This window comes from Burkholderia sp. JP2-270 (assembly GCF_003233675.1).
GTDB lineage: Bacteria > Pseudomonadota > Gammaproteobacteria > Burkholderiales > Burkholderiaceae > Burkholderia > Burkholderia pyrrocinia_C.
The window spans coordinates 2,004,522-2,461,020 of record NZ_CP029825.1; the positions used below are offsets into that span (position 1 = coordinate 2,004,522).

General features: G+C 66.1%; 418 protein-coding genes, 1 tRNA gene, 16 pseudogenes and 1 riboswitch (1 of these 436 running past the window's edge). Of the genes and pseudogenes, 250 read left to right on the top strand and 185 right to left on the bottom strand.

Annotated elements, in window-relative coordinates; translation table 11 throughout:
- Positions 1-113 precede the first annotated feature (113 nt).
- A complete protein-coding gene (locus DM992_RS41840; protein ID WP_162631745.1) occupies positions 114-296 on the top strand; it encodes a hypothetical protein in 183 nt (60 codons plus the stop codon).
- 35 nt (positions 297-331) lie between these two features.
- On the opposite strand, the gene DM992_RS27045 is transcribed toward DM992_RS41840, so the two are convergent.
- From DM992_RS27045 to DM992_RS27060, 4 genes are all read right to left on the bottom strand, one after another.
- Entirely contained in the window at positions 332-640 is a 309-nt protein-coding gene (locus tag DM992_RS27045; protein ID WP_111020411.1) for a hypothetical protein, read from the bottom strand.
- Positions 641-750: 110 nt separating this feature from the next.
- Entirely contained in the window at positions 751-2,370 is a 1,620-nt protein-coding gene (locus DM992_RS27050) for a histidine-type phosphatase (RefSeq protein WP_111019387.1), read from the bottom strand.
- A 179-nt stretch (positions 2,371-2,549) separates the two neighbouring features.
- Positions 2,550-2,984, bottom strand: coding sequence for a phosphatase (locus tag DM992_RS27055; RefSeq protein WP_043178987.1), 435 nt, complete (start codon positions 2,982-2,984; stop codon positions 2,550-2,552).
- A 324-nt stretch (positions 2,985-3,308) separates the two neighbouring features.
- Positions 3,309-4,667 carry an NAD(P)/FAD-dependent oxidoreductase gene (locus tag DM992_RS27060; RefSeq protein ID WP_111019388.1) on the bottom strand — a complete coding sequence of 453 codons (1,359 nt, stop codon included), beginning with the start codon at positions 4,665-4,667 and terminating at the stop codon, positions 3,309-3,311.
- A 99-nt stretch (positions 4,668-4,766) separates the two neighbouring features.
- Here DM992_RS27060 and DM992_RS27065 point away from each other — a divergent pair, with 99 nt between their 5' ends.
- Positions 4,767-5,720, top strand: a complete 954-nt coding sequence (locus DM992_RS27065; RefSeq protein WP_047901940.1) for a LysR family transcriptional regulator — start codon at positions 4,767-4,769, stop codon at positions 5,718-5,720.
- Between the two features lie 30 nt (positions 5,721-5,750).
- Here the strand turns inward: DM992_RS27065 and DM992_RS27070 are convergent, their stop codons facing one another.
- The gene (locus tag DM992_RS27070) at positions 5,751-5,948 is read right to left on the bottom strand and encodes a hypothetical protein (RefSeq protein WP_111019389.1); all 198 of its coding nucleotides are present in this window, start codon (positions 5,946-5,948) and stop codon (positions 5,751-5,753) included.
- Between the two features lie 192 nt (positions 5,949-6,140).
- Between DM992_RS27070 and DM992_RS27075 the strand changes: the two genes are divergently transcribed.
- Positions 6,141-7,058, top strand: a complete 918-nt coding sequence (locus DM992_RS27075; RefSeq protein ID WP_111019390.1) for an AraC family transcriptional regulator — start codon at positions 6,141-6,143, stop codon at positions 7,056-7,058.
- Between the two features lie 11 nt (positions 7,059-7,069).
- Here the strand turns inward: DM992_RS27075 and DM992_RS27080 are convergent.
- Positions 7,070-7,289 (bottom strand): annotated as a pseudogene (locus DM992_RS27080) (DUF1016 N-terminal domain-containing protein); the annotation flags it as partial.
- 106 nt (positions 7,290-7,395) lie between these two features.
- On the opposite strand from DM992_RS27080, the gene DM992_RS27085 reads away from it, so the two are divergent.
- On the top strand, positions 7,396-8,283 hold the full coding sequence (locus DM992_RS27085; RefSeq protein ID WP_111019392.1) for an NAD(P)H-binding protein: 888 nt from the start codon (positions 7,396-7,398) through the stop codon (positions 8,281-8,283).
- A gap of 43 nt (positions 8,284-8,326) precedes the next feature.
- Here the strand turns inward: DM992_RS27085 and DM992_RS27090 are convergent, their stop codons facing one another.
- Together DM992_RS27090 and DM992_RS27095 are read right to left on the bottom strand one after the other, a co-directional pair.
- Positions 8,327-9,529, bottom strand: a complete 1,203-nt coding sequence (locus DM992_RS27090; protein ID WP_111019393.1) for a benzoate/H(+) symporter BenE family transporter — start codon at positions 9,527-9,529, stop codon at positions 8,327-8,329.
- Between the two features lie 244 nt (positions 9,530-9,773).
- Positions 9,774-10,799: a fatty acid desaturase gene (locus tag DM992_RS27095; protein ID WP_111019394.1), complete on the bottom strand. Its 1,026-nt coding sequence runs from the start codon at positions 10,797-10,799 to the stop codon at positions 9,774-9,776.
- A gap of 276 nt (positions 10,800-11,075) precedes the next feature.
- Between DM992_RS27095 and DM992_RS27105 the strand changes: the two genes are divergently transcribed.
- Positions 11,076-11,900 carry a PhnD/SsuA/transferrin family substrate-binding protein gene (locus tag DM992_RS27105; protein ID WP_111019395.1) on the top strand — a complete coding sequence of 275 codons (825 nt, stop codon included), beginning with the start codon at positions 11,076-11,078 and terminating at the stop codon, positions 11,898-11,900.
- A 55-nt stretch (positions 11,901-11,955) separates the two neighbouring features.
- On the opposite strand, the gene dbpA is transcribed toward DM992_RS27105, so the two are convergent.
- The 5 genes from dbpA to DM992_RS27130 form a co-directional block, all read right to left on the bottom strand.
- The gene (dbpA, locus tag DM992_RS27110) at positions 11,956-13,353 is read right to left on the bottom strand and encodes an ATP-dependent RNA helicase DbpA (protein WP_111019396.1); all 1,398 of its coding nucleotides are present in this window, start codon (positions 13,351-13,353) and stop codon (positions 11,956-11,958) included.
- On the bottom strand, positions 13,350-13,547 hold the full coding sequence (locus DM992_RS27115) for a hypothetical protein (protein ID WP_072438116.1): 198 nt from the start codon (positions 13,545-13,547) through the stop codon (positions 13,350-13,352). Before DM992_RS27115 ends, dbpA begins: the two co-directional genes overlap by 4 nt.
- 253 nt (positions 13,548-13,800) lie before the next feature.
- A complete protein-coding gene (mqo, locus tag DM992_RS27120) occupies positions 13,801-15,462 on the bottom strand; it encodes a malate dehydrogenase (quinone) (protein WP_204356128.1) in 1,662 nt (553 codons plus the stop codon).
- Between the two features lie 567 nt (positions 15,463-16,029).
- Positions 16,030-16,329, bottom strand: coding sequence for a hypothetical protein (locus DM992_RS27125; protein WP_111019398.1), 300 nt, complete (start codon positions 16,327-16,329; stop codon positions 16,030-16,032).
- 65 nt (positions 16,330-16,394) lie between these two features.
- Positions 16,395-16,883 carry an Lrp/AsnC family transcriptional regulator gene (locus DM992_RS27130; protein ID WP_111020412.1) on the bottom strand — a complete coding sequence of 163 codons (489 nt, stop codon included), beginning with the start codon at positions 16,881-16,883 and terminating at the stop codon, positions 16,395-16,397.
- Between the two features lie 126 nt (positions 16,884-17,009).
- On the opposite strand from DM992_RS27130, the gene DM992_RS27135 reads away from it, so the two are divergent.
- On the top strand, positions 17,010-18,047 hold the full coding sequence (locus tag DM992_RS27135) for a histone deacetylase family protein (RefSeq protein ID WP_111019399.1): 1,038 nt from the start codon (positions 17,010-17,012) through the stop codon (positions 18,045-18,047).
- Between the two features lie 70 nt (positions 18,048-18,117).
- Positions 18,118-19,260 (top strand): branched-chain amino acid ABC transporter substrate-binding protein, encoded by a 1,143-nt coding sequence (locus DM992_RS27140; protein WP_111019400.1) that lies wholly within the window; start codon positions 18,118-18,120, stop codon positions 19,258-19,260.
- A 60-nt stretch (positions 19,261-19,320) separates the two neighbouring features.
- On the opposite strand, the gene DM992_RS27145 is transcribed toward DM992_RS27140, so the two are convergent.
- Complete coding sequence (locus DM992_RS27145; RefSeq protein WP_111019401.1) at positions 19,321-20,190, bottom strand: mechanosensitive ion channel family protein; 870 nt, start codon at positions 20,188-20,190, stop codon at positions 19,321-19,323.
- Between the two features lie 402 nt (positions 20,191-20,592).
- Here DM992_RS27145 and DM992_RS27150 point away from each other — a divergent pair, with 402 nt between their 5' ends.
- Positions 20,593-21,888 carry an autotransporter outer membrane beta-barrel domain-containing protein gene (locus DM992_RS27150; protein WP_239511358.1) on the top strand — a complete coding sequence of 432 codons (1,296 nt, stop codon included), beginning with the start codon at positions 20,593-20,595 and terminating at the stop codon, positions 21,886-21,888.
- On the opposite strand, the gene DM992_RS27155 is transcribed toward DM992_RS27150, so the two are convergent.
- From DM992_RS27155 to DM992_RS27170, 4 genes are all read right to left on the bottom strand, one after another.
- The gene (locus tag DM992_RS27155) at positions 21,782-22,621 is read right to left on the bottom strand and encodes an AraC family transcriptional regulator (RefSeq protein WP_111019402.1); all 840 of its coding nucleotides are present in this window, start codon (positions 22,619-22,621) and stop codon (positions 21,782-21,784) included. The genes DM992_RS27150 and DM992_RS27155 overlap by 107 nt on opposite strands.
- Positions 22,622-22,770: 149 nt before the next feature.
- Positions 22,771-23,511 (bottom strand): fucose-binding lectin II, encoded by a 741-nt coding sequence (locus tag DM992_RS27160; RefSeq protein ID WP_111020413.1) that lies wholly within the window; start codon positions 23,509-23,511, stop codon positions 22,771-22,773.
- 198 nt (positions 23,512-23,709) lie between these two features.
- Positions 23,710-24,543, bottom strand: a complete 834-nt coding sequence (locus DM992_RS27165) for a fucose-binding lectin II (protein WP_111019403.1) — start codon at positions 24,541-24,543, stop codon at positions 23,710-23,712.
- Between the two features lie 120 nt (positions 24,544-24,663).
- A complete protein-coding gene (locus DM992_RS27170; protein ID WP_034181081.1) occupies positions 24,664-25,053 on the bottom strand; it encodes a fucose-binding lectin II in 390 nt (129 codons plus the stop codon).
- Between the two features lie 924 nt (positions 25,054-25,977).
- On the opposite strand from DM992_RS27170, the gene leuA reads away from it, so the two are divergent.
- On the top strand, positions 25,978-27,687 hold the full coding sequence (gene leuA, locus DM992_RS27175) for a 2-isopropylmalate synthase (protein ID WP_204356183.1): 1,710 nt from the start codon (positions 25,978-25,980) through the stop codon (positions 27,685-27,687).
- A gap of 264 nt (positions 27,688-27,951) precedes the next feature.
- On the opposite strand, the gene DM992_RS27190 is transcribed toward leuA, so the two are convergent.
- Complete coding sequence (locus DM992_RS27190) at positions 27,952-28,725, bottom strand: helix-turn-helix transcriptional regulator (RefSeq protein ID WP_111020414.1); 774 nt, start codon at positions 28,723-28,725, stop codon at positions 27,952-27,954.
- A 98-nt stretch (positions 28,726-28,823) separates the two neighbouring features.
- Between DM992_RS27190 and DM992_RS27195 the strand changes: the two genes are divergently transcribed.
- The 9 genes from DM992_RS27195 (at position 28,824) to arsN2 (ending at position 37,092) form a co-directional block, all read left to right on the top strand.
- Positions 28,824-30,278, top strand: coding sequence for a TolC family protein (locus tag DM992_RS27195; protein WP_111019405.1), 1,455 nt, complete (start codon positions 28,824-28,826; stop codon positions 30,276-30,278).
- Between the two features lie 59 nt (positions 30,279-30,337).
- Positions 30,338-31,462 (top strand): HlyD family secretion protein, encoded by a 1,125-nt coding sequence (locus DM992_RS27200; protein WP_111019406.1) that lies wholly within the window; start codon positions 30,338-30,340, stop codon positions 31,460-31,462.
- Entirely contained in the window at positions 31,459-33,039 is a 1,581-nt protein-coding gene (locus DM992_RS27205; protein WP_111019407.1) for a DHA2 family efflux MFS transporter permease subunit, read from the top strand. The genes DM992_RS27200 and DM992_RS27205 overlap by 4 nt, the downstream gene beginning before the upstream one ends.
- A 112-nt stretch (positions 33,040-33,151) precedes the next feature.
- Positions 33,152-33,559, top strand: a complete 408-nt coding sequence (locus tag DM992_RS27210) for a peptide ABC transporter ATPase (RefSeq protein WP_111019408.1) — start codon at positions 33,152-33,154, stop codon at positions 33,557-33,559.
- A 202-nt stretch (positions 33,560-33,761) separates the two neighbouring features.
- Positions 33,762-34,097, top strand: coding sequence for a metalloregulator ArsR/SmtB family transcription factor (locus DM992_RS27215; RefSeq protein WP_111019409.1), 336 nt, complete (start codon positions 33,762-33,764; stop codon positions 34,095-34,097).
- Between the two features lie 22 nt (positions 34,098-34,119).
- Complete coding sequence (locus DM992_RS27220) at positions 34,120-34,614, top strand: arsenate reductase ArsC (protein WP_111019410.1); 495 nt, start codon at positions 34,120-34,122, stop codon at positions 34,612-34,614.
- Positions 34,615-34,678: 64 nt separating this feature from the next.
- Positions 34,679-35,749, top strand: coding sequence for an ACR3 family arsenite efflux transporter (arsB, locus tag DM992_RS27225; protein ID WP_111019411.1), 1,071 nt, complete (start codon positions 34,679-34,681; stop codon positions 35,747-35,749).
- A gap of 65 nt (positions 35,750-35,814) precedes the next feature.
- Positions 35,815-36,537, top strand: coding sequence for an arsenical resistance protein ArsH (arsH, locus tag DM992_RS27230; RefSeq protein WP_111019412.1), 723 nt, complete (start codon positions 35,815-35,817; stop codon positions 36,535-36,537).
- Between the two features lie 126 nt (positions 36,538-36,663).
- Positions 36,664-37,092 (top strand): arsenic resistance N-acetyltransferase ArsN2, encoded by a 429-nt coding sequence (arsN2, locus tag DM992_RS27235; RefSeq protein ID WP_111019413.1) that lies wholly within the window; start codon positions 36,664-36,666, stop codon positions 37,090-37,092.
- 54 nt (positions 37,093-37,146) lie between these two features.
- Here the strand turns inward: arsN2 and DM992_RS27240 are convergent, their stop codons facing one another.
- The 4 genes from DM992_RS27240 to DM992_RS42915 form a co-directional block, all read right to left on the bottom strand.
- Entirely contained in the window at positions 37,147-37,467 is a 321-nt protein-coding gene (locus DM992_RS27240) for an XRE family transcriptional regulator (RefSeq protein ID WP_111019414.1), read from the bottom strand.
- A complete protein-coding gene (locus tag DM992_RS27245) occupies positions 37,464-37,799 on the bottom strand; it encodes a SymE family type I addiction module toxin (RefSeq protein ID WP_111019415.1) in 336 nt (111 codons plus the stop codon). The genes DM992_RS27240 and DM992_RS27245 overlap by 4 nt, the downstream gene beginning before the upstream one ends.
- 291 nt (positions 37,800-38,090) lie before the next feature.
- Positions 38,091-38,663, bottom strand: coding sequence for a response regulator (locus tag DM992_RS27250; protein ID WP_239511359.1), 573 nt, complete (start codon positions 38,661-38,663; stop codon positions 38,091-38,093).
- Positions 38,660-38,800, bottom strand: a complete 141-nt coding sequence (locus DM992_RS42915; RefSeq protein WP_239511360.1) for a hypothetical protein — start codon at positions 38,798-38,800, stop codon at positions 38,660-38,662. The genes DM992_RS27250 and DM992_RS42915 overlap by 4 nt, the downstream gene beginning before the upstream one ends.
- 140 nt (positions 38,801-38,940) lie before the next feature.
- Between DM992_RS42915 and DM992_RS27255 the strand changes: the two genes are divergently transcribed.
- Entirely contained in the window at positions 38,941-39,609 is a 669-nt protein-coding gene (locus DM992_RS27255) for an NAAT family transporter (protein WP_111019416.1), read from the top strand.
- Between the two features lie 347 nt (positions 39,610-39,956).
- On the opposite strand, the gene DM992_RS27260 is transcribed toward DM992_RS27255, so the two are convergent.
- The 3 genes and pseudogenes from DM992_RS27260 to DM992_RS27270 all read right to left on the bottom strand — a co-directional run bounded on the left by DM992_RS27260 (position 39,957) and on the right by DM992_RS27270 (position 43,031).
- On the bottom strand, positions 39,957-40,766 hold the full coding sequence (locus DM992_RS27260; RefSeq protein ID WP_111019417.1) for a TlpA disulfide reductase family protein: 810 nt from the start codon (positions 40,764-40,766) through the stop codon (positions 39,957-39,959).
- A gap of 163 nt (positions 40,767-40,929) precedes the next feature.
- Positions 40,930-41,614: pseudogene (locus DM992_RS27265) on the bottom strand (ion transporter); the annotation flags it as partial.
- A 412-nt stretch (positions 41,615-42,026) separates the two neighbouring features.
- On the bottom strand, positions 42,027-43,031 hold the full coding sequence (locus DM992_RS27270) for a hypothetical protein (RefSeq protein WP_111019418.1): 1,005 nt from the start codon (positions 43,029-43,031) through the stop codon (positions 42,027-42,029).
- A gap of 130 nt (positions 43,032-43,161) precedes the next feature.
- Here DM992_RS27270 and DM992_RS42920 point away from each other — a divergent pair.
- The 3 genes and pseudogenes from DM992_RS42920 to DM992_RS27285 form a co-directional block, all read left to right on the top strand.
- Positions 43,162-43,254 (top strand): annotated as a pseudogene (locus DM992_RS42920) (class I SAM-dependent methyltransferase); the annotation flags it as partial.
- A gap of 93 nt (positions 43,255-43,347) precedes the next feature.
- A complete protein-coding gene (locus DM992_RS27280) occupies positions 43,348-43,599 on the top strand; it encodes a type II toxin-antitoxin system Phd/YefM family antitoxin (RefSeq protein WP_111020415.1) in 252 nt (83 codons plus the stop codon).
- Positions 43,599-44,018: a type II toxin-antitoxin system VapC family toxin gene (locus DM992_RS27285; RefSeq protein WP_204356129.1), complete on the top strand. Its 420-nt coding sequence runs from the start codon at positions 43,599-43,601 to the stop codon at positions 44,016-44,018. The genes DM992_RS27280 and DM992_RS27285 overlap by 1 nt, the downstream gene beginning before the upstream one ends.
- 309 nt (positions 44,019-44,327) lie before the next feature.
- On the opposite strand, the pseudogene DM992_RS42925 reads toward DM992_RS27285, so the two are convergent.
- Positions 44,328-44,482 (bottom strand): annotated as a pseudogene (locus DM992_RS42925) (GNAT family N-acetyltransferase); the annotation flags it as partial.
- A 178-nt stretch (positions 44,483-44,660) separates the two neighbouring features.
- The gene (locus DM992_RS27300) at positions 44,661-45,698 is read right to left on the bottom strand and encodes an aldo/keto reductase (RefSeq protein ID WP_111019419.1); all 1,038 of its coding nucleotides are present in this window, start codon (positions 45,696-45,698) and stop codon (positions 44,661-44,663) included.
- 127 nt (positions 45,699-45,825) lie between these two features.
- On the opposite strand from DM992_RS27300, the gene DM992_RS27305 reads away from it, so the two are divergent.
- The 6 genes and pseudogenes from DM992_RS27305 (at position 45,826) to DM992_RS27330 (ending at position 50,398) form a co-directional block, all read left to right on the top strand.
- Complete coding sequence (locus DM992_RS27305) at positions 45,826-46,713, top strand: LysR family transcriptional regulator (protein ID WP_111019420.1); 888 nt, start codon at positions 45,826-45,828, stop codon at positions 46,711-46,713.
- 179 nt (positions 46,714-46,892) lie between these two features.
- Positions 46,893-47,192 (top strand): metalloregulator ArsR/SmtB family transcription factor, encoded by a 300-nt coding sequence (locus DM992_RS27310; protein WP_111019421.1) that lies wholly within the window; start codon positions 46,893-46,895, stop codon positions 47,190-47,192.
- A gap of 29 nt (positions 47,193-47,221) precedes the next feature.
- A complete protein-coding gene (locus tag DM992_RS27315) occupies positions 47,222-48,574 on the top strand; it encodes an aminotransferase class V-fold PLP-dependent enzyme (protein WP_111019422.1) in 1,353 nt (450 codons plus the stop codon).
- Positions 48,575-48,756: 182 nt separating this feature from the next.
- Positions 48,757-49,224, top strand: coding sequence for a cupin domain-containing protein (locus DM992_RS27320; RefSeq protein WP_111019423.1), 468 nt, complete (start codon positions 48,757-48,759; stop codon positions 49,222-49,224).
- 162 nt (positions 49,225-49,386) lie between these two features.
- Positions 49,387-49,530 (top strand): annotated as a pseudogene (locus DM992_RS27325) (glycoside hydrolase domain-containing protein); the annotation flags it as partial.
- Positions 49,531-49,576: 46 nt separating this feature from the next.
- Positions 49,577-50,398, top strand: coding sequence for an SDR family oxidoreductase (locus DM992_RS27330; RefSeq protein ID WP_111019424.1), 822 nt, complete (start codon positions 49,577-49,579; stop codon positions 50,396-50,398).
- A gap of 148 nt (positions 50,399-50,546) precedes the next feature.
- On the opposite strand, the gene surE is transcribed toward DM992_RS27330, so the two are convergent.
- From surE to DM992_RS27345, 3 genes are all read right to left on the bottom strand, one after another.
- On the bottom strand, positions 50,547-51,326 hold the full coding sequence (gene surE / locus DM992_RS27335) for a 5'/3'-nucleotidase SurE (RefSeq protein WP_111019425.1): 780 nt from the start codon (positions 51,324-51,326) through the stop codon (positions 50,547-50,549).
- A 219-nt stretch (positions 51,327-51,545) separates the two neighbouring features.
- Positions 51,546-51,854, bottom strand: coding sequence for an AzlD family protein (locus DM992_RS27340; protein WP_111019426.1), 309 nt, complete (start codon positions 51,852-51,854; stop codon positions 51,546-51,548).
- On the bottom strand, positions 51,847-52,581 hold the full coding sequence (locus tag DM992_RS27345; protein WP_027789977.1) for an AzlC family ABC transporter permease: 735 nt from the start codon (positions 52,579-52,581) through the stop codon (positions 51,847-51,849). Before DM992_RS27345 ends, DM992_RS27340 begins: the two co-directional genes overlap by 8 nt.
- A 125-nt stretch (positions 52,582-52,706) precedes the next feature.
- Between DM992_RS27345 and DM992_RS27350 the strand changes: the two genes are divergently transcribed.
- From DM992_RS27350 to DM992_RS27360, 3 genes are all read left to right on the top strand, one after another.
- Positions 52,707-53,165, top strand: a complete 459-nt coding sequence (locus DM992_RS27350; protein ID WP_006749370.1) for an Lrp/AsnC family transcriptional regulator — start codon at positions 52,707-52,709, stop codon at positions 53,163-53,165.
- A gap of 220 nt (positions 53,166-53,385) precedes the next feature.
- Entirely contained in the window at positions 53,386-53,955 is a 570-nt protein-coding gene (locus DM992_RS27355) for a hypothetical protein (protein WP_111020417.1), read from the top strand.
- A 144-nt stretch (positions 53,956-54,099) separates the two neighbouring features.
- Complete coding sequence (locus DM992_RS27360) at positions 54,100-54,780, top strand: YebB family permuted papain-like enzyme (protein ID WP_111019427.1); 681 nt, start codon at positions 54,100-54,102, stop codon at positions 54,778-54,780.
- A 60-nt stretch (positions 54,781-54,840) separates the two neighbouring features.
- Here DM992_RS27360 and DM992_RS27365 read toward each other — a convergent pair whose 3' ends face one another.
- Positions 54,841-55,473, bottom strand: a complete 633-nt coding sequence (locus tag DM992_RS27365; RefSeq protein ID WP_111019428.1) for a LysE family translocator — start codon at positions 55,471-55,473, stop codon at positions 54,841-54,843.
- A 511-nt stretch (positions 55,474-55,984) separates the two neighbouring features.
- Here DM992_RS27365 and DM992_RS27370 point away from each other — a divergent pair.
- The 4 genes from DM992_RS27370 to DM992_RS27385 are packed head-to-tail and all read left to right on the top strand — an operon-like array spanning position 55,985 to position 60,228.
- Positions 55,985-56,617 (top strand): hypothetical protein, encoded by a 633-nt coding sequence (locus tag DM992_RS27370; protein ID WP_111019429.1) that lies wholly within the window; start codon positions 55,985-55,987, stop codon positions 56,615-56,617.
- Entirely contained in the window at positions 56,617-58,602 is a 1,986-nt protein-coding gene (locus DM992_RS27375) for a DDE-type integrase/transposase/recombinase (protein ID WP_111019430.1), read from the top strand. Before DM992_RS27370 ends, DM992_RS27375 begins: the two co-directional genes overlap by 1 nt.
- 26 nt (positions 58,603-58,628) lie before the next feature.
- Positions 58,629-59,606: an ATP-binding protein gene (locus tag DM992_RS27380; RefSeq protein WP_111020418.1), complete on the top strand. Its 978-nt coding sequence runs from the start codon at positions 58,629-58,631 to the stop codon at positions 59,604-59,606.
- Positions 59,575-60,228: a hypothetical protein gene (locus tag DM992_RS27385; protein WP_204356130.1), complete on the top strand. Its 654-nt coding sequence runs from the start codon at positions 59,575-59,577 to the stop codon at positions 60,226-60,228. Before DM992_RS27380 ends, DM992_RS27385 begins: the two co-directional genes overlap by 32 nt.
- A 126-nt stretch (positions 60,229-60,354) precedes the next feature.
- Here the strand turns inward: DM992_RS27385 and DM992_RS27390 are convergent.
- Positions 60,355-61,490 (bottom strand): IS3 family transposase gene (locus tag DM992_RS27390; protein WP_111019431.1). Its coding sequence is split into 2 segments (ribosomal slippage): positions 60,355-61,235 and positions 61,235-61,490, totalling 1,137 coding nucleotides; the frame shifts between segments, so codons are not numbered across the junction.
- 858 nt (positions 61,491-62,348) lie between these two features.
- Here DM992_RS27390 and DM992_RS41845 point away from each other — a divergent pair.
- The 6 genes from DM992_RS41845 to DM992_RS42930 all read left to right on the top strand — a co-directional run bounded on the left by DM992_RS41845 (position 62,349) and on the right by DM992_RS42930 (position 71,559).
- Complete coding sequence (locus DM992_RS41845; RefSeq protein ID WP_162631746.1) at positions 62,349-62,915, top strand: hypothetical protein; 567 nt, start codon at positions 62,349-62,351, stop codon at positions 62,913-62,915.
- A 16-nt stretch (positions 62,916-62,931) separates the two neighbouring features.
- Positions 62,932-65,613 carry a hypothetical protein gene (locus DM992_RS41850; RefSeq protein ID WP_162631747.1) on the top strand — a complete coding sequence of 894 codons (2,682 nt, stop codon included), beginning with the start codon at positions 62,932-62,934 and terminating at the stop codon, positions 65,611-65,613.
- A gap of 70 nt (positions 65,614-65,683) precedes the next feature.
- Entirely contained in the window at positions 65,684-67,813 is a 2,130-nt protein-coding gene (locus DM992_RS27395; protein WP_111019432.1) for a type I secretion system permease/ATPase, read from the top strand.
- Positions 67,814-67,821: 8 nt separating this feature from the next.
- Positions 67,822-69,240: an HlyD family type I secretion periplasmic adaptor subunit gene (locus DM992_RS27400; protein WP_111019433.1), complete on the top strand. Its 1,419-nt coding sequence runs from the start codon at positions 67,822-67,824 to the stop codon at positions 69,238-69,240.
- Positions 69,230-70,684, top strand: a complete 1,455-nt coding sequence (locus tag DM992_RS27405) for a TolC family protein (RefSeq protein ID WP_111019434.1) — start codon at positions 69,230-69,232, stop codon at positions 70,682-70,684. The genes DM992_RS27400 and DM992_RS27405 overlap by 11 nt, the downstream gene beginning before the upstream one ends.
- A gap of 317 nt (positions 70,685-71,001) precedes the next feature.
- A complete protein-coding gene (locus DM992_RS42930; protein ID WP_239511362.1) occupies positions 71,002-71,559 on the top strand; it encodes a hypothetical protein in 558 nt (185 codons plus the stop codon).
- Positions 71,560-71,801: 242 nt separating this feature from the next.
- On the opposite strand, the gene DM992_RS27415 is transcribed toward DM992_RS42930, so the two are convergent.
- Both DM992_RS27415 and DM992_RS27420 read right to left on the bottom strand, forming a co-directional pair.
- Positions 71,802-72,134, bottom strand: a complete 333-nt coding sequence (locus DM992_RS27415; RefSeq protein WP_034181882.1) for a DUF2322 family protein — start codon at positions 72,132-72,134, stop codon at positions 71,802-71,804.
- Between the two features lie 53 nt (positions 72,135-72,187).
- Complete coding sequence (locus DM992_RS27420) at positions 72,188-72,907, bottom strand: flavin reductase family protein (RefSeq protein ID WP_111019435.1); 720 nt, start codon at positions 72,905-72,907, stop codon at positions 72,188-72,190.
- A gap of 288 nt (positions 72,908-73,195) precedes the next feature.
- Here DM992_RS27420 and DM992_RS27425 point away from each other — a divergent pair, with 288 nt between their 5' ends.
- A complete protein-coding gene (locus tag DM992_RS27425) occupies positions 73,196-73,522 on the top strand; it encodes a thioredoxin family protein (RefSeq protein ID WP_034181884.1) in 327 nt (108 codons plus the stop codon).
- 10 nt (positions 73,523-73,532) lie between these two features.
- The gene (locus DM992_RS27430) at positions 73,533-73,952 is read left to right on the top strand and encodes a secondary thiamine-phosphate synthase enzyme YjbQ (protein ID WP_111019436.1); all 420 of its coding nucleotides are present in this window, start codon (positions 73,533-73,535) and stop codon (positions 73,950-73,952) included.
- An 87-nt stretch (positions 73,953-74,039) separates the two neighbouring features.
- Here DM992_RS27430 and atsR read toward each other — a convergent pair whose 3' ends face one another.
- The 3 genes from atsR to DM992_RS27445 are packed head-to-tail and all read right to left on the bottom strand — an operon-like array spanning position 74,040 to position 77,271.
- Positions 74,040-75,851, bottom strand: coding sequence for a hybrid sensor histidine kinase/response regulator AtsR (gene atsR, locus DM992_RS27435; RefSeq protein WP_111019437.1), 1,812 nt, complete (start codon positions 75,849-75,851; stop codon positions 74,040-74,042).
- A 1-nt stretch (position 75,852) separates the two neighbouring features.
- A complete protein-coding gene (locus DM992_RS27440) occupies positions 75,853-76,356 on the bottom strand; it encodes a molybdopterin-dependent oxidoreductase (protein ID WP_111019438.1) in 504 nt (167 codons plus the stop codon).
- A 42-nt stretch (positions 76,357-76,398) separates the two neighbouring features.
- Complete coding sequence (locus DM992_RS27445) at positions 76,399-77,271, bottom strand: helix-turn-helix domain-containing protein (protein WP_111019439.1); 873 nt, start codon at positions 77,269-77,271, stop codon at positions 76,399-76,401.
- 47 nt (positions 77,272-77,318) lie between these two features.
- Here DM992_RS27445 and DM992_RS41855 point away from each other — a divergent pair, with 47 nt between their 5' ends.
- The 3 genes from DM992_RS41855 (at position 77,319) to DM992_RS27455 (ending at position 79,175) form a co-directional block, all read left to right on the top strand.
- Positions 77,319-77,507: a hypothetical protein gene (locus DM992_RS41855; protein WP_162631748.1), complete on the top strand. Its 189-nt coding sequence runs from the start codon at positions 77,319-77,321 to the stop codon at positions 77,505-77,507.
- 132 nt (positions 77,508-77,639) lie between these two features.
- The gene (locus DM992_RS27450) at positions 77,640-78,227 is read left to right on the top strand and encodes an SEL1-like repeat protein (RefSeq protein WP_111019333.1); all 588 of its coding nucleotides are present in this window, start codon (positions 77,640-77,642) and stop codon (positions 78,225-78,227) included.
- A 120-nt stretch (positions 78,228-78,347) separates the two neighbouring features.
- Entirely contained in the window at positions 78,348-79,175 is an 828-nt protein-coding gene (locus DM992_RS27455) for a hypothetical protein (RefSeq protein ID WP_111019334.1), read from the top strand.
- A 326-nt stretch (positions 79,176-79,501) separates the two neighbouring features.
- Here DM992_RS27455 and DM992_RS27460 read toward each other — a convergent pair whose 3' ends face one another.
- Positions 79,502-80,518, bottom strand: coding sequence for a 1-aminocyclopropane-1-carboxylate deaminase (locus tag DM992_RS27460; RefSeq protein ID WP_111019440.1), 1,017 nt, complete (start codon positions 80,516-80,518; stop codon positions 79,502-79,504).
- A gap of 199 nt (positions 80,519-80,717) precedes the next feature.
- Between DM992_RS27460 and DM992_RS27465 the strand changes: the two genes are divergently transcribed.
- A complete protein-coding gene (locus tag DM992_RS27465) occupies positions 80,718-81,218 on the top strand; it encodes an Lrp/AsnC ligand binding domain-containing protein (RefSeq protein ID WP_111020420.1) in 501 nt (166 codons plus the stop codon).
- Positions 81,219-81,340: 122 nt separating this feature from the next.
- Here DM992_RS27465 and mdeB read toward each other — a convergent pair whose 3' ends face one another.
- Positions 81,341-84,076, bottom strand: a complete 2,736-nt coding sequence (gene mdeB / locus DM992_RS27470; RefSeq protein ID WP_111020421.1) for an alpha-ketoglutarate dehydrogenase — start codon at positions 84,074-84,076, stop codon at positions 81,341-81,343.
- 149 nt (positions 84,077-84,225) lie between these two features.
- Here mdeB and DM992_RS27475 point away from each other — a divergent pair, with 149 nt between their 5' ends.
- From DM992_RS27475 to DM992_RS27490, 4 genes are all read left to right on the top strand, one after another.
- Positions 84,226-84,753 (top strand): Lrp/AsnC family transcriptional regulator, encoded by a 528-nt coding sequence (locus DM992_RS27475; RefSeq protein WP_111019441.1) that lies wholly within the window; start codon positions 84,226-84,228, stop codon positions 84,751-84,753.
- A 259-nt stretch (positions 84,754-85,012) separates the two neighbouring features.
- Complete coding sequence (gene poxB / locus DM992_RS27480; protein WP_111019442.1) at positions 85,013-86,734, top strand: ubiquinone-dependent pyruvate dehydrogenase; 1,722 nt, start codon at positions 85,013-85,015, stop codon at positions 86,732-86,734.
- Positions 86,735-87,017: 283 nt separating this feature from the next.
- Positions 87,018-87,608 (top strand): methyltransferase domain-containing protein, encoded by a 591-nt coding sequence (locus DM992_RS27485; RefSeq protein WP_111019443.1) that lies wholly within the window; start codon positions 87,018-87,020, stop codon positions 87,606-87,608.
- Positions 87,609-87,748: 140 nt separating this feature from the next.
- Positions 87,749-88,801, top strand: a complete 1,053-nt coding sequence (locus DM992_RS27490) for an RNA-guided endonuclease TnpB family protein (protein ID WP_111020422.1) — start codon at positions 87,749-87,751, stop codon at positions 88,799-88,801.
- A gap of 135 nt (positions 88,802-88,936) precedes the next feature.
- Here DM992_RS27490 and DM992_RS27495 read toward each other — a convergent pair whose 3' ends face one another.
- Positions 88,937-90,076, bottom strand: a complete 1,140-nt coding sequence (locus DM992_RS27495) for an acyltransferase (protein ID WP_111019444.1) — start codon at positions 90,074-90,076, stop codon at positions 88,937-88,939.
- Positions 90,073-90,882, bottom strand: a complete 810-nt coding sequence (blaOXA, locus tag DM992_RS27500; RefSeq protein ID WP_204356131.1) for an OXA-1043 family class D beta-lactamase — start codon at positions 90,880-90,882, stop codon at positions 90,073-90,075. The genes DM992_RS27495 and blaOXA overlap by 4 nt, the downstream gene beginning before the upstream one ends.
- A gap of 777 nt (positions 90,883-91,659) precedes the next feature.
- On the opposite strand from blaOXA, the gene DM992_RS41860 reads away from it, so the two are divergent.
- The 4 genes from DM992_RS41860 to DM992_RS27525 all read left to right on the top strand — a co-directional run bounded on the left by DM992_RS41860 (position 91,660) and on the right by DM992_RS27525 (position 95,039).
- Entirely contained in the window at positions 91,660-92,904 is a 1,245-nt protein-coding gene (locus DM992_RS41860; protein ID WP_162631749.1) for a hypothetical protein, read from the top strand.
- Between the two features lie 231 nt (positions 92,905-93,135).
- Positions 93,136-93,624: a hypothetical protein gene (locus tag DM992_RS42935; RefSeq protein ID WP_239511363.1), complete on the top strand. Its 489-nt coding sequence runs from the start codon at positions 93,136-93,138 to the stop codon at positions 93,622-93,624.
- A 3-nt stretch (positions 93,625-93,627) separates the two neighbouring features.
- Positions 93,628-94,320: a C39 family peptidase gene (locus tag DM992_RS27520; protein ID WP_111019449.1), complete on the top strand. Its 693-nt coding sequence runs from the start codon at positions 93,628-93,630 to the stop codon at positions 94,318-94,320.
- Between the two features lie 8 nt (positions 94,321-94,328).
- Complete coding sequence (locus DM992_RS27525; RefSeq protein WP_239511364.1) at positions 94,329-95,039, top strand: hypothetical protein; 711 nt, start codon at positions 94,329-94,331, stop codon at positions 95,037-95,039.
- 107 nt (positions 95,040-95,146) lie between these two features.
- Here DM992_RS27525 and DM992_RS27530 read toward each other — a convergent pair whose 3' ends face one another.
- Positions 95,147-96,502 carry an acetate kinase gene (locus DM992_RS27530; protein WP_111019450.1) on the bottom strand — a complete coding sequence of 452 codons (1,356 nt, stop codon included), beginning with the start codon at positions 96,500-96,502 and terminating at the stop codon, positions 95,147-95,149.
- Positions 96,503-96,967: 465 nt separating this feature from the next.
- On the opposite strand from DM992_RS27530, the gene DM992_RS42940 reads away from it, so the two are divergent.
- The 4 genes from DM992_RS42940 to DM992_RS27545 all read left to right on the top strand — a co-directional run bounded on the left by DM992_RS42940 (position 96,968) and on the right by DM992_RS27545 (position 98,590).
- Entirely contained in the window at positions 96,968-97,150 is a 183-nt protein-coding gene (locus DM992_RS42940) for a hypothetical protein (RefSeq protein ID WP_239511365.1), read from the top strand.
- A 3-nt stretch (positions 97,151-97,153) separates the two neighbouring features.
- On the top strand, positions 97,154-97,348 hold the full coding sequence (locus DM992_RS42945; RefSeq protein ID WP_239511366.1) for a hypothetical protein: 195 nt from the start codon (positions 97,154-97,156) through the stop codon (positions 97,346-97,348).
- A gap of 186 nt (positions 97,349-97,534) precedes the next feature.
- Complete coding sequence (locus DM992_RS27540) at positions 97,535-97,885, top strand: hypothetical protein (protein ID WP_111019451.1); 351 nt, start codon at positions 97,535-97,537, stop codon at positions 97,883-97,885.
- A 144-nt stretch (positions 97,886-98,029) separates the two neighbouring features.
- On the top strand, positions 98,030-98,590 hold the full coding sequence (locus DM992_RS27545) for a hypothetical protein (RefSeq protein WP_111020424.1): 561 nt from the start codon (positions 98,030-98,032) through the stop codon (positions 98,588-98,590).
- Here DM992_RS27545 and DM992_RS27550 read toward each other — a convergent pair whose 3' ends face one another.
- Complete coding sequence (locus DM992_RS27550; RefSeq protein WP_034181902.1) at positions 98,591-99,466, bottom strand: LysR family transcriptional regulator; 876 nt, start codon at positions 99,464-99,466, stop codon at positions 98,591-98,593.
- Positions 99,467-99,594: 128 nt separating this feature from the next.
- Between DM992_RS27550 and DM992_RS27555 the strand changes: the two genes are divergently transcribed.
- Complete coding sequence (locus tag DM992_RS27555; RefSeq protein WP_111019452.1) at positions 99,595-100,914, top strand: DUF3422 domain-containing protein; 1,320 nt, start codon at positions 99,595-99,597, stop codon at positions 100,912-100,914.
- 29 nt (positions 100,915-100,943) lie between these two features.
- Positions 100,944-101,144 carry a hypothetical protein gene (locus tag DM992_RS27560; RefSeq protein WP_111019453.1) on the top strand — a complete coding sequence of 67 codons (201 nt, stop codon included), beginning with the start codon at positions 100,944-100,946 and terminating at the stop codon, positions 101,142-101,144.
- Between the two features lie 37 nt (positions 101,145-101,181).
- Here DM992_RS27560 and cynR read toward each other — a convergent pair whose 3' ends face one another.
- Positions 101,182-102,114: a transcriptional regulator CynR gene (gene cynR / locus DM992_RS27565; protein ID WP_111019454.1), complete on the bottom strand. Its 933-nt coding sequence runs from the start codon at positions 102,112-102,114 to the stop codon at positions 101,182-101,184.
- Positions 102,115-102,227: 113 nt separating this feature from the next.
- Here cynR and DM992_RS27570 point away from each other — a divergent pair, with 113 nt between their 5' ends.
- The 4 genes from DM992_RS27570 (at position 102,228) to DM992_RS27585 (ending at position 104,745) form a co-directional block, all read left to right on the top strand.
- Complete coding sequence (locus DM992_RS27570; protein ID WP_111019455.1) at positions 102,228-102,887, top strand: carbonic anhydrase; 660 nt, start codon at positions 102,228-102,230, stop codon at positions 102,885-102,887.
- A gap of 30 nt (positions 102,888-102,917) precedes the next feature.
- Positions 102,918-103,388: a cyanase gene (gene cynS / locus DM992_RS27575; RefSeq protein ID WP_111019456.1), complete on the top strand. Its 471-nt coding sequence runs from the start codon at positions 102,918-102,920 to the stop codon at positions 103,386-103,388.
- Positions 103,389-103,495: 107 nt separating this feature from the next.
- Complete coding sequence (locus DM992_RS27580; RefSeq protein ID WP_111019457.1) at positions 103,496-103,963, top strand: nucleoside deaminase; 468 nt, start codon at positions 103,496-103,498, stop codon at positions 103,961-103,963.
- Positions 103,964-104,310: 347 nt separating this feature from the next.
- Entirely contained in the window at positions 104,311-104,745 is a 435-nt protein-coding gene (locus DM992_RS27585) for a GNAT family N-acetyltransferase (RefSeq protein ID WP_111019458.1), read from the top strand.
- An 89-nt stretch (positions 104,746-104,834) separates the two neighbouring features.
- Here DM992_RS27585 and DM992_RS27590 read toward each other — a convergent pair whose 3' ends face one another.
- Positions 104,835-105,731: a LysR family transcriptional regulator gene (locus DM992_RS27590; RefSeq protein WP_111019459.1), complete on the bottom strand. Its 897-nt coding sequence runs from the start codon at positions 105,729-105,731 to the stop codon at positions 104,835-104,837.
- Between the two features lie 137 nt (positions 105,732-105,868).
- On the opposite strand from DM992_RS27590, the gene tam reads away from it, so the two are divergent.
- Together tam and DM992_RS27600 are read left to right on the top strand one after the other, a co-directional pair.
- Complete coding sequence (gene tam, locus DM992_RS27595; RefSeq protein ID WP_111019460.1) at positions 105,869-106,654, top strand: trans-aconitate 2-methyltransferase; 786 nt, start codon at positions 105,869-105,871, stop codon at positions 106,652-106,654.
- A 218-nt stretch (positions 106,655-106,872) separates the two neighbouring features.
- Complete coding sequence (locus DM992_RS27600) at positions 106,873-107,277, top strand: nuclear transport factor 2 family protein (RefSeq protein WP_111020425.1); 405 nt, start codon at positions 106,873-106,875, stop codon at positions 107,275-107,277.
- Here the strand turns inward: DM992_RS27600 and DM992_RS42390 are convergent.
- Positions 107,238-107,552 carry an aldehyde dehydrogenase family protein gene (locus DM992_RS42390; protein ID WP_204356132.1) on the bottom strand — a complete coding sequence of 105 codons (315 nt, stop codon included), beginning with the start codon at positions 107,550-107,552 and terminating at the stop codon, positions 107,238-107,240. The genes DM992_RS27600 and DM992_RS42390 overlap by 40 nt on opposite strands.
- Positions 107,477-108,361 (bottom strand): helix-turn-helix transcriptional regulator, encoded by an 885-nt coding sequence (locus DM992_RS27610; protein WP_111019461.1) that lies wholly within the window; start codon positions 108,359-108,361, stop codon positions 107,477-107,479. Before DM992_RS27610 ends, DM992_RS42390 begins: the two co-directional genes overlap by 76 nt.
- A gap of 453 nt (positions 108,362-108,814) precedes the next feature.
- Between DM992_RS27610 and DM992_RS27620 the strand changes: the two genes are divergently transcribed.
- On the top strand, positions 108,815-109,363 hold the full coding sequence (locus tag DM992_RS27620; protein WP_239511367.1) for a YbhB/YbcL family Raf kinase inhibitor-like protein: 549 nt from the start codon (positions 108,815-108,817) through the stop codon (positions 109,361-109,363).
- On the opposite strand, the gene DM992_RS27625 is transcribed toward DM992_RS27620, so the two are convergent.
- Both DM992_RS27625 and DM992_RS27630 read right to left on the bottom strand, forming a co-directional pair.
- The gene (locus DM992_RS27625) at positions 109,360-109,728 is read right to left on the bottom strand and encodes a hypothetical protein (RefSeq protein WP_111019463.1); all 369 of its coding nucleotides are present in this window, start codon (positions 109,726-109,728) and stop codon (positions 109,360-109,362) included. The genes DM992_RS27620 and DM992_RS27625 overlap by 4 nt on opposite strands.
- Before the next feature lie 24 nt (positions 109,729-109,752).
- Positions 109,753-110,127, bottom strand: a complete 375-nt coding sequence (locus DM992_RS27630; RefSeq protein ID WP_111019464.1) for a helix-turn-helix domain-containing protein — start codon at positions 110,125-110,127, stop codon at positions 109,753-109,755.
- 136 nt (positions 110,128-110,263) lie between these two features.
- Here DM992_RS27630 and DM992_RS27635 point away from each other — a divergent pair, with 136 nt between their 5' ends.
- The 6 genes from DM992_RS27635 to DM992_RS27660 all read left to right on the top strand — a co-directional run bounded on the left by DM992_RS27635 (position 110,264) and on the right by DM992_RS27660 (position 117,880).
- Positions 110,264-110,896: a glutathione S-transferase N-terminal domain-containing protein gene (locus DM992_RS27635; protein WP_111019465.1), complete on the top strand. Its 633-nt coding sequence runs from the start codon at positions 110,264-110,266 to the stop codon at positions 110,894-110,896.
- Positions 110,897-111,002: 106 nt separating this feature from the next.
- Positions 111,003-111,389: a hypothetical protein gene (locus tag DM992_RS27640; protein WP_111019466.1), complete on the top strand. Its 387-nt coding sequence runs from the start codon at positions 111,003-111,005 to the stop codon at positions 111,387-111,389.
- A gap of 92 nt (positions 111,390-111,481) precedes the next feature.
- Positions 111,482-112,774 carry a TolC family protein gene (locus tag DM992_RS27645; protein ID WP_111019467.1) on the top strand — a complete coding sequence of 431 codons (1,293 nt, stop codon included), beginning with the start codon at positions 111,482-111,484 and terminating at the stop codon, positions 112,772-112,774.
- A gap of 11 nt (positions 112,775-112,785) precedes the next feature.
- On the top strand, positions 112,786-114,318 hold the full coding sequence (locus tag DM992_RS27650; protein ID WP_111020426.1) for an efflux RND transporter periplasmic adaptor subunit: 1,533 nt from the start codon (positions 112,786-112,788) through the stop codon (positions 114,316-114,318).
- Positions 114,315-117,521, top strand: a complete 3,207-nt coding sequence (locus DM992_RS27655) for an efflux RND transporter permease subunit (RefSeq protein ID WP_111019468.1) — start codon at positions 114,315-114,317, stop codon at positions 117,519-117,521. Before DM992_RS27650 ends, DM992_RS27655 begins: the two co-directional genes overlap by 4 nt.
- Entirely contained in the window at positions 117,512-117,880 is a 369-nt protein-coding gene (locus DM992_RS27660) for a copper-binding protein (RefSeq protein ID WP_111020427.1), read from the top strand. Before DM992_RS27655 ends, DM992_RS27660 begins: the two co-directional genes overlap by 10 nt.
- 121 nt (positions 117,881-118,001) lie before the next feature.
- Here DM992_RS27660 and DM992_RS27665 read toward each other — a convergent pair whose 3' ends face one another.
- Positions 118,002-119,012, bottom strand: a complete 1,011-nt coding sequence (locus tag DM992_RS27665; RefSeq protein ID WP_111019469.1) for a sodium:calcium antiporter — start codon at positions 119,010-119,012, stop codon at positions 118,002-118,004.
- A gap of 71 nt (positions 119,013-119,083) precedes the next feature.
- Positions 119,084-119,262: riboswitch (yybP-ykoY riboswitch) on the bottom strand.
- 360 nt (positions 119,263-119,622) lie between these two features.
- On the opposite strand from DM992_RS27665, the gene DM992_RS27670 reads away from it, so the two are divergent.
- The 4 genes from DM992_RS27670 (at position 119,623) to DM992_RS27685 (ending at position 126,915) form a co-directional block, all read left to right on the top strand.
- Positions 119,623-121,326, top strand: coding sequence for a methyl-accepting chemotaxis protein (locus tag DM992_RS27670; protein ID WP_111019470.1), 1,704 nt, complete (start codon positions 119,623-119,625; stop codon positions 121,324-121,326).
- Between the two features lie 207 nt (positions 121,327-121,533).
- Positions 121,534-122,847: an EAL domain-containing protein gene (locus DM992_RS27675; protein WP_111019471.1), complete on the top strand. Its 1,314-nt coding sequence runs from the start codon at positions 121,534-121,536 to the stop codon at positions 122,845-122,847.
- A gap of 371 nt (positions 122,848-123,218) precedes the next feature.
- Positions 123,219-125,732 (top strand): EAL domain-containing protein, encoded by a 2,514-nt coding sequence (locus DM992_RS27680; RefSeq protein WP_111019472.1) that lies wholly within the window; start codon positions 123,219-123,221, stop codon positions 125,730-125,732.
- A gap of 235 nt (positions 125,733-125,967) precedes the next feature.
- Entirely contained in the window at positions 125,968-126,915 is a 948-nt protein-coding gene (locus tag DM992_RS27685) for a GlxA family transcriptional regulator (protein ID WP_111019473.1), read from the top strand.
- A 55-nt stretch (positions 126,916-126,970) separates the two neighbouring features.
- Here DM992_RS27685 and DM992_RS27690 read toward each other — a convergent pair whose 3' ends face one another.
- The 3 genes from DM992_RS27690 to DM992_RS27700 form a co-directional block, all read right to left on the bottom strand.
- Positions 126,971-127,453 carry a DUF4440 domain-containing protein gene (locus tag DM992_RS27690; protein ID WP_111019474.1) on the bottom strand — a complete coding sequence of 161 codons (483 nt, stop codon included), beginning with the start codon at positions 127,451-127,453 and terminating at the stop codon, positions 126,971-126,973.
- 126 nt (positions 127,454-127,579) lie between these two features.
- Positions 127,580-128,434, bottom strand: a complete 855-nt coding sequence (locus DM992_RS27695) for a DJ-1/PfpI family protein (RefSeq protein ID WP_111019475.1) — start codon at positions 128,432-128,434, stop codon at positions 127,580-127,582.
- Between the two features lie 148 nt (positions 128,435-128,582).
- The gene (locus tag DM992_RS27700) at positions 128,583-129,329 is read right to left on the bottom strand and encodes an SDR family oxidoreductase (RefSeq protein ID WP_111019476.1); all 747 of its coding nucleotides are present in this window, start codon (positions 129,327-129,329) and stop codon (positions 128,583-128,585) included.
- A gap of 355 nt (positions 129,330-129,684) precedes the next feature.
- Here DM992_RS27700 and DM992_RS27705 point away from each other — a divergent pair, with 355 nt between their 5' ends.
- Positions 129,685-130,893 carry an MFS transporter gene (locus tag DM992_RS27705; RefSeq protein ID WP_111019477.1) on the top strand — a complete coding sequence of 403 codons (1,209 nt, stop codon included), beginning with the start codon at positions 129,685-129,687 and terminating at the stop codon, positions 130,891-130,893.
- Positions 130,894-130,919: 26 nt separating this feature from the next.
- Here the strand turns inward: DM992_RS27705 and DM992_RS27710 are convergent, their stop codons facing one another.
- Positions 130,920-132,344: a heavy metal sensor histidine kinase gene (locus DM992_RS27710; protein ID WP_111019478.1), complete on the bottom strand. Its 1,425-nt coding sequence runs from the start codon at positions 132,342-132,344 to the stop codon at positions 130,920-130,922.
- Entirely contained in the window at positions 132,341-133,012 is a 672-nt protein-coding gene (locus DM992_RS27715) for a heavy metal response regulator transcription factor (RefSeq protein WP_111019479.1), read from the bottom strand. The genes DM992_RS27710 and DM992_RS27715 overlap by 4 nt, the downstream gene beginning before the upstream one ends.
- A 267-nt stretch (positions 133,013-133,279) precedes the next feature.
- On the opposite strand from DM992_RS27715, the gene DM992_RS27720 reads away from it, so the two are divergent.
- The 10 genes from DM992_RS27720 (at position 133,280) to DM992_RS27770 (ending at position 143,632) form a co-directional block, all read left to right on the top strand.
- Positions 133,280-133,645, top strand: coding sequence for a hypothetical protein (locus DM992_RS27720; RefSeq protein ID WP_111019480.1), 366 nt, complete (start codon positions 133,280-133,282; stop codon positions 133,643-133,645).
- Between the two features lie 88 nt (positions 133,646-133,733).
- A complete protein-coding gene (locus DM992_RS27725) occupies positions 133,734-134,030 on the top strand; it encodes a hypothetical protein (RefSeq protein ID WP_111019481.1) in 297 nt (98 codons plus the stop codon).
- On the top strand, positions 134,027-135,517 hold the full coding sequence (locus tag DM992_RS27730) for a TolC family protein (protein WP_111019482.1): 1,491 nt from the start codon (positions 134,027-134,029) through the stop codon (positions 135,515-135,517). Before DM992_RS27725 ends, DM992_RS27730 begins: the two co-directional genes overlap by 4 nt.
- Before the next feature lies 1 nt (position 135,518).
- The gene (locus tag DM992_RS27735; RefSeq protein WP_111019483.1) at positions 135,519-136,814 is read left to right on the top strand and encodes a copper oxidase; all 1,296 of its coding nucleotides are present in this window, start codon (positions 135,519-135,521) and stop codon (positions 136,812-136,814) included.
- An 83-nt stretch (positions 136,815-136,897) separates the two neighbouring features.
- Positions 136,898-137,245 carry a copper-binding protein gene (locus DM992_RS27740; RefSeq protein WP_111019484.1) on the top strand — a complete coding sequence of 116 codons (348 nt, stop codon included), beginning with the start codon at positions 136,898-136,900 and terminating at the stop codon, positions 137,243-137,245.
- 14 nt (positions 137,246-137,259) lie between these two features.
- The gene (gene copC, locus DM992_RS27745) at positions 137,260-137,640 is read left to right on the top strand and encodes a copper homeostasis periplasmic binding protein CopC (RefSeq protein ID WP_111020428.1); all 381 of its coding nucleotides are present in this window, start codon (positions 137,260-137,262) and stop codon (positions 137,638-137,640) included.
- Positions 137,637-138,578 carry a CopD family protein gene (locus DM992_RS27750; RefSeq protein WP_111019485.1) on the top strand — a complete coding sequence of 314 codons (942 nt, stop codon included), beginning with the start codon at positions 137,637-137,639 and terminating at the stop codon, positions 138,576-138,578. Before copC ends, DM992_RS27750 begins: the two co-directional genes overlap by 4 nt.
- 213 nt (positions 138,579-138,791) lie before the next feature.
- Positions 138,792-140,603: an ExeM/NucH family extracellular endonuclease gene (locus tag DM992_RS27755; protein ID WP_111019486.1), complete on the top strand. Its 1,812-nt coding sequence runs from the start codon at positions 138,792-138,794 to the stop codon at positions 140,601-140,603.
- Between the two features lie 703 nt (positions 140,604-141,306).
- Complete coding sequence (locus tag DM992_RS27765) at positions 141,307-143,157, top strand: peptidase S10 (RefSeq protein ID WP_111019487.1); 1,851 nt, start codon at positions 141,307-141,309, stop codon at positions 143,155-143,157.
- Between the two features lie 43 nt (positions 143,158-143,200).
- Positions 143,201-143,632 (top strand): 2-oxoglutarate dehydrogenase, encoded by a 432-nt coding sequence (locus DM992_RS27770; RefSeq protein ID WP_111019488.1) that lies wholly within the window; start codon positions 143,201-143,203, stop codon positions 143,630-143,632.
- 62 nt (positions 143,633-143,694) lie between these two features.
- Here DM992_RS27770 and DM992_RS27775 read toward each other — a convergent pair whose 3' ends face one another.
- Positions 143,695-144,702 (bottom strand): helix-turn-helix domain-containing protein, encoded by a 1,008-nt coding sequence (locus DM992_RS27775; protein WP_111019489.1) that lies wholly within the window; start codon positions 144,700-144,702, stop codon positions 143,695-143,697.
- Between the two features lie 210 nt (positions 144,703-144,912).
- On the opposite strand from DM992_RS27775, the gene DM992_RS27780 reads away from it, so the two are divergent.
- From DM992_RS27780 to glyA, 3 genes are all read left to right on the top strand, one after another.
- Positions 144,913-146,160: a D-arabinono-1,4-lactone oxidase gene (locus DM992_RS27780; RefSeq protein WP_111019490.1), complete on the top strand. Its 1,248-nt coding sequence runs from the start codon at positions 144,913-144,915 to the stop codon at positions 146,158-146,160.
- Between the two features lie 33 nt (positions 146,161-146,193).
- Positions 146,194-146,973 carry an SDR family oxidoreductase gene (locus DM992_RS27785; RefSeq protein ID WP_111019491.1) on the top strand — a complete coding sequence of 260 codons (780 nt, stop codon included), beginning with the start codon at positions 146,194-146,196 and terminating at the stop codon, positions 146,971-146,973.
- Between the two features lie 246 nt (positions 146,974-147,219).
- Positions 147,220-148,467, top strand: a complete 1,248-nt coding sequence (gene glyA / locus DM992_RS27790) for a serine hydroxymethyltransferase (RefSeq protein ID WP_111019492.1) — start codon at positions 147,220-147,222, stop codon at positions 148,465-148,467.
- 126 nt (positions 148,468-148,593) lie between these two features.
- Here the strand turns inward: glyA and DM992_RS27795 are convergent, their stop codons facing one another.
- Complete coding sequence (locus tag DM992_RS27795) at positions 148,594-150,126, bottom strand: amino acid permease (protein WP_111019493.1); 1,533 nt, start codon at positions 150,124-150,126, stop codon at positions 148,594-148,596.
- 410 nt (positions 150,127-150,536) lie between these two features.
- Complete coding sequence (locus DM992_RS27800) at positions 150,537-151,547, bottom strand: helix-turn-helix domain-containing protein (protein WP_111019494.1); 1,011 nt, start codon at positions 151,545-151,547, stop codon at positions 150,537-150,539.
- Between the two features lie 88 nt (positions 151,548-151,635).
- Here DM992_RS27800 and DM992_RS27805 point away from each other — a divergent pair, with 88 nt between their 5' ends.
- Positions 151,636-152,751 (top strand): DJ-1/PfpI family protein, encoded by a 1,116-nt coding sequence (locus DM992_RS27805; protein ID WP_111019495.1) that lies wholly within the window; start codon positions 151,636-151,638, stop codon positions 152,749-152,751.
- A 108-nt stretch (positions 152,752-152,859) separates the two neighbouring features.
- Here DM992_RS27805 and DM992_RS27810 read toward each other — a convergent pair whose 3' ends face one another.
- A complete protein-coding gene (locus DM992_RS27810) occupies positions 152,860-154,338 on the bottom strand; it encodes an aminotransferase class V-fold PLP-dependent enzyme (RefSeq protein ID WP_111019496.1) in 1,479 nt (492 codons plus the stop codon).
- 507 nt (positions 154,339-154,845) lie between these two features.
- Between DM992_RS27810 and DM992_RS27815 the strand changes: the two genes are divergently transcribed.
- From DM992_RS27815 to DM992_RS27865, 11 genes are all read left to right on the top strand, one after another.
- Positions 154,846-156,099, top strand: coding sequence for an MFS transporter (locus DM992_RS27815; RefSeq protein ID WP_111019497.1), 1,254 nt, complete (start codon positions 154,846-154,848; stop codon positions 156,097-156,099).
- Positions 156,100-156,223: 124 nt separating this feature from the next.
- Positions 156,224-157,153, top strand: a complete 930-nt coding sequence (locus tag DM992_RS27820) for a LysR family transcriptional regulator (RefSeq protein ID WP_072438373.1) — start codon at positions 156,224-156,226, stop codon at positions 157,151-157,153.
- Positions 157,154-157,267: 114 nt separating this feature from the next.
- Entirely contained in the window at positions 157,268-157,762 is a 495-nt protein-coding gene (locus DM992_RS27825; protein ID WP_111019498.1) for a hydroxyquinol 1,2-dioxygenase, read from the top strand.
- A gap of 42 nt (positions 157,763-157,804) precedes the next feature.
- Entirely contained in the window at positions 157,805-158,824 is a 1,020-nt protein-coding gene (locus DM992_RS27830) for a hydroxyquinol 1,2-dioxygenase (RefSeq protein WP_072438378.1), read from the top strand.
- A gap of 44 nt (positions 158,825-158,868) precedes the next feature.
- Positions 158,869-160,335 (top strand): aldehyde dehydrogenase family protein, encoded by a 1,467-nt coding sequence (locus DM992_RS27835; RefSeq protein ID WP_111019499.1) that lies wholly within the window; start codon positions 158,869-158,871, stop codon positions 160,333-160,335.
- A 7-nt stretch (positions 160,336-160,342) separates the two neighbouring features.
- Positions 160,343-161,410 (top strand): maleylacetate reductase, encoded by a 1,068-nt coding sequence (locus tag DM992_RS27840; protein WP_111019500.1) that lies wholly within the window; start codon positions 160,343-160,345, stop codon positions 161,408-161,410.
- Between the two features lie 28 nt (positions 161,411-161,438).
- Positions 161,439-162,311, top strand: a complete 873-nt coding sequence (locus tag DM992_RS27845) for an intradiol ring-cleavage dioxygenase (protein WP_111020429.1) — start codon at positions 161,439-161,441, stop codon at positions 162,309-162,311.
- A gap of 4 nt (positions 162,312-162,315) precedes the next feature.
- Positions 162,316-162,627 (top strand): YciI family protein, encoded by a 312-nt coding sequence (locus tag DM992_RS27850; protein WP_111019501.1) that lies wholly within the window; start codon positions 162,316-162,318, stop codon positions 162,625-162,627.
- Between the two features lie 3 nt (positions 162,628-162,630).
- Positions 162,631-162,966, top strand: a complete 336-nt coding sequence (locus DM992_RS27855) for a Rieske 2Fe-2S domain-containing protein (RefSeq protein ID WP_111019502.1) — start codon at positions 162,631-162,633, stop codon at positions 162,964-162,966.
- Between the two features lie 188 nt (positions 162,967-163,154).
- Positions 163,155-164,243 carry a porin gene (locus tag DM992_RS27860; RefSeq protein ID WP_111019503.1) on the top strand — a complete coding sequence of 363 codons (1,089 nt, stop codon included), beginning with the start codon at positions 163,155-163,157 and terminating at the stop codon, positions 164,241-164,243.
- Positions 164,244-164,515: 272 nt separating this feature from the next.
- Positions 164,516-165,328 carry a hypothetical protein gene (locus tag DM992_RS27865; RefSeq protein WP_111020430.1) on the top strand — a complete coding sequence of 271 codons (813 nt, stop codon included), beginning with the start codon at positions 164,516-164,518 and terminating at the stop codon, positions 165,326-165,328.
- A 284-nt stretch (positions 165,329-165,612) separates the two neighbouring features.
- Here DM992_RS27865 and DM992_RS27870 read toward each other — a convergent pair whose 3' ends face one another.
- The 3 genes and pseudogenes from DM992_RS27870 to DM992_RS42950 form a co-directional block, all read right to left on the bottom strand.
- Entirely contained in the window at positions 165,613-167,862 is a 2,250-nt protein-coding gene (locus tag DM992_RS27870; RefSeq protein ID WP_239511446.1) for a heavy metal translocating P-type ATPase, read from the bottom strand.
- Positions 167,863-168,283: 421 nt separating this feature from the next.
- On the bottom strand, positions 168,284-168,550 hold the full coding sequence (locus tag DM992_RS27875) for a DUF5676 family membrane protein (protein WP_111019504.1): 267 nt from the start codon (positions 168,548-168,550) through the stop codon (positions 168,284-168,286).
- Positions 168,551-168,622: 72 nt separating this feature from the next.
- Positions 168,623-168,826 (bottom strand): annotated as a pseudogene (locus DM992_RS42950) (isoprenylcysteine carboxylmethyltransferase family protein); the annotation flags it as partial.
- 222 nt (positions 168,827-169,048) lie between these two features.
- On the opposite strand from DM992_RS42950, the gene DM992_RS27885 reads away from it, so the two are divergent.
- From DM992_RS27885 to DM992_RS27905, 4 genes and pseudogenes are all read left to right on the top strand, one after another.
- On the top strand, positions 169,049-169,711 hold the full coding sequence (locus DM992_RS27885; protein ID WP_111019505.1) for a LemA family protein: 663 nt from the start codon (positions 169,049-169,051) through the stop codon (positions 169,709-169,711).
- 17 nt (positions 169,712-169,728) lie between these two features.
- Positions 169,729-170,561: pseudogene (locus DM992_RS27890) on the top strand (YgcG family protein).
- A 2-nt stretch (positions 170,562-170,563) separates the two neighbouring features.
- On the top strand, positions 170,564-171,061 hold the full coding sequence (locus tag DM992_RS27895) for a TPM domain-containing protein (RefSeq protein ID WP_111019506.1): 498 nt from the start codon (positions 170,564-170,566) through the stop codon (positions 171,059-171,061).
- Between the two features lie 424 nt (positions 171,062-171,485).
- Positions 171,486-171,578, top strand: a pseudogene (locus DM992_RS27905) (H-NS family nucleoid-associated regulatory protein); the annotation flags it as partial.
- 68 nt (positions 171,579-171,646) lie between these two features.
- On the opposite strand, the gene DM992_RS27910 reads toward DM992_RS27905, so the two are convergent.
- From DM992_RS27910 to glmS, 5 genes and pseudogenes are all read right to left on the bottom strand, one after another.
- Complete coding sequence (locus tag DM992_RS27910) at positions 171,647-172,654, bottom strand: PoNe immunity protein domain-containing protein (protein WP_111019509.1); 1,008 nt, start codon at positions 172,652-172,654, stop codon at positions 171,647-171,649.
- Positions 172,655-172,669: 15 nt separating this feature from the next.
- Positions 172,670-172,933: a hypothetical protein gene (locus tag DM992_RS27915; RefSeq protein ID WP_111019510.1), complete on the bottom strand. Its 264-nt coding sequence runs from the start codon at positions 172,931-172,933 to the stop codon at positions 172,670-172,672.
- Positions 172,930-173,169, bottom strand: coding sequence for a hypothetical protein (locus DM992_RS27920; RefSeq protein WP_204356133.1), 240 nt, complete (start codon positions 173,167-173,169; stop codon positions 172,930-172,932). The genes DM992_RS27915 and DM992_RS27920 overlap by 4 nt, the downstream gene beginning before the upstream one ends.
- Positions 173,166-173,879 (bottom strand): annotated as a pseudogene (locus DM992_RS27925) (DUF2345 domain-containing protein); the annotation flags it as partial. The gene DM992_RS27920 and the pseudogene DM992_RS27925, both read right to left, overlap by 4 nt.
- Positions 173,880-174,175: 296 nt before the next feature.
- Positions 174,176-176,005, bottom strand: coding sequence for a glutamine--fructose-6-phosphate transaminase (isomerizing) (glmS, locus tag DM992_RS27930; protein ID WP_111019511.1), 1,830 nt, complete (start codon positions 176,003-176,005; stop codon positions 174,176-174,178).
- A gap of 156 nt (positions 176,006-176,161) precedes the next feature.
- Here glmS and DM992_RS27935 point away from each other — a divergent pair, with 156 nt between their 5' ends.
- Complete coding sequence (locus DM992_RS27935; RefSeq protein WP_111019512.1) at positions 176,162-176,653, top strand: Lrp/AsnC family transcriptional regulator; 492 nt, start codon at positions 176,162-176,164, stop codon at positions 176,651-176,653.
- Positions 176,654-176,663: 10 nt separating this feature from the next.
- Here DM992_RS27935 and panB read toward each other — a convergent pair whose 3' ends face one another.
- Positions 176,664-177,515, bottom strand: a complete 852-nt coding sequence (gene panB, locus DM992_RS27940) for a 3-methyl-2-oxobutanoate hydroxymethyltransferase (RefSeq protein ID WP_111019513.1) — start codon at positions 177,513-177,515, stop codon at positions 176,664-176,666.
- Positions 177,516-177,592: 77 nt separating this feature from the next.
- Between panB and DM992_RS27945 the strand changes: the two genes are divergently transcribed.
- Positions 177,593-178,411, top strand: coding sequence for a helix-turn-helix transcriptional regulator (locus tag DM992_RS27945; protein WP_111019514.1), 819 nt, complete (start codon positions 177,593-177,595; stop codon positions 178,409-178,411).
- Positions 178,412-178,439: 28 nt separating this feature from the next.
- Here the strand turns inward: DM992_RS27945 and DM992_RS27950 are convergent, their stop codons facing one another.
- Complete coding sequence (locus DM992_RS27950; protein WP_111019515.1) at positions 178,440-178,973, bottom strand: methylated-DNA--[protein]-cysteine S-methyltransferase; 534 nt, start codon at positions 178,971-178,973, stop codon at positions 178,440-178,442.
- A complete protein-coding gene (locus DM992_RS27955; RefSeq protein ID WP_111019516.1) occupies positions 178,970-180,454 on the bottom strand; it encodes a DNA-3-methyladenine glycosylase 2 family protein in 1,485 nt (494 codons plus the stop codon). Before DM992_RS27955 ends, DM992_RS27950 begins: the two co-directional genes overlap by 4 nt.
- Before the next feature lie 321 nt (positions 180,455-180,775).
- Here DM992_RS27955 and DM992_RS27960 point away from each other — a divergent pair, with 321 nt between their 5' ends.
- Positions 180,776-182,068 (top strand): MFS transporter, encoded by a 1,293-nt coding sequence (locus tag DM992_RS27960; RefSeq protein WP_111020432.1) that lies wholly within the window; start codon positions 180,776-180,778, stop codon positions 182,066-182,068.
- Positions 182,069-182,137: 69 nt separating this feature from the next.
- Here the strand turns inward: DM992_RS27960 and DM992_RS27965 are convergent, their stop codons facing one another.
- Positions 182,138-183,241 carry a LacI family DNA-binding transcriptional regulator gene (locus DM992_RS27965; RefSeq protein ID WP_111019517.1) on the bottom strand — a complete coding sequence of 368 codons (1,104 nt, stop codon included), beginning with the start codon at positions 183,239-183,241 and terminating at the stop codon, positions 182,138-182,140.
- 101 nt (positions 183,242-183,342) lie between these two features.
- Here DM992_RS27965 and DM992_RS27970 point away from each other — a divergent pair, with 101 nt between their 5' ends.
- Together DM992_RS27970 and DM992_RS27975 are read left to right on the top strand one after the other, a co-directional pair.
- Positions 183,343-184,176 carry an NAD(P)-dependent oxidoreductase gene (locus DM992_RS27970; RefSeq protein ID WP_111019518.1) on the top strand — a complete coding sequence of 278 codons (834 nt, stop codon included), beginning with the start codon at positions 183,343-183,345 and terminating at the stop codon, positions 184,174-184,176.
- Between the two features lie 202 nt (positions 184,177-184,378).
- On the top strand, positions 184,379-185,101 hold the full coding sequence (locus DM992_RS27975) for a sel1 repeat family protein (RefSeq protein WP_162631750.1): 723 nt from the start codon (positions 184,379-184,381) through the stop codon (positions 185,099-185,101).
- 84 nt (positions 185,102-185,185) lie between these two features.
- Here DM992_RS27975 and DM992_RS27980 read toward each other — a convergent pair whose 3' ends face one another.
- The 5 genes from DM992_RS27980 to DM992_RS28005 form a co-directional block, all read right to left on the bottom strand.
- The gene (locus DM992_RS27980; protein WP_111020433.1) at positions 185,186-185,506 is read right to left on the bottom strand and encodes a DUF1330 domain-containing protein; all 321 of its coding nucleotides are present in this window, start codon (positions 185,504-185,506) and stop codon (positions 185,186-185,188) included.
- A gap of 436 nt (positions 185,507-185,942) precedes the next feature.
- Positions 185,943-188,060: a TonB-dependent receptor gene (locus DM992_RS27985; RefSeq protein ID WP_111019520.1), complete on the bottom strand. Its 2,118-nt coding sequence runs from the start codon at positions 188,058-188,060 to the stop codon at positions 185,943-185,945.
- A 38-nt stretch (positions 188,061-188,098) separates the two neighbouring features.
- Complete coding sequence (locus DM992_RS27990) at positions 188,099-189,562, bottom strand: PepSY domain-containing protein (RefSeq protein ID WP_111019521.1); 1,464 nt, start codon at positions 189,560-189,562, stop codon at positions 188,099-188,101.
- 242 nt (positions 189,563-189,804) lie between these two features.
- Entirely contained in the window at positions 189,805-190,290 is a 486-nt protein-coding gene (locus DM992_RS28000; RefSeq protein WP_111019522.1) for a hypothetical protein, read from the bottom strand.
- Positions 190,291-190,502: 212 nt separating this feature from the next.
- Positions 190,503-190,826, bottom strand: coding sequence for a hypothetical protein (locus DM992_RS28005; protein WP_034181973.1), 324 nt, complete (start codon positions 190,824-190,826; stop codon positions 190,503-190,505).
- A gap of 593 nt (positions 190,827-191,419) precedes the next feature.
- Between DM992_RS28005 and DM992_RS28010 the strand changes: the two genes are divergently transcribed.
- A complete protein-coding gene (locus DM992_RS28010) occupies positions 191,420-192,052 on the top strand; it encodes a LysE family translocator (protein ID WP_111019523.1) in 633 nt (210 codons plus the stop codon).
- Positions 192,053-192,125: 73 nt separating this feature from the next.
- Here DM992_RS28010 and DM992_RS28015 read toward each other — a convergent pair whose 3' ends face one another.
- Positions 192,126-193,754: an NADP-dependent glyceraldehyde-3-phosphate dehydrogenase gene (locus DM992_RS28015; RefSeq protein WP_111019524.1), complete on the bottom strand. Its 1,629-nt coding sequence runs from the start codon at positions 193,752-193,754 to the stop codon at positions 192,126-192,128.
- Between the two features lie 944 nt (positions 193,755-194,698).
- Here DM992_RS28015 and DM992_RS28020 point away from each other — a divergent pair.
- Positions 194,699-196,828, top strand: coding sequence for a TonB-dependent siderophore receptor (locus DM992_RS28020; RefSeq protein WP_111019525.1), 2,130 nt, complete (start codon positions 194,699-194,701; stop codon positions 196,826-196,828).
- Positions 196,829-196,915: 87 nt separating this feature from the next.
- Entirely contained in the window at positions 196,916-197,377 is a 462-nt protein-coding gene (locus DM992_RS28025) for a hypothetical protein (protein ID WP_111020434.1), read from the top strand.
- Positions 197,378-197,403: 26 nt separating this feature from the next.
- Here DM992_RS28025 and DM992_RS28030 read toward each other — a convergent pair whose 3' ends face one another.
- On the bottom strand, positions 197,404-198,351 hold the full coding sequence (locus DM992_RS28030) for a LysR family transcriptional regulator (protein WP_072438447.1): 948 nt from the start codon (positions 198,349-198,351) through the stop codon (positions 197,404-197,406).
- Positions 198,352-198,575: 224 nt separating this feature from the next.
- Between DM992_RS28030 and DM992_RS28035 the strand changes: the two genes are divergently transcribed.
- The gene (locus DM992_RS28035) at positions 198,576-199,604 is read left to right on the top strand and encodes a DUF1338 domain-containing protein (RefSeq protein WP_111019526.1); all 1,029 of its coding nucleotides are present in this window, start codon (positions 198,576-198,578) and stop codon (positions 199,602-199,604) included.
- Positions 199,605-199,944: 340 nt separating this feature from the next.
- On the opposite strand, the gene DM992_RS28040 is transcribed toward DM992_RS28035, so the two are convergent.
- From DM992_RS28040 to DM992_RS42395, 3 genes are all read right to left on the bottom strand, one after another.
- Positions 199,945-200,142, bottom strand: a complete 198-nt coding sequence (locus tag DM992_RS28040) for a CsbD family protein (RefSeq protein WP_111019527.1) — start codon at positions 200,140-200,142, stop codon at positions 199,945-199,947.
- 53 nt (positions 200,143-200,195) lie between these two features.
- Positions 200,196-200,552, bottom strand: coding sequence for a BON domain-containing protein (locus tag DM992_RS28045; protein WP_111019528.1), 357 nt, complete (start codon positions 200,550-200,552; stop codon positions 200,196-200,198).
- Positions 200,553-200,617: 65 nt separating this feature from the next.
- On the bottom strand, positions 200,618-200,782 hold the full coding sequence (locus DM992_RS42395) for a hypothetical protein (protein ID WP_204356134.1): 165 nt from the start codon (positions 200,780-200,782) through the stop codon (positions 200,618-200,620).
- A 358-nt stretch (positions 200,783-201,140) separates the two neighbouring features.
- On the opposite strand from DM992_RS42395, the gene DM992_RS28050 reads away from it, so the two are divergent.
- The 9 genes from DM992_RS28050 to DM992_RS28090 all read left to right on the top strand — a co-directional run bounded on the left by DM992_RS28050 (position 201,141) and on the right by DM992_RS28090 (position 209,307).
- Complete coding sequence (locus tag DM992_RS28050; RefSeq protein WP_111020435.1) at positions 201,141-202,682, top strand: helix-turn-helix transcriptional regulator; 1,542 nt, start codon at positions 201,141-201,143, stop codon at positions 202,680-202,682.
- Between the two features lie 140 nt (positions 202,683-202,822).
- Positions 202,823-203,014 (top strand): CsbD family protein, encoded by a 192-nt coding sequence (locus DM992_RS28055; RefSeq protein ID WP_111019529.1) that lies wholly within the window; start codon positions 202,823-202,825, stop codon positions 203,012-203,014.
- Between the two features lie 419 nt (positions 203,015-203,433).
- On the top strand, positions 203,434-204,585 hold the full coding sequence (locus tag DM992_RS28060) for a branched-chain amino acid ABC transporter substrate-binding protein (protein WP_034181983.1): 1,152 nt from the start codon (positions 203,434-203,436) through the stop codon (positions 204,583-204,585).
- 169 nt (positions 204,586-204,754) lie between these two features.
- Complete coding sequence (locus tag DM992_RS28065; protein ID WP_111019530.1) at positions 204,755-205,927, top strand: FAD-binding oxidoreductase; 1,173 nt, start codon at positions 204,755-204,757, stop codon at positions 205,925-205,927.
- Between the two features lie 409 nt (positions 205,928-206,336).
- Positions 206,337-207,182 (top strand): GNAT family N-acetyltransferase, encoded by an 846-nt coding sequence (locus DM992_RS28070; protein ID WP_111019531.1) that lies wholly within the window; start codon positions 206,337-206,339, stop codon positions 207,180-207,182.
- 100 nt (positions 207,183-207,282) lie between these two features.
- The gene (locus tag DM992_RS28075) at positions 207,283-207,663 is read left to right on the top strand and encodes a VOC family protein (protein WP_111020436.1); all 381 of its coding nucleotides are present in this window, start codon (positions 207,283-207,285) and stop codon (positions 207,661-207,663) included.
- A gap of 126 nt (positions 207,664-207,789) precedes the next feature.
- Complete coding sequence (locus DM992_RS28080; RefSeq protein WP_111020437.1) at positions 207,790-207,999, top strand: hypothetical protein; 210 nt, start codon at positions 207,790-207,792, stop codon at positions 207,997-207,999.
- A gap of 105 nt (positions 208,000-208,104) precedes the next feature.
- Positions 208,105-208,548 (top strand): hypothetical protein, encoded by a 444-nt coding sequence (locus tag DM992_RS28085; protein ID WP_162631751.1) that lies wholly within the window; start codon positions 208,105-208,107, stop codon positions 208,546-208,548.
- Between the two features lie 24 nt (positions 208,549-208,572).
- Positions 208,573-209,307 carry a hypothetical protein gene (locus DM992_RS28090; protein ID WP_239511368.1) on the top strand — a complete coding sequence of 245 codons (735 nt, stop codon included), beginning with the start codon at positions 208,573-208,575 and terminating at the stop codon, positions 209,305-209,307.
- A 23-nt stretch (positions 209,308-209,330) separates the two neighbouring features.
- On the opposite strand, the gene DM992_RS28095 is transcribed toward DM992_RS28090, so the two are convergent.
- Complete coding sequence (locus DM992_RS28095; protein WP_111019534.1) at positions 209,331-210,302, bottom strand: LysR substrate-binding domain-containing protein; 972 nt, start codon at positions 210,300-210,302, stop codon at positions 209,331-209,333.
- Positions 210,303-210,438: 136 nt separating this feature from the next.
- On the opposite strand from DM992_RS28095, the gene DM992_RS28100 reads away from it, so the two are divergent.
- Positions 210,439-212,739, top strand: coding sequence for an NADP-dependent malic enzyme (locus tag DM992_RS28100; RefSeq protein WP_111019535.1), 2,301 nt, complete (start codon positions 210,439-210,441; stop codon positions 212,737-212,739).
- A gap of 183 nt (positions 212,740-212,922) precedes the next feature.
- Here the strand turns inward: DM992_RS28100 and DM992_RS28105 are convergent, their stop codons facing one another.
- From DM992_RS28105 to DM992_RS28145, 8 genes are all read right to left on the bottom strand, one after another.
- Positions 212,923-213,237 carry a high-potential iron-sulfur protein gene (locus DM992_RS28105; RefSeq protein WP_111020438.1) on the bottom strand — a complete coding sequence of 105 codons (315 nt, stop codon included), beginning with the start codon at positions 213,235-213,237 and terminating at the stop codon, positions 212,923-212,925.
- A gap of 56 nt (positions 213,238-213,293) precedes the next feature.
- A complete protein-coding gene (locus DM992_RS28110) occupies positions 213,294-213,635 on the bottom strand; it encodes a cytochrome C oxidase subunit IV family protein (protein ID WP_034181991.1) in 342 nt (113 codons plus the stop codon).
- 8 nt (positions 213,636-213,643) lie between these two features.
- Complete coding sequence (locus tag DM992_RS28115) at positions 213,644-214,351, bottom strand: heme-copper oxidase subunit III family protein (protein WP_111019536.1); 708 nt, start codon at positions 214,349-214,351, stop codon at positions 213,644-213,646.
- On the bottom strand, positions 214,348-214,959 hold the full coding sequence (locus DM992_RS28120) for a cytochrome c oxidase subunit 3 (RefSeq protein ID WP_111019537.1): 612 nt from the start codon (positions 214,957-214,959) through the stop codon (positions 214,348-214,350). The genes DM992_RS28115 and DM992_RS28120 overlap by 4 nt, the downstream gene beginning before the upstream one ends.
- Complete coding sequence (ctaD, locus tag DM992_RS28125) at positions 214,956-216,713, bottom strand: cytochrome c oxidase subunit I (RefSeq protein WP_111019538.1); 1,758 nt, start codon at positions 216,711-216,713, stop codon at positions 214,956-214,958. Before ctaD ends, DM992_RS28120 begins: the two co-directional genes overlap by 4 nt.
- Before the next feature lie 35 nt (positions 216,714-216,748).
- Complete coding sequence (locus tag DM992_RS28130; protein WP_111019539.1) at positions 216,749-217,894, bottom strand: c-type cytochrome; 1,146 nt, start codon at positions 217,892-217,894, stop codon at positions 216,749-216,751.
- A 335-nt stretch (positions 217,895-218,229) separates the two neighbouring features.
- A complete protein-coding gene (locus DM992_RS28135) occupies positions 218,230-218,742 on the bottom strand; it encodes a hypothetical protein (protein ID WP_111019540.1) in 513 nt (170 codons plus the stop codon).
- A gap of 514 nt (positions 218,743-219,256) precedes the next feature.
- On the bottom strand, positions 219,257-219,766 hold the full coding sequence (locus DM992_RS28145; protein ID WP_111019541.1) for a DUF1269 domain-containing protein: 510 nt from the start codon (positions 219,764-219,766) through the stop codon (positions 219,257-219,259).
- Between the two features lie 481 nt (positions 219,767-220,247).
- Here DM992_RS28145 and DM992_RS28150 point away from each other — a divergent pair.
- Both DM992_RS28150 and DM992_RS28155 read left to right on the top strand, forming a co-directional pair.
- Positions 220,248-220,631, top strand: a pseudogene (locus DM992_RS28150) (phosphate acyltransferase); the annotation flags it as partial.
- A gap of 349 nt (positions 220,632-220,980) precedes the next feature.
- Positions 220,981-221,883 carry a hypothetical protein gene (locus DM992_RS28155; protein ID WP_239511369.1) on the top strand — a complete coding sequence of 301 codons (903 nt, stop codon included), beginning with the start codon at positions 220,981-220,983 and terminating at the stop codon, positions 221,881-221,883.
- 35 nt (positions 221,884-221,918) lie between these two features.
- Here DM992_RS28155 and DM992_RS28160 read toward each other — a convergent pair whose 3' ends face one another.
- The 3 genes from DM992_RS28160 to DM992_RS41865 all read right to left on the bottom strand — a co-directional run bounded on the left by DM992_RS28160 (position 221,919) and on the right by DM992_RS41865 (position 226,058).
- Positions 221,919-223,613, bottom strand: a complete 1,695-nt coding sequence (locus DM992_RS28160; RefSeq protein ID WP_111019543.1) for a bacteriophage N4 adsorption protein A — start codon at positions 223,611-223,613, stop codon at positions 221,919-221,921.
- Entirely contained in the window at positions 223,610-225,571 is a 1,962-nt protein-coding gene (locus DM992_RS28165) for a glycosyl transferase family protein (protein WP_111019544.1), read from the bottom strand. Before DM992_RS28165 ends, DM992_RS28160 begins: the two co-directional genes overlap by 4 nt.
- 139 nt (positions 225,572-225,710) lie before the next feature.
- On the bottom strand, positions 225,711-226,058 hold the full coding sequence (locus DM992_RS41865) for a hypothetical protein (protein ID WP_162631752.1): 348 nt from the start codon (positions 226,056-226,058) through the stop codon (positions 225,711-225,713).
- Positions 226,059-226,520: 462 nt separating this feature from the next.
- Here DM992_RS41865 and DM992_RS28170 point away from each other — a divergent pair, with 462 nt between their 5' ends.
- From DM992_RS28170 to DM992_RS28195, 6 genes are all read left to right on the top strand, one after another.
- A complete protein-coding gene (locus tag DM992_RS28170) occupies positions 226,521-226,826 on the top strand; it encodes a hypothetical protein (protein ID WP_239511370.1) in 306 nt (101 codons plus the stop codon).
- Positions 226,827-226,838: 12 nt separating this feature from the next.
- The gene (locus tag DM992_RS28175; RefSeq protein WP_111019545.1) at positions 226,839-228,482 is read left to right on the top strand and encodes a DUF2334 domain-containing protein; all 1,644 of its coding nucleotides are present in this window, start codon (positions 226,839-226,841) and stop codon (positions 228,480-228,482) included.
- A gap of 95 nt (positions 228,483-228,577) precedes the next feature.
- The gene (locus tag DM992_RS28180) at positions 228,578-229,546 is read left to right on the top strand and encodes a hypothetical protein (protein ID WP_111019546.1); all 969 of its coding nucleotides are present in this window, start codon (positions 228,578-228,580) and stop codon (positions 229,544-229,546) included.
- A 247-nt stretch (positions 229,547-229,793) separates the two neighbouring features.
- Positions 229,794-230,993 carry a PLP-dependent aminotransferase family protein gene (locus tag DM992_RS28185; RefSeq protein WP_111019547.1) on the top strand — a complete coding sequence of 400 codons (1,200 nt, stop codon included), beginning with the start codon at positions 229,794-229,796 and terminating at the stop codon, positions 230,991-230,993.
- Positions 230,994-231,005: 12 nt separating this feature from the next.
- Positions 231,006-231,197: a hypothetical protein gene (locus DM992_RS28190; protein WP_111020440.1), complete on the top strand. Its 192-nt coding sequence runs from the start codon at positions 231,006-231,008 to the stop codon at positions 231,195-231,197.
- A gap of 97 nt (positions 231,198-231,294) precedes the next feature.
- Positions 231,295-231,891: a pyridoxamine 5'-phosphate oxidase family protein gene (locus tag DM992_RS28195; protein ID WP_111019548.1), complete on the top strand. Its 597-nt coding sequence runs from the start codon at positions 231,295-231,297 to the stop codon at positions 231,889-231,891.
- Between the two features lie 16 nt (positions 231,892-231,907).
- On the opposite strand, the gene gcvA is transcribed toward DM992_RS28195, so the two are convergent.
- Positions 231,908-232,801 carry a transcriptional regulator GcvA gene (gene gcvA / locus DM992_RS28200; RefSeq protein WP_111019549.1) on the bottom strand — a complete coding sequence of 298 codons (894 nt, stop codon included), beginning with the start codon at positions 232,799-232,801 and terminating at the stop codon, positions 231,908-231,910.
- A 135-nt stretch (positions 232,802-232,936) separates the two neighbouring features.
- Between gcvA and DM992_RS28205 the strand changes: the two genes are divergently transcribed.
- Both DM992_RS28205 and DM992_RS28210 read left to right on the top strand, forming a co-directional pair.
- Positions 232,937-233,641: an SDR family oxidoreductase gene (locus DM992_RS28205; protein ID WP_111019550.1), complete on the top strand. Its 705-nt coding sequence runs from the start codon at positions 232,937-232,939 to the stop codon at positions 233,639-233,641.
- 202 nt (positions 233,642-233,843) lie between these two features.
- Positions 233,844-235,121, top strand: a complete 1,278-nt coding sequence (locus tag DM992_RS28210) for an epoxide hydrolase family protein (RefSeq protein ID WP_111019551.1) — start codon at positions 233,844-233,846, stop codon at positions 235,119-235,121.
- A gap of 58 nt (positions 235,122-235,179) precedes the next feature.
- On the opposite strand, the gene DM992_RS28215 is transcribed toward DM992_RS28210, so the two are convergent.
- A complete protein-coding gene (locus tag DM992_RS28215; protein WP_111019552.1) occupies positions 235,180-236,565 on the bottom strand; it encodes a PLP-dependent aminotransferase family protein in 1,386 nt (461 codons plus the stop codon).
- A gap of 163 nt (positions 236,566-236,728) precedes the next feature.
- On the opposite strand from DM992_RS28215, the gene DM992_RS28220 reads away from it, so the two are divergent.
- The 14 genes from DM992_RS28220 to DM992_RS28290 all read left to right on the top strand — a co-directional run bounded on the left by DM992_RS28220 (position 236,729) and on the right by DM992_RS28290 (position 249,947).
- A complete protein-coding gene (locus DM992_RS28220; protein WP_111019553.1) occupies positions 236,729-238,015 on the top strand; it encodes a hydroxymethylglutaryl-CoA reductase, degradative in 1,287 nt (428 codons plus the stop codon).
- Positions 238,016-238,095: 80 nt separating this feature from the next.
- Positions 238,096-238,593 (top strand): hypothetical protein, encoded by a 498-nt coding sequence (locus DM992_RS28225; protein WP_111019554.1) that lies wholly within the window; start codon positions 238,096-238,098, stop codon positions 238,591-238,593.
- On the top strand, positions 238,593-239,972 hold the full coding sequence (locus DM992_RS28230; protein ID WP_111019555.1) for a tripartite tricarboxylate transporter permease: 1,380 nt from the start codon (positions 238,593-238,595) through the stop codon (positions 239,970-239,972). The genes DM992_RS28225 and DM992_RS28230 overlap by 1 nt, the downstream gene beginning before the upstream one ends.
- A gap of 260 nt (positions 239,973-240,232) precedes the next feature.
- The gene (locus DM992_RS28240) at positions 240,233-241,276 is read left to right on the top strand and encodes an alpha/beta hydrolase (RefSeq protein WP_111019556.1); all 1,044 of its coding nucleotides are present in this window, start codon (positions 240,233-240,235) and stop codon (positions 241,274-241,276) included.
- The gene (locus tag DM992_RS28245; protein ID WP_111019557.1) at positions 241,276-241,812 is read left to right on the top strand and encodes a cytochrome P460 family protein; all 537 of its coding nucleotides are present in this window, start codon (positions 241,276-241,278) and stop codon (positions 241,810-241,812) included. Before DM992_RS28240 ends, DM992_RS28245 begins: the two co-directional genes overlap by 1 nt.
- Positions 241,813-242,095: 283 nt before the next feature.
- Complete coding sequence (locus tag DM992_RS28250; protein ID WP_111019558.1) at positions 242,096-242,422, top strand: DUF4148 domain-containing protein; 327 nt, start codon at positions 242,096-242,098, stop codon at positions 242,420-242,422.
- Between the two features lie 88 nt (positions 242,423-242,510).
- On the top strand, positions 242,511-243,302 hold the full coding sequence (locus tag DM992_RS28255; protein ID WP_111020441.1) for an alpha/beta hydrolase: 792 nt from the start codon (positions 242,511-242,513) through the stop codon (positions 243,300-243,302).
- A gap of 74 nt (positions 243,303-243,376) precedes the next feature.
- A complete protein-coding gene (locus DM992_RS28260; protein ID WP_111019559.1) occupies positions 243,377-244,777 on the top strand; it encodes an amidase family protein in 1,401 nt (466 codons plus the stop codon).
- Positions 244,778-244,807: 30 nt separating this feature from the next.
- Positions 244,808-245,053 (top strand): hypothetical protein, encoded by a 246-nt coding sequence (locus DM992_RS28265; protein WP_111019560.1) that lies wholly within the window; start codon positions 244,808-244,810, stop codon positions 245,051-245,053.
- Positions 245,054-245,228: 175 nt separating this feature from the next.
- A complete protein-coding gene (locus DM992_RS28270; protein ID WP_111019561.1) occupies positions 245,229-245,699 on the top strand; it encodes a rhodanese-like domain-containing protein in 471 nt (156 codons plus the stop codon).
- A 28-nt stretch (positions 245,700-245,727) separates the two neighbouring features.
- Positions 245,728-246,666, top strand: a complete 939-nt coding sequence (epsC, locus tag DM992_RS28275; protein WP_111019562.1) for a serine O-acetyltransferase EpsC — start codon at positions 245,728-245,730, stop codon at positions 246,664-246,666.
- 8 nt (positions 246,667-246,674) lie between these two features.
- Positions 246,675-246,896, top strand: coding sequence for a helix-turn-helix transcriptional regulator (locus DM992_RS28280; RefSeq protein ID WP_011356215.1), 222 nt, complete (start codon positions 246,675-246,677; stop codon positions 246,894-246,896).
- Positions 246,897-247,027: 131 nt separating this feature from the next.
- Positions 247,028-247,960 (top strand): family 2A encapsulin nanocompartment shell protein, encoded by a 933-nt coding sequence (locus tag DM992_RS28285; protein ID WP_006479760.1) that lies wholly within the window; start codon positions 247,028-247,030, stop codon positions 247,958-247,960.
- Positions 247,935-249,947, top strand: a complete 2,013-nt coding sequence (locus DM992_RS28290; RefSeq protein WP_111019563.1) for a family 2A encapsulin nanocompartment cargo protein cysteine desulfurase — start codon at positions 247,935-247,937, stop codon at positions 249,945-249,947. The genes DM992_RS28285 and DM992_RS28290 overlap by 26 nt, the downstream gene beginning before the upstream one ends.
- Before the next feature lie 64 nt (positions 249,948-250,011).
- On the opposite strand, the gene DM992_RS28295 is transcribed toward DM992_RS28290, so the two are convergent.
- From DM992_RS28295 to DM992_RS28310, 4 genes are all read right to left on the bottom strand, one after another.
- Entirely contained in the window at positions 250,012-250,905 is an 894-nt protein-coding gene (locus tag DM992_RS28295; RefSeq protein WP_111019564.1) for an acetylglutamate kinase, read from the bottom strand.
- A gap of 48 nt (positions 250,906-250,953) precedes the next feature.
- Positions 250,954-251,475: a PTS sugar transporter subunit IIA gene (locus DM992_RS28300; RefSeq protein ID WP_111019565.1), complete on the bottom strand. Its 522-nt coding sequence runs from the start codon at positions 251,473-251,475 to the stop codon at positions 250,954-250,956.
- 139 nt (positions 251,476-251,614) lie between these two features.
- Complete coding sequence (locus DM992_RS28305) at positions 251,615-251,833, bottom strand: hypothetical protein (protein WP_239511372.1); 219 nt, start codon at positions 251,831-251,833, stop codon at positions 251,615-251,617.
- Positions 251,834-251,891: 58 nt separating this feature from the next.
- Complete coding sequence (locus tag DM992_RS28310) at positions 251,892-252,263, bottom strand: DUF6697 family protein (RefSeq protein ID WP_047901706.1); 372 nt, start codon at positions 252,261-252,263, stop codon at positions 251,892-251,894.
- Between the two features lie 736 nt (positions 252,264-252,999).
- Between DM992_RS28310 and DM992_RS28315 the strand changes: the two genes are divergently transcribed.
- A complete protein-coding gene (locus DM992_RS28315; RefSeq protein ID WP_111019567.1) occupies positions 253,000-254,151 on the top strand; it encodes a porin in 1,152 nt (383 codons plus the stop codon).
- Between the two features lie 145 nt (positions 254,152-254,296).
- Here the strand turns inward: DM992_RS28315 and groL are convergent, their stop codons facing one another.
- Positions 254,297-255,937 (bottom strand): chaperonin GroEL, encoded by a 1,641-nt coding sequence (gene groL, locus DM992_RS28320; protein WP_111019568.1) that lies wholly within the window; start codon positions 255,935-255,937, stop codon positions 254,297-254,299.
- 12 nt (positions 255,938-255,949) lie between these two features.
- A complete protein-coding gene (locus tag DM992_RS28325; protein ID WP_011694564.1) occupies positions 255,950-256,240 on the bottom strand; it encodes a co-chaperone GroES in 291 nt (96 codons plus the stop codon).
- A gap of 221 nt (positions 256,241-256,461) precedes the next feature.
- Here DM992_RS28325 and DM992_RS43565 point away from each other — a divergent pair.
- A pseudogene (locus tag DM992_RS43565) lies at positions 256,462-256,581 on the top strand (porin); the annotation flags it as partial.
- 48 nt (positions 256,582-256,629) lie between these two features.
- Here the strand turns inward: DM992_RS43565 and DM992_RS28340 are convergent.
- Complete coding sequence (locus tag DM992_RS28340; RefSeq protein ID WP_111019569.1) at positions 256,630-257,649, bottom strand: NAD(P)-dependent alcohol dehydrogenase; 1,020 nt, start codon at positions 257,647-257,649, stop codon at positions 256,630-256,632.
- A 127-nt stretch (positions 257,650-257,776) separates the two neighbouring features.
- Here DM992_RS28340 and DM992_RS28345 point away from each other — a divergent pair, with 127 nt between their 5' ends.
- From DM992_RS28345 to DM992_RS28375, 7 genes and pseudogenes are all read left to right on the top strand, one after another.
- Positions 257,777-258,688 (top strand): LysR family transcriptional regulator, encoded by a 912-nt coding sequence (locus tag DM992_RS28345; protein WP_111019570.1) that lies wholly within the window; start codon positions 257,777-257,779, stop codon positions 258,686-258,688.
- Between the two features lie 177 nt (positions 258,689-258,865).
- A complete protein-coding gene (locus tag DM992_RS28350; protein ID WP_111019571.1) occupies positions 258,866-259,585 on the top strand; it encodes an SDR family oxidoreductase in 720 nt (239 codons plus the stop codon).
- 147 nt (positions 259,586-259,732) lie between these two features.
- Positions 259,733-261,691 carry an arylsulfatase gene (locus DM992_RS28355; protein ID WP_111019572.1) on the top strand — a complete coding sequence of 653 codons (1,959 nt, stop codon included), beginning with the start codon at positions 259,733-259,735 and terminating at the stop codon, positions 261,689-261,691.
- A gap of 98 nt (positions 261,692-261,789) precedes the next feature.
- Positions 261,790-262,839 carry a formylglycine-generating enzyme family protein gene (locus tag DM992_RS28360; protein ID WP_111019573.1) on the top strand — a complete coding sequence of 350 codons (1,050 nt, stop codon included), beginning with the start codon at positions 261,790-261,792 and terminating at the stop codon, positions 262,837-262,839.
- Positions 262,836-263,648, top strand: coding sequence for a MetQ/NlpA family lipoprotein (locus tag DM992_RS28365; protein WP_204356135.1), 813 nt, complete (start codon positions 262,836-262,838; stop codon positions 263,646-263,648). The genes DM992_RS28360 and DM992_RS28365 overlap by 4 nt, the downstream gene beginning before the upstream one ends.
- A 107-nt stretch (positions 263,649-263,755) precedes the next feature.
- Positions 263,756-264,010 (top strand): annotated as a pseudogene (locus tag DM992_RS42955) (flagellin N-methylase); the annotation flags it as partial.
- A 65-nt stretch (positions 264,011-264,075) separates the two neighbouring features.
- The gene (locus DM992_RS28375; RefSeq protein WP_111019575.1) at positions 264,076-264,402 is read left to right on the top strand and encodes an antibiotic biosynthesis monooxygenase; all 327 of its coding nucleotides are present in this window, start codon (positions 264,076-264,078) and stop codon (positions 264,400-264,402) included.
- 27 nt (positions 264,403-264,429) lie between these two features.
- Here the strand turns inward: DM992_RS28375 and DM992_RS28380 are convergent, their stop codons facing one another.
- Together DM992_RS28380 and DM992_RS28385 are read right to left on the bottom strand one after the other, a co-directional pair.
- On the bottom strand, positions 264,430-264,690 hold the full coding sequence (locus DM992_RS28380) for a hypothetical protein (protein WP_111019576.1): 261 nt from the start codon (positions 264,688-264,690) through the stop codon (positions 264,430-264,432).
- Positions 264,691-264,747: 57 nt separating this feature from the next.
- Positions 264,748-265,680 carry a LysR family transcriptional regulator gene (locus DM992_RS28385; protein WP_111020443.1) on the bottom strand — a complete coding sequence of 311 codons (933 nt, stop codon included), beginning with the start codon at positions 265,678-265,680 and terminating at the stop codon, positions 264,748-264,750.
- A 205-nt stretch (positions 265,681-265,885) separates the two neighbouring features.
- On the opposite strand from DM992_RS28385, the gene DM992_RS28390 reads away from it, so the two are divergent.
- From DM992_RS28390 to pdeR, 4 genes are all read left to right on the top strand, one after another.
- Positions 265,886-266,659, top strand: coding sequence for a putative hydro-lyase (locus DM992_RS28390; RefSeq protein WP_111019577.1), 774 nt, complete (start codon positions 265,886-265,888; stop codon positions 266,657-266,659).
- A gap of 70 nt (positions 266,660-266,729) precedes the next feature.
- Positions 266,730-268,028 (top strand): MFS transporter, encoded by a 1,299-nt coding sequence (locus DM992_RS28395; protein WP_111019578.1) that lies wholly within the window; start codon positions 266,730-266,732, stop codon positions 268,026-268,028.
- Positions 268,029-268,149: 121 nt separating this feature from the next.
- Positions 268,150-271,794, top strand: a complete 3,645-nt coding sequence (locus DM992_RS28400) for a hydantoinase B/oxoprolinase family protein (RefSeq protein ID WP_111019579.1) — start codon at positions 268,150-268,152, stop codon at positions 271,792-271,794.
- 686 nt (positions 271,795-272,480) lie between these two features.
- Positions 272,481-274,484, top strand: coding sequence for a cyclic di-GMP phosphodiesterase (pdeR, locus tag DM992_RS28405; RefSeq protein WP_111019580.1), 2,004 nt, complete (start codon positions 272,481-272,483; stop codon positions 274,482-274,484).
- 51 nt (positions 274,485-274,535) lie between these two features.
- Here pdeR and DM992_RS28410 read toward each other — a convergent pair whose 3' ends face one another.
- On the bottom strand, positions 274,536-275,399 hold the full coding sequence (locus DM992_RS28410) for a crotonase/enoyl-CoA hydratase family protein (RefSeq protein WP_111019581.1): 864 nt from the start codon (positions 275,397-275,399) through the stop codon (positions 274,536-274,538).
- 938 nt (positions 275,400-276,337) lie between these two features.
- On the opposite strand from DM992_RS28410, the gene DM992_RS28420 reads away from it, so the two are divergent.
- The 11 genes and pseudogenes from DM992_RS28420 to DM992_RS28470 form a co-directional block, all read left to right on the top strand.
- Positions 276,338-277,060: a response regulator transcription factor gene (locus tag DM992_RS28420; protein ID WP_111019583.1), complete on the top strand. Its 723-nt coding sequence runs from the start codon at positions 276,338-276,340 to the stop codon at positions 277,058-277,060.
- Between the two features lie 4 nt (positions 277,061-277,064).
- Positions 277,065-279,668 carry an ATP-binding protein gene (locus DM992_RS28425; RefSeq protein ID WP_111019584.1) on the top strand — a complete coding sequence of 868 codons (2,604 nt, stop codon included), beginning with the start codon at positions 277,065-277,067 and terminating at the stop codon, positions 279,666-279,668.
- Between the two features lie 155 nt (positions 279,669-279,823).
- Complete coding sequence (locus DM992_RS28430) at positions 279,824-281,092, top strand: ABC transporter substrate-binding protein (RefSeq protein WP_204356136.1); 1,269 nt, start codon at positions 279,824-279,826, stop codon at positions 281,090-281,092.
- Between the two features lie 134 nt (positions 281,093-281,226).
- A complete protein-coding gene (locus DM992_RS28435; protein ID WP_239511373.1) occupies positions 281,227-282,117 on the top strand; it encodes a sugar ABC transporter permease in 891 nt (296 codons plus the stop codon).
- Position 282,118: 1 nt separating this feature from the next.
- Entirely contained in the window at positions 282,119-282,949 is an 831-nt protein-coding gene (locus tag DM992_RS28440) for a carbohydrate ABC transporter permease (RefSeq protein ID WP_111019585.1), read from the top strand.
- A gap of 35 nt (positions 282,950-282,984) precedes the next feature.
- Positions 282,985-284,121 (top strand): sn-glycerol-3-phosphate ABC transporter ATP-binding protein UgpC, encoded by a 1,137-nt coding sequence (ugpC, locus tag DM992_RS28445; RefSeq protein ID WP_111020446.1) that lies wholly within the window; start codon positions 282,985-282,987, stop codon positions 284,119-284,121.
- 98 nt (positions 284,122-284,219) lie between these two features.
- Positions 284,220-285,029 carry a ThuA domain-containing protein gene (locus DM992_RS28450; RefSeq protein ID WP_111019586.1) on the top strand — a complete coding sequence of 270 codons (810 nt, stop codon included), beginning with the start codon at positions 284,220-284,222 and terminating at the stop codon, positions 285,027-285,029.
- Positions 285,026-286,174 (top strand): Gfo/Idh/MocA family oxidoreductase, encoded by a 1,149-nt coding sequence (locus tag DM992_RS28455; RefSeq protein WP_111019587.1) that lies wholly within the window; start codon positions 285,026-285,028, stop codon positions 286,172-286,174. The genes DM992_RS28450 and DM992_RS28455 overlap by 4 nt, the downstream gene beginning before the upstream one ends.
- A 146-nt stretch (positions 286,175-286,320) precedes the next feature.
- Positions 286,321-287,739: a carbohydrate porin gene (locus DM992_RS28460; protein WP_111020447.1), complete on the top strand. Its 1,419-nt coding sequence runs from the start codon at positions 286,321-286,323 to the stop codon at positions 287,737-287,739.
- Between the two features lie 5 nt (positions 287,740-287,744).
- Positions 287,745-288,668: an aldo/keto reductase gene (locus DM992_RS28465; RefSeq protein ID WP_239511374.1), complete on the top strand. Its 924-nt coding sequence runs from the start codon at positions 287,745-287,747 to the stop codon at positions 288,666-288,668.
- Positions 288,669-288,709: 41 nt separating this feature from the next.
- A pseudogene (locus DM992_RS28470) lies at positions 288,710-289,708 on the top strand (glucokinase); the annotation flags it as partial.
- 47 nt (positions 289,709-289,755) lie between these two features.
- On the opposite strand, the gene DM992_RS28475 reads toward DM992_RS28470, so the two are convergent.
- The gene (locus DM992_RS28475; protein WP_111019589.1) at positions 289,756-290,001 is read right to left on the bottom strand and encodes a hypothetical protein; all 246 of its coding nucleotides are present in this window, start codon (positions 289,999-290,001) and stop codon (positions 289,756-289,758) included.
- 133 nt (positions 290,002-290,134) lie between these two features.
- Here DM992_RS28475 and DM992_RS28480 point away from each other — a divergent pair, with 133 nt between their 5' ends.
- Both DM992_RS28480 and DM992_RS42400 read left to right on the top strand, forming a co-directional pair.
- The gene (locus DM992_RS28480) at positions 290,135-292,054 is read left to right on the top strand and encodes a DUF3857 and transglutaminase domain-containing protein (RefSeq protein ID WP_111019590.1); all 1,920 of its coding nucleotides are present in this window, start codon (positions 290,135-290,137) and stop codon (positions 292,052-292,054) included.
- A 56-nt stretch (positions 292,055-292,110) separates the two neighbouring features.
- The gene (locus DM992_RS42400) at positions 292,111-292,278 is read left to right on the top strand and encodes a hypothetical protein (protein ID WP_204356137.1); all 168 of its coding nucleotides are present in this window, start codon (positions 292,111-292,113) and stop codon (positions 292,276-292,278) included.
- A 116-nt stretch (positions 292,279-292,394) separates the two neighbouring features.
- On the opposite strand, the gene DM992_RS28485 is transcribed toward DM992_RS42400, so the two are convergent.
- Positions 292,395-293,444 carry an AraC family transcriptional regulator gene (locus DM992_RS28485; RefSeq protein WP_111019591.1) on the bottom strand — a complete coding sequence of 350 codons (1,050 nt, stop codon included), beginning with the start codon at positions 293,442-293,444 and terminating at the stop codon, positions 292,395-292,397.
- A gap of 71 nt (positions 293,445-293,515) precedes the next feature.
- Here DM992_RS28485 and DM992_RS28490 point away from each other — a divergent pair, with 71 nt between their 5' ends.
- Positions 293,516-294,718, top strand: a complete 1,203-nt coding sequence (locus tag DM992_RS28490) for an MFS transporter (protein ID WP_111019592.1) — start codon at positions 293,516-293,518, stop codon at positions 294,716-294,718.
- Positions 294,719-294,767: 49 nt separating this feature from the next.
- Here the strand turns inward: DM992_RS28490 and DM992_RS28495 are convergent, their stop codons facing one another.
- Positions 294,768-295,646 (bottom strand): aldo/keto reductase family oxidoreductase, encoded by an 879-nt coding sequence (locus DM992_RS28495; RefSeq protein ID WP_111019593.1) that lies wholly within the window; start codon positions 295,644-295,646, stop codon positions 294,768-294,770.
- A 104-nt stretch (positions 295,647-295,750) separates the two neighbouring features.
- Between DM992_RS28495 and DM992_RS28500 the strand changes: the two genes are divergently transcribed.
- Positions 295,751-296,650, top strand: a complete 900-nt coding sequence (locus DM992_RS28500; protein ID WP_111019594.1) for a LysR family transcriptional regulator — start codon at positions 295,751-295,753, stop codon at positions 296,648-296,650.
- Positions 296,651-296,791: 141 nt separating this feature from the next.
- Here the strand turns inward: DM992_RS28500 and DM992_RS28505 are convergent, their stop codons facing one another.
- Together DM992_RS28505 and DM992_RS28510 are read right to left on the bottom strand one after the other, a co-directional pair.
- Positions 296,792-297,553 (bottom strand): isocitrate lyase/phosphoenolpyruvate mutase family protein, encoded by a 762-nt coding sequence (locus tag DM992_RS28505; RefSeq protein WP_111019595.1) that lies wholly within the window; start codon positions 297,551-297,553, stop codon positions 296,792-296,794.
- A complete protein-coding gene (locus DM992_RS28510) occupies positions 297,540-298,598 on the bottom strand; it encodes a saccharopine dehydrogenase NADP-binding domain-containing protein (RefSeq protein ID WP_111019596.1) in 1,059 nt (352 codons plus the stop codon). Before DM992_RS28510 ends, DM992_RS28505 begins: the two co-directional genes overlap by 14 nt.
- A gap of 118 nt (positions 298,599-298,716) precedes the next feature.
- On the opposite strand from DM992_RS28510, the gene DM992_RS28515 reads away from it, so the two are divergent.
- Entirely contained in the window at positions 298,717-299,310 is a 594-nt protein-coding gene (locus tag DM992_RS28515; protein WP_111019597.1) for a TetR/AcrR family transcriptional regulator, read from the top strand.
- A 30-nt stretch (positions 299,311-299,340) separates the two neighbouring features.
- On the opposite strand, the gene DM992_RS28520 is transcribed toward DM992_RS28515, so the two are convergent.
- Positions 299,341-299,808 carry a MarR family transcriptional regulator gene (locus DM992_RS28520; RefSeq protein WP_105389733.1) on the bottom strand — a complete coding sequence of 156 codons (468 nt, stop codon included), beginning with the start codon at positions 299,806-299,808 and terminating at the stop codon, positions 299,341-299,343.
- An 81-nt stretch (positions 299,809-299,889) separates the two neighbouring features.
- Between DM992_RS28520 and DM992_RS28525 the strand changes: the two genes are divergently transcribed.
- From DM992_RS28525 to DM992_RS28540, 4 genes and pseudogenes are all read left to right on the top strand, one after another.
- Complete coding sequence (locus DM992_RS28525; protein WP_111020449.1) at positions 299,890-300,258, top strand: hypothetical protein; 369 nt, start codon at positions 299,890-299,892, stop codon at positions 300,256-300,258.
- An 88-nt stretch (positions 300,259-300,346) separates the two neighbouring features.
- Positions 300,347-300,964: a glutathione S-transferase family protein gene (locus DM992_RS28530; RefSeq protein WP_111019598.1), complete on the top strand. Its 618-nt coding sequence runs from the start codon at positions 300,347-300,349 to the stop codon at positions 300,962-300,964.
- A gap of 244 nt (positions 300,965-301,208) precedes the next feature.
- A pseudogene (locus DM992_RS28535) lies at positions 301,209-302,213 on the top strand (phage late control D family protein); the annotation flags it as partial.
- 52 nt (positions 302,214-302,265) lie between these two features.
- Positions 302,266-303,618, top strand: a complete 1,353-nt coding sequence (locus DM992_RS28540; RefSeq protein ID WP_239511375.1) for an RHS repeat-associated core domain-containing protein — start codon at positions 302,266-302,268, stop codon at positions 303,616-303,618.
- On the opposite strand, the gene DM992_RS28545 is transcribed toward DM992_RS28540, so the two are convergent.
- The 6 genes from DM992_RS28545 to DM992_RS28575 form a co-directional block, all read right to left on the bottom strand.
- Positions 303,583-304,602, bottom strand: a complete 1,020-nt coding sequence (locus DM992_RS28545; RefSeq protein ID WP_080484403.1) for an IS30 family transposase — start codon at positions 304,600-304,602, stop codon at positions 303,583-303,585. The two genes, DM992_RS28540 and DM992_RS28545, sit on opposite strands and share 36 nt — an antisense overlap.
- Before the next feature lie 67 nt (positions 304,603-304,669).
- Complete coding sequence (locus DM992_RS28550; RefSeq protein ID WP_111019600.1) at positions 304,670-305,392, bottom strand: HAD-IA family hydrolase; 723 nt, start codon at positions 305,390-305,392, stop codon at positions 304,670-304,672.
- A gap of 24 nt (positions 305,393-305,416) precedes the next feature.
- Positions 305,417-306,388 carry an ornithine cyclodeaminase family protein gene (locus DM992_RS28555; RefSeq protein WP_111019601.1) on the bottom strand — a complete coding sequence of 324 codons (972 nt, stop codon included), beginning with the start codon at positions 306,386-306,388 and terminating at the stop codon, positions 305,417-305,419.
- Between the two features lie 108 nt (positions 306,389-306,496).
- Entirely contained in the window at positions 306,497-307,627 is a 1,131-nt protein-coding gene (locus DM992_RS28560; protein ID WP_111019602.1) for a DSD1 family PLP-dependent enzyme, read from the bottom strand.
- A 130-nt stretch (positions 307,628-307,757) separates the two neighbouring features.
- Positions 307,758-308,717: a LysR substrate-binding domain-containing protein gene (locus DM992_RS28565; RefSeq protein WP_111019603.1), complete on the bottom strand. Its 960-nt coding sequence runs from the start codon at positions 308,715-308,717 to the stop codon at positions 307,758-307,760.
- 309 nt (positions 308,718-309,026) lie between these two features.
- Positions 309,027-309,941, bottom strand: a complete 915-nt coding sequence (locus tag DM992_RS28575; RefSeq protein WP_111019604.1) for an NAD(P)/FAD-dependent oxidoreductase — start codon at positions 309,939-309,941, stop codon at positions 309,027-309,029.
- A gap of 142 nt (positions 309,942-310,083) precedes the next feature.
- Here DM992_RS28575 and DM992_RS28580 point away from each other — a divergent pair, with 142 nt between their 5' ends.
- The 4 genes from DM992_RS28580 (at position 310,084) to DM992_RS28595 (ending at position 316,001) form a co-directional block, all read left to right on the top strand.
- On the top strand, positions 310,084-310,524 hold the full coding sequence (locus tag DM992_RS28580) for an Rrf2 family transcriptional regulator (protein ID WP_034182055.1): 441 nt from the start codon (positions 310,084-310,086) through the stop codon (positions 310,522-310,524).
- A 250-nt stretch (positions 310,525-310,774) separates the two neighbouring features.
- The gene (locus DM992_RS28585; protein ID WP_111019605.1) at positions 310,775-311,356 is read left to right on the top strand and encodes a DUF2760 domain-containing protein; all 582 of its coding nucleotides are present in this window, start codon (positions 310,775-310,777) and stop codon (positions 311,354-311,356) included.
- Positions 311,353-313,194, top strand: a complete 1,842-nt coding sequence (locus DM992_RS28590) for an Hsp70 family protein (RefSeq protein ID WP_111019606.1) — start codon at positions 311,353-311,355, stop codon at positions 313,192-313,194. The genes DM992_RS28585 and DM992_RS28590 overlap by 4 nt, the downstream gene beginning before the upstream one ends.
- Positions 313,195-313,199: 5 nt before the next feature.
- Entirely contained in the window at positions 313,200-316,001 is a 2,802-nt protein-coding gene (locus DM992_RS28595; protein WP_111019607.1) for an Hsp70 family protein, read from the top strand.
- Positions 316,002-316,134: 133 nt separating this feature from the next.
- On the opposite strand, the gene DM992_RS28600 is transcribed toward DM992_RS28595, so the two are convergent.
- Positions 316,135-317,136, bottom strand: a complete 1,002-nt coding sequence (locus DM992_RS28600) for an arginine deiminase-related protein (RefSeq protein WP_111019608.1) — start codon at positions 317,134-317,136, stop codon at positions 316,135-316,137.
- Between the two features lie 57 nt (positions 317,137-317,193).
- Positions 317,194-318,273: an ornithine cyclodeaminase gene (locus tag DM992_RS28605; RefSeq protein WP_111019609.1), complete on the bottom strand. Its 1,080-nt coding sequence runs from the start codon at positions 318,271-318,273 to the stop codon at positions 317,194-317,196.
- A gap of 295 nt (positions 318,274-318,568) precedes the next feature.
- On the opposite strand from DM992_RS28605, the gene DM992_RS28610 reads away from it, so the two are divergent.
- The gene (locus DM992_RS28610) at positions 318,569-319,000 is read left to right on the top strand and encodes an Lrp/AsnC family transcriptional regulator (protein WP_006753967.1); all 432 of its coding nucleotides are present in this window, start codon (positions 318,569-318,571) and stop codon (positions 318,998-319,000) included.
- A gap of 39 nt (positions 319,001-319,039) precedes the next feature.
- On the opposite strand, the gene DM992_RS28615 is transcribed toward DM992_RS28610, so the two are convergent.
- From DM992_RS28615 to DM992_RS28630, 4 genes are read right to left on the bottom strand one after another with little or no spacing between them, the layout of a single operon-like run.
- The gene (locus DM992_RS28615; protein ID WP_111019610.1) at positions 319,040-319,633 is read right to left on the bottom strand and encodes a peroxidase-related enzyme; all 594 of its coding nucleotides are present in this window, start codon (positions 319,631-319,633) and stop codon (positions 319,040-319,042) included.
- Entirely contained in the window at positions 319,630-320,160 is a 531-nt protein-coding gene (locus DM992_RS28620) for a hypothetical protein (RefSeq protein WP_111019611.1), read from the bottom strand. The genes DM992_RS28615 and DM992_RS28620 overlap by 4 nt, the downstream gene beginning before the upstream one ends.
- 45 nt (positions 320,161-320,205) lie before the next feature.
- Positions 320,206-321,639: an NAD(P)/FAD-dependent oxidoreductase gene (locus tag DM992_RS28625; protein WP_111019612.1), complete on the bottom strand. Its 1,434-nt coding sequence runs from the start codon at positions 321,637-321,639 to the stop codon at positions 320,206-320,208.
- A complete protein-coding gene (locus DM992_RS28630) occupies positions 321,636-322,649 on the bottom strand; it encodes a LysR family transcriptional regulator (RefSeq protein WP_111019613.1) in 1,014 nt (337 codons plus the stop codon). Before DM992_RS28630 ends, DM992_RS28625 begins: the two co-directional genes overlap by 4 nt.
- A gap of 60 nt (positions 322,650-322,709) precedes the next feature.
- On the opposite strand from DM992_RS28630, the gene DM992_RS41870 reads away from it, so the two are divergent.
- From DM992_RS41870 to DM992_RS28650, 5 genes are read left to right on the top strand one after another with little or no spacing between them, the layout of a single operon-like run.
- Complete coding sequence (locus DM992_RS41870) at positions 322,710-322,991, top strand: hypothetical protein (RefSeq protein WP_162631753.1); 282 nt, start codon at positions 322,710-322,712, stop codon at positions 322,989-322,991.
- A gap of 13 nt (positions 322,992-323,004) precedes the next feature.
- The gene (locus DM992_RS28635) at positions 323,005-324,198 is read left to right on the top strand and encodes an ABC transporter substrate-binding protein (protein WP_111019614.1); all 1,194 of its coding nucleotides are present in this window, start codon (positions 323,005-323,007) and stop codon (positions 324,196-324,198) included.
- A gap of 38 nt (positions 324,199-324,236) precedes the next feature.
- On the top strand, positions 324,237-326,048 hold the full coding sequence (locus DM992_RS28640; RefSeq protein WP_111020450.1) for an ABC transporter permease: 1,812 nt from the start codon (positions 324,237-324,239) through the stop codon (positions 326,046-326,048).
- Between the two features lie 11 nt (positions 326,049-326,059).
- Entirely contained in the window at positions 326,060-326,917 is an 858-nt protein-coding gene (locus DM992_RS28645) for an ABC transporter ATP-binding protein (RefSeq protein ID WP_111019615.1), read from the top strand.
- Positions 326,914-327,678 (top strand): ABC transporter ATP-binding protein, encoded by a 765-nt coding sequence (locus DM992_RS28650; protein ID WP_111019616.1) that lies wholly within the window; start codon positions 326,914-326,916, stop codon positions 327,676-327,678. Before DM992_RS28645 ends, DM992_RS28650 begins: the two co-directional genes overlap by 4 nt.
- A 208-nt stretch (positions 327,679-327,886) precedes the next feature.
- On the opposite strand, the gene DM992_RS28655 is transcribed toward DM992_RS28650, so the two are convergent.
- The gene (locus tag DM992_RS28655; protein ID WP_111019617.1) at positions 327,887-329,308 is read right to left on the bottom strand and encodes a sensor histidine kinase; all 1,422 of its coding nucleotides are present in this window, start codon (positions 329,306-329,308) and stop codon (positions 327,887-327,889) included.
- On the bottom strand, positions 329,295-329,960 hold the full coding sequence (locus DM992_RS28660) for a response regulator transcription factor (protein WP_111019618.1): 666 nt from the start codon (positions 329,958-329,960) through the stop codon (positions 329,295-329,297). Before DM992_RS28660 ends, DM992_RS28655 begins: the two co-directional genes overlap by 14 nt.
- A 238-nt stretch (positions 329,961-330,198) precedes the next feature.
- Here DM992_RS28660 and DM992_RS28665 point away from each other — a divergent pair, with 238 nt between their 5' ends.
- The 4 genes from DM992_RS28665 to DM992_RS28680 all read left to right on the top strand — a co-directional run bounded on the left by DM992_RS28665 (position 330,199) and on the right by DM992_RS28680 (position 333,324).
- Positions 330,199-331,215 (top strand): ABC transporter substrate-binding protein, encoded by a 1,017-nt coding sequence (locus tag DM992_RS28665; RefSeq protein ID WP_111019619.1) that lies wholly within the window; start codon positions 330,199-330,201, stop codon positions 331,213-331,215.
- 112 nt (positions 331,216-331,327) lie between these two features.
- Positions 331,328-332,638, top strand: coding sequence for an MFS transporter (locus DM992_RS28670; protein ID WP_111019620.1), 1,311 nt, complete (start codon positions 331,328-331,330; stop codon positions 332,636-332,638).
- Positions 332,639-332,752: 114 nt separating this feature from the next.
- Positions 332,753-333,028: a YlcI/YnfO family protein gene (locus tag DM992_RS28675; protein WP_111019621.1), complete on the top strand. Its 276-nt coding sequence runs from the start codon at positions 332,753-332,755 to the stop codon at positions 333,026-333,028.
- Positions 333,025-333,324 (top strand): type II toxin-antitoxin system RelE/ParE family toxin, encoded by a 300-nt coding sequence (locus DM992_RS28680; protein WP_111019622.1) that lies wholly within the window; start codon positions 333,025-333,027, stop codon positions 333,322-333,324. The genes DM992_RS28675 and DM992_RS28680 overlap by 4 nt, the downstream gene beginning before the upstream one ends.
- Before the next feature lie 37 nt (positions 333,325-333,361).
- On the opposite strand, the gene DM992_RS28685 is transcribed toward DM992_RS28680, so the two are convergent.
- Positions 333,362-335,149 carry a sensor histidine kinase gene (locus DM992_RS28685; protein WP_111019623.1) on the bottom strand — a complete coding sequence of 596 codons (1,788 nt, stop codon included), beginning with the start codon at positions 335,147-335,149 and terminating at the stop codon, positions 333,362-333,364.
- Positions 335,146-335,793 carry a response regulator transcription factor gene (locus tag DM992_RS28690; RefSeq protein WP_111019624.1) on the bottom strand — a complete coding sequence of 216 codons (648 nt, stop codon included), beginning with the start codon at positions 335,791-335,793 and terminating at the stop codon, positions 335,146-335,148. Before DM992_RS28690 ends, DM992_RS28685 begins: the two co-directional genes overlap by 4 nt.
- Before the next feature lie 311 nt (positions 335,794-336,104).
- On the opposite strand from DM992_RS28690, the gene DM992_RS28695 reads away from it, so the two are divergent.
- On the top strand, positions 336,105-336,557 hold the full coding sequence (locus DM992_RS28695; RefSeq protein WP_111019625.1) for a hypothetical protein: 453 nt from the start codon (positions 336,105-336,107) through the stop codon (positions 336,555-336,557).
- Positions 336,558-336,659: 102 nt separating this feature from the next.
- Positions 336,660-338,678, top strand: a complete 2,019-nt coding sequence (locus tag DM992_RS28700) for an LssY C-terminal domain-containing protein (protein WP_111020451.1) — start codon at positions 336,660-336,662, stop codon at positions 338,676-338,678.
- A gap of 24 nt (positions 338,679-338,702) precedes the next feature.
- Here the strand turns inward: DM992_RS28700 and DM992_RS28705 are convergent, their stop codons facing one another.
- Both DM992_RS28705 and DM992_RS28710 read right to left on the bottom strand, forming a co-directional pair.
- Entirely contained in the window at positions 338,703-339,032 is a 330-nt protein-coding gene (locus DM992_RS28705; RefSeq protein WP_111019626.1) for an addiction module antidote protein, read from the bottom strand.
- Positions 339,029-339,361 (bottom strand): type II toxin-antitoxin system RelE/ParE family toxin, encoded by a 333-nt coding sequence (locus DM992_RS28710; protein WP_111019627.1) that lies wholly within the window; start codon positions 339,359-339,361, stop codon positions 339,029-339,031. Before DM992_RS28710 ends, DM992_RS28705 begins: the two co-directional genes overlap by 4 nt.
- Positions 339,362-339,854: 493 nt before the next feature.
- Here DM992_RS28710 and DM992_RS28715 point away from each other — a divergent pair, with 493 nt between their 5' ends.
- On the top strand, positions 339,855-340,364 hold the full coding sequence (locus tag DM992_RS28715) for an N-acetyltransferase (RefSeq protein WP_111019628.1): 510 nt from the start codon (positions 339,855-339,857) through the stop codon (positions 340,362-340,364).
- A 16-nt stretch (positions 340,365-340,380) separates the two neighbouring features.
- Here the strand turns inward: DM992_RS28715 and DM992_RS28720 are convergent, their stop codons facing one another.
- The 3 genes from DM992_RS28720 to hpaC form a co-directional block, all read right to left on the bottom strand.
- Positions 340,381-341,334 carry a leucyl aminopeptidase gene (locus DM992_RS28720; protein WP_111019629.1) on the bottom strand — a complete coding sequence of 318 codons (954 nt, stop codon included), beginning with the start codon at positions 341,332-341,334 and terminating at the stop codon, positions 340,381-340,383.
- A 58-nt stretch (positions 341,335-341,392) separates the two neighbouring features.
- Positions 341,393-341,515, bottom strand: coding sequence for a hypothetical protein (locus tag DM992_RS43425; protein WP_006479692.1), 123 nt, complete (start codon positions 341,513-341,515; stop codon positions 341,393-341,395).
- A 400-nt stretch (positions 341,516-341,915) separates the two neighbouring features.
- Positions 341,916-342,479, bottom strand: a complete 564-nt coding sequence (hpaC, locus tag DM992_RS28725) for a 4-hydroxyphenylacetate 3-monooxygenase, reductase component (RefSeq protein ID WP_111019630.1) — start codon at positions 342,477-342,479, stop codon at positions 341,916-341,918.
- Between the two features lie 351 nt (positions 342,480-342,830).
- On the opposite strand from hpaC, the gene DM992_RS28730 reads away from it, so the two are divergent.
- Positions 342,831-343,463, top strand: coding sequence for a response regulator (locus DM992_RS28730; protein WP_111019631.1), 633 nt, complete (start codon positions 342,831-342,833; stop codon positions 343,461-343,463).
- 88 nt (positions 343,464-343,551) lie between these two features.
- Here the strand turns inward: DM992_RS28730 and DM992_RS28735 are convergent, their stop codons facing one another.
- From DM992_RS28735 to DM992_RS28755, 5 genes are all read right to left on the bottom strand, one after another.
- Complete coding sequence (locus DM992_RS28735) at positions 343,552-344,295, bottom strand: SDR family oxidoreductase (RefSeq protein WP_111019632.1); 744 nt, start codon at positions 344,293-344,295, stop codon at positions 343,552-343,554.
- Between the two features lie 59 nt (positions 344,296-344,354).
- The gene (locus tag DM992_RS28740; protein ID WP_111019633.1) at positions 344,355-345,479 is read right to left on the bottom strand and encodes an amidase; all 1,125 of its coding nucleotides are present in this window, start codon (positions 345,477-345,479) and stop codon (positions 344,355-344,357) included.
- Between the two features lie 29 nt (positions 345,480-345,508).
- Positions 345,509-346,030: a nuclear transport factor 2 family protein gene (locus tag DM992_RS28745; RefSeq protein WP_111019634.1), complete on the bottom strand. Its 522-nt coding sequence runs from the start codon at positions 346,028-346,030 to the stop codon at positions 345,509-345,511.
- 8 nt (positions 346,031-346,038) lie between these two features.
- Positions 346,039-346,416, bottom strand: a complete 378-nt coding sequence (locus DM992_RS28750; RefSeq protein ID WP_111019635.1) for a hypothetical protein — start codon at positions 346,414-346,416, stop codon at positions 346,039-346,041.
- A gap of 104 nt (positions 346,417-346,520) precedes the next feature.
- Entirely contained in the window at positions 346,521-347,714 is a 1,194-nt protein-coding gene (locus DM992_RS28755; protein ID WP_111019636.1) for an acyl-CoA dehydrogenase family protein, read from the bottom strand.
- 172 nt (positions 347,715-347,886) lie between these two features.
- Between DM992_RS28755 and DM992_RS28760 the strand changes: the two genes are divergently transcribed.
- Positions 347,887-349,440: an ATP-binding protein gene (locus DM992_RS28760; RefSeq protein WP_111019637.1), complete on the top strand. Its 1,554-nt coding sequence runs from the start codon at positions 347,887-347,889 to the stop codon at positions 349,438-349,440.
- A gap of 104 nt (positions 349,441-349,544) precedes the next feature.
- Here DM992_RS28760 and DM992_RS28765 read toward each other — a convergent pair whose 3' ends face one another.
- The 3 genes from DM992_RS28765 to DM992_RS28775 all read right to left on the bottom strand — a co-directional run bounded on the left by DM992_RS28765 (position 349,545) and on the right by DM992_RS28775 (position 351,780).
- Positions 349,545-349,931 (bottom strand): tautomerase family protein, encoded by a 387-nt coding sequence (locus tag DM992_RS28765; protein ID WP_111019638.1) that lies wholly within the window; start codon positions 349,929-349,931, stop codon positions 349,545-349,547.
- Positions 349,932-349,996: 65 nt separating this feature from the next.
- Positions 349,997-350,500 carry an aromatic-ring-hydroxylating dioxygenase subunit beta gene (locus DM992_RS28770; RefSeq protein ID WP_111019639.1) on the bottom strand — a complete coding sequence of 168 codons (504 nt, stop codon included), beginning with the start codon at positions 350,498-350,500 and terminating at the stop codon, positions 349,997-349,999.
- Positions 350,497-351,780 (bottom strand): aromatic ring-hydroxylating dioxygenase subunit alpha, encoded by a 1,284-nt coding sequence (locus tag DM992_RS28775; RefSeq protein ID WP_111019640.1) that lies wholly within the window; start codon positions 351,778-351,780, stop codon positions 350,497-350,499. Before DM992_RS28775 ends, DM992_RS28770 begins: the two co-directional genes overlap by 4 nt.
- Positions 351,781-351,918: 138 nt before the next feature.
- Here DM992_RS28775 and DM992_RS28780 point away from each other — a divergent pair, with 138 nt between their 5' ends.
- Complete coding sequence (locus DM992_RS28780; protein ID WP_111020452.1) at positions 351,919-352,839, top strand: LysR family transcriptional regulator; 921 nt, start codon at positions 351,919-351,921, stop codon at positions 352,837-352,839.
- 37 nt (positions 352,840-352,876) lie between these two features.
- Here DM992_RS28780 and DM992_RS28785 read toward each other — a convergent pair whose 3' ends face one another.
- Positions 352,877-353,869 (bottom strand): PDR/VanB family oxidoreductase, encoded by a 993-nt coding sequence (locus DM992_RS28785; RefSeq protein WP_111019641.1) that lies wholly within the window; start codon positions 353,867-353,869, stop codon positions 352,877-352,879.
- Positions 353,870-354,102: 233 nt separating this feature from the next.
- The gene (locus DM992_RS28790) at positions 354,103-355,500 is read right to left on the bottom strand and encodes an MFS transporter (protein ID WP_111019642.1); all 1,398 of its coding nucleotides are present in this window, start codon (positions 355,498-355,500) and stop codon (positions 354,103-354,105) included.
- 410 nt (positions 355,501-355,910) lie between these two features.
- Here DM992_RS28790 and DM992_RS28795 point away from each other — a divergent pair, with 410 nt between their 5' ends.
- Positions 355,911-357,029: a porin gene (locus DM992_RS28795; RefSeq protein WP_111019643.1), complete on the top strand. Its 1,119-nt coding sequence runs from the start codon at positions 355,911-355,913 to the stop codon at positions 357,027-357,029.
- A gap of 41 nt (positions 357,030-357,070) precedes the next feature.
- Here DM992_RS28795 and DM992_RS28800 read toward each other — a convergent pair whose 3' ends face one another.
- Positions 357,071-358,108: a LysR family transcriptional regulator gene (locus tag DM992_RS28800; protein WP_111019644.1), complete on the bottom strand. Its 1,038-nt coding sequence runs from the start codon at positions 358,106-358,108 to the stop codon at positions 357,071-357,073.
- Positions 358,105-359,079 (bottom strand): AraC family transcriptional regulator, encoded by a 975-nt coding sequence (locus DM992_RS28805; RefSeq protein ID WP_111019645.1) that lies wholly within the window; start codon positions 359,077-359,079, stop codon positions 358,105-358,107. Before DM992_RS28805 ends, DM992_RS28800 begins: the two co-directional genes overlap by 4 nt.
- Before the next feature lie 149 nt (positions 359,080-359,228).
- Between DM992_RS28805 and DM992_RS28810 the strand changes: the two genes are divergently transcribed.
- Positions 359,229-360,335 carry an NAD/NADP octopine/nopaline dehydrogenase family protein gene (locus tag DM992_RS28810; protein ID WP_111020453.1) on the top strand — a complete coding sequence of 369 codons (1,107 nt, stop codon included), beginning with the start codon at positions 359,229-359,231 and terminating at the stop codon, positions 360,333-360,335.
- Positions 360,332-361,342, top strand: coding sequence for a 3-hydroxybutyryl-CoA dehydrogenase (locus DM992_RS28815; protein ID WP_111019646.1), 1,011 nt, complete (start codon positions 360,332-360,334; stop codon positions 361,340-361,342). The genes DM992_RS28810 and DM992_RS28815 overlap by 4 nt, the downstream gene beginning before the upstream one ends.
- Positions 361,343-361,449: 107 nt before the next feature.
- On the opposite strand, the gene DM992_RS28820 is transcribed toward DM992_RS28815, so the two are convergent.
- The 8 genes from DM992_RS28820 to DM992_RS28855 form a co-directional block, all read right to left on the bottom strand.
- Positions 361,450-362,805 carry an MFS transporter gene (locus tag DM992_RS28820; RefSeq protein WP_111019647.1) on the bottom strand — a complete coding sequence of 452 codons (1,356 nt, stop codon included), beginning with the start codon at positions 362,803-362,805 and terminating at the stop codon, positions 361,450-361,452.
- Between the two features lie 166 nt (positions 362,806-362,971).
- Complete coding sequence (locus DM992_RS28825; protein ID WP_111019648.1) at positions 362,972-364,018, bottom strand: ABC transporter substrate-binding protein; 1,047 nt, start codon at positions 364,016-364,018, stop codon at positions 362,972-362,974.
- Positions 364,015-365,166, bottom strand: coding sequence for an FAD-binding oxidoreductase (locus DM992_RS28830; protein ID WP_111019649.1), 1,152 nt, complete (start codon positions 365,164-365,166; stop codon positions 364,015-364,017). Before DM992_RS28830 ends, DM992_RS28825 begins: the two co-directional genes overlap by 4 nt.
- Positions 365,159-366,592 (bottom strand): NAD(P)/FAD-dependent oxidoreductase, encoded by a 1,434-nt coding sequence (locus tag DM992_RS28835; RefSeq protein ID WP_111019650.1) that lies wholly within the window; start codon positions 366,590-366,592, stop codon positions 365,159-365,161. Before DM992_RS28835 ends, DM992_RS28830 begins: the two co-directional genes overlap by 8 nt.
- On the bottom strand, positions 366,589-366,936 hold the full coding sequence (locus DM992_RS28840; RefSeq protein WP_111019651.1) for a (2Fe-2S)-binding protein: 348 nt from the start codon (positions 366,934-366,936) through the stop codon (positions 366,589-366,591). Before DM992_RS28840 ends, DM992_RS28835 begins: the two co-directional genes overlap by 4 nt.
- Positions 366,936-367,730, bottom strand: a complete 795-nt coding sequence (locus tag DM992_RS28845; RefSeq protein WP_111019652.1) for an ABC transporter permease — start codon at positions 367,728-367,730, stop codon at positions 366,936-366,938. Before DM992_RS28845 ends, DM992_RS28840 begins: the two co-directional genes overlap by 1 nt.
- Positions 367,727-368,677, bottom strand: coding sequence for an ABC transporter permease (locus tag DM992_RS28850; RefSeq protein ID WP_111019653.1), 951 nt, complete (start codon positions 368,675-368,677; stop codon positions 367,727-367,729). Before DM992_RS28850 ends, DM992_RS28845 begins: the two co-directional genes overlap by 4 nt.
- Positions 368,678-369,760, bottom strand: coding sequence for an ABC transporter ATP-binding protein (locus tag DM992_RS28855; RefSeq protein ID WP_111019654.1), 1,083 nt, complete (start codon positions 369,758-369,760; stop codon positions 368,678-368,680).
- A gap of 294 nt (positions 369,761-370,054) precedes the next feature.
- Here DM992_RS28855 and DM992_RS28865 point away from each other — a divergent pair, with 294 nt between their 5' ends.
- The 3 genes from DM992_RS28865 (at position 370,055) to DM992_RS28875 (ending at position 371,770) form a co-directional block, all read left to right on the top strand.
- Positions 370,055-370,945, top strand: coding sequence for an IclR family transcriptional regulator (locus tag DM992_RS28865; RefSeq protein WP_111019656.1), 891 nt, complete (start codon positions 370,055-370,057; stop codon positions 370,943-370,945).
- Between the two features lie 166 nt (positions 370,946-371,111).
- Positions 371,112-371,294: a hypothetical protein gene (locus tag DM992_RS42960; protein ID WP_239511376.1), complete on the top strand. Its 183-nt coding sequence runs from the start codon at positions 371,112-371,114 to the stop codon at positions 371,292-371,294.
- Between the two features lie 92 nt (positions 371,295-371,386).
- The gene (locus DM992_RS28875) at positions 371,387-371,770 is read left to right on the top strand and encodes a hypothetical protein (RefSeq protein WP_111019657.1); all 384 of its coding nucleotides are present in this window, start codon (positions 371,387-371,389) and stop codon (positions 371,768-371,770) included.
- 163 nt (positions 371,771-371,933) lie between these two features.
- On the opposite strand, the gene DM992_RS41875 is transcribed toward DM992_RS28875, so the two are convergent.
- Positions 371,934-372,380: a hypothetical protein gene (locus tag DM992_RS41875; protein WP_162631754.1), complete on the bottom strand. Its 447-nt coding sequence runs from the start codon at positions 372,378-372,380 to the stop codon at positions 371,934-371,936.
- 404 nt (positions 372,381-372,784) lie between these two features.
- Between DM992_RS41875 and DM992_RS28885 the strand changes: the two genes are divergently transcribed.
- Positions 372,785-374,083: a tryptophan 7-halogenase gene (locus tag DM992_RS28885; RefSeq protein ID WP_111019659.1), complete on the top strand. Its 1,299-nt coding sequence runs from the start codon at positions 372,785-372,787 to the stop codon at positions 374,081-374,083.
- A gap of 244 nt (positions 374,084-374,327) precedes the next feature.
- Here the strand turns inward: DM992_RS28885 and DM992_RS28890 are convergent, their stop codons facing one another.
- Complete coding sequence (locus tag DM992_RS28890) at positions 374,328-375,557, bottom strand: cyanate transporter (RefSeq protein ID WP_111019660.1); 1,230 nt, start codon at positions 375,555-375,557, stop codon at positions 374,328-374,330.
- Positions 375,558-375,760: 203 nt separating this feature from the next.
- Positions 375,761-376,618, bottom strand: coding sequence for a helix-turn-helix transcriptional regulator (locus tag DM992_RS28895; RefSeq protein ID WP_111019661.1), 858 nt, complete (start codon positions 376,616-376,618; stop codon positions 375,761-375,763).
- Positions 376,619-376,713: 95 nt separating this feature from the next.
- Between DM992_RS28895 and DM992_RS28900 the strand changes: the two genes are divergently transcribed.
- Positions 376,714-377,607 (top strand): SDR family oxidoreductase, encoded by an 894-nt coding sequence (locus DM992_RS28900; protein ID WP_111020454.1) that lies wholly within the window; start codon positions 376,714-376,716, stop codon positions 377,605-377,607.
- A 62-nt stretch (positions 377,608-377,669) separates the two neighbouring features.
- Here DM992_RS28900 and DM992_RS28905 read toward each other — a convergent pair whose 3' ends face one another.
- Positions 377,670-379,049 carry an FAD-containing oxidoreductase gene (locus DM992_RS28905; protein WP_111019662.1) on the bottom strand — a complete coding sequence of 460 codons (1,380 nt, stop codon included), beginning with the start codon at positions 379,047-379,049 and terminating at the stop codon, positions 377,670-377,672.
- Between the two features lie 233 nt (positions 379,050-379,282).
- Complete coding sequence (locus tag DM992_RS28910) at positions 379,283-379,861, bottom strand: hypothetical protein (RefSeq protein WP_111019663.1); 579 nt, start codon at positions 379,859-379,861, stop codon at positions 379,283-379,285.
- A 248-nt stretch (positions 379,862-380,109) separates the two neighbouring features.
- Here DM992_RS28910 and DM992_RS28915 point away from each other — a divergent pair, with 248 nt between their 5' ends.
- From DM992_RS28915 to DM992_RS28935, 5 genes are all read left to right on the top strand, one after another.
- On the top strand, positions 380,110-380,748 hold the full coding sequence (locus tag DM992_RS28915) for a LysE family transporter (protein WP_111019664.1): 639 nt from the start codon (positions 380,110-380,112) through the stop codon (positions 380,746-380,748).
- A gap of 344 nt (positions 380,749-381,092) precedes the next feature.
- Positions 381,093-381,866: a DUF3348 domain-containing protein gene (locus DM992_RS28920; protein ID WP_111019665.1), complete on the top strand. Its 774-nt coding sequence runs from the start codon at positions 381,093-381,095 to the stop codon at positions 381,864-381,866.
- 12 nt (positions 381,867-381,878) lie between these two features.
- Positions 381,879-384,926, top strand: coding sequence for a DUF802 domain-containing protein (locus tag DM992_RS28925; protein WP_111019666.1), 3,048 nt, complete (start codon positions 381,879-381,881; stop codon positions 384,924-384,926).
- A gap of 3 nt (positions 384,927-384,929) precedes the next feature.
- Positions 384,930-385,574: an OmpA family protein gene (locus DM992_RS28930; protein ID WP_111019667.1), complete on the top strand. Its 645-nt coding sequence runs from the start codon at positions 384,930-384,932 to the stop codon at positions 385,572-385,574.
- Positions 385,571-386,197 carry a DUF2894 domain-containing protein gene (locus tag DM992_RS28935; RefSeq protein ID WP_111019668.1) on the top strand — a complete coding sequence of 209 codons (627 nt, stop codon included), beginning with the start codon at positions 385,571-385,573 and terminating at the stop codon, positions 386,195-386,197. The genes DM992_RS28930 and DM992_RS28935 overlap by 4 nt, the downstream gene beginning before the upstream one ends.
- Positions 386,198-386,237: 40 nt before the next feature.
- Here the strand turns inward: DM992_RS28935 and DM992_RS28940 are convergent, their stop codons facing one another.
- Both DM992_RS28940 and DM992_RS28945 read right to left on the bottom strand, forming a co-directional pair.
- Positions 386,238-386,813, bottom strand: a complete 576-nt coding sequence (locus DM992_RS28940; protein WP_111019669.1) for an NADPH-dependent FMN reductase — start codon at positions 386,811-386,813, stop codon at positions 386,238-386,240.
- A gap of 104 nt (positions 386,814-386,917) precedes the next feature.
- Positions 386,918-387,208: pseudogene (locus DM992_RS28945) on the bottom strand (histone acetyltransferase); the annotation flags it as partial.
- A 743-nt stretch (positions 387,209-387,951) separates the two neighbouring features.
- Here DM992_RS28945 and DM992_RS28950 point away from each other — a divergent pair.
- From DM992_RS28950 to DM992_RS28985, 10 genes are all read left to right on the top strand, one after another.
- The gene (locus DM992_RS28950; protein WP_111019670.1) at positions 387,952-397,335 is read left to right on the top strand and encodes a hemagglutinin repeat-containing protein; all 9,384 of its coding nucleotides are present in this window, start codon (positions 387,952-387,954) and stop codon (positions 397,333-397,335) included.
- Between the two features lie 655 nt (positions 397,336-397,990).
- Positions 397,991-398,440 carry a hypothetical protein gene (locus DM992_RS41880; RefSeq protein ID WP_162631755.1) on the top strand — a complete coding sequence of 150 codons (450 nt, stop codon included), beginning with the start codon at positions 397,991-397,993 and terminating at the stop codon, positions 398,438-398,440.
- Positions 398,441-398,685: 245 nt separating this feature from the next.
- Positions 398,686-399,018 carry a hypothetical protein gene (locus tag DM992_RS28955; protein ID WP_111019671.1) on the top strand — a complete coding sequence of 111 codons (333 nt, stop codon included), beginning with the start codon at positions 398,686-398,688 and terminating at the stop codon, positions 399,016-399,018.
- Positions 399,019-399,436: 418 nt separating this feature from the next.
- Positions 399,437-399,997 (top strand): hypothetical protein, encoded by a 561-nt coding sequence (locus tag DM992_RS28960; RefSeq protein ID WP_162631756.1) that lies wholly within the window; start codon positions 399,437-399,439, stop codon positions 399,995-399,997.
- The gene (locus DM992_RS42405) at positions 399,931-400,899 is read left to right on the top strand and encodes a hypothetical protein (protein WP_204356138.1); all 969 of its coding nucleotides are present in this window, start codon (positions 399,931-399,933) and stop codon (positions 400,897-400,899) included. Before DM992_RS28960 ends, DM992_RS42405 begins: the two co-directional genes overlap by 67 nt.
- Positions 400,900-401,324: 425 nt before the next feature.
- Entirely contained in the window at positions 401,325-401,591 is a 267-nt protein-coding gene (locus tag DM992_RS41885) for a hypothetical protein (protein ID WP_162631683.1), read from the top strand.
- A gap of 93 nt (positions 401,592-401,684) precedes the next feature.
- Positions 401,685-402,944 (top strand): IS256 family transposase, encoded by a 1,260-nt coding sequence (locus tag DM992_RS28970; protein ID WP_111015445.1) that lies wholly within the window; start codon positions 401,685-401,687, stop codon positions 402,942-402,944.
- A 48-nt stretch (positions 402,945-402,992) separates the two neighbouring features.
- The gene (locus DM992_RS28975) at positions 402,993-404,711 is read left to right on the top strand and encodes a ShlB/FhaC/HecB family hemolysin secretion/activation protein (protein WP_111019673.1); all 1,719 of its coding nucleotides are present in this window, start codon (positions 402,993-402,995) and stop codon (positions 404,709-404,711) included.
- Between the two features lie 91 nt (positions 404,712-404,802).
- A complete protein-coding gene (locus DM992_RS28980) occupies positions 404,803-405,669 on the top strand; it encodes a hypothetical protein (RefSeq protein ID WP_111019674.1) in 867 nt (288 codons plus the stop codon).
- Between the two features lie 193 nt (positions 405,670-405,862).
- Positions 405,863-406,483: a hypothetical protein gene (locus DM992_RS28985; RefSeq protein ID WP_111019675.1), complete on the top strand. Its 621-nt coding sequence runs from the start codon at positions 405,863-405,865 to the stop codon at positions 406,481-406,483.
- A 68-nt stretch (positions 406,484-406,551) separates the two neighbouring features.
- Here DM992_RS28985 and DM992_RS28990 read toward each other — a convergent pair whose 3' ends face one another.
- Positions 406,552-407,838 carry an isoprenylcysteine carboxylmethyltransferase family protein gene (locus DM992_RS28990; protein WP_111019676.1) on the bottom strand — a complete coding sequence of 429 codons (1,287 nt, stop codon included), beginning with the start codon at positions 407,836-407,838 and terminating at the stop codon, positions 406,552-406,554.
- 120 nt (positions 407,839-407,958) lie between these two features.
- Positions 407,959-409,266 carry a collagen-like triple helix repeat-containing protein gene (locus tag DM992_RS43570; protein ID WP_343212444.1) on the bottom strand — a complete coding sequence of 436 codons (1,308 nt, stop codon included), beginning with the start codon at positions 409,264-409,266 and terminating at the stop codon, positions 407,959-407,961.
- On the opposite strand from DM992_RS43570, the gene DM992_RS43575 reads away from it, so the two are divergent.
- Together DM992_RS43575 and DM992_RS29000 are read left to right on the top strand one after the other, a co-directional pair.
- A complete protein-coding gene (locus DM992_RS43575; protein ID WP_343212445.1) occupies positions 409,160-410,266 on the top strand; it encodes a highly repetitive protein in 1,107 nt (368 codons plus the stop codon). The two genes, DM992_RS43570 and DM992_RS43575, sit on opposite strands and share 107 nt — an antisense overlap.
- 298 nt (positions 410,267-410,564) lie before the next feature.
- A complete protein-coding gene (locus DM992_RS29000) occupies positions 410,565-410,963 on the top strand; it encodes a carboxymuconolactone decarboxylase family protein (protein WP_111019678.1) in 399 nt (132 codons plus the stop codon).
- Between the two features lie 54 nt (positions 410,964-411,017).
- On the opposite strand, the gene DM992_RS29005 is transcribed toward DM992_RS29000, so the two are convergent.
- From DM992_RS29005 to DM992_RS29015, 3 genes are read right to left on the bottom strand one after another with little or no spacing between them, the layout of a single operon-like run.
- Positions 411,018-412,004: an alpha/beta fold hydrolase gene (locus tag DM992_RS29005; RefSeq protein WP_111019679.1), complete on the bottom strand. Its 987-nt coding sequence runs from the start codon at positions 412,002-412,004 to the stop codon at positions 411,018-411,020.
- A 7-nt stretch (positions 412,005-412,011) separates the two neighbouring features.
- Positions 412,012-413,595, bottom strand: coding sequence for an NAD(P)/FAD-dependent oxidoreductase (locus tag DM992_RS29010; RefSeq protein WP_111019680.1), 1,584 nt, complete (start codon positions 413,593-413,595; stop codon positions 412,012-412,014).
- Positions 413,592-414,494, bottom strand: a complete 903-nt coding sequence (locus tag DM992_RS29015) for an SDR family NAD(P)-dependent oxidoreductase (protein WP_111019681.1) — start codon at positions 414,492-414,494, stop codon at positions 413,592-413,594. Before DM992_RS29015 ends, DM992_RS29010 begins: the two co-directional genes overlap by 4 nt.
- An 88-nt stretch (positions 414,495-414,582) precedes the next feature.
- Between DM992_RS29015 and DM992_RS29020 the strand changes: the two are divergent.
- Positions 414,583-415,240 (top strand): annotated as a pseudogene (locus DM992_RS29020) (TetR/AcrR family transcriptional regulator).
- 316 nt (positions 415,241-415,556) lie between these two features.
- Here DM992_RS29020 and DM992_RS29025 read toward each other — a convergent pair.
- Both DM992_RS29025 and DM992_RS29030 read right to left on the bottom strand, forming a co-directional pair.
- Positions 415,557-415,820: a fucose-binding lectin protein gene (locus tag DM992_RS29025; protein WP_072442095.1), complete on the bottom strand. Its 264-nt coding sequence runs from the start codon at positions 415,818-415,820 to the stop codon at positions 415,557-415,559.
- Positions 415,821-416,048: 228 nt separating this feature from the next.
- Entirely contained in the window at positions 416,049-416,567 is a 519-nt protein-coding gene (locus tag DM992_RS29030; protein ID WP_239511447.1) for an NAD(P)H-dependent oxidoreductase, read from the bottom strand.
- Here DM992_RS29030 and DM992_RS29035 point away from each other — a divergent pair.
- Positions 416,511-416,810 carry a hypothetical protein gene (locus DM992_RS29035; RefSeq protein WP_239511465.1) on the top strand — a complete coding sequence of 100 codons (300 nt, stop codon included), beginning with the start codon at positions 416,511-416,513 and terminating at the stop codon, positions 416,808-416,810. The genes DM992_RS29030 and DM992_RS29035 overlap by 57 nt on opposite strands.
- A gap of 51 nt (positions 416,811-416,861) precedes the next feature.
- On the opposite strand, the gene DM992_RS29040 is transcribed toward DM992_RS29035, so the two are convergent.
- The gene (locus DM992_RS29040) at positions 416,862-417,827 is read right to left on the bottom strand and encodes a LysR family transcriptional regulator (protein WP_111019682.1); all 966 of its coding nucleotides are present in this window, start codon (positions 417,825-417,827) and stop codon (positions 416,862-416,864) included.
- A 127-nt stretch (positions 417,828-417,954) separates the two neighbouring features.
- Between DM992_RS29040 and DM992_RS29045 the strand changes: the two genes are divergently transcribed.
- The 11 genes from DM992_RS29045 to DM992_RS29095 all read left to right on the top strand — a co-directional run bounded on the left by DM992_RS29045 (position 417,955) and on the right by DM992_RS29095 (position 434,262).
- Entirely contained in the window at positions 417,955-418,599 is a 645-nt protein-coding gene (locus DM992_RS29045; protein ID WP_111019683.1) for a glutathione S-transferase, read from the top strand.
- A 36-nt stretch (positions 418,600-418,635) separates the two neighbouring features.
- Positions 418,636-420,690, top strand: a complete 2,055-nt coding sequence (locus tag DM992_RS29050; protein WP_111019684.1) for a pyridoxamine 5'-phosphate oxidase family protein — start codon at positions 418,636-418,638, stop codon at positions 420,688-420,690.
- Positions 420,691-420,812: 122 nt separating this feature from the next.
- On the top strand, positions 420,813-421,016 hold the full coding sequence (locus tag DM992_RS29055) for a DUF2970 domain-containing protein (protein WP_034182111.1): 204 nt from the start codon (positions 420,813-420,815) through the stop codon (positions 421,014-421,016).
- A gap of 598 nt (positions 421,017-421,614) precedes the next feature.
- On the top strand, positions 421,615-423,846 hold the full coding sequence (locus DM992_RS29060) for a TonB-dependent siderophore receptor (RefSeq protein WP_111019685.1): 2,232 nt from the start codon (positions 421,615-421,617) through the stop codon (positions 423,844-423,846).
- A gap of 59 nt (positions 423,847-423,905) precedes the next feature.
- Entirely contained in the window at positions 423,906-424,535 is a 630-nt protein-coding gene (gene pnuC, locus DM992_RS29065; RefSeq protein WP_111019686.1) for a nicotinamide riboside transporter PnuC, read from the top strand.
- Positions 424,536-424,571: 36 nt separating this feature from the next.
- Positions 424,572-425,762 carry a phosphotransferase gene (locus DM992_RS29070; RefSeq protein WP_111019687.1) on the top strand — a complete coding sequence of 397 codons (1,191 nt, stop codon included), beginning with the start codon at positions 424,572-424,574 and terminating at the stop codon, positions 425,760-425,762.
- 230 nt (positions 425,763-425,992) lie between these two features.
- Complete coding sequence (locus DM992_RS29075; RefSeq protein WP_111020456.1) at positions 425,993-427,294, top strand: TolC family protein; 1,302 nt, start codon at positions 425,993-425,995, stop codon at positions 427,292-427,294.
- A gap of 26 nt (positions 427,295-427,320) precedes the next feature.
- Positions 427,321-428,790, top strand: a complete 1,470-nt coding sequence (locus DM992_RS29080) for an efflux RND transporter periplasmic adaptor subunit (RefSeq protein WP_111019688.1) — start codon at positions 427,321-427,323, stop codon at positions 428,788-428,790.
- 161 nt (positions 428,791-428,951) lie between these two features.
- The gene (locus DM992_RS29085) at positions 428,952-432,176 is read left to right on the top strand and encodes a CusA/CzcA family heavy metal efflux RND transporter (RefSeq protein ID WP_111019689.1); all 3,225 of its coding nucleotides are present in this window, start codon (positions 428,952-428,954) and stop codon (positions 432,174-432,176) included.
- Positions 432,176-432,859: a heavy metal response regulator transcription factor IrlR gene (gene irlR / locus DM992_RS29090; RefSeq protein ID WP_111019690.1), complete on the top strand. Its 684-nt coding sequence runs from the start codon at positions 432,176-432,178 to the stop codon at positions 432,857-432,859. Before DM992_RS29085 ends, irlR begins: the two co-directional genes overlap by 1 nt.
- Positions 432,856-434,262, top strand: coding sequence for a heavy metal sensor histidine kinase (locus tag DM992_RS29095; RefSeq protein WP_111019691.1), 1,407 nt, complete (start codon positions 432,856-432,858; stop codon positions 434,260-434,262). Before irlR ends, DM992_RS29095 begins: the two co-directional genes overlap by 4 nt.
- 82 nt (positions 434,263-434,344) lie before the next feature.
- On the opposite strand, the gene DM992_RS29100 is transcribed toward DM992_RS29095, so the two are convergent.
- Positions 434,345-434,629, bottom strand: a complete 285-nt coding sequence (locus DM992_RS29100; RefSeq protein ID WP_111019692.1) for a DUF4148 domain-containing protein — start codon at positions 434,627-434,629, stop codon at positions 434,345-434,347.
- 141 nt (positions 434,630-434,770) lie between these two features.
- On the opposite strand from DM992_RS29100, the gene DM992_RS42965 reads away from it, so the two are divergent.
- From DM992_RS42965 to DM992_RS29115, 3 genes are all read left to right on the top strand, one after another.
- Positions 434,771-435,166, top strand: a complete 396-nt coding sequence (locus tag DM992_RS42965; RefSeq protein ID WP_239511377.1) for a hypothetical protein — start codon at positions 434,771-434,773, stop codon at positions 435,164-435,166.
- 436 nt (positions 435,167-435,602) lie between these two features.
- Positions 435,603-435,878, top strand: coding sequence for a DUF4148 domain-containing protein (locus DM992_RS29110; RefSeq protein WP_111020457.1), 276 nt, complete (start codon positions 435,603-435,605; stop codon positions 435,876-435,878).
- 66 nt (positions 435,879-435,944) lie between these two features.
- Positions 435,945-436,448, top strand: coding sequence for a hypothetical protein (locus DM992_RS29115; RefSeq protein WP_111019694.1), 504 nt, complete (start codon positions 435,945-435,947; stop codon positions 436,446-436,448).
- Positions 436,449-436,466: 18 nt separating this feature from the next.
- On the opposite strand, the gene DM992_RS29120 is transcribed toward DM992_RS29115, so the two are convergent.
- Positions 436,467-437,762 (bottom strand): aminotransferase class I/II-fold pyridoxal phosphate-dependent enzyme, encoded by a 1,296-nt coding sequence (locus tag DM992_RS29120; protein WP_111019695.1) that lies wholly within the window; start codon positions 437,760-437,762, stop codon positions 436,467-436,469.
- 133 nt (positions 437,763-437,895) lie between these two features.
- Here DM992_RS29120 and DM992_RS29125 point away from each other — a divergent pair, with 133 nt between their 5' ends.
- Positions 437,896-438,564, top strand: coding sequence for an O-methyltransferase (locus tag DM992_RS29125; protein WP_111019696.1), 669 nt, complete (start codon positions 437,896-437,898; stop codon positions 438,562-438,564).
- 24 nt (positions 438,565-438,588) lie between these two features.
- Here DM992_RS29125 and DM992_RS29130 read toward each other — a convergent pair whose 3' ends face one another.
- The 5 genes from DM992_RS29130 to DM992_RS29150 form a co-directional block, all read right to left on the bottom strand.
- Positions 438,589-439,737 (bottom strand): DUF1176 domain-containing protein, encoded by a 1,149-nt coding sequence (locus DM992_RS29130; protein ID WP_204356139.1) that lies wholly within the window; start codon positions 439,735-439,737, stop codon positions 438,589-438,591.
- A 195-nt stretch (positions 439,738-439,932) separates the two neighbouring features.
- The gene (locus tag DM992_RS29135; protein WP_111019697.1) at positions 439,933-440,748 is read right to left on the bottom strand and encodes a nucleotidyltransferase domain-containing protein; all 816 of its coding nucleotides are present in this window, start codon (positions 440,746-440,748) and stop codon (positions 439,933-439,935) included.
- A gap of 55 nt (positions 440,749-440,803) precedes the next feature.
- Positions 440,804-442,027, bottom strand: coding sequence for an RtcB family protein (locus DM992_RS29140; protein ID WP_111019698.1), 1,224 nt, complete (start codon positions 442,025-442,027; stop codon positions 440,804-440,806).
- 66 nt (positions 442,028-442,093) lie between these two features.
- Positions 442,094-443,233 carry a slipin family protein gene (locus tag DM992_RS29145; protein WP_111020459.1) on the bottom strand — a complete coding sequence of 380 codons (1,140 nt, stop codon included), beginning with the start codon at positions 443,231-443,233 and terminating at the stop codon, positions 442,094-442,096.
- A gap of 258 nt (positions 443,234-443,491) precedes the next feature.
- Positions 443,492-443,564 (bottom strand) — tRNA-Phe (locus DM992_RS29150).
- Between the two features lie 338 nt (positions 443,565-443,902).
- Between DM992_RS29150 and rtcR the strand changes: the two genes are divergently transcribed.
- The gene (gene rtcR, locus DM992_RS29155) at positions 443,903-445,522 is read left to right on the top strand and encodes an RNA repair transcriptional activator RtcR (RefSeq protein WP_111019699.1); all 1,620 of its coding nucleotides are present in this window, start codon (positions 443,903-443,905) and stop codon (positions 445,520-445,522) included.
- Positions 445,523-445,583: 61 nt separating this feature from the next.
- On the opposite strand, the gene DM992_RS29160 is transcribed toward rtcR, so the two are convergent.
- The 3 genes from DM992_RS29160 to DM992_RS29170 form a co-directional block, all read right to left on the bottom strand.
- A complete protein-coding gene (locus DM992_RS29160; protein ID WP_111019700.1) occupies positions 445,584-446,171 on the bottom strand; it encodes a nuclear transport factor 2 family protein in 588 nt (195 codons plus the stop codon).
- 97 nt (positions 446,172-446,268) lie between these two features.
- Positions 446,269-447,030: a class I SAM-dependent methyltransferase gene (locus DM992_RS29165; protein WP_111019701.1), complete on the bottom strand. Its 762-nt coding sequence runs from the start codon at positions 447,028-447,030 to the stop codon at positions 446,269-446,271.
- 13 nt (positions 447,031-447,043) lie between these two features.
- Entirely contained in the window at positions 447,044-447,670 is a 627-nt protein-coding gene (locus tag DM992_RS29170) for a LysE family translocator (protein WP_111019702.1), read from the bottom strand.
- Positions 447,671-447,895: 225 nt separating this feature from the next.
- Here DM992_RS29170 and DM992_RS42410 point away from each other — a divergent pair, with 225 nt between their 5' ends.
- Entirely contained in the window at positions 447,896-448,060 is a 165-nt protein-coding gene (locus DM992_RS42410; protein WP_204356190.1) for a hypothetical protein, read from the top strand.
- A gap of 25 nt (positions 448,061-448,085) precedes the next feature.
- Here the strand turns inward: DM992_RS42410 and DM992_RS29180 are convergent, their stop codons facing one another.
- The 3 genes from DM992_RS29180 to DM992_RS29190 form a co-directional block, all read right to left on the bottom strand.
- Positions 448,086-449,357: a HipA domain-containing protein gene (locus DM992_RS29180; RefSeq protein WP_111019703.1), complete on the bottom strand. Its 1,272-nt coding sequence runs from the start codon at positions 449,355-449,357 to the stop codon at positions 448,086-448,088.
- Entirely contained in the window at positions 449,354-449,866 is a 513-nt protein-coding gene (locus DM992_RS29185; RefSeq protein ID WP_111019704.1) for a helix-turn-helix transcriptional regulator, read from the bottom strand. The genes DM992_RS29180 and DM992_RS29185 overlap by 4 nt, the downstream gene beginning before the upstream one ends.
- 210 nt (positions 449,867-450,076) lie before the next feature.
- Positions 450,077-450,985 (bottom strand): LysR substrate-binding domain-containing protein, encoded by a 909-nt coding sequence (locus tag DM992_RS29190; RefSeq protein ID WP_111019705.1) that lies wholly within the window; start codon positions 450,983-450,985, stop codon positions 450,077-450,079.
- A 108-nt stretch (positions 450,986-451,093) separates the two neighbouring features.
- Between DM992_RS29190 and DM992_RS29195 the strand changes: the two genes are divergently transcribed.
- On the top strand, positions 451,094-452,176 hold the full coding sequence (locus DM992_RS29195) for a tartrate dehydrogenase (protein ID WP_111019706.1): 1,083 nt from the start codon (positions 451,094-451,096) through the stop codon (positions 452,174-452,176).
- A 274-nt stretch (positions 452,177-452,450) separates the two neighbouring features.
- Positions 452,451-453,761 carry an MFS transporter gene (locus DM992_RS29200; protein WP_111019707.1) on the top strand — a complete coding sequence of 437 codons (1,311 nt, stop codon included), beginning with the start codon at positions 452,451-452,453 and terminating at the stop codon, positions 453,759-453,761.
- Positions 453,762-453,836: 75 nt separating this feature from the next.
- On the opposite strand, the gene DM992_RS29205 is transcribed toward DM992_RS29200, so the two are convergent.
- The 4 genes from DM992_RS29205 to DM992_RS29220 all read right to left on the bottom strand — a co-directional run.
- Complete coding sequence (locus DM992_RS29205) at positions 453,837-453,971, bottom strand: polysaccharide lyase family 7 protein (RefSeq protein WP_239511378.1); 135 nt, start codon at positions 453,969-453,971, stop codon at positions 453,837-453,839.
- 75 nt (positions 453,972-454,046) lie between these two features.
- On the bottom strand, positions 454,047-454,544 hold the full coding sequence (locus tag DM992_RS29210) for a shikimate kinase (RefSeq protein ID WP_111019708.1): 498 nt from the start codon (positions 454,542-454,544) through the stop codon (positions 454,047-454,049).
- Between the two features lie 214 nt (positions 454,545-454,758).
- A complete protein-coding gene (argG, locus tag DM992_RS29215) occupies positions 454,759-456,093 on the bottom strand; it encodes an argininosuccinate synthase (protein WP_105389664.1) in 1,335 nt (444 codons plus the stop codon).
- Between the two features lie 329 nt (positions 456,094-456,422).
- A protein-coding gene (locus tag DM992_RS29220; RefSeq protein WP_111019709.1) for an FUSC family protein crosses the window boundary here: on the bottom strand, positions 456,423-456,499 show its 3' end. 994 nt of this gene lie beyond the right edge of the window; 77 of the gene's 1,071 nt are visible here — the last part of the coding sequence; its start codon lies beyond the right edge, outside the window; its stop codon occupies positions 456,423-456,425.

The following is a 456,499-nucleotide window of genomic DNA, read 5'->3' on the forward strand; positions in this document are numbered from 1 at the left end:
GCGACGCGGGATTGTGAAATATTGTTAATCAACAAATGGTGTAGTTTTGTGATTGCATCTCGACAGGAAATATTTTCTACGCGGCGCCGTTTTCGTCGAACCGATGCCGGTGGATGAGCGGTGGCTGCACGAAGTCGGTCGCGCGGTACGCCGCCATCAGCGCAGAGCATGGAGTGCTGTCGAAAGGTGAACGACAGGAATGGCTGGCGCCGCTCGATCGCAGTGCCGATCCTGCGATGCGGGCCGGTATTGCCGGCACGTTCATGCAGGTGCTGAAGCGGTCCGACGTCGAATGATCGATGCGGTGCCGGCGCGTCGCACCGGCCGCGATTCAGAAATCGCTGCGCATCTTGCGAAGCAGGTCGCCGGGCGACTGGTGCGTGTCGACGGCGGTGAGGACATCGGTCAGGAACCACGGCAGGTTCAGTTGCGTGTCGGAATCGCCGACGCACACGCGGATCGGGGGCGCCTTCGACGGGGAGCGGGTGTCGTGCGCGGCGTCCCGGGACGGGACGCAATTTTTTGCGTGCGCTTGAACCGGAACCGGTGCATTGGCGCCGGACGATGATGCGCCGGCGGCTGCCGGCAAGCTGACGGCGGCAAGCAGGGTCAGGACAGCGACAGTGGCAACGCGTTTCATGGGAATCTCCGGCGATGTACGTTCGACCGCGCGGGCGGACGCGAGTTCGTCGATGCGCGGCGCCCCGCTCATCCTCTCATCCGCGCGCGACGCGTGCACCGCGCGTCACGTCACTGATACCCGTAACACTGCTTCAGCCCAGCATAGTCATAGAAGTGGCTGCCCGGCGCGATCTTCGCGCCGTCGCAAGCGGCCTGGAAATCCGTCTCGCGCTCGTTGTACAGCATCTTCACGATCAGCCGCGACCCGTTGCGATAGACATCCCACTGCATGTTCGCGGCCATCGGCGACACCTGGTCGCCGCGCCACGGGTTGTTCGCATACGTATAGGTCTGCGCCTGCGGCGTCGGCACGAACACGTTCTTCAGGTTCATGATCGACGCGAACGGAATTACGATCTCCGCATGCGTGAAGCGCAGCTTCGCGGCGCGGGTCAGGTCGCCGCGCGCGATCGCATCGACTTCGCCGAAGAAGTCGTCCTGCAGCACCTTCGCCATCCGGTACGTGACGGGGTTCGCTTCCTGGATGCCGGGCCCCTTCTGGTAGTAGTCCTCGGCATCCTGCAGATACGCGAGATACTGCGCCTGCTCCGCGCCGATGTATTTCTCCATCGTGACGCCGCCGGTTTCAGCCGTCATCGCGGGCGCGATCTGCAGCAGGTTGTACAGCACGTTCACCGCATCGACGGCCGTCGCGATCTTCGTCTTGCCGTCGCCCTTCAGCGTGTTGGTGAACTTGCCGTCCGCCGACGTGAACGGATAGGTTCCCGTGTTCGCGAACGTGTAGCCGTCGGTGCCGAGCTTCGCGATGAACGCCGGCGACACCAGCGCGGACAGCACCGTTTGCGCAACGTCGGCCGCCTGCGGTGCGGCCTTGATCGCCTTCAGCTTCGCGGCCACCGTCGTGTCGTTCGCGTAGGCCTGGTAAGCCTGGCTTGCCTGATAGGCCGCGTAGTACGGATCGCTCGTGTCGGTCACGAGATCGGTGGCCGGTTTCAGAGAGTGGAAATACAGCAGGAAGCGGTTGGTGCCGGCCGGCTGCGCGGCCGGTGCGTTCGCCGGATAGCCGGACGGCGCGGCCGGCAGCGTAATCGCCGCGGCCAGCGCCGGCCGTGCGGCGACGAGCGCGGCGGAGAAAAACGTCGAGCTGTCGACCGCGCGATCCTGGCCCGAGTTGACGACGACGACCTGCCGGTTGCCCGCCGAGAACAGCGCGGGCAGCCGCTGCGCGAGACGCGCGGCGAGCTGCTGGTGTTCGCGGATGCCGGTCTGCGTGAGGTTGCCGTATCCGGGCGTCGAGATGCCCGGCACGCCGTACCCGAGCAGCGCATTGGCCTTCATCATCGCGTATGTATCGGCCTTGAGCTGCGCGCCGAGCGCGGTCAGCGCGCCGTCGGACTCGGCCTTGACCAGCATCGCGTAGATCGCGCCGTCGTACTTGAAGCCCGACAGTCCGCGCGAGCCGTGGCGTGCGACGAGTTCGGCATAGACCGGCGCGTAGCCGGCGGGCGGCGCTTCGTACGTCGCGGCATCCTGCTGCGGACGGTAAGGCGTTTTCGTCTGGTAGTAGGTGGCGGGAGCCGGCGTTGGTTGAGGTTGCGGCTGCGGTGCGGGCGTCGAGCCGCTGTTGTCGGCCGACGTGGCGGGCGGTGTCGAGGTTTCCCCGCCGCACGCGGCAAGCAGCAGGCAGGCGATTGTGAGTGCGGCGGTGGTGTGGGTCGGGCGTGTCATCGTGGCGTGTAACGGGCGGGACGATGCGGTATCGCGTCGTTCCGTTTCCGGGAGAGATCGGTCGAACCCGGAAGTGTTGCAAGCGACTTTGACAGCAGAATGTCAGGATCGGGTCGGGCAATCGTCGGATTGCGGCCCGATCGACGATGGCCGGCCGATGCCGGCCCGTTCGCCGGCGTTCAGTGCAGGCCGGCCGATGCGATCGAGCGCACCGTATCGGTGATGTTTACGCAGCGCGACAGGCCGAAATGCTCGGCTTCGCGGCGTTCCGGTTCGCTGCTCGCAATCGCCACCGCACGTTCGGGCGGCACGCCGAGTGCTTGAAGTGCAACGTCGAAAGGATGCTGGTTTGATCCGGAGTCCTGCTGATTGGCGTCCGTGACGACGACCGAGAAGCGGTCGAGGTTCGCGCGGCCGAACTGGCCTTCGAACATGTCGCTGAGCCGTGCGGCCGGCAGCGTCGTGACGAGACCGAGTCGATATCCTTCTTCCGACGCACGGTCGAGCCACTGGATGATTGCGTCGCGTTGATGGCGCGATTCGTGCGAATCCGGTGTCGCTTCGATCTGTGCGAATGCGGCGTCGAGACGGGTGACGATGGCTTCGATAACCACGGTGATTCCTCTTCAGAGACGTGATGATCCGTTCGTCGACGGGAATGCCACACACCTTAGCGTCGATCCGGAAAACGCGACCAATTAATATTTTTATCCGACTTATACGATTCGACTAATGAATCGGGTTGTGAGCCAGCGTGGGCGCGGGATGCGTGTCGCGCAGTGTTTTCCGCACGACATGCAACGTATCGACGGTCTTCGATGTGATGCACCAAACTCGCGCACGTTGCGCATGCATCGGTCATATGCATATGAGAAAAACGGCGCATCGGGCGATGCGTGCCCGATACGCCGTCATGCGCTGCCGCTTTCAGCAGGCGATCAGTGCAGCTTGATCGACGGCTGGTTGCGGCTTTGCAGCCAGTGGCTCAGCGACTGGAACAGCGCGCGCTTCGCGCCGTATACGCTGAACAGGTGCTTGCGGTACAGGAACTTGTACAGGCCGATCGCGGCGAGCCCGTCGACGATCAGCGAACGCGAACGCACGCCGAGGTCGGCCTGGTACACGGCGCCGGCGTGCCCGAGCGACACGACGGTGCCCGCATCGCGGAACGTGAAGCCGGCCACGGGCTTGCCGGCGACGCGCCGCGCGAATGCATGGACCAGATACACGGCCTGCTGGTGCGCGACCTGTGCGCGCGGCGGCAGGAAGCCGCTCGCGCCGGCCGACGGGCACGCGGCGCAATCGCCGAACGCATACACGTGCGGATCGTCGGGCGTCTGCAGCGTGTCGGTCACGATCACCTGGTTCGAGCGATTGAGCGCGATGTCGCCGATCTCCCGCAGGATCGCGGGCCCCGCGACGCCGGCCGCCCAGATCGTGATGTCGCTCGCGAGCCGTTCGCCCGTCGCGGTCGTCACGGCATCCGCGCTCACTTCCGCCACGCGCGTATCGGTCAGCACGTCGACGTTCAGCGCGCGAAGCTGCGCGTGCATCTTCGCGGACAGCCGCGCGTCGAGTACCGGCAGGATGCGCGGGCCGCCTTCGATCAGCCGGATGTGCACGTCGCGCGCGGACACCAGCGCCTTGAAGCGGTACGTCGTCAGTTGCTGGATCGCGTGCCGCAGCGCGGCGGCCAGCTCGACGCCCGTCGCGCCCGCACCGATCACGTTGATGCAGATCGGCGCCGTGCGCATCGCCGGATGCTGCTCGGCCTGATGATTCGCCTTCGTGCAGGCCGCGAGAAACTTGCGGCGGAAATCCTCGGCCTGGTCGAGGTTTTCGAGCGGCAGCGCATGGCGTGCGGCGCCCGGCACGTTGAAGAAGTTCGTCACGCTGCCGACCGCCAGCACGAGATCGTCATAACCGAGCTCGCGCTGCGGCAGGATTTCCGTGCCGTCCGCGTCGTGCACGGCCGCGATCGTCGCCGTGCGTGCGGCGCGGTCGACCTGCTGCAGCGCGCCCTGCACGAAGCGGAAGCCGTGGCGCTTGGCCTGCGCCGCGTATTCGATCGTGTGGGATGCCGGGTCGCGATGGCCCGATGCGGCTTCGTGCAGCAGCGGCTTCCAGAAGTGCGTCGGGTAGCGGTCGACGAGCACGACTTCGGCTTGCCCGCGGCGTCCGACCGTATCGCCGAGACGCGTGGCGAGCTGCAGGCCGCCGGCGCCGCCGCCGACGATCACGATGCGCGGCATGCGCGGCGCGCGGTCCGTTGCAAGGTTGGGCGTGATGTTGTCCATGTTGGGCTCCCGCTGATGACGATTCGGATGACATTGCTCAAGAACCGACGATATAGTTTCGAACCCAGTCGAACAATTTAATGTTTATAAGCGACTCATATGTATTCACTTATAGGAAAGACCGCGACGTTCCGGCAGTTGAAGGCGCTGGACATGATCGCGCGGCTCGGCAGCGTGTCGCGCGCGGCCGAGGAGCTGAACCTGACGCAGCCGGCCGTATCGCTGCAGGTTCGCCTGCTCGAGGAGGCCGTGGGCGCCGCGTTGCTGCAGCGGGTGGGGCGCGGCGTGCAACTGACCGCGGCCGGCGAGATCGTGTCGCGTTATGCGCGCGAGATCCTGCATCTGTGGAGCGAGGCCGGCGACGAAGTAGCCGCGCTGACGGGCGATCTCGGCGGTACGCTGCGGATCGGCGCGATCACGACGGCCGAGTACCTGATCCCGCCGCTGCTCGTCAAATTCACCGCGACGCGCCCGCATGTGAAGACGTATTTCAAGGTCGGCAACCGCGACGACATCATCCGCATGCTCGCGACGCATGAAATCGATCTCGCGGTGATGGGCAGCGCGCCGAAGGAGCTGCGCACCCACGCGGTCGAGTTCGCGAAGCATCCGATGGTGTTCGTCGCCGCGCCCGGCCATCCGCTGATGCAGCGCAAGCGCGTCGCGCTGAAGGATCTCGAATCCGCGCACCTGCTCGTGCGCGAACGCGGTGCGGGCACGCGCTCGACCGTCGAGAGCCTGTTCAAGACGGCCGGCTACCGCTTCCATGTGGGGTCCGAATTGTCGAGCAACGAGGCGATCAAGCAGATGGCCGAAGCGGGGCTTGGCATCGCGTTCCTGTCGTTGCACGCGTGTGCACTCGAACTGCGTACCGGGCTGCTCGGGCAGCTGCCGTTCCCCGGCAACCCGATCGAGCGCGAATGGTATGTGGTCACGCTCGCCGACCGGCGGATCTCGCAGGTGACGGGGTTGTTTCGCGACTTCCTGATCAAGCAGGGCGCGCCGGTGATCGACGGCGCGACGGTGGCGCCGCACGAGCGGCGGCGCAAGTAGGCGGATGACGTCGGCCGGGCGGCCGCCCGGTCAGACGAGCCCGAAGTCGTCGTTGCTGTCGGGAATCGACGCGAGCAGCCGTTCGAGCTGATCCCAGCCGACGATGCGCAGGCACCATGCGGCGATGGCGGTGCGGTCGTTGCGGGAGCGGGGGCCGGATGAAGGGCGGGTGGCGGAGGACGGCGATGTCGCGGTGAGCGCGGCGCGTTGCGGACAGCAATGGGGCATGACGGTCTCCGTAGGTGTCGGATGGTGCGATCGTAAGCGTCGAGGTGCCCTTCGGCGCTCACGTAAGGATCGACTTGAGCAGAAACGGATGATCTTTTTCTGTCCGTCCGGATACGGCCCCCGCAGGCCCGGCACGCCGGCGGAAAACGCGTCACAATGCGCGTTCGATTCACGATCTGGTGGAGCCAAGCCATGAGCGATCCGATTCTCGCCGCGCCGCCGGACAACGGCGTGCCGGTCAGCCTGCGATCCAGCCGCGGGCTCGGCTGGCGGGGCTTCGGCGCGGCGCTGCTCGACATTCGCGCCGGCACGTACCGGATTCCGGCGGCCGACCATCACCGCATCGGCGTGCACATCGGCGGCCCCGTTCGTGCGGACTGCGTGTGCGACGGCGAGCGCGTGTCGCGCATCCAGGCGCATGGCGACGTCGACGTGATTCCGGCCGGCCTGCCCGGCCAGTGGACCGACAGTGCCGACTGCCGGATCCTGCACATCATGCTCAGCGACACGTTCGTGCGGCGCACCTTCGAGCACCTCGAACTGAAGCCGTCGCAGGCGCAGATCCGCCGCCGGCTGCAGGTGCGCGACCCGCGCCTGCAGCATATCGCGTGGGCGATGGCCGCCGAGCTCGAAGCGGAAGACGCGTCGGATCCGCTCTATGCGGAAAGCCTGTGCACGGCGCTCGTCACGCGGCTGGTCGACAGCCAGCCGGCGTTCCGCGAGCGCCGGCGCATGCTCGCGCCGAAGGCGGCGGCGCGCGTGATCGACTATGTCGAAGCGAACCTCGACCGGCGCCTGACGCTTGCCGAACTCGCGGCGCTCGTATCGATCAGCGTGCCGCATTTCAAGGTGTTGTTTCGCGAAACGCTCGGGATGCCCGTGCACCAGTACGTCGTGCGGCGCCGGGTCGAGCGTGCGAAGGCGCTGCTGCTCGAAGGCCGGCTCAGCATCAGCCAGATCGCGCTCGAAGCCGGTTTTGCGCACCAGAGCCACATGGCGAACTGGATGAACCGCGTGCTCGGCGCGACGCCGATGGAGATCGCGCGATCGGGGGCGCGGGGCGTGCTGCGGCTCGCTTACGACGGCGAGGGCGGGGGAAGCGAGGCATAACGACGCGGTGGTGCCGCGTCCGGCCAGGCGTCCGCGAAAGAGCGCATGTGTATCAGGTTGGCGCAGGAGAAGCCCTTCAAATCGGGAAGGGCCGCCTTGAGGTCGTGCGCCAGTCGCTCGATAACCTTGCCCCTGACCTTGCTTTGCCTGCCGCCACCGGCTGTCACGGCCGGTCTGCCAGTAGAGCAGTACCAGTTCGCGATTGATGGCCCGTGCGGCACGTTGCCGGGCACGAGTTGAATCGTTCATCCGTTCCTGTTCAAATCATCCCTCCCTGCGCGCCGTCAGGCCTGCGCATACCGACAATCACAGCACCTTCATCCCCCAGGAGCGGATCGTGTTCGTGATCTTCGGTGCATCAGGCAACGTCGGCTTGTCGACCGTAACAACCCTGCGCAACGCAGGCCATCCCGTGCGCGCGGTGCTGCGCGACGCACGCCATCGCGAACGTTTCGCGCAGCTCGGCTGCGACGTGGCGATCGCGCCGCTGACGGACGCGAACGCGGTCGCGTCGGCGATCGACGGCGCGCAGGCCGTACAGCTTCTGTGCCCGGTACCCGTCGCCGACCCCGATCCGGCCGCGACAATGACGCGGACGATCGACGTCGCGACCGCCGCGCTGGCCGCGAACCCGCCGCCGGCGCTGCTCGCGCTGTCGGACTACGGCGCGGAGCGAGACGGCAATACGGGCATCACGCGTCTGTTTCATTACTTCGAGGAACGGCTCAAGACGATCCCGACGCGGCTGACGCTGCTGCGGTCGGCCGAGCATCTGCAGAACTGGACGCGGGTCCTGCCGGTCGCGCTCGGCACCGGCGTGCTGCCGAGCTTTCATCATCCGGTGGCCAAGGTGTTTCCGACGGTCTGGGCGCCCGATGTGGGCGTCGTCGCGGCGCGGCTGCTGCTCGATGCGCCCGAAGGCGGCAACGGGCCGCGCATCGTCAGCGTCGAAGGGCCGCGGCGAGTGAGCGTGACGGCGATCGCGGATACGCTCGGCGCGGCGGCCGGCCGCGCGATCGTCGCGCACGAGCTGCCGCGCGACACCTGGAATGCGACGCTGCTGCGCGCGGGACTCGGCGAACGCCATGCACAACTGATCGTCGATCTGTACGACGTGCACAACGCCGGGCAGATCGACGTCGAGGCGGGCGTGTCGGAGCGGCTTTACGGCACGACGACGCTGGCGGATGCGCTTGCGCAACTGGTGCGCCAGCACGCGCTATGATCGAAGCGGCGTCGAGCGGCGCGCACGACTGGCGCAACGTGCATCACGCGGGCCGGCGCACCTTGTTCAGAACCGCATACGAAAGCGACCCGATCACGATCCCCCAGAACGCCGCGCCGAGCCCGAGCCACGTCATCCCCGATGCGGTTGCGAGGAACGTGATCACCGATGCTTCGCGATGGTTCTCGTCCTCGAAGATCCCGTGTACGTTCGCGCCGATCGCACCGATCAGCGCGAGCCCCGCGAGGATCGCGACGAACGCCTTCGGCAACGCAAAGAACACCGTGACGATCGTGCCCGCGAAGAGCCCGCCAATCAGGTAGAACGCGCCGTTCGCGAGCCCGGCGATGTACCGCCGGTCCGGATCCTCGTGCGCGTCCTTGCCCGTGCAGAGCGCGGCGGTGATCGCCGCGACGACGATCGTGATCCCGCCGAAACACGCGACGACGAGCGACACCACGCTGGTCGCGGTGATGATAGGGCGCGCGGGTGTGTGATATCCCGACACGCGCAGGATCGTCATCCCCGGCAGGAACTGGCCGGTGAGGCTGACGACGACGAGCGGCAGCGCGAGGCTGAGCGTCGTGCCGAGCGTCCATTCGGGCGCGATGAAGATCGGCCGCGCGATGCTCGGCGACACGTTGCCGAGATGCGTCATCCCGAGCAGCGTCGCGAGCGCGGCGCCCGTGAGCAGCACGAGCACGATGCTGTAGCGCGGCAGCAGGCGCTTGAAGATCACGTAGGCCGCGATCATCCCGAACGCGAGCGCCGGCTGCTCGGATGCCGCGGCGAACGCATGCGTGCCGAACGGCAGCAGGATGCCGGCCATCATCCCGCAGGCGATGCCGCGCGGAATATGGCGCACGAGCCGGTCGAAATAGCCGGTGACGCCGATCAGCAGGATGATCAGCGCGGCAGTGATGTACGCGCCGACGGCCTGGTTGAGCGTCAGTTGCGGAAACAGGCCGACGAGCAGCGCGGTGCCGGGCGCCGACCACGCGGTGACGATCGGCACCCTCAGCTTCCAGCTCGCGAACAGGCCCGATAGGCCCGCGCCGATCGAGATCGCCCAGACCCACGACGACACCATCGCATTGGACGCGTGAGCCGCCTGCGCGGCCTGGAAGAAGATCGCGAGCGGGCCCGCGTACGAAATCAGCACCGCGAGAAAGCCCGCGGTGATCGCGGAAACGGACCAGTCGTTGCCGATCGCGCGGATCGCGCCGGGCGGGGTGTTCGGTTGCATCGTCGTCGGAGAGCGAGGTGCCCGGCCACGGGCTGAGCCGGGGCAATCGGCTTGTGACGGGAACCCCGGATGACCCGCCATTCTGGGCATTGCCGACGCGATTGGCAATTCGCCGACGCGTCTCTGAGTTGTCGGCATTTCGTAAGGAATCCGCGCCGGGGCGAGCGGATCGGCATGCCGCGCGGCCTTGCGCGTGCAGCGTCGAATCGGTCGACTTCACGGCGAAGCGCGGCGCCGTCGAACGTCACGTGCTGATCTGCAGCACCTTGTCGACCACCGCCACCTTCACCCCGCCACCCGTCGACAGCGACGCGGTGCCCTGATCGAACGGATGCACGGGCGCATCGGTCGGCGTCCACGCATGGCGCGCCAGCAGCTCGCGATACCCGCCGCGGATCACGAAGCCGCCGCATTTCTCCGCATACGCGTACCGCCGCATCCGGTACGCGCGCGGCAGGTCGTACCACGGCAGCTTCGGCAGGTCGTGATGGACGAGGTGATAGTTGTTGTTCAGGTACAGCAGCCGCATCGCGAAGCCGGCTTCGTTGATCGCGATGCGCGCCTTCGGATGCCGCGCGGCGCGGTGCTCGTACAGCGAGCGGATCATGGCGAGCGACAGCGCGGGCCACGTGACCGCCAGCAGGTAGTACCACCACGGCACGCCGATCGCCCATTGCAGCCACGCGAGCAGCGCGACCACGCATGCAGCGTGCGTTGCCCACATCGGCAGGTAGCGGAAGTCGCCGCGCCGGAACGCGAGGAACGCATCGGCGAATGTCGCGGCGATGGCGAGCGGCGGCCCTGCGACGATCCGCCCGATGAAGGTCGTGCGTGCGACCGTCAGCGCGCGACGCCAGCGCGGCAGCCGCGCCCAGCGTTCGCGCGATACGTAGTTCGTTTCGGGATCGACGCCGGGCACGGTCAGGTCTTCGTCGCGATGATGGTCGAGGTGCGTGTCGCGATACAGCGCGTACGGATACCAGACCGTCAGTGGCGGATAACCGAGCAGCTTGTTCACGAACGCTGAACGCGTCGGATGGCCGTGCAGCAGCTCATGCTGCAGCGACAGGTGCCACGCGCCGAGCAGGATCAGCGGCGGTGTCGCGGCCGCGAGCGACAGGTGCTGCGCGCGCACCAGCAGCAGCACGGCGAGCCAGCCGCCGTAGATCGCGACGATCAGCAGCCAGGTCGGCCATTCGGTGCGGGCGGTGAAGCGGGCGTCGAGCGCGGCGATCGCGCGCGCGTGGTCGACGTCGAAGTATTCGGCCATGGTGCTGAAGCGGGATGGAACGGGCGGCGCGGAGCCGGCCCGGATGCTCGGGTGTCTCGCGGATCACGGTCGGCATGCCCGGCATGCGCGCGGCGGCGATGCGGGAGCAGGCATCGGGACGTTACCGGGATGGCGCGGCACGGCCAACCAATCGATTCGCATTTGCTTATCGTCGCGCGGCCGATAAGCTTTCAGGCGGCCGCGCGCGTTCGGTGCCCGTTTTCGTGCGATCGAATCGGGTTCCGCGGCGCCTGCGCCGTTGCGTAGAATGCGCGCATGAGCCAATGGATCGCAGAACTGCCGATGTACAACGTGACGCCGCGCCACGCCGTGCTGTGGCGCGCGCTGCTGCGCGACGCGCTCGATACGTTCGCGAATGCGGGCGGGCCGGCGGACGTCGTGCTGCCCGACGAACCGTTCGACGACCTGCACGCGCTGTGGCGACGCGACGATCTGCTGCTGTCGCAGACCTGCGGCTATCCGTACCGGATGCTCGGCTTGCGCGACACCGTGAGATTGATCGCGACACCGGTTTTCGACGCGGACGGCTGCCAGGGGGCGCGCTACCGCAGCGTGCTGGTCGTGTCGGCGCGCGTGCACGCGGGCGGCGCGACGACGCTCGCCGCCTGTCGCGGGCTGCGGGCTGCATTCAATGGCGGGGATTCGCACAGCGGAATGAACGCGTTTCGGCACGCGGTCGCGCCGCATGCGCACGACGGAAGATTCTTCGGGTCGGTTACGCCGTTCGGCTCGCACCTGAACGTGCTGCGTGCGCTGGCGTCAGGCGAAGCCGATTGCGCGGCGATCGACTGCGTGACGTTCGCGTATGTGCGCGACGCGCTGCCCGAATCGCTGAAGGAGATCCGGATCATCGGCACGACGGCATCCGCGCCGGGGTTGCCGTTTATCGCCTCGCGGGCGCTGGAGGAATCGCAGGTCGCCGCATTGCAGGATGCGCTCGATCGCGCGGTCGCGGTCGATGCGGAACGCTCGCGCATGCTGAGACTGAAGGGATTCGAACGGCTGTCGCCGGACGACTACGACACGATTGCCCGGTTTGCGCGGGAGGCCGCCGCGCACGGATATCCGGAACTGGCATGACACGCGGACGGTGCCAAACGGCGCGAAACGGTGCGACCGTCCGCGCCGCTTCCCGTTACTCCTCGTCCATCAATCGGACCTTGACCCGCTTGCCCTTGATCTTCCCCGCATTGAGCTTGCGCAGCGCATCGCGCGCGACGCCGCGCTCGATCGCGACATAGGTGGAGAACTCGGTCACGTTGATCTTGCCGATCTGCTTGCCGTCGAACCCTGCGTCGCCGGTCAGCGCGCCGAGCACGTCGCCCGGGCGGATCTTGTCCTTGCGTCCGCCGAGGATCTGCAGCGTTTCCATCGGCGGCAGCAGCGTGTCGTCGCCGGCCGGCTTCAGCTCGGCGAGCGGATGCCATTCGACGTCGCGCTTCTGCGCCTGTTCGATCGCGCCGACGCGGCCCATCTCGTCCATGCTCGCGAGGCTCAGCGCCCAGCCGTCCTGATCCGCGCGGCCGGTGCGGCCGATGCGGTGCACGTGCACTTCCGGGTCGGGCGTCACGTCGACGTTGATCACCGCTTCGAGCTGCGCGATGTCGAGCCCGCGCGCGGCGACGTCGGTTGCTACCAGCACCGAGCAGCTGCGGTTCGCGAACTGGATCAGCACCTGGTCGCGCTCGCGCTGGTCGAGCTCGCCGTGCAGCGCGAGCGCGTGGAAGCCCTGCGCATGCAGCACGTCGAGCAGGTCGCGGCATTGCTGCTTCGTATTGCAGAACGCGATCGTGCTCACGGGGCGATAGTGGTTCAGCAACTGGCCGACCGCGTGCAGCCGCTCGTTCTCGGTCACTTCATAGAAGCGCTGGCGGATCTTGCTGTTGTCGTGACGCTCCTCGAGCTTCACTTCCTTCGGATTGCGCAGGAACTGCTGGCTCAGCTTCACGATGCCGTCCGGATAGGTCGCGGAGAACAGCAGCGTCTGGCGCGTCGTCGGGCACATCCGCGCGACCTTCGCGATGTCGTCGAAGAAGCCCATGTCGAGCATCCGGTCGGCTTCGTCGAGCACCAGCGTGTTCAGCGCGTCGAGCTTCAGGTTGCCGCGATCGAGGTGATCCATGATGCGGCCCGGCGTGCCGACGACGATGTGCGCGCCGTGCTCGAGGCTCTGCGCCTGCGGGCGCATCGGCGTGCCGCCGCACAGCGTCAGCACCTTCACGTTTTCCTCGGCGCGCGCGAGGCGGCGCACTTCCTGCGCGACCTGGTCGGCGAGTTCGCGCGTCGGGCACAGGATCATCGCCTGCACGTCGAAGCGGCGCGCGTCGAGGCGCGACAGCAGCGCGAGCGAGAACGCGGCGGTCTTGCCGCTGCCCGTCTTCGCCTGCGCGATCAGGTCCTGGCCGGCCAGCGCGATCGGCAGGCTCGCGGCCTGGATCGGCGTCATGTCGACATAACCGAGCTGTGCGAGGTTGGCGAGCGTGGCGGGCGTCAGCGGCAGCGCGCTGAAGGGCGCTGCGGTCGGTTGGGTCATTCCAGGTCTCCGAGGTAAGGGCGGCCTTCCATCTGTTCGTAGACGATGGTGCCGTCGTCGGCTTCGAAGCGCTCGAGATAGTTGCGCGCGCCGCACAGCGGGCAGCGGAACAGCAGCCCCTGGCCTTCGTCCTTGATGACGACGTCGGACGTCTCCCACTGCGTGCCGCAGCTCTGGTTTCTGCAGGTAAACACGGTCTTTCTCCAGCTGAATTCGGTTGGTGGCACGCCCGGGCGGGCGCGGCGACGGTGTGCGGCGCTCGCGCGGCTCGGGCGCGGGCCGCATCGTGCGTCGATGCGGATGATGGATCGGGCGGCGACGCGGGGTCGCTCGTGCCGCAATTCTAGCGGAAGCTGGCGACCGGCTGGGCGACGCCGCCCGTGCGCGCCATGAAAAACGGCCGCCCCGGAGGGCGGCCGTGTCGTGCGGCGCGGCGGCGTTCGATGCTTACAGCGCCATGTCGGCCGACGCCTTCGCCGGGCGGGCCGGCGCGGCGCCGGTTGCCTGCGACGGCACGTTGACGTCGATCTTCGGCGGCGGCGAGAGCTGCAGCACGTCGCTCGTGTAGGTCCATTCCTCGACGACCTTCGCCGGGCTGTCGTTCAGCTTCGTGCCGTAGCTCGGCACGATCTGGCGGATCTTCTGCTGCCACTCGGGCGTCGCGACCTGGTCCTTGAACACCTTCTTCATCAGGTTCAGCATGATCGGCGCGGCCGTCGACGCGCCCGGCGACGCGCCGAGCAGGCCCGCGATGCTGCCGTCCTGCGAGCTGACGATTTCGGTGCCGAGCTTCAGCACGCCGCCCTTCACCGGGTCGCGCTTGATGATCTGCACGCGCTGGCCGGCCTGCCACAGGCGCCAGTCTTCCTTCTTCGCGTTCGGGAAGTATTCCTTCAGCGCGTTGTAGCGGTCGTCGTCGGACAGCATCAGCTGGCCGGCGAGGTACTGGACCAGCGGGAATTCGTCGACGCCCACGCGCATCATCGGCGCGACGTTGTGCGTGTTGGTGCTCGTGAGCAGGTCGAAATACGAACCGTTCTTCAGGAACTTGGTCGAGAACGTCGCGAACGGCCCGAACAGGATGATCTTCTTGCCGTCGATGATTCGCGTATCGAGGTGCGGCACCGACATCGGCGGCGAGCCGACCGACGCCTTGCCGTACGCCTTCGCGAGATGCTGCTTCACGACGTCGGGATTGTCGGTCACGAGGAACGAGCCGCCGACCGGGAACGCGCCGTAATCCTTCGCCTCGGGGATGCCCGACGCCTGCAGCAGGTGCAGCGCGCCGCCGCCCGCGCCGATGAACACGAACTTCGCGTCGACGGACTGCGGCGGCTCATCCGAATGCAGCTTGACCCACGACACGTGCCACGTGCCGTCGGCGTTGCGCGTGATCTCGCGCACTTCGCTCGATAGCGACAGCGTGAAGTTCGGCTGCGTCTTCAGGTAGCCGACGAACTGGCGCGTGATCTCGCCGAAGTTCACGTCGGTGCCGATCGGCGTCCACGTCGCGGCAACCTTCTGCTTGCGGTCGCGGCCTTCCATCATCAGCGGCACCCACTGCTTGATCTGGTCGTAGTCTTCCGAATACTGCATGCCGCGGAACAGCGGGCTCGCTTGCAGCGCTTCGTAGCGCTTCTTCAGGAAGCGGACGTTGTCGTCGCCCCACACGAAGCTCATGTGCGGCGTCGAGTTGATGAACGAACGCGGGTTCTTCAGCACGCCCTGCTTGACCTGCCACGCCCAGAACTGGCGCGAGATCTGGAACGACTCGTTGATCTCGACGGCCTTCGAGATGTCGACCCTGCCGTCCGCCTTTTCCGGCGTGTAGTTGAGTTCGGCGAGCGCCGAGTGGCCGGTGCCCGCGTTGTTCCAGCCGTTCGAACTTTCCAGCGCGACGCCGTCGAGGCGCTCGACCATCGTCATCGACCAGTCAGGCTGAAGCTCGTGCAGCCAGACGCCGAGCGTCGAGCTCATGATGCCGCCGCCCACCAGCAGGACGTCGACCTTCTTCGTATCGGCCGCGTGCGCGGACGACGCGGCGACGCATAGCGCGAGCGCCGACAGTATTACCCGTAACGTTTTGATCACAGCAGATCCCTTTTTCAACTTGGATGCATCGGTTTGCCATGCCGCCCGACGAGCGTTTCGATCGCGGCCGAGACGCGCATCCGGAGATCCGGATCGCGATTCCGGAATTCCGGATCGACGCTGCTCGCCGTTGCATTTGCGCACGCGAAACCGTTGAGGAGGACACCTTCGGATCGGCTTCTTGCGGGCGCGCAATCACCTGCTTCGCGGTGGCGCGCAACGCGCCCGGGCCCCTGCGGCAAGCCCGTGCGGATGACGCTTCAGGCTGCGTGGAAAGAGGCCGCGCGCGACGCATGCGGCGGGGGCGGGGTGGCAAGGGGCGCGTAATATAACCGAACTCGATTGCCGTGTCGCACGCGAAAAATGTCCTTGTTTTCGTGGGGTTTTTTGCGTGTCCGGGTTTCCGGAATCGTGGTGCGCCGCGCCGGAAAACCGGCGGGAATTCGATGGCGCGGCGCGCGCGATTGGCGCGCCGCGTGCCGATGCGACATGTCGGAATGTCAATGTGCCGATGCAATGCGCGAGTGATCGCGCAACGCTTCGCGTCGGCCCGTCATTGCGTCGCGGCATTGTGCCGCGATCCGCTCACTTCGCCGAATTGTTCCTGCAGAACTGCTCGTACGACAGCGCCGAATTCGCGAAGCCCTTTTGCTTCGCGAGTTCCCACGGGCGCTCGCATTGCTGCGTCTGTTCGCACCATGCGTAGCCGGCCGAGCCGATGCAGCCGTGCGCATCGCGATCGCCGCCGACCATCGGCGGCGCGGCCGGTGCGGACACATCGATCGGCGCCGACGCATTGGCAGGCGCGGTGGATTGCGCCGCACAGGCGCTCAATGCGAACGCAATCGCGGCGGCAAGCGAGGCGGACGGGATGAAACGCTTCATGGGGTAGTGCTCCATGGGATGGGTTTGGGGGAACGGAATGACGGCCTGCATGTTCATCGCGCCGTTCACGCGTCCGGTACCGGCACGCGCGACGAGAACTTCACCTCGCGCAACGCGAGGCTCGACTGGATCGACGACACGCCCGCCTGCTTCCTCAGCACGCGCTCGACGAATTCCGCATACGCGTCGAGATCGGCCGCGACGACCTGCAGGATGTAATCGGCCGCGCCGGTGATCTTGTGGCAAGACAGCACTTCGTCATGCCGTCGCATCACATCCTCGAAGTGATCCGAATCCTGGTCCGAGTGCATGTTGAACGTCACCTGCACGAACGCGAACACGTTCATCCCGAGCGCGCGCCGGTCGAGGTTCGCCTGGTAGCCGGTGATCACGCGCTCGTCCTCGAGCCGCTTGCGGCGGCGCCAGCACGGCGTAACGCTCAGCGACAGCTTTTCGCCGAGCGTCGCGTTCGACAGCGCGCCGTCTTCCTGCAGCAGGCGGAGCATCGCGCGGTCGACGCCGTCCAGTTCAACCGAAGCGCGATTTTTGCTCATATCCATGGTTCCGTAGACAGTTTTCTCAAAATTGTACGAAACGGGAATGTGAAAAGCAAAGTTATTGCCGGCCGGCGTCAATAGACTGTTGCCAACCCCTCACTGCCATCACTGCAACGGTCAACCATGCTCACGGTCTACAGCAGCGATCACCACCTGCATCGCGGCGTCGAACTGAAGGACGGCGCGATCACCGAGTCGTTCGAAAACCCCCTTCGCGCCGAAACGGTGCTCGCGCAGGTCCGCGCGGCCGGCCTCGGCGACGTGATCGCGCCGCGCGCATTCGACCGCGCCAGCTATGCCGGTGCGCACAGCGCGCGCTATGTCGATTTCCTCGCCGGCGCATGGGACGAATGGACCGCGACCGGCCGCACCTGCCAGGCGCTGCCGCTCGTGTGGCCGGTGCGCGCGATGCCGGCGGCCGCGACGCTGCCCGATTTCATCGACGGCAAGCTCGGCTTCTTTGCGATGGACGCCGGCGCGCCGATCAACGCGGGCACGTGGGATGCCGTGAGCGCGAGCGCGAATTCGGCGCTCACCGGCGCCGACCTGCTGTCGAACGGCGCCGCGCGCGCGGCTTTCGCGCTGTGCCGGCCGCCCGGCCACCACGCGGGCCGCGAGTACATGGGCGGCTACTGCTACCTGAACAATGCGGCGATCGCGGCGCAGCACGGCATCGCGAGCGGCGCCGCGCGCGTCGCGGTGCTCGACGTCGATTTCCATCACGGCAACGGCACGCAGGACATCTTCTACGAACGTGACGACGTGCTGTTCGCGTCGATCCATGGCGAGCCGTCGGTGTCGTACCCGTACTTCTCAGGCTATGCGGACGAGCGCGGCACGGGCGCGGGCGAAGGCTTCAACCTGAACCTGCCGCTGCCGAAGGGCACGCAGTGGGACACCTACGAAGCGGCGCTCGGCCATGCGGCGGCCGCGATCGTTGCGCATGCACCCGACCTGCTCGTGGTGTCGCTCGGCGTCGACACGTTCGAGCACGATCCGATCAGCCACTTTCGCCTTCGCTCGCCCGACTACCTGCGTATCGGCGAGGCGCTCGCGCGCCTGAACCTGCCGACGCTGTTCGTGATGGAAGGCGGCTACATGGTCGACGAGATCGGCATCAACGCGGTGAACGTGCTGCTGGGTTTCGAAGGGCGCGCGTGAGCGCGCGGCATTGCCTTCAACGAACGACGTATCCGAACACGAACGAAGTGCGACAACGAAGGAGACAAGCATGAATCGACATCACAAGACGGCACTCGCCACCGCGGCCGCGCTGACGTGCGCGCTGCCCGCGTTTTCCGCGCACGCGGACGAAGTCGTGCGCATCGGCCACGTCGCGCCGCTGACCGGCGCGATCGCGCATCTCGGCAAGGACAGCGAGAACGGCGCGCGGCTCGCGGTCGAGGAAATCAACGCGAAGGGGCTCGCGATCGGCGGCAGGAAGGTCACGCTGCAGCTCGATGCGCAGGACGACGCGGGCGATCCGCGCACCGCGACGCAGGTTGCGCAGCGGCTCGTCGACGACAAGGTCGTCGGCGTCGTCGGCCATCACAACTCGGGCACGTCGATTCCGGCGTCGCGCGTATATCGCGACGGCGGCGTCGTGCAGATCTCGCAGGCCGCGACCAACCCGACTTACACGCAGCAGGGCTTCAAGACGACCTATCGCGTCGTCGCGACCGATGCGCAGCAGGGGCCGGCGCTCGCATCGTATGCGGCGAAGAACATGGGCATCAGGACGGTGGCCGTGGTCGACGATTCGACCGCGTACGGGCAGGGCCTCGCGACCGAGTTCGAGAAGGCGGCGAAAGCGGCCGGCATGAAGATCGTGTCGCGCGACGCGACCAACGACAAGGCGATCGATTTCCGCGCGATCCTCACGAAGATCAAGGGCGAGAACCCGGACGCGATCATGTACGGCGGGATGGACGCGACGGGCGGGCCGCTCGCGAAGCAGGCGCGGCAACTCGGGCTGCGCGCGAAGATCCTCGCCGGCGACGGCGTGTGCTCGACCGACCTGCCGAAGCTCGCGGGCCCGGCGTCCGACAACGTCGTGTGTTCCGAGGCCGGCATCGCGCTCGAGAAGATGCCGGGCGGCGCGGCGTTCGCGAAGCGCTACGAAGCGCGTTACCACCAGCCGATGCAGGTATATGCGCCGTTCTCGTACGACGCGGTCTACATCATCGTCGACGCAATGAAGCGCGCGAACTCGACCGACCCGGCGAAGGTGCTGGCCGCGATGCCGGCCACCGACTATCGCGGCGTGATCGGCGAAACCAGCTTCACGCCGCAGGGCGACCTGAAGCACGGCGCGATCTCGGTGTTCACGTACAAGAGCGGCAGGAAGGCGCTGCTCGATATCGTGAAGATGTAACGACGAAGCCGGGGCGCGCCGCGCGTCACGCGCGGTTGCGCGCTCCGATGTCGTTGCGCGTTACGACGCCCGTACGCGCACGCTGTCCGCGCGACGTTCCGCGTCGTGCACGATGTGCAGCTCGCGCGTGCGGATCGGCAGCGCGCAATCCGCATCGGCGAGCGCCTTGCGCACCTGGCGGGCGAGACGCCAGCGCATCGCCCAGAAGTTGTCGGTATGCGTCCACGCGCGCATGTTCGCGACGGCCGTGCTGTCGTCGAAGCGCATCACCATCACGTCCGGCGCGGGATCCTGCAGCACGTCGGGATCGGCTTCGGCCAGCGCGCGCAGCGCGTCGAGCGCGCGATCGATATCGTCGTGCACGGACACTTCGACTTCGAGATCGAGGCGGCGCGTCGGATTGCGCGTGTAGTTGCGGATCGAGCTGCCCCACAGCGCGCTGTTCGGCACGAATTCGCAGATGCCGTCCGGCTTGGTCAGCCGCGTCATGAACAGCCCGACCTCGTCGACGGTGCCCGCGACGCCCGTGCCGCCGTCGATATAGTCGCCGACCTTGAACGGCCGCAGCAGCAGAAGCATGATGCCGGCTGCGATGTTCTGCATCGTGCCCTGCAGCGCGAGCCCGATCGCGAGGCCGGCCGCGCCGAGCACCGCGACGATGCTCGCGGTTTCGATGCCGAGCTGCGACAGCGCGCCGACGATCGCGACGATGCGGACGCCCCACACGGCGACGTCGCAGAGAATCGGCCGCAGCGTGTCGTCGACGCGCTCCTTGTTCGAGAGCAGCCGGTTCAGCCAGTTGCCGACGCGTTTCGACAGCCACCAGCCCGCGACGAGCAGCGCAAGGCCCGCGCACAGCTTGATGGAAAGGGTGGACAGCGCGTCCCACAGGAACGTCCAGCGTTCCGGATGAAGATGATCGAGAAACATGACGGGATTCCGGTTTGAACACACATGGCGCGACGCGGAGCGCTTCCGTCCCAGTCGGAAAGGCTTGCGCTCGCGCGGGCAGCCCTCGACTGTACACGCCACACGATGTTTCGCGCGAATGCATGAGGTCGAATTGCCCTGTCGTCGGACGGTGAAATTGCGATCTCGTTCTAGTACTAATCGACTGTTCGATAAAATAGGATTCGTCCTATTCAGCGGTTTCAAGCACGCCGATACACTCGGTTTCAAGTTGCCGGATCGCGACGATCGTTCCTCCGCGATACCCGGTCCTTTCCCGATTTTTCATTGAAAGCGAGTGACGACGTCATGCGGTTGAACCTGCGTTTCCGTCTCGCACGCGAACAAGGTCAACCCGCCCGACGCGGCGTTCGCTGTTTCCCGATGCGCCGCACGCTGCTGCGCGGTGTCGTCGCGGCGGCCTGTGAGGCCGAGCCGGGACAACCGGCGCCGCCACCCGTGACGCCGGTCACGCCGGCCGAAGGCACGCCCGCATCGATCGTCGAAGCCGTCGCTGATGCCGGCACCGGCGGCAGCCCGGAGCCGATCTTCCGCCCCGAAGTGCCGCTGTATGCAGAGGCACCGGCGGTCGCTCGGCAACTCGGCTTGCTGCAGATCGACGCGTTCCGTGACAGGCAGGGCGAACAGGGGCTGCTGAGCGAGAGCGGCCCGATGCCCGCGTCGTGGGCGCGCGTGTGGGGCGGCAACAGCAACATCACGCAGAAGGGCGATGCGACGCCGTCGTTCGACGGCACGGTGTGGGGGATGCAGGTCGGCCAGGATCTGTATGCGGACAACAGCCCGAGCGGTCATCGCAATCACTACGGCTTCTTCGTCGGTTTCGCGCGCGCGGTCGGCGACGTGAACGGCTTCGCGCTCGCGCAGCCCGATCTGGGCGTCGGCACGCTGCTGGTCAATTCGTACAACCTCGGCGGCTACTGGACGCATATCGGCCCGGGCGGCTGGTACACGGACGCCGTCGTGATGGGCAGTGCGCTGACGGTGCGCACGCACTCGAACGACAACGTGAACGGCTCGACGGACGGCAACGCGTTCACGGGTTCGATGGAGGCCGGCTTTCCGGCCGCGCTCGGCTACGGGCTGACGCTGGAGCCGCAGGCGCAACTCGTATGGCAGTACCTGTCGCTCGGCAAGTTCAACGACGGGGTGTCGGACGTGACGTGGAGCAACGGCAATACGTTCCTCGGCCGGATCGGTGCGCGGCTGCAATGGGCGTTCGATGCGAACGGCGTGAACTGGAAGCCTTACCTGCGCGTGAACGTGCTGCGCTCGTTCGGTGCCGACGACAAGACCACGTTCGGCGGCTCGACGACGATCGGCACGCAGGTCGGGCAGACGGCCGGGCAGATCGGCGCGGGGCTGGTCGCGCAGCTGACGAAGCGCGGCAGCGTGTACGCGACGGTCAGCTACCTGACGAACCTCGGCGGCGAGCACAGTGCACGATTACCGGGAATGCGGGCGTGCGCTGGGCGTGGTGATGTCGTTGGTGATGACGCGTTGATCGATCGGCCGCGACGAGCATCGTCGCGGCCGATCAGTGCAGACAGCCAACTCACGCGGATTTTTCTACAGGCAACCAGATTTCGAGCACGCCGGTGCCCGTCACCGGATCGTAGTCCGCGCTGTAGCGCTCGAACTCGGGCGCGTCCGCCGCTTTGAACCCCGACGTCGGCAGCCAGCCGTTCCAGATGCTGTAGAAGGTTTGATGCAGCGTGGAGATGTGCCCGACGTGTTCGAAGACCGCATAACGTTGCGGTTCGAGTTCGACGCAACGAAATGGAGCGGGCAACCGGTCGCGACTCTTGACCTCCACGCCCGCGATGTATTCGAAGCTGCCATCCGCATCCGGGTTGCAGCACACGCCATACGTTACGCCGCCGACCTGGCCGGGGATGTTGCCGATATACGGGATGAAGGCTTGCCAGAGCGCCGGAATCCCTTCATTGGTTTCAAAGGTATACCGGCTGCTCATGCCCGCGATCAACTGCCTTTCAGGGGCTTCGAAGCGCGATGGCGTAACGGCGATGATTTTCAGCTCTTTCATGCGAAGCGGCTCCACAAGAGACAACCCGTCGAGAGTGCGCCGTGCCCGCACTTCCTCCGGCGTGGCGCCGAAGAGATCGCGGAAGGCGCGCGTAAACGCCTCATGGGAGCCATATCCGGCATCGAGTGCCACGCGAAGGATGTCCGGCGCGCCTTGCGCCAATGCCCGCGCCGCACGCGTCAGCCGCCTCGACCGGACATAGCGCATCACCGGCCAGCCGGTATTCATCGAGAAGAGGCGCGAAAAACCGAAGCGCGTCATGTCGCAATCGGCGGAAATCCTGTCGAGTGTCAGTTCCCTGTCCAGTTCGGTTTCGATAAACCAGAGTGCTTTTCCAACCGGGTTCATGGTGTGCCAATGAAGGTGTCGGGCGGACTATATGGTATCGGTGGCGGGAGCATTTGATCGTTCTTGCGACACGCGGCTTGGCCCGGCGGGCGCGCCAAAGCAAATCGCCACGCCGGGCGGCGTGGCGATGGTCGGCAGGATTCTGCTGCTTAACCGAGCGGCCAGTTCAGGATCGCAATCCCGTCGTTGTAGTCGCCGTCCGTCCCGTCCTCCGATCCGACCAGCCCGAAGTACGTCTTCTTGAAGATGTCGACCTGCCGCGAGCCGATCTTCGACGGCTTGCCGTTCGCCGTCACGACCACGCGCACCTTCCCCTTGCCCGAATTCAGCACTTGCGTGTTCAGGTTCGCGTCCTGCGTGCCGGCGCCCTGGAACGTCGCGGCCGGTTTCGGGTTGTCGTCGACGAATACCTCGATTGTCTGCTGTGCGGCAGAGTTGACGAGTGCCGTCACGCCGAACGCGATGTTCGGCGGCAGGTTGAAGATGCCGTCGCGTTCGCCGCCGGCATTCGTTGCGGGGTCGGGCTGCGCGGGTTGCGGTTGCGCAGTCGCTTTCGCGAAGTACGTGACCACGGCGCCGATGCCGAACTTCGCTGCGGCGCCGGGCAGCACGCCTGGCGCACCGGCCCACGTCACCGTGCAGGCGTCGATTTTCCCGGTCGTGTCGGTCTTGACCTTGTTCATCCAGCTGGAGATGTCGAAGCTGTACGGCACGGTGGAGAGGTGGACGAACACATCGAATTGCGGCAGCTTCTCGACGAGCTGCGCAGTCATGAACTGACGCATCCGGTCGAGCACCGCCTGATCGCCGCCGGATTGCGCGGCAGTCGCGTCGTTGCCGGCGAGTTGCAGGAGCGCGTACAGATCGTCATGGGTAAACGGTTGTGGCATGTCGTCCTCGTCGTAATGGAAGGTCTCGCGTCGCGCGGCCGACGAATCGATTTCGCCGTGTCGCGCGCGGAGCAAAGCATGGGCAGTGTGACTGCCCGAATGATTCGCAATGCGTGGTTGGCCCTGTCGCCATTGCGATACCGAAAGCGGCGCGCAATCCATGCCGCGCCGTGTGTCCCTGTTATTGACGTCCGTCGGTCAGTCCAGCGGCCAGTTCAGGAACACGATGCCGTCGTTGTAGTCGTCGTCCGCACCGTCTTCCGACCCGACGATCCCGAAGAACGACTTCTTGAAGATGTCGACCTGTCGCGAGCCGAGCCGCGACGGCTTGCCGTTCACGGTCACGATCACGCGCACGCGGCCCTTGCCGGAGTCGAGCACCTTCGTGCCGAGGTTCTGGTCCTGCACGCCCGCGCCCTTGAACGTGGCGGCCGGTTTCGGGTTGTCGTCGATGTAGATGTCGATCGTCTGGTCGTTCGACGCGTTGGTGAGCGCGGTGACGCCGAACTTGATGTTGGCCGGGAGATTGAACGTGCCGTCGCGTTCGCCGCCGCCGCCGATGTTGCCGGCGCCGCTGGTTCCGCTGCCGGTTTCGGCACCCTGATTTCCGCCGGATTGCGACGACGATTGCGCGACGGCGTTACCGATCGCGGAAATGCTCGCGTACGAGTCGATATGCATCGCGCTGCCGCGCACGCTTTTCCACTGGCCTTTCACGAACGTCACGCCGCTGCCGACGTCGATCGTCGCGACGAGCGTGAACGGCATGCGTCCGGTGCTTTCCGGCACCTTGGACGAATAGGTGAAGCAGCCGTCCGCGACGACGCCCTTGTCGGTCGTGATCGCGAAATAGATGCCGGGGAAGTTGTTGCCGGTCGCATACGGCGTCGGCACGTTGAGCGTGACGAGCAGCTTGCCGTCGCGAATGTTTGCCTGCTCTTTCGCAAGGTCGAGATGCAGGCCCGGAATGTCGACGTAAGTCTCGGACGTGACGACGGGCGCGCTGTTGATCGATGCCGAAATGATGGGCATGGCTGTCTCCTGGAGGCGAAACGGGTTTGAACTGAGTGGTTTCGCGTTTTCTATGCGGAACCGCCGGGCTGCCTTGCAGGCGGCAGCCCGGCGGTCATCGGTCAATCGGCGGGCGGCAGATCAGCCGATCGGCCACTGCAGCACGACGATGCCGTCGTTGTAGTCGCTGTCGTGGCCGTCTTCCGACACGACGATCCCGAAGTTGACCGTGAACGGCGAGCCGTCCGACTTCTTGCCGTTGATCGGCGCGAGGCGCGCGTCGGTAGCCGACGGCTTGCCGTTTACCGACACCTCGAAGCGGATCTTGCCGTTGCCGGAATTCAGCGTGGTTTCGCGCGGGCCGTCGCGCGTGGTCAGCTTGTGATAAGCGGCGGGTTCCTTGCTGTCGCCGATAAACAGCTTGATGTGCTGTTGTTCGGCGGCATTCGCAAAGAAAATCGCGCGGAAATCGGTATTCGGCGGAATCGAAAATTCGCCGGCGCGATTGGATGACGTTTGAGAATCGGCCATGCTTTCCTCCTGAAGAACAGTGGTAAGGCGTCTCCCCGCGTCTAGCAAACGTTTGCCGTTTGAAACGCGGTTCGACAAGCATGTCGAAAAATAAATAAAAAAATATTCAGATGAGAATGGTAATTGTTCAGTAAATCGAAAATCAAGGTGAATCGATTTAATGAAATAGGTTTAATCGGGGATGCTTTTTATATTCCGGAAACTATGCCGGCGTGCGTGTCGTTTTTCTGAATAGTGCGCGGTACAGCCGGATCGGCTGCGGTGCAATCGGGCTTCGGGGCGAGCGCTCGGTGTTCGCATCTGGCAGCGTTCGTTTCAACATCAGCATCTCTGTCGTGGCCGCGTCCACCGGCCACCACCGAACGCCCACGCCGAAGCCCGATCGCAAGAGAAGGATGCGCGGCGACCGGCGAAGAGGATGGACCGACTCACTCCGAACATGAATAGGACCTCACCGGCGCCGCACCCATGAAGCATATCGACGGGCGAGGCCGCCGCCTATCGGACGGATCTGATTTTGCAGACGGCGCTGCCATGCGAGGCACGCGCGCCCCGTTGACAGCCCCGTCCACCCTGTGATCTGATTCCGGTCATGCAAGCCGCCCAGTCCCTCTTCTCGCTACGACTACTAGCCCGTTGTTCCGGGCTGGGTCTGCGGCTGCGCGCTTTCCATCTGCTTCTTTCCTGAAGCGCCAGATTTCCCCCGTATCACCGACCTGGCCCCGGTTGTCGACCGGTGCCTGAGTTCGTCATTTTTCGTATCGCTCCGCTCCGTCCCGGTCGCCCAACCGTCAAGGCTGTCGTTCGCCGTACCGCTTTGCCGCTTTTTTACCGCTTTGATCGCTGCGTGCGCAGCCGGCCGCCACTGCTGAAGGCCGCCGCGCCGTGGTTTCCCGACAAACCGACCGAGGACCGAACATCATGATGCTGAAGAACCCCGCAACGAAGTACCGGCCGTTCACGCCCGTCAACCTGCCGAACCGCACGTGGCCGTCGCGCACGATCACGCACGCGCCGATCTGGATGAGCACCGACCTGCGCGACGGCAACCAGGCGCTGTTCGAGCCGATGGATGCGGCGCGCAAGATGCGGATGTTCAAGACGCTCGTCGCGATCGGTTTCAAGGAGATCGAGGTGGCGTTCCCGTCGGCGTCCGAGACCGATTTCAACTTCGTGCGCGAACTGATCGAAGGCGGCCACATTCCCGACGACGTGACGATCGAGGTGCTCACGCAGGCGCGCGACGACCTGATCGAGCGCACCTTCGAATCGCTGCGCGGCGCGAAGCGCGCGATCGTACACCTGTACAACGCGACCGCGCCGGAATTCCGCAAGATCGTGTTCGGCCTCGACCGCGACGGCGTGAAGCAACTCGCGGTGAACGCGGCGCGCACGATCAAGCGCTGCGCCGATGCCGCGACCGACACGCAGTTTACGCTGCAGTACAGCCCGGAAACGTTTACGGCGACCGAGCTCGACTTCGCGAAGGAAGTCTGCGACGCCGTATTCGACGTATGGCAGCCGACGCCCGAGCACAAGGCGATCGTGAACCTGCCGGCGACCGTCGAAGTCGGCACGCCGAACTTCTATGCGGACCAGATCGAATGGATGCACCGCAACCTCGCGCGTCGCGATTCGCTGATCCTGTCCGTGCATCCGCACAACGACCGCGGTACCGCGGTCGCGGCGGCCGAACTCGCGGTGATGGCCGGCGCCGACCGGATCGAGGGCTGCCTGTTCGGCAACGGCGAGCGCACCGGCAACGTCGATCTCGTCACGCTCGCGCTGAACCTGTACACGCAGGGCGTCGATCCGGGCCTCGATTTCTCGCAGATCAACGAAGTCGCGCGCACCGCCGAGGAATGCACGCAGTTGCCGATCCATCCGCGTCATCCGTATGTCGGCGACCTCGTGTTCACCGCGTTCTCCGGCTCGCACCAGGATGCGATCAAGAAGGGCTTCGCGGTGCAGCGCGCCGACGCCGTGTGGGAAATGCCGTATCTGCCGATCGATCCGAGCGACCTCGGCCGCACGTACGATTCGATCATTCGCGTGAACAGCCAGTCGGGCAAGGGCGGCATCGCGTACCTGCTCGAACAGGGTTATGGCGTCGCGCTGCCGCGTCGCCTGCAGGTCGACTTCAGCGCGGCCGTGCAGCGCCTGACCGACGACAGCGGGCACGAGGTGACGAGCGCTCAGATCTGGTCGCTGTTCCAGCAGGAATACGTGGAGGGCGACGCGCCGCTGCGTTATGTCGGCCATGAACTGTCGGAGCGCGACGGCCGCGAGACGATCGTGCTGACCGCCGACGTGCACGGCGAGCGCCGCGTGCTGCGCGGCGAAGGCAACGGCCCGCTCGATGCGCTGATGCATGCGCTGCGCACGCCGCTGCGAATCCAGCACTACGAGGAACGCGCGCTGTCGCAGGGTGCCGATGCGAAGGCGATCGCGATCGCGGAACTGGCCGGCTCGAGCGTGCGCGGCAGCGCGTTCGGCGTGGGCATCGACGCGAACCTGACGACCGCGTCGATCCGCGCGGTGATCGGCGGCGTCAACCGCGCGTATGCGCGGGCGGACGAAGCGGCGCAGGCGACGTTCTTTGGCGCGCAGCCGGCGGTGAAGGCCGTCGCGTAAGCGGGATGGTGACGGCCGCGCCGGCGATATCCGGCGTGGCCGCACCGGGATCGTTGTCGTTGCGCGGCCCGGCGAGCGCGTCGCGCAGTTCCGTCTTCATGAAGTCCACCCACTAGCGCGCCAGGAAGCGCGCGACGAGCGGAATCACGAATCGGTCGCGATACTGGCGCTGCAGTGCGCGCGCAGCCGTCCATGCGGATGCAGTCGCGCGCCGCGCCGCGCGCGCACGTCGGCGATCGATCGTCGAGAACCGGAGAGTGCCGCTCAGCGCCGCCGGAAATACTCGCTCGGCGGCACGCCGAGCGCCTTGCGGAACATTGCCGCGAACGCGCTCGGGCTGTCGTAGCCGTGCTCGAGCGCGAGTTCCAGGATCGGCGTGCCGGCCGCGAGGCGCGGCAGGCTCAGCAACAACCGCGCATGACGGCACCACGCGCCGTGCGTCATGCCCGTTTCACGCTTGAACGCGCGCGCGAGCGTGCGCTCGTTCATGTGCGCGTCGCGTGCCCACGACTGCAGCGTGACGACCGACGAAGGTTCGTTGACGAGTTGCGTGCACAGCGCGGCGAGCGCGGGATGGCGCGGCATCGGCACATGCAGCGACAACAGCGGCGCGATTTCGATTTCGTCGAGGATCAGCGCGAGCACGCGGCCCCCGCGATGCGCGAGATCATAGTCGGCGGGCAGTTCGCACGCGGACACGATCAGTTCGCGCAGCAAGGTGCCGACCTCGATCACGCGGCATTCGTGCGGCAGGCTCGGCCGCACTTCATGCGCGACGAACACCGTGCGCATCTGCACGTCGCCGGCCATCCGGATCTCGTGCTGCGTGCCGCCCGGCACCCAGACCGCACGCCCCGTCGGCACGACCCAGCTGCCGGCATCCGCATGCACGAGCATCACGCCGGAAATCGCGTGAATCAACTGGCCGTGCCGGTGTGAATGCGGCGGATACGCGATGCCGGCCGCCGCATCGGATGCGAAGACGGCGATCTGCTTGCACTTGTCCTTGCGCTCGAGCGCGCTGAAGAATTGATCCACTTGTCCGTTTCTCGACGACGAATGCGCTTTGCGCGCGAGATCGACCGAATGGGTCGAAATTACCATAGGTCCATCGTTTGTTCGACTGTCATTGCACGATGCGCGCCTCGTTATTCCCTCCGTTTTCCGTCACCTTACCCGTTGTCGTCGCACTGCTGAGCGCGGCGGCGCTGGCCGGATGCTCCGTCGGCGGGCCGTACCGGCCGCCCTCGATCGATGCGGCGCGTACCGCACCGTTCGATGCGGCGACCGATGCACCCGTCGCACGCGGCGGCGATTTGCCCGATCGCTGGTGGCAACTGTTCGACGATCCGGCGCTGGATGCGCTCGTGCGCGAAGCACTCGCGCAGAACCGCGATCTCGCGGTGGCCGCGGCGCGCGTCGCGCGTGCGCGGGCCGTGCTCGACGAAGCGGGCGCCGCGCGGCTGCCTGATACGACGGCCGGCTTCGGCGTCGACTACGGCAAGCACACGCCTGACCAGATCGTCGCGGCCGCGCAAGGTACTGATGCGCGCACACGCTGGGGCTTCGCGCCGTCGTTCGCGGTGTCGTGGGAAGTCGATCTGTGGGGGCGCGTCGGCCATCTTGTCGACGCCGCGCGCGCCGATTCGGAGGCCGTGCAGGCCGCGTCCGATGCGATGCGCGTCGCGGTGGCCGCCGAGACGACGGCCGCGTATGCGCAGGTGTGCGCGTACAGCGAGCGGATCGACGTGGCCGAGCGGTCGGTCGCGATCGCGGACCGGCTTGCCGCGTTGACGGCGAAGCAGCGCACGCACGGGCTCGTGTCCGACCTCGAAGTGGCGCGTTCGCGCGCATTCGCCGACGACACGCGCGCCGACCTGCCGGCGCTCGTCGGGTCGCGTCGCGCTGCGCTGTACGAACTCGCGGTGCTGACCGGGCGCGCGCCGGGCGCGCTGCCCGATGCCGCCGCGCACTGCCGCACGGCGCCGGTGCTCGCGCGGCCGTTCCCGGTCGGAGACGGCGCGTCGCTGCTGCGGCGGCGCCCCGACCTGCGCGAGAGTGAGCGCCAGCTGGCCGCAGCGAATGCGCGGATCGGCGTGGCGACGGCCGAGTTGTATCCGTCGATCTCGCTCGGCGGCTCGGTGAACTGGCTGTCGACCGGCAGCGATCCGTCTACGCTCGGCGACAAGTACGCGATCGCATGGGGTGTCGGTCCGCTGATCACGTGGCGTTTCCCGAACCTTGCGGCGAGCCGGGCGCGGCTCGCGCAGGCGCGCGCCGACGACACGCTCGCCCGCGCGCAATTCGATGCGCAGGTGCTCCGCGCGCTGAAGGAAACCGAGCAGGCGCTCGCGCTGTACGGCGCCGCGTGGCGCCGCCGCGCCGCGCTCGAAACGGCGCGCGCCGAGCATGCGCGTGCCTATCGCCTCGCCGAGCTGAACTACGAGGCCGGTGCACTCGATTTCCTCGGCGTGCTCGATGCGCAGCGCAGCCTCGTCGCGGTCGATTCGGCGCTGGCCGAATCGACGCAGCAGGTCGCGCTCGACCAGATCGCCGTGTTCAAGGCGCTCGGGGGCGGCTGGCAACCGTAGCCGGCCGCTTTCGCTGCACCTCTGTCCGTTCTCTTGCACGCCAACTCATCATTCCGATCATGAGCACGACTGCCGTACCCGAAAAAGCCAAATCCGCCCGGTTCTCCCGGCGTCAACTGATCGCCGCGGGCGTCGCGCTCGCCGTCATCGCGCTCGCCGTGTTCGGCTGGCACTGGTGGACCGTCGGCCGCTTCATCCAGGGCACCGACGATGCGTATGTCCGCGCCGACGTCGTCACGGTCAGTTCGCGCGTGTCGGGTTATGTCGCGCAGGTCGCTGTCGACGACAACCAGCCGGTGAGGCGCGGCGACGTGCTCGTGCGGCTCGACGATCGCGACTATCGCGCGAAAGTCGACGATGCGCAGGCCGCCGTCGCGGCGGCCGACGCGACGCTGCAGGCCGAGCAGGCCGCGGCCGCGACGCTCGATGCGCAGGTCGGCCAGCAGCGCAGCCAGATCGCGCAGGCCGATGCCGACGCGGCCGCCGCGCGCGCCGAGGCCACGCGCCGCGACGCCGATGCGACGCGCTACAAGCAACTGCTTGCCGAATCCGCCGCGAGCGGACAGCGCTGGGAGCAGGCGCACGCGGATGCGCTGAAGGCGCGCGCCGAGCTGGCCCGCGCGGGCGCCGCCGTGCGGGTGCAGACCGACCAGCAGACCGTGCTGCAGCGCCGCCGCGAGCAGAGCACGGCAGCGATCGCGCAGGCGCGCGCCCGGCTCGCGGCCGCCCAGGCCCGGCTGGCGCTCGCGCAGCTCGATCTCGACCACACCGTGATCCGAGCGACGCGCGACGGCTGCGTCGGCCAGCGCGCGGTGCGCGCGGGCCAGTATGTCGAGGTCGGGATGCCGCTGCTCGCGGTAGTGCCGCTGAGCGACGTGTACGTCGTGGCGAATTTCAAGGAAACGCAGCTCGGCGCGATGCATGACGGCCAGCCCGTCGAGATCGACGTCGACACGTATTCGGGCCACACGCTGCACGGCCGCGTGATCGGCCTCGCGCCGGGCTCCGGCGCCCAGTTCGCGCTGCTGCCGCCCGACAACGCGACCGGCAACTTCACGAAGATCGTGCAGCGCATCCCCGTGAAGATCCGCGTCGATACGCCGCCGGCCGGCGTCGTGCTGCGCCCCGGGATGTCGGTGATCGCGCGCGTGGACACGCGCGGCACGCAGGGGGCCGGCTCGTGACCGCCGCGACCGCGCAGGCCGCGCAAGACGATTCCGTTTCGCTGCGCGCGTGGGTCGCGGTGCTCGGCGGCGTGTTCGGCTGCTTCATGGCCGGCATGAACGTGCACGTGACCAACGCGTCGCTGCCCGACATCCGCGGCTCGCTCGGCGCGAGCTTCGAGGAAGGCTCGTGGATCACCACCGCGTACCTGGTCGCCGAGATCGTCGTGATTCCGCTCACCGGCTGGCTCGTGCAGGTATTTTCCGCGCGACGCGTGCTGTTGGTCGGCGCGACCGGGTTTCTCGCGTTTTCGCTCGCATGCTCGGTCGCGCCGACCATCTCGACGATGATCGTCGCGCGTGCGCTGCAGGGCGCGTTCGGCGGCGTGCTGATCCCGCTGTCGTTCCAGCTGATCATCACCGAATTGCCGCCGTCGAAACACCCGCTCGGGATGGCGCTGTTCGCGATCGCGAACAACGTTGCCCAGGCGGCGGGGCCGTCGGTCGGCGGCTGGCTGACCGACATGTATTCGTGGCGCTGGATCTTCTACCTGCAGATTCCGCCCGCGATTGCGCTGGTCGCGGCGATCGGCTGGGCGATCCGGCCCGTGCCCGTGCAGCTCGGGATGCTGAGGCGGGCCGACTGGTTCGGGATCGCGACGATGGCGATCGGGTTGAGCGCGCTGCAGATCGTGCTGGAGGAGGGCGGGCGCAAGGACTGGTTCGCGTCGAACCTGATCGTCGGACTGTCGATCGTCGCGGCGGTCGGTCTCGCCGCATTCGTCGCGATCGAGCTGCGGCGCAGGGAGCCGTTCATCAACCTGCGCCTGCTCGGTCGCTACAACTTCGGAATCGCGAGCCTGATGCAGTTCCTGTTCGGCGCGGTCGTGTTCGGCGTGGTGTTTCTCGTGCCGAACTACTTCGCGGAACTGCACGGCTACAGCGCGCGCGATATCGGCCTCGCGATGATCCCGTACGGGCTCGTGCAGTTCGCGATGTCGTTCCTCACGCCGGCGCTGATGCGCCGCACGAGCCCGCGCACGACGATCGTGCTCGGCTTCATGCTGGTCACGGCCGGGTGTCTGATGAACATTCACCTCGACGCCGACGCTGCATCGAACGTGATCGTGCCGTCGCTGATCGTGCGCGGGATCGGGCAGTCGTTCGTCGTGATCGCGCTGGCAGTGATGGCCGTCGACGGCATCGAGAAGGCGCAGCTCGGCTCCGCGTCGGGCGTGTTCAATATGGTCCGCAACGTGGGCGGCGCAATCGGCATCGCGGTGATGAGCCAGATCGTCGTCGAGCGGCAGAAACTGCACGCGATGCGGATCGGCGAGGCGGTCACGCCGTTCTCCGAAGCGTTCCAGGAGCGCATGGCGATGCTCGCGCGGCTGCTCGCACGCGTGCACGCGCCGCGCGCGGACTCGCTGCCGGGCGGGTCGGCCTCCGGCGTGCACGAGCTCGCGCTCGGGCTTATCAACCAGCGCGTGATGCGCGAGGCGTTGCTGATGGCGTACAGCGATACGTTCCTGATCGCCGGGATCGCGATGATCGGGTGTACGGCGGCGGCGTTCGTGCTGAAAGGGAAAAAGGCGTGACCGTGCACGGGCCTGACAAACCTGACAGGAGATGACTCCACGCAACGGGCGTATCGTGCTAGCGGCGCGCGCGGGGCCATTTTCTCGCGCCCATCACCATGAGGAATGCGTCATGTCGAAGCTCGATGCCCTGCGGGGCGACATCAAGGGGCAGGCCCGGGAAGCGGATCGCCACAACCTGGTTCGGCCGGACGTGAACGGTGCGCTGTGGGCGCGCGGCCTGACGACCAAGCGGGTGGCCGACCTGTTCCGGACCCTGCCGGGCTTGCCGGGTCACTGGATGCAGTTGCAGAACGAGGTCAACGCCGGGAATCGCTACTTCTACGGCGGCATCCAGAACGGCAGCGTGACGACCGAGGAAGGGAAGGCGCTGATCCGCTGGATCGCCAATGCGGTCGTGAGCGCGGCCGAGAAAGCGTCGTTCGACTTCCCGCTGCAGCAACTGCGCTTCACGGCCGATATGGGCTGGCTCAAGCTGCAGCGCGTGTCGGGGCGCGTGATGGTGTTCTCGCAACCGTGAGCCGTGCGTCGAACCCGATGCTGACGGCCCGGGGAGCGTATCGGGACGTGCATCGTGAGGCGCGCGCGTAGTTGAAGGCCGGGCTGTCGTCGGGCGAAGGGTTCGCCCGCTGGCGCAGTCGTTTTGTTTGTCCCCGTTCGTTGGCCGCCGCTTCATCTCGAGGTGGCTTCTCGGAATTCGATATTTCGATTATTATCGAATAATGGAAACAAACCAGACCATCGCCGCGCTGTCGGCACTCGCGCACGAATCCCGGCTCGCCGTCTTCCGCACGCTGGTGCAGGCGGGGCCGAAGGGCCTGCCGGCCGGGCAGATCGCCACGCTGCTGAATGTACCGCCTTCATCGCTGTCCTTTCATCTGAAGGAGCTGGCCCATGCGCAGCTCGTCACGAGCCAGCAGGACGGCCGCTTCGTCATCTATAGCGCGAACTTCGCGACGATGAACGGCTTGCTGGCCTATCTCACGGAGAACTGCTGCGGCGGCAATCCGTGCTCGCCGGTGTCCGCGTGTTCGACGTCCGGCCCGCAACCTTGCTGAAGCGCCTTCGCGCACCTCGCTCATGACCACGAACGTCCTGATCCTCTGCACCCACAACTCCGCGCGCAGCGTGCTCGCGGAAGGCATGCTCAATCATTGGGCCGCGAAGCTCGGCAAGGACGTGCGCGCGTACAGCGCCGGCAGTGCGCCGAGCGGCCGGCTCAATCCGTTCGCGCTGGAAGCGCTGACGAACGCCGGTGTCGACGTCGGCGGTTACCGCAGCAAGAGCTGGGACGAATTCACGGGCGACGGCGCGCCCGAAATGCGCGTCGTCATCACGGTATGCGACAGCGCGGCCGCGGAGACGTGCCCGTACTGGCCCGGCAGCCCCGTCAAACTGCATTGGGGTTATGCCGACCCGTCGAACGCGGTGGGCGGCGACGAGGGCAAGCGGCTCGCGTTCGAACTCACGCGCCAGGCTATCGGCTATCGGATGCTGCAGTTGCTGGCGCTGCCGCTCGATCGCATGAGCAACGCCGAACTCCAGGCGGCACTGACCGAGATTTCCGGGAGCTGACCGTTCGCATGGCGGCCGGCCGAATTCACCGGCCGCCAGCGACTTCGAGACCGATACCCGTCCAATGAACACGTCCAAGGTCGCCCCGCCGGATCAGGCTGTCGCCAAGCCTTCCATCAACTTCTTCGAACGCTATCTGACCGTCTGGGTGGCGCTGTGCATCGTCGCCGGCATCGCGCTCGGCCAGGTGCTGCCCGGCCTGTTCCAGCAGATCGGCCGGATGGAATACGCGCAGGTCAATCTGCCGGTCGGATTGCTGATCTGGGTGATGATCATCCCGATGCTCGTCAAGGTCGACTTCGGCGCGCTGCATGAAGTGCGTCAGCACGTGAAGGGCATCGGCGTCACGCTCGTCGTGAACTGGCTCGTCAAGCCGTTCTCGATGGCGTTCCTCGGCTGGCTGTTCATCCGGCATTTGTTCGCACCGATGCTGCCGGCCGATCAGCTCGACAGCTACATCGCCGGCCTGATTCTCTTAGCCGCTGCACCGTGCACGGCGATGGTCTTCGTTTGGAGCCGGCTGACGGGCGGCGATCCGCTGTTCACGCTGTCGCAGGTCGCGCTGAACGACAGCATCATGGTGATCGCGTTCGCACCGCTGGTCGGCCTGCTGCTGGGGATGTCGGCGATATCCGTGCCGTGGGCGACGCTGCTCACGTCGGTCGTGCTCTACATCGTGGTCCCGGTGATCCTCGCGCAGCTTTGGCGCAAGCGGCTGCTCGCGAACGGGCAGGCGGCGTTCGACGCCGCGATGGCGAAGATCGGCCCGTGGTCGATCGCCGCATTGCTGGCCACGCTCGTGCTGCTGTTCGCGTTCCAGGGCGAAGCGATCCTGAAGCAGCCGCTGGTGATCGCGCTGCTCGCGGTGCCGATCCTGATCCAGGTGTTTTTCAACTCGGCGCTCGCTTACTGGCTCAATCGCGCCGTGGGCGAGAAGCACAACATCGCGTGTCCGTCGGCGCTGATCGGCGCGTCCAATTTCTTCGAGCTGGCGGTCGCGGCTGCGATCAGTTTGTTCGGTTTTCATTCCGGCGCTGCGCTGGCCACCGTCGTGGGCGTGCTGATCGAAGTGCCCGTCATGTTGCTGGTGGTGCGCATCGTCAACCGGTCGAAGGGCTGGTACGAACGTGCTTGAGCAAACGGGAGAATCCATCTGCATGAACGACGTCACGATTCACCGCGATTACGCGGAGGGTATGCATGTCTGACCGTCTGGATGACCTGCCGCAACTCGACGTCGAATCGTTCCGCGTGCCGGATGCCGGGCAGTTGCGGCCGGCGGTGCCGTCGACGCATCCGCCCCGGTTCCTGCTTTTGTACGGCTCGCTGCGCGAGCGCTCATTCAGCCGCCTGCTGATCGAGGAAGCCGCGCGCCTGCTCACGGCGATGGGCGCTGAAGTGCGCGTGTTCAATCCGAGCGGCCTGCCGCTGCCGGACGATGCGCCCGAGAGTCATCCGAAGGTCGTCGAGTTGCGCGAACTGGTGCAGTGGTCGGAAGGCATGGTGTGGTGCTCGCCGGAACGGCACGGCGCGATGACCGGCATCATGAAAGCGCAGATCGACTGGATTCCGCTGTCGATGGGTGCCGTGCGGCCGACGCAGGGCAAGACGCTCGCCGTCATGCAGGTCAGCGGTGGCTCGCAATCGTTCAATGCGGTGAACCAGATGCGCGTGCTCGGACGCTGGATGCGCATGCTGACCATCCCGAACCAGTCGTCGGTGGCCAAGGCGTTCGCGGAATTCGACGAAGCAGGGCGGATGAAGCCTTCGGCTTATTTCGATCGCGTGGTGGATGTGCTGGAGGAACTGGTCAAGTTCACGCTGCTGACACGGGATATCGGGCCTTATCTGGTGGATCGGTATAGCGAGCGGAAGGAAAGCGCGGAGGAACTGTCGAAGCGCGTCAATCAGCGCAGTATCTGACGTGAGGTGGCGCGATGACCTGATGATCGACGGTGGCTTGCAGAGCCGCTTGCACTTCGATCGAGGTTATAGTTGCCCGCGCATCGCTACCGTCTGCAAGGTCTCCAACCTCCGAGGATCGACGCAATGTCACTCCGCGCTGCCGTGGTATCCGATCGGGTCTCGATAGAGTCCCTGCTTCGCGCCTCTGACCTGCCTGTCGCCGGCGTGGCGGAACACTTGCCGAATTTCATTGTGGCCGTCGATGCCCGGAGCGTCATTGCATGCGGCGGCATCGAATATCACGGCAACTTCGCGTTGATCCGTTCGATTGCCGTCGCTGCGCAAGCGCGCAGCGGCGGGCTGGGAAAGACGATCGTTTCGCGCTTGCTGGCGGAATGCCGCGGCCGCGCGGTCGAAGCGGTAGCGTTGCGCACGACCACGGCGGAGCGCTATTTTGCTCGGCAGGGTTTTGTGCGCATTACGCTCAGTGATGTGCCTGGGCCGCTGCTATCGTCCGGTCAGTTCGCAGGTGTGTGCCCGGCATCTGCGGCCATCATGCTGAAGATGATTTAGCCGAACGACTCAGCATCGACGCCGAGTCGTTCGCCGCCTCGGACGATTCCCGCTTTACTTCGCAACGGTAACGCCTGCCGAATGCGCACGCGGCGCAGGCCGCACAACGATTTCCACATGCTGATCAAACGACACCAGCGTCTGCATCAGCAACTCCAGCGAAACGTTCCGAAGCCTGTCGCGCTGCTCCGGGGTGACCACCGGCCGGGCCATCTCCGCGAGCGCCGCAGCCTCGGCCTCGCACAGCCCATACGAGGCGATCAGTGCGTTGAGTTTCAGCGCGAGCGCGGACTTGGCCGACAGTACCCCAGCGTCGTCGAAATCGGGGTCGAGCGGCACGTTGTCAGTGTCTTGATTCGAGTCGTTGCGAATCATTGCGCGTCTCCCGTCATCACCGGAAACTGCTGCTGTCCCGTTGCGGGATCGGCACCGGGGAAAGCGTCCTGCCCGACAGGGGCACCGTCTGTTTCGTCCATTGGCGTGATCACCAGCCGACCGTGCGTCACGTCGATCCGCAAGCGCTGCCCGGGCTCGAAACCCGCTGCCTCGATCCATCGGCCGGACAGCTTCATCCACAGATGCAGCACAGGCGGTGCCCGGTCGGCGAACCGGAGGTGCGGAATGGTGCGGCGGCGGCGCAAAGACGATCGAGCCGTGACGAAACGATCGTGGAAAACCGACGGTGCGTTATGATTCGCGTCAGCCATGGTTGACTCCTATGTTGAGTTGGCTGTGGTCAGCGGGTCGTGGGTGCTCCTACACTCACGGCCCGCGCTCGTTTACGCAGGGACTTCAATCCGCATGCCTTCGCATCACGAATGATCGGGAAGGCCGCTTCATCCACTCGCGCAAACGTGCATCCACTGTAGACGAATCGATGGTGGAATGGGCATCGGTTAATTGCGTTCTGCCCACGCCGGCCATCAGGACAAGACGCGTGCGCTTGTGTCGGCCGCGTCAGCTGCGTTAGCCGGGCGCTGCCACTTCGTCTCCAACTGTCAACGCTCCGGCGTATCCACCATCGGCATCGAATCGGTGTCGTGCGCCGTCTCCGCCGCCATGCGTCGCGCAAGCGCATCGCCCGCGAGCTCGCGATAACGTTCGAACTCCCTCGCGAACGCGGCGGCGTCGCCCGCGAGCGCGAGCCGTTCGAGCGTCGCGCAGAGATCCGATATCCCGCTTTCCCCGATCATCGCGAACGCGCCGCGCATGCTGTGGATTTCCGTGCGCGCCACCTTCAGGTCGCGGTGCGCGAGCGCGTTCGCGCGCTGCATCGCGTCGACCAGCACCGCGTGCAGTTCGGCCGGCAGCGGTTGGTCCGCCTGCGATAGCGCGCTCGCGGCCGGCCGCGCGTTGCGGCGCGACCCGGTATAACGCGTGATCGCCTGTTCGAGCGACTTCAGCGACGTCGGCTTCGTGATGATGTCGTCGATGCCGGCCTCCAGCGACAGCCGCTGTTCGTCCGGCTCCGCATGGGCCGTCACCGCGAGAATCGGCAGCGCGTAGCCGCGTTCGCGCAGCACGCGGGCGAACGTGTAGCCGTCGAGGCCGGGCATATTCAGATCGGTCATAACCAGCGCGTAGTCGTGGCGAGCGACCAGTTCGAGGCGTCCGCGACGTTTGCTGCCACGTCCGCGCGATAGCCGAGCACGTCGAACTGGTCGTGCACCAGCGCGCCGTTCACCGGGTTGTCGTCGACGAACAGCACGCACCGTCGCCGGATACCGTCTACGAGGCGGCGATCGCGACGATGCCGGCGGCGGTTGCCGCGACGCCGGTGGCGGCGACGATCGGGGCGGGCGTGTCGGACGGCATGGAGAGGGCGGCTGCCGAAGGCGCAGGCGCGCAATGATGCTGGACCGCCTGATTCCCGAAATCCTGTTCGGCTTCATGGGCCTGGTCGGCATCATCAATCCGTTCGGGATGGCGTTCGTGTTCCTCGAGTGCACGCAATTGCTGACCGAGCCCGAACGCGCGATGCTGTCGAAGAAGCTCGGAAGAAACGTGTTCTTCACGCTGCTCGTGATCTTCTTCGTCGGCGCGCCGGTGCTGAACTTCTTCGGCATTTCGATGGAAGCGCTGCGGATCGGCGGCGGCTTTGCAGTCGCCGTGGCCGGCTGGTCGATGCTCAACGCGCCGGACGTGTCGACCGATGCATCGGTGGCGCACGGCAGCGATTTCCAGAACCTGATGGCGCGCGCGTTTTTTCCGCTGACGGTGCCGCTGACGATCGGCCCCGGTTCGATCGCGGCCGGCATCGCGCTGCACGCGAACCGCTCGCATGGCGCGAAGGACTACCTGCTGTTTGGCGTGATTTCGGTGGCGGTCGCCGCGCTCGTCGCGTTCGCGATCTGGCAGATCTATAGCCGCGCGACCACGCTCGCGCGCTATCTCGGCGGCGAAGGCACGAAGGTCGCGATGCGCGTGTCCGCGTTCCTGCTGCTGTGTGTCGGCGTGCAGATCATGCTGACCGGCATCGCCGAATTTGCGCGATCGATCGGTGCACCAGCGGGTTGAGCGAGGGCGGGGCCGGTTTCGATTGCTGCGCCGTCAGCGTTTGCAGACGCATGAAATACCCCGGAGATGGCCGGTCGAGCGGGAAACGGTCCGGCGGGTTGATCGGGAAGGCTCCGGATTTCGATTGCTGCGCGGTAGTGTTTGCGGACGCATGAAACACCCTGGCGACGGCCGGTCGTGCGGGAAACAATCCGGCCGCTGCGCCGGAAGCCGGCCTCGCGCTTCGCGGGTGACGTCGTGCTATCGAGCGCGTTCGTCGGCCTGCGCCGGACGACGCAGGCCCGAGGTGTTCGCCGTGCCTGTCGCAGCGACGCCTGACGATGCGTCGGCGCCGCCGTTTCCGCACCTCAGAAACCGAAGCGCGTATTCACCGTGTCCTTGAGCCTTGCGGCGGTGATCTCGCCCATGTGCGACTCGACGAGTTTGCCTTTGTCATCGAAGAACAGTGTCGTCGGCAGCCCGCGCGAACCATAGGTCCGCATCGCGCCGAGCGAGCGGTCGAGCAGCACGTGGTCGAAGCGCAGCCCTTCGCGTTCAAGAAACGCGCGCACGGTCTGCACATCCTCGCCTTGATTGATCATCAGGAAACTGATGCCCGGGTAATCCCGCTGCGCCTGCGCGAGGATCGGCATTTCGCGCTGGCACGGCGGGCACCAGGTCGCCCACAGGTTCACGACGACCGGCTTGCCCGCGTAGCTGCTCGGTGCGACGGGCGTCGCATCGAGCGTCTCCACCCGCAGCGCGGATAGCGGCGCCGCCGTGCGGTCGAACGTCGCCAGCACACCCTGCGCCGCACCCCAAGCCAGCATGCCGGCGGCGATGCCGGCGAGCGCGGGGCGCGCCAGCCCAGGCAGGCGGCGCGACCGCCAGCCGATATAGGCGAGCGCGACCGGCAGCCCGATCCACCATGTAAAGCCGCCGTCGCCGAGCGCGACGAGGGATTTCGGCGCGGCGAAGTAGTCGGGCCACCAGCGCGCGATATAGCCGACGCGCGCGGCGATCAGACCGATCAGCAGCGCGTCGAGCAGCAGGCTCGCGGACGTTTTGTGCTGGCCGGCGGGCCGGTTGCGCTGCGCGAAGCGCGCGACGATCCACGCGATCAGGGCGGCGATGGCTACGGCCACGACCCTTACGGAAAAGGGGCCGATGCTCAGCATGAGGAAGCGTTCATTGTCATTGATCGAATGAGGAATTCGTTGATGATTGGCGGTCAGGCACGCGATGCGTTGCCGTGGCGATCGCATCGTCGCGTTGCTTCGATGTGCATGCGCCGCAATGCGGACAGACTGCCGCACCGGCGTCGCCGGACGATGCCTGCTGCGCCCGTCCGCGTTCGAGCGCGGACGCGACGAGTTCCGCGCCCATGATACCGGTCGGGAACGCGATGATGCAGGATCGCGCACGACGTGATCAGCCGGCCGAGCGGCGTATGCGGCGTCAGGTCGCCGTAACCGGTCGTGCTCATCGTCACGGCGGCCCAGTACACGCCGACCGGAATGCTCGTGATGCCGTTCTCGGGGCCTTCGACGAGAAAAATCACCGTGCCGAGGATCACGACGATCACGAACATCCCGCCGATGAACACGAAGATCTTGCGGCGCGCACGTGCGAGCGCGCTGATCAGCATCTGGCCTTCCTCGAGATAGATCGCGAGCCCGCGTATGCGGAATACGCGCAGCAGCCTGAGCAGGCGCACGTCAATCAGCGCATGCAGGCCGGGGAAGAAAAACGCGAGACAGGTCGGCAGGATCGACACGAGATCGACGATGCCGAAGAAGCTGCGCGCATAGGCGGCGGGCTTGCGCGCGGTGAACAGCCGCACCGCGTATTCGGCGGTGAACAGCAGCGTGAACGCCCACTCGGCCGCGTACAGCGCTTTCCCGTACTGCGCGTGCAGTTCCTGCACGCTGTCGATCATCACGACGAAGACGCTCGCGACGATCAGCGCGAGCACCGCGATGTCGAGGCCGCGGAGGAGGTGGGGACGACGGATCGCGGCGCGCATCGTATGGGCGAGGGGGTGGTCGAGAGGTTCACGGGTCGGAGTTTACGGACCGCCCGATGCCAATCCTATCGGACCTGTTTGAATTGCCGGTGGGCTTTTTTGCACCCGAAAATCAGACCAGACTGATTCCCGGATGCGGAGCGCTCGTCAACAATGGATCTACCGAACGGCGTGGTGGCCGGGCGGTGTCTCCGTCTGAACAACGGTAGACCTCTCCTTTACGGCTGCTTCAGGGCGGCCGTTTTTTTGCCATCTTGCGTACGACGCAGACCGCCGACACAACGAAGATACGGACGAGCGCATGTCCGATCAGAATGCGGTAATCGAAGCCGCGAATCCGAACGAGGAGAAGCAGTGATGCAGGCGCCGGAGACAGGCGTCCGCTACCGCGCCGCCGATCATTTGCGTGCGGTCACTGGCCGTTGCCGGATGCCGCGCCGCCGAGCCTGTAGGCCGTGAAGAATTCGTACCAGGGCGAACCTTCCGCAACCGGCATGCCGAGCGCCGATGTGCGTCGCTTCAGCGCGCCGAACACGTCGTTGATGCGTGCCGTCTGCGCGGCGTCGTTGAACGGATAAGGCCGGGATCGTCCCGCCGCGAACGTGCCATATGCGATGGCGAGCAGGCGTGCGCTGTCGTCGGTGCCCGCGATCGCCGCGTCGATCGTTTCGACGAAGCGCGGCCGGTCTTCGGCGCGCGACCCGGACAGGCACAGGAACACGATTGCCGACAGTTCATGCAGGTCGTTCACCTGCAGCAAGGCGGGCAGCCGCGCGACGATCCGTTCCACCGGCTCTTCGCGCAGCGCATCGCCGAAGTCGAGCACGGCGGTCATCGGATTCCTGTCGCGCTGTATGCGATCGAGCGCCGACGTATCGGCCGGCCCGGTCGAGCGGGCGCTGTTCCCGGACGCGGACCTGAGCACATCCGCCACCTGCTGCGTCCATTCCGGAAAGATCATCCGCACGTTACCGAACTGCTCGCCGCCTTCCGCCGCCGGATTCCATCGATAAACGATCGTGCCGCCCCGAATGAACGGCGAATACAGATGCTCGGGCGTTTGCGGCAGCGGCCGCCGGTTGATCGGCAGCCACGCGAGCGTCAGCCAGTCGTAGCGGCCGGTCGCGGGCACCGACGGGCTCGAACTCGCGACGACCTGCCACGTGCCGCGATTCGCATAACGGCGGCGCGCGTCGGGCACCGGGACGGTCCGGCCTCTCGCGGTGTCGAAATACGTCGCGCCGGTCACGTTCGTACCGCTGTCCGCAGCCGGCGTGATGGTGGAGATGACCCACGACGAACCGTCCGCCGAACGGTAGTCGGACGGCTTCAGCGTGGCGACGTCGTGAACCATGCGCGTTTCCGCCGCGACGGGGCTCGGAGGGAGATTGGCGGGAGCGGCGACGATACTCGGCATGGGCTTTCCTCGGAATCGGGTGCGTATCGTCGAACGGGGATGACGCGCGGCGGCGCAGGTTGTTTTCTGTAACTGTAGAACTTCGCCGCCGGAAACGGAAAGCGCCGGATGGGGCGCAACCCGGTCATGCGAACCGCTGCCGGACCATGCCGATACGGACCAGTCGAAGCATTGGGCGCACGTACCGCTGTTTCTGTGGATCAGGGCGCGGCCGGTGGGGTGAGCGGATCGATGGTCGGTCGGGGGTTCACGCAGGTACCACGTCATTTATTTATTGTAGTGACATACCTACATTGATGTGTTTGAGGAGCCCACGATGACCATCACCACGCTCTCGAGTCGCGAACTCAACCAGGACGTGACTAAAGCGAAGAAAGCGACAAAGGACGGCCCCGTGTTTATTACGGACCGCGGCAGGCCTGCTCATGTGCTGTTGAGTTTCGAGGAATATCAGCGTCTCACGCAACAGAGGCGCAACATTGCCGACGCGCTGGCGATGCCCGGTGTCGAGGACATCGAGTTTGACCCTCCACGCGCGGACGTCACGATCAAGCAGGTTGACTTCTGATGATGTTCGTTCTCGATACCAATGTCATTTCGGAACTGCGGAAGGTGCGAACGGGCAAGGCGGACAGGAATCTGGCGGCCTGGAGTTCGACCGTCGACGCTCCGACGCTTTTTGTTTCTGCCATCACGATCATGGAGCTTGAGACCGGCGTCTTGCAGATCGAACGCAGAAACCCGGTCCAGGGAGCGCTCCTCAGGGCGTGGCTCGACGGACATGTCCTGCCCGAGTTCGCGAGCCGCGTGCTGCCGGTTGATACTGCAGTCGCTCAACGATGCGCGCGGCTCCATGTACCGGATCGACGGTCCGAGCGGGAGGCGCTCATTGCCGCTACGGCGCTCGTGCACGGCATGACTGTCGTGACGCGCAATGTGGCCGACTTTGCCGCAACCGGTGTCGCCATCGTGAATCCGTGGGATTGAACGATCAACTGATGCCGCACGCACAGGAAAATCGGATTGCGGCCGGAGCGTTGTGCGGAGGGCGGTGTTGGTGGATTCGTTCGGGCTGGAAGCGAATACAAATTGACACGTCGAAGTTGTAGCCGTGGGGATACAAGAACCGATGAAAAGGAAGACTTTGTATCCCTCGGGCTACCAGGGGCTGCCGACGCCAGCCATGCTGGGCGAGACCGGTCGCCATTTTGACACCCGTTTACACGCATTAATCCGCCTCGAGAGAATTTCGCGGACTGATCGCGGCCGCCCAGTCGGCCGCCCGCCCCGCTGCACTCAGCGCGGCAGCTCCTTCCTGTAGACCACGCCCCCGTTTTTCCCGCGACGGAGTCGTAGAGCCGCATCGCCGTGTGATTCGTCTCGTGCGTCTGCCAGTGCGCGCGTTCGGCGCGATGCTGGTGCGCGGCGTCGTACACGGCCTCGATCAGCGCGCTACGGTCGATATGTGAGAAAAAGATCACGTTCATTGAGAACCGGCGACACTTTCGAGCCGAGCTGACGGCCCGACTGCAATCGCGATTTTTCCTCGAACACCGTTGTTGGGACTCTCCAGCCCGGCATGGGCGAGCCGGCATGGCAGGCGCGGCCACGTCGGTCGGCCGTCGCCGCTTACCCGCGCGTCGGCGGATTGAGCCGCGCGAACGCCTGCTGCCGGCGATACGGGAAGTACGGATACGGCGCTTGCACCGCGCTCGCCGCGTCGAGCGTCGCGACCTGCGCATCGGTCAGCGACCAGCCGACTGCGCCGAGGTTCTGGCGCAGTTGTTCCTCGTTGCGCGCGCCGATGATCACCGACGACACGGTCGGCCGTTGCAGCAGCCAGTTCAGCGCGATCTGCGGCACGGTTTTGCCGGTTTCCTCTGCGATCGCGTCGAGCGCATCGACCACGTCGTACAGGCGCTCGTCGTCGACCGGCGGCCCGTAGCTGGCCGTTTCATGCAGGCGGCTGCCTTCGGGCAGCGGTGCGTTGCGGCGGATCTTGCCGGTGAGCCGGCCCCAGCCGAGCGGGCTCCACACGAGCGCGCCAAGGCCCTGGTCCGCGCCGAGCGGCATCAGGTCCCACTCGTAGTCGCGGCCGACGAGCGAGTAGTAGACCTGATTGGCGACGTAACGCGACCACCCGTGGCGTTCGGCTGCCGCAAGCGATTTCATGATCTGCCAGCCCGCGAAATTCGATACGCCGATGTAGCGCAGCTTGCCCGCGCGTACGAGATCGTCCAGCGTCGACATCACTTCCTCGACCGGCGTGCCCGCGTCGAACGCATGCAGTTGCAGCAGATCGATGTAGTCGGTGTCGAGGCGGCGCAGCGCGTCGTCGACCGCGCGCACGAGCCGCGCGCGCGACGTGCCCGCGTCGTTCGGGCCATCGCCGGTCGGCAGGCCCGTCTTCGTCGAAATCAACACCCGGTCGCGGCGGCCCTTGAGCGCCGCGCCGAGCACGCGTTCGGATTCACCGTCCGAATACACGTCGGCGGTGTCGAACAGGTTGACGCCGGCTTCCAGGCAGATGTCGACCAGGCGGCGCGCTTCGTCGACGCCCGTGTTGCCCCATGCGCCGAACAACGGTCCGGTGCCGCCGAACGTGCCGGCGCCGAAGCTCAGGACGGGAACCTTGAGGCCGGAGCGGCCGAGCGTACGGTATTCCATGTGCGTTTCCTTTCGTCGTGTGGCCGGTGAGGGACCGCGTGTCGATCCGCAGGCAGCCAATGTACCGTTTGCGTCTTTTCCTGATAATCCGGAGGATGTCGAAAATATCCTTCGGAGAAGACGAAGAATGCTGCTCGACAATCTCGCGCTGTTCCTGCGCATCGTGGAAAAGGGCGGGCTGGCCGCGGCCGGTCGCGAGGTCGGCCTGTCGCCGGCGACCGTGTCCGAGCGGCTGGCCGCGCTCGAGCGCCACTACGGCGCGGCGCTGCTCACGCGCACGACGCGCGCGATCAGCCTGACCGACGAGGGCCGCACGCTCGTCGCCGGCGCGCGGCGCCTGCTGGCCGAGGCCGACGAACTCGAAAGCCGCGTGCGGGTTGGCTCTCAGACGCTGTCCGGGCCCGTGCGCCTGAGCGCACCGGCCGATCTCGGGCGCGAGCGCGTCGTGCCCGTCGTCGATGCGTTCCTGGCTGAGCATCCGGGCGTCACGGTCGACCTGCATCTCGGCGACGGCTACGTCGATCTCGTCGGACAGGGGCTCGATTTCGCGATCCGCCGCGGCACGCTCGCGGACAGTTCGCTGCGCAGCCGTTCGCTCGGCCGGGCGCGGCGCGTGGTGTGCGCGTCGCCCGCGTATCTCGCCGCGCACGGCACGCCACGGCATCCGGACGATCTCGCCGCGCACGACTGCATCGTGATGCGTTTCGGGCTCGACCTGTATGCCGAATGGCCGTTCAGCATCGATGGCGAACTGAAGCGCGTGATGGTGCGTGGCCGGCGCGTAGCCAATGACGGCGCGCTCGTCCGTGCGTGGTGTGTCGCGGGGCACGGCGTCGCGCTGAAGTCGCTGGTCGACGTCGAACGGGATCTGGCGTCCGGCGCGCTCGTCGAGGTCCTGCATGACTTCTCGCCGGGTGACGTCGATTTGCAGATCGTCTATCCGGGCAGCGCCGTGCAGCCGCGGCGCGTGCGCGCGCTGATCGAGCGGCTGGCGCAGGCGCTGGCGGGCGCGTGACGGCGCGTTGCTCATGCGGCCTGCGGGACGTTGCGGCAACTGTCTTGCCGCGATCGCATCGAATGCCGATGTCGTGATCCCGAACGTGACATGACAGCCTGAAATCGGACCTCGAACAGATTGCCCACGTTTCGTCATTTAGCTAATATACGAAACGTTAAACGAAGCCTTCCAGCCGCATGGACGACGTTACCCGCATCAGCGCACTGGCCAACGAAAGCCGCCTGGCCGTGATGCGCTGGCTCAAGCAGCCGCGCAAGCATTTCCCGCCGCAGCCGCACGGCGATTTCGACGAGCTCGGCGTGTGCTGCACATACATCACCGAGAAGCTCGGCATCGCGCCGGCCACGACCACGCGCCACATGCGCATCCTTGCGGATGCCGGGCTCGTGCAGGCGACCCGCGTCGGCAAGTTCACGTACTACAAGCGGATCGACGGCGCGCTGCGGCAGCTCGGCCGCGATCTCTCGCAACTCTGATTCGATCGATTCCCACCGAGGCAACCGACATGGACGAACTTGCATTGCTGGCCGACGCCGACCGGCGCGCGCACGCGTATCTCGCAGCGACGAACGAACGGCGTGCGTTTCCCGACGCGGCCGCGCTGGCCGGCCTCGCCGCGTTCGACGAGCCGCTGCCCGATGCGGGCCGCGCGGCCGACGACGTGCTGCGCCTGCTCGACGAGCAGGGCTCGCCCGCGACCGTCGCGTCGAACGGCCCGAACTACTTCGGCTTCGTGATCGGCGCGACGCTGCCGGCCGCGGCGGCGGCCGAGCGGCTGATGCTCGCGTGGGACCAGTGTGCGTCGTCTTACGCGAATTCGCCGGTGGCCGCGACGCTCGAGCGCCAGGCCGCGCGCTGGGTCGTCGACGCGCTCGCGCTGCCCGAAGGCAGCGCGGTCGGTTTCGGCACGAGCGCGACGGCCTGCACGCTCGTCGCGCTGGTGGCCGCGCGGCGCGCGCTGCTCGCGCGCAAGGGCTGGGACGTCGACGAGAACGGCCTGATCGGTGCGCCCGAGGTGAAGGTCGTGATCTCCGAGCTTGCGCACATCACGGTGAAGAAGGCGCTGCGCGTGCTCGGCTTCGGGATGAAGCGCATCGTCGTCGCGCCGGTCGATGCGCACGGCCGCATCGATCCGGCGCAGTTGCCACCGCTCGACGACATGACGATCCTCTGCGTGCAGGCCGGCGAAGTGAACACCGGCGAATTCGATCCGTTCGCCGCGCTGATTCCGCCTGCGAAGGCGGCCGGCGCTTGGGTGCACGTTGACGGCGCGTTCGGGCTGTGGGCGCGCGCATCGTCCAAACGCGCGCTGACGGACGGCGTCGACGGCGCGGACAGCTGGACGACCGACGGCCACAAGTGGCTCAACACGCCGTACGACGGCGCGATGGTGATCTGCCGCGACGCGGCGGCGCTCTCGACCGCGATGAACAGCGATGCCGTCTACCTGAGCGGCGCGCAGGACGCGCAGAAGAACCTGAACCTCGAGTTCTCGCGGCGTGCGCGCGGTATTCCCGTGTGGGCCGCGCTGCGCTCGCTCGGTCGCGCCGGGCTGGCGACGATGGTCGAGCGGCATTGCGCGCAGGCGTCGCGTGTCGCGGACGGCCTGCGTGCGGCCGGCTACGACGTGCTGAACCGCGTCGTGCTGAATCAGGTGCTGGTGCGCGCCGGCACGGACGAGGAAACCGTCGCGATCCGCGAGGCCGCGCAGGATTCGGGCGATGTGTGGTTCGGCGCGACCGTGTGGCAGGGGCGTCCGGCGTTCCGGATCAGCGTGTCGTCGTGGCGCACGGAAGACGCGCATATCGATCGGCTCGTGGCGCTGCTGACTGAGCTGCGCGGCACGCACGTGCGCTGAATGGTGGCGTGGCGGGAGCGGGGGCGAACCGGCGTCGCGATGCGATGCCGTGTCTCCACGCGTCCGGAAATGTCGGACAATGCCGGAGCGCGTCCATGCGCCGCATCGCCCGTCAGCCGATTGCCCGTTCGCCGGCCCGGGCGGCGCGTCCAACCGATGCAGTCACGCTAACGAGAGCCCCCATGTCGACCACCTCTCCCCGGGAATTGCTGAAGGCCGCCGATATCGCGAAGCTGGAACCGACGCGCGCCGTGCATTCGCTGAATTCCAATGCCGTTCGTCTCAAAAGACCGCTCGGCGACCTGACCGGTATCACGCAGTTCGGCTTCCATCTGCTCACGCTGATGCCCGGTCACGAATCGGCCGAATACCACCGTCACCTGTACGAGGAAGAATGCGTGTACGTGCTGTCCGGCACGGGCACGGTCACGATCGGCGAACGCCCGTACGACGTTGGGCCCGGCGATTTCCTCGGCTTCGCGCGCGGCGGCGAAGCACACACGCTGCAGAACACGGGCGACGTGCCGCTCGAACTGATCGTCGCCGGGCAGCGGCTCGAGCACGACGTGTGCGAATACCCGCGCATCGGCAAGCGGCTGTACGTGGCCGGCGAGCTCGAGGATTATGTCGATCTGCCGAAGCAGCGCTGAGCCCATCCGCGACGCCCTGATGCAGGCTGCAGGTCACCGCGCCCGGCAATCGCCGGGTTAAGCGGTTGTGACGATCGTCGCTGCCCCCGTTTGCGCTGGCATCACGGGTCGTGCGGCTGGCCTGCATCGACGCGAGAGCGGTCGTGTCGGACCGGCTTCCCGATTCCCGGCAACGACGATTGCGGCCAGCTTTCCGCATGGTACGTGCTGTCCGTGCCCGGCATCTATTCGCTGAACCCGGTCGGCGGCGTGTTTTACCCCGGTACGCCGCTGTTCGAGGAAGCGACGATCGATTTCCCGGTCGCGTTCACGCGCTTATGATGCGGGAACGCCACCGACAGGGTTCCCCGATATGGACGCGCCGCTCCCGCCGATGCATGCCCCGATTTCCGAAACGGAACCTGAAACCGAAGCCGCCGCCGAGCCGCGCGCGTCGCGCCTGCATCGGCCCGTCGCGCTCGTCACCGGCTCGACGTCGGGGATCGGCGCGGCCATCGCGCGCCGCCTGACGGCGGACGGCTATGCGGTGATCCTGCATTCCCGCAGTTCGGCCGACACCGGACGCGCGATGGCGCGCGAACTCGGCGCGGCCTACGTGCAGGCCGATCTCGCCGACGATGCCGAGCGCGTGCGGCTGATCCGCGACGCGCTCGCCGTGCACGGGCGGCTCGACGTGCTCGTCAACAATGCGGGGATCAGCCGCGTGATTCCGCATGAGGACCTCGCGGCGGCGACGCCCGACGTGTGGCGCGAGATACACGAGATCAACGTGATCGCGCCGTTCCGGCTCGTCGCCGAAGCGCAGCCCGCGCTGCTCGAAGCGGCGTCGCGCGGGCGGGCCGGCTGCGTCGTGAACGTCAGCTCGCATGCGGGCGTGCGGCCGAAGGGCGCGTCGATTCCGTATGCGGCGGCGAAGGCCGCGCTCAATCACACGACGCGGCTGCTGGCGCGCACGCTCGCGCCGGCGATTCGCGTCAATGCGGTCGCGCCGGGGCTGGTCGATACGCCGCTGACCGCCGACTGGACCGAAGCGCAGCAGCTCTGGCGCGAACGCGCGCCGATGCGCCGCGCGGCGACGCCGGACGACATCGCGCAGACGGTCGCGATGCTCGTCGCGTCCGATTACGTGACAGGCGAGATCGTGATGCTCGACGGGGGATTGAATCTGACGTGACGCTGTGCGGGCGGTGATGCGCCGAGGTTGTGCGCCGACGCGGCCGGGCAACCGGGCAGCCTCGCGAAGGCGTCGTGCGCAAGCGCCGAAACTGTCGAAGCCGCCGAAGCCGCCAACCCAGCTAACCCAGCCAACCCAGCCAACCCGATCAGCCGAGATTCGACCGCAGCCGCGCGAGCGCGCCGTCGTGCGTGCGCTCGAACTTCAGCGGCGTGACGGCGATATACCCTTCGCCGAGCGCGACCGTTTCCGAATCCGCGTCGTCGTCGCGCGCTGCGCGCGCGAGCTTCAGCCAGTGATAGTCGATCTCGCGCGGGTCGCGGCCCGACACGATCTCGACGCCCTGCAGCGTGCCGGCGCCCTGGTTCGTCACCTTCAGCCCGCGCACGTCCTGCGCGGGCCGGGCGGGGAAATTCACGTTGAGGCACGCGTCGCTGTCCCAGCCGGCGGCGGCGAGCCGGCGAATGACGTCCGGCGCATGCGCGAGCGCGGTGTTCCACGGTACCGCGTTGCGATCGGTGAACGCCTGGCTCAGCGCGATGGCCGGCACGCCGACCAGCATGCTCGTCATCGCGGCGCCGACCGTGCCGGAAAACACCGTTTCGGTGCCGAGATTCGCACCGCGGTTCACGCCGGACAGCACGACGTCGGGCCGCGCGTCCTTCATCAGGTGGCTGACCGCGATCGCGACGCAATCGCCGGGCGTGCCGCGCACCGCGAAGCGGCGTTCGCCCTTGCGATGCACGCGCAGCGGTTCGTGCAGGCTCAGCGAATGCGACGTGCCGCTCTGGTCTTCTGCCGGTGCGACGATCCACACTTCGCGCGCCAGTTGCATGGCGACCTGTTCGAGCACTTCAAGGCCGGGGGCATCGAATCCGTCGTCGTTGGTCAGCAGGACGCGGTCGAAAAGCGGGCGGGTTTCTTGCATCGGGACGATCCTCGCGGAGATGGGCGATGAGAGGGAAGGGCAGCGTGGCGCAAGCCACAAGGCTAGCATCCCGGCGCGAGAATCGTCGTGTTGCGCCGTCGGTGCAGGTCTGCGCGAACGTGACAACGGGCGCATCGCGCGCCCGTTCGTCGGTGGAGGTGCCGCGTACGCGGCGGGTCGGAACCTGGGGCCCGTTCCCGCTGTCAGCGGGAACAGGTCCTATCCGATCAGATTCCGCAGCAGCCCCGCCGACGCGACGCCGACGATGACGGTCGGCAGGATCGACAGGCGCGTCGCCGCGAGCAGCGTGATCGCGAGCGCAAGCAGGTCGGCTGGCCGCGTCGACACGAAGGCTGGCGCGATCACCGAGATCAGCACGCAGCCAGGCACGTTCTCCATCACCGATGCCATCCGCGGGCCGAGCGTGCGGTTGCGCAGCAGCACGTAGCCGAGGATGCGCGACAGGTAGGTCGTCGACGCCATCAGCACGATCGTCGCGACGGTGCTGAAATCCGGAAGCTCAGGCATCGCGCGGCTCCCACAGCAGCGCGGCGACGAGCCCCGCGCACGCGCCGGCCGCGACGTACCATGCGCCGGGCACGGCCAGGTGCGTGGCCGCCGCGACGACGAGGCTCACGAACCACGGGCGGCTCGCGCGCATTCCCTTCCACATCCCGCGCAGCAGCACCAGGAATACGGCTGTGAACGCCATGTCGAAGCCGTATTGCTCGACGTTGCCGATCGTCGGTCCGACCGCCGCGCCGAGCGTGGTCATCGAGATCCACGTCAGGTAGAGCCCGATACAGATGCCCGCGTAATAGGGCACGCTGATGTGCGTGGCCGAGCGCGAGCGCGCATCGGCGAGCGACATCGCCCAGCTCTCGTCGCACATGAAGAACAGCGCGACGAACGCGCGGCGGCGCGGCAGGCGCCGGATGTACGGCTCGAACGCCGCGCCCATCAGGATGTGGCGCGAATTCACGAGGAACGACATCGCGACGATCAGCGCGATGTGCGGCGGCGAGGTCCACAGATGGATCGCCGCGAATTCGGAACCGCCGCCGAAGTTCAGGCCCGTCATCATCGGCACTTCAAACAGGCTCAGCCCTTTCTGCGCGGCCTGCGCGCCCAGCACCAGCGCGAACGGCACGAAACCCAGCATGACGGGCAGCGCCGCGCGCAAACCGCGGCCCATCTCGGCGACATAGGCGGGCTTGTCGCGAAGCCCGGACGACGTTGAAACGCTACTGCTCATTACTCCTCCTTCGGGGGAGGGATTGTCTGCTTTTTTGACTCGAATCGGGTTGCGTTGTGGCCATAACTTTCGGAGAATTTGGCATTGAACGCGCGATTTGAGAATTTTTTGGAATCGGATGCCAAATGAAACTGGATGCCATCGACCGGCGGATCCTGAGCGCGCTGCAGCGCGACGGCCGCATGCAGAACGTGGAGCTCGCGCACGAGGTCGGGCTGTCGCCGTCGCCGTGCCTGCGGCGAGTGCGGCTTCTCGAGGAAGCGGGCGTGATCGAGAAATACGTGGCCGTGCTGAATCCCGCGAAGGTCGGCAAGGGGCTGACGATCTTCACGCGCGTGTGGCTGAAGGGGCAGGACGCGGAATCCGTGAACCGTTTCGCCGATGCCGTCCAGCAGATGCCGGAAGTCGTCGAATGCCACCTGATGGCGGGCGACTGCGATTTCCTGCTGCGCGTCGTCGCGGCCGACATCGACGACTATCGGCGCTTCCAGATGGAAACGCTCACGCGCATTCCCGGCGTGCTGAGCGTGAAGACCGACATTCCGATGCAGAAGGTCAAGCTCACGTCGGCACTGCCGACCTAGCGCCGAGCGGATGCGAGGCGATGACTCGACGAACGGTCAGGTCTCGGTGACAATCGCCGGGTAGTCTGGCGAGTCACGCCGCTTCGAACGTATTGCTCGCGCTGCCGTGCGACGTTCGATGCGCAAGCAACTAACGGTCAAGGTCGATGCGATCGGGCAGGCGGCGCTGTGCGCCGGGTCATGCGCCGGTGCGGATGCGTTTCTTCTTGTCGGGCCATTCATGCAGCCATTCAACAATCCGTGGAATTCGCTGGAAATCGTCAAGCTCGTGCTCGGCGTGCTGACGCCGCTGTCGGTCGCGTGTCTCGGCTGGCTCGTCGCGCGTCGGCTGAAGCGGCTCGAACTCGTGCAGTGGACCAACCAGCGGCTGATCGAGAAGCGGCTCGCGCTGTACGACGCGGTCGCGCCGCAGCTCAATGCGCTGCTGTGCTTCTATACGTGGATCGGCTACTGGAAAGACATCTCGCCGGACGACGTGATCCGTGCGAAGCGTGAACTCGACCGCACGTTCCACATCTACCGCTACCTGTTCGACGAAGATGTGTACGACGCGTATCACACGTACATTCACGCACTGTTCGACATGCACACGGGCCCGGGCCGCGACGCGCGGATCCGTTCGCTGATCCAGGCGCCCGACGGCGACCGCAGCGTACACGGGTCGTATGAATGGAAGCCGGCGTGGTCCGATCGTTTCGCGACCGCCAATGTCGTGCCCAGGGACGACGTGCTGCGGTATTACACGCAACTGATGGAGCGGCTGCGCGTGGCGCTGGGTGCGACGCGCTGACCGCTCGGCATCGCGCGTCACGCCACTCGCCGGTATCGGAATCCGCCACCCGGCGGCACGGATTCACACCCTCGCGCAAGAAGCGGATGCGGTGCGCGGTAGCTGCTGCCATGCTCGCGTCGTGTTCACTCACGCGAGGTCCGTATGGATGTCGACACCGGCTGCCGGCCGCTCATGATCCGCTCGCCCGGCGCGGGCCGGCGGCGTCTTTTCCCCGTTGGTTCTCCCGAGTCGCATGAAGTGTCGTTGCCGGTCGAGCCGGAGATCGGCGACATCGTGTTCATCCGCGTGACCGTGCGGCCGTTTCTCGAAGTGGCGACCGCGACACGGTCGTGGACGAATCACGTCGGGATCGTCGTCGGCCGGCGCGACGGCGAGCCGCTGGTCGCGGAGAGCACGTTTCCGCTGTCGCGCGTTACGACGATGTCGCGGTTTCTTGCGCGCTCCGATCGCGCCGCATGCGTGATCGCGCGGCTGAAGCAGCCGCTCGATGCCGCGCAGCGGCGCCGGCTCGTCGACGCGGCGATGCGCCGGGTCGGCGTGGTCTACGACACGGGTTTCAATCTCGCGTCGCGCCGGCAGTTCTGTTCGCGTTTCGTTCGGGAAGTCGTGCGTGACGCGACGCGGATCACGCTCGGCGACGTCGAAACCTTCGACACGCTGCTGCGCCGGAACCCCGATCATCCGCTCGGTTTCTGGAAGGTGTGGTACTTCGGCCGGATCCCGTGGCAGCGCCGCACGGTGACGCCGGCGAGCTTGATGAGCAGTGGGGAGTTGCGCGTTGTGGTGGATACGCGCGATCCGGCTGCCGATCACGCCGACTGACGTGCGCGAGTATCAGCGGGCCGCGAGGTTCCGTTTGCGACGCACCGGCGATGTCTGTCCTCAGTTCCGCCCTGCCACCGCGAGCCGCGCCGCGAGCCCCACGAACACCGTACCGAGCAGATAGTGCGGCAGCTTCGACGGCCGGCGGCGCGCGCCGATTCGCCGGCTCAGCCGGCTTGCGGAGAGAATCACCGCGCCGTTCACGACGAGCCCGATCAGGTTCAGCACCGTCGCGAGCACGAGAATCTGCACGGCGATCGAGCCGTGCTCGGGCCGCACGAACTGCGGGAACAGCGCGAGCACGAACAGCGCCATCTTCGGATTCAGCAGGTTCGTCGTCAGGCCCTGACGGAAGATCGCGGCGGTCGAGTGCCGGCGCTGCGACGCGACGGGCGATAGCGACGTTGCGTCGGAACGGAACGTCTTCCACGCGAGATAGAGCAGATACGCGGCGCCGGCGAAACGCACGATGTCGTACGCGATCGGCACCGCGAGAAAGAGCTGCGACAGCCCGAGCGCGGCGGCGAGCGCATGACAGTAAGTGCCGACCTGAATGCCGGCGAGCGTCGCAAAGCCCGCGCGCCGGCCCTGGCTCACGCTGCGGGACGCGATCAGCAGCATGTCGGGGCCCGGCGTGACAGTCAGCGCGAGACACGCGCCGGAGAACAGCACGAGCGTGGAGAGGTCGATCATGGGAGTCCCATTTGCGCGAGCGGCGTAAAAGAAATGCCAGTTTAGGAGTGCCGCCGCAGGTGGTCAACCGTGCTCGCGACGGCATTTTTCCGACAGCCGACTGGCTTCCATCCTGTCGATAAGACGGAAGCCGTTTTTGTGGTTCACGCGATTCGTGCGGCTGCTCCGGCAATTAACAATTTCGTCACGAAATTTCGTACCTGATCTAAATACATGGGAAATGTCTGTCTGTAGCATTCGGCGCTTGAGTCACAGCTGGCAAGTGCTTTGTCGCTTTGTCGGCCGGATCCGGATGTGTTCCATGTGGGAAGTTCATATGCAAGTCGTCGGCCACCGTAGAGCAAATTAAATCTGTCACTCCAGAATCCCCGCCGATCTAGGCATCCGGACCCTGAGTTGACGACTTTATTGACGGCCTTGCCAAAATAAAGTCGTCAATTCGCATATGTCCGGATTAAATTTGTCAACTCGCATCATAGACTTCGAAGCCCGACCGTAAGGCCTTGATCTTATGGACGATTCCCGGCACGCGAAGCGGCCGGTTGCGACGCCGCGCCCGCGCGGCGCACCCCGGCTGGACGCCTTCAGCCTCAAACTCGATCGTCGACTGACGCTGTTTCAACGTGGCGCGCCCGAACTGTGGCTGCTCATCGAAACGGATCCCGCTGTCCAATCATTTTGTGAGCGGCCGGGTTACGTGCAGCTCAACGGACAGCGCTACCTCGCCGATTTTTGGATCCGCTATGCCGACCGCGAAGAGGTGGTCATCCTGTCCGATTCGCTCGCGGACATGCGGCTCCGTGCTGCTCGCCCCAAGTATGAATTGGACGGCGTTCCCGTCCGGTCGGTGACATCAACCGACCTCGCGGCCGCGCGCGCCTGGATCGATAACTGGCGGCACATGCTGCCCTGCCTGGTCGCGGCGCGCGGGTTGGTCGCGTCTTCGCTCCTACGCGCAGTCGAAACTTTCGTGACGATGCCGCATACCTTGCTCGAGATCGAGCGTGAGCTCTCTGTCGGCGATCCGGCGCTGGTCCGTGCGGCGATTTTCGCGCTCGTGTATGCAGGGCACGTGGACGCGGTTGATCTGCGTACCGAGCCTCTGTCGTTGCTGACGCGCTTCGTCGCAACCGAGGCGGCATGATGGCACGTCGCAAGCCGGAATTTCAGACACTGGATCCGTCGACCTGGCCGACCATCGCGTGGACCGAGTTTGATACTGCCGAAAGGGAATCGATCCAGGCGCGTATGACAGCGATCGAGCAGTATGCGCGTGGCGCTGCGATCAAGGAGATTGAGCAGAGCACGGGAGTCAACCGACGACAACTTTATCGCCTGCTCGAGCGGGCACTCGCAGCGCACCCGGACGGTCGCCTCTATGGCTTTCGCGCGCTGGTCTTGCACGCCCGCGTTGCCGATTACGTCCGTTTGAGTCCGGTGAAACCGAACGGCGAACGCGGTATCCGCGGCGCCGCCGGCGCGTTATCGCAGCTGTTCGAGCGATTTCCGGTGCTTGCAGCGTGGCTGCGGCTGCAAATCAAGCAGCGTCGCGTGGCGTTGATCGAGATCCGTACCGGCGGCGAATTGCGCACTCGCTTGAGCGGCCTTCAAGGACTGCATGCGAGTTTTCTGCTGCAATGTCGCCAGTGCGGCCTCACGCCTGCCGATTATCCGTTCAATACGGCGAGCCACGCGATCCGATCGCTCTCGGCCCGCGTCAAAAGCGAACTGCTGAGTGGATTCGGCATCGCTGCGCGAGCCGCTGGCGCGACGCATCTGAAAGGCCTGCCGCGCAGCGATGATTTCGCTGCGCCCGCCGCGACGCGTCCTTACCAGGTCGTTGAATTCGACGGGCACCGGCTCGATATCCGGCTCAAGATCGTGATGCTTGATCCGCTCGGTTTTACGCACGAGTTCGAAATCGAACGCGCCTGGTTGCTGGTGATCATTGACGTTTGCACACGCGCTGTGCTCGGGCATCATCTCGTTCTGGCTCGCGAATACAGCCGCTACGACGTCATCAAAGCGATCGAATCGGCGCTCGAGCCGCATCGAGCCCGGTCCTTCACGATTCGCGAACTCGGCTACGGTCCCATGGATGGGTACCCGTCTCAACGCATGCCGGAGCTGGCGTACGTGACGTGGGAGCGCATCAAGCTCGACAACGCGAAGGCGAATCTCGCCACCGAGACGCTGACCGCTTTATGCGAGTTCATTGGCTGCCAGGTCGCGGCCGGACCGAAGCACAGTCCGGATGAGCGTCCTTACATCGAGCGGTTCTTTGGCACGATCGCCACTCGGTTGTCCTCGCGCTTGCCGGGCTACACCGGCGGCCATCCTCGCGATTTGCGTCGCGCTTTGTCGGACCCAAAGGGGAATCTGCGCTTGTTCGTATCCTTCGACGAGCTCGAAGAGTTGGTCGAATACGCAATCGCGAGCTACAACGGCACGCCGCACACCGGACTCAACAACGTCTCGCCGCTCGAGGCGATGGAATCGTTCGTCCGTGGCCGACACACGCTCGTGAACTGGTTGCCGGAGCCTCGCCGTCGCACGCTGTGCCTGATGCAGTCGGCGAAGCGCTGTCGTGTCCACGCCTATCTGAATCAGGGTATCCGACCGCATATCAACCTCTACGGTGTACGGTATTCGAGTCCCGTTCTGGCTTGCAGCACTGAGCTCATCGGTAAGCAGCTGCTCGTCTACCTGAACGCGGACGACTTGCGCAGTGTCCGTGCATTCCTGCTCGACGGCACCGAATTAGGTCTCCTCGACGCGCAAGGTGCGTGGCACGTCGTGCCACACAACCTGACCTTGCGACAGGAGATTCGCAAGGCCCAAGGCCGCAAGCGTCTGCGGGCATCGCTGGATGCCAGTGCGATCGAGACGTACGTCCGCACCAAGTTCGAGCAGGCCGGAAAAACCCGCCGGGCCGCGTCCGATTTGGCGCAAGCAGCTCGCATCCTGGCTGCCGCACCGATCGTCCGGACTCCACCGGGACCCGTGCCAACACCGACGTCCGCGTCGACCGTCGTGCCCCATGTGGATCCCAGTCCGGCGCAGCCCGAAACCCGACCCGTGCGAGTGCGTCCCCGCCAACTCGCGATCGGTACCGGTCAGGTAGGTTGATCCACCGCTTCTATCAGGAGAGTGTCATGTCAGTTGAGATTCCACGTCCTGTCGATCCTTCGCTTCACCCGCTGGTGACCGGCAACTACCGGATCGCGACGCCGGCGATCGAGGCGCTCTACGAGCTCGTCTTGAAATGCCTGCGCTATCGCATCATGGGCGCGCTCATCTACGGTTTCCCGCGCATCGGCAAGACCCGTGCGATCGAGTACGTTCGGCTGCTGCTGGCCCGTAACATGCCGAAACTGACGAGCTACCATGCGCAGTGCGAGCATAAACCGTCCCATGCGGAAGGGCCGTTCTTCGTGAACCTGCTGGAGGCCGTCGGCGATCACACACCCAGTGCGGGCACCAACTCGACCAAACGAATGCGCCTGACGCTGCGCATTCGTGAGGCAGCAGCTCGAGCCGGCAGCGGAACCGTGCTGCTTTTCTGCGATGAAGCGCAGCGATACAACGACAACGAATACGAGTGGCTACGCGACGTGCACGATGCGCTCGACCGGCAACAGATCAAGCTTTTTACATTCCTGGTCGGCCAGCAGGAAATCCTCGCGCAGAAAACCGCATTGCAGATCGCCGGCAAAACGCAGATCGTCGCACGGTTGATGGTCGAGGAACTGGCGTTCTACGGGATCCGCAACGTGGACGACGTCGCCACCAGCCTGAACGGCTACGATCAGACCGCGTATCCGGAGGGCAGTGAGTGGAATTTTACGCGCTTCTATCTGCCGCGGGCGTTCGACGCCGGGTATCGGCTCGCCGACGACGCGGCGGTGATGTGGCAGGCGTTTGAGGATGCGCATCATCGCGCGAGCTTGCCGGGCCGGCTCGAAATCCCGATGGAATCGTTTGTGCGAGCTGCCGAGATCGTACTTAAGGATAGCGAATTGCGGGATGCACCGGGCTACTGCCCCGACCCGGCCTTGTGGGCTCACGCCGTGCACCATTCCGGCTACGTGCAGTCGCGCCATGCAACCGGCCGTGTACTCGCCACCGCGTAGTCCATCGGACCGTGTCAGAGCGCACAATTTCCCGATCCTGACGCTCGACGAGCAGATTCTGACGCCGTCGCTGGGCTATATTTTTGACATGCGCTGGCTCGATCCGTGCGAATCGCTGGTGTCGATTCTGTGGAAATTCGAAACGGTGAATGCGCTGCCTGGCACCGTCGTGGCGCGGTTGATGGGACCGGACATCGATCCCGACGCGGGTGTCATGCCACAGTTGGGGGCGGTCGGTCTCGAGCGCCTGCGTCGCACGCTCCGCATCCCCGGCGCGTCGCTTGAGATCGCGCTCCTGCATCCGAGCCAGCGACGCCGATATAGTCCGCTGTTTCGTTATTGCCGAAGCTGCATTGGGCGCGGTTACCACAGCGTCCTCCACCAGTTGCTGACGATCTACAACTGCCCGGCGCACAGTCGGCCATTGGAGACGGCGTGCCGGCGCTGCGGGTACGAGGCGCCTTATAGGGTGAGCGTGCTCTTGCTGGAGTCCCAATATCGCTGCGCGTTTTGCGGCAGTAGCTACGGCGGCGATGGCTGGTCGCCCGATCGAGCCCGCCCGATGCGACCGAAATATCGTATTGCCTTCACGAGGCGCTACTACGAACGGCACTTGGGATAACTCGCTATGACGCTGCCACGATGGCTTACCGCATCGCCCTCTGGTAGGTATGCATCGCTTTCAGCAGAAGTGGCCTCACTCGTTCGGACAGGTTTCTGAGATTTTTAAGTGGAACATCCGAGGCAATCATGCTGCCGATTTGATCGCAGGCAGCGTCGCGAAGTATGCCTCATCCGGCGTCTGATCCGCCAGGCTCGAATGGGGACGTTTCCGGTTGTACAGCTCGATGTAGTCGCCGATGGAGCGCCGGGCATGGCTGACCGACTCGTAGGCCCGCAGGTAAATCTCTTCGTACTTGATGCTGCGCCACACCCGTTCGACGAACACGTTGTCACGCCAAGCCCCTTTGCCGTCCATCGACAGCCGCACGCCTCGACCCAATACGGCTTCGGTGAACGCGCCCGCCGTGAACTGGCTGCCCTGATCGGTGTTCACGATGTCGGGCAGCCCGTAGCGGGCGAACGCTTCTTCCAGTGCCTCGACGGCATGCGTGGCTTCCAGCGTGATGGCAACCCGGTGCGCGAGAATCTTGCGGCTCGCCCAGTCCACCACCGCCGTCAGGTACACGAAGCCTCGCGCCATCGGAATGTAGGTCGTGTCGAGGGCGAACACCTGATTGGCCCGCTCGATCTTCATGCCGCGCAGCAAGTACGGCCAGATCTTGTGCTGCGCGTTGCGGCGGCTTGTGTTCGGCTTGCAGTACAGCGCCTCCACGCCCATGCTCTTCATCAGCGTGCGTACGCGACGGCGGCCGACTTCATGGCCCTCCCGACGCAACAGGCGCGCCAGCATCCGTGCCCCGGCAAACGGGAACTCCGTGTGCAGTTCGTCGATTCGCCGCATCAACAACAAATCGGTTTCGCTGACCGGCTGCGGCCGGTAATACGCGCTCGATCTCGCGATGCCGACCAGTCGCGTCTGTTGCGAAACCGGCAGCGCATGCGTACGGTCGATCATCGTTTTGCGCTCAGCAATCCCGCCTTGGTGAGCGGACCTTCTAAAAAATCCTTCTCCAGTGTCAGCTGGCCGATCTCGGCGTGCAACGCCTTCAGGTCCACCGGCGGCTCGCTCGACGGCATGCCTGCTGCGCCAAACACGTCCGCCGCACGCTCCTGCAATTGCCGCTTCCATTCGGTAATCTGGTCCGGGTGCACATCGAACTGCTGCGCCAGCTCGGCCAGCGTGCGCTCGCCCTTCACCGCTGCCAGCGCCACCTTCGCTTTGAACGCTGCTGAGTGCGTGCGTCGGGTTCTCTTCGTCATTTCCTCGGTTCCTTTGCCAGCATTATCGCTGGCTCAGGCCCCGGACGTTCCACTTATCCGACTGTCCGAATTTGCGCGGCCACCTCTAGCTTCGCGAAAACCCGCTTACGTCGCCCCTCGCGAACGCGCGGCGGTTCAAACGATGGCCAAGGTCAATGTCCGTTGCATCGGTTGACACGATCTGCTTCGCCTGCTCGCATCGATTCAATACGATCTCATCATCCCCTGGCTATATAGCGCCGATCCAGCAGCGCCAATCAATGCGGTATGGCGCGACGGGCTGCAATTCACCCTCATAGGGCGATGCGGCGAACCGCTGAACTTTCGCTCCAATGATAGTCGACGGATTGCTGCCGAATACGACGGAATGCGAGATCAATATTTCCGAACAGTGCAGGCACTTCCCTACAGTCAAGTAATAGTATGTAATATGTTCGTATGAATCATTTTGTGCCTTAAGTGACATTGTTGTCCAGCCTAACCCTGACGCATCGCACATCGGTTTGGAGCCATCGATCTAATATTCATCTTGACAAAATTCATGGCAATGCCCGAGTTGTCTTGGTGCATCAATACATCGCAACTGAGGACATCAGATGACAAGAATTCAATGCTCATCACTTGTGGCGACGAGCACCCAATTTGAGACTTACGGAAGACGCCTTCTTGAAAAACATTGTTGCCTCACTTAGCTCCGCGAACAAGTCGGTAAGCAAGCATATGTGGCAACCTAGCGATCCTTCGATGGGGATCGAACAACAATCAAAGTTGCATGTCCGACCGAGTCCGTACAGGAAGATGCGGATCAACCAAGAAAATGCAGTCTAACATTCGGATTGGATGATTATGAAATTGATAATGCTTACGATGCTCCTGATTGTGCCGATCGTCGGATGTGCGGGACCGAAAGACGACTCGTCAATAAGTTCAAGCGAAGTTCTAAACGGTATCCGAGACATCGTTACTCACAACGATCTCTCGGATGTCGAATACTTCTCGCAGAAGCTTGGGGTGATTATGGCGGGTGGGCAAAAAATTGAAGGGAAAGGTGGTTTATCCGTCTGCGGATTAGAATACCCACCGCAAATGCACAATAAAATTGTTCAGCGTTTTTATTATGCGAAATATCCAGATTATTTTGATCGAAGATATATCGGGGAGCCTCCATGTGAATTCAACTATGTGAGGGAGTTCGTGGATGATCGCATTGTGAAAACATATGCCGTTGCGGTGTTCGATGTCAACAAAATTTGCATATCGAAGGCTGATGTAGAAAGTGTTTTAAAAGAATTCCATCTTGATGGTGCGCGGGGTGGATTTATTGCTAGACGCACAAATAGCAGTCAAGCAGGTGTCACCGTCGAATTAATTTCCACGTATGCAGGTCCGATATGTGTTCGCTCGGCGCATTTTTCCCAAGAATAAGTGAGGGTCATTGATCATGTCTGATTTCGATAAAAAAATTACTGGTCTCGAGACGCTTTGGGGGGACGTACAATCTCCAACCAACGAGGAGTTGGATTTAATTAATTCAAGCCCTGTTCTCGTAAGTCAATTACTTCAATACCAAAAGGACATTGACGATAATAAAGCATCTCCAATGGCGCGTTTTGACGGACATCCGGAAGGGATGCAGACATCGAACGGGGTCAATGGCGGACTGCGAATTGACATGGGGTCAAACGTTATCGGAAGTGAAGCGGTCAAATTCGTTGGCGGTTTGAGTTACGAATTGGGGCATTACGTAAACTACACCAACAATCGAAATCTGTTTAACGGTGTTGTAGCAAATCTTAATCCTGGCGATCTGACTTATAGGCTAATGGCAGGCGCTGTTGGAACAATAACCGAGGCGGAATCTCAGGCAAACAATTATATTGTTCAGCAACAAATTTTCGCCAAAACTGGGGTAAAGATATTGCTAAATGGGGATGGCGCAGCCAATGCAAACGGCTTGATACAAAGAACCCTGGATGCGGTGTATGCGCAGAATAATGGCACCCCCATCGAAAGTCTTTTTGAAAAACTCAAGACGGGTGCCTTAGATATAGCCGGCACATTCCCTGCGTTGCCGAGCGACCAGGGATTCATCGATTTTTTTGACTATTACAGCTCACACCCGAATGAACTCTATAACAACTTTAATCCAACCAGTCCCCGGCCTGCCGACTCTGGGTTGCAAGGGGCTCAAGCTATAGATGCGAATAAGATAATATTCTTCTACGACGATGCATCGCCGCGATCAATAAAAATCAATCTGCCTGACGGATATTCCCGGGAGATCGTTTTTTCCGGGGCTAAGATTCGCTCCTCGAGCTACATTGATTCGTCTGGTGCGAAGAAAGAGGAGGCAATCTACGATGTGGACGGAGGTTATTCCATTACGAGTTATGACGTGGCAACCGGTCATAAGGTTTTCACTCAGAATTACACGAAAGATGGGGCGAAAATGGGGCGCTCCGACTGGCTGTACAATAGCAATGGAATATTCGAGGTAATTTATGATGAAAATGGAAAAGGTGTTGGGATAGATTCATTTGATTCTACGGGGCGACAGAAGGGCTATGCGCGTGCATATGCAGACGGTTCGAATGAGTGGGCAAATTTCGATCCCCAGACCGGGCAGATGACGCAGCGACAACGTGGCTTTACGGATGGTCGCGTGGTGACGTATGAGGAATTCTTCCTCAACGGAAATCGAAAGGAACTGAAAACGTTTCTTGCGGATGGCAAGAGTGTTTCGCAGGATAAATTCTGGTATGAAAATGGCAATCAAAAAGAAACACAACATTGGGACGCTGCCGGGTACATTGCAAAGAAGGAATTTTTTTATGAAACCGGCGTTAAATCGAGAGTTGAAAATATAGATTCTAAGTTTTTTATCTATGCGGCGCAAGATTTTTACCCAAATGGGATGCTTGCAATGGATGTGTCCGCAACGTCGACCGGCAACATTTACAATGATGTTGCAACATCCGTAAAGCGAAACTACGATCAAGGTGGACGCTTAACAGATGAGACGGTGGTTCCTGGGTACCTTCAACCCTACACGATCACGCATTTTAATGCGGATGGCTCTAAAGAAATTACTGTAAGAAATCCGTACCTGGGACAGCCGGACAGCTATGAAAAATACGATGCAAGTGGGCAACTGATTTTGCGCAGCACTTATGATAATAGTGGGACATTGTTGAATAATCCTAGTCATCGACTGGCGACTATCACCGAAGCTAGATCTGACGGCGGGCGCACCGAATCGAGCTATGATGCTCAGGGACGTTTATCGACCCAACGTCAATTTGACGCGGCTGGCAACCTTCAATCGACCGTCGGCTCAAGCGTTGATGATAAGCAACGTCTTCATGTCCGAATTGACCTGGCTGATGGGAAATGGTATGAAGCAACTCGTTCTTCAAGCGATCCCAATTCCCCTCTGGTCGAGGAGCATTGGATTGGCGCAAACGGCGAGAAGCACAATCGCATTTGGAATGGTGATAAATTCACTGAGCAATTCTATCACCCGTCCCTTGGTTTTGTTGATGTTATTAAAGTCAAGGGTCAATTGTTTATAGCTCCCGCTGCGAAGCCTGGTGCGATTTATTTGCTTCCGCCAGAGGCAGAGTACCCGAATTTTGATTTTACGAAAGTCGCGATTTCTGGCGGAACAAGTCCTGTGCAACCCGGGGGCAACACGGGAGGGGCGGTACCGGGAATTCCGGCGGGGTTGTATATTCCGCCGGGCGGAGGCGGGGGCCAATGGGCAAGCGTTGGGATGAATCCTGGCGATCCCGTTTCTTGGTCTCATTATCCTGCTGGAAGCGATACGCCAGATTTTAGTATTCAGCTTCCTTTTGGCGTTTCGCCAAAAGGAATTACGTTTGGTCCGCCGATTTCCGTAATTCCTGGCGGTGGGGCGAGCGTATTCAAGCAGGATTTTGCGGGAGATAGTGGCGTTTCCCCTGTGCCGACTATTTTGGCTGCTTCCACCGCAAATTCGCTCCCCAATACCGAGGCGCTCGTGCATGCCATGGCGGCATTTTCGCCGCCAGCATCTGGAGCGACGAGTTTGCCTCTTGACGGGCAAGCTAGTCCGCAAACTGTACTTGTTGCCAATTTGCGGTGACGATTAGCGTTTAGCCGGCCACCCGCATCGCAGATGTGGGTGGGGTTCTACATGTCGGTATGGGGTTGAGATGAACGAAGCAGTGCCCGAGTTGGCGCGGGTAAATGATCCTGGGTTGGTCGCATTGGTTGTAATTGCCCAATATCATGGTGTTGCAGCGGATCCGGAACAGCTTCGCCACGCAGCCGCAATGCACGGCGAGCAACTCGAAGCGGGAGACTTGCAGATCGCCGGGCGTTCGCTCGGTCTCAAGGTTCGGCGTGTTTGCGTGTCTCCAGAGCGATTGGTGGAGACACCCAAACCTGCATTGATGCTCGATGAATCCGGGCGACACTTCGTATTGGCGTCGTGCGACGGAGAGAAGGCACTGATTGTCGAAGCTGGTGGTGCCGGACCAGAGATTATTTCTCAATCTGACGTGATGGTACGGACAGGCGGTCAGGCGCTCCTGATTACTTCTCGGGCATCGCTTTCTGGCGGACTCGCACACTTCGATTTCTCGTGGTTTGTCCCAGCCGTCGTCAAATACCGCCGCATCTTGCTTGAAGTCCTGCTCGTGTCGGCGGCGCTGCAAGTCTTTGCGCTCGTTTCGCCGCTGATGTTTCAGGTGGTGATGGACAAGGTGCTGGTCAACCGTGCATTCGACACGTTGAACGTCGTCTGCGTCGCACTGCTGGTCAGCGGCCTGTTCGAGATCCTGCTGTCAGGCGTACGCAACTACGTATTCGCCCACACTGCGAGTCGCATCGACGTTGAGCTCGGTGCGCGATTGTTCCGCCATCTGCTGGCGCTTCCGCTGGCTTATTTCGGCGTGCGCCGTGTCGGCGACACCGTCGCACGCGTGCGCGAACTGGAGAACATACGTAGCTTCCTGACCGGACAGGCGTTGACCGCCGTCATCGACCTGTTCTTCTCGGTCATCTTCTTGGGCGTGATGTGCGTATATAGCGTCTGGCTGACGCTGGTCGTAGTCGCTTCGCTACCGGTCTATGTGGCGATCTCGATGCTCATCACACCAATCCTGCGCAAGCGGCTCGACGAGAAATTTGCTCGCACGGCGGACAACCAATCGTTCTTGGTCGAAACCGTGTCCGGCGTCGAAACTGTCAAGTCGATGGCGATCGAGCCGCAGTTCACACGCCGCTGGGACAACCAGCTGGCAGGCTACGTCGCAGCGGGTTTCAGGGTCACAGCGCTCGGAAACGTGGGCCAGCAACTGATCCAGTTGGTCGGCAAACTCGTGTCGCTGATTACGTTATATCTGGGTGCCCGCTTCGTGATCGAGGGCAAACTGTCAGTCGGGCAGCTTGTTGCGTTCAACATGATGTCCCAGCACGTGGCCACGCCTGTATTGCGTCTCGCGCAGCTCTGGCAAGATTTTCAGCAGGTCGGCATTTCAATGAGCCGGCTCGGCGACATCCTGAACACTCGAACCGAGCTGGCGCAAAGCCGACAGACGCTGCCGGCGGTGCGCGGCAACATCAGCTTCCAGTCGATCCGCTTTCGTTACCGCCCCGATGGACCAACGATTCTCGACGACGTGTCGCTCGACATCGCGGCCGGCGAGGTGGTCGGTATCGTCGGCCGGTCGGGTTCGGGCAAGAGCACGCTCACGAAGTTGCTGCAGCGCCTGTATCTACCCGAACACGGGCGTGTGCGTATTGACGGCATTGATTTGGCGCTCGCCGAGCCGGCGTGGCTGCGCCGGCAGATCGGCGTCGTGCTGCAGGAGAACCGCCTCTTCAACCGCTCGATTCGCGAAAACATTGCTGTGACCGACCCGGCTGCCTCGCTCGACATCGTGATACGCGCGGCCCAGCTCGCCGGCGCTCACGACTTCATCTCGGAACTGCCCGAGGGCTACGACACAATCGTCGGTGAGCAAGGCGCGAACCTATCGGGTGGTCAGCGCCAGCGCATCGCAATCGCACGCGCCTTGGTGACGAATCCCCGTATCCTGATTTTTGACGAGGCAACCAGCGCACTCGACTTCGAAACTGAACACATCATCCAGAATAATATGCGAGCGATGTGCGACGGACGGACCGTCATCATCATCGCGCACCGGCTGAGCTCGGTGCGCCATGCAAACCACATCATCGCGATGGACAAAGGGCGCATCGTCGAGAAGGGTACGCACGAGACACTGCTCGAACTGCGCGGCTATTACGCGCATCTTGTCGCGCTGCAAAACGCCTGAGATTACCCATGATCACGAAAATTCAGGCGTTCGCTGCGCTGATGGGCCAATACGCAACCGTTTTCCGCGAGGCATGGCGGGTGCGGCTCGAGAACGATACGAAGCCACGCCTCGCACACGAACGGGCCTTCCTGCCGGCACACCTCGAATTGGCCGAGACGCCCGTTCATCCGTTGCCGATGTGGACAATGCGCATCATCGTCGCACTGGCCGTCTTGATCGTGCTGATCGCACTGATCGGTAAGCTCGACATCGTCGCTGTCGCGCCCGGCAAGCTGATCCCAAAGCAGCAGGTCAAGACGATCCAGCCCGCACTCACTGGTGTGGTGCGGCGCATTCTAGTGCGTGATGGGCAGCGCGTGCAGGCCGGGCAACTTCTCATGGAGCTCGACACCACCCAGGCGGCAGCCGACGCCGACAAGGCCCATCAGAGCCGACTCGATGCCGCACTGACGGTCGAACGCAGCCGTGCGCTGCTGCAGGCGCAAAACCACGAAACATCACCGATACTGGCGAAAGTCGAAGACGCGAGCGGCGAACAGCAACTCGCGGCACAGCACTTCGCCGACGGCATCTACTTCGAATACCGCGACAAACTGAACAGTGCGCAAGCCGAACTGATGAAGCGTGAGGCTGAGCTTGGCACCACGCGGCAGCAGATCGCGAAGCTTGACGCGACCGCCCCGTTGGCCCGCCGACAAGCAAACGACTACGCGTCGCTGGTGAACGAGAAATACGTCGCGCGCACCGACTATCTGGACAAGGAGCAGACTGCGCTGAACCAGGAACACGAACTGGCGGCGCAACGCAGCCATGCGCAGGAACTAGTTGCGGCGATTGCGCAGCAGCGCGCCGAGATCGCAGCACTCACGTCCCAGTATCGTCGCCAGCAGTTCGATGTGCTGGACAAGGCATATCAACAACTCGCACAGAGCCGCAACGATGAAACGAAGGCGGACACGCGACAGAAGCTGCTGAGCCTGACGGCGCCAGTTGCCGGTACTGTGCAGCAACTCAAGATTCATACGCTGGGCGGTGTCGCGACCGCAGCGTCGCCTGTGATGGATATCGTGCCGGACGACACACTTGAGGTTGAGGCGAACATCGAGAACAAGGACATCGGCTTCGTAAAAGCGGGGCAACCCGCCGTTGTCAAGGTCGACGCGTTCCCGTACACGCGCTACGGTTTCCTGCGCGGCACAGTCGAAACCGTCTCCAACGACTCGGTGTCCGACCGCAAACGCGGGCTGACGTTCCCGATCAGGATTCGTCTCACGACGAACCGGATACGCGCGAACGACACGTGGATCAACCTGACGCCCGGAATGGCGGTATCGGCCGAGATTAAGACCGGCAAGCGCAGCGTCGCGCATTACTTCCTCGATCCTGTGATCCAGACTGGCCAGGAGAGTTTGCGTGAGCGTTAAGCGAAGAACGGCGGTCGCCGGCGCATTCGTCGCTGGTTTGTCGATCGCGACCGCGACGTGGGCATTCGATCCATTACTAACGAACAGCGCCGTGCCGACGACACCCGCAGTCGACCTGCTGGGCGGCAGCGACGGTGTATGCACGTTCGGCGCACTGCCAACGCCGTTGAGACTGCAGGACGCAGTCGAACGGGCGCTGTGCAACCACCCCAAGACCCGGCAAGCGTGGGCCACCGTCAAGATTCAGGCGGCTGCGGTCGGCGTTGGACGAGCCGGATTCTTGCCGACGATCAACGGTAGTTGGCAGGGTACGCGCGATGTTGCGCGCAATCACGTCACGGGCTATCCGCAGTACGACTCGAATTACGGGAAAAACCTGCAAAACGCGAGCGTATCGCTCAGCTGGGTGTTGTACGACTTCGGCGGCCGCTCGGCGGCGCTGCGCAATGCGAACGAACTGCTGGCTGCCGCGCAAGCCAACCAGCTTGCCGTACTGCAAACGGTGTTCGGCACCGTCGCCAAGGATTATTATGCGGCGCAGGCCGCGCAGGGGACGCTCGCGGCGGCCCGCGAGATTGAACATACTGCCAAGACGAGCGCTGACGCGGCGACCGCGCGTACTGATCGGGGCGTCGCCGCGATCAGCGATCAGTTGCAGGCGCAAACCGCCTATGCGGAAGCCATCGTGAGTCGCACAAAGGCAGAAACCGACTGGGCAAGTGCCGTTGGCACGCTCGCCTCCGACATGAACCTTGATCCGGCGACGCCGATCTCGCTGCCAGATGTCGGCGACGGCGTGAAACCCGATCACGAATTTGGCGACTCGGTGGCAGCGCTGATCGAGGATGCGCGGCAGCACTATCCTGGCGTCACGGCGGCCGTGGCGCAAGTGGCCGCGGCACGAGCCAAGGCGGCGCAGACGCGGGCCGAAGGGCTGCCGCGCCTGAATCTGGTGGCTCAGTACAACTTCAACAACCAACCGACGAGTTTGCAGCTCGGCTTCCCTGTGTTTCCGGCAACGCATCGGGAGTGGTATCTCGGGTTTCAGGTGACGATTCCGATCTTCGAAGGGTTTGCACGGACCTATCAGGTGCGGCAAGTAGATGCGCAGACGGAATTGCAGATTGGTTTGCTGGCCGAGGCGCGGCAGCAAGCGGGGCTGGAAGTGTGGAACGGCTATCAGTCGTTGCAAGGCGCGACGAAAAATCTCGATAACAGTGCAAGCTTGCTCGTACTGGCTCAGCATTCCTACGAGGCGGCTCAGCGCCGATATCAGATCGGTGTGGGCAGCATCCTCGAACTGCTCAATGCACAGTCTGCGCTGGCGAACGCGAAGAAGCAGCGTATTCAGGCGCTAACGGATTGGCGATCGGCTCGCCTTCAACTTGCATCAAAGCTTGGCCGTCTGGGGATGTGGAGCCTCAGTGAAAGTACGTTCCGATAAAAAACATGCGTCAACTTCATGGTTGAACTACAGCGTTAGGACAGGCAAAGCGGATTTTGATTGCAAGTAGCGAGATAAGCCTTTTATCACAACGGCACGATCAAGCCATCAAACTCGCGATTTGGACAACGTCTGGCCGCAAATCCCATCGTCGCGGTAGTACGGAAAGCAGTTGACAACTACCTTCGCGACGTCCGCCCGGTGACAACTTTAATGCGCAGCGCGTAACCTCATGAATTCCTGACGGTTTCGCCTGTCTCAGTCGACACCAAGCAGCGAAGTGACATCTTTCCTTCGCAAACGGTGACAACTTTATTTTGCTCTACGGCCACCGTCGGGTCGGCATCGACAGCGTCGAAGCGACGCGGTCGCGCGAGGCCGGCTCGCAAGCGGTGCCGCGCGAGGTCGGGGCCGCGCTGCGCGCCCGCCACGCATTGCGCGTGGCGCCGATCTGCGGCGGTGCCGCGGGCCTGATCGAGCCGGTCCATGCGCAAGTGCCGGACGCCGGGCGAGCGATGCGCGACATCGAGACACCCCGGCCGGACTTGCCTCCGGAAACCGCCCTCGAGCTTAAGGTGACGCCGTCGGAAGACACCGCCGAGAGTGCGCCCGAGTCAGGGCCCCGCGTGTTCGTTCGCGCATTCGCGCTCGACGGCAATACCGTGTTCGGCAACGACAAACTGCTGCCGCTCGTTGCCGATCTGGCCGGCAGCACGCCCGCGTCGACCCGGGGCGGCGTCGCGTATTCGTCGCTGCGCTACCGGCTCGGCGGCGCGTTTTCCGATCTCGATTCCCAGGGCCGTGCGAGCGTGCAACCGCGTACGTCACGCAGCCGCTCGTGCGTGCGCACGTACGGTCGTGACCAAGTCCTATGAGGCGTGACGAAAAAATGCATCGTCGGTTGCTTGTGGCGCCGTAGCGCATCTGCAGCAACGGGATCGCCGTGACGGCGGCACATACGGGTGGCGGGCGAGGCCGTCATCGATGACATCGAATACGGGCACATGCGTCACGGCATGTGCGGGCGGGACGACGATCCGGCATGCATCGGCGCCCATTGACGCGATGCCCGAGCATGCCGCGCATTGAGGCGTGGCATCATTGCCCCGCCTGTTGCTCAGCCCTTTGCGACGACGTCGATGCGCAGCGCTTCGCCGCCGGCGACGATCGCGAGCAGTCGATCGACGTTCGGGTGCGCGCCGGGGCGGTTGCGTGCGTCGGCGGTGTGCTCCGCGAACACCGCGAGGCCATGCTCGGCAGCCTTCGCGTCGAGCGCGCCGAATGCCTGCTTCAGGTAGTGATACACGGCGAGCGAACCCTGCTTGCCGGGCTGGTTCTCGATGCTGGCGACCACGTCGCCGTTCGCGCCGACGAGATCGATGCGTGCGATGCCGTCGATGGCCGGCAATTGCGCGAGGTTGTCCTTGAATACTGGGGTAGCTTGAATCACTGAAAACACTCCGTCGGTTCGGTCTTGGGCCAATGAGGATGGCCGGCCGTATCTTATCTGATCGGCCGCGGCGCACCGGCCGGCGTGGCCGGTGCGCCTGCGTCGCGCGAGCGCTCGATGTCGGGGCTGCGATACGCGCGCTCGGGAATCTCGGCGAGCCGCGAGGCGTGCACCTGCCCTGGCGCCAGGCCATAGAACTTTTGAAAGCTCATGATCAGCGGCGACCATTTGTCCGGATCGATGCGGTCCGGATGGCCGTCCATCAGCAGGTCGGGATGCACGTGTACGCGCTGGATGCGCAGCTCGAACAGCGTGATCTTGCCGCGCAGATCGGGTGTTTCATCGGCGAGGCCGTGCGCGGCCGCGACGACCGCTTCCAGGTGAACCGGGCATTCGAGCGCGCGCGGTGGTGACACGGTTTGCGACGCCGCTTCGGTAAGCCCGGCCGTGCCGAACTTGTCGGGTTCGTATACATAGCCCCTCGCCCGCTTTCCGTCGGGCACCGGATACGTGCCAGTCGTGCGCGCGATCCGGTCGACAGTGTGCGCCAGCGTCGACGACGGCAGGTTCAGCACGCATTCGCCGGTGCGCAGCAGGTTGCGAGTGGTCTGCGAACTGGCGGCGATGCCGATCACGCCGCGCCAGCCGAGCCAGAACGCGGACGAGATCGGCGCAAGATTTGCTGTGCCGTCCGGGTTCAGCGTGCTGACCAGCACGACGGGCGTGCCGAAATAGAGGATGTTCGGTTCGGTGACGCGATGCGGAGCGTTCATGGTCGGGGCCTTCGCTTCGTTGACGGATCAGTCCGCATGCTGATCCCGTCGAGGCCGCGCGGCGCTCCGATTCTTGTCGTGTCATCCGGATGGCGGCGGCGCGATGGAGGAACGGGAATTGCGCGTCATGCGCAGGCGGCGCGCGGAAGGCGTCGGGCCATTGCGACGGCCAGCTTCCGCGTCAGCGGGCGCCGGCATCGCGCCGGCTTTTCCGCTACAGTAGGACATCGCCGACCGCCTCCGCCGACCCGGTGAGGTCAAGTTCCAGATCTGCACATGAGGGCCCCGATGCACACCCCGCAACGCTATTCCGAAGAGGCGCCCACGCGCGCGGAAGTCGACGCACTCGCCGGCACGACCGTCATCGAATTCGGCGCGAACTGGTGCGGCATCTGCGCGGGCGCGCAACCTGCGATCGTGGCGTCGTTCGCTGCACACCCCACCGTGCGCCACCTGAAGATCGAGGACGGCCCGGGCCGCCCGCTCGGCCGCTCGTTCCGCGTGAAGCTGTGGCCGACGCTGGTGTTCCTGCGCGACGGCGTCGAAGTCGCGCGCGTCGTGCGCCCCGCCGACGCGAAGCAGATCGAAGCCGACGGCTTCGCCGCGCTGGCCTGAAGGCATCGCCATGCAACAGGCCATCACGCACATCGCCGTCGACACACGCGGCAGCGGCCTCGTCGAATTCACGTCGCAGGTGCGCGCGTTCGTCGACCAGCAGTCGATCCGCACGGGCCTGCTCACCGTGTTCTGCCGGCATACGTCGGCATCGCTGCTGATCCAGGAGAACGCGGATCCGTCGGTGCAGCGCGATCTCGAACGCTACTTCGCGACGCTCGCGCCCGAGGACGACACGCGTTACGAGCACGATACCGAAGGCGCCGACGATATGCCCGCCCATTTGCGCACGGCGCTTACGCAGGTGCAGCTGTCGATTCCGGTCGAGCACGGGCGCATGGTGCTCGGCACCTGGCAGGGGGTTTACCTGTTCGAGCATCGCCGCGCGGCGCACCGGCGCGACATCGTGCTGCATCTGATCGGCGAGTAATCGGGAACGTGAGCGGGAACGTGAGCGGGAACGCGCGATGTGGCGCCGGTGTGCGATGCCGTGCGCGGTTGCACGCGGTACACCGATTCAGCCGAGCAGCTTCTCGACAAGGGCGCCGAGTTCGCACAGGTGCACGGGCTTCGGCAGGAATTCGTCGAATACCTGTTGGTTCTCGCGCAGCGCTGCCGATTCATACGCGCTGACGCCGATGATTGCCGGATGGCGGCCGTCGTCGCCCGGTTGAGCGACCGCGCGAATGCGCCGCGCGACCTCGAAGCCGCTCAGGTCCGGCAGTTCGAGATCCAGCACCACGATGTCGTAGCGGCCCGCGCCGAAGCGCGCGACGCCTTCCTGCCCGTTGCTGCACAGATCGGCGTCGATGCCGAGCGCCGACAGCATCGCACCGAGCGTTTCGCGCGCGTTGTCGTTGTCGTCGACGACCAGCGCGCGCAGGTCGCGATGCGCGGCGGCGGCAGACCACGCGGGCGCTTCGCCGGCGGCCTCGACGAAGTCGGGCACTTCGACGGGCAGCGTCACGACGAATTCGCTGCCTTCGCCGACCACGCTGCGCACGTCCACCTGCCCGCGCAGCGTCGTGACGATTTCGCGCACGACGGCGAGCCCCATGCCGATCCCGTCCACGTGCAGCCCGACCGCGTCGTTCGCGCGGTAGAACGGCTCGAAGATCTTCGACAGGTGCGGCTTCGCGATGCCGGTGCCCGTGTCGCGCACGGCAAGCTTCAATTGCCGGCCGGCCGGCGCGTCGGCGAGCGTGATCGATACCTTGATCGACCCGCCGAGCGTGTATTTGACGGAATTCTCGATCAGGTTCGACAGCACCTGCCGCAACAGCTTGCGGTCCGAGCGGATCGCGAGATCGTGCGGTGCGACCTGCTGCGTGACCGCGATCCGCTTGGCCGCGATCTTGTCGCGCAGCGGCTCGATCACTTCGGCGAGCAGCGACGCCATGCCGACCGTTTCCAGTTCGGCGAGGCGCTTCGTCGAGCGCAGCTTGATGTAGTCGGTCAGGTCCTTGACGAGCGCTTCGAGCGACAGCGCGGAATTCTGCAGCCGCCGGATCGTCTTCAGGTTCGCGTCGGACTGCGGGCGTGCGAGCAGGATCTCGATCGACCCGCAGATCGCCTGCAGCGGCGTGCGCAGCTCGTGGCTGACCATCCCGAGGAACGCGTTCTTCGCCTCGATCATCTCGAACGCGCGATCGGATGCCCTGCGCTCTGCGTCGAGCGCCGCGTCCTGCCGTTCGAGCAGGTCGTCGCGCGTGCGCATCGTATAGAACAGCAGCAGGAACAGCGCGCACAGGATCACCCCGAGCACGATGCCGAGGGTCAGGATCGCGCGCTGCTTTTCCTTCAGCTGATGGAACGTGAAATCGCGCTGCGCCATCTCGATCGCGCGGAAGTAGTTCGCGAGGCCGTTGACCTTCGGCCAGTACGCATTGACCTCGTCGATCACCTGCTGCGCATGCTTCGGCGCACCGCGCAGCAACGGCACATCGCGCTTCAGGCGCGCCATGAATTCGCCGAGCGCGGCGATCTCGTTGCGCGCGCGCGGGATGCGCAGCCAGTATTCGGATACCTCGGACGGCCGCTGCAGGAAACCGAACGACACCGACAGGCTGTCGAGCTGCATCTGCAAGCGATCGAAGTCGTCGTCCTCGTGCGTCGCGTAGAGGATCAGCTGCCGGTCGAATCGCGTATAGACGTTCCGGTATTGCGCGGCCGTCCAGAATACGCCTTCGCGCGGCCCTTCGAGCACGCCCTCGTTGACCGATGTCGCAAGCAGATCCCACAGCAGGAACGCCCACGCGGCGAATCCCGTGATCCACAGCGACCCGAGGATCAGGATGATTTTTCTGTTTTTCCGCCGCGGCCGCGTCATTTCACTTCACGGTCAGGCCGATGATCTGCCACGCGAACTTGGCTTCGCCGAGCGGCGTCTTCAGCTCGTCGGGATACTGGTCGCGCGGATACATGATCCACAGCGGGCCGTAGTTGTCGTTGCCGAGCACCTTGCCGTTCATCGTTCGCGCGAGGATCACGCCGTACCGGTCGGCGTCGGACACGGGAATCGTGAACGTGTATTCGTCGATGCAGTGGAATTCGATCTGCGTGCCGTGCGCGCCGACGGTCTTCAGCACGTCGGACAGGCGCGGACCCGTGAAGGTCGCCTTCGGCGTCCAGCTCGTCGACGTGACGATCGTATGCTGCGGCAGCGCCATCAGCGCCTGCTCGGAAAACACGTACGCCGTCTTGCCCTGCTGGTTGCTCTTGTCGATGTTGCCGTCGACGGTGAACGTAAACGACGAAGCGGCCCATGCCGCGGCGGCCATGCCGAGCAGGCAGGCCGTCAGCAGGCTCTTGGTCCAGATGGTCGAAACTCGCATGTCTTTCCCTCGGTCGTGCGGTAGTGGGTTGTCGTTCCGGTCTCAGCCCGCGGTGGCCACGGCCGGCAGCGCGATCTTCAGTTCGCGCGCCACTTCGGCGAACAGGATCGGCAGGCGCACCGGCTTTTCCTCGCAGCGCGCGTTGTAGTGCGACACGATGTGCGCGATCTCGTCCTCGCTGGCTTCCCCGGTCGAGATCTTGCCGGTCAGCAGGAAGATCGGCGCGCCGCTGTTCTCGCTCGAACGGATGCCGCGCACGAGATCGGCGGCGGTCTGGTCGCCGAGCATCCAGTCGAGGATGTAGCCGTCGAAATCCTCGACTTCCAGCGCCTTGCGGAACGTGGCGCCGTCGAAGTACGGAATCGCGTTCACGCCTTTTTCGATGAAATATTCACATACCGTTTCGGCGACGTCCCGCGAATCGTCGACCACGGCGATCCGCGCCGCGTACACGTTCGGCTGGCTCGAGCGCAGCTCGACGACGTCGACCGCATACGTGCGCCCTTCGCGTGCGTGCTGACGCTCGGTGACGATCCATTCGCCTTGCCACTGCAGCGCGACGAAATCCGTTTCGATCTGGCTGCTGGCCTTCGTCGAGATCGCAGCGCGGCAGCGAAAGCGCCGCGACTCGATCACGAGCGTCGCGTCGACCATCTCGGCCGCGGCCGGCTGCGCGCCCTTGTCGTCGAGCAGGATCGCGGGCGGCACGCCGAAGTGCGTCGCGATGTCCTGCAACTGCGACAGGTTCCACGGGATCAGGCCTTTCATCTTGCGCGTGACGACGGAGAAACTGAGGCCGAGCACGTTCGCGATCGTCGTGTTGTGACTTCGCGGCGGAATGCCGTTCCGGTTCAGGAGGTCGCGCACCTTGTTGGCGGTGATCAGATCGACGTTGGCCTGCTCGCTGTTGGACATCTCGATGGGGTCTCCAGGGGTTTTGGGCGACGAAGAGCATATCAAAAGTGACGCGTCACGCAAGCTTTGAAAAAGCGAAGGACCTTGACATGCCGTTTTTCTCCATTATTATTGCTCACCGCGTCACTATTGTTTGCTGCGTCATGTTTGTTTGGGGATCGATGCCGGTGACAGGCGATACAGCGAAGAGCGGCGGCAATAAAGTAGTGACGGAACGATTCGAAGAGAGAACCTGAGAGAGCCTTGGGCAGCGTGTCGGCGTTGGCGGATTGTATCCGCCGCGCCGCGCGCGACCAGGTTGCGAGCCGAGCTCGCGGGGTGAAAAGCTCGAAGAATTGCGGCGCAAATAGAACTCGAGGAAAGTACTCATGTATCGCCGTTTACTCGCACCGGGGCTGCTGTTGCTGCTGGCCGCGTGCGCGCAGGATCCGTCCGTGACCAGCAACGCGGTGCGGATCTGCGACGACACCGGCTGTTCTGATCGACCTAAAGATCAGGTCTCCTACCAAAATAGGGGCGATGCGGACGATCGCGAAGACCCTCGCATCGTCGCGCTGAAGCAGGCCGCGAAGGCCCAGCCGAAGGCGGCCTACGATCTCGGCCTGCGTTATTTCCGCGGCGACGGCGTGCGCCAGGACAGCTACCAGGCACTCAAGTGGATGCGCGACGCCGCCGAGCGCGGCGACCTGCGTGCGCAGAAGGCGCTCGGCAGCTTCTACCTGTTCGGCCTCGAGGAAATGGGCTCCGATCCGCGCGAAGCGGACAAATGGCTGTCGATCGCGGCCGGCCGCGGCGACAAGGAATCGAAGAAGCTGCTCGAACTCGCGCGCCAGGCGAAGAAGGAAGACGAAGAAGACTGGAAATGGCGCACGCAATGGCGTGACGTCTATTACGGCTACTGGTATTCGGGCTATCCGTACTACGGCGTCTGGAATCAGACGTACTGGTACTACTGACCAGGCCGGAAGCAACGGGGGCGGCAGCGGGGAGACCACCATCGCGCGCCACGCCGGGGGGCTTATCGACGTTCGTACGGACACGTAAGCCGAACAACGACTCTATCGAACGATAACGACATGAAGACCATCCTTTCCCATCGTCTCACCCAAGGTGCGCTGGTTGCAGCGCTTTGTGCGTCCGTCGCGGGCTGCGGCGGCGTGGTGACGCCCGGAGGCCAGAACGCCGGCGTGACGGGTGCCGCGGCAGGCGGCACGAGCGCCGGCGCCGATTCGGGGCTGCAGCGCTGCGCGTCGCCGCTGGGCACGATCGCCGTCGACGACGGCCGCAACGCCGACTGGTGGGGCCCGTTCGGCAGCGCGACCAAGATGACGACGATCGACCCGCTGCTGCGCCTGGCGGTCCAGCAGTCGAACTGCTTCGTGATCACGTCGATCGGCAACCAGAAGAGCGACGCGCGCCTGTCGCGCATCACGCAGCTGCAGCGCAGTTCGGGCGAATACCGTGCGGGCTCGAAGCAGCAGAAGGGCCAGCGTGTCGCGGCCGACTACTACATGGAACCGCAGATCGTCATCAACGATTCGCCGATCGGCGGCATCGGCAGCATGATCGGCGGGCTGATCGGCAACGGTGCGGTGGCGGCGGTGGCCGGCCACCTGCAGACGAAGGCGTCGGTCGTGACGCTGACGCTGTTCGACGTGCGCTCGGCCGTGCAGATCGCGGCGTCGGAAGGCAGCTCGACGGCGACCAACTACGGCGCGGCGCTGGGCGGATTCGGCGGCGGCGTGGGCGGCGCGCTCGCCGGCTTCTCGTCGACGCCGGAAGGCAAGGCGACGGTCGTCGCGTTCATCGACGCGTACAACAAGATGGTCGTCGCACTGCGCAGCTACAAGGCGCAGGACGTCAAGGGCGGCCTCGGCCGCGGCGGCCAGCTCCAGGTCAATTGACGTCCACGGGCCGGTGGTGCGCCGCCGGCCGATTTCCGATACGTGAATGTCCGTGCGCGCGGCGTGATCTGCGCGCCGCCTTGGTTCTTCCTTTCCGTTTCGTGGTGATCGCGGCACTGAATCCGCTCACGCAGAACCGAGCGGGTGCCTGTCGCACAGCAATCGCGCGGGTCATTCACAATTGAATGACCCGCGTTCGCCGAATCGAGTGCCTCAGGTGCGTCACGTCCTCCGTGGACGCATTTTTTGCCGCCGGCGCTTCGTTTACGCGCGCGTCGATTCGGCATGTCCGGAACGATGCGGGCCGACTACCCGCAGAACGCTCGTCACCCGTTGCGGAAAATCTCCGCATACGCGCTCAACGCCGGCACGCCACCGAGGTGCGCATACAGCACCTTCGAGCCCGGCTCGAATTCGCCGCGCCGTACCTTGTCGATCATCCCGTGCATCGACTTGCCTTCATAGACGGGATCGGTCAGCACGCCTTCGAGCCGCGCGCACAGCCGGATCGCCTCTAGCGTGCCGTCGTTCGGCAGCCCGTATTCGGGGCCCGCGTAGCGCGTGTCGAGCACGACGTCCTGCTCGTCGATGCGACGCCCGAGTTCGACGATTTCAGCCGTATGCCGCGCGATGCGCGTGATCTGCGCATGCGTTTTCTCCGGCGTCGCCGACGCGTCGATCCCGATCACGCGATCCGCGCGGCCGTCGGCCGCGAAGCCGACGACCATCCCGGCCTGCGTGCTGCCCGTCACCGAGCACACGACGATGTAGTCGAACTTGAAACCGAGTTCGGCTTCCTGCTGCCGCACCTCCTCGGCGAAGCCGACGAAGCCGAGCCCGCCGAGCGGGTGCTCGGAACAGCCGGCCGGAACCGGATACGGCTTGCCGCCCGCCTGCCGCACGCTCTCCATCGCTTCTTCCCAACTGCGGCGGATGCCGATGTCGAAGCCGTCGGCAACGAGCCGCACGTCGGCGCCCATCATGCGCGACAGCTGGATGTTGCCGACCCGGTCGTACACGGGGTCTTCATAGTTGACCCAGTGCTCCTGCACGAGCACGCATTTCATGCCGAGATGCGCGGCGACGGCCGCGACCTGGCGCGTCTGGTTCGACTGGACGCCGCCGATCGAGACGAGCGTGTCCGCGCCCTGCGCGAGCGCGTCGGGGATCAGGTATTCGAGCTTGCGCGTCTTGTTGCCGCCGAACGCGAGGCCGCTGTTGCAGTCCTCGCGCTTCGCATACAGCTCGACCTTGCCGCCGAGGTGCGCGCTCAGGCGCTTGAGCGGCTGGATGGGCGTGGGGCCGAACGTCAGCGGATAACGGGGGAAGCGTTGCAGGTTCATCGATTTTTGTCTCCGGAAAGGCGGGGTTGGCGCGGGCATCGGGGCGTTCGGGAGGGGGCCGGCACGCCGTGTCCCGATGGAAAAATGATAGGCAAGCACGCGCGAAATGAGCTTGCGAAATAAATATCGTCGGCCTACGTTGATAACGAATCGAGTGCTGATCAAGCAATTCGAGTTCGAAAAAATCGCAGGAGACGCAATGAAATTAAGTGGAAGACCGACGGTGCCGGGCGATGCAGCGCCCGCACTCGATCGCATCGATCGCGCGATCCTCAGGCAGCTTCAGCAGGACGCGTCGATCTCGAACGTGAGCCTCGCCGCGAAGGTGAAGCTGAGCGCGCCGGCGTGCCTGCGGCGCGTCGAGCGGCTCAAGGAAATGGGGATGATTCGCGGGATCGTCGCGCTGCTCGACCCGAAGCCGCTCGGGGCCGGCATGCTGGTCGTGATCGGCTTCGTGCTCGATCGCTCGACGCCGGAAGCGTTCGCCGCGTTCGAGAAGGCCGCGCAGAAGGTGTCGGGATGTGTCGAATGCCACGTCGTGACGGGCGAGTTCGACTACTTCATGCTGGTGCGCACACGCGACAACGAGAGCTTCAACCGGCTGCATGCGGAACAACTGATCTACCTGCCCGGGGTGCGGCAGGTGCGCTCGTTCATGGTGCTCAAGGAGATCCTGTCGACGCATGCGCTGCCGGTATAGCGCAGCCTGCATGACGAGTGGCCGGCCGGGCACGCTGCGTCAGCGGCGCGCCGGCGGAAACGATGTGTGTCGGTGGCACTGCCTGACAGGGCAGTGCAGCGTGGCGGAAATGACTTGCGTGCCTAGCGCTGCCAAGGCGCCGTGCCGGGCTGCTGCACAGTCTTGCCGAGACGCTCTCGCGCGTCGCGCACGATAGTCGCATCGAGTTCTCCATCATCCGCCAGCGCCTTCAGCGCGGCGAGCACGATGCTCGCGCGATCGACCTCGAAGAACGCGCGCAGTGCGTCGCGCGTGTCGCTGCGCCCGAACCCGTCGGTGCCGAGCGTCACGTAGCGGCGCGGCACGTACGCGCGGATCAGATCGGGCACCGCGCGCACGTAGTCGGTTGCAGCGATCACGGGCCCGCGCGTCGTGGCGAGCGCGGCGGTGACGTACGGCGCCGAGTGCGCGTCGTCGTCGAGCCGCGCGCGACGCTCGGCTTCCATCCCGTCACGCTGCAGTTCGGTGAAACTCGTGACGCTCCATACGGCCGCGTCGATGCCCCAGTCGTCCTTCAGCATCCGCTGCGCGGCGAGCACTTCGCCGAGGATCGCGCCCGAGCCGAGCAATTGCACGCGTGCCGTCGCGTTCGAACCGGACGGCAGCCGGTGCATGCCCTTCAGGATTCCTTCGCGCCGCGCGGCCGGATCGTCGTCGGGCATCGACGGCTGCGCGTAGTTCTCGTTCATCACGGTCACGTAATAGAACACGTCGCGCTGCTGCTCGACCATCTCGCGCATGCCTGCATCGACGATCGTCGCGACTTCGTACGCGAACGCCGGATCGTACGCGCGGCAGTTCGGGATCGTCGACGCGGCGAGGTGGCTGCTGCCGTCCTGGTGCTGCAGGCCCTCGCCGCCGAGCGTCGTGCGGCCCGACGTCGCGCCGACGAGGAAGCCGCGCGAGCGCTGGTCGGCGGCGGCCCAGATCAGGTCGCCGATGCGCTGGAAGCCGAACATCGAGTAGTAGATGTAGAACGGCAGCATCGGCAGGTCGTGCACGCTGTACGCCGTCGCGGCGGCGATCCACGACGAGATCGCGCCGGCTTCCGAAATGCCTTCCTCGAGAATCTGGCCGCGCATGTCCTCGCGGTAGTAGAGCATCGAGCCGAGGTCTTCCGGCTCGTAGCGCTGGCCGAGCGGCGAGTAGATGCCGACCTGCCGGAACAGGCTGGCCATGCCGAACGTGCGCGCTTCGTCGGCCACGATCGGCACGACGCGCGAGCCGATGTCGCGATCCTTGATCAACGCGGCGAGCATGCGCACGAGCGCCATCGTCGTCGACATCTCGCGGCCGGCCGCATCCAGCGCGAACGCTCCCCAGGCCGGCATCGAAGGGACGGTCAGCCCCTTCGATGCCGCTGTCCGCCTTCTGGGCAGATAGCCTCCCAGGGCAGCCCGGCGGGCATGCAGGTAACGCATTTCCGGGCTGTCTTCCGCTGGCTTGTAAAACTTCAATTGCTCGACGTCGCTGTCCGACAGCGGCAACCGGAAACGGTCGCGGAACGCCTTCAGATCGTCGACGTCGAGCTTCTTCTGCTGATGGGTCGTCATCCGGCCCTGGCCGGCCGCGCCCATCCCGTAACCCTTCATCGTCTTCGCGAGGATCACGGTCGGCTGGCCGCGGTGCGCGAGCGCGCGTGCATATGCGGCGTGCAGCTTGCGCGCGTCGTGGCCGCCGCGGCGCAGGCGGTCGATCTCCGCATCGGTGAGCTGCGCGGCGAGCGCTTCGAGCGCGGGGTCCTGGCTGAAGAAGCGCGCGCGGTTGTATGCGCCGTCGTTCGCGGAGAAGGTCTGGAACTGCCCGTCGACCGTATTGGCGAACGCGCGTGCGAGTGCGCCCGCGTGATCGCGTGCGAACAGCGGATCCCAGTCGGAGCCCCACAGCACCTTGATCGTGTTCCAGCCGGCGCCCGCGAACTGCGCTTCGAGTTCGTCGATCACGCGGCCGTTGCCGCGCACCGGGCCGTCGAGCCGCTGCAGGTTGCAGTTGATCACGAACACGAGGTTGTCGAGCCCCTCGCGTGCGGCGAGCGACAGCGCGCCGAGCGATTCGGGTTCGTCCATCTCGCCGTCGCCGAAGAAGCCCCACACGGTGCGGCCCGCGGTGTTCGCGAGGCCGCGATGCTGCAGGTAGCGCATGAAGCGCGCCTGGTAGATCGCGTTGATCGGGCCGATGCCCATCGAGCCGGTCGGGAACTGCCAGAAATCGGGCATCAGCCACGGGTGCGGATACGAGCACAGGCCCGGGCCGGCGATTTCGCGGCGGTAATGCTTCAGGTGATCCTCGGTGAGGAAGCCTTCGAGATACGCTCGCGCATAGACGCCCGGCGACGAATGCGGCTGGAAGTACACGAGATCGCCGCCGGCCGTGCCGCGTGCGTCGCCGGTCGCGGGCGACGCCGCGCGGAAGAAGTGGTTGAAGCCGGTCTCGAACAGGTCGGACGCCGATGCATAGCTCGCGATGTGGCCGCCGAGCTCGCCGTACGCGCGGTTCGCGCGCACGACCATCGCGAGCGCGTTCCAGCGCAGCGCGGCCGACAGCCGTTCCTCCAGGTCGAGGTCGCCCGGATACGGCGGCTGCTCGGCGAGCGGAATCGTGTTCAGGTAGCGCGTGACGTGCGTGCGCGGCGACGCGAGGCCGGTTGCGCGCGCATGCTCGGCGAGCCGGTCGAGCAGGTATTGCGCGCGGTCGCGGCCGACGTGCGCGACCACCGCGTCGAGCGCTTCGAGCCATTCGGCGGTTTCTTGCGGGTCCGCATCGGCGCGCGCGTGGGCCGTGCGCTGCGCGTGTTCGATACCGTTCGACAGATCCGTCATGCGAGTCTCCCGCGCGCCGGCGGCGGCACGCATCAATGGGACTCATGCTACGCGTCGATCCGCAAAATATGCGTCTGAATTCATTGGGAATTTGCTGCCGGATAGTGTAAATATTCCGGAATCGTCGTGATAGAAGGAATATTCAGACTATGAGCGCCTCCCCCAAGCGGCTCGACCGCATCGACATCGGCATCCTCAACCAGCTTCAGCAGAACGCGCGGATCACGAACGCGGAACTCGCGCGCGCGGTGAATCTTTCGGCCACGCCGTGCTTCAACCGCGTGCGCGCGCTGGAGAAGCTCGGGCTGTTCCGGCAGCAGGTCACGCTGCTCGATCCCGAGCCGCTCGGGCTGCGGATCAACGTGTTCATCCAGGTCAGCCTCGAGAAGCAGGTCGAGGACGCGCTGCAGCGCTTCGAGGAGGCGATCTCGCAGCGGCCCGAGGTGATGGAGTGCTATTTGATGTCGGGCGACGCCGACTATCTGCTGCGCGTGGTGATGCCCGACATGCGCACGCTCGAGCGTTTCATCATCGAGCGGCTCACGACCATTCCCGGCGTGTCGAACATCCGGTCGAGCTTCGCGTTGAAGCAGGTGCGCTACAAGACCGCGCTGCCGCTGCCGGCGGCGGGGCTCACGCTCGTCGGTCCCGACGAGTCGGGGTCCGACTGGGGTTGAGCGCGGCGCCAGCGAGCCTGTCCGTTTGCCTGCGCGACGGTGACGAACCGATGACGAAACGATGACGAAACGATGACGCCGGCCGCACGGTGCGGTGTCGGATCGAACCAATCGTGTGCGTGCGCCTCATACGGCAGTCGGCCCGGTTGCACCGTCGCGACGCGGCGCGGGCCAGTCGCGTATGCTCGTCCGGTCGGCGATGTGTGCGAGCGCACGGCCGGTTCATGCATGTCTAGATCAATCAACGAGTGAGGGCGTGATGGCAAGACAGACGATGGCGGAATACCTGGCGAAGACGCTGGCGGCGGCGGGCGTCGAGCGCATCTGGGGCGTGACGGGCGACAGCCTGAACGGCCTGTCGTTCAGCCTGGCCCAGATCGGGTCGATCCGCTGGATGCACACGCGGCACGAGGAAAGCGCCGCGTTCGCGGCCGGCGCGGATGCCGCGTCGACCGGGCGGCTCGCAGTGTGCGCGGGCAGCTGCGGCCCCGGCAACCTGCACCTGATCAACGGGCTGTACGACTGCCACCGCAATCACCAGCCGGTGCTCGCGATCGCCGCGCACATCCCGTCGACCGAAATCGGGCTCGGCTACTTCCAGGAAACCCATCCGCAGGAACTGTTCCGCGAGTGCAGCCACTTCGCGGAGCTCGTGACCAACGCGTCGCAGTTTCCGCGCGTGCTCGCGCGCGCGATGCGCACCGCGATCGAGGAACGCGGCGTCGCGGTGATCGTGCTGCCGGGCGACATCGCGCTCGGCGACGGCCCGGAAGAGGCGCCGGCGTGGAGCGAATCGGCGCCGCCGTCGATCCTGCCGGCCGATGCCGATCTCGACCGGCTCGCGGCGCTGCTCAATGCGTCCGACGCGGTCACGCTGCTGTGCGGCAGCGGCACGCAGGGCGCGCACGACGAAGTGGTCGCGCTGGCCGACACGCTCGGCGCGCCGGTCGTGCATGCGCTGCGCGGCAAGCAGTTCGTCGAATGGGACAACCCGTTCGACGTCGGGATGACCGGGCTGATCGGCTTCAGCTCCGGTTATCACGCGATGGAATCGTGCGACACGCTGCTGATGCTCGGCACGGATTTCCCGTACCGGCCGTTCTATCCGTCGAACGCGAAGGTCGCGCAGATCGACTGGAAGGGATCGCAGCTCGGCCATCGCGCGCCGCTCGCGCTCGGCCTCGTCGGCACCGTGAAGGAGACGATCGCTGCGCTGCTGCCGCGCCTGACGCGCAAGACCCAGCGGCGCTTCCTCGAGAATGCGCTGAAGCATTACGCGGCCGCGCGCAAGGGGCTCGACGATCTCGCGGTGGCCGAGCCGCCGGGCCGCGCGATCCACCCGCAATACCTGACGAAGATCGTCGACGAAGTCGCGGCCGACGACGCGATCTTCACGGCCGACGTCGGCACGCCGACGCTGTGGGCCGCGCGCTACCTGACGATGAACGGCAAGCGGCAACTGCACGGCTCGTTCAACCACGGGTCGATGGCGAACGCGATGCCGCAGGCGCTCGGCGCGCAGGGTGCGCATCCGGGGCGGCAGGTGGTGTCGCTGTCCGGCGACGGCGGGCTGTCGATGCTGCTCGGCGATCTGCTGAGCGCGCGCCAGCTCAACCTGCCGATCAAGATCGTCGTGTACAACAACAGCCTGCTCGGCTTCGTGTCGATGGAACTGAAGGCGGCCGGCTATCTCGATACCAACGTCGACCTGAGCCCGACCGATTTCGCGGCGATCGCGAAGGGCGCGGGTATCTTCAGCGTACGCGTCGAGCATTCGGAGAGCGTCGAGCAGGCATTGCGCACGGCGTTCGCGCACGACGGGCCGGCGGTGGTCGACGTCGTCACGTCGAAATACGAGCTCGCGATGCCGCCGAAGATCGAGATCGCGCATGCGAAGGGCTTCAGCCTGTTCATGCTGCGTGCGATCCTGAGCGGCCGCGGCGACGAGATCGTCGAGCTGGCGAGAACCAACCTGAGGTGAGGCGGTGCCGCGCGCGATGCGGCGTGCCGTTCGTTCCCGATCGGTCACGCTGCTTCGCTCCCGTCGGCGGACCACTCACGGATGCCGCGGCGCAGGCTATTAGGGACAATCTTCACGTCGCCTTAAGTTTGCGTTTCCTAGAATCGATTGGATCGTCGCTCTTCCTGCGGCGGACCGCTTCGCCCAGGAGGATGCACGTGAAAATGCCCTGTGTCGCCGCAGCCCTGCTCCACGAAGTCATCGGCACGTCGAAGCTGACGGCGCAACCGCTCGAGGCCGGCCAATGATCTGGCCAAACGTGTGGCGCGTCTCCGCACTGTTCGTGCGCGAGTGGGTCGGCCGCCCGGCCGCGGTGGGCGCGTTGTGCCCGAGTTCGCGGCATCTGGCGCGCGAGATGGCCGGCGCGGTGCCGGACGGCGACGGGCTGGTCGTCGAACTCGGTGGCGGCACCGGCGCGATCACCGCGGCGTTGCTCGAACGCGGCGTCGCGCCACGGCGCCTCGTCGTGGTCGAGCGTTCGCCGGCGTTCGTGCAGCATCTGCGGCGACGCTTTCCGGATGTGTCGATCGTATGGGGCGATGCGCGGCAGCTCGAACGGCTGCTGCCGCCGGCCGCGCGCGTCGACGCGATCGTGTCGTGCCTGCCGTTGCGTACGCTGCCGCGCGGGGACGTGACGGCCATCGTCGATCAATGCCGTCGCGTGCTGTCGGCCGATGGCGTGATGGTTCAATTCACCTACGACTTGCGCTCGCCCGGCCGCCATCCGCTGGGCGATTCGGCATTTGTTGCCTGCGGCAGTCGTATCGTCTGGGCAAATATTCCGCCCGCGCGCATCGTGACCGTGCGCGGCGTTGCCACCGAGCACGCCGATTGACGCGGCCGCGCGCAGGGCGCCCGGACACGGCGCCGCGCTGGTTTCTTTCATCAGATGCTCAGAGAAACCCCGTCCTTCAGGGCGGGGAGGAAAGGAGCGCCGCTGTTTGACAGCGGCATTCCAACGTTAAAATGACCGGCATGATCCTTGTCTATCGCTACCGAGTGAAATCGTTGAGCGGCCTGCTGAACAAGGAAAGCCGAGCAGTGAACTACGTGTGGAACTTCTGCAACGACACGCAGAAGCACGCGCTCAAGTGGGGCAAGAAGTGGCCGTCGGGTTTCGATCTGAACGTACTGACGACCGGCAGCAGCAAGGAACTCGGCATCCAATCCGGCACGGTCAATGCAACGTGCGAGCAATACGCGAAGTCGCGCAGCCAGCACCGTCGCCCGTACCTGCGCTATCGCGGCGGGCAATTGCTGGGCTGGGTGCCGCTGAAGGGCCGCGACCTGAAGCGCGAGGGCGACGCATTCCGCTTCGCCGGCCACACCTTCCGCGTGTTCAGCAGTCGCCCGCTGCCCGACGGCAAGATCAAGGACGGCACCAACTTCGCGCAGGATGCGCGCGGCAACTGGTTCCTGAATATCGTGATCGAGATACCCGATGTTCAGGCGCGCCCGATCCGCTCTGGTGTCGGCATCGATCTCGGCCTGAAAGACTTCGCCACACTTTCGACCGGCGAGAAGCTGCTCAACGACCGGTTCGGTCGACGTGCGGCTGAAAAGCTGGCGAAGGCGCAGCGGGCACGCAAGCACAAGCGGCATATCGCGAAGCTGCACGCCGAGGTGGCGAATGCCCGCGCCGATTCCCAGCACAAGCTCGCACTCGATCTGGTGCGGCGCTTCGACTACATCGCGGTCGGCAACGTGTCGGCCGCCAAGCTCGCCAGAACCAGGATGGCGAAAAGCGTCTACGACGCGTCCTGGTCGTCCTTCCGAAATAGGCTCCGTTACAAGGCGATGGCGCACGGGGCCACGTTCGAGGAAGTGGACGAAAGCGGTTCCACCCAGTCCTGTTCGGCGTGCGGGTCGACAGACAGCACGACGCGGCCGAAAGGTATCGCGGGACTGAGAATAAGGGAGTGGAAGTGCAGCAACTGTGGTGCCGAGCATGATCGCGATATCAACGCTGCATTGAACACTCTCCGATGCGGACGTGCATCGCCAGGTGTGGGAATCACCTCCCTTTAGGGAGGTGTTCATATAAGGACGTCAAAAGTCATACCGATCCTTCCGATTTCCATTCTTCGCAAGTGGGGCTTGCGGTCAGGCCGGCCGGTTTTTTTCCTTTTCAAGCCGCACCCGACAGGGATCACCGACGAAGCGCTAGAAGCGCGCGCCGTCCGGCACGGGCGCCGCGGGCCGCGACGCGACCCGTTTGATGAAACGATCGAGCGGTGTCGCATAGCCGCGCGCGATGACCGCGCTCAACCCGGCCGACAGCACCAGGTACGCGACGAGCAACGCCAGCTTGCCGTCGCCATGCGTCGCAGACGGCGGCCAGAACGTGCGCAGCGCGCCGAGCACGATCAGGTGGAACAGATACAGCTCGTAGCTGAGCCGGCCGCTCCAGCGCAGCGGCGCGAGCACGCGACCATGCGCGCGTTCGCGTTCCGCATGCGCGCCGATCAGCAGCACGGCCGTGCCGAGTGCCATCGCGGATACCCCGAACGCATGGCTTTGCGCGATCGGCCACGCGAGATAGAGCGCCGTCATCGCCGCTGCCGCGAGCCATTGCACGGGCGCGGCCGCGAGCACCTGCCAGCGCGCGCGTTCGGCGAGCAACGCGGTGCAGCAGCCGATGGCGATGCCGTCGAAGCACGCGAAATACGCATAGAGGAAGCCGCCTTCGTCGCCCGGATGCGTGAGGCGGTACACGGGGCCGGTCGCGGCAATCAGCAGCCAGAACGCGAACAGCCGCGAGTCGCGGCGCAGTGCGATGCACAGCAGCGGAAACGACAGGTAGAACACCTCCTCGACCGACAGCGACCACAGCACGCCGAGCGCGTAGTTGACCCACCCGTAAGCGCCGATCAGCACGTTCATCCAGAACGTGAGCGACGCGAGATTCACGCGCCAGAACGACACGGCGATGCCCTGCGGCGCGTGGTTCGTGAAGATCGGCACGCCGGCCGCCGCGAGGCCGTTGACGAGCGCGAGCAGCAGGAGCAGGCACGGGACGATGCGCGCGATGCGCGACACGTAGAACGCGCGCACGTCGAGCGCGCCGAGGCTGCCCCAGCGGCGGCGCGCATTCGACGTGATCAGGTAGCCCGAGATCGCGAAGAACATCGTCACGCCATAGTTGCCGTTGCGCACGATCGCATGGACGGTGTCCCAGCCGAGCACGCGCGCGAGCGCCGTGTCGCGTAGCGGATACGCGATGTTGAAGTGATGCAGCAGGACGAGCAGGATCGACACGCCGCGCAGCAGGTCGATCCGCGCGTTGCGCAGGCCGGCGCTCATTGCGGCCGGGCCGGTTCGGCGAGCGCCGGCAGCGCGGCCAGGAACGTATCGCGCGAGCGCAAGCCCGCATTCGGCGTTTGCCGTTTGTCGTCCTGGATCAGGTTCGCGAACACGAGCGTGCGCGGCCCCTTCGTCGCCCAGCCGACGAACCAGCCGTACGCGTGCGCGGCGTCGTACTTGAGGCCCGGCGAGCCCGTGCCCGTCTTGCCGTGCACGGTCCAGCCGCCCGGCTGCGCGTCGATCAGCGTGATGCGCTCGGTCATGTCGTACGCGTGCGTGCTGACGGGCAGCGTCCGGTGCAGGATCTTGCGCATGAACGCGACCTGTTCGAGCGGCGAAATTCGCAGCGATGAATTGACCCAGGCACCCATCACGCCGCTGAGTTCGCCCTGCTTGCCGGTCACGTCCGTATTGCCGTAGCCGAAAGCGTTCGTGTACTGCTGGAAGCGTGCCGGCCCGAGCGCTTGTGCGACCTGTTCCGAGTACCAGAAGATCGACAGCTTGATCCAGCGCGCCGGGTCGGTCGGCTCGCGCCACGGGGCGCCGCCCCAATCGGGATAGCCTGCGTGGAAGTCGAGGGTCGGCGTGTGTTCGTCCTTCAGGAAGCCGGCGTCGAAGCCCATCAGGCTGATCGCCACCTTGAAGGTCGACGCCGGTGTGACGCGGGTCGCGCAATCTCCTTGCCGGACGAGCGTTTGGCCGGTGGCGGCATCGGCGACGACGGTGCAGACGGGGCGGGCGGATGCGGAGGCGGCAGCCAGGAGGCCAGTGGCAAAGACAAACAGCGTGCGGCGCCAGGTGTTCAAGCGAGACTCCATCGGATCGTGTTCGGGAGGTGAGCCGTGCGGGCCAGCCGGCGGATCGTGTCGCCGGGGCGCTCAATGGGACAGGGGCCGGGCCGGCGGCGATTGCCGGAGCCGACTGTCGAGGCCGCGCACAGTGTATCGAAGGCGGGGCGGTTGTCGACCTGTCATGGTTGAGGGGACGTGTGGTCTCCGGCGGTACCGGTGAGGATGGGCGGAGCGAAGGTGGCGATGAGGCGGGCGGCAGTGCGCGTCGAGCCGCCCCCTCGCGAAACAGCCCGCCCGCGCGCGCCAACGCTCGCCGCTAACAGGATTCGAAGAAAAGGCGTCCTATCACAGTCGAAACATTTCTGAATGGCGCTTCATGCGGGCTTTTGACACCTTGGTTGAATGAAATCGCGCGCATCCTTGCCGGGCGTGCATTTGCGATCGAGATCGAATATCCGGCGCTACCGACATACCCGGATGCGCCCGGACCGCAACCTCAAAAGTGAAACACGCCGCGCTTGCCGGGCCCGCCTCGGGATGATCGGCAAGTGACTGAATACAAATGGAAAACCATCCGCGCATCACGGGTGCCGCAGCACCGTTCCGATCGGCGCGTTTCAGACTTGAAACATAAATCGCGTGCCGGAATCGGGCGGGGCGGGCCGTGTCGCGTGAAGAAGCCAACGGTCTCTTTGTATTCGGGCCGCTTGGAGGACTGGCATCGCCGATGCGTAGTGTCGTCCGGATTGGTGCGGTCGGCCAAGCCGTTCCTCGTTACTTCAGGAGGATTTCATGCGTAAAACTTTATTGGCGTCCGCTGCGCTTCTCGCCTTGGGATGCAGCGGCTACGCGATGGCGAATCCATGCAGCAGCAATGCCAGTTCGACGTGCAGCCAGAAAGCGGATGACGGATCGAACACTCTCAGCAACGCAGTCAGCTCAAGCCAGACCAGCACCACCGGGTCCAATGCAAATGAAGTCTCGCCTGGCGCGAGTGTCTATCAGGATTCGTACAACAGCACCAAGATCGTCGCGATCAGCAAACTCGACGGGTACGTGAGCAATGTCCAGGTCTGGGGCATTGGCAACAACGCGACCAATTCGGGCAGCGCGGCCGGCGGAAGCGGCGGCAAGGGCGGCAACGGGTACGGCTACGGTGGCACGGGCGGTAACGGCGGCGGCGGCGGCGCGGGCGGCGCCGGCGGGAGAGGCGGCAGCGCGCATAACGGCAGCGCCACGGCAGGCAACGCCAGCAATGGCAGCGCGACGGCCGGCACCGGCAACGGCGGCGGCGGCGGAGCCGGCGGTTCACCTGACGCCAGCGGCGGGAATGGCGGCAATGCCACTGCGAGCGGCGGCTATGGCTCCGGCACGGGCGGCGGCGCAATCGCGGCTTCGGTCGGCGTAGGCGGCCCCGGCAAGGGCACCGGCACCGGCTGGGGCGGCGGCACCGGCACAGGCGATTCCGGTTCCGCGTGGGCCAAGAATCATGGCAGCGGAAGCGCGTCGGCATCGGCCGGGAGCGGCACCGGCACCGGGACGGGCACCGGCAGCGGCTCGGGTAGCGGCACAGGCGGCGCAGGGTCGGCGGGTACGTCGACCGCTTCGGGCGGATCGGGCTCGGGCACCGGCGGCGCGGGTGCGGCGGCGGGCGGCACCGGTGGCGCGGCGGCGGCCACTGCGGGCAACGGCGGTGTCGGCGGCTCGGGCGTGGGCGGCGGCGCGACGAACGGCGGCGCGACGACGACGGCCAGCAACGGCAGCGCAACCGCGGGTAGCGGCGCGGTGGGCGCGATGGGCGGCGCGGGCGGCGCAGGCGGCACCGGCAACGGCGGCGTCGGTAACGGCGCGGTCGGCGGCGCGGGTGGCGCAGGCGGAGCCAATACGGTCAACGCGGGGACATTCAACATGTCCAACGCGATGGCGAGCGTTGGCCAAACCGCGGCGGGCATCATGGTCGCCAACCAGAACAGCGGTATGGCGTCGCTCGTTCAACAGGCTGTGACCGTGCAGGCGAACCTGTCCGTAGGACGTTAGAACGGCCGGTTGGTCCTGGCGAGCCGGATGCATTGACGCGGGCGCAGGCGATCCCGCGGCTTGCGTTCCATCGCCGATGGACAGGACTGCCGGCGAGGGCGGGATGGCCGAACGGCCGTCTCGCTCTCGTTGGCGCAGGTCGGGCCGATTTCCGTCGATCGACGGTCACGCGGATTCCGCTCCCTGTGCGCCGGGTTCGAGCCGGCTCGCGCAGGGACCAAGGAGACAGCCATGCGAATCCGAACGGCACTTTCGCTGGTGATATTGCCTGCGGCGCTGCTGCCGGGCCTGACAGCCCATGCCACGGCTGACGGGTCGCGAACCGTTGCGGTGGAGGCAGCCATCGGCGTTACGCCGGCAGCCGCACCATCCCCACCCGCCGCACGCGCGGATCAGGCCGATCCGGCCGCGGCCGTCGCACCCCCTGCGACAGCTACTCCCCCTGCGACCGGCGCCGCGACCGCGCAAGCGGGCAGCTTCGGCGTCGCGATGACGCCCGACCAGCTCGACGAGCATCGGGGCGGCGATGCGCTGATCGGCCAGAACTATCTGACCGGTGCGGTGACCGACAACGTGGCGAACCGGGTGTCGACCGGCTCGAATTCGATCACCGACGGCTCGTTCGCCAATGCGAGCGGCCTGCCGACGGTCATCCAGAATACCGGCGCCAACGTGCTGATTCAGAACGCGACGGTGCTCAACGTGCGCTTCGGGAACTGAGCGATGAAACAGGTTGCCGCAGCGTGCATCGCGGCGCTCGCGTACGCGCTATCCGGCCCGGTTGCACAGGCGGACGAGATGACGGTCGTCGATCCGGCGGGCGCCGGTTATGCGATGCACGTCACGAGTCTCAAGGAAGCGCGCTTCAAGCGCACCGTCAAGCAGCAGTTCGATTTCAGCTGCGGGTCGGCCGCCGTCGCGACGCTGCTGACTTATCAGTATGACTATCCGATGACCGAGCAGACCGCCTTCGCCCAGATGTGGGAGAACGGCAATCAGGAGAAGATCCGCCAGCAGGGCTTCTCGCTGCTCGACATCCGGCGTTTTCTCGACGCGCACGGCTTCGTCGCGGACGGCTACGAGCTGCCGTTGCAGACGCTCGCCAAGACGCACACGCCGGCGATCGTGTTGATCACCGAGCACGGCTATCACCATTTCGTGGTCGTGAAGGGGCTGCGTGACGGGCGTGTGCTCGTCGGCGATCCGGCCACCGGCACGCAGCCGATGTCGCTGGAGAGTTTCGAGCAGAAGTGGGAAGACCATGTGATTTTCGTGATCCACAACCGGCCCGAGCTGGCGGTGTTCAACGACCCGAGTGACTGGCGCGTCGCGCCCAGCGCGCCGCTCTATACCGGCATCGCCCGCGACGGCCTTTACAACGTCGTGATGCCGAAGCACGGCCCGAGCGACTTTTGAGGACCGTCATGAGATCCGAGACCAGGAAGATCGCCGGCATCGCCGCGATGGTGTGCGGCGGGGTGACGTCCGTGAGTGCGGCGGCGATGCAGGACGGCGCGTCGGCCGCGACCGTCGAGCCTGTCGCGCTGACGAGTCGCATCGTGCCGGCATCCGGCGCGAACGCGGGCGCCGATACGGCGCCCGCGGAGTCGCGGGCCGGGGGGGCGCCGATCCTGCGTGCCGCGCCGCTCGCGATGGCGGAGTGCGCGGCCGGGCCGCCGGCCTCGGAACCTGGGGGCGCGCAAGAACGGAACTGGCCGGCAGCCGGCGCGATCGCGCTCAGCGACGCACGCCTAGATGCGATGCGCGGCGGCTTCGATATGCCGAGCGGCCTGAAGGTTTCGTTCGGTGTGTCGCGTGTCGCGTTCGTGAACGGCAATCTGGTCACGACGACCAACTTCAACATCCCGGACATCAGTCGTATCACTGCGCAACAGGCGCAGGCGCTGGCGGCCGCGAATGCGGGCGCGCTGATCCAGGTTGGCGCCGGCAACGCCGCGCAGCCCGCCGCGCTGCCGGCGCTGACCGGCGCGGTGATCCAGAACACGTTGAACAACCAGCAAATCCAGGCGGTGACGACGATCAACACGACCGTCAACACACTGTCGGCGTTCAAGAACCTGAACGTGATGTCGACGCTGAACAATGCGCTGATCGGCGCGTTGCCGGGACGTTGAAGGGGCGATGAAGGATCGGTGAGCGACCAATGAATGGCAGATGAGCGGGCAATGGCACGCCGGGGCCGGCGTGTGTCGCGCGGTCCGCCGTCGGCGCCGTCCGGCGATCAGAATGCAATCGGCACGCGCAGCGTCATGGCCACGTCCGGCGTGTCGCGCGTGAGGCCGGCGCCGATCGAAAGATTCAGCGTGGTCTTCGGCGACAGCCGGTACGAGTACCCGAGGAGCAGCGAGCCGAGGATCACGCGCACCGAGCTCGGCACCGTCTGGCCGTTCTGTTTCGTGGGCAGCACGATGCTCTGGTCGTAACCGAGGCTCACCGACGCTTTCTCGTTCAGCGCGAGGCCCATGCCGATATTGAAACCCCAGATGTCACCGGGCTGCACTTTGCCGATGAAGTCCTTCTGGCCATCGCGAATCGTGAGGCTGAGATTGTCGCGGCTGAAGTTGTGCAGATAGCTGAAGTTGCCGAAGAACACCACCGGGTCGGACGGAAAGAGCCACGTGAGGCCCGGCTGGATCGCATAGAAGCCGGAGCCCGTCGGCTGCTCGAGCGGCAGGCCGGTGCCGGTGGCATTGCCGACGCAGCGCGTGACGCAGTCAGTGACGACGTCGAACGGGCTCTTGCCGGTGGCGGTCTTGAAGCGCAGCCAGCCGATGTAATAGAACTTGTCGGGGCCGCCGGTATTGAACTGGTAGCGCAGCGTCATTTCGACGTCGCCGAGGCCTTTGCCGTGGCTGTTGAACGCGTTGTCCTGGGCGGAACCGGTGAAGATCTCGCGGCTGATCGTGTCGTTCGTCGAGTACACATAGGGGACGCGGACTTCGACTTCCATCCGGTTGGTGATCCCGTAGCGCACCGCGACCGCGCCCGTCAGCGTGGTCGTCTTGACTTCGCGTACGTCGACCAGGCCGATCAGCAGCGCCGGGATGATCGTGTAGCCGACGAGTGCGACGCGGTTCGACGACGAATAGCTGAACTGGAACGACGGCTCGACGACGAACTTGTTCTTCGGCGTCAGCACGCCGGGCTGATCGAAGATCGGCGCGACGGGCGGCGGTGCGGTGTCCGCTACCGGCGCCCGGCCGACCGGCTGGCTCGGCGGCGCGGCGGACCCCGCCGCGGATTGCACGCTGCCGGGTGCGTTACCCGGGGCGCCGGTATCGGCCTGCGGCGCTGCGTCGCCGGGGCCGCCGGCATCACCGGGGCCTCCACCGCGCCGGGCCGCGAGTTCCCGGTTGTCCAGCGCCCGGCTCAGGCGCGAGAGATTGGCTTCTTCGTCGGCCAGTTTGCGCTTGAGCGTGCTCAGTTCCTGCAGATGGTGATCGACTTCCTGGCGCAATGCGGAAATGTTCTCCTGCGTCGACTGGGCGTCCAGCGACTGCGCCTGCGCTTGGGCCTGAAAGAGCAGCACGCTTGCATAACTGATGGCATGGATGCAGCGAAATGGCATGCGTTTCACGGTGCGTCTCCACGATCGGGCCTGCGGTTTCCCCCCGGTGCACACCGACGGCAGGGCGGCGCGCGCGTTGCCCCGGATCGCTTCGCTTCGCGTCACGTCACGCGTCCGCTGAACGCGCGTCACATCGCACGCGAGCCAAAGGGCGTCTCTCTGGCGGCATCGATGTGCGTGATCGAACGCAGTGAAACTTCGGCAGCGAGGCTGCGCGCCGACACTGGATTGTCAATGTGCACAACGTCGACAACGTCACGTCCCGCCGGCCGAACGACGCGGGGGCAGACCTCACGAGGCTAGTGCAGGCAGGCATCGAAATCCAACCAGACAAACCCTTGCTCGCGTGCGGCGGACAACGGACGACACGGCGACACCCGTTGCGCGGGGGCTTCCGTCAAAACCGAACGCACGTTTCGAGCCTGTGCACGCGGGCCGCGCATCGGAATTTCGCGCTCGACCCGCATGCGGCGGGTGCCGCTCGCACTGTTTCCCAAGACGTGCTGCTACCGGCAGCGCGGGCTGCAGGCGCTCGCGACGGCCGAGCGTCCGTATCACATCGTCTATACGAGCCGGAGCCCGACCGGCATCAAGATCGCGGTGAACCGCGGCGCGGTCGTGACGATGATCGATCGCTGTACGCTGCCCGAGAACTGACGCGTGCTCGACGAGACGGACAGGCTGCCGCTGTCCGCTGTCCGCTGTCCGCTGCCGCTGCCGCTGCCGCTGCCGGCGGCCGATCTCGAACTGCATCGCTCGCCCGGCATCTGCGATCCGCTGACCGACGACCTGGTGTCGCTGATCGAATCGATGGTCGACGAGCGGCGGCGCGCATCGCTCGAGGCGTTCGCGTAGCGGGACGACAGGCTCGACACTGGCGCCCGCCTGCCCGCCTGCCCGCCTGACGCGCAGCCGCTGACGGCGGGCATGCGTTCCACATGCCGTTTTTTGCGCCGCCGCACCGTTTTTTTGCACGACGTTTATGCATCGTCTTCTAAGCTGGGCATGTGTCGAACAGCCGAGACGGCTTCCGTCCGCTCCATGACCTTCATTCATCCCGTTCCCGCCTTCGATGTCGCCGGCCGTCAGGTGCGCGCCGGCGCATGCAACACCGTCGTCCCGTTCCCGCCGCCGCGCCCGCGCCTGCAGTTGCCCGTCACGCTGACGGTCGACGCCGGCGAACGCGCGCGCGCCCGCCTCGCGGCGCTGCTGCATTCGCCGCTCGGCATGTATGTCGTCAGCGCGCGCGCCGTGCGCGACGTGATCCATGTGCACTTCGAGATCGCGCCGGAGGATCTGGATTTCACGCTGCACATGCTGATCGCGCAGCAGGCCGATGCGGTGATCGGGCCCGTCGCGCGCCGGTTGCGCGTCGGGCCGCAGCCCCGGTGAGTCGCGGAACGATTATTGCGCGTCGGTTGTTTGTTGATCGTTTGATTCGCCGCCGGATCGTCGGTCGCGGTGCTGTCCGCCCGCCGGCGGCGGATGTTCGCGCGCCGCGTCGCGCGCGGCGCCGATCCTGAATATGGAGTGTCCATGTACCTCACGGAAGAAGTGCATAGCGCGCGGCCGGCAAGCCGCCGCGCGCGGACGGCGTCGCTGCCGTCGGGCCGGCAGCTCGCGCGGCAGCTCGTGACGACGGTGCGCGTGGCCGAAATGTTGCTGCATCAGGCGATCGTCGTGCCCGACGGGCATCAGTGGTCGGTCGACACCGAGCGCGTCGACGCGGCCGGCGGACCGCTCGCGGCGTGGGAGACCTGCGTGACGTTGCGAATCGGCAAGGTGTTCGCGCCGGCGGTCAGCCCGGCCGCGCGGGTCAACGACCCCGATCAGGTCGCGATCGAGATCGGCCTTTGTCTGCCCGAACAGGCGTATCTGGACGAGCGGCGCGTGAGCATCTTCGGCCGCCGCCACGGCAACCGGTTCGGCGCGACGCTGTCGGTCGCGTCGGGCGCGCAGTGGGGCTGGCAACGTGCGGAGCATGTCGCACCGGAACATGCGCACGTGCGCGGCGATACGCTCGAGGCACTCGTCGATGCGGTCGCGGCGAACGTCAATGCGGCGCTGGCCGCGGCCGGGTTTCGCGCGACGCGCTGATCACGCGTCGCCGGTTTGCCCGGTCTGACGCTGAAGGTCTTCCATCAATTGCTCCGCGAGAAAGTCGCACGGCGGCCGCTTCGATTTCGTGCTGCGCGCGAGAATCAGTTCGAGCGGCGGCAGGTCGGGCAGCCCGTGCGAGCGGCCGAGCATCGACAGTTGCGCGGGAATCGCGCAGCGCGCGAGCGGCGCGACCGCGAGGCCGGCCTCGACCATGCTGAGCAGCCCGAGCAGGCTCGGGCTTTCATACGAGGTGCGATACGGCACCTTCGCGCGTTCGAGGCTGCGGATCGCGTTCTCGCGCGCCACGCTGCCCGGCATGAACACCGCGATCGGCAGCGGCCGCTCTTCCCACACGCGCGGCCCGTTCGTCATCGCGGCCCACGCCATCGGCTCGTGGCGGATGAAGTCGCCGGTCAGCCCCTTGATGCGCGTGCCGCACACGAGATCGACGGTGCCGTCCTTGATCAGCGGCGCGAGCGCGCTGCTCGGCAGCCCCATCACCTGGATCTCGACCTTCGGGTAGGTCGCCGAGAATTTCTTCAGGACCGACGGCAGCAGCGACGACGCATAGTCGTCAGGCACGCCGATCACCACTTTACCGGTCACTTCCGGCCGCACCACGGCCGCCCATGCCTCGTCGCGCAGCGCCAGCATTCGTCTGGCGAATCCCAGCAGCACCTCGCCCTCGCGCGTCAGCACGATGCTGCGCGGCTTGCGCACGAACAGCGGCCGGCCGATCGCGTCTTCCAGGCTCTTGATCTGCATGCTCACGGCCGACTGCGAGCGGTTCACGGCTTCGGCGGCGCGGGTCATGTTGCCGGTCTCCGCGACGGCGACGACGGTGGCCAGCACGTCGTGATCGAGCATCTTCATGGGTATCAGGAAAACTGAACGTAACGATCAGCATTATGCGTTTTTATTGTTGCTATGTGTCTGCCATAGTGCGATCACGCTGGCGCTCCGCCCGGCACGCAGGCTTGAACAGGAAGAGTGGTGTATCGATGATGGACCATCCGTTGCGCGCCGCCTTGGCCGCGGAATTGCACGCGAGGCCGTTCCTGCGGCTTGCCGAAGCCGTGTCGCTCACGCATTACGCGATCTATGCGGACGGCCAGCCCGACATCCACGAAACGCTGCTGCACGCGCTGTGCCGCGATACCGGCATTGCCGCGCCGCACGAAGGCGCGACGCACTACGCGGTGCAGTCGCCGTGCGGCTGGCACCTTAAGTGGGAACGCCACACCGAATTCTCGACCTTTACGTTCGTCGCGCCGCGTCGCGATACCGGCTATTTCGACGATCTCGCGATCGAAGGCATTCCGGCCGCATGGTTCGCGCGGCTTGCCGGCATCCGCTTCGTCGCGGTGCGGATGGAACTGATGTCGGGCGATGCCGCGCGGCTCGTCTGCGGCGACCTGCGCCGCTGGATCGACGGGCCCGCGCTCGTCGGCAGCAACGTGCTCGGTGGCGGCAAGGTGTTCTGCGACTGGCACGTGCGTGACGACGGCTTCATGCGCTTTCTCGTCGTCGACGAGGATTTCCGCGAGGAGCAGGGCGGCCGCCTGCTGCAGCGTCTGTACGAAATCGAAACGTACCGGATGATGGCGCTGCTCGCGCTGCCCGTCGCGCGGCGGATGAGCCGCGAACTCGACGAGATCCACGTGGCACTTCATGCGCTGATGCAGCGGATGGACGCGAGCGGCGCCGACGGCGACGACGCGGCGCTGCTCGTCAAGCTCACGCATCTCGCGGTGCGGGTCGAATCGCTGTCGGGTTCGGGCGCGCGCTTCAGCGCGTCGCGTGCGTACGAGAAGCTCGTGCTGGCGCGCATTCAGGAATTGCGCGAGGAGCGCATCGAAGGAATGCCGACGATCGCCGAATTCATGGAGCGGCGTTTCGCGCCGGCGATGGAGACGTGCCGCAGCGTATGGGCGCGCCACGAGCAGATCGCTGCGCGGATCGCGCGTGCGGTCGACCTGTTGCGCACGCGCGTGAACCTCGCGCAGGAAAAGGACGTGACGCGCCTGCTGGCCGGAATGGAGCGCACCGCGCGCAATCAGCTTCATCTGCAGCACGCGGTCGAAGGGCTGTCGGTGGCGGCCATTTCGTACTACGTGCTGTCGCTCGCGACGGCGGCGTTCAAGGCGTTGCACGTGATGAACCTGCCGGTCGATCCGGAATTGGCGGAAGGCCTGCTGATCGCGCCGGTGGTATTCGCGGTGATTCACATCACGCGGCGCACGCGCGCACAGCTTGCGCGATCGGAGGCCGTGCATGACGGCGCGCCCGTGCATGCGGCGGCGTTGAAGCAGGTCAGTTAGAACATCGACGACACATCAAAGGAGTGGAGATGACTTTTTCGCAGAAGCAGCCGGGGTTTTATAGCGGTTTCGATGCCTTCGACGAACCGGTATCGGATGAAGCGGGCGTGCCGGAGGAGGCGCGCGTGACGTCGTATCAGGCCGTGCTGCAGGAGCCGATGACGTCGCTCGTCGGGAATACGATCGATCGGCCGGATGTCGCGGCGGTGGCGATTCTCGGATACAACTGACGTGTTTTTTCGCGTCGATTCGATGTAGTTCAGGCGTTCATTTGCCGGCCGCCCTTTGGCGTGCCGGACGTGAATCGCCTTCCTCCTTCGCTTTGCCTGTCCCCTGCGCGAGCGCCAACTCGACAAACGCGCGCGCGGCCGCGCTCCGGTACGCACCCTTGCGCTGCAGCAGCACGGCCGTGCGCCGCAGCACGGCCGGATCGAGCGCGATGGCGACGAGATCGTCGTGCCCGGCCGCGATCGTCGCGGGCAGCAGCGTCGCGAGATTCGTGCGGCGTACGATCTCGATCACCGCGCCAAGCGAATTCGCTTCCATCAGCACACGCGGCCGCACGTCGTGCTCGCGGAAATAACGGTCGATCTGAACACGCGTCGCGAACTCGGTCGTGAGCAACACGAGCGGCGCGTCGTGCAGCGCGCGCAGGCCGGCCTTGCGTTTCCCGGCGAGCGCGTGCCGACGGTTCACGACGAGCGCGAGTGTCTCGACCAGCAGCGTCTCCACTTCGATATCCGCCGTTTGCACTTCCTCGAACGCGATGCCGACATCGAGCTCGTCGTCGACGAGCAGCGCCTCGATGCGCTCCTGCGACATCTCGCGCACCGACAGCGACACTTCCGGATAGCGGCCGTGAAACGCCTCGACGAGCGGCCCGACGAGATAGCTCGTGAAGGTCGGCGTGACCGCGATCCGCAGCGAGCCGCGGCTGAGATCCTGCACGTCGTGAATGGCGCGCCGGCCTTCCGCGAGATCGTGCAGCGCCTGCCGCGCATAGCGGAAATACACGTCGCCGGCGTCCGTCAATCGCGTGACGCGCCCGGTGCGGTCGAACAGTTGCGCGCCGAGCGTCTCCTCGAGTTGGCGGATCTGCTGCGACAGTGCGGGCTGCGACACGTGCAGCGCGGCGGCCGCGCGCGTGAAGCTGCGGTGTTCGGCGACGGCCAGGAAGTAGTTGATATGGCGCAGCAGCATCACGATTCCTATAAGTTTTGCTTATCCACTGGATCATAAATCAGTCTTTTACGTTATTGGAAGTCCGGCGTAACCTGCCCTTCATCGATTTCACCCACACCGGAGGACACGCGATGAAGGACATCATCGAAGGCTTTCTGAAGTTCCAGCGCGACGCCTATCCGGAGCGCGCCGCGCTGTTCCGCGATCTCGCGCGCAGCCAGAACCCGCGTGCGCTGTTCATCTCGTGCTCGGACAGCCGGCTCGTGCCCGAACTCGTCACGCAGCGTGAACCGGGCGATCTGTTCGTGATCCGAAACGCCGGCAATATCGTGCCGTCGTATGGCCCCGAGCCGGGCGGCGTGTCGGCATCGGTCGAATACGCGGTGGCCGCGCTGCGCGTGACCGACGTCGTGATCTGCGGGCATTCCGATTGCGGCGCGATGACCGCGATCGCGACCTGCCAGTGCATGGACCACATGCCGGCGGTCGGCCACTGGCTGCGCTACGCCGATTCGGCGCGCGTCGTGAACGAGGCGCGCACGCATCGCAGCGAACGCGAGCGGATCGACTCGATGGTGCGCGAGAACGTCGTCGCGCAACTCGCGAACCTGAAGACGCACCCTGCCGTGCGGCTCGCGCTCGAAGAAGGGCGTCTCGCGCTACACGGCTGGGTCTACGACATCGAATCGGGTTGCATCGACGCCCATGACGGCGCGACCGGCCGGTTCGTCTCCCTGGCGGACCATCCCGACGTCCGCGCTACGCCCGCGACGCTTCCCGTCGCGGCCTGAACCGTTCCCACCCAACCACGAGGTATTGCCATGATCCAGTCCCAGCACAGTCAGACCGCCCGCCACGCGCTTGCCGAGGCCGTCGTTCTCGCGAAGGCGCGCAAGAACCTGTCGTTTGCGCAACTCACCGAAGGCACGGGCTTGAGCGAAGCATTCGTCACGGCCGCACTGCTTGGCCAGCACGCGCTGCCGGCCGGCGCCGCGCGCGTCGTTGCCGACAAGCTTGGTCTCGACGACGACGCGGTGCTGCTGCTGCAGACGATCCCGCTGCGCGGCAGCATCGACGATCGCGTGCCGACCGATCCGACCATTTACCGCTTCTACGAAATGCTGCAGGTGTACGGCACGACGCTGAAGGCGCTGGTCCACGAGAAGTTCGGCGACGGCATCATCAGCGCGATCAATTTCCGGCTCGACGTGAAGAAGGTCGACGATCCCGAAGGCGGTTCGCGCGCGGTGATCACGCTCGACGGCAAGTATCTGCCGACCAAGCCGTTCTGATCGTTCCGACGTCTGCGCGGCGCCGCAGCGATGGCGCCGCGCTGGTTCGCTCGACGTGCGCCGGCCGGTGCACGTTCCCGCCATTCCGTTTCAATGAGGACACAGCCATGGATTTTGTGAAGCGCACGATCGATCTCGCGATGAAGAACGTGGAAGAGGGCGGACGCCCGTTCGCGACGGTGATCGTCCGCGACGGCGAGATCGTCGCGGAGAGCCCGAATCTCGTCGCGCAGACCAGCGACCCGACCGCGCATGCCGAGATCCTCGCGGTGCGCGATGCGTGCCGCAAGCTCGGCACCGAACACCTGACCGACTGCGAGATCTACATCCTCGCGAGCCCGTGCCCGATGTGCCTCGGATCGCTGTACTACTGCAGCCCGAAGCGCGTGATCTACGTCACGACGCGCGAGGACTACGCGCCGTTCTACCGCGACGACCGCAAGTACTTCGAACTCGACACGTTCTACGCCGAGTATGCGAAGCCGATCGACGAGCGGCGGCTGCCGATGGTGCAGCAGAAGCACGGCGACGCGATCGGCGTCTACCGGCGCTGGAAGGAACTGAACGCGAAGTGACGTGATCCGCGCGACGCACGGGTTGCGCGGCACAGCCGCTTCGGCTGCTCGTTTTCCCCATCCTTCGGACCGCCCGGCGGCTTTCGTGCCGCCGGGCAGATCGTGCGCGAGCGGCGCAGCGTGACCGACATGAAGGCGGCGTTCGCGGTGGCGTGAGCCGACGCAGCGCGACAATGTGCAACGAAGCGGTGGGCGGGCGATGCGCCCGTCGTTTGTGCTTTTGCAGCGGAAGCGCCGGTCGCACTCGATTCGGCCGCATGCCGGCGTGCGGGCGACGCGCTATAGTCGTGCGACGCCCGCTGCGGGTGCTGCACGCCCGGCGGCCTTTTCACGCACGCGTTCGCCCGATGACTGCCCATCCCGACGTTACCCTTCAATTGACCGACACCGAGCGGCCGGCCGCACGAGACTTCATCAGCCGCAAGCTCGGCGAATTCAACCACGCGATGACGGGGCGCGCCGACGCAGCCGCGCTCGACGTCTACGTGACCGATCCCGCGACCGGCGAGGTATTGGGCGGCCTCACCGGCCGGACTTCGCTCGGCCTTTTCTTCATCGATCTGTTCTACCTGCCCGAATCGCTGCGCGGCGGCGGATTCGGCAGCCGGCTGCTGCGCGAGGCCGAAGCGGAAGCGAAACGGCGCGGGTGCGCACGCGCGGTGCTGTACACGATCTCGTTCCAGGCGCCGGACTTCTACCGGAAGCAGGGTTACGAGACCTTCGGCGAAGTGCCGTGCGAGCCGGAAGGGACCGCGCGCGTGTTCATGGTCAAGACGCTTTGAGCGCGTTGTCACGGTTACGGGCCTGTTCCTGACATCCGCCGACATCGCAAGCGGGTGACGGCAAGCGCAATGCCCTTCCCGCTCGCGAATCACCGCCCAGGCGTCGCGCGCTCGACGATCATGTCGTAGAGCGCCCGCGCCGCGGGCGACAGTTGCGCGCTCTTGCGCGTGACGAGCACGAGCGTGCGCGACACCGACGGGTCGACGAGCTCGATCGTGCGGATCGTCGGATACGCGTTCTTCTGGATCGCGAGCTTCGGTACCACGGCCGCACCGAGCCCTTCTGCGACGAGCCCGAGCGCGGTCGAGCTGCGCTGCACCTCGTAGAACGAATGCAGCGACACGCCGCTGGTCTTCAGCGCGCCTTCGAGCAGCCCGCGATTGCCGCTCACTTCGCCGGCGAAGATCAGCGGATGCGGCTGCAGTGCCGCCCAGCGGATGCGCCGCCGCTTCGCGAGCGGATGATCGTCGCGGCAGACAAGCACATAAGGGTCGTGCGTGAGCGGCACGCTGACGAGTTCGGGGTGCTGGTCGCCGGCGATGCTGATGCCGAATTCGGCTTCGCGGCGCAGCACGGCCTGCAGCACCGATGCCGATGCGTGATCGAGGATCTTCACGCGATCGTGCGGCCGGCGCCCGGAGAACGCGCGCAGGATGCGCGGCAGGTATTGCACGCCGACCGTCGGCACGCACGCGATCGTGACGTCGCCGCGCTGGCTCAGGCCCGTCTCGCGGATTTCGGTCAGCGCATCGGACAGCTCGTTAAGCAGCCGCCGCGCCTGCGGCAGGAAGCGCCGGCCGATCTCGGTCAGCGTGGTGCGGCGCGTCGTGCGTTCGACCAGTGCGACGCCGAGAAACGACTCGAGCTTGCGCAGCCGCTGCGTAATCGCCGTTTGCGTCACGTGCAGCGTGTCGGCCGCCTGCCTGAAGCTGCCGCCGTCGGCGATCGCGACGAAGGCCTGTACACCGAGCGTATCGATCTTCATCAGAAATTTGAATCAATAACGATATTAAATTCATTTTACTGAAGTGCGGCGCAGTCGCAGAATGCGCTGCATCGGCGGCCGCATGCATCCCCCACCCGGATGCGGCGGCGCCGCCCATGCCGACAAGGAGAACCATCGTGACGACCCCACTCGATCAATACGCGAGCCAGTACGTGCAATTCGAGGACGAACGTACGCGGCCGGTGCGCGACCTGCTGGCCGCCGTGCCGCGCACGCCGATCCGCACGGCGATCGACATCGGCTGCGGGCCCGGCAATTCGACGGAAGCGCTGATCGCACGCGCACCAGACGCGACGGTCCACGGGATCGACGCGTCGGCGGACATGATCGCGGCCGCACGCAAGCGCCTGCCGGCACTGCGCTTCGATATCGCCGATGTGGCCGCGTGGGACGACCCGGGCGGCTACGACCTGATCCTGTCGAACGCGGTGCTGCAATGGGTGCCTGCGCACGACACGCTGTTTCCGATGCTCGTCGGCCGGCTCGCGCCGGGCGGCCATCTCGCGGTGCAGATGCCCGACAACCTCGACGAACCCGCGCACCGGCTGATGCGCGAAGTCGCCGCGGCCGGGCCGTGGGCCGACAAGCTGAAAGGTGCGGCGCGCACCGAACGGTTCGACGCGCGCTACTACTACGCATTGCTGTCGCTGCTGTGTTCGCGCGTGGACGTGTGGCGCACGACCTACTACCATCCGCTGCGCGGCGGCGCGGACGCGGTCGTCGAATGGTTCAAGGGCAGTGCGTTGCGGCCGTTCCTCGCGGCGCTCGACGACGGCGAACAGCGTGCGTTCCTCGCGCGCTATCGCGATGCGATCGCCGGGCCGAACGGCTATCCGGCCCTCGACGACGGCACCGTGCTGCTGCCGTTCCCGCGCCTGTTCGTCGTGGCGACGCGGAAGTGACGCGGCAATGACGCTGGCGACGGGCCGGTGGCCGGCAAGATGCAGGCGCATGTCATCGTCGCGGCAGGATAGCGGTGCCCCGGATTGCTCATATCAAATCATCGTCGATAGATTGCTCGCCAACCCTAAGTGTGTCGCGCTGCGGTTCGACTATGCTGAAATGACTGCAGCCCGGGCTTCGCGCCGCAACGCTGCAACCGGCGATGACGGAGGGCACGATGACCGAGCAAAGCAACGTTCAACTGGTGCAGCAGGCGTACGCGGCGTTCGGCAGGGCCGATATCGATGGCATCCTGCAGACGCTCTCCGAAAGCGTCGACTGGTTCATACCAGGGCCGACCGGCATCATTCCGTTCGCAGGCAGACGACATGGGCCTCAGGAGGTCGCAGCGTTCTTCGGGGCGCTTTCGTCGACGCAGACCGTGGAGCGGTTCGAGCCGCTCGAGTTCATCGCCAGCGGCAACCGGGTCGTCGTGCTCGGCACACAACGCTGGTACGTTCACTCGACCGGGCGCACGTACGAGGACGAGTGGGTGCATCTGATCACGATCGAAAACGGAAAGATCACGGCGTTTACCGAGTATCACGATACCGAGGCGGAAGCGGCGGCCCATCGACAGTGACGGCGCCGCATGCGTGCCGGTCGCGTGGTAGAGACTCGTCTGGAATCCTGAGCGGACGCACGGGTCAGTCGATCGCGTTCGGCTTCGACGCGCTCGGCGATCGTCGCGAGAATGCGGCCGCGCTCGGCGGGCGGCGTATCGCGCCAGCCGGCGAACGCGTCGCGCGCACCGCGGCGTCGACGTGCGCGGCCTGGCGAGGTCAGCGGGTGATCGCGGGTGGCGCGGCGCCGTCGTGCGATCCGGCGGAAGGGAACGCGGTGGTGGCCGAACCCCACGCAGCGAGCTCGCGTTTCGTGCGCACGCCGAGCTTCGCGAATGCGCGCTTCACGTACGACTCGGCCGACGTGACGCGCACGCCGAGGATTCCTGCGGTTTCCGGCACGGTCTTGCCGGAGATCAGGTGCTTGCATGTTTCGTATTCGCGCTTCGACAGCTTCACGCCGTCGGCCGCGATCCGCGCATCGAACTGCGCGAGCGGATGGACTTCGGGCGTCGGGTGCGCGACGCGCCGCACGGCGGTGGTCGACGCATGCAGTTCGAGCAGCGGGAACAGCACGTCGCTGATGCTGCGAAAGCGGTTCATCTCGGCGAGCGTGAACGGCGGCCGGTCGCGGCCGCGCTCCAGCGCGATCGAATGCTGCGAATAGCGCGTGCCGCGCGCGAGCACGCATTCGTGGCCGATATGCACGTCGTCGAACAGCCGCTGGCGGAATTCGCCGGGCGGGATCGCCGCGATGTCGCGCACGACGAGCATCGTGCCCGTCTTGCCGCGCAGCCCCGCGAACAGCGGGTCGCTGTCGAGAAAGCGCTCGTAGTAGAGCGTCATCACGTCCGAGATATCCGACGTCGCGGTGCCGATGCCGCTGCTGCCGATCCATTCGCATCGGTAGCCGGTGGGCATCGTGCCGTCGACGCGCGAGCGTTCGACGTGCGCGACGTCGAGCGGCACCACGTCGTTCAGCAATTGCGTGAGGCGCGGCACGAAGTGCGGCGTGCCGACCGTCTCGATCAACTCGCCCAGCGCCTTGAACGACACGTTGAAGCGGTCGTTGTCGCGGTGGGAGGGGTTCACGTTGAGCAGCATGCGGGTCCCCGGTGAGAAGCGGCGGGATTGTAGCGATTGCGGTGAAAAACGTCATTAAGGGGAAACACCGGCAGGCGTCCTTGCGACTTCGCGCCCCGCAAAACCTCGCTTGTCCCCCGAAGGGGGCAGGTCAGTCTGGCCGCATGCGCGGCGGGCGCAATCGACGCACCGGCGGCGAGCAGCAGCATGGAGCCGTGGAGCAGCGAACGGAGTCGCGAGGGACGCGTCATGGCCGGATCAGGGATGAAAGGCGTGGATGAGGATGAAAGCGGCCGGCGGCGCCCGGCTTCCGTTTGCCGCCAATGTACCGGCATCCGGCACGTTCCGCGAGCGGGACCGACATGGCCGGACGTTGCCGGGTAGTCGCGATACCGGTACCTTTGCACGCCTTGTTCAGGATCGGCGCGATGACAAGAATGTCCGTTCCATTCCTGCTTGCTGGTGAGGTTGACGATGAAGACATTCAAGCCCGGTTTCGCCCTTTGTGTTGCGATGATCGCTGCCGGTACGGCACGAGCAGGCGATTTCTCGATCGAAAGTGCGGAGCTCGCCGGCGGCGCATTTGATCCCGCGCAGGTATCGGACAGCTTCGGCTGCCACGGTCAAAACATTTCGCCATCCATACGGTGGCGCGGTGCTCCGGAGGGAACGCAAAGCTACCTTCTGACGATGTTCGATGCCGACGCACCGACGGGCTCCGGATTCTGGCACTGGGTCGTCGCCGATATCCCGGCGTCGGCTCATGGTATCGCGCCCGGTTCGGGCAATGACGTTGGCAGACTGCCGGCGGGTGCCGTCCCGATGAAGAACGACACCGGCCACGCCGGCTATCTTGGCCCGTGCCCGCCGCAGGGCGAGACACATCGCTACGTCATTGCGCTGACCGCGCTCAAGGTGGCGACGCTGCCGGTTGAGCGTGATGCGACGCCTGCGGTCGTCGGCTTTACCGCTCACTACCAGGCCATCGCGAAGGCGACGACGACCGTGCGATTGAGCCGCTAACCGCCCGCGCTGTCGTCGCGATAGCCGCTCTTGCCGACGAAGATCTCCTTCAGCGCGGCGCGCAGCGCGACCGGATCGTACTGGCCGGGCGCGAGATGGATCACGTAACGCGTCTGCCCGTCGAGGCGCGCGGCGATGCCCGCTTCGATCTCGACGTCGATCGTGTCGTCCGTCAGGCGCACCGACAGATCCTTGACGCGCCAGTTGATCTGGTCGCGCGCCATCACTTCGATCAGCGTGTCGTCCGGAAAGCGCGACAGCGCGAAGCAATAGTCCTGCTCCGCGTCGTGACAGTAGATGTTGGCGAAGCTTTCGTCGTCGTCGAGGTCGGACGTTGCCGCGCCGACGGTAGCGTGAAGGTCCATGAACGTAGGTTCCTGCGTAATAGGTTATTGGGGTGAGCGGCTTGCCGTTTCAATTGCCACCGCGGCTGCGGGCGTCGCATCGGCATCGCGCGCCTTCAGCCACAGCCCGAATTCGCGCATCACTTCGACGACCGGCCGCAGCCGGTCGCCGTCCGCGGTCAGATCGTACTCGACGCGCACCGGCACTTCCGGATAGATGGTCCGCCGCACGAGCCCCGCGTCCTCGAGCGCGCGCAGGTCGAGCGTCAGCATGCGCTGCGAGATGCCCGGCATGTCGCGGCGCAGGTCGCTGAAGCGCCGCGGCCCGTCGAGCAGATACGACACCAGCAACAGCCGCCAGCGGCCGCCGAGCAGGCGCATCGCTTCTTCAACTGAACATCCTGTCGCACTCGTTTTCATCCTGCTGAACCCTGGTCGGTAAACTTTTTGTGACTACGGCACAAACGACTGCCGTCTTCCCAGTCATGCGCCGATGCGAGATATTAGCGCCCGCGTCGCGGCGAATCGATACACGGACAACCAACGAAGGAAACGCATGAAGCTTTATCACGCTCCCGGCAGCTGTTCGCAGGCGATCCGCATCGTGCTGCACGAAGCCGATATCGACGCGCAGATCATCAACGTCGACGCGCGCAAGCATGTCGTCGAAGGTGGACGCAACTACTACGACGTGACCGAACTCGGCTACGTGCCGCTGCTCGAACTCGACGACGGCACGATGCTGCGAGAAGGGCCGGTGATCGCGCAGTATCTCGCGGATCTGCGCCCGGAAACTGCGCTCGCGCCCGCGTACGGCACGCTCGCCCGCTACCGGCTGATGGAATGGCTCACCTTCCTAGGCACCGAGATTCACAAGGGCTTCGTCCCGCTGCTGTACGCCGTGCAGGCGGGGAAGTACGTCGAGCCCGTGCGGCAGAAGCTCGACAGCCGCTTTGCATGGATCGACCGCCAGCTCGACGGCAAGGCGTTCGTCACGGACGATACGTTCACGGTTGCGGATGCGTACCTGTTCGCGCTGACCGGCTGGGGCAAGGCCGACTGGATGCGCTCGGTGTACAACGCGGACATCGACCTGAGCCGCTATGCACATCTGCGGGCGTGGTACGAGCGCGTGCGGGAACGGCCGGCGGTGCAGGCCGTGCTGGCGGCGGACGGCCTGTCGCGGTAGCGCGCGGCGACGGTCACGGATGCGGCGCGTCATCCCGCCGCACCGCGACCGTTTTGCGCTATCGACGCGCTGCCACGCAGCAAAATGCCGCGCTATAATCGCCGCCATGAAACTGCTTCGAACCTTCATCCTGCTGCTGCTTTGCGCGGTGCTGCCCATCAGCGGGCTGGCAGCCAGCGGCCTGACCGGTGAATGTCCGATGCAGCACACGATGTCGATGGAAGCGGATACCGGCATGAAGATGTCCGCCGACATGAGCGATTGCGATTCGATGAAGCCGCACTCCGCCGACAGCGCGAAAGCGAAGGCCAAAGCCAAGGGCATGGCCTGCAAGGTGACGGCCCAATGCCAGTTCGGCAGTCTCTATCACCCGGCCGCCCGCGTCGACGTCACCCGTCCCGCTGCATTCGCCAGCACGATCGTCTTTCACTACACGCAGTCCGTCCCGGTCCGCGACCCGAGCGGGTTGTGGCGCCCTCCACGCATTAGCTGATCCCGATCCGACCGGTTCACCGCCAAGGCGGTGAGGTTCGTCCTGTGCGCAGGACGTGGAATCCCTTTGGATTCCGACGTTGGGGTTAAACCATGTCATTCGATTCCGGCACGCCGCGCACGCGGCGTGCGTGTCGGCGCGCGCCCGTGCTGTGGGCCGCGCTGCTGGTGGCGGGCGCCGTTCACGCGCAGCAGGCGCCTTTCACGCTGGACGCCGCACTGCAGTCCGCCATCGATCATTCGGCTTCGATGCAGGCCGCGCAGGCTTCGGTGCATGCGAGTTCGGAAGCGGCCGTCAAGGCCGGCCAGTTGCCGGACCCGATGCTCAAGGCCGGCATCGACAACCTGCCGGTCAACGGCGCGCAGCGCTTCACCGTCGGCCAGGACTTCATGACGATGCGTCGCATCGGCATCGAGCAGGAATGGGTGTCCGGCGACAAGCGGCGGCTGCGCTCGGCGCTGGCCGGCGAGCAGGTCGGCCGCGAACGCGCGGGTTATCTCGTGCAGCTCGCCGCCGTGCGCCGGCAGACCGCGACGGCCTGGCTCGACGCCGTCTACGCAAAGCAGGCGCTCGCGCTTCAGCAAGCGCTGCTCGCGCACATGAACCATGAACTCGACGCGACGCAGGCGTCGTATCGCGGCGCGAAGGCGAGCGCGGGCGATGTCGTGCAGGCGCGCGCGATGCTCGCGCAAACGCAGGATCAGGTGCTCAAGGCGCAGCAGGCGTATCGCTCCGCACTCATCGCGCTTGCCCGCTGGACGGCCACGCCGGTTGCGGACGTGACGGGCACGCCGCCCGCGCCCGAATCCTTCGTGTCGTCGCTGCCGCCGGACGAATTGCGTCTGTCGCAACCGGCGCTCGTTGCCGCCGCAGGCGACATCGCGGTCGCCGAAGCCGACACTGCGGTCGCGAACAGCGAGCGCAGCCCGAACTGGACGTGGGAGATCGCGTATCAGCAGCGCGGCGGCGCGTATTCGAACATGGTGTCGGTCGGGGTCTCGATCCCGTTGCCGATCAACCGCAAGAACCGCCAGAACCGCGACGTCGCCGAGAAGGCCGCGCTCGCGACGAAGGCGCGGCTGATGTACGAGGACACGCTACGCCAGGTGCAGGCCGATATCCGCACGCAGTCCGAAACGCTGGCGAACGGCCGCGAACGCATCGCGAACCTGAGCGCAGCGCTGCTGCCCGCCGCCGATCAGCGCGTGCAGCTCGCCAATGCCGCCTACCGGGCCGGCACGGGTTCGCTTGCCGACACGTTCGCCGCGCGGCGCGCGCAACTGGAAGCGCAGTTGCAGGTGCTCGATCTCAGGCGCGACGTGTCGCAGACCTGGGCGCAGCTCGAATATCAGGTCGTGCCGGCGACGCTGGCCGCCGCGCAGTGAAGGAGAACCTCATGACGAAGCAATCGCTGGCACGCGCGGCGCTGTTGACGTTCGCCGCCGCGGCGCTGCTCGGCGCCGGCTATTTCGCGGGCGTCCGCCATGCGGCGGGCGGCGCGGGGATGACCGCCGCTGCCGCCGCGCCTGCGGCCGCACCTGCAGGCGCGACCGATCCAAAGACGGGACGCAAGGTGCTGTACTGGCATGACCCGATGGTGCCGAACCAGCACTTCGACAAACCGGGCAAATCGCCGTTCATGGACATGCAGTTGCAGCCCGTCTATGCGGACGAAGGCGGTGGTTCGTCAGGTATCCGGATCGATCCGGGCCTGCAGCAGAACCTCGGCATTCGCTATGCGAGCGTTCGGCGCCAGCAGACTGCGGCCGGATTCGACGCAGTGGGCACTACGCAGTTCGACGAATCGCGCGCTGATGTCGTTCAGTCGCGCGTCACCGGCTATATCGACCGTCTGTATGCGCGCGCACCGATGCAGCGCATCGTGAAGGGCGCGCCGGTCGCGTCGCTGTTCGTGCCTGACTGGCTCGCGCCGCAAGAGGAATATCTCGCGCTCAAGCGCGGCGGGATGGACGGCGCCCTGCTCGATGCGTCGCGTGCACGCATGCGCGCGCTGTCGATTCCCGACGGCATGATCGCGAATCTCGAGCGTACCGGCCGCGCGCAGACGCACATCGTGCTGACCGCGCCGGAAGACGGCGTCGTCAGCGAGCTGAACGTGCGCGACGGTGCGATGGTCGCGCCCGGGCAGACGCTCGCGAAGATCGCCGGGTTGTCGACGCTGTGGCTCATCGTCGAGGTGCCGGAAGCGCTCGCGCTGAACGTGCAGCCGGGGATGTCGGTCGACGCGACGTTCGCGGGCGATCCGGCGCGGCACTTCACCGGGCGCATCCGCGAAGTGCTGCCCGGCATCAGCGCGGGCAGCCGCACGCTGCAGGCGCGCGTGGAGATCGACAACGGGTCGCTGAAGCTCACGCCCGGGATGCTGATGCGCGTGCGCGTCGCCGCGAAGGAGTCGGTTTCGCGCCTGCTCGTGCCGTCCGAAGCGGTGATCGCGACCGGCAAGCGCACGATCGTCATCGTGAAGAACGGCGACGGCCGGCTTCAGCCGGTGTCGGTGACGGTCGGCAATGACGTCGGCGGCGACACGGAAGTGCTCGACGGGTTGAACGAAGGCGACACAGTCGTCGCATCGGGGCAGTTCCTGATCGATTCGGAAGCCAGCCTGAAAGGCGTGCTGCCGAAGCTGGAGCGGGCCGCGGGAGCAAGCGCGGCCGCATCGTCCGCCGCCGCGGCTGCGCCGGTCTACGAAACCACCGGCAAGGTCGAGAAGGTCACGGCCGACGACATCACGTTCTCGCATCAGCCCATTCCGGCGCTCGGCTGGGGCGCGATGACGATGGCGTTCGGCAAGCCGTCGGCGCGCGCGTTTCCGGACGTGAAGCCGGGCCAGACGGTGCGCTTCGCGTTCACGCAGACCGACGACGGCTACCGGCTGACGAAGGTCGAGCCGCAAGGAGGCGGGCAATGATCGCGCGCATCATTCGCTGGTCCGTCCACAATCGCTTCCTGGTGCTCCTCGCTACGGTGCTGATCGCCGCGTGGGGCGTTCATTCGCTGCGGCAGACGCCGCTCGATGCGTTGCCCGACCTGTCGGACACGCAGGTGATCGTGAAGGCGTCGTATCCGGGCAAGGCGCCGCAGGTCGTCGAGGATCAGGTCACCTATCCGCTGACGACGACGCTGCTCGGCGTGCCCGGCGCGAAAACCGTTCGAGCGTATTCGTCGTTCGGCGACGCGTTCGTCTATGTGCTGTTCGACGACCGCACCGATCCGTACTGGGCGCGTTCGCGCGTGCTCGAATACCTGAGCCAGGTGCAGAGCCGGCTGCCGGCAGGCGCGACGGTGTCGCTGGGGCCGGATGCGACCGGCGTCGGCTGGGTGTACGAGTACGCGCTCGTCGACCGCACCGGCCATCACGATCTCGGGCAACTGCGCGCGCTCAACGACTGGTTCCTGAAGTTCGAGCTGAAGGCGGTACCGGATGTATCGGAAGTCGCGAGCATCGGCGGCATGGTGCGCCAGTACCAGGTCGTGCTCGATCCCGACAAGCTGCGCGCGTACGGGATCACGCAGGCGGCGGTTGCGGACGCGCTGCGCCAGGCCAATCAGGAGTCCGGCGGTTCGGTCGTCGAGCTGGCCGAGTCGGAGTACATGGTGCGGTCGTCCGGCTACCTGCGCACGCTCGACGACTTCCGGCGCGTCGTGCTGCGCACCGACGACGCGGGCACGCCGGTGCTGCTCGGCGACGTCGCGCGGATCCAGGTCGGCCCGGCGATGCGGCGCGGGATCGCGGAGCTGAACGGGCAGGGCGAGGTGACGGGCGGCGTGATCGTGATGCGCTCGGGCAAGAACGCGCTGACGACGATCGACGCGGTGAAGGCGAAGCTCGCCGACCTGAAGCGTTCGCTGCCGCCCGGCGTCGAGATCGTCACGACCTACGATCGTTCGCAACTGATCGAGCGCGCGGTGGGCAACCTGAAGGACAAGCTGATCGAGGAATTCGTGATCGTCGGCATCGTCTGCGCGGTGTTCCTGTTCCATCTGCGCAGCGCATTCGTCGCGATCCTGTCGCTGCCGCTCGGCGTGCTGGTCGCGTTCATCGTGATGCGCTACCAGGGCGTGAACGCGAACCTGATGTCGCTCGGCGGGATCGCGATCGCGATCGGCGCGATGATCGATGCGGCGATCGTGATGATCGAGAACGCGCACAAGCATCTGGAAGCATACGACCACGCGCATCCCGGCGAGCCGATCACGGCCGCGCGCCGCTGGGAACTCGTCGCGGCGTCCGCTGCGGAAGTCGGGCCGGCGCTGTTCTTCTCGCTGCTGATCATCACGCTGTCGTTCATTCCGGTGTTTTCGCTGGAAGGGCAGGAGGGCAAGCTGTTCGCGCCGCTGGCGTTCACGAAGACCTATACGATCGCCGCGGCCGCCGGGCTGTCGGTCACGCTGGTGCCCGTGCTGATGGGCTATCTCGTGCGCGGCCGCATTCCGCACGAGAACGCGAATCCGATCAACCGCGTGCTGATCCGCGTGTACCGGCCGCTGCTCGAAGCGACGCTGCGGCGCCCGTGGCTCGCGATCGGCGTCGCCATCGTCGCGCTCGTGCTGACGGCCGTGCCGTTGTCGCGGCTCGGCGGCGAATTCATGCCGCCGCTCGACGAAGGCGACCTGCTGTACATGCCGACCGCGCTGCCCGGCATCTCGGCCGACAAGGCGAGCGAGCTGCTGCAGCAGACCGACCGGCTGATCAAGACCGTGCCCGAGGTCGACACGGTGTTCGGCAAATCGGGGCGTGCCGATACCGCGACCGATCCCGCGCCGCTCGAGATGTTCGAGACGACGATCCGCTTCAAGCCGCGCAGCGCATGGCGGCCCGGCATGACGCCGGAGAAGCTCGTCGACGAGCTCGATCGGACGGTGAAGGTGCCGGGCCTGTCGAATGTGTGGGTGCCGCCGATCCGCAACCGGCTCGACATGCTGTCCACCGGCATCAAGACGCCGGTCGGCGTGAAGATCTCCGGGCCGGACCTGAAGGGGATCGACGCGATCGCGATGCGGGTCGAGGCGGCGGTGAAGCACGTGCCGGGCGTCACGTCCGCGCTCGCGGAACGGCTGAACGGCGGCCGCTACATCGACGTCGACATCGACCGGCTCGCCGCCGCGCGCTACGGGCTGTCGGTCGCCGATATCCAGTCGGTCGTGTCGTCGGCGGTCGGCGGCGACGATGTCGGCGAAGTGATCGCGGGGCGCGAGCGCTTTCCGATCAACATCCGCTATCCGCGCGAGATCCGCGATTCGCTCGAGAACCTGCGGCAACTGCCGGTCGTCACGACACGCGGTGCGCAGATCCGCCTCGGCGACGTCGCGCGCATCGCGATCGCCGATGGTCCGCCGATGATCCGCAGCGAAAACGCGCGGCTGTCCGGCTACGTGTACGTCGATATCCGCGGCACGGATCTGCGCACGGCGGTTCGCGCGATGCAGCAGACGGTCGCACAACAGGTCGCGTTGCCGCCCGGCTATTCGATCGCGTGGTCGGGGCAGTTCGAGTATCTCGAACGCGCGGCGGCGACGCTGCGCACCGTCGTGCCGGTGACGCTCGTCGTGATCTTCGTGCTGCTGTTCCTCACGTTCGGCTCGGCGGCGGACGCGCTGCTGCTGATGTCGACGGTGCCGTTCGCGCTGGTCGGCGGCTTCTGGCTCGTGTGGGGGCTCGGCCATGCGGTGTCCGTCGCGACGTCGGTGGGTTTCATCGCGCTCGCGGGCGTGGCCGCCGAATTCGGCGTCGTGATGCTGCTGTACCTGAAGGGTGCGCTGACGCGCCGGCTCGACGCCGGCGAACCGCTGACCGATGCGCTGCTGCTCGACGCGATTCGCGAAGGCGCGGTGCTGCGCGTGCGGCCCAAGGCGATGACGGTCGCCGTCGTGCTCGCCGGCCTCGTGCCGATCATGGTCGGGCACGGCGCCGGCTCCGAAGTCATGCAGCGCATCGCCGCGCCGATGGTCGGCGGCATGGTCACCGCGCCGCTGCTGTCGATGTTCGTCATTCCCGCCGCATGGCTTCTGCTTCAGCGCCGTCATGTGCGGAGCGCGAGCGATGCGCGGCATTTCGATGCAGTTCCTCACGGCATGAACGTGCCGTCCACCCAAACCGGAGAATCCCGATGAAGAAATTGATTGCTACCACCGCTGCCGTTCTCGCGATCGGCGCTTTTGCAACGCCCGCGTTTGCCGCCGGCGACATGTCGGGCATGGACATGTCCGGCATGAAGATGTCGTCCGATGGCCCGGCCGAGTCGAATGCCGCGCTGACCGATGCGGAAGTGAAGAAGGTCGATGCCGCGAGCGGCAAGGTCACGCTGAAGCACGGCGCGCTCGACAACGTCGGGATGCCGCCGATGACGATGACGTTCAAGGCGAAGGACGCGGCCATGCTCGAGCAGGTGCATGTGGGCGACAAGGTCAGGGTCCGGATCGAGAACGTCAACGGCACGCTGACGATCGTCAAGCTGGTGAAGGCATTCTGATCGTCAGGATGCGGGCGTTGTTGCCGCCCGCATCCGTGCAACGATGCACACCGTGCCGGCGCGGCGGACGTTGCCGCGTCCGCCCGTGTGCGCGTGTCGGGCAATGCGCCCGATCCCGGCGTCAGCGCGCCAGCGTCAGGTACAGATACCCCGCATAACCCGCACCGTTCGCCAGCAACGCCCAGATCGCGAGCCCGCGCTTGCGCGCATTGATGCGCAGCCAGGCCGCCGCCGCGAGCGTGACGATCACGCCGGTCAGCACTTCGGGGCGTGGCTCCCACGGCGTCAGCATGATGCCGATCGCCGGCAGCAGCGTGCCCTGGAACACCATCGCGCCGGTGATGTTGCTGAACGCGAGCGTGTCCTTCTTGCGGCGGATCCACAGCACGCTGTTGACCTTCTCCGGCAATTCCGTGGCAATCGGCACGATGATCAGCGACAGCAGCAGCGCCGATATGCCGAGCACGTGCGACACGCCCTCCACGCCGTGAATGAAACCCTTCGCACCGCCGACCAGCAGCGCGACGCCGAGCAGCAACTGCAGCGCGATGGTCGCCAGGTTGGTCGGCAGGCCCGTGCGCGCCAGGAACATCGTATGCGGCGCCTCGGTGCCGTGCCCGGCATCGACAAGCTGGCTCGACGCACGGAACGTCATCACGACGTACATCGCGTAGATGCCGACCAGCATCGCGGAAAGCAGCGCGCGCACGGCCCAGTTGTGATGCGGGACGAACATCGCCGCGGTCGCCAGCGAGAACGCGGCCAGGAAGTAGTTCATGTCGCGCACGAAACCCGTGCGTTCGGGCGCGATCGTGCCGCGCAGCCCGCGCGAGCGGATCACGGCAAGCGTCATCAGGAAGGTGGTGAGCGTCGCGAGCATCAGCGGCGCGCCGAGAATCGCGCCGACGCCGATTTCCTCGTTCACCGCCTGGTTCGCCGTGCCGCCGGCCAGCGCGAGCAGCGGCACCATCGTTTCGGGCAGCGCGGTGCCGACGGCCGCGAACAGCGAACCGGTCACGCCTTCGGAAATCTTCAGACGTTCGCCGAGATGTTCGAGCGCATTGGTGAAGACTTCGGCGGCCACGAGGATCACGATCAGCATGAACGCCAGTTCGACGAACATGAAAGTCATGCGATACCTCCGCAGGCTGGTGCGTAGAGGTTGATGGGGCGCGGGGGAACGGCTGGGAGGAACATGGGGACTCCGTGGTCGGACGCTGACGAACCATGGCACATCCGCCGACGTCCGACCAGGAACGACGCGATGTGCCCATGGTCTCGCCAGACCGACTCGGCCGAACGCGCCACGGCCGAAAGCCGAGTGTGTTGACGCGTTCGCTTTCCGCGGGGCGGAAAGCAGGCTACTCCCCAAAGACGAAGGGCAGTCTAGCGGAGCGGATTTCTTTCGACAAGCCTTCGTCCCGAAAAGTGTTTCTTCGCGGATTTCGGTGGATGTCGCTGTCCGACCACGAGCCGCCCTTCATGCCAACTATCGTGTACGACCGTTACCTGATCGTGAACGGCCGTTGACACGCCTCCTGGTCCTTGGCGCCCGTGCCTGCTTTATCACATATCGGCAGCCGGTATTTTGCAATTCCCGTAAAGGACTGCTCCGGAATCGACTGCTAATCGCGATCGATCTCGGGCCGTTATCTGCAAGTATTCCGTCGAAGCTGCACTCTGCAGAGTGCAGCTTCACACCTTCTCCTACCCATTGGTCAATCTGCAAGGTCGGTAAGCACATGAAGCTGTCATTTGCGCAGAAACTCTGGTTGCCACTCATCCTGAGCCTGCTGTGTCTCGCCGGAATATCGATCTACAACGCTTACCAGACTCGAGAAATGCGGCTGGAGGAGCGCAAGGCAGACCTGAAACACGCATCGGAGATCGCGCTGAGTGTGGTCAAGACCTTTGGCGACCAGGCTGCCGCCGGCGCGATGCCGGTAGCGGAAGCCCAGAAGCGGGCCTTGGACAGCGTCCGGAATATGCGGTACGGCGAAGAAGGTTATTTCGTGATCCTCAATTCGCAGCCGACGGTGCTGATGAACCCTGCAAAACCGGAACTGGAAGGCAAGGACGTCGGCGATTTCAAGGATCCGAACGGCGTCTACTTCTTCAGGGACACGGTCGCCATCATCAAGCACGCCGGTCGGGGTTTTACCGCGTATTCCTTTCCGAAACTGGGGAGAACCGAAGCCTCTCCGAAAATCGTCTACAACGTGTCCTATCAGCCGTGGGACTGGATTCTCATGACGGGGCTTTATGTCGACGACCTCGATGCTGCATTCCGCTCGACGCTGTACCAGAGCCTCGGGATTCTGGTGGCACTGGCCGGCGCCCTGTCGGTTGTCGTGTTGCTGCTCAACCGCGGCATCTTGCGCTCACTGGGCGGTGAGCCGTCCTATGCCGCCGAGATTGCAAACCGGATCGCAGGCAACGATCTGACCGCCGTGGTGAAGACCGCACCGGGCGACCGCTCGAGCCTGCTTTTTTCGATGAAGCGCATGCAGGAGCAGCTCACGCTGACGATCGGCACGATCAAGGTTTCGGCCGAATCGATCGCCACCGCCACGCACCAGATTGCGGCGGGCAACCAGGACCTGTCGCAGCGCACCGAAGAGCAGGCCGCGTCGCTCGAGGAAACGGCGGCCAGCATGGAGCAATTGACCTCTACCGTCACCCAGAATGCCGACAATGCCAGCCAGGCCAGCCAACTCGCCGCGCAGGCTGCCCAGGCGGCGGAGCAGGGCGGCACTGTCGTGTCACGCGTGGTGGAAACCATGGATGGCATCAACGCCAGCTCGGACAAGATCGCCAACATTGTCGGCATCATCGAGGGCATCGCGTTCCAGACCAATATCCTCGCGCTGAATGCGGCTGTCGAAGCGGCGCGGGCGGGTGAGCAGGGACGGGGTTTCGCGGTGGTCGCGTCGGAAGTACGTTCGCTGGCACAGCGCTCCTCGGCGGCGTCCAAGGAAATCAAGGAGCTGATCCACGATTCCGTGGAACGCGTGCAGGCAGGTGCCGGCCATGTACGGGAAGCGGGTGCGAAGATGCGCGAGATAACGTACGAGATCAGGCGCGTGACGGACATCATGGGGGAAATCACAGCCGCATCACGGGAACAGAGCAAGGGTATCGGCCAGGTCAACCAGGCCGTCACGCAGATGGACGAAGTCACGCAGCAGAACGCGGCGCTGGTCGAACAGTCGGCCGCCGCCGCCAGCTCGCTCGAGTCGCAGGCGAACGATCTGAAGGCGTCCGTTTCAATGTTCAGACTGAACGCGTCACGCGACGCCGAAGTCAGCCGCCCTGTCGCGCAAACGCACACGACTGCGGCTCCGACACGCGCCCGGGCCCCAGCCGGGTCAGCCCCGGATCGGCCCGCACCGCAGCCCGTTCTGGCAGCGCAAACCGCCGTGGCTGGAGAATGGGACAGCTTTTAGGCGGCCATCCCGCGTCACGAGTGGGAGCGAGCCGTGCGGGGCGGCGCCGGCACGGAAGGTTCGCATGCGTCTTCGCGAGAGTTGAAGAAGCCGGAGACGACGCCAGTCATTCGCGCAACGAACTCCCTGGATGCGACGGATGCCCGCTTGGCATCCGCGAGACCTTGACTCAAAGGGAATCGTTCAAGATTGAATACAAGAGCACCGTTGCCCGGCCCCGCCGACGATCAACCGACGTCGGACAGCAAAGCCGCCACACCGGAATACGTCTACCTCGGGCGGCAGCCGATTCTGGACCGTAGCGGAGTATTGAACGCATTCGAACTGCTGTTCCGCTCCGGGACAGCCAATCTCGCCCGAATCACGGATGACGCCGCTGCCACTGCGCAGGTCATCGAGAGACTCATCGGCGATATTGGCCTCAACGCTGCGCTGGGCGATCGCACCGGCTATGTGAACGTCGACCGGACGGTGCTGATGTCCGACATCGTCCGGTTGTTGCCGCGTGAACGCTTCGTACTCGAAATCCTCGAAACCGTGACGTTCGACGGAGCGCTCTTCAGGCGCTGTACCGAACTGCGGCGCGCGGGCTACCGGCTCGCGCTGGATGATGTTTCTCGGATTTCCCCGCGCCTGCTCGATTTTCTGCCTTACGTCGATATCGTCAAGATCGATTTTCTCGAATGCCCGCGCGAGCACCTTGGCGAGCTGATCGACGCCGTCAGGCAGCACGGGAAGGTTTCGATCGCGGAGAAAGTCGAAACACGGGAGGACCATGGTGCCGCCATGCACGCCGGCTTCGAACTGTTTCAGGGCTACTACTTTGCGAAGCCGCAGGTGCTGACATCGCGGCGCATCACGCCATCGCGCGACGCGCTGCTGCGCCTGCTCGTGCTTCTGGGCGGCGAACCGGGGATTGTGGAACTCGAAGCCGAACTCAAGCGGATTCCGAACCTCGTCATTCAACTTCTGATGCTGCTCAATTCGAGCGCGGTCGGGCTTAGCCAGGCAGTTTCATCGCTGCGTGACGCGATCATGCTGGTCGGCACGCGGCAAATCACGCGCTGGGCACAGTTGCTCCTGTTTGCGGACGAACGTCTGGACGCGTTGCGCTCCGATCCGCTGGCACAGCTGTGTGGCACGCGTGCGCGATTCATGGAGCTTGCCGCTGGCCGGCTGCGGCCCGATGACGATCGGTTTGCCGATACCGCGTTCATTGCGGGCGTGTTCTCACTGGTTCATGTGCTGTTCGGCAGCACGATCGAGGACGTCGTGACTACGCTGCCGATTCACGCCGATATCCGGCGGGCACTGCTCGAACGGCATGGCGAGTTGGGTCTGCTATTGAACGCCAGTGAGTCAGCCGAATCGGCGGAGTACAACGCAATCCGCGCAGCGTGCAATGGATTGCCGATCTTCACCCCCGACGACCTGACCATGCTCTGGCTTGCTGCCGCTGCCTGGTACGACGATCAGGTGCGTGTGCCACCTGCACACCGCCCGCAGCGAGCCTCGCAATAAGGGAGGGATGGCCGCGCCGTCGACCCCACCCCGCCCGCAGCCGCTCGACTTGCCGCCGCGCAGCCCGGACGTCGTCATGGCACTCAACTCTTGTCCGAATCTGTCGTTAACTCAGGGCGACTGCCCCTGACAGGGCGGTGCTCCGGCATGTGGATTCGCTGGACAAGGGGGCGTCGACCATGGTCTCGGGGCCAAAGTGCCGCGCTCGTCGCCACGGCGCCCCAAGCGATGGGTCAATTCCCCGTTTGCGAGTTCGATGAGTACGCAATCATTCGAGGCAAGTGAGATCATATTTTGCCTGCCGCCGCAGGCGAGCCCGAAGGTTGCCGGATCGAAGTGCGCCGGCGAGGATTTTTCGTCTTGGTTAGAGAATGTATCCGAACAGCTACGATGTTCCGATTGCGCGCCTCGTCGCGCGTCAGATTCTGTCCTGCGCGCCCGCCACGCCGGTGCGGGAGGTCGCGCGACGCATGTTCGCCGAACGTTGCAGCTCGATCGTCGTGATGAAGGACGAACAGGTCGTCGGGATCTGGACCGAGCATGACGCACTGTCGGCCGGCGACGATCCGCGCGAACTCGATCGGCCGGTCAGCGACGTGATGAGCCATCCGGTGTTGACGCTCGAGGCCGATACGCCGCTGGGTGAAGCCGCGATGAAGTTCAAGCAGTCGGGCGTGCGGCACTTCGTGGTGGTCCGGGATGGCGCCGCGATCGGCGTGCTGACGCAGACCGACGTCGTCGTGAACCAGGGGCCGGAATTTTTCCTGCACCTGAAGCCGATCGAATCGATCTGCGTCCATCCGCCGGTTGTGGTGCCCGAGCAGGCCGCACTGCACGAAGTCATCGCGCGGATGCGCGCGCAACGGCTCGATGCGATCCTCGTCGACTACGACGACGGCGAGCACGGCATCCTGACCGAGCGGGACATCGTCCGGCTCCTGGCAGACGGCGGGGCCCAAGGCGCGGTCGGGGCCTACGCGAGCAAGCCGCTGCAGATGCTGACCGCCAATCAGAGCCTGTATGCGGCGCAGCGCTTCATGACCGAGCACAATATGCGGCATGTCGGCATCCAGGACGAGGATGGCAGGCTGACCGGGCTGCTCTGTTTCGCGGACGTGCTGCAGAGCATCGAGCACGAATACGCGAACGAGCTGCGCAGCGCCTTGCGCGAGCGCGACGAAGCGCTGGGTCTCGCGCGCTTCAACCTGCGCATGGCGGATCGGGTGTTCGAATCGGCACTCGAAGGCATCATGGTGACCGACCGGCACGCGAAGATCGAGCGCGTCAATCAGGCCTTCACGCGCCTGACCGGGTACACCGAGGACGAAGTGATCGGGCGCAACCCGGGCCTGCTGAGCTCCGGACGCCAGACGCCCGATTTCTACAAGCAGCTGTGGCATTCGCTAACGACCGATGGCCACTGGCAAGGCGAAATCTGGAATCGCCGCAAGACCGGCGAGCTGTTTCTCGAATACCTGACGATCACCAGCATTCGCGACAGCGAAGGCGAGATCTCCCACTACGCGGCGATCTTTTCCGACATCACGCAGCGGCGCCAGGCCGAGGAGCGGCTGGGCTATCTCGCCACGCACGACGTGCTTACCAATCTCGCGAACCGGATGCTGTTCGAGGAGCGGCTCGCGCACGCGATCGTCCACGCGAAGCGGCTCGGTCGCAAGGTCGCGGTGATGTACCTCGATCTCGACCGCTTCAAGCTGGTCAACGATACGCTGGGCCACAACGCCGGCGACGAGGTGCTGAAGATAGTCGCGGAGCGCATCGTCGCGAAAGTGCGCGCGAACGACACGGTGGCGCGCATGGGCGGTGACGAATTCGCGCTCGTGCTCGAGGAGGTCGACGATGTCCGCGACGTCGGGCGAGTTGCGCGCAAGCTGCTGGATGAAGTGGGGCGGGCGATCGATATCGGTGATCGCGAGATCTTCGTGACGCCGAGCATCGGCATCAGCATCTATCCGGACGACGGCACCGAGGCGGAGGACTTGATCCTGCTCGCGGACCAGGCGATGTACGGCGCGAAGAGCCGCGGCAGGAACGTGTTCCAGTTCTTCGAGAGCAAGATGACGTCGTCGGCGATCGAGCAGCTGGAGACGCTCGGCGAATTGCACCGCGCGCTCGAGCAGAATGAATTCCGCCTGTTCTACCAGCCGCAATACGATCTGGCCAGCGGCCGGATCGTCGGCGTGGAGGCGTTGCTGCGCTGGTTGCATCCACGCAGGGGCCTGGTGCCGCCGGGCGACTTCATCGGGCTGGCGGAGCGGTCCGCGCTGATCGTCCCGATCGGCAGGTGGGTGCTGCACGAAGCCTGCCGGCAGGCGCGCCGCTGGCTCGACGAGGGCTTCGAGTTCGGGCGTGTGTCGGTGAACGTGTCGGCACGGCAGTGCTTTACCGACCACTTCCTCAGCGACCTGACGACCATTCTCAGCGAAACCGCATTGCCGGCCGAATACCTGCAGCTCGAGTTGCTCGAAAGCATGGCGATGAACACCCGCGAGGAAATGGGCATCCTGCTGCGCGAACTGGCGACGCGGGGGATCAGCCTGGCGATCGACGATTTCGGTACGGGCTATTCGTCGCTGGTGTATCTGAAGGATCTGCCCGTCGATACGCTGAAGATCGATCAGTCGTTCCTCACGGACTGCGGTTCGGGCAGCACGGACGACGCGATCGTGCGCGCGATCGTTGCGATGGGGCGCGCGCTGGGGCTCGATGTCGTGATGGAGGGCGTCGAGACGGCAAAGCAGCTGGCCTTCCTGCAGGAGATCGGTTGCCAGCAGGGGCAGGGCTTCCTGTTCGCGCGGCCGCAGCCCGCCGACGAGCTGGTCGGCATCTCGCCGCGCCGCGGCGCCGAATTGCTGGCTGAGTGAGCCGGTCGCGGGGCGCGCCGTGGCGCGTTCACGCGCCGGCGGGTCGACTGACGCATGCGGCGCGGACCGGCTGCCGCGCGGCACGTAACCGGTCGAAGTCGTTACCGTTCCAATGACACTTCAGCCGATGGATGAGGGGCAAATGACGTTTTTCCGTTATTTCCGCCTGCATGGCACGATTTGAGGGATTTCCTTAAAATACGCCTTCTCAGGGTATTCGGCTAACGACTCCGTCATGCATCGAATCGGGTTTTTTGTTTGCAGCGGCCACGACGCGCTCGATCTTGGCGGGCCACTGTCGGCTTTTAATCAGGTGGCCGGAGCCGCTGGCCGTACTCCGTACGATCTTCATGTCATCTCGCAGTCCGGTGGCCCGGTACGTGGCAATACCGGCCTTTCGATCGAGACCAAGCCGGTCGGAAGGCGCATGTTCGACACCGTCGTTTTCGTGGGCGGTGATATCAGCCCGATGCAGACACCGGGGAACATCGCCGCTGCCAGGAAATTGTGCGCCAGGGCGTCGCGGGTGGCGAGCGTGTGTACGGGAGCGTTTCTGCTTGCGGAAACCGGCTTGCTGGACGGCGTGAAAGCAACCACGCACTGGCGATACGCTGCGCTGTTGCAGTCCCGCTTCCCTCGCGCCCGGGTCGAGGGCGACAGCATCTATATCGTAGACGGCCACATCTGGACGTCGGCGGGCATTGCCTCCGGAATTGACCTGGCGCTCGGCTTGATTGAAAGAGACATGGGTGCGGAAGTCGCGCGCGCTGTTTCCAGGCTTCTGGTTGTTCCGTACCGTCGACCGGGCGGGCAGTCCCAATTCTCCGCCATGTCGCAAATGGAGCCTGAATCGGATCGTATCCGCATCGCCCTGAACTTCGCGAGAGAACATCTGGCCGAAGCGCTGCCAGTGGAACGACTCGCCGATGCGGCAAGATTAAGTCCGAGGCAGTTCGGACGAGCGTTTCGTCGGGAAACCGGGGAAACGCCTGCCAAGGCGGTCGAACGTTTGCGCGTCGAAGCTGCGAGGCTGCGCCTGCAGGACGGCAGTGAACCCATCGAACAAATTGCTCTGGCCGTGGGATTCACTGATCCGGAACGCATGCGGAGGGCCTTTATCAAACTGTATGGCCACCCTCCGCAGGCGATCCGGCGCGAGAGCAGATTGAACAGTGCGCGCTGATCGAGCGCCGGGCTATTGGCGCTCTCGGTACGCGACTACCTGGATCGCGGGGCGCTCAATGCCCATCGGATTTCCGGGCAGCGTAATCATTCCAGATGTCGCGATGCAATTTCCACGCGCCGCCCTCCTTCAGAAAGAGGAGGATCTGCTTGCCGCGGTATTTGAGGTTTCCAGCATGGTCACGGATTTCCGCATCCGAAACCTCCGTCACGGTCCGGTCGTTACCGTAGAACTCGTAATTGCTGAACGATACGGTGTCGGGTTTTGCCCCGGCATACCCGTTGGCGAAGTGCGCGGCAATCGCGCTGCCCCCCGTCACCCTGTCGCCGCCGGGCGGCAGGAGTGCGCCGTCTTTCGTATACAGACGGCCTATCGCGTCGTAGTCCCCTCGCGCAAAGGCATCCGCCCATCGCGCGTTCTCGGCTTTGATGGCCGCTTCGGTTTGAGGCTGCGGGCCGCCGGCAATGGCTGGCGCCGCAAACGCGAAAAATGAAAAGCAGGCTGCAACGGCTGCAGTAAAACGACGAATCTGTTGCATTTAAGGATTTCCGATCAGGGTTTGAATCGAAGGGGCTGCGCCAGATTGGGCAGGTGAGGCAAGCGATGTCGGCCGCGGCGTCATCGAAGCGCGTGCAAGTCCTCGCAGGCATTGGCTGCGGGCATCTCAGCGAACGCCCGGGATTCGTGCGAGCCCTCTGGATGCACCAGGCAGTTCCTTGTCGACCATCGCGACGAGTTCCGGCCGTGCGTCTCTGGGATGACCGGAACGGAACGGCGGAGCGGGATCGTATTCGATCACGAGTTGCGTGAATTCGGCGGCTTGCCGACCGCGCAGCTTCTCTGCGACGCGAAGTGCGAAATCGATGCCCGCCGTCACGCCGCCGCCGCTCATGAAGCGGCCGTTGTCGTCTTCCACGAACCGATCCGGCACGGGGATCGCGCCATATTCGGACAGCTTGTTGACGAAGGCCCAATGGCAGGCGCTTCGCTTGCCCTTGAGAACGCCCGTCGCAGCGAGCACCAGCGATCCGTTGCAAACTGACGTTACATGTTTGGCGCTTTGCGCCAAACGCCGGATCTGCGCTTGATACTCGGGCCGCATCGGCGCCGTCAAATCGGACCCGCCGGGCACCAGAATCAGGTCCGTCTTGTCGATATCGGCCAGTCGTTCAGTCTTGCCATACACGACCCCGAATTCGAGGGTCACGTTGCCCCCATTGAGGCTCGCATAGCGAACGTTCGTATTCGGTAACCGGTGGAAAATTTCGCTGGGGCCGGCGAAGTCGAGAAGCGTCCCGCCGTCGTAATTGACAATCAAAATGTTGAGCGGGTCATTCGGAGCAAGTTCTCCCTTGCTGGCTGCCTGCGCAAGAGCAGGCGTGGTGTGGCCAAGCAGGGCTCCGCCACCCAGCACGGCGCCCAGCGTGGCGATGCTGCCGAGCTTGAGAATATCGCGGCGCGAGCGACCTGCTCCGGTGAGTGCCTTTCCGTAGGCATTGTTTTCGTTGCTGTCGGTCAAGATCAATTCTCCTTGCGCTTCGGCCCCTCCGTGTGCAACAGGGTCGGGCCGGATTGAAAGCCACCACGACAGGCATGCGGGTGGACGTGTGATCAAGGTGTGGATGAGCCGGAAGAACGTGCAGGCTCTTGAATCGGAACGCGCAGGCTTAAAGCTGCGAGGCACCGCCGTCGACAATCAGCTCGCTGCCGACAACGTACGAGGATTCGTCGCTGGCGAGATAGAGCGCCGCGTAGGCAATGTCCTCTGCCTTTCCGAGATGGCCTACCGGGATGGTCTTCGCGAACTCGCTCTTGAAGTTGCGGACATCCTCGTCCGACATCCCCCACTTGCTGAGCAGGGGCGTGTCCGTGCCGCCAGGCGCGATCGCGTTGAACCGAATCTTGCGATCGAGAAACTCGTAGGACCAGCTACGGGCAAGCGATCGCACGGCGGCCTTCGCCGCCGCAGTCAACGAGATGCCATGCTTGCCGGTCTGGGCGACGAACGATGTGTTGAGAATGACCGAGGAGCCCTCTCGCAAGTCCGGCAGCACCGCTTGAAGCGTGAACACCACGCCCTTGACGTTGATGTCCATGATCTCGTTGTAGAGGTGGTCGTCGATGTCGTTGACTGCGGACGGGAAAGCCCAACCAGCGTTGGCGAACACGACATCCAGCCCGCCGAACTGCTCTCTTACCTCTGCGGCAATCGCTCGCATGTCCTCGATCGAACGGACATCGCCCTTGAGAACCAACGCATTCTCGCCAAGCTCGGCCTTCACGCGTTCGAACACTGCGTCATTGCGACCGGTAACTGCAACTCGGGCGCCTTCTGCAATGAAAAGCCTGGCGGTCGCGAGACCGATGCCACTGGTACCGCCCGTAATCAAAGCTGACTTGTTCTTAAGCCTCATCTTCCGTTCCTTTCTTTGCTCGAGATTGGTCAAACCGGACGCACAAGGCACAACGTGCAATCGCGTTTGTGCTCGTGTTCCGGCTTGATTCCTGCGCAAATTATGGAACCTGAATTGGATGGCTCAAAGGTCGTATAACCCTCAAAACGCGCCACTCAACTTAACCTGATGACGAACCCACTTTGGGGTCTGCTGGCGGCCGCGCGGCAACAATGCCGGGCCGGGCGGCTGATCCGAAAACCAGGCGAAGCCTCTGACTCTCTATTAACGTCGACGCGTCCGTGTGCCGCGCGTCACCGGCCCGCAGTAGTATCGGTAGCGTCCCGTGTCAGGATTCCCGAATCGAGAGCGACCCATGCAGACCGAATCGTCGACCCGCATTCTTCGTCAAATTCCGCGCAGCGTCTGGGTGTTGGGCTGCGTCAGCCTGTTGATGGACGTATCGTCGGAGATCATCCACAGCCTGTTGCCGATGTTCCTGATGGCGGGGCTCGGCGCGAGCGCGACCGCGATCGGTGTCATCGAGGGGATCGCCGAGGCGACGGCGCCGGTCGTCAAGGTGTTCTCCGGCACGTTGAGCGACTATCTGCGCAATCGCAAGTGGCTGGCGGTCGCCGGATACGGGCTCGGCGCGCTCAGCAAGCCGCTGTTCGCCATCGCGCCGACGATCGGCGTCGTGGTGACGGCGCGGATCGTCGACCGGATCGGCAAGGGAATCCGGGGCGCACCGCGCGACGCGCTCGTGGCCGACGTCACGCCGGTCCACCTGCGCGGCGCCGCCTACGGGCTGCGGCAGTCGCTCGACACGGTGGGGGCGTTTCTCGGTCCGCTGCTGGCCGTCGCCATCATGCTGATGTGGCGCGACGACTTCCGCCTCGCGTTCTGGCTGGCCGTGATCCCGGGCATGCTGGCCGTGGCGCTGCTCGCGTTCGGTGTCGAAGAGCCGGCGCGCGCACCGGGCGACAAGCGCGTCAACCCGATCCGCCGCGACGTCGTGAAGCAACTCGGCGCGCGTTACTGGTGGGTCGTCGCGGTCGGTGCCGTGTTCGCGCTGGCTCGCTTCAGCGAGGCTTTCCTGGTGCTGCGCGCGATGGGCGGCGGGGTACCCGTCGCGCTCGTTCCGCTCGTGATGGTGGCGATGAACGTCGTGTACGCGTTGTCGGCCTATCCGTTCGGCAAGCTCGCCGACACGACGAGCCACACGAAGCTGATGGTGGCCGGACTCGTCATGCTGATCGCTGCCGACCTCGTGCTCGCGCACGGCACGCACTGGGGAACCGTACTCGTCGGCGTGGCGCTGTGGGGGCTCCATATGGGGATGACGCAAGGGTTGCTCGCCACGATGGTCGCGCAAGCCGCGCCGTCCGAATTGAGAGGCACGGCGTTCGGCGTTTTCAATCTGCTCAGTGGCGTCGCGACGCTCGTATCGAGCGTCGTCGCCGGCATCCTGTGGGACCGGGCGGGCGCCGCGGCCACGTTCTACGCGGGGGCGGTGTTCAGCGCGGCGACTATCGTGCTGCTCGTCTGCTTGCGCGGAGCGTTCGGCACCGCGCCGGACCGGTGATCGCAAGCCGGCGGCGAACGACCTAACTAACTATCGGTGCCGCGCGGAAAGTAAAGCGCGAACGTCGTGCGTCCGCCGCTGCTTGCGACCTCGACCTTGCCGCGATGCAGTTCCATGATCGACTTGACGATCGCGAGCCCGAGCCCCGCGTTCCGCGCCGCGCCGTGCCGCGACGAATCGATGCGGTAGAAGCGCTCGAAGATCCGGTCGATCTGCTCGGGCGGAATCGCAGCGCCGCGATTCGTGACCTCGACGACCGCGTAACCGGCCTGCGCGGAAACGGCCAGCTCGATCGTCGACTCGGCTTGCGCGTGTTCGAGCGCGTTTGACGCGAGGTTGCTGACGGCGCGCCGAAATAGCGTTGCGTCCGCAACGACCGGCGCATCGCCGCGCACGTCGATGCGCACGCCGGCCTCGTCGGCCAGTGCCTGGAAATACGACGCGAGCCGGCGCAGTTCGCTGCCCGCGTCGAGTTCGGTGGTTTTCAGATGCTGTCGCGCATTATCGGTGCGCGCGAGAAACAGCATGTTCTCGATCATCCGCTGCAGCCGTTCGCATTCCTCGATGTTCGAATCGATCAGCGCCTCGTATTCTTCAGTCGTGCGTGCGCGCGACAGCGTGATCTGCGACGAGCTGATCACGTTCGCGAGCGGCGTGCGCATGTCGTGCGCGAGATCGGACGAGAACTGCGACAGCCGCACGAACGCGCGTTCGAGGCGGTCGAGCATCCGGTTGACCGAGGTCGCGAGCTCGCGCAGCTCGACCGGGCCGCCGCGCGCGTCGAGGCGAGCGTTCAGGTTGTGCGCTTCGATGAGCGACGTCTGCCGGCCGAGGCTCTCGACCGGGCGCAGGCCGCGCGATGCGACCGCATAGCCGAGTGCGCCGACCAGCAGCGCGCCGACGGCCGCCGCGAGCCAGATGTCGACGCGATAGCTTTCGAGCAGCGACTGGCGATCGGTCGCCGTGCGCGAGAGCGCGACCTGGATCGGCTCGCCGGACGGCAGCGTGGCGCGCGCATACACGCAGCGCGACGCGCCGATGCCGGGCGGCGAGCAGGTGAACGGGCCGCCGGTTCCACCGGTTCCGCCGGCCGGATGCGGCGTTGCGATCACCGAGGCGAGCGTGTTGCGGGCTTCGTCGGTGTGCTCGACGAGCGGGCGGTTCTGCCCGTCGTAGATGCCGAGATAGACGCCCGGATGCGACAGCAGCACCTCGTGGAATACGGCCGGATCGGCGCGCAGCGCGGCCGTCGATCCGCTCGCGTGCGCGAGTTGCAGGAACTGGTTGAGCTTGCCGGAGATCTCGATGTCGTCGCGCCGCGTCAGTTCGGCGGACAGCGAGCGATAGAGGTACGCGCCGGTCAGCGCGAACACGAGCGCGGCGACGACGGCGAACGCGAGCGTCAGGCGCCGCAGCAGCGAATACGAAGCCGGGCTGGCGGTGGCGGTCACGAACGATCCTCGAGCACGTAACCCATGCCGCGGATCGTGTGGATCAGCTTCTTGTCGTACGCGTTGTCGATCTTCGCGCGCAGCCGCTTGATCGCCGCATCGACGACGTTCGTGTCGCTGTCGAAATTCATGTCCCAGATCTGCGACGTGATGAAGGTGCGCGTCAGCACTTCGCCCTCGCGTTCCGCGAGCAGTTGCAGCAGCGCGAATTCCTGCGCGGTCAGGTCGATGCGATTGTCGGCGCGCCGCACGCGGCGCTTGATCAGGTCGACTTCGAGATCGGCCACATTCAGGATGTCGCGCACGTTGCGCGGCGCGCGCCGCAGCAGCGAGCGGATGCGTGCGAGGAATTCGGCATACGCGAACGGCTTGAGCAGGTAGTCGTCGGCGCCCAGTTCGAGCCCGGTGACCTTGTCCTCGATCGCCTCGCGGGCCGTGAGCAGCAGCACGGGCGTCTGCTTCTGCGCGCGCAGCCGCCGAAGCACCTCGAAGCCGTCCATCTCCGGCAGCATCACGTCGAGCACGACGAGATCGAAATCCTCGTGCAGCGCGAGGAACAGCCCGTCCTTGCCGTTCTCCGCAATGTCGACCGTGTAGCTCGCCTCCATCAGCCCCTTCCGGAGGTACGACGCCATCTTGGGTTCGTCTTCGACTATCAGTATCCGCATGGTGAGGCAGGCTGTCCGAGATTCCAGCCGGTCAGTGTAACGCCTGAGCTTACGGCGACGCGCGTGCGCGAAAGATGACCGGCGGATGACGGAATTTTCATGAAGCGTGCGTGTGCCGCTCCGCCAACGTTTCATGAAAATCCGGTCATGTTTCGGCCATGTCGTCGTCACGGCGGCGGCGATAAGCTGCAGCCGTCCTGTCCCCGGAGCGCGCCGTCGCGGCGCTGCGCCGGCCCATCCGGTCGTTGCTTGCCTGATTCCCTTTCCATGTCGTACTGGCGCAAATTCATCCTCGTCGTGCTGCTGGCGCTGAGCCTGCCGATCCAGTCGTTCGCGACCGTGTCGATGCAGTGTGCGGGCGCTGCGGTGCCGTATGAGGAAGAGGCGCCGCACACGGTGCCGATCGCGCAGCGCACGCAGGGTAGCCACGCCGATCACGACAGCCACGCGCGGCATGCGCCGTCGTGTTCCGCCTGTGTGTCCTGCTGCTTCGCCACCGGCATGGCGGGCGTACCCGCGGTGCCGGCTGTGTCGGACGCCAGCGTCGCGATCGCGTCGTATCAGCCGTCGTCCGTCGTCGTGTCGTTCCTGACTGGCGGCATCGAGCGGCCGCCTCGCCGGATTTCCGTCTAGTCCGTGCCCGCGGCCGACCGGCCGCGACCCGCAATCCACGCTGGCGGCCGTACGCGGTCCGCCGGGCGACTTACGACGAGACTCATTCATGCGATTGATCACTGCGGCGCTGCTGAGCGCGGCGGCCATCGTGCCGTCGCTCGCGCCTGCGCAAGCCCCGTTTCCCGATCCGGCGGACGCCGCCGCGACGGTGCCGGACGTCACCGTGACGTCCGCGTTCGACGGCTACCGGCCGTATCGGGACGACGAAGGCCCGGGCTGGAAGCAGCTGAACCGGGACGTGATGGAGCGGCCCGCGAAGGGGCGCACGTCCGCCGACGCGACGCCCGGCAACCCGGCGGGAAACGGCGGCGCCCATTCGACGCACGGAGGGGCCGCGCGATGAAGCACCTCGCAATATCGCCGAGGATCGGCGCGGCTGCGGTCGCGCTGGCGTTCCTCGCGGGCTGCACGACGTTTTCGAAGGACGGCGGCTTCGATGCCGTGTCGTCAACCGCAGCGGAACGGATCGGGAAAGACGCCGTCGTCGTGCGCACCGATGCAGACCGCGAAGCCGTCGACAAGCGGACCCGGGAATTGCTCGCGAAACCGCTGTCGATGGACGATGCGGTGCAGGTCGCGCTGCTGAACAACCGCGGCCTGCAGGCGTCGTACGCGGAACTCGGGCTGTCGGAGGCCGACCTCGTGCAGGCCGGCCGGCTGCCGAACCCGCGCTTCTCGTTCAGCCGTACGCGCGCCGGCGACGGTGAGCTGAGTCTCGGCCGCACATTCTCGGCGAACGTGTTCGCGCTGCTGACGATGCCGCTCGCGACCAACATCGAGCGCCGCCGTTTCGAGCAGACCAAGCTCGAAACGGCCGACGCGATGCTGAAGGTCGCGGCCGACGCGCGCCGCGCGCACGTCGAGGCCGTCGCCGCAGAGCAGGCCGCGAACTATGCGCAGCAGGTGCGCGACGCGGCGAGCGCGGCCGCCGAACTCGCGCAGCGCATGCGGCAGGCCGGCAACTTCAGCCGGCTCGATTACGCGCGCGAACAGGCGTTCCATGCCGACGCGGTCGCGCAGCACGCGAAGGCACGCCAGCAGGCCGTGGCCGCGCGCGAGAAGCTCACGCGCGCGATGGGCTTGTGGGGCGAGCGCGCGCAGTATGCGCTGCCCGACCGTTTGCCCGACCTGCCGAAAGCGCGCCCGGACCTGCCGGATCTCGAACGCTTCGCGATGAGCAACCGCCTCGACATCCAGGCCGCGAAGCTGCAGACACAGGGCGTCGCGTCGTCGCTCGGCCTCAGCAAGGCCACGCGCTTCGTCAATGCGGTCGATCTCGGCTACGTGAACAACTACGAGACCGACAAGGGCCACGAGCACGGCTACGAGATCAGCGTCGAGATTCCGCTGTTCGACTGGGGCGGCGCGAAGGTCGCGCGGGCCGAGGCCGTCTATATGCAGTCGGCGAACCGGCTCGCGAAGACGGCCATCGATGCACGCTCCGAAGTGCGCGAGTCGTACGCGGCATACGTGACGAGCTACGACGTCGCGAAGCACTATCGCGACGAAGTCGTGCCGCTGCGCAAGACGATCTCGGACGAACTGCTGCTGCGCTACAACGGGATGCTCGCGAGCGTGTTCGAACTGCTGGCCGATGCGCGCGAACAGGTCGGTGCGGTGAACGGCTACATCGATTCGCTGAAGGATTACTGGCTTGCCGAAACCGATCTGCAGATGGCCGTCGGCGGCCGGCTGCCGACTTCGGGGCCCGCGCCGCGCGCGGCGGCTTCCGCCGAACCCGAACCTGAACCCAGAACCGACGCCGCGCCGCAGCCGGCTTCCTCACCCGCGGCGCAACCGGCGCCCGCAACGCATCCTGAAGGTCATTGACATGGTGTCCCGTCGACAATTTCTCAGCGGCTCGGGCGCCGCGCTGCTGGGCGCCGCGATGGTCAGCAAGGCCGGCGCCGCGTCGCTGCCCGAAGCGCCCACGATGGCGAAAACCGCCACGCAGCCGCCGCTGGTGCCGCCCAACGGCCGGCCTTACACGCCCGTCGCGACGCTGAACGGCTGGACGCTGCCGTGGCGGATGAAGAACGGCTGGAAGGAATTCCACCTGACGGCCGAGCCCGTCGTGCGCGAGATGGCGCCAGGCATGAACGCGAACCTGTGGGGCTACAACGGCCAGTCGCCGGGACCGACGATCGAGGCGGTCGAAGGCGACAAGGTCCGCATCTTCGTGACCAACCGGCTGCCCGAGCACACGACGATCCACTGGCACGGGCTGCGGCTGCCGAACGGGATGGACGGCGTCGGCGGCCTCACGCAGCCGCATATCCCGCCCGGCAAGACCTTCGTCTACGAGTTCCAGCTCGAATCGCACGGCACGTACATGTATCACCCGCACGCCGACGAGATGGTGCAGATGGCGATGGGGATGATGGGCATGTTCATCGTGCATCCGAAGGATCGCGGCACGATGCCGGTCGATCGCGACTTCGTGTTCCTGCTCGCCGCGTACGACATCGATCCGGGCAGCTATACGCCGCGCGTGAACGAGATGACGGACTTCAACATGTGGACCTTCAATTCGCGCGTGTTCCCGGGCATCGATCCGCTGCCGGTGCGCGCGGGCGACCGCGTGCGGATTCGTTTCGGCAACCTGACGATGACGAACCATCCGATCCACCTGCACGGCTACAGCTTCGAAGTCGCGGGCACCGACGGCGGCTGGATTCCGCCGGCGGCGCGCTGGCCGGAAGTGACGGCCGATGTCGCGGTGGGCCAGATGCGCGCGATCGAGTTCACCGCCGATCGCCCGGGCGACTGGGCGTTCCATTGCCACAAGTCGCATCACACGATGAATGCGATGGGCCACCAGGTGCCGAACCTGATCGGTGTGCCGCAGAAGGATCTTGCGAAGAAGATCGGCAAGCTCGTGCCGGACTACATGGCGATGGGCAGCACGGGCGGCGCGATGGGCAACATGGAGATGCCGCTGCCCGACAACACGCTGCCGATGATGACGGGCACGGGCCCGTTCGGGCCGCTGGAGATGGGCGGCATGTTCACGGTGCTCAAGGTGCGGCAGGGGCTCGGCCGCAACGACTATCGCGACCCGGGCTGGTTCCGGCATCCGAAGGGCACCGTCGCATACGAATACACCGGCGAATTGCCGGATGGTTGAGCAGCAGTAGCAGCAGTAGCAGCAGGCGGCGGCCGTGCCGATGCGGCCGCCGGTTTCGATTCACTCACTCGGGAGCAAGCACGATGAAGAAGGGACTGGTTTCGATTGCAACGGGTTGCGCGCTGGCGTTTTCCGCCGCGTCGTACGCGGCCGGCGACATGGCCGGCATGGACATGAGCGGCGGCGCGAAGCAGGGCGCCGACGCGAAGCACGGGATGTCGCACGGCGAGATCCGCAAGGTCGACACGGCCGCGGGCAGGCTGACGATCAAGCACGGCCCGCTGGACAACCTCGGGATGGACGCGATGACGATGGTGTTCAAGGTGAAGGACCCCGCGATGCTGTCGCAGGTGAAGGTGGGCGACAAGATCGACTTCGTCGCCGAGGACGTCGGCGGCACGCTGACCGTCGTCGAACTGAAGAAGCCGTGACGCCGGGCATGAACATGAAGATCACCACTCTCACGCGGCTGGCTGCCTTCGCCGCGGCCGGTGCGATCCTTGCCGCCGCGCCGGTCGCGGCATCGGCGCACGGCAAGCTGGAAAGCGCGGCACCGGCGACGGGCAGCACCGTCGACACGGCACCCGACACGTTGCGGCTTACGTTCAACGAAGACCTCGAACCGACATTCAGTTCGGTGAAGGTGTCGGACGCGAACGGCAACGCCGTCACGCAGGAAAAGGCGAAGGTCGATGCGTCGAACCCGCGCGTGATGACCGTCGCGATGCCGAAGCTCGCGCCGGGCGCGTACACGGTGCAGTGGGCGGCGATGACGGCCGACGCGCATCGCACCAAGGGCACCTATACGTTCAGGGTGAAAGGGTGAACGAGGGCTTCGTCGGCCTGCTGCGGCTCGTATCGGTGGCGATCCAGAACGCCGGGTTCGCGGTGATCGTCGGCGCGCTGCTCGGCAGTCACTGGCTCGCGCGCGGCGCGTCGGCGTGGCAGCACGGCATCGGGCGTCGTCTTGTCGCGACGCTGCGCATTGCGTCCGTCGTGTCGCTGCTCGCGAGCGTCACCGCGTTCTGGGCGCATTGCGCGCTGATGAGCGAAGTGTCGATGCTCGACGCCGGGCCGTCCGTCCGCGCGATGCTCGTGGGCACCGGCTTCGGCCATGCGTGGCTGGCCAGCGCCGTGTTCATGGTCGTCGTCGTGCTGCTGTCATTCATCAGACATGCGAACGACACGCGTTTTCCGTTCACGATGTGGGCCGCGCTCGCATGCGTCGCGCTCGCGCGCAGCAACGGCGGGCATCCGGTCGATGCGGGGCTGTTCAGCGTGCCGGTGTGGGTCGACTGGCTGCATCTGCTGGCGATCAGCGCGTGGGTCGGGCTCGTGCTCGTGACGGCGTTCGGTGTGATGTCGCGGCTCGTTGGCATGCCCACGAGCGAACGCGCGACCGGCGCGTCGTTTGTGCAGTCGCTTTCCGATGCGTCGACCTATGCGTTGATCGTGCTGTTCGCGACCGGCGCGTACAACGGGTGGCGCGGCGTCGATACGTCGGCGAACCTGCTCGCGTCGACGTACGGGCAGATCCTGCTGCTGAAGTTCGCGCTCGTGCTGACCGCGGCAGCGCTCGGCGGACACAACCGGCTCTTCGGGATGCCGAAGCTGCTGGCCGCGCTGAAGGACCCGTCCGCCGCGATGCCGGCCGGCCCGTTGCGACGGTTCGGCGCGGTGTTGAGGATCGAGGCGGTCGTGCTGGCCGGCGTGCTGATGGTGGCGGCCGTGCTCGTGTCGAGCGCGCTGCCGGGGACGGTCTAGCGCGGCGGTGCGTTGACGAAGGTCACGCAGGGGAATCGTCGCGAGCACGGCAGATTTTTTGTCGGACGATTCCCCGCTTTTTATGCGCGACCGTGTGGCCGGTGGCGATCGCGGCGCGATAACGGAAATTACATCGGCCTGTCTGGCGATTACCAAAAACTGTCATTGAGCGCCGCTAAGCTTTCGCCACCCTCACAACCGGGATTCCCCGTCATGCGCTCGACAATCCGCCTGTTTGCCCCGCTATTGCTTCTGCCCACGCTCGCTGCGCCGGCGATCGCCGCCCCCGCCGCGCCCGTCAGCCCGAACTGCGGCGGCAGCGCGACGCCGATTGCCGATATCCAGGGGCCGGGCGCGCCGTCGCCGCTCGCCGGCCAGAACGTGTCGATCGAAGCCGTCGTCACCGCCGATTTCGGCGGCACCGACGGCTTCGGCGGCTTCTTTGTCCAGCAGGCGGACGCGCAGCGCCGCAACCAGCCGGGCGTATCCGAAGGCCTGTTCGTCTACGCGCCGAAAGTGCGTGCGAAGGCCGGCGATCTCGTGCACGTGACGGGCAAGGTCGAGGAGAAATACGGGCAGACGCAGCTCACGCAGTCGGGGGCGATCGCGGTGTGCGCGAACGGCCAGACCGTCACGCCCGCGACGCTCACGCTGCCGGTGGACAGCCCGAACGCGTTCGCCGCGTATGAAGGGATGCTCGTGCGCCTGCCGCAGACGCTGAACGTCACCGACAACTATGAGCTCGGCCGCTACGGCAGCGTGTTGCTCAGCAACGGCCGCCTGCGCACGCCGACGAGCGTCGTGCCGCCCGCGCAGGCGCAGACGCAGATCGATGCGAACGCACGCAACCGGCTGGTCCTCGACGACGGCTCGAACAAGCAGAACCCCGCGACCGTGCCGTATCCGGCGCCGGGCCTGTCGGCTGCGAACACGCTGCGCGCGGGCTACACGGTGCGCGACGTCGAAGGCGTGCTCGAAGTGCGGTACGGCGCATGGCGCGTGCAGCCGCTGCCCGGCGCGGCCGTGCCGGCATTCGACGCGCGCACGAACCCGCGCACCAACGCGCCCGCGCGCGATCCGAAATCGAACCTGCGCGTCGCGTCGTTCAACGTCCTCAACTACTTCAACGGCAACGGTCTCGGCGGTGGCTTCGACGATCCGAACAACCGCGGCGCGAAGAACTACCAGGAATTCCAGCGCCAGGAAGCGAAGATCGTCAGCGCGCTGAAGGCGCTCGACGCCGACGTGATCGGCCTGATGGAAATCCAGAACAACGGCTACGGCGAACTGAGCGCGGTGCGCCAGCTCGCGGCGAAGCTCGGCAACAACTGGCGCGTCGTCGATCCGGGCACGTCGCGCCTAGGCGGCGATGCGATCGCGGTCGCGCTGATCTACGACGGCCGCAAGGTCGAACCGGTCGGCCGCGCGGCCACGCTCGCGATCGACGACAAGAATCGCCAGCCGCTCGCGCAGTCGTTCCGCCGCATCGGCGGCAAGCAGGCGCTGACGATTGCGGTGAACCACCTGAAGTCGAAGAACTGCCCGGACGCCGCGAACGACGATCTCGACCAGGGCGACGGCCAGGGCTGCTGGAACCCGACGCGCACGCGTGCGGCGGCGAAGGTCGCCGACTGGCTCGCCGGCACGCCGACCGGTGTCGCAGGCCAGGGCGTGCTGCTGATCGGCGACTTCAACAGCTACACGCATGAAGACCCGATCCGCACGCTCGAATCGCGCGGCTACCGCAACCTCGTCGCGCGCTGGATCGGCGCGAACGCGTACAGCTACGTGTACAACGGCGAAGCCGGTTATCTCGATCACGCGCTTGCGACGCTGCTGCTCGCGTCGCACGTGAAGGCCGTGCACGAATGGCACATCAACGCGGACGAGCCGCTCGCGCTGCAATACACGATGGCGTACAAGTCGGCCGAGCAGCAGAAGACGTACTACGCGCCGGATGCATATCGTTCGTCGGATCACGATCCGGTGCTGATCGATATCGCGCTGCCGGGCGGCGGGCGTTGATCGCGGGTTGAGTGTTTGTGACGGGCGACGGCGCGTGTGTATCGCGCGCCGCTCGCACCGTGGAAAATCCGGTCGGATATCGGGTAAATAATTCCACTGCAACCGGATTGAATTATCGGAATCGGTATTTTATGGATGGCGAGGTGCGCATAAGCACCGGGATTGGCAAATGGATGAAGTGAATCAAATCAGCGAATCACGTACGCATGCAGCTATGCCGCTTTAATCGATTGTTGATAATAAAAATGAAAGAAAAATCCTGTCGATATGAAGGCTTGTTTTGAGGCGCTGCATCAACACTGAATGTGCTTCAGCGTTGTGAGGGAAAAGTAAAATATTCGACGAAGCATCGCCGATAAAGCGCACCTTGCACGAATAGTCCCGCTTTCTTTCAAATCCCAGACACTGACCAGCCTTCGCATCATTACGGGATTTTTAATATCGGAATGATCTTTGACAACGCGGCGCAGCACCGCCTATTTTGTCGATGTCGTAAATTTCGGTAATCAGAAAAGAAGTCCAAACTGCAGGGGGCGGTTCAAGCACGATTCTCGCCGGCAGTTTGCTGTGTCTGTATCACGTTCAGTCTCTTGAAGCAGTCCGATCCCAACCGCCTTATGCGCGAGTGGCGGGTGTTGCTGCGCGTCTCGCCGGCGAAGGCGGCCTTTGTGAAGCGGTATCCGAACCAAATCAAAGGGCAGAGATGAAACCAGACAGGAGCTGTACCGGCAGCCGCCGTGGCCGTCACGGCCGGTTGGCCGGGCTAGGCGCATTGACCGTCATGACGCTGGCGCTCGCGGCATGCGGCGGCGACGATTCGTCGTCCGTCGGCGCGTCGAGCCTCGCGCAGGCGACAGCCAGCCAGCAGGCCAGCGCGCAACAATCGGCCGGCAGCCAGACGCCGGCGGCCAACCAGCCTTACGTCGATCAGGTCGCGTATTCGATGAATGCGACCGACGGCCTCGCCGCCGCGCAGGTGTCCGAGAAAGCGGCGGTCATGCATTACCAGTGGAAGTCCGGCGGCACGACCATCAACTACACGACGACCACCGGCCACCTGACCGCGCAGGACGCGAACGGCAATGCGGAAGCGTCGATGTCGTATGTCGCGTACACCGCGCCGAGCACGAACGGCAAGCCGCGGCCCGTCACGTTCGTGTATAACGGCGGCCCAGGTTCGTCGTCGATCTGGCTGCGTCTCGGCTCGTTCGCGCCGACCCGCGTCGCGACGCCCGATCCGCTGTTCGGCAGCAACTGGCCGAACTATCCGCTCGTCGACAACGCGGAAAGCCTGATCGACACCACCGACCTCGTGTTCATCGACCCGCCGGGAACCGGGCTGTCGGAAGCCGTGTTGCCGAACACCAACCAGAAGTACTGGGGTTCCGATGCGGACGTGAACATCATGCGCGACTTCATCCAGCGCTACCTGAACGTCAACAGCCGCGGAACGTCGCCGATCTACCTGTACGGCGAATCGTACGGCACGCCGCGTACCGACATGCTGGCGCTCGCGCTCGAATCGGCCGGCGTGCACCTGACGGGCATCGTGCTGCAGTCGGCAATCCTGAACTACTTCGCGGATGCGGTGGAAGCGGTGGCGATCACGCAGTCGACGGAAGGGCTGCTGCTCGAAACCGATACGGTGGCCGGCTACCTGCCAGGTTATGCGGCGGTCGCGGCGTACTTCAACCAGGTATCGCCGGCGCCGGTGAACCAGGCTTTGTACGCACTGCAGACGGAACTGTTCACGACGCTGATCTACAACCAACTGCAGAAGTATTCGCAGTCGTGGGTGTTGAGCCAACTCGGCATTCCGGATGCGCTCGGCACGCCGGTATTCCCGAGCGATGCGACGCTCCAGCTGTGGTCGATCCCGTCGAGCCTGACGCAACAGGCGCTGCGCGGGTACTTCAACGCGAATCCGTTCGGCACGAGCCTGCTGCCCGGAACGACGGTCGGCCGGTATGACGGACGCGTATCGTTGCCGAACTCCGATCCGCGGCTGCAAACCGACGGCGACCCGTCCGACATCCTGATCTCGCAGCCGTTCACGAACGCGCTCGCGACGCAGATGCCGGACTACCTCGGCTACACCGCGCCGAACGCGACCTACCTGCCGCTGAACGACAACATCATCGGCGTATGGGACTTCTCGCACGACGGCCAGCCGATGCCCGACACGATCCCCGATCTGCTCGGCGCGCTGCAACTCAACCCGAAGCTTCGCGTGCTCGCGGAGAATGGCTTCCACGATCTCGCGACGCCGTTCTTCAACACCGAGAAGCAACTCGCGCGGCTGCAGACGGTGAAGGGGCTGAACCCGAAGCTGCAGGTGAACTTCTTCCAGGGCGGTCACATGACTTACCTGGACGATGTCGCGCGTCCGCAGATGAAGCGGGACCTGACGACGTTCTATCGCGGCAAGCGGATTCCGACGGCGCTGACGCTGCATACGCTTCCGCCGCCGTGGCCGGACGAGAACCCGCCCAGCGTGCCGACCGGCAGCGTCCCGGGCGCGACGGCCGCGACGACGCTGGCGGCGGCCCCTTGAGCGACCGACTCCTTGTCAAAGGAACCCTCTATTCATCCATTGAATGCGAGTGATCATGTCCCTAATCAAATTGATTCGGCGTATGTCTGCGTTGATCGTCCTCGGTGCCACGATGAGCAGCGCCTACGCATTGCCGCCGCAGGCGGTGGCACCGGTGAAGCTGCCGCATGGCGGGCGCGGTGTCGACGGTCCGTTCTTTCCTGCCACGCGTGCGGCGCCGGTGTTGCCGTCGACCGGCGCGACGCTGCAGCAGCAGGCGCAGCGGCGCGTCGACGCGAGGCTCGGCGCCAATACGGTACTGAGCAACGGCGCGGCCGTGACGAAGGCGCAAGCGCAGAGCAGCGGGCTCGGTTTCGTGTCGAAGCACTTCGACGAGATCGATGCGAAGCACACCGGCCGCGTGACGATGAGCGATGTACGGCAGTTCATCCAGCAGCGGCAGGTGCAGGCGCAGCAGGAACAGCAGGGCGAGTGATGGCGTGAGCAGGACGGCGGCCGGTGTGGGGTCTTGCTCGGCCGCCGAACCGCGAAAGGCTTTCAGACGGCCTGGCGCGCCGCGTAGCGCCTGGCCGTGGCCGACGGTAACTCGCCGAACATCGCGCGATAGTCCTGCGCGAAACTGCTCAGGTGCCAGAAGCCCCATTTGGTTGCGGCGGACGTCACGGATTCGCCGAGCCGAAGTTCGCGGCGTGCGTGATTCAGTCGAACGGCCCGCAGATACGCAATGGGGTTCAGGTTGAGCGCGTCGTGGAACGCATACTGAGCGGTGCGCCGGCTGATGCCGAGTTGCACGCACAGTTCGGCGATCGACAACGGGCAGGTCGATGCGTCCTGAAGCCGTGCCTGCACCGCGCTGACCAGCGACCAGTACTTCGTCGGGCGTGCGGCTTGCGCGGCGGCCTCCGGCGCGGCCGCCGTCAATACTTCCGAGATTGCATACAGGACGGTCCGCTCCAGCAGTTCGATCCGGTCGCGCGTCGTCACGTCTTCGACGGAGGTGCTTTTCGCCGCGGCGGCCAGCGTCCGGCGCAGCAGGTCGCGAAGATTGTCCGCGACGTAGGCGGGCATCGGGATCAGCGGCGCGAGCGTGCGCGCGCGCAGCGACGCGGCGACCGTGCGCATCGCCTGCGTCGACAGCTTGTCGGGCTCGATCTCGACATTCACGAGCACGTGCCGGTCGGGCGAGTAGAACTCGAATTCCGGCAGGCTCGAGAACACGTGCAGGCTGTCGCGCCCGCTTTTCTCGCCGCACATGCGCGCATGCCCTTCCAGTTCCAGCGGCACGGCCACGGCGATCCGGTCCGACGGCACCGCGCCCCGCTGCAGGATGACCTTGTCGAGGTCCTCGACCAGCAGCTTGATGCCGCCCAGCGACACGATCGACGACGAGCCATGAAACAGGCCGTCCGAGATCTGCGTGTAATTCAGGTCCCAGCCTTCGAACGACCGTGCCTGTTCCTCCACGTCGGTGAACGCGCAGAACGCGACCGCTCGCGCGAACAACGGGGCGCCAGAGAAATCGCTCGGGTGGGCAGACGGCGTCATCGGGGGCGGGAATGGGCGGGCCGGGTCGAATCATTGTAGCCGGTCGATAAGCCGGTCAAAAAGCCCCGGTCCGGCGCAGCCTCGTGGAAACCCTCGCTTGCCGAAATCCGATAGTGAAAAGCGTTTCGGCGGCCTACCTTTGGCACGAATGCGACGCAGTGGCCGAGCCATCCCGACAACGCACCGCGGTGCCTATCTGGAGCAACGTTGATGGAACTTCCTCGTGGCGGATTCTGGAGAAACTGGGTGGGCAATCAGTCGTGCGTGGCTGCGCACATGGCGTCGCCGACCAGCGAGGCCGAGATTGCGGAACTGGTGCGCACCGCGACGCGCCAGGGCAAGCACGTCCGATGCTCGGGGTCGGGGCACTCGTTCACGCCGGTCGTGGCGACGAGCGGCCTGCTGCTGTCGCTCCAGGACTACCAGGGCATCGTCGATGTCGACGAAGCGCGCAAGCGCGTGACGGTGAAGGCCGGCACCAGGCTCAATGCGGTGACGCGTCGGCTGAAGGAACTCGGCCTGTCGCTCGTCAACCAGGGCGACATCGATTCGCAGGCGATTGCCGGCGCATTCGCCACCGGCACGCACGGCACGGGGGCGACGCTGAGCAACCTGTCGTCGCAGGTGGTCGGGATGCGCATCGTGCGTCCCGACGGCTCGATCATGGAAGTGAGCGACCGGAAGGACCTCGACCTGCTCCATGCGACCCAGGTGAATATCGGCATGTTCGGCGTGGTCTCGGAGATGACGCTGCAGGTGACCGAGGCATTCTGGCTGCACGACCGTGTCTGGCGCGAGGACTTCGAAGCGCTGATGGAGCAATACGACGACCTGGCGGCGCAGCATCGTCATTTCGGCTTCTTCTGGTGTCCGACGTCCGAAAGCCGCCACCTGTACTGCCTGCCCGACACCGCCGGGGTGTCGAATTCGAAGAAAGACTACGACGTATGCGAGATCAAGGTGATGGATATCACCGCGGAGCGCACGTTCCATGAAGGCGAGCACGAGAAGATCGCATACAGCTCAGAGGTGTATGCGATCCACTACGTGCCGAACTTCCACGAACTCGAGTACGCGGTGCCTGCGCAACATGGCAAGGAAGCGCTGCGCCGCGTCCGCGACCTCATTCTGACGAAACACCGCGACTGCATTTTCCCGGTCGAATACCGCTTCACGAAGGGCGATCCGGCGTGGATCAGCCCGTTCAACCACCAGGACAGCGTCACCATTTCATGCTCGGGCGGCCCGAACGGCGTCGACTACTGGCCGTTCCTGAAGGATGTCGACGACATCCTGCGCGACTACGACTCGCGTCCGCACTGGGGCAAGCTGCACTTCACGAACCGCGAAGACGTGGATCGCTGGTTTCCCAAGGCCGAAGCATTCCGCGCACTGCGCCGCAGCGTGGACCCCGAAGGCTACTTCCTCAACGATCATCTTCGGACGCTATTTAGTTGAGCAGGCCGAACGAACCAGACAGGAGAACGATGAATGAATGCAAGGATTGACGGCCGCCTGGCCGGCAAGGTCGCCATCGTGAGCGGCGGCGCCGGCGGATGCGGCGGGGCTGCGTCCGAACTGTTCGCCGCACAGGGCGCGAAGGTCGCGATCGTCGACCGGGACGGCGACGCCGCCGAAACGCTTGCGTCCAGGCTGCGCGATGCCGGCCTGCAGGCGATCGGCCTCGGCGCCGACGTGTCGAAACAGGCGGAGGTCCGGCAGGCCGTCGACGCGGCGCGGGAGCAATACGGCAATGCGGACATCCTGTTCAATCACGCCGGGACGCTGATCGTCAAACCGTTCCTCGACATCGAAGAGTCGGAATGGGACTGGCTGATGGGCGTGAACGTCAAGAGCATGTTCCTGATGACGAAGGCGGTACTGCCGCAGATGCTCGAGAAGGGGCGCGGCAGCATCGTGTGCACGTCGTCGATTTCCGCGGTATGCGCGACGCCGGGCGAGGTGCTGTACGACGCGACCAAGGGGGCGTGCCATATGTTCGCGCGGGCCATCGCGGTCGAGTACCGCGACCGAGGGATTCGCTGCAACGCGCTGGCGCCGGGGTTCATCCGCACGCCGCACGGGATGCGCGAACTCAGGGACCTGCAGGCGATGGGCGTCGACGCGACCGAAGCGGCGATCGCGATTCAGCAGGGCCGGTTGTGCGAGCCGTCGGAAGTCGCGGCGGCCGCGCTGTTCCTGGCGTCCGACGAGTCGAGTTTCGTCAACGGCACCCATCTGTTCGTCGACAACTGTTTCTCCGCCGTCTGATGCCGATGCTCGCAAGAAGCTGAAGGGCAGGCGCCACGTCTGCACGGTCGGCGAACCGGGTCGAAGGTTCCGCAGCAATGCGAACCTTCGATTTTTTTTGCGTACGCGTTGCGCAGTGTGTTCTGGCGGATTGTCGCAATCCTTCTATCTGAACGGTGGCGCGTCTGATGGAATGCGAAGGCTGAATTGCCGTTCGGCCGGCATCTCGCGATCAGTCAGTCAATCACTTTCTTTTGGTCAATCATCATGTTCAATCGCAGTACCGGCACCGTCGCGAACGTCGATCCCGAAGTCTTTGCAGCGATCGAGCATGAAAACCGCCGGCAGGAAGATCACATCGAGCTGATCGCGTCGGAAAACTACACGAGCCCGGCCGTGATGGCCGCGCAGGGCTCGCAGCTCACGAACAAGTACGCGGAAGGTTATCCGGGCAAGCGCTACTACGGCGGCTGCGAGTACGTGGACGTGGTCGAGCAGCTGGCGATCGACCGCGTGAAGCAGCTGTTCGGCGCGGAAGCCGCGAACGTGCAGCCGAACTCGGGTTCGCAGGCGAACCAGGGGGTGTTCTTCGCGATGCTCAAGCCGGGCGATACGATCATGGGCATGAGCCTGGCGCACGGCGGCCACCTGACGCACGGCTCGCCGGTGAACATGTCGGGCAAGTGGTTCAACGTCGTGAGCTACGGCCTGAACGAGAACGAAGACATCGACTACGAAGCGGCCGAGAAGCTTGCGCAGGAACACAAGCCGAAGCTGATCGTCGCGGGCGCGTCGGCGTTCTCGCTGAAGATCGATTTCGAACGTCTGGCGAAGATCGCGAAGTCGGTCGGCGCGTACCTGATGGTCGACATGGCGCACTACGCGGGCCTGATCGCGGCCGGCGTGTACCCGAACCCGGTGCCGCACGCGGATTTCGTGACGACGACGACGCACAAGAGCCTGCGCGGCCCGCGCGGCGGCGTGATCCTGATGAAGTCCGAGTACGAGAAGCCGATCAACTCGGCGATCTTCCCGGGGATCCAGGGCGGCCCGCTGATGCACGTGATCGCGGCGAAGGCGGTGGCGTTCAAGGAAGCGCTGTCGCCGGAGTTCAAGGCGTACCAGGAAAAGGTGGTCGAGAACGCGCGCGTGCTGGCTGAAACGCTGGTGAAGCGCGGGCTGCGGATCGTGTCGGGCCGTACGGAAAGCCACGTGATGCTGGTCGACCTGCGCGCGAAGAACATCACGGGCAAGGCGGCGGAAGCGGCGCTGGGTGCGGCGCACATCACGGTGAACAAGAACGCGATCCCGAACGATCCGGAAAAGCCGTTCGTGACGAGCGGCGTGCGCCTGGGTTCGCCGGCGATGACGACGCGCGGTTTCGGGCCGGCGGAAGCGGAGCAGGTGGGCAACCTGATCGCCGACGTGCTGGAGAACCCGGAAGATGCGGCGACGATCGAGCGCGTGCGTGCGCAAGTCGCGGAGCTGACGCGTCGATTCCCCGTCTACGGCTGACGTTCGCGAGGTTCGACCACCGCAACGCGGCCGGACCTCGTCATTCCATATCGACGTCGAAAAAAGAAAATCGACTCGCGGCGTGACACCTGCGAGTCGGCGGCTTCAGCCTGTTTCAAAGGCGCTTCAGACCGACGGATCGACGTTCGCCTCGAGTTCGCGGATGCGCTCGAGGCTTCGCGTGTCCTTCAGCACCGGCGGCCCCGCGAAGGTGTTGCGCACCCCGAAGCCGTACCAGATCACCATGAGCACCGCCACGAAGCCGACCAGCACGTAGAGCACCTTTTCATTCGGCGGCTGGATGCCGACATATGCGAGCACGCAGGCGCCGACCAGCGCGAGCAACGCACACGGTTTGGACCAGATGCCCAGTTGAAACGGGCCCTTCTCGGTCCACGTGCGGCCTTCTGCCAGCATTCCCGAGCCGATCGGCATCGCATACGAGATGAACAGGAATACGGCGCTTCCTGCACTCAGCACCGAGAACGCGTCGCCGTACAACGTGACGACGATCGCGAGCACCGCGCACGTCCAGATCGCGGGCCCGGGTGTCCGGTGCGTGTGATTCACGCTGCGCAGCAGCGTCGACGCCGGCAGCCCGCCGTCGCGTGCGAACGCATACACCATCCGCGACGTCGACATGATCGCGGCGAGCCCGCATACGTAGTTGATGAAGAACATCGCGAGTTCGAGGCAGACGCGCAAGGTCTTCGGAATCGGCGCGAGTATCGCTTCGAAAAAGCCGGTGCCCTGTTTCATGCTGGCGGTCAGGTCGGGCATCACCAGCACGAACGCGCACACCATCACGTAGCCGAAGATCGCCGACCAGAACACCGACCCGATGATGCCGCGCGGCACGTTTCTGGCCGCATCGTGCGTCTCTTCCGACGTATGCGCGGAAGCGTCGAATCCGGTGATGGTGTAGGTCACCAGCAGCAGGCCGGACAGGAACGCGAGCGGCGTGGCCTGCTTCGGCCACGCCCCGCCGTCGACACCGGTGAAATTCGTGAAGGTGACCAGCCGTTGCGCATCGAACGCGACAGGCGTGTAGTAGAGCAGCGAAACGACCAGCGCAATCGTCACCACGAAAATCAGATAGCCCGACAGGTCGGTGATCCTGCTTGCGATCCTGATGCCGCGTGCGTTCAGGATGGCTTGCGAAATCGTGACGAATGCGATGAACGCCGTTTGATGCCACCAGGTCAGGCTGTCCGGACTGACGCCGAACATCGGCGCGATCAGCGTCTTGAAGAACGGATCGTAGGTGCCGAAATTGATCGCGGCGATCACGAAGACGAGGCCGATCAGGTTGAGCCACGCCGTCATCCACCCCCATTTCTTCCCGCCGAGGATCGCGCCCCAGTGATAGAGGCCGCCCGCTGTTGGAAACGCGGATGCAATCTGCGACATCGACACGGCAACGATCAGCGCGAAGAGCGAACCCAACGGCCAGCCCAGGCCGATCGATGCGCCGCCGGTGGCGGAAAACGCGAGCTGAAACGCGGTAATGCCGCCCGACAGGATGCAGATCACCGAAAACGACACGGCGAAGTTCGAGAAGCCGCTCATACGTCTCGACAGTTCCTGCGCGTAGCCCATCTTGTGCAGGAGGCTTACGTCACTGTCGGTGCCTGAATCAGGCGCGAGTTTTGCATCCATGTTCGCTCCGTCACGAATGTCCTGCGTGGCAGGACTATCATCGCCGCCCGGGCCATGTGCGACGGCCCGCTCCTGGAATTCGTCGGCGGCACGCGATGCCGCGGCTGAACGGCAATCGCTTTCCGGTCCGATGCGTGAACGGTATGAAACCAAATCTCCCGGCAATATCGGATTTCGGCAACGTAGTGAAAATCCGGATGCCTGCACTGTTTGAGGGCGTGCCTGCCAGTTTTATTGTCCTGAATGCCGGATGAATCGGGGATGACCCATATTCGCCGAAACGCGGCAGTCGCTTAAAAGCGACCTCCTGGAGTGGCGTCAATCTGTACACCGGCCGGAATCACGGCCGGTGTCGTCGGAACGCCGGGCATCGTGGCTCGATTGCTACGGATGCCGAAACCGGTGACGACTTATTCTGCCTGCCGCGTGTCGCGTCGCTGCCCGAAGCGCGCACGATAGTCGCGCGGCGATGTACCGACCCGCTTCGCGAATGCCCGCTGCAACGCGTCCACGCTGCCGAATCCCGAACGTTCCGCTATCCGTTCGAGTGGCCAGTCGGCTCGCTCCAGCAACGCCTTCGCGCGCTCGACCCGCGCTGCCAGCACGTATTGCGCGGGCGAGAGTCCGGTCTCCTTGAAGAAATTGCGCGCAAACGTCCGTTCGCTCATGTGCACGCGGGCGGCCAGCGCGGTTACGCCAAGATCGCCGGTCGGATCGTCGGCGATGTCGGCGAGCAGCGAGCGCATGCGCGGCGTCGCGCTTGCCTGGATGTCGAGCCCGACGCTGAACTGCGCTTGTCCGCCGGGACGGTGCATGAACAGCACGAGTTCGCGTGCGACCGCGAGCGCGGTCGGCGCACCGCAGTCCGCCTCGACGAGTGCAAGACACAGGTCGATGCCGGCCGTCACGCCGGCCGAGGTATGGAACGGCGGGTCGCTCACGTAGATCGCGTCCGGCTCGACCCGCGCTTCGGGACACAGTGCCTGTAGCGCCGAACATTGGTTCCAGTGCGTGGTCGCACGTTTGCCGTCCAGCCATCCGCCCGCGGCGAGCACGAACGCGCCCGTGCAGATGCTCGCGATGCGCCGCGTGTCCGCGATCCGCGTGCGCAGCCACGGCAGCACGCCGGCATCCGATGCAGCGCGTCGCAGCGCCGCTTCGTTGCCGCCGGCGACGATGATCGTGTCGATACGCCCGGGCAGTGCCGCAAGTGCGGTCGGACCGGCGAGGCGCAGGCCCGCGTGCGTGACGATGTCGTCCCCGTCTTGCGATGCGAGCGTGAGCCGGTACGGCACCGCGTGGCCGGGAAGGTAACGGTTCGCGACCGCGAACACTTCCATCGGGCCCGTGATATCGAGCGACTGGACGCCTTCGAAGCCGACGACAACGATGTCGCGTGCCGAACAGGTTGATTGGGACATGGCAGAAAGTGCGGTGGAGTTGTCCTTGTGACCGCGAGCATGATCCTTGTAATTTCCCGGACGTGCAATCGATTGACGCGGGTGGGTGATGCGGGAACGGAAGACAAGCTGGGCGGCGCGCCCGACGGCGGTGCTGCTCGTGTGCGGGATGCTTGGCGCGTGGGCATTGGGGCGGCCGATGAAGACGATGGCGGAGGACATGCTGCCGGGCGTACAAACGCTGACGATGAGTGCGCCGAAGGAGGGCCGCAGGCGGCCGCTCGTTGCGATCGTCGCGGACAACGCCGGAACGGAGACGACCGATTTCATCGTGCCTTATGCGATTCTGAAGACGTCTGGTGCGGCCGATGTCGTTGCCGTGTCGGCCGACGAAGGCGCTGTCGAACTGATGCCCGCGCTGCGCATGCTGGCCGACACCACGTTCGACCGGTTCGACGCCACCGTCCCCTCCGGTGCGGATGTCGTGATCGTGCCCGCGCTGCATCGTGCCGACCGGCCGGCGGTGCTGGCGTGGCTGCGCAAGCAGGCCGCCGCCGGCGCGACGATGGTGGCGATCTGCGACGGCGCAGAGGCTCTCGCGAACGCCGGCCTGCTGCGGCATCGCACCGCGACGTCTCACTGGTATTCACGCGACCGCCTGCGTCGCCGTTTCGCCGATACGATGTGGGTCGACGATCGTCGTTATGTGATGGACGGCACCGTAATGACGACGACCGGCGTGTCGGCGTCGATTCCCGCTTCGCTTGCGTTGGTGAGTGCGCTGCTCGGGCCGGCAGCGGCGCGCGAGACTGCGCGGAACCTCGGCGCGCAAGCATGGAGCGATGTTCACGACGGTAGCCGGTTCGTGTTGACCGCGCGCGCGGTGACGACCGCGCTGATGAACCGCGTGGCGTTCTGGCGGCATGAAACGTTCGATCTTCCGGTCGGGAACGGGTTTGACGAACTTTCGGTTGCGTTGACCGCCGACGCCTGGGCGCGGACATGGCGCAGCGATGTTGTCGTGACGGCGGATGCGCGCGTGATCGAGTCGAAGCACGGGCTGCGGTTGCTGACGCAGCCGGCGAATGTCCGGCAAGAGCGCATTACGATTCCGGACGATCGGCGTGGCGAAGCGGTGCTTCCCGGCACCCTCGCGGACATCGCGGCACGCTACGGTGACGCGACGTCAGGCTGGGTCGCGCTGCAACTGGAGTATCCGAGGTAGCTGCTGCTGCGCGCGGTGTCGGGCGCCACTACCCGGCGACGTATCAACGCATCGGCTTCCGTTGCGTGCGAAGACGGGTGGTGCGGCGTGTTCGGGCCGTGTTCCGCGTCAGGCCGTACGCCGGCTCGACAAACGATTCCACAGCATGCCGGAGCGGCTCCCGCTTCGGCAATACGCGAGCACCGGCTTCTGCAGCGAATCGACCAACGCACCGAACGCATCGACTTCCGCGTCGCCGATGCGATCGCGCTCGACCGGCAGATAGCGCGCTTCGAGGCCCAGTTCGCGGGCTGCCGCAGCGATCTCGTCGAACGCAGGCTGATCGTCGCCCTCGCCGTCCGGACGGTTGCAGATGACCGAGCGGAAGCCTGCATTCCGGATCGCTTTCAGGTCGGCCGGCGTGATCTGCCGCGAAGCGGAAAACCCGTTCGCAGCCGTCGCGCGACATTGCTCGAGCGCTTTCCGGAAACAGGCGATCGCGAAATCGACGTCCTGCTCCGTCGTAAAGCGACCGAAGCTCACGCGCACGGTGCGGCCGGCCGTCTCCGCATCGAGGCCGATCGCGGTCAGCACGTGCGAGGGTGCGCCGCTGGTCGAGTTGCATGCGGATGTAGACGACACGGCGAGCGCTTCGCCGAGCATGAACGGGAAAAAGCCGGGCGCATTCACCGTCAGGCTCAGCGTGTGCGGGATGCGGCGTGCGGCAGCGGCGTTCTGCGTGACGTCGCCGAGCGCGCGCAGCGCGTCCGTCAGGCGTGCGCCGAGCGCCGCGATCCGCGCGGCTTCGCCGTCGAGTTTTTCAGCGGCCAGTTCGCACGCGACGCCCATGCCGACGATCTGATGCGTCGCAAGCGTGCCCGAACGCAATCCGCGCTCGTGTCCGCCGCCGTGAATCTGCGGAGCGATCCGGTCCGCGATGTCGCGGCGCACGAACAGCGCGCCGATGCCCTTGGGGCCGTAAACCTTGTGCGCGGACATCGACATCATGTCGATGCCGAGCGCACGCACGTCGATCGGCGTCTTGCCGAGCGCTTGCGCGGCGTCGACGTGGAGCAGTGCGCCGGCGGCATGCACGATGCGCGCGATCGCGGCGATGTCGGTCAGCGTGCCGAGCTCGTTGTTCACGAGCATCAGCGACACGAGGCCGGTATCGGGGCCGATCGCCGCGGCGACCGCGTCGGCGGTGATTTCGCCGTCGCGCGTGGGCGTCAGGAAGGTGACCGACATCCCGCGCTTCGACAGGTTCGCCATCGTGTCGAGAATGGCCTTGTGCTCGAGGCGGCTCGTGATCAGGCGGCGCTTGTCGGTCGCGGTTTCCGCATAACCCTTCAGTGCGAGGTTGTTCGATTCGGTGGCACCCGACGTCCAGACGATCTCGTCGGCATCCGCGCCGATCAGCGCGGCGACTTGCGCGCGTGCGCGCTCGACCTGCTCCCGCGCCAGCCGGCCGGCGGCATGCGAACTCGACGCGGGATTGCCGAAGATGCCGTCGAAGCCGAGGCAGGCCGTCATCGCTTCGATCACGCGGGGATCCGCGGGCGTCGTTGCCGCGTAGTCGAGATAGTGCAGCGTGGTGGTATCGCTCATGTCCTTCTCTTGCTCGTTCTCTTTCGGAATGGGAGAAATGATACGGGGGACAGGAGGGAAAAAGAATCCAAAATTGCTTGGGAAACCCTCTCGATATGGAATGACGTTTTCTTCCGGAGTGGAATGGGGGAATTGATTTCTTGGTGGCGCGGGCCGGGCCGCTCGCGGCTGCCTCGATGTCTATGAGGGATTCCCCCCGTGTCGCACGCGTCAGCGCCATTCCAGCGCTGCGGCGATTCGCCCGATGCTTTCCCGCAGATGCTTCCCGAGCGACGTTGCCGATTATTTGCAATTCGCGAATGGCGCGTTCGCCGGTTGTTCCATACCCGATCCGCGGCCTTGCACCTATCGTGGTGGCGTCGGCTGGCTGGATTCGATGCGTCGAACCGGAAAGGCGGCCGGCACTTCGTCGCGATTCACGTCGCACACCACACGAAAAACATCGGACCTGGCTCATGCGCAGGCGCTGAGGCGTGCGCAGGCGAACCAGCGTCCCCGGAGACAGAAATGAAAGCAAACGAGTGGGATACCTCCTATGAGTGGAAGGCGGTGACGCTGCTGGCGCTCGGCTTCGGGCTGGTCGGCCTCGACCGCTGGCTCATCGCGCCGCTGTTCCCTTCGATCATGAAGGACCTCAACCTGACCGCGCAGGACGTCGGCAACTGCATCGGCGTGCTCGGCCTGTCGTGGGGCGTCTTCGCGGCGCTGATGGGCGGCATCTCGGACAAGGTCGGCCGCAGGAAGGTGCTCATTCCGGCCATCATCGCGTTCTCGCTGCTGTCGGGCTTTTCGGGGCTCGCGGGCGGCCTGCTCGGGCTGATGGCGATTCGCGGGCTGATGGGCGTCGCGGAGGGTTCGTTCTGCCCGACGAGTTTCGCGGCGACGGCCGACGCATCGCATCCGCGGCGGCGCGGCCTGAACCTCGGCCTGCAGCAAAGCGGCTTCGCGCTGTTCGGCCTGGCGCTTTCGCCGATCATTGCCACGCAGCTGCTCGGCTTCGTGTCGTGGCGCTGGGTCTTTGCGCTGGTGGCGATTCCCGGCCTGGTCCTCGGCGCGATCATGTTCTTCGTCATCCGTGAGCCGAAGGTCGTGAAGGAGGTCGCGTCGGAACACGCGCCGGCTTCGCTCGGCCACGTGCTCAAGAGCCGCAACATCCTCGTCGCGATGGCCGCACTGTGCTGCGCGATGACCGGCGTCTTCGTGCTCGGCGCGCTGCTGCCGCTGTACTTGACAGATTACCTGTCGCTCGGCACGCAGAAGATGGGCCTCGTGGTGTCGGCGATCGGCTTCGGCGGCTTTCTCGGGCAGTTCGGTTTGCCCGGCCTCTCCGACCTGGTCGGCCGCCGCTTCGCGAGTATCGTCGGCTTCGCGGGAACGGCCGTGATGCTCTATATCTTCCGCGGCCTCGGCCCGCAGCCGTTCGTGCTGTTCGGGGTCCTGTTCGTCGCGTCGTTCTTCACGCTCGGGCTGGTGTCGCTGCTGTCCGGCCCGGTCGCCACCGAGGCTGCGCCCGTCGGCCTCGTGTCGACGTCGATCGGCGTGGTGGTTGGCGTCGGCGAGATCTTCGGCGGCGGCATCGCGCCGGCGATGGGCGGCTACGTCGCTGCACACTTCGGCATCCAGAACATTATGTGGTTGCCGATGTGCGCGGTCATGCTGGGCATCGTGGTCAGCATGCTGTTGAAGGAAACCGCGCCTGCCGTGCTGCAGCGTCGCGTGGTCGTGCAACCGGAGCTCGCAGCGGGAAAGCAGCCGAGGTAATGCCTGAGCCGGCGCGCTCCGCGATTGACATCGATTCGGCGACACAGTGACGCTTTTCGCATGACACAGCCCGTTGCCCGGTGCAGGTAGACTGCCGGTTTCGCGGTCGAAAAAAGGGCGCGGTATGGACCGGTTCCTGAGCATCGAGGCATTCGTAAGAGTCGCGGAGGCGAGCAGCTTCGCCGAGGCCGCGCGCCAGCTTGGTGTGACGAGTTCGGTCGTGACGAATCGCATCCAGCAACTGGAGAAGTTCGTCAATGCGCCGCTGTTCCATCGCAGCACGCGCCACGTGCGCTTGTCCGAAGTGGGCGAGGCGTTCTATCGCGAGTGCGCGGAGGTGGTGGGGCGCGTCAACGAGTTGACGGACCAGATGCGCGAGCTTCGCGCGACGCCGACCGGGCGGCTTCGCATCCAGATGCTGCCCGGTTTCGCACTCGATCACTTCGGCGCGCCGCTGGTCGAATTCAATCGGCGCTACCCGGGCATCCAGCTCGACGTCATCGTCAATGACCGCGTCGTCGACCCTGTCGAAGAAGGGTTCGACATCGCGTTCCAGATCTTTCCGCCGATTTCCGAATCGCTGATCGAGCGGCGGCTGTTCACGGTCAGGCGTCTCTTTTGCGCGTCGCCCGCTTACCTCGAAGCGCATGGTGCGCCACAACATCCGCGCGATTTGCTGCAGCACACCACCGCGCTGTACTCGGGTTATCCGTCGCGCAACCGCTGGACGATGACGCGCGACGACGAGGTCGTCGAAATGGAGCTGCCGGGCATGATTCGCTCGAACTCCGTTCACCTGCTGCGCGAGTGCGCGCTGACAGGCGGCGGCGTCGTTTGCCTGCCGACGCTCGTGGCAAGCGACGCGCTCGTCGCGGGCCGGCTGGTGCCGATCCTGACCGACTACCAGCTCGCGCCGCTGAGCTTTGCCGCCGTCTATCCAGCAACGCAGCGACAGGCGTTGAAGGTGAAGGCATTGGTTGAATTCCTCGCCGAATATATCGGCGACGAGCCCCCGTGGGATCTTCCGCTTCTGGAGCGTGGCTGGGTGCGGTGACCCGCGCGATTATTCGCGAAACGCAAATGCCGTAATCGCCATCCGTTGCCTTGTTGCTGTTGTCCGTTGCCCCTAGAGTTGAATCCAACAAGCAGTTCAACTCAGGAGACAGCAATGACCGACACGGCATTCCACACCGTCTTTGGCTCGCTCGACAGCTACAGGAAGGGCGAGATCGAAATCACCAGCGGCAGCGCCCAGCACTATGCCTTCTCGAACGTCTTCGAGGTGGCATCGAAGTCGGCCCCTTACGAAAAGGTCGTCGCCGGCAAGAATCTCGAATACGTGATCGAAGTGCTGAGGACCGAAGGCCAGTCGCCCTGGTTCGCGTGCGCGCATGACGAATTCACGATCCAGATGGACGGCGAAGTCCGGATCGAATTCATCAAGCTCGACACGCCGCCGACCTCGGGCCGCGGCACCGTCAGCGCCGGCGCGCAACCGGCGGGCCGCAAGATGGGGTACGTCGTCCTGCGCAAGGGGCATCAGGCGCTGCTGCCGGCCGGCTGCGCGTATCGCTTCGTCGCCGGCAAGCCCGGCGTCGCGCTCGTACAGACCATCATCGGCGAGCTGTCCGTCGAGAAGTGGGCCGAGATCTGCCTGCACTGACCGTTCCGACCGCACATATTCGACAATCCCAGGAGACAAGTTATGGCCACCCTCGAGACTCTCGACCCTTCCGCGGGCTTTGCAGCCGATCTGGTGCGAGCCACCGAAGCCGATGCCGTCACCGGCTACCGCTGCTTCCAGCTCGGCGAGTTCGCGTTCCAGCGCGATGAGTATTTCGTGAAGATCAGCTGGCCCGCGAAAGGCCAGACGCGCACGCATGCGATGCCGGCCGACGCATTCCTGCGCGCGATGATGCGCGACGTGGCGTGGGGCTTCTTCTACGGCTGGGTGAATTTCGATCACGTGTTCGGCACGCGCAATCACTACGGCAAGGTGGACATGTATGCGGGCACCTTCAACGGCATCCTGAAAGATGCCGGGGTCGACTACACCGAGACCTTCGAAACGCCGACGATCATGGCGACCTTCAAGGCGATGCTGCACGACTGGACGAACGAAGGATTCGATCCGTTCGCGGCGCCCGAGGAAACGGGCACGGCATTCGGGCGCAAGCACGGTGACAACGGTTCGGCCATCGAGCGCACGCGGATCGCGACGCGCCGCATGCCGGGTCTCGAAGGCGATTCGCCGCTGCGCGACGAACTGCCGGTCAACCGCGCGTTTCTCGACGTCGCGCAGGACGAGCCGGAAGTGCATGTCGAGCCGGGCTTCGAAGGCGAGCTGCACGCGTTCAACCTGTTCAAGTACCTGTCGCGCTCGGACGTGACGTGGAATCCGTCGGTCACGTCGGTGTGCGGGCGCAGCCTGTTCTGCCCGACCACCGAGGAATTCATCCTGCCGGTCTTCCACGGCAACGATCGCGTCGAATGGTTCCTGCAACTGTCCGACGAAATCGTGTGGGACATCGGCGACAAGAACACCGGCGCACCGCGGGCACGCGTCACGATGCGCGCCGGCGACATTTGTGCGATGCCCGCCGACATCCGGCATCAGGGCTACTCGACGAAGCGTTCGATGCTGCTGGTCTGGGAAAACGCGACGCCGGACCTGCCGCAACGCTACGAGAGCGGCGAGCTCGCGCCGTATCCGATCGCGTTCTGAGCAGCGCTTCAGCTTTCGCTTCAGCAATATACCGAGGACGATTCATGCAAACCCAACTCTTCATCGACGGGCGCTTCGTTGACGCCGTCGACCGCGACACGATCGACGTGCTGAACCCTCACGACGGCTCCGTCATCACGAAGATCGCGGCGGCCACCGCGGCGGACGTGGATCTGGCCGTCGAAGCGGCGACCCGCGCGTTCCCGAAATGGTCGGCCATGCCGGCAGCCGAACGCGGCCGGCTGCTGTTGCGTCTCGCCGACGCGATCGAGGCCAACGCCGAGGAGCTGGCACAGCTCGAATCGCTCGACACCGGCCACCCGATTCGCGATTCGCGCGCGCTCGACGTGCCGCGCACGGCCGCCTGCTTCCGCTACTTCGGCGGCATGGCCGACAAGCTGCAGGGTTCGGTGATTCCCGTCGAAACCGGCTTCCTGAACTATGTGCAGCGCGCGCCGATCGGCGTCGTCGGCCAGATCGTGCCGTGGAATTTCCCGCTGATGTTCACGAGCTGGAAGATGGGCCCGGCGCTGGCCGCCGGCAACACGGTGGTGCTCAAGCCGTCCGAAATCACGCCGCTGTCGACGTTGCGCATCGTCGAACTGATGGCCGAGGTCGGGTTTCCCGCGGGCGTCGTCAATATCGTTCCCGGCTACGGGCATACGGCCGGCCAGCGGCTCGCCGAGCACCCGGGCGTCGGCAAGATCGCGTTCACGGGTTCGACGGCAACCGGCCGCCGGATCGTCGACGCGTCGCAGGGCAACCTGAAGCGCGTTCAACTGGAGCTGGGCGGCAAGGGCGCCAATATCGTCTTCGACGATGCCGACCTCGACGCAGCGATCAACGGCGCCGCATGGGCGATCTTTCACAACCAGGGGCAGGCGTGTATCGCGGGTTCGCGTCTCGTGCTGCACGAACGCATCGCGGACGCGTTCCTCGAGCGGTTCGTTGCGCTCGCATCGTCGATCCGGATCGGCAACCCGCTCGACGCCGATACCGAGATGGGGCCGCTGACGTCGAAGCAGCACCTCGAGCGCGTGCTGTCGTTCGTCGACGTTGCGCGCGAGCAGGGCGGCCGCGTGCTCACCGGCGGCAGCGCGCCGCAAGATCCGGCGCTGGCCGATGGCTACTATGTGCGCCCCACGGTCATCGAAGCGAAGAGCGCGACCGACCGCATCGCGCAGGAGGAAGTGTTCGGTCCGTTCGTCACGGTGCTGCGCTTCGGCAGCGACGACGAAGCGCTTGCCATCGCCAACGCGACGGAATACGGACTGGGCAGCGGCCTCTGGACCCAAAACCTCTCGCGCGCCCACAAGATGGCGTCGCAGATCAACGCGGGCATGTGCTGGATCAACTGCTACAAGCGCGTCAATCCGGGCAGCCCGTTCGGTGGCGTGGGCAAGTCGGGCTACGGCCGCGAGATGGGCTTCGAGGCCATGCACGACTACACTGAAGCTCGGTCGGTTTGGGTCAATGTCGACGGCAACGTGCCGCCGCACTTCAAGCGCTGAGGTTTTCATGGAACGTTTCGTCTATCAAGGCACGCCTTCCCGCGTGGTGTTCGAATGGGGTGCGCTCGCCAGGCTGCCGGACGAGCTGTCGACGCTCGGCGCGCAGCGCGCGCTTATCCTGTCCACGCCCGAGCAGCGGCCGCTCGCGGACCGCGTGAAGGAGGTGCTGGGCGAGCGTGCCGCCGGCGTATGCGCACAGGCGGTCATGCACGTTCCGGTCGAAGTCGCGCGTGCCGCGCGCGAGATGGCCGCCGAGCTGGGCGCGGACTGCTGCATCGCGATCGGCGGCGGCTCCACGATCGGGTTGGGCAAGGCCATTGCGCTCGAATCGTCGCTGCCGATCCTGGCCGTGCCGACGACTTACGCCGGCTCGGAGATGACGCCGATCTACGGGCTCACGGAAGGCCGGCTGAAGCGCACCGGGCGCGATGCACGCGTGCTGCCGCGTACCGTGCTCTACGACCCGTCGTTGACGTTGTCGCTGCCGCCGGGCATTTCGGCGGCGTCCGGTGTCAACGCGATGGCGCATGCGGTCGAGGCGCTCTATGCGGAAGACGCGAACCCGGTGATCAGCCTGATGGCCGAAGAATCGATTCGCGCGCTCGGCGAAGCATTGCCCGTCGTGGTGCGTGATCCGGAAGACCGGGAGATGCGCAGCCGCGCACTGTATGGCGCGTGGCTCGCGGGAACCTGCCTCGGCGCGGTCGGCATGGCGCTGCATCACAAGCTTTGCCACACGCTCGGCGGCACCTTCAACCTGCCGCACGCGCAGACGCACGCGGCCATGCTGCCGCATACCGCGCACTACAACCATGCCGCCGCGCCCGGTGCGCTGCGCCGCGTCGCGCGAGCGTTGGGCGGGAGCGATGCGGCTGACGCCGGCCCGCTGCTGTTCAGGCTGAACGAGCGGCTCGGCATCGCGCCGGCGCTTGCCGACATCGGGATGCCGCAGGAAGGCCTCGACGAAGCGGCCGATCTCGCATGCCGGAATCCGTATGCGAATCCGCGGCCGATCGAACGCGCGGCGATTCGCGCACTGCTTCAGGATGCGTGGGAAGGGCGCGCGCCGCATTGAACGGTCCGACGCGCAAACGGAGACAGACATGACGAATGATCACGACGACGGCGACACGCGATTGACCGAGCAGGTCGTCGCCAGCTTCGACGGCACGCCGAACCCGCGCCTGCGCGTGCTGATGCAGAGCCTCGTGCGGCATCTTCATGGATTCGTACGCGAAACGGAACTGACGGAAGCCGAGTGGATGGCGGCGATCCGCTTCCTGACCGAGACGGGGCAGATGTGCGACGACGTGGTGCGCCAGGAGTTCATCCTGTTGTCGGACACGCTCGGCGTCTCGATGCTCGTCGATGCGATCAACCATCGCTTCGCAACCGGCGCAACGGAGACGACGGTATTCGGCCCGTTCTACATCAAGGGGATGCCCGAGCGTGCGTATGGCGAGAACATGGCGCTCACGCCGGGCGCACCGGTCGTCGTGCGCGGCCGCGTGCTGACCACCGACGGTGTTCCTGTGAAGGACGCCGTGCTCGACGTGTGGCAGACCGCGGAAAACGGCATGTATTCCGGGCAGGACACGGCGCAGCCGCAAGGCAACCTGCGCGGCCGCTACCGGACCGATGCCGAAGGCCGTTACGCGATCACGACGATTCTGCCGGTCAGTTATCCCATTCCGACCGACGGCCCGGTCGGGAGGATGCTCGACGCCACCGGCCGCCATCCGTGGCGGCCCGCGCATCTGCACTTCATGATCGACGCGCCCGGCTTCCGTACGCTCGTCACGCATCTTTTCGACGAGGACGACCCGTACCTGAAGTCGGATGCCGTCTTCGGCGTGAAGCCGTCGCTGATGGTCGCGTATCGCCCGCGCGCCGCGCATGACGAGCTCGCCCGTCAGTTCGGCCTGAACGGCCCGTACCGCGAAGCGACGTACGACTTCGTCCTCGATCGGAGCTGATCGAATGGCGCGATTTTTCGCGGTGTTTGCGACGGACCAGCCCGGTATGCGCGAGGTGCGCGACCGCGTGCGGCCCAGTCATCGGAGCTACCTGCGCTCGGCTGCGCAGCACGGCGTGTATGTGCGGCTCGGCGGCCCGACGCTGGACCCGCAGGGCGGCGCGATGAACGGAACGCTGCTCGTCGTGGAGGCCGACGACATCCATGCGGTGATGCAATTCGTCGGAAACGATCCGTATGTGAAGGAGGGGTTGTTCTCGCGTGTGGAAGTACGCCCTTGGGACTGGAGCCTCGGAAACCCCGAGCAGAGAGTGTGAATCATGGCCGCAACGCAACTCTGCCGCTTTTCCGATGTGCCTGATGGCGGCGCGCGGGTAGTCGGCGAAGCGTGCATCGGACGTCCCGTCATCGTGGTGCGGCGCGGCGAGCAGGTGTGGGCGTATGTGAATCGATGCCCGCATTTCTCGGTACCGCTCGATTTTGTGCCGGGCAATGTTTCCTGCTACCGGTCGCAGGTGTTGATGTGTGCGCATCACAGTGCGCTGTTCCGGTTCGATGACGGCGTTTGTATCGACGGACCGTGCTCAGGGGCGGCGTTGGAAGCCGTGGCTGTCGAGGTGGATGCTACCGCATGGGTGGTCTGTCGAGGCGCTTGATTCGAGTGTTCTGACCGGGACGGGGGCAATCAATGTGGTGTTTCCCATATTAATAACTCAGTAAAACTAATTATATTTCTGAATCGTTATATCTGCCGGAATGAAGGCGTTGTTGTACGAAGCATTGAACGAGTGCCCGCCACGTAGCGGGTAGCAGGCTCGCATTTCCACAAAAAGACGGAGACAGAATGAAAATCGGGTTTGGAGCAGTGGCGATTCTTGCCGTAGCGCAGGGCGCATGGGCGCAGAGCAGCGTCACGATGTTCGGTCTTATCGACAGCGGCATCACGTATGTCAGCAACGAGGGCGGCGGAAAGAACGTCAAATTCGACGACGGCATATTCGCGCCCAACCTCTTCGGCCTCCGTGGTACAGAAGACCTCGGCGGCGGGTATCACGCCACGTTCGCGCTAGTGAACCAGTTTTCGATGGCGAACGGCGCCATCATCGGGTCCGGAATTTTCGGACGCAACGCATACGTGGGCCTCGAGAGCGACCGGTTCGGCAGCATCACGCTGGGCAATCAGTACGACTTCATGGTGGATTCCCTCTTTTCCAAGGGGAATGCGATTGCGAGGGACGTTAATGGGCTATACGGTTTCCGGAATGGCCCGTTTCAGCGTCTCGCGCTGCCGGGCAACCCGACCGGTGCTTTCGATTGGGACCGCACGGCAGGCAGCAAGCCGATCGCGAATTCCGTCAAATACAGTTCGCCGACGGTTGCGGGTTTGTCTGGGGGCGTGATGTATGCGTTCGGCGGTGTGGTCGGCTCGATCGGCGCGGACAATGCGGTCAGCGCCGGGTTGAACTATGAGGTGGGGGCTTTCGGTGTGGGCGCGGCCTATACGAACGAGAAGTACGGCCCGGCGCCGGGCGTGCCGTCGACCAGCGTGCGCAACTGGGGCGTCGGGATGCATTACGACTTTGGCGTCGTTACCGCGAGTGCGCTGGTGACCACCGTGCGGAATTCGTTCAACGATGCCGCGGTGTGGATGGCCGAAGGCGGCGGCGTATGGCGGGTCAGGCCGGATGTCGTCCTGGGCGCGAAATACATGTACATGAAGGGCAATGAAGCGGTGAACAACAACCATGCTCATCAGCTCAGCGTGGCGCTTCAATACCTGTTGTCGAAACGGACGATGGTTTATGTTTCGGCTGATTATCAGCGGGCGAATAGTGGCGCGAATGCGCAGGTCAATGGGGTGCTGGATCCGAATGGGGCGTCGAGTTCGACTAGTCAGGCGGTGGCTCGGGTGGGGGTGCATACGGTGTTTTGATGGGGCGACGGGCGGAACTTGCATCAAGGTCCGCCCGGCACCGGACGAGTCGCGCGGCGACATGCCGACATGCGCGCCGCCGCTCGCTGCCGGTCGGTTGTTGTCGCCCGGGCAACACGGTAGTGTGCACGTTGACCTGCTGCCGGGCCGACAATGAGCCTACGATGAGGCGCGCCGGCCATCGGTGAATTTCAAACAGGGGATGCGTTGCCGATGATTCCACCCTATAGTGCTCGTCGTTGACCGATCGGCAAGAAAATCAGGAGCTCGTCGTGTTTCACCGGAAATCCAAGTTGGGTCGTTCGAACTTCGTGTGCGTCGTCGCCCTGACGATGATGCTGGCGCCAGTCGCGGCGCATGCAGAGGTGGAGGCTGTCGACGGCACGACGCGCATCGCATCCGCTGTCAATCACGACACATCGCCCGCACGACCGATTGTCGGCGACGACCCGGTTGCAATTCGGGATGTCCTGAAGAAGCAGCACATCAGCACCATCCCACCTTCGTTGAGCGACCGGGTTCGCGGCCTGGTCTCCAGCGCTGCCGACCGGCATGGCCCGAATCCCGATCTGGCGGCCGTCGATCTGGATCGTGACGTGACGTTCGTGGTGCCGGTGCGGTACGGGCTGAGGTACCGGTCACAGCGGCACCTACTGACGCTGGACGTCGACCTGTTCGACGCAGAGCGCGACGACCGGACGGGCATCCTGCTCAGAAAGGTCACGACTGGGCCACGAGGGCGAGGGCTCGTGATTGCACCCGAAGCGAAGGCAAAAGGGTATATCCAGCAGGTCGACATCATCGAACTCGAGTCCGGGAAAGGCAAAATGTCCACGGTTCGTAGTCGCATGCGGCTTTCGCCCGCCATGTACGCCCAAACGCATGGCGACTTCGCACTCGCTTTTTCCGGACGCCTGATTCGGCCTTACCTGACCGAACAAATCGAGCATGTCGATCCGAGCATTGACGAGCCGACGGACATTACGACCAGGATCTCCAGGTTGCACATGGATATCAATGGCATCTGGCTGGTGAGTCCGTCGAGCGGTGTCGTGCTGTCGAAGAAGCTGCGTCTGTCGAAGTAGCGTTTTTCCTGTACGGGGCGATGAGCTCGACCGGCTTCCGGAGTGCACGCATGTCCCGTGCTTCGACGCCGATCCTCTGCACGAGTGCGTGCGACAGCGGTGTAGTCGGCGTCCGGTCGGAACAATACAGCCGTGCGCGAAATGCACCAATGTTCCGGTATGGCGCTGTCGCGGGGCGTTGCGTCGCTGAGCCGCATGGATGTGGACCACGCCCACCCGAGGCCTTTCCCACTGCGGCGGAAGTTGTACGGTCGTTATGCAATCGCCGCAAGCTGCGTGACAAGCTAAATCTTCGCGTTGCGCAGTCGCAGCGCGTTCGAAATGACCGAAGCGGAGCTTAGACTCATTGCAAGTGCGGCAATCATCGGCGAGAGCAGCAAACCGGTGAATGGATAAAGCACCCCAGCCGCCAGCGGAACGCCAAGTGCGTTGTATACGAACGCGAAGCCAAGATTTTGCTTCATGTTTGCGACCGTAGCCACGGACAGCTCCCGGGCACGGGCGATGCCGCGCAAGTCGCCCTTGACAAGCGTCACCTGAGCGCTGCTCATTGCCACATCCGTGCCTGTTCCCATGGCTACGCCGACATCGGCCTTGGCAAGCGCGGGGGCGTCGTTGATGCCGTCTCCAGCCATCGCCACGACATGGCGGGCTTGCTGAAGCCTTGTCACCAGATTGAGCTTGTCGGCAGGCTTCACCTCGCCATGGAATTCGTCGACGCCGAGCTTCTCGGCCACGGCCTTGGCAGTGATCACGCCATCGCCGGTCGCCATCACGACTCGAATACCGTTCTCCTTCAATGTCGAAAGCGCTTCCGGCGTCGTCGCCTTTATCGGGTCAGCGACTGCCAGCAGTCCGGCTAAGCCGCCATCGACTGCCAAGTACATGACACTGGCGCCTTGCGCGCGCATGCCGTCCGCCTCCTTGGCAAGCGATTCGACGGAGACTGCGTCAGTCTGCATCAGCGCGGCGTTGCCAAGCGCGAGTTTCCTGCCGGCGACCAGTCCTCGCACGCCAATACCCGTGGCGGATTCAAAATTTTCCGTGCGGTCCAAAGTGAGCTTCTTCTCGCGGGCAGCCGCAACGATGGCTGCAGCAAGCGGATGCTCACTACCTTGGTCGAGACTCGCCGCCAGACGAAGCACTTCGTCGGTCGTGTATCCGTCTGTGCCCACGGCTTGCTCGAACGCTGGGCGCCCCTCGGTCAGCGTCCCCGTCTTGTCGACAATGAGCACATCGACCTTGCGCAGATTTTCAATCGCAGCCGCATCTCGAAAGAGAATCCCGGTCGCGGCTCCTTTGCCGCTTGCGACCATGATGGACATTGGCGTCGCAAGCCCCAGCGCGCAGGGGCACGCAATGATGAGCACCGCCACCGCATTGATGAGGCCGAACACCCAGCTGGGCTCCGGCCCAAAGATGCCCCACACGAAGAACGTCAGAAGAGCGACGCTGACGACCCCGACGACAAACACGCCGGCCACCTTGTCGGCCATACGCTGCATGGGGGCCCGAGACCGCTGCGCCTGCGCGACCATCTGCACGATTTGCGACAGGACGGTCTGCGAGCCGACCTTTTCTGAGCGGATGACGAGACTGCCTGTCGCGTTCATCGTTGCGCCAATGACGTGGTCGCCAACGCGCTTCGTGACGGGAATGGGTTCGCCAGTAATCATGGACTCGTCCAGCGAACTCGAGCCATCGGTCACCACACCGTCCGTGGGGACTTTCTCGCCCGGCCGCACGCGAAGCAGGTCTCCCACATGAACATGGGACAACGGAATGTCTTCCTCGGAACCGTCAGGGTTGATGCGTCGCGCAGTCTTGGGTGCGAGACCCAGTAGTGCCTTGATGGCGGCGGACGTTTGCGAGCGGGCCTTCAGTTCGAGCAACTGCCCGAGAAGCGTCAGCGAAATGATGACTGCCGCCGCTTCGAAATACACGCTGACTCGGCCGTGTGCGCTATACGTTTCTGGAAACACTCCGGGGAAGATGGTGGCAATGACGCTGTAGATATAGGCCGCGCCAGTCCCCAGTCCGATGAGCGTCCACATGTTAGGGCTGCGGTTCATGAATGAGCGCGCGCACCGCGCGAAAAACGGCAGGCCTGCCCACAGGATGACCGGCGTAGAGATGATGAACTCAACCCAGCTTTCGGTGCCGGCGTCCATCAATCCGAGGCGATGGCCAAACATCGCCAGGACGAAAACTACGACGGTCAGTGGCAACGTCCACCAGAATCGGCGTCGGAAATCGACCAGTTCCGGATTCTCGTCTTCGTCGACGCTGGGCAGAACCGGTTCCAGCGTCATGCCGCACTTCGGGCATTGCCCGGGATGGTCCTGGCGAATTTCCGGGTGCATCGGACACGTGTAGATGGTGCCCTCGGACGCTGCTTGTGACAGCTGAGCGGTCGAGGGCTCGGCGTATTTGGACGGTGCCGCCTGAAATTTCGCCAAGCATGCCTGGCTGCAGAACAAGTACCACTTGCCGTTGTATTCGCTACGGAAGCGTGATTCATCCGATACTTTCATTCCACAGACGGGGTCGTGATGTGAATCCCTGGTACGAACGTGCTCGCCATGCCCCTCATGATGAGCATGTGCATCGCGTCCATGCTCAGCGGAATGGACGTGCTTGTCCGCCCCATGTGCAGGATGCCCGTCCGGCGACGAGTGTTCCAGAATCCGTTGGCGATAAAGCCTGTCTTCGCCGGGGTGACCGCTCATTTTGACGCTCCTATGCTCATCCGTTCAGCTCCCATTGGGACTCGTCGCCCTGCGCATTCGGTATTGCCGTGACGATGGTGCTACCGCGTGCCGATGTGTTGAGCAATTGCGCAGCAGCAACGTTCATTCCGCGCGTCCCGTTCTACCTGTAACCTCAATCTTCTGATTCCAGAGACCGACACCGGCAACATGCGGTCTGGGAGAGGTATAGGAATACGGGATTGCGTCAGGTCTGCCGACAGAGGCGGTTGTGTAACCATGCGAAGAAGGCGCCGGCTGCAAAGAACCAGACCGCAAACACAAAGGCCGGGTAGATAACAAACCACCAGGACAGTGGCTCGCCCGTCTGAAGGCGGCGGAAATCGAGTCCGTGAAAAAGAGCGTTCATGAAGTTCATGAACGGTTCAGGAAGTGCCATCCATATAAGCGTACATAGGACATAGAAGAGCACAACCGTGACTGAAAGCGTCACGCCAGTCTTGAAGGGCCTCATGGCAGCCTCCTCATCCCGGAAGATTACGATTGAGTTCAGAAGCAGCGCCAGCTATGGGTGAGCCGCCTGAATTCAATGTACTTGGGCCGGGCGTTTTCCAAACAAATTAGGTACAAAGCGCGGCGTGTGTGCCGCGTATTCACGCCACGCCTCGCCGAACTGCGCGTCCGAATCGCGCTCCTCTTGTATCGCTAGTCGAACGTACATGAAAACTAGAATTGGGAACATAGCCAGAGTCACGAGCGTGGGCCATTGGAGCAGGAAACCCAGCATGATCTGACGCCCCTTCGATGGCTTGACGTGGCTCAACGAATCACGAACCGAATTCTTCATACGTAGCACGGTCGCGGAGCGAGCATGCGAGCGGGCGTATCGGTCCGGGCATGCTCGACAATGCAGCATTGATGTGCATCAACGCTGCGACCGCCCAGCTCCTTACGATAGGTAGTGCACCCGTGAGCGGCAGAATGCCGCGGAATATCGAACAGAGGCGCGTCCATGTCGGCAAATTCTGCAGCAATCTCCGCGCGGCGCCGTCTGGCCCGCGCACTTCTGACGGCAGCACTGGCGGTGAGCCTGCTTCCTCTCCCTGGGTGCGGCTATAACGCCATCCAGACCGAAGATGAGCAGGTAAAGGCCAGCTGGTCAGAAGTTCTAAATCAGTATCAACGGCGTGCCGACCTTGTTCCCAATCTCGTCAACACGGTGAAGGGGTATGCGAACCAGGAAAGGGAAGTGCTCGTAAGTGTGACGGAGGCCCGGGCACAAGTCGGCTCGATTCGCGCCACGCCCGAAATCATTGCCGACCCGCAGGCGTTCGCAAAGTTTGAAGCGGCGCAGGGGCAGCTCACGTCGTCTCTGTCACGTCTGCTCGTGGTATCGGAGAACTATCCGCAATTGAAGTCGGATGCGAACTTCCGCGATCTGCAGGCGCAGCTCGAGGGTACGGAAAATCGCATTGCCGTAGCCCGCAATCGATACATTCGCTCCGTCCAGGCGTACAACACGACGATACGTTCGTTCCCGAATAATTTGACTGCAAAGGCATTTGGCTATCTGGAGCGCCCAAACTTCTCGGTGAGCAACGAAGCCGAGATTTCCAAACCGCCGCGGGTCGACTTCGGCTCGACGCCGGCATCTGCAGGCAAGGCCTCCAATTGAACATGTTCCGACTGGCGATGGCCGTCGTCTTAGCCTTCTTTGTCCTGGGGGGAGCCTGCGCCCACGCGGATGTCGTTGTCCCGCCGCTGACATCGAGAGTAACCGATGAGACTGGAACCCTGACCAGCGACCAGATGGCCAGCCTTGAAAAGACGTTGAGAGAGTTTGAGGCGAAAAGAGGAACGCAGATTTCAGTTCTCGTTGTTCCGACCACGGAGCCCGAAACCATCGAACAGTATTCGATGCGAGTCGTCGAGCAATGGAAGCTTGGGCGCAAGAATGTCGACGATGGCGCGCTCCTGATTGTCGCCAAAAACGACCGAACGCTTCGAATTGAGGTCGGATACGGCCTCGAAGGCGTGCTCACCGACGCGACGAGCAATCGCATCATCAACGAGGCGATAGTTCCGCGGTTCCGAAACGGGGATTTCTACGGCGGCATCACTGCCGGCCTCGACGGCATGATGCGCGTCACCAGCGGCGAGCCGTTACCTCCGCCGCAGCGACGATATCATGCAGGCGATGGCGCCGGACGGTTACTTCCGGTCCTCTTCCTCCTGACGGTCATGGCCGGCGGCCTTCTGCGCGCCATGCTCGGGAGACTGCCGGGTGCAGCCGTTACAGGCGGAGTCGTTGGGGTACTCGCATGGGTGTTGTCGGGGGCGCTTTTTGTCGCCATCGCTGCAGGACTGATGGCGCTGCTCTTCACATTGCTGGGGGCGGGATGGGATCAGCTGGTGGGCGCTTCATTGGCGGCAGCGGTGGTAGTTCTGGCCGCGATTCAAATCGCGACATCTTTCGCGGAGGCGGCGGAGGCTTCGGCGGCGGTGGCGCATCGGGACGGTGGTGAGCATGGACCTGAAACGCCTCTTCCGGCATCTTTTCACGACCCATTGGCGGGTCAACAGCGCATTCTCACGGCGGGAGCTTATCGCTATTGAAGAGGCTGTACGTACTAGTCATCGCGCGCACGTGGGTCAAGTCAGGTTTGCTGTAGAGGGTGCGCTGCACATCCGCGCCTTGCTGAAGGGCACATCTGCGAGGGATCGTGCCATCGAGGTTTTCTCGGACCTCCGGGTTTGGGACACCGAGCACAACAACGGCATTCTTATCTATCTGCTTCTTGCGGACCGCGACGTCGAAATTGTTGCGGACCGAGGCATACACGCCAAGGTGGATGGCCGCGAATGGGAGGCGATTTGCCAGGCCATGGAGGCTCATTTCCGGCAAGGCGATTATCGGGCCGGTGTTCTGCGAGGTATCGAGCAAGTTACCGATCTGTTGCAAAAACACTTTCCACTTCATGGTCCGCGGCTCGATGACCTTTCGAGCTCGCCCGTCGTGATATGAGTTCCGAAGCTTGACATCGGTCCTTTTCTCGAACGGAAATTCTGGCTGAGGCGAGGCGTAATTCGTTGATGCGAATCGAGGTAATCAGTGGTGCTATCGTCACTTACGTGATGCCATGCAGCCCCGATTTGCATTACCACGGAATCTCCATCAAGCCCGCGAATTACCTCCCGGACCAGGAGGAACTCGCCCGGGAGCATCGCGAGCGGAACATGCTGAGTTGCATTAGTTTTAGTTACACGTCGCCATCAGTTCTGGTTTAACGCAGATTTCGTTGGAAAATCAATGACTTCCTCGGCTTGCCCGGCCACACCCAAGCCGGTCGGTGTTTGCGTGCACGTCTTGAATATCGGTACCCTCGTTTTTCCAATAGTTTCGGTTACGGCCGGCCTCGCACAGAGCCTCGGTGTGTGTGCGGCTCCGTCCGAAGACTGGCGAGACGTGGTCTGGGCGCGGTCGTGCTCCGCTCTGGATTCGCGACGCAAAGAATCGCGACCGTTTCCTCATCGCAAAGTAAGGCATTAAGTTCGGCAAGACCGCGCGCATCAAAATTTGTGCGTGTGGCTTGGAGAACTCGACTATGCGTCAGGCCTTGCGTTCAAACTCCCAGAGCGCAGGTTGGGAGCGGTATGCACCTGACCTGTCCGGAGCGAACACTTCTGGCATGCGCTCGCCCTGTTGCACCATCACGCCCGGCACATGGTGGCCCTGTGCTTTCCAGATACCGGTCTCCGGGCATACCTGACCGGTACGCACTGTCTTCGGCCCGTTGTTCTGAAGTGCCGGCGGATTCCCCTTCGCGGGGTCGAAGTTGCGCGCAAAGTCGGCTAGGTCCTTCGGATACAGCAGATGGTCCCGGAAGGAACTGTCGTCCAGCTCCAGCAGATAGGCAACCGCTGCGGCTTCGATTGCCCAATAGCCAACGTACGTCCCCTTGCCGCCCTTCTGTGCTTCGAGGTGGCCGTCATGCCACACCGCTGCGGCCATGCCCGGATACCAGGCTTCGAGATATTGCGTGATGTCGTCGACACATTCCTGTTTCGCTTCGCGGTAAAGGCTGAAGACGAGCGGCCGATACGGAACATCGTGAAACCAGCTGTCGACGTCAACACGCCCCTCGAGTTCATACGCGAGCAGGTCTTCGTAGAGTGTGTCCTTCCCGCGGTAGGCCGGGTCGAACATCGCGACGATGCGCGGCAGCAAGGCACGCCGATGCAGCAGGTAGCAAAAGCCAATCAGCTGCATCGCGGTCTCATAATCGCCGATTTCACTGAACGCGAGCGGCGGCTGCCGGTCATCTGCCTGATGCACGCGCTCGGCTATCGTGAGTTGTTCGAATGCGGAGACCACCGAATCGAATTCGTCTCTTAGCAGGCTGATGTCCGCGCCGCCCGTGTACATGAGCAGAAAGCGACGATAGCTGTCGGAGGCAACAATGCCTCTGGTCAGCGCCTTCCTCTCATTTTCAGTATCGCCGATAGGGGTCAGCCTGTCTTCCCAACTCGCGATGTTTTCAGAAAAGGAGGCCAGCAGCCACTTGAAGTAGTCCTCGCCCAGAAAACGCTGTCGTCGCTTCGAATCAAAATCGCTCATTTCGAATATCTCGTGTCAGGTACGCGATTTTAGCCGCTCGGCTTTGCGCTTGACCGCTTCAGCCACCTCGCCGTCCTTGTAGTGGTGAGTGAATGGTAGGTCGTGGTCGGCGTGTCCATGTTCATCACCCGTCGCAAGCGCTTCGACGTGCTGCGCGGCCGAGGGGAGGTAGAACGGCACATACAACAAATGTCGCGAGTAGCCTACATTCAGAATAGACAGCTCGATATCTCGCGACACGGCCTCCGGCAGATTCTTCAGAATCCAGGCGTTGCTCATCTGACGCCGGCGCCGACGACAGGGACCCAGCCCACGACGGCGAACACCAGGTCGATACCGGCCTCGATTTTCGTCATCTCGTCCGCACTTTCGCGTGCATTCCACACCGTCCAGACGCTTTCCGTAGTGTCGTAGACGTTCTGCGCGACATAGAACAATGGCACGGCGTTGGTCGCCATCGACCAGCCAATCTCTTTGACGGCCTCTTCGATTGCTTGTTGGTCGTTTTCGTTCATTTCACGTCCGGCCGGCCAGAAAATTTATTGAATAGGCTGTAGAGGTTTTCCTCCGTAATGCCCTCGTGCCCGGCTGCATGCAGTTCTTTGAGAACATCAGGCTGTGCGAGCTCCGTGGGTGCGGGCATTGGTTGTGGATTGAACGGCCGCGCGTCTTCGCCGAAGAAGACCTTCGCGGTGCCGTCAGGCACGTCGCGCAGGACCGCGTGACCGTTTCCGTCGAGCTTGCCGGCCAAGGTCGTTCCGTTCTCGAACACGACTTTGTAGGGAGCCTGAGGCACGGCCTTCAGGTTGTCGTCCGTAAGGTTCAACTCGAGCTTGTTGTGCAGGTCGCCCTTGGGCAGGGCGGGCAAATCGTAGGGTGCGCTCGTGGGGCCGGCGAACGCATGCTGCGCTCCCTTGATGTCTATCTTGCCCGGAGCGTGAATCTCGATATTGCCGCCCTGGATTCGGATGTACGCGCCACCAGAGGTCAGCAGGACGCCCTGGCTTGCCGCGACTTCAACCTTCTCGGTCGCCGACAGCACCTTCACCGCCTTCTGCGCGGTCATTTCGATGTTGTCCGACTGCGCTTGGATTTCCACCTTGCCTTTCGCAGCAAAGAGCTTCATTCCCGCGTTCTGGACGAAAAGGCTGATGCGCTCGGCGACGCTCACGAGCAGCGACTTGCCGGCAGCGAGGTGTGTGCTCTGGCCGCTGACCAGGTTGACCTGTGCGTCCGCGCCTAGGCTCCTGTTCGGAAGCGCTAGGCGCATCAATTCCCGCCGGCTTAACCCCGCGCACGAACGACAGTGGCCTGCAGACGGCCCCTCGTCCGTGCGGCTGAGCATCGATTTTCCGCGACCTTCTTCCTCTCGGTCACGCGCAATTGCTGTTGGAATAGTTTCGCTTAAGCCCCGCCCGGCGGCCGTTTGCGGGAATTTTATAGGGCGTTAAGTGAAACTTCACGAACGGCTTTAAGCGAAACTATTCGAAGTTGCCACACCCTAGAAACTCGTGGATGTCGTCACTCCACTGTCACCGACTTAGCGAGATTCCTAGGCTTATCAATATCCGTCCCCCGCGCCAACGCAGCGTGATACGCCAGCAGTTGCATCGGCACCGTATGCAGAATCGGCGAAAGCGGCCCGTAGTACTCGTTGAGTCGAATCACCTCGATCCCGTCACTCGGCACCAGCCCGCAGTCCACATCCGCAAACACAAAAAGCCGCCCGTTCCGCGCGCTGACCTCATGCATGTTCGACCTGAGCTTTTCGAGCAGCATGTCATTCGGCGCAACCGCAATCACCGGCATTTCGTTGCTGACGAGCGCAAGCGGCCCATGCTTCAACTCACCCGCCGGATAAGCCTCCGCGTGGATATAAGAAATCTCCTTCATCTTCAACGCACCCTCGAGCGCGATCGGATAATGCATCCCGCGCCCGAGAAACAGCATGTTGTCGCGTCGCGCGAGCAGTTCCGACCACGCCATGATCTGCGGCTCCAGCGCGAGCACCTTCGACATCGCATCGGGCAGGTGCCGCAGCGCACGCAGATGTTCCTTCTCTTCTTCATCACTCAACCGCCCGCGCACCTGGGCAAGCGACAACGTGAGAAGGAACAACGCAACCAGCTGTGTCGTAAAAGCCTTCGTCGAAGCCACCCCGATCTCGATCCCCGCACGCGTCACGAACTGCAGCGCACATTCACGCATCAACGCACCCGTCGCGACGTTGCAGATCGCGAGCGTATGCATCATCCCGCGCTGCTTCGCAACATGCACCGCGCCGAGCACGTCGGCCGTCTCGCCGCTCTGCGACACCGCGACAACCAGCGTGCGCGGATTCGGCACACTGTCGCGATAGCGAAACTCGCTGGCAATTTCAACACTCGCCGGCAGCTTCGCGATGCTCTCGATCCAGTACTTCGCGGTCAGCGCTGCGTGATAGCTGCCGCCGCACGCGAGCAGCAACACCGAGTCGACGTCGTTGAACACGCGCCACGCACCGTCGCCGAACAGCTCGGGCATGATCGACGCGACGTCGAGCAGCGTATCGGCCACCGCCTGCGGCTGCTCGAAGATCTCCTTCTGCATGTAGTAGCGGTACGACCCGAGATCGGCCGCGCCGCTATGCGCGGCGACCCGTTGCACCGCGCGCTCGACGCGCTGACCGGCCGCATCGACGATCCAGTAGCGATGCAACTGGATATCAGCAACGTCGCCGTTCTCCAGATACGCGATGCGATCCGTGATGCCCGACAGCGCAATCGCATCGGACGCCAGGAAATTCTCGCCTTCGCCAACGCCGACCACGAGCGGCATCCCGTCGCGTGCGCCGACGATCCGGTGCGGCTCGTCGCGGCACATCACCGCGATCGCGTAGCTGCCGCGCAGTCGCGCGACCGCGCGCCGCACCGCATCGAACAGGTCGCCGTCGTACAAGTGGTCGATCAGGTGCGCGATCGCCTCGCTGTCGGTCTGGCTCGCGAACACGTAGCCGTGCGCCTGCAGTTCCGCACGCAACTGGTCGCAGTTCTCGATGATCCCGTTGTGCGACAGCGCGATGCGCGCGTTGGCGTCGCTCGGCGAGAAGTGCGGATGCGCGTTGAGCGTGAGCGGCGCGCCATGCGTGGCCCAGCGCGTATGCGCGATGCCGGTGTAACCCGACAGCGCATGCTCGGCGATCTCGCGCTGCAGGTTGGCCACGCGATCGACGCTGCGGGCACGCGCCAGCGCACGGTCACGGTAGACCACAACGCCGCACGAGTCGTAGCCGCGGTATTCGAGCCGCTTCAGGCCGTCGACCAGGTTCGGCAGGATGTCCCGCTGGGCGACCGCCCCAACAATTCCACACATATCGCGCTCCGTAAATGTCCTGTCTGGATCAGTGAGAGCGATGGTAGAGGCGGCCGTATGGAATTAAATTTCAAAATATCGATATAAATGAAACGAGACGTAGATCGTCTATCATGGTGAAATTAAATTTCACTCCCTGACCGGAAGGAGCCGCCGATGGCCGGCATCATCCTCGACGATCTCGACCTGCGCATCCTCGCGATCCTGCAGGACGACGCGTCGGTGTCGAACCTGCAACTGGCCGACCGCGCACTGTCGTCGCCGCCGACCTGCATGCGCCGCGTGCGCCGGCTGACGGAAGCCGGCGTGATCCGCCGGCAGGTCGCGGTGCTCGATCCGGTCGCGATCGGCACGGCCGTGACGGCGCTGATCGAGATCAGCCTCGACCGGCAGACGGCCGAAGACTACGACGCGTTCGAAGCGTACGTGTGCGCGGAGCCGGCCGTCACGCAGTGCTACCGCGTGTCGCCGGGGCCCGATTTCGTCGTGGTGGCCGATCTGGCCGACGTCGCCGAATACGACGAATTCGCGCGGCGGTTGTTCACCGGCGCATCGAACGTCCGCAACGTGCGGACGTTCTTCTCGACGCATCGCGCGAAATTCGAGGCGAACGCGCGGGTCACGCATGCGATGCGCAAACGCGCGTGATTGCGTCGCATCAGGCGGCGGCCGCGTCCGCCAATTGCAGCGGCTTGCCATACCCGAAGCAATGCGCCGGTTCGGGAAACACGCGCTGCCGCACGTCGTGCGCGTACTGGCGGATAGCTTCGCGCATCACCGTATTCGCATCCGCGTAACGCTTCACGAAGCGCGGCGTATATGCATCGAATGCGCCGATCATGTCCTCGGTCACGAGCACTTGTCCGTCGCACGCGGGCGATGCGCCGATGCCGATCGTCGGGATCGTCAGCGTTTCGGTCAGATGGCGCGCGAGCGCTTCGGCGGTGCCTTCGATGACGACGCTGAACGCGCCGGCCCGCTCGGCCGCGCACGCGGCGTCGAACACCTGCGCGGCCGAACGCGGGTCCATGCCCTGCGCGCGGAAGCCGCCCGTCGCGTTGGCCTGCTGCGGCATGAGGCCGACGTGCGCCATCACCGGTATGCCGCGCTCGGTCAGGAAGCGGATGGTATCGGCCATCTCGCTGCCGCCTTCGAGCTTCACGGCCTGCGCGCCGGTTTCGGCGAGCAGGCGCGCGGCGGAGCGATACGCCTGCGCGGGCGATTCCTGGTACGTCGAGAACGGCAGGTCGACGACGACGCACGCCTGCGCGGCGCCGCGTACGACGGCCGCGCCGTGTGCAATCATCATGTCGAGCGTGACGCGCAGCGTATCGGGCATTCCGTACAACACCATGCCGACGGAATCGCCGACGATGATCACGTCGGCCACATCGTCGACGAGCTTCGCCATCGGCGCGGAATACGCGGTCAGCGACACGAGGCTGCCGATGCCTTTGGTCGACCGGATCGCGGTGACGGTCTTGCGGGTGGTGCGGGTATGAGCGCTCATGTTCGGAAGCCGTGTGAAAGAAGAGCCGTGACGGTAGCATCGCGCTCGTTCGTGCAATGACCTTCGGAGGACGTCTTATGTTGCTGGCGGGACAATCGGGTGACCCTTACGCAGTGCCGTCGATGGCGCGCCTGCCGCGGCCGCTGTACGTGCGTGCGTTCGGGATTCCCGGCAACGTGAGCGTCGACGCGCACAGTCATCCGTGGGCACAACTGATGTATGCGACGAGCGGCGTGCTCGAGGTGTCGACGCCGTCGGGCCGGCATCTGCTGCCGCCGCACTACGCGATGTGGATTCCGCCGCACGTGCCGCATGCGGTGACGACGCGCGATTGCGTCGCGTTCCACAGCCTGTATCTCGACGAAGCGATCGCACGCAGCGATGCGAACGACGATTGCACGATCCTCTGCATGACGCCGCTGCTGCGCGAGCTGGTGATTGCCACGGCCGAATTGCCGGTGAACTACGACGAGACGGGGCCGGACGGCGCGCTCGTATGCGTGATCGCCGACCGGATCGCACGGATGCGGCCGGCGCCGCTGACGGTGCCGCTGCCGCGCGATTCGCGCCTGCTGAAAATCGCGCGTGCATTGCATGCGCAGCCGGGCGATACGCGCAGTCTCGACGAATGGGGGTATCAAGTCGGCGCGACGCGGCGCACGCTGTCGCGACTGTTCCGGCAGGACACGGGGCTGTCGTTTACCGAGTGGCGGCAGGCCGTGCGGCTGCTCGCGTCGCTGCCGCTGCTCGATGCGGGCGAGCCGATCGGCGCGGTGGCCGCGCAACTGGGCTACGACTCGACGTCGTCGTTCATCGCGCTGTTCCAGGCGAAATTCCGCGTGACGCCAGGAGCGTATGCGAAGCGTGAAGCGCGCCGGCCGGTATTGACTGCGTGACGCGGCAACGCGTGCCGCTCACCGTCACTCAGAACGCGAGCGCTGTCTGCACCGGATGAAGCGCACCGCGCTCGAACCCGGCGCCTTCGAGCGACAGCAGCGCGCGCTTGCGGTCGATGCCGCCCGCATAACCGGTCAGGCTGCCCGACGCGCCGACCACGCGGTGGCACGGCACCATGATCGACACCGGGTTCCGGCCGACCGCACCGCCCACGGCACGCGCGGCGCTCATCGGCAACCCGACGCGTTCGGTGATGTCGCCGTACGACACGAGCTCGCCGAACGGAATCGCGAGCAGTTCCTTCCACACACGCCGCTGAAACGTCGTGCCGCGCAGGTGGATCGGCACCGAGAACGTCTCGCGCATGCCGGTGAAGTATTCGGCGATTTCTTCCGCGACCTTGCGCGCGATCGGCGAAGTGACGAGCGCGTTTGCTTCCTGCGTGATCGCAAGCGACGGGAAGTATTTCTGGCCGACGAAGAACAGGCCCGTCAGCGCATCGTCCTCGATGCGCACGGCGATGTCGCCCAGCGGGCTCGGAATCAGGTGAGCGGGAGTCATCGCAATACGTCTCCTTGAAGGCGCCAAACATGCAGCGCCGCATACGCGCGCCACGGCGCCCAGCGCGCGGCTTGCGGCGAGGATGATGGCATGCGCGTGCGCTTGATGTGCTCGATGTGCTCGATGCGTGCGGGAAGCAACGCATCGTCGGCCGGGAATGCATTCGGCCAGGCCATCGCACGCATCGCGACGTACTGCACCGCGCGCTCGTCGAAGCCGGGCATCGCGCGCAGCGCGGCGAGCGTCGCGTCGAGCGGCGCCATCGGTTCGAGTGCGAGCATGCCGTCGGCGACCGCGCGTGCGAGCGACACGATCGCCTGTGCCGTTTCGCGCGTCATGCCGAGTTTTTCAAGCGCCGCCGGTGGCAGGGCGGCCAGCGTCGCCGCGGGAGGCAGCGCGTGCGTCAGCCCCGGCGGCGCGCCGTCCACCTCCGTGCCGAAGCGTTCCGCGACGCGCGCGAGCACTGCACCCGCATGCGCCGCCGCGAGCAGTTCGCCCGCGATCGCGCGAAGTGCGATTTCGAGGCCGTCGAACGCACCGGGCACGCGCAGGCCCGGCGAGCCGCTCGCGAGTGCGCCGAGATGCGCGTCGATCACGTCGGGGCGGCTGTCGAGATCGAACAGCCGCCGCACGCGCGCGAGTACGGCCGGCACGACCGGCGTCAGCGCGGGCGACACGGTGACGGCCAGCGCGAAGCGCTGCGGCACGTGCGCGATGGATAACCACCCTGTTACGCGACCGCCATCGTCGCGGTTCGGCAGTTCGACGACGCGCGCATAGCCTTGCGCGTCGATCCGCTCGACTCCGTCGATCTGCCGCTGCGCGAGAAAGCGCATCAGGTCGGCCCACGCGAACGGCGGCCGGTATGGCAGCGGGAACGTCATGTCGCCATCGGCGGACGCGCCGGCCCCTTTGCGAAGCCGCAGCGGATTGAGGCCGTAGCGCTGCCGGAACAGGTCGTTGAAGCGCCGCACGCTGCCGAAACCGGCCGTCGATGCGACGACGGCCACCGGCAGCGCGGTGTCGGTCAGCAGCCGCTTGGCCATCAGCAGACGGTGCGTCTGCGCGAACTCGACCGGCGATACGCCGAACTGCGCGGCGAAGATCCGGCGCAGATGGCGTTCGGTCACGCCGACGCGCTGCGCGAGCGCGTCGACGGAATGCTCGTTCAGGAAACCGTCCTCGATCAGCGTGGCGGCCGCGTCGGCGAGATTGCCGGACAGGTCGAGCAGCCCGTGACCGGGCGCGAGCTCGGGGCGGCAGCGCATGCACGGCCGGAAGCCGGCTTTCTCGGCGGCAGCGGCGGTCGGGTAATAGCTGCAGTTCTGCGCTTTCGGCGGCTTCACCGGGCAGACGGGGCGGCAATACACCCCCGTCGTCGCGACGCCGACGAAGAACCAGCCGTCGAAGCGGCGGTTCCGCGAAAGCAGGGCGTCGTAACAGGTGTCGGGATCGAGGCGCATGAAGCGACTGTAAACCATCCCCGCTATCGATTCTGGCTGGAATCGGACATGTGTCTCGGCGGCCGTGCCCCGATTTGCGCGTTGGAAAATCCGGGAAAAACGGTTAATGCCACTCTTCGAAACAGTCGTCTCTTTTGCCGCGGCCAATTTGAGATGACTCATCGAAATCCCCGACTGACAGGGTGCCGGCACACGGCCTATTCTTTGAAAAACGTTTTCCAGATGGATTGGCGATCGGCCGTGCCGCGACAGCGTGCCACGGCCGCCCGCCCCGGCGCCGGTCGCCGGTCAACGAATATCGTGCGGCGCGACGGGCGCGGCCGCGCATCGGAGACATTCATGCAATCTGCCGTCGTCGGCACGGTGCGGGCCGTCGCCAGCCGCTACCGCTGGACCGTCTGTGCGCTGCTGTTTTTCGCGACCGTCATCAACTACATGGATCGGCAGATCCTCGGCCTGCTCGCGCCGATGCTCCAGCACGACATCGGCTGGAGCCAGGTGCAGTACGGCCGCATCGTGATGGCGTTTTCCGCGTTCTATGCGCTCGGGCTGCTCGGCTTCGGGCGCATCGTCGACTGGCTCGGCACGCGCATCTCGTATGCGGTGGCGATGCTGGTATGGAGCATCGCCGCGATGCTGCATGCGGCGGTCGGCTCGGTGACGGGCTTCGCGTTCGTGCGCGCGCTGCTCGGGATCGGCGAGGGCGGCAATTTTCCGGCCGCGATCAAGACGACGGCCGAATGGTTTCCGCGCCGCGAACGCGCGCTCGCTACCGGCATCTTCAACTCGGGCGCGAACATCGGCGCGGTGTTCGCGCCGGCGATCATCCCGGCGATCGCGGTGGCCTACGGCTGGCGCGCGGCGTTCGTGATCATCGGCGCGATCGGCATCGTATGGCTCGCGGTGTGGCTCGTGCTCTATCGGCAGGCCGATACGCGCGCGCTTGCCGCGGAATACGACGAGCCGCGCGACGAAGCCGAAGCGATGGATGCGGCGAACGCGAACGCCGGTGCGCCGCGCTGGGGCGAACTGATCCGCAAGCGCGAGACGTGGGCGTTCCTGGTCGGCAAGTTCCTGACCGATCCGGTGTGGTGGTTCTACCTGTTCTGGCTGCCGAAGTGGCTCAACGAGTCGCGCGGGATGGACATGCAGCACATCGGCCTGCCGCTCGTCTGCATCTATGCGCTGACGACGGTCGGCAGCATCGGCGGCGGCTGGCTGTCGTCGATGCTGCTGCGCGCAGGCTGGAGCGTGAACCGCGCGCGCAAGACGGCGATGCTGATCTGCGCGTGCTGCGTGCTGCCGATCGCGTTCGTGTCGCAGGTACAGAGCCTGTGGATCGCGGTGCTGATCGTCGGGCTGGCCGCCGCCGCGCACCAGGGCTGGTCGGCGAACCTGTTCACGACGGCCTCCGACCTGTTCCCGCGCCGCGCGGTCGCGTCGGTGGTCGGCATCGGCGGGATGGCCGGTTCGATCGGCGGCGTGCTGTTCTCGGAAGTGATCGGCCAGGTGCTGCAGCGCACGGGCCACTACTGGGTGCTGTTCGCGATCGGCGCGCTCGCGTACCTGCTCGCGCTGGCGATCATGCACGTGCTCACGCCGAAGATGAAGCCGGCGAAACTCGACGCTTGATCGTAGGTCGGAAAACGAACGCGCCGCCATGGGCGGCGCGTTTTCTTTTTGGGGCGCGCAGCAGGTGACTCAGCCGGCCGCGGCCGTCGACGCGCGCATGATCAGCCGCGGCTCGAACGTCGAATAGCTCGCATCGGTGCGCCCCGCGAGCGCGTCGATCAGCTTCTGCATCGCGAGCTCGCCCATGTTCTCGCTCTGGATGTCGACGGTGGTCAGCGCGGGCGCCGCGTATTCGCCGTACGGCACGTTGTCGATGCCCGCGACCGACACATCCTGCGGCAGCCGGAAGCCGAGCGACGCGGCTTCCTTCATGAAGCCGAGCGCGATCAGGTCGTTGTAGCAGATCACCGCCTGCGGCCGCTGCGGCCCGAGCATCACGCGCGAGCACGCGCGCTTGCCGGCCTCGGCGGTCGGCGCATGCGCGTCGTGCACGTCGAGCGTGAGCCCCGCTTCGGCGAGGCAGTCGCGCGCACCCTGGATCCGTTCGTCGTTCACGCGTGCGGTGCCGAAGCCGAGATACGCGATGCGCGTATGCCCGAGATTGAGCAGGTGGCGCGCGAGCATGTAGGTCGACAGCCGGTTGTCGATGCCGACGCTCGGAATCGGCAGGCCGGGGCTGCGGCGCAGCAGCACGAGCGGCTTGTTGAGATCGAGCATCCAGCCGGCTTCTTCGTCGGGCATCCGCGTGCTGACGATCAGCCCGTCGACGCGCTGCGCGAGCGCCTCGATCAGCGAGCGTTCGCGTGCCTGGTTCTCCTCGGTATCGACGAGCAGCAGCGTGTAGTCGTGCTGCAGCGCAATCCGGTTCGCGCCCTTGACCACGTTCGTGAAGTGCGGGTTGCTGATGTCGAGGATCACGAGGCCGATGGTGCGCGTGCGCCCGGTGATCATCGAACGCGCAAGCGGGTTCGAACGGTAGCCGAGCCGGTCGATCGCTTCCTTGAGCCGCGCTTCGACCGCCGGCGAGAAGCGCTGCGTGCCGTTCACGTATTTCGATACCGTCGCGACCGACACGCCGGCTTCCGCGGCCACGTCGCGGATCGTCGGGGAAACTTTTTTCATCGGAAGGGTAACGTTTTCGTTCGATAACGCCGGATTGTGGCAGAAAAAGCCGGCATGCGGCCACGCGTCGATATCGGGAAAGTGCGGATGGCTGCGAGCAGGTTCGACCATTGACGTTCGATTGCGGTCCCGCGTATAGTTGGAAAACGTTTTCCGATTCGGGCCTAAAACCGGATCGAAGTCCAGGTCAGATTCAAGGAGAAGGAGATTCGATGAACGCCTCATCCACCGGCGCGCGCAAACCGTTCGGGCGCCTGCTGCTGACGGGCGCGGCCGGCAACCTCGGCCGCCAGTTGCGCGGCGCACTCGCGCAATGGGCCGACGTCGTGCGCGTCAGCGACATCGCGGCGCTCGGCGACGCGGCCGCGCATGAAGAAACCCGTGTCGTCGATCTGGCCGACCGGCCGGCGGTGATGCAGCTTGTCGACGGCGTGGACGCGATTGTCCATCTCGGCGGCATTTCGGTCGATGCGCCGTTCGACGATCTCGTCGGCGCGAACATCACCGGCACGTACAACCTGTACGAAGCCGCGCGCAAGCACGGCGTGAAGCGCGTCGTGTTCGCGAGCTCGAACCATGCGATCGGCTTCCATCCGGTCACGGAAGTGCTCGACGCCGATTCGCCGCTGCGCCCCGACAGCCTGTACGGCGTGACGAAGTGCTTTGGCGAATCGCTGTCGCGCTACTACTTCGACCGCTTCGGGATCGAGACGGTATGCCTGCGGATCGGCTCGTCGTTCGAGGTGCCGAAGAACCCGCGCATGCTCGTGACGTTCCTCAGCTATCGCGACTTCATCGAGCTCGTGCGCTGCTCGCTGCTGACGAACCGCGTCGGGCACGCGATCGTCTACGGCGCGTCGGACAACCCGGTGAAGTGGTGGGACAACACGAAGGCCGGCTTTCTCGGCTTCCGGCCGCGCGACAGCTCCGAGCAGTTCGCGGGATTGTTCCCGGTCGCGGCGCCGACCGCCGACTACGACGATCCCGCGCAGCGGTTCCAGGGCGGCGGTTTCGTCGTCGGCGAGCCGATGGAGCGGAAGGCGTAGGCGGCAGCGCGTTCCGAGGGGCGCTTCATTGACGACGGATTTGCGGTTGCGGTAAAAGGAAAGCCATCCGGTGCGACGGGTTCCGCCATGCGGGGCCGCAAAACGACGAACACGCCGGATGGCCGCATGCGCGGCGCGACGCTCGAGGGCACGACGTCGCGCTTCGCCGCGATCCGATCGAATAATCACAATATCGAGAGCAATGAAGAAAACCCTAGTGGCGCTGAGCCTCGTGCTGGCCGTGGCACCGGCGCTTGCCGACCTGCAAGCTGGTCTTGACGCCTACGCGAAGAAGGACTGGCAGACGGCGATCCCCGAGCTGACAACCGCCGCGAACGCGGGTAATGCCGAAGCGGCCGCGCTGCTCGGCGAGCATTACCGTTACGAGGACGACGAGCAGGCGGTGAAGTGGAGCTTCATCGCCGCGCAGCATGGCGACGTGAAGATGCAGTACGACATGGGCGTGCGGATCGACGATATCGCGTGGCAATTGTTCCGGTACGAGGAGAATCCGGCCAAGCGCTATTTCCGCGTGGCCGCGGATTGTTTCCAGCTGGCGGCCGACCGTGGTTACGCGCCCGCGCAGAGCACGCTCGGCATGATGTACGACCAGGGGATGAAGCTGCCACTCGACGTCGACAAAAGCGTCGTGCTGTATCGCGCGGCCGCACGCCAGGGCTATCCGCAGGGCCTCGAAAGCATGGGGACGTTGTACGAGCGGGGGCGTGGCGGCGTGCAGAAGAACCTGCTGACCGCCTACACGTTCTATCTCGCCGCGGTGAAGGCCGGGAACGGCAGTCGCGACGTCGAATTCTCGGAGGTGACGGCTCGCGAGCTCGAAGCCGTATTGTCGGCACGCGATCGCGCGCGGGCGAAGGCGACCGTCGACGCGTGGCAACCGGGGCAGCCGCTCAAGGGAATGTAACGCGGTATCCAGTCGCGCGGCGCGCACCGGCGACTTCGCGGGCCGATGCCCGTAATGTGTCGCAAGCGGTGCCGGCGTCGCAGATCACCGCAGGATGTCGGTCGCCCTGTGTCGTTCATCGACGCCGTCGATCAGGATCAGCGGGCCGCTCGCGTGCCGTGCGCGCAGCGGCTGGATCTGCCGGTACGCATCCGATTCGTACCACGCGCGCGCCGTGCCGAGATCGGGAAACGCGATCGCGATCAGGTCGCCGCGCCACACGCCTTCGCGTACCTCCGGCCGTGCGCCGTGAATGACGAAATGGCCGTCGAACGGCGCGAGCGTGCCATCGATGCGTTCGAGGTATTCGACGATGTCGTCGCACATGTCGACGTCGTGCAGGTGGGCGATGGCATATGCAGTCATGGCGGGTTCCTTGGCGTGACGCGGTTCGTCGGTCGATGGAGCCATGATCGCGGCGCGGGCGGCGCGCGTCGATTACCTGAGAAGTAAGCGAATTCGCACAGCCGCGCGCAAGCGTACCGATCTGCACGCCGCTGCGCGCGCTGGTCCGGCAGCAACTGGCCGCGCAATGCCGGACGCGGCACTATCGGAAGGGGATGGCGGGGCGCGCGGCGGGCCCGCGCGCGTGACGGCGGTTATTCGCGGCCGGGTGGTTGATTGCCCGGCGGGGTGTTTGCCGGGCTGCTGAACCTGCCGATGCGGGTGTCCATGCAGTCGCGTGCAATGGCCGTCGCGGTCGACGGCCATTGCACGCAGAGTCACCATGCACTCGCGATAAAGCAACGATGGCCACGCTCGCCGACGCACACGCGCGGGCGAGCCTTCGCATCGCGCGGTATCAGAACCGGTAGTTCGCGAGCACTTCGAACCGCCGGTCGTTGCCGAGCAGATACTGCGTCTCGTTGTAATACGCGGACTGCACGTAGCGGCGGTTGAACACGTTGTATGCGCGCGCCGTGATCGTCGTGTCCTTGCGCGGCTTCCACGCGAGCCCGAGGTCGACGGTCGTGTACGACGGCATCACGAGCTGGTTCGCCGTGTCGGCAAAACGCTTGCCGACGTATTTGACGCCGGCAATACCCGTCCAGTCCGGCGCGAAGCGCCAGCTTACCCACAGGTTCGCGAGCCGCTGCGGCACCGACACCGGCACATTGCCCGCGCGCGAGACCGTCGTGCCGCCGGACGCCTGCTGGAAGTCGTCGTATTTCGCACGCAGGATCGACACATTCGCGTCCACGCGCCAGTCCTTCGCGATCTCCGCGCCGACCGTCGCCTCGAGCCCGCGCGACGACTGCCGGCCGACCTGGATCGACTGGTTCGGGTTCACCGGATCGGCCGTCAACAGATTGCTCTTCACGATCCTGTACGCCGCGAGCGTCCATTCCGCCTTGCCATCCAGGAGCGACTGCTTCACGCCGATCTCGATCTGCCGGCCGGTCGCGAGCGTGAAGTTCGCCTTCGACGCATTCAGCGACAGCAGCGAGCTGACCGGATCGGCCGCGACCGAGTACTGCCCGTACACGGCGAGACCGGGCCGCACGTCGTACACGGTGCCGATGCGCCAGCCCGTGTTCGCGAACACCTTCGTGAAGGCGCCGCCGTTTACGAGATCGTCGCGGTTCACGCTCGCGTGGTCGTAGCGCAGCCCGCCGATCACCGACCAGCGCGGCGTGATTTCGAGCCGGTTCTCCGCGAACAGCGCGTACTGGTTCGACTGGCTCCGGTACTTCGGATACGTGCCTGCTGCGTTGATGAAACTGCCCGGATCGAAGCTGAACGGATCGACCGTCGACGTGCCCGAGTACGGCGAGTTGTTGTCGTGCTGGAACGTCGTGTGGTTGAACTCGAAACCCGCCGACAACGTGTTGCGCATCCCGAGCAGCGCGCTGCTCACGGTGGCCGTCGTCACGTTGCCGTATTGTTCCTGGTCGTGGAAGATCTCCGTGTAGCTGCTGCGCCGGACCTGCGCGGCGGATGGCAGGTACGTGTAGTACTCGGCGTCCTTCCAGTGACGGTTGCTCTTCATCCTGTACAGCGTGCTCGTCACGTTCAGGCTGTCGCTCGGCTGCCAGTTCGCCGATACGGTTGCCCAACTGTCGCGGAACGCGATGTCGCTGTCGCCGACGTTGTAGTTCTTCTTGTCGAGCGCGCGATCGCGCGCGCCGCTCACGAGCGGCACGCCGAAATACTGCATCGGATGCTGGAAGCCCTGCGCATACGACGCCGTTACGTACAGGTCGGGCGTCACGTCGTAGCGCAGTGCACCCGAGATCGACAGGTTGCGCGAATCGCCGCGATCGACCCAGTTCGACGAGCGGTTGCCGCTGAGGTCGAAGCGGTACGACAGCTTGTCGTTGATCGCACCGCCGCTGCCGAACGCGGCCCGCGCGGTGCCCTCGGTGCCGCCGCCGACCTGCAGTTCGTTGCGGATCGGCGTGCGGGTCGGCTTCTTCGGCACGATGTTGACCACGCCGCCGATCGCGCCTTCGCCATAGATCACCGACGCCGGGCCGCGCAGCACGTCGATATGGTCGACCGACCAGGTGTCGAACGGAAACGTGACGCCGATCGCGCCGTACGGGCGCACGCCGTCGTAGAGCTGCGTGACCGACGACGCGCCGACGAAGCCGCGCGCGCCGAGTTCCGAGCCGCCGTTGCCGGGGTGCGGCGATTCGCTGATGCCGGCGGCGCGGCTCACCGCGTCGACGATCGAATTGTCGCCGCGCGTGTCGAGCGTCGCACGGTCGATCTGCTCGACGCTCGCGGGCGTTTCGAGCGACGACAGCCCGAGACGGTTGCCCGTGTCGAGCGGCCGCGTCAGCGCAGCCGCCTTCTGTGTGTTGATGCGAATCGGTGCGAGCGTGGTACCGGTGCTCTTGGCGTCGCTTTCCTGGGCCTGCCCGGCGGGCGCGAAGGCCGCGAGCAACGCAGCGGGCAGCATCAATCTGAACTTCATGCTTCGGAATCCTTTGAATCGGTGGAATCGCTTCGCGATCATGCTGCCGCGTGCGCTGCACGGCCGAACAGCAAACGATCGATCGACCAGACTGCGACGATCGTCATCCCCATCAGCGGGAATACGATGGCGAGCAGCACGAGCCCAGCGATCCAGCCGCGCATCGGCGGCGTGCCGCGTTCGCGCGACGGCGCGCCCAGCTTGCCGGCCGGGCGGCGCTTCCACCACATCACCGCGCCCGTGACGGCCATCGCGGCGAGCCCGAGCGACAGCACCGCGCAGATGATCTGATTCGCGAGCCCGAAGTAGCGACCCATATGCAGCGACGTGCCGTACGACACGGCTTTCGACACTGCGCCGTAGTCGTCGTAGCGGATGTCCTTCAACACCGCGCCGCTGTACTGGTCGATGTAGATCGTGCGTTCCGCCTTCGGGTCGGCCGGGAAGTACGACGCGGTGAACACGCCGTCCGCGCCCGACGGCAGCGCGAGCGTGTAGCCGCTCGTCACGCCGAGCCCCGCGACGATCGCGATCGCGCGTGCCAGCGGCAGCGGTGCCGGCGTCGGCGCGGACGCCGAATGCGGAACGGGCACGTTGCCGACCGCCCACGGCGTTTGCGGCAGCGGCAGGTCGTCCATCACCATTCCCGGCATCGATTCGCCCGATTCGTGGTGATGGCCGGACGGCGCGGCGGCCTGCGCGTGCGCAGGCTCCGCGGCTGCGCCCGGGCGCGTCGAACGCACCGACGCGCCGCCCCATGCGCCCTCCGGCGCGCCGAGGTTCACGGTCGCGGCGAGCGCCTTGAAGTTCTTGCCCCACGAGCCCGACCACGGCAGCCCCGACAGGATGAACGCCACCGTGCCGGCTGCGAGCCAGATGCCCGCCGTCGCGTGGACGCTTTTCCACAGCGGCCGGCCGCGCAGCGACAGGTCGGGCCGCAGCGCGCGCCCGACACGCGCCGCGCCGCGCGGCCACCACAGCGCGATGCCGGTGCCGATCATCACGAACGTCCAGCATGCGGCGAGTTCCATCAGCAACTCGCCCGTCTTGCCGAGCAGCAGCTTGCGATGCAGCATCCGGTCGATCTGCATGAAGCGGCGCTCGACGCTCAGCGTGCCGAGCACGCCGCCGTCGTAGGGGTTCACGTACACGCTCTCGCGGCTGCCGTCACGGAGCCGGAATACATATTCGGCACTGCGGTCCGGCGCGGTGGAGACCTGCACGGAAACCGGCGTCGCGCCGGCCGGCATTGCGGTACGTGCGCGGGCGAGCAGCGTGTCCGGATCGAGCCTTTGCGTGGCGCGCGGCTCGACGAGCAGCCGGTGCGGATACAGCAGCGGCTCGATCTGCGGCTGGAAGCAATAAAGCGTTCCCGTGATCGCGAGGATCACCAGGAACGGCATGACGAACAGGCCGGCATAGAAGTGCCAGCGCCAGAGCGTCCGGTAGCCGGCGCTTGCGGAATGGGCGGGCGAAATCGCCCGCTCGACGGTGGTCGACATGGTGTCAGCTCCTCGTGATCGTCGATCGGCGAGGCCGGCGCGGGCCGGCCGCCGTCAACGCGCCACACACCGGCATGCGAGCGTCGACGTAATGGGCAGCGCGGCCTGATGCGCAGGCAATGCGCAAGGCGGCGCCGCCCGCGCGACACGGGCAGTCGGGTGAACGCTTGAATCGGGTTTAGTGAAACGAACGGCATGAAGGCCCATGCACATCGACGTGCACAAGCCGCTGGGCGGAACGTTCAGCAGAACAGAGGAGGGGCGCGGGAGGGCGGGCGATCGTCGAATATCGACCGCACGACGGGAAGGAAATCGGGAGGAATCCGGAAACGCCGCGGAACCGCGGCGGGAAACAGCAGCACCAGCAGCACGAATGACGCGATGGCCGCAAATAGTGCGGCGCCGAATGCGCAGAGGCTGTCGCCATTTCCTGAGGGCGCTGTCTTGCCGGCGTGCGCGTCATGTTTGAGCGCATCGACGAGCGCCAGCGCATCGTTGGCCGGCGTGATCGGCGCGCCGGCATCGAAGCGGGCGGCCAGCGCGGCCACGTCGACGATCAGCGGACCGCGGCCCGAACACAGCACCACCGAGCCCGCATCCGGACCGTCCGGATCGAGCATCACGGCACCCGACATCAGCGCGCGGGACAGCAGCGTCACGAGGAGGAAACCCCACAGAAGCTGTCGCGCGACGCCATGCCGAAGCAGGAAGCGGCGAAGTGCGTTCATGGCGCGCGATTGTACATCCGTTTGCGGGGAGGGGCCGGCCGCAGCGCTGATGAGCGGGATAAGCCGGCGCGCGAGCGGACGTGTGCGCGGCGTTAACGCGCCATGCGTCGCTCGGCTTCGTGATCGCAGCGGCGATCGATGCGCGCATTCGCTCGTATCGGGAGGTGGCTTTCTACGGCAGCCGGTTCGTCAATCCGCCTCGCCAGGCCGCGTCACGCCGGATACGAATCGTCGACCTTCAGGTTCGCGAGCCGGAACAGCGTGCGCAGCGTCTGCGGATGAATGTCGCGGCGCGCGGCGAGCGACGTCAGCATGAAGTCGAGCACTTTCGCGTAACGGAGCAGCACGAGGCAGCGCGGGAGATCGGGCGCGCGGCCGCGCATCTCTTCGGCGATGTGGACCATTTCGGTCGACAGCGTGCGTGCCATCTCGAGTTCCATCTGCTGTTTTTCGGTCCAGTCGGGCAGCGGCTGTTCGAGCACCTTCGCGAGAAAGAGCTGGAACGCCGTGTCGGACGAATTGGGCAGCGCATCCATGAGGGGCCTCGTTGCTTGCGCGGATCGTTCGGGCGTATTCGTGGATGCGCCCGAGGTTGAATTTGTGTCCGCGACGGGTCGTCGGCGCGGCTTTTACCGGAACGGAATGCAGTTTCCGTACCAGCGCCGCGATCCGGTTGTCGAGCAATGTCGTGCGGCGATCCGGCGCCGGCCCGCGAGTCCCGCCGGTAGTGGGTTGCGCAGGCGGTCGAGGAGGGTGTCTACAGGAGGGGCGTGGTGGACGTCAGGCGCACGCAGGGGCTCGGCGACGCGAAATGCTTCACGGATGTAACGTAACGCGGGCGGAACGCGCGGTGCGTTTCTGCCGGCGAACGGCCGAAACCTGCCGATCCACGCGTTCCGCCCGCGTCTGCCGTGCGTTCGCTGGCGGGAACGTCGAAACGTGACGAGTTCCGTTGCATGGCGGAAACGGGCGGCGAATGCGCCGGGTGTTTCATATCCGAGACGGTTTCACGAACGGCGATTCGATTGGCGTGGCCTTCGAACTGGCCCAGCGATTGGCCGCGCAATTGTCCATGGGCAGACGGCCCGCGTTTGCCAACAATGCTGGAACCAACCCTGCGAGATTCGACATGAGCGCCCACGCCTTCTTCTCGGCCAACCTGCTGCTGGCCTACACGGCCTATTTCATCGGTACGGCCAGCCCGGGGCCGAGCAATCTCGCGATCATGTCGGTTGCCGCGAACCAGGGCCGCAAGGCGGCGCTCGCGTTCGCGCTCGGCGTCATTTCGGGGTCGATGTTCTGGGCGACGGTGGCGGCGCTCGGCGTGTCGGCCGCGCTGCTCGCATGGTCGAAGCTGCTGGTCGCGATCAAGATCTTCGGCGGGCTGTACCTGCTGTGGCTCGCATTCAAGTCGGGGCGCACGGCGCTGTCGGGCACGGCGGCGGCATCGCTGAACGCGGCGCGCGAGCAGCGGCTGTCGCGCTTCTACGTGCGCGGCGCGATGCTGCACCTGACCAATCCGAAAGCCATCCTCGTATGGGTGTCGCTCGTCGCGCTGTCGTCGAACGGCGCGGGCGCGTCGCACGGCGCGGTCGTGCCCGGCTGTGTCGTGATCGGGTGCCTGGTGTTCGGCGGTTATGCGCTCGTGTTCTCGATGGACGGCGCGCGCCGGCTGTACGTGCGCGGCCGGCGCGCGATGGAAGCGTGTCTTGCGGTCGTGTTCGGCGTGGCAGGGATCAGGCTGCTGGCGTCGAACGTATGACAAACGGCGCGCTGCTCGCTGAAACCCTCCGCCGCATCGATGCGCGGCGGAAGGTTCCCGCTTCACGACGGCTTCAGAAAATGAAGCCCGTATTGATGAACTTCGACGTGTGATCCGACACGATCGAGTCGAGCAACTGCTTGCTGCTGTCGGTCTGCTTCGCCGCGACCATCGAGCGGATCGAGAACGCGCGCAGCGCATCGCTCACCGACAGCGTGCCTTCGGCCGAATCCTTGCGGCCCGCGAACGGGAACACGTCGGGCCCGCGCTGGCACTGGCAGTTGATGTTCACGCGGCACACCTGGTTCACGAGCGGATCGACGAGCGCGCCGATCTGCACCGGATCGGAACCGAAGATGCTGACCTGCTGGCCGTGATCCGATGTCGTCACGTAGTCGAGCGCGGTGTCGACGTCGTCGAACGGCGCGACCGGAATGATCGGGCCGAACTGTTCCTCGCGGTACAGCTTCATTCCTTCTGATACCGGATACACGACGGCCGGATAGAACAGCGTCTTGCTGAATTCGCCGCCCGATGCGTTGACGACTTGGGCGCCCTTCGCCTTCGCGTCGTCGATCGCGTCCGTCATGTAGGCCGTGCGATGCATGCCGGGCAGCGGCGTGATGCTGACGCCTTTTTCCCACGGCATGCCGATCTTCAGCTGTTCGAGCGCGGCGGTGAAGCGCTTCAGGAATTCGTCGACGATCGAGCGGTGCACGAGCAGCATCTTCAGCGCGGTGCAGCGCTGGCCGTTGAACGACAGCGCGCCGAGCAGGCATTCCTTCACGGTGAGGTCGAGATCGGCGTCGGGCAGCACGATCGCCGCGTTCTTCGCGTCGAGGCCGAGGATCGCGCGCAGCCGGTGCGACTTCGGGTGCTGCTTCTTCAGGTGATCGGCTACCTTGCTCGACCCGATCAGCGCGAGCACGTTGATCTTGCCCGACGCGAGCATGTGCGGCACGACCACCGCGCCCGGCGCGTAGATCGTGTTGATCACGCCGTGCGGGAACGCGTCGCGGAACGCTTCGAGCAGCGGCTCGAACAGCAGCGTGCCGTACTGCGGCGGCTTGAACACCACGGTGTTGCCCATCAGCAGCGCGGGGATCAGCGTCGCGAAGGTCTCGTTCAGCGGATAGTTGTACGGGCCCATGCACAGCACGACGCCGAGCGGCGTGCGGCGGATCTGGCCGATCGTGCCTTCCGCGATCACGAAGCGCGAGTTCGCGTTGTCGAGCTCCTTCAGCGCATCGATCGTCTGCGTCATGTACGTGACGGTGCGGTCGAATTCCTTCTGCGAATCGGCGAGGCTCTTGCCGATCTCCCACATGATCAGGTTCACGACCAGCTCGCGCTGCGCGACCATCCGCTTGATGAAGTCCTGCATGCACGCGATGCGCTGCTCGACCTTCATCGTCGGCCACTCGCCGCGGCCCGAGTCGTACGCGCGCACGGCGGCGTCGAGCGCCGCGTCGCTCTCCGTTTCGCCCATCACCGGATAGCTGCCGATCTCGACCTGCTCGACGCTGCCGTCCGCCTGCCGCACGCACACGGGCGACAGTACGGTCTTGGTCGCGCCGTTCCACGGTTGAAGTTCGCCGTCGACGAGCGACACGCGCTGGTGAATCGGCGAAGCGAGCCGGAATTCGGCGGGGATGTCTTGATACGCGGGAAACAGTTGTTGCAGGGAGGCGGAATCGGGCATGACGGTCTCGTTTGACGGGGTGTCCGGGAAGGACGGGCGATGCGAATCCTGAGTTGAATGATCCTCGATCCTGAATCGGCATGATGACGCGGGCACGACGGCACGTCACGCGGGAACATGGCCGAATCGACGATTGGAACCAGTTCCATTAAAAAGGAACGCCGACACGAATGCAAGAATTGCCGAACTGCATCGCGCACACCGTAAGCATTTGGAAAGACTGTTTCTGAATGGCCGGCATAACGCATTTGTTGCAACCGCAAACGTTTCACTCCGGCCGGTTTGGGCGGATAATGGCGCAGCGCGACGAAGAAAAAAATGAAGCGAGCCTGAGAGAACAGACGTAGTGAACAACAGAAGGTCCGCCGCGCTGCCGATGCGAGGTCGGCTGCCCGGAGCGCCGGGTCGGGGTTGCCCGGTCCGGCGCGCACCGGACCGTTGAATACGTGCTGCCCCGTGCTTCATCGGATCCTTCGTGATCCTCTCCAAGCTTTTCGTCGTCGTATCCCGAATCCCACCTTCTGCCCGACCGTTTCCGCACGATCGAATTAATGCGGCCGATCGCCTGCTTTCGACGAGCTTACGTCGATGCGTGGATCAGTGCGTCAAAATGAAAGGCATTCGTCGGAAATGCAGAGTGCAATGCGCATGCACGTTGCGGGCAGGCGACACGTTAAAAATTAATCGAAAACACGAATCATTCTCGTTTATTATTTCGCACCATTACGAGCCGTGACGGGAAGTCACGGCTTTTTTCGTGCCGGTCGTGCCGGCCGGCATCCACCCGCGCCGGCCGTTTGCCCGCCGGCATGCATGACGGGGCGATCCCCCGCGCGCGTCATCTTCTTCCCGGAAAAAGCTTTGTCGGTCGATTCGCCGCGCGATTCGCGCGCTGGCCGGACGCGTTTCCGTTCGCCGTTTTTCCTTCACCCCCTACGTTTACGATGAAACTCAACACGAGCGCTTGCCATGCGCTTCTGATCGTCACGTCGCTGGCCGGCGCCCGTACTTCGTTCGCGCAGGCGAGCGACGCCGCGGCGACCTTGCCTGCGATTTCCGTCAATGCGGCCGCCGAGCATGCGTCGTACGACGCGGGCCGGTCGCGCGCGGCGACCAAGACCGACATGTCGCTGATGGACGTGCCGCAGACGGTGAACGTCGTCCCGCACGCGGTGATCGAGGATCAGAACGCGACGTCGATGCAGGATGCGTTGCGCAACGTGCCGGGCGTCGGCTTCTCGGTCGGCGACGGCCAGCGCGACCAGATCACGATCCGCGGTTTCAACAGCATCACGGACCAGTACGTCGACGGCATTCGCGACGACGCGCTCTACTATCGCGACCTGTCGAACGTCGAGCGCGTCGAGGTGCTGAAGGGGCCGGCGGCCGTGCTGTACGGGCGCGGCTCGGCGGGCGGCATCGTGAATCGCGTGCTGAAGCGGCCGGACGCGAACCCGGTGCGCGACGTGGGCGTGACGCTCGGCACGCGCGGCGAGCGGCGCGGCGAATTCGACCTCGGCTGGAATGCGAACGACGCGGCGCGCTTCCGCATCACCGGCGCGGCCGAGAACTCGAACAGCTTTCGCGACCAGTTCCAGCTCAACCGCCAGGCAATCGCGCCGTCCGCGCAATTCAAGCTGGACAGCAACACGGTGCTGAACGTCGAATTCGACTACCTGCACGACCGCCGCACGTCCGACCAGGGCCTGCCCGCGTATCGCGGCCGGCCGGTCGACGTGCCGATCAACACGTATTACGGCTCGGCCGACGCCGCGAACAGCTCGTACAACGACGTCTCCGCGAAGAGCGCGACGGTATCGCTCGATCACCGCTTCAGCGATTCGCTGTCGTTCCATGGCGCGATCCGCGCGTACGACTTCTCGCTCGAACGCAAGAACTATGTGACGTTCGAGCCGATCAAGACGGCCGCGCACCCGGTCGTGACGCTCGACCAGTCGACGCGCCAGCGCACCGACCACGGCATCGACGGCGTGTTCGAGCTCACGCAGAAGACCTCGTTGTTCGGCATGCGCCACGAGCTGCTGTACGGGCTGGAGCTGTCGCAGCAGCAGAAGTTCGACACGGTCTACAACGTGACGAAGGTCGCCACCTACGATCTCTTCAATCCGCAGCAGGTGATCCTGCCCGGCGTGCCGACCGGCGCGCGTGCGAAGACGAACGCGTCGACCGTCGTCGGGCTCGCGGGCGTCTATGCGCAGGACCTGATCTCGCTGACCGAACACTGGAAGGTGCTCGCCGGCCTGCGCTTCGACTACCTGAACCAGATCCGCCACGACTATACGTCGTCGAACGTCAATCTCGACCGCACCGATCACGCTTGGAGCCCGCGCGTCGGCCTGATCTACGAACCGCTCGACTGGCTGACGCTGTACGGCTCGTTCAGCCAGTCATTCTCGCCGCTCGCCGATACGCTGATCAGTTCCGGCGCGTTCGCGAACGGCGCCGCGCTCGCGCCGCAGAAGACCACCGCGTATGAAGTCGGCTCGCGCTTCGACCTCGGCGGCAAGGCGACGGCCAGCGTCGCGCTGTTCGACATGCGCCAGACCAACCAGCAGATCGGCGACCCCGCGAATCCCGGTTATGCGCTGCCGATCGGCACGCAGCACGTGCGCGGGATGGAGCTGGGCTTCACCGGCGAGATCGCGCCGAAGTGGTCGGTGTACGCCGGTTACGCTTACATGAACGGCACGGTCGACGGTTCGCCGCAATCGACGGCGGCCGGCCTCGCGCTGTCGAGCAACACGCCGGGGCTGATGCCGCGTCACAGCGCGAACCTGTGGCTGAAGCGCGAACTGCCGTACGGTTTCTATGCGGCGGCCGGCATGCAGTTCCAGTCGGCGCGTTACACGTCGGCCAGCGATCTCGTCACGCTGCCGTCGTTCACGGTGTTCAACCTGGGCGCCGGCTATCGCAGCAAGAAGGTCGACGTGACGCTCACGCTCGACAATCTGTTCAATCGCCGCTACTTCATTGCCGCGCACGGCAACGCGGACCTGTACAACATGCCCGGCGATCCGCGCACGCTGACCGCGACGGTGAAGTGGCACATGTAACGCTCGCGCTGCGCGACAATGCGGGTCTTCGTCACGACGCCCCGCACTTTACTGCCCATGATCCGGAAACCGACTGATGTGTCGAGCATGAACGGCCGCGCCGCCGCGCTGTGTCTGCTGTTGCTGGCGTGCGGTTCGGCCGCGGCGGGCGCGCAGCCGGTGCCGGCCGACGCCGAGCCGGACTGCCGCGCGGTGCATGTCGGGCGGGCGATCACGTTGTCGGGCCGTTACGCGCTCGACTACGGCGACGAATCGATCGGGGCGGACGTGTGGTTCGAAGAGGACGACGCATCGGCGCGGCGCTTGCCGGACCGTTCGCAACGCGCGGGCGTGATCGTTTTCACGAACCAGCGCGATGCGACGCGCGGGCTGCGGCTGCCCGCCGCGCAGCCGCACGGCGTGTGCCGGTTCGACGGGCGCGCGACGATCGTGATCCGCGATCTGGATACCGTGTGCCCGGGGCTGGAAACGCCCGATCGCGCGCGGCTGGTGAAGGTCGTCGCGGCCGATCTGCCGACGCGGCACGCGTGCGACGCCGCCGCGCCGTGACCTGAACGTGACCTGAAACCGGCGCGTTACTCGACGTCCTCGTCATCCTCCGCGTCGGCGCCATCCGCATCTCCGTCCGGCGCCGCATACGCGCTCGCCTGTTCGAGCAGCCAGCCGCGAAACAGCTCCAGCGGCTTGCTGTGGCTGAATTCCGTCGGATACACGAGGTAGTACGCGGAATCGCCGACCGTCGCCGCGTCGCACGGCACGACCAGGCCGAGCTGCTGCAACTGTTCCTCGACGAAGAACTTCGGCACGAGCGCGATCCCGAGCCCGGCCGCGGCCGCACTGATCAGCATCGTGTGCAGTTCGTAGCGCACGCCCTGCATCGTGCGGATGTCCTCGACGCCATGCGTCTCGAACCACTGCGCCCACGCGCCGGGGCGCGTCGTCGAGTGCAGCAGCGGGTACGCGAGCAGATCCTCGACACGCTCGACCGGCCCGTCGAGCAGCGCGGGCGAGCAGATCGGCACGACTTCCTCGCCGAACAGGTAGTCGGACGACGTGCCGGGCCAGGTCGGCTTGCCGTAGTGGATCGCGGCCTCGAAGTGCGTGTCCTCGAACGAGAACAGGTCGGTGCGGCTGCCCATGTTCACGCGCACGTCGGGCGTGCGGTCGTAGAAGCTCTTGATGCGCGGGATCAGCCAGTGCGACGCGAACGTCGGCAGCACCGCGAGCTCCAGGTAGCCGCCGCCGCTGCCGTGCGCGATGATCGACAGCGTGTCGCGGTCGAGCGCTTCCAGCGCGCGCCGCACCTGCGTGCCGTACAGCTTGCCGGCGCGCGTCAGCACGACGCGCTGCTTCACGCGCGCGAACAGCCGCACGCCGAGGCTCGCCTCGAGCGTCGCGATCTGCCTCGATACCGCGCTTTCGGTCAGGAACAGCTCCTTGGCCGCGTGCGTGAAGCTCTCGTGGCGCGCGGCGGCTTCGAAAGCCACCAGTGCGCCCATGTTGGGGATCTTGAATTTGCGCATGATGCTCTATTTGTCTGACGTACTGACCCGCGCGGCGCGGGCCGGTGAGCGGGTCGGGAACGGTCGATAATTCCAAAAACTCATCACATGTCAATTTAATCTCGCTTTACGCCCGGCTGCAACCCTTTGAATAATGCTCCCCACGCAAGGTCAGGCGCCCGATGGGCGGCCGGCCGACGAGTTGCCGGCACGTTTGCCGGCGGTCCCCCGAGACGAGAATCCTGATGCGCAATCCGAATATCGAGAGCTTGCTGACGAAGCTGCTGGGACAGGCGAAGACCGACGCCCTGTTCTCGACCCTGAACATGCCGGCCATCCTCGAAGAATGGGAAGACGGCGTCGCGACGCGCGCGGAGATCGCGCAGGCGATGAACATGGCGCTGTTCGAAGGGCTGCTCGAGCGTTCGGCGAACGGCCGCGCGTACACGGCCGATGCGATCGAAAACGGCGGCTCGGTCTACTTCGACCACGGCGCGCTGCGCACGGTACGCTGGCCGCACACGGGCGCGCTGCCGCCGGGCGAAGCCGCGTTCACGCGCATCCTGCGTCCGCTCGGCTTTCGGCTGAACGGCCGTTACCCGCTCGACAAGCTCGGCATGACCGGCCGTGCGTATGCGCACGAGGACGCACCGGACGAGATCGCGCAGTTCTTCGTCAGCGAACTGCATCCGGAGCGTTTCTCGACGGAATTCCAGCAGGCCGTGACGAACGTCGTGAGCTCGTCGCGCGATCCGCTGTCGCCAGCGGCCGTTGCGCTGCTGTGGGAAGTCGAACGCGAGGGCTGGCTGTCGCTCGACGCCGCGCACGCGCTGCTGCCGGAGATCGTCGGCGCCTTCGCGCGCCAGCACGATCTGCCGAACGAACTCGACTACGAAACGCTGCTGATGGAATCGGCGGAAATGGCGTGGATCTCGACCGAAGGCAACGCGTTCAACCATGCGACCGACCGCGTCGCCGACGTGTTCAAGCTGTCCGACGACGAGAAGGCGAAAGGCCGGCCGATGAAGCCGGAAGTCGAGCGCTCGCGCTCGGGCCGCGTGTTCCAGACCGCGTATCGCGCGGATACCGTCGAGCGCGAGTTCCGCACGCGCGACGGCGGCACGGTGAAGCGCAACGTGCCGGGCTCGTTCTACGAGTTCATCACGCGCAAGCGCACGTTCGACCAGGCGGCGCGCCGCTGGGTGACGGACCTGCGTTTCGATGCGGGCAACGCGCAGGGCATCTTCAAGATGACGGCGAACGCAGCGAAGTGATGAACGTGAAGCGGCGCGCGTCGCGCTTCGCTTCCGAACGGGCAAGCCGATCGGGCAGGGCGCATACGCGTCCTGCCCGATTTGCGTTGGGTGGCTGCGATGCAGCGGAATGCGTGCGCTCGTTCGAACGATGGACTACGGTGTCGCAGTCGGTGGCGTAGTGGGGACCGTGCGGATGCGCCGGGCGCCGCGCCGTCACAGGATGTGCGTGATCAGATAGAACAGCACCAGCAGGCCGACCGGCACGCCGAGCAGCCAGGCGATCAGATATTTGCCCATGTCGTTGTCCTGGTGGCCGCGACGCCGGCGGCGCCGCGGCGGGGTGAGGTTGCCGGTTGCGTTACAGCTCGCGATCGAATTCCTTCAACTGCTTCTCGGCCGCATCGCGGGCGACTCCGTAACGTTCCTGGATCTTCCCGGCCAGATACTCGCGATCGCCTTCCGCGACTGCGAGATCGTCGTCGGTCAGCTTGCCCCACTTGGCCTTCAGCTTGCCGGTGAGCTGCTTCCACTGGCCCTTGATCTTGTCTTCGTTCATGGTGTGCTCCTTGTCGCAACGGGATAACTGCGCGGCGTCGGCCGCGCGGGAGATCAGGCCTTCGCCTTCAGGCCGGATGCGTCGACGTGCTTCACGCCCTTGACCGCGCGCGATACGGCGATCGCCTTCTTCACGGCGATCTTGTTCGGCAGCACGCCCGTCAGCGTCACGACGCCGTCGATCGTCTTCACGCCGATGTCGAGACTCTTCAGGCCGTCGGTGGCGGCCAGCTGGCTCTTCACCTTGGTCGTGATCCACGTGTCGGTGACGGGCTGGTTCGATTCGGCCTGCATGCCGTTGCCGTTGTCGGTCGATGCTTCCTGCGCATGGGCGTTCATGAGCGGCGCGGCACTCAGCAGGAAGGCCGCGCCGGCGGCGAGCAGCGTCGAAAGATGCCGGGTCTTGTTCATTGAAGTTCTCCATCGATTGGTTTGTTGGATGGGTGAGTGCGATCGGTGTTATCGGTCGCCGACGGTCACCGGACGATTGGCGTGTCGTAGCCGGGCTCGCGCGGCGGGATGTCCGGGCGCGGCATGTCGGGCGGCAGCGGAACCGGCGGATCGGTGCCGGGCGACGGTTCGGGCGGACTGTCCGGAGGCGGTTCGGGCCGCGTCGGATCGGGTGTCTGATGCAGCTTCATCGTGCTTCTCCTCTGCGGGTTGGAAGGCAGCGCATGAGCGCCGATGCAGTACCAGCGTACCGATGCGGACGCAGGTGGGCATCGCGCAAATTCACCTGATCGACTAGTGCGTTTGCACGGGGCAGTGATGGGGTTGGGTGCGTCGGTCGCCTGCGGTGTGGGTGAGCGGCGGGCGCGGCGGATGGCGGGATGCCGTACGGTTGCGGCGGGCCGTGCGAATGTACTATGACGGATAGTGCATTCGCGCCTGTCGTGCGGAGGTGCGGCAAGCGATCATCGCCGCACGCGCCGGCCGGCGCGTGTCGAAGCGAGATGTGGCCGGCCCGGCGGTGACGTTGACGACATGGACAACCATTCGATGAACGAACAGCTAAACGAACAGGCGCTCAAATCGCATACCGATCGGCGCCAGCTGCACCAGATCATCGCGGGGCTCACCGAGGGTGTGATCCTGATCGAGCCCGACCAGCGGATCGTCTGGGCGAACGAGGCCGCGCTCGCGATGCATGGCGTGACCGAGCTGAAGGCGCTCGGCGCGACCGTCACCGAATACCGCGAGCGTTTCCGGCTGCGCTACCGGAACAACCATCCGGTGTGCGACGGCCACTATCCGATGGATCGCGTGATCGCGGGCGAGGAGTTCAGCGACGTGACGGTCGAAGTCGAATCGGCCGCCGACGAAACCGTGAGCTGGGTTCACCGGATCCGCAGCCTCGTGCTGACGAACGCGGCCGGCGAGCCGGACTGCCTCGCACTCGTGTTGCACGACGCGACCGAATGGGCGAGCGCCGAGGAGCGCTTCGAGCGCACCTTCAACGCGAATCCTGCGCCGGCCGTGATCTGCCGGCTCGACGATCTGCGCTACGTGAAGGTCAACCAGGGCTTTCTCGACATGACCGGCCACGCGCGCGACGACGTGCTCGGCCGCTCGGTGTACGAGATCGACGTGCTCGAACAGGCCGAGCGGCGCGAGCTCGCGGTCGAGCGGCTCGGCGAAGGTGCGACGATTCCGCAGATGGAAGCCGTGCTGAAACTCGCGGACGGCAGCACGAAGGCGGTGGTCGTCGCCGGGCAGCCGATCGACATGAACGGCGAAGCGTGCATGCTGTTCACATTCATGGATCTCGAACCGCGCAAGCAGGCCGAGCGCGCGCTGCGGCAAAGCGAGGAGCGCTTCGCGACGGCATTCCGGATGGCGCCGGTCGCGACCGCGATCGTCACGGCCGACCGCTTCGAGCTTCTCGACGTCAACGGTGCGTTTGCCGCGATGACGGGCCATCCGCAGGACGACCTGCTCGGCAAATCCGCGGACGAGATCGGGCTGTGGGCCGAACGCGGTGCGTGGCAGCGCATCGAGGCTCGGCTCGCGCGCGACGGCAGCGTACGCAACGCCGACGTGCAGATCCGCACGCTCGACGGCGACGTGCGCGATTGTGTCGTGTCGGCGGACCCCGTTGCGATTCACGGACGGGACTGCCTGCTCGTCGCGCTGCTCGACATCAGCGATCGCAAGCGCACCGAGATGGAGCTCGTCTACGCGATCGAAACCGCGATGCAGGATGCGTCGTGGTTCAGCCGCACGCTGATCGAGAAGCTCGCGAACGTGCGGCGCGCGAATGCGCCGGACGCGGGCGCGCAATTGTCGGACCTGACCGCGCGCGAGCGCGACGTGTTCGACCTGCTGTGCCACGGCCTCGCGGACAAGGAGATCGCCGGCCGTCTCGGGCTCGCGCCGAACACGGTGCGCAATCACGTCGCGACGATCTACGCGAAGCTCGACGTGCACAGCCGCGGCGAGGCGATCGTGTGGGCGCGCGAGCGCGGCATCGTCGGCGCGGCCGATGCGAACGGCGCGCGCGAGAAGGGTGGGGAGAAGGGCGGCGCGAAGGGCAAGGACTGACGCCATCGGTACGAATGCACCATGCGTGCTGGTGCATCCGCATCTGCCGCGCGCGGCGGATGCTTGCGAACCTGTCCGCTCGGCGGTGCGGCGCGGGCCGTCACATCGCCGGCTCTCCCCAACCATCGCAGGAGACGACCATGGACAGCAATCGCGTCGAAGGCAGGCTCAAGCAGCTCAAGGGTTCGCTCAAGGAAGCGCTCGGCAAGGTGACGGGCGACCGCAAGACGGAAGCCGAAGGCATCGCCGAACAGCAGGCCGGCAAGATCCAGGAGAAGGCCGGCAAGGCGACCGATGCGGTGCGCAAGCAGACGGGCACGGATCGGCACTGACCGGACGATGCGATGCCGCGGGCGTCGCGATCGCGTGCCATTGTCGAAGCGATGATGCTTCATCGGCATTACCACGGCCGGCCTCGACGGACGGGCCCCGGCACGTATCCCGCTGACGCATTCGACTCAAGGCCCGCCGTCGCGCGGGCTGTGGGTCGTTCTCGTGCATGGAACTTGATGACAAATCCTCACAACATAGTTCCGATAATTCGTTTGCTGCACGGGTATTGGCTACCCACAATCCTTTCACCTCTTTCGCGGTGAAAGGCTCTACGGAGAAGGAGCCGCGGTGATCGGCCGGTCGGTTCGGCGCCTTCGTCGAATGGCGCCCCGGCGACGGACGACATTACCGGCACGCGAGAGGTCGCCGACGCGCGGCAGTCGCGCGTTGCATCCCGACCCACAGAAGAAGGATTGCCATGACGTTCCGCATTCGTTCGCTTTCCGGCGTTGCATTGACCGCCGCGATCCTCGCGTTCCAGACGGGCGCGGCCCATGCGCAGGAGACGGTCGTCAAGGTCGGCGTGGCCGGCCCGCTGACGGGCGGCGGCGCCGCGTACGGCAAGGACATCGAGAACGGCGTGCGCATGGCCGTCGACGAAGCGAATGCCGCGCGCACGACGGTGGGCGGCAAGCCCGTGAAGTTCGTCGTCGCGTCGCAGGACGACCAGAGCGATCCTCGCACCGGCGTGCAGGCTGCGCAGCAGCTCGCCGATGCGCAGGTGGCGGTCGTGATCGGCCATTTCAATTCGGGCACGACGCTGCCCGCGTCGAAGATCTATGCGAAGGCCGGCATTCCGATGATCACGCCGTCGGCGACCAATCCCGACATCACGCGCGCCGGGCTCGGCACCGTGTACCGCGTGATCGCGACCGACACGCAGAACGCCGGCAACGCAGGCGCGTATGCGGCGAGCGTGACCAAGGCGAAGCGCATCGCGATCATCGACGATCGCACCGCGTTCGGCCAGGGCGAAGCCGACGAATTCGAGAAGTCCGTGAAGGCGAACGGCGGCACGATCGTCGCGCGCGAATTCACGAACGACAAGGCCGTCGACTTCAGCGCGCAGCTCACGAAGATCAAGAGCACGAATGCCGATCTCGTGTTCTTCGGCGGCCTCGACGCGCAGGCCGCGATGCTCGTCAAGCGCATGCGCCAGCTCGGCATCCGCGCGCAGTTCCTCGCGGGCGGCGGCGTGATGAATGCGAACTTCATCAGGCTGGCCGGCAACGCGGCGGAAGGCGCGGCCGTGTGGGAATACGGGCAGCCGCTGTCGCGCCTCGCGAAGGGCAAGCTGTTCGAAACGAAATTCAAGCAGAAGTACGGCGTCGACATGCTCGCGTATGCGCCGTTCGCGTACGACGCGACGTGGATCGCGATCAACGCGATGCAGAAGGCGAATTCGACGAAGCCGGCCGATTTCAACGGCGCGTTGAAGGACACGCGCTACGACGGCATCACGGGCACGATCGCGTTCACGAACACAGGCGACCTGAAGAACCCGAGCTCGACGCTGTACGAAGTGAAGAACGCCGCGTGGCAGCCCGTCACGACGAAATCGGCGGATTGAACGCAAGCACGCCGGCTTTCGCGGCGATGCCGGACGTGCTGAAATACCGTGAGCGATCGGTTGCGATCGCGCGGGAAGTCCGCGGACGCGACGCCGCGTGCGACGCGGCATGAACAACCAACGGGCGTGGCCGGCTGGCCGCGCCTTTTACGTGCAACTGGAGTCAGTCGTGAGTTCTCAAGTCGTCATCGTCGGCGGTGGTGTGATCGGCAGCTCGATCGCCTATTTCCTGCGCGCCACCGATCCGACGGTCGCCGTGACCGTCATCGAACGCGACCCCACCTATGCGCGATCGTCATCGGCGCTGTCGGCCGCGTCGATTCGCCAGCAATTCTCGACGCCGCTGTCGATCGAGATGTCGCTGTTCGGCATCGACTTCCTGCGCACGATCGGCGAACGGCTCGAAGTGGACGGCAACCGGCCGTCGATCGATTTGCACGAAGGCGGCTACCTGTTCCTCGCGACGCCGGCCGGCGATGCGACGCTGCGCGAGAACCATGCGCTGCAGATCAGCCTCGGCGCCGATATCCGGTTGATGGATTGCGATGCACTGCGCGCGAAGTTTCCGTGGCTGAACGTCGACGATCTCGTGTCGGGTGCGTACGGCGTGAGCGGTGAGGGCTGGTTCGACGGCTACGGGCTCGTGCAGGCGCTGCGCAAGAAAGCGCAGGCACTCGGGGCGCGGTATGTGGCGGCCGACGTGAAGTCGGTCGAACGCGATGGACGGAAGATCACGCATGTCGTGACGGGCGACGGTGAGCGTTACGCGTGCGACACGCTGGTCAACGCGGCCGGTGCGTGGGCGCGCACGCTGTCGTCGATGATGGGCATCGACATTCCCGTGTATGCGCGGCGCCGCAGCATCTTCAACGTGTCGTCGCCGGCGAAGCTCGCGGATTGCCCGCTGCTGATCGATCCGACGGGCGTGTATTTCCGGCCGGAAGGGCGCACGTATATCTGCGGGACGTCGCCGAGCCCGGATCGCGACCCGGACGATCTGCCGCTCGACGAGGTCGATCACGACCTGTTCGACGACGTGATCTGGCCGACGCTCGCGAATCGCGTGCCGGAGTTCGAGGCGCTGCGCGTGGAGAACTGCTGGTCCGGGTACTACGAGTACAACGTGTTCGACCACAACGCGATCATCGGATATCACCCGGCACTCGACAACGTCGTGTTCGCGAACGGCTACAGCGGCCACGGGCTGCAGCAAGGGCCGGCAACGGGGCGTGGCGTCAGTGAACTCATTCTGGGCGGGCGTTACGAAACGCTCGACCTGTCGCCGCTCGGCTGGGCGCGAGTGCTGGAAAACCGGCCGATCGTCGAAAAGAACGTCGTGTAGCGCGGCGTGGCCGCCCGGTATGGGGTGGGCGGCATTCTCCTTGTGTCTCAAACCTATTGGCCCGACTTTGTCGGGCTTTTTTTGTTTATCGTGGATTTGAAGGGGCGCTTGGGGACTCGTTGCTGCCGGTCGCCCGTTCGGACATTAGAGGATAGCTAACCTGGTGGCCCGGTCGTCAGGGTCGCTGATACGCGTCAATTGCGGTGCCTATCGAACCGGAACAACTGCGATGACCGCTCCACTCTGATACTCGACCTCGGGATTATGATGACGCGATCGGCAGCGGTGGCTTGGGGCATGATTGCGCGGTCTGTTCTGTCGGTTGGCCGACGCTCGCTTGCCGGCGCTTTCCCGATGCATTTTCCGTAACACGAGGCGGCGATCTTTGAAGCCGCGAGTGGGGCGAACCATGGATCAAAGCGGTGACTTTATCGTGCGCACCATGTCGGCCGACGAGCTGGCCATGTCGGTCGAGTGGGCGGCTGCAGAAGGGTGGAACCCAGGCTGGCATGACCCGCACTGTTTCAGGGAAGCGGACCCGGCCGGGTTCTTCGTCGGTATTTGGCGCGGCGAGCCGATTGCGTGCCTCTCCGCGGTCGCATATGACGAACACTTTGGCTTCATCGGTCTTTACATCGTGAAGCCCGGGTTTCGCGGCAAAGGCTTCGGTATGCGAATCTGGCAGCACGGCATGCGTTATCTTGGAGACCGCAACGTCGGTCTCGATGGTGTCGTCGCCCAGCAAGCGAACTACGGGAAGTCCGGGTTCCGGCTCGCGTACCGCAACATCCGCTATCAAGGCCGCGTGGACGGCATCGGGTGCGCGCATGTAGCGGCAGCGTCCGATGTGCCGTTCGAGCAGTTGCTTGCCTACGATCGCCAGTGTTTCCCCGCGGCGCGCGAGCGTTTCGTCTCCGCGTGGATCGCGCAACCGGATGCCGTTGCGCTCGCAACGGTCGACGCCGGCCGTGTCGCCGGATACGGTGTCGTGCGCCGCTGCAACGAGGGTTGCAAGATCGGCCCGCTCTTCGCCGATGATGCAGGCGTCGCTACTGGACTCTTTCGCGCACTGGCGGCGAGCATGCCCGGCGAGATCATCGTGCTTGACGTGCCGGAAACGAATCCTGCGGCCGTCGCGCTGGCGGAGCTGCACGGGATGACGAGCGTCTTCGAAACCGCGCGGATGTATACGAAAGACGCGCCCGCGATCGCGATCGATCGCGTGTTCGGGGTGACGTCGTTCGAGCTGGGGTGATGGGGCGGACGGGGCTGTCGTCGATGGCTGCATGTGGCAACATCGCGGTGATCCGTACATCACGTCGGGGCGCGGGCGGGCCCAACTAGAGAGGGAACTCATGTTTGACCACGTCAAATTCGGAGTCAGCGATTTCGCAGCGAGCAAGGCGTTTTTCCTCAAGGCACTCGAGCCGCTTGGCGTAGTGGTTGCGGCGGAGGGGGAGCCTTCGTACGGCGTCGAGCTTTGTCCGCCGGGCCCGTGGCAGCCTTCGTTGTGTCTGTTCCAGACTTCGGAGAAGCCCGCGCATCTTCACATCGCATTCAAGGCCGAGAATCGGCGGCAAGTCGACGAGTTTTATCGTGCGGCGCTGGAGGCGGGCGGAAAAGACAATGGCGCGCCGGGGTTGAGGCCGCGTTATAGCGCGAATTACTACGCGGCGTTCGTCATCGGGCCGGATGGGCACAATATCGAGGTGGTTTGTCATCGGGCGGAGGGGTGATTCTCGGGCGCGCGAGGCAGGCCGCGGGATCGAGTCGCACGTCACGTGTCGAGGGGCGGCGGCCGACGGATGTCTTCGAAACCATCAGTGGGCATGTGCGCCACGCAAGCGACGGAGCTTTCCGGGATGAGTGACATCGCCATTGGGGAGATACCTTTTTTCTACGTCGTGATTGGGCTCGGCGCTTACTACTGGCCCGTGACGCTTCTTGCCGGAGCGGTTGGTTTGTATCTCGGCGCGACTCGTCTGCGCGGTATCTGGCGCATTATCTGCATCGTCGTTTTCCTGTTGTTCATTCTTGATGCAGGCTTTGGGATCTTTGGCTTCCCTGAGTAGGGTTCAAGTACTCGATGCTAATCTTGGCGCCGCGCGATAGGGGCAAGCGGCAGAGACGATAACAGCACGTACGGGGGCGGGGGCCACTGGCTACCCGATAAGACGATGTTAATAAGCAAATTGAAAGCAATGCCGGCGTTTCGTGCCGATGCACCGCCGCAGATCCGTCACGCTATCGCGCTTTTCGCCATTGTCTGGCTCGTCGAGTTAGGTTATGTCGCTCTGTTCCTGACTATCAGTTTCCGCGGGCTGGACGAGGTACCTGCCGCGAAGATCGCCCTCGCGCGTCAGGGCTTCATCGCGGTCACGCTGGTTCAGGCTTTCTGGCTTTTCCTGAACGCCAGCTTGATCGTGGGCCTCTGCCAGCGACAAAAGCTGGCGCGGATGCTGGAGCTGTCGCTCACGCTGGTCACGACGATCGCCTTTCTCGCGGCTGCATTTCCGTTCAGGGTAGATCTGCTCGAAGTGGCGTTTTTCGCCAATGCGATTGCAACCGTGCTCATTTATTCGAGCGCGTGCTCGCGTTGGTTTCAGGGTGTGGCGTCGTAAGATCGTCGCTGCGAAATTCAATGAATGAGAAAGGAAGAAGGCATGCGCTGGTTCTGCAAGACGCTTGGAGTGATCTTGAGCATTTCTGTCGTCGGCATCACCGATGTTCAGGCGACATCCAGCGAACCTGCTTTCCCGCGCTTCACGCAGACGGAGGGCAAGCTTGATGCCGATGGGCTCCCGATGTCCGGGGTAAAACTCTGCGTGCTTCCTGACCGTGCGCCGTGCTTCGAGATGCCGCCGGCTCCTGTTTCCGCTTCCTCCAAGGAGCTTTATCAGTTCGGGCTGAATCCACGGTCCGAACGGTTGCCGCTTTCATCGGGCGGTTCCTGGGTTTTCTTGTCGGGGACGTTTTCGGGCGGCGGCAGCGGGATGCTGGAGCGCGTAGCCGTATTGCGTTATGGCGCGAACGGAAAGATCGAGAATCTGATGCCGGAAATCACCGAAACAGAGATGGCCGATCGCGCGATGTGGAAGGTGCCTGAAGCCTCGCCCTATCCGCTGTTTGTTCGGGCGGACTATGTCTGGGGCAAGGACGAGAGCCATTTCGAAAAGCACTTCTTCGAAGTCGACGCATGGGCGTTCGATCCCGCAACCAGTCAGTACAAAAAGCGGTTTTCCTACCGGACAGCCAAGCGCTACGACAGGGGAGAGGGCTCGGATCGTGTGCTGAGCGCCGAACGCGCGGAAATACTGCGACGCCTCGCCGCCGGCAAGCAGCCTGCCGCGGGCGTGCCGAGTATTCGTGGAGAGACGTGACTTTTTTCGACGGGCCCGCGACCTTATCTCCGCGCTTCCCCATACGTCTCCTTACACACCTCCCGTAGCGCGTCGACGAGCAAATCCCGCGCCGGCGAGTGCGAGTCGGCGGGGCGGGTAAACAGCGCAATCGGCGGAAGCGTCCACACCAGCGAGTAAGGCACGATCGCCACGCCGGCAATCCGCACCAGTTCCTCCGCGATATCGGCCGGCACGATCGATACGGCCTCGTCGCTCGACGCGATCATTTCGCCGATCAGCTTGGACGAGTAACTTTCGACGATCGGAACAGGCGGCGGGATCCCGGCCGACAGAAACAGGTCGGTTACCTGTTCCCGCATCGGCGTATGCGGCGCGCCGAGAATCCAGTCGAGCGCGTGCAGCTTGTTCCAGTCCAGCGTCGTGCGGGCCAGTTTCGCGGCAAGACGGCGGCTCGCGATCATGCGCGGCTGCTGCTGGTACAGCACCTCGAAGGAAACACGGCCCAGATCGATCGCCGACGACGCCCGCCCGATCACGATGTCGACGCTGTGATCCTTGAGCTGCAGCAGCAGCTGATCGCTGGTGCCTTCGTGAATCGTCACGGTCAGGCGCCGTTCCATGCGCGATTGCAGCCGCTTCAGCGCCGCCGACAGCATCTGGCCGGATATGAACGGAATCACGCCGATGTGCAGGTGGGCCGCATGCCCGGCGGCGACGGCCTCCATCTCGCGGGCGAGGTGGTCGAGATCCTTGACCATCGCCTTCGCCCGTTCGAGCACGACCGCGCCGAGCGCGGTCGGCCGCATGCCGCGCGACGAGCGCTCGAACAGCGGCGTGCCGAACATGCTCTCCAGCTCGGACAGCGCGTTCGTCACGGCGGGCTGGCTGCTGGCCATGTGCTCCGCGACGCGCGTCAGCGACCCGTGCTGCTGGATCTGCAGCAACAGCACCAGATGCCGAATCTTCAGACGTGCGCCCAGCCGCCTGACCACGTCGTTTGCGTCAAAAGTCATTGGCTGGCCACGCATCCATCATGAAAAAGTGATGGACCGATATTAAAACAGAATCATCTCCTTATGGCGGATCCCTAGAATCACCTCCATGGATCGCGCCGGGACTGGCCTGGCGCCCGTGCCCGGACCGAAAAACATGAAACAGACAGAGACACAGCAGCAGGCAGCGTTCGACTATCACGAGTTTCCGACCCCGGGGAAGATCTCGGTCGTCGCCAGCAAGCCGCTCGTGACCCAGCGCGATCTCGCGCTGGCTTACACCCCGGGCGTGGCGGGGGTGTGCGAGTCGATCGCGGCCGATCCGCTGCAGGCGCACCGCTTCACGAGCCGCGGCAACCTGGTGGGCGTGATCACCAACGGCACCGCGGTGCTCGGTCTCGGCAACATCGGCCCGCTCGCATCCAAGCCGGTGATGGAAGGCAAGGCCGTCCTGTTCAAGAAGTTCGCCGGGATCGACGTCTTCGACATCGAGATCAACGAGACCGATCCGGACAAGCTGGTCGACATCATCGCCGGCCTCGAACCCACGTTCGGCGGCATCAATCTCGAGGACATCAAGGCGCCGGAGTGCTTCACGGTCGAGCAGAAACTGCGCGAACGCATGAAGATTCCCGTCTTCCATGACGATCAGCACGGCACCGCCATCACCGTATCGGCCGCTTTCATCAATGGACTGAAGGTCGTCGGGAAGTCGATTTCGGAGGTGAAGGTCGTGACGTCGGGGGCCGGTGCGGCCGCGCTGGCCTGCCTGGACCTGCTGGTCGACCTCGGGCTGCCGGTCGAAAACATCTGGGTGACCGACATCGAAGGCGTCGTCTATCGCGGCCGTACCACGCTGATGGACCCGGCAAAGTCGCGCTTCGCGCAGGAAACCGATGCGCGCAAGCTGTCCGAAGTCATCGGCGGCGCCGACGTGTTCCTCGGCCTGTCGGTCGGCGGCATTCTGAGCGCGGAGATGCTGAAGGAGATGGCGGCGCGTCCGCTGATTCTCGCGCTGGCCAACCCGACGCCGGAAATCTTCCCGGAACTGGCGCATGCGACGCGCGACGATGTCGTCATCGCGACGGGCCGCTCGGACTACCCGAACCAGGTCAACAACGTCCTCTGTTTTCCGTACATTTTCCGCGGCGCACTGGACGTGGGCGCGACGACGATCACCCGCGAAATGGAAATCGCCGCCGTTCACGCGATTGCGGGGCTCGCCGAGGAAGAGCAGAACGAAGTCGTGGCGGCGGCCTATGGCGCGTACGACGTGGCCTTCGGCTCGCAATACCTGATTCCGAAGCCGTTCGATCCGCGCCTGATCGTGCGTATCGCGCCGGCCGTGGCCAGGGCGGCGATGGAAGGCGGCGTGGCGACGCGCCCGCTGACGGATCTCGACGCGTATGTCGAGCAACTGCAGCAATTCGTCTACCACTCCGGCGCGTTCATGAAGCCGCTGTTCGCGACGGCGCGTCAGCTTGTGCGTGACGGCGGCAAGGCGCGGATCGTCTTCACCGAAGGCGAGGACGAGCGCGTGCTGCGCGCCGTGCAGGTGATCGTCGACGAGAAGCTGGCGCGTCCGATCCTGGTCGGGCGTCCTGAGGTGCTGCTGGCGCGGATCGAGCGGTTTGGCCTGCGTATTCGGCTCGGTCATGACGTCGAAGTGACTAATCCGGAATATGACGAGCGGTTCCCGCAATACTGGACGACATATTGGGAACTGCGGTGCCGGGACGGCATTTCGAAGGAGATGGCGCGCGTCGAAATGCGGCGTCGCCTGACCCTGATCGGCGCGATGATGGTGCGGCTCGGCGACGCGGACGGCATGATCTGCGGGACGGTCGGCGAGTATCACAATCACCTGCGGTTCGTCGACGAAGTGATCGGCAAGAAGCCCGGTGCGTCCACCTACGCGGCGATGAACATTCTGCTGCTCGACCAGCGGACGGTGGCGCTGGTGGATACGCACGTCAACGATAATCCCGATGCCGAGCAGATCGCGGAATTCACGATTGCCGCGGCCCGTCAGATGGAATGGCTGAACCTGACGCCGAAGGCTGCGTTGCTGTCGCGGTCGAACTTCGGGTCAGGCAGCGCGGCTTCGGGTGTGAAGATGCGCCGGGCGCTGGAGATCGTCCGGGAGCAGGCGCCCGATATCGAGGCGGATGGCGAGATGCATGGCGACTGTGCGCTCGATGAAGGGCTGCGGTCGCGGCTGCTTCCGATGTCGCCGCTCAAGGGCGCTGCCAATCTGCTCGTTTGTCCGAACGTCGATGCGGGGAACATTGCGTACAACCTGCTCAAGACCGAGGCGGGCAGCAATGTGGCGGTGGGGCCGTTCCTGCTGGGCGTCAACGCGCCGGTGAACATCCTCACTTCGAGCTCGACGGTGCGGCGGATCGTGAATATGGCGGCGTTGACGGTGATTGAGGCCAATCGGAGCGCTTCTGCCTGATCGATCGGCGCTCGTTGGGGGAGGGCCGCGGCCATCCCCCGCGTTTGTCGGTACTCGGCCGGTTGCCGCCGCTCGAGACGCATCGGCGAGCGGCCGCTCCAACGCGCCCATGAGACGCAATTCCACTTTGGCACGCCGATGCCGTTTCAGGCCGCCGGCAGCACGGCCGCCACGCCGCCCCTGCTACGCCTTTTTCGCATAAGCGCTGCACCAGCCTTTGGAATTGACCTGCTTGCCGCTGAAAATGGTGCATGGCGCCATCGCGACGCCGGTCTTGCCCTGGAAGAACTGGCAGCTCGCACAAGCCTGGCCCGCCTGAAAGTTCGGGAACTTCGCATGGTCGACCCGGCTTGCATCCGTCTTGTAACCGAGAGCCTGGGCATTTGCATCGGATTCCTGAACGGCCCCGGCATCTGCCGCTGCCGCGCGGCGTCCAAATGTCAGCGCGGATGCCAGAACGGTGGTGGTTGCAATAAAACGTCGGCGTGAAAATTTCATGGCGTCCTCCTTCATGTGCGAAGCGCTCGTCGCGTGACGAACGGCCGGCGAAGGGATCAGTGGAAGAAGAGCTCCCGCATGCCGAAAGTGTGATGCGCTTCGGCCGCCATCAGCACCATCAGCACCAGCAGGCACAGGGGCGGTATCAGGATGGCGTACACCAGCGCCAGCCGCTCCCACATCATGTGCATGAAAATCGATACGATCAGCCCGGCCTTGGCGATCATGAGCACGACGATCAGTACCCAGCGCAGCAGGCCCTGCACGTGGAAGTAATCCACCATGTACGACAACGTGCTCAGCACGAACAGCAGGCCCCAGATCTTCAGGTAAAGGCCGATCGGATGCTGCTGGCCGTGCGCGGCGTCGGGTCGATCGGCGGGATCGGTATGGTCCATGGCCTACCTCACCACAAATAGAACAGCGCGAAGATGAACACCCACACCAGGTCGACGAAGTGCCAGTACAAGCCGGCAATCTCGACGATCTGGAAGTTGCCGTGCTCGGTAAACCCCGGCTGCAGGATCTTGCGTGCGATCAGCAGCAGGTAGATCACGCCGCAGGTCACGTGAAAACCGTGGAACCCGGTGATCATGAAGAAGCACGCGCCAAACTGCGCCGCGCCCAGCGGGTTGCCCCACGGGCGGATCCCTTCATGGACGATCAGCTTGGTCCATTCGAAGGCCTGCATCGACACGAAGGTCGCGCCCAGCAGCGCGGTGGCCAGCAACAGGGCGGCGGCGCGCCTGGCGTTGCGCCGGTAGCCGAAGTTGACGGCCATCGCCATGGTGCCGCTGCTGGTGATCAGCGTGAACGTCATGATGGCGATCAGCAGCAACGGCACGTCCACGCCGCCCACCGTGAGCCCGAACACCTTGGACGGATCGGGCCACGGCACCGTGGTCGACATGCGCACCGACATGTAGCCGATCAGGAAGCTGCTGAAGACAAAGGTGTCCGACAGCAGGAAGATCCACATCATCGCCTTGCCCCACGGCACCTTGAAGGCTTCGCGGTCGGCTGACCAGTCCGTGACGATGCCGCGCCAGCCGTCAGGCCCGCCGTCGGCGGGCGGGGTGTCGGCGGATTCGGTGGGAAGCGTGGGTGCGGTCATGGCGCGGCTCCATACAGCGGCCCGCAGATGGCCGCGACGAACGCAGGGGTGAGCCACCACATCGCCGCCAGCAGCACGAGCCAGACAGCCAGCAGGAAATGCCAGTAGAGGGCGCACAGCGCGATGGCGCGCTGGGCCCGGAACGGGTCCGCGCGCCGGAGATGCGCGATCGTCACGGCCCAGGCCGCCAGCCCGCCCAGCACATGCAATCCGTGCAGGCCGGTGAGCAGGTAGAGGAAGCTATTGGAGGGATTGACGGTGACGGTCTGCCCGGCTTCCGACAGCATGCGCCAGGCGATCAGCTGCCCGATCACGAACGCGGCCGCCAGCACGCCGCCGGACGCGAGCCACGCCACGCGGTGCAAGGTCAGCTGCCGGGCACGCTGCATGGCAACGCTTGCCAGCACCAGCGCGCCGGTGTTCCACCACAGCAGCGCCGGATGCGGAATCGGCTGCCAGTCGGGCTCGCGCATGCGCATGCCATAGGCGAGCAGCAGCAGCGAAAACAACGTCGTCGCTACCGCCATGAAGACCATCAGGCCGATGCGGCTCGCATTCGGCAGGACCGGCGGCGCGTCGGGAACGAAGGGGCGGGGCAGTGTGGTCATTCGCGTGCCTCGCCGGGTTGAAGCGTCGGGTGGGCCGCCGGCTCGGGCGCCGTCGCAGGCGGCTGGTTTTGCGGGACGAAGTCTTCCTTGTGCCCCGGCGGGCTGTATTCGTAAGCCCAGCGGTAGACGACGGGCAGCGCGGCGCCCCAGTTGCCGTGCACGGGCGGCGTTTGCGGCGTCTGCCATTCGAGCGTGGTGGCCCGCCACGGGTTGCCGTCGGCGCGCTTGCCGCGCGCCAGGCTCCACGCCAGGTTGTACAGGAACAGCAGCTGCGCCACCGCAACGATCAGCGCAACGACGGTGATGAAGGTGTTGAGCGTCTGTGCCGAATGGGGAATGAAGCTGTAGCCCTCGTACGCGTAATACCGCCGCGGCATGCCCAGGATGCCGAGATAGTGCATCGGGAAGTAGATCGCATAGGTGCCGACGAAGGTGATCCAGAAGTGCGCGCGCCCGAGCGTATCGTTCAGCATGCGGCCCGTCACCTTCGGATACCAGTGGTAGATGCCGCCGAACACCACCAGGATCGGCGACACGGCCATCACCATATGGAAGTGCGCCACCACGAAGTACGTGTTCGACAGCGGAATGTCCACGCTCACGTTGCCGAGATAGAGCCCGGTCAGCCCGCCCAGCACGAAGGTGCTGATGAAGCCGATGGCAAACAGCATCGGCACGGTCAGGTGGATATCGCCGCGCCACAGCGTCAGCACCCAGTTGTAGACCTTGAGCGCGGTCGGGATGGCGATGATGAGCGTGGTCGTGGCAAAGAAGAAGCCGAAGTACGGATTCATGCCGGCGACGAACATGTGGTGCGCCCAGACCACGAAGCTCAGCGCACCGATGACGACGATGGCCCACACCATCATCCTGTAGCCGAAGATGCTCTTGCGCGCGTGCGTGCTGATGAGGTCCGACGCGATGCCGAAGGCCGGCAGCGCGACGATGTAGACCTCCGGATGCCCGAAGAACCAGAACAGGTGCTGGAACAGCAGCGGGCTGCCGCCGGTGTGCTTGAGCGTCTGCCCCATCGACACCACGGCCGGTATGAAGAAGCTGGTGCCGAGTATCCTGTCGAGCAGCATCATCACCGCCGATACGAACAGCGCCGGAAATGCCAGCAGCGCCATGATGGTCGCGATGAAGATGCCCCACACCGTGAGCGGCATGCGCATGAGCGTCATGCCGCGGGTGCGCGCCTGCAGCGTGGTGGTGACGTAATTCAGGCCGCCCATCGTTGCCGCGACGATGAAGATCGCCAGCGACACGAGCATCAGCACGATGCCCCATTCCACGCCCGGCGTGCCCGGCAGGATGGCCTGCGGCGGATACAGCGTCCAGCCCGCGCCGGTCGGCCCGCCCGGCACGAAGAAGCTCGCCACCAGCACCAGCACGGCCAGCAGGTAGACCCAGTAGCTCAGCATGTTGAGAAACGGGAACACCATGTCGCGCGCGCCCAGCATCAGCGGGATCAGGTAGTTGCCGAAGCCGCCCAGAAACAGCGCCGTCAGCAGGTAGATCACCATGATCATGCCGTGCATGGTGACGAACTGGTAGTAATGGTTGGCGTCGATGAAGCTGAACTTGCCCGGAAAGCCGAGCTGCAGCCTCATCAGGTCCGACAACACCATGCCGACCAGGCCGATGGCGATGGCCGTCAGCGCATACTGCACGGCGATGACCTTGTGGTCCTGGCTCCAGACGTAGCGGGTCCAGAAGCTTTGCGGGACGTGGTCGGTGTGCGCGTAGGGCATTGCGTGTGCTCCGCTGGGAATTTGCTAGGGATTCGCTAGGGATTCGTTGCGCTGCTGGCGGCCGGACCGCCTAGCGACTCGATGTAGGTCACCAGTGCGGTCAGTTCCTGCTCGCTGAGGTCGAAGGTCGGCATGACGGGCGAGAAGCCCTTCACGACGCGGGCCTTCGGGTCGCGGATGAAGGCACGCAGATAGGCTTCGTCCACCTTCGCGGTGCTGCCGTCGGCCATCGTTTCGGTCTTGCCGTACAGGCCTTTCCAGGTGGGGCCCACGCGCGGACTGCCGTCCACGGTGTGGCAGGCGACGCAGCCCTTGGCCGCCGCGAGCGTCTTGCCCTGGTCCGCAAGCGCCTGGGCGCTGCCGCCGGTAGCTGCTGCTGCCTGCACCCTGGCCTGCTGCCGCTGCGCGAACGTGCTCTGCTGCGCGAGCCAGCGCGAGAACGATGCTTCGTCTTCCACCACCACCACGCCGCGCATGCTGGAGTGCCCGATACCGCAAAGCTGTGCGCACAGGATGTCGTAACGCCCGGCCTTGGTCGGCGTGAACCAGAAGGTGGTCACCATGCCGGGCACCATGTTCATGCGCGCACGGAACGGCGGGACGTAGAAGTCGTGCAGCACGTCGCGCGAGCGTGCCAGGACCTGGATCGGCCGGTTGAGCGGCAGGTGTACCTCGGGCGCCTCGATCAGGTAGTTGTCACGCCCGTTGGGGTCGCCGGGGTTCAGGCCGAAGGGGTTGTCGTTGCCGATGTAGCGCACGTCCGTCGTGCCCAGCTTGCCGCCAGGGCCGGCGAAGCGGAAGCGCCATTGCCATTGCTGGCCGAGCACCTCCATCTGCAGCACGTTGCGCGGCGGCCGGATGTAGTCCGCGTAGACGAAGAGCCCCGGTGCCAGCAACGCCGCCACGCCGACAGCGGTCAGGCCGATCAGCCACCATTCCAGCCGCCGGTTGTGCGGCTCGTAGGCCGCGCGATGCCCGCTGCGGTGGCGGTAGCGCATCAGTGCGATCACGATGAACAGGTTGATCGCGATGAAGAACGCGCCGGTAATGACGAGCGTGATCGTCAGCATGTCGTCCATGCGCACCCAGTTCGACGCGATCGGCGTGATCCACCAGGGACTGGCAAAGTGAAACCCCACCGCCAATACGATGATCAGGATCAGGGCAATCGCAAGGGCCATGGGCCGCCTCGCTGCGTGTCACTCGCCGGAGCCGCCGACAAGCGCTCCTGGCGTCGTTGTGCCGCCTTGCCGTACTTCGTATGGTTGTTGTTTTCGCCGGCAGTCTGCCAGGACCGATTCGCCAAGCGTCGCAAGCGGCTCTAAAGCAAAGGTAGTCCTCTCCTTTGCATCGTGCAAGGCAGCGCAACGGGGCAGCGCGCGCCATACGTGCATCGCGCGAATGGACGAGCCGCTCGCTGCGATGCAATGCAAAACGGCCGCCTCCGGCATCGGTTGTCGAGGCGGCAGTCTCGCAAGGGCGCCGGGTGTTTCGGCACGGCGTGAAAAACGGCGTGTCAGTGCATCGCGTCCTGCTTGCGCCGTTCGAGCATGCCGTAGACGACGGCGGTGACCACACCGAACAGCAGGTTTGCCAACAAGGGTCCGGAACCCCGCTCCGAGACGAACCATGGGAACACGGCTGTCATCACATAGAAGTTCCACACATACGCGACGATCCCGAAGGCCAGCCCGATGACAGCTTCCATGCCCACGCTCGAATCGAAGCGGAACGGCGCAATGATCGCGCCGAGCATCATCCCCATGATGGCGCCGAGCACGTAGTGCAGTAACAGCGCCGTCCCCACGATGCCGAAGCTGAAGACCGACATCTGTTCGAGCGCACTGCGGCCCATCACCATCGCCGCGATCTTGTGGGTCGGTTGCCACGGGCTTTCGTCGAGCACCATGGTCGACCAGAAGAATTCGAGCACGATCACCAGGGCGCCGCCCGCAAGACCGGCCACGGCCGCGGCGAGCCAGTCGGGCGTGCGCCGTTGCCAATGGTGCGATTGAATGTTCAGTTCCATACGACCTCCTTGCCGACAGTTCAGCTTCAGCACTCAGGTTCAGAAGGCGCCACTCGCGTCAAAAGTACGTCCTTTATTCGATTCAGAATGGCAGATATGGATGCCAACGCAAGGTACAAAAACCCTGCGCGATGGATGGCACGACGGCGTTCCGCTCGAAGTCCGGCATCGGCGTGTCGGCAGGCAAGTAGTTGGGGCGCGGCAGCATGCCGCCCGTGGTCGCGGTTATGCGCTAGCGCGCTCGGCGATACGCATCGATGAGTGCCGGCGAGGGCGCCGGCGGGTGTCGGGACATGGCGCGGAGAGTGCGGCGCCGCGCGATTGCGGGCGTCTGATTTGATGCAACGCAGAGGGGCACCGAATGTCACGGAATTGCCCTTGTACCGGCGTGCCGGGGCAGCGGAAGTACCCGGACAATTCTCCCGCTGGACACATGCCAATTTCATACTCGCCTGAAGCCGGCACGCTCGATGCAGAGACGGCCTCAGGTGTTATGTATGCCGGTTTTCGAGTTTCAGGGGAAGATCGGTGTCGTAGGCTCGCCGCCCTCCAGATCCGCCTTCGGAAAATGCTGGGCGACCATCTCCTCGATTTCCTGCTCTCGCAATCCCGGCACGTCGGCCATGATCAGGATCTGGCCGTCCCGTATGGCGTCACGAAATCGCTGGAGTCGCGCGTTCGGCTCGGCGATGCCGATCATCGCGGCCGTCCACGCCCCGAAGCCCGCTCCCGCCAACGTCAATGCGACGACGGCGCCGCCCGCAATCACGAGTTCCGCAGGCGGAAACACGAGCGCGACGAGGCCGATAAGCGCGCCCGTCGCGCCGCCGAGTGCGACGCCGCGTTCGAGTGCGTGCACGACATCGCTGCTTTGCAGCAAAGATGCTTCGGGTAACTGATCGAGCGTGACACTGTGATTGGCGAGGACGTGGATATGGCGCCAGATGATGCGTGCGCGCAGCAAGTCGTCGACGATCGCCTTCGCCATCTGCGTATCGGGTACGAGGAAATAAAGGCGTCTCATGTTGGCACTCCTTTTTTTTGCCATCAGCTCATCTTCAACAGAGCATTTTCCATTTTATGTCAGCATCGGCCACGCGGTACGTGCGAGCGTATGAGCGTTGGCGCCGCTTACCCCAACTCATTACCTGCCGCAGCGAGTGCGTTGCACGACCAGGCGACCCTGGGGCGCTCCTACGGTGATCGTTGCTTCCATGCACGCCATGAATCGCGGTAGCCGGTCTCCACGCCATCGGAAAAATCACCTCGTTCTCGGGCATACGCGAGCGCGGCTTCGGTGGTCGATGTGCGCTGACCTTGCCAAAGACGAGCGCGGTCTTCGAGGCCCGGCTCTGGAACGGCTCGCGCAGGCAAAGGTCGACTGCGGGCTTTCCCGGGCTTCGCACGAACGCGACTGACCGCCGGGGCGCTATCGCTCCGGCCCTTGCCGCGGGAGTCGCGATGTCTGTCGATACGCACATCGACAACTGTTACGCCCGCACGGATTCGTCTATGCAGTGATCGGCAAGAAGCCTGGTGTTTCCACCTACCCGGCAACGAACATTCTGTTGCTCGATCGGCGGACGTGGCGTTGCCGGATACGCATATCAACGATGATCCGAACGCGGAGCGGACCGAGGCATTCACGATTGCTGCGGTCGTGCTTCTTTCCGACGTCACTGCTCAAGAGCGCTGCCAACCTGCTGGTCGGTCCAAACGTGGACGCCAGCCATATCGCGTACAGCCGGCCAAAGACCGAAGCGGGTAGTAACGCGGCGGAGGGGCCGTTCCTGCTGAGCGTCAGCGCATCCGGGAACACCCTCGCTTCGAGTTCGCCCGTGCGGCGGATTGTGACTATGGCGGCGTTGACGGTGATTGAAACCAACCGCATACGTTTGCGCGATCGAGCGTCGCAAGCAGGGCGACGACGGGTCCGCAAGGCATCCATAGCCGAATCCCGCTGGTGACGGGTTTCACTATTCGGCCGCCTTGTGAACCAATGTTGTTGGGTATTCGTTTAGGGATGCTGGACATGTCTCCCGGCGACATCGCGTCGCAACTTCTGCATCGCCCTGCGATGTTCCGGAGCCATTTCTGTCGATATCGTCCGATAATTAGCTTTTATTTTCGTCTAAAATCGCGCTTCTTCTTACTTTAGGATGGAAGGACGTTTTGAAAAGACTGACGAAAAACATCTCGCGCACGGCCGTTGCCGCATGCATTGCTTATGCTGGGCTCATGCCTTTGTCCCAGTCCGCCCAAGCTCAGGTCGAACCTCTGAAGAATCCGGTCTACGGCGTCACGCTCGATGATCTGACGAAACTCGATGCGATCATCGCGTCGCTGCAGAACCTGCCGTACCGGCCGACCGTGCGGGTCGTGTTCGATCCGGGTACGCCGGCCTCGGACTACTACGCACCGCTGCTGCGCCTGCACTCGGTCGCGTATGTGATGGGCGAGATCTACGATTCTTACTATTTCCCGACGACACTCTCCACGTATCAAGCGAGAACGCAGGAATTGGTGTCGCAACTGAAGAACACCGTCGACGTGTGGGAGATCGCCAACGAAATCAACGGCGAATGGCTGCGCAACAACCCGAGCGGTACGAACTCGGTGGTCAATTCGCAAGAACAGCAGATCGGCCAGATGGTCGCCGCGGCCAACACGATCGTCAAATCGAACGGTGGCAAGACTGCGATCACGCTGTACTACAACGACGACAGCAAGGGTACCAACTGCTGGGAGAAACCCCAGGATTACTGGAAGACCTGGCCGATGAACTTCCTGTCCTCGACGGTTCGCCAGCAGGCCGACTACGCGCTGTTCAGCTACTACCCGTACCAGGATTGCCCGGGGTTGAGCCCGTCGTGGAAGAACGATTTCGCGGCGCTGGAAAGCATTTTCCCGAACGCGAAGGTCGGCTTCGGCGAAATCGGTACGTCGGATATCTCCGCGCCGGCTTCGGTGCAGCAGAACCTGATCAAAACCTATTACCCGATGGTCAACAGCATGACCGACCCGCGTTTCATCGGCGGTTTCTTCTGGTGGAACTACGTCGAACAAATGCTCCCGTACTCGACGAGTTCCTACTTCCAGTTGCTGCGTCAAACGATCATCACGCTTAAGTCGCCCAGCTGATTGCGCCATCCGCGCGTAAGCGTCAGCGTCGCAGGTTAGAACCACAATGTTGCGCGTACCACGAGACCACGTGCGCGTACCGCTGACGTCAACGGAAACCTGTATTGCACCGTCACATCCAGATAGCTTGCCGGCGCGCTATACCTGCCTTCGCGAAACCAGTAACGGAACTGGATGCCGGGCCCCGCACCGATTGCGGTCTTGTCCGGCTGGCGGTTGTCGTGATCGCCGGCCACCGCGGCATGCGGGTAGACGGTCAGCCGATCGCTGAGCGCCGTCAAACGCCAGGTGTGCCCGTAACGCAACTCCGAATAGATGATGTATCGGCCTGCCTTGATGAAGTACGCACCTTCGACATAGGCCTGCCAGCTGCGCCAGCTCGGTTCGGTGACCCTCAGGTCGGTACCCGCCTCCGACGAATAGCCCAGGCGCATCAGCCAGTCCGTCATCGACAGGCTGCCGACGTGGAACAGCCGCTCGGCGGTCATCACGACGTTCTGGTCGGGAATCGGCTTGTAGCGCACCCCAACCGAACCCTGCACGGTCGGCATGCCGGTCACGTTGCCGCTTCCGTCGTATGCCGTGCCGTATCCGCGCACGAAGAACTGGAGAATGCGCCCGTTCTGGTAGCCGATCTTCGGTGGCTGCCAGTACGCCTCGATACCCGGCTGCAACACGTTGATGGTGCCTTGCGGGCCGAACGCGGCCGACTGGTAGGGCGCGCTCAGCACGAAGCCCCAGGTGCGCTGAAGTTGCTCGACTTCTCGCCGATAGCCGAACTTGTGCTGCGCATCGAACTTGTGTTCGTTTTCATCGGCGTCGAGACTGTGCTCGAACAGCTCGACGGACTGCTCGTTCAAGCCGATACGCTTGGCGGCATAACCTGCGTCCGCGTAGTTCATCGCGTTGCCCGCTCCGCCGTTGAAACCCTCCTGGAACGCGTCGAGTGCCTCGCGATCCTTGTGTTCCCGCAGCAGGTCATAGGCCTCCTGCAACTTCTGTGTCGCGGTATTGTCCACCGGTACCTGCGGCGCCTGCTCGGGTTGCTGGGCCTGCGTCACGATCGACGCGGCCATCTTCCGCTCGGCGTCCGTCGACGCGTCGCGGGCGGCGAGGTCCGCTACGCGGATGGCGCTTTCGCGATCGCCCGACATCAAGCTCAACTGCGCGATACGCAACTGAATCGCGGCCGATTTTTCATCTGCCAGCGGCGCCAGTGCAATGCCGGCGTCATGCGGACGATGCGCCGCGAGCGCACTGTCCGACCATGCGAGACGCAGGTTGCGCTGCTGCTCCTTGCTCCATTTTCCCGTCGCGACGGCGGCCGAGAAATCGCTGCACGCCACGTCGTAGCGCTCCTGACGCTGCGCCAGGTAGCCATGCTCGGCCCGTACTGCGGCGCTTTTCGGAAAGCGAACGCTTAACGATTCCATCATGGCGTCCGCTTCGTCGATTTTTCCTTCACGCTTGAAAACATCGAGGAGCAGCAACCCGAGCTGTTCGCTTCCGGGCTGAATCTTGAGGGCGCGCTGCGCGTAATCTTCCGCGCGGGGCAGGTCGCCGGCACTGATTGCCTTGTATGCGCCATCGGCGAGCCGATAAGCCTTGGGAGCGAGCGGCTGCGTGGCGTATGCGGGGGCCTGCCAGGCCAACGATACGGCGATCGCCAATGCGCTCAATCGCGCGCAGCGCGCGAGGCCAACCGCGATCGGGAGTCTGGAGCGTTTCATGCCTGTTCTCCCGACGGCTTTTGCATTGGAGAAACCTGCGACGCTGCATCGTCGCCGTCGCGTGCTCGCGCGAGTTCGACGAAGCGCGAGTGTCGGGCGAGTTCGGCTGCAATCTCCGTATCGCAGGCAATGAAATACGCTATGTTCGCTTTGGCGCCGCGCCGCACGATATCCTGTTCGTCTTGCGTGAGCGGCCGCCCGACCGCCACGTTCAACGTTCCGTCGTCTGCGGTTGAAAACGGGATAGCCCGATACGCGTACTGCAGTTCGAATGCCAGCGAATCCGCGAAGTGGCCGACCGCCACATTGCCCAGGCTTACCCGCGGGAGTTCCGCTTGTTCCGCGATCGCATCCGCCAGCGATTCGGTGGAGATCGCACAACCTTCGATCAACAGTTCGCCCAGCCGCTTGCCGCATGTCAGCTGTTTCTCCAGGCTTGACTGCAATTGCTCCAGTGAAACCACGCCCCAACCGACCAGGATCTCGCCAATCTTGCGGCGTACTTTCCCGAGCTGTTCGTTCGACAGGTAGGTATGACTGGTCTTGTCCCATGCGATCGGCTTGCCGCTTGCGAGGTGGCCGAGATAGATGCGCCACGCGCGGCAAACCGCGTAGAAATTGATCAGGTTGTTGACGAACATCCTCGGAATCGAGAGCATCCCCTGGACCGGACCGTTCAGCTTGCTGACAAAGTAGTAGCGCTGCGCGGCACGGGCAAACAGCATGACAGTGTTTACCCAGAGCAGCGGCGCTATCCATTCGCTCGCCGTGACGAGGGGGGCGCTGACGGGGGCGGCATGACCGAATTTCTGAAGGGCGGCAACCGCTACGAAATTGATCAGTACACCGTAAGCAATCACTGAAAAAAGTGACGTGACGATACCCTTGCGGTCATGGAAGAACATGTAGCGGGTGAGGAAATCCCCCTTCCAGCCGAGTTGCTCCCAGCCCTGAAAGGCGATGCCGAGGATCCAGCGGGCACGCTGTCGATAGGCGGTGCGAAATGTCTTTGGAAAATACTCGCGGGTGGCCAGCAGGTTTCGATTGGCGGCGCCGCCCTTTGCTCGCTTGGCCCCGGCATCCTGCGGGATATCCGAAAGCGGAAAGCGGGCAAAGGTTTCCTTCATGCCCAGGTCTCTCAGCCGAAAGCTGAAGTCGTAGTCCTCGGTCAGCGAACTGGTGTTGAACGGACAGCCGCCGCTCTCCTTCATCGCCGCTTCGATGGCGCGCCTGCTGTAGCAGGACGCAACGCCCGCGCCGGGGACGACGCCGGTCAGACGGGCACGCGCCGGTACGTCCTTCTGGTGCGTTTCGCTGAAGTCGTCCATATAGCATCCGGCCACGAACTCGTTCCATTTCCGCGGCAATGACAGAACGGGGAGCTGGACCAGGTCGCTATCCGCAACTGCATGGCTGAGGTATTTGAGTTCGATCGGATGAATAACATCTTCGCAGTCGTGCATGACGACGCCCGCGAACTGAATATGATGCGTTTCTTCGTAGCGCAGGATCGCTTCGATGATCCAGTTCAGGCAGTCTGCCTTGCAGGTCGGCCCATCGTTCATGACCGTTGCGCGCGTCACCCTGCCCGGATAACGGCGGACCATCCGTTCGACCTCCGCCGTGGTTTCGGCGTCGTTGTGATAGGTTCCGACGAAGATCACATATCGCTCGTATTCCATGGTCGCCAATGTGTTTTCGATCATTTTGGCGATCACGTCATACTCTTTCCACGCCGGCACCATGAGCGCCAGATAGCGCTCTTCCTCGGCGCGCAGCATGCCGATATCGATAGTCTGTGTTTTTTCGTGACGCAGAAACCGCCCGATTTCGAATGACCAGTAGCAGGCGTCGAGCGTAAGGTCATCCAGTGTGCTTACCAGGATGACGATTGCGGTCAAAATGGCGATGATGTTAAGTGCATATAAATATGCAATCCATATTGTGTTGTCCATCATTTTCCCGCGATTTTATCTTGTATGTGATTCTTCTCCCTTGCACCAACGAAAGACGAATATCTGTCCGTCCTCGTCGACCCCGTCACTCCCACTTCGCGGCTTGCGCCGCAAAAAATCCTGTCACTCGAAAAAGACTCCGTCAGCCTGAAGCTTTCTCGATGCGATCACGTAATATCCTTAAAGATGAAACGTGTTCAGTGGGTGACTTTTGAAAGTTGGTATTTGTCTCGCATACTTCCGTCTCCCGCCGGGATGGATCCTGCACCATTAATGCTTGCATCCGCTCTCGATCCAGCTCCCCGCAGCGCTCCCTGTGCACGGTCGTTTCAGTCGTTTCAATACGCAGTTCATAAAGCAAGTCGCGCGCCATTGCCGCGCGGCCCTTGACCGTCCGGGCGTCTGCGGGGCGTCGCACAAGATCGACCCACCGAATTCGAGCCAAACGTTTCAGTGCTGAAACGCATGATCGATTGATCTGACGAAACATGATTTGCAGACCCGTTGCCGCGCCCCGGCTGCCGCCGTGGGGAAATCGTCACGCGATTCCGGCGATCACCGGCCTCTCCAGTCGCCATGACATGTTCGAGTCATACGAGTCGATTGCCGCGTCACCATGCGCGAAGCGTTGAGGGAACTGGTTTTCCCTGAATCGTCCGAACAGGCTTCACTTGTTTGTCAGATGACAGCCTCGAAAGCGGATACGTTGCACGCCTGAAACGTTTTTTCTAAACAATTTCGGATTGCCATGGCGCGCCGATTTCGGCGCCTTGATCCCGTGCCCATTTGCGACCGGTGGTACGTTTCTAGCTTGAAAGAAAAACAATCCCGTCCTGTATTTTTGTCTGACATCAAGTGCGCGTGAAAAAATAACGACATAACACCCTGATTATTAATGGCACCAGCCGTGCTCGTTTCGTTAACGAGATGAATTTATTTTGCATATCAAAGGATGAAAATCATGATTTCTCATCGCAATCGATATTTTCGGAACGGATTGAGCACCGTCGGATCACTCGTCACATTAATCTCTGCGCTCGCCTTCGCCGTCGCTGTTCAGGATGCGAATGCGCAGGAGAAGGGCAATTCGTCTGCCGTAAAGATCAAGCCGCCTCCGTTACCCAACGGTTCCGCCCAGGTCAAGGTGCAGCCGGGTATGTCCGACGAGGAATGGGAGAAGGCGTACAAGGAGACGGGGCGCCCCAAGTTCAACTTGAAATCGGTCAAGAAAGCCGGTGGCAACGTGCAACGCGACTAGGGAGAATCGGCCATGAAAAAGATCTTGCTTGTCATAGCCCTGCTTGCCGGACTCGCGCAAATGACGTTGCCGAGCACGGCGCACGCGCAGGTCACCACGGCACGTACGCTCGTGCTATACGATAACCCGGCCAACGACCCGTATTCGAAGCTTGGCCTGATGTACAGCATCATGTTGAGGAACCTGCTTGGCCATTTCAACGCGACGGTCGATCTGGTTCCGATACAGAACTACACGTCCGGAATGGTCACTAACCACGACGTCACGTTCTACATCGGCGATTACTACAACAACCCGATTCCGACGGCGTTCATGAGCGACGTGATGACCACCACGAAGACCGTGGTCTGGTTCAAATACAACCTGTGGCAGCTTGCATGGAACACGGCCTACACCTTCAACCAGACCTTCGGGTTCAGCTTTCTCGGCATTGCCGGGTTGAACGCGCCGCCTTCGTCGAGCAATCCGAATCCCGGCTTCTACGACACGGTCACGTACAAGAACCTGCCGATGGTCAAGTACTACGCGTATGACGCATCATCCGGCGCCATCAGTGCGGACCCGGATGTCGGGCTGACCCAGATCGTCGATGCCACCAAGGCGCAGGCACTCGTCACCATCAAGAACAGCAAGAGTGGCGCGACCACGCCATACGTCATGCGCTCGGGCAAGTTCTGGTATTTCGCGGATATGCCGTTTTCCTATATCGGCCCGACGGATCGATACCTGGTGATATGCGACATCCTGCACGACATCCTGCAGACCAGTGCGCCGGTGAATCACCGTGCTCTCGTACGTCTGGAGGACCTTGACGCGTATACAACGACGAGTTCGATGAAAAAGCTCACGGACTACCTGTACTTGAAGAGGATTCCGTTCACGATGGCCACCATCCCGGTGTATACGGATCCGAACGGCTATTACACCGGCGGCGTGCCGGAGACGATTCATCTTGCCCAGGCAACGGGCCTCAAGAGTTCGCTGAACTACGCGGTCGCGCGCGGCGGTTCTATCGTGGTGCACGGCCTTACGCACCAGTACGATTCGACGCCGAATCTTCTCACCGCGGTCAGCGGCAGCGACTATGAGTTCTGGTATGCGGTCCAGAACCGTCCAGTCGATGAGGACTCCGTTCAATGGGCGGAAGGCAGGATGGCCGAGGGCATCCTCGAGTTCACGACCAACGGCTACAAGGTCGTCGGCTGGGCTGCGCCGCAGTACCAGATGTCGCCGTTGGCAGCGGCGGCCACCGCCCTCACGTTCCCGACGACTTTCCAGCGGGCCGTCTACTACACCGCGACCAAGCCGCAACTCGGAACGGGGGCGCCCAACCAGGACTTTTCGGCCGGGCAGTTCTTCCCGTACATCATCAACGCCGATTACTACGGGCAGCGGATCATCCCGGAGAACCTGGGCAGCATACAGTACAACATCTGCAATATCGACCCATTCTCGTGTATCTCATACACATGGCAGCAGCTCGTTACCAATGCTCAATACGGTTTGGCGGTGCGGGACGGTTTCGCCTCCTTCTTCTTCCATCCGTACTGGCTTGAACCCGATCTCGGATTACCGGCCTACCAGGACTTCCAGAGCCTGATCACCGGCATTACGAATCTCGGCTACAAGTGGGTAGACGGCACGACTGCCAAGTGAGGCGAGTGTGGTGGTAACCTCGTGCGACCCGCATCAGAAATGCGGGTCGCACGTTTGCGTTTGATCGGCTACGACAATGCTTGGGGGAGCCAGCGATGACCACGTCCGCCATCCCGGCCGTGCGCAGAATTCAACAGCGTATGGGCCGGTTTCGACTGGCAGGCCGACCGCGTCGGCTCTGCGGTGCGCCGCGTTCGCACCGGGCGGCGACGCTCGCGGCGATCGGCGCATCGCTCGTCGTGGCCGCATGCAGCTGGACGTCGCACGACGTTCACGCCGACGGAATCGTGTGGCAGGTGGACAACACGACGACGAATCCGGTCGGAAACTGGCAGATGCTCGGCGTACACGATCTGTTGATCCAATGGACCGTCGTGGACGATACCGCGTTCGTTGCCAACACCCGCATCCGTACCGCGGCGCACCTTCCCGACTGGGAACGCATCGGTCGTGCGCCGTGGGCCAGAAACGTGATCCTGGGCCTGGCCGGCTACCAGGACGAAAAACGTGCGCGCACCCACCTGTCGACGCTCGCGGACCAGTCCGCGGAGGTGGCGCGCCTGCATCTGCCGCTGCATGTCACCGGCTACTACTTTCCGGTCGAAATCGATCCGACCTGGCAGGACGCGCCCAAGCTTGCCGAGATCCTGCAGCGACTGCCTCGTCCGCTTTGGGTGAGCGTCTACGACCAGACCAACATCGGCGGAAAAACGCTGGCGGACTGGCTCGCAACGTGGCTGCCCGCGGACGTCGGGGTGTTCTTCCAGGACGGCTGCGGCGTCTATGCCCGCGAGCCGCAGGTCGCGCGCACCTACCTCGACGAGCTGGCTTCACGCCTGGGCAAACGGCGCGTGCGGGTCATCGCCGAAGCCTTCCGGCCGGCCGAGCATGGTGGATTCCGTTCAGCCAGCGCCGAGGAATTGAGCAGGCAGCTCCAGGTTTATCGCGGCTATCCGGTCTATCTGTTCGATGGTCCCCACTATGTGTCGGACGACCTCATGCGCGAACTCAAAAACCGGACGGCCAAGCCGCACCCGGTCGGACCTGGCGGTACGGAGCGCTGAGTCTGCTTCACCCCGGTAAAAGCGGCGGGCAAGGGGCCGCGCGCCGAAACAATCGGCCGGACTGGATCGCCGCGACAACCCCATTTGATGACCAAACCGCAAGACCTAGTGCATAGATATCGTTTGCCGCGGCCTTAATGACTATCGACAATCGTGGCTCGAATTCGCCGCCGCGGCGCCAGAAGCGCCCCGGTGGCAGGCACCTGGCGGCTATCCCGGCCGTCCGCGCCATCCTGCTCACGACGACATGTACGCGTTCACGCCCTCATTCCAGAATCCCGCCGGCTCGCCGATCCGCGAGTTGTTCAAGTACCTGTCCGAACCAGGCATGATTTCGTTCGCGGGAGGCTATCCGGCCAGCGACCTGTTCGACGTCGACGGCCTGAACACTGCCGCAGAACGCGCATACGCGCAGCCCGTTCGCTGCCTGCAATACGGACCGACCGACGGCCTCGCCGAACTGAAGCAGCAACTGATCGCGCTGATGGCGCGTCGCGGCGTCGCGTGCACGCCGGCCGAACTGCTCGTCACGACCGGCTCGCAGCAGGGCCTCGACCTGCTGCTGCGCGTGATGGTGTCGCCCGGCGACGTCGTGCTGACCGAACAGCCTGCTTACCCGGCAACGCTGCAGGCGCTGCGTCTGCAGCAGGCGCGCATTGTGACGATTCCGGTCGACGGCGATGGCCTCGACGTCGATCGTCTTGCAGTACAACTCGCGTCCGGCGCGATCGCGCAGCCGAAGCTGCTCTATACCGTGCCGACCTTCGCGAACCCGACGGGCGCGACGCTTACGCGCGAACGCCGGCTGAAGCTGCTGCGTCTCGCGGTGCAATACCGTTTCCTGATCGTCGAGGACGATCCGTACGGCGACCTGCGCTTCGCGGGCGAAGCCGTGCCGTCGATGCTCGCGCTCGCCGGCGAAGTGGACGGCGCGCGCGACTGGATCGTGCATTTCGCGAGCCTGTCGAAGATCGTCGCGCCGGGGCTGCGCGTGGGCTGGACGATCGCGCCGGCCGAAATCGCGCGGCGCTGCGTGATCGCGAAGCAGACGGTCGATCTGTGCAGCTCGCCATGGACGCAGGCTGCCGCTGCCGAATACCTGGCCGACGGCGCGCTCGAACGCCATCTGCCGCGCATCACGGCGGCCTACCAGCGCAAATGCGACGCGATGTGCGACGCGCTGCGCGACGGTTTCGGCGATGCGATCGAATTCCATCGCCCCGAAGGCGGGATGTTCGTGTGGGCGCGGATCGGCGCGGTGTCGTCGGACCTGCTGCTGCAGCAGGCGATCGCAAACAAGATCGTGTTCGTACCCGGCAACGCGTTCTTCGCGGACAACGTCGACGCGGCATCGCTGCGCCTGTCGTTCGCCGCGCCGGACGTCGACGCGATCCGGGAAGGCGTCGCGCGCCTCGTGCGCGCGTATGGGGCGGCGCTGGCCGCGTGAAGAGGCGTGAGCGTGACTATCACCGTCAACGACACCGCATCGACGGGCGCAGCGTCAGGCGCTGGCGATAACCGACCGGCAAAGCATCGCTCGTCGCAGATCAGCGCGGGGCCGCAGTATGTGGCCGACGTGCTCGGCCGGTTCGGCGCGGAGCCGACGACCGATGCCGGCGATGCGGCGCCGGTCGTGCTCGGCTACAACTGAACGGCACGCAGGCGGCGGCCGCATCGCACGCGAGCCGTCACCGGAGCAAACGGTTAAGCTTGCGCGATCGAAACACGTGCGATCGCCGCTGCCCGTCATGTCCGACTCAACTTCCGAATCGCTCGCGCAAACGTACGACCGCCTGTGGTCCTGCCTCGAATCCGGCGTCGGCGTGCAGCGCTCGCCGTTCACGATGCTGCAGGCGGCAACGCTCGGCCTCGACGGCGCACCGAAGGTGCGTACGATCGTGCTGCGCCAGGCGAGCCGCGCCGATCGCGTGCTGTCGTTTCATACCGATGTGCGTTCGGAGAAAGTCGCGGAGCTGCGCCGCGATCCGCGTATCGCGATCGTCGCGAGCGATCTCGATGCGCTCGTGCAGATTCGCGCGGAAGGCGTTGCCTCGATCTGCGACGACGAAGCGCAGCGGCGCGCGATCTGGCAATCGAGCCGTCCGCATACGCTGCTGCTGTATCGCGCACCGTTGCCGCCCGGCACGCCGGTCGAGTCGCCTGAAGCTGCGCATGTCTCGGCGAGGCAAGACACCGCGCCCTCCGGCGACGGCTACGAAAACTTCTGCGTGATCCACATGACGGTCACGCGCATCGACTGGCTCGAACTCGCACGCGCGGGCCATCGCAGAGCGGTATTCGATCTGCAAGAAAGCGGCTACGAAGGCCGCTGGATCGCCCCCTGATCCGGGCGAAGGCCGCTCAAGGCCGCTCGTCCGCCATCGCCTGCCCGATCATCCAGTCGCGCATCATCGCGATCGCATCGTCGTCGCGGCGCTCGGCCGGATACACGAGATAGAACCCCACCGACAGCGGAAACGCGAAATCGAACGGCTTGCACAGCCGGCCTGCTGCGATATCGCGTTCGATCAAAGGATCGGTCGCAAGCGCAATCCCCTGGCCGGCGACGGCCGCATCGATCGCGAGCGACGTCTGGTTGAAGCGCAGCCCCTTGTGCGGATCGATATCGACCGGCTCGGGCATCGCTTCGATGAACTCGGGCCACAGGTCGTGCGCATCGTGCAGCAGCACATGACCGGCGAGCGCGCGCGGCGACGCGGGCGCGGCCAGCAGCGCGGGGCTGCACACGGCGCACACGTCGAGCGGGAACAGCGCATGCGCGGCGAGATGCTTGCCGAACGGCGGCTTGCCGTAGCGGATCGCGAGATCGACGCCGTCGTGGCGGAACGTCGCGAGCTGCTGGTCGGCGATCACGCGCACGTCGTAGTCGGGATGCGCGTCGGTGAACTGCGCGAGCCGCGGGATCAGCCACTTCGACGCGAACGACGGCGTCGTGCTGATCGTCAGCGCCGCGCGCCGCTTCACGAGCTTGTCGGTTGCATCGGCGATTGCGTGCAGCGCGCGCTGCACGTCGGAGAAATACGCGGCGCCGTCGTGCGTCAGCGCGAGGCCGCGCGGCAGGCGCTCGAACAGCTTCAGGCCGAGCACGTCCTCGAGGTGGCGCACCTGCTGCGCAACCGCGCCTTGCGTGACGCCGATCTCGTCGGCCGCGGCGCGGAAATTGAGGTGCCGCGCGGACACTTCGAACGCGCGAAGCGCATTCAGCGGCGGCAGGCGGGAAGGGCGGGGCGGCATTGTCAGGATGTAGAAAAACTATCGTCTGAAGGCAGAAATACTGGTTCGACAGTCGTCTGCGATGCGCCTACATTACCACCATGGCGCGCCGAATGGCGGCTGCGCGGCGGCAGGATTCGAGCGAAGGAGCAGATCGTGACTGTAGAAAAAGTGGCGTTGATCACGGCGGCGGGCAAGGGCATGGGCGCGGCGATCGCGCGCGAACTGGCGGCGACGGGCTATCGCGTCGCGCTGATGTCGCCGTCGGGCAGCGCGGTGGCGCTCGGCGAGGAACTGGGCGGGTTCGGCATCCAGGGCTCGGTCACGGAAGAAGCCGATATCGACCGGCTCGTGCAGGAGGCGGTCGCGCGCTACGGCCGGATCGACGCGGTCGTGAACAACACCGGCCATCCGCCGAAGGGCGAGCTGCTGGCGATCACCGACGACAACTGGCACGCGGGGCTCGACCTGATCCTGCTGAACGTCGTGCGCGTGATGCGCCGCGTGACGCCGATCTTCCAGCAGCAGGGCGGCGGCGCGGTGGTCAACATCTCGAGCTTCGCGGCGGACGCGCCCGAGCAGCCTATGCCGGTGTCGTCGGCGCTGCGTGCGGCGTTGAGCGCGTGGACGCGTCTCTACGCGGAACGCTATGCGGCCGAGAACATCCGGATGAACGCGGTGCTGCCGGGCTTCATCGACAGCTGGCCGGAAACGCCGGAGATCGTCGCGCGCATTCCGGCCGGCCGCTTCGGCAAGACCGGTGAAATCGCGAAGACGGTCGCGTTCCTGCTGTCGGACGGCGCGGGCTATATCACCGGGCAGAACATTCGCGTCGACGGCGCGATCGTCAACGCGCTCTGAGCGTCACGCGAGCGAGCGGCGGCGCGGGCCGCTCGCTCGCCGCGCAGCGGCTACAAACGCGTACAAATCAGACAAATCCCGGATACATCAGACCTTTCAAATGGGCGACGCCGCGTGACCGGGGCGCGCCGGATTGAAAGCCAGGGTGCGATCGGGCGCGCGGCATGTTCACTTTCCACTTCATGAAAGGAGATGCCGAACGATGTCTTCCACACCGTTTTCCCCGCTGCGTCGCCACCTGCTGGCCACTTCCGTGGCCGCCGGGGTATCGGCGATGCTACCCACCGCGCTGCATGCCGCGACCGTCGCCGGCGGCATACGCCCGTTTACCGCGCGCATTCCCGATGAAGCCGTGGCCGACCTGCGCCGCCGCATCGCGGCGACGCGCTGGCCGGGCCGCGAGACCGTCGCCGACGAATCGCAGGGCGTGCGGCTCGCGCGCATGCAGGCGCTGCTGCGCTACTGGGGCACCGACTACGACTGGCGCAAGGGCGAGGCGCGCCTGAACGGTTTCCCGATGTTCATCACGGAAATCGACGGGCTCGACATTCATTTCATCCACGTGCGCTCGCGGCACGCGAACGCGATGCCGATGATCATGACGCACGGCTGGCCCGGTTCGATCTTCGAGCTGCTGAAGGCGATCGGCCCGCTGACCGACCCGACCGCGCACGGTGCGAGCGCGGACGACGCGTTTCACGTCGTCGTGCCGTCGTTGCCGGGCTTCGGTTTTTCCGGCCGGCCGACGCAGACGGGATGGGGTTCCGACCACATCGCGCGCGCGTGGGGCGAGCTGATGGCGCGGCTCGGTTATACGCGCTTCGTGTCGCAGGGCGGCGACTGCGGCTCGGTGATCTCGCACCGGATGGCGATGCAGCGCGTGCAGGGGCTGGCCGGGATTCACGTGAACATGCCGGCGACGGTGCCGCCGGATATCGCTGCGCTGCTCGCGACCGATTCGCCCGCGCCGGCTTCGCTGTCGCCGAAGGAGAAGGCCGCGTACGAGAAGCTCGCGACGTTCTATCGCGACAACTGCGGCTACTCGGCGATGATGGTCACGCGTCCGCAGACGGTCGGTTATGCGCTTGCCGATTCGCCGTCCGGTCAGGCCGCGTGGATGTACGACAAGATCTCGCAGTGGACGTACAGCGGCGGCGTGCCCGAACGCTCGATTCCGCGCGACGAGATTCTCGACGATATCTCGTTGTACTGGCTGACTAACACCGCGACGTCGGCTGCGCAGATCTACTGGGAGGATCACTCGAACAACTTCAACGCGGTGGATATCTCGCTGCCGGCCGCGATCACGGTGTTTCCGGGCGAGATCTACCAGGCGCCGCGCAGCTGGGCCGAGCGTAGTTATCACAACCTGATCTACTTCAACGAAGTCGACAAGGGCGGGCATTTCGCGGCATGGGAGGAGCCGGAACTGTTTGCTCGCGAAGTAAGGGCCGGGTTCCGGCCGTTGCGGCGCGGGTAAGCGTGGGTTGATCGGTGGGCGCGGGCTGGTTGCAATTCGGCCCGCGTTTGTTTCGTTTCTACGCAATCGCCTGCAACGCCTGCGCAAACCGCTTGTCCGCCAGATACGCGACATTGAACCGGCAATACGCGGACGAACGATCGGCTTGCGGCGAGAACACGGCGCCCGGCGCGAGGATCACGCCGCGTTCCAGCATCGCCTGCGCGAGCAGCATCGAATCGGGCCAGCCGGGCAGCGCGGCCCACAGATACAGGCTCTGCTCGCACGGCCGGTAGACTTGCGCGCCGAGACGGTCGAGTGCAGCGAGCGCGGTGCCGGTCGCACGCCGCAGCTTCTCCTGAAGATGATTCGTATGCCTGAGAAAGTGGCCATCGCTGACGATCGCGTCGAGCGTGCGTTCGCAGTATTCGGAGCTGCTGACGTGGGTCAGCATCTTCACGTCGGCGAGATCGCTCGCGAGCGCCGCGTTGCACGCGAGGAAGCCGACGCGCAGCGCGGCCGACACCGATTTCGAAAAGCTGCCGATATAGATGGTCCGGCGCAACTGGTCGAGCGTCGCGATGCGCGTGAGCGAGCGCGGCCGCAGGTCGGCCAGCGCATCGTCCTCGACGATGATCAGGTCGTGCGCGTCGGCGAGCTGCAGGATGCGGTGCGCCTTGGCCGCGCTCGTATCGGTCGCTGTCGGGTTGTGGCCGACCGACTGCGTGAAGAACAGCTTCGGCCGGTACGCGGCGATGTGTTCGGCCAGCTTCGCGACGTCGGGGCCGTCGATTTCGCGCGGCACGCCGACGATGTTCGCGCCGCTCAGCTTCAGCTTGCCGAACAGCGGGTAATAGCCGGGATCGTCGACGAGCACGGTGTCGCCGGGGCGCACGAAGTAGCGCAGCACGAGGTCCATTGCCTGGTTCGCGCCGTGCGTGAGCACGATCTGCGCGGGCGGCGCCTCGATCTCGTAGCCGGCGAGCTTCTGCTGCAGCGACTGGCGCAGCGGCAGGTAGCCGAAGCGGCTGCCGTAGCGGAACAGCGATGCGGCGCTCGTGCGCATGATGCGCTGCTGGTACTGGTTCAGCCGCGTTTCCTCGAGCCACTCGATCGGCGGAAAGCCTTCGCCGAGGTTGAGCACGTCGGGCTTCACATGCAATTGCTCGCGCATCAGCCACACGATGTCCATCGCGCGGTCGAGCGAACGCGGCTCGTCGATCTCGGGCGTGGCCGCCGCGCGCCGCGTGACGAAGAAGCCCGAGCCGCGACGCGGCTCGATCAGGCCGTCGGCCGCGAGCATCTCGAACGCGCTGATCACGGTGTTTTTCGAACAGCCGGACGCCTCGGCGTATTCCCTGATCGACGGCAGCTTCGCACCGGCCGGCAACACGCCTTCCTCGATCTGTCTGGCGAGATTGTCCGCCATCGCGCCAGACAGGCTGGCTTTCGCACGCTGTTTCATCGCAATGTTCCGTCGGGCTGGCCCACTGTCATGGGTACGGATAGGTGGCTGTCTGCTTCGTCTGTACCTTTTCAATGGGTACAGCGTGACTATTATTCGGCTATCCGCTGCCTGCCGCAAGCGCGGACGGAGACACAGCGCCACCCCGAAACAGAACGACATCATGCCCATCGATTCCGCCTTGCCGAACTTCCGCTCGCTCACGCCCGAGCAACGCCTGTCCCACCTGTCCCGTACCGTCGGGCTCGACGATGTCGAGCACGCGCTGCTCGCGAAGCCCGGCGCACTGCCGCTCGATACGGCGAACGGGATGATCGAGAACGTGATCGGCACGTTCGAGCTGCCGATGGCGGTGGCCGGCTACTTCCGGATCAACGGCCGCGACGTGATCGTGCCGATGGCCGTCGAGGAGCCGTCGATAGTTGCGGCCGCATCGTATATGGCGAAGCTTTCCCGCGCGGCCGGCGGGTTCCGCACGTCGAGCAGCGGGCCGCTGATGCGCGCGCAGGTACAGGTGATCGGCGTCGGCGACCCGTACGGCGCGCGGCTCGCGATCCTGCGGCACGCGGCCGAGCTGATCGAACTCGCGAACAGCCGCGACAAGGTGCTCGTCGGCCTCGGCGGCGGCTGCCGCGACATCGAGGTCCACGTGTTCCCCGATACGCCGCGCGGCGCGATGGTGGTCGCTCACCTAATCGTCGACGTACGCGACGCGATGGGCGCGAACACGGTCAACACGATGGCCGAAACGGTCGCGACGCGCATCGAGGCGATTACCGGTGGCCAGGTACGGTTGCGGATACTGTCCAACCTCGCGGATCTGCGGCTGGCACGCGCAGAGGTACGGTACGCGGCCGACACGCTCGCGACCGACGACTATCCGGGCGAAGCGGTGATCGATCGCGTGATCGACGCGTACGTGTTCGCGGCGACCGACCCGTACCGCGCGGCGACACACAACAAGGGCATCATGAACGGCATCGATCCGGTCGTGGTCGCGACCGGCAACGACTGGCGCGCGGTCGAAGCCGGCGCGCATGCGTACGCGAGCCGCAGCGGCCGCTATACGTCGCTGACGACGTGGGAGAAGGCCGCCAACGGCGACCTCGTCGGCACGATCGAGATGCCGATGCCGGTGGGGCTCGTCGGCGGCGCGACGAAGACGCATCCGCTCGCGCGTCTCGCGCTGAAGATCATGAACGTGACCTCCGCGCAGGAACTCGGCGAAATTGCGGTCGCGGTCGGGCTTGCGCAGAATCTCGGTGCGCTGCGCGCGCTCGCGACCGAAGGCATCCAGCGCGGCCACATGGCGCTGCATGCACGGAACATCGCCGTTGCGGCCGGCGCGACCGGCGCGGAGATCGATCGGATCGCGCAGCAGATGGTCGCGGCGAAAGACGTGCGTGCGGATTTCGCGGTCGCGCTGCTCGCGGGCCGCAGCGGCGGCTGATGCGCGGCGCGCGCCGTATGTGGCGTGCGTGGCGTGCCGCGCCGGCGCGGCCGGCGACATATCAATCAAGGAGGAGACACATGGAACAGACCGGTTCAAGCGCCGTCGCACCCGCGCCGCATCGCATCCGGCCGTTCGCGGGCGCCGATGTGTCGGCTGCGACGCTCGTCGAAGTATGGGGCGACACGGTAGCCACGAAGCACCTCGCGTGGTCGGTCCTGCTCGGCATCTCGATCAGCCTCGGTGCGTTCGGGATCGGCCGGCTCGTGCTCGCATCATTCGTGCACGACGTGGCGATCGCGCGGGCATATGCGATGCTGATCGGCCTCGGCGGCTGTTTGCTGGCGGGCACGATCTGCGCGGCGCTGTTCAAGCCGAAGCGCACGGTGATCGAACATGCGGCAGGCGGCGCCGAACGCGACGAAGCGCTCCGGCAGCTTGCCGAAGCATCGGGCGGGCTCGGGTCGGCGAGCGACCTGTCGGCCAGTGCGCGCGCCGAGATGGAGGAACTCGGCCTGCTCGACCTGTTCGCTTCATACGATGCGTCGCCTGATCACGCACGCGCGGGAGGCCGCTGATGGACGCGCTGCTGCATGCGTTGCCGGCCGCGTTCGCGATGGGGCTGCTCGGCGCGATCGTGTTTTCCGGCATCGGTCTGATCTCCGGCACCGACGAAACGACGACGATCGCGCCGCTCACGCTGCTCGTCGCGCTGCTCGGCGTGCCGCCCGCCGGCGTGTTCACGTTCTTCCTCGCGGGCGCGGTGGCCAAGCACATCACGCATTCGATCCCGACCGCGCTGCTCGGCATTCCCGGCGACACGATGGCCGCGCCGCTGCTGCAGCAGGCGACGCTGCTGCGCGCGCTCGGCGTGCCGCACATCGCGCTGCGCAAGATGATTTCAGGCGCGATCGTCGCTGCGTTCGTCGCGCTGCCGCTCGCCGTGCTGTTCGCGTCGCTGCTCGCGCCGTTCGGCGCGGCGATCGCGAAGGCCGCGCCGTGGGTGTTCCTCGCGGCGGCCGTCGGAATCGCGTATTGCTCGGCGGGACGCTGGGCGTCGGTGCTGCTGCTCGTGCCGTTCGTGATGCTGGTGGTCGGGCTGCAGGCGCTGACGGGGCACTACGGCGTGAAGCTGAGCGTCAGCTACTTCCTGGGGATCGCGATCGGGCCGCTGGTTGCCGACCTGTTCTCGATCCTGTCGCCGGCCGAGCGGCGGCGCATGCGGCGCGACGTGCCGTCGACGTTCGTGCTCGCGCCCGACGTGAAAAGCTGGCGCGGCTATTTCCCGAATCCGCTGAAGGTGCTCGACCGCGAGCAGGTCGCGTGGACGGTCGGGACGGCCGCCGTGTCGAGCGCGACGTTCGTGTTCAGCCCGGTCGCAATGACGGTGCTGATGGGCGAGATCGTCGGCGCGCGCGTGCGTCATGCGTACCAGCGTCTGACGACCGTGATCGCCGCGCGCAACGGCGTGACCGAGGCGACCTACATCGCCGAAGCGCTGATCCCGCTGATCGCGTTCGGCTTGCCGCTGAGTCCGGTCGCGGCCGGCCCGGCCGCGCCGCTGTTCAATGCACCGCCGCGCTTCACGGTCGACGCGGCGAGCGGGCAGATCCACAACCTCCATACGCTGATGAGCTGGCCCGAGTTTCTCGGCTACGGGCTGCTGTCGATCATGCTGGCGGCGCTGATCGCATATCCGCTCGCGATGCACCACGCGCACCGCGCGGCATCGTTCGTCGCGAGAAAGCTGAGCCACGAAGCGATCATCGCGACCTTCGCGGGGCTGATCGTCGTGATCGGCGTATGGGAAGGGCAGTTGCTGGGGCTCGCCGTGATCGTGACGATCGGCCTGTTCGGCGGGATGCTGTCGCGCCTGTTCGCGTTCAACACGGGCGTGCAGTTCATGGGCTATTACGTCGCGGTGCTCAGCGTGCCTGCGATCGCCAAGCTGTTCTGACGCGCCAGCGCACGGGGCCGCATGTGCCGCGCGGCCCCGCCGAAAACCACTGTTTCTCGAGCGATTTTTGAATCGCTGTGTGTCGTGTTCGCACACAGATACGTTGGGATACAAAGCATCCGGATGGTTCGGATATAAAACCGGTGAAGCGCTTCGCGGCGGCGGTGCGGTGTCATGCGCCGCCGCCGCGAACGGCGATACCGGAGCGCCCGCATGTGCCGCGGGCCCCTTCCTTAGCGATCGACAATGGAGAACGAGTCATGCCTGATACCGTGAACACCCGCCGCCGCCTGATCCTGGGTACGACGCTGGCGAGCCTGAGCCTCGCCGACCTCGGGTTCGGCAACCTGGCGCGCGCGCAGTCGGCGCCCGATGCATCGACTGCGAAGCGCGCGGCCGGCGTTGCGTCGCTGGGCACGATCCACCAGATCGACGCGGGCGTGCTCAACGTCGGGTATGCGGACCTCGGGCCGAAGAAGGGCCCCGTCGTGTTCCTGCTGCACGGCTGGCCGTACGACATCTACAGCTACGCCGAAGTCGCGCCGCTGCTGGTCGCGGCCGGCTATCGCGTGATCGTGCCGTACCTGCGCGGCTACGGGTCGACGACGTTCCGCTCGGCCGACACGGTGCGCAACGGCCAGCAGGCGGTGACGGCCGTCGACATCGTCGCGCTGATGGACGCGCTGAAGATCGACCGCGCGGTATTCGGCGGCTACGACTGGGGCGCACGCACGGCCGACATCATCGCGGCGCTGTGGCCGCAGCGCGTGAAGGCGCTGGTGTCGGTGAGCGGCTACCTGATCGGCAGCCAGGAGGCGAACCGCAAGCCGCTGCCGCCGCAGGCCGAATTCCAGTGGTGGTATCAGTTCTATTTCACGACCGAGCGCGGCGAGCTCGGCTACGCGGCGAACCGCGATGCGTTCAACAAGCTGATCTGGCAGCTCGCGTCGCCGAAGTGGCAGTTCTCCGACGAAACCTATGCGCGCTCGGCCGCATCGTTCCAGAACCCCGACCACGTGGCCGTCGTGATCCACAACTATCGCTGGCGCCTCGGGCTCGCGAAGGGCGAAGCGCAATACGACGACATCGAGCGGCGTCTCGCCGCCGGGCCGGCGATCACCGTGCCGACGATCACGATGGAAGGCGACGCGAACGGCGCGCCGCATCCGGACCCGGCCGCATACGCGAAGAAATTCACGGGCAAGTACCAGCACCGGACGATCAACGGCGGCATCGGCCACAACCTGCCGCAGGAAGCGCCGCAGGCGTTTGCCGACGCGATCCTGCAAGTGGAGCATCTGTGATGATGGCACGCAGCCGCATCCGGCGTCGCGGCACGGGCCGCGCGCTCGTCGTGGGCGCGTTGCTGGCCGGCTCGCTGTCGGCCAGCGGCCCGGCCGCGTTCGCGGAACAGCCGAAACCGGCCGCGTCGCCGATCTACGGCGTGACGATCCCGCCCGGCTACCGGAAGTGGGAAATGGTCGCGCCGGCCGAAGAGGCCGCGCCGCTCGACGAGCTGCGCGTGGTGCTCGGCAACCCCGTCGCGATCCGCGCGCTCGAACAGGCGACGCTGCCGTTCCCGGACGGCACGATCCTCGTGAAGCTCGCGTACAAGCGCAAGCAGTCCGACGAGTTCGCTCCGGCGACGGTGCCGGGCCAGGCGACGACCGTGCAGGTGATGGTGAAGGACTCGCGTCGTTATGCGTCGACGGGCGGCTGGGGTTTCGGGCGCTTCATCAACGGTGTGCCGGCCGATATCGGCCAGCATCAGACGTGTTTCGCGTGTCACCAGGCGCTTGTGAAGAATCACGACTACGTGTTCACGCGGCTTGCGCCGTGACTTGATGTGACGCAAAGCGACGGGTTTGACGGAAAGGCGTGCCGCGCGAGGCACGCCTTTTTTTGTGGTGCATGTGTGTCGGCGAGCACGTCGGCAGGCGGGTTTGTATCGCACTGTATCTGCGGCCGTTCCGGAAAAACTGGCATGCAGAAAGCATCGGTTTCGGAAACATGCCGGATACGTGGGCGGGTTCTACTGTCGACGTGCAGGAAACGTTCGATGCCAGACGTCTGGATCGGATGCCGAATGATCGAAAGACCCACTTCCTTCAAGGAGAACACTCATGAAAACCGCCCGAATCCTCGCTGTTGCCGTCCTCGCCGCCATCCCCGCATTGTCGTTCGCCGATACCGGCCACGGCCTGACGCGTGCCGACGTGCGCGCCGAACTCGTCCGGCTCGAGCAGGCCGGCTACAACCCGGCCCGCAGCGATCCGCATTACCCGGAGGATGTCGCCGCTGCGCTGCAGGTCGCGCGTTCCGACCAGAACGGCTCGTCGAAGTCGCAGGGCGACAACGTGGCCGATGCGTCGACGCCCGCCAGCCATCGCGACGCGGCACCGGCGCGCGCCGCGCGGAACGCCGCCGACGACCTGTACGCACATTCGTGATCCGTTGCCGCGCCTGCCGCATGCAGGCGCGGCCGCTACCGCAGCACTTCACTTCATGTAACAACACAACAGAGAAAGGAGCATGACGATGGCCGGTTCGATGAAACGGGTTCTGGTATCCGCCGCGGTGATCGGCGGACTGTTCGGTGCGGTCGCGGCGCAGGCCGCGCCGAAGGACGACCTGAAGGGCACGAATGTCGTGCTCGTGCACGGCGCGTTTGCCGACGGGTCGAGCTGGAACCGCGTGATTCCGCTGCTCGAGGCGCGCGGGCTGCATGTGGTGTCGGTGCAGAATCCGCTGAGCTCGCTCGCCGACGATGCGGCCGCGACGAAGCGTACGATCGACGAGCAGAAGGGGCCGGTCGTGCTGGTCGGCCATTCGTGGGCCGGCGTCGTGATCAGCGATGCGGGCAACGACGACAAGGTGAAGTCGCTCGTCTATGTCGCGGCGTTCGCGCCCGACAACGGCCAGTCGATCGCCGACGTCACGCAAGGGCTGCCGGCACCGGCATGGGCCGGTGAGCTGCGCAAGGACGCGGGCGGTTTCGCGCGGCTGTCGGACAAGGCGATCGCGCAGGATTTCGCACCGGACCTGCCGCCCGCGCAGCAGCGCATCGTTGCGGCGACGCAGGGGCCGTGGTATGGCGGTTGCATTTCGGAGAAGGTCGCGCAGGCCGCGTGGCATGCGAAGCCGTCGTCGTTCGTCGTCGCGACGCAGGACCGGATGATCGATCCGAAGCTGCAGGAGGCGATGGCGAAGCGGATCGGTGCGACGGTCACGCACGTGAACGGCAGCCATGTCGCGATGCTGAGCCAGCCGAAGGCCGTGGCCGACGCGATCATCGCGGCCGCGGAACGTGCAAAGCACGACGCACAGTAAGCGGATGGGGTGCCACGTTATCGTTGAAGCGTGGTGCCGCGAGTGATTGTGATGTCCTTCCACGAGGAGAAATCATGACGCAACTCTGGCAACTGTCGGCAACCGAACTCGCGAAACTTGTGCGGCAGCGCGAAGTGTCCGCGCGCGAAGTGGCGGACGCCGTGCTCGATCGTCTCGACGCGGTGAATCCGGCGATCAACGCGGTGATCGAACACCGGCCCGACGATGTGCGGCGGCAGGCCGACGAAGTCGACCGAGCGATCGCCCGCGGCGGCGATCCGGGCCCGCTCGCGGGCGTGCCCGTGACGGTGAAGATCAACATCGACCAGGCGGGTTTCGCGACGACCAACGGCACGCGCCTGCAGGAGAACCTGATCGCGCGCACCGACAGCCCGGTGGTCGGCAACATCAGGAAGGCCGGTGCGATCCTGCTCGGCCGCACCAATTCGCCGACGTTCGCGCTGCGCTGGTTCACGTCGAATCGCGTGCACGGCCACACGCGCAATCCACGCAATCCGTCGCTGACGCCGGGCGGGTCGAGCGGCGGCGCGGCAGCGGCTGTTGCCGCGGGGATCGGCCCGCTCGCACTCGGCACCGACATCGGCGGCTCGGTTCGTTACCCGGCCTATGCGTGCGGCGTGCACGGAATCCGGCCATCGCTCGGGCGCGTGCCGGCGTTCAACGCGTCGTCGCCCGAGCGTGCGATCGGTGCGCAACTGATGTCGACGGCGGGGCCGATCGCACGCACGATCGACGATCTCGCGCTCGCGCTGCGTGCGTTCGCCGCGCCGGACCCGCGTGATCCGTGGCACGTACACGTGCCGTTCGACGGGCGCGAAGTGCCGAAGCGTGCGGCGTTGTGCGTGCGTCCGGGCGGCTTGCAGGTCGTGCCCGAAGTAGAGGCCGCGTTGCGCGATGCCGCGCGCCGGCTCGTCGATGCGGGCTGGACCGTCGACGAGATCGACGATACGCCGGCGATGCGCGAGGCTGCGTTGCTGCAGGAGCAGCTTTGGCTCGGCGACGGTTTCGATGCATTGTCGAACGCGGCCGCGAACGACGGCGACCCGGGCGCGGCCGCGGTGATCGCCGCGGTTCGCGGCAAGGTGCGCGACCTGCCGGCCGACGTGATCAGCCGCGCGCTGGTCCGGCGCACCACGCTGACGCGGCAGTGGCGGCTGTTTCTCGACGCGTATGCGGTCGTGCTGCTGCCCGTGTCGTCGGAACTGCCGTTTCCCGACGATCTCGACCGGCAGGGGCCGGACGGGTTCGAGCGTGTGTGGGAGGCGCAGCTCACGCTGCGCGCGCTGCCCGCGATGGGGCTGCCGGGGCTGGCCGTGACGACGGCGCTCGTGAATGGCGTGCCGGTGGGCGTGCAGGTGGTCGCCGCGCATCATCGCGAGGATCTGTGTTTGCTCGCGGGGCGCGACATCGAAGCGCGTGGCGTGCCGGTCGCGCCGGTCGATCCGGTGCAGTGATGGATTGACGGGCAAGCGAATGCATCGGCGATGCCGTTCGGCATCACGCCGATGCCTGTCGCCTGCCGGTTGCATTTCTTCGAATCATCCCTTCGAATCATCCACGCATGTGCGGCGACGCATGCGCTCCATTTCGAATTCCATGACAACGCGCTGCACGCCGCGTTGCTCGTCTTCCGCCGTTCCTTTCAAAGCCCTTCGATGCGTGACATCGAACGGTCGTCGTTCCGCATATCGTCCCGCATTTCCCGACCGCGAGCGAACCTGCGCCGATAGCGCGCGTCTGCTATTGCATTTCGCGCGCCGCTGATTAGGAAATGAGTTTTTATTGGTTCTGCTTCCAGATGCGCGCTCGCATAGTGGCGCTGACGGCTATAGACAGCACGCAAGCTGCAACGGCCGCATTCCCGGTGTTTTTGATCATACGAATCTGCGAAAACGAGGAAGTGACATGACGGTTGCATTGGAAGAACGAACCGCTGCGCAGCAGGCGCTCGAAGACGCCCGTGCGGCGGCCGCTGCAGCAGGCACGCCCTACGCGGGCGGCGTCGCACCGCAAGTTGCATGGGCGCTGTTCTCGGCCGGCGATGCGTTGCTGGTGGACGTGCGCACCGCCGAAGAACGGAAATTCGTCGGCCACGTGCCGGAGTCGCTGCATGTGCCGTGGGCGACCGGCACCAGCCTGACGCGCAACCCGCGCTTCGTGCGCGAGCTGGAAGCGAAGACCGGCAAGGACGCGGTGGTGCTGCTCCTGTGCCGCAGCGGCAACCGGTCCGCGCAGGCGGCCGAAGCCGCGACGAAGGGCGGCTTCAAGCAGGTATTCAACGTGCTCGAAGGGTTCGAGGGCGACCTCGACGAAGGGCAGCATCGCGGCGGCCGCAACGGCTGGCGCTTTCGCGGCCTGCCGTGGGCGCAGGATTGATTCACGGCCGACAAGGGGAGAAGTCAGCATGGCCGCATTCGACATCGACGACATCGTTCAATCGCTGCAAACCGTCCGCCGCGCATGGCGCGAGAAGCAGCGTCGCTCGCTCGAACCGGGCGGGCGCGACCTGCCGGCGCGCGAGGCGCTCGCGCAGATCGTCGGCGCGCTGAAGGGCGTGCTGTTCCCGATGCGGCTCGGGCCGCCCGACCTGCGCCAGGAGAGCGAGAACTTCCATGTGGCCCACGCGCTCGACGCGGCGCTGAACGCGCTGCTCGCGCAGGTAACGCTCGAATTGCGCTATGCGGCGCGGCAGCGCAACGCCGACGGGCCGATCGACAACGTCGACGCGGTAGCGTCGACGGCCGTGCAGGCGTTCGCCGCGCGGCTGCCCGAGATTCGCCGGCTGCTCGACAGCGACGTGCTTGCTGCTTTTCACGGCGATCCGGCGGCCGGCAGCGTCGACGAAGTGCTGCTGTGCTACCCGGGCATCCTCGCGATGATTCACCACCGGCTCGCGCACGAGCTGTACGGGCTCGGTCTGCCGCTGCTCGCACGGATCATCGCCGAGCAGGCGCATGCGGAAACGGGCATCGACATTCATCCGGGCGCGCGCATCGGCGCGGGCTTCTTCATCGACCACGGCACGGGTGTCGTGATCGGCGAGACGGCAATCATCGGCGAGCGCGTACGCGTGTACCAGGCCGTCACGCTCGGCGCGAAGCGCTTTCCGCGCGATGCGGCCGGCCATCTGGAGAAAGGGCTTGCACGCCATCCGATCGTCGAGGACGACGTGGTGATCTACGCGGGGGCTACGATCCTCGGCCGCGTGACGATCGGGCGCGGCGCGGTGATCGGCGGCAACGTGTGGCTCACGCAGGACGTGCCGGCCGGCGAGAACGTCACGCAGGCCGTGCTGCGCAGCGAAGCGAATGCCGCGCCGCGCGCGGCGGCGCGTGTCGCCTAGGAGGCGCGATGAGCGACCTCATCCATCACTTCGGCGCCAACGTGCGCAAGCTGCGCGAAGCGCGCACGTGGTCGCAGGAGCAGCTTGCCGAGCATGCGGGGCTGAACCGCTCGTATGTCGGCGAGATCGAGCGCGGCGAGGCGATCGCGTCGATCGTCACGGCCGACAAGATCGCGCGCGCGTTCGACGTGTCGATCTCGACGCTGCTGCCGGGCGCGTACGTCACCTGAGGCCGCCCCGTTTCCCTTTCGGTTGCACGACATGACGGCTATAGCATGTTGAGCCGGCAGGGGCGTGCTTCCGATAATCACCGAGCGTCATAAGCAATCCCGTTTTTCATCTTAAGAACCCGGAGCCACACATGTCGACCGTTGCAAGCGGCACGGCCGCGCTGAGCGATCACGCCGCCCGCCAACTAGCGAACGCTACCAAGACCGTCCCCCAGCTTTCCACGATCACGCCGCGCTGGCTGACCCATCTGCTGCAATGGGTGCCGGTCGAGGCGGGCATCTACCGCCTGAACCAGGTGAAGAACCCGGAAGCCGTGCGTGCCGCATGCACGCAGCTCGAGGACGAAAGCGTGCTGCCGCAGACCTTCGTGCCGTACGAAGAGCAACCGCGCGAATACTTCCTGAACGCGGTGAGCACGGTGCTCGACGTGCATACGCGGATCTCCGATCTTTACAGCAGTCCTCACGACCAGATCAAGGAACAGCTGCGCCTGACGATCGAGACGATCAAGGAACTGCAGGAAAGCCAGCTGATCAACAACCCCGACTACGGGCTGCTGGCAAACGTGACCGACGAACAGCGGATCTTCCCGCTGACCGGCGCGCCGACGCCGGACGATCTCGACGAGCTGCTGACCAAGGTGTGGAAGGAGCCCGCGTTCTTCCTCACGCACCCGCTCGCGATCGCCGCGTTCGGCCGCGAATGCACGCGGCGCGGCGTGCCGCCGCCGACGGTCAGCCTGTTCGGCTCGCAGTTCCTCACGTGGCGCGGCATTCCGCTGATCCCGTCGGACAAGGTGCCGGTCGCGGACGGCAAGACCAAGATCCTGCTGCTGCGCGTCGGCGACAAGCGGCAGGGCGTCGTCGGCCTCTATCAGCCGGGCGTCGCGGGCGAGCAGGGCCCGGGCCTGTCGGTGCGTTTCATGGGGATCAACAACCAGGCGATCGCGTCGTACCTGATCTCGCTGTATTGCTCGCTCGCGGTCCATTCGCCGGATGCGCTGGCTGTCCTCGATGACGTCGAAATCGCCAAGTTCCATGACTATCCCGACACCTACCGTTAATCCCGGCCTGGCCGGCGGCGACGCGCACGCGCTGCCGCACGCGCCGCTGCCGGCGGGCTTGCCCGATCCCGCGACACTGGCGCGGCTTGCGTCCGAGTTCTTCTCGACGCCGCCCGGGCAGGCCACCGCGCCCGGGCTGTCGGCGGGCAGCGGTGCGGTCGGCGGCGTGCCGTCGGCATTGCCGGCAGCCGCGCCGATCCTCGCGTCGGTGAGCAACCCGGCGCCGGCCGGCTCGCCGCTCGCGGGGCCGGGCGGCACGGGCACCGGCGTGCCGGGTCTTGCGTTGCCGCAGGGCAAGGCGCCCGGCACGAACCTCGCGCCGTCCGCGCCGACGCACGTGCTGTCGCTCGGCAACCGCGTGCCCGCGCTCGCGCCGCATGCGGCCGCGCAGAACGGGCTGCCCGATAACGTCGTGTCGATCGCGCCCGCGCTCGAGCCGCGCATCGGCGGCGCGGCGCTCGGCGTGCCGCAGGAGAATGCGGCGGCGTCGGAGGGCGCGGTGAAGGCAGCGCCGGCCGCGTCGCCGTACTACTTCACCGACGGTTCGCTGCAGGGCTGGCAGGCGACGCCGCAGGACATTGTCGTGCCGTCGAACGGCCTCGCGTCGCCGGAAGCGTTCGGGCTGCCGGGCGACGATGCGCTGCGCGATCTGCTCGCCGTGCAGCGCGACGTGCCGGTGTCACGCGCATCGGGCGCGGACGTGCCGCGCTACTTCATCGACGATACGCACGCAGCCGAGCCGCAGGGCCAGTTGCATCGCGGCGCGCACCCGCCGTTCGACGTGAACGCGATCCGCCGCGATTTCCCGATCCTGCAGGAGCGCGTGAACGGCAAGCAGTTGATCTGGTTCGACAATGCAGCGACGACGCACAAGCCGCAGGCCGTGATCGACCGCCTCGCGTATTTTTACGCACACGAGAACTCGAACATCCACCGTGCCGCGCATGCGCTGGCCGGTCGCGCGACGGATGCTTACGAGCATGCGCGGGACACCGTGCGGCGTTTCATCGGCGCGTCGTCGCCCGACGAGATCGTGTTCGTGCGCGGCACGACCGAGGCGATCAACCTGATCGCGAAGACGTGGGGCGTGCAGAACGTCGGCGAAGACGACGAGATCGTCGTGTCGCATCTCGAGCATCACGCGAACATCGTTCCGTGGCAGCAGCTTGCCGCGCAAAAGGGGGCGAAGCTGCGCGTGATTCCGGTCGACGATTCGGGGCAGGTGCTGCTCGACGAATACCGGAAGCTGCTCAACGACCGCACGAAGATCGTGTCCGTCACGCAGGTGTCGAATGCACTCGGCACCGTCGTGCCGGTGAAGGAGATCGTCGAGCTCGCGCATCGCGCGGGCGCGAAGGCGCTCGTTGACGGCGCGCAGTCGATCTCGCACATGCGCGTCGACGTGCAGGCGCTCGATGCGGATTTCTTCGTGTTCTCCGGGCACAAGATCTACGGGCCGACCGGGATCGGCGTCGTGTACGGCAAGCGCGCGATCCTCGACGACATGCCGCCGTGGCAGGGCGGCGGCAACATGATCGCGGACGTGACGTTCGAGCGTACGGTGTTCCAGCCGCCGCCGAACCGCTTCGAGGCAGGCACCGGCAACATCGCGGATGCGGTCGGGCTCGGCGCGGCGCTCGACTACGTGAACCGTGTCGGCATCGAGAACATCGCTCGCTACGAGCACGACCTGCTCGCGTATGCGACGAGCGTGCTCGCGCCGGTGCCGGGCGTGCGGCTCGTCGGCACCGCGCGCGACAAGGCGAGCGTGCTGTCGTTCGTGCTGAAGGGCTATGAGACCGAAGAAGTCGGGCAGGCGCTGAACGAAGAGGGCATCGCGGTCCGCTCGGGGCATCACTGCGCTCAGCCGATCCTGCGGCGTTTCGGGCTCGAGGCAACGGTGCGGCCGTCGCTCGCGTTCTACAACACGTGCGACGAGGTCGATGCGCTGGTGCGTGTGGTGCGGCGTCTCGCGGCACGGCGCTGACCGCTGACGTCGTTCGCTTGCGGCGGCCCTTGCGGGTCGCCGCAAGCGATTTCCTGCTACCCGATCAGAAACGCACGACCTGCTTCTGCTCGACCGTGAAGCCGTCGCGCAGCACGCACGCGGAATCGGCGAAGTAGCGGCGCGTTTCCGACAGCAGGTCGGTATTGCCGCGACGGCAGAACACCACGCCCGACCCTTCCTCGGTCAGCAGTTCGTCGATCAGCGATTCGGGTTGCCCGATATCGGCGAGATGGACGTTCTGCACGCCATGCGCGAGCGCATCGAGCGCTTCCCGCACGCAGGGCGCGACATCGGCGGCCGGATGCTCGGCGAGCCACTGCTCGAGTTCCGTGATGCCGTACAGCCCCGCGAGTGCGCCGAGTTCGCGCAGCAGCGCGCTTTCGACCATCATCACCAGCGTGACGGCGCCGGTGCGTTGCGCGAAGAGGCTGCCGACCCGTTCGGGGCGCAGCAGGCGATCCTGGCCTGCGTCGTCCGGTGCGACGGGCATCACGACGGGCACCAGCCCGTTCCCGAGAAACGTGTTCAACGCGGTGCCGTCGAATTGCGCGACCGGGCTCGTGTTCGCGCGGTCGGATTCGGCGCCGGCGACCAGCAGGCCGCCGTCGTGACCGTCGATGCCTATCGCCTTGACGCCGTGGCTGCCGATCACGCGCACCAGCTCGTGGTTGATGTCGGCCATCGCAGCGCGGGCGGCCTGGACGGACTGCGCGCCGGACGCGGCTGTTCCACCCTGGACTACGACTGGACGAATGCCGGTGAGCGCGAGCAGCGCGACGTCCTGCGCGAACGCGTGGCGAAAGCGCGCATCGCGCGCGGCACCGCCATCGACGATGACGACGGTCTGCCCGTGCAGTGCCTGCATGAACGGCAGCGAGCGAGCCAAGCCGGCCACGCGCCGTGACGTAGGAGTGGGACTTTCAGGGTCTGGGAACATTGGAATCCGAAAGAATGAGGGAAGTGCCCGTCGCCGCGCGACGCGGCGTCAGTGCGTGCATTGCATGAGCCGGTGAATCTCGTCGGGCGTCCGCGCATCGCGCGACGCCTGCCGGAACGGGCGTTCGCTGAAGCACCGCGCCGCGTCGGCGAGCAGTTCGAGGTGTGCGCGGTCGTCCTCTTTCGGCAGGACCAGCACGATGAATTCGCGCACGGGCTTGCGGTCCGGCGCATTGAACGCGAACGGGTACAGCGCGCGAACGAACAGCGCGACGGCCGAGCCGAGCCCGTCGACACGCGCATGCGGAATCGCGACGCCCTGGCCGAGGCCGGTCGAACCGAGCTGTTCACGCTTCGTCAGTTCGGTCCGGATCCGTTCCGCAGGAACCCCGCTGTTGCGCGCGACGTATCGCGCGGCAAGGTCGAACAACTGGATCGCACTTTCGACCGGCACGTCGAGCAGGATGTTGTCGGCCGGGCAGGCGTCTGCCAGCCGGGCCACGAGCGGCAAGCCGCCGCGTCGCCGGGGAAGGTCGGGTTGGCCGCCGACGGCGGCCTGCTGCGTTTGCATGCGGATCTCTCCGTGTCGTGATGACAGGGAAATCCTAGACACATCCGCGTAAAGACGGTGTCAGATACGCGGGGGCCCGGTATTAAAATTTCGTATCGATTGCGGCACGGCACGCACCGCGCGCCCGATACGGACATCGTCAGGTACCCGACAGCACGAACGGCAGCGTCGCCAGCAGAAAGACCGAAATGCCGACGACCGGCGCGCCGAACGCGATTGCCGCGAACGCCACCGCGGCACTGGTCAGCACGAGCGTTCTCGACCGCCGGCGGTGCCGGTCGTGTGCCGTGGCCTTGTCTTCGCGGATGGCATCGGCCCGCGCGCCGATCACGTGTTTCCAGAACGTCAAGCCAAGCATGATTGCTCCTGTATGAAAGACGACCGAGACGCGGCGCGCGATGCGCCGTGCACGCGTGTCAGCAGCGCTTGAGCTTCAGCACGCGCGAGATCTGCCCGGGCGTGAAGCCGCTGTTGCGCACGTAAGGCGCGCAGTCGAGCGGCGCCGTGAGCGATTCGCTGACGACGTACTGGCCGACGAAGCGGAACGCATCCGTTTCCATCTTGATGAACACCGGAATCGCGTCGCGCTGCGCGGCGAGCGTCCTGCCGGCCGCGCGCGCGGACGCGCTGCCGTCGCAGAGGATCACGTCGGGTGCGTGCGGGTTGAGGTCCGTGCGCAGGCACGCGGCCACGACCTTGCCGTTCTTCGTCGGCAGGAATGCCTGTTTGCTGCCGCCGCATGCGGTGTGAATGAATTCGCGCGTGTACTGCTTGTCGATCTCGAACATGTCGGGGCTCCGGTATCGGAAATTTCCGTTGATGAACTCAGGTATGCAGAATAATTTGACAGGATCGGCATGCCGGATGTGGGCAAGCGATCGGTCATCGCTTTGGAGGCGGATCGATGGCGCGCGTTGCAAGGGGGATTCGTCGCGAGCACGCCTGAGCGTACGATGCGCGATTACCGCATCGACGTCGTATTCAAGCGTGCGCGGGAGTGACTACGGCGCGCACCGTCCGCCTGTCGGCAGGACGGTGGCTCGGGAAAGAGAGACGCAGGCGTCCTGCCTGTCAGGCAGAAAAGCAACTCGGGGGACGAGGACTTCGGATGCGCATGTCGCGTGCTCGGTGGTGGATTGCGAACACATTCTAGTGAACGCACGCGCGGCTGCAAGTAAAAAGGTCGTAAAGGCATGTGGATGGCCCGCTACGTGCACTGCCGGAGGTGCGCGCCGGTGCCGCCCCGTGGCCATTCGCCGCCATCCGCTTGCGGAAGGCCGAACCGAGCTGCATTACGAAGCGCATCCTGCGGCCGCAATCCGGTGCGGACTCGACCGGTCGATACGCCACGATGGAAGCCGCGCGGCCGCGACCGCCATTGTTGACGATATTGGAAAGGTCCAATCCAGAACCGGCAATAGGTTCCGGGAAAATGACCGATTATTCTCCCGATCGCAGTACCGGCCTCCGGATGCGAGTGCTATCGGACTGCTTACAAAATCAATCGCTCAGGGGAGGCCTTTCATGAAACGCATCGTCGTATCCGGTGGTATCGGCGCGGTGTTCGCCGTAACAGCAACGTCGTCGGCATTTGCACAGAGTTCCGTCACGTTGTATGGTCTCGTCGATACGGCGATTCGGTATCAGACCAATGCCGGCCCGGACGGCAAGGACCTGATCGGGATGACGGTCGGCCCGGAAACGCACAGCCGCTGGGGCTTGCGCGGCAGCGAGGATCTCGGCGGCGGGCTGTCGGCGATCTTCCGCCTCGAGAACGGCTTCGAGCTCGGCGACGGCAAGCTGCACGTCGCGAACACGCTGTTCAGCCGCCAGGCGTACGTCGGCCTGTCGAGCAACCGCTACGGCTCGCTGACGTTCGGCAACCAGTACGCGCCGCTGTACGACACGATGGGCGACGTCTTCGACCCGATGACCGTCGGCGACTACTGGCAGGACAGCTGGGCGTACAACGGCATCGGCAACTACCTGACGGTGCCGAACTCGGTGAAGTACAAGTTTTCCTACAGCGGCCTGAGCGTCGACGCGATCTACGGCTTCGGCAACCATGCCGGCGCGATGGGGCTCGACAGCACTTACGGCGTGGAGCTGACCTATGCACAGGGGCCCGCGTCGATCAACGCGGGCTATCAGCAGACTTCCGTGTCGTCCGTGAACGGCAGTTCGGTCAACGGCGCGAAGGTGAGCTTCGTGCACGTGAGCGGCGCGTATCAGGTCACGCCGACCGTGCGGCTGCTGGCCGGCTGGCTGCACGGCCAGGACAAGACGGGCACGACGGACTTCAACATGCAGCAGGCCGGTGCGCCGGCGCTGAGCGGCGGCAGCCCGAACCGCATCGACGATACGTTCTACGTCGGCGCGAACTGGCAGGCCACCGCGCCGCTGCTGATCACGGTGGCCGGCTACTACGGCCATGCGCGCAACGCGGCGCGGCTCGACGGCACGCTCGGCTCGGGGATCAACTACTCGGCGACCGTGCTGGCCGAATATGCGCTGTCGAAGCACACCGAGGTTTACGGCACGGTGGACTTCGCGCGCGGCAACGGCGCATTCGCCGCCGACTATCCGGGCGCCACCAACCGACTCACGGGCAAGGTCGACCAGATCGGCCGGACCAACAACGTCGGGGCGGCGATCGGTCTGCGCCAGATGTTCTGAAGTTCAGAGGACGGTGCGGCCGGAGGCGGCGGCGCGTCCGCAACCGCGGTGCGCACGAAAAAACGCGTGGCGACCGAGGCCGCCACGCGCTGCATGCCCGAGCGTATCGCCGCCCGGTTCGGGCGGCACGCCGCCGCGTCTATCGTCAGAAATCGAACCCCGGCCCGCCCGCGCCCGGGCCGCCCGGCACCGCGGCCGGCGCCGCATCCTTCGGCGCTTCGAACACGGTTGCATCGGTCGTCAGCAGCAGCCCGGCGACCGATGCCGCGTTCTGCAGCGCGGTGCGCGTGACCTTGGTCGGATCGAGCACGCCCGATTCGACGAGATCGCCGTACTCGCCCGTCTGCGCGTTATAGCCGAAGTTGCCCGAGCCTTCCGCAACCTTCGCGACGACGACGCTCGCTTCCTCGCCCGCGTTCGCGACGATCTGGCGCAGCGGTTCCTCGAGCGCGCGCAGCACGATCTTGATGCCCGCATCCTGGTCGGCGTTCACGCCCTTCAGCTCGCGGATCGCCTGGCGTACGCGGATCAGCGCGACACCGCCGCCCGGCACGATGCCTTCCTCGACGGCCGCGCGCGTCGCGTGCAGCGCGTCGTCGACGCGATCCTTCTTCTCCTTCACCTCGATCTCGGTCGCACCGCCGACCTTGATCACCGCAACGCCGCCCGCGAGCTTTGCGACGCGTTCCTGCAGTTTTTCGCGGTCGTAGTCCGACGTCGCTTCTTCGATCTGCACGCGGATCTGCTTCACGCGCGCTTCGATGTTCTTCGCATCGCCCGCGCCGTCGATCACGGTCGTGTTCTCCTTGCCGACCTCGATGCGCTTCGCCTGGCCGAGTTCGGCCAGCGTCGCCTTCTCGAGCGTCAGGCCCGTTTCCTCGGCGACGACCTGTCCGCCGGTGAGGATCGCGATGTCCTCGAGCAGCGCCTTGCGGCGGTCGCCGAAGCCCGGCGCCTTGACGGCAACGGTCTTCAGGATTCCGCGAATGTTGTTCACGACGAGCGTCGCGAGGGCTTCACCTTCGACGTCCTCCGCGATGATCAGCAGCGGCCGGCCCGACTTCGCGACCTGTTCGAGCACCGGCAGCAGGTCGCGGATGTTCGAGATCTTCTTGTCGTGCAGCAGAATGTACGGGTTCTCGATCTCGGCGATCTGCTTGTCGGGGTTGTTGATGAAGTACGGCGACAGGTAGCCGCGATCGAACTGCAGCCCCTCGACGACGTCGAGCTCGTCGGCGAGCGACTTGCCGTCCTCGACGGTGATCACGCCTTCCTTGCCGACGCGGTCGATCGCTTCGGCGATGCGCTGGCCGATCGATTCCTCGCCGTTCGCGGAGATCGTCGCGACCTGCGCGATTTCCTTGCTCGTGGTGGTGGGCCTGCTGATCTTCTTCAGCTCGTCGACGGCCGCTGCGACGGCCTTGTCGATACCGCGCTTCAGGTCGAGCGGGTTGAGCCCGGCCGCGACGTATTTCTGGCCTTCGCGCACGATCGCCTGTGCGAGCACGGTGGCCGTGGTCGTGCCGTCGCCGGCCGCGTCGCTGGTGCGCGACGCGACTTCCTTCACGAGCTGCGCGCCGATGTTCTGCAACTTGTCCGCGAGTTCGATTTCCTTCGCGACCGACACGCCGTCCTTCGTGACGACCGGCGCGCCGAAGCTGCGTTCGAGCACCACGTTGCGGCCCTTCGGCCCGAGCGTGACCTTCACCGCGTTCGCGAGAATGTTCACGCCTTCGGTCAGCTTCGCACGTGCGACGTCGCTGAAAATGATTTCCTTCGCTGCCATGATTGCGCTCCGTTATTGATTGACGACCGCGACGATGTCTTCCTCGCGCAGCACGAGGAACTCATTGCCGTCCACCTTGACGGCCTGGCCCGCGTACTTGCCGAACAGCACGCGTTCGCCGACCTGCAGGTCGGGCACGATGCGCTGGCCGTCCGTGTCCTTGCGGCCGGGGCCGACGGCGATCACTTCGCCCTGGTCGGGCTTCTCTGCGGCGCTGTCGGGGATCACGATGCCCGACGCGGTGGTGGTTTCCTGGTCGAGTCGCTTCACGATGACGCGGTCGTGCAAGGGGCGTAGGCTCATCTTTTCGTCCTGTGCTGTTCTGTCGAAATTGGCTGGCACTCTTCATCAGAGAGTGCTGACGAGTATAAAAACGCGCGACGGCGCGATCCAATAACGGATTCGGAAAAGCATTTGCGCGGATGCGCTATGGACGGGAGACGGGCGGAGGGGGTCGTCAGATCAGCAGCGATACCGTCCTGAACAGCGCAAGATCCTCGTTGCGCGCGGATCGCGCATGCTTGCGGATCGCAGGCGACGCGACCGGCTCGTCGCTCGATCACGCGTATATCCCGGGCGCGGCCGATCGGTCGCCGAACTCGAAGCAGTTGATGGTGCATGCGGGGATCCGGCACAGGTTCTGACGGAACCTGCCGGAAAGAAGGCGGCGGCCCGCCGCCTTCATCCATCCATCACGAAGCGACGCGAATCACGACCTTGCCGAAATGCTGCCCCGACTGCAGGTGCGCATACGCTTGCGGCGCCTCGTCGAAGCCGAACACGCGATCGACTACCGGCTTGATCCGCTTCGCATCGACGAACCGCACGACGTCGTCGAGCATCGCGCGGCTGCCGACCATGATCCCGTGCAATTGCCGTATGCCGCCGATCAGCGACAGCAGCCCGAGTTCTGGGCCGCCGAAGCCGCTGACGCCGCCGATCACCGACACGATGCCGCCCATCTTCGTCGCGGCGACCGAGCGCGGCAGCGTGTCGTGTCCGCCGACTTCCAGGACGAGATCCGCGCCCGCGCCGCCGGTGAGCCGCAGCACTTCGTGCTGCCACTCGGGCGTCGCGCGATAGTTGATCGTTGCGTCCGCACCGAGTGCGCGGGCGCGTTCGAGCTTCGCGTCGCTCGACGACGTGACGATCGTGCGCAACCCCGCCGCGTGTGCGAGCTGAAGCGCGACGATCGAGACGCCGCCCGTGCCGAGCAGCACGACGGTCGAGCCCGGCCCCGCGCCGCCGTCGGCGAACAGCGCATTCCACGCGGTGATGCCCGCGCACGACAGCGTCGCCGCTTCGTCGTAGTCGAGATGCGCGGGGATCGCGACCAGCGCCGCTTCGTCGGACACGAAGTGCTCGGCCAGCACGCCGTCGAATTGCGCGCCGGGCGAACCCGAGACTTTCTGCGGCGTGGGCGGCCCGTCGATCCAGCGCGGGAAGTACGTGTTGATCACGCGATCGCCCGGCTTGAAGCGCGTGACGTCGCGGCCGGCTTCGACGACTTCGCCGGCGCCGTCGGCGACAGGAATCAGCGCGTCCTTGCCGATGCCGAGATAGTCGCCGCGCGCGAACATCAGGTCGCGGTAGTTCAGTCCTGCCGAGTGGATTTTCACGACGACGTCGGTCGGCCCGACGGGCCGGCGCGTCGCGTCGATGCGCCGGAGCCCGGCAGCGCCGTCGCCCGGTTTGACTTGCCATGCGTGCATGTCGACTCCTTTTTCGAGATAGGTCGAACTATCATAGTGTTGCGCACGGGGACGCATTGGCGAGAATTCGGCCACTGACTGTCGCCGTTGTGGACACAAACCTGTCATACAACCGGAGCGGAATCGCATGGACGAGCGTCTGCGGGGCATCGCCGAATTTGTCGACGTCGTGGAGTCGGGCAGCTTCGCGGCGGCGGCGCTGCGCCTCGGCGTCACGCGTTCGGCCATCGCGAAGGTCGTCGCGCGGCTCGAACGCCGTCTCGGCGCGCGGTTGCTGCAGCGCACGACGCGCCAGCTCAGCCTGACCGACGAAGGGCTCGTCTATTACGAGCAGTGCCGGCGGCTGCTGGCCGATCTCGGCGAAACGGAGGCTGCGCTCGACGCGGGCCGGCGCGAGCCGTCGGGGCGGCTGCGCATCAGCGTGCCGGTGCTGTTCGGGCGGCAATGCGTTGCACCCGTCATGCGGCGCCTCGTCGAGCGTCATCCGAGGCTCGAGATCGACGTGTCGTTCAGCGATCGCCTGGCCGATCTGATCAACGACGGGTTCGACATCGCGGTGCGCATCGGCGAGCTTGCGGATACGAGCACGCTCGTCGGGCGGCGGCTTGGCGTACAGCGAATGGGCATTTGCGCGTCGCCGGCGTATCTCGAACGTCATGGCCGGCCGAAGGGGCCCGACGAACTCGGGTCGCACGTCGGCATCGCGTATTCGCGCGGCGGGCAGCCGGCGCCATGGCGGATCATCGGTGCGGACGGCGCGGTGCACGACCACCGCGCGGCCGGCCGCCTGCGGTTCGACGACCTGCAGGCGATCGCCGACGCGGCCGCTGCCGGCGCGGGCCTCGCGTGGCTGCCGTGCTGGCTGATGGCGCCTTACCTGCGCGACGGTCGCCTCGCGCTCGTGATGGACAGCAACAGCGTGTCGGGCGCCGAGGTGTTCGCGGTGCGGCCGTCGTCGCGCCACGTGCCGTCGAAGGTGCGTGTCGTCATCGATGCGTTGGTCGACGAGATTCCGCGGATGCTGGCGTCGGAGGACTGAGACGGGAAGGCGGCCCGCACAAGCGCGCACCGCATCCTGGCGGAGCGGCTGAACGATGCGAGTGCGGCGACCGTACGTGTTTTTCCGGCCCGATGCACAATCGTCCGGAACGCGGATGCGCCGCGTGGCTGCGTACGCATCGCGACTTCTTCGATTCCTTCCACAAAGGCACGAATCATGTCATCCCGCACCTACCTCGTCACCGGCGCGTCGCGCGGCATCGGCTTCGCGGTCAGCGCATTTCTGGCGCAGCGCGGCCATCGCGTCATCGGCCTTGCGCGGCATGCGCAGGGCGTCGATTTCCCCGGCGAATTGCTCGCGTGCGATCTTGCCGACATCGAACAGACGGCGGCAACCCTTGCGCGCATCAGCGAGCGGCACGACGTCGACGGCATCGTCAACAACGCCGGCATCGTGTTGCCGCAGCCGCTCGGGCAGATCGATTTCGGGTCGCTGCAGGCGGTGTTCGATCTCAACGTGCGAGCCGCGATCCAGGTTACTCAGCACTTTGCGGACGCGATGAAGGCGCGCGGCCACGGGCGCATCGTCAACATCTGCAGCCGCGCGATTTTCGGCAGCCTCGATCGCACTGCATACTCGGCCGCAAAAAGCGCGCTCGTCGGCTGCACGCGCACGTGGGCGCTCGAACTCGCCGAACATGGCGTGACCGTCAACGCGGTCGCGCCGGGGCCGATCGAGACCGAACTGTTCCGACAGACGCGGCCGGTCGGCAGCGAAGCCGAACGCAAGGTGCTCGCGACGATTCCCGCGCGCCGGCTCGGCACGCCCGACGACGTCGCGGCCGCGATCGCGTTCTTCCTGTCCGACGAAGCCGGTTTCGTCACGGGGCAGGTGCTGGCCGTGGACGGCGGCGGCAGCCTCGGCGGGCGGAGCTGACACATCGCGGCGCGGGTCGCGAAAAACGGCCTGCATCGGGCCCGCATCGCATATTCCCGCACCCCGTAAGCATGTGACGAATCCGACTTTGGGCGCCGCGCGTGCGACGCTAAGATCGCCGATCCCGTAGATCGAGCGTTCACGATAATGAAAAAGTCCGCGTCGCCGTTGCATGCTTTCCGTTTTCGGGTCGTCTGTGCCGCGATCGCCGGCGCGTTGTCGCTCGCATCGTGCGGCGGCGTCGATAGCGATTCGCCGCCTCCGCAGGCCAATACAACACCGCCGCAGGCCGCAAAACGCCCGAACATCCTGTACATCATGGCCGACGATCTCGGCTATTCCGACATCCATGCATTCGGCGGCGAGATCAACACGCCGAACCTCGACGCGCTCGTCGCGTCGGGTCGCATCCTGTCGAACCATCACACGGGCACCGTCTGCGCGATCACGCGCGCGATGCTGGTGTCCGGCACCGATCACCATCTCGTCGGCGAAGGCACGATGGGCGTGCCGACCGACGAGCGGCGCGGGCTGCCCGGCTACGAGGGCTACCTGAACGACCGAGCGTTGTCGTTCGCGCAACTGCTGAAGGACGCCGGCTATCACACGTATATCGCGGGCAAGTGGCACATCGGTTCGGGGATCGTCGGCAGTGCGACGGGCAGCGGGCAGACGCCCGACCAGTGGGGCTTCGAGCGCAGCTACGTGCTGCTCGGCGGCGCGGCGACCAACCACTTCGCGCACGAGCCGGCCGGCTCGTCGAACTACACGGAGGACGGCCGCTACGTGCAGCCTGGCCAGCCAGGGCAGCCGGGCGGCACGGGCGGCAGCCCGGCCGTGTTCTATTCGACCGATTTCTATACGCAGAAGCTGATCTCGTACATCGATTCGAACCGGCGCGACGGCAAGCCGTTCTTCGCATATGCGGCGTACACGTCGCCGCACTGGCCGCTTCAGGTGCCCGAACCGTGGCTGCACAAGTACGCGGGCGTGTATGACGCCGGCTACGACGCGATCCGCAACGCGCGGATCGCGCGGCAGAAAGCGCTCGGCCTGATTCCCGCCGACTTCAAGCCGTTCGATGGCTTGCCTGAAACGACCGCGGCGTCGCCCGCGACCGCGAACAACGGCACCGCGAGCGCGAAATACATCAGCGCGGTGCATTCGGCCGCGGACGGCTACAGCGACTATGGCACCGGCAAGGTCGACAAGCTGTGGTCGAGCCTGTCGCCGGCCGAGCGCAAGGCGCAGGCGCGCTACATGGAGATCTACGCGGGAATGGTCGAGAACCTCGACTACAACATCGGCCTGCTGATCCAGCACCTGAAGGACATCGGCGAATACGACAACACGTTCATCATGTTCCAGTCGGACAACGGCGCGGAAGGCTGGCCGATCGATTCCGGCGCGGACCCGACGGCGACCGATACCGCGAACGCGCAGGAGCCGACCTATTCGGCGCTCGGCACCGACAACGGCAAGCAGAACGCGCAGCGCCTGCAGTACGGGCTGCGCTGGGCCGAAGTGAGCGCGTCGCCGTTCCGGCTCACGAAGGGTTATTCGGCCGAGGGCGGCGTATCGGCGCCGACGATCGTGCGCCTGCCCGGCCAGTCGCAGCAACTGCCGACGCTGCGCGCGTTCACGCACGTGACCGACAACACGGCGACCTTCCTCGCGGTCGCGGGCGTCACGCCGCCGTCGCAGCCGGCGCCGCCGCTCGTCAACACGCTGACGGGCGTCGACCAGAACAAGGGCAAGGTGATCTACAACAACCGCTACGTGTACCCGGTTACGGGCCAGTCGCTGCTGCCGGTGCTCACCGGCTCGGCGACGGGCGAGGTGCATACGGCGCCGTTCGGCGACGAAGCATACGGCCGTGCGTACCTGCGCAGTGCCGACGGCCGCTGGAAGGCGCTGTGGACCGAGCCGCCGCTCGGGCCGCTCGACGGGCACTGGCAGCTTTACGACCTCGCGTCGGATCGCGGCGAGACGACCGACGTGTCGGCGCAGAACCCGTCGGTGATCGGCACGCTCGTCGAGCAGTGGAAGACGTACATGAGCAACGTCGGCGGCGTCGAGCCGCTGCGTCCGCGCGGTTATTACTGAGCCCCCGGACCTGTCGCTGCGCTCCAGGGCTCACGAGGGGATTGTCTTCGGGGCGGAAAACCTGGAGCGGGCAGGCGTTTTCTTGAGAGGACGACACGATGCGGTTCCGGTTCTGGACGATCGGCGCGGCGCTCGCCGCCACGCTGTTCGCCACGGCGTTCGCGGTGGGGTATGCGAATCCGGCGGCGCCGGCAGGCGGCGCATTCGACGACGCGAATCGCGGCCGCGCGCTCGCGCCGCTCGGCTCGGAGCGGCAGTGCGAGCGTTATTCGGGGCTGCCGGCAAAGTGGCGCGACGACCCGAAGGCCGGGATGGTGCATCTGCGCGGTGGCGCGTTCGTGTTCGGCAGCACGCGCGGTTATGCGGACGAGCGTCCGGTCGGCGACGGCCGCACGCGCGTCGGCGGTTTCTGGATCGACCAGACCGACGTGACGATCGCGCAGTTCGCCGCATTCGTGCAGGCGACCGGGTATGTGACCGAAGCCGAACAGCAGGGCGGCGCGGCGGTGTTTCATGTGCCGACGCGCGACGAGATGAATGCACGCGATCTCGCATGGTGGTCGTGGGTGAAGGGCGCGTCGTGGCGTCATCCGCGCGGGCCCGGCAGCGGCGTCGACAGGCTCGGCAACCTGCCCGTCACGCTCGTCACGCAGCGCGATGCGCTTGCGTATGCGCGCTGGCTCGGCCGCGATCTGCCGACCGAGGCCGAATGGGAATACGCGGGCAAGGCCGGCCGCGACGACGCGTCGCTCGACGCGGCGCCGCGCGATGCGCAGGGCAAGCCGGCCGCGAACTACTGGCAGGGCGCGTTCCCGGTGCTCGACACGGCCGAGGACGGTCACGCCGGTCTCGCGCCCGTCGGTTGTTATGCGGCGAACGGCTTCCGCCTCTACGACATGATCGGCAACGCCTGGGAATGGACGAAGGACGCGTACACGGGCCCGCACCAGCCGCACACCAACGGCGACACGGCGGCCGTCGCGCCGCCGACGCGCCGGCACGATACGCCGATGGTCATCAAGGGCGGCTCGTTCCTGTGCTCGCGCGACTACTGCGTGCGCTATCGCGCGTCGTCGCGCGAACAGCAGGAGGCCGATCTCGGCGCGTCGCACATCGGCTTCCGCACGATCCTGAGGGATGCATCGTGAGGAACGGCATCGTGCGATCCGTTTCCGTGTGGCTGCTGGCCGCGTGCGGTGTCTTCCATCAGGGATCGGCCGTTGCGGCCGAATCGGCTGTCCCGGCCGTGCGCGTCGGCGTGACGCGCGGCGTGCATGCGCAGATCCTGGACGAAGTGAAGCGGGTCGCCGCTGCACGCGGGTTGGGCGTCGACGTCGTCGAATTCGACGATGCGTCGCGCATCGACGCGGCGCTTGCCGACGGCCGGATCGACGCGGCCAGCTTCGAGGATGCACAACAGCTTGCCGCGACGCGCGCGCGGAAACGCTACGCGCTGACCGAAGTCGCGCCGACCGTCACGCTGCCGATGGCGTTCTATTCGCGCAAGCTGAAAAACCTGAACGAACTGCAGCCCGGCGCGACGGTCGCGATTCCCGCCGATCCGCGCGGGATGGCGCGCGCGCTCGTGCTGATGCAGAACGACACGCTGGTGACGCTGCGCGAGCAGGCCGGCCTGCATGCGACGCTGCGCGACGTGACCGGCAACCGGCTCGGGCTGAAATTCGTCGCGCTGCGCGGCGATCGTCTATACGCCGCGCTCGACACGGCCGCGTTCGTCGCGATCGACAGCGACGATGCGGCCCGCGTCGGGCTGCAGCCTGCACGTGACAGCATCGGCATCGAGGACGCGCGTTCGCCGTACGCGAACGTGCTGACGGTGCGCAACGCCGATCGCGCGAAACCGTGGGTCGCGCAGCTCGTCGCCGCATATCACTCGGACGACGTCGCGCGCTTCATCCTCACGCGTTACCAGGATTCGGTGCGGCGGCCGTGGTAGGCACGTACCTGCTCGCGTGCAACGCATGCGGACGCTGCTGCAACAGCGCACCGACGCTGTCGTTGCGGGAACTGCTTCGGCATCGGAACCGCTTCGTCGGCGCGCCGATCTCCGCGCATTGCCGCGCGCGGTGCCTCGACTTCATCGACGCGCAACTCGCGTTGATCGGCGCGAACGTCGAAGCGGCGCTCGCGCGCCGGCGTGCCGAGGACCGGCCCGCGACACGCGAGTTGCGCGGCTTCGCGCAGGCGCTCGAACGTGCACGGCATGCGCTTGCTGCGATGCCGGCGCTCGCGGCCGGAACGCGTGCAGACGCGTCGCACATCGACGCATGGCTCGCTGCCGATCCGCTCGCCGCTTAACGATCTCGGCCCGCCGCGCGTGCCTTACACTTGGCGCTCTTTCAATCGTTTCCGACGGAGCGGGCATGTACGCGTCGACCTTCATTTTTCGTGCCGGGCAATACGACGACGAATTCCACCGGCTCGACCGGCAGATCGCCGACATGGCGCGCGCGACACCCGGCTATCTCGGCGAGGAGGCGTGGGAGAACGCCGAAGCGGGGCTGACCCAGAACGTCTACTACTGGGAGTCCGAGGCGGCGCTGCAGCAATTGATGCAGCATCCGGCGCACCTCGAAGCGAAGGCGAAGCAGGCGCGCTGGCTCGACGGCTACCGCGTCGTGATCTCGAAGGTGCTCCGCGAGTACGGCGACGGCAAGCTGGTGCAGCCGCATGCGGGGCAGTCCGCGTGACTGGCTGCCGGATCAATTTATTTCGTATCAGGAATAAATAGCAAAGAAGCCGCGCCCGGCGGCCCGCATGCGCATGCGGGTTTCCGCGGCATCGCGTGCAATCGATTCTTCATCGAGCATGGCTGAGGTGGCGGGGCTTCGCGTCGTCGGGTTGCCCACAAAGGAGCTGCGGCCGCGTGGCTCGGCGGCCGTGCTGTCGAACGTTATCGCGGCGCACGTTAAGTCGGTACGTTGCGTTTCGCCGTCTTTCGGCGCAACTTGCGCCGCGCGGTCCCGGATCGGGAGCATTGCGTTCCGGATCGACGTCTGAGCGTCGATGACCTTGCGGCGTCCGGCTGCGCAGCATCAAAGCGCTTCAACCAGCCGCCGCGTACTCTTTTCGCAGTACTCGTGACACGCGGCCCGCGCGGCAATCGACGCGCCGTGCACGAACCGCGGCGCATCCGCGCGCCGCGACATCGACACGACGATCGACGGCGGCGACGGCTGCAGCGGCAGCTCGACAACCTCGCCGCTCTCGATCAGCGCATCCACGAACAGCACCGGAATCGCGGCGACGCCGAAGCCGTCGCGCACGAGCTGAACGATCACCGAGATCGACGGCGATCCGGTGATGCGCGTGTCCGACAGCGGCACGCCGTGCGCATGCGCAAGGGTACGGACGATGTCCTCGAGCGCGCGGTGGGGCGCGGTGCCGCGCCCGTAGGTCAGGATCGGCTGGCGCAGCACCTGCCGCGCGAGGCCCGTGCGCGTGTTCGGCAGCAGCCCCGCGCGGGCGATCCAGCGCACCGGATAGTTCGCGAGCGCGTCGCAGACGACCGACGCCTCGTCGCTGCCCTCGACGCGGATGATCAGGTCGAGCTCGCCGGCCATCAGCCGGCGCTGCAGCACGACGCTCACGTCGACGGTCAGGTCGATCTCGAGCTGCGGATAGTCGGCGGCGAGGCGGCGCAGGTAGTGCGGCAGCCAGCTGTGCACGACCGTCTCGATCACGCCGAGCCGCAGCTTGCCGCGCAGCGCGCTCTCGCCGGACGCGGCGGCCTGCAGCTCCTGCGTCGCCTCGACCACGGCTTTCGCATAGCCGAGCAGGTACTCGCCGTTCGGCGTGAGCCGGAATTCGCGGCTGTCGCGGTCGACGAGTACCGTCTGCAATTCGTCCTCGAGCGCCTTCAGGCGCTGCGAGATCGCGGCCGGCGTCGCGTGCAGCGCGGCGGCCGTCGTGCGGAAGTTGCGCAGCTTCGCGAGCGTGACGAAGGTTTCAAGGAAACGCGTGTTCATGGCGGTCGGCAAGGCGTTGGGCGCGCAGCTTGCCCCGCTGAAAAAATGAACGGGACCGGGGAAAACCCGAAGATGCGTTAAGAAATTCTATACACGCAGCGCAAAAAAACTCGTTGGCGACAAAATTTTTTCTTTCCTATTCTTCGCCGTATCCGATGACGCGACACCGTCATCCCGACCACATCCCGATCTGCCATTGACCCTCATGACGCCTTCCGAATTCCGCCAGTCCGTGCGCCGCGGCGCGTTCCGCGGCCCGACCGCCGGCCACTGCGGCCCGTTCGCGCAAGCGAATCTCGCGATCCTGCCCGATGCGTACGCGCACGATTTCCTGCGCTTTTGTCAGGCGAATCCGAAAGCGTGCCCGCTGCTCGGCGTCGGCGAACCGGGTGCGTTCCGGATCGACGCGCTCGGCGAGGATCTCGACATCCGCACCGACGTGCCGAGCTACAACGTGTACCGCGACGGCCGCCTGACCGAACGCGTCGAGTCGCTGGAAACGCTGTGGCGCGACGATTTCGTCGTATTCGCGATCGGCTGCTCGTTCTCGTTCGAGGAGATGCTCGCCCGTGAAGGGATCGGGCTGCGCCACGTCGAGGAGGGCCGCAACGTGCCGATGTACCGCACGTCGATTCCGAACCGGCGCGCAGGCATCTTCGGCGGCCGGCTCGTCGTGTCGATGCGGCCGATGCGCGGCGCCGATGCGATCCGCGCGGTGCAGATCACGAGCCGGTTCCCGGGCGTGCACGGCGCGCCGATCCATATCGGCCACCCGCAGGAACTGGGCATCGCGGATCTGAACGCACCCGAATTCGGCGACGCGGTGACGATCCGTGACGGCGAGCTGCCGGTGTTCTGGGCGTGCGGCGTGACGCCGCAAACCGCGCTGATGGACGCGAAGCTGCCGATCGCGATCGCGCATACGCCCGGCCACATGCTGATGACCGACATCACGAACGCGTCGCTGGCCGTGTTCTGATCCGGCATCGCGGCGACGCGCATACGACACACGCACACATTTGACGGCGCATAACGACAGGAGCACCACCATGGAAAGCAAGACCTTCGCGGCACCCGCCGCCGAGCCCGCGAGCCCCGAGCGCAGCGGCCTGTTCTCGTGGTACGCGGACGCGCAGCCGCGCGAGCGCCGCGCTTTCTGGAGCTGCAAGGTCGGCTACATGCTCGACGGGATGGACACGCAGATGCTGTCGTTCGTGATCCCGACGCTCGTCGCGACCTGGGGCATCTCGCTCGCGGACGCCGGCTTCATCGGCACGATCACGCTGCTCGCGTCGGCGCTCGGCGGCTGGATCGCGGGCATCCTGTCCGACCGGATCGGCCGCGTGCGCACGCTGCAGCTCACGGTGCTGTGGTTCGCGGTGTTCACCGCGCTGTGCGGGCTCGCGCAGAACTATCACCAGTTGCTCGCGGCGCGCGCGCTGATGGGCTTCGGCTTCGGCGGCGAGTGGACGGCCGGCGCGGTGCTGATCGGCGAGGTGATCCGTGCACGCGATCGCGGCAAGGCGGTCGGCCTCGTGCAGTCGGGCTGGGCGATCGGCTGGGGGCTGTGCGCGCTGCTGTATGCGCTGCTGTTCTCGGTGCTGCCGGCCGAGCAGGCGTGGCGCGCGCTGTTCCTCGTCGGGCTGGCGCCCGCGCTGCTGGTCGTCGCGATCCGCCGTTACGTGAAGGAGCCGGACGTCTACGAGAAGGAAAAGGCCGCGCAGGCGAAGGTGGCCGACGCGCCGCGCCTCACCGAGATCTTCGCGCCGAAGCTGATCACGACGACGCTGCGCGCGGCGCTGCTGACGACCGGCGCGCAGGGCGGCTACTACGCGATCACGACGTGGCTGCCGACCTTCCTGAAGACCGAGCGGCACCTGACGGTGATGGGCACCGGCGGTTATCTCGCGATGATCATCTTCGGCTCGTGGGTCGGCTACCTGACGAGTGCGTACCTGACCGACCGCCTCGGCCGCAAGCCGAACTTCATCGTGTTCGCGGTCGGCTCGATGGTGATCGCGTTCGCGTACACATCGCTGAACCTGACCAACGCGTCGATGCTGTGGCTCGGCTTCCCGCTCGGCTTCTTCGCATCGGGCATCTTCTCGGGGATGGGCGCGTTCCTCACCGAACTGTTCCCGACTCGCGTGCGCGGCTCGGGCCAAGGCTTCTGCTACAACGTGGGCCGCGCGATCGGCGCACTGTTCCCGTTCCTGATCGGCGCGCTGTCCAAGCAGTATGGGCTCGGCACGAGCATCGGGATCTTCGCGGTCGCCGCATACGGCGTGGTGATCGTCGCCGCGCTGACGCTGCCCGAGACGCGCGGCCGCGAACTCGACGCCGCGTAAGCGGCAGCGGCCCGCGCGGCGCTTTCTCCCTTTTTCCTCTTTTAACCGGCACCACCACGCGGCGCGCGACGCGCGCCGTGCGGCGGCGCTCGTCCCTCGATTTCACGACGCATCGACCATCATGACCGACCGACACCTTTCTCCCGTCTCCTCCGACGCCGCGCGCTGGCAATTCTGGATCGACCGCGGCGGCACGTTCACCGACATCGTCGCGCGCCGGCCCGACGGCACGCTCGTCACGCACAAGCTGCTGTCGGAGAACCCCGAGCAGTACCGCGACGCGGCGGTGGCCGGCATCCGCCACCTGCTCGGCCTTGCCGACGGCGAGCCGATCACGCCCGAGCGCGTCGACATGGTGAAGATGGGCACGACGGTAGCGACCAACGCGCTGCTCGAACGCAAGGGCGAACGCACCGCGCTCGCGACGACGCGCGGCTTTCGCGACGTGCTGCGCATCGCGTACCAGAACCGGCCGCGGCTGTTCGATCTCGACATCGTGCTGCCCGATGCGTTGTACGAGACCGTCGTCGAGATCGACGAGCGCATCGGCGCGCATGGCGACGTCGTCGTGCCGCTCGATGCGCAGGAAGCCGAAGCGTCGCTGCGCCGCGTGTTCGATTCGGGCGTGCGCGCGCTCGCGATCGTGCTGATCCACGGCTACCGCTATACCGCGCACGAACGCGCGCTCGCGGAGCTCGCACGTCGCATCGGCTTCACGCAGGTATCGGTGTCGCACGAGGTGTCGCCGCTGATGAAGATGGTGTCGCGCGGCGATACGACCGTCGTCGACGCGTACCTGTCGCCGATCCTGCGTCGCTACGTCGAGCAGGTCGCGCACGAGATGCCGGGCGTAAACCTGCAGTTCATGCAGAGCAGCGGCGGGCTGACACGCGCCGATGCGTTCCAGGGCAAGGACGCGATCCTGTCGGGCCCGGCCGGCGGCATCGTCGGGATGGTGCGCGCCGCGCGCGCGGCCGGCTTCGGCCAGGTGATCGGCTTCGACATGGGCGGCACGTCGACCGACGTGTCGCACTACAACGGCGAATTCGAGCGCGCGTTCGAGACGCAGGTGGCCGGCGTGCGGATGCGCGCGCCGATGATGAGCATCCACACGGTCGCCGCGGGCGGCGGCTCGGTGCTCGGCTTCGACGGCGCGCGGCTGCGCGTCGGGCCCGAATCGGCCGGCGCGAACCCGGGGCCGGCCGCATACCGGCGCGGCGGCCCGCTGACGGTGACCGACTGCAACGTGATGCTCGGCAAGATCCAGCCCGATCATTTCCCGCGCGTGTTCGGCCCGCATGCGGACGAGCCGCTCGACCGCGACGGCGTGGTCGCGAAGTTCGAAGCGCTCGCCGACGAAATCCATGCGGCGACGGGCCGGCGCGAGACGCCGGAGGCGCTCGCCGAAGGTTTCCTGGAAATCGCGATCGGCAGCATGGCGAACGCGATCAAGAAGATTTCCGTGCAGCGCGGCCACGACGTGTCGCGCTACGTGCTGACGACGTTCGGCGGCGCGGGCGGCCAGCACGCGTGCGGCGTGGCCGATGCGCTCGGGATGACGCAGGTGTTCGCGCACCCGCTCGCGGGCGTGCTGTCCGCATACGGGATGGGCCTTGCCGACCAGACCGCGATGCGCGAGCGCGCGGTCGAGGCCGTGCTGTCCGATGCATCGCTGCCGGCCTTGAACGCGGCGCTCGACCGGCTGGCCGACGAGGCCGTCGGCGCGCTGCTCGAACAGGGCGTGCCGCCGGAGCGGATCGCGACCGAGCGGCGCGTGCACCTGCGCTATCAGGGCACCGATTCGGCGCTCGACGTGCCGGCCGGCAGCGTCGACGCGATGCGGCAGGCGTTCGAGGCCGCGTACCGGCAGCGCTACGCGTTCCTGATGCCCGGCACGCCGCTCGTCGCGGAGCTGGCGTCGGTCGAGGCGATCGGCCGCTCCGACGCGCCGGTCGACATCGCGCCGCTCGCGCCGCGCGGGGACGGCAACGCAGCCGCACCGCGAGCCCACAGCGCCGTGCGCTTCCATTCCGGCGGCCAGTGGCACGACGCGTCGCTGTACGTGCGCGACACGCTGCTGGCCGGCGACGCGATCGACGGCCCGGCGATCGTCGCGGAAAAGAACGGCACGACCGTCGTCGAGCCCGGCTGGCGCGCGCGGATGACCACGCAGGGCAACCTCGTGCTGACGCGCACGACGCCGCTGCCGACGCGCCGCTCGCTGGGCACCGATGCCGATCCGGTGCGGCTCGAGATCTTCAACAACCTGTTCATGTCGATCGCCGAGCAGATGGGGCTGCGGCTGCAGAACACCGCGTACTCGGTGAACATCAAGGAGAGGCTCGACTTCTCGTGCGCGATCTTCGACGGCGACGGCAACCTGATCGCGAACGCGCCGCACATGCCCGTGCACCTCGGCTCGATGGGCGAGAGCATCCGCACGGTGATCGAGCGCAACCGCGGCCGCATGCGCGACGGCGACGTGTTCATGCTGAACGACCCGTATCACGGCGGCACGCACCTGCCGGATGTGACGGTCATCACGCCGGTGTTCGCGGACGGCTCGGACGCGCCGCTGTTCTACGTCGGCTCGCGTGGCCACCACGCCGACATCGGCGGCACGACGCCGGGCTCGATGCCGCCCGATTCGACGCATATCGACGAGGAAGGCGTGCTGATCGACAACTGGCAGCTCGTGTCGGCGGGCGTGCTGCGCGACGCCGACACGCGCGCGCTGCTCGCGTCGGGCCGCTACCCGGCGCGCAACGTCGAGCAGAACATGGCCGACCTGCGCGCGCAGGTCGCCGCGAACCAGAAGGGCGTCGACGAGTTGCGCCGGATGGTCGCGCAGTTCGGCCGCGATGTCGTGCTCGCGTTCATGGGGCACGTGCAGGACAACGCGGAAGAAGCCGTGCGGCGCGTGATCGGCGCGCTGCAGGACGGTGCGTACCGTTACCCGCTCGACAACGGCGCGGAGATTCGCGTCGCGATCCGCGTCGATCGCGCGGCGCGGCGCGCGGAGATCGATTTCACCGGCACGTCCGCACAGCTCGACAACAACTTCAACGCGCCGAAGGCCGTGTGCATGGCCGCCGTGCTGTACGTGTTCCGCACGCTGGTCGGTGACGACATCCCGCTGAACGCCGGCTGCCTGAAGCCGCTCACGGTGATCGTGCCGGCGCGCTCGATGCTGAACCCCGAGTATCCGGCGGCGGTCGTGTCGGGCAACGTCGAGACGTCGTCGGCGATCACCAACGCGCTGTACGGCGCGCTCGGCTGCGTCGCGTCGAGCCAGGGGACGATGAATAACTTCACATTCGGCAACAATCGGTACCAGTACTACGAGACGATCGCGGGTGGCAGCGGCGCTGGCAACGGCTTCGCGGGCGTCGGCGCGGTACAGACGCACATGACGAACTCGCGGCTCACCGACCCGGAGGTGCTCGAATGGCGCTACCCGGTGCGGCTCGATTCGCACCGGATCCGCGCCGGCTCGGGCGGCGACGGGCGCTGGCGCGGCGGCGACGGCGCGGTGCGGCGGATCCGCTTCCTCGAGCCGATGACCGCGTCGATCCTGTCGAACAACCGGATCCACGCGCCGTTCGGCGCGGCGGGCGGCGCGGCTGGCGCGCTCGGCCGCAACACGATCGAGCGCGCGGACGGCACGGTCGAGGCGCTCGAGCATATCGGCCGCGCGCAGATGGCGCCGGGCGACGTGTTCGTCGTCGAAACGCCGGGCGGCGGCGGGTACGGCGCCGCGGGCTGAGCCGCGACCCACGCGCGGCAGCGGTGACGGCGGGCGTTCGTGCGGAACGGCGGACGTCCACCACGCGTCTCGAGCGCCGGTCGCAACGGCGGCCGTACCGGTTCCACCCGCGTTGTTGGCCGCTGCGGGGATCCGATAAAAAACGTCGCGTCGGCAGTCGGCGCGAATTTGCAACCGACTGTGGAATAAAGCGGCGCATTCATGCCCGAACAGAAACAAATTGGCCGGATTTCGCGTCGCCGGTACGCGGTCCGACCCTGTCGGCGCGGTCCTGAAGGTATATCTGTCCCCACATTCTGCGATTTCCCGAAAACCCGTGCGGAGCAAGGCGTTCCGACTATCCGGCCAGCCTCGTTTCGCACTGCCTCACCTGCTCCAGAGCATGCCGCCAATCATGAAAAATCCGGCTTGCCAATCGAGTCCCAATTCCTTGACACTCTGCTCCAAATGTGAGTGCCAATCCTCTTCGTCATTTGATAAGATGGCTCTCATCATTCGTTAGGCAGAAGCTGTGCGCTTCACGCGCGAACGCCGGTCGCATTAGTTGGAAACAAGTACGAGACGAGGGCCGTTGTCACGGCAATCACGGCTGCCCTGCCGGGACGCGCGCTGCGCGGCCCGGGAAGGCGGGCGGCCAACTCGCCTCCGTCTACACTGTGCGTTTTTTTCTGGATCGGGGCGTGTCCATGGATGACGAAAACGATAGCGCGGTGCTCGAGGCGCATGTCGGTACGCGCAGCCCCTGCTGGCGTCTCGGCAGCGACAGCAATGCGCTCGAACTGGCCGCCGTCCGCGGCCTGACCAACGTCGCCGTCGCGCTGACGGTCGAGCAGGCCGCGCGCATCCGTGCGCTGACGGGTGTCACGTCGCACCTCGTGCTCGACATCGCGCTGTACGGCGAGCCGGTCAGCCTCCATCTCGTCGGCAGGAAGGTCAATACGACCGACTGGGCCGGCACGGCCTCCGCGTATTCCGATGCCGTGTCCGTCGCGGAAGATCTCTCGCACGGGCTCGCGTTCGCGGAGCAGGTCGTGTCCGAAGTGAATTCGCTGGTCGTGATCCTCGACCGCAACGGGATGGTGCAGCGCTTCAACCACCTGTGCGAGGAAGTGACGGGCAAGCGCGAGGTCGACGTGATCGGCCGCAGCGCGTTCGAACTGTTCATGAGCCCCGAACAGGGCGCGCAGTCGCGCAGCAACATCACGGGCTTTTTCGCGAGCAACCACTCGTTCGCGGTCGAGCGCTACATCAACACGGTCAACGGGCCGCGCCTGTTCCAGTTCCGCAACAAGTTCGTGCAGAGCGGCAGCGGCATCGAAGAGCAGTTCCTGATCTGCTCGGGCATCGACATCACCGAGGAGCGCAACGCGCAGCATCGGCTCATCGAACTCGCGAACACCGACGTGCTCACCGGGCTGCCGAACCGTCATGCGATCAGCGAGCGCATCCATGTGGCGATCGCCGACGAGAACGCCGCGTCGCGCGGCCAGGTCGGCATCTTGTTCCTCGATCTCGACAACTTCAAGCGCGTCAACGATCACTACGGGCACATCACCGGCGACCGCCTGCTGCAGGACGTGTCGAAGATCATCAGCGGCTGCCTGCCGGCCGGCGCGACGCTCGCGCGGCTCGGCGGCGACGAATTCCTCGTGCTGTTCGAGCACGGCACGCGGCCGCTGCTCGAGGCGACTGCGCAGATCATCCTCGAACGGATGCGCACGCCGATCCATCTCGGGCTGATGGAGATCTACACGAGCTGCTCGATCGGCATCGCGATGCATCCGCAGCACGGCGATTCGCTCGAGACGCTGGTCCGCAGCGCGGACACCGCGATGTATGTCGCGAAGGAAGAAGGCAAGCATACGTACCGCGTGTTCTCGCTGGAGATGAACCAGAAGGTCGCGAAGTACATGTGGCTCGACACGAACTTGCGCAAGGCGCTCGAGGAGGAGCAGTTCGTGCTGCACTACCAGCCGGTCGTCGATATCGCGACCGGCGACGTGCGCAGCGTCGAGGCGCTGATCCGCTGGCAGTCGCCCGATCGCGGGCTCGTCGCGCCGATCGAGTTCATCCGCTTCGCGGAGGAGTCGGGGCTGATCGCACCGCTCGGGCGCTGGGTAATGCGCACTGCAGCCGCGCAGGCCGCCGCGTGGAAGGCGAAGGGGCTCGGCATCCGGATCGCGGTGAACGTGTCCGCGCGGCAGTTGCAGGACATGAACATCGTGCACCAGTTCGCATCGATTCTCGACGGCGCGGGGCTCAAGCCCGGCCTGCTCGACATCGAACTGACCGAGAGCTGCTTCATCGAGGACGAGAATTCCGCCAACGGGCTGATGCGGCAGTTCCGCCAGCTCGGCGCGGAGATCCATCTCGACGATTTCGGCACCGGCTATTCGTCGCTGTCGCAGTTGTCGCGACTGCCGCTCGACGCGATCAAGCTCGATCGCACCTTCATCACGGGCATCGACCGCAATCCGCGCTCGCAGGCGCTGGTGCGCTCGGTCGTGTCGCTCGCGAAGGCGCTGAATTTCGCGGTAATCGCCGAAGGCGTCGAGACGTATGCGGAAGCCGATTTCCTCAAGCAGCTCAATGTCGATCACGCTCAGGGTTACTACTACGCACGGCCCATGCCGGCGCAGGCATTCGAGGCGTGGCTCGCCGAGACGAGAAAGCTCAGGCTGATCGCCTGAGCTTCGTTCCGGAGAGCGGGGCGCCGCCGGCAACCGGCGGCGCCCGCCGCATTACACCGTGCGCAGCTTCGACACGCGCCGGTTCTGCAGCATCACCAGGCGTTCCATGTACGCGAGGTCCTTCGGCTCGATCGTGAACGCCGCATGCACCCACGCTTCCGTGATGTCCATCAGCTCCGAGCGCGACAACTGGAACACGCGCTCGCGTGCGCGCAGCATCGCGCGCACGCCGTTCAGCTTCGGCTTCGTCACGTCGATGAAGGTGCGCGTCGCGAGATACGCGTCACCGGCGTCGAACGTCTCGTCGACCAGCCCGCGATCCTCGTACCACTCGGCCGCATGCGTTTCGCCGGTCGAGATCAGCGATTCCGCGATTCCGCGGTCCGCCTTGCGCGCGACGAGCGAATAGCCGCCCATGCCCGGGAACAGGTTGAACGCGATCTCGGGGAACCCGAGCTTCACGCCCTTCTGCGCGAGCACGTAGTGATGCGCGAGCGCCGCTTCGAAGCCGCCGCCGAGCGCGCTGCCCTCGACCATCGCGATCGAGATCGACCCGGTGCCGAAGCCCGTGTAGATCTCGTACACGCCATCGATGCACGAGCGCGCATAGGCCATCAGCTGGTCGCGCCGGCTGCTGCGGATCGCGTCGACGAAGAAGCTCAGGTCGCCGCCGACGTTGAACAGCTCGGGGACGAGCGAGCCCGTCACCCAGAAGTCGAACGGCAGGCCCGAGTCGCGTGCGACGCGCGCGAGATGGATGATTTCGGTGACGAGTTGCTGGTTGAAGCACGGCCGCGGCTCCGATCGCAGCATCATCCACATGACGTTGCGGCCTTCTTCGTAAAAGGCAGTCAGTTGCGTGAGTTCGCCGGCTTCATAAAACGGGCGGCACGCCGGATGGGATTGGAGTTGCATGGTATGTCCTCGTGAGTTGTGGTTTGCGTTTGAAAAACCGTCGCGTATCCGTTCCATGCGAATGAAAGAAGGCCGCAAGGCGCGGGGCGCGAGGCATCGCCATTGTTGCGCGCACAAACTCGGCCGATTTGTTGAATGGGTCACCCGATCGCGCGGTTGGCGATCGCGGGGCAGCAGGAAAATCGGTTGCACGCGATCGAATCGATGCGCGTGACATCCGTGCGATGCGGGAAGCCGGTTTTTCGCGGATTTCGCGCAGGCTGTGCGCGACTCGGCAGGCCGCACAGGTATTTCGCGTGTGAATTTCTTTATCGGAAAGCGGCAGCGACGGAGACGCGGAGCGATCGCCGCTACAACGGAAGCCGGGCGGGCCGCGATCGCGTGAGCGCGGTGGCAGAACCGTGACGCCGCACACGATACGTGCGATCGTGATCGGAAAGCGGCAGCGCGACGTCGATTTCGTTCGTCATGCAGATCGATCGAAGAAGTCGCAGCGAATCGATGCACTCGTCAGGTGCGCGTGACGTGTCGGCGGCCCGATCGTGTTCCGGCATCGGGTCGCATGTGCGGCCGGCGCCCCTTCGTGACCCGCGCGCCGGGTGCAATCGTGCGGCATGCCGAATGCACGTCGGCTCGCCCGTTCGGACGGCGGTCCGGGCAGGGTATTCACCGATCGCGGCGCGGTTCCGCCGGGATTTTTCGACGTTAGAATCCCGCGCGCGTCTTAATGCGCCGCGCGATGGCGAAAGAGGCGCCCGCCCATCCTCATGCCGATTCGCGTTCGCGGGAACTTGCCAGGATTGGCCCGGATCGGCCACCATTCGCTTCCGGCCCGACCGCGTCAACCCACCGCAGTCCGGCCTCATACCGACACAAATGCCAGTCCGCACCGCGCGGCCGATCGAAACGGCGCGCGACCGGCTTGGAGGAGAACACCCATGTCTGAAAAACATCGGATCCTGGTGCTGGACGACGATCCGGAAGTGCGCACCTGGCTGAAGGGCGTGCTGGAAGAGGCCGGGTTCGAGGTCTCGGCGGTCGACAGCGCCGCGCGGATGCAGCAGCAGCTCGCGGCCGCACCGCACGCGCTCGTGATTCTCGACCTGAAGCTGCGCGGCGAGGATGGCCTGACGGTCGCGCGCGAGCTGCGGCGCCGGTCCGACGTGTCGATCATCATGATCAGCGGACTTGGCGACGAGACGGATCGCGTACTCGGCCTCGAGACCGCGGCCGACGATTTCGTCACGAAACCGTTCTCCGGGCGCGAGCTGATCGCGCGCGTGCGCGCGCAGCTGCGGCGCACGACCGAGCTGTCAATGCCGCGCCCCGCATCGAACGGAAGCGGCCCGCGCTACTGCTTCGACGGCTGGACGATGGACCTGGCCGCGCGCACGCTGACGCACAACGGCGGCCCGTGCGCGCTGACGCAGGGCGAATTCGAGCTGCTCGCCGCAATGGTGCAGCAGCCGTCGCGCGTCTGGTCGCGCGACCAGTTGCTCGAACATACGCGCGGCTTCGGCATCGACGTGTACGACCGGACGATCGACGTGCTGATCCTGCGCCTGCGCCGCAAGATCGAGCCGAACCCCGAGCAGCCGACCTATATCCGCACGCAGCGCGGCATCGGCTATGTGTTCGCAGTGCCCGTCGTGCGCGTGTGACGCGATGCGCACGACGTTCAGGCTGTTGCCGCCCTGGAGTGTCCGGGCCAAGCTGATTGCGACGTTCCTGCTGCTGTTCGGCATCACGCTTGCGGTCGTGGTGGTCGGTGTGCTCGGCATGCGCGCGAACCAGAACGCGCTCGACGAATACGAGGCGAACGTGGTGCCGGAGATTGCCCGCGCGCTCGAGTTGTCGGACAAGGTTGCGCAGCTCGCCGCGGTCGCGCCGAGCATGATGCTGACCGATTCGCCGGACTTGCTGCACAACGACACCGAGCTGATGCGCGGGCTGCTCGGCGACATCCGGCGACTGTCGCCGGGCTTCGGCAAGCAGCCGGGCCCCGCCGCGAAGGCGGGCGAGCAGCTCGCGGTGACCGACGATCTCGACGCGATCGACCAGGATCTCGCCCGGCTGCTGATCGTGTCGGGCCGACAGCGGCAGCTCAAGGAGGAGCTGAGCGACCTGCGTACCGCGAACGACCGCATCGGCGACAGCATCGCGCGCGACAAGAGCGTGATCGCGCAGCGCGCGCCGACGCTGCTCGAGATCTGGGCCCGCACGGCCGGTGCGCTGCAGGCGGCGAACGCAGCGGAGCTCGGCAGCGCGGAAAGCGATAACGAGGCGCTGTGGCTGCGTGTGCGCGAACGCGGCGAAGACCGTCGCCAGCCGGCGCTTGCCGACGCGCTGCAGCACCTCGACGGCGGCGCGCGCAGCGTGTTCGCGGTGCGCCGCGAGTTTCTGTCGAGCGAGGCGCAGACGGGTTATCTCGTCACGCTCCTGCGCGGCCACGCGGATCACCTGAGCGGCAAGTCGGCGCGCTACGTCGAGCGGTTGCGGCAGATCGCCAGCGAGCGCAGCGACAAGGTGCGCAAGGTCGCGGTCTCCAGCCAGTCGGGCCTGCTGCTGCTGGCCGTCGCGGGCGTCGCGGTGGCGCTGCTCGGCGTCGCGTATGCGAGCCGCATCCTGCACAAGCTGCAGGCGATGACGCGCGTGATGGCGCGGCTCGCGAAAGGGATCACGTCCGACCGGATGCCGTCGACGCACCGGCCGGACGAAATCGGCGAGCTGGCGCGCGCGTTCGAGGTGTTCCGCACCAACCTGATCGAGAAGGAGCAACTGACCCAGGGGCTCGAGTCGCAGCGCCGCCTGCAGGAGTCGGTGCTCAACTCGATGAACGACGGGGTGTCCGTCCACGACACGCACGGCAGCCTGATCGCGTGGAATCCGACCTTCGCGACGCTGCTCGGGATCGACCCGGGCGCGCTGCATGCGGGCCTGTCGCTCGCGACGCTGCGGCAGGCCATGCATCAGCCCGCGCGCTGGCGCCAGGTGTCGCGCGAGACCGCGACCCGCACGTCGGACGGCGCGCGCATCGCCGCGTCGGCCGAACTGCACTTGCGCGACCAGCGGACCCTCGAATTCCACTGCCAGCCGCTTCCGGACGGCGGATGGGTGGCGGTCTGCCGCGACCTGACGAGCCGGCGCGCGGTCGAGGCGGAGCTGCGCCAGGCGCAGAAGATGGACGTGCTCGGCCAGCTGACGGGCGGCGTCGCGCACGATTTCAACAACTTCCTCGTTGCGATACTCGGCAACCTGGAGCTGCTGCTGCCGCGGCTCGACGGGCAGCAGGACGCGCAGACGATGGCCGAGCGGGCGCGCCGCGCGGCCGAGCGCGCGTCGCGGCTCACGCGGCGGCTGCTCGCGTTCGCGCGGCGCCAGCCGCTGCAGGCCGAGCGCGTGTCGGTCGGGGCGATGCTCGCGGAGATGCTCGATCTCGTCGAATACTCGGCGGGCCAGCGGGTGGCCGTCGTGCTGGAGCCGGCCGCCGACGCGATGTGGGTCAACGTCGACCGCGGCCAGCTCGAGAACGCGGTCCTCAACCTGGCGCTCAACAGCGCCGCCGCGATGCCGGGCGGCGGGACGCTGGCGCTGGCCGCGCGCCGCGAATCGGCGGCCGACGATGCCGCCGCGCCGCACGCGATCGTGCTGAGCGTCACCGATACGGGTTGCGGGATCGCGCCGGTGCTGCTCGACAAGGTGATCGAGCCGTTCTTCACGACCAAGGCGGCCGGCGAGGGGAGCGGGCTCGGGCTCAGCAGCGTCTACGGCTTCGTGCGCCAGAGCGGGGGCGATCTGCGAATCCACAGCGAAGTCGGCCAGGGGACGCGCGTCGAACTGTGGCTGCCCGAGTGCGCGCCGCCCGAACGGCGCGGCGCGCCGGCCGTCGTGGCGGCCGCGCCCGTTGCCGGACTGGCCGGTGCCCGCGTGCTCGTGGTCGACGACGATCCCGAGGTGCGCGACACGGCGCTCAGCCAGTTCGCGGCGCTCGGCGCATGGGCCGACGCGGTGGCGACCGGCGACGCGGCAATGCGCTGGCTGGCCGAGCACGGCCCCGTCGCGCTCGTGCTGTCGGACATCTCGCTCGGCGCGGGCGGCAGCGGCATCGCGTTCGCGGCGCGGCTCGCCGAGCGCTGGCCGGCGCAGCGCGTCGCGCTCACGTCGGGCCTGCCGCCCGAGATTCATCAGAGCCATCCAGACTGGCGCGCGGACCAGCCGTTCGTACCGAAGCCGTTCGACCTGGCGGCACTTGCCGCGCTGCTCGGCTGACGCACGGCGGCGATTGTTTCGATTGTTAATGGCGCGGCGCATTTCCGAAATTTTCGATTAACCGGACTGGGGTCTCATAGACCCACGGCACCCGGCGACGCGCTCGCGACACCGTGGCGCACGATTCGAACGATTCGAAAAAACGGAGACACCGAATGATGAAGCTCAACGCAGGTTTGCTGACGATGGCGCTCGCGATGACGGCCGCCACGGCCGGCGCGGCGACGCTGCGGATCGCATGTGGCGCGGCCGGCGTCGACCAGGACATTTGCCAGGTCTCGGCGAAGCGCTGGGCCGAGAAGACCGGCAACGAGGTCGAGTTCATCAGCATGCCGAATAACTCGAGCGAGACGCTGGCGCTCTATCAGCAGCTGCTCGGCAGCGGCTCGGACAAGATCGACGTGATGCAGATCGACACGGTCTGGCCGGGCATCCTCGCGAACCACCTGATCGACCTGAAGCCATACAGCAAAGGACTGGAAAGCCAGTCGTTCCCGAGCATCGTCGCGAACGATACGGTGAACGGCAAGCTGGTCGCGATGCCGTGGTTCATCGATACGGGGCTGCTCTACTACCGCAAGGACCTGCTCGACAAGTACCGCGTGAAAGTGCCCGCGACATGGGAGGAGCTCGATGCCACCGCACGCAAGGTCCAGTCGGGTGAGCGCGCGGCCGGCAACGAGAAGGTCTGGGGCTACGTGTGGCAGGGGCGCGCGTACGAAGGGCTGACCTGCGATGCGCTCGAATGGGTCAGCAGCTACAACGGCGGCACGGTGGTCGACGACAAGGGCCGCGTGACGATCGACAACCCGGGCGCGATCAAGGCGCTCGAGCAGTCCGCGAAATGGGTCGGCACGATCAGCCCGAAGGCCGTGCTGAACTATGGCGAAGAAGAGGCTCGCGGCGTGTTCCAGGCCGGCAACGCCGTGTTCATGCGCAACTGGCCGTACGCATGGGCGATTGCGAATCGCGCGGGCAGTCCGATCAAGGGCAAGGTCGGCATTGCGCCGCTGCCGAAGGGCGGCGCCGACGGCCGCCCGGCCGCAGCGCTGGGCGGATGGCAGCTCGCGGTGTCGCGATACTCGCCGAACCCGAAACTGGCCGCCGATCTCGTGATGTACCTGGCGAGCACGGAAGTGCAGAAGATGCGCGCGATCCAGGGGGCGTACAACCCGACGATGCCGGCGCTGTACCGCGACAAGGACATCCTGCAGGCCAACCCGTTCATGGCCGATCTGCTGCCGACCTTCGGCACCGCGGTCGCGCGGCCGTCGACCGTGACCGGCGCGAAGTACAACCAGGTCAGCAACCAGTTCTGGAACGCGGCGCACGACGTGCTGGCCGGCAGTGACACCGCATCGGGCGCGCTCGCGCGGCTTGCCGCCGCGCTCAACCGGCTCGCACCGGGCGGCAACTGGCACTGAGCGCCGCTGCGCGCGATTGATCGATCGGGCCGGCTGCCGTATGGCGCTGGCCTGACAGGAGGCATCGAATGAGAACCGGAAGCATCGAGATCAGTAGTAGTCCTGCATTAGTGCAGATACCCACCAGGGCGTGCGTGGGGCTAGCCCATGCGCGCCGGCGCCAGGCGTGGCTGCTGGTGGCGCCCGCACTGCTCGCGCTGGCGGCGATCGCCGGCTGGCCGCTGCTGCGCACCGCATGGTTCAGCCTGACCGACGCGCAGCTGTCAGACTTGTCGCAGCGCCATTTCGTCGGCCTCGACAACTATCTCGGCGCGGCGGGCGTACTGCGCGACCCGGCCTGGTGGCAGGCCGTCGGCAATACCGTGCTGTTCGCCGTTGTGTCGGTGGTGCTCGAGACGGGCGCGGGCCTAGGCGTCGCGCTGCTGCTCGACGTGCCGTCGCGGCTGCGTACGCTGCTGCGCGCGGCGGTGCTCGTGCCGTGGGCGATCCCGACCGTCGTGTCGGCGAAGATCTGGAGCTGGATGCTCAACGACCAGTTCGGGATCGTCAACGCGATGCTGATGTCGATCGGCGCGATTCATGAACCGCTCGCGTTCACCGCCGATGCGCGCCTCGTATTCCCGACCATCGTGCTCGTCGACGTGTGGAAGACCACGCCGTTCATGGCGCTGCTGATGCTCGCCGCGCTGCAGACCGTGCCGCGCGATTGCTACGAGGCCGCGCGCGTCGACGGCGTGCCGCGCTGGCGCGTGTTCCGTTCGGTGACGCTGCCGCTGATCCTGCCCGGCGTGCTGGTCGCGATGATCTTCCGCTCGCTCGACGCGTTGCGCGTGTTCGACCTGATCTACGTGATGACGTCGAACAGCCGGATTACGAAAAGCATGTCGGTGTATGTGCGCGAACAACTGATCGATTTCCAGCAGGTCGGGTTCGGGTCGGCGTCGGCGATGCTGCTGTTCGCCACGATCGTGCTGTTCACCATCGGCTACATGGCGGTCAGCCGCCGCCGGATGCAGGAGGCGTGACGTGAAGAAAAATCCGCTCGACATCGCGATTCACGGGCTGCTGTCGGCACTCGTGCTGGTGATCGCGCTGTTCCCGTTCGTCTACATGATCGGCACGTCGATCAAGCACGGCGACGCGTTGTTCGATACGTCGCTGTTCCCGGCGAGCCCGTCGCTCGACAACTATCGACAGCTGTTCCGCGGCCAGCCGTTCGGCGCGTACCTGCTGAATTCGGCGCTCGTTGCGGGCGGGGCGGTCGCGCTGTCGCTCGCCGTGTCGGTGCTCGCCGCGTATGCGCTCGGCCGCGTGTCGTTCCGCGGGCGCGGGGTGCTGATGATGTGCATTCTCGGCGTGTCGATGTTTCCGCAGGTCGCGATCCTGTCGGGCCTGTTCGAGCTGGTCCGCGCGCTCGGCCTGTACGACCACCTCGGTGCGCTCGTGCTGTCCGACCTGATCTTCACGCTGCCGTTCACGATCTGGATTCTCGTCACGTTCATGCGCGAGTTGCCGCGCGAGCTGGAGGAGGCGGCGCTCGTCGACGGCGTCGGCGTGTTCACGCTGATCTTCCGGATCTTCCTGCCGCTGCTGCGGCCGGCGCTGGCCGCGACGTCGCTGCTCGCGTTCGTGTCTGCATGGAACGAGTTCCTGTTCGCGCTGACCTTCATGATCTCGTCGGGCCAGCGCACGGTACCCGTCGCGATCACGATGATCTCGGGTGCGAGCAGTTACGAGCTGCCATGGGGAACCATCATGGCCGCGTCGGTCATCGTCACGGTGCCGCTCGTGCTGCTGGTGCTGGTGTTTCAGCGGCATATCGTCTCCGGCCTGACTGCCGGCGCGGTCAAGGGTTGACGCGTTTCGATCCGATCAGGATCAAGAGGAAAAACATGAGTCAGATCAAGTTGAGCGGTCTCCACAAGCAGTTCGGCACGGCCCCCATCCTCAGCGACGTGAATCTCGCGGTCGAGCCGGGCGAGTTCTGCGTATTCATCGGCCCGTCGGGCTGCGGCAAGTCGACGCTGCTGCGGATCGTCGCCGGCCTGGAGGAACAGAGCGCGGGCGACGTGTGGATCGACGGTCGCTGCGTCAACACGTTCGCGCCCGCGCAGCGCGACATCGCGATGGTGTTCCAGAGCTATGCGCTCTATCCGCACATGTCCGTCTACGAAAACATGGCGTTCGGCCTGCGGCATCTGCGCTTGCCGAAGGACGAGATCGACCGGCGGGTGCGGCTCGCTTCCGAATCGCTGCGCCTCGGCGAGCTGCTCGAACGCAAGCCCGGCGCATTGTCGGGCGGCCAGCGGCAGCGCGTCGCGATCGGCCGCGCGATCGTCCGCAAGCCGAAAGTATTCCTGTTCGACGAACCGCTGTCGAACCTCGATGCGGCACTGCGCGTGAAGACGCGCGTCGAGATTGCGAAGCTGCATCGCAGCCTCGACAGCACCAGCATGATCTACGTGACGCACGACCAGGTCGAGGCGATGACGCTCGCCGACAAGATCGTGCTGCTGCGGCCGCTCGAAGGGCGCAGCGGGATCGCCAGCATCGCGCAGATCGGCACGCCGCTCGATCTGTATCACCGCCCGGCGAGCCAGTTCGTCGCCGGTTTCATCGGCTCGCCCGCGATGAACTTCCTGCCGGCAAGCGTCGCGGCGGCCGGCAGCGGCGAGGTTCGCGCGCTGGCACGCGGCCAGCCGCTGAGCGCAGACGTGTCCGGCGACGGCCTCGAGACGGGCGCCGGCGTGACGCTCGGCATCCGCCCCGAGCACGTGCGGGTCGGCACCGGCGCCGTGACGGGCGAAGTCGCGCACGTCGAGCAGATGGGCGAACACACCTATCTGTATCTCGACACGCCGCTGTGCGGCCAGCCGATCGTGGCAAAGACCGATGCGGGCGGCGCGCGGATCGGCGAGCGGCTGCGCATCGATTTGCCGGCCGGCGCGCTGCATCTGTTTCATCCGGACGGGCGCGCGGCGGTACGCATGACGCGCGAGCCTGCCGCACCGGCGCTCGCGATCGCCTGAGCGGCGCGCGACGCCCGGAGAATCCAGCCACAGGTTTCAGGCGGTCACGGCGCATGGCCGCTGTCGAATTGGCGCCAAATCATCGATAAAGGATAGTCATGCTAAACAATAAACTTTCAGTGATCGTGTGGAACGAGTTCGAGCACGAGCGGGAAAACGCAGGCGTGCGCGCGATCTACCCGGACGGCCTGCACCAGGTGATCGCCGGCGCGCTCGCCGAGACGCCGGCGCTCTGCCACGGCGCGTTGCCGCTCGAGATCGGCACCGCGACGCTCGACCAGCCCGAGCACGGCCTGAGCGAAGCGCGGCTCGCAGCGTGCGACGTGCTGATCTGGTGGGGGCACAAGGCTCACGCGAAGGTTTCCGACGAGATCGTCGAGCGCGTGCAGCGCCGCGTGCTCGAAGGGATGGGCCTGATCGTGCTGCATTCCGGGCACTTCTCGAAGATCTTCCGCCGCCTGCTCGGCACGAACTGTTCGCTGAAGTGGCGCGAGGCAGCCGAGAAGGAGCGGCTGTGGGTCGTCGAGCCGTCGCATCCGATCGCGGCAGGCCTCGGCGAGTATTTCGAGCTGCAGCACGAGGAAATGTACGGAGAACGTTTCGACATCCCGCAGCCGGACAGCACCGTGTTCATCTCGTGGTTCGAAGGCGGCGAAGTGTTCCGCTCGGGCTGCTGCTGGGAGCGCGGTCACGGCCGGATCTTCTATTTCCGCCCCGGGCACGAAGCCTACCCGACCTATCACGACCGCAATGTGCAGCGCGTGATCGCGAATGCGGTGCAGTGGGCTGCGCCGCGCGTGAACCTCGCCGACCGCTGCCCGAACTCGCCGCCGCTCGAAACGCTCAGCGAGAAGAGCGGGCAGTTCGCGCATGTCGGCATCCAGCAAACCGCGGGAGATCTCGCATGAACGACGACTACAAGGTGGAGCTGCCGGAGGCAGCGGCGATTGCGCGCGGCCGGCGGCTTCGCGCGGGCGTGATCGGGCTCGGGATCGGTCGCAAGCATATCGAAGGCTGGCGCGAGCATCCCGACGTCGACGTGGTCGCGATTGCCGACCCCGACGCGAAGCGGCTCGCGAAAGTCGGCGACGCGTTCGGCATCGACGCGCGCTACGCATCGGCCGATGCGATGCTGGAAGCGGAGAAACTGGATGTCGTCAGCGTTTGCACGCCGAACAAGTTCCATCGCGAGCTGACGCTCGCCGCGTTCGACGCCGGCTGCCACGTGCTGTGCGAAAAGCCGATGGCGCTGAACGCGGACGAGGGGCGCGAGATGCTGATCGCCGCGCAGCGCGCCGGCAAGCGGCTGATGATCAATTTCTCGTACCGCTTCAGCGCGCAGTCGCGTGCACTGAAGGCGCAGGTGGATAGCGGCCTGTTCGGCGATTTCTATTTCGGGCGTACGGTCTGGCATCGCCGGCGCGGGATGCCCGGCTTCGGCGGCTGGTTCGGCACGAAGGCGCTGGCGGGCGGCGGGCCGCTGATCGATCTCGGCGTGCATCGCCTCGACCTCGCGCTGTGGCTGATGGGCTATCCGAAGCCCGTGTGGGTGATGGGCAGCACCTACGATCCGATCGCGCGCGAGCTGGCGGCGCGCGCGGGCAAGACGTTCGACGTCGAGGATCTAGCGGCTGCGCTGATCCGCTTCGACAACGGCGCGACGCTCGCGCTCGAGGCATCGTGGGCAACCAACATCCAGGAAGCGGAACTGATGGAAACCCGCCTGCTCGGCACGCGTGCCGGGCTGCTGCAGAAGAACCTGAACGAGGGCTACACGTTCGACGCGCACGTGTTCATCGAGCAGAACGGCGCGCAGTTCGACATGCGCCTGAATCCGCCCGCGGAAGGCGCACATTCCGCGATGTACGACTACGCGGAAGCGATCCTGTGCGACGTCCCGCATCCCGCGCCCGGTGAGGAAGGGTTGATCGTGATGGAAATTCTCGATGCGATCTATGCGAGCGCGGCCGCGGGCGAGCCGATCCGCATTCACGCGCCGGGGCCGGCGGTAGTCGATGCGCCGCCCGTGCTGGACCTCGACGTCGCGGGCTGACCTCGCCGGCCGACTTCACGCGGGGCCGGCGCGGATCGTCCACCGCGCCGGCCCGTCGACGGCGAAACGGACGACGCAGCACACACACCTATTCGATGACGCCACGCATCGCACGCGGCGCACTGACAACGTTTGGAGACACGTTCATGATCGACGAAGCAGGCCGCGCCGCGCGCGTCCCGGCACGCACCACGCTCAGGCTCACGCGGCTCGCCGCCGCTTTCTCGCTGGCCGTCGCATCGGCCGCGCTGCACGCGGCGCCGGATCCGGCGACAACGGTCGCCGCGGACAGCGCGCCCGGCGGCCTCTCGGCGGCAACCGGCGTCGTGCCGGCCGACACGAGCCCCGCCAACGTGGCCACGCCGACGCCGTCGTCGGCCTGGAATCAGTTGACGCCATGGACGCAGTTCCACGGCTATCTGCGGGCCGGCATCGGCACGAGCGACAGTCATTCGCAGGCCTGCTTCCAGCTGCCGGGCGCGCAGAGCAAGTACCGGCTCGGCAACGAATGCCAGATCTACAGCGAGCTTGAGATCGACCAGACGCTGTACAAGTTCTCGAACGGCATGCAGCTGTCGGCGGTCGGCATGGCGAGCCTCGTCAACGATCTCGACCGGACGCCGACCTTCGACGGTAATCACGGACGCGTGCGCCTGCCGCAGTCGTACGTGCAGCTCACGAACTTTCCGGGGCTCGACGACATGCGCATCTGGTTCGGGCGTATCTACTACCGGCGCAACGACGTCCACATCAACGACTTCTATTACTGGAACCCGAGCGGCCTTGGCGCGGGCATCGAGAACATGCCGATCGGCGGCGGCCTGAAGCTCAGCTATGCGCTGTTCCGCGAGGACTACATCGACCAGCCCAACTACGCGACGCGCCACGACCTGCAACTGTCGGGCGTGCACCCGAACCCCGGCGGCGAACTGCAGTTCGGGCTGTCGTACATCCCGGCCCGCGCGCCGGTGCTGAACGCGAGCGGCGTGCTGCAGGATGCGCACAGCGGCTGGTCGTTCACGGTCCAGCACGTGCAGACCAACCTGCTCGGCGGCAAGAACAAGCTCGCGTTCCAGTACGGCGTCGGTCCGGGAACGGGCCTCGGCTATACGGGAACGCTGACCAACGACAACCGCTACAAGAGCCTGCGCGTGCTCGACGCGTTCGACTGGCAGGCGACGCGCGACTTCAGCGGACAGGTGGTCGGCATCTACCAGCGCGACATCGTGCCGTCGGGCGGGTCGCAGACCTGGGTATCGATGGGCGTGCGGCCGGTGTATGCGTTCACACAGCACATCAAGCTGCAGGGCGACCTCGGGCACGATCGCGTGACGCCGTCCGGCGGCCCGACGCGCACGCTGCTGAAGGCGAGCGTCGCGCTGACGCTCGCGATGGACCGCTCGTTCTGGTCGCGGCCCGAGTTTCGCGTGTTCTACACGTATGCACGCTGGAACAAGGCCGCTCAGGATGCGGCGGCGCCGGGCGATCCGTTGTCGACGACTGGCATCTTCGGCACGTCGCGTACGGGTTCGACGGTCGGCGCGCAGGTCGAATGGTGGTGGTGAGCGCGATGACGGAACGCTGTACGACGATATCGATGGGTGCCGATGCCGCACCGTTCTCGCGCATCGTGTTCGGGATGTGGCGGATCGGCGACCGGGCGTTGTCGGCCCGCGAGCGCCGTGCGCTGATCGAGGCGGCGCTGGAGCTCGGCGTGACGAGCTTCGACCATGCGGACATCTACGGCGACTACACGGCCGAGGGCCTGTTCGGCGACGTGCTGGCCGATGCGCCGCACCTGCGCGAGCGGATGCAGATCGTCACGAAGTGCGGGATCCGGCTCGTGTCCGCGCGCCGGCCCGCGCACGGGATCAAGCACTACGACACGCGGGCCGTGCATGTCGTCGCGTCGGTCGAGCAGTCGCTGCGAGCACTGCGTACCGACCGGCTCGACCTGCTGCTGCTGCATCGTCCCGATCCGCTGATGGATGCCGACGAAGTCGCCACGACCTTTGCCGCGCTCCGGCGTGACGGAAAGGTGAGGGCATTCGGGATATCGAACTTTACGCCGGCGCAGGCTGCGTTGCTGCAGGACCGGATGGCGGCGCACGGGATGTCGGTCGCGACGAACCAGGTCGAATGCTCGCTGCTGCATCTCGCGCCGCTCGACGACGGCACGTTCGACCAGGCGCAGCACTGGCGCTGTCCGCCGATGCTGTGGTCGCCGCTCGCGGGCGGACGCCTGTTGACGGAGGCGTCGCCCGCCGCGACGCGCGTGCGTGCGAGCGCGGCGCGGATCGGCGACGCGCTCGGCGTGTCCGCGACGACGGTGTTGTTCGCGTGGCTGCTCGCACTGCCGTGCCGGCCGCTGCCGATCGTCGGGTCGAGCCGGATCGCGGCGCTGCGCGAAGCGGTCGACGCGACCCGCATCACGCTCGCGCGCGAGCACTGGTTCGAACTGCTGGCCGCGGCGCGCGGCGTGGACGTGCCATGACCGATGCGATCGACACGCGATGTGACAATCCGGGAGATACGATGAGCGAAGCGACCCTGAACGGTCATCCGGTCGCGGCGTGCGGCGTGCGCGCCGGCGAACCCCGCTTGCTGGCGGACATCGGCGGCACGCATGCGCGCTTCGCGCTGGAGACCGCACTCGGCGGGATCGGCGAAGTGCGCGTCTATCGATGCAGCGCCCATGGCGGCGTGGACGACGCGGTGCGTGCGTTCCTGCGCGACGCGGGCGGCGCGCGGGTGCGGGACGCGGCGATCGCGATCGCCAATCCCGTGGACGGCGATATCGTCAGCATGACCAATCATGACTGGCGTTTCTCGATCGACGCGACACGCCGCGCGCTCGGATTCGACACGCTGCACGTCTTCAACGACTTCGCGGCGCTGGCGATGGCTGTGCCGCATCTGTCCGTGGGGCAACGGCGGCAGGTCGGCGGCGGGCACGCGACGCCCGCGGGTACGATCGGTGTGCTCGGCGCCGGAACGGGGCTGGGCGTGTCGGCGCTCGTGCGCGCGGGCAACGCATGGGTGCCGTTGTCCGGCGAGGGCGGGCATGTGTCGTTCGCGCCCGCCGACGCACGCGAGACCGACGTGCTGCACTATGCGCGGGCGCGCTGGCCGCATGTATCGTTCGAGCGGCTGGTTGCGGGCCCCGGCATCGCGGTGATTCACGCGGCGCTCGCCGCGCGCGACGGCTGCGACGGACCTGAGGCCGACGCGGCCGATACGGCCGCCATCATCGATCGTGCGCTCGCCGGCGACGCACGCTGCGTGGCGACCCTCGACTGCTTCTGCGGCATGCTCGGTACGTTCGCCGGCAATCTGGCGCTGACTCTCGGCGCGACCGGCGGCATTCATATCGGCGGGGGCGTCGTGCCGCGCCTCGGCGCATTGTTCGATGCGTCGCCGTTTCGTGCCCGCTTCGAGGCCAAGGGCCGCTTTGCCGGCTATCTAGCGAGGATTCCGACCTTCGTGATCACCGCGCCGCATCCGGCCTTCGTCGGCGTGTCGCGCTTGCTCGCCCGCGCGTTGGGCGAGGCAAGTGCGTCGGCGACTGCCGGTAGCAGCCGTCACGGCTGATGATGCCGGTGCGGGCGGTTGGGCCGCCGCAGCGGCGGATGATGGAATTTGGCCCTCAGCCGGTCGCGCCCCGGACGCTTGACGAAGAACAGCGCGACGAGCGCGACAAACGCCAGCAGCACGACGACTTCCACGATTCCGTTTTCCATGGTGCCTCCCGGTCGCGGGCGGACGATCCTTCGCCGGTGTTCGGCGATCAGGCGCATGCCGGCGGCCGCACGCGACGACGCTTCCATGTCTCATTGTAGGCCGGCGGGCGCCGGCTTGACGCGTGCGGATGCGTCGCCCACACTGGCCGACACGAGAGCCGCGCGGTTGACCCTGTCCGCCGCGCGGCCGCGCTTTCCGTGAACCGCGACGAGGTGCGATGTGGTGCGCTTTTCTGTCGGCCTGTCCGGCTGGATGCTGGCATGCGCTGCCGCGTTCGGCGCATCGAGCGCCGTCGGTGCGACGCCGGGCGCGGGCCCGGCGGCGGACGGCGCGAACGACGTTGCCGACAAAGCGCCCGTGACGCTCGTCAGCGATGTCCACGAATTCGTGATCCGGCACGACGGTTCGCTCGACGAGCACGACGATTCGACGCTGCGCGCGAACAACGCGAACGGCATCGACGCGGTTGCGCAGCGCTACGTGTGGTTCGACAAGAATCTCGAGCAGGTCGATCTGCTCGCGGCCGAGACGATCGACCGCGACGGCGTCGCGCATCCGGTCGGCGCGGACGGCATCCGCGACGTGCAGGAGCCGCGCTCGGCCGGCGCGCCGACATTCCAGGACGGGTTGTTGCGCACCGTCGTGTTTCCCGGCGTCGAAGCCGGGTCGAGCACGCGCGTGGCGTTCCGCAAGACGCGCACGAAGCCCGTCAATCGCGGCTACTTCGGCTACTACGTCGAGCCGTCGCGCGAGCCCGTCGACAATCAGCGGCTGATCTTCGACGTGCCGGCCGACATGCCGCTGTACGCGGACGCGCGCGGCTACGTCGCGCTGCCGCCGGTCACGGCGAACGGCCGCACGCGCTACGAATTCGACTACCGGCACGGCCCGTACGACCGCATCGAGAACGGCGCGGTCGGCTACCCGACCTATGGTGACCGGCTCGTCGTGTCGACGCTGCCCGACTATGCGGCGTTCGCCGCGCGCTACCGCGACGCTGCCGCCGACCCGAGCGTGGACGATCCGGCCGTCGTGCAACTGGCGCGCGCGCTCACCGCGGATGCCGCCGATCCGCGCGACAAGGCGCGCATCCTGTACGACTGGGTGCAGGCGAACGTGCGCTACGTCGCGCTGTTTCTGGGCGAAACGGCCGCCGCGCCGCATCGCGTGACCGACATCCTGAGCAACCGCTACGGCGACTGCAAGGACCATGTCGCGCTGTTCGGCGCGCTGCTCGCGGCGGTCGGCATCCGCAGCGAACCGGTGCTGATCAATCTCGGTTCGGTGTACACGCTGCCGTCCGTGCCCGGTTACGGCGGCGGCGCGATCAATCACGCGATCACGTGGCTGCCCGATCTCGCGCTTTACGCCGATACGACGACGGCCGGCATCGCGTTCGGCTACTTGCCGCCGATCGTGATGGATCGCCCCGCGCTGCTGGTCGACACGGGCGTGCTGTCGCGCACGCCGGCCACGCAGCCGCGCCGCCGCATCGCGCGGCTCGCGATCGAAGCCGCGCAGCCCGGTGCCGCGCGGTTTCATGCGTACATCGAGGACGACGGCTGGACGGCCGAACTCGAACGCAACCTGTTTCGCCGCGCGACGCACGACCGCATCGAGCAGCTCGCGACCGAACGCCTGCGGCAAAGCGGCTTGCGCGGCCGCGCGCAACTGTCGACCAGCGACCGGCGCGTGACCGACGGGCCGTTCGACGTGACGGTGTCGGGCACGCTCGATCATTTCGTATGGCCCGACGGCACGACCGCATTGCCCGCGCTGTCGAGCCTCACGGGCGGCATCGCGACGCAGGTCGAGAACTGGCTGACCGAACCCGTGCGCACGCAGCCGTGGGGCTGCATCGGCGGCACGTTCGACGAAACCGGCCAGATCGCGCTGCCGGCCGACATCGTCGTGACCGACCTGCCGGCCGATGCGTCCGTGCACGACCGCTTCGTGGACTTCACGTCGCATTACGTGTTCGACGCGGCCGCGCGTGTCGTGCAGGTCACGCGGCGGATGAAGGCGGAGTTCGGCCGGCAGGTGTGCACGCCCGACGAATTCACGGTGCTGCGCGCGTCGCTCGAACGCATCGAGCGCGATACGCAGGCGCAGATCGTCGTGCGCGCGAAAGGGCGTTGAACGAGCAGCGACAGTGAGCGCGTCGCCGCCATCGGCCGACGCGCAGGAGGGACATCATGACGGAACGGGACTACGAGATCGCCGATCTCTCGAAGGAATTGCTGGGCCGGATCGTGCAGGGCACCATCGCGAACGGTGCTGCCGTGGATGCAGAGCAGTGCGCGGAGCTTGCCGTGCAGTGCGCGACGGCGCTGGTCGACAAGCTTGGAGAGCGTAGCGGCTGAAAGTGGAAGGACGCCATGCGCGACGGCGGTGGCCCGAGCGATGCCGGCGAGCGTGCGACTTCGCAGCGAAGCGACGTGTAGCGGATTCGCCGGCGTTGCACGTCAAGCGTCAGGCATTACGCTTCGACACGCACGTCGCCGTCCGCACGCACGGCGCCCGGCGGCTTCCCGACCACGCGCTTGAACGCGCGGCTGAACGCGGCGAGCGAACCGTAGCCGAGCCGGTACGCGACGGCTTCGATCGTCTCGCGGTCGCGCGCGATCCACTGCGCGGCGAGCCGCATCCGCAGCTCGGTCAGGTAGCGCACGGGCGTCATCCCGGTCGCCGCGAGAAAGCGTTCGGCGAACACCGAGCGCGACACGCCCGCTTCGGCGGCCAGCTCAGCGACGCTCCAGTTGCGGCCCGGGTCGCGATGCAGCGCGACGATCGAGCGGCCGAGCTTCGGCTCGCGCAGCGCCTGCACCCAGCCCGACGCGTCCCCGCATCCGCACTCGACCCAGCCGCGCACGATGAATGCCGCGACCACGTCCGCGAGCCGCGCGAGGATGCCCGCGAAGCCCGCGCGCGCCGAACAGGATTCGCGCTCCATCGCGTCGAGCATCGGGCGGATTTCCGGGTAGCGCGCGAGCAGCGTGCCGACGTGCATGAACTCGGGCATCGTGCCGACCAGCGGCTGCATGCCGCCGAGATCGAGCTCCATGCATGCGCTGAAGATCAGCGCATCGCCGGCGCCCGGCTCGGTCGACGCGCAGGCCGCGGGCGACGTGCCGGCCGACGCCACCGACGCGACCGTATCGCAGATCTTCGCGACTTCGAAGCCGTTGATCTCGCGGCACGGTGCATCCGGATCGGACACCAGCGCATGCTTGCGGCCGTGCGGCAGCAGGATCGCGTCGCCGGCCTCGAGCCGCATCGTTGCGCCGGACGCATCGCGCAGCAGCACGGGCCCGCGCCCGACGAAATGGAACTGCGCGCGGCCCGGCGCCTGACCGAAATTCAGCCCGAACGGCCGCGCGACCTGGATGCGGCGGTACTGGACGCCGCTCAGCCGCATCCCCAGCAGCAGCTCGCTGACGAGGTCGTGCACGTCGGGGACGGGGGGAAGCAGCGGCTCGGACATGGCGAGATTCGGACGATCGATCAACAAGAACGGATTGTATGTCATAGACCGTCCTGCTGCCGGTCCTTACGATACGCCGTCATCAGTACTTTCCCTAGACGAAAACGGAACGCCACATGAATCCCGGAATTTCCTCGGCCGCCTCGACGGCAGCCACCCGCGAACCGGCCTGGGGCGCGGTATTCGCGATGACGCTCGGCGTCTTCGGGCTCGTCACGGCCGAATTCCTGCCCGCCAGCCTGCTCACGCCGATGGCCGACAGCCTCGGCGTGACCGAAGGCGTGGCCGGGCAGGCCGTCACGGCCACCGCGACGGTCGCGCTCGTCACGAGCCTGCTGATCTCCGCGTTGACGCGCACGATCGACCGGCGGCGCGTGCTGCTCGCGTTCTCGGTGCTGCTCGTCGCATCGAATCTGGCGGTCGCGTTCGCGCCCAACCTGACGACGCTGCTGATCGGCCGCGTCGTGCTCGGCGTCGCGCTCGGCGGCTTCTGGACGATGGCGACGGCCACCGCGATGCGGCTCGTGCCGACGGCGATGGTGCCGCGCGCGCTGTCGATCATCTTCAGCGGCGTGGCGGTCGCGACGATCGCGTCCGCGCCGATGGGCAGCTATTTCGGCCACCTGATCGGCTGGCGCAACGTGTTCCTGATCGCGGCCGGGCTCGGCGGCGTCGCGTTCGTGTCGCAGGTGATGACGCTGCCGTCGATGCCGCCGAGCGGCACGACGCGGCTGCGCACGCTGGTCGACGTGCTGCGCCGGCCGACCGTCGGCCTCGGGATGTTCGCGACGATCCTCGTGTTTACCGGGCATTTCGCGTTCTTCACGTATCTGCGGCCGTTCCTCGAGCAGGTCGCGGGCGTCGGCGTGAACGGGCTGTCGGCGATCCTGCTCGGCTACGGCATCGCCAACTTCGTCGGCACGTCGCTCGCGGGCCGCGTGCTCGAACACCGGCTGCGGCCGATGCTGATCGGGATGCCCGCGCTGATGGTCGTGCTCGGCATCGCGCTCGTCGCGCTCGGCCGCGCGCCGATGCTCGATGCGGTGCTCGTCGCGTTGTGGGGGATGGCGTTCGGCGGGGTGCCCGTCGCGTGGTCGACGTGGGTCACGCGCACCGTGCCTGACGAGGCCGAGAGCGCGGGCGGGCTGATCGTCGCGGCGATCCAGCTCGCGATCGCGACGGGCGCGGCGGCCGGCGGCGTCGTGTTCGATGCGAACGGCGCGGCCGGCGTGTTCGTCGGCGCGGCGGTCGTGCTGGCCGTCGCGGTCGCGACGATCGTGACGGGCGTGCCGAAGCGGGTGGGCGTGGCGGTGTCGTAACCGGCCGGGCGGCCTGCGCTTCGCGGGCTAGCCGGCGGATGTCCGCCCGTCAGGCGGCACCGGCGCTCCCGATGCGGTCGAGTTCTGCGAGCGCATCGTCCGGCAGATCGAGGTCGGCCGCCGCGAGATTCTCGCGCAGATGCGCGACCGACGAAGTGCCGGGAATCAGCAGAAGGTTCGGCGCGCGGCGCAGCAGCCACGCCAGCGCGACCTGCATCGGCGTCGCGCCGACGCGTGCGGCCACGCCGGACAGCGTCGACGACTGCAGCGGCGAGAAGCCGCCGAGCGGAAAGTACGGCACGTACGCGATGCCGTCGCGGGCCAGCGCGTCGATCAGCGCATCGTCGCCGCGATGTGCGATGTTGTAGTGGTTCTGCACGCAGACGATGTCGCAGATCCGCCGGCCTTGCGCGACCTGCGCGGGCGTGACGTTGCTCAGGCCGATATGGCGGACGAGCCCGCGCCGCTGCAGTTCGGCGAGCGCGCTCAGCGGCGCTTCGATCGATCCTTCGACCGGCCCGTGCGGGTCGAACATGATGCGGAGGTTGACGACGTCGAGCGCATCGAGGCCGAGGTTGCGCAGGTTGTCGTGCACGGCCCGTTCGAGTTCGTCGGGTGCGAACGCGGGCAGCCACGCTGCGTCGTCGCCGCGTCGCGCGCCGATCTTGGTGACGATCGCGAGATTGTCCGGATACGGATGCAATGCATCGCGGATCAGCCGGTTGGTGACGTGCGGGCCGTAGAAGTCGCTGGTGTCGATATGGTCGACGCCGGACGCGACGGCCTCGCGCAACACGTTCAATGCCGCGTCGCGGTCCTTCGGCGGGCCGAATACGCCGGGCCCCGCGAGCTGCATCGCGCCGTAGCCGATCCGTTTGACGTTGCGATCGGCGAGCCTGAAGGCGGTGGTGTGCGGAATGTCGGACATGACTGTGCTCCTGTGGATCTGTCGATGAATGCGCCCAGCATAGGCATTGGCCGCCTGCGCGATAAGCCGTCATAATCCGCACGGGTTGTACGAAAAGGCGAACAATGCAAACCGATCTGGGCGATCTGAATGCGTTCATGGCCGTGGCGCGCGCCGGCGGATTCCGCGACGCCGCACGCATGACGGGCCTCAGCGCGTCGGGGCTGAGCGAGGCCGTGCGCCGGCTGGAGGCGCAGCTTGGCGTGCGGCTGCTGCACCGCACGACGCGCAGCGTCGTGCCCACCGAAGCCGGCGAGCGCCTGCTCGCGCGTCTCGGGCCCGCGTTGACCGAAGTGGCGGCGGCGCTCGACGGTATCGGCGAATTCCGCGACAGACCGGCCGGCACGCTGAAGCTCAACGTGCCGCTCAGCGCGGCCCGGCTCGTGCTGCCCGCGATCGTGCCGCGTTTCCTCGATGCGTACCCGGACATCCGGCTGGAAGTGATCGCCGACGAAAATTTCGTCGACGTGCTGGCGGCCGGATGCGACGCGGGGATCCGCTACGACGAACGGCTCGAACAGGACATGATCGCGGTGCCGATCGGCCCGCGCATTCAGCGGTTTGCGACCGCGGCCGCCCCCGGCTATCTCGACCGTTACGGCCGGCCGCGGCATCCGCGCGAATTGCTCGACCATCGTTGCCTGCGCGGGCGCTTCGCGAGCGGCGCGATGCCGCCGTGGGAGTTCGAGCGCGACGGCGAAGTCGTGCGGGTCGAGCCGGCCCCCGGGCCGCTGCTGGTGCAGATCGGCGGCGCGACGGACCTGCTGGTCGATGCGGCGATCGCCGGCACGGGCATCGTGCATCTCTTCGAAGAGTGGCTGCGCCCGCAATTCGACAGCGGCGCACTCGAACGCGTGCTCGAACCGTGGTGGCGGCCGTTTTCGGGGCCCTTCCTCTACTACCCCGGGCGCCGTCTCGTGCCGCCGGCACTGCGCGCGTTCATCGATTTCATCAAGACATCCTGAGCGTTGCGGGCGGACGTGATGTCTGCCGGGCGACGAGCGCCGCCGGAATGGCGGCGCGATACCGGAAGCGAAGGGACGGTCGGGCCGTGCGCCAATTACATCGCATGTAATCGTTCGGCGCCCGGCCGTCCCGAGAATCCGCTAGCCGCCTTGCTTGACTATCGCCGCAAGCGCTTTCATCGCCTGCAGATACGGATACGGCCCGTGGCTGATACGGGCCACGCCGTATTCGGCGAGTTCGGCCAGCGTCGGCGTTTCCGCGACGCGCATCACGTTCACGGGCAGCGGCGATGCGGCCGTCAACTTGCGAATGAGCGCAGGCGACTGAAGGCCCGGCACGAAGAGACCGTCGGCGCCGGCAGCCGCATAAGCGCGTGCGCGTGCCAGCGTGGCGTCGAGCAGGCGTTCGTCGTGCGTGTCGGCAGGCGCCTTGAAGAACACGTCGGTGCGCGCATTGATGAAGTAGTCGGCGCCCGCGCGATCGGCCGCCTGCCGTGCCGCCGCGAGACGCGCTGCCGCTGCTTCGACGTCGCGCAATTCGCCTGTGGCCGGAAAACTGTCTTCGAGATTGCAGCCCACTGCGCCGGCCTCGATGCTGAGCGCGATCGTCTCGGCGACATCCTCGGGCCGCTCGCCGTAGCCGCTTTCGAGATCGACGGTGACGGGCAGGTCCGTCGCACGCGCGATCCGCGCAAGCACTTCCATCGCGCGCGCGCGCGGCATCTGCTCGCCATCGCCGAAACCATTGGCCGCGGCTACCGACCAGCTTCCGGTCGCCAGCGCGACGGCACCCGCGTCGGCCGCAGTGCGCGCGCTGCCGGCGTCCCACACGTTGAACAGCGCCAGCGGCTGGCCCGCGCGGTGAAGCGACCGGAAATACGCGCTTTTCTCATTGCTGCTCATGCTTGTCTCTCCTTGTGAAAACCGGATCGGTGGTCGTGCCGAACGATACTGCCACCGTATCGAGCGCCGCGAGGAAATCGCGCGCATCGAACAATTCGCCGAGGCTGCGCACGCCGCCTGAAACCGCGGCCTTGCCGGTCATCAGGCGCACGGCCGCCTCGACGATGATCGGCGCGCTGACCGCGTAGATGTCGCGTCCCGACGCCGTGACGCGATGCGTCGTGCCGTCCTGCACGACGATCGCGTCCATCGCGAACTGCTGCGCCGAGCGGCCCAGCGCATCGGTCGGCTCGGGCGGCGGCGTGGCGGCATCGCGCACGTCGCGCAGCGCGAGCGTCGCGAGCCACGACTCGATCGTATCGATGCGCAGATGACGCGATAGTGTCATCACTTCCGAAAACGGCAGCAGCGTCACGTCGACGCTGCCGATCGGCGGTGGGAACGGCCACACGCGTTCGCGTGCCGTCGACGGCACGGGCGTCGGTTTGCCATCCTTATGAATGAGCCGCACCGCGCGATTGCGTTCGCCCGTCACGCGCGTGCCGCGCGTCGGGTGCCAGTTGTCGAGGCCGGTCGCGATATCGACGCGATCGATCGGCTTGCGTTGGTCGACGACGGCCGTGACGAGCAGGTCCGCCAGGCCGCCGTAAAACGCCGCGGCGGGAACGACGGTCACGCCCGCGGCGCGCGCACGAGCATCGGCATGTTCGGCCAGCGCCAGCACCGACGGCTGTTCGGCCGTCAGGTCGAGATAGGGGATGCCGGCCCGCAACGCGGCATCGGCCAGCGGCAGCGCGGTATCGAGGTACGGGCCCGCGCAGTTGATCACGGCGTCCGCGCCGCGCAACGCGGCATCGAGCGCGGCCGGATCGTCGATCGCCGCGACGCGCGAAGGCGCGACGTCGCTTGTGCCGCTTTCCGCGAGCCGCGCGGCATCGCGGCCGATGCGGATCGCGCCAACGCCGCGCCGGGCCAGTTCGGCGACGACAAACCGCCCGGTGTGACCCGTGGCGCCATAGACCGCAACCGTCTTTCGATCGTCCATGATCAACTCCGCTACAGAACGGTCTGTTTTATAGTACAGACCTGTAGCGTCGTCAACCCCGCGGTGCTATGATCGGTCCACTGTTGCGGTACGGGCGGCCCTGGGCGGCCGAGCTTGGATGAAAAAGGGAATAGACACACAAGGCGGCGCGCTCGATACACGCGAGCGCATTCTGCAAACGGCCAGCGAGCTGTTCTACCGGGAAGGCACACGCGCGGTCGGCGTGGACCTGATCGTCGCGCAGGCGGGCGTCGCGAAGACGAGCCTCTATCGTCACTTCACGACGAAGGACGACCTGATCGAGGCGTTCCTGCTGCGCGAGGACGCGGACTTCTGGGCGCATTGGGATGCGGTGGCGCAGCAGTACAAGCGCACGCCGCGCGAGGAACTGGATGCGCAGCTTCAATGGATCGGCGAGCGCATTGCGCGCCCCGGCTATCGCGGCTGCCCGCAGATCAACATCGCCGCCGAATATGCGGACGACAACCATCCGGCCCGCAAGGTCGCCGTTGCGCACAAGCAGGAACTGCGGCGCCGGCTGACCGAGCTGGCGAGCGCGATGCGAGTCGACGAACCGGAAATTTTCGCGCTGCGGCTCGCGACCGTCATCGACGGCGCGCTGAGCAGCGGGCGTGCGCTGCACGAGCGCGGCCCCGTGCATTTCCTGCAGGAATTCGCGCAACTGCTGCTGCCGAAGAAGGGCAGGAAGTAACTCGGCACGCGTCGCGATCCGCGCGCCGGTTCAGCCGCGCGCAGCCGGATCTTCCGACAGCGCGCGCAACTGGCCGCGCAACAGATCGACTTCCCCTGGCGCGAAGTGCCGTTCGATATCGGCATGCGTCTGCTGCCACAGCGGAAACGCTTCGGCCAGCAGGTCGTGGCCGGCCGGCGTCAGTTCGAGCAGGCGGCTGCGCCCGTCGTCCGGATCCTGCGCGATCGTGACGAGCCCGCGCCGCTCGAGCGGCTTGAGCGCGGCGGTCAGCGTGGTGCGGTCCATCGCGAGCAGCGACGCGACCGATTTCATCGGGGCCGGCTGCGGCCGGTTCAGCGACATCAGCAGAGAAAACTGGCCGTTGGTCAGATCCAGCGGACGCAGCACATCGTCGAAGATGCGCGCAAGGTTGCGCGCCGCGCGCTGCATGTGCAGGCACAGGCAGCAATCGCGCACCATCAGCGTCGTTTCGAAAGGGAGCTTTTCTTTTCGTGCCATGTTGCAATTGTGTTGATATCAACCTATCTTGTCAAGGTCGAGGTGCGGCAGCCCGCCGCGCCCGTCACCGAAGGAGAAAGCATGAGTGCTCAACAGCAGTTGTATCTCGCCGTATTCCTCGGCAGCAAGGACAGCGCGCGGATGAAGGCGTGGGTCGCGCTTTCGGACCAGGAGCGGCGCGCGAAAGAGCAGGAAGGCATCGCCGCATGGAAGGCGTGGGTCGAACGCCATCGCGACGCGGTCGTCGAGCTGGGCGGGCCGCTCGGCAAGACCAAGACCGTCGACGCCGGCGGCGTGAAGGACACGGCCAACGGGATGGGCGCGTTTTCGGTCGTGCGTGCTGCTTCGCACGACGCGGCGGCAGCGATGTTCGAAGGCCATCCGCATTTCACGATTTTCCCGGGCGAGAAGATCGACGTGATGCCGGTGCTGCCGATTCCCGGCGCGTGAGCGATGCCGGTCGCAGCGTGTCGCGTTGCGTCGATGCGCCGTGGCCTGCATGCGGAGATTTCCCCGACATTCTGGATGGAGACATGCGATGAAGCTTTACGGATTTGCCGGCACCCGCTCGCAACGTGCGCTGTGGGGGCTGAAGGAACTGGATGCGGATTTCGAATTCGTGTCGGTCAACCTGCTCGCGGGCGAGCACAAGCGGCCCGAATTCCTGCGCATCAATCCGGCCGGCAAGGTGCCCGTGCTGGTGGACGGCGACCGCGTGATTCCCGAGTCGGCCGCGATCGTGGTGTATCTCGCGGACAAGTACCCGGAGAAGGCGCTGCTGCCGATCGATCCGGCGCTGCGCGCCCAGGCCTATCGGTGGGTCATGTTCGCGGTGACGGAGCTCGAGCAGCCGCTGTGGCGGATCACGCGGCACACGTTCCTCTATCCGCCGGAGAAGCGGTCGCCGGCGGACATCGAACTGGCGCGCGAGGATTTCGCGACGATGGCCGCGATTCTCGACAAGCATCTCGAAGGGCGCGAGTTCATCGTCGGCGACACGCTGACGGTGGCCGATTGCGTGACGGCCTACCTGATCGACTGGGCCAGCGAATGCAACCTGATCGAACCGTTTCCGCAACTGCGGGCGTATCTCGACCGGCTGTATGCGCGGCCGAAGGCGCCGCAGCGGATCGCGGAGGCGCGCAAGGCGGCGTGAAACGGTGGTCGGTCATGCCAAACCGCGTGATCGACCACGAACAATGTTTCAAACCGTTGCCGTTCGCTGGACTCGAATGCAGCCATCCGTTATCCCTTCAGCTTCCGAGAAAAAAGACGGTTGCTGAGGGAAAAGCATGGCTCAAGAACGAGGAATACACGGTGCGTTCGCGCAGTGGATCACCGGTCGTCAGTCGTATTTCCTGGAGGTGCCGGGCGCGCCTCGCGCACAGGATCTGTCGATCATGTCGTTCGTGCTCGACGAGCAATTCGGCGAGCCCTACAGAATCGAACTGACGCTGACGAGCCCGGATTCGCTCGTGCGCGCCGACTATCTCAATCGCCCCGCGACCTTCACAATCGAGCCGGCGGGAATCGGCGCCGGCACCGTCCGCACCTTCGCCGGCTGTATCACTGCATTCGGACAAGTACGCAAGACGCGCGATTTTGTGTCGTATCGCATCGTCGTCGAACCGTTCGTCGCGCGCCTGCGTTTGACCGAGGCGTCGCGCATTTATCAGCAGCAGTCCGTGCCGGAGATCGTCGAGTCGATCCTGAGGCGGCACGAATTCCGCTCCCACCAGTTTTCGTTCAAGCTGCGGCGCGCCTATCCACGTCTCGCATTCCGCATGCAGTACCGGATGTCCGACTGGGACTACATCCGGCTGCTGATGGAGCAGGCGGGCCTGTTCTGCTTCTTCCGCGCGGGGCAGCATGGCGACGAACTGCATTTCGGCGATGACGTCGATGCCTATACGTATCGTCCGGATGTCGTTATTCCGTACCGCGAGGCGAGCGGTCTCGAAACGGGCCACGAGGCCGTGCTATCGCTCGAGTCGCTGAGCGAAACCATTCCGCAGTCGATCAAGGTCGCCGATTACAACCCCGAAAAGGCCTACGACCGCTTCAATGCCGAAGCGAATATCGCTCGTGACGATCCCACCACGTGGGGGCTGCGTTACGTGTTCGGCACGCATCATCTGGACGGCGACGAAGCCCGATACGAAGCGCAACTGCGTCACGAGGCTGCGGTTGCCTGGCAGGTCGTGTATTCCGGGAAGAGTTCGGTGGTGGATTTCGCGCCGGCGCTCGTCGTGAAGCTCGACGAGCGGCCGGCCGATGCGCCGCACGGGATCGTCATCGTTTCCGTGCGTCATGCAGGCGGACGCGATGCGTCGTACATCAATACGTTCAAGGCGATTCCCTGCGGCCGGCCATTCCGCCTGAAGTTCGACGAGCGACGGTGGCCGACGATTGCAGGCACGCTGTCGGCGCGCGTCACGACGCCCGATGCATTGCCGTATGATCGTGCGTCACGATGCGAACGCGCGGCCGTCCGACTGGATCGCCGGACGCGAACTCCGGTACGACGCGGCGGGGCAGCTCACGCGCATCGAGGATCGTACGCGCGGGGCGACGGACTACACATACGATCCGACGGGCCGCTTGCTGAAGGCGACGACGCCGGACCTGAAGGAAGTGTTCGCGTTCGATCCGGCGGGCAATCCGGTGGATCCGGAGAAGATCCCGCCGCGCCCGAGCGAGGAAACGCTCGAGGCGCTGACGGCGCGGGTGCCGCGGGTCATCGCGGAGGATCGCGCGTGGTCGGAAGCGCACCCGGGCGAGCGGATGACGCCGGCGCAGCTCGAGCGGCGCAAGCGGTTGTCGGACGAACTGGGGGCGCTGATCAACTGGACGCGGGCGCTGCCGAAGTGCGTGGGGAACGTGCTGACGGAACTGAATCGCACGCGCTACGCGTATCACGCACACGGGAACCTGGTACGGAAGGTGGAGCGGGTCGGGGCGACGTGGCTGTACAAATACGACGCGGCGCACCGGCTCGACCGGGCCGATCGTTATGCGAAGCCGCCGGCGGCGGATGAGATCGATCGGATCGAGACGACGCAGGGTCGAGCGGTTTCCGTTTCGGGGACAGTGCGGCCGGAGTTGCGCGTGAGCTTCGCGTACGACGCGTTCGGCCGTCGGACGCTGAAAGAGGTGGAGCAGCGGGACGGCAGCATCGACCGGACGGTGTTCACGTGGGACGGCGATGTGCTGCTGCTGGAGGAGCGGTTCCATATCCCGCCGCCGCAGCCGGGCGAGCGCGAGCCGGTGATGCATCGTCCGACGAATGTGGTGCGGGAGGATCCGGCGGATGCGTATTCGTTGCCGGTGGCGCAGCGGATGCATACGTTCGGGGAGCGGCCTCAGTGGCGAGGGGCGTCGATTTACCTGCATGAACCGGGGACGTTCGTGCCGCTGGCGCGGCTGGACGAGACGCTGGTGGAGGCGGCATTCATTGCGACGGGCACGGACGGGCGGTTCGTGCAGGTGCCGGCGAAGACACGGCATGCGACGCTGTTTTACCAGAACGATCATCTGGGGACGCCGCAGGAACTGGTGGATGACACGGGGAAGGTGGTGTGGCTGGGGCGGTATCGGGCGTGGGGCGGGGAGAAGAGGGTCTGGCGGGAGACGCCGGAGCGGAATGAGGCGACGAATCCGATTCGGTTTCCGGGGCAGTATTGTGATGAAGAGACGGGGCTGCATTACAACCGGCATCGGTACTACGATCCCAGTTCGGGGCGGTTCATCTCGAAAGATCGGCGGTCTCAAGAATCAAGTGCAACGTTTAGCCAACCCGGTGGCAGCTAATTCCATCGCCATGGCCTCTTCGGGGGTTTTCCAGTTGAGGGTTTGACGAGGGCGTCCGTTCATCAGCTTGGCAATATCGTTCAACTGCATCTGGGTCACGCCTGACAGGTCCATTCCTTTGGGTAGAAACTGGCGCAGCAGGCCGTTGGTATTTTCGTTGCTGCCTCGTTGCCAAGGCGCGTAGGGATCCGCGAACCAGATATCCAGATTCAATCGTTCAGCCAGCTCGACATGACAGGTCATTTCCGATCCGCGATCGTAGGTCAGGCTTTCCCGCAGAAAGGCAGGCAGCTTCTTCATCTGGCGCGTGAAGCCTTCCAGTGCATCCTCGGCCGTGCAGCCATCCATGCGGCACAGCACCACGAAGCGCGTCTTGCGCTCGACCAGTGTGCCGACGCAGGAACGATTGAAGGCCCCCTTGATGAGATCGCCTTCCCAATGACCGGGCCATTGGCGCGTTTCGATTGCCTCGGGCCGATGGACGATGCGAAGTTCTTCCGGCACAAAGCTCTTGCGGGCCAGCGTCTTGCGTGCGTTGCCACGCACCGGTTTCTCCTGACGCAGGGCCTCAATCATGGCCTGCTTCAAGCCGCCGCGGGGATGGGTATAAATCGCCGCGTAGATCGTTTCGTGGCTGACGCGTTGCTCGGGGTTGTCTGGATGCATCTCGCGAAGTCTCGCAGCAATTTGCTGCGGCGACCAGCACCGATAAACCAGATCGTGATGCACCCGCCAGTACAGCGTGCTTCCTGCTGCCAGTTTCGCCTGACGCCGACTTCGCTCGCGGCGCGTCCGATAGGCTCTGGCCGCGCTTGTGGCGTCATAGCAGCGAGGCGCTTCCGTACGATTGCGCGCCAGTTCTCGTGTGATCGTCGACGCGCTGCGGCCAAGCAGCCTTGCAATCGCTCTGACGCTCGTGTTCCGGGCCTTCTCGATCATGATCACCGCGCGCTCTTCGGCGCTCAGATGCTTGTAATTCGTCATCGCAACACCCTATCTCATCAAAGGTGTTGCACTTGAAGCTAGAGTCTAAGGCGGATCGCGCATGCGATCACGACACTTCGATAGGCCCGCCGAGCGTGCGACACAGCATCGACAGGTCGCGGAGGGTGAGGTGCGGCGTCGCGGCATGCTGCGGATCGCGTTCCACTTCCGGCTGATGGTCACGCACCACCCATGCCGCCTGAAGCCCCGCGTTCAATGCACCGACGATATCGAGATGAAAGTCGTCCCCGACATGCAGCAATTCCGCCGGACGCACGTCGAGAGCCTCCGCCGCCGCATGGAATATTTCGGGTTCCGGTTTCGCGATCCCGAACGCACGCGCGCTGAGCGTTTCCCGAAAGAATTCGCCGCCGCCGGTCAGCCGGAGATCCGCGTTGCCGTTGGTCACCGCGATCAACGGAAACCGCGCGCTCAGCCAGGCCAGCGCCGGCAACGCGTCTTCGTAGAACTCGACCCGATTGCGCGCGGCATAGAAGACTTCGTACGCACGGTCGGTCAGCGTGACATCTTCGTTCGCGCGTTCCAGCGCAAGCCGGATCGAACCGAGTCTCAACACACGATAGTCGTTGACGAGGTCCGGACACAAACGTTCGTATTCCTCACGTAGCTCGCTCAGCGTTTGTTGCGTGGGCAGCACGCTTGCGGTATTGGGCGCGTGTTCGATCAACCACGCGCGAAGCGCCGCTTCGGCGCGTTCGACGGACGGCCCGAACGGCCACAGGGTGTCGTCCAGGTCGAACGAGAGGGCGGATACCTTGGCGAGACGCATGGCGGTTGAAGCGGGGGAGGTCATTTACCACGGCCACGGAACGGAGATTCCGGTTCCGTTCTCGACGGCCTGCTCATACAGGAAACGCGCGACAGTCAGATCCTGGAGCGCGAGCCCGGTCATGTCGAATACGGTGACGTCGCCCGGCGATCGGTCGATCGACGCCGTTCCGGCGAGCAGGTAGCCGATTTCGGTGCGCGGCAGATCCGGCGCCCACTGACACTCGCCGATGCTACGCGCCTGATCGTGGTCGTCGACGAAAATGCGCGCGCGTTCCAGCACGCCGGCCGGAAGTTCGCGCTTGCCTGTCGTGTCGGCGCCCACGCAAGTCAGATGGGTACCCGGCTGAACCGCGTCCGCATCGAACAACGCGCCACCGCCGGGCGTTGCCGTGATGACCACGTCGCTGCTGGCCACCGCGTCGTTCCGGTCGCGAGCGACGCGGATCGCGCATCGTTCGCGGAATGCCGATTCGAACACCGGGTCCGGCTCGCCGCTGACGTTCACGTACTGCACCGTGCAACGTTGCGGCAGCAGCCTGAGCGCGTATTCGAGCTGGACGCGCGCCTGCACGCCCGTGCCGAACACGCAGATCCGCGTGCTGTCGCGGCGGGCCAGCAGTTGCAGCCCGAGGCCGCCTGCGGCACCGGTCCGCGCGGTGGTGATCGCGTTGCCGTCCATGATGCAGAGCGGGCGGCCCGTGGCCGGATCGAACAGCGCGACGGTTGCCTGATGCGGCTCGCCGCCGCGGGCCCGGTTGCCGGGCCAGAATCCGGCCGCCTTGAACCCGAGCAGATCCTGGCTCGCGACGTCGCCCGACTTGATGCCGAATACGCCGCCGGTGTGCAGCTTCTCGCGGACCACCGGAAACACGCGTCCGGCCCTTTGGCTATGCAGCACAAAGGCTTCCCGCACCGCAGCCATCACTTGCTCGGCCTGAAGGGCGGGTTCGACGGCATCGCGGTCGAGAAGAAGGAGTCGGGCGTCTGTCGGCATGTCGGGTCAGGCTTTCCGCCGCAAGGCGAATCGGGAAGATTTAAAGTGTGTCTAGGTTTAGACAAATAGTCAATTCCCGGGCAGGATGGCTTGGATGCAGGACGTCGCTCACCATCCGTAGAAGCGCGGCCACGCGTGTGCGATGCCGTCTTCGCCGATGGCCTGATACTCGGGATGTTGCGCGCCGGTGGCGCACGCATGGTTCGGCAGGATGCGCAGGCGCGTTCCGATCGGAAGCCGCTGCGCGATGTCCGTGTCGGGCGAGCCCGCGCGCGACACAATACCGTGCTCCTGGTTCGCTGCGCTCACGACGTAGTCGCCGAGCACTTCGCCGTCTTCGGTGCAGACCTGCCCGTAGCCGAAATCGCGGGCCTGGCGCTGCGTGCCGCGGTCGCGGCTCATCGCCATCCAGCCCGCGTCGACGATCGCCCAGCCTTTCTCGTCCTGATGCCCGATGACGGTGGTCAGCACCGACAACGCGATGTCGGACAGTTCGCACACGCCGATGTTGTGCATGACGAGGTCGAACAGCACATACACGCCGGCGCGAACCTCGGTGACACCGTCGAGGTTTTCCGCCGACAGCGCAGTCGGCGTCGAACCGATACTGACGACCGGGCAGGGCAACCCGGCGCCCCTGAGGCGCTCCGCGGCTCGCACGGTGCGGCTGCGCTCCTGTTCGGCGATCGCCACCAGCGCGTCCCGCGTGTTGTAGTCGTAGCTGGAGCCGGCGTGAGCGAGCACCCCGCCCAGCATCATCCCGCCGTCGACCAGTGCGCGGCCCACGTCGATCAGCAGATCGCCTTCGGGCGGGACGCCCGAGCGATGGCCGTCGACGTCGACCTCGATCCAGACTTCGAAGCGCTCGCCGTGCTCGCGCCCGAATTCGGCGATCGCGTGCGCGGCCTGCAGGCTGTCGGCGACGATCTTCAGGTCGCAGCCTTGCCGGCGCAGCGCAAGCGCCTGGCCCAGTTTGGCGGGCACCATGCCGACCGCATAGACGATGTCCCGGACGCCGCTCGCGAAGAACTGCTCGGCTTCCTTGAGCGTCGACACCGTGATGCCCTGCGCGCCCGCCGCGATTTGCGCGTCGACGACTTGCCGGCATTTGGTGGTCTTGACGTGCGGCCGGAACCTGACGCCGAGTGCGTCCAGATGTGCCTGCATGCGGTCGATGTTGCGACGCATGCGGCCGACATCGATCAATGCGGCCGGGGTGTTGAGGGTTTGAATGTCCACGATGCGTTGCCTCGGAGTGTTGCCGACGCGAACACTGTAGGGCAACCGACGGTCACGATGTTTAACGCGTGACTAATCCAGCATTAAGCGACGTTTAATTGAGAATGCATCTCCCGGACCGTGGCGCGGCTCATGCCTTGCCGCGCCACGGCGGCGGATCGAGGAACTGCCGCGCGGCTTCGAGAAAAACCCGTTGCCGCGCGGATCGGCCGGTGCGCGACGGCAACAGCGCCGTGACAGGCGCGGGCGGCAGGCTCCAGTCGGGCAGCAACCGGACGAGCTTGCCGTTCGCCAGCAGCGGGGCGACGTCCCATTCCGAGCGTTCCACGATCCCGAGCCCGGCCAAGGCCCAATCGGTGATGACGGTGCCGTCATTGGAGGACAGCGCGCCCGTGACGCGGATCACGGTCGACCGTCGGGACTCGTGTCGATCGTCGCCGCTCGGCGAGAAGCGCCATCGCGGAATGTCCTCGTCGTTCTCGCGCAGGCACAGGCAGTCGTATCGGGCCAGGTCGGACGGATGATTCAGTTCCTTGATGCGGCGTGCGTAGCCGGGGCTCGCGCACAGGAAGCGCTCGTTGGGCGCGAGCGGATAGCCGATCCACGACGAGGACTTGAGGCTGCCGACGTGCACGACCACATCGGCAGCCGATGCGCTCGTCAACGGGCTCTCCGACAGGTGGAGCGAAATTTCGAGCTTCGGATGCGCGCGTTGCACGTCGCGCACGATCCGCGCGACGTACTTGCGCCCGAAACCGAACGGGGCGACGACGCGCAGCGTGCCTTGCACGTCGCCGTGGTCGCCCGAGATGCTGACCGGCAGCGCCTCCACGCGCTCGAGGATATCGACGGCTTCCTGGTACAGCCGTTGTCCTTCGTCGGTCAACGCGATCCCTTGCGATTGCCGCACGGCGAGCCGTGCGTTCAATCGCGCCTCCATTCGCTGCAGGCGAATCGTGACCGCGGGCGGCGTGAGATCGAGCAGGCGCGCGGCAGCGGCCAGTGAACGCGACGCGCCGATTGCGCGGACGAGTCGAAGGTCGTCGAGGTCGAGCATTTCATGTCTCTTAATGCCGGTGTTGCCGAGCATTAAACCGCACATCACGCCGCGAATCCATCGATGCGGCGAAATGCCGGCGCGGATTCGGGCAACGGGGCTCGACGCCGTGATCGCGCCGCTGATGCTCACGAACGTTTATACGATGGCCGGCTCGCCGTCGGCCGCGTTGATCGTGCTGCTTGTGCTCGCGTGCCGGGGCCGGTCGCGCGGCCGGCCGGTGGTGGATCAACGGGCACGAGAAGCGGCGGATTTCGCTGGAAGAGTGCAGCACGGAGGGCGGTGCGGAACCGGCGGCGGATGCTGCGGCGCGCGTCTCGTGATCTCCGGCTGCACACCGCGTCACGCGTGCAGCCCGAAAATCATCGATCGATGCGCGGCGATCCCCGCCGTCACGCCGGATGCCGACGCGAACGTCGCGTTGGTCATCGGTGTCGACGCGTCGCCAGCCGCGAATACCCCTGCGACGCTCGTCTGCTTCCACGTATCGACTCGGACGACCGGACCAAGCGGCCCCTCGTCGAACGCGCAACCGAGTTGCTGCGCGAGATTGCTCGCCATTACCGTGCGCGCGCCGACGAACAGCGCATCGATCGGCACGACCTGCCCGTCGGCGAGCCGCAGCGCTTCGATGCGCGGTGCATCGCCCAGGATCTCAACGACCGGCGACCGCTCGATGCGCACGCCGCGCGCGTCGAGCAACGCGGATTCTTCTTCATTCGGATCGACCACGCCCTGCGTGAACCATGTCGTCGGGCCCCAGTCCGGAATCAGGATCGCCTGATGCACGGAAAGCGGATGCGTGGCGAGCACGCCGAGCCGCTGGCCACTTACCTCGTACCCATGGCAATACGGACAATGCAGCACGCTGATGCCCCAGCGTTCCGCGAGCCCCGGCAGCGCGGGCAGTTCGTCGCGGATGCCGGTCGCGAGAATCAGCCGGTCGGCGCTCGCGCGGCGGCCGTCCGATAGCGTCACGTGGAAGCGGCCGTCGGCATCGCGCTCGGCCGTGCTCACTTCGCCGTCGAACCGCTGCACGGTCGGATACGCGTCGAGTTGCGTGACGGCTTCGGCAACGATCTGCGCGGGCGGCTTGCCGTCCTGCCCGAAAAAGCCGTGCGCGTGTTCGGCAAAGCGGTTGCGCGGCCGGCCCGCGTCGATCACGAGCACGCGGCGTCGCGCCCGCGCCATCTGCATCGCGGCCGACAGCCCCGCAAAGCTGCCGCCGACCACGATCACTTCATGATGGTTATGCATGCATCCGCTCCTGTTCCTGAACCTGCGTGAATGACGGACGTGTCCCGATGGCGGCTAACTCATGAAACACGTGAAGTTGCATGATAGGGCGATGGTATCATTCATGCAACTTCAGAAGTTTCGAGAGAGGGGAGCGCCGCTCGTGAGAACCGACAGCCGTTTGTCGCGCATGCTGCATGCGCTGATCCACATGGACCAGGCCGACGGCCCGCTGACGTCGGAGGCGATCGCGACGATGCTGTGCACGAATCCGGTCGTCGTGCGGCGCTTGCTCGGCGGCTTGCGCGACTGCGGCTACGTGCAGTCGGAGAAAGGGCACGGCGGCGGCTGGGTGCTGAGCGTCGCGCTCGACGACATCACGCTGCTCGACGTCTATCGCGCGGTGGGCGAGCCGCCGCTGTTCTCCGATCTGGTGCCCGAGGACGAGCCCGAATGCCTGGTCGAACAGGCCGTCAACGCGCATCTGTCGGCGACGCTTAAGGATGCCGAAGCGTCGTTGCTGGCGCGCTTCGGCGAAGTCACGCTCGGCATGCTGTCGCGCGATTTCGAGGCGAAGGCCGCGCTGCGGGGCTACACGCGCTGACGCGCCGCAGCATCCTGATCGATCGTGCCTGACGTGCAATCCGGCGCGGCCCAAACCGTCGCGCTGCGATGTTCTGTCCCCCAACTTCTGCCCGGTTCGCCCGCCACAGGGCAAAATACGGGTTTTCCGCACCCGCGAGGGCGCGTTCGAATCACGCGCCGGGCGGCGGTTGTGCGCATAACGCACGCCGCCACCGGGCGCCCAGGCAAGATTGCTCGCCGTGTCGCGAGCCCACAGGAGTCCAGACCCCATGCCCGAATCCAACCTGTCCTTCTTCGGCCGGCTGTCGCTTGCCGTCGGCACGTTCTTCTCCGTGCTCGGCAACCGCGAGTTCGCGGCCGGCGTGCTGCGCGTGCGCGATGGCGCCCCGGCACCGGTCGCGCCGGCACCTGCAGCCGCACCGGCCCCGGCGCCTGCGCCCGTGAAGACCCCGGCGCCCGAACTGCGCGAAGCGAGCCCGCAGGCCGCGCTGCAACTGCTCGGCCTGCTGCAGCGCGATGCGCGCTTCATCGACTTCGTCGAGGAAGACATCGCCGGCTACGCGGACGCCGACATCGGCGCGGCCGCGCGCCTCGTGCACGACGGTTGCCGTGCGGCGCTGCGCGAGCACTTCACGATCGTGCCGGTGCGCGACGAAGCCGAAGGCAGCCGCGTGACGCTGCCGGCCGGTTTCGACGCGACGGCCGTGCGCGTGACGGGCAACGTGGTCGGCTCGGCGCCGTTCACGGGCACGGTCAGCCATCGCGGCTGGCGCGTCGCCGACGTGCGCCTGCCGAAGCTGACGGGCAGCCACGACGCATCGGTGGTCGCACCGGCGGAGGTGGAACTGTGAGCGATCCGCGCTATTCGATCGGTATCGACCTCGGTACGACCCACTGCGCGCTGTCGTACGTCGACAGCGCCACCAGCGACGGCGAAAAAATCACGCAGCAGGTGCTGCCGATCGCGCAGCTCACCGCGCCCGGCGCGCTGGAGTCGCGCGACCTGCTGCCGTCGTTCCTTTATCTGCCGCATGAAAGCGAACTGACGCAGGGCGACCTGACGCTGCCGTGGACGGCCTCGCGCGCGTTCGCGGTCGGCGAGATGGCCCGCACGCGCGGCGCCGGCACGCCGATCCGCCTCGTGTCGAGCGCGAAAAGCTGGCTGTGCCACCCGGGCGTCGATCGTCGCGCGGCGATCCTGCCGAGCGATGCGCCGCCCGAGGTATCGCGCGTGTCGCCGCTGGAAAGCTCGATCCGCTACCTGACGCACCTGCGCGAAGCGTGGGACCACGCGCATCCGGATGCGCCGTTCGCCGACCAGGACGTGACGGTGACGATCCCCGCATCGTTCGACCCGGCCGCGCGCGAACTGACGGCCGAGGCCGCGCGCGCCGCCGGCTACACGCGGATGACGCTGCTCGAGGAGCCGCAGGCCGCGCTCTATAGCTGGATCCAGAAGAGCGAAGGCGGCTGGCGCAAGCAGGTGCAGGTCGGCGACCTGATCCTGTGCGTCGACGTCGGCGGCGGCACGACCGACCTGTCGCTGATCGCGGTGGTCGAGCGCGACGGCAATCTCGAACTGCACCGCGTGGCGGTCGGCGAGCACATCCTGCTCGGCGGCGACAACATGGACCTCGCGCTCGCGCACGTGGTGGCGCGCAAGCTCGCGCAGCAGGGCACGCAGGCCGATCCGTGGCAGCTGCGCGCGCTCACGTACGCATGCCGCGCCGCGAAGGAAACGCTGCTGTCCGACCCGACGACCGACGCGGTGCCGCTCGTCGTGCCGAGCCGCGGCTCGAAGCTGATCGGTGGTTCGATCCGCACGGAGCTCACGCGCGCGGAACTCACGCAGACGATCCTCGAAGGCTTCTTCCCGCAGGTCGATGCGGCCGCGCGCCCGGTGAGCCGCGCGCGGGTCGGCCTGACGCAGCTCGGCCTGCCGTATGCGCAGGACGCGGGCATCACGCGCCACCTCGCGGCGTTCCTCGGCCGCCAGGTCGCGGCGCTCGACACGCTCGAAGGCGTGCAGCGCACGCTGCCGCAGGGCGCGACGTTCCTGCATCCGACGGCCGTACTGTTCAACGGCGGCGTGTTCAAGTCGGCGCTGCTCACGCAGCGCGTGCTCGATACGCTCAACAGCTGGCTCGCCGCCGAAGGCGCGCCGCCCGCGCGCCTGCTCGAAGGCGCCGATCTCGATCTCGCGGTCGCGCGCGGCGCGGCTTATTACGGCTTCGTGAAGCGCGGCCGCGGCGTGCGCATTCGCGGCGGCACGGCGCGTGCGTACTACGTCGCGATCGAATCGGCGATGCCCGCGGTGCCGGGGCTCGAACCGCCGGTGCAGGCGCTGTGCGTCGCGCCGTTCGGGATGGAGGAAGGCTCGGACGCGGCGCTGCCGCCGCAGGAATTCGGCCTCGTCGTCGGCGAGCCGGTGCAGTTCCGCTTCTTCGGTTCGTCGGTGCGCCGCCAGGATCAGGTCGGCACGCTGCTCGACTACTGGTCGCCGGAAGAATTGCAGGAGCTCGAGGAAATCCAGGCGACGCTGCCCGCCGAAGGGCGCACGACCGGCGAGGTCGTGCCGGTGAAGCTGCATGCGCGCGTGACCGAAGCCGGCACGCTCGAACTCGAGGCGATCCCGAGCGGCACGAACGAGCGCTGGAAGGTCGAGTTCGACGTGCGCGGCGCCGCCTGAGCACGATGAAGCGCTATACGGTCGGCATCGACCTCGGCACGAGCAATACGGTCGTCGCATACGTCGAGGCCGGCTCCGACGCGATCCGCGTATTCGACGTCGAGCAGCTGGTCGGCCCCGGCGCGGTGGCCGCGCAGCCGCTGCTGCCGTCGGTGCGCTATCACCCGGCGGCCGGTGAGCTCGCGGCGGACGCGTTGAGGTTGCCGTGGCAGGCGGCCGGCGCGCGAGACGCGGCCGCCCGTTCGGGCGGCGGCCGTGACGGCGGGGCAGTCGGTCGTGACAGCGGCGCTGGTGACGCGCTGCCGCCCGTGATCGGCCGTTACGCACGCACGCTCGGCGCGCAGGTGCCGGGCCGCCTCGTGACGAGCGCGAAGAGCTGGCTGTCGCATGCATCGGTCGACCGGCTCGCGGCGATCCTGCCGTGGGGCGCGGCCGACGGCGTCGACAAGGTATCGCCGGTCGACGCGAGCGCGAGCTATCTCGCGCATGTGCGCGACGCGTGGGACGCACGTTTTCCCGACGCGCCGCTCGCGAAGCAGGACGTGATCCTGACGGTGCCCGCGTCGTTCGACGACGGCGCACGCGCGTTGACGGTCGAGGCCGCGCGGCGCGCGAAGCTGCCGGCGCTGCGGCTGCTGGAAGAGCCGCAGGCCGCGTTCTACGACTGGCTGTACGGCCAGCGCGCGACGTTGCGCGACACCTTCGCCAATGCGCGGCGCGTGCTGATCTGCGACGTCGGCGGCGGCACGACCGACCTCACGCTCGTCGATGTCGCACCGGGCGACGACGGCGAGCCGACCTTTACGCGCGTCGGCGTCGGCAACCACCTGATGCTCGGCGGCGACAACATGGACCTCGCGCTCGCGCGCCTGGTCGAGACGCGGCTGACCGAGCCCGGTACGCGGCTGTCGGCCGCGAGCCTGTCGCAGCTCGTCGAGCGCTGCCGTGCCGCGAAGGAGCGGCTGCTTGGCGACGACGCACCGGCGTCCGTCACCGTGACGCTGCTCGGCGCGGGCAGCAAGCTCGTCGGCGGCGCACGCTCGGCCGAGCTGACGCGGCAGGAAGTCGAACAGATCGTCGTCGACGGTTTCTTTCCGCAGGTCGAGGTCGGCGAACTGCCGCGCCGTGCGCGGGCCGCGATCGTCGAATTCGGGTTGCCGTATGCGAGCGACCCGGCCGTCACGCGGCACGTCGCCGCGTTCCTGAACCGTCATGCGGAAGGCCCGCTGCCCGACACGCTGCTGCTCAACGGTGGCGTGTTCCGCGCGGGCGCGCTCGCCGGCCGTCTCGCGCAGACGCTCGGTGCGTGGCGTGGCGCGCCGCTCGACGTGCTGCACAACGCGCATCCGGACGTGGCCGTCGCGCGCGGCGCGGTAGCCTACGGGCTCGCGCGCGCCGGACAAGCGCCGCGCATCGGCGGCGGTTCCGCGCGCAGCTATTTCCTCGTGCTCGACGATGGCGCCGGCGGCTCGGCCGCGCGCGGCGTCTGCCTGCTGCCACGCGGGGCGGAAGAGGGCCGCGAGATCCGGCTCGAGGATCGTACCTTCGCGCTGCAGCTCGGGCAGCCGGTGCGTTTCCACCTCGTGTCGACGGTGGCCGAGACCGCATACCGGCCCGGCGATCTCGTCGAAATCGATGGCGGCGATTTCGTGCGGCTGCCGCCGATCGCGACGGTCGTCGAGCGACAGGCCGGCAGCGATGCGCGCGAAACGCCGGTGAAGCTCACCGCGTCGCTGACCGAGGTCGGCACGCTCGAAATGCATTGCATCGCGACCGACGACGCGGCACGCCGCTGGCGGCTCGAATTCCAGTTGCGCGGCGATGCGCCGGCGCACGGCGACGACGATGCGCCCGCGCGGCATCCGCGTCTCGACCAGGCCATCGAGCTGATCGAGCGCTCGTTCGGCAGCAAGGCCGCAGACGTAACGCCGAAGGACACGCGCCGGCTGCGCGCGCAGCTCGAACAGGTGCTCGGCGCGCGCGAAGAGTGGGACGTCGCGCTCGCGCGCGAACTGTTCGACGCGTTGCTAGCGCGGGCGCGGCGCCGCCGGCGTTCGGCCGATCACGAACGCGCGTGGCTGAACCTCGCCGGGTATTGCCTGCGTCCGGGCTTCGGCCATCCGCTCGACGCGTGGCGCATCGAGCAGCTGTGGCCGCTGTTCGACGACGGGATTCAATACGTGAACGACGGGCAGGTGTGGTCCGAGTGGTGGACGCTGTGGCGGCGCGTGGCCGGCGGCCTCGACGACGATGCGCAGACGCAGGTGCGCGACGCGATCGCGTTCCTCGAACCGTCCGACGACAAGCGGCGCAAGCTGCCGTTCGATCCGGGCAAGGTCGGCCCGGCCGACATGACGCGGCTGTCCGCGTCGCTCGAACGGCTGCCCGTCGAGCGCAAGATCGATCTGGCCGAGCGCCTGATCGCGCAATTGCAGAAGCCGGCCGACCGTGCGCTGTGCGCGTGGGCGCTCGGGCGCATCGGGGCGCGCCGACCGTTCTATGGCAGCGCGCACAGTGTCGTGCCTGCGGAAGTCGCCAATGGCTGGCTCGATGCGCTGTTCGCGCTCGACTGGAAGCAGGTCGAGCCGGCCGCGTTCGCGGCCGCGCAGATCGCACGGATGACCGGCGACCGTTCGCGCGACCTGCCGGACGATACGCGCGACGCGGTGATCAAGCGTCTGTCGGCCGCGAATGCGTCGGCTGCGTGGATCGACATGGTGCGCGAAGCGATCGCGTTCGACGAAGCCGACACGGCGCGCGTGTTCGGCGAGACGCTGCCGGCCGGGTTGAAGCTGCTGGCCGGTTGAGCGGCGCGACGGGCTCCGGTATCGTTCGGATGCCGGAGCATTTCGCGGTGTTGCCGATTCAATACCCTTCGAATAAGCAAACGGCTGCCGTTGCATTGCATCGGCAGCCGTTTGCGCTTTGTGAGCCTGCCGGTCAGATCTGCGGCATGGCCTCGCGCGACGATGCGGCTGACTCTACGATGCCGACGTCTGCGGCAGCGGCCCGCCGCGCGAGATGAATCCCCGCGAGCATGCAGCGCACCGACCCGCCGGCCAGTTCGATCGTCGGCACGTCGAGCGGCAGCAGCCGCGCGGAGCGCTCGATCGTCGCACGCTGGCCAGGTGTGAGGCAATCGAACGCACGTCGCGACAGCGCCAGCACGCGGCCGTTTCTTCCCGACAATTCCAGCGTATTGCCCGCGAAGTTCGCGATCTGCGACTGATCGAGCGCGATCACCGCGCGACCCGTTTCGGTCAGGCGTTGCGCGATTTCGGCGCGGCGCCGGCCGTCGGCGATCAGGTCGAGGCCGACCATCGCGAACTCGGTCGCGACGCTCATCATCACGTTCGTGTGATAGATGGGGCGCCCGTCGGCGTCGGCCGTATCGAAGCAGATCGGCTCGAAATTGAAGTGCGTGCAGAAGCGTTCGAGCGCAACCGGGTCGGCGCGGCGCGAACGCGCGGTGTACGCGATCCGCGCGACGTGGTCGAGCACCATCGCGCCCGTGCCTTCCAGGAATACGTCGTCGTATTCGAGACCCGAATAGTCGATCACGTCCTGCACGCGATACTCGGCCTTCAGCATCTCGACGACGTCCGCGCGCCGCTCGCGGCGGCGGTTCGGGCTGTGCATCGGATACAGCGCGACGTGGCCGCCCGGATGCGTCGAGAACCAGTTGTTCGGGAACACGGAGTCGGGCGTGTCGCGCTCGCCGTGGTCGTCGAACACGTGCACGCGCACGCCTGCATCGGCGAGCGCCTGCGCGGCGGCCGTGACTTCGTCGCGTGCGGCGGCGGATACCGACGACGTGTCGGCCGAGCCGCCGGCGGCCGTGCGCTGGAACGCGTTGTCGGCCGCGGTCTGCGGGTTCGACAGGAAACGGTGCGGCCGGATCATCACGACGGCGGCCGGCGCCTGGATCGATACGAGATTCATGGAAGTCACGAGCGAAAGGCAGGGAACCGGGCGGCGCAGGCCGCCCGTCGATGACGGTCAGCGCGCGAATGCGGCGACGGCTTCGGTGACGAATGCCGCGTGACCCTGCGCGATGGCTGCCGGATCGTCGATCAGCGCGAACAGGTTCTTCGGGTCGACGGCCGGCGGAATCAGCGCGATCTCGACCCCCGCGTTGTGTTGCTGCGCGAGCGCATACAGGTAGCGCAGCGCCGAGTAATCCTCGAGCGCGAAGCCGACCGAATCGAACACCGTGACCTCGTCCGCGCGTTCGCGGCCGGTCGTTTCGCGCTGCAGCACGCGCCACAGCTCGGTGACGGGGAAGTCGACCGGCATCTGCTGGATCTCGCCCTCGATGCGCGACTGCGGCTCGAATTCGACGAACACGCGGCCTGCACGCAGCACGCCCGCTTCGAGTTCGGTCTTGCCGGGGCAATCGCCGCCGACCGCGTTCAGGTGCATGCCGGGCTCGATCATGCCGGCCGTGACGATCGTCGCGTACGCCTTGTCGGCGGTGACGGTCGTTACGATATCGGCGCCGCGCACGGCATCGGCGGTCGACGCGGCGCGCACGACGCGCAACTTCGGATACGCGGCGAGGTTCTGCACGAGCTTGTCGGTTGCGAGCGGATCGACGTCGAACACGCGGATTTCGTCGATGCCGAGCAGCGTGTGGAACGCGATCGCCTGGAATTCGCTCTGCGCGCCGTTGCCGATCAGCGCCATCGTGCGCGAGTCGGGCCGTGCGAGCGCCTGCGCGGCGAGAACCGACGTGGCGGCCGTGCGCAGCGCGGTCGTCAGCGTGAGTTCGGCGAGCAGCAGCGGGTAGCCGGTATCGACTTCGGCGAGCGCGCCGAATGCCATTACCGTATGCATCCCGCGCGCCGCGTTGACGGGGTGGCCGTTCACATACTTGAACGCGAACAGCGACGCGTTCGCGACGGGCATCAGCTCGATCACGCCGTCGCGCGAGTGGCACGCGACGCGCGGCGACTTGTCGAACTCGGCCCAGTGCAGGTAATCGGCGCGCAGCGTGTCGACGAGTTCGCGCAGGAACGTCGTGACGCCGGTCCTGGCGATCAGGCGGGCGGTGGCGGGAACGTCGAGGAAGCGAGTCATCGGTCTGTCTCCATTGTCTTTGCCGGTACGGGTGTCCTGGCATTCCGGTCGACCGGGCGGTGCTTCGGCTCGGGCGCGGGCTTGCTGAAAAGCGGCGGCGCGGCGTATCCGGCCGGTCGATGGAGTCATTATTTCCGGGAGTCGAGCCAACAAAAAGACAGCAAAGGTGACAAATTTATCGATAGACTTGGCAAATTGCCAGCCGGTTCCGGCAGTTTGCCAGGTTCACACTGGTCGGAATGCGCCGTCTCCGGCACGCTGGCGGCTGGCTCACGCTCAACAGGAAGCCCCGTTCATGATCACGCTCGACGACGTCGACCGGCAGCTCATCGCGCTGCTGCGCGACAACGCGCGACTGCCCGTCGTCGCACTGGCGAAGGAATTGCGCGTCGCGCGCGCGACCGTGCAGAACCGGCTGACGCGGCTGGAGAAAAACGGCGTGATCGTCGGTTATACGGTGCGGCTCAAGCCGGCGGCCGAACGGCACCGGATCCGCGCGTTGATGTCGATCGCGGTGCAGGGCAATCGCGGCGCGGAAGTGGTGAAGGTGCTGCGCGGGCATCCGAACGTCGCATCGATCCACAGCACCAATGGGCGCTGGGATCTCGTCGCCGAATTGCATGCCGATTCGCTCGAGCATTTCGATCGCGTGCTCGGCGCGATCCGGCTGATCGACGGGATTGCGAGTACCGAGACGAGTATTTTGTTGTCGACGCACAAGGCGTGACGCGGGCATGGCCCGCGTGCAGGCGTGCTCGCAAGCGCGTCAGGCGCTTGCTGCCGACTCCGGAAACACCGGCTCCCCCAGCGTCAGCATCAACCGGTTCGCCCACGCGAAGATCGCGACCGCGTGCGACAGGTCGAGAATCTCCTCATGCGTCAGCCCTTCGGCTTCAAGCGCCGCGATATCGTCTGCGTCGATCGTATCGGGACGTTCGGTCAGCGCGATCGCATAACGCACGATCGCGCGTTCGCGTGCCGTCGTGCCGGCCGTCGCCGGATCGTCGAACACCTGCTCGATCGCATCGGTACGTTTCGCGAGCTGCGCGAAGCGCTGCGCATGCACCGACGCGCAATACACGCACCCATTCACGCGCGACACGGCCGTGCTGGCGAGTTCGCGCTCCGCGCGTGACAGCCCGCCGGGGCCATACATGATCGCGTTGAACACGCCCGAGCGCTGCCGCAGGATTTCGGGCAGGTGGACGAGCAGCAGGTAGTAGTCGGACGTTTTCGCCTGCGGGTGGCTCGCTTCGAGCACCGCAAGCTGATCTGGCGTCGCGGCATCGAGCGATACCGTATCGAGCCATGCGCGCCAGCCGAGCGTGTCGGACGTGAAGCCGTGGGCGGACGTCGTCATGCGGCCTCCTTGGCGGCACGTGCCTGAAGCGCTTGGGCGGCAACCGCGACGCGCAACTGATACGCGACGAACGCTACGAGCTGCGACAGCGCGACGATCGCGGGCGTCGTGAGTCCGGCCGACTTCAGCGCATCCAGGTCGGCGGGGCGCGCATCGGCGGGCGCGTGTGTCAAAAGCCGCGCATGAGCGAGGATCGCGCCAAGGCGCGGGGCGAGCGCGTCGAACGCATCGGCGTCGGCGCGCACGATGTCCTCGGCGGTGCCGCCCACGTCGAGCAATCGCGTTCGATACGTCGACGCCAGTGCGTGCGCGTTCGATCGTTGCGCGACATACCGCGCCGCATGCAGTCTTTCGACCAACGAAAGATCGGGCAACGCCGGATCGAACAGCGCGGCTTCGCTCTGCCGCGTATGGAGCAGCACCTTGTCGCGTGCTCGGCGCAGCGCGGTCACGGCATCGCCGTCGCGCAGGCCGGCCACCGCGCCGATCGTATCCGGCGCGGCGGCCGGCGTGATGGATTCAGTCATCGTTTTGGTTTCCCTTCGTCGTTTATGTGATCGATGAACGCGCGCTCATGCGTCGGCGTCGCGCCATTCGTCGCCTTGCAGCTCGGCGTTTGCATACGCGACGAGTGCGTCGTAGTGCCGGTCGCGGTCGGCGTCGAACAGCCGGCTCGCGATGCCGCGCGCGAGCCGTTGGGCGCCCGCGCTGATGGCCGGGATATCGCCGGACAGCTTGCCGTGGCTCAGGCTCGCCGCGTGGTTGAAGCAATGAATCCGCGTGACGGCCGGGCATGCCCCGCGCTCGCGTTCCTGGAACGCGAACGCGGGGCCGAGATCGGGCGATTCGGCGAGCTCGTCGAGCCATGCATCCGGTTCCGGTCGATAGCGATCCTTCCAGCGCCGCACGTGCCGCCCGAACGACGCGAACTCCGCGCGCGTCGTCCAGTCCGAATGAAAGCCCGTCGCGAAGATCAGGAAATCGACGGTGTAGCACCCGCGCGGTGTCGTCACGTCGAAGCCGTCCGCACGTTCGGCGAGCGTCTCGATCGGGCTGCCCGCATGAAAATGCGCGTGCTCGTGGCGCGACACGCGCAGCACGCTGTCGCGCGGCGGCGGCGTCTGCGACGTCAACGCGTAGTGCATGAAGCGCCACTTCGTCTCGTCGTCGAGATCGGCGTAGCCGTGCACGAGGCCCGGGCTGCCGATACCCGTCAGCTTGTTGATGCGCGGAATGTCCGCGCGGCGGAAGAACAGGTCGACGCGCGCGGCGCCGGCTTCGAGCGCGGTGCCCGCATTGTCGAATGCGGATGCGCCCGCGCCGACCACGCCGACGCGCTTGCCCGCGAGCGCCGCGAAGTCGATCGGCTCGGACGAGTGGGCCCAGCGCGTGCGCGGCGCGTGTTCCGCGACGGGCGGCACGTACGGGCCGCCGAGACCGTCGCGGCCGGTCGCGAGCACGACGTGCCGCGCGAGCAGGGTCTGCGCTTCGCCGTTGCCGTGCACATCGAGCGCGAGCAGCCCGTCGTCGCGTGGGCGCAGTGCGACGAGCGTCGTGTCGTTGCGTACCTGCAGGTCGAGCACGCGCCGATACCAGCGCAGGTAGTCCATCCATTGCGTGCGCGGAATCTTGTAGAGCGCATCCCACGCGTCGCGGCCGTATTGCGTTTCGAACCACGCGCGGAACGTCAGCGCGGGCAGGCCGAGCGCGGGGCCCGCGAGCTGCTTCGGCGAGCGCAGCGTCTCCATCCGCGCGAACGTGACCCACGGCCCTTCGTAGCCGGCCGGCGCGCGGTCGATCACGCACTGGTTGTCGATGCCGAGCAGGCGCAGTTCGGCGGAAGCCGCGAGCCCCGCCATGCCGCCGCCGACGATCGCGACGTCGAGCACGCGCGCGCCGTCGGCTTCGCGTGGCGGCACCCATGATGGCGCGGGCAGGTCGAGCCAGCGCAGGTCCTGCGCGAGCCGCGCTTCGAGTGCTTCAAGTGCATCGGGCGGCGTCGTCATGCGGCCTCCGGGCGGGTGCGGCGCGTACGTGTCGTGCGAGGCGGGTTTGGTGCGCGCTCGCTGCGCAGCCGGTCGACGCGCAGCAGCGCGTCGTGCGCGGCGGCGTCGTGAAAGGTCACGTCGTCGAGCAGCGCGCGCGTCGTGCGGTGCAGCGCGTCGAGCAGCGCATTGACGGCGGCCGTGCGCGCCTTGCCGGCCGGCGTCGCGACGCCGAACGCGAACGGGATGTCGACGTCGAGCGGGCGCGCGACGACGCCGTCCACCGGCAGCGCGACGCCCGTGGCTGGATCGACGATGCCGAGCCCGATGCCCGCGCGCGCGGCCATCACCGCATTCAGCGACGCATTGGTTTCGATGAACACGCGCGCATCGACGCGCGCGGCCGCGAATGCCGCGTCGATCCGCTGGCGCAGCCGGTGCCGGTTAGCGACCGTCACGATGCGGCGGCGCGCGAGATCGCGCAGCGCGATGCGCGGCTTCGCCGCGAGCGGGTCGCCGGCGGGCAGCACGGCGACGCATGGCGTCTGCGCGATCCAGTGCACGTCGAGCCCCGCGTGCGCCATCGGCAGCGTGACGACGCCGATATCCGCCGTGCCGGCCAGCACTTCATGCACGACGTGCTCGGCCGATTCGCTGCGCAACTGGTAGTGCGGCGCGTGCGTGCCGTCGGGCAGCGCGGCGAGCGCGGCCGGCACGAGCGTGGCCGCGAGCGACGGCGTCGCCGCGATGCGCACGGGTTCGGCCGTTTCGTCGCCGAGCGCGCGTGCTCGTGCCTCGATCGCGCGCAGGCCGACCAGCGAGCGCTCGACTTCCTCGTACAGCAGGAACGCGCGCCGCGTCGGCGTCACGCGCGGGCCGTGCCGGTCGAACAGCGCGTAGCCGAGATCGGCTTCGAGCTCCTGGATCTGCCGCGTGACGGACGGCTGCGAGCGGCCGAGCAGTTCGCCCGCGCCGGTCACGCTGCCGGCCGACATGACCGCGGAAAAGGCTTCGAGTTGATGCAGCTCCATGACGCGTTCCGATGATGCGAATTGCGCATTGTAGGAGTGTGAGCATGCGCGATTCATATAATGATTTTTGCTATCGACAGCGCGAAAACTGCGAAGCATGTGATCGCCGTGATGGCTGGAGATGCGTACATGGGCATCGGCTGCGAGCGATGGCGCGCGGGAAACCGCAATCGAATCAACGCGATGCGATGCACGCAGATGCACATCATGATGCGCCGCGTGCAAACGGCCTTCCGCGCGCGTCATCCGCTTCGCGCCGCACGCGATATCGATATGCGCAAAACTTCGTTGGAACGCCCCGAGCAGGATGGTTACATGCCCTCACTCTTTTCGACTGACTGAAGGTGGGGGCGGCATGAACGTTTCGGGGAACGACGCACGCGGCGCATGGCGGCGCGTACTGGGCACGGTGGCGGCACTCGCTGCCGCATGGGGCTTGTCGACGGGCGGCGCGCTCGCGGCGGGCGTGTCGGGCGAGCCGGTCGTGGTCGGCGTGAGCGGGCCGCTCACGGGCCAGGACGCGCAATACGGCGAGCAATGGAAGCGCGGCTTCGATCTCGCGCTCGACGAGATCAACGGCAGCGGCGGCATTCACGGCCGGCCGCTCGCGATCGATTTCCAGGACAGCCGCAGCGATCCGCGCCAGGCGGTGGCGATCGCGCAGAAGTTCGTCGCCGATCCGCGCATCGCGATCGAGCTCGGCGATTTCTCCAGCGCGACGTCGATGGCTGCTTCGCCGATCTACCAGCGCGGGCAACTGATCCAGTTCGGCTTCACGAACTCGCATCCGGATTTCACGAAGGGCGGCGATTACCTGTGGAGCACCGCGCTGAGCCAGGCCGAGGAGCAGCCGCTGCTCGCGCGCTACGCGGTGAAGGAACTCGGCTTCAAGCGGATCGCGGTGCTGTACCTGAACACCGACTGGGGCCGCACCAGCAAGGACATCTTCGCGAAGGCGGTGGCCGGGCTCGGCGCGCAGGTCGTCGCGGCCGAGGGCTATCAGCCGGCGGAGAAGGATTTCCGCTCGACGCTCGTGCGGATCGGCGCGTCGAAGCCCGATTCGATCGTGCTGATCTCGTACTACGCGGACGGCGCGCAGATCGTGCGGCAGGCGCGCACATCGGGCGTCGTGCTGCCGATCGCGGCGGTCGGCTCCGTGTATTCGCCGAAATTCCTCGAACTGGGCGGCGCGGCCGTCGACGGCGTCTATACGGAATCGAACTTCTTCCCGGCCGAGCCGCGCCCCGAGGTGCAGGCGTTCGTGCAGCGCTATCGCGCGAAATTCCACGCCGATCCCGATTCGTTCGTTGCGCGCGCATACGACGCGCTGATCCTGTCGGCCGAGGTGCTGCGCCGCTACGGCACGACGCGGCAGGCCGCACACGACGGCTTCGCGAAGGTGAAAGACGTGCCGAGCGTGATCTTCGGCAAGGTGCGCTTCGATCCGCAGACGCGCCGCGTCGCGGGCGCGCGCACCGTGTATCTGGTCGTGAAGCAGGGGCAGTGGGCGCTGTGGGACGGCGCGAAGCCGCAGCTCGCCGCGCGCTGATTCCGAATCAACCGCATGCAAGTGACGGACGCATCGTGATGGCATCCTGGCTCGACTACACGCTCAATGGCCTCATCGTCGGCAATATCTACGCGCTGCTCGCGGTCGGGCTCGCGCTGATCTTCGGCGTGTCGCACCTGATCAACTTCGCGCACGGCTCGGTCTACATGGTCGGCGCGTTCATCGGCTGGCTGTGCCTGACGCGCTTCGGGCTGCCGCTGCCGGTCGCGCTCGCGGCGGTCGTCGTCGGCTGCGGCGCGCTCGGCATCGCGATCGAGCGGATCGGGCTGCGGCCGCTGCGCCATGCGGCGCGGATCGCACCGCTGCTCGCGACGATCGGCATCAGCTTCATCCTCGACCAGCTCGCGCAGCTCGCATTCGGCGCGGACCCGCGTGCGGTGCCGACGCCGCTGCCCGACTGGCACGTGCGGATCGCCGGCGCGACGCTCGGCTCGCTCGACCTGCTGATCGCGGGCATCGGCATCGCGGCGGCCGCGCTGCTGTATGGCTTCCTGCGTTTCACGCGGCTCGGCTGGGCCGTGCGCGCGACTGCGCAGGATCGCGATGCGGCGCTGCAGATGGGCGTCGACGTCGACCGCGTGAACCAGACCGTGTTCGCGATCGCGTGCGCGCTCGGCGGCGTGAGCGGGCTGCTGGTCGGCATGTACTACAACAGCATTGATCCGGCGATGGGCTTCCAGGCGACGCTGAAGGGCGTGGTCGCGCTGCTGATCGGCGGGCTCGGCAACGTGCCGGGCGCGATCGCGGGCAGCCTGCTGCTCGGTCTCGTCGAAAGCTACGGCGTCGCGCTGTTCGGCACGAGCTATCGCGACCTGTTCGCGTTCGGGCTGCTGATCGTGTTCCTCGTGTGGCGGCCGAACGGCTTGTTCAGCGCGAACCGCGCGCTGCCGCCCGAGCCGATGACGGGCACCTTCCTCGCGGCCGCGAAAGTCGTGCGCGTGCCGCGGCCGGTGCTCGCCGGATTGGTCGCGCTGGCGGCCGTGCTGCCGTTGCTCGGTGCGTCGCCGTACGTGCTGCAGACGCTGACCAACGCCTGGCTGTACGGCCTGCTCGCGCTGAGCCTCACGCTCGTCGCAGGCACGGTCGGGCAGATTTCGCTCGGGCATGCGGCGCTGCTGGTGATCGGCGCGTATGCGTCGGCGCTGCTGTCGTCGGATCTCGGTTGGTCGCCGGCCGTGACGATCCCGTGCGCGGGCGCGATCACGGCCGTGCTCGGCACGCTGCTCGTCTATCCGGCGTTCCGGCTGCGCGGACACTACGTGTCGATCGCGACGCTCGGCATCGGCGAAGTGGTGAGCCTCGTGATCCTGAACTGGGACGGCCTCACGCGCGGCCCGCTCGGCATCACCGGCATCGCGCCGCTGCCGTGGGCGACGACCGCGCGCGCCGCATACTGGTTCACGTTCGCGGTGCTCGTGGTGTTCGCGCTCGTGCAGGTTCGGCTGCTGCGCTCGCATCTCGGGCGCACGCTGCGCGCGGTGCGCGAAGACGACGTTGCCGCACGCGCGCACGGCATCGCACCGAACCGCTACAAGGCGATCGCGTTCGCGGTCGGCGGCGTGGCGGCCGGCGTGAGCGGCGGCATCGCCGCGCACCTGTACAGCTACATCAATCACCAGACCTTCGATTCGCAGGTGTCGATCCTCGCGCTGACGATGGTGATCCTCGGCGGGCTCGGCAACGTGCTCGGCGGCATCGCCGGCGCGGTCGCGCTGATCGGGCTGCCCGAGCTGTTCCGCTGGGCGGCCGACTACCGGATGCTGATCTACGGCGTCGTGCTGCTGCTGCTCGTCCGGTTCCGGCCGCAGGGCCTGCTCGGCACGGTGTGAGGAGGAATGCGATGACCACCACCCGACCCTTGCTCGACGTGCAGGGCCTGACGCGCCGCTTCGACGGCGTGACCGCACTCGACGGTGCGAGCCTGACGCTTGCCGACGGCGAACTGCTGAGCGTGATCGGGCCGAACGGCGCCGGCAAGTCCACGCTGTTCAACCTGATCGCGGGCGCCGACCGGCCCGATGCCGGCCGCGTGACGTTCGACGGCCGCGACATCACGGGCATGGCGCCCGAGCGGCTCGCGGCGCTCGGCATTGCACGCACGTTCCAGCACGGCCGCGTGTTCGGCAACCTGAGCGTGCTCGACAACGTGCTGATCGGCGCGCATGCGCGGCTGCGCGCGGCCCGGCCCGGCTGGCCCGCGCTCGGCGCGGCGGCCGAAGTGCTGCGCGCGCTCGTGCGGCCCGCATCGGTGCGGCGCGAGGAAGCGGCGCTGCGCGACGAGGCGCGCGCGATCGTCGCCGGGTTCGGCGAACGGCTCACGCCGCGCATCGATCATCCGGCGCACAGCCTGTCGTACGCGAACCGGCGGCGCGTGGAGATCGGCCGCGCGCTCGCGCTGCATCCGCGCCTGCTGCTGCTCGACGAACCGACGGCCGGGATGAACGAGACGGAAACGGCCGAGATGCTGCAACTGATCCAGTCGCTGAAGGCGCGCGGCCTGACGATCCTGCTGATCGAGCACAAGCTCGAACTCGTGATGCGCGTGTCCGATCGCGTGATGGTGCTCGACAACGGCGTGAAGATCGCCGAAGGCGCGCCGCGCGACGTGCGGCACGATCCGCGCGTGATCGAGGCGTACCTCGGCCGTCGCCATGCGGGCGGTGCGGCCGCGGAGCGCACGACGCAGGCGGCAGCATGAACACGCTTTCTTCCGGACCCGACACGACCATGACCGACGCACTGCTGAAACTTGAACACCTCGATACGTTCTACGGGCCGGTGCAGGTGCATTTCGACGTGAACTTCGAAGTGGGCCGCGGGCAGATCGTGAGCCTGCTCGGCGGCAACGCGAGCGGCAAGTCGACGACGATGAAGCTCATTCTCGGGCTGATGCGGCCGCGCCGCGGCGTCGTGCGTTTCGACGGTGACGACGTGACGGCGCTCGCGACGCCGCAGCGCGTGCGGCGCGGGATCGCGGCCGTGCCCGAGGCGCGGCGGCTGTTCGGCGACATGAGCGTGCGGGAGAACCTGCTGATGGGTGCGTATACGCGCGGCGACCGCGCGGCGGTGGCGGAGGATTACGAACGCGTGCTCGATCTGTTTCCGCGCGTGAGGGAGCGGCTCGCGCAGCGCGCAGGCACGCTGTCGGGCGGCGAGCAGCAGATGCTCGCGATGGCGCGCGCACTGATGGCGCGGCCGAAGCTGATCTGCATGGACGAGCCGACGATGGGGCTGTCGCCGCTTTACGTCGACAAGGTGCTCGAGCTGATCGATGCGATCAACAAGCAGGGAGTGGCGGTGTTCTTGGTCGAGCAGAACGCGAGCCTCGCGCTGGAGATCGCGCACTACGGGTATGTGCTGCAGACGGGGCGCGTCGTGCTCGAAGGGCCCGCTAAGGCGCTGCTCGACGATGAGCGCGTGCGCGATGCGTATCTGGGTGGCGAGGCGGTGGCGGCATAGTCGGCGTGGCTCGTGGCGCCTCCCGGGGGCGTCGCGAAAAACTGCGATGCACACCGAAATGTCAGGCGGATTAGCGCTGGGTCACCATCACCGTAGTGGGAGCGCTGCGCGGTGCGGAACGCAACGCGGCTGCTGTCGCTGACCACAGCGGCGATTGACGGCTGCGGCTCACCGGTATCCGATCGGCCGCGTGCCCGATTCCGCCGGCCTACGCTCCGCCCGCACCGATCCCCGCCGCCCGCGGAAACGTCAGCACCACCGCGAACCCGCCCGCGTTCGGAAACGCGAACCCGACGCGTCCGCCATGCGCCTTCATCACTTCCTGAACGATCGCGAGCCCGAGGCCCGACCCCGTGCGCCGCTCGCTGCCGTCCGGCGCGAGCCGCACGAACGGCTGCAATGCGGCGTCCCAGTGCTCGCGCGGAATCCCGCGGCCGTTGTCGGTGACGGTCAGCGTGACCGCATCATCGGCGTTGCCCGAGGTCGCGACCGATACGACGATGTCGTCCGCATGACCGTGCAGCAGCGCGTTGTGCAGCACGTTCGACAGCGCTTCCTGCAAGCTGATCGCATCGCCGTCGATCCACGCAAGCGGCGCATCGCTCGCGAACGCGACCGCAACATCGCGCTCGTCAGCGAGTGGAATCGTGCGGCCGAGCACGTCCTTCGCGAGCGCGACGAGTTCGACCGGTTGCAGCGGCACGGCCTCGATGCGATGGATCACCATCGCATGATTGAGCAACTGGCCGGTGAGGCGGCCGACGTCCGCGCTGGTCGCGCGCAGCGCATCGAGGCGTGCCGCATGGCGCGCGGGATCGGATTCGCCGTCGAGCAGTTCGATCTGCGCGTCGAGCCGCGCGAGCGGCGTGCGCATCTGGTGCGCGGCGTCGGCGATGAAGCGCTGCATCGCGTTGATGCGTTCGGCCAGGCGGTGTATCAACCCGTTGATCGACCCGATGATCGCGTCGATCTCGCTCGGCGTGTCGACGGCCACCGGCCGCAGGTCGGCCGGGTCGCGCGCGGCGATGATCGTGCCGATCTGCGCGAGCGGGCGCAGGCCGCGCCGGATCGCGAGGCCGCTTGCGCCGATCGCGAGCACGCTCATCAGCAGGATCAGCGTCCACACCTTGATGCTCATGTCGTTGGTGAGCTGCTGGCGCGCGTTGGTGGTTTGCGCAACGGTCACGAGCGCCCAGCCCGGCGTGCTTTCCTCGGGCATGTAGCGCGCGATGGTCGCCGTGCGGATGCGGTGCCCCTGGTACACGGCGTTCGCGAATGCGGGGCCCTGTTTCGCGGCGGCGAGTGTCGCGGGGCTCGCGAGATCGTTGTAGCCGGCCACGACGACGCCGCGCGAATCGACGACCTTGTAGTAGACGAGGTCGTAGCGCGACAGCGTCGACAGCGCGGCCACCGGCGGATTCAGTGCGAGCACGCCGCCTTGCACGTAGAGGTTTTCCGCGACCTGGATCGACGCGCCGGCGAGCAGCTGGTCGTACGCGCGTTCGGCCGCGACGCCCGCGTAGTAGCGCGCGATCGCCGCGAGCGCGAGCGCGCCGGTCGCGACGACGAGCGCGATGAAGAGCAGCGTGCGTCCGAACAGCGTCTTCGGGAACCAGTCAATGCGCGGCAATCTGATACCCCATCCCGCGCGCGGTGCGGATCTCGACCGAGCTGCCCTGCAGCTTCCTGCGCACGCGCGTCACATACTGCTCGACCGCGTTCGCGGTCGGCTCGTTGCCGAAGCTGAACAGCTGGTTCAGCAGTTCTTCCTTCGAGAAGATGCGCTGCGGTCGGCTCGCGAGGATTTCGAGCAGCGCGAATTCCTGGCGCGACAGCGACAGCGGCTGGCCGTCGAGCTCGGCGAGGCGGCTGCTGCGGTCGATCACGAGGCCGCCGAGCGTCAGCACGTCGTTCGCGTGGCCGCTGTTGCGGCGCAGGAGCGCCTGCACGCGCGCATCGAGTTCGCGGTAGTCGAACGGCTTCACCAGATAGTCGTCGGCGCCGAGGCCGAGGCCGCTCACGCGGTCGTCGATCGCCGAGCGCGCGGTGACGAGCAGCACGGGCGTCGTGCTGCCCGACGCGCGCAGGTTGCGCAGCACCGCGAAACCGTCCATGCCGGGCAGGTTCGCGTCGAGCACGACGAGGTCGAAGCGCTCGACGCGCAGCAGCCCGTTCGCGGTCGCGCCGTCGGCTTCGAGATCGACGGCGTGGCCGAGCCGCGCCAGGCGGCTGCGGATCGCCGCGCCGATTTCGGCATCGTCCTCCACGACGAGAATGCGCATGGTGCCGTTTTGCAGGTGGGTGGATTAGGGGTTTTCCCGGGGCCGGGATGTCAGCATTTTCTCAGACTCGGTCGATAACCTGTGTCGAGCCGGAAGAAGCACGCAAGGACGGCATTAATACCAGAAATATTCAAGGAGACGGCAACATGCAGCAAGTCACGGGCACGACGCACGCGCGCCGCAGCGCGCCGCCGGCCCTCGCGCGGCCGTTTGCCGCCTGTCGCAAGGCGACGCACGCATGACGGCGTCGCCGCGCCGCCGCGCATTGATCGCCGCCGGGCTCGGCGTGCTCGCCGCACCGGCGCTCGTGCGCGCGAAGCCGCGCACGGTGCGGATCTCGAAAGGCTATGGCGTGCTGTATCTGCCGCTGCTCGTGATGGAGAAGCAGCGGCTGTTCGAGCGGCACGCGGCGCGGCACGGCATGCGCGATGTCGCGGTCGACTGGGTGCTGCTCGACGGCGGCAATTCCGTCAACGACGCGATGATGGCCGGCACGCTCGATTTCGCGGGCGCCGGCGCGCCGGGCTTCATCGAGCTGTGGGCGCGGGCGCGCGGTATTCCGAACGTCGAGGTGATCGGCATCAGCGGGCTGTCGACCACGTCGCTGTCGCTGAACGCGAACCGTCCGGGCCTGACGTCGCTGCGCGACTTCACGCCGTCCGACCGGATCGCGGTGCCCGGTATCCGCACGTCGCTGTCGGCCGTCGTGCTGCAGATGGTCGCGAGCCGGCAGCTCGGTCCGAAGCATTTCGCGCAGCTCGATTCGATCACCGTGAACCTGCCGCATCCGCAGGCGATGCAGGCGCTGATCCGCCGCGAGAACGGCGTCACCGCGCACTTCACGTCGCCGCCGTTCTCGACGCTCGAGTTGCGGCAGCCGGGCATCCATCGCGTCGTGAGCTCGGTCGACGTGCTCGGCCCGCTGACGCTCGACGTCGTGTTCGCGCCGAAGCGGCTCGTCGATACGGAGCCCGCGCTGGCCGTCGCGTTTCTCGGTGCGCTCGACGAAGCGAACCGCCTGATCGCGCAGGACCCGCGCGCGGCGGCCGCGCTCTATGCGGCGTCGTCCGGCGTCGGCGTGTCGCACGACGACGTGATGCGGATGCTCGCTGCGCCCGACACGCGCTTCACGGTGCGGCCGAACCAGCTGATGGACTACGTCGAATTCCTGTACCTGGCCGGCACGATCAAGGCGAAGCCGCGCGCGTGGCACGAGATGTTCGCGCCGATGCTCGACGACTACCGGTCGGGTTGAGCGCCGCCGACGGCCGACAGGCGACATTCATCGAAACATTCCGCGCCCGCGCCTTCGTTGCGCGCGGCGCCGATTCAACCGACATGCAACCGATTCACGTAAGGAGCCCGTAGTGAACGCTACCGAAACCCTGGACCCCGCGTCCGCCGAAGAACAGCGCATCATGTCGAAGATGGCGCGGCGCCTGCTGCCCATCCTCGTCGTGATGTTCCTGATCGCGTTCATCGACCGGCAGAACGTCGGCTTCGCGAAGCTGCAGATGGTGCACAGCCTCGGGATGACGGAGGCCGCGTTCGGGCTCGCGTCGTCGCTGTTCTTCATCGGCTACCTGCTGTTCGAGGTGCCGAGCACGCTCGCGCTGCATCGCTATGGCGCACGCGTATGGCTCGCGCGGATCATGCTGACGTGGGGCCTCATCACCGTGCTGATGGGCTTCACGACGTCGATGCCCGCGTTCTGCTCGCTGCGCTTCCTGCTCGGCATCGCCGAGGCAGGCTTCTATCCGGGTGTGATCTACTACCTGACGCTGTGGTTTCCGCAGAGCTACCGCGCAAAGGTGCTCGGCATCTTCACGCTCGGCAGCGCGCTCGCGAACATGCTCGGCTCGCTGGTCGGCGGCGTGCTGCTGAGCCTGAACGGCGTGTGGGGGCTGGCGGGCTGGCAGTGGGTGTTCATTGCAACCGGCATTCCGGCCGTGATCGTCGCGATCGTCGTGTTCCGCGTGCTGCCCGCGTCGTTCCGCGAGGCAACGTTCCTCGACGAGCGCGAGAAGCAGATCGTCGCGGCCGCGCTGGAGCGCGAGAAGCCCGCGCAGGCCGAGCACGGTCAACCGTGGAAGGCGCTGCTCGATCCGCGCGTGATGCTGTTCGCGGCAACCTACATGCTGATGTCGACGTCGCTGTACGGCGTCACGTACTGGCTGCCGACCCTCGTGAAATCGTTCGGCGTGTCGAGCAGTACGAACGGCTTCCTGAGCATGCTGCCGTGGGCGCTCGCGGTGCTGCTGCTGCTGTGGCTGCCGGCGAAGCTGCGCCGCGCGAAGAGCATCCTGCGCACGATCGCGATCGTCGCGGCGCTCGGCGCGCTCGGCTTCCTGCTGAGCCTCGTGCTGCCGTCGACGCCGCTGCGCTTCATCGCGCTCGTGCTCGGCGGCGCATGCATCCCGCTGCTGTATCCGTGCTTCTGGTCGATGCCGCCGCGTTATTTCACCGGTGCGCGGGCGGCGGCGAGCGTCGCGGCGATCAACTCGATCGGCAACCTCGGCGGCTTCTTCAGCCAGAACCTGATGCCGTTCGCGGGCAAGGTGACGGGCACCGCGTTCGGGCCGATGATCGTGCCGATCGTGTGCCTCGCGCTGCTCGGGATCGGCGCGCTGGTCGCGTGGACGCGATCGGAGCGGGGGATGGTGGCGGCGCAGGTGTGATGCGGCGAGGCCGGTTTATACAGTGCCGGCAAGCCGACCATACCAATCGGCCGACTCTGTTCGGTTGTCGTGATGTGCTACCATGTATTACATATGTAATGCATGGAGTGTGCGATGAAAACAGCCACGATGCCCGCGCTGCGAGTCGACCCGAAACTGCGTGAAGAGGCGGAATCGGTCCTGTCGGAAAACGAGACGCTATCTGCGTTCATGGAGTCGGCGTTGCGTGATGGCATTGCGCGCCGACGCCTGCAGCGCGAGTTTGTCGCACGCGGCCTGGCGTCGCGCGACGAAGCGCGGCGTACCGGCAAATACGTCGATGCCGAGGATGTGCAGAGCGAGCTTGAGAGCATGCTGAACGCCGCGCGCGCGCCGAAGGCGGCTGATTGAGCTACCCGGTCCGCTATACGAATGCGGCGCGTGAAGACCTGGTGCGACTGTATCGATATCTTCTCGAACGTGACGTGGACGCGGCGGCGAGGGCCCTGGAGGCGATCGAACGCGGCGTCGCCATGCTGCGATTGTTCCCGTTCACTTGCCGCAAAATTGACGAGCGCAATCCGTTTCTGCGCGAATTGATCGTGTCCTTCGGTACGTCAGGCTATGTCCTGTTGTTCGAGATCGAAAGTGCAGAGCAGGTAACGATCCTCGCCGTCCGCCATCAACTAGAAGACGACTACCACTGACCGCATCAGCGACGCGCCACCTCCGCATCCGACCGGCCTACCCGCGCGAAGCCCCAGCCCCGCCATGTGCAACCGCCACCCGCGCATGCGAAAGCGGAATCTCCACCTCGACCGTCGTACCTTCACCGAGCGTCGTCGCGATCCGCAGCGTGCCGCCGACGAGATACGCACGCTCGCGCAAGCCGACCAGCCCGAACGAACTCGACTTGCGCGGCGCACCGGGATCGAATCCCGCACCGTCGTCGCGAATCGTCAGCGCGATCGCATCGTCCCGGTGCACGAGGTCCACGTCCGCATGCGATGCGGCCGCGTGCCGCGCGATGTTCGCGAGCGCTTCCTGCGCGATGCGGAACACGGCCGTTGCATACGGTTCGTCGAGCTGCAGCTCGGTCGGTTCGACATGCAGCGCGCACGCGATCCCGTGACGGTGCCGGAAATCCTCCACGAGCCATTGCATCGCCGCGGCGAAGCCGAGATCGTCGAGCATCAGCGGGCGCAAGTCCGACGCGATGCGCCGCGTCGCGGCCACCGCGCCGCGTGCCATCGTGTGCATCGCCGCGATCTTGCGCGCCAGCGGCGCGTCGTCTTGCTGCACGCGGTCGACCAGCCATTCGAGATCGTTCTTTAGCGCCGCGAGCGTCTGCGCGAGTTCGTCGTGCAGCTCGCGGGCGATGCGGCGCTGCTCGGCTTCGCGCGCGGTCGCGCTGATCGCGGCGATCTCGCGCAGTTCCTCGCGTGACGCCTGCAGCGCCCGCTCCGCGCGCACGCGCTCCTCGACTTCGCGCCGCAGGTCGCGGTTCGATGCGCTCAGTTGCGCGGTACGCGCGGCGACGCGCTGTTCGAGCCGTTCGTTCGCCTCGTTCAACTGCGCGCTCTTCTGCACGACGAGCAGATGCTGGTAGCGCGCACCGGCCAGCGCGCGCACCGTCTGCGCGTGCAGCCGGCCGTTCTCGAACAGCATCGCGAACAGCACGACGCCGGACGCGACGAGGCCGTACGCGCGGCCCGCGTAGAAACCGAGATCGAAGCGCCCGTGATTCAGCATCGACGACAGCGCGATGTCGAACAGCCAGGCAACGAGCACGGTCATCACCCACAGATCGAGCACGGAATGGCGGCGTCGTTGCCGCCACATCAGCATCAGCGCCACCAGGTTCAGCCCCCAGACGACCGTGATCGCGTTCTTCATCGTCGCGGCCATCCGGTTGCCGTGCATGATGCGCGGCAGCAGGTCGTGGCCGGCGGTCGCGAGCACCGCGAGCGCGGCCGTCGCGCCGGCCGCCGCGACGATGCAGAGCACCACCGGAATCGCCGCGCGGCGCTGTGGGGCCGGGATCGGGCGCGCGCGCGACGCCGCGCGCAGCAGCGCGTACGCGGCGACCGCGAGCGGAAAGCCGCCGTGCCAGAACAGGTACAGCCAGGCGGTGGTCTGTTCGCCGGCGCCGAGCAGGCCCGTCGGCGTGAACAGTCCCGGAAAGGTCAGCATGTGCGTGCCGGCCATGAAGCCCGTGAACAGGTAGCCGCCCGCGAGCGCGAGCAGCGATTTCTCGCGCAGGATCGCGTACTGGCCGAGCAGGAGGCCGGCCGTCACCATGTCGTTGACGACGATCGCCGACTGGTACACGGGAATGAACGCCCAGCCCGGCGCGAGCGGCATGCCCGCGAACGGCGCGAGTGCGGCGAAGATCGCGGCCGACACGAGCACGGTCGCGATCGCGAGCCGCCGCTCGCGCCGCCCCGGCGGCAGCGACGACATGAACAGGCGCGACGCGTCCGGATCGGTGTCGTCCGGGGGCGCGGACGGGAAGCGGAAGGCGGCCATCATGCGTTGTCGACGCCGGGGTCGAGATCGTGGCGCATCGCGTAGCGGACCAGCGCGGCTTCGTGCGGCAGTTCCATCTTCTCGAGGATCCGTGTCTTGTACGTGCTGACCGTCTTCGCGCTCAGCGCGAGTTCGGACGCGATCTGCGTGACGGTCTGGCCCGCGACGATGCGGTGCATCACGTCGAGCTCGCGCGCGGACAGCCGTTCGTGCGGCAGCATCTGGGCCGGCGCGCGCAGCGTGCGCGCGAGGCTTTCGGCTGCCGACGGGCTCACGTAGACGCCGCCCGCCGCGACCTTGCCGACGGCCTCGACGAGCTCGGCGGTCGCGCTGTCCTTCGTCAGGTAACCGGTTGCGCCGGCCTTGAACGCGCGCGCCGCGTACTGCGCCTCGGCATGCATCGTCAGCACGAGCGTGCGCAGCGACGGCGCGTGGCTCTTGACCAGCCGGATCAGCTCGATGCCGGTCGGCGCGGGCATCGACAGGTCGAGCAGCAGCACGTCGGCGGCGCTGCGCTCGGCCAGAGCGAGCGTGGCCGGGCCGTCGCTCGCCTCGCCGACGATTTCGAAACCGCCGGCCCTCTCCAGGATATGACGCAGTCCGTCCCGCATGACTGCGTGATCGTCAGCCAGAATTACCCTGATCATCGAGCGACCCTCTTCGGGATGACGCCGCGGACCCTGCCGTCCGGTTGCCGCCGCGACTGTTCTTCCGATCAATATATTCCGCCGAATCCCAAAACGGTACACATCCGGGAAATTTTCGAGATATCCGACCCCGGAATGTGGACTGAACCGAAATAATCGACGGAAAAGGGAATGGCGTGGACCGCTTGTGGGTTGGGGTATTCCCGGATGGCTGGTGGGCCCCGGGGGGACCGGCGCGGTGTCACGCGAACGGCCCCGATTCGGGACTAAACTGGTGCCCGATGCCACCGCGACAACCGAGGAGCCCCGCGATGATCGACCTTGCCGATATCCTTCCGTCCGCACTGCCTGCCGCCGTCGCATGGGCCGAAGCGGAAGCGGCGCGCGGGATCGCGCAGGGCGCGCCGCTGACGCCGGCGCAGGCCGACGACGCGCGCACCGTGGGCGTCGCGCAGCCGGAGCGGATCCGCGTCGTGATCGTCGACCGCATGCCGTTCCCCGAAACGCCTTCGCTGGCCGCGATCGCCCGCGACACGGGGCTGCTGTCGCCGGGGACGATCGGGCTCACGCTCGGCCATGCGGTGTTCGTGCTGCGCGGGCAAGACACGCGCCGCCTGCTGACCCACGAATTCCGTCACGTACATCAGTTCGAGGCCGCCGGGTCGATCGGCGCGTTTCTCGCGCGCTATCTGCACGAGATCGCGACGGTCGGGTACCACGACGCGCCGCTCGAGGCCGATGCGCGGCAGTACGAGTTCGATTGATCTCCGACGCCGGCGCGACAGCGCGCACCTCGCGATGAACGTTCCCTACGCCACTGCCGGCCCGGTGTTCGCACATCGGGCCGTGCCGCTTTGGAGCGCGCGATGAGCGACACGATCCACGCATGGATCGGCGCGATCGGCGCGCATCCGCTGCTCGTGCTGGCGATCGTGTTCGTGACCGCCTGCGCCGAGGCGATCGCGCTGGTCGGCACGGTCGTGCCGGCCGGTGCCGTGATGTTCGCGGCCGGCGCGCTGATCGGCGCGGGCGCGCTCGACGGGTGGACGACGATCGGCGTCGCGGCTGCCGGCGCCGTGGTCGGCGACGGGATCAGCTACGAGCTCGGGCGGCACTATGGCGGGGTGATCCGCAACGCGTGGGCGCGCTTCGGCTACGCGGCCGCTTACTCGCGCGGCGAGGAGTTCGTGCTGCGCCATGGCATGAAGAGCATCGTGCTCGCGCGCTTCCTTGCGCCGGTGCGTGCGATCGTGCCGGTCGTCGTCGGCTGCGCGACGCTGCCGCGCCGGTCGTTCTATCCGGTCAACGTGATATCGGCACTCGTGTGGGCGCCCGTGCATGTGGCGCCGGGCATCCTGTTCGGCGCGTCGGCCGTTCTGGCCGCGGCGATCAGCGTGCGGGTCGCCGCGATCCTGGTGGTCGTCGCCGCGCTGGTCGCGCTGGTGTGGATCGGCGTGCGCGTCGCGTTGCGGCGCGGCTGGCCGCTGCTGCGTCGCGTGTTCGTCGAAGTCGTGCATGCATGCGCGCGCCGCTGGCCGCGCTTCGGCGCGCGGCTGCACGACACGATCGCGCGCGTGCGCCGCCTGCCGGGCGCGGTGCCCGTGCTCGCGCTGCTGTTCGTCGGCTGCGTGTGGCTGTTCGCGGGGCTCGTGCAGGATGTCGTCGCGAACGATCCGCTGATGCAGGCGGACATCGCGCTATACGCGTTCCTGCAGAACCTGCGCACGCCGCCCGTCGATGCCGCGATGAGCGCGCTCGCGGTGCTGCACGGGCACGATACGGGGCTGATCGTCGCGGCCGCGTTTCTCGTCTGGCTGATGATTCATCGCTGCTGGCTGACGTCCGCATGGTGGCTCGCGACGATCGGCATCGCCGTCGTGCTCGTGCCGGTGTTCGGCGCCGGCATGCCCGGCGCGTCGCCCGCGAGCCTGCCCCCCGGCGCGCTGCACGAGCCGCTGCCCGATGCCGATGCCGCGTTCGCGATTCTCGCGAGCAGCGGCCTCGGCTGGGTGCTGGCGCACGACGGGGCCCCGCGGTGGCGTATCCCGGTCGTGACGGCCGTCGTGCTGTGGATCGTGCTCGGCGGCTTCGCGCGGCTGTACGTCGGCGATACGTGGCTGTCGGGTCTGCTCGGCGGCTGGAGCCTCGGGCTGGCGTGGTTCGCGGTGCTCGCCGGCGCTTATGCGTACTGGCGCGTGCGCGAGCATGTGCAGTCGAGGGGCGCGCTCGTCGCGGTGGTCGTGGTGCTCGCGACGGCCGGCGTATGGACGATTCCCGCGCAATGGCAGCTCGACCGCGCGTCGCGCCCGCATGTCGGCGACGTGGTCGCGATGACCGTCGACCAGTGGATGCGCGGCGGGTGGCAGCGCGTGCCGACGCGGCGCACCGAGATCGGCGGCGATCGCGAGGAATATCTGCCGCTGCAATGGAGTGCGACGTCGGACACGCTCGATCGCCATCTCGCTCAGGCCGGCTGGCAGCGCGCGACGCCGTGGTCGCCCGCCACCGCGCTGCGCTGGCTGTTGCCGCAGGCGCCGGCCGACACGCTACCGGTACTGCCGCGCTACACGCACGGCGAGAGCACGCGCCGCGTGTTCGTCCACGTCGATCCGGGCCACCCGGAAAGCCGTGTCGTGCTGCGGCTGTGGCGCTATCCGTACGTGCTGCAGGATGCGCTCGGCACGCGGCCGCTGTGGTACGGCGCACTGTATCGCGAAACGCTGCACCGGCCGGCGAGGCTGATAACGATCGTGAGGACGACGCCGATCGACGATGCGGCGGCGATCGCGCAGGCGCTGGCGGTCGAGCCGACGATCGAGCATCCGCCGACGGGGATGAATGCCGCGCCGGCCGGGATGCTGCTGGTGTGGATGACCAGGCCGTGAGCGGGCAGGCCGGCCGTGCGCCGCTTACGCGTGCGCCGGCTTCGCGGGGACGACGGACAGGCGCAGGCCGACCGTCTTGAGCACCGCGAGCAGGGTTTTCAGCGTTGGGTTGCCGTTGGGGGACAGCGTGCGATACAGCGATTCGCGGCTGATGCCGGCTTCGGCCGCGACGGCACCGAGCCCGCCGTACGCTTCCGCGACCGTGCGCAGCGCGAGCAGGGCGGCCGCGCGGTTGTCGGGATCGTCGAGCGATTCCATTGCGACGCGCAGATAGGCCACCGCGAGTTCGCGATCGGCGCCGAGTTCGGCGACTTCCGCGTCGTGGTGCGATACCGCGCCTTTGAGCTTGTTCATGTTTGCCTCCGTTTCCAGTTCGACCAGTGTTCCTTTGCGCGCCTGATGTCGTCGGGTTGACTGCCCTTGTCGCCGCCGGACAGCAGCAGCACCAGTGCACCGCCGTGCCGGCCGAAGTACACGCGATAGCCGGCACCGACGTGGATGCGCAGTCCGATCACGCCTTCGCCGACAGGCACGCAATCGCCGAAGTTGCCCGTCTGCACGCGGCGCAGGCGTTCGCGAATCCGTGCCTGGGCGAGCTTGTCGCGCACGGCGTTCAGCCATTCGGTGAAAGGCTCGCGACCGTCGTCGCGCTGATAGCGAAGCAGTTCGAACTTGGATGCCATTGTAACTTATAAGCTACAAAAAATGTGAGAGGAACGAGGCGGCCATGCGGCCTGCCACTGGCGGTGTGAACGGAGTGCGATGCACGCGTTGCCGATCGTCGGATCGAGACGGCATGCAACGCAACGGCACCGCGGCCGGAGCGCATGCAGCGCCTTCATGGTTCGGGGTTTCAGGCAACGAAGCCGGCTTCCCGGACGACGATCATTCTTTCGTCCGGTGCGTACGGCGGCGATTCGGCCGAATGGCCTGTGTCGATGGCGCGATGACGAGGCATGCGCCGGGTGTGGGGTGTCCGGAGGGAGTGACGTGAACGGCAAACCTGCCGGCGACGCGGCGGCGAGCGCCTGTCGGGTTTCTCGCCGGCGTTCGAGCGCCAGTACGGCGTGCCGCAAGGCATGTATCGCAGCGGCGTGCCGCGGGACGGCGGCTATCGACGAATCGCGGTACGATCGATTGCCTTCCGGCCAACATCGCCTTCACGAGAGAACCCGCATGATCACGCTTCGCCCGATGACCGAGGACGATTTTCCGCGCTTCTGGCCGACCTACCGCGCCATCGTCGCCGCTCAGGAAACCTATGCATTCGATCCCGCGCCGACGCCCGAGGCAGCGCGCGCACTATGGCTCGACGCGCCGCTCTGCACATGGATCGCCGAACAGGACGGCGTGCTGCTCGGTTCGTACTACCTGAAGGCGAACGCGGCCGGGCCCGGCAATCACGTGTGCAACTGCGGCTACATGGTGAGCGAGGCCGCGCGCGGCCGCGGCGTCGCGCGCCTGATGTGCGAGCACTCGCAGCAGGTCGCGCGCGAGCGCGGTTTCCTCGCGATGCAGTTCAACTCGGTGGTCGCGACGAACGAGGTCGCGGTCGCGCTGTGGCAGAAGCTGGGATTCGAGATCGTCGGCCGCCTGCCGCGCGCGTACCGTCACGCGCGGCTCGGGTTCGTCGATTGCTTCGTGATGTTCAAGTGGCTCGGCGACGCGGCGGCCGCCGAAGCCTGAGCACGCTGCCGCTTCGTCAGACGGCGAATGCGCCGTCGAACACGATCCGCTCGTCGAGCGCGAGCGTACCGCGCGCGAAGATCAGGTCGAGATGGTGGCTGCCGTTTTCGCCGCCGCCGAGCCCGAGATGCAGGCCCGGATGGCGTTCCTCGAATCCTGCATTGCGGCCGTACAGCCCGCGGATCCCGAGGTTCGTGCCGATGCCGAATTCCTCGATCCGCCGGTGATTCGCGTGCCGGTCGAGATAGGTCGAGAAGTCGCGCCGGAAGCCCGCGTCGTCGCTGTCGAAATCGACGATCGTGCTGCCTTCGACATGCAGCGTCGCGAGCCGCTCGGTGACCTTGTACTTGATCGCGAACGGCACGGTGCCGAGAAACGTGCCGCTGAACAGGACCGAGCCGCTCAGGTCGGTGACGTGCGTTGCGATCTCGCCGGGCACGACGTCGAGATTACCCATTCCATCCACGCTCGTCCATTTCTGGTCCGGCGCGAGCGAGCCCGTCAGCGTGTTGCCGGCTTCGTCGATGAAGCGGATCTGCGACGCGCGCGCGGCCGCTTCGATCAGCCGGCCGTTGCGTGCCGCGATGTCGTCGAGCGATTCGGCGAATGCCTCGTCGAGATGCGGGCCGTAATCCTTGAATAGAACCGACTTGCCCCAGTGCTCGACGATCGCGGGGCGGATCGCGGCGAGGAACGGCGGCCCGCTCGGCGACGGCGTCGGCAGGCACGACGAGTCGTACAGCAGAACGAACAGGTCGGCGCGATCGAGCGCGGAGGCGATGTCGGCGGGCGGGGTGGTTTCGAGGCAGAGGGTGGTCGCGTCGAGCGAATCGGGCAGGGCGGCAAATGCGCGCAACGCGATGTCGCGGTTGCGGGTGTCATAACCGACCAGCAGTTTTCCCGACTCGCCGCGCGCTAGCTTGTCGCGCAGCGCGGGGTGAAAGCCGAGTGCGCGGTGCAGGTTCAGCATGCGTGTCTCCGGAAGCGGCGGAAGGGCCGCGGCCCTTCCGCGAGAACGGGTGGCCCGCTCAGACCGGCCAGAGCGCGGTGCCGAACGGCACCACGGCGTCCTCGACCATCATGTCGACGGCCTCGGGGTGCGTGTCTTCCTGCATCCAGTCAAGCAATTCGATCTGCTGGGTTTCCTGCATGTCAATTCTCCTGTGGTGAACATGAGTGATTCAACATGAAAGCGCACGGCTAAAAGATTGCCGCTCCCCGTCCGGCATTTCGTGAACGCCGGGCGAGTGGCGTCGATATTAGTCTGATGAATTTGCGAATGCAATGCGTTGCGGGATTTTTAGCAAAATCCTGCTAAACACGGGAAATTCCAGCAGGCGATGCGGGAAAAAGGCAGATAAATCGAATAACGGGACCGACCTGATTTTCCAATTATCGGGATCGCGACCGGTTAAATGATTCCGGAAATTTTTTTAAATTGGAAATGCAATGGTGCCGATTATTTCGAATCGCGTCGTTCGCGCGGGACGCGTGCTTGACGGTCGCGGCCGGGCAGCGCACGTTGCGGGCTGCCGCGTAGTCACGCGAGGGTCAACGTACGCACGCCGTGCGCGACACGCGATGAAACGCGCGGCTGAAGTAGATGAGGCTGTCGCCGTCGTCGCGCACGCGGATCGACGTCGCCTCGATGAACATCACCGAATGCGAGCCGACTTCCTTCATCTCGGCGATCGTGCCCTGCAGGCTCGCGAGCGCATCGCGCAGCACGGGCACGTCCTGTTCGCCGCGATCCCACACGGGCAGCTCGAAGCGGCGCTCCATCGGCAGGTCGGTGAGCCCCGCGAAATGCCGCGCGAGCAGTTCGTGCTCGGCCGGCAGCACGTTGATGCAGACATGGCGGTTGCGCTCGAAGGTCGCGTGCATCGCGCTCGACCGGTTCAGGCATACGAGCAGCGTCGGCGGCGCGTCGGTGACGGAGCACACGGCGCTCGCGGTGATCCCGCAGCGGCCGTGCGGGCCGGCGGTGGTGATCACGTTGACGGCCGCGCCGAGGTGGGCCATGGCTTGACGGAACGCCTTCTGCGCGTCGGTCGGTTCGACGCGTGCAGGTCGCGCGCTATCGGGCGTGGAGATCGTGGAGGGTGTGGCGGACATGGGCGCTCCCGGGTGGACGAATGCGGCGATCGTGCGTGCTGCCGGTGCAGCGGTCGATAGCCGACGATGACCCTAGCGTACGTCGCGAAAATGCGGACGACCATTCGCACGATTGACGATGGAGATGGCATTCTCGCCAACGCGTCTAAAGGTTCTACCTAGATCGCTGCACGCTGCACCAAAAAAAGCGCGATTGTGCGGTCGTGCGGCACGTAAAAGGGTGTTCAGCGGGTTTTCGGCTCGTTATGATGTGCCGCACACCCCCAGCGAACGACGCTTGCGACGAACCGGCAACCGGCCCCTCGCGCTGCGCGTGCGATACCCATACCGATATTGAGCGAGACACCCGCGATGACGTCACCCGCACCGATCGTATACATCGTCGACGACGATAGCGGCATGCGCACGTCGCTCGCGTGGTTGCTCGAATCGGTCGGCATCGCGTCCGAAGGGTTCGCGAACGCCGCCGACTTTCTCGCGCGCTTCGACGTGAACCTGCCCGCGTGCCTGGTACTCGACGTGCGGATGCCGGAGAAAAGCGGCTTCGACGTGCAGGCGGAACTGAATGCGCGCGGCGCGACGCTGCCGGTGATCTTCGTCAGCGGGCACGGCGACATCCCGATGTCGGTGCGTGCGCTGCAGAACGGCGCGATCGACTTCGTCGAGAAGCCGTACAACTCGCAGCAGATGCTCGAGCGCGTGCAGCGCGCGCTGCGGCTCGCGCAGCAGCGGCATGCGGTCGGCCAGCGCCATCGCGCGCTGCGCCAGCGGCTCGAGGCGCTGACCGCGCGCGAGAAGGAAGTACTGCGCGGCGTGGTCGACGGCAAGGGCAGCAAGCAGATCGCGTCGGACCTGTCGATCAGCGTGAAGACCGTCGACGTGCATCGCGCGAGCATCAAGGAGAAGCTCGGCGCGACATCGATCGCCGCGCTCGTGCGCGACGTGATGGTCGTGTGGGGCGACGACGGGGAGCCGTCGCGCTAGCGGTCCGCATGCACACGGGCGCGGCCGCACCCGGACGTGCCGTGCGCGCGGCACCGGTCGGCACTGCGCGATCGATGCGTAGCGCCGCTCAGCGCATGTACAACCCGCCGTTGATATCCCAGCATGCGCCGTTCGCGAAATGCGCGTCGCCCGACGCGAGCAGCACGGCTGCATCCGCAACGAAGCCGGCCGACCCGAGCTTGCCGCCCGGCAGGCTCGCGAGCACCTGACGAAGCTTTTCCGGCGCGACGCTTTCATACACGATCGGCAGATCGAGCGGGCCCGGCGAGATCGCGTTGACGGTCACGCCGCGGGAAGCGAGATCGCGCGCGAACACCTTGGTCAACGTCAGCGTGCCGCCTTTCGCGGCCGCGTAGTGCGCGCCCGTTGCCGAGCCGCCATTCTGCCCGGCGAGCGACGCGATGTTGACGATGCGGCCCGCACCGCGCGTCGCGAAGTACTGGCCGAACACCTGGCAGCCGAACAGCACGCTGCGCAGGTTCACGTCGATTACGCGGTCGAACTGCTCGGCCGTGATCTCCATCGCCGGCACGACCTTCGATGCGCCCGCGTTGTTGACGAGCACGTCGATCGTGCCCCAGCGTGCGACGAGCGCATCGCGCGCCGCTTCGAAATCGCGCTTCGACGTGACGTCGAGCGGCAACGCGATCGCGCGCTCGCCGCTCGGGTCGAGTGCGTGCGCATGCGCATGAATCGCGTCGGCGGCGATATCGGCCAGCGCGACTCGGTAGCCGGCCGCATGAAAGCGTTCGGCGATGACGGCGCCGAGCCCGCGCGCGGCGCCGGTGACGAGGACGACTCGGTCTGACATGGTGCGTGATTCCCTGGTTCGCGGGCGCGCGCTTGTTGTAGCCGCGCCCGCATCGTGGTTCATGCGGCGAGGGCCGCTTCGAAGTGTGCCGCGATCGCGCATACCTGTTCGTCCGCGCCGTTGCGTCCGACGATCTGCAAGCCGGCCTTCAACGGCGAACCGGCCAGCGGCAGCGGCAAGCTCAGCGCCGGGTGGCCGCTCAGGTTGAACGGCCGGATCAGCGACGACATCGCGATGACCGATACGCCGTCGCGCGCTTGCTGCAGCGTGATCGGCAGTGCGGGCAGCGTCGGCAGGACCAGCACGTCGGCGTGTTCGAGCGCGGCGTCGACTTGCGCGGTGAAACGTGCGCGTACGGCTTCGGCCTCGGCGAGTGCCGCAGGCGTCGTCATCGCGGCCGTGCGCAGCCGTGCATCGAGATCGGCGCCGAGTCTGGCTGTCGCGACCAGATGGCCGAACGCGCGATACGTTTCCGCGTTGATCACGGCGAGCCCCGCGGCGAACGCCGCCGGCATCTCGTCGAGCACGATCGAATGCGAGCGCAGGCCCGACGCGCGCACCGCCGCATCGAGTGCGGCCGCGATCGCCGGATCGGCGTCGACGGTGATTTGCGCGACCGTGCAGTTCGCCGACGATGCGGCCGCACGCGCACGATCGAAGCCCGGCGCGATTGCGGCCATCACCGCGGCCAGCGTGCGGATATCGCGTGCGAATGGCCCGACGCAATCGAGCGTGGTGTCGACGGGCGCCACACCGCGCCGCGACACGCGACCGAACGTCGGCTTCAGGCCGACCACGCCGCAGCACGCGGCCGGCCCGCGAATCGAGCCGCCGGTGTCGGTGCCGAGCGCTGCATCGACGGCGCCGAGCCCGACGAGCGATGCGGACCCGCTCGATGAGCCTCCGGGAATGCGCGACGCGTCCTGCGGATTGACGGGCGTGCCCGAGTAGTCGTTGATGCCGGTCATCCCGAACGCGAGTTCGTGCATGTTTGCCTTGCCGGCGATCTGCCAGCCCGCGTCGAGCAGCAGGCGGACCACGTCCGCGTGTTCTGCTGCCGGCGGCGCATCGGCGAGCGCGCGGCTCGCCGCGCGGGTCGGATGGCCGGCGATGTCGATCGTGTCCTTGATCGCGATCGTCGGGCCCGGGCCGCCGAGCGTGAAGGTGTCGATGAAGCCTGTCATGGTCGGTGTCATGAAGAATCGGTGAGGCGTCAGGACCGTGGCGCGGCGGCGAGCGGCCACGGGCCGTCGAGCACGCGCTCGGTGCGGAAATGGCGGATCAGCCAGGCCGAGCCGTCGGCGGCCGGCGCGAAATCGACGGTCAGCCGCGCGGCGATCAGCTCGGCCGTGCCGTCCGCGTAGCGCGACGCCTGCAGCATGATCCAGCGTCCGCGCGCGCTCGCGTTGCCGGCGCCCACCTCGATCGATTCCGACGTCAGGAAATGCAGGTTCGCCGAGAAGTGCGGATCGGGCGGCAGATAGCGGCGCAGCATCGCGACGATCTCGGCCGTGCCTTCGAGGCGGCCGAACTTGCGCGCGTACTGCGGGCCGATGCCTTCCCACACGGCGTCGGCCGTGAACAGGCCGGCGAGCGGCGGGCCGTCGCCGGCATCCTCGGGCACGTCGCACAGCGCCATGTAGCGCGCGATCGTCGCGCGCACCGCGCGCTCGGCGTCGAGCGCCGCGACACGCTGAGCGAGCGCATCGATCAGGCCGGGTGACAGGTCGGTCATCGCTTGCCTCACGACGCGGGCCGCGCGGCCGGCGGCACGGTCAGAGCGCGGCCGACCCGCGCTTCGATCTTGCCGTAGCGCCACAGGTTGTATTCGCCGACCGGCGTCGTGCGATACAGGTTGCACACGGCAACTGTCGTGTCGAAATCGGCGACGTCGGCCATGATGTAGAACGTCCACGGCGCGCCGTCGGCCTGGCCGACCACGAGGCGATCGTCGTCCATCACGCCGAGCACGCGCACGCCGGGCATCGCTTCGACGGCGGCGAGCATCGTGCCGTACGCCTGCCACACCTCGCCGATCTTTTCGCGCGGCAGGTCGAAGAAGTTTTGCGACACGCCGCAGCAGAACAGCACGCGCAGCGGCAGCGGATTCGAATCGGACATGTCAGGTTCTCCAGAGGAATCGGTTGCGTGCATGAGCCGGCCGGAGAGAGCGCTTCGGCATCGGCTTCATGCACGTTCAAAAAAAATGCTTCAGCCGATGCGGGTTACAGATAGCCGGGAAACGGCGTGACACCGGTAAACACCGCGCCGGCGCCGTCGAAGTTGCCTTCGGCGAGAAACGCGTGCTGCGTGACGACCATCGCGTCGCGCAGCAGCCGCTGCAACGGATGCGATCGATAGATCGCGGCCGTGCCGCCGAGCCGGTATGCGCGTTCGACGACGCTCGCGCCTTCACGCGCGATTTGCGTGGCCGCGAGCCGCAGCAGGCTGACCTGGTCGGGCGTCACCGGGTTGCCCGCGAGGATCGATTGCCAGACCGTGTCGGTCGCATCGTAGAAGAACGCACGCGCCGAGCGCAGTTGTGCTTCGGCCTTCGCGAGCTCGATGCGGAAATACGCGCGATCGGCGAGGCGCGGCGCGCCGGTCGTCGTCTGGCGTCCGCCCGACATGCGGTTCACGACGTCGAGCGCCGCGCGCGCAAGGCCGAGGTTGACGACGGCCAGCACCTGCGCTGCATACGCGACGGTCGGATAGCGGTACAGCGGCTCGTCGACGGTCGGCTCGCCGCCGCGCACAAAGGTCCACGCTTCGGGCACGAAACGGTCGTCGATGCGCAGGTCGTGGCTGCCGGTGCCCTGCATGCCGACCACGCTCCAGTTCTCGACGATCTCGACGTCGGCGGCGCGGAACACGGCTGTGCGCGGCTTGTTCGGCGCGGCGTCCTGCGCGCCCGGCACGGCGATGCCGACGCCGAGCCAGTCGGCGCCCTTGCAGCCGCTCGCGAATTTCCACGTGCCGTTCACGCGCCAGCCGCCCGGCGCGGGCTGCGCCGGCTGCACCGGGAACAGGCCGCCCGCAAACACCTGGTCGGGGCCGCTCGCGTACAGCTCGGCCTGCGTGTCGAGCGGCAGCGCGGCGAGATAGACGTTCGCGGAACCGAAGCTCGCGACCCACGCGGCCGAACCGTCGGCGGTCGCGATCCGCTCGATCATGTCGAGGAACGCGGTCGGCGCGAGCGCATCGCCGCCGAAGCGGCGCGGCGTGCCCGCGCGATAGATGCCGGCCTGCTTGAACAGCGCGATCACGTCGCGCGGCACGTGCGACAGGCGATCGAATTCTTCGCGTCGCGCGGCGACGGTCTCGATCACGGCGTCGAACGGCGACAGCCGCCCGGCCGGGGCGCCCGCCACGGGCGGCGAGGTCGGCGCAGGTTCGATGGCGAGGGCGGCTTGGGGCATGGCTGTCTCCTGGGGGCGGACGGGGTTCGATTGCGGGGCGGCATGCGTGCTGTGCGTCAAAGCGATGCGGCACGACGATGCAGCCAGTCTAGAAACGCCGAAAACACGCAGCAATTGGTGCGTTGGGCCGTGCGACTGGTGACGTTCCGTGCCGGACTAAAGAAATCTTCAGATGCGATCGGCGCACGCCGGTGCTATGTTGGGTTTCCGGCTGCGCGATACCGCGCGCCCTCATCCGAATCCGATCATGAGTTTTCCCGACGAAGACGATTTCCACCGGCTGCTCGACGCGCTGACGACCTGCGTGCTGCTGCACGACGCGCAGACCAAGGCGATCGTGTGGGCGAATCGCGCCGCGTGCATCGCGCTCGGCTTTTCCGTCGAGGAACTGCTGCCGCTGAAGGCGCCGGACATGACTCGCCCCGAACCGAAGTACCGGCGCGAGATCGGCATAGGTGCGATGGATCGCGCGATGGTCGATGGGCCGCAGGTGTACGAGTGGTGCTACCGGTCGCGCACCGGCGTCGACATGCTGTCGGAGGCGATCGCGACCTACGTGCCGCTGCGCGGGCGCGATGTCGTGATGGTGCAGTTCCGCGACATCAGCGCGGAAGAAGCGATTCGCCAGCAACTGCGCCGCTACGAGGCGCGGCTGCGCGAGTTCATGCAGGATCTCGACGAAGGCGTCGCGGTCGTGTCGCCGCACGGCGGCGCACAGTTCATCAGCGAGTCGGGGCGCCGCGTGCTCGGGCTCGCGCCCGACGAAGCGCTCGGCGAGGTGCTCGACTACTGCACCGAGGCCGATCGCGACCGGCTCGTCGCGCAGTTGCGCGATGCGCCGTCGACGTGTCCGTCGGAGCCGCAGCGCTACCGGATCGTGCGGCGCGACGGCTCGACGTGCTGGCTGCGCATCACGTGCCGGCAGGTCGAGATCGAAGGCGACCTCGACGGGCTGCTCGTGCATTTCCGCGATGTCAGCGACGAAGTCGCGATCGAGGAAGCGCGGCGCGCCGAAGCGCGGATGCTCGAATACGCGGGCCGCTACAACGCGATGGGCGAGATGGCGACGGTGATCGCGCACGAGCTGAGCCAGCCGCTCGCGGCCGTGCGCAACTTCATCGAGGGCGCGGTGCGGCGGCTGAACGGCGGCGGCGCCGTCGACGATGCGATCTGGGGGCTGCGCAGCGCGGATCGGCAGGCCGAGCATGCGGCGCTGATCATCAAGAGCGTGCGCGAATTCATCGTGAAGCGCGAGACGGTCGTCGCGGTTGCGGACTTGCGTGACATCCTCGCCGATGTTGCATATTTCATCGAGCTGCGCGCGAAGGAGGCCGGCGTGACGGTCGCGATCGTGCAGGCCGGCGCGCCGCTGCCGATCCGCTGCGAGCGCGTGTTGATCGGGCAGGTGATTCTCAATCTCGCGTTCAACGCGATCGAAGCGTTCGCCGGCTGCGAGCGCGTGCCGCGCACGCTGACGCTCGGCACCGCGAACGTGGACGGGTACGCCGAATTGCGCGCGATCGACAACGGCCCGGGCATCGCGGAAGGCGCGCACGACCGGCTGTTCGACGGCTTCTCGTCGTCGAAGGCCGGCGGCAACGGGATCGGGCTGTCGCTGTGCAAGAGCATCGTCACGCGCCATGGCGGCCGGATCTGCGCGAGCCCGGCCGACGGCGGCGGGCTCGACTGCCGCGTGACGCTGCCGCTCGCCGGTAAGCACGCGTAGCGGCAGCGACGCGTCACGGCAGAGCGGTGACGCCAGGCGTGGCGAGGCCCAGCGTATTGAGGCCCGACGTAGCGACGTTCGACGTACCGACGCCCGACCCATCGTCAGCGCCCCAGCGCCCGCGCGGTCCGGCCGCCGATGCCGAAGTCGGTGTTCGGGATGTCCTTGATGATCACGCGCGTCGCCTGCAGCGGCGCGTCGAGCACGTTCGCGCCGGCATCGGACAATGCGGCGATCAGCGCGCGTTTTTGTTCATCGGTGCGCCCGGCGATCAGGATCGCGACGATCACTGGCAGCGACGGCGGCGCGCCGTCGGCGGCACTGCGGCCGCCGAGGCCGATGTGTGTCGCGGGCAGTTCGGTGAGCAGCACGCGCACGGACTCGACCGGTGCGCCGATCGCGTCGACTGTCGCGCCGGTCAGCCGTGCGATCAGTTCGGCCTTGCGGGCGTCGCCGTGGCCGGCCGGCAGGAAAACTTCGAGTGTGGGCATGGTCGTCCGGAAAGGTGAAGGTTGCCGGTTCACCGTTGCACTTGCAGCGGCGAACCGGCTACGGCTTACAGCAGGAAGCCGATCGCGCTGAGCGCTTCGGTCGAGTCGATCAGGCGCACGACTTTTTCGGTGATCCGCATCTCGCCTTCGGCATCGACGTGCAGCTTATGCGTGACGTCGGCCGCGAACAGCGTCGCGACGCCGCGCTTGTACGCGACGACGACCTGCGCGGATTTCAGCTCGACGGTGTCCGCGCTACCGCTCTCCAGCGTGAAGCGCGACACGGTGCGCACCGTGCGCGCCGCATCGGTCGCCGACGCCGAATAGCCGGACACCATCCGCTGCACGCGCTTCTCGCGCATGTCGTGGTCGTCGAACACGTAGTTCAGCGTGGCTGCGAAGTCGGTCGCGTCGGGATCGATCGGCACTACGTAGTGGCCGGCCGGATCCCACAGGTCGAGCCACGCGCGATAGTCGCGGCGATCGAGCATCTCGGCTTCGCGCCATACGAATTCGACCGCGCGGGCGAAGGTCTGCTGCGAGAAAAGGGCGTTGCGGTCGTCCATCATTGCTGCTCCATCATCTTGCGCCATTGCCGGTAGGCCTCGCGCATGCCGGTCTCGTCGGTCGCATGCGCGGTCTTTTCGCCGTTCGCGGCGGTCGTCTCGCGGTTCAGCCCGCGGTTCACGAGGATCGGCACGTCGGGGCCCGCATGCGCGCCACGCTGCACGCGCTCCCACGCTTCCGCGTCGTCGGGGCTGCCGAAGCCGAACGGGCCCTGGAAGTGCTCGTGGATGCGCAGCCGCTCGCGGTTCGCCTCATCGGGGCCGCCGTCCATCGCGAGCGCGACGTGGCGGATCTCGGTTTCGTTCGCGGAGATCGGCCGCAGCACGCGGAAGAACGCCATCGACAGCGCGAGGTTCGGGAACAGGTTCAGGTTGAAGCCGACACCCATCAGCGAACGCACGATGCGGCGCACTTCGTTCGGCGCGTGGCGCTCGGCGAGCTTAGCCGCGAGCGGCGCGAAGCGCTCGGGCAGCGGTGCGCCGTCGTCCGCGTCGAGATCGATCAGTTCGGGCATCAGCACCGCGAGGCTGTGGCCGTTGCCGAGCCCGCGGCAGAACGCATCGTCGCTGGTCATGAAGCTCGTGATCGCGGCGGCCGTCTCGTCGTCGATAGACTTCATCCACGACTTGTGCACGACCGGGAAGTGATAGAGGTCGGTCGTGTTCTCGAGCTGGATCTTCCAGTTGCCCTTGAACTTGAACTTGTGCTCGCCGTTCGCCTTGATCGGGTAGCCGGCGCCCTGCTTCATGAACAGGTCGATCCACGGCTTCGCGCCGCCGAGGAAATCCTCGAGCGGTTCGACGTCGTCGTTGAAGCTCGCGAAGATCAGCCCCTGGTATACGCCGACGCGCAGCTTTACGAGCGGCAGGTCGCCTTTCTCGCACACGCCTTCGTAGCCGTCGCCGTACGGCAGCGCGCGCAGCGTGCCGTCGAGCGCGTACGACCAGCTGTGATACGGGCACGTGAAGCCTTTCGCGTTGCCCTTGTGCGATTCGCACACGGTCGCGCCGCGATGGCGGCAGCGGTTTTGCAGCACGTTGATCTCGCCGGTCTTGTCGCGCACGACGATCACCGGCTGGCGGCCGATCGTCGTCGTGATGAAGTCGCCGGGCTGCGGCAGCTCGCTCTCGTGCGCGACCCAGATCCAGGTGCGGTAGAAGATGCGGTCGAGCTCGGCTTCGAACAGCGCCGGATCGTGATACATCGCGGGCGCGATGCGGTCGGGCTGCGCGAGGCCGTGCAACGCGCGGGTGTCGATCGTCTGGTACGGAATGTCGCTCATCGTTGTCGTGGGGAAGAGTCGCGAAATCGGGCCGCGCGGGGCGCGGTATCGAATGCCCAGTCTCGCCTTCCGCTATATATCCGTCAAATTGATCTAAAATTGGAAACTTAATAAATACGGCAAATGATGGAGGCTACGATGACGTCGGTCGATCATCTCGATCTGAACCTGTTGCGCGTGTTCCAGGCGATCGTCGAGGAACGCAGCCTGACGAAGGCCGGCGAGCGGCTAGCGCTGTCGCAGCCGGCCGTCAGCTATTCGCTCGGCCGGCTGCGCACACTGTTCGACGATCCGCTGTTCGTGCGCACGCGTTCGGGCATGCAGCCGACGCCCGTCGCGCTCGAACTCGCGGGCATCGTCGGCAAGGCGCTCGACATGGTGCGCGCGGCGCTGCGCTACGCGGAGCGCTTCGATCCGGCCACCAGCACGCGCACGTTCCGGCTGTCGCTGTCGGACGCGGGCGAGATGGCGTACCTGCCGGCGATCTGCCAGGCGCTGCGCGAGCGCGCGCCGCGCGCGACTTTGAGCGTGCAGCCTATGCCGGTGGAGGAGATCGAGGAAGCACTGCGCGCGAGCCGGCTGGATTTCGCGATCGGCAACCTGCCGGAACTGATGCCGCGCACGCGCCACCAGGTGCTGTTCGAGGAAACCTACGTGTGCATGACGGGCCGCCGGCGCGGGTTGCCGGCCGGCACCGCGCTGAGTCTGGAACAGTTCGTGAGCGCCGCGCACGTCAACGTGAAATCGGTCGAGCACAGCCACCACGCGCTCGACGACGCATTGCGCGCGCAGGGCGTGGGCCGCAACATCGCGCTCGAGGTGCCGCACTTCGTCGCGCTGCCGAGCGTGCTGTCGGTCACGGATCTCTACGCGACGCTGCCGAAGCGGCTCGCGCAGATCCTGAACCGCGACAACGCGTTCCGGCTTTACGCGCTGCCCGTGACGCTGCCTCCCGCGCCGGTGACGATGCACTGGCACGAGCACTTCCATGAGGACGAGGGCAACGCGTGGATGCGTGCGCTGCTGGCCGAGATCGTCGAGCGTTTCGACGACGCGTGACGGCCGGGCCGCGCGCGGCGGGTGCCGCTTGAGCGCGTCAGAGATCGAGAACCAGCACCGCCGAGCGCGCGCGCGACACGCAGCAGCAGATCACCGTGTTGCTCGCGCGTTCGGCCTTGCTGAGGCAGTGGTCGCGATGATCGGGCTCGCCGTCGATGACGGGCACCATGCAGGTGCCGCACACGCCTTCGCCGCATGACGTGTCGACCTCGATGCCGATTCGCGCAAGCGCGTCGACGATCGACGTGTCCGGTGTGACGCGCACCGATTGCCCGCTGCGCTGAAGGCGCACTTCGAAGCCGTCGGTCTTGCCGGCGCCTGTGTCGGCATCTGCATTCGCATCAGCGGTGGCCGGTTCCACCGCGAAGCGTTCGAGATGAATCGAATCCTCGGGAATGCGCGTCGTGGCTGCCGCGACGACCGCATCCATGAACGGCCCCGGGCCGCACGTGTACACATGCGCATGCGCATCGATCGATTCGACGCAGCGGCCGAGTTCCGTTGCGAGCGCATCGGGCTCGACGCCGTAGTGGAACGTCACGTGCGACGCGAACGGCTCGGCCGACAGTTCGTCGACGAATGCCGCGTGCTCGCGGCTGCGCGCGAAGTAATGCAGCCGGTAGCGCGCGCCGCGCTTGTGCAGCGCATACGCCATCGACAGCAGCGGGGTGATGCCGATGCCGGCCGCGATCAGCACGTGTTCGCTCGCGTCATCCGTCAGACGAAACAGGTTGCGCGGAGCGCCGATCGTCAGCTCGGCGCCAACCGTCACGTCGTCATGCAGCGAACGCGAGCCGCCGCGCGACTGCGCTTCCTTCTTTACCGCGAACAGGTAGCTGCCGCGCTCGTCGGGGTTGCCGCACAGCGAGTATTGCCGCGTGATGCCGGACGGCGCGGTGACGTCGATATGGGCGCCCGGTTCGTACGCGCCGAACGGCTGGCCGTCGACGCGCGAAACCCGGAAACAGCGGATGTCCTGCGCCGCGTCGATCAGCGCGTCGATCCGGACCTGGTGGCGGTTCGCTTGCATGAAAAATTCCGTGGGGTAAGAGGAAGGCGGCGCGGCAGATACCGCGCCGTCATGCGATCGAGAATAGGGATGGGCATCGCATAAATCAAATCGATTAAAAAGTGATGCCTGAATCAGTGGGATAAATAATGTCTGGTTGCGATCAGCGATCAGCGATCAGCGATCAGCGATCAGCGATCAGCGATCAGCGATCAGCGATCAGCGATCAGCGATCAGCGATCAGCGATCAGCGATCAGCGCGCAGCGATTGCGTCGCCGGCATCGGCCGCCTGCGGCGCCTCCGTCGATGCATGACCGCGTTCGCGATCGAGGCTGCGGCGATAGTGCCGGCACCCGGCGGCGAGCAGCAGCGCCGCGAGCGTGGCCGCCGCAACGTTGACGATCGACATCGAATGGCCGACCGCGGCCGGCGCGCCGAACACGCGATCGGTGAACAGCGCGACGACGGTCGTGCCGATCCCGAGCGCGATCAGGTTCGACACGAGCAGGAACAGCGCGGAGATCTGCGCGCGCATCTGGTTCGGCGCGAGCGTCTGCATCGCGGCGGTCGACGTGGGCATCGGGAACGACGCGAAGAACATCGCGACGACGAGCATCGCGAGCGACGACGGCAGGTGGTCGAGCTGCGTGAACAGCGTCGCGGGGATCACCATGCACGCGGCGCCGATCGCGCCGGCGCGCATCGGTGCATCGCTGCGGCCACGGCGCAGCAGCCAGTCGTTGAGCCAGCCGCCGCAGAATACGCCGGCCGTGTTCGCGACCAGCAGCACGATGCCGAGCGTGTAGCCGGCTTCGACGGCCGTCATCCCGAAGCGGCGGATATAGAACGCGGGCGTCCAGCTCAGCAGGCAGTACAGCGTCATCGCGTAGAACGAGAAGCCGAGGTAGTGGCACGTGAAGGTCGAGCGGTGCGTGCCGACGAAGCGCAGCGAATCGCGCATCGACACGCGCCGCACGGCGCCCGAGCGATCCTGCGCGAGCCCCTTGCGCTGCGGGTCGCGCACGGTCGCGGCGAACAGCAGCGCGACGAACAGTCCCGGCAGCCCGACGATCAGGAACGTGACCTGCCACGCATGCACCTGCCCGACGACCGGCAGCGTGAACGCGCTCGCATGCTTGAGCAGCGCGATCACGTAGCCGCCGATCAGGAATGCGACGCCGCCGCCGATGAACGAGCCGAGCGAATACACGGCGATCGCGCGTCCGAGCTTCTCCTTCGGGAAGTAGTCGGCAAGCATCGAATACGCGCCGGGCGACAGTGCGGCCTCGCCGACGCCGACGCCCATCCGCGCGATGAACATCTGCACGAAATGCTGGCTGAGCCCGCACGCGGCGGTCGCGACGCTCCACAGCGCGATGCCGAGCGAGATGATCCGCGGGCGCGCGTAGCGGTCGGCGAGATACGCGACGGGCAGCCCCATCACCGCATAGAACAGCGAGAACGCGAAGCCGTTCAGCAGGCTGAACTGCGTATCGGACAGGTGCAGGTCGCGCTTGATCGGTTCGATCATCAGCACGAGGACCTGGCGGTCGACGAACGAAAAGACGTACGCGAGCATGCAGATGACGACGACATACCATTCGTACGTATAGCGCTTGCCGTCGGCAGCGCGGGCCGTGAATGCGGACATGCGGATTCTCCAGGAGCGGGCGGTGGAAAAGCGCGGCAGCGGCCTTGCGGGCCGGGCGCCGTCGCGGCGCGAAAGCGTGCGGGTGACACGATCGGAGACGCAGCGTAGTCGGCCAAATTCGGCCGCCATAGCCGGAGTGACAGCCGCGCCACACAGGCATCTACCGACCCGGATAAAGAAAACACCAGGGCCGTGCGCGCGGGCCTCCGCGCAGCGCATGTGCGGCGGGGCGCACGCGCATCATGCGGCGCATCTATATGCGTTATAGATCGCATTGCGTCGACGTCCGAAATTGTCGTTCCTAGACTCGGCCCGGTTTTGATCGGCAGCGTTGGCCCTTCGCGGCGAACGCGCCTCACACCATACGGCGCGATGTCGACAGGCGCCGGCATTTCTACGGGACGACGAACATGAACCATCCGAACGGGCGGGCCGACCGGCTTGCCGTACCGTTTGCCGCGCTGCTCGCCTGCATCACGCTGCCTGCGTTCGCGCAATCGAGCGTGACGCTGTACGGCCGCATCGACACCGCGATCGAATACGCGAACGCCGGGCCGAACCACGTGACGCGCATGGGCAGCGGCAACCTGTTCGCGACGCAGTGGGGGCTGAAGGGCGTCGAGGATCTCGGCGGCGGCTACGCGACGATCTTCAAGCTCGAGGACGGCTTCAACGCGGCGAGCGGCGCGCTGTCGAACAGCAGCGCGCTGTTCGGCCGCGAAGCGTGGGTCGGCATCACGGGGCCGTTCGGCGGCGTGCAGTTCGGCGAGCTCTACACGATCGTGCACACGACGCTCGTCACGTACAGCCTGCCCGGTCTCGGCGCGGGGCTTGCATGGGGCAACGCGACGAACAACTTCGTCGGGCCCGCGTTCCTGCGCGTGCGCAACTCGATGCGCTACACGTCGCCGCGCTATGCGGGCTTCATGCTGCGTGCGATGGCCGCGCGCGGCACCAACCGCGCGACCGGCCAGCCGGCGACGCTGGGCGATACGTACGGCGCGGGCCTCAACTACGTGCGCGGCGGGCTGTCGGTGGATGTCGACTACATGCAGCAGAAGTTCAGCCCGGTTGCCGCGTCCACGCTCGGCGACACGAGCCCGGCCGCGAACGGCAACTACACGGTGGGCGCGATTTCGTACGACTTCAACGTCGTGAAGGTCGCCGCGCTGTACCTGCGGCATCGCGGCGGGCCCGACGTCGCGACCGCGATCGACAGCCAGAGCGCGTATCCGCACAGCGACATCATGGAACTGAGCGCGACGGTGCCGATCGGGCGCGCGTCGCTGCTGCTGAGCGTCGGCCATTACCGGAAGGTCGCGGACAGCGACGGCAACGCCGATTCGTACGGCATCCGCTTCGACTATCCGCTGTCGAAGCGCACGGTGCTGTACACGGGCGCCGCGATGGTGCGCAACGGTGCGCATGCGCGCTTCGTCGTCAATGGCGCGGCGGGCGGCGGCGTCGCGGTCGCGAAGCCGGGCGCGACCGCCAGCTCGATCGTCGCGGGCATCCTCACGTCGTTCTGATCGCTCCGGCTCCGCCGGCCGGCCCGCGCCGGCGTGCGTCGTCATGCGCAGGCCGGCGGCTGCGGCGCGAGCCATGCGTCGAACGGCGCCTGCTGGCCGATATTGAACAGTTCGAGCAGCAACGCGCGCAGCCAGCGATGGCCGGGGTCTGCATCGAAGCGCCGGTGCCAGTACGCGTTGACGGCCCATTCGCCGGCACCGGCGATTTCGTACAGCACGCACGGCTGCCGCGCCGCGAACGTGATCGCGATCGTCTCGGGCAGGATCAGCGCGTAATCGCCGTCTTGCAGCAGCGCGGGCACCACCATGAAATCGGGCAGCGCCGCGCGCACGCGCGGCATCAGCCCGTGCCGTTCGAGCAATTGCATCGATTGAGGATGCGACGTGACCGCGACGAAGCGCAGCGCGTCGGGCGCCGCGCCGTCGAGCACGTAATCGTCGGGCAAAACGACGCGCTGCGCGGTGCGGCGCGGCATCAGCAGCACGCAGCGCTCGTGCAGCAGCGCTGCGCGCTGGAAGTGGCTCGACGCGTCGGCGAAGTGCCCGAGCGCGAAATCGATACGCCCGGATTCGAGCGCGACGTTGAGCTGGCATTCGTCGACGTGCAGCGTCTCGATCACGGCGCCCGGCGCGCGCCGGTCGAACTCGGCGAGCAGAGTCGGCAGGAACGCGCTCGCCGCGAAATCGCTCATGTGCAGGCGGAACACGCGCTGCGTGCTGTCGGGCATGAAGCGCGAGCCTTCGTCGAGCACGTCCTGCAGGATCGCAAGCGCCTTGTCGACCGATAGCGCAAGCCGCTGCGCGCGCGGCGTCGGTTCGACGCCGGTGCCGGTGCGCACGAACAGCGCGTCGCGGAACATCAGCCGCAGCCGGCCGAGCGCGTAGCTGACGGACGGCTGCGTGACGCCGAGCCGCAGCGCCGCGCGGCCGACGTGCCGCTCCTCGTAGACCGCGCGAAACGTCTTCAGCAGGTTGAGATCGAGATCCTGCACGCGCAGGCCGTCGGGTGCGTCGCTGTCGTGCGGCACGGTGTCGGCGCGAGCCGGGGCCGCGGGGCGGCCGGTTGCGGGATGCATCATCGTGGTTTCCTCGCGGTGACGGAGGGCGCATGGCCGTAACGTCGCGCATACGCCTTCGCGAAATGGCCGAAGCCATGGATGCCGTGCGTGATCAGCACGTCGGTCACGCTGCGCGCGTCGTCGCGCTGCAGCGCCGCGTGCACGGCGGCAAGCCGGCGTTCACGCACATATGCGGCCGGCGTGGTGTGCAGGAACGCGCGGAATGCGTGCTGCAGCGTGCGCGGCGCGACGCCGGCGACGGTCGCCAGCGCGGCGAGCGCGAGCGGTTCGCCGAGATGCGCGTCGACGTGGTCGCACGCGCGGCGCACATGTGCCGGCAGCGGCGGCGTGCCGCGTGCGAGCGCGTCGCTGTACGAATGCGGCAGGTGCGTGAGCAGCAGCGACATCAGCCACGCGGTGAGATCGGCGCCGACGGTTGTCGCGGCCGCGCCGATGCCCGGCTGAGCGCCGAGCCGGCACAGGTATTCGAACGTCGGCAGCACGAGCGCAGCACCCGTGCCGGTGCCGCCGGCTGCGAGTTCGAACTGCAGCGGCCGCGTGAGCGTCGCGTGCAGCATGTCCTGCAGCTTGCGTTCGAGCGCGCCGCGTTCGAGCCGCAGCACGAGGTTGCGGCAATCGGGGCTCGTGCTCAGGCGGCTCGCGAGCGCGGGCGACGACACGGTCAGCTCGCCGGGGCCGGCGCGCGCGACGACGCTGCCGGCTTGCAACTCGCAGGCACCGGCGAGCGTCAGCCGGAACAGGAAGTGATCGGCGTCGCCGCCGAAGTCGATACGCGTTTCGCGGCCGTAGCAGAGTTCGAGCAGCGCGCCGTGATGCAGCGGCACTTCGTACAACTCTGCGCGAAACGGATCGCGGCCGCGCGCGGCCATCCGGTGCGGCCCGAGCCGGTGCGCAACCGCGCGTTCGACTTCGTCGGGCGCCTGCAGCGTGCCGAGCCGGTTCGGCGCATGGCGGGAAAGGGCAATGTCCATTCATGGACCTCGTGTCGGGTGCGTTGGCGCTGCTTCATACGCAGCGTCGCGATTGCGTTGCGCGAACGGGCGCGTCGTTGCGCGTTTTGAAGCGACGCGGCGGGGGCGGCCGCGTAGTCTCGGAAACACTCGATCAACCGGAGACGACGATGAAGGTATGTGTATTGGGTGGCGGCCACGGCTGCCATGCGGCAGCCATCGATTTGCTCGAGAAGGGGCACGACGTGACGTGGTGGCGGCGCGACCGCGAACCGCACGCGCGGCTGCGCGAGCTCGGCGTGTTGAACGTGACCGACTATCGCGGCAGGCGGCCGGTGCCGCTCGGCGATGCGCCGGGCGCGATCCGCCTGACCGACGATCTCGAGGCCGCGCTGCGCGCCGCGCGGCTCGTCGTGGTGCCGCTGCCGGCGACTTCGCACGACGCGCTCGCCGCGCAGGCCGCGCCACTGCTCGAGGACGGCCAGGTCGTGTTTTTGCCGCCGGGTACGTTCGGCAGCTTCGTGTTCGCGCGTGCGGCGGCCGATGCAGGCAACCGTTCGCGCGTCGCGTTCGCCGAGACGGGCACGCTGCCGTACCTGGTGCGCAAGCACGGCGATAACGATGTCGTGATCAGCGCGTATGCGACGCGGTTGCCGACCGGCGTGTTCCCCGCGAATGCGGCCGGCTGGGCGTTCGACGTACTGCGCGCGGGCTACCCGTCGGTCGAGCCGGTCGAGGACGCGTTGTCCGGCGCGCTGATGAACGCGGGGCCCGTGATCCATCCGCCGCTGATCCTGATGAATGCCGGACCGCTCGAACACTTCGACGCGTGGGACATCCACAACGAAGGTACGCAGCCGGCGATCCGTCGCGTGACGAACGCGCTCGATGCAGAACGGATCGCGGTGCGCGAAGCGTTCGGCTACCGCGCGCCGCATTTCCCGCTCGCGGATCATTACGCGGCCGAAGGCGACGAATGGATGTACGGGCGCGGCGCGCACGGCAAGCTGACCGATAGCGGCGACTGGCGCGAGAAGATCGATCTGCGCACGCATCGCTACATGCTCGAGGACACCCGGCTCGGGCTGTCCTTCATCGTGTCGTGCGGGCGCCGGGCCGGCGTGCCGACGCCCGTCGCGCAGGGGCTGCTGAGCATCGCGAGCGCGGTCGCGGTGCGCGATCTGTATGCGGAAGGCCGCACGTTCGAGCGGCTCGGGCTCGCGGCGTTGACGAATGACGCGATGCGTGCGCTGCTCGACGTGGGGTACGCGGCATGAGCGCGGCCGCCGATGTGACGCGCGTGCATGTGGTCGGCGCGGGACGGATGGGGCAGGGGATCGCGCTCGTGTTCGCGTTCGCGGGCCTCGACGTAACGCTGATCGACTTCAAGCCGCGCGACGCGGCCGGATGGCGCGCATTCGAGGATCGCACGCGCGACGAGCTCGCACGGCCGCTGCACGTGCAGGTCGCGCTCGGCCGCATCGATGCCGTGCAAGCCGACGCCGTCGTTGCGCGCATTGCGCTCGTTGCGCGGGACGGCGCGGCGGATGCGGTGCGCCGCGCGGATATCGTGTTCGAGGCGCTGCCCGAAGTGCTCGATGCGAAGGCCGACGCGCTGCGCTGGCTCGGCCATAACATAGATGCGCACGCAACGATTGCGTCGACGACGTCGACATTCGTCGTCACGGAGTTGCAGCGCCATGTCACGCATCCTGCGCGGATGCTGAACGCGCACTGGCTGAACCCTGCGCTGCTGATGCCGCTCGTCGAGATCAGCCGCAGCGACGCAACGGATCAGTTGGTGGTCGACCGGCTCGCCACGCTGCTCGAACGCATCGGCAAGAAGCCGGTGATCTGCGGGCCGGCGCCCGGCTATATCGTGCCGCGCATCCAGGCACTCGCGATGAACGAGGCCGCGCGGATGGTCGAAGAAGGCGTCGCGAGTGCGGAGGACATCGACACGGCGATCCGCACCGGCTTCGGCCCGCGTTTCGCGGTGCTCGGGCTGCTCGAATTCATTGACTGGGGCGGCTGCGACATCCTGTATTACGCGTCGAAGTATCTGGCCGGCGAGATCGGCCCGCGCTTCGCGCCGGCCGAGAGCGTCGTGCGCAACATGGAGGCGGGCCGCGACGGCGTGCGCACGGGTGCCGGATTCCACGACTATGCGGAGGTCGACGTGCCCGCGTACATGCGGCAGCGGCTCGGTGAATTCGTGCGGTTGCTCGATCACCTCGGGCTCGCGCCGGCGTTCGACGGTGCACGGCGGGAAGGCGGCAACTAGGCGTTGAGTCGGGGTGGCGAGCGCGAGCGGTGGCACGTGCCGGCCGCCGCCGTGTTCACTGCCCGCCGGTGCGGATCGGCCCGCTTGCGCGGATCGAAGCGTCATGGTCACGCCGTCTTGCCGCGCGTGTCGGTTGCGGGGGCGGCGGGCGCGGCACCCACGATCCGCGTCTCGCGCATCACGCACAGCGTCGCGACGGTGACGAGGCCGAGTGCGACGAGAAACAGCGATACCGGCCACGACGCGTGATAGCGCGCAAGCAGCGCGGTCGCGATCAGCGGCGACATCCCGCCCGCGAAGATCGATGCGACTTCGTGGCCGAGCGCGACGCCCGAGTAGCGCACCTCGGTGCTGAACAGCTCGCCGACGAGCGCGGGCAGCGTGCCGATCATCGCGCCGTGGCTGACGGCCGTGCCGACCGTCAGCGCGAGCCATACGAGCGGCGTCGCACGCGTGTCGAGCAGCCAGAAGAACGGAAACGCGCACGCGACGAGGCTCAGCGCGCCGATCAGGTACACGGGCTTTCGGCCGATCCGGTCGGACAACCGGCCCCATGCGAGCATCGCGCCCATCTCGACGATCATCGCGATCATCACGCCGGTCAGCATCACGCCGTTCGGGATGCCGACGTATTTGCCATAGACGAGCGAGAATGCGAGGAAGATGTACGCGCCGCCGTTCTCGGCCACGCGCAGCCCCATCGCGAGCAGGATTTCCTTCGGGTGGCGGCGGATGCATTCGACGATCGGCAGATGCGTGTGCGCGCCGCGCTTGCCTGCCTGCTCGAAGTCGCGGCTTTCCGGCAGATGGCGGCGGATATAGATGCCGATCGCGAAGATGACGATGCTCGCGAGGAACGGCAGCCGCCAGCCCCACGTGCGGAACGCGTCGTCCGGCAGCGCCTGCGCGGCGAGAAACGCGGCCGACGACAGCACGAAGCCGCCGCCCACGCCGAGCTGGCTCCATGCCGCGTAATAACCGCGCTGCTCGGGCGGCGCGTTCTCGCTGATCATCAGCACGCCGCCGCCCCATTCGCCGCCGGACGCGATGCCCTGCAGCAGGCGCAGCACGACGAGCGCCGCCGGCGCCCACAGGCCGACCTGCGCGTAGGTCGGCAGCAGGCCGATCGCGAAGGTCGACGCGCCCATGATCAGCAGCGTCCACACGAGCGACGCCTTGCGCCCGTAACGATCGCCGACGTGGCCGAACACGATCCCGCCGAGCGGCCGCGCGACGAAGCCGAGCGCGAACGCCGCGAACGCGGCGAGGCTGCCCGCGAGCGGCGATGCACCGGGCGGGAAGAACACGTGGCCGAACACGAGCGCCGCGGCCGTGCCGTACACGAAAAAGTCATACCATTCCATCGCGTTGCCGGCGACGGAGGCGATGACGATCCGGCGAAGTTGCCGGTCGGCGAGCGGCCGGGCGGCGCTCGGGGACTGCACGGTGTCGGTCGGGTACATGGCGGACTCTGAAGGGGGAGGCAGGCGCGTGCCATCTTTGCAGCACTGCGGGCTAGTGTTGTCGGCACCGTCTTCCCGGTCAAATCCGCAGAAAAAGGGGAGTGTCATCACTCCCGCAAATGATGGTCATGCAGCGCGCGGCCGTGCCCGCGCGCCCGGCATGCCGTTACCGCTCGATCTGCCGGTTCCAGCGCGTATCCCACTGCGCGCGGCGCGCGTTGATCGCGGCCCAATCGACCACCGTCACCTTGCGCACCAGATCGTCGACGTTGCCGAGGCTCTGCTGCATCCCGGCGGGCATCTTCGCGAGACGGTTGGTCGGGATCTGCTTGCCGGCCTCGGCGGCTTTCGTCTGCGCCGGCGCGGACAGCAGGAACTGCGCGAGCTTCTGCGCGAGCTGCGGATCGGGATTGTTCGCGACCACGCACAGGTCGACGAGCAGCAGCACGGGGCCTTCCTTCGGGTTCGCATACGCGACCGGAATGCCCTTGTCCTGCAGGTCGCCGACACCCGTCGGCGTGAGCGGGAACAGGCCGGCCTCGCCGGTCTGCACCATCTCGGAGATCTTCGCCGAGTTCGGGATGTACTCGACGACGTTCGGCCCGACCGTGCTCGCCCACTTGCTGAAGCCGGGCTCGACGTTCTGCTCGCTGCCGCCGAGCAGCCGGTTGATCGCGAGGAAGCCGTGCAGCCCGAACGTGCTGCTCGACGCCGACTGGAACACGACCTTGCCCTTGTATTTCGGATCGGCGAAATCCATCCACGACGTCGGCGGCGCCCAGCCTTTCTCCGCGAACAGCTTCTTGTTGTAAGCGATGCCGGTCATGCCGAGCTGTACGCCCGCGCCGACGTCGTCCTTCATCCGCGCGAACGGGTACAGTTCCTTCAGCACCGGCGAATCGTCGAGCTTCTGGCATACGCCGAGGCTGACCGCGCGCGCCATCACGCCGTCGTCGAGGAACGCGACGTGGATCTGCGGCTTGTTGCGGTTTGCAAGCAGCTTCGCGAGCACATCCGACGACGTGCCGGGCACGACGACGACCTTCACGTTGTTCGCCTTCTCGAAGTCGGGCAGCACCTGGCTCGTATAGGCCTTTTCCATCGGCCCGCCGTTCATGCCGATGTAGATCGTCTTCGTTTGCGCGAACGCGGGGGCGCCGGCGCCGGCGATGCAGAGTGCGGCGGCGGCCGCGATCGTACCGAGCAGTTTCATCGAGAGGTCTCCTCTTGGGGGAAAGGGGCGGTCGGCGCGGCTTGGCGGAAGAAGCGGCCGATCGAGAATGCATCGAGTGGCGTGGCGGTTTCGCCGGTCGTGACGAGATCGGCTAGCACGTCGCCGACACCGGGCGCGAGCAGGAAGCCGCCTCCGGAAAAACCGAACGCATGCAGCAGGTTCGGCGTCGTGCGGCTCGCGCCGATGATCGGGTTGTGGTCGGGCGTGCAGCCTTCGACGCCGCTCCACGTGCGGATCAGCAGTGCGTCGCGCAGCGCGGGCAGCAGCGCGCACGCGTCGCGCATCACCGCGCGCGTCGTATCGACCGACGGCTGGCCGAATTCGCCGTCGCCGCGGCCGCGCCCGCCGCCGATCACGCAATTGCCGCGCGCGACCTGCCGCGCGTACACGCCGCCGCCGTACACGCCGAGGTTGTGCGCGATGAACGGCGGCAGCGGCTCGGTCACCCACATGTTCGGGTAGATCGGCTCCATCGGCACGGCTTCGCCGAAGCGCTCGGCGATCGTGTTCGCCCATGCGCCGGCCGAATTGATCAGCCACGTCGCGGTGCATGCGCGGCCGCCCGCGTGAAAGTGGAAGCGGGTGCCGTCATGGTGAACGTCGTCGACCGGCGTGTGCTCGAACACGTCCGCGCTCGCCGCGCGGGCCGCGCGTGCGAACGCGGGCGACACGAGGCGCGGGTTCGCATGGCCGTCGGTCTCGCACAGCGAGCCGCCGAGCGCCGCGCGGCCGAGCCACGGATAACGACGGCGAAACGCGTCGCCGCGCATCACCTGCAGCGGCAGGCCGTGCTCGCCGGCGAGCGTCGCGTATGCGTCGAGCGCGTCGAGATCGGCGTCGCTGCGCGCGAGCCGCAAGTGCCCCGACACGACGAATTCGCCATCGATGCCGATCAGCTCGGGCAGGCGATCCCAGATGCGCCGCGCGCGCAGCGCGAGCGGCAATTGCTCGGCGGGGCGGCCCTGGCAGCGCACGCCGCCGTAGTTCACGCCGCTTGCCTGCGCGCCGCAGTCGCGCCGCTCGAACAGCCCGACGCGCAGGCCGCGCCGCGTCAGCGCAAGCGCGGCCGATGCACCGACGAGGCCGCCGCCGACGATCGCGACGTCGTAATGCCGGTTCTCACTCATCGCGCGCCTCGTCGGGAATCGCCACCACGTCGTCGCCCGCGAGCGCGGCCGAGATCGGGAAGGGCTTCACGGGTGGTTGCGCGCGCAACCGGCCGACCTCGGCGAGCGGCCGACCGGTTTCGGCGGCCAGCACGAGCGCGGCCGCATCGCCGCACATGCGCCCCTGGCAACGGCCCATTCCGACGCGCGTCAACGCTTTCAGCCGGTTGAGTTCGGTCGCTGTGCCGCCGCGGATGCAGCGGCGCAGGGTGCCCGCGTCGATCTCCTCGCAGCGGCACACGATCGTGTCGTCGGGGCAGCGTGCGGCCTGCTCGACCGGCGGTGCGAACGCTGCTTCGAGGCCCGCGCGGAACGCGCCGACGCGCGCGAGCGTGCGTTCCAGCGTGGCCGCATCGGGTTTGCCGGACGGCGATGGCGATGCGATGCGGGCGTCGTCGAGCAACGCGAGCGCCGCGCGCCGGCCCGACGCTTCGGCCGCGTCGGCGCCCGCGATGCCCGCACCGTCGCCCGCGACGTAAATGCCGCGCACCGACGTGCGGCCGGCCGCGTCGCGCTCCGGCAGCCATGCGCGGTTGACCGGATCGAAACCGAACCGGCAGCCGGCGAGATCGGCGAGCTGTGTTTCCGAACGCAGGCCGAAGCCGAGGCCGAGCGCATCGCAATCGAGCACGCGCGGCTGCGCATCGTCACCGGTCGCGCGCCACGCGAGCCCCGTCACATGCTGAGCGCCGAGCACGCGTTCGAGCGTGACGCCCGTTTCGATCGCGACGCCATGCGCACGCAGCCAGCCGATGTAATAGAGCCCCTTCGCGAACGTCGACGGCATGCGCAGCAGCGCGGGCGCGGCGGCGGCCTGGCGGCGCAGCGGGCTCGTGTCGAGCACGGCCGCGACCTGCGCGCCGGCCTTCGCATACTGGTACGCGACGAGGTAAAGCAACGGCCCGGTGCCCGCAAACACGATGCGCCGGCCGATCGCGCAGCCCTGCGCCTTCAGTGCGACCTGCGCGCCGCCGAGCGTATAGACGCCTGCGAGCGTCCAGCCCGGCACGGGCAGCATGCGGTCGGTCGCACCGCTCGCTATGATCAGCTGCGAGTACGGCACGGTGACTTCATGGCCGTCCTGCAGCGTATCGACGCGGCCCGTGCCGCATGCCCACGCGAGCGTGTTCGGCCGGTAGTCGACGTGCGGCAGCAGCGCGGCCATCGTCCGGTGCACGGCGTCGGCTTTCGCGGCTTCGAAACCGTACAGCGCACGCTTGCCGCGCGCGAAAGCGCCGTCGGCCGGCGGTTGACGATAGATCTGCCCGCCCCAGCGCGCGTTCTCGTCGATCACGACGGGGCGCAGCCCCGCGTCGACCAGCGCCTCGGCCGCGCGCACGCCGGCCGGCCCCGCGCCGACGATCACCGGTTGCAATGCGGCGCTCATGGCGTGTCTCCGGTCGAGGCCGGTCGAACGGCGGTGACAATCCGCATGCCTTCGACGATCGGCGTCGAGCACGCGCGCACGCGCGCGCCGGCCTCGGTGCGCACCCAGCAGTCCTGGCACGCGCCGATCAGGCAGAAGCCCGCGCGCGGCTGGCCGCTGAATTCGCTGACGCGCACGCGGCGCTGAGCGACGAGGATCGCGGTGAGCACGGTGTCGCCGGCGAGCGCGTGCGCGGGGCGGCCGTCGAGCGTGAACGCAACGGCGGCGCGCTCGCGCTCGGCGACGCGCACGAACTGCGCGCCGTCGGCCGGGTCGTTTTTGGAGCGGGAAACGGGAGTCGACATCAGTGTTGACCGATCAGGATGCGGTTCAGGCCGTACACGCGATCGAGCAGCAGCATCGCGCCGGCAGTGATGAAGATGATGAGCGCCGACACCGACGCCATCATCGGGTCGATCGACTCGGTTGCGTACATGTACATGCGCACGGGCAGCGTGACCGTCTGCGGCGACGTGACGAAGATCGACATCGTCAGTTCGTCGAAGCTGTTGATGAACGCGAGCAGCCAGCCGCCCGTGATGCCGGGCACGATCATCGGCAGCGTGATGCGGCGGAACGTCGTCCACGGGTCCGCGCCGAGCGAGCATGCGGCCTGCTCGATGCTGCGGTCGAGGCCTGCGACGGACGCGAGCACGAGCCGCATCACGAACGGCGTGATGACGATCATGTGCGCGAGCACGAGCCACGCGAACGAGCCGGTCGCGCCGATCAGCGCGAAGAAGCGCAACAGCGCGATGCCGAGCACGAGGCCGGGGATCACGAGCGGCGACAGCAGCAGCCCGTTCAGGAACGCGCGGCCGGGAAACGCCGCGCGGCCGATCGCAAGGCCAGCCGGCAAACCGATCGCGAGCGACAGCGTCGCCGACGCGAATGCGAGCTTCAGGCTGTTGAAGAACGCGGTGACGAAGTCGGGATAGTCGAGGATCGCGCGGAACCAGCGCAGCGACAGCCCGTGGGTCGGCAGCGTCAGCGTTTCGTCGGGCGTGAACGCGACCAGTACGACGATCGCGAGCGGCGCGAGCACGAACAGCATCACGAGCGTGTGGAACGCGAGGGCGAAGGGGCCGTTCTTTCTCATCGGGATGCGCCTCCGAGGCTGCGCGCGTAGCGGCGTTCGAGCACGCGGTAGTAGGTGAGCATCACGACGAGGTTCGCGACCAGCAGCAGCACCGCGATCGTCGCGCCGAGCGGCCAGTTCAGCGAGCCGAGGAATTCGTCGTAGACGGCCGTGGCCGCGACCTTCAGCCGGCGTCCGCCGAGCAGGCCGGGAATCGCGAACGCGCTCGCCGACAGCCCGAACACCATCAGGCTGCCCGACAGCACCCCCGGCATCAGCTGCGGCAGCACGATGCGGCGCAGCGTCGTGAACGGCGACGCGCCGAGCGACAGCGCCGCATGTTCGGTCTGCGGATCGAGCCGCTGCAGCGCGGTCCACACCGGAATCACCATGAACGGCAGCATCACGTGCACCAGCGCGATCACGATCGCAAAGGTCGTGTATTCGAGCTTGTACGGCCCGAGGCCGGCGAGCCCGAGCGCCTGGTTCACGAGCCCGCTCGTGTTCAGCAGCATGCTCCAGCCGAACGCGCGCACGACGACCGACACGAGCAGCGGCGCGAGGATCGCGAGCAGGAACAGCGAGCGCCACGGGTCGCGCATTTTCGACAGCACGTACGCTTCCGGCGTGCCGATCGCGACGCAGATCGCGGTCGTCAGCGCGGCGATGCCGAACGTGCGCGCGAAGATCGTGTGGAAGTACGACGAGCCGAGCACTTCCGCGTAGTTGCCGAACTGGAGCGCGGCAATCGGCCCGGTGGCCGGGTCGTAGCGGTAGAACGTCAGCACGAACGTCATCGCGAGCGGCACGAGCGCGAGCGCTGCGAACAGCACGAACGCGGGCGCGCACATCAGCCACAGCGGTGCATGCGCGCGCCACGTTGCGCGCACCGACGTACGCGGCGCACGGCGTGCGACGGCGATGGCCGGCACGCCGTCGGCGGGCAGCGGGCGGGAAGGCTGTCGCATTCAGGCCTCCCGGCGCATCACGCGCACCGCGTCGCTGTGCCAGTCGATGCCGACCGGCGCGCCTTCCGCGAGCGGTTCCGCGCCTTCGTTCTGGCAGCACACGAGCACTTCGCCGAGCGCGCTGTCGACGCGGTACAGCCACTGGCTGCCGAGGAAGAAACGACTCGTGACGGTCGCGGCGAAGCGGCCCGCATCGGGCGCGCACAGCCGCAGCTTCTCGGGACGGATGCAGACCGACACCGCATCGCCGATGCGCATGTCGCGCTCGCGCGGCGGCAGGTGCGCGGTGCGTCCGGTTTCGGCGAGGTCGTGCCCGAGGTCGATGCGGATCGCGTCGCCGTCATGCGCGACGATCGTGCCGGGCAGCAGGTTCGCCTTGCCGATGAACTGAGACACGAAGCGGTTCTCCGGGCGCTCGTAGGCCTGGTACGGCGTGTCGATCTGCGTGACGCGGCCGGCTTCCATCACGACCACGCGATCGCTGATCGACAGCGCTTCCGATTGATCGTGCGTGACCATGATCGTCGTCGTGCCGATCTTGCGCTGGATCGCGCGCAGTTCGAACTGCATGTCCTCGCGCAGCTTCGCGTCGAGGTTCGACATCGGTTCGTCGAGCAGCAGCACCGGCGGCTCGATCACGACCGCCCGTGCGATCGCGACGCGCTGCCGCTGGCCGCCCGACAGCTCGCGCGGAAAGCGGTGCGCGAGCGTATCGAGACGCACGAGCGCGAGCGCCGCGCGGATGCGCTCCGCGCGCTCGGCCTTGTCGACGCCGCGCATGTCGAGGCCGAAGCCGACGTTCTCCGCGACGCTCATGTGCGGAAACAGCGCATAGCTCTGGAACACGATGCCGAGCCCGCGGCGGTTCGGCTTCAGGTGCGTGATGTCCTGCCCGTCGAGCGCGATGCGGCCGCGCGTGACGTCGACGAAGCCGGCGATCATCTGCAGCGTGGTGGTCTTGCCGCAGCCCGACGGCCCGAGCAGCGACACGAATTCGCCTTGTTCGACCGACAGGTTGACGTCGGCGACGGCGGTGAGCTCGCCGAAGGTTTTCGTCAGATCCGTAAGCGTGAGAAACGACATGAGGAGCTCCGGGTTCGCACACCGCGTAGCCGGTGCGCCAATGACGCGGACTCTAGCCAGCCATATTTCGGAGCGTCAATTTCGAATTCTGCTGAACGGGATGAATTTCAGAAAAATTCCGCTGACCGGAACGGATCGACGTATCGCGCGCAAATCGTTCCGATGGATGAAGGGTGGCCGGACCGCGAAACGCGCGCGTCAATCCCGTGCACACCCGGATGCCCGCGGAATTTCGGCCGGACGACAATGGCGGCTACCGTATTCCGTTCAATGAAATCGTCGAGGAGAGCCGGCATGCAGGAACCCCTTTCGTCCGGAATGCCCGGCACGCCAGTCGAGCGCGCACCCGGCGCCGACGACGAAGCCGATCCGGCCGGCGCGCCGGGCACCGGCATGCTGCAGCGCGCGTTCGCGATCCTGCGTGCGCTGGCCGGCATGCAGCAGGACGGCGTGCGCGTCACGTATCTCGCGAAGGCCGTCGGCCTCACGCAGGGCACCGCGCACCGGATCCTGCAATCGCTGATCGCCGAAGGGATGGTCGAACAGGACGAGCAGTCGAAGCTGTACCGGCTGAGCGTCGATTTCTTCGCGCTCGCCGCGCTGGCCGGCAACCCGAGCAGCATGCGCACGCTGTGCCGTCCGGCGCTGCTGAGGCTGTGCGCGAGCCTCGGCGAAACGATCTTCCTGCTCGTGAAGAGCGGCTTCGACGCGGTGTGTCTCGACCTGTGCGAAGGGCCGTTCCCGATCCGCTCGTTTACCGGCGACATCGGCGGGCGCATCGCGCTCGGCGTCGGACAGGGCAGCCTCGCGATCCTCGCGTTCCTGCCCGAAGCCGAGCGCGAGGAAGTGATCCGCTTCAACGTGCCGCGCATCCGCGGCTACGGCGTGCTCGACGAGGTGTACCTGCGAACCGAGATCGAACGCGTGCGGCAGCTCGGCTACGCGGGCCGCAACAGCGGTGTGCTCGACGGGATGGCGGGCGTCGCGGTGCCGATCCTCGATCGCACCGGTTACCCGGTCGGCGCGCTGAGCGTCGGCACGCTCGCGTCGCGGCTCGGCGACGACCGGATGCCGATGGTCGTCGAACTGCTGCGGCGCCAGGCCGACACGATCGGGCCGCGCACCAACCCGTTCGACGCCGCGCTGCGGCGGCCGATGCACGGGCTAGCCGGGAAAACCGTATAGCGGCGTCGCGCGTTGCCGTTTCGTCAGCTTGCTTACGCGAGCCATTCACGGCTTCCCGTCGACCTGTTCCGGCCGCACATGATGCCGATGAACATGTCCGTGTATCGCGTGACGTGCTTCGCGAGCGCGGCGGATGTGTGCATGACGACGGTCGGCGCGCGTGCTGATGGACGATCGCCGGGTGTTGTCGGTCGATGAGAATGCGGTTCTCGAGCGTGTGAACGAAATCGCGGAACGCATGACCGAACGCAGCGGGTTGCGTCATTTGCTCGACGAGCCGGCGACGCTGTGGGGGGCGCAGTCACTATTGATCCGATCGGTCGCTGCGCTGGCGGCGGCTCGCGCATGAGGGTTTCGTCAGCGTCGTGCAACGCGACAATGCCGATGGTTGGCCATCGACGGACATGCTAGGATTTCTTCCAAACTACTCCGGAGACTGCTATGCCGTTCATCTGCGAAAACGTTGAATGTCGTGCCGTGCTGGCTCGCGGGCAGGTCAGGTCCAGGCAAGAGGACGACGGGTGGTGCTTCTACTGCCCGGACTGCAATGCGAGGAACGAGTTGAAGGATATCGGTGCATCTGGCGGTCCTGTCGAGTTGGTTCAGCCGGAAAGGCCGAATCTTCCGCACAAGGTCATCGCAACGGCCCGACCATTGGAGGACGGCAGATACGCGGCGCAATTGCGCGTTCAGCGGGCACTCGGCGTGAAAGGAACGTACGCGGCCGAACAGCACTGGGACCAGCTCGGCGTGTTCCCGGACCCGCAAGAGGCCGTCGCGCATGCGAAGTCTTTCGCAACGGAGCTGCTGGGACAAACGGCCTAGTCGCGAGCGGCACGCTGGATTGCGCGATACCTGGCCATGCGCGGATCGGTACGGGAGGCCCACGACCGTGGATCCGCGCGACAGCCCGGTGCTGTGCGGCATGCGCAAACGGGTGCCGCGTCACGCCGAATACTTCGTCGAACAAGAGGTGACTAACCTCGATTCACGCAGCACCACTGACAGCGAGCTTGACGAATAGTCTGGCTGCTTCGTTGCCATGAGACAAAGCGCGCAGTGCGAGGGCGAGCGCCAGCTGGGCGTCGTGGGTGGCCGCGCTGCGATCCTGCTCGAAGAGCTTGACGGCGTGGCGCATGTGCTGCGCCGCCTGCGTGTGAAGCTCGACGGCCGCCGCATGAAGTTTTGCGACGTCCGCGGCAGTTGCGGCGGAGCCGGTCGATGATGGCGTATTGGCACCGTGCGCGCCGGCGTCGTGTGCCTGATCGATCGCATGCAACGTGTGACCATGGGCCATCATCGCCTGATGGGCGGCATGGGCGAAGTCCTTGCCGTCCTCGAAATGCCGCGACGCCTCGCGGTGATATCGCGCGGCCTGCTCGTGATGTGACGCCGCAGCTTCGAGGTGCCCCTTCTTGCTGTGCTTCGTATTCATGCCGACTCCTGTGCAACTGCAGGACTGACTCGGATGGCGACCGATTCGAAGATATGGTGGCGGGTCGCAGCGACGTTCTAATCTACACGCACTTGCGTCTTTCGTGGCATTTGCGTGTCGCGGGACATCGGCATCGCGTTCGGCCTGATTTAGCGCCGGGTTGTTGTGGTAACTATGCATAGTACTATCGGTCCGGGCACGCCGTCTGAAACATGTCGGACTGCTTGCAAGTGCGTCGACCAGAAACAAGAATTGCCGAGTCGGGCCACTGAATCTCCGTGCGCCCCTCCGGCGGATTTCGTGCGTCAGGCAGGCAAGCACGGTCCAGCAACACGATGATTCCCACAATCAGCCATCGCATTTGCTTTGGCCCATGAATACGCCCTTTTTTGGAAGCCAGCGCAATGAACTCATCGAAAAGCGATCCGAGCCGGCCCGACGTGCTGATTATCGGCGGCGGGCCCGCTGGTGCGACGGCGGCGGCCTTCCTGACGATGAAAGGGCGCGACGTCGTGCTCGTGGAGAAGGAAGCCCATCCGCGCTTCCATATCGGCGAAAGCCTGTTGCCACGTAACCTCGACATATTCGAGCGGCTCGGTGTTCTGGATCGGGTCCGAGAGATCGGTGTCCATAAGCCGGGGGCAGAGTTCGTCTCGGACCGTACGGGCCGCAGCTGCGCGTTTCCGTTCGGAAACGCACTGAATCGAGACCGTACGCACGCGTGGCAAGTACGGCGTGCGGACCTCGATGCCATGTTGTTCAGACACGCCGCCGCGTGCGGGGCCGAGTGTGTCGAGCGTACTCGTGTCACGACAATCAAGCTGGACGATGCCGGCGGACGTCACGTCGTGTCCGCTCAGGACGAATCGGGCGGCACCCGCGAATGGCATCCGCGCTACGTGCTCGACGCTTCGGGCCGCGATACGTTTCTCGCGTCGCGGATGAAGGTCAAGACCTCGAACAAATACAACAACACGGCGGCCGTTTATGCGCATTTCACTGGCGTAGAGCGTCGTGAAGGCGAACTCGCGGGCTACATCAGCATTCATCTTGCGGAGGATGGCTGGTTCTGGCTGATCCCGCTACCCGATCACACAATGAGCATCGGCTTTGTCGGCGATCAATCGGCATGGAAAGGGCGCAAGGGAACGCCGACCGATCTGCTGACCGAGCGTATTGCTGCGAGCCCGACCGTCGCGGCTCGCACGCAAGGTGCACAGCGCGTATCGGACGTCTACAGCACGGCCAATTACAGCTATCGCGCGCGCGAGGGCAACGGCAACGGATTTCTGATGATCGGCGATGCGTACGGATTTGTCGATCCGATGTTCTCGACAGGCGTATTGATGGCAATGACTGGCGGAGAACTCGGCGCGCAGGCTGCCCACGTTTGGCTCGACGATCCGGTACGAGGAAAGAAGCTTGCGCAAGCCGCCAACCGGGAACTGTCAGAGGCAATGGATCGGATCAGCTGGCTGATCTATCGAGTGAACGATCCTGTCATGCGTACGCTTTTCATGGCGCCGTCCAATCGCTTGTGGATGCGAGACGGCATCGTCAATCTGCTGGCAGGAAATCTCCGGGGGAGCTGGCGTGCCGCACTGCCGGTGATGTGCTTCAAGGTCGTGTATCACGTGCTCTCGGCACTGCACCGCCGTGGAGTCGAGATTGCGCTGCCGGAGATGCCCGCGCCTGGAACCTGATCGGACTGGATACCCGGACCCGCTCGGTAGCGACCGTTTGCCGATTGCGCATGAAAGCATCGACGGGTTGAATCCGCAGTCGTCAAGCGACATCCGCAGCAATCCGCGAAGAATTCTCCGAGCTCGAAGTTCGCACCCTTCGAGGTCGTCAGGAAGCCGAGATCGGCCTGCACCGACGACTGCAGCGACGTGGCCCGACGATTGCTGGTAGAGGCCGGCGATCGTCCCGATCGGGGAAGGCGGTTCAGTGAACGGCGCCGGTGACGCGCGCCATGCCGTGCCGATAGCCGGCCGGCGAGAACACCGCGTTCAGCGCGGCCATCGCCACGATCACCGCGATATGCATCCACCATGCGATCGCGAAACCGCCGCCCGCATCGCGCAGCCAGCCGATCAGCCAGGGGCTCGCCGCGACGGTCAGGAAGCCGACGCCTTGCACGAAGGCCGCGAGCGCGCCCGCGAGCCGCGCGTCGGGCAGGTGGTCGAGCGTGACGATCAGGCTCATCGAGAAGAAGCCGCCGAGACCGAGGCCGACGCTCGCGACCCAGAGCCACGGCGCGAACGCGGGCAGTATCGCGAACCCCGCGAAACCGGCCGCCTGCAGCGCGAGCGTGAGCCACAGCACATTGCGACGGTCGGGCGAACGTTTCGCGAACATCGGCATCGCGAGCGCGCCGATCGCCTGGAACAGCGCCATCCACGCGAGCAGGTTGCCGCTTGCTTGCGGGCTCATGCCGATGCTGCGGTAGAACGCCGGCAACCATGCGACGAGGCTCGCATAGCCGCTGTTGCTGAGGCCGAAGAACAGCGCGAGCTGCCACGCGCGCGGAATGCGTGCGAACGCGGTGATCGGCGCCGATGCGGCCGTGGCGTGCGCGACGTCGCGCGGCGCTTTCGCGCGCCACAGTGCGAGCGTGACGAGCGCGGGCACGGCCCACACGGCGAGCGCGAGATGCCAGCCGCCGTGCGCGGCGAGCCACGGCGCCGCGACCGCGCCGAATGCGCCGCCACCGACCAGCGCCGCCGAATAGAGGCCCATCGCGAGCGGCAGCCGGTCGACGAACCAGCGTTTCGCGAGGCCAGGCACGAGCGCCTGAACGACGGCGACGCCGGCGCCCGCGACGATCGCGGTCGCGATCAGGCCCGCGCTGCCGCCGGTCCACAGGCGCGCCGTGCAGCCGGCCGCGATCAGCGCCAGCGCGGCGGCCAGCGCGCGCTGCTCACCGAAGCGCCGCGCGAGCCCGACGCCGACCCCGGCGACGACGCCCATCAGCACGAACGGCAGCGTGGTCAGCAGCGCGGCCGCGCGAAAGCCGAGGCCCGTGTCGGCGCGCACGATGTCGAGCACGGGGCCGAACGCGGTCAGGAACGGACGCAGGTTGAGGCCGGCCAGCACCAGCAGTGCGAGTGCGGCATAGGACACGGAAGCCGCGTGCGGGCGGTGTACGGCTTGCGCGGTGCCGGGGTCGGTCATCGGGATGCTCCAGGAAGGGGCCGGTGGCCCTGTGATGCGATGCCGAAAGGGTAAGCGCGCGCTACGCCAGGTGAAAATTAAATATTCGACTGGGAATCAGTGCGAATTGCGATGGGATGACGCGGGATGGCGGGGAAGGATGGGCGCGGCCGAGGCGGCGCAGGACGGGCACTTCGTCGACGCGCGCTTCGGCGGGGGCGTCGTTACGCGGCCGACGCCTGTTCCGTGCCGGCCTTTTCGCGCGCCGCGACCAGCGTCCGGATGCGCGCGCGATCGGCAGCCGTCTCCGGCGTGAAAATCACGAGCGTCAGGTCGGGCCGGCCGTTTACCGCGAACGCCGAGTATTCGAGTGCGATCCGCCCGACGGCCGGATGGCGGATTTCCTTGGTGCCTTCCTCATTTGCGCGGATATCGTGGTCACGCCACAGTGCATCGAATTCCGCACTCGTCGCACGCATCTCGTCGACGAAGGCCTGCACGGTTTGCGTTGCGCCGCCGCGCGCGACGTCGGCGCGAAACGCGCCCACCGCGAACCGCGCGACCTGTTTCCAGTTCGACTGCGCGTCGCGCACGCGCTGATCGTCGAAGATCAGCCGCAGGATATTGCGCCGCTCCAGTGGCAGCGTTGCATAGTCGGTCAGCGTCGCGGCCGCGGCGTCGTTCCATGCAACGACGTCCCACGTCGCCGAACGTACGATCGCGGGGCTCGCTTCTAGCGAATCGAGCACGTGCTGCACGCGCGGCGTCACGCTGCCGGTCGCGTGGTAGCGTACTTCGGGAGGATGGCCGACGCCGATCAGGAACAGGTGCTCGCGTTCCGCTTCGTTCAGCATCAGCGCGCGGGCGAGCCGGTCGAGCACGTCGGCCGACGGCGCGCCGCCGCGCCCCTGTTCGAGCCACGTGTACCACGCGGCGCTCACGTGCGCGCGCTGCGCGACTTCCTCGCGCCTCAGGCCCGGTGTGCGACGACGCGTGACGGGCAGGCCGAGCGCGGCCGGGTCGAGTTTTTCGCGGCGATCCCGAAGGTACGCGCCGAGCAGGTTGTCGGGTGAGTCTGCCATAGCCTGTTAGTTCGTTTACCGGTAAACCGTCACGTCTTCACCGCGAGCGGCCGTCGACAGATAGTAATCCTCCATTCCATCCGGAGGTGCTGAACATGCGTGTCTTTGTCACTGGAGCGTCGGGATTCGTCGGCTCCGCCGTCGTTGCCGAACTCATTGCCGCCGGCCATTCGGTGCTCGGCCTCGCGCGCTCCGATGCGGCTGCCGCATCGGTCGCGGCGGCCGGCGCGGACGTCCTGCGCGGATCGCTGGAGGATCTCGGCGGCCTGAAGCGCGGCGCCGAAGCCGCGGATGCCGTGATCCACACGGGCTTCAATCACGACTTCTCGCGCTTCGCGGAGAACTGCGAACTCGACCGCCGCGCGATCGAGGCGCTCGGCACGGTGCTCGCCGGTTCGGCGCGGCCGCTCGTCGTCACGTCGGGCCTCGCGCTCGTCGCGCCCGGCCGTGCGGCAACCGAGGACGATCCGCACGTGCCGGTGTCGGCGGCCTATCCGCGTGCGTCCGAAGCCACTGCGGTCGCGCTCGAAGCGCGCGGCGTGCATGCGTCGGTCGTGCGCCTGCCGCCGTCCGTGCATGGCGACGGCGATCACGCGTTCGTGCCGCGTCTGATCGCCATCGCGCGGGAGAAGGGCGCATCGGCCTATATCGGCGATGGCGACAATCGCTGGCCGGCCGTGCACCGGCTCGACGCGGCGCGCGTGTACCGGCTCGCTATCGAACGCGGTGCGGCCGGTGCGCGCTATCACGCGGTCGACGATACGGGGGTGTCGTTCCGCGAGATCGCGGCGGTGATCGGCCGACGGCTGAACGTGCCGGTCGTCGCGAAACCGGCGGCGGAAGCCGGCGAGCACTTCGGCTGGTTCGCGATGTTCGTCGGGATGGATGCGCCCGCAACCAGCGAGCGCACGCGTGCATGGCTCGACTGGACGCCGGCACAGCCGGGGCTGCTTGCCGATATCGACCGGCCGCGGTATTTCGAAAGCTGAGCGGGCGACGCGCGCCGTTGCGGGCGGGCGATTCGCGGAGGCCGCCCGCCGCCCGCCGCGCGTCATTCGACCGGATGAAGATCCTGCAGCAGCGTCGGCACGAGTTCCGACACGGTCGGGTGGATGTGCATCGCGCGGCTGATCGTCGTGTACGGCGCGCCGGCGGCCATCACGTCGAGCATCCCGTGCACGACCTCGTCGCCCGTCACGCCGAGGATCGACGCGCCGAGGATCGCATGGCTGTCCGCGTCGACGACCACCTTCATGAAACCCTGGCTTTCGCCTTTTTCGACCGCGCGGCCGACGCGCGTCATCGGGCGCGTGCCGACGAGCAGCCTGCGGCCTGTCTGCTTCGCTTCCGCGAGCGTCATGCCGACGCGGCCGAGCGGCGGATCGATATACATCGCGTAAGCCGCGATGCGGTCGGACACCTTGCGCGGATCGGCGTCGAGCAGGTTGGCCGCAACGATCTCGTAGTCGTTGTACGCGGTGTGCGTGAACGCGCCGCGTCCGTTGCAATCGCCGAGTGCCCAGATGCCCGGCACGTTCGTGCGCAACTGCTCGTCGACGCCGATATAGCCGCGCGCGTCTGTCTCGACACCCGCACGGTCGAGCCCGAGATCGTCGGTGTTAGGCACGCGACCGACCGCGAGCAGCAGGTGCGAGCCCGCGACCTCGCGACCGCCGCCCGCGCAATCGAGGCCGACCGCGATGCCGTTGCCGTCGCGCCGCGCGCTCAGGCAGTTCGCGTCGAGCTGCACGTCGATCCCTTCGTTTTCGAGAATCTCGCGCACGGCTTGCGATACGTCGTCGTCCTCGCGGCGGATCAGGCGCGAGCCCTTCTCGACGATCGTGACCTTCGACCCGAAGCGGCGATACATCTGGCCGAATTCGAGCCCGACATAGCTGCCGCCGACGATCACGAGATGCTCGGGCAGGAAGTCGACGTCCATCATCGTCGAGTTGGTGAGGTAGGGCACCGAATCGAGGCCTGGCATCGGCGGCACCTGCGCGCGTCCGCCGACGTTGATGAAGATGCGTTCCGCTTCGAGCAGTTCGTCGCCCACGCGCACCGCGTCGGCGCGCTCGAATCGGGCATGGCCCTGAAACACGGTCGTGTTCTCGAGCCCGCGCACCCATTGTTCGACGCCGTGGTTCGAGCGGCCGGAGATCTGGTCCTTGCGCGCCTTCACGGCTTTCATGTCGACGGTGACGGGGCCGCCGACCGACACGCCGTATTCGGCGGCGCGCCGCGCGAGCTGCGCGGCGTACGCGCTCGCGATCAGCGTCTTGGTGGGAATGCAGCCGGTGTTCACGCAGGTGCCGCCGAAGCGGCCGCGTTCGACGATCGCGACTTTCATCCCGGCGGCGGACAGCCGCGCGGCGAGCGGCGGGCCGGCTTGCCCGGTGCCGATGACGATCGCATCGAAGTGTTGCGTCATGACGTCCTCCTGCGCGGGTGCAACGAGAGAAGGCGTGCGGGCGAGCCGCGCGCGGTGGCGGCGCACGGTCGCGCGACGGCGAGCGCCTTATGGTAGTCCTGTTGGGGTGCGCTCGCGAGCACCGGAAGGGCGGGCGACACAGGGAGCGCGACAGACGGGCCGCGCGCCGGTGCGGGTACGAGGCGGCCGGCGTGCGCGGCGCGACCGGTCGCAATGCATTGCGACCGGTCGCTTCAGTCCTTGCGTTTCCATTGACCGAACGAGACCGGCCGGTGCGAGTCGGCGCGCATGACGGTGACGTGGTCGGGCTTGTCGTCGAGCGGAAACGATTCGGTGACGATCTGGTTCGAAAATGCCCAACCGTGCGTGCGCGGGTCGTAGCGGAACGTCACGTAGTCGCTCCAGTGCTGCCCGCATGCGACGAGGTTCTGCACGGTGAAATAGCGGCCCTTCACCGAGAGGCCGTTGCCGGCGGCGTCTTCGGGATCGAACGGATCGCACTGGCCGCCTTCGTTCGCGCGCAGGACGACCTGATCGTTGCGCGCGGCGAGCCGGTACGCATGGTCGGGCTGTTCCTCGTAGATCAGCAGCGGGCGCGGCGACGGCTGCTCGCGCGTATCGATCGCGCGATGCACGACGACCAGAAAGCTGTGCCGCCCGTTGCCGAGATCGGGCCCGGCTTGCGCGAGCAGCGGCTGGTAGCCGGGCGGCAGTTGCGTGGCGATCGACTTCGGCAGGTCGCCGGCCCATGCGTTGAGCGAGAGTGCGGCAAGCAGCGGGAGGAGGGCCCGGCGTGTTGCCGTGCCGATCACGGATCCCGCCCCGGAAACCCGGTGTCCGGCACTGGATTGAAGGCGATGGACGACACGGGCGTCGTCGGGATAACGGGCGGCGCGGATCTCGATCATGGGCGGCGGCGCGGGATGACGGGAAAGAGGGCCAGCATAGCAGCGCGCGGCCGCTTTCGGCCACGCGCGAAGCGTGCCAGAATCGACGGCTCGACCGTCGGAAACGACACGCAGGCGCCGGCGAATCGGCGTCGCTGATCAAGGAGACTTCGATGACCGCATCGGCTGCCGTACTCGCGATCCTGGCCGCGCTGTGGCTCGGCGCGATGATTCCGGGCCCGAGCTTCGTGCTGGTTGCCCGCAATTCGATCGGGCTGTCGCGCCGCGACGGGCTCGCTACCGCGCTCGGCATGGGCATGGGCGGCATCGTGTTCGGCGGCGTCGCGCTGGCCGGGCTCTATACGCTGCTGCAGGCCGTCGAATGGCTGTATGTGGGCCTGAAGGTGGCGGGCGGCGCGTACCTGATCTACATGGCGTCGAAGATCTGGCGCGGCGCCGACCGGCCGATCGCGATGGACGATCCGCAGGCCGCGGCCGGCGGCAGCGCGCGCAAGTCGTTCTGGACGGGCCTCACAACCCAGCTCAGCAACCCGAAGACGGCGATCTGGTACGGCAGCATCTTCGCGGCGCTGCTCCCGCAGCATCCGCCGCTGTGGTGCTACCTCGCGCTGCCGCCGCTCGTGTTCGGCGTCGAATTCGGCTGGTACACGATCGTCGCGCTGTGCTTTTCCACGCGCCGGCCGCGCGAACTCTACCTGCGCGCGAAGAAATGGGTCGACCGCATCGCGGCCGGCGCGATCACGCTGCTCGGGCTGCGGCTGATCCTGAATGCACCGAAAGCGGGGATCTGACTGCTTTCACCCCCGGTCTGCATCGCATGGTGGCCGGCCATTCATTTGGTCGGCCGCCGGAGCGAATCGCCCGAACCGCGCACCACGCTTCCGGAAACCGCAAGTCGTCCGGAAACGCGTTCTTCTTCCTGATGACACACCGGGCGAAGCTCCCGGCGCCCCGGTCCCGGCAGCGCGGCGAGCCGCCGCCGACGGTATTTCTAGCCACCCGCACCGCCCGCGGAGCCTTGCGCGACGGGCGTTCGCATGTGTCGCCCGGTGCGCTGGACGGCGCCGCTTCCCCGATTCTGGCGGTCGCCTCCCCGACGACGTGTAAACTGCTGCCTTTTTTGACGGTTTGCAGCATGGTGCAAGCTCCTCCGCGCCCGGCATTGAGCGGTCCGACCCTCGTCCGGCTGCTCGCGCGCCTGGCCGATGCCGACGTCGCGGAATCCCGGCAGACGCTGTCCGACCGGCTGAGCCAGTGGCTCGGCTGGACCGACGCGATCACGCTGTCGTCCGCGTTGAGCACGAGCCCGCCCGGCGTCGCGGCCGGCGTGCGCGGCTACGACGCGGAGCGCGACTGCGCGCGCGTGCGCCACGATCTCGCGCAGGCGATCACGGCCACCAACCGGCCGCGTACGCGGCGCCGGCCCGGCGACATGCCGCCGCCGGCCGCCGACACGGCCGATTTCGCGGACTTCCGCCAGCGTTATCTGTCGCTGCAGCAGGAGATGGAAACGGCGATCGGCCAGTTGCGCGGCCGCCTGCGAGTCGCGCTCGCCGCGCGTTCGTCCGGGATGGCGCGGCTCGCAACGCTCGACGCGATCATGGAGCGCGTGCTCGGCGCGCGCGAGCGCAGCCTGCTGTCGGCCGTGCCCGCGCTGCTCGGCACGCGCTTCGGGCGGCTGCGCGAAGCGGAACGGCAGGCGCTGGCCGATGCCGAATCCGCTGCTGCATCCGACCCGGCCGGTACGGCCGATGACGGCGCGGTTGCCGACGGCACGGCCGTCGCGGCGATCGTGCCCGGCGCATGGCTCGACACGTTTCGAGACGAAATGCAGAGCATCCTGCTTGCCGAACTCGAAGTCCGGTTTCAAACGGTAGACGGGCTGCTCGCGGCCCTTCGCACCTGCTAATCAACACGCTCTATGTCCAGAATTCGCATTGATCTCGTTGTCTTCGTCGCCGGTCTGCTCGCAGTGGGCTGGATCGGCGTCGGCTATGTCGCGTCGAACCCGCTGGCGACCGCCGTCACGCTGCTGATCGGCGCGTGCTACGTCGCCGGCGCATGGGAACTGCTGCGCTACCGGCAGGCGACGGCCACGCTGTCGCGCGCGGTCGCGGGCCTGGCCGAGCCGCCGGCGAAGCTCGATGCGTGGCTCGACACGCTGCATCCGGGCCTGCGCGGCGCCGTGCGGGCACGTGTCGAAGGCGCGCGCGTCGCGCTGCCGGGCCCGGCGCTCACGCCTTACCTCGTCGGCCTGCTGGTGCTGCTCGGCATGCTCGGCACGCTGCTCGGGATGGTCGTCACGCTGAAGGGCACGGGCGCCGCGCTCGAAAGCGCGACCGACCTCGACGCGATCCGCGCATCGCTGATCGCGCCGGTGCAGGGCCTCGGCTTCGCATTCGGCACGTCGATCGCCGGCGTCGCGACGTCCGCGATGCTCGGGCTGCTGTCCGCGCTCGTGCGCCGCGAGCGGATCGACGTAGCGCAGCAGCTCGACGCGAAGATCGCGACGACGCTGCGCGTGCATTCGTCCGCGCACCAGCGCGACGAATCGTTCCGGCTGCTGCAGCGGCAGGCCGACGTGATGCCGGCGCTGGTCGACCGGCTCCAGACGATGATGACGACGCTCGAGGCGCGCAGCGTCGCCCTGCACGATCGCCAGCTCGAAAGCCAGCAGGCGTTTTTCGACCGGACCGAGCGCGCGTATGCGGGCCTCGCGTCGAACGTCGGCGATGCGCTGAAGGAAAGCGCCGCCGAAAGCGCGCGCGTGGCCGGTGCCGCGCTGCAGCCGGTCGTCGCCGCGACGATGACGGGGCTCGCGCAGGAGATGGCCGCGCTGCGCGACACCGTGACGGGCGCCGTGCAGCGCCAGCTCGACGGGCTGACCGACGGCTTCGAAAAGACCACCGGCAACGTGACGGCCGTCTGGAACCGCGCGCTCGACGAGCAGCGCCGCGCGGGCGAAGCGGTCGCGCAGCAATTGCAGACGACGCTCGGCCAGTTCACCGACACGTTCGCGCAGCGTTCGACGGACCTGCTCGACGGCGTCGCGACACGCCTCGAATCGACCGAAGGCCGCCTGTCGGATGCATGGCGCGAAGCGCTGTCGCGCCAGGAGCAGGTCGGCGAGACGCTGGCCGGCCAGCACGCACGCGCGCTGGGCGAAGCCGCCGCGACGTTCGAGCGGCATTCGGGCGCGACGCTCGCCGCGATGCGCGAGTCGCACGCAGGGTTGCAGACCGAACTGGCCGCGCGCGACGAACAGCGACTCGCCGCGTGGAACGACTCGCTGGCCGCGATGGCCGCGAAGCTCGGCGACGAATGGCAGCGCGCGGGCGTGCATAGCGCAGGCCGTCAGCAGGAAATCTGCGATGCGCTTGCGCAAACGACGCGCGATCTCACTACGCAGGCCGCCACGTTCGAACAACGCTCGAACGATCTGCTGTCGACGATTCGCGATTCGCACACGGGCCTGCAAACGCAACTCGCCGCACGCGACGAAGAGCGCCTGTCTGCATGGAACGAATCGCTGGCCGCGATGGCCACGAAGCTTGGCGACGAATGGCAGCGCGCGGGCGTGCATAGCGCGGGCCGCCAGCAGGAAATCTGCGATGCGCTTGCGCAAACGACGCGCGATCTCACTACGCAGGCCGCCACGTTCGAACAACGCTCGAACGATCTGCTGTCGACGATTCGCGATTCGCACACGGGTCTGCAAACGCAGCTGGCCGCACGCGACGAAGCACGCCTGTCTGCCTGGAACGACTCGCTGGCCGCGATGGCCACGAAGCTTGGCGACGAATGGCAGCGCGCGGGCGTGCATAGCGCAGGCCGTCAGCAGGAAATCTGCGATGCGCTTGCGCAGACGACGCGTGACCTGACCGCACAGGCCTCGACGTTCGAACAACGCTCGAACGATCTGCTGTCGACGATTCGCGATTCGCACACGGGCCTGCAAACGCAACTCGCCGCACGCGACGAAGAGCGCCTGTCCGCGTGGAATGACTCGCTGGCCGCGATGGCGACGAAGCTCGGCGACGAATGGCAACGCGCAGGCGTACACAGCGCAGGCCGTCAGCAGGAAATCTGCGACGCACTCGCACAAACGACGCGCGATCTCACCACGCAGGCCGCCACGTTCGAACAACGCTCGAGCGACCTGCTGTCGACGATCCGCGATTCGCACGCCGGCTTGCAGACGCAACTCGCCACACGCGACGAAGAACGCCTCAAGGCATGGAACGATTCGCTCGCCGCGATGGCGGCCGCGCTGCGCGACGAATGGGCGCAGACGAGCGCGCAGGCCGCGACGCGCCAGCAGGACATCTGCGACACGCTGGCCCGCACCGCGAACGACATCACCGAGCAGGCGCAGGTGCATGCGCGCGACACGATCAACGAGATCGCGCGCCTCGTGCAGGCCGCGTCGGAAGCACCGAAGGCCGCGGCCGACGTCGTTGCCGAGCTGCGCCAGCGCCTGTCCGACAGCATGGTGCGCGATACCGCGACGCTCGAGGAACGCAGCCGCCTGCTCGCGACGCTCGAAACGCTGCTCGGTGCAGTCAACCACGCGTCGACCGAACAGCGCACCGCGATCGACGCGCTCGTCAGCACGTCGGCCGACCTGCTCGACCGCGTCGGCGCGCGCTTCAACGACACCGTCGATGCCGAAACGCGCAAGCTTGATGCGGTGGCCGCGCAGGTCACTGCCGGCGCAGTCGAGGTCGCGAGCCTCGGCGATGCGTTCGGGATGGCCGTGCAGGTGTTCGGCGAGTCGAACGACAAGTTGCTGACCCATCTGCAGCGCATCGAGGCCGCGCTCGAGAAATCGCTCGCGCGCAGCGACGAGCAGCTCGAGTACTACGTCGCGCAGGCGCGCGAGGTGATCGACCTGAGCATGATGTCGCAGAAGCAGATCGTCGAAGACCTGCAGCAGCTCGCCGGCCGGCGGGCACCGGTCGGAGCGTAACGCATGCACGACGAAATCGACGGCGGCGCGCCATCCGCGCCGGTGTGGCCCGCGTTCGCCGACCTGATGTCGGTGCTGCTCGGCGCGTTCGTGTTGATCCTCGTCGGCGTGATCGGCATGCAGCTGCAGCTCACGTCGAAGCTCGAGGAAGCCGTGCGTGCACGCCAGCTCGAAGCGCAGCAGCGCAAGTCGCTCGAACAGGCGCTTGCCGGACCGCTCGCAGCCGGCCGCGTGACGCTCGTGAACGGGCGCATCGGCATCAGCGGTAACGTGCTGTTCGCGCTGAACTCCGACCAGTTGCAGCCTGCGGGCCGCGACCTGCTGAAGACGCTGGCCGCGCCGCTGGCTGCTTACCTGAAGACGCGCGACGAGATCCTGATGATCAGCGGTTTTGCCGACGACCAGCAGGTGCATGCCGGCAATCGCCAGTTCGCGGACAACTGGGAACTGTCGGCCAAGCGTGCGCTGACGGTCACGCGTGCGATGATCGACGCCGGCGTGCCGGCGGCGTCGGTGTTCGCGGCCGCGTTCGGCTCCGAACAGCCGGTCAGCTCGAATGCGGACGATGAGGGCCGCGCGAAGAACCGCCGCGTGGAAATCGCGCCGGTGCCGCGCAAGAGCGCATCGAACGGAGGGAAGGCGAAGTGACGGATGACGCGACGCCCTCCCGCGCGACGCTCGACGCATGGCGCGAGCAGGGCGCCGACCGGCTCGATCCTGTGCGTTTTCACCGGATCGACGCGCTCGAACGGCGCGCGGCCGTGCTCGATGGCGACGCACGCGGATTGCTCGACGCGCGGCTGGCGGCGTTGATCGAAGGCTACTCGGAGGTCGTCGCGCGGGCCGATGAAGGGAAGGCCGCGTGCGATACGGCGGAAGTCGCGGCAGGTACGCCCGTGCGCGGTGCGATTGCGGAACTCGTCGAACGGCTTGCGCGCGATGCGCAGGCCGACCGGCGCGGGCTCGATCCCGAGCTGGTCGACTACTTCCGCACGATGTGGTCGAAGGTCCGCACGGAACAGCAGTACCGCCAGTCGCTCGACCAGGTGCCGCGCAATGCGGGGCCGCTCAATTCGAACAGCCTCGTGCACCGGTCGCTGTCGACGATGCGCGAGCTGTCGCCGGAATATCTGCAGCAGTTCCTGTCGTATGTCGATGCGCTCGCGTGGCTCGAGGATCTCGCCGGCGGCGGCGCGCAGCCCGAGAAGGAAGCGCCGCGTGCGAAGGCGTCGAAACCGGCGAAAAAGGTGACGCGCACCAAGGCGCGGTAACGCCGCACGTATTCACGAACGAACACAGGTTGCGTGGCGGCTATTGGCCACGCGGCGCTTCGTCGTCGATCGCCGCGCGCAGCGCGTGCAACGCATCGGCCAACGCCGACGCGAATGGCGGATGCGCGGCGATGCCCGCCGCATCGAGCTGGCTTCCGAGGATCGGCAGCGCGATCGATGCGCGCTCGACGATGCGTGCGGACATCACCGACAGCGTTTCCCGCAGCGCCGCGTCGGCGTGCGTCGCGCGCGGCGACGCATTCAGCACCGCGACCGGCTTGTAGACGACCGCTTCGCATCCGACGACCCAGTCCAGCGCGTTCTTCATCACGCCGGTCACGCCGTGCGCGTATTCCGGGCTCGCGATCAGCACGCCGTCGGCCGCGTTCAGGCGATCGATCAGGTCGCGCACGGCGGCCGGCGACGGGTATTCGGTATCGGGATTGAACAGCGGGAATTCGCCGAGGCGATCGAAGCGCGCGATGCGCATGCCGCGCGGTGCGACGAGCGCGGCTGCATCGAGCAGCGCGGCGTTGTACGACTGCGACCGGAGGCTGCCGCATAGCGCGACGATGTCGATGCGGCGGTCGGCGTCGGTTCGGGGATCGGTGGTCATCGATGAGCGTTTCGGTTGGTGTGGTGCGCTGCCGCGTCGCGCGGACCGGACGGATTATCGCATCGGCGTTCGGGCGGCGTGGTGCGCGGTGCGTGGCGCCGACGCTACGCGGTCCGCGCCGATGCGGTGAACATGGTCGCGGAATCGCAGCGAGCCGGTTCGGCGTCGCTTATCCCGGCCGCCCGCGCGAATTCCGTCATCGTCCACCCGTTGCCGAGCAACAGCCGCCGCGTATGCAGCGCGCCATGCACGTCGTCCGGAACGGTGTCGCCGAGATAGCGCAGAGCGCGGCCTTCGACATCGACGAAGCCATGCCGGTAATCCTGCGCGAGCGCCGTCCACAGCCGCGTATGCGGCGCGCGCAGATATCGGTCCGCGCGGCACGGGATTTCGGGGGAATCGGGGCGTTTCGCGACAATTGGCCGCAAGGGGTTGCGCGGTGTGCGCAATCGATTCGAGAGATTCGTCGTCGCGATCCGTCGAACTCGATCGACATCGCTGCGATTCAACACCGAAAGGTTCGCGCTTCCGTTGCAGATTCGCGACAACGCGAACGATGCTCTGTTCCTGTTCGACACGCTGAATTCGCCGACTAGCCACATGGCGCCAACGTCAATAGAAATATTCACGTTCCGAATTTGTGCCCACGAGATCGAATGCGTTCTCGCGCTGGATGGGTGGTGCGAGCAGCAGGACAGATCTTTGACCGCACGACTTCGATCCACTGATTTCCAGTCGATTCAGTGCTGCGTCACGACGAGCGCACGGGTGCCGGTCTTAAAAGTTGATTCTCAAATTCGGATTATTCAAAAATCGTAGGGCACTTATTGAATGGTTTCAAATTGTTAAAGAGCCGCATCGGCCGACACGGTTTTTAAGTCGAACCCGACATGAATCATTTCCAGATGAACGAATGCTGAAGCGGGAGCGCTGTGCGTTCCTTCAATTTCTGACACTGTGCTGATAAATATTTCGATAAATTACACCGCGAGGGACCAATCCATCCCGCCGTAGCCGGAGTGAAGAAGAGTCGGGGAAAGCTCGGCAGCGTTGTTTTTGGCACTGTCGTCCTCTTCTGCACTTGCGCGAGGCGTTTCGCATTTATCCGCTTGGCGCGTAAAAGCGCGTCCGTCGCACCATGAATAAAAAGCAATATCGTCTGATATTCAGTTGCGTCCGACGGATGCTGATCGCGGTTGAAGAGACTGCCAACTCGTCGGGGAAGGCAAACAATGGAGAAACCGTGCGGGCCGGGTGCGGCCGGCTGCGACGTGCGGTGGTGAAGTTTGCGCTGCGCCACGCGGCGTTTGCGGCGTTGGTTGCGACAGGGGCGACACCGCTTTGGGTGGGCGCGCAGGTCGTCGGAGCGGGGGCGAATGCGCCCAAGGTCGTGCAGACCCCGAATGGCTTGCCGCAGGTCAATATCAACAAACCCAGCGGGGCCGGCGTTTCGCTGAACACCTATTCGCAGTTCGATGTTCGGAAACCGGGCGTGATCGTGAACAACTCGCCGGTGATGACGAACACGCAGCAGGCCGGCTATATCAACGGCAACCCGAATTTTGGCGCGAACGACGGAGCCAGGATCGTTATCAATCAGGTCAACAGCAACAATCCTTCGCAACTCAGGGGGTATGTCGAGATTGCCGGTCAGCGCGCCGAGATGATTATCTCTAACCCGTCCGGATTGGTTGTCGACGGCGGCGGGTTTATCAATACCTCGCGCGCAATCCTGACGACCGGAACCCCGAATCTGAATGCGGATGGGTCGCTGGCGGGTTTCAACACGACACGTGGCCTGATTACGGTGCAGGGTGCCGGCCTGAATGCCACCAACGTCGATCAGATCGATCTGATTGCGCGGGCCGTACAAACCAATGCAGCCATTTACGCGAACAACCTGAACGTCATTACGGGCGCGAACCAGATCAGCCACGATACGCTGCAAACGACGCGAATTCAGGGCGAAGGCGCCACGCCCGCCGTTGCAATCGACGTCGGTCAACTGGGTGGCATGTACAGCAACCGGATTTTCCTGGTCGGCACCGAGGGCGGCGTCGGAGTCCGGAATGCCGGGACGATCGCAGCGGATGCGATGGGGCTGACGCTGACGACGGACGGCCGGCTGATGCAGTCGGGCAAGGTCAGCTCGCTCGGGAGCGTCGCGGTATCGGCCGCCGGCGGAGTCGAGAACAGCGGTACGACTTACGGGCAGCAGTCGGTGTCGCTGAATACCGGCGCGGACGTGGTGAATACCGGTACGCTTGCCGCGCAGCATAACGTGGGCGTGAATGCGGGTTCGCTTAATTCGGCGGGCCTGCTGGGCGCGGGTGTGAACAGTGACGGCGTCGCTACGCAAGGGGGCGATCTGCAGGTCACGACGACGGGCCAGTTGAACGCGAACGGAAAGAACATCGCGGGCGGTAATGTATCGGCGACAGGCTCCACCGTAAACCTCGCAGGCAGCACGACGGCCGCGAACGGCAACCTTTCGCTGACCGCCACGACCGGCGACGTGAATTTCGCGAACGCGACGACGAGCGCCCAGGGCGCGGTCACCGCAAATGCGGCCGGCACGGTCAACAACCACCACGGCAGCCTGACGAGCGGCGGCAGTACGAGCCTGACGGGCGGCAACGTATCGAATCAGGGCGGCACGGTATCGTCGCAGGGGCCGCTGTCGGTAACGGCCGCCGGGCAGATCGCCAACCAGGCTGGCGTGCTCATGTCGGAAAGCACGATGGCGCTACGCGGTAACAGCATCGCGAACCATCAAGGCACGATCCAGGGCGCCGGACATGCGACCGTCGATGGCAACACGATCGACAACACGGCGGGCCGCATCACGTCGCTCAATACCGACGGGCTGGAACTCACCGCGACCGGTCTACTCACGAACGCGGCCGGCACGACCGCGAACGGCGCCCAAGGCGGCGTGATCGGCGGCAACGGCGACGTGACCGTGCGAGGCGGGAATATCGCCAACCGCGCGACGATCACGTCGAACACGAATCTTCAGGTTTCCGGCCAGTCGGTCGACAACAGCGGCGGCACGCTGAAGGCTGCGCAGAAGGCGGCGGTCGATGCGGGCGCGCGCCTGGTCAACAACGGCGGCACCATCGTCGGCCAGGCGGCCGCGCTGACCGGCACGACGCTCGACAACAGCGCCGGCAATGTACAGGCCGACCAGGTTTCGTTGTCTGCGACCAATGTGGTGAACCACGGCGGCACGATTACGCAGACCGGCACCGGTGCGATGGCCGCCAACGTTTCAGGCACGCTCGACAATTCGGGCGGCGGCATGCTGCAAACCAACAGCACCGACCTGATGCTCGCTCCCGCTTCGCTGGTGAACGATGGCGGCACGATCACGCATGCAGGCACCGGCACGCTGACGCTCGGCAATGGGTCGGGTTCGGTGTCGAACGTCGGCGGCACGATCGCCGGCAACGGACGTATCACGGCTCAAACCGGTTCGCTGAACAATACTTCGGGTTCGATCAATGCGCAGGCCGGGTTGACAGCCACGGTCGGCGGAATGTTGAACAACACGAACGGCAAGCTGCTGTCCAACACCGACCTTGGCGTCACCGCGGGCGCCTTGACGAACAACGGCGGCCAGATCGGCGCGAGCACGAACGCGTCGATCCAGGTCGGGTCGATGACGAATCATGGGGGCGCGATCGTCGGCCCGAATCTGAGCGTGCGCGCAAACGATTCACTCGACAACAGCGGCGGCAAGCTCGAAGCCAACCAGCTCGCGCTGACCGCACCGACCTTGACGAACCATGGCGGCACCATCACGCAATATGGTTTATCGGCAATGGGTGTCGACGTGAGCGGCACGCTCGACAACTCCGCGGGCGGCGTGATTCAGACGAACAGCACCGACCTGACGCTTGCCCCGGGCCAATTGAACAACGCAGGCGGCACGATCACGCACGCCGGCACGGGCACGCTGACGCTCGCGCCGGGCAGCGGCGCGAGCGCGCTGAACAACGCTGCAGGCACCATCGTCACGAAGGGGCAAGCCTTCATCAATGCCGGCAGTTGGAACAACGCGAGCGGCATCCTCGCGGCGCAGCGCGGCATCCATGCAACAATCGCGGGCGACGTGAACAACGCGCAGGGGCTGGTACGTGCGGGAACGTCGCTGTCGTTGACGAACGGCGGCGCGCTGGTGAACCGGGGCGGTCACATTCAGGCCGGGCAGGCGACGGCCGGCGATACGAGCACGCTCGCCGTTCAATCCGGTTCGATCGACAATACCGATGGCGCGATTACCGATCTCGGCGCCGGCAAGATGACTGTGCAGGGCGGCAGTCAGATCATCAATAGCCACGCGGGTGGCGTGGCGGGCATGGGGGCGATCACCGGCAACGGCGACGTGACGATCGGCGCGGCATCGATCATCAACGCGCAGGGTGGACAACTGAGCGGCGCGTCGCTGCATGTCCGGGGCGACACGCTGGACAACAGCGGCGGACAGATCGGCAACGTCGCGAATTCGAGCGGCGACTTGGACGTGACGATGAGCAGTGCCGTCACGAACACGAACGGCCAGATCAGCTCGACGCACGACCTGACGGTCACGGCGGCGACGCTGCAAGGCGGCGGCACGTACAGCGCCGCGCACGATGCGAAAGTGAACCTGCAGGGCGACTACACGACAACAGCCGACACGCGGTTCAACGTTGGCCACAACCTCGCCTTCACGCTGCCGGGCACCTTCGCGAACAATGCGAGCCTGCAGTCGGTTAACAACCTGAGTGTCGATGCACGCAACATCGTCAACGTCGGCACGATGATGGCGGGCGGTCTGCTGCATACGCAGTCCGACAATCTGACCAATACCGGTTCGATGGTCGGCAGCAGCACGTCGCTGAATGCAACGGGCACGGTATCGAACCTCGGGCCGACCGCGTTGATCGGTGCATCGGACAGCAACGGCCTGCTCGAAATCCTCGCACACGATATCGAGAACCGCGACGACACGAGCACGACCGACACGATGGCGACGACTGCCATCTTCGGGATGGGCAAGGTCGTGCTGGCTGGCGGAAAGGATGCCAACGGCAATTACACGAATGCCGCGCTCGTCAACAACGTATCGGCGCTGATCCAGTCGGGCGGCGACATGGAGCTGCATGCCGACAAGCTGACCAATACGCGTCGCGTGATGACCACCACCGGTTATACGAGCAATGTCGATCCGGCCGTCCTCGAAAAGTACGGCATCAGCATGTCGGGTTGCGTGGCCTATTACGTGGAGGCTTGCAACGGCAAGGATGTCAACTGGATCAACCTTTCGCGCGATCCGAACTTTCCCGATTACGACCCTGTCCCGGTCATCGCCAAACTGAAGGAACAGCCCGGTGGCGTATTCACCGTTCCGCCGAACGCCGGGCAGTGGAACAGCGGCTACCAGTACACGACCTATACGGGCGTTGCGGTCGCGAACACGATCAAGAACATCAGCCCAGCCGGACAAATCGTATCGGGCGGGGCGATCGACGCAACGTCATCGGGCACGGTGCAAAACTACTGGAGCAATATCGCGGCGGTCGGCGATCTGAAGCTGCCCGCACGATATGACGGCGACGGGTGGGCGGCGACGGGCCAGCAGGCGCCGGGCGCGACGGTCACCTACTCGGGCCAGTATCACTACAACAACTACGACAACACCGAACACAACTGGCAGTTGCCGTTCGGCGATGCACCGTTCGTCGGCAGTCACCCCGGCGGTTATACCCAGGCGGCGCCGGCTGACGTCAAGAAGGTCGGCTTGCCGGATTACAGGTCGACGTTGGGTTCCAACGGGACGATTTCCGGAACCGGCGTGAGCATCAACAACACGGCCGCAAACGCGTCGATTCCATCGCTTGGCCTGCTCCCCGGGCAGGCTGTGCCGGGCTTGACGATCGGCGGCTTGAGCGGCAACGCCAGCGGCGCGAAATCGGGGGCGTCGGCCGTGCATGGCGGCGTCACCACGGTCGATCCGGTCATTGCCAGCGCGACGGCTTTGAACGTGCTCAACAACCTGACGATTCCGCAGGGCGGCTTGTACCGACCGGACCCGTCGCCGAACGCGAGCTACGTGATCGAGACGAATCCCGCGTTCACGAACCAGAGGAACTTCATCTCGAGCGATTATTTCTTCAGTCAGATCGGCGTCGACCTCACGCATATTCCGAAGCGGCTGGGTGACGGGTTCTACGAACAGCAACTGGTTCGCAATGAAGTGACGGCGCTGACCGGCCGCGCCGTGCTCGGGCCGTACACGGATCTCGAGACGATGTACAAGTCGCTGATGGCCGCGGGCGCCGGCCTGTCGAAATCGCTCGATCTGCCGATCGGCGCGAGCCTGTCGGCCGATCAGGTGTCGAAGCTGACCAGCAACGTGATCATGATGGAAACGCGCGCGGTCGACGGGCAGTCGGTGCTCGTGCCGGTCGTGTATCTCGCGCAGGCCAACCAGCAGAACGTCAACGGGCCGTTGATTACCGCGACCGACATCGATTTGAAGGACGCGCAGCACTTCACGAACAGCGGCACGGTGAAGGCGGACAAGACGCTGTCAATTCAGGGCAAGCAGATCGACAATGCTTTCGGCGCGCTGCAGAGCGGCGGCCTCATGTCGCTGACGACGGACGGCAACGTCGATCTGACCTCGGCCAAGGTGAAGGCCGGCAGCCTGAACCTGAACGCAGGTGGCGACCTGATTCTCGATACCGCTACGCAGACCGACAAGCAGGTCAGCCGCGACGGCGCGACGAACGTCAAGACGACGCTCGGGCCGACCGCGCAACTCGACGTGACGGGTGACGCGGCGATCAGGACGGGCGGCAACTTCCAGCAGAACGCGGGGAATCTGTCGGTGGGCGGCAATTTCGGCGCGAGTATCGGCGGCGACTGGTCGCTCGGCACGCAACAGACCGGCGAGCACAAGATCGTGCAGCGTGCGAATGGGGTGTCGGATACGAACCTCAACAGTGCGGTTGGCAGCACGGTCAAGGTCGGGGGTGTGTCCAATATCGGTGTCGGTGGCGATTTCACGGCGAAGGGCGCGCAGATCGATCTGCGCGGCGGCGGCACGATCGCCGCAAAAGGCAATGTGACGCTTGGCGCGGCGAGTACGACGTCGACGGTGAACGCCAACAGCTCGGGTGACGAGGGTAGCCGGAGCTATGCGGAAACCAAGCATGCGTCGGATCAAGCGCTGACTGGAACGACGCTGACGGGCGGCAATACCGTCAATCTCGTGTCGGGCAAGGACATTACGGTCAGCGGCAGCGCAATCAGTCTCGACAAGGGCAATGCGAACCTGCTGGCAGCGGGCGACGTGAATGTCGGCGCGGCGGCCGAGACGCGCGAATTCAATTCGCATGAAACGCATAGCCGTAGTGGCGTGGTTAGCGGTTCGAAGGTTGCGAGCGGGATCGATCATTCGATGACGCTGAATCACGGAAGTCTGGTGTCAGCGGACGGCGTGAACATCATCAGCGGGAAGGACGTCAATGTTCAGGGCAGTACCGTCGTCGGAACGAACGACGTAACGCTCACTGCAGCAAACAACGTGACGGTTACCAGGTCACAGGATACGTTGCAGTCGTCGAGCTACTACGACAAGAAGGAATCGGGGTTGATGTCGGGCGGCGGTCTGTCGGTGTCGGTTGGCAGCAGTTCGCTGAAGACGACCAGTCAGACGACCGAGGTGTCGAACAACGGCAGCGCGATCGGTTCGCTGAAGGGCAACGTCAGCATTACTGCTGGAAACGACCTGCACGTGACGGGAAGCGACCTGATCGCGGCGCAAAACCTCAGCGGCACGGGCGCGAACGTGACGATCGATGCAGCGCAGGACACGGGCCGCCGCAGCGAAACGCAGGAAGTGTCGAAGAGCGGCGTGACGCTGGCATTGAAGGCGCCGGTGATCGACGCGGTGTCGAATGCCGTTGGTCAATCGCGTGCGGCCGGCAGCAGCCAGGATGGTCGTGCGGCAGCGTTGCATGGGATGGCGGCGGCCAGCGCAGCGTGGGACGCGGATAAGGCTGCTGGCGATCTGGTCCGGGCGCTCGGGGCGGGCGAGGCACCTCAGTTCAAGGTCGAGGTCAGCATCGGCAGCAGTCATGGCAAGAATGCATTCACCGAGAGCAGCGTGACGAATCGCGGCTCCAGCGTCACCGCAGGCGGAACAGCGGCGTTTGCAGCGACTGGTAACGGGCAGCCGGATAGCGGCAATGTGACTATCGCTGGCTCGAACGTGAACGCAAACGACGTGATATTGGCAGCGAAGAATCAGGTCAATATCGTCAATACGACGGATACCGATTCGACGCGCAGCACGAATGAATCGAAGAGCGCAAGTGTCGGCGTATCGGTCGGCACGGGCGGCTTCGGTATCTCGGCGGCGATGTCGAAAGCCAATGGCGACGGCAACAGCGATCTGGCCACGCAGAACAACAGCCATGTGAACGCCGCAAACGGCGCGACGATCATCTCGGGCGGCGATACGAACATCATCGGCTCGAACGTCAAAGGCAAGCAGGTGAATGCCGACGTGGGCGGGAACCTGAACATCGCGAGTGTGCAGGACACGTTGTCGAGCGCGGCGCATCAGTCGAGTTCGGGGGGCGGCTTCAGCGTCAGTCAGGGCGGCGCCAGTGCGAACTTCAGCCAGAGCAAGGGCAATGCCGCGGGCAGTTATGCGGGTGTCAACGAGCAAGCCGGGATTCATGCGGGCGACGGTGGCTTCAATATCAACGTCACTGGCAATACCGACCTGAAGGGGGCACTCATCGCGAGCGACGCGGACGCGTCGAAGAACACGCTGACGACGGGTTCGCTGTCCTTCTCGGACATCCAGAATCAGTCGCACTACGATGCGAGTTCGAGCGGCTTCAGCGCCGGTGCGACGACTGGCGATGGCGGGATGAACGACAGCACGCACGGCAGCACGTCGGGCAAGAATGCGGGCGGTGCCGCGCCCATGCTTGGCCAGGACGACAGTGGCAGTGATAGCGCGACGACGAAGAGCGGCGTAAGCGCAGGGACGGTCACGATTACGGATTCGGCAAGCCAGAAGCAGGATGTGGCGAGCTTGAACCGCGACATGACGAACACAAACGGTACCGTCGCCAAACTTCCCGACATGCAGAACCTGCTGAGCAATCAAGCGGACATGATGGCTGCGGCCAGCGCGGCTGGTGAAGCCGTGTCGCGCCGGATCGGGGACTTTGCTGACGAGATGAAACGGCAAGCCCAGGCTAATGGTGACCAGGCAGGCGTCGACGCGTGGAAGGAAGGTGGAGCGAATCGCGCGCTGATGCAAGGTGCCGGCGCGGCGCTGGTGACGGGGCTGGCCGGCGGCAATGCGGTAGGTGGCGCAGCCGGTGCGGCGATTGCATCGATCGCGTCGGGCAAGTTGAATGAATTGAGCAGCGCGATCGCGGGTAGCAATCCGACCGGCAACGTCAATATGAATCAGGCGCTGGGCAACATCGTGGCGAATGTGCTTGCGACGGGGGCAGGTGCGGCTGTGGGTGGGGAGTCGGGGGCGTTCTCTGGATATAACGTTGATCGGTTTAATCGGCAGCTTCACCCTGACGAAAGACAGTGGGCGAAGGATAAGGCGAAGGACTTCGCGAAATTCTATGAAGAAATGACCGGCAAGGCACTCACTGCGGAGCAGGCGCAGAATATGCTGCTGGCGAATGGCTATCGTTTGGTCGATGCGGCGGCGAGTAAGGGACCGGGCGGGGATGCAACGGCGGTGGCGTATATCAGTCAGAACGGTGGCGGGTTGTTCCACGCGACGACGACGGAGTACAACAACCCGTTCCTGTACGGCAACAAGGACGGGGCGCTGACACCGGAGCAGCGAGCTTTGCCGGGTGCGGTGGCCAATCCAAAGGCGGGGCTCGCAATTGTGGGTGGCCTGGTAACTGCCGGACTGGCGCCAGAGATTGCTGCTGGGTTGGCCTCTATATCTGGCGCGCCAATTTTTGGTTCGGCTGGGGCAATGGGAGCCAGTGCATGGGCGTCGCCTGTTGGTATTGGCGTCGTTATTGGTAGTGTAAATGCGGCATCGCAGTACATCCAGAATGGCACAATCAATCCAGTTGATGTTGGGTATGCAGCATTGGCTGGAGGAGCCGGCACTTACACTAAGTTCTTTGGGAATGTCGTAATAAACGCAGTGACAGGTGCTCTCGATACTGCCACTAACAACGCAATCTCTGGCAAGCACGACAGCATTGCAACCGGTGCGACAGTGAATGCCGGTGCAGCAGCTATCGGCTATGGTGCGGGGCTTGCCATGCAAAATGCAATTTCTGCGTTGTCGAGGTCAGGAATAGGTAGCTTTGGTTGGTCCGGGACTGGTGTTTGGGCGGGGCCATCAGGCTGGAATCTGTTTAACCAAAATAATGTTCCCGCAATTGGTGCTGGTATCGCTGGTGCTGCTGGTGCCGAAGCAGGAACGAAAGCGATAAATGATTCCAAATCTCGGATTGGGAAATAACAAGATGTTTAGATTGATTGTATTGTATTTGATTGCTTTCTCTCTGTCATTTCTCTGTTTTGTGGCTGTAAAAATATTTGTAATGATATTTGTGGTCTGCTTTTATGGTGGTGGTTACTTATGGACGAGCGACGACACGAAGTTTGTTTTGGTGAACGGCGCTTTGTTAGGGTTTGTTTTTTGTGTCTTTGTGACAGTGGTTTTTGTGCGAAGGGGCCCGTAATTGCGGATTTTATGAGTAATTGTGATTTTTTTAATGGTTTTGAATTATTTTTATAAAAATCGCTATGAAAATACGATATCTTGCTGCACTTCTCTTCCCGCTCATTGGCGCGTGCTGGGCGAACGGTTGCCACGTCTGGCGATTCCAAGAAACAGTAAGGAGCGGCTATGTCGGGCGAGATCATAAGCGGGTTGGTTGGTGGATTGTTCGGGACACTCATTGGCAGAGTTTCTTGCCGGTCAGTCGGTTGGCGGAAGTGGATGCGCTTTCGGGGCGTGCGTAGGTGTCAATCATGCCGCTGGGGGATCCACTGCGTTCGAGTTCGGAGTTGATTTCGGTGGTTTTACCAAGACGCCCAACGTTAGTGGGAACGCTGCAGGTGGTTATTCCGGTCAGATCCCCAATCCATTCGTGAAATGATCGGGTAGAGATATGAAGAAGTTGTCGGTAAAGAAAGCTCTTTTTTTTCTCATATGGATGGCACTGGGTGTTTGGGTGGTTTCTCGGACTCCGACCATTTCCACCGCAAAGGGGAAGTTGGAAATAATGACTGCGGATTTGAGCTATCTTTTTGATAATGCCACTATTTTGTCTCGACATGAAAACGCAAAAACGGGGGCGGCTCTCGCGCTCTATGATGTAGATGCATCGACTTTTGGTGAGGAAAAAGAGAATTTTCTCAAAAATTCTCTGAAAAAAAAGGGATGGGTGTTTTTGGGGAGGGATGGTGATGCATACGTGATGTGCAAGAGTGGGATGAAGGCATCTTTTGCTGAAAGGTCTGATAAAACAGAATTGGATAGCATGGGGAAACGTATCTTTTCTGTAAGCATGGAATTCAATGCGGGAACTGAGGATTTCTGTCGTCGGAGAATGCACTGATCGGTTCAATCGATAGTTGCATCCGAAAGAAAAGACGCTCGCGAATCAACTTGGTCCGGGAAGCAACGGAAAATATACTCGCGCGTAGATAAGGATGGTAATTTCCCAGGTTAACTGAGGGTTGCATGGTTCGTTTATAGCGAACCGGCCGAGATTGATTCGGTGGCGAGAATGGGCCTTGCTGTCTCCTCCATCTTGGAGTAATCGCGCATTTTTGAGAGGGGCGGTATTCGACGGCGGGCTTTGTGAAATTATTCAAGGATCTGATTGTCGGTATTTTGGTTTATGGGGTGGTGTATGGGTTTTTCGCGAAAGTGTTGATGAATGGCCAAACGGATATGGTCGAGAAGTATCGTCAAATGAAGTCTGATATGGATAATGTTGTCGAGCGAGGTGGGGTGGTTGTGTTTTCCAAGGAGAATGAGCGAGGCGGCGCCGCCTTGGTTATGAGGGGTATTGATGCTGGATCGGTGTATAAAAAATTGCTCGATATTTATAGGGGGGGCTTCATTTCTCGTGGATGGAATATTGTAGATTCAAATGCGCGCAAGATCGCATTTTGCATGGGCGGTGTGTAGGCAACGCTGAACTTGGTTCCAGAGTGGTTTCCGGAAAAGCTGATGAATATTTATGATTTGAGCATGGAATATAACTCCGGAACGGTAATGGATTGTGGGAGGTGAGAGGGTGGATATATTTCGACGAATTTATTTCTGAAATTTTATATCGGATGGTGGGTAAGGTTGTGAATATTGGTGGTGTCGGTATTGGTTGCCCTGTCTATCAGGGTAAGATCGAAATCGGATGTTAGCTATGGTTGGGATTCCCGGTTCTGCACCTAAAACGCGAGGGCAAAAGATTGCATCTGCCATCGGAGCAATCATTGTCTTTGGTGTTGCAGCGTACATCCTGTTGGAAAACATCTTCTTCCGATAAACAACGAACCCGGCCAAGGCCGAGTTCGTTGCTTGTGGGTTCAGTCAGGATGTGGCGAGCTTGAACCGCGACATGACGAACACAAACGGTACCGTCGCCAAACTTCCCGACATGCAGAACCTGCTGAGCAATCAAGCGGACATGATGGCTGCGGCCAGCGCGGCTGGTGAAGCCGTGTCGCGCCGGATCGCGGACTACGCGGACAAGATGATGAAGGACGCTGCGGCTAATGGTGATAAGGCAGGCGTCGACGCATGGAAGGAAGGCGGAGCGAATCGTGCACTGATGCAAGGTGCCGGCGCGGCGCTGGTGACGGGACTGGCGGGAGGCAATGCGGTCGGCGGCGCAGCCGGTGCGGCGATTGCATCGATCGCGTCAGGCAAGCTGAACGAGTTGAGCAGGGCGATCGCGGGCAGCGATCCGACCGGCAACGCCAATATGAATCAGGCGCTGGGCAACAGGTGGCGAATGCGCTTGCGACGGGGGCTGGTGCGGCTGTGGGTGGGGAGTCGGGGGCGTTCTCGGGATATAACGTCGACCGGTTCAATCGGCAGTTGCATCCGGAGGAGAAGAAGTGGATCAATGAAAAGGAAACTGCTTACGCGAAGAAGTACGGTTTGACACTCGAACAGGCGCATAACGAACTCACGACGCAGGCCAATTTGCAAGTACAGAACGGCTCATCAGGTACATGGAATCAGCGCGCGCATGACTTCTTGAGTCAGGCGCATGGCATGTTGCCTGCTGACGGCAGTAGCGGCCCCGGTTACATGTTCTACGCGACGCCGGAGCAGAAGGCGAACGTGGAAATGTATGCGAAGTACTATCCGAATGGTGTGGGTGTGAACGTACCGAACGGTCAGGCGATTGCGAGTTCGGCAGGTAGGGACCAGGCATACCAGGACTTGTACGCAAAGCTCACGCTTGGCGCAGCAGCGGGTGCGGCGGGTATCGCAGTAGGCGGTCCAATCGCGGCATTGCCGGGAGCGCCAATATTTAGTTCGGGTGGAGCGTTGGGTTCTGGAGCGTTGGCTTCGCCGGTTGGGACGGGAGCGATTAGTGCAGGGATTAATGTGGGAGCGCAGTACTACAAGGATGGCAAGATCAACCCGGTTGATGTTGCCGGTGCGTTTGCGACAGGTATGGTGGGTACTTATAACGGCGCTGGTCTGGGTTGGAACGTTTTTGTGAATACGATTGGTGGGGCAACGACGACGGTATTGAATAATATCTTGCAGGGTAAGAGCGACAGTGTTGTCGGATCGGCAGTGACTAGTGGTGTATTGTCGAGTATGGGTTACGGACTTGGGAAGCTCGCCGAGTCAGGTGTCAATTCTGTTCTCAAGCCAACGATTAATACGCCGAATTGGGCTTCGTCGGGTTCTTGGTCTGGCGGTGGATGGAACTTGTTTAGCCCAAACAATCTTGGTCCTGTCGGTGGCGCGACTGCTGGTAGTGCGGGGCAAGAGCTTATCAATGGCATGTACCAAAGCATGCAGTCCACGAGTGGTGCAAAAAAATGATCGTTCGATTGTTGCGTACGCTAGGTTTGTTTATTTTGATTTGCATCCCGGGCATGGGTGTGATCTACATCGTTGGCGCATATCTGAGCTGTGCTTTCGTGGATGGCTGTTATTCAAAGCTTGGCCTGGTTGGTATTTTTGAAAGCGTGAGCATAAAAGGAATTCTTGTGAGAGGAGGGCTTTTGGCGGCTGTGTTTACATTGATCGTGTGGCCTCGTATTCCTCAACCATAAGAGTGCTGATTATTTTATTCGAACGCGGATCGGTTTAATTTCTGGCCGCATCATGAAGAAAAGCCGCTTGCGAAGCAACTGGCCGAGAAGGCAGGGGAAAGTATGTCCAAGTGAAGATTGAAGATCAAATGCGGATCATGGAAATTGGATAAAGGGCGCCGGCGTATTCAGTGATGCTGTAAAAACTGGGAAATGAAGATCATAAATGATGGTAATTTCGCCCCTTGGTTTCGTGTCGGATTGTGGGTGGTTGGTATAGCTATTGCAGCTGCGTCTTATTATTTTATATCTGGATTATTTATGTTCTTTGGTGTTGTCGTCGGAATGATTGTTCTAGCGACCGGAACATACGCGGAGCGTGCGAATATCCTGCACTTGAAGCCGTTCAATGAAAGCTACAAGAAGGCACGCGAGAGCTACAGGCCAAACGAATGCGATGACGAAGACAATTCAAAATGAAAATTGCTCAGCGGTTGGCGCTACTGCCGCTCACTACGAGCCTATCCTAATGTTTGTGTGTGAGGCATAAACTGATGGCCAAGGAGCCACGTTATGCCACGCAAACGCAAGGAAGAAGTGACGATTGAACCGGGCAAGGGTTTGAACCTGGACCCGGAACTGATCAAGCAACTGGTACCCGGCACGCTGGATCGGGCGACGATCAACGAGCAGCTTGCGGCGCTCAAGAAGGCAATCTTCGAACGCGCGCTGGGCGGCGAACTGACCCACCACCTCGGCTACGAGAAGGGCGATGCCAAGCCGGCAGGCCGCACGAACCATCGCAACGGCACCAGCCGCAAGCGCATCACGACCGACGACGACCTGCTCGACGTCGAGATTCCGCGCGACCGCGAAGGCACTTTCGATCCGGTGCTGATCGCCAAGGGCGAGCGACGCTTCACCGGCTTCGACGACAAGATCATCGCGATGTACGCACGCGGCATGAGCGTGCGGGAGATTCAGGGCTTCCTGCAAGAGATGTACGGCATCGAGGTGTCACCAGACTTCATCAGCACGGTCACCGACGCGGTGATCGATGAAGTGCGCGAGTGGCAACAGCGGCCGCTCGAGCCGATGTACCCGGTCGTGTTCTTCGACGCCTTGCGAGTCAAGATCCGCGACGAAGGCGTCGTGCGTAACAAGGCGATCTACCTGGCGCTGGGCGTGCGCCGCGACGGCACACGCGACGTGTTGGGCCTTTGGATCGAGCAGACCGAGGGGGCCAAGTTCTGGCTGCGGGTCGTCAACGACCTTAAGCTGCGCGGCGTGCAGGATATCCTGATTGCCGTGGTCGACGGCCTGAAGGGCTTCCCGGAAGCGATCAACACGGTGTTCCCGGAAACGACGGTCCAGACCTGCATCGTGCATCTGATCCGGAACTCGCTGGACTTCGCCAGCTGGAAAGACAGGAAATCGGTCGCGGCGGCGCTCAAGGAGGTCTATCGGGCAGCGTCGGCCGAAGCGGCCGCCGTGGCGCTGGACGCGTTCGATACGAGCCCGTGGGGTACGAAATACCCTCCGATTGCCGCGCTCTGGCGCCGAGCCTGGGATCAGGTGATTCCGTTCTACGCCTTCGCGCCTGACATCCGGAAAATTGTATATACGACCAACGCGATCGAGTCGCTGCACATGCAGCTTCGGAAGATCATCAAGGCGCGCGGCCACTTCCCGTCGGACGAGGCCGCGCTCAAACTGATCTGGCTGGCGCTACGCAACGTCGTGGCCAAGTGGACCGGCTCCCGGCACGATTGGAAGAGCGCGATGACGCAGTTCGCACTGCTTTACCCGGAACGATTCAACATTGGAGTCTGAATCTCAACCCGCCTCACACACGGAATTCCGGATACCTCCCTCACTACCTTGGTCGCGGCTGCAGTACATGCGCAGCAGGCGCCCGCGCCGGCAGATAAGGCCGCCGCCGCGCGCGCGAACGCGGAGCAGGATCGGCAAGCGCAACAACAACGCGACGCACAGCAGCGTGACGCAACCGTGCGCGCTCCTTCCGTGCGCTCGGACGTGCCGCATGCCGCGGCGTATCCAGTGCTTCCTGCCGAAACGCCGTGCTTCCGCATCGACCGCTTTGCGCTCGACGTGCCTGCCTCGTTGCCCGACGCGATGAAAACAGAAGGCGCGTCCGCCCTGCCAATGGATCGATTCGCGTTCGCCCGCGAATGGCTGAATCACTACACCCGCCAATGTGTCGGCAGGCAAGGCGTCGACATGCTGGTCAAAGGGCTGTCGCAAGCGATTCTGGCCCGGGGCTATGTCACTACACGCGTACTCGTTCCCGAACAAGACCTGTCGACCGGCACCCTCAAACTCGCGCTGATCCCCGGCGTGATCCGCCACATCCGCTTCGCCGACGAGAAATTACGTGGCACATGGAAAACCGCATTCCCGACCGGTGACGGCGAACTGCTGAACCTGCGCGACCTTGAACAAGGTCTGGAGCAAATGAAGCGCGTATCGAGCCAGGACGTGTCGATGCAGATCGTCCCCGGTGAACTGCCCGGCGAAAGCGACGTGGTACTCGATATAAAGCGCAACAAGCCCTGGACCGTCGTCGCATCGATCGACAACTCCGGCACGCGCGCCACCGGCAAGCTGCAAGGTAACCTGTCGCTCGGCATCGACAACCCGCTCGGCCTGAACGACATGTTCAACGTCGGCGTCAGCCAGGATCTCGAGTTCGGCGACAAGCGTCTCGGCTCGCACGGCTGGAACAGCTTCTATTCGATCCCGTGGGGCTACTGGACAGCCACGCTGTCCGCGTACACGAACACCTACTACCAGCAGATTGCGGGCGTGAATCAGACGTTCGTCGCGAGCGGCAACTCGAAGACGGTCGATTTCAAACTGGCCCGCGTGCTGGCGCGCGGCCAGAACGACGTGTTCGGCGGGTATTTCCGGTTGTCGCGCCGTTTCGGGCAGAGCTTCATCGAAGACACCGAGATTTCCGAGCAGCGCCGCAACAACACGATCGTCGAACTTGGCCTGACCGATCGCCACTACTTCGGCGGCGCACAGTTCGACGGTTCGCTTGCCTACCGTCAGGGTGTCGGTGGATTCGGCGCGCAGGACGACATGCCGTCGGCAGGCGGCGGCCCGACCTATCGCTTCAGGATGGCCGTGCTCGACGCGAACTTGTCGGTGCCGTTCGCGATCGGCCAGCAGCCGTTTCGTTACGTCGGCACGTTCCATGGCCAGTACACCGGAAACACGCTGAGCTACATCGATGACGTGACTATCGGCAGCCGCTACACAGTGCGAGGCTTCGACGGCGAAACGATGCTCGCGGCGGCGCGCGGATTCTACTGGCGCAACGAGTTGCAAATGCCGATCGGCCAAACGGGGCAGGCGGTGTATGCCGGGCTGGACTACGGGCGCGTATGGGGGCCGCAGCCGATCGTGCTGGTCGGGACGCAACTGGCCGGTGCGGTGATCGGCGTCAAGGGCAGCGTCGGCACACGTTTTGGCGCATACGCGTACGACTTGTTCGCGGGCACGCCGATCGACAAGCCGTCCGGTTTCCCGACCGCGCGCGTCACGGTCGGGTTTCAGGTCACCGCACAGTTCTAAGCAGGGAGATTCGCGTCGTTGAAGGTGAGAAGTTGCAGAAAGTGGGTGGTTTGATGTTATTTGTTAGGAATATTTAACATTTAAGGAGCGAATAATGAAGAAGCAATTGCTTTTGGCCGGTGTGATGGGCGCGTCAGTCCTGCTGGCGGCGTGTGGCGGCGACGACGGTGGAGTTGCCAAAGCGGGAGGCAGCACATCGAACAGTAACAACGCCGAGACGCCGCCCCCCACGTCGCCCGGGGTGTCCCAGCCTTCGGCCCAAGCAGCATGTCGACCGAACGGCCGCTTCACCTATTCGGGTTCCGCGTCTCAGGTCGCGGCGAACAACGGCCAACTGGCCGTGCTGGTTGTACCCAGTCTGCCGACGGCCTATCAGAAGAACAGAAACATCACGGCGCCGAACGCACCCGCATCGAGTCAGGTGCAGCAGGCAAGTGGTGCGTTTACGACACTTGCGTCATCGGCTGCGGCGACCGACTGTCTTGGGCTCGATCATGGGGCGGTGACCGAGATTCAGAGTGTCGGCACCGATGTGGCGATCGGGCGGTGGAATCAGGCGATGGACACGGATGGCAATACCTATGCCAGCGAGCAAGGTGTCCATTACGCGGTCGGTACGCCCTTGTCGTTGTCCGCGACGAGCGGCACGCTCGCGTGTACGCAATTGATCGCGGACTCGGTGGCGTCCGCTGACGGCGGCCGAGGTGGCACGCTTGGAGCAAGCTCGGCCACGCTCGATTTGGGGGCGCGCACGCTCAACAATCTGAGCTTGTCGATCAACTGGGCGAATACGCAATCTACGCTGACGAATACACAGGCGCCGTTGAACGGTGCCTCGACGATCGGGCAGTTGTCGGTTCAGACGGTTGTCGTGGGGCATGACACGGCGCAGCCATTGGTCGCCGTCGGCTACTCGACGCAATCGATTGGCGGGGTCGTGGTCTTGTCGTGCCGTTGACTTCTGCCGGAGTGTCGCGTTCATCGACCGAATAGGCCGCTGACAACCGTGTCCTGCGATTTGCGCTGCACTCCATTGCCCAGGTGTAGTGAGCAGGACACGCGGACGGCACGTGCGATGTGAGGTGCAGCGTGAACACGCGGACGGGGTTTTGTAGTTTGTTAGGTATATTTAATAAATTGAAAGATCGACAATGAAGAATCGATGGTTTCTGGCGGGGCTGACGGGGGCGGCAGTCCTGCTGACGGCTTGCGGTGGCGGTGATGGTGGCGGCAGTTCGACGAGCAACGATGGCTCGGCAGGTTCGACTGCTCAGGCCGGGACGAACGGCACAACCGATACAGCCTCGCAGGCTGGATCGGATGGACAAGCGAACGCAGTCAAGTGTCCTGGCAGCTATAAGTCGATACAGGTGACGAAGAGCGCGATTCCGAATGCGACGATGACGCTCGTCACCGACGACGGTATCGCCACGTTGACCTTCAAGACACCGCCGGATGGCGTGGTTCGCGATGGGACGATTTGCCTGGGCAAGCCCGACCCGGTGCCGGCAGGCGTGAAGGCCGACTATGTCTACGAGATCAAGGCGTACGGAGCTTTTGACGACATGTTCAACCGGACGCTGACCTTGAACTTCAAGACGGACGTGATTCCCGATCCGAACCCGCCCGTTGTGGAAATGGCGGATCTGTCGAGCGGGAACGTGACCTACAAGCCGACCATCCCGGGTTCGGTGTATTCGGTCCGACCGAACTACAGCCTGGCTGTTGCCGCAAACTTTCCGGGCCTGTACGTCGTGCGTCTGACACGGTAAGCGGCCGCGCCGCGCCGCACCGCATGGATCGTCGGCGGTGCGGGTGTGTTCACGGTTTCTTTGCCTCGTTACGCCGGCTGACGCGCGCCGACGAACGCCTGCTTGATCCGCGCAAACAACCCGTGCTGCGCGATCCATTCGGCATACGCGCGATAGTCGGGGTCGCGCATCAGGTGGCGTTCTTCCGTCTTCGCGCGCAGGTAATAGATCAGGTTGACCGCGACGAGCGCAGCGCAGTGCATGAGCCCGATCTGCCAGCCGAGCGGCTCGACGAACGGCACCGACACCATCCAGTACGACAGGTTCTTCGCGATATACGCCGGATGCTTCGTGAAGCGGTACGGGCCCGACGTGATGATCCCGCGGTTGGTGAGGTTCGAGAAGCGCAGCCCGAACGAGATCGTCGACAGCGCGTAGGTCATCAGCAGCAGGATGATCACGGCGCCCCAGATCACGCGCAGCGTCGGCGCGGACAGCAGCCAGTTGTCCCAGAACAGCGAGCCTTCGTAGCGGATGTAGTGGCTCGAGATCAGCGACCAGAACGGTTGATAGCAGATCAGCGCGGCGCCCCAGCCGAGCGCCGTCGGCTCGACCGTGCGCACGTGACTGTCGAGGATGCGGAACGTGCACAGGTAGCCGACGGTGCCGAACATCAGGTCCATCGTGAACGACAGGTCGTACAGGAACGAGAACGTCGCGAGCGACATCGGCGCATTCATCGCGTGCGCGAGCGACGCGGTCAGATGATCGGCGTCCTTCGACAGGTAGACGATCATCAGCGGCAGGAAGAACGTCTTCACGCCCCAGCCGGCGAGCATCTCGCGCACCGGCTGCCAGCTCGCGGGCCGCTCGCGGCGGAACAGGAGGCGGCCCCACAGCAGGTACGCGTCGTCGGTTTCGCGCTGATGGCGGTCCATCCACATGAAATAGAACGGCGCGGCGACGATCACGTAAGGAGCGAGCGCGCGCAGCAGCGACCAGAACGGCAGGTAGAAATCGCCGTGATATTCGGGCAGCAGCCAGTACAGCATGCCGATGCCCGCGTAGATCGACGTGAGCGCGCCGAGCCGCGTCGCGACGCGCGCGAGGCCGAGCGGCCGCACGGCCTGGCGCGACAGCCCCGCGCTCGGGCGCAGGTAGACGCGCGAGATGAGGATTTCGTGCAGCGCGATCGTGCCGATGATCGCGAGGCTCGCGATCATCGCGCGCGTCGCGGCGTCGAGGGCCGGATGGTCGCGCGTGAACCACAGCGCGAGGAGCCCGGCCGCGATGCCGAGCAGGCCGGCGCGGAAGGGCGTGGCGGAACGGGGCGGGCGGTCCTGGACCGCGGCGATGCCGTCGAGCGTGGAATTCATGATCGGATCCTCGTCGGGATGACGGCCGGCGCCCCCGCTTGGCGGGTGACGCCGGCCGTCGGCCGGGCTTTGTATTGATGCGTGCCCGGTCATTGGCCTGTGGTTCTGGTAGGTAAAGCGTTACTTCTTGGTGCCGCCGCCCAGCAGACCGCCGAGCAGGTTCGTCACCGGCGACAGCAGGTTGGCTGCACCGCCCGCGGTACCGCCGTTCGAACTGCCGGTCAGGCCGGCCACGGTGCCGCTGCCGGCCGGCGTCGTCGCCGTACCGGTTGCGACGCCGGGGCTGGCCGTGCCGATGGCACCAGCCGAGCCGGTCGGCGTCGTTAGCGCACCCGTCAGCGTGCCGACCGGGCCGCTCGTCAGCAGGCCGCCGACGTTGCCCGTCACGTTGCCTCCCGGCGTCGTGACCGTGCCGGTGAGGCTTGCGCCGAGCGGCGTCAGCGAGTTGACGAGGTTGGTGACCGGCGCCAGCAGGCCGCCGACGCCCGAGCCACCGGTACCGCTGGTGCCACTCGTGCCGCCGGTCCCGCTCGTGCCGCTCGTGCCGCTCGAGCCGAGGCCGCCGAGCGCGCCCGTCACCGTGCCGAGCAGGCCCGTGATCGGCGCGAGCGGGCCGCCGCTGGTGCCGCTCGTGCCGCTGGTGCCACTGGTACCACCCGTACCGCTCGAGCTGCTGCCGCCGCCGAGCCCGCCTGTCAGCGTACCGAGCAGACCGGTAATCGGGGCGAGCGGGTTGGTGCCGCTGCTGGAGCTGCCGCTGGACAGCAGGCCGCCGGCCGACGTCACCGTGTTGCCGAGCTGGGACACGCTGTTGCCGGCGCTCGTGCCGACCGGGTTGCCGGTGGCGCTGCCGACCTGCGAACCGGCGAGGCCGAGGCCGCTGCCGAGCGTGCTCAGCAGTCCGCTGAGCGGGGCGCCGAGCATGGTTGCGCCGCCGAGCGTCTGCGTGGCGCCAGGCGTCGTGACGCCGCCGGTCAGCGTGTTCGTGATCGGGTTGATCACGCTGCCGAGCTGCGTCTCGAGTTGCTGGACCGGCGCGCTGTTCAGCGCGGTATTCAGCGCCGATGCGGTCGAGTTGACCGCATTGCCGACCGTGTTGACGAGATTGCCGACCAGGGTCGTCGCCGGCGCGAGCGGCGACAGCGGACCGGTGCCGAGGCTCGTCACTGCGTTGCCGAGGTTGTTGACCGCGCCGCCGGCGCCGGTCAGCAGGCCGGTAGTCGACGTGAGCGTCGGGCCGAGCGGGTTCGGCGACACGCCGATCGAGCCGAGGCCGGCAGCGACACCGTTGCCGAGCGACTGCACGCCGTTGCCGAGGCTCGTGACCGCGTTGCCGACGCTGGTGGCCGTCGTCGGGTTCGTGCCGGGGATCTGCACGCCGCCGATCTGCGCGCCGCCGTTTGCGACCGTCGTGCCGAGTGCCGTCACGAGGTTGCCGGATTGCTGGAGGACGTTGCCGAGCGGCGTGACGCCGGTGCCGGAGGTGCCGGAAGTGCCCGAGGTGCCCGAGGTGCCCGAGGTGCCCGAGGTGCCCGAGGTGCCGGAAGTCCCCGAAGTACCGGAGGTACCCGAGGTGCCCGACGTGCCGGAAGTACCCGAAGTACCCGAAGTACCCGAAGTACCCGAAGTACCCGAAGTACCCGAAGTACCCGAAGTACCGGAGGTACCCGAGGTGCCGGAAGTCCCCGAAGTACCGGAGGTACCCGAGGTGCCGGAAGTCCCCGAAGTACCGGAGGTGCCCGACGTGCCGGAAGTCCCCGAAGTACCGGAGGTGCCCGAGGTGCCCGAGGTGCCCGAGGTGCCCGAGGTGCCCGAGGTGCCCGAGGTACCCGAGGTACCCGAGGTACCCGAGGTACCCGAGGTACCCGAGGTACCCGAGGTACCCGAGGTACCCGAGGTACCCGAGGTACCCGAGGTACCCGAGGTACCCGAGGTACCCGAGGTACCCGAGGTACCCGAGGTGCCCGAGGTACCCGAGGTACCGGAGGTACCCGAGGTACCCGAGGTACCCGAGGTACCGGAGGTACCCGAGGTACCCGAGGTACCCGAGGTACCCGAGGTACCCGAGGTACCCGAGGTACCCGAGGTACCCGAAGTACCCGAGGTACCCGAGGTACCCGAGGTACCCGAGGTACCCGAGGTTCCCGAAGTACCCGAAGTACCCGAAGTACCCGAACTCCCGCCACCCGACGTCCCCGACGAACCGCCGCCCGACGTACCGGACGTCCCCGACGTGCCACCGCCCCCTGACGTGCTCGGCTTGATCGACGGCGGGGTCGTCGGTCCGTCGACCGAGCCGCAACCGTACAGCGCGAGCAGCGACGAGACGGCCATCGTTACCGTCGTCTTCTTGAAGAAATTGTGCATGTTGGCCTCGACATTGGAAGTGTGTCCAAGCCTCCACTGCAAATTCCGCGCCATGACGTAATTATCGAAACGGCGCCGCTCTTTGTTGCGGGAATCGGGAATATCAACGCGATTTAAACGGAGGAATGGCGGTTTCGCGCGACGGGCACGCACCGTGCACTGATGCAATAGTTGCGATGTTCCCGTAAGCCGCCGTAACGCGCGGCCGGATGTTACGTAGCGTTCGATCGCCCGTTACGCGAACAGCCGCGAACCGAGGGCCGCATCTTTGACGAAACGCGCCGCCCCCGTGAACATGGCGCGAAATCCCCGGCCGTCGGCGACGCCGATGCGATCACGACTTCACACAGGACACGGACATGAGCGAACAGGACAGGGAGCACGGCAAGGCGCGGCGGATCGACGTAATGGGCGAGGCGTTCGTCGAGCGCGCGATGCGCGATCTCGACGGATTCTCGCGTCCGTTGCAGAACTGGCTGAACGAACACGCGTGGGGCAGCACGTGGCAGCGGGGCGGGATCGACCTGAAGACGCGCAGCCTGTGCACGTGCGCGATGCTGGCGGCGCTCGGCCGCGGCACGGAACTGAAGGGTCATATTCGCGGCGCGCTCAACAACGGCGCGAGCCTCGTCGAGATCCGCGAGGTGCTGTTGCACAGCGCGCTGTACGCGGGCGCGCCGGCCGCGGTCGAGGCATTCCGCAGCGCGCGCGAGGTGATCGCGGATCTCGGGCTGTCGGTGCCCGACGACGAAGCCTGATTCCGTCGCAGCAGCGGCTGCACGGCACTGAATCAGGCCCCGCGTCGTTCGCGCTCAGGACTCGATACGCACAGCTCGTGCGACGGCGTCGGCTGGTGCTGCGGCGACTTCGAGCAGCCAGTCGGCCGTCGCATCCGGAAGCGTGACCGGCAGCATGTGCCCGCCCTCGACGACCTTAAGCCGCACGCGCGCCGATTTCTTCGCGAGCGCGTCGCCGTGCTCGCGCCAGTTCAGGATCGGATCGGCGTGGCCGTACAGCACGTCGACCGGCAGCGTGAGCTCCGCATAGCGGCGCACCATCGCGGGCAGGTCGACGGGCGCCGACAGCAGGTCGGTCGCGGTCGCGTAGAACACATGCGGCCGCATCCCGAGCAGCCCGCCGCCCTTGGTGGGGAAGTCGCGCGGCACGTCGTCCGGCGCGAACACCTGGCGCACGGCGTTGCGGCCGGTCAGGATCGTCAGCGGGATTGCGAAGGTCCACGACACGAAGCGGCGCACCAGCGGCGACGGCAGCATCAGCGGCCGGAACGGCGCCGGCGGCTCGGATTGCTCGTGCGACAGCGGCGCGATCAGCGCGAGCCGGCTCACGCGGTCCGGATGGTTGAGGCCGACCGCGAGCGCGATCGCGCCGCCCAGCGAATGGCCGACCAGCACGGGCTTGTCGAGCCGCAGCGCGTCGATGAACGCGGCGACCGTGCGCGCCTGCGCGAACACGTTCGCCTGCGAGCCCGCGCCGCGGGTCGAGCGGCCGGCGCCGGGGCGGTCGATGAGGATCACGCGATGCCGCTGCGCGAGCCGCGCGAGCGGCAGGTACGCGAAGTTGCGCAGCTGCCCCGCGAGCCCGTGAATGAACACGATCGGCGGGCCGTTGCCGTATTCGACGTAGTGGATGCGGTCGCCGCCGATGTCGACGAAGCGCCCTTCGGGCGGGAACGCGCGCGTCACGCGGCTGGCGACGTAGCCGGAAAACAGCGCGAGCGCGGCGAGCACCGCGACGACGCCGAGCAGCACGTTCTGGATCAGATGGAGCGTAGGGGTCATGTCGGCCTCAGCGGGTTTCGAGTGCGGGTTCGGCAACCGGCGCTGTCGCAGCCGGGCCGGCTTTCGCGCGGCGTTCGAAATGCATCGCCGAATCGGCGAGTGCGCTGAACTTCAGCGATGCGAGATCGAGCACGTAGTTCTGATGGAATTTCCACGGCTTGCGATGGCCCTGCTTCGGCAGGATGCCGGCCGCGCGCTGGATGTAGCCCGAGCTCAGGTTGACGGCCGGCACGTCGCCGAGATCGCCGGCGCCGAGCCGCGGCACGCACGTGTCATAGCCGTTCGCGCGCATGTGGTTGAGCAGCCGGCACACGTAGCGCGCGATCAGTTCGGCCTTCAGCGTCCACGATGCATTCGTGTAGCCGAACGACGATGCGAGGTTCGGCACGTCGCTGTACATCATTCCCTTGTACGACACGGTCTCCGGCAGATCGACCGCGCGGCCGTCGACCGTGATGCGCGCGCCGCCGAGCAGCTTCACCTTCAGCCCGGTCGCGGTGACGATCACGTCCGCGTCGAGCTGCTGGCCGCTCTTCAGCTTGAGGCCGGTCGGCGTGAAGCGCTCGATCTCGTCGGTGACGATCGACGCGCGGCCCGCGCGGATCGACTTGAACAGGTCGCCGTTCGGCACGAGGCACACGCGCTGGTCCCACGGCATGTAGCGCGGCGTCAGGTGCTTCGCGACGTCGAAGTCGGGGCCGAGCTGCTTGCTGGCCGCGCGGATGATGAACTTCTTCGTCTGGTCGGGCTTGCGGCGCGACACGTTGTACAGGTACATCGTCAGCAGCACGTTCTTCACGCGCACGAGCCGGTGCGCGAGCCGCGACGGCAGCACGCGGCGCAGCGCGTTCGCGATCCTGTCGCGCGCGGGCAGCGACACGATGTAGGTCGGCGAGCGCTGCAGCATCGTCACGTGCCGCGCGTCGGCCGCCATCGACGGCACGAGCGTGACGGCCGTCGCGCCGCTGCCGATCACGACGACGCGCCGGTTCGCGTACGACAGGTCGTTCGGCCAGTGCTGCGGATGCACGAGCCTTCCCTCGAACGTGTCCATGCCGGGCCAGTCGGGCAGGTAGCCGGCGTCGTAGTCGTAATAGCCGCTGCACATGAACAGGAAGCGGCAGGTATAGACGAGCGTGTCGGTCGCGCCGTCGCGCGTGCGCTCGATGCGCACCGTCCAGCGCGCGCGGTTCGAGTCCCAGTCGGCCGCGACGACCTTCTGGCCGTAGCGGATCGTCTTGTCGATCCCGTACGTGCGCGCGGTGTCGCGGATGTAGTCGAGGATCGTCTGGCCGTCCGAGATCGCGTTGTCGCCGTGCCACGGGCGGAAGCTGTAGCCGAGCGTGAACATGTCGGAATCCGAACGGACGCCCGGATAGCGGAACAGGTCCCAGGTGCCGCCGATCGCATCGCGCGCCTCGACGATCGCGACGCCCGCATGCGGGCAGTGCTGTTTCAGGTGATACGCGGCGCCGATGCCGGACAGGCCGGCGCCGACGATCAGCACGTCGAGGTTGTTGCCGTCGCCGCGGTCATGGCGGGCGCCGGGGGCGGGCGGCGCGTCGCGCCGGGCGGTCGTCGTCGAGGTCATGCGGGCTCCTTGGTCGGCGTGGTCGGGAGTGCGGCCGGGACGGGGGCGCGTTCGAGATTGCGTGCACGGGCGCGGCGCACATGGCGCAGCATCAGCCACTGGTAACCGGCGCCGAGCAGGCGCGCGATCCGGTCGAGCCGACGCGCGTCAGCGCCGACGAGCACGCGGCGCGCATTGCGCTCGACGCCGGCGAGGATCTGTCGCGCGGCATCGTCGGCCGTCGTCGCGTTGATCAGGCGGTTCGCCTGCCGGCGATGGGTCGCTTCGTCCTGGCCCGTGAGCGCATGGATGCTGGTATCGACGCGGCCCGCATCGACGATGTTCGTCGCGACGCCGCCCGGATGCACGCAGGTCGCGCTCACCGGCGCGCCGTCGAGTTCGAGCTCCATCCGCAGCGCCTCGGTGAAGCCGCGCACCGCGAACTTGGTCGCGTTGTACGCGCTTTGCGTCGGCATCGCGACGAGCCCGAACAGGCTCGACGTGTTGACGACGTGCCCATCGCCCGACGCGCGCAGGTGCGGCAGGAACGCCTGCGTGCCGTGCACGACGCCCCAGAAGTTGATGCCGACGATCCATTCGAGATCGGCGATGCGCGCGGTTTCGGCGCTGGCGGCGAGCGACACGCCAGCGTTGTTGAAGATCAGGTTGACCTTGCCGTGTTCGGCGCGGACGAAATCGGCCCACGCGAACACCGCATCGCGGTCGGCGACGTCGAGCCGACGCATGCTCACGCGCACGCCGTGCTGCGCGCACGCGGCCGCCGTGCCGGCGAGCCCGGTTTCGCTGACGTCGGCGAGTGCGACTTCGCAGCCGCGCCGCGCGAGCTCGACCGCGAGGCTGCGGCCCATGCCCGAACCGGCGCCCGTGATCGCGGCGACCTTGCCGGAAAACCCGTTCATCCGTTGCTCCTCCCGCTCCGCTTGTACTGCGCCGGCAGCGTGTCTATTGTGGTGTTGGTCGTCACCACTTTAGTTTTCGGGTGTCCTGATGTCAAATAGCGGAATGGAGAAAGCACTCGAAACGGAAAAAACGGGGCCGGTCGTACGGCGGTGTGGCGCCCGAGGTGCGTGCCGCCGAGCGGCGCGACGCGCTGATCCGCGCGGCGACGCGCGTGTTCGGCACGGTCGGGTTCCGCAAGGCGACCGTGCGGTCGATCTGCCAGGAAGCGAAGCTGAACGATCGCTATTTCTATGCGGCGTTCGACAGCACCGAGGATTTGCTGCGCTGCACCTACCTGCATCACGCGGAGCAGCTGCATGACGCGGTCGCGCAGGCGGTCGCCGCGCGCGGCGGCGATCTGCACGAGAGCGTCGACGCCGGGCTCGCCGCGTTCTTCGCGTTCCTGCGCGATCCGTGCGCGGCGCGCGTGCTGCTGCTCGAGGTGATGGGCGTGAGCGCGAATACCGACATGACGTATCAGCGCATGCTGATCGACTTCGGCAAGCTGATCATGGCGATCGGCGCGCCGAGCGAAGCGGCGACGCCCGCGGAGCGCACCGAGCAACGGCTGATCGGGCTCGCGCTCGTCGGCGCGATGACGAACGTCGGCGCGGCATGGCTGCTCACCGACTATCGCGATCCGGAAGCGCAGGTGGTCGCGAGCTGCAGGAAGGTGTTGCTGGGGACATTGCGGGAGATTGGATAAGCGGGTGGCATCGTACCGTTCCTGTTACCCCCGGCAAATTGCAGGCTGGAAATGAAAAGAAGCGGCAATCACATGGTGCACGGGGCGTCATTTTGTCTTTTCGCGAGATTTAGTCGTCTTTTTAATAATTAAAGGGCGATCGTTTTTTAAGTGGATAATTATTGTCAAAAAAAGTCATGGTTTTTTATTTCGCTTCCATGTGGCGATGAATAGATTAAGGCAATGTGGAGCGAATTAAAAAAGCGGCGCAATGCAAAAATCCGCTCGCATTGCGCCGATCGTGGCGCGAAATCCTTCGCGCCCCAGGCACGATTGATCAAGAACCCGTGTATCCGCCCCGGGTCCAGCCGTCGCCGTCCCAGCAATACTCGGTCGTCGTGCCGCCGCTCGTCGCGTACACGCGGATGTGAACGGCGCTCCCGACCAGCCAGCACGTGGCGGACACGTTGTCGCCCGCCTGGTTGAACGCGCCCGTGTACCATTTCTGCCCGTCGTAGCAGCGTTCGGTGATCTTGTTGCCGTTGGCCGTGTAGACGCGAATCGACGGCGTGGTTCCCCATGAAATTGCGGCGGTTTGCATTTCAAACTCCTTCTTTGAATGAATCGGAGAATTGAAGCATTTGGTAAACGCAGGTCAGCGTATTACCGGAATAAGGTTATAAGGTAAACCGTAAAAACGATATGCGAATATTTGGCTTCAATAATCGCATTTGTTCACATTTGCGAGTGATCCGAAAGCAAGTTGGAAGGATGTAGAAATCATGATGCACGGAATCGAAACGGGTGTTGTCGAGCAGGCCGATCCCCTTCACGCAGTACCCCGGATGAAGCGGTCATAGCCGTCGATCCCCGGTTTCGGCACGCCGTTTTCGTCCCAGTCGCTCCAGCCGGGAAACCGGAGCGGCGCATCTGTCTCCCGGTTCGCGAGGCGTCGTGCGAGACGATCGTGGTGCGTGGCAAGTGCGGCGGCCAGCGGCGAGTCGTTCCGATACGCGTAGCCGCCGCGTGCGTCCTGCACGCCGTGGGCGAGGACCGGCCTCAGCACGTCATAGCCCATGTAATGCAGCGAATAGTGGATGGGCCACAGCAGCAGATCGATGTCGCCGCTGCGCCCGTTCGGGCCGAACGTCGCGGCCGGTGCGCCGGTCGTGACCGAGCAGATCGCGCGACGGCCGCGGAAATGGCCGCGATCGTAGCGCCGGCCGCCGGTATACAGGCCGCCATTGACGAATACGCGATCGAACCATCCTTTCAGCATCGCGGGCTGCGCGTGCCACCAGATCGGAAACTGGAAGATCACGAGATCGGCTTTCCCGAGCCGGGCGATTTCCCGGCATACGTCGTCGGGAAGCGTGCCGCCCGTGCAGGCATCGGCGCGGCCGTGCTGCCGTGCTACCTCGCCGATGGCGATCCGGAACTCGAGCGGGGCGGCGACCGGATCGACGCGCTGGCGACGGACCTGTGGCTGTTGACCCATCCCGACCTTCCCGATACCACGCGGATTCGCGCGTTCTCGTCGTTTGTCGCGACGTCGGTCGATGCGCTGCACGCGCGACTTGCCGGGGCGTAGCGCGTCCGCCCGAGGCGTGCGCCGCCTCCGTCATGCCGCGAGCCGGCCGATTCAGTGTGCCGCGCGCTTCGAGCGTGTCGCGCGTACGGGTGTGGCAGCGGGCGGCCGCCGTGGCGTCTCGCCGATCCTTTGCTTCATCGCATCGATGAACGCCCGCACCTTCGGCGAAGGCAGCCGCGTCGACGGATACACCGCATGAATGCCGGCCGGCGCCGAGCGCCACGCGGGCAGCAGCCGCACGAGCCGGCCGGCCGCGACGTCGTCGGCGGTCGAGAAATCCGTCAGCAGCCCGAAGCCGCCGCCCGCGAGCACGATCGCACGGCATGCCGTTGCGGTGTTCGACACGACCGGCGCGACGCAGCGTACCGACACGCTGCCGCCGCGCGCGTTGTCGAGTTCGAACGTGTGCGGGCGCGGCAGCGTCGACAGCATCACGAACGGCAGCGCGGCAAGCGCATCCGTATCGCGCGGCAGCCCGTAGCGCGCGACGAACGCGGGGCTCGCGACCAGCCATTTCTCGTACGTGCCGAGCTGCACCGCGCGATAGTTCGAATCGGCGAGGCGGCCGATGCGGATCGCGACGTCGAGGTTGTCCGCGACGAGATCGACGACGCGGTCGTTCGCGACCAGCTCGACGTCGAGCCCCGGATGCACGTCGCGCAGCGCGACGACGGCCGGCGCGACGACCTGCGCGCCGTAGTCGATCGGCACGCTCACACGCAGCGTGCCGCGCAGCGGCCCCGCGTCGGACGACACCGCGTCGAGCGCGGCTTCGGTGGCGCGCACGATGGCGCGGCACGCGTCGTAGAACGTACGCCCCGCGTCGGTCACGCTCAGCCGCCGCGTCGTGCGCACCAGCAGGTTCGCGCCGACCTCGGATTCGAGGCGCTGCATGTGCGTGCTGACGACCGTCTTCGCGAGGCCGAGCCGCTCGGCCGCGGCCGTCAGCGAGCCGGCATCGACCACCGCGACGAAGATCGCCAGCCGGTTCAGGTTCACGTCGCGCAGATCGGCCATCGTCGATTGTCCTATAGGAGCGGATAATGTTTCAGTGATTATCCGTCTTCTAGCCGTGAACCGCGAGCGCTACGCTGGGGCCGTTCGTCGCCGATTCCCGGCGACGCGAGATTCCGGAGTGTTTTCCATGTCCGTCGCCAGTAAGCCTGTCGCCCCGATTCGCGTCTATTCGTTCCTGTTGTCCGGGCACGCGCACCGCGTCCGGTTGTTCCTGTCGCTGCTCGGCCTGCAGGCCGAGATCGTCGACATCGACCTGGCAGCCGGCGCGCAGCGCGAACCGGCGTTCCTCGCGCTCAATCCGCTCGGGCAGGTGCCGGTGATCGACGACGGCGGCACCGTGCTCGCCGATTCGAACGCGATCCTCGTGTATCTCGCGAAGCGCTACGGCGACGCGCACTGGCTGCCCGACGACCCGGCCGGCGCGGCGGTCGTGCAGCGCTGGCTGTCGTACGCGGCCGGGCCGATCGCGACGGGGCCTGCCGCCGCACGGCTCGTGACCGTGTTCGGCGCGCCGCTCGACCAGGAAGCGGCCAAGCGCACGGCCGCGAAGCTGCTCGACGTGATCGACCGCGAACTGGCCGGCAAGCCGTTCGCGGCTGGCGCCGAGCCGACGATCGCGGACATCGCCGCGTACACGTACATCGCGCACGCGCCGGAAGGCGGCGTATCGCTCGAACCGTATCCGCACGTGCGCGCATGGCTGGCGCGCGTCGAGGCGCTGCCGGGTTTCGTCGGCATGCCGGCGACGCGCGCGGGCCTGCTCGCCGCATAACGTCACTCGACGCCACGTTTTTTCCGGGAGAACGCGATGAATGCCCCGACCGCCGCTGTACCGGGCTGGGAACTCGATGCCGCGCCGTTTCACGCGGGCGAGCTCGCCGTGCAGCAGCGCGCGGGCGTGACGGACGCCGCGGGCGCGGCCGGCCGGCGCGGAATCCGGCGCTTCATGCCGGATCAGCACCGGACGTTTTTCGCGCAACTGCCGTTCTTCGTGCTCGGCGGCGTCGATGCGCACGGCCAGCCGTGGGCGACGCTGCGGGCCGGCGCGCCGGGGTTCGTCACGTCGCCGGATGCGCGCACGCTGCGCATCGCGGCGCCCGCGCTGCCGGGCGATCCGCTGGCCGGCGCGTGGCGGCCGGGCGCGCCGCTCGGCGGGCTCGGGATCGAATTCGATACGCGCCGGCGCAATCGCGTCAACGGCGTCGTGCGCGCGGTCGACGGCGATGCGCTGACGATTGCGGTCGAGCAGAGCTTCGGCAACTGTGCGAAGTACATCCAGGGCCGCAAGCCGACGTTCGTCGCGCGCGACGGCGATGCACCGGTCGGGCCCGACGTGTCGGATCGGCTGAACGATGCGGATCGCGCGCTGCTCGCGCAGGCCGATACGTTCTTCGTCGCGAGCGCGAACACGTCGGCGGACGCGGGCGCCGCGCGCGGCGCGGACGTGTCGCATCGCGGCGGGATGCCGGGCTTCGTGCGCGTCGACGATGCGCACACGCTGACGACGCCGGATTTCAGCGGCAACCGATTCTTCAACACGCTCGGCAACCTGCAGCACGACCCGCGCGCGGGGCTGCTGTTCGTCGATTTCGACAGCGGCGACCTGCTGTATGTCGCCGCGCGCGCGGAGATCGTGTGGGACGGGCCGCTCGTCGCGTCGTTCGACGGCGCGCAGCGTGTCGTGCGGTTTCATGTGCGGGAGGTGCGGCGCATGCGCGCGGTGCTGCGGTTCCGGTGGTCGGCGGTCGAGCGCGCGCCGCAGTTCGCGGCGATAGCGGTGACGGCGGCGGTCGCGCCGGTGCCGTCCGCGTCGGCACACCAAACGGCACCCGCATGGCGATCGCTGCGCATCGCGAAGATCGTCGACGAGGCGCGCTCGATCCGCTCGTTCCATTTCGAACCGGTGAACGGCGGCGCGTTGCCTGCATACGAAGCCGGGCAGCATCTGACGCTGCGTGTTGCGTTGCCGGGCAGCGATGCACCGTCGATACGCAGCTATACGCTTTCCGATGCGCCGGGCGGTGCGCATTACCGGATCACCGTGAAGCGCGAAGGGCGCGTGTCGGCATGGTTGCACGATCACGCGCGGACGGGCATGACGCTCGACGCGCAGATGCCGCGCGGCCGCTTCACGTTCGATCTCGCGAGCCCGCGCCCGGCCGTGCTTGTATCGGCCGGCATCGGCATCACGCCGATGATCGCGATGCTGCGCCGCGCGCTGGCCGACGCCGCGCCGTCGCGCCGCGTAGTGTTCGTGCACGGCGCGCGCGAAGCGGCCGACCGGCCGTTCGAGGTGGAACTGGCGCGCATCGCGGCCGCCGATGCGCGGCTGTCGCTCCACTGGTTCGACAGCCATCTACACGACGACACGGCAGCACGGGCCGGGCGCATCGACATCGCGCAACTGAAGCGGCTCCTGCCGTTCGACGACTACGACTTCTACCTGTGCGGGCCGTCGGCGTTCATGCGCGACCTGTACGACGGGCTGCGCGCGCTGAACGTGCCGGACGAACGCATCCGTTTCGAGGCGTTCGGGCCGTCCACCGTGGCGCGCAGCGTGACCCGGGCGGCAGGCACGGCAGGCGCGCCGGCGGCGAGCGTGCCGGTCGTGTTTCGGCGTACCGGGCGTGAAGCCGCATGGACGCCCGCCGACGGCACGCTGCTCGACTTCGCGGAAGGGCAGCGCGTCGCCGTGCCGTCCGAATGCCGCTCCGGTTCGTGCGGCACGTGCGCGACGCGCGTGCTGTCCGGCGCGGTCGACTACGAGCAAACGCCCGATGCGGCGGTCGAACCAGGCTGCGCGCTGCTGTGCGTCGCGCGGCCCGCGCAAGGCGCGACGGAACCGCTCGTGCTCGACCGCTGACGCGCCTGCGACACGCGGCCGCAGACGGCCTGCTGCGCGAAAAGCACGCGCAACTGCTTCTTTTTTCGGATGCCGGTCGGATCGACGATAGCGTCAACCGATTCGATGAAAGGAGCGTAATCATGAAACTGCTCGGCATGATCAAGCTGGTCCTGTGGAGTTTCTTCGGCGTGCGCAACAGCAAGGCGCACGCAGCCGATCTCGCGAACGTCAACTTCACGCTGCTGCCGTTCGTGGCGATCCTGCTCGCGCTGCTCGTCGGCGCGGTCATCTATGGCGTCGTGCATCTGGTCGTCGATCCGACAGTGACGATGCAGGGGTTCTGAGCGGCGCGTGAATTGCGAGCGGGGATCATTCCCGCTCCGGTTTCCAGTCGCGTGACCGGCGCTTGATTGCGCCGGTCTGCGAGGTTGCCGTGCGCGCCGAGCATCGCTGCCAGATCGCCGCCATTGCCATGTGGCACGAATCGCGTTTCCCCATTCCCGTTCTTTCCCGCCTCCCGTTCCGCCCGATTCCACGATCCTGATCCCCGCCCGGGGTAAAATGCGCGCCACGCCGCGATGTCGCGCGCGCGGGGCAGGCCGCCGTTCCGACGAACGGCGCGCGCAAGTGCCCGGCGCTCGCACCGGGGCGTTCGAAGCGTCCCCCGCATGACAAGACCGCGCGATGCCGCCGGCCGCCCGACAGGCACCCGACGAACCCGTCGACGGCTGCTTCGGTTCCCGGTGCGTCATCCGAATCCGAAGTCCCATCCTGCGTCTTCCCGATCGACCGGCGCGCATGCGTGCCGTCTCGTCCGGTTCGTCCGATGAATGTCGTGCCGGCCGGATGCGCCGGAGGGTGAGGATTCGTCCGCGGGCGGACGCTTCGCAGCTTCTTAACGTGTGTCGACAGGGTCGAGTGGCGAGTTTTCCATCCAGAACAATGACGGTGAATAAAACAACAGCATCGCCCGTACGGCGGCGGCGCGCGAAGGTCGGGCTCGGAGTCGGCCTCGGCATCACGCTTTTCGCAGCGCAGGCTGCAGCAGCCCAGGGCGACGCGCCGGCACCGGACGCCGATGCGGCCGGCAGCGCGACGCTGCCGGCGATCACGGTGAGCGGCGAACGCGGCAACGGGTTTCGCGTGCGCAACGCGTCGGTCGCGGGGCTCGACGAAACGCCGCTGCGCGACACGCCGGCGTCGGTGAGCGTCGTCACGCGCGCGCAGCTCGACGACCAGCAGGCGAAGCGGCTCAGCGACATCGTGCGCAACGACGCGTCGGTCGTCAACGACTATGCGCCGGTCGGCTATTTCGAAGGCTTCGCGATCCGCGGCTTTCCGGTCGATCTCGCGAGCGCGATCCGGATCGACGGGCTGACGGTATCCGGCGAGCAGAACGTGCCGCTCGAGAACAAGGAGCGCGTCGAGATCCTGAAGGGGCTCGCCGGCATCGACAGCGGCGTCGTCGCGCCGGGCGGCGTGATCAACTTCGTGACGAAGCGCTCCGCGAACGTCGCGAGCGTGACGGGCGGCGTCGACAGCCGCGGCTCGACGTCGGCGGCCGTCGATCTCGGCCGCCGCTTCGGTCCCGACAATCAGTTCGGTTTCCGGATCAATTCCGCGAAGGAGAACATGCACTCGTACATCGACGGCACGAACGGGCGGCGCACGTTCGGCTCGATTGCCGCCGACTGGGACATCAACCCGCGTGCGAGCCTGCAGCTCAATGCCGAATTCCAGCAGTGGATCCAGCGTTCCGCGCCCGGCTACCAGCTGCTCGGGGGCACTGTCGTGCCGTCGGTCAAGACGACGTCGAAGGCGCTCGGCACGCAGCCGTGGGCGAAACCGGTAACGACCGACGCGCTGAACCTGAATGCGCGCTTCGACTACCAGTTCAACGATGACTGGAAGGCATACATCGCCGCGGGCCGCAGCCGCACGATGATCGACGACAACAGCGCGTTCGCGTACGGCTGTTCGTATGCGGCAAGCTGCGCGGCCGGCGCGACGTCGCCGTTCTTCTTCGGCGCGAACGGCGACTACGACGTATACGACTTCCGCAGCCCCGGCGAATACCGGCGCAACGACGACCTGCGCGCGGTCACGACGGGCAAGTTCGCGACGGGGCCGCTGCGGCACGAGCTGACGCTCGGCGTGAGCGTGCAGCGCCGTGTCGTGCACATGGCCGACGCCGTGTACGACTATGTGGGCAGCGAGAACATCTACGGGCCCGACGTGGCGTTCCCGCCGTCGCCGAATTCGCCCGGGCCGTCGTATCCGCGCCTCGACGCGTGGCAGTACGGCGTGTTCGGGCTCGACCGCATCAGCATCGGCGAACACTGGCAGGTGCTCGCGGGCGGCAAGGAAGTGCTGCTGCGCCAGCGCAGCTGGAGCAGCCTCGACGGCCCGACGACGCATACCGACCGCTCGGTGTTCCTGCCGCAGGTCGCGCTCGTCTACAAGCCGGTGAACGTGCTGTCGCTGTACGCGTCGTACAGCAAGGCGCTGTCGCTCGGCGACCAGGCGCCGGTGCGTGCGACCAACGCGTATGCGTTCCTGCCGCCCGTCGAATCGCACCAGATCGAGGTCGGCGCGAAATACGACTGGCTCGACCGGCTGAGCCTCACGGCCGCCGTGTTCTCGATCAGCAAGCCGTTCCAGTTCGCCGACCCGGACGCATCGGGCACGACCTACACGTTCGTGCAGCGCGGCACGCAACGGCACCAGGGGATCGAGCTCGGCGCGGCCGGGCGCATGACCGAGCGCCTTTCGCTGACGGCCAGCGTCGCCGCGATCCGCGCCCGCGCGGTCGATTCGGGTTCGCCGGCGTACGAAGGACACCAGATCATCAACGTGCCCGCGCTGCGCGCGTCGCTGTATGCGGACTACGCGGTGCCGGGCGTCGCGGGCCTGAACGTGCTTGGCGGCGTCGAGTACAGCGCGGCCCGCAACGCGAACGAGGAAGGCACCGCGCGCGTGCCGTCGTGGTTCGTGTTCAATCTCGGCGCGCGCTATACGACGAAGATCGGCGGTCATCGCACGGTGCTGCGCGTATCGGTGGACAATCTGTTCAACAAGTTCTACTGGCGCGACGCGGGCGAGCAGCAGGGCGATGCGTACCTGTTCCCGGGTGCGCCGCGCACCGCGCGCGTATCGTTGACCTATGATTTCTGATCGTCCGGAACCGGCCGCATGACGCGCGGCCCCGGCAGCTACCCAGGAGAGCACAGACGATGTCCCCACTCGAAATCGCCGGCGTGATCGTCAGCGCGCTCGCGATCTGGCTGACCGCGAAGCGGCGCATGCTGTGCTGGCCGGTCGGGCTCGCGTCGGTCGCGCTGTACGGCTGGATCTTCTTCGACGCGAAGCTGTACTCGGACATGCTGCTGCAGGGCGCGTTCGCGGTGCTGCAGGTGTACGGCTGGCAGCGCTGGCTCGCGCAGCGGGCGAGCGAAGCCGGCGGCGCGGCGCCGGCCGGCGACGTGGCGCCCGTCACGGGCGTGCGGCCGCGGCAGATGCTGCCCGACCTGATCGCGGCCGTCGTCGGCAGCGCGCTGCTCGGCGGCATGATGGCGCGCTGGACCGATGCGGCGCTGCCGTTCGTCGATGCGTCGCTGACCGCGTTCAGCCTCGTCGCGCAATACTGGACCGCGCGGCGCTACATCGCGTCGTGGGGGCTGTGGATCGTCGTGAACGTCGTATACGTCGGGATGTTCGTGTTCAAGGAGCTATATCTGACGGCCGGACTCTATGCGCTGTTCATCGGGCTCGCCGTCATCGGCTGGCGCGACTGGAGCCGGACGGCCGCGACGCTGCGCGCGGCAGCCGGCGGCGCGCTCGCGTCCGGCAGCGGCGTGCGCTGATTCACGCATCGATTCAACTACGGAGCAACGTCGTTCATGTCATTCCCACTCGAGCCGGACGGGCCAGTATCGCGCGACGTCGCGCCGCCGCAATTCGGCGTCGACGGCGAGCAGGCCGAACGCGACTGGCCGCTGATGACGCACGACGAGGTCGCGGCGGTGCTCGCGCGGATCGACGGTGCCGGCGAGCCGGCCCGGCTGACGTGGCACAGCCCGCGGCAGTTCGCGGCGGCCGTGCTGGTGCGGATGGCGGACGGGCGCGCGCTGTTCGTCAAGCGTCATCACGTGAGCCTGCGCGATGTCGCGGGGCTCGAGGAAGAGCATCGTTTCATCGCGCATCTGCGCGAACGCGGCATGCCCGTGGTCGACGTGCTCGCCGGCCGCGACGGCGCGACCGCGTTCGCATCCGGCGAATGGACGTATGAGGTGCATGTGCTCGCGCCCGGCGTCGACCCGTATCGCGGCGTGATGTCGTGGCAGCCGTTCATGCATCCGTCGCATGCGTATGCGGCCGGCCGCGCGCTGGCCGAGCTGCACCGCGCGTCGGCCGGCTACGATGCGCCCGCGCGGCCCGTGCGCACGCTGCTGTCGAGTTTCCGAGTGCTGTCGTGCGCCGATCTGGCGGGCGCGCTCGAACGCTGGGTCGATGCGCAGCCGCTGCTCGTGCGTGCGCTCGGCGCGCGCGACTGGCGCGGCGACGTCGCCGACGCGATCGGCCCGTATCACGCGCGCCTCGTGCCGCTGCTGCCCGCGTTGCGGCCGCTGTGGACGCACGGCGACTGGCATGCGTCGAACCTGCTGTGGACCGATGCGGGGCCCGGCGCGCAGGTGCGGACCGTGCTCGATTTCGGGTTGTCGGATCGCACCTGCGCGGTGATGGACCTCGCGCTCGCGATCGAGCGCAATACGGTCGACTGGTTGGCGCCGGCCGATGCGAGGCGCATCGAATACGAACAGATCGACGCGCTGCTCGACGGCTACGAATCGCTCGAACCGCTGGGCGACGACGCCTACGCGGCGCTGGTCGCGCTGCTGCCGATCGTGCATACGGAGTTCGCGCTGTCGGAAGTCGCGTATTTCGGCTGCATCATCGATGCGCCGGCCATCGTCGACATCGCGTACGACGGTTACCTGATCGGGCATGCGCGCTGGTTCGGCGAACGCGATGGGCGGCAGTTGCTCGACTGGCTTGAACGGCGCCGGCGGACGAAGTCGCGCAACATCTGAGCGTCGTGTCGCGCGCTTCCGTTCATCCGGACGAAACGCAGGCCTTCTGATCGGGCGGGGCGGCTCTCGCTGCGCCTCAGTTCTTCTCTCGTGCGCGGCGCATGATCCCCGCGCGCAACGTTCACGCCGGATCGCTTCAACGAAGATGACGGAAATATCATCTTCGCCTCATGTTCGCACTGCGGTTGCTCCGTAGCATCGGTCGCGAAACCGTAACCGCAGGCTCGCACATGTTCACGCACACCCTGGTTGCGCTCGCCGTCCTTGCGACGGCGGCGACGACCCATGCCCAATCGTCACCGCTGCCCACCACGCCAGGTGAGTTGCCCGCAGCCGTTGCTCCGCAAGCCGATGCGACCGCTGCCGCGCCGCTGACGCTCGCCGACGCGCTCGACACGGCCGCGCGCAGCAATCCCGCGCTGCGCGGCGCGCGCGCCGACGTCGATGCATCCGCGGGCGCGCTGATGCAGGCCGGCGCGCGCCCGAACCCGGAACTCTCGTTCCTGCAGGAAGGCTTTCGCCGCGCGGAGCGCACGTCGACCGTGCTGCTCAACCAGACGATCGAGCTGGGCGGCAAGCGCAGCGCGCGGCTCGACGTCGCGTCGTACGGACGGCAGTCCGCCGATGCGTCGCTCGACGAGCAGCGCGCCGTCGTGAGCGCCGACGTGACCGCCGCGTTCTACGGTTTGCTCGCCGCACAGCGGCAGCTTCAGGTGACCGAGGAATCGGCGGCGATCGCCGCGCGCTCGGCGGATCTCGCCGGGCGGCGCGCGCAGGCCGGCAAGGTATCGCCGGTCGAGGCGACCAAGGCGCAGGTGGCCGCGGCGGCCGTGCTGATCGAAGTCGCGACCGCGCGCGGCCGCGTCGACGTCGCCCGCGAAAAACTGAATGCGGCGATGGGCGGCGCGCGCATCGACCGGCGCGATGCGGTCGGCGATCTCGAAGTCGTGCCGGCGGTCGACCCGCTGCCCGCGCTCGTCGAGCGGCTCGACGACGCACCGCTTACGCGCATCGCGCGCGCCGAGATGCTGCGCTCGAACGCGGCCGTGTCGCTCGAACGCGCGCGGCGCATTCCGGACGTGACGGTCAGCGCGGGCGTGAAACGCGTGACCACGGGCGGCGTGCCGGACAACCAGGCCGTCGTCGGCGTGTCGATCCCGATCCCGCTGTTCAACACGAACAAGGGCGCGCTGCTCGAAGCGACGCACAAGGCCGAGCGCGCGAACGCCGATCTCGATCGCGAACGCGCGCGGCTGCGGCTGGAGCTGACGCAGGCCTATGCGAACTTCGAGGCCGCCGCGCAGGAGGCACGGCGCCTGAAGACCGACATCCTGCCCGGCGCACGCACCGCGCTCGACGCGATGTCGCGCGGCTACCAGCTCGGGAAGTTCGGCTTCCTCGACGTGCTCGACGCGCAGCGCACGCTGTTCCAGGGGCAGTCGCAATACGTGCGCGCGCTCACCGACGCGCACGCGGCCCGCGCCGACATCGGCCGGCTCGTCGGCACGCCGCGCGCGGCCGTCGCGCAATAAGCGCTCCTCTCATCTGAAGGATCATCATGTCACGCAGCAGAATCTTCATCATTGCGGCGGCCGTGCTCGGCGGCGCCGGGATCGTGCTCGGCGCGCTCGCCGTCACGCGGGGCAGCGGCAGCGCGTCCACGTCGTCGGCTGCCGAAGCCGCGCAGCCTGCCGATGGCGCCGGCGCGCGGGGCGGCGTCGTGCTGAAGCGCGGCAGGCTGTCCGTCGAGATCGTCATGACGGAAAAGCCCGGCGACGCGCGGCTCGTCGTCTATCCGTTCGTCGACGGCATGCCGGCCGACAAGGGCGTGACCGTATCCGGCACGCTGGTCCGGTACGACCGCACGCACGAACCGATCCGTTTCGACGCGGCCGGCCAGAAGTTCGTGTCCGCGCAGTCGATCGCCAAGCCGCACGTGTTCGACGCGACCATCGACGTCAAGGCGGGCAGCGACGCAGCGTCGTTCCCGTTCGCGCGCGCCGACGGCGCGATCGCGCTGACCGACGCGCAGTTGGCGACCTCGAAGATCGCGCTCGCGAAGGCCGGCCCCGCGCAGATCGCGACGCCGTTCCAGTTGCCGGGCGAGATCAAGTTCAACGAGGATCGCACCGCGCACGTCGTGCCGCGCGTCGCCGGCATCGTCGAGCAGGTATCGGTGTCGCTCGGGCAGAACGTCGCGAAGGGGCAGGTGCTGGCCGTGATCGCGAGCACCGATCTCGCGGACCGGCGCAGCGAACTGCTGACGGCCGAGCGCCGGCTGTCGGGTGCGCGCGCAACCTTCGAGCGCGAACGCACGCTGTGGCAGGAGCGCATCTCGGCGGAACAGGACTACCAGCAGGCACAGGTGCAGTTGCGCGAGGCCGAGATCGCCGTGCAGAACGCGCGCCAGAAGCTCGCCGCGCTGAACGCGCCGGCGGGCGCGGGCGCGCTGAACCGCTACGAGCTGCGCGCGCCGTTCGCGGGCACGATCGTCGAGAAGCATGCGACGCCCGGCGAGGCGATCGCCGCCGACGCGAGCATGTTCGTGATCTCCGACCTGTCGACGGTGTGGGCCGAGATGGCCGTGCCGGCGCAGCGGCTGAACGACGTGCGGGTCGGCCGCGACGCGACCGTCAGCGCGACCGCGTTCGAATCGCGTTCGAGCGGCCCGATCGCGTATGTGGGCTCGCTGCTCGGCGAACAGACACGCACCGCGCCGGCGCGCGTCGTGCTGCCGAACCCCGACGGCGTATGGCGGCCGGGCATGTTCGTGAACGTGTCGGTCGACGCGGGCAAGCAGGGCGTGGCGCTCGCGGTCGCGAGCGATGCATTGCAGGACGTCGACGGTGCGCCGTCGGTGTTCGTGCGCTCGCCGAAAGGGTTCGTCGCGCAGGCGGTCGAGGCGGGGCGGCGCGACGAACGCGCGACCGAAGTGCTGAAGGGGCTCAAGCCCGGCCAGGAATACGTGGCGTCGAACAGCTTCGTGCTGAAGGCCGAGCTCGGCAAGGGGAGCGCGGAACATGAATGAGCGTCACGCACGTGCCATTGCACGATTTTCGGCTCGATATGCGGCTCGATATGCGGCTCGATATGCGGCTCGATTTGCGGTTCGATCTGCGACCCGCCGAATGACCGGTCGCGCGGCCCGTCCGGTGAGGACGACCGTTCCCCGTTTCAAGGAATCCCGCCATGTTTGAGCGCCTGATCCGCTTTGCGATTGCGCACCGCTGGCTCGTGATGCTGGCGATCGCGGCCGTGGCCGCTCTGGGCGTCTTCAGCTACCAGAAGCTGCCGATCGATGCGGTGCCCGACATCACGAACGTGCAGGTCCAGATCAACACGGCCGTGCCCGGTTATTCGCCGCTCGAGGCCGAGCAGCGGATCACCTACCCGATCGAGACCGTGATGGCCGGGCTGCCTGGCCTCGAGCAGACGCGCTCGATCTCGCGCTACGGGCTGTCGCAGGTCACCGTGATCTTCAAGGACGGCACCGACATCTACTTCGCGCGGCAGCTCGTCAACGAGCGCATCCAGGAAGCGAAGGACAAGCTGCCGGCCGGCATCGCACCTGCGATGGGGCCGACGTCGACGGGCCTCGGCGAAATCTACCTGTGGACCGTCGAGGCCGACGCGGCCGCACGCAAGCCCGACGGCACGCGCTATACGGCGGCCGACCTGCGCGAACTGCAGGACTGGGTCGTGCGGCCGCAGCTCAGGAACGTGCGCGGCGTGACCGAGGTCAACTCGATCGGCGGCTACGTGAAGGAATACCGTGTCGCGCCGAACCCGGCGAAGCTGATGTCGTACGGGCTGACGCTCGCCGACGTCGTGCGCGCGCTCGAACGCAACAACGACAACGTCGGCGCCGGCTACATCGAAAAGCGCGGCGAGCAGTATCTCGTGCGCGTGCCGGGCCAGGCGCGCACCGTCGACGACATCGCCAGCATCGTACTGACCAACGTCGGTGGCGTGCCGGTGCGGATGAAGGACGTCGGGCTGGTCGACATCGGCCGCGAGCTGCGCACGGGCGCTGCGACGTCGAACGGCGAGGAGGTCGTGCTCGGCACGGTCTTCATGCTGATGGGCGAGAACAGCCGGACGGTCTCGAAGGCCGTCGCTGCGAAGATGGAGGACGTGAACCGCACGCTGCCGGCGGGCGTGAAGGCGATTCCCGTGTACGACCGCACGGTGCTCGTCGAAAAAGCCGTCGCGACGGTGAAGAAGAACCTGCTCGAAGGCGCAATCCTCGTGATCGCGGTGCTGTTCCTGTTCCTCGGCAACATCCGCGCGGCGCTGATCACCGCGCTCGTGATTCCGCTGTCGATGCTGATGACCTTCACCGGCATGGTCAACGCGAAGGTGAGCGCGAACCTGATGAGCCTCGGCGCGCTCGACTTCGGGATCATCGTCGACGGCGCGGTGGTGATCGTCGAGAACTGCGTGCGGCGGCTCGCGCATGCGCAGGCTGTGGCCGGGCGGCCGCTCACGCGCGACGAGCGCTTTGCCGAAGTGTTCGGCGCGTCGCAGGAAGCGCGCCGCGCACTGATCTTCGGGCAACTGATCATCATGGTCGTGTACCTGCCGATCTTTGCGCTGACCGGCGTCGAAGGCAAGATGTTCCATCCGATGGCCATCACCGTCGTGATGGCGCTCGCGGCCGCGATGGTGCTGACCGTCACGTTCATTCCGGCGGCGGTGGCGCTGTTTATCGGCGAGCGGGTCGAGGAGAAGGAGAACCGGCTGATGGGCTGGGCGCGGCGCGCGTACGAACCGGTGCTTGCCGCGTTCATCACGCGACCGGTGCGCGTGATGCTCGGCGCGGGTGCGATCGTGCTCGTCACGCTCGGGCTCGCCACGCGGCTCGGCAGCGAGTTCATTCCGAGCCTCAACGAAGGCGACCTGGCCGTCGCCGCGCTGCGGATTCCCGGCACGAGCCTGTCGCAGTCGGTCGAGATGCAGAAGTCGATCGAGAAGACGCTGAAGGCGCGTTTCCCCGAGATCGAGCGCGTGTTCGCGCGCACCGGCACGGCCGAGATCGCGGCCGACCCGATGCCGCCGAACCTGTCGGACGGCTACATCATGCTGAAGCCGGCCGACCGGTGGCCTGACCCGAAGAAACCGCGCGACACGCTCGTGCGCGAGATCGAGGAAGCGCTCGCCGAGCTGCCGGGCAATGCGTACGAGTTCTCGCAGCCGATCCAGCTGCGCTTCAACGAGCTGATCTCGGGCGTGCGCAGCGACGTCGCCGTGAAGATCTTCGGCGACGACATGGCCGTGCTGAACCAGACAGGCGAGCAGATCGCGGCCGCGCTGCAGAAGGTGCCGGGTGCATCGGAGGTGAAGGTCGAGCAGACGACCGGGCTGCCGGTACTCACCGTCAACCTCGACCGCGACAAGCTCGCGCGCTACGGCGTGAGCGTCGCCGACCTGCAGGACACGGTGGCCGCGGCCGTCGGCGGGCAGAAGGCCGGCACGCTGTTCCAGGGCGACCGCCGCTTCGACATCGTCGTGCGGCTGCCCGACGAGCTGCGCTCGGACATCGACGCGATCAAGCGGCTGCCGATCGCGCTGCCCGCGCCGGCGGCCGGCGCCAGCGCGCCGTTGGCGGCGGCGCCGTACGTGCCGCTCGCGGAACTCGCGACGATCGACGTCGCGCCGGGCCCGAACCAGATCAGCCGCGAGGACGGCAAGCGGCGTGTGGTCGTCAGCGCGAACGTGCGCGGCCGCGACGTCGGCTCGTTCGTCGCCGATGCGCGCGAGCAGTTGCAGCAGGACGTGCGCGTGCCGTCCGGCTACTGGGTGTCGTGGGGCGGGCAGTTCGAGCAGCTGCAAAGCGCGAGCGAGCGCCTGAAGCTCGTCGTGCCGCTCGCGCTGTTCATGGTGTTCGTGCTGCTGTTCGTGATGTTCAACAACGTGAAGGACGGCCTGCTCGTATTCACCGGCATTCCGTTCGCGCTGAGCGGCGGCGTCGTGTCGCTGTGGCTGCGCGGGATTCCGCTGTCGATCACGGCGGCGGTCGGCTTCATCGCGCTGTCCGGCGTCGCCGTGCTCAACGGGCTCGTGATGATCTCGTTCATCCGCAACCTGCGCGACGAAGGGGTGCCGCTCGACGCCGCCGTGCGCGAAGGCGCGCTCACGCGGCTGCGGCCGGTGCTGATGACCGCGCTCGTCGCGTCGCTCGGTTTCCTGCCGATGGCGTTCGCAACCGGCACCGGCGCCGAGGTGCAGCGCCCGCTTGCGACGGTCGTGATCGGCGGTATCCTGTCGTCCACGGCGCTGACGCTGCTGGTGCTGCCCGTGCTGTACCGCGTCAGCCATGCAGTGTCGTGGCGCGCCGCGCTTTTGGACAGCTTCGGCGGCGGGTTCGGCGCCGGTTTGCTGCGCCGGCTGGGTTTCTTCAAGGGTAATGCGTAATGCGAATTCTGATTGTCGAGGATGAACCGAAGACGGGCGCCTATCTGCGCAAGGGCCTGACCGAGGCAGGTTATGTCGTCGACTGGGTCGAGGACGGCATCACGGGCCAGCACCAGGCCGAGACCGAGGAATACGACCTGCTCGTGCTCGACGTGATGCTGCCGGGGCAGGACGGCTGGACGCTGCTGCAGAACCTGCGGCGCAGCAAGTCGACGCCGGTGCTGTTCCTCACCGCGCGCGACGACGTCGGCGATCGCGTGAAGGGACTCGAACTCGGTGCCGACGACTATCTCGCGAAGCCGTTCGACTTCGTCGAACTGACCGCGCGCATCAAGTCGATCCTGCGGCGCGGCCAGCCGCGCGATTCGAACACGCTGCGCGTGGCCGACCTCGAACTCGACCTGACGCGCCGCAAGGCCACGCGGCAGGGCGACACGATCCTGCTGACCGCGAAGGAGTTCGCGCTGCTGTGGCTGCTGATGCGTCGCGAGGGCGAGATCCTGCCGCGCGCGACGATCGCATCGCAGGTGTGGGACATGAACTTCAACAGCGACACGAACGTCGTCGATTCGGCGATCCGGCGGCTGCGTTCGAAGATCGACGACGCGTACGATCCGAAACTGATCCACACCGTGCGCGGGATGGGCTACGTGCTCGAAGCGCGCGGCGGCGTGGCCGCATGATCGCGCGCCTGCTGCCGCGCACGCTGCGCGGACGCCTGACCGCGCTGATCATCCTGTCGACGTCGGTGATCCTCGCGTCGAGCGGCGTCGCGCTTTACGAGGCGCTGAGCAACCGCGTCGAAACGACGGCGGCCGAGCAGATGGCCGGCATTTCCGCCGCATTGGGCACGCATCTGGCCGAAGCGCGCACGACGGCCGACGTCGCGCGCAACACCGACATCTGGATCGACCAGCTGCACGGCCATCCGAACATGGATCTCGCGATCTACGATGCGACGGGCACGCGCCTCGTCGGCACGCCAGGATTCCGCCCGTACGCGACGCTGCTGTCGCTGGACGCGGCGCGCGCGCCGGTCGGCGTCGCGCCGCCCGGCGCACGGCGTCAGTATCTGGTGACGACCGTGCCGCTTGCCGGCGCGGGCGCACCGGTGGTGCGCGTCGCGGTGCAGTACGACCGCAGCGCCGACGTGCTGCTGTTGCGTACGCATGCTTATACGATCGTCGTGATCGAGGTGTTCGGCGTGGTGCTCGCGGCCGCGATCGCGTATGGCATCGCGGCGCTGGGCTTGAGCCCGCTGCGGCGTTTCGCGTCGCGCGCCGAGCAGATGTCGTCGAGCCGGCTTGCGCATCCGCTGCCGGAACTCGATACGTCAGGCGAGCTGAAGGAGCTCGAGCACGCATTCAACGGGATGCTCGCGCGGCTGAGCGAATCGTTCACGCGACTGAGCCAGTTTTCGTCGAATCTCGCGCACGACATGCGCACGCCGCTCACGAATCTGCAGGCGGCCGCGCAGGTCGTGCTGTCGCAGCCGCGCAGCGCGGATGAATACCGCAACGTGATCGAATCCAGCATCGACGAGTATCAGCGGCTGTCGAGAATGATCGAGGACATGCTGTTTCTCGCTCGCTCGGAACAGGCCGGCACGTCGATCGACGTGCGGCGGCTGAATGCGGCGGAAGAGGCCGGGCGTGTCGCCGGCTACTACGAGCCGCTCGCGGAGGATGCGGGCGTATCGGTGAAGGTCGACGGCCACGCGTGGGTCGATGCGGATCTCACGCTGTACCAGCGCGCGTTGAGCAACCTGCTGTCCAATGCGCTCGCCTACGCGCCGCGCGGCAGCGTCGTGACGATCGACTGCGTGGAGCAGGGCGGTGCGACGACGATCGCCGTGTCGGATACGGGGCCCGGCATCGCGGCGGAGCATGTCGGGCGGATCTTCGAGCGTTTCTATCGCGTCGATCCGTCGCGGCACAATTCGGCGTCGGGCACGGGGCTCGGCCTCGCGATCGTCCGGTCGATCATGGACAACCACGGCGGCGAATGCGGCGTCGACAGCGATCCCGGCCGGCGCACGACGTTCTGGCTGCGTTTTCCGCGACGGCCGGCCGCCATCCGCACCTGACATCGCGGGCGGGCACGCCCGCGCGTTCGCCGCAAGGCGTTTGCGCGCGGCGCGTTGCCCGCGATCGTACGACCGAGCGGCATCAGCGGGTCGCCAGGTTGTCGTGGTTGTCGGCCTGCGGTGCCTTCTCGCCGCCATGCGCCGAAATCCCGTGAAGCTCCTTGTTGCGCGCGACCATCTCGGCGGTCGGCGGGTACTGTGTCTTGCCGGTCGGTACGACGCCGTCGTGCTGCGCCTGCTTCAATTCGTCGACGACCTGCGTGCGGGTCTTGCCCTGCGTTTGCGTCTGTGCGAATGCGGCCTGCGTGGCCATGCCGAGCGACAGCGTGGCGGTGACGAACAGTGCTGCGAGTTTTGCCGTTTTCATTGAGCTCTCTCCTTGATCAGGGTCGCCGGGTGGCGAACCATGGACTCAGTATGCGAAAGCAGCCGTGCGCCACCGTGATCGGCAGATGAAAAAAACGTCAGATTGCGAAAGGCGGCGGCGCGCCTTGCGTGCACGAGCGGCATGACGCAATCGTCATGTTCGCGTCATGAGCGCGATGAGCGGGAAGCGGAACATGAAGTCTGTCGATGGCCCGCGCGGCCGACGGCGTTCGCGCCGTTCGCGACAGCAGCATCGAAAGCGGGCGGCCATGTTCAGACTTTCATTCGGGACCGAAAATTGCACTGTCTCGCCATTCGTCTATCGTTGATCGCAGTCCTGATCGTCCCGTTGTTCGCAGGCTGCGCATCGTCACGTTCAGACACTGGTACGATCGCGTCGGCCTCTGCGCGCAAGCCGGTGCCGGCCGACCTCATGCCCGGTGAGCTGATCGACTATGCCGGGCATCGCTGCGGCAATCCGAACCTGTACGTGAAGACGCATCCGTGCCTGTTTCCGCAACGCAATCCAGCGCCGTGATCGTCTGCCTCGCGATCAAAAAAAAAGACCCGGTCCTCGATGAGTCCGGGCCTAACGCGTGATCGTGCCGTGCGACAGCGACCCGCTGCGTGGATGGGAACAGGCATGGCCCGTTACCGTTCCGATCATAGCGACGCGACGCATCGAGAACCTGATCGGAACATGAAATTTTTGTCATGCATACGCGAGCGCGCCGTCGTCGCGATCAGAACCAATGGCGCAAGCCGAGATTGACGCATGCGTTGCATGCGCGTTCCGCCGTAGCCTTAGGAGCCGATCGACGCCTGCGCCGTTGTTCAATACGAATTGCATTCGCACTGCGGCGCAGTACACGCGCGAACCATGACGAAACCGTCATGTCGGGATCACGATGCCGCACCGCCGCCGGATCAAAGTGAAGGCTCCCGTGACGGATTTCCGGGAAGGAGCGAACAACATGAACATTCCGCGACCGATGATCGCCATGACCGCTGCCGCGCTGTCGATCGCGGCCTTCTCGCAGACCGTTGCCGCGCAGGCGAAGACCCGGCAGGAAGTGCGTCAGGAACTGGTGCGCGCGCGACACGACGGCGTGATCCCGAGCCTGAACCACGACTATCCGGCGAGCCCCGCCGCCGTCGCGCGCAATCGGGAAATCCATCGCTCGACGGTTCACGGGGGCGAGAGGGCCCCGACGGTCGATGTGCACGACAACCGCTTCGCGGTGCATTGAGCGTTTATTCGCGGCCGGCTGCGACGCCGCCGCTCGGCTGGTTCTCCATATGAAAAGGAGCGTGCCATGCGCACTATCGCAACAGGAATCGTGCTGTCTGTCTGTGTGATGTCGACGGCCGCGATGGCGGCCGGCTGGCCGGAACGTGCGCTGTCGCATGCGTCGGCGCACGACGCCGGCCGCCGCGTGAACGAGCGGATGCGTTGCGAGTTCGCGGCCGTGCCGTCAGGCGACTGGAGCGCGACATTCGCGCGCGGACAATGCGAGGTCGCCAACGGCCGGCTGACGTTCGTGCCGGCCGATTCGGGCGGCGAGCCGAATGTCGCGGAGAAGCGAATCGTGCTGGGCGATGTCCGTACCGCGTCGTATCAGTCGCGCAAGCTGAAGGAACAACTGCAACTGACGATACGCGACGAAGTGATCGCGCTGAACGTGCTGACCGACGACGGCAGCCGCAAATCGCGCGAGCATGCGATCGACCTGTGGGCTGCGCTGCGCAACGAGGGCGTCACGCCGGTCAACGGCACGCACATCGTCGACACGTATCCGGCGGGCGCGACGACGTGGTAGCCGGCGCGCCCGTTCCGGTCAAAGCTGCGCGAGCGCCTGGTCGAGATCGGCGAGCAGGTCGTCGATATGCTCGATGCCGATCGACAGCCGCACCGTTTCCTCCTTCACGCCGGCCTTCGCGAGTTCGGCGGGCGACAGTTGCCGGTGCGTAGTCGATGCCGGGTGCGTCGCGAGCGACTTTGTATCTCCGATGTTGACGAGCCGTGTGAACAGGTTCAGCGCGTCCTGGAACTTCGCGCCGCCGTCGCGGCCGCCCTTCACGCCGAACGTGAGGATGCCCGGCGCGCGGCCCGACAGGTAGCGCGCGACGAGCGGATGGTCGGGGTGATCGGGCAGGCCCGCATAGTTCACCCACTCGACCTGCTCGTGGCGCGCGAGATGCTGCGCGATCTTCAGTGCGTTGTCGCTGATCCGTTCGACGCGCAGCGCGAGCGTTTCGATGCCCTGCAGAATCTGGAATGCGTTGAACGGCGAGATCGCCGCGCCCATGTTGCGCAGCGGCACCACGCGCGCGCGGCCGATATACGCGGCCGGCCCGAATGCTTCCGTATAGACGACGCCGTGATAGCTGACGTCCGGTTCGTTCAGCCGCTTGAAGCGGTCCGCGTGCTCGGCCCACGGGAACTTGCCTGAATCGACGATCGCGCCGCCGAGGCTCGTGCCGTGCCCGCCGAGATACTTCGTCAGCGAGTGCACGACGATGTCCGCGCCGTGCTCGAACGGGCGCAGCAGGTACGGCGACGGCACCGTGTTGTCGACGATCAGCGGGATTCCGTGGCGATGCGCGACTTCCGCGAGCGCGGCGATGTCGGTCACGTTGCCGAGCGGGTTGCCGACCGATTCCGCGAAGATCGCCTTCGTGTGCGCGTCGATCAGCGGCTCGAACGACGCGGGGTCGCGCGGATCGGCGAAGCGCGTCGTGATCCCGTATTGCGGCAGCGTATGCGCGAACAGGTTGTAGGTGCCGCCGTACAGCGAACTCGCGGACACGATGTTGTCGCCGGCTTCGGCGATCGTCTGGATCGCATACGTGACAGCGGATTGCCCCGACGCGAGCGCAAGCGCGCCGATGCCGCCCTCGAGCGCGGCGATCCGCTGCTCGAGCACGTCCGTCGTCGGGTTCATGATCCGCGTATAGATGTTGCCCTGGACCTTCAGGTCGAACAGGTCGGCGCCGTGCTGCGTGTCGTCGAATGCGTACGCAACGGTCTGATAGATCGGTACGGCGACCGCGCGCGTGGTCGGGTCCGGACGATAACCGCCGTGCACGGCGATGGTTTCGAGGCGCCAGTTCGAAGAGGCCTGATCGGTCATGGGTGCTCCGTCTGTTGTTGTGATGGTCGACGGATTATAGGAGCACGCGTGCTGCTGTCCTTAGAACGAATGGTGTGTTGCTTATGGGGATGCCGCGCATAGAATGCGGTTTTCGGCAGACAGGAGGCGCGCGATGGACCAGGACCAGTGGAACCAGGTGGATGCGTATTTTTCCGCGACGCTCGTGCCGTCCGACGATGCGCTCGATGCCGCGCTGGCGGCCAGCAATGCGGCCGGGCTGCCCCCGATCAACGTCGCGCCGAACCAGGGCAAGCTGCTGCAACTGCTCGCGACGATACGCGGCGCGCGGCGCATCCTCGAGGTCGGCACGCTCGGCGGCTACAGCACGATCTGGCTCGCGCGCGCGTTGCCGCCGGGCGGCACGCTCGTGACGCTCGAACTGAGCCCCGAGCACGCGAAGGTCGCGACGCGGAACATCGCGCGCGCCGGGTTCGCGGAGGTCGTGTCGGTGATCGTCGGCAGCGCGAAGGACAGCCTCGCGCGGCTCGTCGATGCGGGTGAGGCGCCGTTCGATTTCATCTTCATCGATGCGGACAAGAACAACAACCCGGTCTATCTCGACGCGGCGCTGAAACTGTCGCGGCCCGGCACGGTGATCGTCGTCGACAACGTCGTGCGCGGCGGGCGCGTGGCCGATCCGGACAATCGCGAGCCCGATGTGGTCGGCGTGCGGGAAGGCTTCGCGCGTCTCGCGGCCGAGCCGAAGCTCACGACGACGGCCGTGCAGACGGTCGGGCAGAAGGGCCGGGACGGGTTCTCGATCTCGATCGTCGGATCGTGACGTGACGGAGGCGCGCCACGCGCGTCAGCGCTTTCCCGTCGCGTCGGCCCGGCGATACAGGCGCGGCCATTGATCCTGCAACAGGCCGTTGCAGGTGCCGTGCGTCGCGATGTCGGCGAGCAGGAAGCGCCGGCCATCGAAGATCCACGATGCGGTCGAGCCGCAATCGCCGGCACTGCGCAAGCGGACCTTGCTCGACAGCATCGCGCTGGCGGAATCGTAGCCGGCCTCGGTCAGTTCGTTTGCGAACGACGCCGAATCGAGGCCCGCGTTCGCGTTCTCGCCGAAGTTCATCGCCGTCGGTGCATACGGCGCCGCGCGTCGCACGCGGTACCACAGGCCGGTGTGGTTATACAGGCTGCTGGTCTGGCACGGGATCGCGACGAGCGCCTCGTCGGCCGAGATCGCCACGGCGCGCGACGCCTTCCTGCGATCGCCCGCCGGCATTTCGTCTTCGACATCGGCCGCGCATTGCTTCACGTCGGTGCCGAACTTCGCGAGCACGGCATCGACGAGCGGGCGCTGTTCGGCGGCCGACAGGCTGGCGACGGGCGGCGCCGGAACGACGGCGGGCGGCAGTGCCGGCGCGGCCGGCACCGACGACGCGGGCCGGTTGCCGGGGCGCTGCAGCGCCGTGACCGTGCCGACGCGACCCTGCGTATCGTCGATCAGCAGCAGCGCGGCATTCAATCCCGACAGCGGCGTGCGCGGCGTTTGCGCCGACGCCGGATCGCCGAAGCTCAGCAGTTGCGCATTGCGCGACGCGGCGAGCCACGCGGCAACCGTTGCCGGATCGCTCGTCCGGATCCGGAACGGGTGCGCGTCGTCATTGTCGGGTTTGTCGCCGAACGCGTGCCATTGGGCCGGCATCGCATCGAACGGGCGGCCATCGGCGCGTGCCGTGCGCAGATCCAATGGCGCCGATGCGAAGATGTCGAGCGACGGTTGCGCGTCGGGGCCGGCATCGCGCGTCACGCGCAGGATGAGGTTGGTGCGCGCATCGTCGATATCGTCGGCGTGGCTTTCGGCAATGCAGCGGTTGCCGTTGTCGCAGACGACCGACCAGCTCTTGAAGTCGCGCTCGACCGGCGGCCGCGCGAGCGGGCGAGCCTGCGCGGCGAGCGGAGAAGCGGCGAGGAGGGCGGCGAGGGCAAGCGAAAGGCGGTGCGACATGACGGTTCGTATCGGCTGTGAACGGGCGGGCGGAAGACGTCGGACTGCAAGCGCATCGTCAGCAAGCGGTGCACGTCGAGTGCAGCGGCGCATGACGCGGTGCGCTTTGCCGAATGAGACCAAGTATACCGCCGCAACGGGCCCGTGCAGACGTGGAAACGGCGCGATGCCCGCGGGCACCGCGCCGTTCGTCTTTCATCGACAGTCGACTACGTCGTGCAGGAACGTATCGAGCATCGACACATCGCCCCACGGCCGCTTGTATTCGCGATCGTGTTCGGCATCCGCGAGCATCGTCTCGACGAGCGCATGGATCGCAGGCCGGCGCGGCCCGTATTCGCTTTCGCCCGCGCTCATCTTCAACGCGAGCAACGCATCGAGTTCCGCGCGCACCGCCGGCTCGTGCACGGTGCCGTCGACGAGATCCGCGAAGCGCATCGGCGGCATGCCGAGCCCCATGTCGATCCAGCGCACCGCGAGCAGCGGTCGCAGCACGTACAGGTACTTCTTGTAACGCACCGTGTCGCCTTGCAGGTAGCCGCGAAAGTTCTTCTTCGCCATCGCGAGATAGTGATGGCGCCCGCGCACCGGCGAGAAGAATGCCGACGCCAGCGACCTGAGCCGCGGCGCCCAGCGCGTGTCTTCTCGATACACGACGGGCGAGTCGAGCCATTCGAGCAGCGTCGGGTTCGACCGGCGCAGCAGTTGCAGCGCCTTGCGCAGCTCCCAGCCGCTCACGTCGAGCTCGTCGTCGAGCGGCCGCTCGATCACGTCGCGTTGCGGTTCGACACGCAGGTACCAGTCGCGCCGGTGCACGTACACGAAGCGCACGTCGTAATCGCTGTCCGGCGATGCGAAGCCCCAGCCGCGGCTGCCCGATTCGCATGCGAACAGCACGCTCACGTCGTGGCGGCGCTCGACTTCCGCGAGTTCCGCCATCACGCGCGCACGCACAGCCGGGTCGACCGGATGTGCGCTGCGCACGGTTGTCATTGCCTTATCCGTTTTCATTCTTGTTGTTTCCCTTTCGTTGCGCGCGGCCGCCGGCCATCGGCCGCGCGCCGCGCTATCCTTTCACGCACACCACCTGGCGCAGCGTATGCACCACTTCCACGAGGCTGCGCTGAGCCGCCATCACCGCGTCGATGTCCTTGTAGGCCATCGGGATTTCGTCCACGACGCCCGCGTCCTTCCGGCATTCGACGCCTTGCGTTGCCTTCGCCTGGTCGTCGGCCGTGAAGCGGCGCTTCGCTTCGGTGCGGCTCATCGTCCGGCCCGCGCCGTGGCTGCACGAACAGAAGCTTTCCGGATTGCCGAGCCCGCGCACGATGAAGCTCTTCGCACCCATCGAACCCGGAATGATCCCGAGCTGCCCCTTCTGCGCGGACACCGCGCCCTTGCGCGTCACGAGCACGTCTTCGCCGAAGTGGCGTTCGCGCTGCACGTAGTTGTGGTGGCAGTTCACCGCGTGCTCGTCGACCGCGAACGGCTTGCCGATCACGCCGCGCGCCGCGCCGATCACCGCGTCCATCATCGCCTGCCGGTTGCGCCGCGCGTAGTCCTGCGCCCAGCCGACCGCTTCGACGTAATCGTCGAAGTGCCGGCTGCCCTCGGTGAAATACGCGAGGTTGCGGTCCGGCAGGTTCGCGATGTGCTGGCGCATGTCGGCCTGCGCGAGTTCGATGAACAGGCTGCCGATCGCGTTGCCGACGCCGCGCGAGCCGCTGTGCAGCATGAACCACACGTGGTCCGCTTCGTCGACGCACACTTCGATGAAGTGGTTGCCGGTGCCGAGCGTGCCGAGATGCGCGTAGTGGTTCGTCTTTTCCAGCTTCGGATACTTGTCGACGATCCGCTGGAAACCCGGCAGCAGCGATTTCCACGATTCGGTCACGGCGGCCGGCGTGCGATCACCCCACGCGCCCGGATCGCGGCGGCCCGGCGCGCGGCCGTGCGGCACCGCGCGTTCGATCGCGCTGCGCAGCCCGCCAAGCGAGTCCGGCAGGTCGGACGCCGTCAGCGTCGTGCGCGCGGCCATCATCCCGCAGCCGATGTCGACGCCGACCGCGGCCGGAATGATCGCGCCCTTCGTCGGAATCACGCTGCCGATCGTCGAGCCCTTGCCGAGGTGCACGTCCGGCATCACCGCGACGTGGCGGAAGATGAACGGCATCTGCGCGGTATTGCGCAGTTGCGCGCGCGCTTCGTCCTCGACGGCGACGCCTTGCGTCCACATCTTCACCGGCTTGCCGTTCGCCAGTTCCATCACCTGATAATCCATGTTGCTCATTTGCTTCACCTGATTCGTTCATTCGTGCGGCGCGGTACACATGCGCCGCGCCGTTTGTTTCGAGCCTTAAGCGCCCTTGATGCTGACGAGTCCGTTCAGCACCTGGTCGAGACCGCCGAACACCGAGATGCGGTCGATCCGTTCCGCGACGCGCTCGAGCGTTTCCAGCTCCTTGAGCCGCAGCGCGGTCGGGTTTTCTTCCATCACCTTCGCGGTGTTCAGCAGCGAACGCGTGGCCGCCGTTTCCTCGCGGCGGCGAATCACGTTCGCCTGCGCGGCCTTTTCGGCCTCGACCACCTGCGCGAGGATGGTCTTCATGTCGCCCGGCAGCACGATATCCTTCACGCCGACGCTGCGCACGTCCACGCCCGAATTTTCGAGGCGCGCACGCACCTGCGCGATCACGACGTCGTCGATCGACTGCTTGTCTTCCAGCAGCTCGTCGAGCGAGCGCGTACCGACGGCCGCACGCAGTGCGAACTGCAGCTCGCGATACAGGTGCTCGACCGGCTTCTGCAACTGGCCGAACGCATGCAGCACGTCCGCATAGCACCACGTCGCCGACAGGTTCAGCCGCAGCGCGACCTTGTCGCGCGTCAGGATTTCCTGCCCGCCGACTTCGAGTGCCTGCACGCGCAGGTCGACGAGTTCGACCGCGACGTCGCGGTTGAAGCGCCAGAACGCCGATACACCCGCTTCCAGCAGCCGCTCGATCTTGCCGTCGATCTTCAGCACGCCGACGTGATACGCCGGCACCTGCGCCAGCAGCACGCCCGTCAGGCCCGCCACACCGCGCGCACGCAGCGCCGGCTGCGCGATGCGCTTCACGAGCGCGGCCGGCAGCATGCTGTCGTGCGCGAGATCGACGCGTTCGAGACGATGCGCGATCAGGCCGCGCCAGTACAGCCGGCGCGTGCCCGGCGCCAGGATCTCGACGAGCACGTCGTCCTCATAGCGCAGGCCCGCTTCGTCGTCGGCCAGATCCATCGCGACGAAATATTGCGCGAGCACGTCCTGTGCGTCGTGACGCAGGTAGTCGGCCAGCGCTTCGTCGGCGAGCGGCGCGTCGAGACGCGCGGTCTGCACCGACAGGCGCTTGAACGGATCGAAGGCCTTGAACACGCCCGGTTCGAGCACCTTCACGAAATCGCCCTCGCTCATCAGCAGCGCGCGTTCGTTCTTTTTCACTACATGACGCTTCCACATATTCTTGTCCTTTTCTTCAATGACCGCCGGGTGACGCGCATCGTGCGGATCGCGGTGCGACGCAATCGGGCGGGCGGCGCGGGGGCCGACGCTGGCGCAGCACGGCGACGCATCCTGCATCGCGTCGTCGTGCGCGTTCGCGCGGGCCGTCCGGCCGCCTGGCCGATCGCGCGGAACCATGACCGGTCCGACGCGCGGCGGGCCTTTCGGCCCGCACCGGCGGGTACTGCTTCCATCAAGAGACTGTCCTTTCGGACAGTGTTCGAGCGGGATTCGAACCCGCTACACACCGGCTTTCGCCGGCTGCTCTACCCGAATGAGCTACCGAACGGTGGGCGCCCCGGGATTCGAACCCGGACGTGGCATGCCTGAGCGCGCCCCTTTGCCTTCGTCTGTCCATGGCGGCATGCGCTGCCGCGACGAACGAGGTTCGGCGGCGGCGCACCAGCAGGGCTTTGTGAACCCTGGCTCGCAGGCCAGCGGGACATCCGGCGCCTTCTATTTAGCGAGGAGCGTGCCAGCGGGGAGTTCAGTGCTCGAAGAAATTCCTAGTTAATTGAAATTAAAGGGGAATTTTCTGAATTTGGTTGGTTCGCGTCGGCCTTGCCTGCCAGGACGGGTCGATAAAATCCGATACAATCGGATCGCTTCTTATCTGATGAGATAAACATGCGAAAGACAGTCGCAATCGGTTTTCTCGGCACCGTGCTCGACCAGGGCGGTCGTGCGCCGCGCCGCTACCGGAAATGGCGGCCGACGATCTCGCTGTGCGAGCAGCCCGAACTGCCGATCGACCGGCTCGAGTTGCTGCATCCGCTGAGCTACACGCGCCTCGCCAACCAGGTGCGGGACGATCTCGCGCGCCTGTCGCCGCACACCGACGTACGGCTCACGCCGCTCACGATCCACGACCCGTGGGATTTCGAGGAGGTCTATGCGACGCTGCACGACTACGCGCGCGCCTATCCGTTCGACCTCGAACACGAGGATTACCTGATCCACATCACGACCGGCACGCACGTCGCGCAGATCTGCTGGTTCCTGCTGGCGGAAGCACGCTACCTGCCCGCGCGCCTCGTGCAGACGGGGCCGCCGCAGCGGACCGACGAAGGGCCGAGCGGGCCGGGCACGGTGTCGGTGATCGATCTCGACCTGTCGCGCTACAACCGGATCGCGCAGCGCTTCACGCGCGAACGCGACGAAACGGTGTCGTTCCTGAAGGCCGGCATCGCGACGCGCAACGCGCGCTTCAATGCGTTGATCGAGCAACTGGAGCGCGTGGCCGTGCGTTCGCGCGCGCCGATGCTGCTCGTCGGGCCGACGGGCGCCGGCAAGTCGTTTCTCGCCAAGCGCGTGTACGAGCTGAAGCGCGGCCGCCATCGGCTCGCGGGGCCGTTCATCGAGATCAACTGCGCGACGCTGCGCGGCGACGCGGCGATGTCGACACTGTTCGGTCACGTGAAGGGCGCGTTCACGGGTGCGCAGTCGGCACGCGCGGGGCTGCTGCGCGCGGCGGACGGCGGCCTGCTGTTTCTCGACGAGATCGGCGAACTCGGGCTCGACGAACAGGCGATGCTGCTGAAGGCGATCGAGGAAAAGCGCTTCCTGCCGGTCGGCGCGGACGTCGAGGCAAGCAGCGATTTCGAGCTGATCGCGGGCACGCACCGCGACCTGCGGCTGATGGTGGCGGCCGGCACGTTCCGCGAGGATCTCTATGCACGGATCAATCTGTGGACGTACGAACTGCCGGGGCTCGCCGAGCGTCGCGAGGACATCGAGCCGAACCTCGAATTCGAGCTCGACCGTTTCGGTCGCGAGCAGGGCGAGCGGGTGCGTTTCAACGTCGAGGCGAAGCGGCGTTATCTCGCGTTCGCGGCGTCGCCGCGCGCGGCGTGGGCCGGTAACTTCCGCGAGTTGTCGGCCTCGGTCACGCGGATGGCGACGCTGGCCGATGCGGGACGGATCACCGAGGAACTTGCCGAACAGGAAGTCGAGCGGCTGGCGCGCACGTGGTCGTCATCGGGCGGCGCGGGTGCGTCCGATACGTGGGTCGATGCGGTGTTCGGCGCGCGTGCGGCGGAACTCGACCTGTTCGACCGTGCGCAGCTCGAACGCGTGCTCGACGTGTGCCGCGTGTCGGCGAGCCTGTCGGAAGCCGGGCGCACGCTGTTCGCGGTGTCGCGGCAGAGCAAGAAGCAGCCGAACGATGCGGATCGGCTGCGCAAGTATCTTGCGCGGTTCGGGCTGGATTGGGAGGGGGTGCGGCTGGCGCTCGAAGCGGCACGGTGAGCGTGGCGGCGCGGATGCCGCGCGGAGCCGAATGGCCCCGCACGCACGCGGACGGGTTCGGTCACGCCACCGCCGCTGCGGCCTCCCGGAACGGCACGAGGAACGCGCAATCCGGCTGCGCCGCTGCCACATCCGCCAACCCGCGCGCGAATGCCTGCGCCGGCAGCCACGGATACCCGAACGCCGCGTGCAGCGCATCGAGTTTCACCGACTGCGGGTCGTCGATCGTATCCATCCGCGCGATATGAATGTGCAGCGCGGCAACCCGCGCAACGCCTTCGCCATCGCACGCGAACTGCCAGCGGTACGTGCCGTGCCCGATCCGCAACGCGCCGTTGCCCTTCTGCCGCATCACGACGAGCCACGGCATTCCGCTGACGCCATGTTCGTCGACGGCCGGTTCCGTGCAGACGTAATAGGTCCGGCACCGCTCGAACCGCTCGCCGAACTCCTCGACCAGCGTGCGCGCAATGGCCGCCGCACCCGTCACGCGCGGCGGAAAATCGATGTCGTCGTTCGCGATCGAAAAGCTCAGTTCGGCATCGGCCGCGAAGCAGTCGGCGATCAGCGCGGGCCGGTTCAGGTCCTTCGCGCGCAGATAGCATTCGAGCACCGCGCGAACCTGCGCGGGATGAAGCGGGAGGGGCATGGTCGAGCCTCCAGTATCGGGTTTCGGGCAGTACGCTCCGGCATGCGTATGTGGTGGACTTGCTGCCGGTTGCGGGCTGACGCAATCGAACACGCACTCACGCGCGGCAGATCGCGATGATCTCCGCGCTGGTTGCGTCATCGAACGGCGCGCGTTGCCAGTCGCCGCACCAGTCGGCCGACGCGAATCCGGCCGCGGCTACGCGCGCCTGCAATTCGGGTTGCGCGATGAAGCGCAGCCGGCTCGTGTTCGTCAGCAACGTGTCGTCGCGGCGGAAACGGTAGTACGTGTCGAACGTCACGATCCCGTCGTCTACTGCGCGCACCGCATGATGGAGATCGACGCCGCCGGATTCGCGCGATTCGACGCTGCGTTCCGAATGCTCCGGTGTCCATGCACGCCACGGCGAGACGCACGGGTTGCGGGTCTCGAACAGGAAGCGGCCGCCGTCGGCGAGCACGCGCCGCACGCCGCGCAATGTTGCGTCGATGTCGTCGTCGGTCAGCAGGCACTGGAATGCGTGCCCGGTCATCACGACGACATCGAACGGCGCGCCTGGCGGCAGGCTGCCGAGTTCGCACGCGATCCAGCGTACCGCGTCGGCGCCCGGCTGGCGTCGTGCGTAATCGATCATCGCCGGCGCGGGATCGATCGCGACGACGTCGTGCCCGGCCGCCGTGAGCCGGCGCGCGAACATGCCGGTGCCGCAGCCGAGATCGAGAATGCGTTGTCGCGCGGCGCCGATCACGGATGCGTAGAACGCGAAGTCGCGATCGCCCGCGTTGAACAGGTCGTAGACCGCGACGAGGCGCGGGTCGGTGTAGAGGGCTTCGCCGGCGGGCGCCGCGCGGGACGTCATGCGGCCGCGCGCATCAGCGTTGCTGCACGGCCACGCGCAGCCCGAGCGCGATGAAGATCGAGCCGATGATCTTCCCCTGCCAGCGCGTGAGCCACGTGAGCCGCTTCACGATGCGGCCGAGCGGGCGGATCGAGCATGCGATCAGCGTCGTATAAAGCGAGCTGAGCACGACGAAGATCAGCCCGAGCACCGCGAACTGCACGAACGTCGAGCCGCGTTCCGGATGCACGAACTGCGGCATGAACGCGAGGAAGAACAGCGCGGTCTTCGGATTCAGCACTTCGGCGGGAATCGCCTGCAGGTACGCGTTGAGCGGCGTGACGGGCGGCACCGCCGGCAGTGACGGATCGGACGGCTTGTCGAGCAGCGCGCGCACGCCGAGATAGATCAGGTACGCCGCGCCGACCAGCTTCACGACGTTGAATGCGAGCGCCGACGTCATCAGCAGCGCGGACAGGCCGACCGCCGCGAACAGCGTATGCACGAAGTCGCCGCTCGCGACGCCGAGGCCGGTCAGGATGCCGGTCTTGCGGCCGCCCTGCACGGTGCGGCTCAGCACGAGCAGCACGGCGGGGCCGGGGATCAGGAACAGGCCCAGAACGACGGCCGTGAAGGTGGTCAGCGTGGTCAGGTCGAACATGGCGGCTCCGGCAGGTTGGCGCAGCGGCGGGGGATCGGCGCATTGTATTCGGTTCGGCGCGCGGCCGCAGACGCAGCCCGCGAACCGCCCGGCTGCGCCGGCGCCTTTCTGGTAGAAGCACGAAAGGGCGCGCGGGCACGGCGTCCGCTTTCTCCACCGCCTGCCGGTTCATGCGCAAGCTTCCACCGACCACCCGATCCCGCAGCGGACGCCGACGTCTACCATGTGCCGCGTCCGCTCGTCGTGTTCGGCGTGTTCATCGACTGGATCGCCGAGCGGTTTGCGCAGGACCGGGAAGGTGTGGTCGTCGCGGGGGCCATGGCGCGACAGCCGGTGCCGGAAGCCGTCGAGACGAACGATCGCGAGGGCGGTCAGGTGGCGATGGCGTGAACGAGAGGCGTCGAACGAAGGGCGGTCAATCGTTCGCGAGATGGAACGCGCCGGCCATCCGCTCCTGCTCGCGGGTGGGAAGCGCGAGTCGCGTCGCAAGCGTTCTCCATTGGCTGACGACATCGCGGAAGTCGTCGATGATCTCGTCGGCGTCCTGCAGCTTCAGCCGAAAGTATTCGCATACCTCGCGGGCGAGGTCGAGGTCGAGTGCGTTGTCGGCTTCCGTAATGTTGAGCTTGAGGCCGTCGGCGACGGCGACAGGATTCATGTCATACGCCGCCGAGAGTCGCCAGCCCGCACCCGGCACCAGAATGAATCCATGATTGCGGAGATGATCGTCGGTGTTCGAGACCAGGAGGTTGAAGACGATGCGGGCCCATAGCTCGCGCAAGTCGGCATTCGGCCGTGCGCCGTGCCGCATGAGGACTTCGGCCAATTCCAGGTAGCTGACGCCTGTCGACGCATCGTCGCCGTCGACGTGGCCGGTCATGGTCATGGCCGACGCGAAATGCAGACGCCGGCCCTCGACCGTCCGATCGAAACGCCGGACCAGGAAGCAGTGATGGTCGCTGGCGAATTTTCGTGCCTCGGCGTGGGCGACGTTCAGGCCGCAACCGACCGCCAGTGCATTGACGACCATTTCCCAGCCGCCCACATCGTAGTCGTCCCGTGCGCTCGGAAACTTCGCGATATAGAGACGGCCTCGATCGTCGGCGACGCTTGCCTTGGGTCTTGTGCCGCCGAGCGAGCCGCCGGGGGCGATGAGCATCGCTAGCCAGTCGCGGCCATCCGGGGCGGTATTGTCGACGTCTTCCTCCAGCGCGCGACTCGCGTGTTCCAGTTCACGAATCTCTGCAAACGGCGGCGCAGCGAGATCATGACGATCGTCGAGAAATTCTCCGGCGTCGTCGAGCCGGTAGCGCAACGCGCCGACGCGATAAAGGTCGTGAACGTCAAGCAGGTAGTCCGATTCGTGGAGTCGGGTGCCTTTCGGTCGCAGGCCGGCACGAATGTCTCGCTCCAGCTTGCGATCCATCAGCATGCGGCCCCACCGATCGGGGCTGGAATCGGCGAAGGCGCCGAACGCGTCCCGCGGCGGGGCCGGATATTGGGGGCCTTCGAAGAGACCGATTGCCGGATCGATCTGCACGTTTGCGAACTCGGGAGCCGCCAGTGCAGCGGAGGTGTACTGGAACTCGAACCGCTCGCTCGCCCGCGTCTTGCGGCTGTGCAGGAGTCCGAGCTTTCGCGGTTCAGGCAAGCCGTCCCAATCTGCGTAGACACCGATCGTCGTCATTTCCCGCGATGCTCCCCATGCCGTTTTCTTGCCGGCTTCAGCAATGCGGCAAGATCGGCTGCCGTCGTGCCGCGGGTATCGCCGGGTTCGGTGGTTTCGGATGCTGCCGTGCCTGCTCCGGCGGCTTTCGTGGTGGAGGGAGCGCTTGCGCGCATGCGCCGATCGGGCGTGGGCGACGTAGCGGCGGAGAGCGGCGGCATGGTTCGTCGGGCGGATCTTGGTTTGACGAGGCGGGCGTCCTGAAGCTGGCGGCCGAATTCGTCCGTGGCGGCCAGCTTTTCCAGATCGTTCTGGAGCCCGAGCACCTGCATGACGGACAGATAGGCGCCGATGGTGACGCCCGACCCGCCGGCTTCCAGCGAACGAAGCGTCATCGGCGACATGCCGGCGCGTTCCGCAACCTGCTTGGCCGTCAGCTTCCGGCGCAGGCGCGCAAGCTTCAGCCGCTCGCCGAATTCGGCGAGCAGTTGGTTCGATACTGGCAGGAGCGGAGCCGTCTTTTTTGCCATAAGGCTAATATTTCAATGTTTTGCTAACGAAGATGCCAAAATATTAGCACATGCGATGTGGCGCGGAAGTGCTTTCGAGGCCGGGGCGATACACGAGAATGTAAATATTTTGGCGATTTATCGATGAATTAGCCAAAATAATTGATTTTTTTGCGTCCATTTCATGCACGCGTGGCAGTTGTGCGCCTCATTCCGATTCCTGCACCGTCCTCAACGCCCCAATTCGTCCGCCAGAAAATCGACGAACGCACGAATCCGCGCGGACATCTGGTGACGCTGCGCGTACACCGCATAGATGTCGGCGCTCGGCGTTTCATGGTCGGGCAGCACGACGACGAGGCGGCCGTCTGCGAGATAGTCGCGGAGGTCCCATTCGGCCCGCATCAGAATGCCGTGCCCGTCGAGTGCCCACTTCACGGCGATCTCGCCGTCGTTCGTCGTCAGGTTGCCGTTGATCCGCACGGCTTCCGTGTGGCGTGCCGCGCCGCGCCCGCTGGTCAGGCGCCACACGCCATAGCCCTCGTCACCTTGGCGAATGCCGATACAGTTGTGCCGCGTCAGGTCGTGCGGCGTGCCGGGCGTCCCGTACCGCGCGAGATACGCGGGCGCCGCGCACAGCAGCCGGCGGTTCGGCGCCAGCCGCCGCGCGACGACGCGCGTGTCGGGCGGCTCACCGAAGCGGATGCACACGTCGAACGCGTCGTCGGTGAGCGGCGGCGGCATCACCGACAACTGCAGTTGCACCGACACTTCCGGATAACGCGCGACGAAGCGCGAGATCGCGGGGCCGACATGGCTGCGCCCGAAACCGAGCGTCGCGTTCACACGCAGCAGCCCCTTCGGGCGCTGCTTCGCGCTGCCGAGCAACTCGCCGAGTTCGTCCATCTGGTCGAGGATCCGGCGCGCGTAGTCGAGATACACGTCGCCTTCGGGCGTCAGCATCATCCGCCGCGTCGTGCGGTTGACGAGCGTCACGCCCGCGCGCCGCTCCATCTGCGTGAGCCGCTTGCTGACGGCCGCCGCGGTCAGCCCGAGTTCGCGCGCGGCCGCGCTCAGGCTGCCCGACGCGGCCAGCGTCGAGAAGAAGCCGAGATCGGCCGGCTGGACGGTATCCGCCATGACGGGATTCATGAATTGAAGTTAAAGATGCTTTGATTCTAGCGCCGGTTCATGCACTCCTGGTTCGGTAAAGTGCGTTCACGCTCACGATCAATCGAGGATGTCCGCATGAAGACCTACCGTATCGCAACGATTCCCGGCGACGGCATCGGCAAGGAAGTGGTGCCGGCCGGCAAGCGGGTGCTGCAAGCGCTGGCCCGCGGCAGCGACCGCTTCGCGTTCGAGTTCGAGGATTTCGACTGGGGCGCCGATTACTACCGCCTCCATGGCGCGATGATGCCGGCCGACGGCCTCGACGCGCTGCGCGGCAAGGACGCGATCCTGTTCGGCTCGGCGGGCGACCTCGACGTGCCCGATCACGTCACGCTGTGGGGGCTGCGCCTGAAGATCTGCCAGGGCTTCGACCAGTACGCGAACGTGCGCCCGACGCGCATCCTGCCCGGCATCGACGCGCCGCTGAAGCGCTGCGGGCCGGACGACCTGAACTGGGTCATCGTTCGCGAGAACTCCGAGGGCGAATACGCGGGCGTCGGCGGCCGCGTGCACCAGGGCCATCCGATCGAGGCCGCGACCGACGTGTCGATCCTCACGCGCGCCGGTGTCGAACGCATCATGCGCTTCGCGTTCCGGCTCGCGCAGTCGCGTCCGCGCAAGCTGCTGACCGTGATCACGAAGAGCAACGCGCAGCGGCACGCGATGGTGATGTGGGACGAGATCGCGAAGCAGATCGAGCGGGAATTCCCCGACGTCACGTGGGACAAGGAACTCGTCGACGCGGCGACCGCGCGCATGGTCAACCGGCCGGCATCGCTCGACACGATCGTCGCGACCAACCTGCACGCGGACATCCTCAGCGATCTCGCCGCCGCGCTCGCCGGCAGCCTCGGCATCGCGCCGACCGGCAACATCGATCCCGAGCGTCGTTATCCGTCGATGTTCGAGCCGATCCACGGCTCCGCGTTCGACATCATGGGCCAGGGGCTCGCGAATCCGGTCGGCACGTTCTGGTCGGTCGTGATGCTGCTCGAGCATCTCGGCGAAACGGAAGCCGCCGCGCGCGTGATGCAGGCGATCGAGGCCGTAACGGCCGACCCGTCGCTGCATACGCGCGACCTCGGCGGCAGCGCGACGACTGCGGAGGTGACGGCAGCCGTCTGCGAGCGCGTCGCGAACGCGGCGGTCGGCGTCTGACGATCGAAGCGGCGCTGCGCATGCGCGCTGCGATGTAGCGGCGGCGCGCATGCGCAACCGGCAACCGGCAACCGGCAACCGGCAACCGGCCGCCGCCCGCCGCCCGCCGCCCGCCGCCCGCCGCCCGCCGGCCGCCGCCCGTTCGTCGTCCCACCGGTTTTTATGCCCGCGACTCGCGCATCCGACGCGAGCCGGGCGCCGGTCCGCGCGCTTCATCGCGGCGCCGGCGAGTATTCACGGACAGAGCACGGCTCGACCTCGAAGGAGGAGACACATGCAAGCGGATCTTGAAACCCGCGTCGCGCGGAAACTGATGTGGCGCATCATTCCGTTCGTGATGCTGCTTTACTTCGTCAGCTTTCTCGATCGCGTCAACGTCGGCTTTGCCGCGATGACGATGAACAAGGCGATCGGCCTGTCGCCGACCGCGTTCGGGTTCGGCGGCGGCCTGTTCTTCATCGGCTACTTCCTGTTCGAAGTGCCGTCCAACCTGATCCTCCACCGCGTCGGCGCGCGCATCTGGATCGCGCGCGTGATGATCACGTGGGGCCTCGTGTCGGCCGTATCCGCGTTCGCCGCCGGGCCGACCAGCTTCTACGTGCTGCGCTTCCTGCTCGGCGTGGCCGAAGCCGGGTTCTTCCCCGGCATCATCCTGTATCTCAGCCTGTGGTTCCCCGCGAAGCAGCGCGCGGTGGCCGCCGCGTGGTTCATGGCGGCCGCGCCGATCTCGACCGCGATCGGTTCGCCGCTGTCCGGCGCGATCATGCAGATGCCGCCGATGTTCGGGCTCGCCGACTGGCAGATGCTGTACATCGTCGAAGCGCTGCCGGCGGTCGCGCTCGGTTTCGTCGTGCTGAAGTGCCTGACCGATGCGCCGTCGAAGGCCGCGTGGCTGCAGCCGGACGAGCGCGACTGGCTGATCGCGAAGCTGAAGGCCGAGGCGGACGTGCGCCACACGCATGCCGGGCATACGGCCGGCGCGTGGCAGGCGCTGCGCGACCCGCGCGTGCTGGCACTCGCGCTGATCTACTTCGGCACGTCGGCGGGGCTGTATACGCTCGGGCTGTGGGCGCCGCTGATGGTCAAGCAGTTCGGCTTCACCGCGCTGCAGACGGGCCTGCTGACGGGCATCCCCAGCATCGCCGCGGTCGTCGCGATGATCGGGTGGGCGCGGCACTCGGATCGCACCGGCGAGCGCACGTGGCACGTCGTGATTCCGTGCGTGCTCGCGTGCATCGGCTTCGTGTTCGCGGGGCAGGCGAGCACCGCGCTCTTGACCGTGCTCGCGCTGGTCGTCGTCAACATCGGGATCAGTGCCGCGAAGGCGCCGCTGTGGGCGATGCCGAGCGCGTTCCTGTCAGGCGCCGGTGCTGCCGCGGGGATCGCGATGATCAACTCGATCGGCAACCTCGGCGGGTTCGTCGGGCCGTTCGCGATCGGCTGGCTCAAGCATGTGACGGGCGGGTATGCGGCGGGGCTTTATGTGGTGGCGGGCACGCTCGCGGTGTCGGCGGTCGTCACGCTGATGCTGAGCCGCAAGGGGGCGCGGGAAGCGGTCGCGCCGGTCGTGCGGCATCACCCGTAAGCAAGGCGTTTGCGCCGAAACGCCGGACAGGCGCGCATCGCGTGCCCGTCCGGTGCCATGTGGCGTTACGTGCGATCAGCTATGCGTCAGCGTCAACGCATAGAACTTCACGACGGTGCCGGGCGTCGTCAGCGGCGTGCCGGACCCGGCCGTCTGGTCGTATTCGGCTGCCTTGAAGTAGAAGCTCTGGCCGTCGAGGCTCGAATCCAACGTTAAGGTCCTGGTCGTGCCAGTCGCCGCGAGCCGTTCGCGTGTTGGCTCGAGGTGCGTGTTCAGGCGCAGGCGTTACGACGCCGTTGCCGCGACGTGCTGCGCGATGCGCGCCGCACATGCATTGGGCGTCGCGTCGGACGTATCCAGCACGATCTGGCTGAACGCTTGCGACGCATACCCTTCGCGATACATCTCGGCGATGCGCTGCCGTTCCCAGTCCGTCGGCGTGCGCGAACCGCGATTCGACGACGCGACCGCTTCGGGCGGCGCGAGCGTCACGACGAACAACCGTGCATCACGCGCGTCGCAAGCCGCCCGCAACCGTTCGAATTCCGCTTCGCCGATCGGATAGGCGATGACCAGATGACGTTCGCGCGCATTCGCGATCTGCGTGACGAGGCGTTCCAGCGCGATCGCCCATTGCACGTCGAACGGTGCATCTTCGAGTGCGTCGTGATCGTCGCCGTCGATGAAGCGCGCATCGGGCAGTACGCGTGCGAGCGCGATACCAATCGTCGTCTTGCCGCTGTTGATCGGGCCATTCAGGTGGATAACGGTAAGGGCAGTCATAAGGAAAGGCAGGAGTCGAACGACTCGCAGCTTGTCATGACCGGTGCGGCGTTGCAGTGCCGTTTGCGCGAGGCGCCGCGTGATGCGATTGCGGAGGGGGCAAAAAGCGGGGAGAGGCGGAAGGAGCGGCAGGCTGCGTGCGTGATGATCGGCACACGCAGCCTGCCCGGCCGTGCCGCATTCAGCGATGCGGCACGGCGTCGAACGAAGCGACTTACTTGTCGTCGCCCTTGATCTGCGGCAGCGCCGACGATTCACCCGGCGTCAGCAAGCCGACCTGCGTATAAACGCGCAGCTTGTCGCGCGTATCGGTGATGTCGAGGTTGCGCATCGTCAGCTGGCCGATCCGGTCGCGCGGCGAGAACGTCGATGCCACCTTCTCCATCGACAGGCGTTCCGGCTGGTACGTGAGGTTCGGCGACTTCGTGCTCAGGATCGAATAGTCGTTGCCGCGGCGCAGTTCGATCTTCACTTCGCCGGTGATCGCGCGCGCGACCCAGCGCTGCGCCGTTTCGCGCAGCATGATCGCCTGCGGGTCGAACCAGCGGCCCTGGTACAGCAGGCGGCCGAGACGGCGGCCGTTCTCGCGGTACTGCTCGATCGTGTCTTCGTTGTGGATGCCGGTGACGAGACGCTCGTATGCGATATACAGCAGCGCGAGGCCCGGGGCTTCGTAGATGCCGCGGCTCTTCGCCTCGATGATCCGGTTCTCGATCTGGTCGCTCATGCCGAGGCCGTGACGGCCGCCGATGCGGTTCGCTTCGAGCAGCAGCTCGACCTGATCCTTGAACTCGACGCCGTTCAGCGCGACCGGCTGGCCGGCTTCGAAGCGCACCGTCACTTCCTCGGCGGCGATCTTCACGTCGTCGCGCCAGAACGCGACGCCCATGATCGGGTTCACGATCTTGATGCCGCTTTCGAGGCTTTCGAGATCCTTCGCCTCGTGCGTCGCGCCGAGCAGGTTCGAATCGGTCGAATACGCTTTCTCGGCCGACATCTTGTACGCGAAGCCCGCCTGGCGCATGAATTCGGACATTTCGGCGCGGCCGCCGAGCTCGTCGATGAACGTCTGGTCGAGCCACGGCTTGTAGATCTTCAGGTCCGGGTTCACGAGCAGGCCGTAGCGGTAGAAGCGCTCGATGTCGTTGCCCTTGTACGTGCTGCCGTCGCCCCAGATGTTGACGCCGTCTTCCTTCATCGCGGCGACGAGCATCGTGCCCGTCACGGCGCGGCCGATCGGCGTCGTGTTGAAGTACGTGACGCCGGCCGTCGTGATGTGGAACGCGCCGCTTTGCAGCGCCGCGATGCCTTCGGCGACGAGCTGCGCGCGGCAGTCGATCAGGCGGGCGCCGGCTGCGCCGTATTCGATCGCACGCTTCGGGATCGCGTCGTAATCGTCTTCGTCGGGCTGGCCGAGGTTCGCCGTGTATGCGTACGGGACGGCGCCCTTCAGTTTCATCCAGTGCAGCGCGGCGCTGGTGTCCAGGCCGCCGGAGAAGGCGATACCGACCTTCTGGCCGGTCGGGAGGCTTTCGAGAATCGTGCTCATAGGAATTACCGTGGATTGGGTCCGGTGGGATCGTATTTCGCGGAATATGCGAGTATCGGCTGTCCGGGAAGTTGGGGCAAGGGCTGATTTTCGCGCGGATACGTCGTCCGGCCTGTCGCAGCGGGCCTGGCGGGCGGTTAACCAGGCGGAGAACGCGGCGCGAACCGGCGCCGGGCGGCGGCAGAAACGGGCTCGGACGCGCGCCGTCGCGGGCCGTGCTTCCGGGGTCGGATCGGCCGGGCGGCGTACCTGTCGCCGTCAGGATAGCGGCCCGTCACTCCGAAAGTTGTATGAAAGGCGGGTGCGTGGCGCCCGGAATCCCGGGAACCTCAGATATTCCACGACTGCGCGGTATCGAGCAGCTTCTCGCGCAACTGATCGACTTCGCCGGCCAGCTTCGCCGTGA

Excerpts from the sequence above, each read along its gene's own strand:
- DM992_RS41840 (WP_162631745.1), top strand. The coding sequence starts at position 114 with ATGAGCGGTGGCTGCACGAAGTCGGTCGCGCGGTACGCCGCCATCAGC.
- DM992_RS27045 (WP_111020411.1), bottom strand. The coding sequence starts at position 640 with ATGAAACGCGTTGCCACTGTCGCTGTCCTGACCCTGCTTGCCGCCGTC.
- DM992_RS27050 (WP_111019387.1), bottom strand. The coding sequence starts at position 2,370 with ATGACACGCCCGACCCACACCACCGCCGCACTCACAATCGCCTGCCTG.
- DM992_RS27060 (WP_111019388.1), bottom strand. The coding sequence starts at position 4,667 with ATGGACAACATCACGCCCAACCTTGCAACGGACCGCGCGCCGCGCATG.
- DM992_RS27065 (WP_047901940.1), top strand. The coding sequence starts at position 4,767 with ATGTATTCACTTATAGGAAAGACCGCGACGTTCCGGCAGTTGAAGGCG.
- DM992_RS27070 (WP_111019389.1), bottom strand. The coding sequence starts at position 5,948 with ATGCCCCATTGCTGTCCGCAACGCGCCGCGCTCACCGCGACATCGCCG.
- DM992_RS27075 (WP_111019390.1), top strand. The coding sequence starts at position 6,141 with ATGAGCGATCCGATTCTCGCCGCGCCGCCGGACAACGGCGTGCCGGTC.
- DM992_RS27090 (WP_111019393.1), bottom strand. The coding sequence starts at position 9,529 with ATGCAACCGAACACCCCGCCCGGCGCGATCCGCGCGATCGGCAACGAC.
- DM992_RS27095 (WP_111019394.1), bottom strand. The coding sequence starts at position 10,799 with ATGGCCGAATACTTCGACGTCGACCACGCGCGCGCGATCGCCGCGCTC.
- DM992_RS27105 (WP_111019395.1), top strand. The coding sequence starts at position 11,076 with ATGAGCCAATGGATCGCAGAACTGCCGATGTACAACGTGACGCCGCGC.
- dbpA (WP_111019396.1), bottom strand. The coding sequence starts at position 13,353 with ATGACCCAACCGACCGCAGCGCCCTTCAGCGCGCTGCCGCTGACGCCC.
- DM992_RS27125 (WP_111019398.1), bottom strand. The coding sequence starts at position 16,329 with ATGAAGCGTTTCATCCCGTCCGCCTCGCTTGCCGCCGCGATTGCGTTC.
- DM992_RS27130 (WP_111020412.1), bottom strand. The coding sequence starts at position 16,883 with ATGAGCAAAAATCGCGCTTCGGTTGAACTGGACGGCGTCGACCGCGCG.
- DM992_RS27135 (WP_111019399.1), top strand. The coding sequence starts at position 17,010 with ATGCTCACGGTCTACAGCAGCGATCACCACCTGCATCGCGGCGTCGAA.
- DM992_RS27140 (WP_111019400.1), top strand. The coding sequence starts at position 18,118 with ATGAATCGACATCACAAGACGGCACTCGCCACCGCGGCCGCGCTGACG.
- DM992_RS27145 (WP_111019401.1), bottom strand. The coding sequence starts at position 20,190 with ATGTTTCTCGATCATCTTCATCCGGAACGCTGGACGTTCCTGTGGGAC.
- DM992_RS27150 (WP_239511358.1), top strand. The coding sequence starts at position 20,593 with ATGCGCCGCACGCTGCTGCGCGGTGTCGTCGCGGCGGCCTGTGAGGCC.
- DM992_RS27155 (WP_111019402.1), bottom strand. The coding sequence starts at position 22,621 with ATGAACCCGGTTGGAAAAGCACTCTGGTTTATCGAAACCGAACTGGAC.
- DM992_RS27160 (WP_111020413.1), bottom strand. The coding sequence starts at position 23,511 with ATGCCACAACCGTTTACCCATGACGATCTGTACGCGCTCCTGCAACTC.
- DM992_RS27165 (WP_111019403.1), bottom strand. The coding sequence starts at position 24,543 with ATGCCCATCATTTCGGCATCGATCAACAGCGCGCCCGTCGTCACGTCC.
- DM992_RS27170 (WP_034181081.1), bottom strand. The coding sequence starts at position 25,053 with ATGGCCGATTCTCAAACGTCATCCAATCGCGCCGGCGAATTTTCGATT.
- leuA (WP_204356183.1), top strand. The coding sequence starts at position 25,978 with ATGCTGAAGAACCCCGCAACGAAGTACCGGCCGTTCACGCCCGTCAAC.
- DM992_RS27195 (WP_111019405.1), top strand. The coding sequence starts at position 28,824 with ATGCGCGCCTCGTTATTCCCTCCGTTTTCCGTCACCTTACCCGTTGTC.
- DM992_RS27200 (WP_111019406.1), top strand. The coding sequence starts at position 30,338 with ATGAGCACGACTGCCGTACCCGAAAAAGCCAAATCCGCCCGGTTCTCC.
- DM992_RS27210 (WP_111019408.1), top strand. The coding sequence starts at position 33,152 with ATGTCGAAGCTCGATGCCCTGCGGGGCGACATCAAGGGGCAGGCCCGG.
- DM992_RS27215 (WP_111019409.1), top strand. The coding sequence starts at position 33,762 with ATGGAAACAAACCAGACCATCGCCGCGCTGTCGGCACTCGCGCACGAA.
- DM992_RS27220 (WP_111019410.1), top strand. The coding sequence starts at position 34,120 with ATGACCACGAACGTCCTGATCCTCTGCACCCACAACTCCGCGCGCAGC.
- arsB (WP_111019411.1), top strand. The coding sequence starts at position 34,679 with ATGAACACGTCCAAGGTCGCCCCGCCGGATCAGGCTGTCGCCAAGCCT.
- arsH (WP_111019412.1), top strand. The coding sequence starts at position 35,815 with ATGTCTGACCGTCTGGATGACCTGCCGCAACTCGACGTCGAATCGTTC.
- arsN2 (WP_111019413.1), top strand. The coding sequence starts at position 36,664 with ATGTCACTCCGCGCTGCCGTGGTATCCGATCGGGTCTCGATAGAGTCC.
- DM992_RS27240 (WP_111019414.1), bottom strand. The coding sequence starts at position 37,467 with ATGATTCGCAACGACTCGAATCAAGACACTGACAACGTGCCGCTCGAC.
- DM992_RS27245 (WP_111019415.1), bottom strand. The coding sequence starts at position 37,799 with ATGGCTGACGCGAATCATAACGCACCGTCGGTTTTCCACGATCGTTTC.
- DM992_RS27250 (WP_239511359.1), bottom strand. The coding sequence starts at position 38,663 with ATGACCGATCTGAATATGCCCGGCCTCGACGGCTACACGTTCGCCCGC.
- DM992_RS27255 (WP_111019416.1), top strand. The coding sequence starts at position 38,941 with ATGATGCTGGACCGCCTGATTCCCGAAATCCTGTTCGGCTTCATGGGC.
- DM992_RS27260 (WP_111019417.1), bottom strand. The coding sequence starts at position 40,766 with ATGCTGAGCATCGGCCCCTTTTCCGTAAGGGTCGTGGCCGTAGCCATC.
- DM992_RS27270 (WP_111019418.1), bottom strand. The coding sequence starts at position 43,031 with ATGCCGAGTATCGTCGCCGCTCCCGCCAATCTCCCTCCGAGCCCCGTC.
- DM992_RS27280 (WP_111020415.1), top strand. The coding sequence starts at position 43,348 with ATGACCATCACCACGCTCTCGAGTCGCGAACTCAACCAGGACGTGACT.
- DM992_RS27285 (WP_204356129.1), top strand. The coding sequence starts at position 43,599 with ATGATGTTCGTTCTCGATACCAATGTCATTTCGGAACTGCGGAAGGTG.
- DM992_RS27300 (WP_111019419.1), bottom strand. The coding sequence starts at position 45,698 with ATGGAATACCGTACGCTCGGCCGCTCCGGCCTCAAGGTTCCCGTCCTG.
- DM992_RS27305 (WP_111019420.1), top strand. The coding sequence starts at position 45,826 with ATGCTGCTCGACAATCTCGCGCTGTTCCTGCGCATCGTGGAAAAGGGC.
- DM992_RS27310 (WP_111019421.1), top strand. The coding sequence starts at position 46,893 with ATGGACGACGTTACCCGCATCAGCGCACTGGCCAACGAAAGCCGCCTG.
- DM992_RS27315 (WP_111019422.1), top strand. The coding sequence starts at position 47,222 with ATGGACGAACTTGCATTGCTGGCCGACGCCGACCGGCGCGCGCACGCG.
- DM992_RS27320 (WP_111019423.1), top strand. The coding sequence starts at position 48,757 with ATGTCGACCACCTCTCCCCGGGAATTGCTGAAGGCCGCCGATATCGCG.
- DM992_RS27330 (WP_111019424.1), top strand. The coding sequence starts at position 49,577 with ATGGACGCGCCGCTCCCGCCGATGCATGCCCCGATTTCCGAAACGGAA.
- surE (WP_111019425.1), bottom strand. The coding sequence starts at position 51,326 with ATGCAAGAAACCCGCCCGCTTTTCGACCGCGTCCTGCTGACCAACGAC.
- DM992_RS27340 (WP_111019426.1), bottom strand. The coding sequence starts at position 51,854 with ATGCCTGAGCTTCCGGATTTCAGCACCGTCGCGACGATCGTGCTGATG.
- DM992_RS27345 (WP_027789977.1), bottom strand. The coding sequence starts at position 52,581 with ATGAGCAGTAGCGTTTCAACGTCGTCCGGGCTTCGCGACAAGCCCGCC.
- DM992_RS27350 (WP_006749370.1), top strand. The coding sequence starts at position 52,707 with ATGAAACTGGATGCCATCGACCGGCGGATCCTGAGCGCGCTGCAGCGC.
- DM992_RS27355 (WP_111020417.1), top strand. The coding sequence starts at position 53,386 with ATGCAGCCATTCAACAATCCGTGGAATTCGCTGGAAATCGTCAAGCTC.
- DM992_RS27360 (WP_111019427.1), top strand. The coding sequence starts at position 54,100 with ATGGATGTCGACACCGGCTGCCGGCCGCTCATGATCCGCTCGCCCGGC.
- DM992_RS27365 (WP_111019428.1), bottom strand. The coding sequence starts at position 55,473 with ATGATCGACCTCTCCACGCTCGTGCTGTTCTCCGGCGCGTGTCTCGCG.
- DM992_RS27370 (WP_111019429.1), top strand. The coding sequence starts at position 55,985 with ATGGACGATTCCCGGCACGCGAAGCGGCCGGTTGCGACGCCGCGCCCG.
- DM992_RS27375 (WP_111019430.1), top strand. The coding sequence starts at position 56,617 with ATGGCACGTCGCAAGCCGGAATTTCAGACACTGGATCCGTCGACCTGG.
- DM992_RS27380 (WP_111020418.1), top strand. The coding sequence starts at position 58,629 with ATGTCAGTTGAGATTCCACGTCCTGTCGATCCTTCGCTTCACCCGCTG.
- DM992_RS27385 (WP_204356130.1), top strand. The coding sequence starts at position 59,575 with ATGCAACCGGCCGTGTACTCGCCACCGCGTAGTCCATCGGACCGTGTC.
- DM992_RS41845 (WP_162631746.1), top strand. The coding sequence starts at position 62,349 with ATGCTTACGATGCTCCTGATTGTGCCGATCGTCGGATGTGCGGGACCG.
- DM992_RS41850 (WP_162631747.1), top strand. The coding sequence starts at position 62,932 with ATGTCTGATTTCGATAAAAAAATTACTGGTCTCGAGACGCTTTGGGGG.
- DM992_RS27395 (WP_111019432.1), top strand. The coding sequence starts at position 65,684 with ATGAACGAAGCAGTGCCCGAGTTGGCGCGGGTAAATGATCCTGGGTTG.
- DM992_RS27400 (WP_111019433.1), top strand. The coding sequence starts at position 67,822 with ATGATCACGAAAATTCAGGCGTTCGCTGCGCTGATGGGCCAATACGCA.
- DM992_RS27420 (WP_111019435.1), bottom strand. The coding sequence starts at position 72,907 with ATGAACGCTCCGCATCGCGTCACCGAACCGAACATCCTCTATTTCGGC.
- DM992_RS27425 (WP_034181884.1), top strand. The coding sequence starts at position 73,196 with ATGCACACCCCGCAACGCTATTCCGAAGAGGCGCCCACGCGCGCGGAA.
- DM992_RS27430 (WP_111019436.1), top strand. The coding sequence starts at position 73,533 with ATGCAACAGGCCATCACGCACATCGCCGTCGACACACGCGGCAGCGGC.
- atsR (WP_111019437.1), bottom strand. The coding sequence starts at position 75,851 with ATGACGCGGCCGCGGCGGAAAAACAGAAAAATCATCCTGATCCTCGGG.
- DM992_RS27440 (WP_111019438.1), bottom strand. The coding sequence starts at position 76,356 with ATGCGAGTTTCGACCATCTGGACCAAGAGCCTGCTGACGGCCTGCCTG.
- DM992_RS27445 (WP_111019439.1), bottom strand. The coding sequence starts at position 77,271 with ATGTCCAACAGCGAGCAGGCCAACGTCGATCTGATCACCGCCAACAAG.
- DM992_RS27450 (WP_111019333.1), top strand. The coding sequence starts at position 77,640 with ATGTATCGCCGTTTACTCGCACCGGGGCTGCTGTTGCTGCTGGCCGCG.
- DM992_RS27455 (WP_111019334.1), top strand. The coding sequence starts at position 78,348 with ATGAAGACCATCCTTTCCCATCGTCTCACCCAAGGTGCGCTGGTTGCA.
- DM992_RS27460 (WP_111019440.1), bottom strand. The coding sequence starts at position 80,518 with ATGAACCTGCAACGCTTCCCCCGTTATCCGCTGACGTTCGGCCCCACG.
- DM992_RS27465 (WP_111020420.1), top strand. The coding sequence starts at position 80,718 with ATGAAATTAAGTGGAAGACCGACGGTGCCGGGCGATGCAGCGCCCGCA.
- mdeB (WP_111020421.1), bottom strand. The coding sequence starts at position 84,076 with ATGACGGATCTGTCGAACGGTATCGAACACGCGCAGCGCACGGCCCAC.
- DM992_RS27475 (WP_111019441.1), top strand. The coding sequence starts at position 84,226 with ATGAGCGCCTCCCCCAAGCGGCTCGACCGCATCGACATCGGCATCCTC.
- poxB (WP_111019442.1), top strand. The coding sequence starts at position 85,013 with ATGGCAAGACAGACGATGGCGGAATACCTGGCGAAGACGCTGGCGGCG.
- DM992_RS27485 (WP_111019443.1), top strand. The coding sequence starts at position 87,018 with ATGATCTGGCCAAACGTGTGGCGCGTCTCCGCACTGTTCGTGCGCGAG.
- DM992_RS27490 (WP_111020422.1), top strand. The coding sequence starts at position 87,749 with ATGATCCTTGTCTATCGCTACCGAGTGAAATCGTTGAGCGGCCTGCTG.
- DM992_RS27495 (WP_111019444.1), bottom strand. The coding sequence starts at position 90,076 with ATGAGCGCCGGCCTGCGCAACGCGCGGATCGACCTGCTGCGCGGCGTG.
- DM992_RS41860 (WP_162631749.1), top strand. The coding sequence starts at position 91,660 with ATGCGTAAAACTTTATTGGCGTCCGCTGCGCTTCTCGCCTTGGGATGC.
- DM992_RS42935 (WP_239511363.1), top strand. The coding sequence starts at position 93,136 with ATGCGAATCCGAACGGCACTTTCGCTGGTGATATTGCCTGCGGCGCTG.
- DM992_RS27520 (WP_111019449.1), top strand. The coding sequence starts at position 93,628 with ATGAAACAGGTTGCCGCAGCGTGCATCGCGGCGCTCGCGTACGCGCTA.
- DM992_RS27525 (WP_239511364.1), top strand. The coding sequence starts at position 94,329 with ATGAGATCCGAGACCAGGAAGATCGCCGGCATCGCCGCGATGGTGTGC.
- DM992_RS27540 (WP_111019451.1), top strand. The coding sequence starts at position 97,535 with ATGACCTTCATTCATCCCGTTCCCGCCTTCGATGTCGCCGGCCGTCAG.
- DM992_RS27545 (WP_111020424.1), top strand. The coding sequence starts at position 98,030 with ATGTACCTCACGGAAGAAGTGCATAGCGCGCGGCCGGCAAGCCGCCGC.
- DM992_RS27550 (WP_034181902.1), bottom strand. The coding sequence starts at position 99,466 with ATGAAGATGCTCGATCACGACGTGCTGGCCACCGTCGTCGCCGTCGCG.
- DM992_RS27555 (WP_111019452.1), top strand. The coding sequence starts at position 99,595 with ATGATGGACCATCCGTTGCGCGCCGCCTTGGCCGCGGAATTGCACGCG.
- DM992_RS27560 (WP_111019453.1), top strand. The coding sequence starts at position 100,944 with ATGACTTTTTCGCAGAAGCAGCCGGGGTTTTATAGCGGTTTCGATGCC.
- cynR (WP_111019454.1), bottom strand. The coding sequence starts at position 102,114 with ATGCTGCTGCGCCATATCAACTACTTCCTGGCCGTCGCCGAACACCGC.
- DM992_RS27570 (WP_111019455.1), top strand. The coding sequence starts at position 102,228 with ATGAAGGACATCATCGAAGGCTTTCTGAAGTTCCAGCGCGACGCCTAT.
- cynS (WP_111019456.1), top strand. The coding sequence starts at position 102,918 with ATGATCCAGTCCCAGCACAGTCAGACCGCCCGCCACGCGCTTGCCGAG.
- DM992_RS27580 (WP_111019457.1), top strand. The coding sequence starts at position 103,496 with ATGGATTTTGTGAAGCGCACGATCGATCTCGCGATGAAGAACGTGGAA.
- DM992_RS27585 (WP_111019458.1), top strand. The coding sequence starts at position 104,311 with ATGACTGCCCATCCCGACGTTACCCTTCAATTGACCGACACCGAGCGG.
- DM992_RS27590 (WP_111019459.1), bottom strand. The coding sequence starts at position 105,731 with ATGAAGATCGATACGCTCGGTGTACAGGCCTTCGTCGCGATCGCCGAC.
- DM992_RS27600 (WP_111020425.1), top strand. The coding sequence starts at position 106,873 with ATGACCGAGCAAAGCAACGTTCAACTGGTGCAGCAGGCGTACGCGGCG.
- DM992_RS27610 (WP_111019461.1), bottom strand. The coding sequence starts at position 108,361 with ATGCTGCTCAACGTGAACCCCTCCCACCGCGACAACGACCGCTTCAAC.
- DM992_RS27620 (WP_239511367.1), top strand. The coding sequence starts at position 108,815 with ATGAAGACATTCAAGCCCGGTTTCGCCCTTTGTGTTGCGATGATCGCT.
- DM992_RS27625 (WP_111019463.1), bottom strand. The coding sequence starts at position 109,728 with ATGGACCTTCACGCTACCGTCGGCGCGGCAACGTCCGACCTCGACGAC.
- DM992_RS27630 (WP_111019464.1), bottom strand. The coding sequence starts at position 110,127 with ATGAAAACGAGTGCGACAGGATGTTCAGTTGAAGAAGCGATGCGCCTG.
- DM992_RS27635 (WP_111019465.1), top strand. The coding sequence starts at position 110,264 with ATGAAGCTTTATCACGCTCCCGGCAGCTGTTCGCAGGCGATCCGCATC.
- DM992_RS27640 (WP_111019466.1), top strand. The coding sequence starts at position 111,003 with ATGAAACTGCTTCGAACCTTCATCCTGCTGCTGCTTTGCGCGGTGCTG.
- DM992_RS27645 (WP_111019467.1), top strand. The coding sequence starts at position 111,482 with ATGTCATTCGATTCCGGCACGCCGCGCACGCGGCGTGCGTGTCGGCGC.
- DM992_RS27650 (WP_111020426.1), top strand. The coding sequence starts at position 112,786 with ATGACGAAGCAATCGCTGGCACGCGCGGCGCTGTTGACGTTCGCCGCC.
- DM992_RS27655 (WP_111019468.1), top strand. The coding sequence starts at position 114,315 with ATGATCGCGCGCATCATTCGCTGGTCCGTCCACAATCGCTTCCTGGTG.
- DM992_RS27665 (WP_111019469.1), bottom strand. The coding sequence starts at position 119,012 with ATGACTTTCATGTTCGTCGAACTGGCGTTCATGCTGATCGTGATCCTC.
- DM992_RS27670 (WP_111019470.1), top strand. The coding sequence starts at position 119,623 with ATGAAGCTGTCATTTGCGCAGAAACTCTGGTTGCCACTCATCCTGAGC.
- DM992_RS27680 (WP_111019472.1), top strand. The coding sequence starts at position 123,219 with ATGTATCCGAACAGCTACGATGTTCCGATTGCGCGCCTCGTCGCGCGT.
- DM992_RS27685 (WP_111019473.1), top strand. The coding sequence starts at position 125,968 with ATGCATCGAATCGGGTTTTTTGTTTGCAGCGGCCACGACGCGCTCGAT.
- DM992_RS27690 (WP_111019474.1), bottom strand. The coding sequence starts at position 127,453 with ATGCAACAGATTCGTCGTTTTACTGCAGCCGTTGCAGCCTGCTTTTCA.
- DM992_RS27700 (WP_111019476.1), bottom strand. The coding sequence starts at position 129,329 with ATGAGGCTTAAGAACAAGTCAGCTTTGATTACGGGCGGTACCAGTGGC.
- DM992_RS27705 (WP_111019477.1), top strand. The coding sequence starts at position 129,685 with ATGCAGACCGAATCGTCGACCCGCATTCTTCGTCAAATTCCGCGCAGC.
- DM992_RS27715 (WP_111019479.1), bottom strand. The coding sequence starts at position 133,012 with ATGCGGATACTGATAGTCGAAGACGAACCCAAGATGGCGTCGTACCTC.
- DM992_RS27720 (WP_111019480.1), top strand. The coding sequence starts at position 133,280 with ATGTCGTACTGGCGCAAATTCATCCTCGTCGTGCTGCTGGCGCTGAGC.
- DM992_RS27725 (WP_111019481.1), top strand. The coding sequence starts at position 133,734 with ATGCGATTGATCACTGCGGCGCTGCTGAGCGCGGCGGCCATCGTGCCG.
- DM992_RS27730 (WP_111019482.1), top strand. The coding sequence starts at position 134,027 with ATGAAGCACCTCGCAATATCGCCGAGGATCGGCGCGGCTGCGGTCGCG.
- DM992_RS27735 (WP_111019483.1), top strand. The coding sequence starts at position 135,519 with ATGGTGTCCCGTCGACAATTTCTCAGCGGCTCGGGCGCCGCGCTGCTG.
- DM992_RS27740 (WP_111019484.1), top strand. The coding sequence starts at position 136,898 with ATGAAGAAGGGACTGGTTTCGATTGCAACGGGTTGCGCGCTGGCGTTT.
- copC (WP_111020428.1), top strand. The coding sequence starts at position 137,260 with ATGAAGATCACCACTCTCACGCGGCTGGCTGCCTTCGCCGCGGCCGGT.
- DM992_RS27755 (WP_111019486.1), top strand. The coding sequence starts at position 138,792 with ATGCGCTCGACAATCCGCCTGTTTGCCCCGCTATTGCTTCTGCCCACG.
- DM992_RS27765 (WP_111019487.1), top strand. The coding sequence starts at position 141,307 with ATGAAACCAGACAGGAGCTGTACCGGCAGCCGCCGTGGCCGTCACGGC.
- DM992_RS27770 (WP_111019488.1), top strand. The coding sequence starts at position 143,201 with ATGCGAGTGATCATGTCCCTAATCAAATTGATTCGGCGTATGTCTGCG.
- DM992_RS27775 (WP_111019489.1), bottom strand. The coding sequence starts at position 144,702 with ATGACGCCGTCTGCCCACCCGAGCGATTTCTCTGGCGCCCCGTTGTTC.
- DM992_RS27780 (WP_111019490.1), top strand. The coding sequence starts at position 144,913 with ATGGAACTTCCTCGTGGCGGATTCTGGAGAAACTGGGTGGGCAATCAG.
- DM992_RS27785 (WP_111019491.1), top strand. The coding sequence starts at position 146,194 with ATGAATGCAAGGATTGACGGCCGCCTGGCCGGCAAGGTCGCCATCGTG.
- glyA (WP_111019492.1), top strand. The coding sequence starts at position 147,220 with ATGTTCAATCGCAGTACCGGCACCGTCGCGAACGTCGATCCCGAAGTC.
- DM992_RS27795 (WP_111019493.1), bottom strand. The coding sequence starts at position 150,126 with ATGGATGCAAAACTCGCGCCTGATTCAGGCACCGACAGTGACGTAAGC.
- DM992_RS27800 (WP_111019494.1), bottom strand. The coding sequence starts at position 151,547 with ATGTCCCAATCAACCTGTTCGGCACGCGACATCGTTGTCGTCGGCTTC.
- DM992_RS27805 (WP_111019495.1), top strand. The coding sequence starts at position 151,636 with ATGCGGGAACGGAAGACAAGCTGGGCGGCGCGCCCGACGGCGGTGCTG.
- DM992_RS27810 (WP_111019496.1), bottom strand. The coding sequence starts at position 154,338 with ATGAGCGATACCACCACGCTGCACTATCTCGACTACGCGGCAACGACG.
- DM992_RS27815 (WP_111019497.1), top strand. The coding sequence starts at position 154,846 with ATGAAAGCAAACGAGTGGGATACCTCCTATGAGTGGAAGGCGGTGACG.
- DM992_RS27820 (WP_072438373.1), top strand. The coding sequence starts at position 156,224 with ATGGACCGGTTCCTGAGCATCGAGGCATTCGTAAGAGTCGCGGAGGCG.
- DM992_RS27825 (WP_111019498.1), top strand. The coding sequence starts at position 157,268 with ATGACCGACACGGCATTCCACACCGTCTTTGGCTCGCTCGACAGCTAC.
- DM992_RS27830 (WP_072438378.1), top strand. The coding sequence starts at position 157,805 with ATGGCCACCCTCGAGACTCTCGACCCTTCCGCGGGCTTTGCAGCCGAT.
- DM992_RS27835 (WP_111019499.1), top strand. The coding sequence starts at position 158,869 with ATGCAAACCCAACTCTTCATCGACGGGCGCTTCGTTGACGCCGTCGAC.
- DM992_RS27840 (WP_111019500.1), top strand. The coding sequence starts at position 160,343 with ATGGAACGTTTCGTCTATCAAGGCACGCCTTCCCGCGTGGTGTTCGAA.
- DM992_RS27845 (WP_111020429.1), top strand. The coding sequence starts at position 161,439 with ATGACGAATGATCACGACGACGGCGACACGCGATTGACCGAGCAGGTC.
- DM992_RS27850 (WP_111019501.1), top strand. The coding sequence starts at position 162,316 with ATGGCGCGATTTTTCGCGGTGTTTGCGACGGACCAGCCCGGTATGCGC.
- DM992_RS27855 (WP_111019502.1), top strand. The coding sequence starts at position 162,631 with ATGGCCGCAACGCAACTCTGCCGCTTTTCCGATGTGCCTGATGGCGGC.
- DM992_RS27860 (WP_111019503.1), top strand. The coding sequence starts at position 163,155 with ATGAAAATCGGGTTTGGAGCAGTGGCGATTCTTGCCGTAGCGCAGGGC.
- DM992_RS27870 (WP_239511446.1), bottom strand. The coding sequence starts at position 167,862 with ATGAAAGTATCGGATGAATCACGCTTCCGTAGCGAATACAACGGCAAG.
- DM992_RS27875 (WP_111019504.1), bottom strand. The coding sequence starts at position 168,550 with ATGAGGCCCTTCAAGACTGGCGTGACGCTTTCAGTCACGGTTGTGCTC.
- DM992_RS27885 (WP_111019505.1), top strand. The coding sequence starts at position 169,049 with ATGTCGGCAAATTCTGCAGCAATCTCCGCGCGGCGCCGTCTGGCCCGC.
- DM992_RS27895 (WP_111019506.1), top strand. The coding sequence starts at position 170,564 with ATGGACCTGAAACGCCTCTTCCGGCATCTTTTCACGACCCATTGGCGG.
- DM992_RS27910 (WP_111019509.1), bottom strand. The coding sequence starts at position 172,654 with ATGAGCGATTTTGATTCGAAGCGACGACAGCGTTTTCTGGGCGAGGAC.
- DM992_RS27915 (WP_111019510.1), bottom strand. The coding sequence starts at position 172,933 with ATGAGCAACGCCTGGATTCTGAAGAATCTGCCGGAGGCCGTGTCGCGA.
- DM992_RS27920 (WP_204356133.1), bottom strand. The coding sequence starts at position 173,169 with ATGAACGAAAACGACCAACAAGCAATCGAAGAGGCCGTCAAAGAGATT.
- glmS (WP_111019511.1), bottom strand. The coding sequence starts at position 176,005 with ATGTGTGGAATTGTTGGGGCGGTCGCCCAGCGGGACATCCTGCCGAAC.
- DM992_RS27935 (WP_111019512.1), top strand. The coding sequence starts at position 176,162 with ATGGCCGGCATCATCCTCGACGATCTCGACCTGCGCATCCTCGCGATC.
- panB (WP_111019513.1), bottom strand. The coding sequence starts at position 177,515 with ATGAGCGCTCATACCCGCACCACCCGCAAGACCGTCACCGCGATCCGG.
- DM992_RS27945 (WP_111019514.1), top strand. The coding sequence starts at position 177,593 with ATGTTGCTGGCGGGACAATCGGGTGACCCTTACGCAGTGCCGTCGATG.
- DM992_RS27950 (WP_111019515.1), bottom strand. The coding sequence starts at position 178,973 with ATGACTCCCGCTCACCTGATTCCGAGCCCGCTGGGCGACATCGCCGTG.
- DM992_RS27955 (WP_111019516.1), bottom strand. The coding sequence starts at position 180,454 with ATGGTTTACAGTCGCTTCATGCGCCTCGATCCCGACACCTGTTACGAC.
- DM992_RS27960 (WP_111020432.1), top strand. The coding sequence starts at position 180,776 with ATGCAATCTGCCGTCGTCGGCACGGTGCGGGCCGTCGCCAGCCGCTAC.
- DM992_RS27965 (WP_111019517.1), bottom strand. The coding sequence starts at position 183,241 with ATGGTCGAACCTGCTCGCAGCCATCCGCACTTTCCCGATATCGACGCG.
- DM992_RS27970 (WP_111019518.1), top strand. The coding sequence starts at position 183,343 with ATGAACGCCTCATCCACCGGCGCGCGCAAACCGTTCGGGCGCCTGCTG.
- DM992_RS27975 (WP_162631750.1), top strand. The coding sequence starts at position 184,379 with ATGAAGAAAACCCTAGTGGCGCTGAGCCTCGTGCTGGCCGTGGCACCG.
- DM992_RS27980 (WP_111020433.1), bottom strand. The coding sequence starts at position 185,506 with ATGACTGCATATGCCATCGCCCACCTGCACGACGTCGACATGTGCGAC.
- DM992_RS27985 (WP_111019520.1), bottom strand. The coding sequence starts at position 188,060 with ATGAAGTTCAGATTGATGCTGCCCGCTGCGTTGCTCGCGGCCTTCGCG.
- DM992_RS27990 (WP_111019521.1), bottom strand. The coding sequence starts at position 189,562 with ATGTCGACCACCGTCGAGCGGGCGATTTCGCCCGCCCATTCCGCAAGC.
- DM992_RS28000 (WP_111019522.1), bottom strand. The coding sequence starts at position 190,290 with ATGAACGCACTTCGCCGCTTCCTGCTTCGGCATGGCGTCGCGCGACAG.
- DM992_RS28005 (WP_034181973.1), bottom strand. The coding sequence starts at position 190,826 with ATGGATGCGCTGCCCAATTCGTCCGACACGGCGTTCCAGCTCTTTCTC.
- DM992_RS28010 (WP_111019523.1), top strand. The coding sequence starts at position 191,420 with ATGAGCGCCCACGCCTTCTTCTCGGCCAACCTGCTGCTGGCCTACACG.
- DM992_RS28015 (WP_111019524.1), bottom strand. The coding sequence starts at position 193,754 with ATGCCCGATTCCGCCTCCCTGCAACAACTGTTTCCCGCGTATCAAGAC.
- DM992_RS28020 (WP_111019525.1), top strand. The coding sequence starts at position 194,699 with ATGAAACTCAACACGAGCGCTTGCCATGCGCTTCTGATCGTCACGTCG.
- DM992_RS28025 (WP_111020434.1), top strand. The coding sequence starts at position 196,916 with ATGAACGGCCGCGCCGCCGCGCTGTGTCTGCTGTTGCTGGCGTGCGGT.
- DM992_RS28030 (WP_072438447.1), bottom strand. The coding sequence starts at position 198,351 with ATGCGCAAATTCAAGATCCCCAACATGGGCGCACTGGTGGCTTTCGAA.
- DM992_RS28035 (WP_111019526.1), top strand. The coding sequence starts at position 198,576 with ATGCGCAATCCGAATATCGAGAGCTTGCTGACGAAGCTGCTGGGACAG.
- DM992_RS28040 (WP_111019527.1), bottom strand. The coding sequence starts at position 200,142 with ATGAACGAAGACAAGATCAAGGGCCAGTGGAAGCAGCTCACCGGCAAG.
- DM992_RS28045 (WP_111019528.1), bottom strand. The coding sequence starts at position 200,552 with ATGAACAAGACCCGGCATCTTTCGACGCTGCTCGCCGCCGGCGCGGCC.
- DM992_RS42395 (WP_204356134.1), bottom strand. The coding sequence starts at position 200,782 with ATGAAGCTGCATCAGACACCCGATCCGACGCGGCCCGAACCGCCTCCG.
- DM992_RS28050 (WP_111020435.1), top strand. The coding sequence starts at position 201,141 with ATGAACGAACAGCTAAACGAACAGGCGCTCAAATCGCATACCGATCGG.
- DM992_RS28055 (WP_111019529.1), top strand. The coding sequence starts at position 202,823 with ATGGACAGCAATCGCGTCGAAGGCAGGCTCAAGCAGCTCAAGGGTTCG.
- DM992_RS28060 (WP_034181983.1), top strand. The coding sequence starts at position 203,434 with ATGACGTTCCGCATTCGTTCGCTTTCCGGCGTTGCATTGACCGCCGCG.
- DM992_RS28070 (WP_111019531.1), top strand. The coding sequence starts at position 206,337 with ATGGATCAAAGCGGTGACTTTATCGTGCGCACCATGTCGGCCGACGAG.
- DM992_RS28075 (WP_111020436.1), top strand. The coding sequence starts at position 207,283 with ATGTTTGACCACGTCAAATTCGGAGTCAGCGATTTCGCAGCGAGCAAG.
- DM992_RS28080 (WP_111020437.1), top strand. The coding sequence starts at position 207,790 with ATGAGTGACATCGCCATTGGGGAGATACCTTTTTTCTACGTCGTGATT.
- DM992_RS28085 (WP_162631751.1), top strand. The coding sequence starts at position 208,105 with ATGTTAATAAGCAAATTGAAAGCAATGCCGGCGTTTCGTGCCGATGCA.
- DM992_RS28090 (WP_239511368.1), top strand. The coding sequence starts at position 208,573 with ATGAGAAAGGAAGAAGGCATGCGCTGGTTCTGCAAGACGCTTGGAGTG.
- DM992_RS28095 (WP_111019534.1), bottom strand. The coding sequence starts at position 210,302 with ATGACTTTTGACGCAAACGACGTGGTCAGGCGGCTGGGCGCACGTCTG.
- DM992_RS28100 (WP_111019535.1), top strand. The coding sequence starts at position 210,439 with ATGAAACAGACAGAGACACAGCAGCAGGCAGCGTTCGACTATCACGAG.
- DM992_RS28105 (WP_111020438.1), bottom strand. The coding sequence starts at position 213,237 with ATGAAATTTTCACGCCGACGTTTTATTGCAACCACCACCGTTCTGGCA.
- DM992_RS28110 (WP_034181991.1), bottom strand. The coding sequence starts at position 213,635 with ATGGACCATACCGATCCCGCCGATCGACCCGACGCCGCGCACGGCCAG.
- DM992_RS28115 (WP_111019536.1), bottom strand. The coding sequence starts at position 214,351 with ATGACCGCACCCACGCTTCCCACCGAATCCGCCGACACCCCGCCCGCC.
- DM992_RS28120 (WP_111019537.1), bottom strand. The coding sequence starts at position 214,959 with ATGACCACACTGCCCCGCCCCTTCGTTCCCGACGCGCCGCCGGTCCTG.
- ctaD (WP_111019538.1), bottom strand. The coding sequence starts at position 216,713 with ATGCCCTACGCGCACACCGACCACGTCCCGCAAAGCTTCTGGACCCGC.
- DM992_RS28130 (WP_111019539.1), bottom strand. The coding sequence starts at position 217,894 with ATGGCCCTTGCGATTGCCCTGATCCTGATCATCGTATTGGCGGTGGGG.
- DM992_RS28135 (WP_111019540.1), bottom strand. The coding sequence starts at position 218,742 with ATGGAACTGAACATTCAATCGCACCATTGGCAACGGCGCACGCCCGAC.
- DM992_RS28145 (WP_111019541.1), bottom strand. The coding sequence starts at position 219,766 with ATGAGACGCCTTTATTTCCTCGTACCCGATACGCAGATGGCGAAGGCG.
- DM992_RS28155 (WP_239511369.1), top strand. The coding sequence starts at position 220,981 with ATGCCTTTGTCCCAGTCCGCCCAAGCTCAGGTCGAACCTCTGAAGAAT.
- DM992_RS28160 (WP_111019543.1), bottom strand. The coding sequence starts at position 223,613 with ATGAAACGCTCCAGACTCCCGATCGCGGTTGGCCTCGCGCGCTGCGCG.
- DM992_RS28165 (WP_111019544.1), bottom strand. The coding sequence starts at position 225,571 with ATGATGGACAACACAATATGGATTGCATATTTATATGCACTTAACATC.
- DM992_RS41865 (WP_162631752.1), bottom strand. The coding sequence starts at position 226,058 with ATGTTTCGTCAGATCAATCGATCATGCGTTTCAGCACTGAAACGTTTG.
- DM992_RS28170 (WP_239511370.1), top strand. The coding sequence starts at position 226,521 with ATGAAAATCATGATTTCTCATCGCAATCGATATTTTCGGAACGGATTG.
- DM992_RS28175 (WP_111019545.1), top strand. The coding sequence starts at position 226,839 with ATGAAAAAGATCTTGCTTGTCATAGCCCTGCTTGCCGGACTCGCGCAA.
- DM992_RS28180 (WP_111019546.1), top strand. The coding sequence starts at position 228,578 with ATGACCACGTCCGCCATCCCGGCCGTGCGCAGAATTCAACAGCGTATG.
- DM992_RS28185 (WP_111019547.1), top strand. The coding sequence starts at position 229,794 with ATGTACGCGTTCACGCCCTCATTCCAGAATCCCGCCGGCTCGCCGATC.
- DM992_RS28195 (WP_111019548.1), top strand. The coding sequence starts at position 231,295 with ATGTCCGACTCAACTTCCGAATCGCTCGCGCAAACGTACGACCGCCTG.
- gcvA (WP_111019549.1), bottom strand. The coding sequence starts at position 232,801 with ATGCCGCCCCGCCCTTCCCGCCTGCCGCCGCTGAATGCGCTTCGCGCG.
- DM992_RS28210 (WP_111019551.1), top strand. The coding sequence starts at position 233,844 with ATGTCTTCCACACCGTTTTCCCCGCTGCGTCGCCACCTGCTGGCCACT.
- DM992_RS28215 (WP_111019552.1), bottom strand. The coding sequence starts at position 236,565 with ATGAAACAGCGTGCGAAAGCCAGCCTGTCTGGCGCGATGGCGGACAAT.
- DM992_RS28220 (WP_111019553.1), top strand. The coding sequence starts at position 236,729 with ATGCCCATCGATTCCGCCTTGCCGAACTTCCGCTCGCTCACGCCCGAG.
- DM992_RS28225 (WP_111019554.1), top strand. The coding sequence starts at position 238,096 with ATGGAACAGACCGGTTCAAGCGCCGTCGCACCCGCGCCGCATCGCATC.
- DM992_RS28230 (WP_111019555.1), top strand. The coding sequence starts at position 238,593 with ATGGACGCGCTGCTGCATGCGTTGCCGGCCGCGTTCGCGATGGGGCTG.
- DM992_RS28240 (WP_111019556.1), top strand. The coding sequence starts at position 240,233 with ATGCCTGATACCGTGAACACCCGCCGCCGCCTGATCCTGGGTACGACG.
- DM992_RS28245 (WP_111019557.1), top strand. The coding sequence starts at position 241,276 with ATGATGGCACGCAGCCGCATCCGGCGTCGCGGCACGGGCCGCGCGCTC.
- DM992_RS28250 (WP_111019558.1), top strand. The coding sequence starts at position 242,096 with ATGAAAACCGCCCGAATCCTCGCTGTTGCCGTCCTCGCCGCCATCCCC.
- DM992_RS28255 (WP_111020441.1), top strand. The coding sequence starts at position 242,511 with ATGGCCGGTTCGATGAAACGGGTTCTGGTATCCGCCGCGGTGATCGGC.
- DM992_RS28260 (WP_111019559.1), top strand. The coding sequence starts at position 243,377 with ATGACGCAACTCTGGCAACTGTCGGCAACCGAACTCGCGAAACTTGTG.
- DM992_RS28265 (WP_111019560.1), top strand. The coding sequence starts at position 244,808 with ATGCCGTTCGGCATCACGCCGATGCCTGTCGCCTGCCGGTTGCATTTC.
- DM992_RS28270 (WP_111019561.1), top strand. The coding sequence starts at position 245,229 with ATGACGGTTGCATTGGAAGAACGAACCGCTGCGCAGCAGGCGCTCGAA.
- epsC (WP_111019562.1), top strand. The coding sequence starts at position 245,728 with ATGGCCGCATTCGACATCGACGACATCGTTCAATCGCTGCAAACCGTC.
- DM992_RS28280 (WP_011356215.1), top strand. The coding sequence starts at position 246,675 with ATGAGCGACCTCATCCATCACTTCGGCGCCAACGTGCGCAAGCTGCGC.
- DM992_RS28285 (WP_006479760.1), top strand. The coding sequence starts at position 247,028 with ATGTCGACCGTTGCAAGCGGCACGGCCGCGCTGAGCGATCACGCCGCC.
- DM992_RS28290 (WP_111019563.1), top strand. The coding sequence starts at position 247,935 with ATGACTATCCCGACACCTACCGTTAATCCCGGCCTGGCCGGCGGCGAC.
- DM992_RS28295 (WP_111019564.1), bottom strand. The coding sequence starts at position 250,905 with ATGTTCCCAGACCCTGAAAGTCCCACTCCTACGTCACGGCGCGTGGCC.
- DM992_RS28300 (WP_111019565.1), bottom strand. The coding sequence starts at position 251,475 with ATGCAAACGCAGCAGGCCGCCGTCGGCGGCCAACCCGACCTTCCCCGG.
- DM992_RS28305 (WP_239511372.1), bottom strand. The coding sequence starts at position 251,833 with ATGCTTGGCTTGACGTTCTGGAAACACGTGATCGGCGCGCGGGCCGAT.
- DM992_RS28310 (WP_047901706.1), bottom strand. The coding sequence starts at position 252,263 with ATGTTCGAGATCGACAAGCAGTACACGCGCGAATTCATTCACACCGCA.
- DM992_RS28315 (WP_111019567.1), top strand. The coding sequence starts at position 253,000 with ATGAAACGCATCGTCGTATCCGGTGGTATCGGCGCGGTGTTCGCCGTA.
- groL (WP_111019568.1), bottom strand. The coding sequence starts at position 255,937 with ATGGCAGCGAAGGAAATCATTTTCAGCGACGTCGCACGTGCGAAGCTG.
- DM992_RS28325 (WP_011694564.1), bottom strand. The coding sequence starts at position 256,240 with ATGAGCCTACGCCCCTTGCACGACCGCGTCATCGTGAAGCGACTCGAC.
- DM992_RS28340 (WP_111019569.1), bottom strand. The coding sequence starts at position 257,649 with ATGCACGCATGGCAAGTCAAACCGGGCGACGGCGCTGCCGGGCTCCGG.
- DM992_RS28345 (WP_111019570.1), top strand. The coding sequence starts at position 257,777 with ATGGACGAGCGTCTGCGGGGCATCGCCGAATTTGTCGACGTCGTGGAG.
- DM992_RS28350 (WP_111019571.1), top strand. The coding sequence starts at position 258,866 with ATGTCATCCCGCACCTACCTCGTCACCGGCGCGTCGCGCGGCATCGGC.
- DM992_RS28355 (WP_111019572.1), top strand. The coding sequence starts at position 259,733 with ATGAAAAAGTCCGCGTCGCCGTTGCATGCTTTCCGTTTTCGGGTCGTC.
- DM992_RS28360 (WP_111019573.1), top strand. The coding sequence starts at position 261,790 with ATGCGGTTCCGGTTCTGGACGATCGGCGCGGCGCTCGCCGCCACGCTG.
- DM992_RS28375 (WP_111019575.1), top strand. The coding sequence starts at position 264,076 with ATGTACGCGTCGACCTTCATTTTTCGTGCCGGGCAATACGACGACGAA.
- DM992_RS28380 (WP_111019576.1), bottom strand. The coding sequence starts at position 264,690 with ATGCTCCCGATCCGGGACCGCGCGGCGCAAGTTGCGCCGAAAGACGGC.
- DM992_RS28385 (WP_111020443.1), bottom strand. The coding sequence starts at position 265,680 with ATGAACACGCGTTTCCTTGAAACCTTCGTCACGCTCGCGAAGCTGCGC.
- DM992_RS28390 (WP_111019577.1), top strand. The coding sequence starts at position 265,886 with ATGACGCCTTCCGAATTCCGCCAGTCCGTGCGCCGCGGCGCGTTCCGC.
- DM992_RS28395 (WP_111019578.1), top strand. The coding sequence starts at position 266,730 with ATGGAAAGCAAGACCTTCGCGGCACCCGCCGCCGAGCCCGCGAGCCCC.
- DM992_RS28400 (WP_111019579.1), top strand. The coding sequence starts at position 268,150 with ATGACCGACCGACACCTTTCTCCCGTCTCCTCCGACGCCGCGCGCTGG.
- pdeR (WP_111019580.1), top strand. The coding sequence starts at position 272,481 with ATGGATGACGAAAACGATAGCGCGGTGCTCGAGGCGCATGTCGGTACG.
- DM992_RS28410 (WP_111019581.1), bottom strand. The coding sequence starts at position 275,399 with ATGCAACTCCAATCCCATCCGGCGTGCCGCCCGTTTTATGAAGCCGGC.
- DM992_RS28420 (WP_111019583.1), top strand. The coding sequence starts at position 276,338 with ATGTCTGAAAAACATCGGATCCTGGTGCTGGACGACGATCCGGAAGTG.
- DM992_RS28425 (WP_111019584.1), top strand. The coding sequence starts at position 277,065 with ATGCGCACGACGTTCAGGCTGTTGCCGCCCTGGAGTGTCCGGGCCAAG.
- DM992_RS28430 (WP_204356136.1), top strand. The coding sequence starts at position 279,824 with ATGATGAAGCTCAACGCAGGTTTGCTGACGATGGCGCTCGCGATGACG.
- ugpC (WP_111020446.1), top strand. The coding sequence starts at position 282,985 with ATGAGTCAGATCAAGTTGAGCGGTCTCCACAAGCAGTTCGGCACGGCC.
- DM992_RS28450 (WP_111019586.1), top strand. The coding sequence starts at position 284,220 with ATGCTAAACAATAAACTTTCAGTGATCGTGTGGAACGAGTTCGAGCAC.
- DM992_RS28455 (WP_111019587.1), top strand. The coding sequence starts at position 285,026 with ATGAACGACGACTACAAGGTGGAGCTGCCGGAGGCAGCGGCGATTGCG.
- DM992_RS28460 (WP_111020447.1), top strand. The coding sequence starts at position 286,321 with ATGATCGACGAAGCAGGCCGCGCCGCGCGCGTCCCGGCACGCACCACG.
- DM992_RS28465 (WP_239511374.1), top strand. The coding sequence starts at position 287,745 with ATGACGGAACGCTGTACGACGATATCGATGGGTGCCGATGCCGCACCG.
- DM992_RS28475 (WP_111019589.1), bottom strand. The coding sequence starts at position 290,001 with ATGGAAGCGTCGTCGCGTGCGGCCGCCGGCATGCGCCTGATCGCCGAA.
- DM992_RS42400 (WP_204356137.1), top strand. The coding sequence starts at position 292,111 with ATGACGGAACGGGACTACGAGATCGCCGATCTCTCGAAGGAATTGCTG.
- DM992_RS28485 (WP_111019591.1), bottom strand. The coding sequence starts at position 293,444 with ATGACATACAATCCGTTCTTGTTGATCGATCGTCCGAATCTCGCCATG.
- DM992_RS28490 (WP_111019592.1), top strand. The coding sequence starts at position 293,516 with ATGAATCCCGGAATTTCCTCGGCCGCCTCGACGGCAGCCACCCGCGAA.
- DM992_RS28495 (WP_111019593.1), bottom strand. The coding sequence starts at position 295,646 with ATGTCCGACATTCCGCACACCACCGCCTTCAGGCTCGCCGATCGCAAC.
- DM992_RS28500 (WP_111019594.1), top strand. The coding sequence starts at position 295,751 with ATGCAAACCGATCTGGGCGATCTGAATGCGTTCATGGCCGTGGCGCGC.
- DM992_RS28505 (WP_111019595.1), bottom strand. The coding sequence starts at position 297,553 with ATGAGCAGCAATGAGAAAAGCGCGTATTTCCGGTCGCTTCACCGCGCG.
- DM992_RS28510 (WP_111019596.1), bottom strand. The coding sequence starts at position 298,598 with ATGGACGATCGAAAGACGGTTGCGGTCTATGGCGCCACGGGTCACACC.
- DM992_RS28515 (WP_111019597.1), top strand. The coding sequence starts at position 298,717 with ATGAAAAAGGGAATAGACACACAAGGCGGCGCGCTCGATACACGCGAG.
- DM992_RS28520 (WP_105389733.1), bottom strand. The coding sequence starts at position 299,808 with ATGGCACGAAAAGAAAAGCTCCCTTTCGAAACGACGCTGATGGTGCGC.
- DM992_RS28525 (WP_111020449.1), top strand. The coding sequence starts at position 299,890 with ATGAGTGCTCAACAGCAGTTGTATCTCGCCGTATTCCTCGGCAGCAAG.
- DM992_RS28530 (WP_111019598.1), top strand. The coding sequence starts at position 300,347 with ATGAAGCTTTACGGATTTGCCGGCACCCGCTCGCAACGTGCGCTGTGG.
- DM992_RS28540 (WP_239511375.1), top strand. The coding sequence starts at position 302,266 with ATGATCGTGCGTCACGATGCGAACGCGCGGCCGTCCGACTGGATCGCC.
- DM992_RS28545 (WP_080484403.1), bottom strand. The coding sequence starts at position 304,602 with ATGACGAATTACAAGCATCTGAGCGCCGAAGAGCGCGCGGTGATCATG.
- DM992_RS28550 (WP_111019600.1), bottom strand. The coding sequence starts at position 305,392 with ATGCGTCTCGCCAAGGTATCCGCCCTCTCGTTCGACCTGGACGACACC.
- DM992_RS28555 (WP_111019601.1), bottom strand. The coding sequence starts at position 306,388 with ATGCCGACAGACGCCCGACTCCTTCTTCTCGACCGCGATGCCGTCGAA.
- DM992_RS28565 (WP_111019603.1), bottom strand. The coding sequence starts at position 308,717 with ATGCTCGGCAACACCGGCATTAAGAGACATGAAATGCTCGACCTCGAC.
- DM992_RS28575 (WP_111019604.1), bottom strand. The coding sequence starts at position 309,941 with ATGCATAACCATCATGAAGTGATCGTGGTCGGCGGCAGCTTTGCGGGG.
- DM992_RS28585 (WP_111019605.1), top strand. The coding sequence starts at position 310,775 with ATGCCCGAATCCAACCTGTCCTTCTTCGGCCGGCTGTCGCTTGCCGTC.
- DM992_RS28595 (WP_111019607.1), top strand. The coding sequence starts at position 313,200 with ATGAAGCGCTATACGGTCGGCATCGACCTCGGCACGAGCAATACGGTC.
- DM992_RS28600 (WP_111019608.1), bottom strand. The coding sequence starts at position 317,136 with ATGAATCTCGTATCGATCCAGGCGCCGGCCGCCGTCGTGATGATCCGG.
- DM992_RS28605 (WP_111019609.1), bottom strand. The coding sequence starts at position 318,273 with ATGACTCGCTTCCTCGACGTTCCCGCCACCGCCCGCCTGATCGCCAGG.
- DM992_RS28610 (WP_006753967.1), top strand. The coding sequence starts at position 318,569 with ATGATCACGCTCGACGACGTCGACCGGCAGCTCATCGCGCTGCTGCGC.
- DM992_RS28615 (WP_111019610.1), bottom strand. The coding sequence starts at position 319,633 with ATGACGACGTCCGCCCACGGCTTCACGTCCGACACGCTCGGCTGGCGC.
- DM992_RS28620 (WP_111019611.1), bottom strand. The coding sequence starts at position 320,160 with ATGACTGAATCCATCACGCCGGCCGCCGCGCCGGATACGATCGGCGCG.
- DM992_RS28625 (WP_111019612.1), bottom strand. The coding sequence starts at position 321,639 with ATGACGACGCCGCCCGATGCACTTGAAGCACTCGAAGCGCGGCTCGCG.
- DM992_RS28630 (WP_111019613.1), bottom strand. The coding sequence starts at position 322,649 with ATGGAGCTGCATCAACTCGAAGCCTTTTCCGCGGTCATGTCGGCCGGC.
- DM992_RS41870 (WP_162631753.1), top strand. The coding sequence starts at position 322,710 with ATGATTTTTGCTATCGACAGCGCGAAAACTGCGAAGCATGTGATCGCC.
- DM992_RS28635 (WP_111019614.1), top strand. The coding sequence starts at position 323,005 with ATGAACGTTTCGGGGAACGACGCACGCGGCGCATGGCGGCGCGTACTG.
- DM992_RS28640 (WP_111020450.1), top strand. The coding sequence starts at position 324,237 with ATGGCATCCTGGCTCGACTACACGCTCAATGGCCTCATCGTCGGCAAT.
- DM992_RS28645 (WP_111019615.1), top strand. The coding sequence starts at position 326,060 with ATGACCACCACCCGACCCTTGCTCGACGTGCAGGGCCTGACGCGCCGC.
- DM992_RS28650 (WP_111019616.1), top strand. The coding sequence starts at position 326,914 with ATGAACACGCTTTCTTCCGGACCCGACACGACCATGACCGACGCACTG.
- DM992_RS28660 (WP_111019618.1), bottom strand. The coding sequence starts at position 329,960 with ATGCGCATTCTCGTCGTGGAGGACGATGCCGAAATCGGCGCGGCGATC.
- DM992_RS28665 (WP_111019619.1), top strand. The coding sequence starts at position 330,199 with ATGACGGCGTCGCCGCGCCGCCGCGCATTGATCGCCGCCGGGCTCGGC.
- DM992_RS28675 (WP_111019621.1), top strand. The coding sequence starts at position 332,753 with ATGAAAACAGCCACGATGCCCGCGCTGCGAGTCGACCCGAAACTGCGT.
- DM992_RS28685 (WP_111019623.1), bottom strand. The coding sequence starts at position 335,149 with ATGATGGCCGCCTTCCGCTTCCCGTCCGCGCCCCCGGACGACACCGAT.
- DM992_RS28690 (WP_111019624.1), bottom strand. The coding sequence starts at position 335,793 with ATGATCAGGGTAATTCTGGCTGACGATCACGCAGTCATGCGGGACGGA.
- DM992_RS28695 (WP_111019625.1), top strand. The coding sequence starts at position 336,105 with ATGATCGACCTTGCCGATATCCTTCCGTCCGCACTGCCTGCCGCCGTC.
- DM992_RS28700 (WP_111020451.1), top strand. The coding sequence starts at position 336,660 with ATGAGCGACACGATCCACGCATGGATCGGCGCGATCGGCGCGCATCCG.
- DM992_RS28705 (WP_111019626.1), bottom strand. The coding sequence starts at position 339,032 with ATGAACAAGCTCAAAGGCGCGGTATCGCACCACGACGCGGAAGTCGCC.
- DM992_RS28710 (WP_111019627.1), bottom strand. The coding sequence starts at position 339,361 with ATGGCATCCAAGTTCGAACTGCTTCGCTATCAGCGCGACGACGGTCGC.
- DM992_RS28715 (WP_111019628.1), top strand. The coding sequence starts at position 339,855 with ATGATCACGCTTCGCCCGATGACCGAGGACGATTTTCCGCGCTTCTGG.
- DM992_RS28720 (WP_111019629.1), bottom strand. The coding sequence starts at position 341,334 with ATGCTGAACCTGCACCGCGCACTCGGCTTTCACCCCGCGCTGCGCGAC.
- DM992_RS43425 (WP_006479692.1), bottom strand. The coding sequence starts at position 341,515 with ATGCAGGAAACCCAGCAGATCGAATTGCTTGACTGGATGCAGGAAGAC.
- hpaC (WP_111019630.1), bottom strand. The coding sequence starts at position 342,479 with ATGTCCGCCACACCCTCCACGATCTCCACGCCCGATAGCGCGCGACCT.
- DM992_RS28730 (WP_111019631.1), top strand. The coding sequence starts at position 342,831 with ATGACGTCACCCGCACCGATCGTATACATCGTCGACGACGATAGCGGC.
- DM992_RS28735 (WP_111019632.1), bottom strand. The coding sequence starts at position 344,295 with ATGTCAGACCGAGTCGTCCTCGTCACCGGCGCCGCGCGCGGGCTCGGC.
- DM992_RS28740 (WP_111019633.1), bottom strand. The coding sequence starts at position 345,479 with ATGACAGGCTTCATCGACACCTTCACGCTCGGCGGCCCGGGCCCGACG.
- DM992_RS28745 (WP_111019634.1), bottom strand. The coding sequence starts at position 346,030 with ATGACCGACCTGTCACCCGGCCTGATCGATGCGCTCGCTCAGCGTGTC.
- DM992_RS28750 (WP_111019635.1), bottom strand. The coding sequence starts at position 346,416 with ATGTCCGATTCGAATCCGCTGCCGCTGCGCGTGCTGTTCTGCTGCGGC.
- DM992_RS28755 (WP_111019636.1), bottom strand. The coding sequence starts at position 347,714 with ATGCCCCAAGCCGCCCTCGCCATCGAACCTGCGCCGACCTCGCCGCCC.
- DM992_RS28760 (WP_111019637.1), top strand. The coding sequence starts at position 347,887 with ATGCGATCGGCGCACGCCGGTGCTATGTTGGGTTTCCGGCTGCGCGAT.
- DM992_RS28765 (WP_111019638.1), bottom strand. The coding sequence starts at position 349,931 with ATGCCCACACTCGAAGTTTTCCTGCCGGCCGGCCACGGCGACGCCCGC.
- DM992_RS28770 (WP_111019639.1), bottom strand. The coding sequence starts at position 350,500 with ATGATGGACGACCGCAACGCCCTTTTCTCGCAGCAGACCTTCGCCCGC.
- DM992_RS28775 (WP_111019640.1), bottom strand. The coding sequence starts at position 351,780 with ATGAGCGACATTCCGTACCAGACGATCGACACCCGCGCGTTGCACGGC.
- DM992_RS28780 (WP_111020452.1), top strand. The coding sequence starts at position 351,919 with ATGACGTCGGTCGATCATCTCGATCTGAACCTGTTGCGCGTGTTCCAG.
- DM992_RS28785 (WP_111019641.1), bottom strand. The coding sequence starts at position 353,869 with ATGCAAGCGAACCGCCACCAGGTCCGGATCGACGCGCTGATCGACGCG.
- DM992_RS28790 (WP_111019642.1), bottom strand. The coding sequence starts at position 355,500 with ATGTCCGCATTCACGGCCCGCGCTGCCGACGGCAAGCGCTATACGTAC.
- DM992_RS28795 (WP_111019643.1), top strand. The coding sequence starts at position 355,911 with ATGAACCATCCGAACGGGCGGGCCGACCGGCTTGCCGTACCGTTTGCC.
- DM992_RS28800 (WP_111019644.1), bottom strand. The coding sequence starts at position 358,108 with ATGATGCATCCCGCAACCGGCCGCCCCGCGGCCCCGGCTCGCGCCGAC.
- DM992_RS28805 (WP_111019645.1), bottom strand. The coding sequence starts at position 359,079 with ATGGACATTGCCCTTTCCCGCCATGCGCCGAACCGGCTCGGCACGCTG.
- DM992_RS28810 (WP_111020453.1), top strand. The coding sequence starts at position 359,229 with ATGAAGGTATGTGTATTGGGTGGCGGCCACGGCTGCCATGCGGCAGCC.
- DM992_RS28815 (WP_111019646.1), top strand. The coding sequence starts at position 360,332 with ATGAGCGCGGCCGCCGATGTGACGCGCGTGCATGTGGTCGGCGCGGGA.
- DM992_RS28820 (WP_111019647.1), bottom strand. The coding sequence starts at position 362,805 with ATGTACCCGACCGACACCGTGCAGTCCCCGAGCGCCGCCCGGCCGCTC.
- DM992_RS28825 (WP_111019648.1), bottom strand. The coding sequence starts at position 364,018 with ATGAAACTGCTCGGTACGATCGCGGCCGCCGCCGCACTCTGCATCGCC.
- DM992_RS28830 (WP_111019649.1), bottom strand. The coding sequence starts at position 365,166 with ATGAGTGAGAACCGGCATTACGACGTCGCGATCGTCGGCGGCGGCCTC.
- DM992_RS28835 (WP_111019650.1), bottom strand. The coding sequence starts at position 366,592 with ATGAGCGCCGCATTGCAACCGGTGATCGTCGGCGCGGGGCCGGCCGGC.
- DM992_RS28840 (WP_111019651.1), bottom strand. The coding sequence starts at position 366,936 with ATGTCGACTCCCGTTTCCCGCTCCAAAAACGACCCGGCCGACGGCGCG.
- DM992_RS28845 (WP_111019652.1), bottom strand. The coding sequence starts at position 367,730 with ATGAGAAAGAACGGCCCCTTCGCCCTCGCGTTCCACACGCTCGTGATG.
- DM992_RS28850 (WP_111019653.1), bottom strand. The coding sequence starts at position 368,677 with ATGCGACAGCCTTCCCGCCCGCTGCCCGCCGACGGCGTGCCGGCCATC.
- DM992_RS28855 (WP_111019654.1), bottom strand. The coding sequence starts at position 369,760 with ATGTCGTTTCTCACGCTTACGGATCTGACGAAAACCTTCGGCGAGCTC.
- DM992_RS28865 (WP_111019656.1), top strand. The coding sequence starts at position 370,055 with ATGCAGGAACCCCTTTCGTCCGGAATGCCCGGCACGCCAGTCGAGCGC.
- DM992_RS42960 (WP_239511376.1), top strand. The coding sequence starts at position 371,112 with ATGGACGATCGCCGGGTGTTGTCGGTCGATGAGAATGCGGTTCTCGAG.
- DM992_RS28875 (WP_111019657.1), top strand. The coding sequence starts at position 371,387 with ATGCCGTTCATCTGCGAAAACGTTGAATGTCGTGCCGTGCTGGCTCGC.
- DM992_RS41875 (WP_162631754.1), bottom strand. The coding sequence starts at position 372,380 with ATGAATACGAAGCACAGCAAGAAGGGGCACCTCGAAGCTGCGGCGTCA.
- DM992_RS28885 (WP_111019659.1), top strand. The coding sequence starts at position 372,785 with ATGAACTCATCGAAAAGCGATCCGAGCCGGCCCGACGTGCTGATTATC.
- DM992_RS28890 (WP_111019660.1), bottom strand. The coding sequence starts at position 375,557 with ATGACCGACCCCGGCACCGCGCAAGCCGTACACCGCCCGCACGCGGCT.
- DM992_RS28895 (WP_111019661.1), bottom strand. The coding sequence starts at position 376,618 with ATGGCAGACTCACCCGACAACCTGCTCGGCGCGTACCTTCGGGATCGC.
- DM992_RS28900 (WP_111020454.1), top strand. The coding sequence starts at position 376,714 with ATGCGTGTCTTTGTCACTGGAGCGTCGGGATTCGTCGGCTCCGCCGTC.
- DM992_RS28905 (WP_111019662.1), bottom strand. The coding sequence starts at position 379,049 with ATGACGCAACACTTCGATGCGATCGTCATCGGCACCGGGCAAGCCGGC.
- DM992_RS28915 (WP_111019664.1), top strand. The coding sequence starts at position 380,110 with ATGACCGCATCGGCTGCCGTACTCGCGATCCTGGCCGCGCTGTGGCTC.
- DM992_RS28920 (WP_111019665.1), top strand. The coding sequence starts at position 381,093 with ATGGTGCAAGCTCCTCCGCGCCCGGCATTGAGCGGTCCGACCCTCGTC.
- DM992_RS28925 (WP_111019666.1), top strand. The coding sequence starts at position 381,879 with ATGTCCAGAATTCGCATTGATCTCGTTGTCTTCGTCGCCGGTCTGCTC.
- DM992_RS28930 (WP_111019667.1), top strand. The coding sequence starts at position 384,930 with ATGCACGACGAAATCGACGGCGGCGCGCCATCCGCGCCGGTGTGGCCC.
- DM992_RS28940 (WP_111019669.1), bottom strand. The coding sequence starts at position 386,813 with ATGACCACCGATCCCCGAACCGACGCCGACCGCCGCATCGACATCGTC.
- DM992_RS28950 (WP_111019670.1), top strand. The coding sequence starts at position 387,952 with ATGAATAAAAAGCAATATCGTCTGATATTCAGTTGCGTCCGACGGATG.
- DM992_RS41880 (WP_162631755.1), top strand. The coding sequence starts at position 397,991 with ATGAAGAAGTTGTCGGTAAAGAAAGCTCTTTTTTTTCTCATATGGATG.
- DM992_RS41885 (WP_162631683.1), top strand. The coding sequence starts at position 401,325 with ATGAAGATCATAAATGATGGTAATTTCGCCCCTTGGTTTCGTGTCGGA.
- DM992_RS28970 (WP_111015445.1), top strand. The coding sequence starts at position 401,685 with ATGCCACGCAAACGCAAGGAAGAAGTGACGATTGAACCGGGCAAGGGT.
- DM992_RS28985 (WP_111019675.1), top strand. The coding sequence starts at position 405,863 with ATGAAGAATCGATGGTTTCTGGCGGGGCTGACGGGGGCGGCAGTCCTG.
- DM992_RS28990 (WP_111019676.1), bottom strand. The coding sequence starts at position 407,838 with ATGAATTCCACGCTCGACGGCATCGCCGCGGTCCAGGACCGCCCGCCC.
- DM992_RS29000 (WP_111019678.1), top strand. The coding sequence starts at position 410,565 with ATGAGCGAACAGGACAGGGAGCACGGCAAGGCGCGGCGGATCGACGTA.
- DM992_RS29005 (WP_111019679.1), bottom strand. The coding sequence starts at position 412,004 with ATGACCCCTACGCTCCATCTGATCCAGAACGTGCTGCTCGGCGTCGTC.
- DM992_RS29010 (WP_111019680.1), bottom strand. The coding sequence starts at position 413,595 with ATGACCTCGACGACGACCGCCCGGCGCGACGCGCCGCCCGCCCCCGGC.
- DM992_RS29015 (WP_111019681.1), bottom strand. The coding sequence starts at position 414,494 with ATGAACGGGTTTTCCGGCAAGGTCGCCGCGATCACGGGCGCCGGTTCG.
- DM992_RS29025 (WP_072442095.1), bottom strand. The coding sequence starts at position 415,820 with ATGCAAACCGCCGCAATTTCATGGGGAACCACGCCGTCGATTCGCGTC.
- DM992_RS29040 (WP_111019682.1), bottom strand. The coding sequence starts at position 417,827 with ATGGCCGATCTGCGCGACGTGAACCTGAACCGGCTGGCGATCTTCGTC.
- DM992_RS29045 (WP_111019683.1), top strand. The coding sequence starts at position 417,955 with ATGTCCGTCGCCAGTAAGCCTGTCGCCCCGATTCGCGTCTATTCGTTC.
- DM992_RS29050 (WP_111019684.1), top strand. The coding sequence starts at position 418,636 with ATGAATGCCCCGACCGCCGCTGTACCGGGCTGGGAACTCGATGCCGCG.
- DM992_RS29055 (WP_034182111.1), top strand. The coding sequence starts at position 420,813 with ATGAAACTGCTCGGCATGATCAAGCTGGTCCTGTGGAGTTTCTTCGGC.
- DM992_RS29060 (WP_111019685.1), top strand. The coding sequence starts at position 421,615 with ATGACGGTGAATAAAACAACAGCATCGCCCGTACGGCGGCGGCGCGCG.
- pnuC (WP_111019686.1), top strand. The coding sequence starts at position 423,906 with ATGTCCCCACTCGAAATCGCCGGCGTGATCGTCAGCGCGCTCGCGATC.
- DM992_RS29070 (WP_111019687.1), top strand. The coding sequence starts at position 424,572 with ATGTCATTCCCACTCGAGCCGGACGGGCCAGTATCGCGCGACGTCGCG.
- DM992_RS29075 (WP_111020456.1), top strand. The coding sequence starts at position 425,993 with ATGTTCACGCACACCCTGGTTGCGCTCGCCGTCCTTGCGACGGCGGCG.
- DM992_RS29080 (WP_111019688.1), top strand. The coding sequence starts at position 427,321 with ATGTCACGCAGCAGAATCTTCATCATTGCGGCGGCCGTGCTCGGCGGC.
- DM992_RS29085 (WP_111019689.1), top strand. The coding sequence starts at position 428,952 with ATGTTTGAGCGCCTGATCCGCTTTGCGATTGCGCACCGCTGGCTCGTG.
- irlR (WP_111019690.1), top strand. The coding sequence starts at position 432,176 with ATGCGAATTCTGATTGTCGAGGATGAACCGAAGACGGGCGCCTATCTG.
- DM992_RS29095 (WP_111019691.1), top strand. The coding sequence starts at position 432,856 with ATGATCGCGCGCCTGCTGCCGCGCACGCTGCGCGGACGCCTGACCGCG.
- DM992_RS29100 (WP_111019692.1), bottom strand. The coding sequence starts at position 434,629 with ATGAAAACGGCAAAACTCGCAGCACTGTTCGTCACCGCCACGCTGTCG.
- DM992_RS42965 (WP_239511377.1), top strand. The coding sequence starts at position 434,771 with ATGACGCAATCGTCATGTTCGCGTCATGAGCGCGATGAGCGGGAAGCG.
- DM992_RS29110 (WP_111020457.1), top strand. The coding sequence starts at position 435,603 with ATGAACATTCCGCGACCGATGATCGCCATGACCGCTGCCGCGCTGTCG.
- DM992_RS29115 (WP_111019694.1), top strand. The coding sequence starts at position 435,945 with ATGCGCACTATCGCAACAGGAATCGTGCTGTCTGTCTGTGTGATGTCG.
- DM992_RS29120 (WP_111019695.1), bottom strand. The coding sequence starts at position 437,762 with ATGACCGATCAGGCCTCTTCGAACTGGCGCCTCGAAACCATCGCCGTG.
- DM992_RS29125 (WP_111019696.1), top strand. The coding sequence starts at position 437,896 with ATGGACCAGGACCAGTGGAACCAGGTGGATGCGTATTTTTCCGCGACG.
- DM992_RS29130 (WP_204356139.1), bottom strand. The coding sequence starts at position 439,737 with ATGTCGCACCGCCTTTCGCTTGCCCTCGCCGCCCTCCTCGCCGCTTCT.
- DM992_RS29135 (WP_111019697.1), bottom strand. The coding sequence starts at position 440,748 with ATGAAAACGGATAAGGCAATGACAACCGTGCGCAGCGCACATCCGGTC.
- DM992_RS29140 (WP_111019698.1), bottom strand. The coding sequence starts at position 442,027 with ATGAGCAACATGGATTATCAGGTGATGGAACTGGCGAACGGCAAGCCG.
- DM992_RS29145 (WP_111020459.1), bottom strand. The coding sequence starts at position 443,233 with ATGTGGAAGCGTCATGTAGTGAAAAAGAACGAACGCGCGCTGCTGATG.
- rtcR (WP_111019699.1), top strand. The coding sequence starts at position 443,903 with ATGCGAAAGACAGTCGCAATCGGTTTTCTCGGCACCGTGCTCGACCAG.
- DM992_RS29160 (WP_111019700.1), bottom strand. The coding sequence starts at position 446,171 with ATGCCCCTCCCGCTTCATCCCGCGCAGGTTCGCGCGGTGCTCGAATGC.
- DM992_RS29165 (WP_111019701.1), bottom strand. The coding sequence starts at position 447,030 with ATGACGTCCCGCGCGGCGCCCGCCGGCGAAGCCCTCTACACCGACCCG.
- DM992_RS29170 (WP_111019702.1), bottom strand. The coding sequence starts at position 447,670 with ATGTTCGACCTGACCACGCTGACCACCTTCACGGCCGTCGTTCTGGGC.
- DM992_RS29180 (WP_111019703.1), bottom strand. The coding sequence starts at position 449,357 with ATGACGACGATCGGTGTCTACGCAGATTGGGACGGCTTGCCTGAACCG.
- DM992_RS29185 (WP_111019704.1), bottom strand. The coding sequence starts at position 449,866 with ATGGCAAAAAAGACGGCTCCGCTCCTGCCAGTATCGAACCAACTGCTC.
- DM992_RS29190 (WP_111019705.1), bottom strand. The coding sequence starts at position 450,985 with ATGGCGGATACCGTCCAGCCGGCCGATCTCGGCTTCTTCTCGACGCTG.
- DM992_RS29195 (WP_111019706.1), top strand. The coding sequence starts at position 451,094 with ATGAAGACCTACCGTATCGCAACGATTCCCGGCGACGGCATCGGCAAG.
- DM992_RS29200 (WP_111019707.1), top strand. The coding sequence starts at position 452,451 with ATGCAAGCGGATCTTGAAACCCGCGTCGCGCGGAAACTGATGTGGCGC.
- DM992_RS29210 (WP_111019708.1), bottom strand. The coding sequence starts at position 454,544 with ATGACTGCCCTTACCGTTATCCACCTGAATGGCCCGATCAACAGCGGC.
- argG (WP_105389664.1), bottom strand. The coding sequence starts at position 456,093 with ATGAGCACGATTCTCGAAAGCCTCCCGACCGGCCAGAAGGTCGGTATC.